Below are 461,373 nucleotides of genomic sequence, written 5' to 3' on the forward strand. Positions count from 1 at the left end.
TTTTTATAGTTGGAATATAGGCTCCTGTTCCTGTAATTACTGATGATATCATAAATTATTTATATAGTTAATACCTACAAATGAAACGCTTTTAATATTTGGAAACAATTAAAATGTAGTGATTTTTTATATTTTTATAGATATCCTAACTAAGGGAGGTTTTTGAAATTTATTTGCAAAAAAGAGTCTGCTTAAATAGGAATTTCATAATCTGTTTACGAGTAAAGATTCTTATTACTTAGTACTATGCATCTATTGTAATATAAAAATACCTGTAACCGTTACTAAAATTACAGGTATTTTTATAGTGATACTTTAAAACAACTTCTAAATGATTTAGCAGAAAATAAGCTAATAAGAAATGTTTCTATTATTAGAAGTTTTTATAAGTAAGAGCTATCAAAAGAAAAAGGAAGCAAAGATAGTAACGATGTTGTTTTAATTATTTTTCCAACTTCCCCCATAAAAATGACCTCCATGGGTTCCTTTTGATTAATTTCATATTCAGATAATGTTTGACGACATGCACCGCAAGGACCAACGGGCTTGTCAACAGTGTTTTGCAAGGAAGAAGCAGTGATTGCTAGTTTCTTAACTTTCATTTGTGGGTATTCTGAACCGGCTTTCCAAATAGCAACACGTTCTGCACACATACCAGAAGGATATGCCGCATTTTCTTGATTGTTTCCTAAAATAATTTCTCCATTATCTAGTAAAAGAGCAACTCCAACATTGAATTTAGAGTAGGGGGCATAGGCCTTTTTTCTAGATTCAATAGCTTTTTCCATTAACATTTTGTCTTCTGGAGAAAGCTCTGTGATATTCTCATAAATGGTTGCTGAGGAAGTGAATTCTATTTTTTTCATGAAAAACTTTGGGTCAAAAAAAGCAGCCTTCAGACTGCTTTTATGTTTTGTAATATTTTACGAATTTAGTAAAAATTTAGATGCTATTCTAATAATCTTCATAAATCTGACCTAAATCAAATGCTAATGAGAATCGTAGGGTATTTTCCAGTGGGTTGTTAACATCAGAAGAATTAATTAGATAGGAAAGGTCTAATTTAAATGCTCGGGCTTTAAAACCAGCTCCCATTGTAAAGAATTGTCTAGCCCCTTTTTCAGCGCTTTCATGAAAGTAACCAGTTCTAATAGCAAAAGCATTATTGTATAAGTATTCAGCTCCTAATGCCCAAGTAGTTTCTTGTAGCTCCTCGCTAAAACTTCTATCACCTAAAGAGGTGAACATTCCATCAAACCAACCTTTATCTGATTGAGGAGTAGAAGGGACTAGTAGCTTTGTGAATTCTAAATTAACCCCTACAGTATTGTAATCGTCTAGAATGAAATCAAATCCTCCCCCTAACTTAGCATTTGTAGGAATAAAGTCATCGTTACTAGCAGTATAAGATACCTTAGGTCCAATATTGGTAATGTTAAATCCTAAACGGTAGCGCCCGTTGAAGGTACCATAATTTTCTTCTGGAGATCGATAGTAACCAGAAATATCAACAGCAAAAGAATTAATAGGATTTAAATTAGAATCTGAGCTTCTCAATTTGTAATTAGAGTGAATATATTTTAATCCGATACCCATGGAAAATTTCTCACTTAATTTTAATGCATAGGTACCTGTTATTGCTAGCTCATTAGGGTTTTCAGTACCTGTAGGATCTCCGTTAGGAGATGTTAGATTTACTGTTCCTAATGAAAAATATTTAAGATCTACTCCCCAAGCAGCATTTTCATTGAATCGGTTTACATAGGAAGCACCACCAACAAAAATATCATCAGTAAGGTTACGTAGCCAAGGTGTATAGTTAACACCAATACTTATTTGGTTTTCATTAAAAGCTGTTTTAGAAGGATTATGAAAAATGGAAAAAGCATCAGAAGAGGTGGCAACTCCTATATCTCCCATACCTCCAGCTCTAGCATCAGGCGTTATTAAAAGAAAGGGGGCAGCAGTAGTAATGCTTTTATTTTGCGCTTGCATTTTTAAAGCAAAGCAAGTTATTAGTAGTAATAAAGTTACTTTTTTCATTGATATAATTATTGTTATTAGGACAAATATCTGAATTTTTATTGAAGTATGACTAGTTTTTCATACTTCTCAGATACTAGATTGTTTATGGTTGATTTTACTTTTAATTTATATAAATATACTCCTTTTCCTATTTTATTACCAAAATCATCTAAACCGTTCCAAGTAATGCTTCGCGACAAATTACCGGTGGTTTGTATGTTTTGGTTAATTGTTTTAATTAGTTTACCCGATATTGTGAAAATTTGAACTTGCGCTTGTAAAGGCTCATTAGGTTTGTTATGATTAAACCAAAATTCTGTATAGTTCACAAACGGGTTTGGATAGTTTAATACATTATCCAGTACAAGTGTTGTGTCGCTCACAACCACAAAAGCTAACGTGACTTCCGAAGAATTATTATAAGTGTCCCAAGCTTTTATTTTAAGAGTGTGTTTTCCTACAGATAAATTGCGTAGTTGGTAAGTTACTTTTCCTTTAGTAAAGTCATCTAATTCAGTTTCATAATAATCATTCAAAATAGTAGGGTTGGATTGGTCATCGTCTAAAATAGCTATGATATCATGATCTACCGCAGTAACGGAAGTATTAATACCACTACTATCAGAAAGATTGATAATGAGGTTAGGAGAGGTATTTGTGTTTCCACCATCAATAAAAGAGTCATCATTCATAAAAGCCTTTATTGCAGGACCTGTAGTGTCTTTATTTGCATTTGGGTTAATTCCTCCTACAACAATATCAAAATTAGCACCAGATTTGTCTATTTTTTCATTGCTAGCATAAAAACTTAATTTACCTTTTCCATATGCTACTTTGATATCTTTAGGAACGATAAAGTCGAATTTGAAAGTACCATTTTTTATAGAAGATTTTCCTTTGAATAATTTACTTTCTTGAGAATCAAAAACCATTGTTACTCCAAAGTTATTATTATCGAGTGTCGTTTTATCAATAGGTTTGTCAAAAACAGTGGTAGCTAACGTACCGTTAAAATTATGTAAGAGATTGTTGTTTCGATCTGTAACAATTCCTTCAAAATTAACTTTAGATAGTGCTTTTAAAGTATCGGTGGCACTTGTGATACTTTTTCCATTCATTTTTGTTAATAAAATATTAGGTTTAGGAATGGCTAGTTGCATAGCCGGATCTCCAAAATAATAAATAAAGAATTTTTGAATGCTATTAGTTTCATTTTTTGTTTTAATCAAGTTTTCTGCAATGGATTTATCAGAGCCATCAAAGTTTAAAACATTATTAGCAAGTTTTTTGTTAAATCTTTCTCCTATGGGAATAAATACAGCTCTGGTTGTTGTAATCATGCTAACTGCTCCTCCTTTGGGATTAAGGAATAGTTTTTCTCCTGCGGTATTTCGTAAAGGATTGTCAAACCTAGAAAACTCACAAGTAACCGTAATGAATAGAGGTAAGGTATTAAAATTATTGAAGCTATTTATTTGTGGAATTTCTACGATTCTTTCACTAGCTAAGCCATCCTCTCCTCCATGACCAAAATAATTGAAAACCAAAGCGCCTTTTTCAATACTATTTGTAATTGCATTTTTAACTTGAGGATAGCGTTCTCCTCCAGAAGAATTTTCTTGTTTAAAGGCATCCGCATAAATTTTATTGATGTTTAAAATAGGTTTGTACTTTTTTATAGCGTCCGCAATTTCTTCTAAACCTCTCTGCAAGGTAATATCGGCACCTTGATCAATATCATCAGCAATTAAAGTAATTGTATTTCGCCAATCTCCAAAAGAAGTTTTATGATAATAACTAAGTATTTTGTCAACTACTATTTTAGCTTCCTGTTGTGTTGAAACAGGAATTCTTCCTGAGGCGATATCTATTGTGTCAGTAGCATTCATTCCACCTTTATTATTTCCAATCATTACAAAATAATCATCAGTAACATAAGAAGAAACTAAATCAAAACTTTGCGTTGCGTGGAAAGTAGGAACAATGTTGTTATTTCCATTGATTCTGTCTTTATAATCATAAGAGGAATCTCCAAAAAAGCAAACGTATTCTAGCTTCTTTGAAGCAGAAGAATTATCATGTAAATATTTGATAAAGTCTCTAATTCCTGTAATATCGGGAGACCCAGAAGCAAACTCATTATAAATTTGATTCAATGAAATGATTTGGGTAGAGAGGTTTGAGTTATTTTGATGATACTCTGCGAGTCTTTGAGCTTGTGAGACAAGCTCTTCAGAGGTTATAATTAAATATTGAATGTCTTTTAACCCATGTAAATTTTGATTAGAAATTTTAGGATTGCCAATAATTATAGGGGTGTAAAAGTCAGAAGAATTTAAGACAATAAATTCTTTTAGAGGCCCTCCTTTTGCTTTAAATTGAAAGCTGTTGGAATTTCCAAAAGAATTGATACTCTTAGGGTTTAAGTAGTCACTTACATCCCAAACTTGGAAAATGGCATTTGCATTTTCAATTTCATACTTAAAAACATTATTTGAATTTATAGTTGTAAAGTTACGAAATGAAAATTGTTTATTGTTTGCTCTTAGTTTTTTTAGGCCAATAACCTCTATAAAATCTAAGTAAGCTTTTGCAGAAGGAATTCCATTGTTGTTAAAAGTAATATTGATATTTATTTCGTCTGAATCACCAGCAGAAATTTTACCTTCTCCTTTTCTTAAGAAGGCTAAAGAGGAGGAGGAAGAATTGGATGTGGGAGGAAATGTTAAATTGATAGTGTTAACTCCATTAGCTATTAGTTTCATGGATGAAGTTGTAGGTGACTTACTAACAGCACTTAGTCTAATTGTTATTTCAGAATTAGGTACTGCATCGGGAAAATTAATTTTGAAGTTTCGAGTATTTTCAAAATTAAAATCTTCACCAAACCATAACCTTCCTACAGCAAAAAGGTTTTGATTTTCTTTTTCGTAAAAAATAAAATCATCAAAATTATGAATAGTATTGGTAGCACCTTCATTTGGTTGAATCATCTCAGTAATGCGCTTTCCTGGAGTATCCCCAATAGTAAGAAAATAAAAAGATTTATCTGAATAAATATTTTGCTGATGAGTAACAGATAAATTGGTGGTATTTATGTTCCAACTGTGAGGACCTTTGGCATAGAATAATATATAATCATCACTATTAAACTTGCGATCTTCTTCCCCTTTTACGTAAATAGCATTCTCTTGCAAACCATTTTTTCTGGGAGAAGTATTTAATTCAGGCAACATACTTCCTCCATTTCCATAAATTTTAATATTTTTAGGATTGATAGTGCTGGTATTGATTCCTAGGTTTTTAAGGAAATTAACATCTAATTTAAAAACACCTGTTGTATGTATTGAGAATTTATACCAATTACCTTCTGAAAGAATGCTATTTCTTTGGGAAAGGACACATAATGAGTATGTAAAGCAAAAAAGGAAAATTATTTTTTTCATATATTCTTACAAATTAACGAATTTTAATAATAGATATTTTAAATATACTAAAGAAATAAAAAAAACGTTACTACTTTTGTAGTTGTTAATTTACACAGATTTTGCTTTTAAATTCTTGTAAGAAAGTAGAATTATTGTAAATTGCAACACCCTAAAACATAGTTAAAGATACATGAAAAGCACATTGAGATTATTTAGTTTATTGGCTATTACTAGTTTACTAATTACCGGATGTAACAGTAGCAGAGGTAATTCAAGCCAATCTTCTTTAACAGGATGGAACTTTAATGACCCGAATTATGGTGGTTATTTAAAAGGAAAATTTAAAGAAGGAAGAAACCCTCCCCCAGGTATGGTGCATATAGAAGGAGGTACTTTTACAATGGGATTGGTACAAGATGATGTAATGTTTGACTGGAATACTACTCCTAAAAAAATGCATGTTCGTTCATTTTATATGGATGAAACGGAAGTAACAAATGCTGAATATGGATTATTCATGCAGTATACAAGAGATGTGTTTCCTCCAGAGGAAGAGCAATATGAACGAATTTATGAATCAACTTTGCCAGATACTTTGGTGTGGAGAAAAGGATTAGGGAATACCAACCTTTTAGCAGAGAGTTATTTGAGGCATCCTGCATATGCAGATTATCCTGTAGTTGGTGTTAGTTGGATTCAAGCAAATAAATACTGTAAGTGGAGAACGAATGCGGTTAACTTAAAAATATTGATGGATAAGGGAGTTATCAAAAATATTTTCAAGGAGGATTCTATTGCCTTTAAAGGTAAAAATAACTTTGATACGGATACTTATTTAACGGATCCTTATGCTTTGTTTGATGGAGACTCAACAATTTATAAAAGAGGCTTGCCTGTACCAAGAGTTAAGAGACGTGCGAAGCCTGCTAAGGGAGCTTTTACAGGAAGACAAGTAACTTCGTCTGATGGTATTTTAGAACAAAAATTTAGGTTACCAACAGAGGTTGAATGGGAGTATGCAGCTAAAGCTATTTTTGAAAATAGAGAATACAATAATGTTCGTGGGCGTAAAAAGTATGCTTGGAATGGAAAATATACGCGTGATAGAAATAAAGTTCGTAGAGGAGATCAGCTAGCTAACTTTAAGCAAGGAAAAGGAGACTATAGTGGTATTGCTGGTTGGAGTAGCGATGGATCTGATATCCCTACAAAAGTAAAGTCATATCCACCGAATGCCTTTGGTTTGTATGATATGTCAGGTAACGTAGCAGAATGGGTAGCTGATGTGTATAGACCTATTATTGACTCAGAAGCAAATGATTTTAACTATTTTAGAGGTAATATTTTTACTAAAAAATTAATAGGAGAAGATGGTAAGGTTGTTATTATTGGAGATGGAGAGGTAGAGTATGATACTTTGGTAAATGGAAGAATTGTTCCTAAAGATTTGCCAGGAAGTGTTAAATACATTCCAATTACAAAGACGGATACTTACATGAGAAGAAATTATAAGGTAGCAGATAATTCTAATTTGAGAGATGGAGATTATGCTTCTTCTAAGTATTATAATTTAGATAAAGAAGAGTTAGAAGGAAGAAGTGGTCCAAGAATGTATAATTCTCCCAAAAAACCAGAACAAGAGAGAGATTCTTTAGGTAACGTGGTTGAAAACTTTAAATATGATGCTAAAAGAAGAACAACTTTAATTAGTGAGAAAACGAGAGTTTATAAAGGAGGTTCATGGGCAGATAGAGAGTATTGGTTAGATCCGGCTCAAAGAAGATATTTCCCGCAATACATGGCAACGAATTATATTGGATTTAGATGTGCTACGGATAAGGTAGGACCTATGATGATGAATAAGAAGAAAACACCAATGCCTAAATATAGGTATAACTAATATTTAATAATATTTTTATGAAAACCTCATTACATTTGTAATGAGGTTTTTTATATTAAAAAGATGAGTATAGCAGATTTATATAAACTATATAGCAAGCACTATTTAGTAGATACGGACACTAGAAAGATTAGGGAAAACACAATTTTTTTCGCATTAAAAGGAGTTAATTTTAATGGAAATGAGTATGCAAGAGAGGCACTTGAAAGAGGAGCTGCGTTTAGCGTTGTTGATGAGGAAAAATATCAGGTGGATGAAAATATCATTCTTGTGGATAATGTTTTAGCAACGATGCAAAATTTAGCACATTATCATAGAACTAAATTGGGCTTACCTATCATAGGACTGACGGGTAGTAACGGGAAAACAACAACTAAAGAGTTGATTAAACAGGTGCTTAGCAGAAAATATAACACAGTAGCTACCGTAGGGAATTTAAATAACCATATAGGAGTTCCTTTGACTTTGCTATCCATGACACCTAAAACAGAAGTAGGTATTGTTGAAATGGGGGCAAATCACTCTGAAGAAATAGCCTTTTTATGTGAGATTGCGGCTCCTGATTATGGGTACATTACTAATTTTGGAAAAGCTCATTTAGAAGGATTTGGAAGTGTAGAAGGAGTTATTAAGGCTAAGTCGGAGCTGTATGATTACTTGAGATGTCATAACAAAACGGTATTCGTGAATTATAAAGACCTTATTCAAATGGAGAGGACAAAACAAATGGCTAGGATATTACTTGATAAAGAAATTCTTTTTCAAGAAGCAAATCCATTTGTTGTATTAGCTTATAAAGGAAGTGAAATTCGAAGTAATTTAATAGGGAAATATAATTATACTAATATTGCTGCAGCCATTACTTTCGGGATTTATTTTGGGGTAAGCTCTGAGGAGATAAAAATAGCAATGGAGAGTTATATACCTAAAAATAACAGATCTCAGGTAATAAAAAAAGGAAGTAATACAATTATATTAGATGCTTATAATGCAAACCCTACGAGTATGATTGCAGCTTTAGATAACTTTAAAAGCTTAAAAACTTCTCAAAAGACGGTTATTTTAGGGGATATGTTTGAGTTAGGAAAGGAAGCGAATAAGGAGCATCAAAAGCTAGCGAATTTTGTAGGTAATTTGGATTGTGAAAATGTATTCTTTATAGGAGAGTATTTTTCACAAATAGCAACAGATTTCCTTCAATTTAAGAATTTTGAGGAGTTCAAGAATTACCTCTTAACGAATAAGATAATAAATAATACTATTCTTATAAAAGGATCTAGAGGAATGGCTTTAGAAAGGGTCTTAGATATTATTTGATGTTTGTTTTATGGTATTCTAATAGATTATCAATTGGTCTTTGTATGACAGCAGTGATAGAAAGACCATTCTTTTTAGCAACTTTATCTAATATGTTTTTAAAATAAAAAGCAATAGAACCAATAAAGTATATTGGTATATCTGCGGGTTTATTATAGGGAAGTACTCTATATTTGAAAAACTCTTGGAAGCCTTTTTTAATTAATTTTTTGATATATTTTTCTTCTTTGAAATCAAACATAAACTTAGCAAAAGAAGCTAGGTATCTATTCGGGTTAGGTTGAAGGTATAAGTTGTCTTTAACAAAATCAGCATCTGTATTAAACTGTTGATTGAATGCAAATAGCATCTTTTCAGGCATTTTTTGGTAGTAAAAATCGCGAAGCAATAGTTTTCCAAAGTAATTACCGCTAGCTTCATCCATCAATGAATAGCCCAAAGATTCAGCATTCATTTCCATAGAATTACCGTCAAAATAGCAGCTATTAGAACCTGTTCCAAGAATGCAAACTAAAGCAGGTCTTTTACCAGAAGAAGCATAAACAGCAGCTAGCATATCTTCTGCAATAATAACTTTTGAGTTTATAAAGATATTTTCTAAAACGTCTGCTAAAATTTGAGCAGGTTTGGGAGTTCCACAGCCTGCCCCATAAAAATGAATTTCATTGACCTTTTCTTTTATGTTTATTAATTCAAACATATTTACGATTCGGTTTTTTAGTTCTTCTTTATTTAGAACAGCAGGGTTTAATCCTAGTGTACGTACCCTAAAAACTTCATTTTTTTCATTGTCAAGAGCAATCCAATCGACTTTTGTAGAGCCGCCGTCAGCGATTAAGATCATGTTATTAAAGATAAAATAGTGGATAGCCAAGCTACGCAATATTTCGTGAAAAATAAAGAATAAAAGCATAAAAATAGTACAAAATCGCTTCTCTTTTGTGCTGTTTTTATAAATCTAATTTCTCGTATTCAGAATTGTTTGATTTGTATTCGGGTACTAAGTCTTTTATTATCTTAACGGTAGCTTTATTTTGATGCTCTTTATTTTTTAGGCACAGTTCTTTAATTTTTATTAAGGTGGTATTGATATCTAAATTTTGATTTTTTGCGATTAAAATTTTTTCATGATAGGTTGGTTTGGTGTTTTCGCCATTCGCTAATAACTCTTCGTATAACTTTTCTCCTGGCCTTAAACCAGTTATTTTAATATTGATATCTTCAGGGTATTTTAAGCCAGATAGATGGATCATTCTTTTAGCAATATCGTATATTTTTACAGAATCTCCCATATCAAAAATATAGATTTCCCCACCTTTTCCCATTGTGCCGGCCTCAAGAACTAATCGGCAAGCCTCAGGAATCGTCATAAAAAAGCGAGTAATGTCTTTGTGAGTTACTGTTAGTGGTCCTCCATTTTCAATTTGTTTTTTAAACAAAGGAATAACAGATCCATTTGAGCCTAAAACATTACCAAAACGAGTAATGGTGAATTTAGTGAGGGAACTACTTTTACTTAGGCAACTAATATACATTTCGGCAACTCTCTTTGTAGCTCCCATTACATTTGTTGGGTTTACAGCTTTATCAGTAGAAACCATTACAAATCTTTCTACAGAATGTTTTATGGATAAATCAGCGATATTTAAGGTGCCCGCAATATTAATTTTTACAGCTTCATAAGGACTTTCCTCCATCAGAGGCACATGTTTATAAGCAGCAGCATGAAATACTTTATTGGGCTTAAAACGCTTAAAGATATCGTCCATTCGAATATTGTCTCTAACGTCGGCAACAATACAGGTGAAATTTTTAGTTCTTTGTTGAATTAGTTCTTGCTGTAATTCGTAAAGAGGTGATTCAGCCTGATCTACTAAGATTAGGTGTTTGTGTTTATAAAGACTCAATTGCCTAGAAATTTCAGAACCAATAGACCCAGCAGCTCCTGTAACTAAAATAACTTTATTATCAACTTCTCTTTGTACAATGGGATTGTCAATAGAAATAGGTTTTCTATTAAGGAGGTCTTCAATTTTTACTTGTTTTATTTGGTTTACTTCGAAATCGCCTCCAATCCATTTAGATAAAGGGGGAACTATTTTTACTTTGAGTCCTAAATCTAAAAGAATATCAGTAATCTCTAGAATTCGATTAGGCTTAATGTTTTGCATTGAGATGATAACCTCTTTGATATTTTTTCTATCAACAAAATCGAGTGTTAATTGATGTAAGGAGTAAATTCTAACTCTATCTATCTTCTTTCCAATTTTATTTTTGTCATCATCAATAAACCCTGATATCTCATAGTTGCTTTTAGTATCTTTATTCAGTACTCCATAAGTAATAAGCCCAGAATCACCTGTACCATAAATTAAAACATTAGTAATGGTATTTAACTCTGTAGAAATAATTTCGTAAAAAGTTTTAAATAAGAATCTGCTTATAATAAGAACGAATATGCTTATTAGGTAGTGGATAATTACAATGGATATTGGGATGGTAAAGTTAGGGAAAAGATTAAAAGCTCTATTCAAAGTAAGAAAAGATACTGTTATGAGAGATAGAATACTAACACCCATAAAAATATTGAAAGCATCTTTTGTACCAGTATGCCTTACGATACCTTTGTAAGACCCAACTAATACAAAGCTAATTAAGGCAATAAGAGCTATAAAAGGAATTTGATATTTGAAATTATTAAAATCAAAATTCAAACTCGCATTAAATCTTACAGTATATGCAACCATAAAAGATATGCAAACCAAGAAAATATCAATTATTAAAACAATCCACCTAGAAGCATATTTGTTTAAAACCTTTAAAATAAAATTCCTAACCATTTAAAAATATTAGCGTACAGTTAATGTATAAGAGAAAAGAAGAGGTTAGAGATATAGGAGAAACTTAAATTTTTTTCATTTGTTGTTTCATCATTTGCATTTGCTCTTTTAACATGCCATGTTTATCTAGCTTTTTAGCTTCAGCCATCAATATCGTAGCTTCTCTCTTACGTCGTTTAGTCATAGCAATTCCTGCCAACTGCAATTTAGCCATAGCTAGGTCATGATCCATTGCTAATCCTAGTTTTACAGCTTTTTTTAGGTATTTTTCTGCTTGAGATATATTTGTTTGGCTAAGCATAATTCCATGCAAGTAGTTGTAATAGCCTTCTTGTTTTTGAATTAATGCTGCGGATGGATTTTTAATGTATCCTAGCCATTTTTTTGCACCTTCAAAATTTTGCTTTCTTAATTGAATAAAAGCAAGTAATATAAATTCATTTTTAAAATAAAATAATACGAAGATTCCAGCTAATAGTAGAATCGAAATTCCATTCATAATGTTGCCTTGAGCAAATTGGAATATAGACCATACTACTGTTAAACCGGCTAGTACCAGCTTTATATTTTTATTAAACATTTTATTTTTTTATTAGTTAATTGTTCTTTGTTATAAAAAACGCAAAAATACATTTTTATTGTAATATCTATTAGTGCTTTTTATAGTGTTTTTGGTGTTTATACCAAGCAAACCCCGTAATAATGACTAAGAAGGCAATATACATATAAGCTTCTTTTGGTGTTACCTCTTGATCTCCACTAGCATATGAATGCAATCCTGATAAATAAAAGTTTACGCCAAAATAAGTCATCATAATTGAAAGGTATGCAAAAGCGGCTGCAAAATTAAAAGAAACTCTTCCTTTCATACCAGGGATCAATCGCATATGTAAAACAAAAGAATAAACCATAATTGAAATTAAAGCCCAAGTTTCTTTTGGATCCCAACCCCAATATCTCCCCCAGCTTTCATTAGCCCACATACCTCCAAGAAAGTTACCTATAGTAAGCATTACCAAACCTACGGTTAAGGACATCTCATTGATGATTGTTAATTCTTTTATATGTAAATTCATTTTCTTTTTATTCTTATTGGTGGTGAAGGCAGTTAAGAACAAGGCGAATATTGCTAGAATCATACCTAGAGAGAAAGGACCGTAACTAGCAACAATGATTGAAACATGAACATATAACCACCAAGAATTTAAAACGGGTTGTAGGTTCCCTATTTCTGGATCTAGCCAGTTTTGATGAGCAAAAGCGAGTGTAATAGCTACTAAAAAGGTAGTAGCGGCAATGGTTAAAGATGATTTTTTTCCTAATATAAGTCCAAAAAGCATGGTGGCAAATGCTACAAAAATAATAGATTCGTAAGCGTTACTCCATGGAGCGTTTCCACTAATATACCATCTAGCTCCTAAACCAAGAATGTGAAATACAAATAAAATGATAACAACACCAATTAATGCTTTTATAAGATAGTATATCCATCTTTTATTGGAAAAAATTTGAATCATTACTAAAACAATAAGTAATAAACTTACGTAGCCGTAGTATTTAGCAAGTTTTACAAAGATTCTAGTTTTATTATAAGCAATTTCCAAGTCTATTTTATCTTTATCAGGAATGACTTTGGTACCAAACTTTCTTTGGAATTTTTTAATTCCATCCAATACTTTATTAGTTTCTGTATAATCATTGGATTTTTTAGAAGCTTGTAATAATTGTAAATAAACAGGCAATGATTGGCGTACAAAGACTGAGTCCGTTCCTTTAAATCCAGCATGTAAAGTTTCTGGTTGAGAAACCCATTTATTATTTTCATCATTAGGAATAGGGAATATACGTAATATTCCTCCTCCAATAGCACTATATAAGAGTCCTACTCTACGATCTATTTTTAAAAGGTCTTTTTGAAATTTATTTTTTATTTTTTCTTTTTGAGCTTGGGTAACTAAATCTTTTATTTTGTAAATTCCTGTAGGGGTTATAAAGTCAGACAGAGAGGCGTGTGTTTGCTCTTTAGGAAGTCCTAAGTGTTCTCTGATTTGGTAGTTCCCTTCTTCTAAAAAGATGAAAGGAACCTCTATCCATAGTCGTGGATTTTCCGTAATAGATAGTAATACTTGGCTAGGAACCATTTCTTTAAATTGTTCAGCCTGACTTACTTTTCGTACTAACTCAGAGGCAAAAGTATGCGCAGGCTTCATACGACCATTAGCATCTTGAATAACTAGTCGGCTAAAAGAATCAGCATGCTCAGAATTGACCATGTTAGCTTTCAAGATAGAATCAATTTGAGTTTCTGTTACTCCTTTATTTGGTTGATGAGCTATATGTTGTGCTGTTGCAGCATGTATAGAGAGCGCTAGAATTAAAGAGACTAAAGCTTCTTTTTTCTCGCGGATTTTTCCCAATGATTTTTTTAAATGACTAAATCGAGTTCCTGTAATAAAAAGAGAAAGAATTAATCCAAAGAATAGTAAAAAGTATCCAAGATAAGTGATAAAGGTACCCCAGTAGTCATGATTTACAGATAAATGAGTTTCTTCATGATCGCCTTCTATTTTATAGCTAGATTGAAATAGTTTATAACCTTTATAATTTAAAATATGATTCATGAAAATTCGATAATCAAAGGTTTCGTTAGGAGCTATTACAGTAACTTCACTAGCGTAAGAGGCTGCACTTTCAGAACCTGGATATTTTTCTAATTGGAAGTCATTCAGTTTTACATTAAAAGGAGTTTCTAATATTTTAGATCCATATAGCATCCTAAAGTTTAATTCGCCAATGCTAATTTCCTTGGAATTTTCTGAGTTATATTGGCCCCCAATTAATGCAACTTGTTTTGTTTTATTATTATGAGTAATATCAAGAATGATTGCATCTAATTTATCTTTACTCTTTTTTCCTCTAACCATTTTTACCTCCCCTTTTTCAGCAGGGTGCGGAATAACGAATTGCAGACCAGAGATATTATGAAGCGTTAAATATTGGAAATGATGGATAGAATCTTTGATAATTTTACCTTTTTTCTGATCTGCCATTCTGAACCAATCTCCATTAGAGGCAGTTTTCATTTTTAAACCTCCATTGTCTTTTATGAAATTGATAGTTGCATTTTTATTAGGCGCATCGAATCCTACTAGAATGTTATGAATGTTTTGAACAGTTCCTCTCTTTATATAATGTTCATGGCGACTTCCACTACTAGATTCAACAAAGAACAAATGTTCAGTGCCTTTTTTGTCTTTTACTAATTTTTTTTCTGCCCAAGGAATATAATCTACAAGCTTAATATCAAAAGTCTTATCTCTAAAATTTTCCTTGAAAGAAATATTGTTTTTTCCCCATGAGGTTAATAGCATAGGTTTGTGTATGGTTCGTTGTTCTTTATTATTGTCAACAACAAGGTTAAGATATGTTGTTTCAGACAAGAACTGGTTGGTAGTCTGTCCTTCCTCTATTACCATTATCCCCTCATAACCAACATAACGAGTAATGCCAGCTCCTATTAAAATCAGTAAAAAGGCAATATGGAATAATAAAACGGACCATTTTTCTTTTTTATACAAGCGATATTTAAAAATATTTCCAAAGAAATTAATAACAAAAAGGAACATGATTAATTCAAACCACCATGTATTGTAAACTAAAGCTTTTGAAGTTTGCGTTCCGTAGTCATTTTCTATAAAAGTAGCGATTCCCATGGCTGTAGCAAAAACGATAAACAAAATGGCCATTAATCGGGTAGAGTAGAGTATATTGAAGATTTTTTTCATCTGCATCATTACATTCGTGTAAAACACCGCAAATTTAAGGATAATAAAAAAAAGAATGTAATTATTTGAAGTATTATTTCTAGGGAAGTAGTAATAGTATTAAAAGTTAAACCTCATAATTTTTAAAAAAACTAATTATGAGGTTTAGATTTTATAAAAGGGGGTTATGTTTCAGTGCTATCAATGAGAATGGTAAGCATATCAATGGCAGCTTGAGCAATCTTAGTACCTGGCCCAAAAACACCAACAGCACCTGCATCAAAAAGGTATTGATAGTCTTGGGCAGGAATTACCCCCCCTACAATAACCATGATATCTTCTCGTCCATATTTTTTTAGTTCTTCAATAACCTGAGGAACCAATGTTTTATGACCCGCAGCTAAGGAAGATATGCCTAATATATGGACATCATTTTCAACAGCTTGCTTGGTGGCTTCTTTTGGAGTTTGGAATAAAGGACCAATATCTACATCAAACCCTAAATCAGCATAACCTGTTGCTACTACTTTAGCTCCTCGATCATGACCGTCTTGACCTAGTTTTGCAATCATTATTCTAGGTCTTCGTCCTTCTAGTTTAGCAAAATGATCCGCTAAAAGAGTTGCTTTTTTAAATAATTTGTCGTCTTTTATTTCTTTGCTATACACGCCAGATATTGTTTTATGAACTGCTTTGTGTCTTCCAAAGACACTTTCTAATGCGTCTGAGATTTCTCCTAGAGTAGCTCTGTTTCTAGCTGCTTTTACTGCGAGATCTAATAGGTTTCCATTTCCAGATTTGGCAGAAGAAGTTAAATCATCTAAAGATTTTTTGGTTTTTTTAGCATCTCGTTTAAATTTCAGATTTTTTAATCGTTCTATTTGTGATAAACGTACGGCTTCGTTATCAACTTCTAAAATATGCAAAGGGTCTTCTTCTTTTAATTGGTATTTGTTAACACCTATAATAGCATCTTTCCCACTATCAATTTTAGCTTGCTTTTTGGCAGCAGCTTCTTCGATTCGCATTTTAGGAATTCCTTTTTCTATAGCCTTTGTCATTCCGCCTAGTTCTTCAACTTCTTGAATGAGTAACCATGCTTTATTGGCGATTTCTTCTGTTAGTTTTTCAACATGATAACTACCAGCCCAAGGATCTACTGTTTTCGTTATATAGGTTTCTTCTTGTAGATAGATTTGTGTATTCCTAGCAATTCTAGCAGAAAAGTCGGTAGGCAAAGCAATGGCTTCGTCTAATGCATTAGTATGTAAGCTTTGGGTACCTCCAAAAGCTGCAGCCATTGCTTCAATAGTTGTTCGAGCAACATTGTTAAAAGGGTCTTGCTCCGTTAAGCTCCATCCACTGGTTTGGCAATGTGTACGTAAAGCTAGTGATTTGGGGTTTTTAGGGTGAAATTGCTTTACTAGTTTAGCCCATAATATTCTACCGGCTCTCATTTTGGCAATTTCAGTAAAATGGTCCATTCCGATTGCCCAGAAAAAAGATAGGCGAGGAGCAAAGGTATCGATATCCATTCCTGCTTCTAATCCTTTTTTTATATACTCCAATCCATCAGCTAATGTATATGCTAATTCAATGTCTTGTGTAGCTCCAGCTTCTTGCATATGGTAGCCAGAGATAGATATAGAGTTGAATTTAGGCATGTTTTTAGAAGTGTACTTAAAGATATCAGCAATGATTCTCATAGAAGGAGTAGGCGGGTAGATGTATGTATTACGAACCATAAACTCCTTTAAAATGTCATTTTGGATGGTTCCGGCTAATAGTTCAGTGGAAACTCCTTGTTCTTCAGCAGCAACTATATAGAATGCTAAAATAGGTAAAACGGCTCCATTCATAGTCATAGATACAGACATTTTATCTAAAGGTATTTGATCAAATAATACTTTCATGTCTTCAACAGAATCTATGGCAACTCCTGCTTTTCCTACGTCTCCCTGTACACGCTCATGATCAGAATCGTACCCTCTATGAGTAGCCAAATCAAAAGCAACGGATAAACCTTTTTGACCAGCAGCTAAGTTTCTTCGGTAAAATGCATTACTTTCTTCTGCAGTAGAAAAACCAGCATATTGCCGAATTGTCCAGGGTCTTCGAACATACATGGTAGCGTAAGGACCTCTTAAGTATGGAGGAATACCAGCCACATACCCTTCATGGAGGAAATTATGAGAGGGTGTTTTGGTACTGTTTTCTAATTTTATGTGTTGGATGTCTTTTCTACTCATTTTGTAAGCGTTCTTTTTCGAGTATTTCGGCTAGTCTTTTTGAGGTAATGGGGATAATCAATGTTTTTTCATTTCTGATTTTTACAAAAGGATTGACTTGTAGATCATGTTTCATTTGATCTTTTGGATTTTGGATTTTGTTGGTGCCTAGTAAAGCAAGTTCTCCATGATTAAATTTTTCTTGCTCTTTTAGTGCGGATACAGAAATTTTTCGTTGAATAACCCCTTCTTTAAGTTGCTTTAAAAAACCTCCTCCTTTTTCAATTTGCTTAAAAATATCTAGTGCTTTATTGGCTAATTGTTGTGTGATACTTTCTATATAATATGCTCCGTCAGCAAAATTTTGAGCCTTACTAAGATAACTTTCTTGTTGCAATATTAGTAGTTGGTTTCTGGATATTCGTTCACCGAATTCATTTGGGGTGTGGAATAATTTATCATAAGAAATATTAGCAATAGTATCGCTTCCTCCTAAAATTGCACTCATACATTCAGAGGTAGTTCTAAGCATGTTTACATTATAATCATATAATGTTTTATTTCGTAAGCTGGGTTGAGAGAAGATATGGGTTGTTGTATTGTTTACATGGTATTCGTTTAGAAGTGAAGTCCAAAGGACTCTAAAAGCTCTTAATTTAGCTATTTCAAAAAAGTAGTTGCTTCCTATGGAGAAATTGAAATGTATTTTGGAAGCTATGTCACCCCCAAAATAATTCAGGTACTCATGGCCATGAGCCAATGCATATGCTAATTGTTGCGTTATGTTTGCTCCTGAGTTTTGATATAGAGAGGCATTTACATTGATGCTATTATTAGTATTGATTATTTGGTTTATTGCTTCGTGATCTTTTTTTAAATTAAAGAACCAATTTCCTGTTTCGGCAAGGTTACCTATAATATCTATTTGAAGAAAGGTGTTTTCTGAATTGCAAAAACTAGTTAGTTTCTTAATAAAAGTTGCAGATAAAAAATGTAATTTAAAATAAATTCTATAAAGAGTGTTATCTATGTTTTTTAAGACTTTTATATAATCAAATTCTTTAAAAGCTATAAACTGAATACTATTAGCGCCTCTTTGCAAGGCATCATTAGCTAAAGTATTAGCTTGTATTTCGTTTTGTATATTAATGGTTTGACAAATACTAAATCCTTTTTCGGGGAGCTGAATATTTTGGTGAAACCGATCTTCTTTTGTGTAAAAAGGTTTTACAGTTATATTCTCATCTGTTTGCCAAAGTAAAGAATTGTTATAGTCAGCGCCTTTTAAATCTACTTGAATTTTTTGTTTCCAAGCGTTTGCTGTTGTTTTTTCAAAATCTAAACTAAATATATTGCTCATATTTAATATAAAGTAAACAGGTTTTAGAAAATACGATTTAGCAGAATAAAAAAAGTGCTAAATCTAATTGCTATTTTTTTATAGTATCGAATTCGATAATATAAATATCTTCGTTTTCTTTTTTCATTAGGTATTTTTCACGGGCATATTGTTCTAACTGAATCGAGTCCTCTAAGCTTTGTATTGTTTTCTTATCTTCAATGATTTTGTTCTTATAAAATTCATTTCTACTTTTTAATTCTTCGATTTCTTGATTGAACTCTCGATGGACTAAATATGAGTTTTCATCAAAAAAAAGCATCCAAACGATAAAGATAGTTAAAATTAACACATAACTATTAGTGATTATTTTAAAAAAAGGATTATTTTTTAATTGTTTTAACGTCATGATTTATAGTCGTTCGCTAATTACAGTTCTAACAATATCAATGGCAACAGTGTTGTATCTATCGTTAGGTATTATTAAATCGGCATAGTTTTTTGTAGGCTCGATAAATTGCTGATGCATTGGTTTTAAGGTACTTTGATATCTGTTTAACACTTCGTCAATGTCTCTCCCTCTTTCTGTAATATCTCTACGAACTCTTCGTATTAAGCGTTCATCAGCGTCTGCATGAACAAATATTTTTATATCGCATAAGTTCCGTAGTTCTTCACTGTTAAAAATTAAAATACCTTCAACGATAATCACTTTTCGAGGGTGTGTTTTTATGGTGTCTTTTGTTCTATTGTGGGTAACAAAAGAATACACAGGTTGTTCTATGATGTTGTCTGATTTTAATTCTTTTAAATGTTTCACAAGTAAATCAAAGTCGATAGCTCTTGGATGGTCAAAGTTTATTTTTGTGCGTTGCTCGTATGAAAGATTGTCTGTGGCATTATAGTATGAATCTTGTGAGATAACGCAAACTTCATCTGCGGGGAGTTGGTTTATTATTTGATTTACAACTGTGGTTTTTCCGCTACCAGTTCCTCCTGCGATTCCTATTATGAGCATGTTGTTTTAAAAGTTTAATTAGACAAAAAAATATGGAGACAAATTTAAGGAAATAAAAAGAAATAATTTGAAGGAATAAAAAAAGTCCTTTCGTATTGAAAGGACTTTTTAAGAGCCGATGAAGGGACTCGAACCCCCGACCTGCTGATTACAAATCAGCTGCTCTAGCCAGCTGAGCTACATCGGCTTTTTTTGCTTTGCGGTTGCAAATATATAGATGTTTTTCTTTTCTGCCAAATAAAAAAATGATTTTTTTTATTTTTTTTTATAAGTGCTTGTTTGTTAGGGTGTTTTTTTGTGTAAAAAAAGTAGTAAGGAAGAAATGGGGTGAAAAATTAATTTTGTCGGGATGAAAGGATTCGAACCTTCGCTCTCACGACCCCCAGCCGTGCGCTTTAACCGGACTAAGCTACATCCCGAATTTTTTAAAAAAGTAGCGCAATGTATAAATAATTTTTTAAAAATAAAAAGCGATAGAAAGTTAAAGGTGTTTTAAAACTGCTATCTGCTTAACTCTTAATAGAAAATTGTTGTTATTTTTGGCTTCGCAATTTTTTTAATTTAGATAATAGCAGTATGAAAATTATAGATTTATCAAAACCAATTCAATATAATAAGCAAGATCCTTGGTTTATGAAGGTGAAAATAAAGCATAAGCCACACCGTAAAGCAAAATGGCTTCTTCGATTTCTAGGACTTCCATTTGGTCTTTTTCCGAAAAAATTTGAAGGTTGGGCAGATGATACCATAAAAAACATGGGGGTGCATTCAACGACACATATAGATGCTCCTTGGCATTACTCTCCTACAACCAATGGCGAAAAATCTAAGACTATAGATGAAGTTCCTTTAGATTGGTGTTATGGTGAAGGCGTCGTTATTGATATGAAGCATAAAAAAGATTTTGACCCGATTACCGTGAGTGATATAGATAAATTTCTTCAAAAAAATGATTTGACTTTAAAACCGGGGATGATTGTTCTTGTAAAAACAGGAAGAGATAAAATTAATGGAACTAAAGATTTTCATAAAAAAGGAACGGGGATGACGGCTCAAGCTACAGAATGGCTTATTGATAGAGGAATTAAGGTGATGGGAATTGATTCTTGGGGGTGGGACTTGCCTTTGCCCTATATGATAAAAAAAGCAAAAGAAAGTAAGAACTCAGAATATTTTTGGGAAGCCCATTTAGTAGGACAAAATAAAGAATATTGTCATATGGAACAGTTAGTTAACTTGGATGCACTTCCGTTGTCAGGCTTTAAAGTAGCAGTATTTCCGTTAAAGATTGTTGGGGCATCTGCAGCGCCGGCTAGGGTAGTAGCAATGCTAGATTAACGTTTGTTAGATGAAGGGGTGAAGATTAGGAGATTTTTTTGAAAAAAAACGTAGAATTTGTAAGTTTTCTTTTTTCATGTCGTCCAAGCCATAAACAAAAATATAAATCATGAAAATTAAATTTTTATCACTTGCTTTAGTTAGTGCAATGGCGCTTACATCATGTAGTAATGATGACGATAATGTAGTTATCCCACAAGATAATACGAAAACATTTAAACTAACTTTAAAAAATGCAATCAACTACATAAATGTAAAGAAAGTAGGTTCTGCTCCTTTGAAAGAAACTGGCGCAAAACATGAAGTTAAGTTTAAAGCGACAAAAGGAACTTATTTAAGTTTTGCTAATATGTTTGCTCAAAGTAATGACTGGATTTTTGCGACAGGAAGTCAAGGAATTAAATTATGGGAGGGAGATACTCCAAAAACAGGAGACATTTCTAACTATATTAAGGTTTGGGATGCTGGAACGGAACAGGATGAAGATTTCTTGACGAATTTTCCAGGAACTATGTACACTGCTCCTAATCAAGAAGGACCTAATATGGGACCAGCAGATAGTAATACTTCTGTTAGAGATACAGGAAGAAATATTAGAAATTATTTAACTGCGTCTTTAGCGTACGACGCTGTAGCTAAAGAGTTTACTTTAACAATTGAAAAAGCAAATAGAGAAGCTGCTCATAATAAAGGGTTTGTGACGCCAGGTATTTTAGTAGTTCATACACAACCTAATGCCTTATTTGAAGAAGGTGCACCTGTTAAAGCTAATGGTTTAGAAAGTTTAGCAGAAGATGGTTCGCCAAAAGCTATTTATGATTGGTTTACTGAAAAAGGATCTACAGGGGGAGCTCCTTTAAGATTATCAACCTCATATTCATTATTGTCAACTCCAGTTGCTTATGTACATCAAGGAACTCAAACTCCTTTATTTACAAAAGGAAGTCCTGCTAAGGCAGGTTCAGGATTAGAAGAGCTTGCTGAGGATGGGAAAGCGGATCCTGTTTATAATTACTTAAACAGTTTACCTAATGTAACAGCTGTTAAAGGAACATCAGCGTTACTTCCAGGTGAAGAAGTAACTCTTGAGATAAAAGCTAAGCCAGGAGATCGTTTAAATTTTGCTACGATGTTAATTTCTTCTAATGATTGGTTTATTTCTAACAATCAACAAGGAATCGAATTATTTGATGCAGAAGGAAATGTAAAAACTAGTTTTGTTATTAATAAAAGTTATTTATATGATTCAGGAACTGAGTTAGATCAAAAAGTAGGATTAGGTAATGGGCAGCCAATGAATGGAAATGAAGCAGTAGCTAATGATGATGATGATACAGTAAGACGTGTTACTGAGATCGAAGATTTTCAATTCGGGAAAGAGAAAGTAACTTCACCTGCTGGAGTAACTCAGAGTAATGACGATAGAGGTGGTTATAACTTTATAGATGTTGCTGTAGAGGTAGTTAACTAATAGTTGTATTATTAAATCTAAATAGAGAAGCTATCTGAAAAGTAATTTCCAGATAGCTTCTTTTGTCTATTCTAAATAGTTCGGTTTTTAGGGAAGCTTACAGTGTTAGGTAAAGTATTTTATTTGTCAATGATTTTAAAATAACTCCCGCTCTTTATCAATACTCCTTTTTCACTAATAAGCGGATGTCTTGTTCCCCACCAATTGAACTGGAAATAATAGGTATCTCGGTCAGTAGGAAAACTAAATTCAAATTCTAATTCCTTTCCGTTTTCCGACCAACGTAGGTTATTTTCATTACCATTTAGGTCTATACATTGTCTTAGATTTTTTCCATCTTGAAAAATCGTTGTTATTGTATCGCTTTTCTTCATTGGTTCTGAAAACATAATAGCGATTTTAGTTTTTCCAGAAAATTTGATGTAAGTAGAATCCTTTGGTGAGATTATTTTCGGTTTTGATAAGTCTTTCTGAATTTCAGAAGTCCATTCAAGTATTTTAGGGTATAAGTCTTTTAAAGTTTCACTATCTTCCTTTTGATTGTAAAGAGCCAAAAGTTGTTTTGTGAAGAGTTGGGAATATTCCAAGCCTCTACTGTCATTTTGAAAACTCCAATTAAGGCCAACTTCATTGGCATAATCTGGAAAATGCTTTTCCAAGAATATGTCATAAACTGCCCATGTCACATATTCGTTAAACACTCCAAATCCATTATTTTCATTGTATCCACTTTCATTATCCCACAGATTGGCATCAAAATTTTTGGCAACCAATTCCTTATATTGATTTGTAGTTGGATTTACATATCCGTGGTCCATTTCTGTAAATAGATTGTGGATTGAAGTAGCAATGTCTTTTTCATTTGTTGAAATTGTATCGGACAAAACGTAGTTTGGAATTGTGATAAAATCAGCCACAGTTGTTGAATCGATATTTCTATGACAATTCATCCTATAAACAAAAGGGGAAAGAACAACATTGTATTTTTCATCACTTGAGTACTGCTTACCAAATTCTTTTGCTAGGAATTCACGCATTTCGTTTAAGTACTGTGTTTTCTTGTACTTGTGTGACACAGCATTGTAATAATCCTTATTTTGCTTAAAAAAAACTCTAAAGTTTGATTTTTGAACAAAGTTGTTTATCAAGTCTAAATGATCATCAAAAGGTTGGAATCCCTTATTTGCATAGAACTCAAACCTTCTTTTTAATTCATTGTTTTCGTCAAATTCGAATGCATAAGAATCAGTCCTAAAGCTTAAATACTCTTCCCATCTTTCTCTTGAATAGTTTACAGAATCTAATAAAGGGTGTTGATTTACTGGTTTAAAATATTCTTGAACTTTGTTATAATAATCGAAACCTTGTCGGACTTCCCACTTATCAGTTTTTCCATATTCCGTAAGTGCCAGAATAATGTTTGCTAATTCATAGGTCTCGGGGTATTTTACACTTATTATTTCCTTCGATTCTTTACTTTCCTTTTTTGACTTTTGGCAGGAAAAAATAAAGAGTACCAAACAGAAAATATAAATAGTAATTTTTAAAGATTGTTTGATTTTCATTTTCAGTCTTATATTTTGCCTAATGTTCTCGGCTATTAGTTTTTGCGTGAATTTAGGAATAAATTTTCTAAGAAAAAACCTAGGATTGAAAATCCGCGAGGATTTTCATAAGTAGTCGAGAGGTAGCAAGTATTTATAGCTATTGTGCCTGCTAGCTTTACTTTTTTAGTTCGTACAATTTAGGTTCAGTTATTCCTCTTTTAATCATATTTTCTTTATTCATTTGAAAATGATTATTAGTCATATGATTTAAATACTTTTTTATTGGTTCAAGCCCTACTGATTCTCTTCTTTTGTTTACATTTAAACTGTCTTCTAAATCTCTTGGATATGCCTGTCCTGTTTTCCTATTATAAGCTACTTGTGTTCCGTAAATTTGTTTTTCACCAGTATTTAGGTTAACACGGTCAACTAATAAACCATAGTTTCTTGGTATTGCATTTCCTTTATCAACTTCAATTTTCATTTGTTGCAGAACTTCTTTTTGAAAATCAGGGTCAAAATCACAATGTTGAACCATTAACCAAAAACTAAATGAGCCTTGTTTACCGACTAAATCAATTCCAGGGAATCCGTATTCGTTCAGAACTTTTTCTAAATTTTTTTTATTGTCTCTAAATATACTGTCTTTATAATCTCGCCATTTTTCTAAACCTATTATTTTATATTTTTCTGGAGGATTTCCACGAGCAACAGTTTGGTCTATTTTAGCTCTGACAGTTATCATGTCTGCTAAATTTTGATTAAACTCCACCTTTTGTTCTATTTTTTTCTTGTCAGATGTTTTTTCATTGCATCCAAATAATGAAAGTCCAATTATTAGTATTCCTATTATTTTTTTCATTTGTGTTTCTTTAGCTTGCAGGTAACGGTCCGCAAATAAGCTTTGGCGGCCTCTCGAATATAACACTTTTGCCGCTAAAGTTTATTTGCTGTTATAGGCATTTCATTTCTTTGTACTGCTAAAACCGATCGACAAGAGCTCTCATCTTTTTTCCAAGACCCACTCTTCTTTCGTATTCGTGCTCTACTTTTAATTGCCGCTGCAAATCGATATGTTCATTAGCGGCTGACTTAAACAAATCTGAATTGTATGTTTCATTCAACCAATTTGTGAATTCAGATAAATCTTCGTCTGCATTGGTATAATTGAAACAGTTTAGATATTCAATTCCTGCGATATTTGAACCTTCGTACTTCTCAATCTGACTTATTTTATCTCCCAGAAATTTATCGATTATGTAGGTGTTTGATGAGAATGTTTCAAATAATTTTCTGTTTGCTTCTTTGAGTTTTCTGGAATAAAACAATACGATAGTGCATTCAAACAGGAATTCCGGGAATCCACCATCATCCGGAAAATTTTTGTAGAACCAGTTTATATACCTTTTGCCGCCCGAATAATCTTTTAGTTTGATATAATATCCAAGGGGCAAATATCGAAGTCCTCGACTATCATCATAAAAACCACCCCAGCGCTTTTTGTCAGCGGCTAATTCGGATTTGATTTTCTTAATTTTTAGCCGAATGCGCTCTTGTTGTTTTTCAGTCATGGTTTGCAGTACTTTTTAGTTGCCTACGTTCTCGGCTATTAGTTTTTGCGTGAATTTAGGAATAAATTTTCTAAGAAAAAACTTAGGATTGAAAATCCGCGAGGATTTTCATAAGTAGCCTAAACTTAGCAAGTACTTATAACTATTGTGCCTGTTGCACAAGTCGAAGATATAGAATAATTGTTTATCTTAGTTTATGCAAGGCAAGAAAATCTACCAGGAGAAATTATTTCACAACTTTCAATTAAGTGACCGAGTACCTAAAACAAACTTTTATAGGCGCTTAGCAGCAGTTTTAAATTTAGATTATTTGTATTCATCTACCAAAAAGTATTATGGTACAAGCGGTCAAAAAGGTATTGATCCAGTTGTTTTTTTCAAACTTTGTTTAGTGGGCTATTTAGAGAATATTATTAGTGATCGCAAGTTAATATCTCATTGTAGCATGCGCTTAGATATTTTATACTTTATAGGTTATGATCTCGATGAAGAATTACCATGGCATTCTACGATCAGTCGTACGCGACAATTATTTCCAGCATCGATATTTGAATCCGTTTTTACACAGGTATTTTCCATGTGTGTAGATAAAGGTATGGTAAGCGGTCATACCCAAGCAATCGATTCTGCTCCTGTAAAAGCAAATGCTTCTATGGATAGTTTAGAATTAAAAGTACCAGAACAGGATCTAGAGTCACATATTGCGGCTATAAGACATATAAGCATAGCAGATCAACCCAATTTTAGAAAAGCCAAAATCAACAAGGCTTCTGGTTTTGAGAAAACGATCACCGCTAACAAATCAGCATTACAAGCTATAAAATCTCGCAATAAAAAGTGGGCTAACGAACAAAATTACAGGGTTGGAGCAGGAAATAAGAACAGTAAATATACTAGCAACAAAACCCATTACAGTCCCACAGATCCAGATGCCCGTATAAGTGTAAAGCCAGGTAAGGCAAGAAAATTAAATTATCTGAGTCAGTTAACGGTAGATAGCGCTAATCATGTAATTACAGATATAAGCGCTTATCACGCTTGCGGGAAAGACAACCAACAACTACAAGATATTACCAAACGAGTACAACAGCGTTTATGGAGAAATGGTTTGCTATGGCAAAACTGTGTGGCCGATACCGGCTATAGTAGTGGGGAGAATTATGCTTTTTTAGAACAGCATCAACTCATTAGTTATATTCCTCCTCATGGAACTTACAAAGGTTGCCCTGATGGCTTTACCTATGAGAAGCAAAAGGATCACTTTACTTGTTCCAGAGGGATTATTATTCCTTTTAAAAAAGTGTTTTTAGATCACCGAACAAAAACCAAGAAAAAGGAATACAGGGCTAGTAAAAAAGTATGTTTAGATTGTCCATTAAGAAAACAATGTTTAAAAAAATCACAGGAAAAACGGATTACCATTACTTATTATAGAGAGGAATATGAGCGAAATAACAGCAGGATAAAAAGTCCACTAGGACGAAAAATGAAAGCCACAAGACAAAGTACTGTAGAGCCTGTTTTTGGGACACTAACCCAGTTCATGGGGTTACGAAAAATAAATACTATTGGTTTAATACAAGCAAATAAGGTAATGCATATGGCTGCCATCGCTTATAACCTAAAGAAGTACCTAAATTTTATAGCAAAAAAGGTAAAAAGTGACCATAGAGTATCATTTTTGATTTTATTCAATACAAACGTCTTTAAAAACAAACAGCGGTTGGTTTTGAGCTCATTCTATTTTAGTTTTTGAAGGTCTCCTAAAAAAAACAAAAGCCCTAAAAAGGGCTTGGTTTTATATCTATTTTCGTAAAATTATAGGCTTGTGCAGCGGTTACCATTGTTAGGCAACGTTATTTTTTAATCAGATTTAGAATTATTGAATCCATTTCAACTATATTGTTTTTAACTTTCCATTTTCTTATATCTACAGTATCTGTTTTATATCCTTCTTTTTTAATAATCATAGTGTGTGAGTAATATGGACGTTTGTATTTATGAGGCTTGTTAAATAAATAGGTTATAATTTCTTTTTTTATCACAAATCTACCTTTTTCATCACTATAAACAGCCTTTTCTCCATTACAATCACTATTTAAACAATCAATAAAAACTATTTCCACATCATTTATAGGAATTCTGTTTTTATTATAGATAGAACCACTTATTTTAGGTCTTAATACATACTTTTTCGTACAAGAAGTAAGAAGTAGTATTAGAAGGATATATCTCATCATTTTAATTCTAATTTAGTTAACCAAATTAAGCTAAGAACATCTTTTTCAGAAGCAATTACTTTTCTAAAATCTGGAGCATATACTTCATCGAAATATTTCATTAAATCAATTTCACCCGACGGATACTTTAAACCTGCGTTTTCGGATTGAAGTATTGTAGAAGTCTCTTTATGTTTTTTCGAATAAATATGTCCTCCATAAGCTAACAAAACTTCATGACCTATTTCATGTGCAGAGGTTTCCCTAAATAAATCTGTTGCAAAAGTTAAACTTCTATATCTCCAATCTGATGATAAGTTATACCAACTAGAAAAGTCTAAATATCCTATATTGAAATATAAAATCCTTGATAATTCCCAATTTCTTGACCTACCAGGACTTCCATTTGTTACAAATTTGGTTGACAAAGGAGCTATAGCATTCTCTGTTGTATTAATGGCATTTACAAAAACTTCATAAAGTTCTCCGTTAATATCTACATTTTTAGCAATAAAGTGATTTTTATTTCTTCCCCAATGATAGCTTAAGCCTTCTAAAGCTAATTGCTTTAAATCTTTAAAACTTTTGGTTCTTGATTTTATTGGAGGTTTTCCATATCTTTTGATATCTTTTTCAGGTATTTTCTTCCAAGGGCAAACTGTTTTTATTGAAGAGTATTGACCAGAACCTACTTGTGTGCAGTCCTTTTCTGTACCAATTTCTCCACCATCCTTTAAATTAACCCGAAGAGTTACATCAATTCGTTTGGTGTTTTTGTTGATTTTAACATCTACCCATTTAACTTCACTATACTTAGCTGTAAACTCTACTCGTTTTCTGCTATAATTTTCTTCATTATCTATGGCTATCGTATAAATATTTAAATCTTTAGCCGTTGTAAAAACAGCACTATCATAGATACCATTACTATCAAAACCATTCCATTTCCAACGGTGCTCTCCTTTTGTTAGTTTAGAAGAATCTGTTATTTTTTCTTGGTAAATAATTTTTCCGCCGTCTCTAATTTGTATGGTTAATTCTACAGCGTCATTTCCTTCAATTAAATAAGAAACCTGTATAAAATCTCTGTCTTTTTTTCCTTTGAAATCAGGAATTCCTAATGGTATAAAATAAGGCATATTATAAAATTTTTGGGGTGGCATTAAATGTATTAGTTAAGTCTTGAAAAGGAGACTCTTTTTTTGTTGGCGGTTTCCAGTTTTCGCGCCACGATTTTATATAAAATGTATCTTTATAATATTGTATGGCTGCTGAAAAAACTACACTGGTTTGTATTTCCCATTGATTACTAAAATTTTCTTGAAAATAGATAATTGTACCATCTACAAGTTTATATTTAAAAAGAATACTTCCATTAAAATCGCCCTTATAAAAAACTATTTCGGCTTCTTTTAGGATATATAAGCATTTAGGGTATTCTGTTTTTCCGTCTTCCATTCTGTTGGCAAACATCCAACTAAGTATCATTTCTTCATTTCCTTTTGGCGTAAAGGATACAGTTGCTAAACCTCCCATAGTTTCAGAGGCAGGTTTTCCTGTAACACGAGTCTCACGATAATAAGTTATATCAGTATTATTTAGTTCCCATTCATCTTTGCCAATACATAATTTTGCTACTGTGTTCATTGGGTTCGGTTTTAATGTTGCCTAACGGTCTCGGCTATGAGTAGTTGCGTGAATTTAGGCATAAATTTTCTAAGAAAAAACTTAGGATTGAAAATCCGCGAGGATTTTCATAAGTAGTAGGGAAGTAGCAAGTACTTATAGCCCTTGTTAGCATAAGTACTTTATTCGTCCATATCTATCCAATGACCTAATTCTATAACCTTGACAAGATGCTCAAGAGTTAAATCATATTGTTCTCTGTAATCCTTTTTACCCGTCATAAAATTGAAAATAGAAATAAAGTTTATTAATCCAAACCCCTCGTCATCAAAATATCTTGGCCTGTTTTCTTTTTCTTCATAATCAATTTTAAAATAATCTAAAAAATTTTCTAAAAACTCTATTCCATCATCTCCTGTTATACCTAAATCTTTTTCTAATCTAGTCTCAGGAGTCATTTTTTCTTTATTTCCCCAATATTCTTGGATTATAAAATCAGTCAGTTTGTTAAATATTATTTGATTATTTTTCATCAGTAATTTCATTAAATTGAACTTGAGTGTTATAAAAAATTACACCTAAGTCATAGGCTAAAACGCCCCATCCAATAAAAGGAGTTGCTCTGCCAATAAACCTTCCTATTATTTTGGTCATCGTTACCTTCATCCCATTTCCCCCTATTATTTTAGGGACTCCAGTAACTGTCGGTAATCGAACAGGCGATTTTCCTGGTATTTTAGAAAGATATTTTGAAGCAACAGATGTATTTTTAGTGCTTCTTTTTCCATCAAGTTTTGCTCTTGTAGGAATAAATGGCTGACCTGATAGTACTGCTAAAAGACCTAGTACATCTTTTATACCAAGTTGTTCCGCAGTTTTATAAGCTAGAATTGCAATGTATAGTTTATATTTAGTATTATACCATTTACCTTCATATTCCCATAATCCAGGTTTAAAAGGCTCAATCCTATTTAAATAAAATTCGTTTCTAAGTTCCTCTCTGAATTGATAAGATTCATAACTTAAACTTGTGGTATCAAATGTTGATTTAATCATTTTCTCGTATTTATGCTAACGGTCGCGTATAAGAATAGTAGCGGATTAAAACACACTTACTTTTCGATTAATTACAGACCTTTTTTATGTTTACTTTATTTCGTTTTAGCGATTAAACCGCTATTATTTTTATACATTGTTAGCAACTGGCGTTATTCAAACTGTTTTTCTGTTTCAAGGGGCAAATGAATAGTACCAAGATGTTCGTTTGCTGTTCTGTCTACTGCTTCTCTGAATTTTTGTATATATATACTGCATTTCGTTAAAAATATTATTAGGCTAACTATAAAATTTAATCAATAGGTCTGTTTTTATGATGAAGTTCTATTAATTTATCATGACTTAAACCATTTATTGAGTCTTGTTCTAAGATTATAATTATTGGATTAGTTAAATTATCAACCATAATTTTCTTAGGAAGACAACCTTTATTTGCTGCATATATATAGGATTTTTCAGTAATTAATTCAGATTTAAAATCATAAAAAGTAAAATTCCCATCAAAATCAGAAGCAGAATATGTTTTAATAGAATCATTATAATGTAAAAGTAAAATAGCAGAATGAAATTTTTTAGGTTCAGGAATAGGATATATTTTACCTGATAAATATTTTATCTTTTCACTCTCTTTTTGCTTATTTTGTATCGAAATAGGCTTAACCTGATAATCATGAATTTTTTTTGAGCATGATAAACTTATTAATAAAGCAATATATAGAAGAACTGTTTTCATTAATTTGAATAATATTTTTTTGCCTCTTTGAACATAACATCCCATTGCCATCTATAAAAACTTTTGGCATCATTATAATAATCCATGAAATTATCCGTCCCACTTTGCGTAAACTTATATGGGTTTTTGTCTCCAATAGAATAAGTGTCTTCAAGAGTTTGAATGTTTTTGGTTAATATCCGTATATTGTTGTTTACTATTTTTCTGCCTTTTTCACTTAAATTCTTAATCAGATATTCCTCCTGTTCTTTTAATTGCCTCTTGTATGTTTTAACTTTATTTATTTTTTCCTCCGTTTTATCATAATGCCCATCCTCAATAAAAGTATGGGTAAGTCCTAATGCATGACCTATTTCATGGGTGAAATCAGAAATTTTACCTGCATTAACATACATGAAAACATAACTCCAATCAAGAGGTATTAACTTTGAATCTCCTGCTTGATTTCTTTCATGATTTTTGGCTATTAAAAAAATTGAAATACCACTCTTAAAAATTATTTCCTTTTCAAACTTTTCAATTATCCTACTTTTCCCTTTTTTAGACAAATTCGTCCCATTATAATCATCTTCCCCAAAATCATCCAAAGAAATTATTGGTGCATTATCTAAATTATTCGTTAAATATGGTTTAATAAAAGCCTGATTGAAAGACCTATTTTGAAGAAAATCTTCTAGGTTATTTATTCTATCATTAAATAGTCCTTTTAGCTTATCAATATGTCTGCTTTCAGAAGCCAAAACAAGATTTATTGACAAGTTAATTATCTCATCATTCTTAACCACATTAATAGCCCCAACCTTTTTGTCATTCTTATCAAGTAAATTAATCATTACATCACTACTCAAAGGCGAATCACAGATAACTTTTATTTGTTTGCCATCTGCCTCACTTACTTTTACTTGTTTAGGCTCAAATCGTATGCTATTTTTAGCAGGGAGTTTTATGATGTCATCATTCTTTGCAGTTCCTTCTTTTTCTTTTATACTTAATTTAAGGATTACACCTTCTTGGTTAGGGAACATGCTTAGGCTTGGCACAAAGTATTCTTTCTCATGTATTGAAGTTGGGAAATACTCCTTTTTAAGTTTTTCTTGGTTATTACAGATTCCTTTTGCTCCACCTTCTTTGTCTAAGTAATTATCACGCATCCAATCAAAACCAAATTCGCCATTGTATGTGCCAAGTCTTTCAAATCTAGCTATAAATTTCAAATTTGTTTTTTCTTCTTGCTTCTGCTCAACAATAGGAGACTGGTATGTTTCTTCTTCAATAGGTGTTACATGCCACCATCTATGGATTTTACAGCCGTAGTCTTGTATTGCAGGGGAAATAACCATTTTTACCATCATTCCACCTCCATTTGAATCAAAAGTTACTTTGTAATAAACAATAGCAGCATCTTTAAATTGCCATTTCTTTAAAATGTCTCCATTAGCATCATAAAACATAACTTTACCATCATCTAAGGGATAACCTCTTTTGTATAGTTCATAGTTTATGGTTAGCATACGTTCTAAAAGTCTTGAATGTGCTTCTCCATAAGGAAATTCAAAGTAAAGTAACCCTCCTTGATTATAAAAGACAGGAATACCCTTATACCTATCATAATCTTTTTTGTAAACAGTATCTATATAAAAAAGGTCTATATTAAGACCCAAAAAGTGTAATGTTGAATTTGCCATTTATTACTTTATCTTTTTGCGTTATATTTGGTTTAGCTTGTTGCTAACGTTCTCGGCTATTAGTTTTTGCGTGAATTTAGGAATAAATTTTCTAAGAAAAAACCTAGGATTGAAAATCCGCGAGGGTTTTCATAAGTAGTAGGGAAGTAGCAAGTACTTATAGCCCTTGTTGTAACACGTTATTTTTTATTATTCAGCGGAAATGTAATTCCGACCGCAAATGCTCCAGCATACTGTTCGATAGATGGTTGTAAATAATAAGCAAACCCTAAATCAACGTTATTATTTTTCCCCAATTCAAGTCCAAAGGATAATGGAATATGGTAAATAATTCCGCTTTTCTCTATGTTATCAAATACCGTTAGTGTTTCAAATTTTCCAATAGAAGTTCCTATTCCGATTTCAATATAAGGTGTTACCCAAGGAATAGGTGCTCTAACTCTTGCTTTTCCTCCAAGCAAAAACGCTTCTGATTCCGCTTTTTCATCGGTTGGATTATCATTAAGGTCTTTTCCGTTTGAACTTGTCAAAATAAAACCAGCATATGGTCTAAATTCAATCCAAGTTTTTACTTTAAGGATTAATTCGCCCTGTGCAAAAAAACCATCATTTACAATTTTATCAATACTATTATTTGGCGCGCTCAATCCATATCCGATTTGAGCATTTATAGATTTTTCTTTGATGAATTGTGCTTCAGCTAAATTTGAACTAAGGGCAATTATTAATAGTATTAAAGTTTTTTTCATAATGTGTTACAACGTCTCGGCTATGGTTAGTACGGGAATTAAAAGTAGTGAATTTCCGATTAAGCACTTAGCCAAAACTTTTTATTTTGTTTTATCTTTTTTGTTCTAAAGCCAAATCAAAAGATTTGGCGGAATTAGTAAAAATGTACTAAACTTTGAGTTAAGCACCAAAACCCGTATTAACTATAGCCATTGTGCCTGTTGCACAAGTCGAAGATATAGAATAATTGTTTATCTTAGTTTATGCAAGGCAAGAAAATCTACCAAGAGAAATTATTTCACAACTTTCAATTAAGTGACCGAGTACCTAAAACAAACTTTTATAGGCGCTTAGCAGCAGTTTTAAATTTAGATTATTTGTATTCATCTACCAAAAAGTATTATGGTACAAGCGGTCAAAAAAGTATTGATCCAGTTGTTTTTTTCAAACTTTGTTTAGTGGGCTATTTAGAGAATATTATTAGTGATCGCAAGTTAATATCTCATTGTAGCATGCGCTTAGATATTTTATACTTTATAGGTTATGATCTCGATGAAGAATTACCATGGCATTCTACGATCAGTCGTACGCGACAATTATTTCCAGCATCGATATTTGAATCCGTTTTTACACAGGTATTTTCCATGTGTGTAGATAAAGGTATGGTAAGCGGTCATACCCAAGCAATCGATTCTGCTCCTGTAAAAGCAAATGCTTCTATGGATAGTTTAGAATTAAAAGTACCAGAACAGGATCTAGAGTCACATATTGCGGCTATAAGACATATAAGCATAGCAGATCAACCCAATTTTAGAAAAGCCAAAATCAACAAGGCTTCTGGCTTTGAGAAAACGATCACCGCTAACAAATCAGCATTACAAGCCATAAAATCTCGCAATAAAAAGTGGGCTAACGAACAAAATTACAGGGTTGGTGCAGGAAATAAGAACAGTAAATATACTAGCAACAAAACCCATTACAGTCCCACAGATCCAGATGCCCTTATAAGTGTAAAGCCAGGTAAGGCAAGAAAATTAAATTATCTGAGTCAGTTAACGGTAGATAGCGCTAATCATGTAATTACAGATATAAGCGCTTATCACGCTTGCGGGAAAGACAACCAACAACTACAAGATATTACCAAACGAGTACAACAGCGTTTATGGAGAAATGGTTTGCTATGGCAAAACTGTGTGGCCGATACCGGCTATAGTAGTGGGGAGAATTATGCTTTTTTAGAACAGCATCAACTCATTAGTTATATTCCTCCTCATGGAACTTACAAAGGTTGCCCTGATGGCTTTACCTATGAGAAGCAAAAGGATCACTTTACTTGTTCCAGAGGGATTATTATTCCTTTTAAAAAAGTGTTTTTAGATCACCGAACAAAAACCAAGAAAAAGGAATACAGGGCTAGTAAAAAAGTATGTTTAGATTGTCCATTAAGAAAACAATGTTTAAAAAAATCACAGGAAAAACGGATCACCATTACTTATTATAGAGAGGAATATGAGCGTAATAACAGCAGGATAAAAAGTCCACTAGGACGAAAAATGAAAGCCACAAGACAAAGTACTGTAGAGCCTGTTTTTGGGACACTAACCCAGTTCATGGGGTTACGAAAAATAAATACTATTGGTTTAATACAAGCAAATAAGGTAATGCATATGGCTGCCATCGCTTATAACCTAAAGAAGTACCTAAATTTTATAGCAAAAAAGGTAAAAAGTGACCATAGAGTATCATTTTTGATTTTATTCAATACAAACGTCTTTAAAAACAAACAGCGGTTGGTTTTGAGCTCATTCTATTTTAGTTTTTGAAGGTCTCCTAAAAAAACAAAAGCCCTAAAAAGGGCTTGGTTTTATATCTGTTTTCGTAAAATTATAGGCTTGTGCAACGGTTACCATTGTTATGCGCTTTTTTTTATAGGATATTATCAATTATATTTTTCATTTTTTTCAGTGAAGTGTCAATATTTTTAATTTCTAATAGAGCACTTTTAATTTCCATACCATATTCATTTTTAAGAAATTCTATTAAAGTTGTGTTTTCATTCTTAATTAATTTTGTAGTAAGTTTTATATTTTCATTCACTCTATCTTGGTTCATTGAAAGAAAAATAGATGTAACAATAACTAATATAAAAACTCCCATAGTAAAAAATGAACTTATTTCATTAATCCGAGCTAAGACACTTTGAGGTTTTATTAATTCAATATCTCCAAAAGTTATTGTTTTTAATGTGTAATAAAAGAAATCAAATTTTGGTAAATTCCCAGTATAAATAAAATTAGATGTGTCAATTTTATAAAGTTGAAAATTTAAAAAAGTAAAAAAAATAATTGAATATAGAAGAAATATTATAGCACTAAAAATCCAAGAAACTAAGTAGGCTTGTCTACCTCTATGTCCATTTAACCTATCAGTAAGAAGTTCAATGGCATAGTTACTCATTACAGTCCTTTTAATTTCAGCTTTTTTTCGTGATGAAATGTCAAGTTTCTTGTCTCCGTCTTGTCTTATTATTGATTTCATCAGGATTGAAGTTTCAATGCTTCTATTGTCTATTATAACTTTGACAGTATCTTCAATTTCCTTACCAAAAAGAGAAGGCTTTTTAAATGATTTTTTTAAGAATTTATATATGTAATTTAAATAAAAATATGAAAGGCAAATAATTGATAGCCATCTTGTCCATTCTTCTTTAATGGTTAATAGAAAAACTAATGAAAATAAAAAAAAGGCAATATTGAAAGCAAAAATTTTAGGTTTAGATAATTTTGAATAAATATAATTCACATAGTTACCCAAAAGATAAATTTTACCAACACTCAAAACTGTTTTTGGGATGAACCAAAATATCATTAGAATTGGATAAAAAATATAAGCTAATATATAATACCATTTAATTGAATAAAGGTAAATAAAAAGAAAAGCAAGATAGCTAATAGGTAAACTAATTTGTAGCCACTTTAAGGATTCTGGAAAATTTCCAATTATAAGTAAATCAATTCTAAAAATAAACAATAAAATTCCTACAATCCAAAATAAACTAAAAGCAATATGTTTTTTTAAAAAGCTTATCTCTATTTTTCTACTTAAATCAATATTTAAAAAGTCAGGCATTGTTAGTTTTTTTTTCTTTTTTTTGAAAGTTGGTTAAATTGCGCATAACGTTTAGTATATGGCAAGTAGGGCAGTAGAGAGCGATAAACTTTCAATTTTGCACTGAGCCAAAGCGTTGTATTTTGTTTTTATCTTATTCATTTTAAAAGCCAAATCAACGATTTGGCGTTGTCCGTAAATAGCACCGTACTTTCGTAACCCACCAAACGCCCTATTTGCTATATACAGTGTTATGGGCTTTTGTATTTATTGTAATCATCTATCACAGAAGATTCTCCAAATGCTTCTTCAAATAAATAATTAGAAGAATCTGTATAATCTTTAGGGATTTGATATGAATTAATGGCTTTCATTTTTTTCATCAATTCAATAATCATTCGTCTTATAGTTTCAGTTGATTCATCACCAGTATCTCTGTCAAATTTTGCTAATAATTTAATAATCAATGATGATAATTTAATTATATGAGTGTCAACATTTACTTCAACTACGGTAGTTAGATTTCTGTCATTTTGCTCTTCAATGATTTTTGTGTTTATTTCAGAATCTATCGCAGCCATTTCCAATGAAGATAGTTCAACTCGTTCAGAGTCAATAATTAGGTTCGATTCAATTAACTTACCGTAAGTATTGTGATGAGGCAAAAGATTGTCTTGAGATGATTTGTCGTAAATAAGCTCAAGTTTAAAATCATTTATAACAAAAGTTATATCTCCGATAATTACAGATAAATCATTTTTTAAAGCGCCTTCTAATTCAATTTGTATTTTACTTTCAATAGGTTTGAAATTTTCCACAGAATTAAGAGTCCAAAGCTTGTATTTACTCCAATAAATCGAATCCAATATTGGTATTCCGCCTTCAAATGCTGTCAATTCACTATTTAATACCAGTTCAGGTTTTTCATCTTCAACAATATGTAGCCTTAAATAAAAGTGTCCATCTTTTTTACTGGATGTTTTATAAATTACATTGTTGAGTAATCTTTCAGGGTTCTGAAATTGGATTTCTGTTACATTTTTACCCCAAGGTAAGCTTTGGATTAGATTAATAAACTGAACTTTGAAATTTGAATTTGTTATGAAGTTTATATCAGTATTGTTATTACTGTAATTGATTGTCTTCAACACTCTCTTTAATGATTCTTCGTCTTGTACATATATATTTATATTATTTACGGTTAAATTCCCGCTTCCTTGGTTTACAATTGAATCTTCAATTGTAGAATTATCAATTGTATTTTCTGGAGATTTTTTATTATTCAGCCATTTGCAAATTAGGTAAAAAGCAAGTCCTATGAGAATCAGAGCAAAGCCGAACCAAACATCATTTTTACCAATGATTTTGTAGTCAGTATGTTTCTCTAAAATTTCATTAATAATTACAGACCATAATGGAGGGGCTATCAATAATAGTCCAGCGGTAACAAGCAACCAAGTTATTCTGTTACAAAACCTTGATTTGATTAATGTCCAAATTTGTATTATAAATTCTTTTGTTGTCATTTATTTTAATTGCCCATAACGTTCTCGGCTATTAGTTTTTGCGTGAATTTAGGCATAAATTTTCTAAGAAAAAACTTAGGATTGAAAATCCGCGAGGATTTTCATAAGTAGTGGGGAAGTAGCAAGTACTTATAGCCCTTGTTGTGGTGTCGTTTTTATTATTATTGGTTCTAATTTTATTTAGTAATTCAATCTGTTTTTTCTTGATTTTTTTATACTTTTTAGAATTAGATTCAAGCAATAGGTATGGTATTCCAATAAGTATTGAAATCCCAAAAGCATAATTTTGAATATTCGAATTATCCTTCCATTTAGCAATCAAATATCCAGAAAAAATAATAAAAGCCATTCCAAACATCACGTTACGAAACACATTCGCTATTCCTCCAATATTGTATTTATCTTTTTGTTCTTTTGGGATCGTATTATATCCAGCAATCAGCCAATAGATTTTCCCGTATTTTATTAAAATTCCGAAAATTATAAAAAGAAATGCGACTCCAATCATATTTTTTATATTTAAAAATCAGTCAGTTGTTTTATGATTTTTCAATGTAATTTAAGGTTTTCTCAAATGCACCACAACGGTCTCGGCTATGAGTAGTTGCGTGAATTTAGCAATAAATTCCGCAAGTACAAACTAACGGCGGAAATTCCGAAGGAATTTCCAAAGTAGCCGAGAACAAGCAATTACTTATAGCCATTGTTGTGCAACGTTATTTTTAATCATCTTTTTCCATAGCTCGGACAAATTCATAATATCCGCCAACCCAACCGAAATCACCTCCATATTCGCTATCCAGCTTATCTAAAAAGGCTTTAACTGCTTTTCCACTTGCAAGCATTAATGTTGAGTCATTTTGGTCGGTTTTAATAAATAATCTACCATTATTCTGTGAGCAACTAAATCCGCCCATTTGAGTAACTCCGACTATGCTTTCATATAAGCAATAAATTTCTTCGATACTTGTTTCATCAAGATTGTCTAACCATTCTTGAAAGTCTGTTGTTGTAGCCATATTTTAATACCATTTATTTGTCCATTCTGGACGATTATTTTTTGCAAATTCAATTTCTTTTTCTGTTGGTGGGTCACTTAAATCAATGTCTTTAAGTTCAAGTATTTCCATTACAGATTCGTTAATACTCAATGATGTTTTCATTCCGTGCATAATTGAGCTGTTACCAAATTGTCTGTTCATTACTAAAATACCTTTGTCTAATAACCCTGAAACAGAAGAATTGTCTATAGGCATATCAATTGATTTTTGTCCGATTAAGATGAATTCTCTTAGTATGGATTTCTCAAACCTATCCAAGTTTTTTACTCTTTCTGTAAATTTCTTTTTCCATTTTTTTAGTAAAATTTTCCGTTGAATTGATTTGAAAATCCAAATCACAAAATTTACTAAAACAAGTCCAGTTGAAAGGATGAAAACAATTCCTAAAATCCATCCATATTTTTCTTTTGCATTATCAAGAAAGAGTTTTTCATTCAAAAAACTCTGGTCAACAAATAGTATAAATCCTGAAACCACCGATAAAAGAAAGAAAAATTTTGTCGGTAGTTTTGTTAAATCAAATATGGCTTTTAAATACTTTTCCAAGGTCTGTTTTTAATGTTGCACAACGTTCTCGGCTATTAGTTTTTGCGTGAATTTAGGCATAAATTTTCTAAGAAAAAACCTAGGATTGAAAATCCGCGAGGATTTTCATAAGTAGTGGGGAAGTAGCAAGTACTTATAGCCCTTGTTGTGGTGTCGTTTTTATTATTATTGGTTCTAGTTTTATTTAGTAATTCAATCAGTTTTTTCTTGATTTTTTTTATACTTTTTAGAATTAGATTCAAGCAGAAGGTATGGTATTCCAATAAGTATTGAAATCCCAAAAGCATAATTTTGAATATTCGAATTATCCTTCCATTTAGCAATCAAATATCCAGAAAAAATAATAAAAGCCATTCCAAACATCACGTTACGAAACACATTCGCTATTTCTCCAATATTGTATTTATCTTTTTGTTCTTTCGGGATGGTATTATATCCCGCGATCAGCCAATACATTTTCCCGTATTTTATTAAAATTCCGAAAATTATAAAAAGAATTGCGACTCCAATCATATTTTTTATATTTAAAAATCAGTCAGTTGTTTTATGATTTTTCAATGTAATTTAGGGTTTTCTCAAATGCACCACAACGGTCTTGTGTATGAAACGTAGCGTATAAATAAACGCTAACTTTTCAGATTTAGCACGAGCCGAATTTTTTGTTTTTATGTTTAATTTTCTTTTATAAATATAACCAAATAAAAAATTTGGCGTACTTTGTAAATATACAAAAACCTCTCGAAAAGCCTATAATAGCTATGTTTTATACACGTTGTTAGCCACTGGCTTTATTCCGCAAACTTGCTAGCGTTGGCGTTTAAGCTCTTTTAAATTTGTGAGGCACGAGCAAACTTTAAATGTGCTTGAACTGGCGTTGGCTATTCCGCAATCATTAATTTTTCGTCTACCCAAGTATCTATTTGTTCTTTGCAATCTGGTTCAAAATCATTTATTTCAACCGAATCTTTTAGTTCTTCATAAATGTAATTTTTCACTTCATCCATATCTTCAAATTCGTCTATGTCATTTTTTAAAATAAATGTTCCATAATTCACATCTACAAGCCAAATTTCTCCTTCTTTTCTTAATTGAAATTTTTCAACTTCTTTTTCTGCTAATGACAACCAAGTTTGCTCTTTTAATTCTTCATTTTCGGCTGTCCAGAAATCGGTTATTAAACTTTGTACACCTTTGTCAGTTCCAAAATCATTTACTGCTTTATCAAAGTTTGACATTTTTGTATTTGAAAGATTACGAATATGCATAACAGAATTACGAATCTCTTCTAAAGGTTTTAGTTTTAGTTTAATTGAAAACAAGAACTCTGTATGCCTTTCTTCTGTAATATACCTTTTTTGAAGTCTGTCTTTAAATTCTTGAAAATCAGATAAACTTACATCTTGTAAAATTTCAGAAACTTGTTCTGCTTTTAATCTTTTTGGCTCTCCAAAACTTGCGTAATGATTGAAAAGAATATAATACAAACCATTTTCGTAATTGTCGTTTACTTCATTGTCTTTATATGATTCTGCTAATTGTATTCCAAAATCTTTAAAAACCCCTTTTTCTATGGACTTTTCATCATAGGTTAAAATGTAGGTTAATACATTTCTCAATTCCATTTCTATAGCAAAGAGCTTATTGAAATATTGAATTGCAACTTTTTGTAAAAAATCATCTTGCAGTTTTACTAAACCAATTACTTCTTCTAATCTGTTTATTGTATCTAAATAGGACTTTACAGTATCTTTTGGTTGAAAATCTCTGTTGTGTTCTAAGGCTGGAAAGTCAATTATGAAAATGCTAATAAAACTATCATTCGGCAATTTGTACACGTTTTCAATCTCAAAATAATCTTCTACATCATCTTCGTTTAAATTGTATTCTTCTCCAATTAAATCATATAAATGAGAAGCCAAAACCTCTTTGTTTAGGTTCTTAGTATGGTTTATTTGTACCTTAACTATACTCATTATCCTAAAATTATATTTTCAACTTCGGCTTTTGCTTCTGTCATTATTTGGTCAGCATCTAATTCTAATTGTTTTGCTTGATTTCTTAAGTCTGTAATATGACTTGCAATTTCAGTTTGTTTTTCTTTTGGCGGAATCGGAATAGTTTGGTTAAAATAATTTGACATTATCAAGTTTCTAATTCCATTCGTTTGACTTTGCATCGCATCTGTCAATTTAATATTATGAACAGTTTTAAGATAGTTGAAGAGATAAATCGGATTACAAATATCTGTGTCAATTCTAATTTTATGAATAAAATTACTATAACAAAGAGAATGATTATTTATCATCTCTTCGGTGACTATTGAAATTCTACCAACGGGCTGGTCTGGACTACCTCCCGATTTTTCAATTAATAAATCGTTAGTCTGAATATCTAAAGTTTGTAATTTCTTCCTTGGGATTAACCTATATTTTACTCTGGAATTATCTACATCTAGATTATATTTATTATCAAATTCAGTTGCTCGAATTACAAGACATTTTTTATAATTTTCATCTTCAGAGAATTTTAGTTCATCTTCACCCCAACTACCTGCAAAACTTTGTGTCAATAAGTCTTTAAGTCTTAAGTTATCTGATTTGTATTTGTTTTCTTTAATTGATAACCTTAATGCACTTGTAAAGTTGTCATAAAGTTTAGGGTCAAAACGACCACCACTAATTTCGCTTATTGAAGCAGTAAAAATCCTATTTTCAAGTGAATTGTCTTTTTCTGGTAATTCAATACATAATTCATCTAATAAATAACCATCAATACTTGCTAGTAAGTCTTTAGCTTCCTTTTCTTTTTGTTGTTTTTTCTCAAACTCTTCATTATATAAATTAACTATTTGCTGTTGAAGCTCATCCGAAATTATGGGAACAGGAATGTTATTTATATCGTCAGTCTGTAATCTAGGTAATGTATTACCAGTCATTAAATGCTTTGTCTGGTTTACTACAAAAGACGAACGTAAATATATTGCTAGATATTCAGCATTGATATTCTTAGCATTAAAAACGTGAAATTCAGTAGAGCAAATACCATCAAATTCTGCTAGAAACACTTTGTTTAAATATGGACGTAATTTTGGAAATAGTATTTGTCCACTCTTAAAAATGTTTGCAGAGCTTATAGATTCTTTTTCTTTTGTTTTTATGTATTCGCCTGTATTACTTTTTATATTTTCTAATCCAATGTAGATGTCATTTTCTCTAATTGAGCCTGTTTGAGATTTTGAAGGAATAACAACAGATTTTAATTTTTTACAATCTAATTTCTGAAGTTTTTCAATTTCAGCTAATCTTTCTATATGGTAAGGATTAGGGTCCAATCTCTTTTCAATTTCAGAAAGATTGATAATAAAAATATTATCATTTTGCGTATTTAGTTTAAATCCATTCATAGCTCTTAGTTTTTATTAGTTTCTGCTATAAATCGTTTAAGTTCCGACTCAATGACTTCTAATTCGTTGTTTCCAGTTTCTTTCCCAGTTGCATCATAGCCAATATCCTCTGCAATTGCCATAAGTATTGGGTAATCGTCTAGCTTTTCTTGTTTTAAAGATAAGTACTTATCCGCCAAATCTTCTTTCAAATCATTAATCTGTTGGTTAAAACCTTCCCCAGTTTCTTTTTTCCAAGACAAAAATAATTCGGTTTTTTCTAGCAGTTTTTTATCCTCAACTCCAGTTGTGTTCTCAAAACCAGTATGGTTTTTTATAGTTGCTTTCTTTTCTTTTTCTATTCGTGCAACTTCTGCCAAATACTTGTTCTCTGTTTTAATCTGAGTTTGTAAATCTGCTTTTAGTGTTTGATATTTTTCAGTAATTGCTTTTGGCCATTTACGCAAAAACAATACGGAACTTTTTACACCTGCACCAGTATGTGCAAAAGCAGTTTGTGGCATAGATACAACTGCAATTATTTTATACCATTCTTCAATATTATCTCGTACATATTGTAAACTACTGTTGGTTAAAATTCCATCAGGAATTACAACCGCTAAAAAACCGTTTTCTGCTAAAAAATTATGACATTGTTCAATAAATAAAACTTCTGTACTTTGATTGGCACGACCTTTAACTGCTGAGTTTTTTGTATCCAACCAACTTACATCTTTGTTCCCTAGGTTGTATTGGTTTAAATATGCTTTTTCGGTTTGTTTTACCGAACTACCAAATGGTGGATTGGTAATTATATAATCGAAAGTACCGTATTCAAAACCTTTATTGTCGGTGTTTTCTTGTATAACATCTGCACGTACCAAACCATCTGAGGAAATTACATTTGTATGACCGTCATCGTGAATAATCATATTCATTTTGGCAGTTCTAGCAATTTGTTCATTTATTTCAATTCCAAAAAGGTTTGTTGAAGCGAAATCGTGCCAATGTTTGTGCCATTTTGCGTGTCCAGCAGGTGTGTTTTTATCAAAATAGCCTTCTTCTGCCATTTTATCGGCTTGTTTTCTTACTTTGTCTAAAGCGTATAGTAAGAAACCGCCACTACCACAAGAAGTGTCTAAAACTTTGGATTTGTTATTTATTGACAAAGAATTTACTATGAATTTCACAATAGGTCTTGGTGTAAAATATTGCCCAAAATCCCCTCTGAAGTAACTACCCATAAAAACTTCAAATGCACGACCTTTACTATCTAAATCTGTATCGCCTAAATTTATAGATTCCAAATAAGAAACTACGGTTTTTACTTTTGGTGCAGATAATCGAATATTGTCTTTAAAAACTTCTGGGTCTTCTTTTTTACCAATTGCGTATAAATCAACTACACGTTTATATAAATCATTGGTTATTTTTTCTTCAATTTTTAGTTTTTGCTCTTTACTTGCGTTTTTTGGAATAGGTTCACTAAAAACTTGAAAGTCGTAAGGGTCTCCGTTTCTTCTGTCTTTTCGTTCATCCCATATTTTGCAGAAAATTAATTTATCTAATTCATCGAATGCTTCTGAGGGATTTAACTCTCCACCAGCCCAAAGTGAATTGTGAGCAGATTTAAATGCTTTTGTTAAATCTTCTTCGCTAATTTCTTCTAGTTCAAAAAACTTTTTCTTTATCTCGTCAGTTGCTTCTTCACTTCCAATTCTACCGCCTTTAGCGTATTTGTATTTTTGTATTTCTGTAATTCCATATCTTGGGATATCTGGAATAGTTTGTCTTTCATCACTTTCTTTATCAATTAGAAACGATTCGTTTTTAATTTTAGAAGTTACCCAAAGATATTTTACGGTTCCAGATAGTGCATATGCGTAGCTTGCACCTTGTTTAATAGCTTGTTCAAATTCTAATTCAGAAACATCTTCTTTCTTACATTCAACAACAATGTGTGGTTGTGTACATTCATCATCATTGTAAACTACAATATCTACTTCTTTTACAGAAGCTCCCATTGTTACAGATTTAAATTGCACTATTCTTTCAGTAGAATAACCGTAGTTTAAAACGAGTTTTAAGTATGCTTCTGCTTGTACTTTTTCTTCGGGATTGTTGTAATTTCTACGCTTGTCGTCTTGGTGTATGTAGTAAATGTTTTTTCTATCCTCATCAAACCTGATAAGTCCTTTTTCTATTCCTTGTTCAATCAAGTCCATTAGTTTTCTTTATTTGAGATTATCAATTCTTTCACGTCCACATCTAAAATATTAGCAATGTCCATTAGAACTTCTAATCTAGGTTGTCTTTTGTTTTGAGCGTAAGAGTGAACCATATTGTAACTCTTTCCCAATTTTTCAGCCAACCAGATTTGTTTTATTCCTTTTTGTTCTAAAACCTCTTTTATTCGGTTCATTTTGAATTTTTTTAATTCAGTCCACTAAAGTAAATAACATTTTCAATATACTCACTAAATGAGTATAAAAATTATCATTCCGTATGAGTGAGTGGTGGGAAAAGGCAAGCTCTTTTTATTTTGTGAGGCACGAGCAAAATAAAATGTGCTTGACTGCGTGTTGGCTTTTCAGAGCTTGTGGCTAACGTTCTCGGCTATTAGTTTTTGCGTGAATTTAGGCATAAATTTTCTAAGAAAAAACTTAGGATTGAAAATCCGCGAGGATTTTCATAAGTAGTGGGGAAGTAGCAAGTACTTATAGCCCTTGTTGTGGTGTCGTTTTTATTATTATTGGTTCTAATTTTATTTAGTAATTCAATCTGTTTTTTCTTGATTTTTTTATACTTTTTAGAATTAGATTCAAGCAATAGGTATGGTATTCCAATAAGTATTGAAATCCCAAAAGCATAATTTTGAATATTCGAATTATCCTTCCATTTAGCAATCAAATATCCAGAAAAAATAATAAAAGCCATTCCAAACATCACGTTACGAAACACATTCGCTATTCCTCCAATATTGTATTTATCTTTTTGTTCTTTTGGGATCGTATTATATCCAGCAATCAGCCAATAGATTTTCCCGTATTTTATTAAAATTCCGAAAATTATAAAAAGAAATGCGACTCCAATCATATTTTTTATATTTAAAAATCAGTCAGTTGTTTTATGATTTTTCAATGTAATTTAAGGTTTTCTCAAATGCACCACAACGTTTAGCTGTATGATTAGTTGCTGTTGGTTAAGGAGCTAATTTAATAAATAAAAAACTAACCAAGAAAGTCCGAAATGATTTTCGTAAGTAAGCGAAAAGCAAGCAATTAATTATACAGAGTGTTGGGCGTAGTTACTTTTCTTCCTTTTTGTCGGTCAGCGTAATAGTCAGTTTATTTTTTTGCTGTTTAATTTCAATTTCTTTTCCGATTTCAAATCCGAGTTCTTTCAACCATTTTCCCTCAAGTCGAATTTCTGGAACAGCAATATATTTCCATTCCCGAGGTTGGTGTTTTTGATATATTTTTAGCTTTCTAAATTGGCTCATTAAGTATTTGTTCGTTATTCCGAACACAATATATAAATAATTTATCGAAATTCGGTATAGTGAACACTAAAGAATCAAAATATTTCCAAAAGTTAGGTGCTAAAATCAAGCGATTAAGAGAAGAAAAAGAGATTGACCAAAAGTCATTTGCTTTTGATTGTGATATTGGTAGAACTCAACTTTATATGATTGAAAAAGGTAGAACAAATCCTCGCTTACTTACTTTAATAAAAATTGCAGATGGATTAGAAATTTCAATTGATGAGTTACTTAAACTGTAATTAGATTTACTATATTTTCCATATGTCCCTAAAAATTTTGTCCTATTTTTTATTCGAATAAATTAGTCTGATTTGGGTCAATAAATTCAGGTGGCTTATCATTTTTATTTCTAATTCTAAGACGTTCTTCTGTTAATCCGTTTCCAACATATTCTGATTCAATTCCATAAGTATACTCACACAAACATTCAGTTTCCTCAATATCTACTCCTAAATGAATCATTTGACCGCATCCTTGACATTTAACGTATGATTCTGAACAATAGGAGCAACTACCTAAATTGATTAACGTTACTTTTCCGTTTTCAACTACGGGTAATGGGTTGTCCCATTTTATAATTCCTCTCGAAATTCCATCATCTTTGTCACATAAAGAACAAATATCAAACGAAAATTCGTAATCCTCGAAATCAATGAATTTAACTACATCTAATTGAATATCCTTGTGGTGATTTTTAGCTCTTTTTTCAGCACTTTTCGTATAACCCACATTAGTAATCATTATACCAATATGTGCTCCAACATCTTCTGAAAATCCAATGAAAGACTCTACGGTTTTAATGTCTATTTTTTTACTAAATTTTTTGCAGTCAATTACTATTAGTAATTCCCGACCTATTGATTGTGACTTAACTAAAATATCTATTTGCCGACTTCGTTCCGAATAGCGACCAATAATTCTTTGGTCTTTTTTAATATCTGAATTTGGGAATAATTCATCTAATTTTTCAAATATCTGTATTTCGTATTTTTCCCAATCTTTCATTAAATTTCAAAGGTTTCTCTAATTACGCCCAACTTGTTTATATACAGAACTTTTTTCCTTTTATACATCCAATTTGGCTGGCTATGCAGAAGTTTAGGTTATTTTTATGTTTCTTAGCTTTCACAATAAAAAGTTAAAAATTCTTAGGTAGTCACAATTTAGTCATATTTTATAAATTATCAAATGGATTTTTAATTTTTCTAATACTTGTTTCAGTTACATGAGTATAAATCATTGTAGTCTTAGGACTGTTATGACCTAATAGTTCTTGAATATATCTAATATCTGTTCCGTTTTCTAATAGATGTGTCGCAAAACTATGCCTTAAGGTATGAAGAGTGATAGGTTTTTTCAATCCAATTTTATTCGCAGCATTTTTTAATATTTTTTGTGCACTCGTGCTACTATATTGCTCTTTAACTTGCCCTTCAAATAAATATTTTTTTGGTTTATAAGTTTTATAATATGCTCTTAGTAATTCTAAGAAAGATGGCGAAAGCAAAGTGTATCTATCTTTTTTACCTTTAGCACCTTTTATATGAATGAGCATTCTTTTACTATCTATATCGCTGATTTTTAAATTAATAGCTTCTCCTGTTCTTAGGCCAGCAGAATAGATCAAGCTCAATAAAGTTTTATGCTTTAAATTATGAGTAGCATCTAAGAGTTGTTTTACTTCTTCTAAACTTAGAACCATTGGTAATCGTTTTTCCTTTTTCGGACGTTGTAAGTTTAATGTGTCTATTTCTATCCCCTTATATTCTAAATACTTTTTGATTCCGTTAATACATTGGTTTTGGTAGGATATAGATTTCTTTTCTCTTACAATAAAATCATAATTAAAGGATTCGATTAATCTGACAGAATAATCTGTTGTATTTTTTAACAAGCAGTATCTAATAAAAAATGTAGTCACTTCGGCGTAAGTGTTAACTGTATTTTGACTCAGCCTTTTTTGTTGTAGCCATTTTTTAAATTTCTCAAGATCTAATCTTTGATGTACTGTTAATACTGGAAGCTTTATAGAGTTAATTATATCTACTTTATGTTTTTTATTTATTTTGAGTTGGTCATAATCTACAAACCAATTCTTTGCTCTTAAGTGCAGAAATAGCTCTTGTTTATTTTTTGAAGTTAAAGGGATGTAAAAAGTTTTATGAGTTTGGCTCCATTTTACATTGGGTAATTTTTTTATATGTATTCTTACTTCATCATCATAGCCAAAGGAAATGGCTATTTGCTCTCTATTTCTATGTAGGAAAGAAGATAATTTAACTTTTTTCATTGCAATATTTTGTGGTTTAAATATAAGGAATCTAAATATATTTTTCTTAGATTTTATAGCATTGATAGTTTTGCTATGGAGTTTGTGAAACAAACATAACAGAAACGTAAGAGGATAACGCACTATGTGATATTATTTTTTGTTTTAATTAGTTTATAATTGTTTGATAATAAGTGTTCTGGGGTAGTAATATTACACCAAAAATGAAAATGATTTTACTAGGACTAAGAATTCATTGTAATAATTCAGTAAAACACCTCGGTTGAATTGAATTCAGACATTTTAAAACTTATATAGTTTATGAGATGCTGTCCAAATTCTATTGGTTTGAGGATCAATAATGCTCAACTATTTTGATAACCGTAGCGCAAACGTATCAAGAGCATCTTTTAATATCAAAATTAAAGTTTTGAGGGCAGAACTCAGAGGGGTAAGAAATGTAGCATACATCCTCTGTAGGAACACAAATTTTTACTCAACCATAACTTTTGGGATTGATCATTATAGCAGTAAAATAAAAAACCTTAATAATTTTATAAAAATTATTAAGGTTTTAAGTCGGGGTGGCAGGATTCGAACCTGCGACCTCCGCGTCCCAAACGCGGCGCGATAACCGGGCTACGCTACACCCCGAATTTTAACAAGAATACGTTTAAAAAAAATGAATTTTTGTTAAATCCGAGTGCAAATATATGTGTTTTATTTTGAATAAGAGTGAAAAAAAAATATTTTTTTAGTTAAATGAAGTTAAGTGTTTGTATATGATAAGGATAGGTTTTTAGGTAATAGATTATCGTAGTATTTAAATGTAAGGAATTTTATCTTTAACGTCTAAATTTTAAGAAATATTTTAAAAACATTACATTTGTAATTGATAAAGTAAAATAGTAATTGTTAACATATTATATATTAAGAGAATGTCTCAAACAGTAGAAAGAATTAAAAATTTAATTATAGGTTCAGGTCCTGCAGGATACACAGCAGCAATTTATGCAGCAAGAGCAGATATGAAGCCTGTAATGTACACAGGAATGCAAATGGGAGGGCAATTGACTACTACTACAGAGGTTGATAATTTTCCAGGTTATGCAAACGGAACTGATGGTACAGCTATGATGAATGATTTGCAGAAGCAAGCAGAACGTTTTGGTACAGAAGTTCGTTTTGGAATGGTAACTAAGGTAGAGTTTTCTAAAAATGAAGGAGGTATTCATAAGGTAGTGGTTGATGGAGAAAAGGAAATAGAAGCTGAAACAGTAATTATCTCTACAGGAGCAACGGCAAAATATTTAGGTTTAGAGAGTGAGCAACGTTTAATTGGAGGAGGAGTATCTGCATGTGCAACTTGTGACGGTTTCTTTTATAAAGGGCAAGATGTTATTGTTGTTGGAGCGGGAGATACTGCGGCTGAAGAAGCTACTTATTTAGCTAATATATGTAATAAAGTTACCATGTTGGTTCGTAAGGACTATATGAGAGCGTCAAAAGCAATGCAGCATAGGGTGGCTAAAACAGCCAATATAGAGGTATTGTATAATACGGAGTTGGATGAGGTTATTGGAGAGAGTGTAGTAGATGGCGTAAGAGTTGTTAATAACCAAACAGGAGAAAAACATGAAATCTCTGTTACAGGTGTCTTTATAGCGATAGGGCATAAACCTAATACAGACATCTTTAAAGGGATTTTAGATATGGATGAAACAGGGTATTTAATTACTAAAGGAAAATCAACAAAAACAAATATACCAGGAGTTTTTGCAGCAGGCGATGTACAAGATAAAGAATATCGCCAAGCGGTAACGGCAGCAGGCACTGGTTGTATGGCGGCTTTAGATGCGGAACGTTATTTAGGAGCTTTAGAATAAAATAGCACTATTCGAATGCATAAAAAAAGAGGCTTATAATTTATTGTAAGCCTCTTTTTTTAATTAGAGATAAGTTTGGATAAATTTAAGGAATACTTCTTTATGACGACCTAAATTCATATTTGGAGAAAGTGCTACTCTAGCAATATAATCTTTGTCTCCTTCTTTAGTTGTTCCTTGGGTAGAAGTTGCAGGAATGGTCCAATAACAACCTTTTAGCTGCCCGTAACTAACACAATATTTACTTTCATTAGGTATTTCTGAAATCATTAAATTGATTAATTGATGATTTAGCATCCTTTTATGAGTTTCTCTTTCTTCATCAGTATTTCCTCTTGTAGGAAGGTCTAACGAAAAAACAGAAGGAGTAAAACCTTGTTGAGCAAGAGCTTCCGATACAAAATTGATTTTAGCTTTAGGCAATTCTTTTTGAATAAAGTTAACAAAATCACGTGTATTAAGATAAGCTTGTGTGATTCGTTGGTTCATACTAGGCAATTGCTCTGCTAATATTTTGTATTGGAAGGGAGTAGCTTCATTATCGCAAAGTCTTAAATGAAATCCTATTTTTTCCATAAGAGAAAGCCCAATTTTATTACTCACGCAGTATCCAGCAGTACATTTACCTCCGCTAGGAAACTTTGATCCACTTGCAAATGATATAGTTTTAATAGATGACAAGATTCCATTGGCTTCTAAAAAGCGAACATTAGGGCAAAAAGTTTGATCTAATATAAAAACGGGAGGTACTGCTATTTCTCCGTTAGGAGTTTCACGTTTTTTACTTAGAGTATTCCTTAGAGTTGTAAGATTAGGAACTTCTACACGAGGGTTTGTAGGGATTTCAGCAATTATATAAGGAATTGTATTTTTGTTAGCCGCTTGATCCAAAACGATTTCAATGCTTTGAACCATATCATGATCTCCATCTACAGGTAAATCAACAATTGTTACATTGTGAATACAAGCAGCTATACGTCTTGCTTGATCATTGGTGCCTCCATAGCAATTAGGAGGTACAATGATTTCAATGTTTTTCCCTTTGTGGTTTTCTAAAGCGTCATGAACCAATCCCATTAAGATAGCATATTGAATGGATAACCCACTAGAAGCTACTAGTGGCTTTGACGCTGTACCTGTAATATCTTGGATCGATTTTAATACAGATTTTTTATGAGCATTATCTTGTTTTTTTATAGTTTCCTCAAGGAAAGTATTTTCAATAAGTATCTCTAAAGCTTTCAAGCAATTAGCAGGGGTCATAGCAACGGTTTCTCTTCTTCTTACGTGTTGAATATCAGATATGTAAGATTGGTTGTTGTTTTCTTTTATGATAAGAATACTACCGAGGTTTTCATATAGATGGATAAAGAAATCTATTTCTGGGCTAAGATCAATAGCATTGATCTTAGATGCTTTAGTAATAAGAATAGTGCTTCCCTCGAAATGAGGAACTTCCTTTGTGTTCTTGATTTTCTTTAGCTCAAAATTATAGCCGTAAATGCGCTTTATTACTTCGATATCAAAATAATTAGGCAATTCTTCTGTGTATAAAATTTGTGTGTTTTTATGTGCTAATAAATTTTTTCTTAAAATAGCTAATATGGGAATAATTTTAGAGTCGAAGCTTATGATATTTTTAGGGCTTATCCCATGTAATTTGGCAAAAGTCCATTCCAAAACACATGATAAAGGATGTCCTAACCTAATATAATCATAGGCGGTAGGTAATTCATTCAATGCAACCATATCAGAATCATTAGCAATAAATAACTTTTCAAACTGTTCTAAAAATTCAGTTTTAGCCAAACTCTCGTTATATATATCTAGTCGATGAGTTGTTGTAGTCAGCCATCCAGCGGGCATGTTTTTTAAGACTAATTTTATATGTTTTAATATCTTATTCTCTTGCATTATAATCGCGTTTAAATAGGGCTGCAATATACGTTAATTAATAATTTGAAGGAAGCCTCTTTTCTTAGTCGAAAAACTACTTAAAAACTTATTTTTAAGTAAGAGAAAACTTTATTCTTAAAAAAGATAAGTAAAACAAAAAAGACCGTTAAAATAATTTTAACGATCTTTTTAAACAAACAACTAAATTCTAAAACCTATATAAGAGTTATAGAAAATTTTAAAGCTCTAATGAGCTATATATTTTTAGAAACAATATTTGTTTTCTGCTGTTAATTTTTCAGCAATAGTATTGCGCAATGCAACTACATTAGGTTGGTTTACATATTTAGTAAAACGCTTTAATCCCATTAACATCATGCGTTGCTCATCACCTTCCGCAAAAGAAACAATTCCTTCTTTAGCATTCTTAATGATGATATCTACTGCATTATATAAGTACAATTGCGACATTGCTATTTGCTCTTTTTGAGAATCCTCACCGAAACGTTTAGCATTCTTTTCAGTTCTTAAAATAGCTGATTCAGCCATATAGGTCTCAATCAAAATATTAGAAGCAGCATTCAATAATTGTTGGTGTTTTTCTAATTCTGTTCCAAATTTTTGGATAGCAGCACCAGCAACCATTAAGAACACTTTTTTTAGCTTCGCAATAATTTCTTTTTCTTCAGCGAATAATTCAGAATAATCAGGTGTGTCAAAAGAAGGAATTCCTAATAACTCTTCGCCAACTTTCATTGCAGGATTTAATAAATCAACGTGTCCTTTCATCGCTTTTTTAACAAGCATTCCTACAGATAGCATTCTGTTAATTTCATTAGTACCTTCATAAATACGAGCAATACGAGCATCTCTCCAAGCTGATTCCATAGGAGTTTCTTCCGAGAATCCCATTCCTCCAAAAATTTGGATACCTTCATCAGCACATGCTTGAACATCTTCAGAAACAGCTACTTTTAAAATAGAACACTCAATAGCATATTCTTCTACACCTTTTAATTCCGCTTCTTGATGTGTATTTCCTTCCGCTTCACGAATCGCAATCCTATCTTCAATGTTTTTAGCAGCTCTATATGAAGCTGATTCACCTACATAAGCATTTGTAGCCATTTCAGCTAGTTTAGATTTGATAGCTCCGAACTCTGCAATTGGAGTTTTAAATTGTTTACGTTCAGTTGCATATTTTACAGCTTCAGTAATTACTCTTCTTTGAGAATCTAAACAAGCAGCCGCTAATTTGATACGTCCTACATTTAAAGCATTCATTGCAATTTTAAATCCGCCTCCACGAACAGATAGCATGTTTTCTACAGGAACTAAAGTATCATTAAAAAATACTTGACGAGTAGAAGAAGCGCGAATACCTAATTTATGCTCTTCTTCACCAAGAGTTACTCCATTAGGATTGTTTTTGTCATATTCTAAAATAAAACCAGTAATGTTTTTGTCATCACCGATACGAGCAAACACAATGAAAATTTCAGCAAAACCTGCATTTGAAATCCACATTTTTTGCCCATTGATTTTATAGTGTTTTCCATCTTCAGTTAGCTCAGCAGTAGTTTTTCCAGAGTTAGCATCAGATCCTGCACCTGGCTCCGTTAAACAGTATGCACCAAAACGCTCACCCATTGCTAAAGCAGGAACAAATTTTTGTTTTTGCTCTTCTGTTCCATATAAAGTAATAGGCATTGTACCAATACCAGTGTGCGCACCAAAAGCAGTACTAAAAGATCCCGTTCCACTTGAAATATAATCACAAGTTAACATGGTAGAAACGAACCCCATTCCTAAACCACCATAAGCTTCAGGAACAGCTACTCCTAAAAAGCCTAACTCACCAGCTTTACGCATTGTTTCTTCTGTTAAAGCATAGTCTTTAGCTTCGAAACGAGTTTTATGAGGGATGATTTCGCGGTCATTAAATTCTCGAACCGCTTCTTTCATCATATTTTGTTCTTCTGAAAAGTCTTCAGGTGTAAATACATCTTCACATTTTGTTTCTTTAACAAGAAACTGACCACCTCTTAGTAAATCTTTATTTAAAGTTTCCATTTTTTTGTTGATTTTGTTATTAGTTTAAGAATTCAAAAATACCAGCAGCTCCTTGTCCTGTACCTACACACATGGTAACCATTCCGTATTTTCCTTGCATATTACGCTTACGCATTTCGTCAAATAATTGAACTGAAAGCTTAGCTCCAGTACAACCCAATGGGTGCCCTAACGCAATAGCTCCACCATTTACGTTGATGATGTCGGCATTCAATCCTAATTCACGTATTACAGCTAATGATTGAGAAGCAAAAGCTTCATTTAATTCAATTAAACTGATATCTTCTTGTTTTAATCCCGCTTGCTTTAATGCTTTAGGAATAGCAGCAACAGGTCCGATACCCATAATTCTTGGAGGTACACCAGCCGCCGCATAACTAACCATACGAGCAATTGGCTTAAGGTTTAATTCCTTCACCATCTCTTCGCTCATAACCATAACAAAAGCAGCTCCATCACTTGTTTGCGATGAATTTCCAGCAGTAACGCTTCCTCCTTGAGCAAACACAGGTCGCAAACGCTCTAATCCAGCTATGTTAGACCCTTTACGAGGTCCTTCATCTTTTGTTACAGTATATTTTCTTGTAGCTCTTTTTCCTTTGGCATCAATATACGTTTCTTCAACTTCTATCGGAACAATTTGATCTTGGAAACGATTTTCTTCTTGCGCTTTTAAAGCTTTTAAATGAGAATTTAAAGCAAATTCATCTTGATCTTTACGAGAAATATTAAACTTTTGAGCCACTTCTTCAGCGGTATTTCCCATTCCCCAATAATAATCAGCATGACCAGCGGCAACAGTATCGTAATTTAATTCAGGTTTAAAACCAGTCATGGGTACAGAACTCATACTTTCAGCACCACCAGCAATAATACAATCAGCCATACCAGATTGTATTTTAGCCACAGCCATTCCAATAGTTTCTAACCCTGAAGAGCAGAAGCGATTTACGGTAACTCCAGGAACATCCTCCGTTTTTAGTCCCATTAGTGAAATTAAACGCGCCATGTTTAACCCTTGAGAGCCTTCAGGCATCGCATTACCAACAATTACATCATCAATTCGTTTTTTATCAAATTCAGGCAACTGCTTCATCATATACTCGATGGTTTCGGCAGCTAACTCATCAGCTCTTTTAAATCTGAACGCACCTTTTTTAGACTTACCTACGGCGGTTCTATATCCTTTTACTATATATGCTGTTTTCATCTTTTAGTTTCTTAATGGTTTACCAGTTTTTAACATGTGTTGAATACGCTCTAATGTTTTGCGTTCTGTAGCTAAACTTAAGAAGGCTTCACGTTCAAGATTTAATAAATACTGTTCAGAAACTTTTGTAGGTTCTGATAAATCTCCACCAGCCATTACATAGGCTAGTTTGTTAGCAATTTTCTGATCGTGTTCAGAAATAAATCTACTTGCTTGCATAGAGTCAGTAGCAACCATAAACGCTCCTAATGCTTGTTTACCAAGAACGAGTACATCTTTACGAGCAGCTGGTTGTGTATATCCAGCTTCGGCCATTAATAATGCATGTTTCTTAGCTTCAGCTATTTGTCGGTCTTTATTTACAACAACAATATCTTTTCCTTGTTGTAATAAGCCTAAATCATAAGCTTCATAAGCAGAAGTTCCAACTTTAGCCATACCAATAGTTAAGAAATATTCTTGCAATACGTTTAATTGAACATCTCCTTTACGGAACGTATCAGAAGCACGTAAAGCCATTTCTTTGGAACCACCTCCACCAGGAATAACTCCAACTCCAAACTCTACTAATCCCATATAGGTTTCAGCTGCAGCAACAACTTTGTCAGCATGTAAAGACAACTCACAACCACCACCTAAAGTCATTCCATGAGGCGCTGCAACTGTAGGAATAGCCGAGTAACGCATACGCATCATTGTATCTTGGAAATATTTGATGGCCATGTTTAATTCATCATATTCTTGCTCAACAGCCATCATGAATATCATACCAATGTTAGCACCTACCGAGAAATTTGCTCCTTGGTTTCCAATAACTAATCCTTGAAAATCCTTTTCAGCTAAATCCACAGCTTTGTTCAGTCCAGCTAAAACATCGGCACCAATCGTGTTCATTTTAGATTGGAATTCACAATTTAAGATACCGTCTCCTAAATCTTCGATAACCACACCAGAGTTTTTGAATACTTCTTTAGTTTTACGAATATTATCTAGAATAATAAATGAATCTTGTCCAGGTTTTTTTAGGTGCCCTTTCGTGGTAACGTCATAATAGTAGGTAGCCCCTTCTTTAACGGTGTAAAAAGAAGTTTCTCCTTTAGTTACCATTTCAGTGATCCAAGCAGCAGGCTCTTTTCCTTCAGCTTTCATTAATTCGATTCCTTTCTCTACACCAACAGCATCCCAAATTTCAAAAGGACCGTTTTCCCATCCGAAACCAGCTTTCATGGCATCGTCAATTTTGTATAGTTCATCAGAAATCTCTGGGATTCTATTTTGAACATAAGCAAACATTGCAGCAAAATTTTTGCGGTAAAATTCACCAGCTTTATCTTTTCCGCCAACTAGTACTTTAAATCTATCAATTGGCTTGTCAATATTTTTAGTTAACTCTAAAGTAGCAAACTTAGCCCTCTTTTTAGAACGATATTCCATCGTATCTAAGTCTAAAGATAAAATTTCTTTCTTACCTTCAGCATTTACAGATTTTTTATAAAACCCTTGTTTGGTTTTACTTCCTAACCATTTGTTTTCCATCATGGTGTTGATAAAGTCAGGGAGCTTAAATAAGTCATGAGCTTCATCGTTAGGGCAGTTGTCATAAATACCATTAGCAACATGTACCAAAGTATCCAATCCAACAACATCAACAGTTCTAAAAGTAGCTGATTTAGGGCGGCCAATTACAGGACCTGTTAATTTATCAACTTCTTCTATTGTTAATCCAAGCTCTTTTACCTGATGGAATAATGATTGAATTCCGAAGATACCAATTCTATTTCCGATAAATGCAGGAGTATCTTTTGCTAATACAGAAGTTTTTCCTAAAAATTTAGATCCATAATCCATTAAAAAGTCCGTAACTTCTTGCTTGCAGTTAGGGCCAGGTACAACTTCAAATAATTTTAAATAACGAGGAGGGTTAAAAAAGTGAGTTACCGCAAAATGTTTCTGAAAATCGTCGCTTCTACCCTCATTCATAAATTGGATAGGGATACCAGAAGTATTGGAAGAAATAATAGTACCAGGAGTACGATATTTTTCTACTTGTTCAAATACTTTTTGTTTGATATCTAAACGCTCTACTACTACTTCCATAACCCAATCCACATCTTTAATCTGATGTAAATCATCTTCAATGTTACCTGTAGTAATTCTATCTGCAAACTTTTTAGAATAGATAGGTGATGGTTTCGATTTTAAAGAAGCTGTTAAAGCATCGTTTACCAAACGATTACGAACAACTTTGTCTTTTAATGTCAATCCTTTTGCCTTTTCTTTATCGTTGAGTTCTCTTGGAACGATGTCCAATAAAAGAACTTCAACACCGATATTAGCAAAATGACATGCAATACCGCTTCCCATAATTCCAGAACCGATTACTGCTACTTTTTTAATTCTTCTTGTCATTTGTTTATTGGTTTGTTTTTATACAGACTGATTATCAGTATTTTTATAGATTAGTTTGTCTGTAATAAGTTTGTTTATTGTTGTTGTTACTTTGAAGAAGTTATCCAACTCTTCAGTAGAAATGAATTCTCTTATTTTATTATTGAATTGATATACATATCCTTTAGATATCTCTCGCTTTTCCTTACCGTGTTTCGTTAGTTTGATAATGACGCTTCTACCATCATCAGGGTTTTTTTCTCTAACAATCATACCCTTGTCTTCCATTGATTTTAAAATTCTAGAAAGACTGGTTGGTTCCATGCCCATTAAAGGTCCTAGAGCTGTTGAAGGGGTGCCGTTTTCATAATCTATATTCAATAAAACAAAAGCCATAGCCATGGTACTGCCGTGTTGCGATGCTTGTTCATTATACATCTTAGCAACGGCTTGCCAAGTAGCTCTCAATTGGTGATCTATTGATTTGTTTTTATCCATAAAAGACAAATATAGTAAATTTTATTATGCACGCATAGTATTTATTGAAAAAGTTATGCGTGCATAATAAAAAGTTACTGTTTAGGATTTTTCTAAATAAAAAATGAAGAGAAATATTTTTGTAAGAACTATCTTGTATAACAGAGTAACAAATTGAGTAACAATTCTTTTTACTTATGGTAAAATATGTAAGTTTGTGAAGAATGCTTGATAAATGAAAAAAGGAGTAGGTTTAATAAAAAGAAATGATGAGTAATTTGCTAGAAATTAATAATGTAGTAAAAAAATACGGAGCTTATACAGCACTTAACAATGTGTCTATTGATATACCAAAAGGGAATGTTTTTGGTTTGTTAGGACCCAATGGAGCTGGGAAAACGTCTTTGATTCGAATTATAAATCAAATAACGATGCCAGATAGTGGTAGGGTTATACTAGATGGAGAAGAATTAGCACCTCACCACGTAGAATGGATAGGATATTTGCCGGAAGAAAGAGGATTGTATAAATCAATGAAAGTAGGAGAGCAAGCGTTATATTTAGCACAGCTAAAAGGATTGAGTAAATCGGAGGCTAAAAAAAGATTGAAGTATTGGTTTGATAAGTTTGAGATAGGCGCTTGGTGGGGAAAGAAGATAGAAGAATTATCGAAAGGAATGGCACAAAAAGTACAATTTATAGTTACAGTATTGCACCAGCCTAAATTATTGATTTTTGATGAACCTTTCTCAGGTTTTGACCCTATAAATGCGCAATTAATAGCTAGAGAAATATTACAATTAAGGGATGAAGGAGCTACTATTATCTTTTCTACACATAGAATGGAAAGTGTTGAGGAAATGTGTGATAATATCGCTTTAATTCATAAGTCTAATAAAATTTTAGATGGAAAGTTGAACGATATAAAAAGAAACTTTAAAACAAATACTTTTCAAATAGGCTTGGAAACGTTGCATAAAACAGAAGTAGCCATGAAATTGAAACAAAAATTTGAGGTTTTACCAGCAGATTTCAAATTGTTAAATGATGCATTAAAATTGAATATAAAACTTTCTGAAAACGATACGCCTAATGAGTTATTAGCGTATCTATCGTCTAAAGGAGAAGTACAACATTTTGTAGAACTGATACCGAGTGCTAATGATATTTTTATTCAAGCAATACATAAAAATAATACACTGTAATGAAAAAGTTAAGGTTAATTATAGAAAGAGAATTTATAGCAAAAGTTAGAAACAAATCATTTATAGTGATGACTTTTTTGAGCCCTATATTAATGATTGCCATGGGAGCTCTGGTTGTTTTTTTAATGAAGAAAAATGATGAAAAAGAAAAAACAATCTTATATGTAGATGCTTCTAAACTTTTTACTAAAGATGATTTTGAAGATTCTAAAACAATAAAATATCAAGATTTTACGATTTTAGGAATTGAAAAGACCAAAGAAAAGGTTGAGAAAGGAGATTATTATGGGGCACTCTATATACCCAAACAAGATAGTTTAGAAATATTATCGAAATCTATTGAGTTTTATTCGAAGGAATCTCCAAGCTTACCTGTTATAGCAGATTTAGAAGGGAAGGTTAATAAAAAACTGAGAAATTTAAAATTAACAAGTTTTGGAATAGATTTGGAAAAAATAGAAATTTCAAAGCTGTCTTCAGATATTAAAATGTTTAATTTCTCGGGAGAAAAATCATCGAAACTAATCAATGGTTTGAAAATAGGGGTAGGTGTTCTCGCAGGGTATTTATTAATGATGTTTGTAATGATTTACGGTACATCTGTAATGAGAAGTGTTATAGAAGAGAAAACAAGCAGAATTATAGAGGTGATTGTTTCTTCGGTAAAGCCTTTTCAGTTGATGTTAGGTAAGATTATAGGAAATGCTTCCGCAGGATTATTGCAGTTTTTTATTTGGGGAATATTATTCCTAATAGCTAGTTTTATTGTATCCTCATTTTTGGGGATGAGTATGTTGGAAATGCAAGCAGGAAAAGTACCTTCTGTTTCACTAGATATGGTTGACGAGGTTGTTGTAGGAAAGAGTGAAATACTACTGCAAGAGCTATTTAGATTACCGTTGTTAAAAATGTTCTTTTTGTTTGTATTCTATTTCTTAGGAGGGTATATGTTGTATAGTTCTTTATTTGCAGCGGTTGGTGCTGCGGTAGATAATGAAACGGATACGCAGCAATTTATGATGCCTATAATGTTGCCATTAATATTAGCGGTATATGTTGGTTTTGCAACGGTTATTAACGATCCGCATGGCCCCATATCTGTTATTTTTTCATATATTCCGTTTACCTCTCCGATTGTTATGTTAATGAGAGTACCTTTTGGAGTATCATGGTTTGAGCTAGTCGTATCTATGGCATTGTTATTGATTACTTTCGTAATAATGGTTTGGCTGGCAGCTAAAATATATAGGGTAGGTATTTTAATGTATGGTAAAAAGCCTAGCTATAAAGACCTTTGGAAATGGATAAAATACAAAGGATAGTTTTATATAAAAATAATATAAATTAGTTTTCAATATACCCCTTTAAAATTAATTAAAAAATGAGTAAGATATTAATAATAGAAGATGAAGCAGCGATCCGTAGAGTATTGAAAAAAATCATTTCAGAAGAAAATGATGCTTATGAAGTGGAAGAAGCAGAAGACGGTTTGATTGGCATTGAAATGATAAAAGATAAAGACTATGATTTGGTGCTATGTGATATAAAAATGCCTAAAATGGATGGGGTAGAAGTGCTAGAAAAAGCGAAGAAAATAAAACCAGAAATTCCAATGGTGATGATTTCTGGGCATGGTGATCTTGATACAGCGGTAAATACAATGCGTTTAGGTGCTTTTGATTATATTTCTAAACCACCAGATTTGAATCGCTTACTTAATACTGTTCGCAATGCTTTAGACAGGAAGGAATTGGTGGTTGAAAATAAGCGGCTCAAAAAGAAGGTTGGTAAAAACTATGAAATGGTTGGAAATAGCAAAGCAATTACACATATAAAGGAGATTATAGAAAAAGTTGCAGCTACCGATGCAAGGGTCTTAATCACAGGACCCAACGGAACAGGAAAAGAGTTGGTAGCACATTGGTTGCATGAAAAGTCAGATCGCTCTAAAAAAACAATGATTGAGGTGAATTGTGCAGCTATTCCTTCAGAGTTGATAGAAAGTGAGCTTTTTGGTCATGTAAAAGGTTCTTTTACAGGAGCTAATAAGGATCGCGCTGGGAAATTTGAAGCGGCAAATGGAGGAACGATATTCCTTGATGAAATAGGAGATATGAGTTTATCAGCACAAGCAAAAGTATTAAGAGCTTTACAAGAAAATAAAATTTCAAGAGTAGGATCGGATAAAGATATCAAGGTTAACGTTCGAGTGGTTGCTGCTACCAATAAAGATTTAAAGAAGGAGATTAGTGAGGGGAGGTTTCGAGAAGATTTGTATCATCGATTAGCTGTAATTTTAATAAAAGTTCCAGCGTTGAATGAGAGACGAGAAGATATCCCTTTGTTGGTAGATTTTTTTTCAAAAAAGATAGCAGGAGAGCAGGGGATGGTTAAGAAGGAGTTTTCACTGGAAGCAGTTAGGTTATTACAAGAATATGATTGGACAGGGAATATTAGAGAATTGCGAAATGTTATTGAGCGTCTAATTATTTTAGGAGAAAAAGTAGTATCAGAAAATGATATCAAGCTTTTTGCTAGTAAGTAGAAGCTTTATTTATAACAAATAAAAAAGGTGATCAAGAAAACTGATCACCTTTTTTGTGTTATAAGTTTGTTGTTATTTTAAGTCGAAACGATCTAAGTTCATCACTTTTACCCAAGCAGCAATAAAGTCATGGATAAATTTTTCTTTTGCATCATCAGAGCCGTAAACTTCAGCAATTGCTCTAAGTTCACTATTTGATCCAAAAATAAGATCGGCTCTAGTTCCAGTAAACTTTACGGTTCCAGTTTTGCGATCTCGTCCAATAAATTCTTTGTTGTTTGAAGTTGAAGCTTTCCATGTAATTGAGAAATCCAGAATATTGGTAAAGAAATCATTAGAAAGGGTTTCCACATTATTCGTGAAAACACCATTCTTAGATCCGTTGTAATTAGCTCCTAATACTCTTAAACCTCCTACTAAAACAGTCATTTCAGGAATAGAAAGAGTTAGTAAGTTAGCACGGTCAATTAATAATTCCTCAGCAGCAATAGTTGAACTATTTTTAACAAAGTTTCTAAAACCATCGGCTCTAGGTTCTAAATGAGCAAATGAATGCACATCTGTTTGTTCTTGTGAAGAGTCACCTCTACCAGAAAGAAAAGGAACAGTTACGTTGTAACCAGCTTTTTGAGCAGCTAATTCAATTCCTACGGATCCTCCAAGTACAATCAAATCAGCAATAGAAACAGTTCCTTCAAAATTACTTTGGATATGCTTATAAGCATCTAATACTTTTGCTAATTCAGTAGGGTTATTTACTTCCCATTCATTTTGAGGAGCTAGGCGTATTCTTCCACCATTAGCACCTCCTCTTTTATCAGAGCCTCTAAAAGTAGATGCAGACGCCCAAGCCGTAGTCACAAGTTGAGAAATAGATAGTCCAGAAGATTTGATATTCTCTTTTAAGGAAGATATTTCTGTTTTAGAAAGCTCTTTTCCAGAAGGAATTGGATCCTGCCAAATTAGTTCTTCTTTAGGTACTTCAGGTCCTAAATAAAGAGAAACAGGCCCCATATCTCTATGTGTTAATTTGTACCAAGCTCTAGCAAATGCATCTTCGAAGGCTTTATGGTCTTCATGGAATTTCTTAGAAATTTCTAAATATGAAGGGTCTATTTTTAGAGCCATGTCAGCCGTAGTCATCATTAAAGCTTGCGTTTCATTTGAGTTCCCTGCTTTTGGAGCTTTTCTTGCATTTGAGGCAGCTGTAGGAGTCCACTGATGAGCTCCAGCAGGGCTTTTTGTTAGCTCCCATTCATAGTTAAGTAAAACGTCAAAGTAATCATGATCCCATTTTGTAGGATTAGGAGTCCAAGCTCCTTCGATACCACTAGTAATAGCATCATCAAGAACTCCAGTTCCAAATGAGTTTTTCCATCCTAAGCTCATTTCTTCTATAGAAGCTCCAGCAGGTTCAGCTCCTACGTATTTGTCAGGGTTTGCAGCACCGTGGGCTTTGCCAAAGGTATGTCCTCCAGCTACGAGAGCAACAGTTTCCTCATCATCCATCGCCATACGACCAAATGTTTCTCTAATATCATGGGCTGAGGCCATAGGATCTGGATTTCCGTTAGGTCCTTCAGGATTTACATAAATAAGTCCCATATGAACAGCTCCTAAGTCACTCTCAAGGTTTCCATCAGCATAACGTTCATCGTTGCCTAACCATTCAGATTCACTTCCCCAGTAAATATCTTGCTCAGGTTCCCATACATCTTCGCGTCCTCCTGCAAATCCAAAAGTTTTGAACCCCATAGATTCTAAAGCGCAGTTTCCAGCAAGAATCATTAAATCTGCCCAAGATATTTTATTACCATATTTCTTTTTGATTGGCCATAAGAGTAATCTGGCTTTGTCTAAGTTACCGTTATCAGGCCAACTATTTAATGGAGCAAAACGCTGTGTGCCAGAAGAAGCGCCTCCACGACCATCACCAACTCTATAAGTACCAGCACTGTGCCAAGCCATTCGTATCATAAGTCCTCCATAATGTCCGTAATCTGCAGGCCACCAATCCTGAGAGTCTGTCATTAAGGCTACTAAATCTTTTTTTAGTTCTTGATAATCAACACTATTAAAAGCAGCGGCATAATCAAAGTCTTTTCCCATAGGATCAGATTTTGTTGCATTTTGTCTTAAAATATTTAGATTTAACTGATTAGGCCACCAATCTTGGTTTTTAGTACCTCCGCCAGCAGCTTTTTTCTGCGCTCCGCTCATAAAAGGGCATTTACCTATATTTTCTGATGACGCATGTGGATTTGAATCTTTCATTATATGTTGTTTTATGAATTGTTACACACCAAATTTACAATATTTATTTGATAATTTTTATCTATTTTTTTTATTTAAAAATAGATTTTGTTTATTGTTTTGTTGCATTTAATTTTCTAAGAAAAAAAACTTTAAACTATCAATAAAAATTATAGTATAATAGGAAAATAAATTAGTTTTTTCTGTTTGAAAAACTGCATAAGAAATATCTTTGCATCAGATTTAATAATTAACAAATAAAATAATATTAGAAGATGGCTACAACAGTAGGTAAAAAATTTCCAGATTTGAATGTAGATGCGATGAATGAGATGGGAGATACATTCAAATTAAATGTTTTAGAAGAAGCAGTAAATAACAAGAAAAAAGTTGTTTTATTTTGGTATCCGAAGGATTTTACATTTGTATGTCCAACAGAATTACATGCTTTTCAAGCTGCTTTAGGTGAATTTGAAAAAAGAAATACCATTGTAATAGGAGCATCTTGTGATACTCCAGAGGTGCATTTTGCATGGTTAAACCAACCTAAAGATAATGGAGGAATTGAAGGAGTAACGTATCCTTTATTAGCAGACAGCAATCGTAATTTATCTTCTATATTAGGTATTTTAGACATTACCAATGAAACATATGATGAGGTTACTGGAACAGTACAAGTTGAAGGAGATAATGTAACTTATAGAGCTACTTATTTGATAGATGAAGAAGGTACTGTTTTTCATGAAGGTGTAAATCATATGCCAGTAGGTAGAAATGTAAACGAGTATTTACGTTTGATTGATGCTTATACACACGTTCAACAGAATGGTGAAGTTTGTCCAGCAAACTGGGAAGAAGGTAAAGAAGCTATGGCTCCTAATGCAAAAGGAACGGCAGCTTATTTAGCTAAAAACTAAAGAATAATTATAGGAAGGGATAAGTTCGTGTGAAAGTTGGGGGATAAATAGCACGAGCTTCCTTTTCGTAAAACAGAAAGGGATGATTCAAGAATTAAATCAAGATAATTTAGGGGAAATATTAAAAGGAAATAAAACAGTTATTGTACAGTATTCTGCTACTTGGTGTGGAAATTGTAGAATAATGAAACCTAAGTTTAAGAAGTTAGCTTCAGAAAATGAGAATGTTGCTTTTGTAATCGTAGATGCAGAGAAGTTTCCTGAAAGTAGAAAATTAGCAGATGTTAGTAATTTACCTACTTTTGCGACTTTTGTAGATGGTAACTTTGTAAACCAAACTCAAACAAATAAATTTGAGGTATTGAAAGATTTATTAAGTGAAGTTGTATAATATAAAATACAATTTAGAATTGAAGTAATTTTAGTTCATGAAATAAAAATAAACAAATGAAATTACCTGTAATAAAGCATTTAACTAACTTCATTGAGGAAAATGATCAAGATTATGTTTTGGAAACTATAGAAACTTTGGAGGCATTAACAGAAGTACCATCATTAAAAGATGATGAACTTGATGTTATAGGAGAATTAATATCTAATTTATATGGAGCTGTAGAAGTGGATAAAATGATTAAAGAGGGAACTCCAAAGAAAGAGGCGTTGAACGCTTTTATGAAACGTGTTTTAGGTGCTATTGATAAATAATATTTATTAATGTAGTTAAATAAATATAGTAGATCCTTGAAAAAAACAAAAAAGAATCTTGTGTTTAGTTAGATACAAGATTCTTTTTTGTTTTTTATTTGAATAAAAAAGTAGCTTAGATATTTTTAACCATGATATCATCAGTTTGAGTTTCTGTTCCCATTTTAAAAGGGTGACTTCCATTTTTTTTAAAGCCATTTTTTCTATAAAACTTAATTGCTTTTAAGTTTTTTTCCCAAACCCCTAACCAAATATACTTTAGCTTTCTATGATTGGCTATTTTCATGGCGAAATCAAGTAGATATTGCCCTATCTTTTTTCTTTGAAATTTATTTAATATATAAATACGTTCTATTTCCATAGCATTGGGGTCTTTGAGATCGGTTTGAGAGTTTCCGAAGTTAAGTTTTAAGTAACCAGCTATTTCACTATTGTATTTTATAAAGTAAAATTTTGATTCAGTATTGACTATTTCTTTTTCTAATTGTTGTTTATTAAAAGCTTTTTTCAAATAATCATTCATGTTTTGTGTAGAATTGCTTTCAGAGAAAGAATCTGCATAAGTTTTTTTTGATAATAAAATAAGCTTTTCTAGATCCTTTAATCCTACGGGTACTAGTTTAAGAAGAGGAGAAGTTTGCATTGTTAAAAGATAGAGGTAATCCCTTAAATAATACTTGTTAAGTAATTAATTTCAATAAAAAGTTCTTTTCTGCTTCGTTTTTACTGTTTGCATAAGGAATAAAACTATTTTAAAGAATAAGAGATATCTATTGGGTTGATAAATATTATTAAAAAACTACAAATTACTTCAAAAAGTAGTTTGTAGCTAAGTTATTGAAAATATTTTAATTTATAAAACCACTCTATTTAAGATGATTTAAAAGGGAAGCTAGAATAGGGTATATCCAAGTGTGAAAAGTAATGCGTTATAATTAGAGTTGAAAGAAATACTATTTCCTAAAATACTTCTATTACCTTGGTATCTTAATTCAGCACTATATCTTCTGTATTTATATCCTATACCTAAAGAAAAATTGTTTCTTGACGCTATTTCTGAAAGTAGGTATCTTGATCCATCTTTTCTAAAAAACTCTAAAGAGGAATCAATATCAAAGTTTAAAACATATGAAAGATTAACAAATAAAGCAGATTTATTTTTTAAGAACAAATAATGTCTTAAGCTAAAAGGAACTTCAATAACCTTATAGTCAATTTTTGTTACTATCTTTTTTCCTGATACAAAATCAGCATCCAAACCAGTCATATCGTTGCTTTTAAAAGACTGGTAAGAAGGTTCAATAGCTAAAGCCCATTTGTTTTTGTTAAAAGGGAGTATGAATTCAGTTTCTATACCAAATCTTATATTAGACGTGTTTTTGATGTCCGTATATTTTTTTTCATCTTTACTTATAGTAAGGCTAGCATTGTTTAGTCCTACTTTTACATTAAAATTAAATAAATCACCGTTTTTTGCTTTTTTGAAGCTTTTAAATTGCGGATCATTACACTTATTATATTTTATAAAAAAGTTAGTTAACTGATTTTTTTTGTATTGTATTTGGTTTATTTTGCTTATTGTAAACTTATCACATTTTAAATTGAGCCAAAGTTGCCTTTTAAAAGTGTTGTTTTTCCTAATTTTATTTTCGCTTATTCTATATGGTTTGTATATAAGTTGTTTTATTTGTTGAGAATCATCTTTGCTATAAAAATACCGTCTAAGATTATTGTCTTTATAAAAGTATAGGCTCGCTTTTCCTGCTACCAATACCTTCAAAAAAAGTGATTCCTTTTTAAAAATGGGCTCTTTGTTGTTACTTATATGTTTTAAGCTACTACTAGACCTGTCAATTTCAACAAGGCTTCTTATGTATTTAGATTGGCCTATGATAGCAAATTCTTTAACAGATTGTACCTGTATAGTTTTTTCAGGAGAAGAGAGGGTTGTTTTGTACTCAAAATAAGAAGGAGTATTATCCCAATCGATATTTTTAATATAACAGTTTATCTTTTGGTTAAAGTTATCAATGTAATATCCTTTTTCAAAAGAAATTTGAGCATAAGAATTGAAATGTAAAAAAATAGCAATAAATAACAATGTTAGCTTTTTCATAATTATAGAGTATATGGTATAAATTTTGTGAGTAAAATTACACAATTTTCTGTAAATGTAATAAAAAGAAAATGAGAATTCAAAAGCATAAAAAAAAGGGTAAGCAAAAGATCAGTTTATTCTCTTTAGTGCATTCATTTTTTGTATAATTTCTTTCAGTCGCTCCTTATTTCGTTGTTTTTCCAGTCTTATTTTATTTTCCTTTTGTTTTAGAAGCCTAGAGTGTTTTGCTTTATTTACGGTGTTTTTTGCTTTTCCTTTTTTAGCCATTAGATGTTTTTTTAGTGAATGATAATAATCCGAGAAAGGTAATTAATCCATTTAGTATTAATACAAAAAAACCAAAGTCAAAGTTAAATTTTTCCTTACAAAAATAGCTAATACAATAAGTTAAAATAGGAGCAGTTATACAGATAAAAGGAACTAATTTATCTCTTGTAGTTTTTTGAGTGAATAAGCCAAAGCTATATAAACCAAGTAAAGGGCCATAGGTATATCCCGCAAAAGTGAAAATTTTAGCAATTACGCTAGCATCTGCAATAAAATATTTAAAGATCAAAATAGTGGTCATTAAAATAAAGGAAAAAGCAATATGAATTTTTTTTCTTATTTTTTCTTGTTGCCTAATGCTTTCTTTTTTGTCAATTTCCAAAATATCGATACTAAAAGAAGTTGTTAGGGAAGTTAGCGCAGAATCAGCACTTGAGTAAGCAGCAGCAATCAATCCTAGTAAAAAGAATGTTGCAGTAGTGGCTCCTAAAGTGCTTTTAGTAGCAATTACAGGGAATAACTGATCTTTATGAGCATGGATTCCATGCTGTACAGCAAAATCGGTTAATAATACTCCTAATATTAAAAATAAGAGATTTACAATTACTAAAACAATTGTAAACCAAAACATATTTTTTTGAGCATCTTTTAAATTTTTACAGGTTAAGTTTTTCTGCATCATATCTTGGTCCAATCCTGTCATGACAACAGCAATAAAAGCACCCGAAAAAAATTGCTTCCAAAAATAATTACCAGCTTTCCAGTCATCGAAAAAAAAGGTTTTCGAAAGTTTGTTTTTAGAAACGTACTCGATAAGATTCGTTATTTGCATATCTTCAGATATGGTATAAATACAAACTCCAACAGCAATTAGCATGAACAGTGTTTGTAATGTATCTGTCCAAACAATAGTTTTTATACCACCTTTAAAGGTGTATAGCCATATTAAAGCTATGGTTATAGTTACTGTTAGCCAAAAAGGAATTCCGTAAGCATCAAAAAGCAGTAATTGCAAAACGTTAGCAACGAGAAATAAGCGAAAAGACGCGCCAATAGTTCGAGATAGTAAAAAGAAAGAAGCACCTGTTTTATAGGAGTAGTTTCCAAACCTATTAGCTAAATAAGTGTATATAGAGGTTAGATTTAGTTTATAGTATAGAGGAAGTAAAATCAAACCAATGATAGCATAACCTAGTACATAGCCCAATACCATTTGCATATACCCCATTGCTTGCGTTTCTACCCAGCCAGGAACGGAAATGAAAGTAACTCCAGATAAGGAAGCACCTATCATACCAAAGGCAACAACATACCAAGGAGAGGAATTATTTGCTTTAAAAAAAGTGTTATTATTTGCAGATTTGCTTGTGCTATAAGAGATGCATATCAATAAGCAGAAGTAACAAATAATTAAGAGTAGTACATTTATTGGTTCCATAAAAGGATTTTTATAATAAAGTACGAATATAGCAAATAAAAAATGCTGTTAAAGTTACATTTATCAACAGCATTTTTTTAGTGTATTATTTTATTTCAATAACGGTATCCGTTACTTTTTTTCGTACTTTTTTTAAGTCTTTCATGTAATCATCTTTAGCTCTAAATCCTACAGGAAGAACAAGAATAGATTTTAAGTTTTGAGAGCTCAACCCTAAAATTTCATCGTATTTTTCGGGAGAAAACCCTTCCATAGGGCAAGCATCAATTTTTTCGTTTGCAGCAACAGTCATCAAATTACCTAAAACAATATATGCTTGGTTTTTATTCCATTGAAAAATAGCTTCATCTGTTAGTTTTGAGAAATGACCAATTAAAAATTCCTTAAAAGGATTTAAAATATCATCAGGAGTATCTCTTACCTCTTTAACTAAATTAAAATATTTTTCGATATGATCTTTTTCTACTTTAGCAGGAATACATAAAATTAAGACATGAGAGGCTTGTGCAATTTGTTGCTGATTCCAAGAATGAGGAACTAGCTTTTGCTGGATCTCTTTATTTTGAAGTACAACCATTTTTACAGGTTGTAACCCATATGAAGTAGCTGTTAAATTAAAAGCTTCTTTTAAAGTTTGTATCTGAGTTTCTGTTAGTAATTTGTCTTTATCAAATTTTTTAACGGCATAGCGCCATTTTAAATTTTCTATACTGTTCATGTTTATTTCTTTTTGTAGAAAGCAAAAGTAGTTTCATTAAAAATTAAAATAACAATTGCTCTGTTAAATATTGGTTTATTTTTGTTTGTATTTATCTATTATTTTAATCAGCGCTTCTGGTTCTGGACGAACTCTATAATTATCCGTTAAGTCGGCAAAGATCAGTTTTCCATTTTCGTCAGTAATAAGAACAGTGGGTAGTATAACATCACTATCATATCCCAAAGCTTGAAAACCAGTAGGAAGTCCGTTTTTATGAAATATACCTAGTTTTTTGGCAACTGTATTGTTAACATCAACAAGAAAATGAAAAGGTACTTGGTGTTTTTTGGCTAAGTTTTCAGTAAATTTATGAGGTTGAGAACTTACTAAAATCATATTAATATTTCTTTCTTCTAATGCTTTATATTGTTGTACCACCTCTTTAATTTGCGCCATGCATAATGGGCACCAATTACCTCTATAAAATATAAAAATGCTGTATTTTTTTAAAAATGAAGTTGAGGCTATTTTATTTCCATTGCTGTTCTCTAAAATAAATTGAGGAAGTTTATTACCTACTTTTAAAATCGTGTTATCTCTTTTATTAAAGGTAGAATACCAAGTAAGATAACTGATCCATCCTGTAAATAAAATGATATTTGTACTGACTGTATTTATGTCAAAATTAAACAAAGAAATTAAAAGTCCAATACCCATAGAAATTGTATAAGGAAGGAGTGTTTTAGAAGTTCTAGCAATGGGTCTTATAAATAGCATTATAAAAAAGAGAACAACGGTAAAAGAAGAAATGATAGTACCTATTTTTTGTAAACTAAAGGAATCATAAACACTTGTTTTTACTAGTATAATTAAGGCAAAAACAGGAAATAAGCTGATAAATAGTGATTTTATAATATTTTTCATAAATTGATAGTCGTAAAATAATTGCTAATTTACACATGATTTGCTATGAAAGAAGATTTTCTACATTATATATGGAAGTATAAATTGTTGCCCTTAAAAAAGCTGGTGACACTTGATGGATGTACATTGACAATTCTTAAGGAAGGGACGTATAATACAAATGCAGGGCCAGATTTTTTAAATGTACATTTGAGAATAGATGGTCAGGTTTGGGTAGGAAATGTTGAGATACATGTAAAATCATTAGATTGGTATTTGCATAATCATGAAAAAGATAAAAACTATGAAGCAGTTATATTGCATGTAGTTTGGGAATATAATGGAGATGTTTTTATGAAAAATAATAGGTGCTTGCCTACCTTGGAATTGAAAAATATAATTGATGAACAACGTATTGAAAATTATCAAAATTTATTTTCTAAAAAGCGTGATTGGATTCCTTGTGGTAGGCAAATAAGAACGGTATCCCCTTTTGTGTTAAGTAATTGGTTAGAACGATTATATTTTGAGCGATTAGAAAGTAAGTCAAGAAAAATAAAAGGGTTATTAAAAGCATCTAATAAAGATTATGAGGCAGTACTGTTTCAGTTGCTCACTAAAAATTTTGGATTAAAAGTGAATAAAGACGCGTTTTTAAATTTAGGGAAATCTTTAGCGTTTACAGTAGTCAGAAGGGAGTCGTTTAATGAAAAAAGTTTATCGGCATTGCTGTTTGGTCAAGGAGGTTTTTTAGAAGATGATAAGGTGGAAAATGAGTATTATTCTTCACTAAAAAAAGAATACCAATATTTAAAGCATAAATATAGTTTAAATAGCATAGGAAATCATCAGTTTGAATTCTTTAGAATGCGTCCGAATAATTTTCCTACAATAAGAATTGCTCAGTTGGTGTCATTATATCATGCGCATCAAGGTTTGTTTTCAAAGCTAATGAAGTTCAGCAGAATAGAAATGCTCTATGAAATTTTTGATGTAGAGATCAATGATTTTTGGAAGAAGCATTATACGTTTAGAACGACTTCGAAAAGTTCTAGAAAAAAAATAACAAAGCAATTTATAGATTTATTAATAATTAATACACTTGTGCCGTTAAAGTTTGTGCTTGGAAAAGATAGAGGAGAAGAAGAGTTAAGAGGAATAGCTATGTTAATGCAGTTGAAAGCAGAGACAAACAATATTGTTGATAAGTTTAAAGAACTGTTAGTAGTTCCTAAGAATGCTCTTGAATCGCAAGCTTTATTAGAGCTATACAATAATTATTGTAAGAAGAAAAGGTGCCTAAACTGTGCTGTAGGGAATGATTTAATAAAAAAACTTCTTAAGGATGAATAAAAAATGCTTTTTTCTATGTGCTAAGGTCGAATAATAAATTGTATAAGATTATATTTGTATAAAATTTATAATTATGAAAAGAGTATTTATTGCTATCATGTCTGTGGCTATTTTTATTACAAGTTGTGATAAAGGTAACACTTCAAAGAAAACAAGTGAAAAACGAATTGAAAAAGAAGTTGAAAAAGAAGATCCAATTGATGAAAAAAAATCAAGAAAAAGCTCGGCTGCTATTTGCTTACTAGATAGGTTGTCTGTTCGAGAAACTCCAGAACCTAAAGGAAAATGGCTAACCTCAATGAGTTTAGGGGAAAAGGTGATGTTGTTGGGAGAAGAAACTACCGAGCCTAAAACTAAGAAACTATACTATAAAGTAAAATTGAGTGATGGGAAAAAAGGTTGGACTCCAGCAAGATTTTTAGCTGTTAGTGAAAAAGTAGGCGTAATGTTAGAAGAAGCAAGTGTTTATAAACGACCAGAATTGCTTACAAAAACAGATAAAAAATATAGTGTAATGGATATTATTGCTGTGGTAGAGAATCAAAATGATTGGCTAAAGGTAAAAGGAAAGAGGGCTAAAGGAAAGTATATAGAAGAAGGGTGGATAAAATCGTCTAATTTTTCAGAATCAGCTGTTGATATTGCAATGGCTAAATTTGCAAATATGGCACTTGGAAAAGAAACTATGACAGAGCGAATAAAAGCATTAGAAGAAGTACTAGAAAACAACGATTTATCAAGCTCAGCTTTTGTTGATATTTTAAGAGCAAAAGTAAGAGATTATGAGTCGAAAAATACTTCGCTTATAGAGGATGATAAGGAGCTTCTTAATGATGATTAGGAGGGCATTCTAATCTTAAGTAATGATATAGCTAAAAAAAAAGTGGTTTTGAAATTTCAAAACCACTTTTTTTTAGTTGTAAATTTATTTTAGTACAAGCTTTTAAATTTTTGAGGATTGGCTTCGTGCATTATCTCATATATTTTTTCAAAAATATCTTCAGCAGATGGTTTTGAAAAATAATCACCATCAGTTCCATAAGCTGGTCGATGTGCTTTAGCACTTAGAGTAGCAGGTTTACTATCAAGATAGCGATATGCATTTTGTTTTTCAGTAATTTCTTGTAGTAAATAGGCAGAAGCTCCTCCAGGTACATCTTCATCAACAATTAAAAGGCGACTTGTCTTCATTATTGATTTTACAGTATCTTGTTTTATATCAAAAGGCAATAAGCTTTGAGCATCAATAATTTCTATATTGATGCCTACTTGAATTAAGTCTTTGGCTGCTTCTTCCACTATTCTTAAGGTAGAACCGTACGAAACAACAGTAATGTCTTCTCCTTCCTTTATTGTTTCAACAACCCCTATAGGTGTTGTGAAATTCCCTAAGTTTGTAGGTAATTCTTCTTTTAAACGATACCCATTTAAACATTCAACAACTAATGCAGGATCATCGCCTTCAAGAAGCGTATTGTAAAAACCAGCAGCTTTGGTCATATTTCGAGGAACAAGTACATGAATACCTCTAAGAGTATTGATAATTGCTCCCATAGGAGATCCAGCATGCCAAATACCTTCTAAACGATGCCCGCGAGTACGAATAATTAACGGGGCTTTTTGTTTTCCAAAAGTACGATAACGTAAGGTTGCCAAATCATCGCTCATAATTTGTAAAGCGTATAGTAAATAATCCAAATATTGGATTTCAGCGATTGGACGTAGTCCACGCATTGCCATACCGATACCTTGCCCCAAGATGGTTGCTTCACGAATTCCTGTATCGGCAACTCTTAATGCTCCAAATTTTTCTTGAAGACCTTCTAGTCCTTGGTTAACATCACCAATATATCCAGCATCTTCTCCAAAGACTAACACTTCAGGGTACCTTTTTAAAATAGCCTCAAAATTATCGCGCATGATGATACGTGCATCTACCAAATTTTTTTCTGAAGCATAGGTAGGAAGTATTTCTTTTGTGTTTAAAGGAGATGATTTTGTTTCACTTAATAAATGAGATGAATATTTTGTAGCGGCATCTTTAAGAGAGTTCTTTATAAAATTCTGTAATGCTATCTTCTCTGAAAAATCTTCATCTTTCAAATACCTTAATGCTTTACGTGTTGTCATTAAAACATCTTTTCTGATAGGCTCAGAGATGTTCGCTAAGTCATTTTTCAACTTAGTAATAAAGGAGCCATTACTACTTTTAGAAATAATGCGCTCTAGTAAATTCAGAGCAATAGTAGCTTCAGCTTTTATTTCGTTGCTAAAAGCATTCCAAGCATCTCGCTTAGCTGTACTCACTTCTTTTTTTGCATTTTTTTCTATAGCGATGATTTCTTCTTCTGAGTTTACAAATTTTAAAACGTTTCCTGCTTCATCCTGCAATTCAAAATCTAAGATCCACTGACGCATTTGAGAGATACAATCAAATTCTTGTTCCCATTGCAAGCGTTCTTTAGATTTATAACGCTCATGTGATCCAGAAGTAGAGTGTCCTTGCGGTTGTGTAAGTTCTTTTACGTGTATTAATACGGGGATATGCTGTTCTCTTGCAATTTTTGCTGCTTTGGCATAAATAGCTACCAATTGCACATAATCCCAGCCGTTTACGACGAATATTTCATACCCGTTGGTATCGTTGTCTTTTTGAAACCCTTTTAATATTTCAGAAATACTCTCTTTGGTTGTTTGATGTTTTGCATGTACTGAAATACCATATTCGTCATCCCAAACATTCATAACCATAGGTACCTGTAAAACTCCTGCTGCATTTATAGTTTCAAAAAATAAACCTTCACTAGTACTTGCATTACCAATGGTTCCCCAAGCTATTTCATTTCCATTAATAGAAAATTTTGTAAAATTTTCCAAACCTTTTACACTGCGATATATTTTTGAAGCTTGCGCAAGTCCTAGTAAACGAGGCATTTGCCCAGCAGTAGGAGAGATGTCTGAACTAGAATTCCGTTGGGTTGTTAAATTTTTCCAATTTCCATTCTCATCTAAGCTATGTGTGGCAAAATGTCCCCCCATTTGACGACCAGCAGACATTGGATCTGCTTCAATACTCGTATGTGCATACAGCCCTGCAAAAAATTGCTGAGCAGTCAATTCACCTATAGCCATCATAAAGGTCTGATCTCTATAATATCCTGAACGAAAGTCGCCTTTTTGAAAGGCTTTCGCCATTGCCAATTGAGGTACTTCTTTACCATCTCCGAAGATTCCAAATTTTGCTTTACCTGTTAAAACCTCTCTACGACCTAACAAACTACATTCTCTACTAATACGAGCGATCTTATAGTCATTTAAAACTTCATTTCTAAAATCATGAAAAGAAATTCGTTGAGAGTTGGGAGTAACTACGTCTTGTGCCATAACTTATAACTAGGTTTTAGTGTGTTGCAAATTTATGTTTTTTAGTTGAAATTTAAAAATATTTTATTTTGTTAAAAATATCGTAATTTTTTTACCGTAAATTGTCTTTTTAGTGAAGATAATGTAAAATTATAAGAAACCCCTGCGAATAAAGTTATAAATAGCAGAGATATTTGTTGTAATTACAAAACGGATTTTAGTAGGGTAAGCATATTGCTTGATTTCCCACCCTTGATTGGTGTATAGCGGGAAATAAAATTCGAGGATATTTGGAATAAAGTTTAAGCGAACTCCATTTTCGTAAGCGAAATTTATTTTTTGACCACTATTTTTATAAGTAGCAAAGTCATTATAAAACTCTACCCAATGCCATATGCCAATGCTTGTGTTTGTTGAAAATAAAAACTGGTTTGCCATATTATTACTAAAGGAAGATTTAAACCCTCCATCAGAAATAACATATTGTTGGCTAAAAATTCCAGATGACTCCGAACGTCCGAATAAGTTTTGTTCAAATAAATAGTCAGACCCTCTACCTAACCCAAAGCTAAAATAATTGCTTTTAGTATTGTTTTGTAAGAATATGCCTCCATAAAATCGAAGGTCCAAACTTCTATTAAGAGAGGTTTGTTTCCGATATCTAATATCAGTTGATATTTTAGAGAAATCATTCGCAAATTCAAGATTTATAGCATATTGAAAACGTCGAATAATATCGGGTTTATTATAGATGTATCTGAAATTTAAAATGTTATAACGGTCACTTTCTTTAGGAGTTGCGTCAAAAGGAATTTCCTTATTAATATGTATCAGACGAGCGGTAAGTGATTTGCTTCCCACATCTCTTAAGCTATTTCTCTTAAATTGTATGCTCATAAAAGGGGTAAAGGAATTATAAGCAAGGTTTTGGGTATAATGATAATTACTTCCACTGAGCCCATATCTTATTTTGTAAATGTTGCTTTTTTCGAAATATTGATTATATCCCATAGAAAAACCTCCAGTAAGTGAAGTACTTTTAAAACCATAATTAGGAGCTAAGGAAAACTCAAAGTTGCGAGCGAGTATGGGTTTATTATGAAAGCGAGCTCCTAAGATAAAGCCATCGTAAAAATTATATTTAAAATTAGGGGATAGAAATATTTGATTGTAATAAGGATCTTCTATGTCTTTTAAAAGTTTAAACTGAATAGGTTTGTTTAAAAGACGGGTGTTTATATTTTTCCAATTATTTAACAAATTATGCTCAGGGTATATTTGTTCATAATTCAAAACAAGTTTGTTAAAGTTACCTTTGTATATTTTGAATGTTTTAGTAGTATCTACACCAGTAATCCATTGTTTAAATTTTATTCGTTTATTTTGGATGCCATATAGCATTATAGGGGCTGTTATATTGCGCTTGTTTTTTATAGTAACTAATAATGAGTCTTCATTAAAAATAGGAATAACCTTTTTGATTTTATAATCAATTTTCTTAGTGGTATGAAGATAGTCTCCAAAAAACCACTGTAAATCTTTAGTTGTTTTTGATTGAAGAATCTGTGCAAATTTTTGGCTATTACTTATCTTTAGGTGCTCTTTTGAGTAAAAGAGTTTTAGCGATTTTTTTAGAATACTATCGCCAATGAAACTTTGTAGGTATTTAAATCCTAAACCAGCTTTATACTTACTCACAATTTTTCTGTTGAAATTAGATAAAGAATCTGCAGGAGTAGTTAGTGCTTGGTCGTAAAACTTTCGAGCGCTAAATTGATATACAAAAGGATATTTATCATTGTATCTTAGTTTAGAAAGGTGCAATGTTTTAACGCCCCATATGTTTGCGTATTTTCCTAAAATTTTTAAATCGGGATAGTGTTGATTGATATATTCCATCATTAAAAAAGTTTGTAAACCATCAATAAACCAGTAATCTTTTCTTTTATTAAGGAGCAATATGTTTTCAAGATATTTAGTGCTTAAAGCTTGAAAGAATTCTATTTCCCATTGAAAATTTTCAGGAAAAGGTTTTAAGAATTTAGGGATTTTAAAAACGCTGTGAATGGTGTTTTTATTGATGGTATTTCTATCTATAAAAAGTTCTTTATGCGGGTATTTCCCTAAAAACTGTTCAATGAAACGAATTCCTTTAGTTATAATTTTAGAAGTATTTTGTGAAGATATTTCTGGGTTGAAAATATCTGTTTTAACACTTATTTTTTTGGTTTTAAAGGTTTTAAATCGTTGGATGGAATCGATGTTTATGATGATGTCTTTTTTTTGTTGGCCTATTAAGAAATAGTTGTTTTGATGTTTGTTTTTAGTAAGATATTTATATAAATTACTTTCAAGAAGGTATTTTTTAGGTGTCACTATTTCGATGCTATAATTAGCAATATCCATATATAGGTCATCCATGTTAAGATTACTCATGAGTTGCCATTGGTTTTGGTGATAAATGGCAGGAGAGAAATACCAGAAACGTAAGTGGTATCCTGTTTTTGTTTTTCCATATCCAGTAAAGCGAGCGCTTGGTATTTTTTGAGTGTAAGTTAAGGTGATTTTAATACTGTCGTTTGGAACTAGTGGTTGGTTTAATAATATTTTAATAATGTCTTGATGCCCTTTTAGTTCCGTGAAAGAAACTGGGGCGTGATCAACAGTAAGATTATGAATGGTAGTACTTCCTCTTTCTTGTTCTTTTGAGAAATAAAAAGCATTGCTGTAATCATTGATAAATCTTTTTGCTAAAGGGGTATTGTTATTTTTATAGCTATTTGCCCAGTTATGTAGGAAAATCGTATTGTGCGGAATAGAAGTTTTATTAAAAAAAACAATTGTTTGCTGAGTTTTTAGCACCTCTTTTTTCGTGTCTAAATAAGCATTTAAGTTTATGTTATTTTCTTGTGCTATTGAAGTCAAATAGCATAGTAGTGTGATGACGATAAAAAATAACTTTTTTGTGTTCAAACTTATATAAATAAAAAACTCGCTGTTTTAATTCAGCGAGTTAAGATAATATTTATTTTTTTTAGAAGTTAGGCTTTAACTTATATTTAGCATAGAACTTATTCAAGTGATCTATTGCTTCATCTGCGGTATCAACAACTCTAAATAATTTCAAGTCTTCTTCGCTAATGTTTCCTTCTTCTATAAGCGTATTTTTTATCCAGTCGATTAGTCCGCTCCAGAATTTTTTTCCAACTAAAACAATAGGAAAGCGTCCAATTTTTTTAGTTTGAATTAGCGTGATAGCTTCAAATAACTCATCCATCGTTCCAAAGCCCCCAGGCATTACTACAAAACCTTGTGAATATTTTACAAACATCACTTTACGCACGAAGAAATAGTCAAAGTCTAAACTCTTTCCTGAATCTATCCATGGGTTGTCATGTTGTTCAAAAGGTAGTTCAATATTTAAACCAACAGAAGTTCCTTTTCCTCTATGAGCACCTTTGTTACCTGCTTCCATAATACCAGGGCCTCCTCCAGTGATGACACCAAAACCATTTTGGGTTAGTTTATAAGCAACTTCTTCCGCTAATTGATAGTATTCATGATCTGGTTTTGTACGAGCAGAACCAAAAATAGATACGCAAGGACCTATTTTACTTAAGCGTTCATAACCATCAACAAACTCAGCCATAATTTTAAAAATAGCCCATGAATCGTTTGTTTTTATTTCATTCCAAGTTTTTTGTTGTAATTTTTCTCTGATTTTTCTATCATCATTCGTCATGATTCTCAGTGTTTTAAGTTTGTTTTCTCTTGTCTAGCCAAAAAAATAGGCAAGCTTGCTAAAGTAGTTCTTTTTTTAGAAACTTTGCAGTGTAACTTGTTTTATGTTTAATAATTTGCTCAGGAGTTCCTGTACATAATACTTGTCCTCCGTTTTTGCCGCCTTCCATTCCGATATCAATAATGTGGTCTGCAAGTTTTATTACATCTAAGTTATGTTCTATAATTAAAACAGTATTTCCTTTGTCTGTTAATTTATTTAAGACCTCCATTAAAACACGGATATCTTCAAAATGAAGTCCTGTAGTAGGTTCGTCTAAGATATAAAAAGTGTTTCCAGTATCTCGTTTAGAAAGCTCAGAAGCTAGCTTGATACGTTGCGCTTCTCCTCCTGATAAAGTTGTAGATTGTTGCCCTAGTGTGATATATCCTAATCCAACATCTTTAATTGTTTTTAGTTTTCTGAAAATTTTAGGAATGTGTTCAAAAAAGTCAGTGGCCTCATTAATTGTCATTTCTAATACATCAGCTATAGATTTTCCTTTATATCTAATTTCTAGGGTTTCTCTATTAAACCGTTTTCCTTGGCAAGTTTCACACTCAACATGAACATCAGGTAAGAAGTTCATTTCAATAACGCGTACACCGCCTCCTTGACAAGTTTCGCAACGACCTCCTTTTACATTAAAGCTAAATCGTCCAGGCTTGTATCCTCTAATGGCAGCTTCAGGAGTTTTTGCAAATAAGCTTCTAATTTCGCCAAAAGTACCAGTATAAGTAGCGGGGTTTGATCTTGGAGTTCTTCCTATTGGAGATTGGTCAATATCAATTATTTTATCGATGTGTTCTAGCCCTTCAATTTTTTTATAAGGCATGGGCTTTTTTACGCCTCTGTAAATATGCGCATTTAAAATAGGGTAGAGTGTTTCATTGATTAAAGTAGATTTACCACTGCCAGAAACTCCTGTAACACAAATCATTTTACCCAAAGGAAATTCAACAGATACATTTTTTAAATTATTACCACTAGCTCCTTTTAATTGTATAGAATTTCCATTCCCTCTTCTTCTTTTTGGTGGAATCTCAATAGCTTTTCTATTGGTTAAGTAATCAGCAGTAAGTGTATTGTGTTTTTTAAGATCATTAAAAGAGCCCTCGCTAACAATGGTTCCTCCATAGCGTCCTGCACCAGGACCAATATCCAAGACAAAATCTGCCTGCTCAATCATATCTTTGTCGTGTTCTACCACTAAAACAGAATTTCCAACATCTCTTAATTTTATTAAAGATTGAATAAGTTTTTCGTTATCACGTTGATGCAATCCAATACTAGGCTCATCTAGTATATAAAGCACACCAACTAATTGAGAGCCAATTTGCGTAGCTAATCGAATGCGTTGTGCTTCACCTCCTGATAAGGATTTAGAAGTTCTATCAATAGTTAAATAATCAAGTCCAACATCTACTAAGAATTGAATTCTAGTTTTGATTTCCTTTAATATTTCGGAAGCAATGACCAGTTGTTTTTGAGACAATTTCTTGTCAATATTTTTAAACCAGTTGGCAAGATCAACAACATCCATTTGCGCTAAATCACTAATGTTTTTATCTAGAATTTTGAAATGGAGTGCCTCTTTTTTTAATCTTTTTCCATCACAGGTTGTACATGAAACTTCGTCCATAAAGTTTTTTGCCCAGCGTTTGATAGAAGAGCTTTCAGCACTATTGTATTGGTTTTTTATAAAAGAAATAATTCCTTCAAAGTCAATTTCATAATTTCTAGTAACACCTAGGTCTTTAGAAGAAATTTCAAATTTTTCATTTCCCCCATGTAAAATTATATGAATCGCTTTTTTAGGAATTTCTTCTATCGGGTCAGTTAATTTGAATTGGTATCGCTCGGCAATATTTTGTAACTGTTTAAAAATCCAGCTATTTTTTTGCTCTCCTAGCGGAACAATTCCTCCTTTTTTAATAGAAATACGATGATCGGGAATTATTTTATGTTTGTTTACTTCATTAGTAATACCAAGTCCATTACAATTAGGGCAAGCACCTTTCGGAGAATTAAAAGAAAAAGTATTCGGTTCAGGATTAGGATAAGCAATACCAGAAGTAGGGCACATTAGCTCTCTACTGAAATACCTAGGTTTTTCATCATCAACATCAATTACCATCAAGATATTATTTCCTGTATAAAGGGCTGTTTTAATGGTTTCTTCTAATCTTTTTTCAGCGGTTTCATCAATTAATAAACGGTCTATAACTACTTCAATATCGTGCGTTTTATATCGATCTAAACGCATTCCTTTTTCAATTTCTCTAATTTTTCCATCTACACGAACACGAACGAAACCTTGTTTTGAAATTTGTTCAAATAGTTCTCGATAATGCCCTTTCCTCGATTTAATTAAGGGGGCTAGAACAGCAACTTTTTTATGAGTAAATTCTTTTAATATTAAGTTTTTAATTTGTTCATCAGAATAGCTAATCATTTTTTCTCCAGTATTAAAGGAGTAAGCTTCTGAAGCACGAGAAAAAAGTAATCGAAGGAAATCATATATTTCTGTAATAGTTCCAACAGTAGATCTAGGACTTTTATTAGTTGTTTTTTGTTCAATAGAAATAACAGGAGATAACCCTTCTATTTTGTCCACATCGGGGCGTTCCAGTCCTCCTAGAAATTGACGTGCATAGGCAGAAAAAGTTTCAATATAACGTCGTTGCCCTTCTGCATAAATAGTATCAAAAGCTAATGATGATTTGCCACTCCCACTAAGTCCGGTGATAACAACAAGTTTCTCACGAGGAATTTTTACATCAATATTTTTTAAATTATGAGCCCTAGCTCCGTAAACTTCTATATATTCTTGTTCTTTCAAAGTGAGTGTTTTATAAAGAATGGCAAAGTTACAGAATCTTAGATGATTTAATTACTCACATAAAGATAAAAAAGGGTCGTTTTATTCTAATTTTGATAATAATTTTTTTGCAATACTGTCTTTTGGAATCATTTTTAAAATAGAAATGCAAGAGGTATAGTCTTTCTGTTTTAATTTACTCAAAGCTAGGTACCAAGTTGCTTTGTCTTTATATATTGAATTTCCATTGGCTATTTCTTTTAAAAGGCTATCGGCTTCGCTAAATCTATTTAGCTCTATCAAAGAAAAACCATCATATAGTTCTAGTTCAGTATTGCCTTTATACATTTCTAATAGTAAGGTAAGGTAGCTATGAGCTTCCTTAAAAGCTTTAGTATTAAAGGCACTTTCTGTTTGTATAAGTAACTTACTTTGGTTTGTTTTTAATGTTAATTCAATTTTATTATAGGTAACAAAATTATAATAGGAAGGAGAAGTAGTGATTCGGAGTAAATAAGCAACAAATAAGGATAAAAATAGTATCAGAATTCCTAATTTCCAATAGTGGAAATAGTTTTTCTTTTGAGGGGTGTTTTCTTTTTCAAAATAGCGATTAGATATTTTGTTGACATTTTTTATAAAATTTCTTTCTGAGCGTATATTTTTAATTTTATAATCGAAAAAGTCGCTTGTTTTTTTATACAAAAGATAATTCTCTTTGAATTTTTTGCAGGAAGAAAGTTTATTGGTAAAATCGGTTATTTCTTCGTCTGATAGTTCTCCTTTTAGATAGCTTTCAAAATAAGAATAATGTCTTTCCATTATAAATGTTTTTTTAAAGAATTATAGGATGGAGATATTTTTATTAATTCTGTGATTCTTCCTAAGCATTGCGATTTCTTTTTTTTGGCATAAGGATAGGATATACCTAGTATGGAAGACACTTCTGTTAATGAGCCAGATCTAAAATAAACCTTTAATAATTCTTTACAGTTGCTACTTAACTGATTAAATGCAGTATTAAATAAAGTTTGTTTCTCTTCAAATAGAGAAGTTCGCAAAACCAATCTTTTAACTTGTTTGTTTTTAAAAATAAACTGCCCTGCTACTCTGCTTGATCTTTTACTAGACCATTTCCGCTTACATAGCAAAAAGAAATAGCCATCAAAAGGACAGGTTAATTCTAATTCGGTAGTGTTTGCTTGGTTATATATGATGTTTAAAACTTCGTTGATTATTTCTTTAGCATTGGTAGAATCGCCACCATTATTTTTAATATAATTAATTACTTTGGGAGCAAACTTATCATAAATAGCTTGTATGATAAACGAATTATTACTAGCTACTCCTTTGATGTATTTTTGATCTTCATGTATTTTAATTTTAGACATATCACTTTATGGTTTCTGTCTGATTTATTAGAAGAGAATTCAATATTTATATTAAAAATAAAGAATTTTGATTCCTAATAAATTAGGGGGTTGGGGGAACTTTTTTGAATCGCTCATTGAGCATTTTTTTACATTTGATTGGGTGAAAAAATGCTCGTAAACATTAGTCACGAAATTAAGGAACTAGCTCTTGTTATCAAAATAGTTTTTACATAAAAATTACTAAATCATAAAAGGTAAACGTTGGTTTTTTGTTTAGATTGTATTAGGACAAAAAAAAGATTTTGTTTAACTGCCAGAAAACGAGCGATAAACTGTTTTTTAGGAAGTGAAAAATGAAGCTTAAACGGAAAGGGAGAGATGTTTTTGTATAGATTTTTTGGACATGAAAAAGAAAAGTTTAAATCGCTTTATTAAGTTATATGTTATACTTTCGTCTTTAAAGAAAATATTAAATAAAAATGGATAAATTCTATATCTTTTATTTTAAGTATTATCTTTATCATTGTAACATATTTAATAAAGATTGATAAAAAAATGAAAATTATTCATTCAGTACGTCATTTTTTTGAACGTAACGGCTTTTATGTATCTTCTCGCTTAGCTGATAGGTTGGGGATGAGAGCAACAAATGTACGTTTGTTTTTTATTTATATATCTTTCGTTACGGTAGGATTATCTTTTGGGATTTATCTAACATTAGCATTTTTACTAAAGTTAAAAGATATGATGTACACAAAAAGAACTTCTGTTTTTGATTTGTAATACATGAACAAAATATTTAAATCTAAATTATACAAAGCACTTGCCTTAGCTATCCTTATTTTACTAATAGGTGTATTAGGATTTATGGTTATTTCAGGATATGGTTTTATAGATGCCCTATATATGACTGTAATTACTGTAACAACGGTGGGATTTGGTGAGCTTCATCCTTTTAGTCAAAAAGATAAATTGTTTACAATATTTTTGATATTGACAAGCATTACTATTTTTGGTTATACAATCTCATTATTTTCAGAGTATTTAATAAGTGGGCAGTTCTTTGAACAGTTAAAATATAAAAAGGTGAAAAAACAAATAGAGCAATTAGAAGGTCATGTGATTGTTTGTGGATTTGGTAGAAATGGGAAACAGGCTATAAAAAAATTAAAGAGTTATAATAAAGGACTCGTGGTTGTTGAGCAAAATAAGGAGTTAATTGCACAGTTAGAAGAGAATAAGGTTTTGTGTATAGAAGGAGATGCTACAACAGATGAAACCCTTTTAAGGGCAGGGGTTAAAAAATCTTCTAGTTTGATAACAGCTTTAGCATCTGATGCTGATAACTTATTTGTAGTATTAACAGCTAGGCAATTGAATAGGAATTGCAAAATAATAAGTAGAGCGTCTAAAGAAAGTTCATATACTAAATTAAAAATGGCAGGAGCAGACAATGTAATCATGCCAGACAAATTAGGAGGGGCGCATATGGCTTCTCTTGTAGTAACTCCAGATATCATTGAATTTGTAGATCAATTAACAATTGCAGGAGAAACAACAACCAATTTGGAAGAGATAGATGTAAGTAATTTACCAGAGAAATATATAGGGAAAACGATTTTAGATCTAGATTTACGTAGAAAAACAGGATGTACTGTTATTGGATTTAAAACAGAGAAACAAGAATATATTATTAACCCAGATGCTTCTGTTAAATTAGTAAAGGGGTCTAATATTATAGTGTTAGGAAGATCAGAACAGATAACTAAATTAAGAGATTTATTTTAATGAAAAAAATTATAATAACAGGAAGTAATGGACTGTTAGGGCAAACGTTAGTTAATTTATTACTAGAAGATAAAGGGAAATATGATGTAATTGGTTTTTCAAGAGGAGGTAATAGAAGTGGAAGAGCCGATTTTAAATATGAATCGATTGATCTTACAGATAGTGTATGTTTACAAAAAAAGATATTAGCGTATAAGCCAGATGTGATTGTAAATACAGCAGCAATGACCAATGTAGATGCTTGTGAAGAAAATAAAACAGCTTGTGATTTACTAAATATAGGAGTTGTTGAAAGTTTAAAAGCATATTCGGAAGAAAATGGAACGCATTTGATTCATATATCGACTGATTTTATTTTTGATGGGAAAAAAGGCTACTATAAAGAAACAGATTTAGCAAATCCATTGAGTTATTATGGGAAATCAAAATTAATATCAGAAGAGGTACTGAAAAAATCTTCAGTAGATTTTACAATTCTTAGAACTATTTTGGTGTATGGGAAGGTATTTGATATGACTCGTAATAATATTGTATTGTGGGTTCGAAAAATGCTTGAAGAGAAAAAAGAAATAACAATAGTGAATGATCAGTTTCGTATGCCTACTTATGTAGAGGATTTAGCAATGGCCTGCAAAAAAGCTATTGATAATAAGACGTTGGGAGTTTTTAATATTTCCTCTAAAGAGCTATTAAGTATTTATGAAATAGCTAGGCAAATTGCAGATGTGTTTGGATTGGATAAAACCCTAATAAAGCCAATTTCAACAGAAACATTGAATCAAGTAGCTCCTAGACCTGCTAAAACAGGATTTGATTTAACTAAGACAAATAAGGAATTGGGAATCTTTCCTAAAGTTTTTAAAGAAGATTTGCAAAAATTTAAAGAAAAATTAATGTAAAAATCAGATTTAACAGGGAAAATTTGTGAAGAGCTCATTTTTTTAAGATATTGCGACCTACTAATTCAAAAAATGACATATATATTATGAAGAAAAGACTTCTAACGTTACTATTTGCAATAGTACCGATGTTAACATTTGCACAAGAAAAAAGTTTGGCGGAAAGAATAAACGAGGGCTTTAAGCCAATAGCAGATGCTTGGGGAGGCTTTGTATTTTATCCAGTAGAGTTAGGAGGAGGCGTTAAAATGCCTTTAGTAATTATTATGTTACTTTTAGCAGGGCTGATCTTTACATTTATATTCAAATTTGTGAATATAAGATTGTTTCCTGTTTCGATAAATATAGTAAGAGGTAAGTATGATGATGTAGATCATGTAACTTCAGGGGTTGTAGCAGGAGATCCAACACCTGGAGGAGATGCTATAGAAACTATTAGAATTGAAGGAGAAGGAGAAGTTTCTCATTTTCAAGCGTTAACAGCAGCGTTGTCAGGTACAGTAGGATTAGGAAATATAGCAGGAGTTGCAGTGGCATTGTCTTTAGGTGGGCCAGGAGCAACATTTTGGATGATTATAGCAGGGTTATTAGGAATGTCGTCTAAGTTTGTTGAGTGTACTTTAGGAGTAAAATATAGAGATGTAGGTGAAGATGGAACGATCTATGGAGGACCAATGTATTATTTGAGAAAAGGATTGGCAGATGTTGGTAAAAGTGGTTTAGGGAAGGTGTTAGCTGCTCTTTTTGCAATTATGGTAATTGGAGGATCGTTTGGAGGAGGAAATATGTTTCAAGCAAATCAAGCAGCGCAACAATTTGGAAGTATGATTGGTTCAAATGACTTATCTACAGCTCTTATTTTTGGAATTGTAATGTCTGTTTTAGTAGGTGTTGTAATTATTGGGGGGATAAAGAGAATAGGAAACATTACTGAAAAGATAGTACCATTTATGGTAGGTATTTATTTTCTTGCAGCAATTATTATTTTAACAGTTAATTTTTCTCAAATAGGAAATGCTTTTGGTCAAATTATAGATGGAGCTTTTAATGCAAAAGGAATAACAGGAGGATTGTTAGGTGTTTTAATTATCGGATTCCAAAGAGCAGCATTTTCAAATGAAGCAGGTGTCGGATCGGCTGCAATAGCCCATTCAGCAGTAAAAACTAAATACCCAGCGTCAGAAGGTTTGGTAGCATTGCTAGAACCTTTTATAGATACGGTAGTTGTTTGTACTATGACTGCTTTGGTAATTATTATAACTAATGGAAATGGAGATATTATGACCTATGGAGTAAAATCTCCAAACGGTGTTTTAGCAACTTCAAAAGCTTTTGCATCTGTATTGCCATGGTTTCCGTATGTATTAACAATAGCAGTGGTATTGTTTGCTTTTTCAACTATGTTATCTTGGTCATATTATGGTTTGCAAGGATGGATGTATTTATTTGGAAGATCAAAAGCATCAGATTATGCGTATAAGATTTTATTCTGTTTGTTTATAATAGTAGGATCAGCAGCGAGTCTAGGGGCAGTTACGGATTTCTCAGATGCAATGATTTTTGCAATGGCAGTTCCTAATGTGATAGGGTTATTTTTCTTATTTCCTAAAGTTCGAGAGGAATTATCTGTTTACTTAAAAGCAATAGGAGTTTTGAAGTCATAAAAAAGAATAAAAAATGAAAACACTAAAATCCCATTTCTGGCATTATAATAAACGCCAAAGAAATGGGGTTTTCTTTTTAATATTGATTATCGTTGTACTAGAAGTTTTATACTTTTCAATTGATTTCTCTTCGGGGAAATTAGAAGAAATCGATACGAGAGATTTAATAGCTTTTCAAAGAGAAATAGATAGCTTAAGAGAGATTGAAAAAGAAAAAAGAAAGCCTAAGAAATATTCGTTTAATCCTAATTATATAACTGATTTTAAAGCGTATAAATTGGGGATGAAGACTGAGGAAGTGGATAGGTGGTTAAAATTTAGAAAAGAAAATCAATTTGTAAATTCAGCAAAAGAATTTCAAAAAGTAACAAAGATATCCGATAGTTTACTGAGAGAATTGGCGCCATTGTTTAAGTTTCCGGATTGGGTGTTAAGAAAAAAAAGAAGGGCTTTGATAAGAAGTAAAAGTACTGCATTAAGAGGAAAAAGAATAAAAAATCATTTAGAAAATTCAGTAGTAGTAAAAGGTTTGAATGATGTTGTTGCAATGGATTTAGAAACTGTAAGAGGGGTGGAGAGTAAAATAGCAGAAAGAATTATAAAATACCGTAAACGTTTGAAAGGGTTTACTTATGCTTCACAGCTTTACGAAGTTTGGGGATTGAAAAAAGAGATAGCAGATAAAATTCTTGAGGTTTTTAAAATAGTAACAGTACCTTCTATAAAGAAAGTGAATGTAAATACAGCTACTTTTAAAGAAGTATTAAAAAATCCTTATGTGAATTATGAACTATGTAAAAGGATATTTGCTTATAGAGAAGAAGTGGCAGAATTAGAGAAAATTTCAGAATTAAAGAATATAGAAGGATTTCCTATAGAAAAATACGATAGAATAATCCTATATTTGGAAGCAAATTAAACGAACAACAAAACATTACACAAGCCAATGAATAGTATGTATTTTACTGAAGAACATGAAGTATTCAGACAAAGCTTTAAAGATTTTTTAGATAAAGAGGTAGTTCCATATATAGAAAAGTGGGAGAAAACGGGTACGATAGAGCGTTTTATTTGGAAGAAATTTGGAGAAATGGGATATTTTGGTTTAAACGCTCCAGAAGAGTATGGAGGGTTAAATCTAGATCTTTTTTATACCGTTATATTTTTAGAAGAGCTACAAAAAATAAACTCAAGTGGATTTGCGGCGGCGATGTGGGCGCATGCTTATTTAGCGATGACTCATGTAGCTAAGGAAGGAAGTGATAAAATAAAAAGACAGTATTTAACTGCTAGTATCAATGGTGATAAGATAGGTTGCTTGTGTATAAGTGAACCTTTTGGTGGAAGTGATGTTGCAGGAATGAGAACAACGGCAGTTAAAAAAGGTAATTCTTATGTAATTAATGGGTCTAAAACATTCATAACAAATGGTGTTTATTCAGATTATTTAGTAGTTGCAGCCAAAACGAACCCAGAAGATAAGCATAAAGGGATGAGTATTTTTATTGTGGATCGAAATACTTCAGGAATATCGGCAACAAAATTAGATAAATTAGGATGGAGAGCTTCAGATACTGCAGAAATTGCTTTTGATAATGTTGTGATTCCGGAAGAAAATCTAATGGGAGAAGAGGGGAAAGGTTTTCCTTATATTATGCAACATTTCGCATTAGAACGATTAATTATGGCTATTAACGGTCACGCAAGAGCTGAATATGCAGTTGAATATGCTGTTAAATATATGAGTGAACGAAATGCTTTTGGGAAAACATTAGACCAATTTCAAGTATTACGCCATAAAATAGCAGAGATGGCAAGTGAAGTAGAAATGTGTAAAGAGTTTAATTATTCTATAGCAAAGCGATTGAATGATGGGGTTTATGTTGTAAAAGAAGCTAGTATGGCCAAATACACATCAACAAAAATGGCAGACAGTGTAATTTATGACTGTTTACAATTACTAGGAGGGTATGGCTATATGGAAGAGTATCCTATGGCACGCTTGTTAAGAGATAGCCGATTAGGTCCAATAGGAGGAGGAACTTCAGAAATTTTAAAAGAAATCATAGCTAAAATGGTTATTGATAAGAAAGAGTATAAGGTAGCAACCTAATATTTTAAGAGGTTGTATAAGTAATTTAAAATAAATGAAATTGATAGTGTGTTATCGATAATTACTATGTATATTTGCAATCCTAAAAATAAAAACTTAGAGACTACAATGAAAGGAGGTGCTAACAAATGTTAATCATTCCAGTTAAAGAAGGTGAAAATATCGATAGAGCGTTAAAGCGTTTTAAGCGTAAATTTGACCGTACAAAAACAATGAAGAACTTACGTAACAGAAAGCAGTACACAAAACCATCTGTAGCGAGAAGAGCTCAAAGAATCAAAGCTTCTTATGTGCAAAGACTAAGAACGCAAGAAGAAATAGGTTAGTAATAAGCTATTTTATCATATTGAAAACCCATATTGAATTACTCAATATGGGTTTTTTACTTTATTTGATTAAATTTACAAGAAATGTAAAAAATAAAAATATGCTGATAGAAGCTTTTTTGGAATATGTATCGTACGAAAAGAATTACTCTAAGCATACTGTGTTGGCTTATAGGAAGGATTTAATCGCATTTAGAGATTTTTGTATCATAGAATATGAACAAGAAGAGTTAAAAGAAATTCATTATGGGCAAATAAGAAAATGGATTGTAGCTATGGTAAGTCAAAAGATTTCTAATAGAAGTATTAACAGAAAGATAAGTGCATTAAAGTCATTCTATAAATTTTTGCAAAAAATAGAAGAAATAGAAATAAACCCATTAGCAAAACATAAAGCTTTAAAAACCGAAAAGAAAATACAAATACCTTTTACTAAAGAAGAGGTTAATCAAGTTATTGATAATATATCAAAAGAAGAAAGTTTTGTAGGAACAAGGGATAGATTGATTGTAGAGTTATTGTATTCAACAGGAATGAGAAGGATAGAGTTAGTCAATTTGAAAGAAACCGATGTTGATATATATAGTAAAACAATTAAAGTGATGGGGAAGAGAAATAAAGAAAGAATAATCCCGCTTTTACCTTCAGTTTTTGAAACATTAAAAAAATATCGAAAACTAAAAAGCAAAATAGCTATTAAAATCAACGACTTATTGATTACGGAAAAGGGAAATAAAATATACGAAACACTTGTTTACAGAGTAATTAATACTTACTTTAGTAGTGTCTCCTCGAAGGTCAAAAAGAGTCCGCATATTTTACGTCATTCTTTTGCTACTCATTTGCTAAATCAAGGAGCAGATTTAAACTCGGTTAAAGAATTACTAGGGCATTCAAGTTTAGCCTCTACTCAAGTATATACGCATAATAACTTGAGTCAATTAAAAAAAGTGTATAACATGGCTCACCCTAGGAGCGATCAAAAAAAGTGACCATATGAAAGTATTTACGCAATCAGTTAATTTTAATGCTGATAAGGAGCTAGTAAAGTTTGTAGAAACTAAGATAACTGGATTAGAAAAATTCCACGATAAGATAGTAGATGCAGAGGTGTTTTTAAAAGTGCAAAAAACAAGTGAAAAAGAAAATAAGATAACAGAGGTGAAAATTAACATACCAGGAAATGAATTGATGGTGAAGAAGCAAACAAAAACGTTTGAAGAAGGTATTAGTATTGCTGTTGAATCCTTGAAAAGACAATTAAAAAAATCAAAGGAGAAATTAAGAGATTCTTTGGTGTCGTAAAAAAAATAAAAAAAATAATGACAAAAAGTTTTAAGAACTAAAAAATCTTTATACATTTGCAATCCGTTAGAAATAGCGGATTGTTTTTGTAACAATAAAAGCCGATGTAGCTCAGCTGGCTAGAGCAGCTGATTTGTAATCAGCAGGTCGGGGGTTCGAGTCCCTTCATCGGCTCAGATAAAGAAAAGATCTTTAAAATATTGGTAATTACCATTGGGGAGATTCCAGAGCGGCCAAATGGGACGGACTGTAACTCCGTTGTCTTACGACTTCGCAGGTTCGAATCCTGCTCTCCCCACTTTTTTAAACTTGCAGATTTGTTTGTAAGTTTGAAAATGCGAGAGTAGCTCAGTTGGTAGAGCGTCAGCCTTCCAAGCTGAATGTCGCCGGTTCGAACCCGGTCTCTCGCTCTAAAAATTCCACGCCGGTGTAGCTCAGTTGGTAGAGCGCATCCTTGGTAGGGATGAGGTCACCGGTTCAAATCCGGTCATTGGCTCGATTTTAGGGTTAATGGGAAAAGAATTTTAAGATAACACTAAATATTTAACTAAGAATTAAAATTAATAATCATGGCAAAAGGAACTTTTGACCGTTCGAAACCACACTTAAACATTGGTACTATCGGACACGTAGATCACGGTAAAACTACTTTAACAGCTGCAATTACTAAAGTATTAGCTGATGCAGGTTTGTCTGAGGCGAGAGACTTTGATCAAATTGATAACGCTCCAGAGGAGAAAGAAAGAGGTATTACAATTAATACATCTCACGTTGAGTATCAAACAGCTAACCGTCACTATGCTCACGTTGACTGTCCAGGTCACGCGGATTACGTAAAGAACATGGTAACTGGTGCTGCTCAAATGGACGGTGCTATTCTAGTGGTTGCTGCTACAGATGGTCCAATGCCACAAACTCGTGAACACATCCTGTTAGGTCGTCAAGTTGGAATTCCACGTATCGTTGTTTTCTTAAACAAAGTTGATATGGTTGATGATGAAGAGTTGTTAGAGTTAGTTGATATGGAGGTTAGAGAATTATTGTCTTTCTATGATTATGATGGAGATAATGGTCCTGTTGTTTCTGGTTCTGCTTTAGGAGCTTTAAATGGTGAGCAAAAATGGGTTGATACAGTTTTAGAATTAATGGAAGCTGTTGATAACTGGATTGAAGAGCCTTTAAGAGAAGTTGATAAAGATTTCTTAATGCCTATTGAAGATGTATTCTCAATTACAGGTCGTGGAACAGTGGCAACTGGTCGTATAGAAACTGGTATTGCTAATACAGGAGATTCAGTGGATATTATTGGTATGGGAGCTGAGAAATTAACTTCTACTATTACTGGTATTGAAATGTTCCGTCAAATCTTAGATAGAGGAGAAGCTGGAGATAATGCAGGTATCTTATTAAGAGGTATCAATAAAGAGGATATCAAGAGAGGTATGGTAATCTGTAAGCCAGGTTCGGTAACTCCACATGCTAAATTTAAAGCAGAGGTTTATATCCTTAAGAAAGAAGAAGGAGGGCGTCATACTCCATTCCATAACAATTATCGTCCACAGTTCTATGTACGTACAACTGATGTAACAGGTACTATTAACTTACCTGATGGAGTTGAAATGGTAATGCCAGGAGATAACTTAACAATTACAGTTGACTTAATCCAACCTATTGCATTAAACGTAGGTTTACGTTTTGCTATCCGTGAAGGAGGTAGAACAGTAGGAGCAGGTCAGGTAACTGAAATGTTAGACTAATTATAGTCTTTAAAACTAAAAGAGATGCCTTGGGCAAACTAAGGCATCTTTTATAAAATACGGGTTTAGCTCAGTTGGTAGAGCACTGGTCTCCAAAACCAGGTGTCGGGGGTTCGAGTCCCTCAATCCGTGCAAATAACAATACAATGAATAACTTTACACAATATATTAAAGATTCTTTTGAAGAATTAAGTAGCAATGTTACTTGGATTCCTAGAGAAGAAGCTCAAAAATCTACGGTAATTGTAGCAGCTTTTACAATCTTATTTGCTTTAGCTGTATTCGTTATTGATAAAGTTTTTCAAACAGGATTAGATAACTTTTTCAAAATGTTTAGCAATTAATTATGACTGATTCAGTAATGAAGTGGTATGTTGTACGAGCTGTTGGTGGTCAAGAAAATAAGGTAAAAGCTTATATTGAAACCGATATAGCTCGTTTTGGTTTGTCTGATTATGTAAATCAGGTGTTAGTACCAAAAGAAAAAGTGATTCAAATTCGTAATGGCAAAAAAACGAATAAAGAAAGAGTCTATTTTCCGGGTTATATCATGGTAGAAGCTAATTTGGCAGGAGAGGTGCCTCACGTAATAAAATCAGTAACAGGTGTTATTGGTTTTTTAGGTGAAACAAAAGGAGGAGATCCTGTACCTCTAAGAAAATCAGAGGTAAATAGAATGCTAGGTAAGGTAGATGAATTATCTATAAAGGATGAGAACATAGCCATACCATATACGGTCGGAGAAACAGTAAAAGTAGTTGATGGACCTTTTAATGGTTTTGATGGTACTGTAGAAAAAGTAAACGAAGAAAAACGTAAACTTGAAGTAATGGTAAAGATTTTTGGAAGAAAAACACCATTAGAGTTAAGTTATATGCAAGTAGAAAAGATTTAATGTTACAAGTTAAAAAGATATGTTTTTAGCTTCCAAAATAGAAATATATCTACCATAAACATTTTAAGAAATGGCAAAAGAAGTAAGCAAAGTAGTTAAATTACAAGTAAAGGGAGGTGCAGCGAACCCATCGCCACCGGTTGGACCTGCTTTAGGAGCTGCTGGTGTAAACATTATGGAGTTCTGTAAGCAGTTTAATGCGAGAACTCAAGATAAAGCTGGAAAAGTATTACCAGTAGTTATCACTGTTTATAAAGACAAATCTTTTGATTTTGTTGTAAAAACACCACCAGCTGCAGTACAATTGTTAGAAGCAGCCAAAATTAAGAAAGGTTCAGGAGAACCAAACAGAAAAAAAGTAGCTGATGTTACTTGGGATCAAATTAAAACAATAGCAGAAGATAAGATGGCAGATTTAAATGCTTTTGAATTGACTTCAGCTATGAAGATGATTGCAGGTACAGCTCGTTCTATGGGATTAACAGTTAGTGGAGATGCTCCAGCATAAACTTTAAAAGATATTTAAAAATGGCAAAATTAACAAAGAAGCAAAAAGAAGCTCATGCTAAATTAGATAGATCTAAAGTTTATGACTTGAAAGATGCATCTACATTAGTAAAAGAAATTACAAATGTGAAATTTGATGCATCTGTAGATCTAGCTATTCGTTTAGGAGTTGATCCTAGAAAAGCAAATCAAATGGTACGTGGTGTTGTAACATTACCACACGGAACAGGTAAAGATGTAAAGGTATTAGCATTAGTTACTCCAGATAAAGAAGCGGAAGCTAAAGAAGCAGGAGCTGACTATGTAGGATTGGATGAATATCTTCAAAAAATTAAAGGAGGTTGGACTGATGTTGATGTTATCATTACAATGCCAAGTGTAATGGGTAAATTAGGACCTTTAGGACGTATTCTAGGACCAAGAGGATTAATGCCAAACCCAAAGACTGGTACGGTAACTATGGATGTAGCAAAGGCAGTTAAGGATGTAAAAGCAGGTAAAATTGACTTTAAAGTTGATAAGACAGGTATTGTACATGCTGCTATAGGAAAAGCATCTTTTAATGCTGATATGCTTGCTGAAAACGCAAACGAATTAGTTCAAACGATTATTAAATTAAAGCCAACAGCAGCTAAAGGTACCTATATTAAGAGTATTTTTATGTCTAGTACAATGAGTCCTAGTGTTGCTGTAGATGTAAAATCTGTATCATAAGGCAGCTAAAACTATTCTATCATGACTAGAGAAGAAAAATCAAAAGTAATTCAAGATTTAACAGCGCAGTTAGCAGATACGAACACCGTCTATTTAGCAGATATATCTGGTTTAGACGCTACTACTACATCTAACTTACGTAGAGCTTGTTTTAAAGCAAACGTACAATTGGCTGTTGTAAAAAATACGTTACTTTCTAAAGCAATGGAAGCCTCTGATAAAGATTTCGGAGATTTACCAACTGTATTAAAAGGGAACACATCAATGATGATTGCTGAAGCAGCAAATGCACCAGCAAAGTTAATTAAAGAATTTAGAAAGAAGTCTAAAAAGCCTCTATTAAAAGGAGCGTTTGCAGAAGAGTCTGTTTACATTGGAGATGACCAATTAGATACTCTTGTAAACATCAAGTCTAGAGAAGAACTTATCGGAGATATCATCACATTATTACAATCACCTGCTAAGAATGTTGTTTCAGCATTACAATCAGGAGGTAATAAACTTTCAGGAATACTTACAACGTTATCTGAAAAATAATTACGCGCACTAATAAACTAAAATAAATAAAATTTCAAAAACAATTAAAATGGCAGATTTAAAAGATTTCGCAGAACAATTAGTTAACTTAACAGTAAAAGAAGTTAATGATTTAGCTACTATCTTAAAAGAAGAGTATGGTATTGAGCCAGCAGCAGCAGCAGTAGCAGTAGCAGGACCAGCAGCAGGTGGAGCTGATGGAGGAGCTGACGAGAAAACTGAATTTGACGTAATCTTAAAAGCAGCAGGTTCTTCTAAATTAGCAGTAGTAAAGCTAGTTAAAGAATTAACTGGATTAGGATTAAAAGAAGCTAAAGGTATCGTAGATAGCGCGCCAGCAGCAGTAAAAGAAGCAGTGTCTAAAGATGAGGCAGAAGGTCTTAAAAAGTCTTTAGAGGAGGCTGGAGCTGAAGTAGAGCTTAAGTAAGTTATATTCCCGATTTAAAAACGGGGAAAAACAATAAAGGTTTAGGAACTAAAAACATATGTTTTTAGTCCTAAACCATTTTGTGTATATATTCGTTCTTTATTTTATCACAAAATCATTTTGTGATCTCACGACTATAGTTGATTGATTTTAATTTTTAAAATCAATTACTGCAACTCGAAATTGCATTATTGAAACCTTTTAGGTTTGAAAAAAATATTTTTAATTAAAAATAGACACTCTTTTGGCAACGACAAATAATACTGAAAGAATTAACTTCGCATCATCAAAATTAGGAACTGACTACCCAGACTTTTTGGATATTCAAGTAAAATCTTTCCAAGATTTTTTCCAATTACAAACTAAGGCTGATGAACGTGGAGAAGAAGGTTTATACAAAACCTTTATGGATAACTTTCCAATAACAGATACGCGTAACAACTTTGTTTTAGAGTTTTTAGATTACTTTGTAGATCCACCGAGATATAGCATACAAGAATGTATTGAAAGAGGATTGACGCATAGTGTACCTTTAAAAGCTCGTTTAAAACTATATTGTACAGATCCAGAGCATGAAGATTTTGAAACAATTGTTCAAGATGTTTATTTAGGAACTATTCCTTACATGACAAATTCTGGTACTTTTGTAATAAACGGAGCAGAAAGAGTTGTAGTATCTCAGTTACACCGTTCACCAGGTGTATTTTTTGGGCAATCGTTTCATGCAAATGGAACAAAATTATATTCAGCTAGGGTAATACCTTTTAAAGGTTCTTGGATAGAATTTGCAACAGATATCAATCAGGTAATGTATGCCTATATTGATAGAAAGAAAAAATTACCAGTTACAACATTATTTAGAGCCATCGGTTTTGAAAGAGATAAAGATATTTTAGAAATCTTTGATCTAGCAGAAGAAGTGAAAGTTTCTAAAGCAGGGTTAAAGAAAGTTTTAGGGCGTAGATTAGCAGCGAGAGTTTTAAAAACATGGCATGAAGATTTCGTAGATGAGGATACAGGAGAAGTAGTATCAATAGAAAGAAACGAGATTATTTTTGACCGTGATACGATTATTGAAAAAGATGATATTGAGGAAATCATAGAGTCTGGTGCAAAAACGGTATTGTTGCACAAAGAAGATAATCAAATGGGAGATTATGCAATCATCCATAACACACTACAAAAAGATCCTACAAACTCTGAAAAAGAGGCTGTAGAGCATATATATAGACAATTACGTAATGCTGAACCGCCAGATGAGGAAACAGCAAGAGGAATTATAGATAAGTTATTTTTCTCTGAACAACGTTATAACCTAGGTGAAGTAGGTCGTTTTAGAATGAATACCAAATTAGGTTTAGATGAACCTATGGACCAAAAGGTATTGACTAAAAATGATATCATTACGATTATCAAATATTTGATTGAGTTAATCAATTCAAAAGCTGAGGTAGATGATATTGACCACTTATCTAATCGTCGTGTTCGTACAGTAGGAGAGCAGTTGGCAGGTCAGTTTGGGGTAGGTTTAGCACGTATGGCTAGAACGATTCGTGAAAGAATGAACGTTCGTGATAACGAGGTGTTTACTCCTATCGATTTAATTAATGCGAAGACATTATCTTCTGTAATTAATTCATTCTTTGGGACAAATCAATTATCTCAATTTATGGATCAAACAAATCCGTTAGCTGAGATTACTCATAAACGTCGTTTATCAGCGTTAGGACCTGGTGGTTTATCGAGGGAAAGAGCTGGATTCGAGGTTCGTGATGTTCACTATACTCACTATGGTCGTTTATGTCCTATTGAAACACCAGAGGGACCAAATATTGGATTGATTTCATCTTTAGCTGTTTTTGCTAAAGTGAATAATTTAGGGTTCATAGAAACTCCTTATAAAAAGGTAATAGAAGGAAATGTAGATGTAGATCAAGAGCATGTTTATTTGAGTGCAGAGGAAGAGGAAGGAATGAAAATAGCTCAGTCTAATTTAGAAGTAACTGATGAAGGAAATTTCGTATCAGATAAAGTTATTGCTAGAGAAGAAGGAGATTTTCCAGTTGTAACGCCAAATGATATTGATTATATGGACGTTGCGCCAAATCAAATAGCCTCTATATCAGCGTCTTTAATTCCTTTCTTAGAGCATGATGATGCAAACCGTGCTTTGATGGGATCAAATATGATGCGTCAAGCGGTACCATTACTACGTCCAGAATCTCCTATTGTAGGAACAGGTTTGGAGCGTAGAGTAGCAAAAGATTCTCGTATATTAATCAATGCAGAAGGAGCAGGAGTTGTAGATTATGTAGATGCAAATAAAATTATAATTAAGTACGATAGAACGGAGGAAGAACGCTTGATAAGCTTTGATCCAGATGAAAAATCATATAACCTGATTAAGTTTAGAAAAACGAATCAAGGAACAAATATCAACTTAAAACCTATTGTAAGAAAAGGAGATAGGGTTGAAGAAGGACAAGTACTTTGTGAAGGTTATGCAACGCAAAAAGGAGAATTAGCTTTAGGTAGAAACATGAAAGTAGCCTTTATGCCTTGGAAAGGGTATAACTTTGAGGATGCGATTGTAATTTCTGAAAAAGTTGTTCGTGAAGATATTTTCACTTCTATTCATATTGATGAGTATTCTTTAGATGTTCGAGATACTAAGTTAGGTACAGAAGAATTAACAAATGATATTCCTAATGTTTCAGAAGAGGCTACTAAAGACTTAGATGAAAATGGAATGATCCGTATAGGAGCGGAAGTAAAACCAGGAGATATTTTAATAGGTAAGATTACTCCTAAAGGGGAATCAGATCCAACTCCTGAAGAAAAATTACTAAGAGCTATCTTTGGTGATAAAGCAGGTGATGTAAAAGATGCATCATTAAAAGCCTCACCATCTTTAAGAGGGGTAGTTATAGATAAAAAATTATTTAAAAGAGCAGTAAAAGATAAAAACAAAAGAGCTCGTGATAAGGAAGCAGTAGCGGCTTTAGAAGCTTCTTTTGTATCAAAATTTGAAGGCTTAAAAGAACGTTTAGTAGATAAATTGTTTGGTTTAATTAGTGGAAAAACATCACAAGGAGTATATAATGACTTAGGAGAAGAAGTTTTACCTAAAGGGAAAAAATATACTCAAAAGATGTTGAATGCTGTAGAAGATTTTACACATTTAAATGGTGTTTGGACTACTGATAAAACGTTGAATAAATTGGTTGTTGAACTAGTTCATAACTATAAGATTAAAGTAAATGATTTACAAGGAGTTTTACGTCGTGAAAAGTTTACTATTTCTGTAGGAGATGAATTACCAGCTGGTATTTTAAAACTTGCTAAGATTTACATTGCAAAAAAACGTAAATTAAAAGTAGGTGATAAAATGGCAGGGCGTCACGGAAATAAAGGTATCGTAGCACGTATTGTACGTCAAGAGGATATGCCTTTCTTAGAAGATGGAACGCCTGTAGATATCGTATTAAACCCATTAGGGGTACCATCACGTATGAATATCGGTCAAATTTACGAAACTGTTTTAGGATGGGCAGGTCAAAAATTAGATAAGAAATATGCAACACCAATCTTTGATGGGGCATCTCTAGATCAAATTAATGCTTTTACAGATGAAGCAGGAATTCCAAGATTTGGCCATACCTATTTATATGATGGAGGAACAGGAAAACGTTTTGATCAACCTGCTACCGTTGGTATAATCTATATGATTAAGTTAGGGCACATGATTGAAGATAAAATGCATGCTCGTTCTATAGGTCCTTACTCATTGATTACACAGCAACCATTAGGAGGTAAAGCTCAGTTTGGAGGTCAGCGTTTTGGAGAAATGGAGGTTTGGGCTCTTGAGGCATATGGGGCATCGAGTATCCTAAGAGAGATCTTAACGGTGAAATCGGATGATGTATTAGGAAGAGCTAAAACATATGAAAGTATTGTTAAAGGAGAAACAATGCCAGAACCAGGTTTACCAGAATCGTTTAATGTATTAATGCACGAGTTAAAAGGACTTGGTTTAGACGTTAAATTAGAAGAGTAACAAAACAGTGAGAGGTCACTGAGTGTAAAAACTCAGTGGCAATCATTTTAATTATAAGCCTCGAAAAGGCCAATTTTTAATTCGAATCCATTATTATGGCAAGAAAAAACGAAAAGTACACTGTAAAAAAGTTTAATAAAATTTCGATTGGTTTATCATCGCCAGAATCTATTTTAGAAATATCTAAAGGGGAGGTGTTAAAACCAGAAACAATTAATTATCGTACGCATAAACCAGAAAGAGATGGTTTATTTTGTGAGCGTATATTTGGTCCTGTAAAAGACTATGAATGCGCTTGCGGTAAATATAAAAGAATACGTTACAAAGGGATTGTTTGTGACCGATGTGGTGTAGAGGTTACGGAAAAGAAAGTACGTAGAGATAGAGTAGGACATATTAATTTAGTGGTTCCTGTAGCTCATATATGGTACTTTAGATCATTACCTAACAAAATGGGATACCTTTTAGGGTTACCTTCTAAGAAGTTAGATATGATTATTTATTACGAACGTTACGTAATAATTCAACCTGGTATTGCTAAAAACATGGAAGGAGAGCCATTGCAAAAAATGGATTTCTTAACAGAAGAAGAATATTTAGATATTCTTGAAACATTACCACAGGAAAATCAATATTTAGAAGATTCAGATCCAAATAAGTTCATCGCAAAAATGGGTGCTGAGTGTTTGATTGATCTATTAGCTCGTATTGATTTAGATGGATTATCTTTTGAATTGCGTCACAAAGCAAATACAGAAACATCTAAACAGCGTAAAACAGAAGCTTTAAAACGTTTGAATGTTGTAGAGGCATTTAGAGATTCTCAGAAAAATAGAGACAATCGTCCAGAGTGGATGATTATGAAAGTAGTACCAGTAATCCCACCAGAATTGCGTCCATTAGTTCCTTTAGATGGAGGTCGTTTTGCAACTTCTGATTTGAATGATTTATATCGTAGAGTAATTATCCGTAACAATCGTTTAAAGCGATTAATGGAAATTAAGGCACCTGAAGTAATTTTGCGTAATGAAAAACGTATGTTGCAAGAATCAGTGGATTCATTATTTGATAACACACGTAAATCATCAGCAGTAAAAACGGAATCAAACAGACCTTTGAAATCATTATCTGATTCTTTAAAAGGAAAACAAGGTCGTTTCCGTCAGAACTTATTAGGAAAGCGTGTGGATTATTCTGCTCGTTCGGTAATTGTTGTTGGACCAGAGTTAAAACTGTATGAGTGTGGATTGCCAAAAGATATGGCTGCTGAGCTTTACAAACCTTTTGTTATTCGTAAGTTAATTGAAAGAGGGATTGTAAAAACAGTAAAATCTGCGAAAAAAATTATAGATAAAAAAGAGCCAGTTGTTTGGGATATTTTAGAAAATGTAATTAAAGGACATCCTGTTTTATTAAACCGTGCTCCTACGTTACACCGTTTGGGTATCCAAGCTTTTCAACCAAAATTAATTGAAGGGAAAGCTATTCAACTACACCCGTTAGTATGTACGGCCTTTAATGCCGATTTTGATGGAGATCAAATGGCGGTTCACTTACCTTTAGGACCAGAGGCTATTTTAGAAGCACAATTATTAATGTTAGCTTCTCACAATATCTTAAATCCAGCCAATGGAGCTCCAATTACGGTACCATCTCAGGATATGGTTTTAGGATTATATTATATGACTAAAGAAAGAAAGTCAACAGAAGAAGTTCCTATTAAGGGAGAAGGGTTGACGTTCTACTCTCCAGAGGAAGTACGAATAGCTCATAATGAAGAAAAGATAGATTTGAATGCGGGAATTAAGGTTCGTACTAAAGACATTGATGAGAACGGAGAAATTGTAACTAGAATTATAAAAACAACTGTTGGACGTGTATTATTTAATGAAGTAGTACCAGAAAAAGCAGGATATATTAATGAGGTATTAACGAAAAAGTCTTTAAGAGGAATTATTAATGGTATTTTGAAAGCCACTGATATTCCTACAACAGGTAATTTCTTAGACCAAATTAAAAATATGGGATATAAATTTGCTTTCCAAGGTGGTTTATCGTTCTCATTAGGAGATATTATTATCCCACCAGAAAAGCATACTATGATTGCTGAAGCTAATAAAGAGGTTGATGGAATTGTAGGAAACTATAATATGGGATTATTAACGCAAAAAGAGCGTTATAACAAAGTGATTGACGTTTGGGGTTCTACAAATAATAAATTGACGGAACTTTCAATGAAACGTTTACGTGAAGATCAACAAGGATTTAACTCGGTATTTATGATGCTTGATTCTGGGGCACGTGGATCGAAAGAGCAAATTCGTCAGTTGACAGGTATGCGTGGATTAATGGCAAAACCTAAGAAATCTACAGCAGGAGGAGGAGAGATTATTGAAAACCCAATTCTTTCTAACTTTAAAGAAGGTTTATCAATTCTTGAATACTTTATATCTACACACGGTGCTCGTAAAGGATTAGCCGATACTGCCTTAAAAACAGCCGATGCAGGATATTTAACGCGTCGTTTGGTGGATGTTTCTCAAGATGTTATTGTTAATGTAAATGATTGTGGTACTTTAAGAGGTTTAGAAATTTCTCCTTTAAAGAAGAATGACGAGATAGTTGAACCAATTGGAGATAGAATTGAAGGACGTGTAGCACTGTATGATGTATATGCTCCAAATTCTGATGATTTAATTGTAGAAGCAAATCAATTGATAACAGCTAGCTTAGCTAAAAAGGTAGAAAAGGCAGGTATTGATAAGGTAGAAGTTCGTTCGCCATTAACATGTGAAGCGCCAAAAGGAATTTGCGCGAAGTGTTATGGACAAAGTTTATCTACTGGAAATAAAGTTCAAATAGGTGAAGCAGTAGGAGTAATTGCAGCACAATCAATTGGAGAACCAGGTACACAGTTAACACTACGTACTTTCCACGTTGGAGGGGTAGCAAGTGGTATTTCTGAAGAAAATAAGCTAATATCTAAGTTTGACGGTAATGTTGTTATTGAAGATTTACGTACTGTAAAGGGGAAAGATAATAACGGAGAAGTTGTTGATATTGTAATTTCAAGAACTGCCGAAATTAAAATTATAGATAAGAAAACAGGAATAACGCTAAGTACTAATATTATTCCTTATGGATCGTATATCTTTGATAAAGAAAGAACAACTATTAAGAAAGGAGATGCTGTATGTCAATGGGATCCATTTAATGGTGTTATCGTATCTGAGTTTGGAGGTAAGGTTAAGTTTGATAATTTAGAACAAGGAGTTAATTATTCTGTAGAGATAGATGAACAAACAGGTTTCCAAGAAAAAGTAATTACAGATTCTAAAAATAAGAAGATTATCCCTTCTTTAATTATAGAGGATGCTGATGGAAATGCATTGCGTTCATATAGTTTACCTGTTGGAGCTCACCTAATAGTTGAAAATAGTGAAAAGGTAGAAGCAGGTCAAACTTTAGTTAAGATTCCTCGTAAGTCAGGTAAAGCTGGGGATATTACAGGAGGTTTACCGCGTGTAACAGAATTATTTGAAGCACGTAATCCATCTAACCCAGCAGTAGTAGCAGAGATTGATGGTGTGGTATCTTTTGGTAAGATCAAACGTGGTAATAGAGAAATCATTGTAGAGTCTAAAACAGGAGATATTAGAAAGTATTTAATTAAGTTATCTAATCAAATCCTTGTACAAGAGAACGACTTTATTAAGGCAGGAATGCCGTTATCTGATGGAGCTATTACACCTAAAGATATCTTAAGTATCAAAGGACCTTCAGCGGTACAAGAATACTTAGTAAATGAAATTCAAGAAGTATATCGTTTACAAGGAGTAAAGATTAACGATAAGCATTTTGAGGTAGTGGTACGTCAAATGATGCGTAAAGTTAAAATTATTGATTCTGGAGATACATTATTCTTAGAAAATCAACTAATTCATAAAAATGATTTTATAGAAGAAAATGATAAAATTTATGGAATGAAAGTAGTTGAAGATGCAGGAGGTTCTGAAAATTTAAAACCAGGACAAATGATTTCAGCGCGTCAGTTGAGAGATGAAAACTCATTATTGCGTAGGTTAGATAAGAATTTGGTAGTAGCTCGTGAAGCTCAACCTGCAACAGCAGAACAGGTATTACAAGGAATTACAAGAGCTTCTTTACAAACGAAATCATTTATATCAGCAGCATCTTTCCAAGAAACAACAAAGGTATTGAATGAAGCAGCTGTAAATGGTAAGATAGATTACTTAGAAGGATTGAAAGAAAATGTAATCGTAGGTAAGAAAATACCAGCGGGTACAGGTATGAGAAATTACGACCATATTATTGTAGGTCCTAAGGATGAGATTGAAAAGAATTTGTAGAGAATTTTCTATAAGTTTAAAATGTAAATAAGTATAAGGGTTTGGATTTAACAATGTTAATGAAAAACCCTTCGCTACTTTATGGAGATATAAATAATAGTGAATTGATAATAATTATTAAATAGAAAATAATGGCAGAAAACGATAGTAGAGATGGCCAATTGAATATTGAGCTAGATCAAGAGATAGCAGAAGGGACTTATAGTAATTTAGCTATAATTAATCATTCTGTATCAGAGTTTATTGTAGATTTTATTAATATAATGCCCGGAGTACCAAAAGCGAAGGTGAAATCTAGAATAATATTAACTCCTCAGCATGCTAAACGATTAGCAAAAGCTTTAGCAGATAATATACGAAAATTTGAGCAGGCTAATGGAGAAATAAAGGATTATGAAGAGCCACCAATTCCAATGAATTTTGGACCAACGGGGCAAGCTTAAAAAAAAAGAAACTTTATAATATTATAAAGTTTCTTTTTTTTTAAGCTGAATTTTAAAACCTAATTAGCGTCGGAAATAAAGAAGAAAGAATTACTGGAGGAAAGTATTTCTTTCTAATTTCAAGGTTTATTCTGAGAAAAGTTACTCATTTTAAAAGAGATGTAGGCTTGGTGTCATTTATAACTGTATAGATGGGAATTTTTGTCTTTTAATATTGGCAGGTTCGACATCGAGAAAAGAATATATGAAGTCTAGAGTATTCCATTTAATAGGCAATTTTCAGTACCTCATTCACAGATTTTATAAAGGCTTTTTTTAGGAAGAGCTATTATCTTAGGAATGACCTATAATGTACTTTGTTTAAGGTTTATACCTAAATAATAAAAAACAATATCTTTTAAGAGCAGGTAGTGCTACTGATGCTGATGCTAGGAAAACCTTGTAAAAGATAAAAGGCAGGAAGTAGCTTCCTTATAAGAACATAAATTAGATGGCATTATTGGATTTTTAATACCTTATAAAATTGCTGTAGGTTTTGTTTTTACTTTTTCTAAGTGGCCAAAATATTTATACTAAATAAGGAGTACATATATTCTGAAAATGAGCTTTTTGAATGATTTCTTTAGATTTTAAAACTATATTTTGTTTTATTTTAGATTTTAAAACTGTTTTTTGATTGCTATCCTGATTTTAATTTATTTTAAGTTATTTTTGTATCGATAAACTATCTAGATTGATGATAAATAATAGCCCAGAATTAGGAGATGTAAATAAAGAAAAATTAAAAAGCTTAGAAGCCCAATTAAAAGTGGCTAGGGATACTTTTTTAGGATACCCAGTTTCTAAAGATTTTAATTATGAAGAATTAAATACGTTCTTGCAATATCCTATAAATAATTTAGGAGACCCATTTGAAAGTTGTACTTATCAAGTTCAAACTCATGAGATGGAGCGTGAAGTAATTGCTTTTTTTGCAAAGCAATTTAGAGCGAATCCTAAAGATTTTTGGGGATATGTTACCAATGGGGGTTCAGAAAGTAATTTATATGGATTGTATTTGGCGAGAGAGCTATATCCTAAGGCAATGGTTTACTATTCAGAATCAACACATTATAGCGTTAGAAAAAACATTCATTTATTAAATATCCCTAGTATTGTAATAAAAGCACAAGAAAATGGAGAAATGGATTATGAAGATTTTGAGAATACAGTACGTATGAATCGTCATAAACCTGTAATTGTTTTAGCTACATTTGGTACTACAATGAAGGAAGCTAAAGATGATGTTTCTAAAATAAAAGGGATTTTAAAGGACTTAGCAATTCAAGATCATTATATACATTGCGATGGAGCTTTGGCTGGATCTTTCGGAGCTTTTATGGAACCTCGTTTGCCATTTGATTTTGCTGATGGAGCAGATAGCATTTCTATTAGTGGGCATAAATTTATAGGCTCTCCAATGCCTACGGGAGTTTTAGTAGCAAAGAGATCTAATAGGGATAGGATTTCTAAAGGAATTTCATATATAGGTTCACTAGATACAACAATCACAGGGTCAAGAAACGGGCATGCCCCTTTGTTTTTATGGTACGCATTGAAAAGGTTAGGAGAAGAAGGTTTAAGAAAACGATATCAGCAAAGTTTAGAAGTGGCAGAATACTGTGAAAAAGAGTTAAAAAGTATTGGTATTGAAGCATGGAGAAATCCTAATGGAATTACGGTAGTACTTCCAAAAACTTCAAAAAGTATAAAAAATAAATGGCAATTAGCTACAGAAGGAAACATAGCGCACGTAATTTGTATGCCAAATGTAACTAAGAATCAGATAGATGAGTTTGTAAATGATGTTAAGAATTGTAAGGAGAAACTAGGAGAAGATGAATTTTCATACGATTTCTCTTTGGGGTAATTTTTTTATTTATAGCATTCATAAATGACAAATTTTTTATTAGAACATATGCTATTTACAGTAGTAAAAAGTTTGTCTAAATGTGTTTTATAATTCAAATGAAGGTTGGCAACTAATACAAAACGCCCTTTAGAAGACAGGCAGTTAAAAACCCCTTTAAATAAATTTAAGGTGATCTCTATATTATTTTCGTATTCAAAATGAAAGGGAGGATTAGAAACCACCAAATCAAAGTTTTTATGAGATAAATTGTCTAAATTTTCTTCGCATAAAAAGATCGTATTTTTATTTTTTAGATTTAGTTGGGAGGAAGCAATAGCTAAATTAAAATCGTCAATTAAGGTTACTTTAGCAGTAGGTTTTTTTTGAATAATTTCGTGAGCTATAACCCCGTTACCAGAAGCTAAATCGGCTATTTTTAGCTCTAAGGGACGTAATGCTAAGTTTTCTAACAGAAATTGGGTACCTATATCTATTTTACCAGAAGAAAAAACGCCATAATATTGCTTTAGCTCTTTGTTTTTCCAAGGAATTGTATTTATAGACGGGTTAGATTTTAAATTTGATTTAGGTTTTTTTAACAATAGTAATCGAGCTTTTTTCCAAGCTTTTGTTTGCTGGATGTCGTTGAAATAAAATTCTGCTATTTTTAAAAGAGAAGGAGTAAAATATTTTGTCATAAAGCAACAAATAACCGTTGTATTCTCATTGGAAGCGCTATGTATTTGCTGCAAAAATAATTCAAATAGCTCTAAAGACTTAGGTACTTTTATTAAAGCTGTCTCTACCTTATTTAAAGAGGCTAGAGGAGTTTTTAAAATAGTATTTGCAGTCGGTAAATTATTTCTTTTTAAGTTTAGAGAAATAGCCTTTTTCTGACTAGCATGCGTCCAAATAGTAATAGGGTTAGAAGAATGCAATGTGCAATTCCAAATACCAAATCTATCATTAAAAAGATGAATAGTATTTGATGGATGGGCCATATAATAATCCAACGCTAGCAATTCGGCATTACTCCACGCCTTTAAATTTTTATCATTTGTATGCGGATAGCGTTCTAAATGATAGGTTGCTGATTCAATATTCAATGAAGCTTCCAATGGTTATTTTTTTATTGTTTATGAGTTATTAAGAATCCTTTATTTAAGAAACTAGCGTCTTTTCTTTAAAGTAAATACTTTTTAAGGTGTTAATTTCTCCATTCCGATCTCTTCTGAAAATATGAGAAGCATCTACCTCTTTGATTGATTTTTTTCCCATTGCAGCTACCATTTCATGAACTGCTAAAATAGTTTTCTGATGGTAATTTTTTACGCGAATATTTTTTTCTTTCACAACAAGTGCCTTTACTAGTTTTTCATCTTGTGTAGCAACTCCAACAGGGCAGCTATCCAGATTACATTCGCGGGCTTGTATGCAACCTAAACTAAGCATAAAACTACGAGCCATACCAATGGCGTCAGCTCCTAGTGCCATTAATTTTAATATATCAAAAGAATCAATTGCTTTTCCACTAGCTATAATTTTGATTTGGTCTTTAAGACCATAAGCCCTTAGAGTTTTATAAATAAAAGACAATCCTTCTAATAAAGGAGTCCCTATGTAATTAGAGAATTCTAAAGGAGCAGAACCAGTACCTCCCTCTCCACCATCTACGGAAATAAAGTCAGGATAGTTATTCATTTCAGCAAATGTTTTAATCATTGCTTCAATTTCTTGATGATTTCCCACACATAATTTGATACCAACAGGTTTTCCTCCACTTAAATCCCTTACGTTTTGTAAAAAAGTAATGAGTTCATGAAAATTTGAAAAAGCAGAATGGTTGGGTGGAGAATCTACTCTTGTAAAAGGAGTTACTGATCTTATTTGCGCGATTTCTTCAGTGTTTTTTTTAGCAGGTAAAATTCCCCCATGTCCAGGTTTTGCCCCTTGTGAGAATTTAATTTCAATCATTTTAACTTCAGGACGAATAGCATTCTTTTTAAATACCGTAGCGTCAAAAACCCGTTTTCCATTTGCGTCGGATTTTCCTGCTCCGAAATAACCAGTACCTACCTGAAAAATCAGATCGCCGCCTTGTAAGTGATAAGGTGAAATGCCTCCCTCACCAGTATTATGGGCAAATTTTCCCATTTTAGCCCCTTGATTTAATGCTTTGATTGCATTTTTGCTTAAAGAACCAAAAGACATGGCAGAGATATTAATGATAGAAGCATTGTATTTCTGACTACACTTATCAGAACCTATAAGCACTCTACTTCCTGATATATGATGATGATTGGTAGGAAATAAAGAGTGTTTTACAAATTCATAATTTTTAGCATATACATTATGTTGCGTACCAAAAGGAACAGTTTCTATTTCTTGTTTAGAGCGTTGATATACAATACTTCTTTTTTCTCTGTTAATAGGAGTTCCGTTTAGGTTATCCTCTATAAAATATTGCTGAATTTTTTCTCTTTCTTCTTCAAAAAGCCAACGTAAACGAGCTATTAAAGGAAATGACCTGAGGAGTGAATGCTTATTTTGAATGCTATCATGAATAGCAACTAAAGTTAAAGTAGTAATTACCGATAGTAAAATAATATTACTAGTATATGGTAAAAAATATACAAGTATTCCGCATAGCGCTGTAATTATAAATAAAACAGTTAAGATTGTATTTCTCATGATCGTTCTTTTGTTTGATTTAAAAGTACAATATTTTATGATTAATAAAAAAAGCGCTAACATTAGTTAGCGCTTTTGATATTTTTATATTCAAAAGATTATTTTTTGAATTTAGCGTATTTATTTTTGAACTTATCAATACGACCTGCTGTATCAACCAATTTAGATTTACCAGTGTAAAACGGGTGAGAAGTTCTTGAGATCTCTAATTTTATTAATGGATATTCAACACCTTCTACTTCTAAAGTTTCTTTTGTATTAGCAGTAGATTTTGTTAAAAACACATCTCCGTTAGACATATCTTTAAAAGCTACCATTCTATAATTTTCTGGATGTATTCCTTTTTGCATCTTAATGACTTTTAAATATTGTTTTATCTTTATTGACTTTTAGAATGAAGGTGGTAAGATTTCATTCTAACAAAAACAACTTTCATTGTTTGAGGCTGCAAATTTAACCATATTTTTTAATTTGCAAACAAATAATTTGTTTTATTTGTACTAGAATACAGTGTTTTTTAATAAAACATATATAATTGTATGGCAAATTATGAAGAGCATTGTATATTTAACTTTTTAATTTCTGTAGTAAAAATATAAATATGCGCACATTTAAGTACTTAACTTTTACATTGTTTTTAGGAACCATAATGATTGCTTGTAAAAACGAATACAAATTTGTTTTAACAGCTCCCTCAAAAGCAGTATTAGGAGAGAAAACAAAGGTTTCTTTAAAAGAAGAACACGGAAATAAGATTGATTCCGTTCAGTTTTTTGTAAATAATCAACAATTTAAAAGTGAAGGAACTACTGCGGCTATAAATACAGAAAAAATAGGTGTAGGAAAACACACAATAGTAGCGTTGGCCTTTTATCCTAATAAAGCGAAAAAGATTACGAAAACCATAGAAATTTTATCCGATAAAGAACCAGCAAGCTATACTTATAGAATAGTTAATACTTATCCTCATGATGTGGAAGCGTACACGCAAGGATTAGAATTTAAAGATGGATTTTTATATGAAACAACTGGCCGTAGAGGAAAATCTTCTTTGAGGAAGGTAGCATTAGAAACAGGAAAAGTTTTGCAAAAGGAAAATTTGGATCCTAGATATTTTGGAGAAGGAATGACCATTTTTAAAGATAAGATTTATTGGTTGACTTGGCAAGCTAATAGAGGGTTCATTTATGATTTTAATAGCTTTAAACAAACAGGTGAGTTTAAATACAGAAAGAGTAGAGAGGGATGGGGATTAACACATAATGATACAGAATTGATAAAGTCTGATGGAACAAATAAAATTTGGTTTTTGAATCCTGAAGATCAAAAGGAAAAAAGAAATATAAAAGTATATACGAATAAATATCCTTTGGATAAACTCAACGAAATTGAGTATGTAAATGGTAAAATTTATGCTAATAAATGGCAAAGAAATGCCATTGTTATCATTGACCCAGCAACAGGAGTGGTAGATGGGGTTGCTGATTTATCAGGGTTAAAAAAGGAAATGGAAAAGACACAAGATTTAGGGGATGAAGATGAAGTATTAAATGGTATCGCTTATGACAAAGAAACAAACAGGTTGTTTGTTACAGGAAAGCATTGGGGGAAACTATTTGAAATAGAATTGATAAAAAAATAGTTTTTAAAGATGCGATATATATTTACATTTTTAACTTTTATAGCAATTGTAGCGAGTGTTTCGTGTAGAAAAGATTTTAGTACAGTGCCTAATTTTGGCGCGTTAGCATTTTCAAAAGATACGGTGTTTCTAGATACTATATTCACAAATATAGGCTCTGCTACGTATAATCTAAAAGTTTATAATCATAGTAATAAGGCAATTACGATTCCTACTATTCAATTAGCAAAAGGAATGTCATCTAACTATCGTTTAAATGTAGATGGTATCGCAGGTAAAAAGTTTGAGAATATAGACATTTTAGCTAGAGATAGTATGTATGTGTTTATAGAAACAACAGTTGATATCAGTACTGTTTCAGATCCTTTATATACAGATAAGATTTTATTTGATAATGGAAATAAGCAACAGGATGTTGATCTAGTAACTTTGGTAAAAGATGCTCATTTTATTTATCCAGGAAAAGAGCCAATTTCAATGAAAATAGATAGTTTAACTTTAGATGGAACCCCCACAAGGATAAAAGGAAGGTTTTTAAAGGATGAAGAGTTAATTTTTACAAAAGAGAAAGCTTATGTTATTTATGGATATGCTGCTGTACCAGCAAATAAAACATTAATAATCGAAGCGGGAGCCAAGATTCATTTTCATGCCAATTCAGGATTAATAGTAGATAGTAAAGGATCTTTGAAGGCAAAAGGAACGTTAGAGGAAAAAATTGTTTTTGAAGGGGATCGGTTAGGGCATTCTTTTAGTAATACTCCAGGTCAATGGGGGGCAATATGGATGCGTGCAGGAAGTAAAGGAAACGAGCTGCTTCATACGCAGATAAAAAATGGAATTATAGGTGTTTTGGTGGATAGTATTGGGTCTAATATAGCTCCTACATTAAGTCTTAAGAATACAGAGATATACAACAATTCTAATTACGGGATTTTAGCAAGAGAGGCAAATGTTTTAGGAGAAAATGTAGTTATAGGAAGTGCAGGACAATCTTCTTTAGCTTGTACTGTAGGGGGAACGTATAATTTTACACATTCAACAATAGCCAATTATTGGAGTAATAGCTTTCGTCAATTGCCTGCATTAATTGTAAATAATCATTTTACGTATAAAGATGATGAAGGAAACCAGATTGTAGGTGTAAGAGATTTGCATGCAGCTAATTTTACAAATTGTATTGTGCAAGGAAATAATAACGTAGAGTTTGTACTCGATAAGGTGACAGGGAGTTTATTTAATTACAATGTAGAAAATTCGCTAATACAATTTGATGATGCGAGTGGCGTATATAAGAATGTTATTGAATTAGACTTCACGGATAGAGTTCATTACAGTAAGGTGGTTTTGAATGGTATTCCTGATTTTAAAAATGAAGGGGAAAATAACTTTATAATAGGTGAAAAAAGTACTGCTATTAACAAAGCAAAAAATACGACTGTACTTTTTGATATTTTAGGAGTTAGTAGAGAAAATATGCCAGATATAGGTGCGTACCAGCACATCCGTTTTGAAGATTAGTTAAAAATTTTTTCAGAAGGAAGTTGTTTATAGTAAATCGCTTAATAAAAATCAAAAAAAATAGGCTTGATTTATAATTGTACATTTTTTTTACTAGCTTGGCTCTTTTAAATTTTTAAGAGTCTGATGAAAAATATCGTGATAACAGGAACCAGCAGAGGTATTGGTTTTGAATTAGCAAAGCGTTTTGCAAAAGAAGGTTACCAAGTTTTAGCATTGTCGAGAAATACGGAATCTTTAGATCGTTTTAGTCATGAAAATATCACTACGTTATCGGTTGATTTATCTAAAGAAGAGGCTATAAACGAGGCGGTAAACTTTATAAGTAACACATGGAAAAAAGTTGATGTATTGATAAATAATGCAGGAAAACTAATCAATAAGCCTTTTGAGCAATTAAGTACTAGTGATTTTCTGGAAGTATATAAAGTTAATGTTTTTGCTGTAGCAGAGTTGACCAGAAAGTTACTTCCTTTTTTTAGAAAAGGAAGCCATGTTGTTACAGTTAGTAGCATGGGAGGAATTCAAGGAAGTCTTAAGTTTCCAGGATTGGCAGCGTATAGTTCAGCAAAAGGAGCTGTAATTACTTTATCAGAACTTTTAGCAGAAGAATATAAAGAAGCACAAATTTCATTTAATGTATTGGCATTAGGAGCAGTACAAACAGAAATGTTGGAAGAAGCCTTTCCAGGGTATATAGCACCGTTAAAGGCAGAAGAAATGGCTAACTATATTTTTGATTTTTCGTTAACAGGAAATAAATTTTATAATGGGAAGGTACTACAAGTTTCTAGCTCAACCCCTTAAATAACGTTTTAGTAAGGAATTCAATTTTTATTTAATGCTTCATAAATATATTCCAGAAAATGCAGTTTCAGCTGTTCAGTTTTTGATAGAAAAACATAGCTTTACCTTAAAAATAGTAAGTGAACGACAAACCAAACACGGAGATTTTAGAAGGCTGTCAAATGGAAAGTTTCAAATTACAGTAAACAATAACCTTAATAAATATCAGTTTTTATTAACGTTGATTCATGAAATCGCTCATCATATAACTTTCCAAAAATTTGGAAGAGTACAGCCTCATGGAAAAGAATGGAAAACAATATTTCAACATCTAATGCTTCCCTTTTTAAAACCGGATATTTATCCTACAGAAATATTGCCTCATTTGGCTCATTATTTAAAAAACCCTAAGGCAAGTACAGATACTGATGTGAACTTATCTTTAGCTTTAAGAAATGGAATAGCATCAAAAGGAAAACATTTTGTATTTAAGATTCCACAAGGAGGATTATTTGAATACAAAAATAATATTTATAAGAGAGGAGCTAAAAGAAGAACTCGTTATGAATGTTTAAACTTAGAAGATAAACGTGTTTATTTGTTTAACCAGAATGCAGAAGTCGTATTTGTAAATTCGCCATAAACTAATTAAAAAAAGAATACCTTATGAATGTCATTAAATTAATAATAATTACGGTAAGTTTAGCCTTTTTGTCAAGCTGTAATAAAGGTTTTCAGCAAAAGGAACCTTCTGAGAAAACAAAGGAAGTATCAAAGAAGCTTCGTGCTTTTTTGGATCAAGAGTTTGAAGCTTATTTGAGCCGACATCCAATGGATCAAACTTATTTAGGAATAAAAACAGATGCCGGTAAATGGAATGATATCTCAAAGGAATTTGAAGCTTCAGAGTTAGCTCATAAGAAAAAAGCATTACGATGGTTAAAGGACTCAATAGCCCCATTACAATTGGATAAAAAGGCACAGTTGAGTTACCAATTGTATAAACAACAATTAGAAAACGCAATAGCCGATTATCAATATAGGCTGCATAATTACCCTGTAAATCAGATGCATGGAATGCATGCAGAGATTCCCGCGTTTTTAATTAATATGCATCAAGTAGAAAATGTGAAAGATGCAGAAAATTACATTCAGAGATTGAGAAACTTAAAGTTGTTATTTAAACAGTTAGTAGAAAATTTAAGAGCGCGTGAAAAGGTAGGGATTTTACCACCAAAATTTGTATTTGCTAAAGTATTGGAAGCTTCTAGGAATATTATAAAAGGTAGCCCTTTTAATGTGTCTGGAGAAGCGAGTACTTTACTTGCCGATTTTACGGAGAAAATAAGTAAATTATCAATACCTGAAGGAGAAAAGAAAAATTTGATAAAAATTGCTAGAAAAGCACTTGTAGAAAGTGTTTTACCAGCTTATAAAAACTTAATAAAGGTATTAGAGGAGCAAGAAAAAATAGCAACGAATGATGCTGGTGTATGGAAAATGCCCAAGGGGAGTGAATTTTTCAATAATGCTTTGCAAAGAACGACAACTACGAACTTAACAGCGGAAGAAATTCATAAAATAGGTTTAAAGGAAGTAGCTCGTATTCATGAAGAGATGCGTAGTATTATGAAAAAAGTGAATTTTAAAGGAACGTTAAAGGAGTTTTTTCAGTTTGTGAAAAAAGACAAGCAATTTTACTATCCAGCAACGAGTGAAGGAAGAATTGCTTATATGAAAAAAGCAACGCATATTATTGATAGCATGAAAACTCGTTTGAATGAATTGTTTATTACCAAGCCCAAAGCAGCATTACAAGTTAAAGCAGTGGAAGCTTTTAGAGAAAAATCGGCAGGAAAAGCGTTTTATCAGCAGCCAGCTATTGATGGTTCTAGGCCAGGAACTTATTATGCAAATATGTATGATATGGAAAGTATGCCCTCATATCAAATGGAAGCACTTGCTTATCATGAAGGAATTCCAGGCCATCATATGCAAATAGCAATAGCACAAGAATTAGAAGATTTGCCTATGTTTCGTAAGTTCGGACGTTATACAGCTTATATTGAAGGATGGGGGCTGTATTCAGAATATATACCTAAGGAGATGGGGTTTTATGCAAATCCGTATTCTGATTTTGGTCGTTTGGCTATGGAATTATGGAGGGCTTGCCGTTTAGTTGTAGATACAGGAATTCATGCAAAAAAATGGACCCGTGAAGAGGGAATAAAATACTATATTGATAATACTCCAAATGCCAAAGCAGATGCCATAAAGATGGTGGAAAGGCATATTGTAATGCCAAGCCAAGCAACTGCTTATAAAATAGGAATGTTAAAAATTATAGCGTTAAGAGATAAAGCGAAGAAACTTTTGGGAGAAAAATTTGATATTCGTGAATTTCACGATGTTGTTTTAACAAATGGTCCTATACCTTTAAATGTATTAGAAACTTTAGTAGAAGAGTATATTTCTTCTAAAAGTTAAACCCAAAAAAAGCCGTTGAAGGTTCAACGGCTTTTTTGATTAAGGTAGTATTGTGTCAAACTTACACCAAATATTATTTTTCTTTACTTTTTACATCTGTGATAAATTTTTGTAAACGTTTACCGTACATTGATTTTTTAATCTTATCAGATAGAGAGTTATTAATAGTATCCAACAATTTGATATTAGCGTCAAATAGCTCTGTTAAAGCAATATATGGAGATGCTTCTGTATGCGCATTATTAATAGCATAATTCGTAGTAAATAAAAATCTACGACGCATCATTCTTTTATAACCTTGTTCCAATTCGTTAACCAATTCCTGATTATTTGTTTTTCGAGCTTCGAAATCCTTTTTTATAAAATCCAAACGCTGATCTCTGAATTTGCGATCTATTTCTTTGAACTGTTCTATTATTTTTTGGTTTTTAGAGCCTTCAATTTTTGGTTTGAATCCAAACTCTTCAATTTTATCATTAATTGTGATTGTTCCTTTTTCACCAAAAAACATAATTCTTTTGCTCGTTGAGGAGTTATTTCCAAAAGTTAGATAATACATCTGCGGTTCATTGATATTATCAGCTAAAGAAAAATGATCATTTCCTAATAAAGAAATAGAATCTACAGAAACTAAAAGAGTATCTTTCATCTTTTGTAGGTATAAAGTTCCTTTTTTTAAGCCTTTAATTTGGCCTTGTACAATCATATTTCCTTCTTTTTTAGAAGAACAAGCAAATACTAGCAAGCTAATAGTGCAAATGGCAATAAATTTTCTCATTGATTTTGTTATTTCAAATACAAATATGCATAATTTCATGTTATTCCGAAGAATAATTTAGACTAATTCACCCATTTCATCATTATGGCACAAGCAAAAGCTCCATAAGTTCCTAAAGCATATCCTAAAACAGCAAGTAAAACACCAACAGGAGCTAGTGAAGGGTGAAAAGCTCCAGCGACTACAGGAGCAGATGCAGCACCCCCAATATTAGCCTTTGAACCTACCGCTAGGAAGAAATAAGGAGCTTTAATGAGTTTAGCTACTAAGAAAAGAAGTCCTACATGAATAAGCATCCAAACAAAACCAATAGCAAATAAACTAATATTTTCGATAATTGCATTTAAATTCATTTTCATTCCTATAGAAGCAACAAGTATGTAAATGAATACAGTACCTATTTTACTAGCACCAGCACCTTCATAGCTTTTAGCTTTTGTAAAAGATAATAAAATACCAATAGTAGTTGCAGCTATAATTAACCAAAAGAAAGCGCTACCTAAGCCAAAATCAACTAAAAAAGGGACATTGTTTTTTATCCACCCCCCTAAATTATCTCCGATGATATGACCAATAGAAGTAACACCAAAAGCGATGCCTAGTAAAATTATTAAATCATTAAATGAAGGAATTCTAGCAGTTTCTAACGTAAATTTCTCCATTTTATTCTTTAAATTGGTTATAGATGAGTTGTCAGCATCTAACCAAGCGTCTATTTTGTCAGATTTAGCAACGCCCAAAAGTAAGAAGGCCATCCATACTTCAGCAACAAGTACATCTACAACAGCCATGATACTAAATAAGTTATCACTTACTTCCCATTGTTCTTTCATGGCTAGTTGATTAGCACCACCCCCAATCCAGCTACCAGCAACGGTAGATAAACCTTTCCATAGCTCAGTACCTTCTACTTGTACTAAAATACTAGGAGATACATATTTAAAGAAAAGAATAGCAATAGGTCCTCCTATCATTACCCCAATAGTTGCGGTTAAAAACATAATTAATGCTTTAGGACCTAAATTAAAAACCCCTTTTAAGTCAATACTTAATGTTAGTAAAACTAAAGAAGCAGGTAATAAAAATCTGGAAGAAATATAATATAATTTACTACTCCCAATGAATTGAGAATAATCCGATTCACTAATGTTATGTAGCGCTATATATGATTTTAAACTTTCCAGATTAGTAACTTGATCTAAGTTTCCATACAAGGTGTTCAAATGCTGTATAGTTGCAGAAACATTGATCCATTTATCAGCAATAATTCCAAGAGAACTACATATAGATGGAATAAAGTAGCATAATAGTAAAGCAGGAACAACTTTATAAAACTTTGAAAAAGAGGTTAATTTAGAAGTATAGAAGATGCCTGCTAAAATAACGCACAAAACGCCAAATATGGTGGTGTCATTTGCAAATAGAGGAATGTCATTGTTGATTTCTGAAATACCCATAAAATATCAAAATTGGTTTCTGCTAAAGTATTAAAATTACTTGGTTCTTTTAATATGATCAGTACTAATTGAAATACCTATTTGAATTCTATCAAATTTTTCGCTATTTGCATTGGTAATATTCATATATCCTAATTGAAGTTTAATTATTTCTGATAACTTATACCTAAGACCAATTCCTAACCAATTTTGATTGTAAGCTTCTCCTTCAAGGTCAAAAAATACTTCATCATATAGGTACGTCGCCCATTTTTTAGAGATAGGATAATTTAAAGCCAATTGGTAACGAAAGAAATTACCTGTTTCAGAATTGAAAAAACGTTGCTCCCCTCTAAAACGATGAAATAAGTTTAAACCTGAGAGCGCATGCTTAATATTAACATCTTGGTAAATACGATGTTCTCTAATATCTCCTCCATTTGCTTGAAAGGTAATATCTGTATTTACGTAAGAATAACCAAGAGAAGCGCTTATGTGTTTGTTGAATTTGTAATTAGCACCCAGTCGTCCAATAAATTGTTGTAAATCATCTCCTATTTCAAAAAAACGGAAATGTGCCATTGTTTTTAAACTGACTTTAGGTGAGATCTTATGAGAACCGTTGTACATATACCAAACACCTAGTTCCTTTTCTGAATTTGATTGTGAAAATAATGAGTTAAAGGTTAATAAAAATAGTAAAATAGGGAATAATTTTTTCATCTATATTTTGTTTTGTATAATTTTTGGCAAAGGAAATGAATTCAAGTAGAGAAAAAAAGTTATTGCCTGTTTTTATTAGAGGATCATTTGAGGTATTGAAATGAACATTTAGTGAATATTCTTTTTTATTTTCATAATTGCTATTTTAGCGGAAAATAAAATTTGATTTATAAATGAAAAAAATAATTTTTTCTATACTAGGAGCATGCTTTTTAACAGTATCATCATTATTAGCAAATAATATTACTGCAGATGATTGGGGGCAAACGGGGCACAGAGTTATTGGTGAGATAGCTCAAGGTTATTTGTCGGGAAGAGCAAAGAGAAAAATAAATAAATTGTTAAAAGGGCAAGGCTTAGCAATAGCTTCAACTTTTGGTGATGAAATAAAATCAGATAAGAGATATCGAAAATTTTATGCTTGGCATTATGTAAACCTGAATGATGGTGAAACTTATGAAACGTCTGAGAAAAATCCTAAAGGAGATTTATATACAGGAATATTAAAGTGTAAAGAGGTGATTACTGATGAAAATGCTTCTGAAGAAGACAAAGCTTTTTACTTAAAATTATTGGTTCATTTAGTAGGAGACCTTCACCAACCTTTGCATATTGGAAGGGCACATGATAAAGGAGGAAATGATTTTCAGGTACAGTGGTTTAAGGAAGGGAGTAATTTGCATAGGGTTTGGGACTCAGAAATGATTGAGCATTATAATATGACGTATTCAGAATTAGCCTCAAATGCAGGTGAATTAACAAGAAAGGAAGTAAGAGAAATTCAAAAGGGAACCTTATTGGATTGGGTAGAAGAAACGAGAGGATTGGCACAGCAAACTTATGACTCAGCAAAAATAGGAGATAAATTGGGCTATCGTTATATGTATGAGAATTTTGGAACAGTAAGAAAGCAATTGCAAAAAGGAGGTATTCGTTTGGCTAAAATATTAAATGATATTTTTTAGGTTACAATTTTAAAAGCATTGCGCTAAAAAGATTGGAAATTAAAAAGCCTTAAAGACATATTATCTTTAAGGCTTTTTTTTATCTATCTATAAAATCTTGGAAAGCATTTTGAGTGATGGCTCTACCTAAAGAATCTAATTTTGTAGAAGAAGTTCCCGTAGAAATAACAGGTTTTTTACTAACATAATCATATACAAATACACCGTTTTTATCAATTGTACCAAACCCCTTATTAAATATATAATGAACATATTGTTTATCTGAAGCATTAAAGATATTTTTTCCAAACTTAAAAGGAGTAGTATTCCCTTTTAGGAGTTTTAGAAGTGTATATGAAAAATCTGTTTGACCTGAAAAAAAAGGTATTTTAATAGGAGTCTTATTTAAAGCTCCTCCTAGCCATACCATAGGAATTTGAAATTTTTTAGGAGAATTAAAATAACCTTTATGTATAGGTAGAGGATGGCCATGATCTGACATGATTACAATCAGGGTATTGTTCCACCAAGATTGTTTTTTAGCAGCCTCAATGAATTTACCAATAGCTTTATCTGTATATGCTTGTGAGCTTAAATATTTATTTTCATCGCTATCATTACCAAATTTATATTCATCAGGAAATTCATAAGGCTCATGACTCGTTAGTGTGAGCGCTATGGTAAAAAAGGGTTGTTGTAAAGGTTTTGACAAATCGTTCATAACGCGTTCTAAAAAAATATGATCGTGCGCTCCCCATTTTGAATTCCAGTTTTTTTGATCAAACTCACTACCATCTATCACATGGTCAACTTCACCATTTCTTAAATAGGTGTTCATATTTCCAAAGTTAGTATCGCCACCATAATAAAAAGATGTTTGGTAACCTAAGTTTTTCATTTCTTTAGTAAGCATAGGTAAGCTTCTGGTTTTACTAGGCATTTTGATGATGCTTTTAGTGGGTTGTGGGTAATAACCACTTAAAATAGCAATCAGACCTTTATCTGTACGATCTCCATTTCCGTAGAAATTTGTAAACAAAATCCCCTCTTTAGAAAGCTTATTCAGGTTGGAGGTAACATTAGCCCTTCCGCCCAATACTTCTACAGATTTTGCTGATAAACTCTCCCATATGATGAGAATAACATTTGGTTTATCTGTTTTAAGAATAGTATCAGTAGAACTTTCAAGTAAAGAATTTTTGGTGCTATTAATAACTTGCTCAGCAACTTTTAAATCGTACTGTTGGTAAGGGTTTTTTTTATCCACCTTATGAGTCAATGCATTAGAGAAATTCCAAATAGGATTTACAGCAGCATGATTTGCAAACATATTAGTAGAGAAATATACGTTACTTTGATTTATAGGAATTGTTTGTACACCTCCACGTATGGGTAAAATTAAAGCAGCTGTTACAACAAAAAAGAAGGGAGCTTCCCAAAATTTCCCTTGTATTAATAGAGCAAGAGATTTGTTTATCAATCTATTAAAAAACCAAGCAAAAAGTAATGAACTAGTAATCCAAATAGCAAAGCTTCCAATTAAAGCTCCTGTAGAAATAGAAGCAAGCATTATTTTTGGGGTATTGATATAAGTAAGGAGGGTTGTGTCTATTCGAACTCCCCAAGACTTATAGAGCACAATATCTATTAAAACAAGTAAATTAATAATAAAAAGTAGGGAATATGTGTATCCTTTAATAAGTAGGCTACAAATTTTTTTAGAAACCCAAATTGAAGAGATAACAATTAAAAAAGGAATAAGGCATAGGTATCCAGTAAAAGAGATATCTAATCGTATGCCATATACAAATGTTTTTAGAATAGATATAAAGTCAAGTTCGCTTGTTTTTTGCGAATAAAATAGTAAAAAAAGAAAGCGAGTTATTAAAAAATAACCCACCCACATTAAAAAGTATTTTATATTAAATAGAATTCGTTTACTAAGAGTATTCATAGAGGTGATATCATAAGATTATTCAGTAACTTTCAATCGAGCTTTAGCAGTAATAGATACGTCTGAATAGGTTTGGTTTAAGTATTTTAGGTATCCCGTAATAGCAATCATAGCAGCATTATCAGTCGTATATTCGAATTTAGGAATATATGTAGTCCAGTTCCAATGTTTTTCAGCTAGTTCTAATCGTTTTCTAATTTCAGAATTAGCAGAAACCCCACCAGCGATGGCAATACGTTTAATTCCCGTTTGTTTTACGGCATTTTTAAGTTTGTCCATTAAAATCTCAATAATAGTGTACTGAATAGAAGCACAGATATCATATAAGTTTTCCTGAATAAAATTAGCATTTTCTTTTTCTTGCTTTTGAATAAAATATAGAATAGCTGTTTTTAAGCCACTAAAGCTGAATTCTAAATTGCCAACTTTGGGTTTGGTAAAAGAGTAAGCTTTAGGATTTCCTAATTTTGCATACTTATCAATTAGAGGGCCTCCAGGATAAGGTAATCCTAATATTTTTGCAGATTTGTCAAAGGCTTCTCCAACGGCATCGTCAATAGTTTCTCCTAAAACTTCCATATCAAAATGATTGGTAACTTTGACGATTTGCGTATGTCCTCCACTAATGGTTAAACAAATAAAAGGAAAATCAGGTATTTTACCATTTTCCTCTTGGATAAAGTGTGCTAAAATATGCGCTTGCATATGATTCACATCAATCAAAGGAATTTGTAAGCCTAATGCTAATGATTTAGCAAAAGACGTTCCTACAAGTAAAGACCCCATTAATCCAGGGCCTCTAGTAAAGGCAATCGCATTAAGTTGTTCTTTATTGATTTTAGCTTGCTCAATAGCTTGCTGTACAACGGGAACGATATTTTGTTGATGAGCTCTAGAAGCTAGTTCAGGAACCACCCCTCCATATTTAGCGTGTACTTCTTGGTTAGCAATTACATTGCTTAAAACCATGCCATTACAAATTACAGAGGCACTTGTGTCATCACAAGAAGATTCTATTCCTAATATATAAATTGGTTTTGTCTTCAAAAAAAATAATTTAGTCCACAAAAATATTGAATATACGTTACAAATTCGTTAAAATTGACTTTTCTTTGTGCTGAATGGCAATATTTTTGATCATAGTCCTTTAGTTTTGTACAATACCTTAAAATGTAATTATTATTAAAAAGATAAGAGAAATAAGCATAAAATTCATAAAGCATGTGGTGCTTTTTCTTTTGTTGTTGGTATTATTACTTTCTACTCCCTTTGTACAAACTAAGTTAGGGAAGATAGTAACAGAGAGGATAAATAAAGATTTTGAAACGAATATTGTGGTTAAGAAGTTGGATTTGTCTTTGCTAGGAAGTGTTAGATTAAAAGAAATTCAAATAAGAGACCACCATCAAGATACACTTATTTTTGTAAATAAGTTGACAACCTCTTTATTGAATGTAAAGAAAATATTAGACAATAAACTTAATTTAGGAGAAGCCTCATTAAGTGATGTTTATTTTTATATGAAAACATATAAGAACGAAGATAACGATAATATGTCTATTTTCTTAGATCGTTTTGAAGATGAAGAGTCGATAGATAGTTTAGATACTCCGTTTATATTAAGATCAAAGAATATAGATATAGATAATTTAACCTTTAAGCTTTTTGATGAAAATAAGAAAGATCCGTTAGAATTTGCTGCATATAATGGAGGAGGGAGTGTACAAAATTTTTTGCTAAAAGGAGCAGATGTTTCAATGAAGGCGAAAGAAATATATTTTACTGATAATCGCGGAATTGCTATAACAAATTTGAGTACAGATTTTTCATATACGAAAACTCAAATGCTTTTTAGTAAAACAACTCTTGAAACGAAAAACTCAAAATTAAATGGAGACATTATTTTTGATTATGATCGTGAAGATTTTCAATACTTTACAGACAAAGTGAAATTAAAAGCAACATTTCAAGAAAGTAGTTTGTCTTTAAAAGATTTGCACAAAGTCTATAAAGAATTACGAGGAGATGATGTGCTAAACTTTACTGGGAATATTCATGGAACATTAAATAACTTTAGTGCTGAGAATATTAATTTACATTCTAAAAAAGGAATGATTGTTATTGGTAATATGGGATTTGTAAATGCTTTGAATCATCAAAGGGGATTTATTTTTGATGGGAACTTAAAGAATGTAACAGCTAATTACAATCAATTAAAAAGTGGGTTGCCTAATTTGTTAGGAAAGACGTTGCCAACAGAGTTTAAGAGATTAGGGAATTTTACGCTTTCAGGAATCATGAGAGTAACTCCTCAACAAATGGATGCTACACTAAATATTGTTTCAGATATAGGAGCTATTGTTTCAGATTTAAAATTAACCAACATAGAAACAATTGATGATGCTACTTATGATGGAGAAGTAGCTTTTAAAGATTTTGATTTAGGTATTTTTACCAACGACCCTATTTTAGGAAAGATATCGTTGCAAGCAGATGTTCAAGGAAGTGGTTTTAAATTAGATAATATCAATACCTCTATTATAGGAGTTGTTTCCGAATTGGTATTTAAAGGATACAACTATAAAAATTTAGATATTAATGGTCAATTTCAGAATAAAAAATTTGACGGATTATTAAACGCGAATGATCCAAACTTAAAAATGAATTTTGAAGGTTTGGCAGATTTTTCATCTGAAATAAATGAGTTTGATTTTAAAGCAAAAGTAGAAAGGATTGATTTAAGAAAAACAAATTTATTTTTAAAAGATAGTATATCGGTATTGAAGGGAGCGGTCACTTTTGATGTAAACGGAAATACCCTAGACGATATGGTAGGAAGGGCTATTTTTAAAGATATTGTTTATACCAATCAAAAGAAAGTTTATCCTTTTAAAAAATTTAAGATACTATCATCAGTAAAAGATAGCATTAAAACAATTAGCATAGATTCTAAAGATATTGTAGAAGGAAAACTAGAAGGAAAGTTTACGTTTGATGAACTGTTACCTATTACACAAAATGCGTTAGGAAGTGTTTATACAAACTATACGCCATATCCTGTAGCACCACATCAATTTTTAGATTTTAATTTTACTATTTATAATCAAATCATAGCTGTTTTTTCATCAGACCTTTCAATTGGAGATAGTACTAAGATCAAAGGGAAAATAAAAGCAGATCAGAATTCTTTAAAACTTACGTTTTCTTCTCCTAAAATAGAAGCATATGAAAATAAAGTAGAAAAAGTTTTATTGAGAATGGATAATAAGAATCCATTATATAATACTCATTTAACAATTGATAGAGTTCGTAATAAATATTATGATGTATCAAAGTTAAATTTACTGAACAGAACTGAAAATGATACATTATTTTTTAAATCTGTTTTTAAAGGAGGAAAGGGGCAAGCTGAAAATTTTAATTTAGACTTCTTTTATACAATTAATAAGGAGAAGAAATCAGTAGTAGGCATTCAAAAATCTACATTTAATTTTAAAGAAAATAAATGGTTTGTAAATCCATTAGAGAACAAGGAGAACAAAGTAACTTTTAATCTAAAAACGAAGGAGTTTGAGTTGAGTCCGTTTACATTTATTTCTAACGAGCAAAAAATAGAATTTGAAGGAGTAATAAAAGGAGAGAAACATAAAAAATTACAAGCTGAATTTACAAGGGTTAAGTTAGGTTCTTTTTTACCTAGTATAGATAGTTTGGCTTTGAAAGGAGTGTTGAGCGGAGCTATAAATTTTGGTCAAGATAAAGGAATCTATAATCCGAGAGCGAATCTTTTAGTTGAAAATTTTTATATCAATGGGCATGCACAAGGAGATTTGTCATTAGATGTAAAGGGAGATAATTCTTATGAGAAATATGATGCAAATTTAACTTTAGTCAATGATGTGGCAGAGAGTATAAGTGCCAAAGGAACCATAGATTTTTCTGAGGTAAGACCTGTATTAGATATGGTCGTTTTTTTAAAGAAATATCAAATAAATGGGTTCGGACCGTTAGGAGGAGAGGTTTTGTCTAAACTAAGAGGAGAGGTGTCAGGAAATTTTACAGCAAAAGGTTTTCTAAGGAATCCAGATTTTAAAGGAGTTTTAGAAATTGAAAATGGAGGGCTTACATTTCCTTATTTGAATATTGATTTTGACTTGAAAGGAAATACACAGGTTAAGTTAGAAAATCAATCATTTATATGGGATAATATTGTTTTAGAAGATACAAAATATAAAACTAAAGGGAGTTTGAGTGGAGCAATTACTCATCAAAATTTTGAGCAATGGTTTTTAAATCTAAAAATAAATACGGATAACTTATTGGTATTAGATACTAAAGAAAGAGAAGAAGTAGCATATTACGGAACAGGTTTTTTAAAAGGAGATGCCAAAATAACAGGATTAACTAGTAGTTTGACAATAGATGTCAATGGAAGTACAGAACCCGGTACGGTGTTTGTAATTCCTTTAAGCGATGTTAAAATGATTGATAACTATAAGCTCATTCATTTTAAGTCAGAAGAGAAGAAACGAGTAGTAGATAAATTGCCAGTTCAAGCAGTAGAAGGATTAAATTTAAATATCAATTTGAATGTAACTAAAGAAGCGCAGGCACAAGTTGTGATAGATAAAGCTTCAGGAAGTGAACTTAAAGGAAGTGGAGAAGGTAGTTTGCAAATAGAAATAGATACTAGAGGGAAATTTAATATGTATGGTGATTTTATTGTAGATAATGGTGTGTATAATTTTAAATATGGAGGGGTGGTTAATAAACCTTTTGTAGTACAAAAAGGAGGGCGGATTTCATGGAATGGTGATCCTTTTGAAGCAGAATTGGATATTGTAGCTTTATATGAAACGAAGGCAAACCCTGCCCAATTATTAGAAAACATACAAGGAAACCGAAAAATACCAATAGATTTATATACAAAAATAACAGGGGGATTATTTAGTTCGAAGCAAGATTTTGATATAAAAATTCCAAATGCAAATTCAACAATAGCATCGGAGCTAGAGTTTAAATTAAATGATAATGATAAGAATTCTAAAATGCGCCAGTTCTTTTCTTTGTTAGCAACAGGAAGTTTTTTTAGTGAAGATAACTTAGGAGTAAACGCTTCTTCTGCATTGGCAGGTACTACTTCTGATTTAATTTCGAATATTTTGTCTGATGTATTGAATAGTAAAGACGCTAAATTTAAATTAGGCGTAGATTATACACAAGGAGATAGAAGTGAGATAGAAAGCTTAAATACAGATAATCAGGTTGATGTGTCAGTAACCACTCAGTTGAGTGATCGTGTTATTGTGAATGGAAAGGTAGGGGTTCCTGTAGGAGCTAATACGCAAACAAGTGTTGTAGGAGAAGTAAAGGTAGAGGTATTGCTAAATGAACAGGGTAATTTTAGGGGCACTGTATTTAATAGGCAAAATGACATACAGTACTCAACTGAAGAAGAAGGATATACGCAGGGGGTTGGTTTGTCTTATGAGGTGAATTTTAATAATTTGTCTGAATTGGCAAAAAAGATAGGTTTAAAAAAACAAGAACTTCTTAAAAAGAAAGATAGTTTGCTTAAAAAAAGAGCTAGACTAATTCATTTTAGAAATAAAAAAGCGGTTGTTAAATAGATAACAAGAAAACTAAAAATAGTAGAAATTTATCTTTTGCTTGCTTCTTTATATAGTAAAGTAAGTTTATAAAGGAGCTAAGAATTAAAGAAAGGTTAAAAAGAAAGGAATAACAACCAAATAAGGAGAAGTCTAGATTGCTTCTCTGGTAATATATTAAGCAATTTACTGTATCTTCGTATTCGTTAAAAATAGCACCAATGAGTAGAACAATAAAAGATTATATAGTTATAGGTTTAAAAGGAATGGCAATGGGATCTGCAGACGTAGTGCCGGGGGTATCAGGAGGAACTATAGCTTTTATTTCTGGTATCTATGAAGAGTTACTAACGAGTATTAGTGCTATTAACATTAAACTGTTTAAAACATTAAAAAAGGAAGGATTTAAAGTTGCTTGGAATCAGTTAAATGGCAACTTTTTGATGGCGCTTTTGATAGGTGTTTTTACCAGTGTTGTTTCATTGGCTAAACTGATTAAATGGTTATTAGAAAATAAACCTGTTTTATTATGGTCTTTCTTTTTTGGATTGGTGCTAGCAAGCGTTATTTATATAGCGAAACAGATTAAGAAATGGAGTTTTATAGCGGTTCTTATTCTTATTTTAGGAACAACCATAGCATATTATATAACTACGTTAAGCCCCCTAGTTTCAGAAAATTCGTCTTCTTTATTCTTGTTTTTAGCAGGGGCATTGGCAATTTGCGCAATGATTTTACCAGGTATTTCAGGGGCTTTCATTTTAGTATTATTAGGGGCTTACAAACCTATATTAGAGGCAGTGGGGAATAGAAATTTAGGGGTAATTGCCACGGTAGGAAGTGGTGCTGTTATAGGATTATTAACTTTTTCAAGAGTACTAAAGTGGCTGTTTGCAAATTATAAGGATTATACATTGGCAGGGTTAACAGGCTTTATTATAGGGTCATTAAATAAAATTTGGCCATGGAAAGAAACCTTAACATGGAGAACGAATTCTCATGGGGTGGAAGTTCCTTTAAAACAACAAAGTATTTCTCCTTTTGTATATGAAGGAGATCACCAATTGCAGTTTGCTATCATCTTGGCAGGGATAGGTTTTGCGCTGATTTTAATTTTAGAAAGATTAGCTGTTGAAAAAAAGTAAGAAAAATGATAATTTAGATGAGGTTATAAAATCATTGATATGAAAAAAGAACGAACTCTTCTGCAAAAGATAGGTCTATTTCTTAAAGGTTTAGCTATGGGAGCTGCAAATAAAGTTCCTGGTGTATCAGGTGGCACTGTTTCTTTTGTACTTGGTTTTTATGAAGAACTCATATATTCTTTCCAAAAAATAAACGGGAAGGCATTGAAATTACTTTTTAATGGGAGATTTCAAAGTTTTTTTAGATATACTAACGCCCAATTTTTAATATTAGTGATGCTAGGGAGCACGTTTAGCTATTTCAGTATATCATTAGTACTAGATTATTTTATTAAACATTACGAATTGTATGTTTGGTCTTGGTTTTTTGGTATGATAATAGGTTCCGTGTACTATATTTCAAAAGATTTTGGGACGTGGAGTTTTAAAAACAGTTTTGCATTGGCGATGGGAGTGCTGATAGGAGTGGGGATTAGTTTGATGACGCCAGCGAAAGAAAATGATAATCTATGGTTTGTTTTTATTTGTGGAATTATTGGAGTTTCAGGAATGACACTTCCTGGCCTTTCAGGGTCATTTATACTTATATTATTAGGAAATTATGTGTTGCTTTTGGTAGATAGTGTAAATGTTTTGTCAGGAGTCATAACAGATTTAATTTCAGGGAATTTTGAAGTTTTAAAGGATGGGATTAAAGTAAGATATTTAAAAATAATAGCAGTGTTTACAATAGGTTCGGCTTTTGGTTTGGTATCGATATCTCATGTGTTGGGGTATGTTTTAAAAAGATGGCATAAAGTAGTAACGGCCTTAATAATAGGTTTTATCACAGGATCATTAGGTATTGTTTGGCCATGGAAAAAAACCATTTATAAAGAAGAAAATGGAACGATATTGCTAGATAAGAAAGGAAATGCTGTTATAGAAAATTATCAACGATTTATACCAGATTTAAATCATGAAGAAACATGGATTGCAATCGTATTTATATTCATAGGTATTGGAGTTATTTTAGGAATTGAATTTTATGGAAGAAAACAAAAAAAATAGCCAGCTTTTTGGATTGCTAGGGAAAAATATATCCTACTCTTTTTCTAGAGGATATTTTACAGAAAAGTTTCGAAAGGAAGGGTTGAAAAATCATAAATATGTGAATTTTGATATTGCTGAAATAACTAGTTTTCTAGAAGTGGTAGAAAAGCATAAGAAAGATTTAGTAGGAATGAATGTAACCATTCCTTATAAATTGGAAATCTTTAATTATTTAGATAAAATAGATAAAGAAGCCTTAAAAGTAGGAGCGGTTAATACAATAAAAATCTCAAAAAAAGGGAAATTAAAAGGATATAATACGGATGTATATGGTTTTGAGAAATCTTTAAAACCATTGCTTCAAAAACAACATGATAGCGCATTGATATTAGGAACGGGAGGAGCTGCAAAAGCAATTGCCTATGTATTGAATAAATTGAATGTAAAATATAAATTTGTATCAAGAAATCCTAAAAAAAAGAAAGAGATACATTACACAGATATAACAGAAAAGAAATTAAAGAAATATACACTTATTATAAATTGTACTCCGCTAGGTACTTACCCTAAGGTAGAAGAAAAACCTAATATTCCGTATGAGTTTTTAACGAGAGATCATTTATTGTATGATTTAATATATAATCCAAAAGAAACCGCTTTTTTAAGTAGTGGGAAGGAGAGAGGAGCGGTAATAAAAAATGGATTAGAGATGTTGGAATTACAAGCAGAGAAAGCTTGGGAGATTTGGAATAAGTAAATATGTATTTTGAGATAAGAGGAAAAAATAAGTAAAATTTAAGACTAATTCAAAAAGATAAGTTTTGTGTTTATATAAGACATTAGTATCTTTATGAACCAATATTATTAGGAACCTTAAACATCATAGTTATGTTAGAAAATAGCGAAAACAGTATGAAAGAATCTGTAAATGAGTTAACTGGAACGAGTGAAATTGTAAACGAAACAACAAAAGCGGTAGAAGCTATAGAAGAGCAAGTTGCTGAGGAAGCTGAGAAAGCAGATGAAAAGCACGCTATTCCAATGAATGACTATGCTTCTATGAATTTGGAAAAATTAACGGAAGAGTTAGAGAAATTATTGAAGAATCACCCAATTCAGCAACTAAAAGTAAATGTAGATGCTATTAAAAATGAATTTAATAGCAAGTTTGGAGCATTATTAGCTGAGAAAAAAGAAGCTTTTTTAGAAGCAGGAGGAAATTCGATAGATTTTTATTTTTCAAGTCCTATAAAAACAGCTTATAATAAGTTATTAGGAGAGTATAAAGCTAAAAAAGACGCATACTATGGTGCTTTGGAAAAACAGTTGAAAGATAACTTGGAAAAAAGAAATCAAGTTATTGAAGATTTAAAAGAGTTAATCGCATCAGCAAATGCTAATACGATGTATAATGATTTTAAAGAACTAGAAAAAAAATGGAAAACTATTGGAGCAGTACCGAGAACGAAGTATAATGATACTTGGAAAATTTACCATCACCATGTAGAGCGTTTCTATGATTTCTTGCACTTGAATAAAGACTTTAGAGAATTAGATTTTAAACATAATTTAGAAGAGAAGCTAAAGTTAATAGATAGAGCAGAAGGTTTAAATATAAAAGAAGATATTAATGAAGCTTTTAAAGAATTACAAGAATTGCACCGTCTTTGGAAAGAAGAAATAGGGCCTGTTAGTAAAGAACATAGAGAAGATATCTGGGAAAGATTTAGCGCAGCAACGAAGAAAATCCACGATAAGCGTCATGAGCATTTCCGTTTAATGAAAAGCAAGCATCAAGAAATCATTGATAAGAAATTGGCAATTGTAGAAGAAATAAGAAACTACGATACTTCTGATAATAAGACTCACAGTGATTGGCAAAAGAGTATCGTAATCATTGAAGCTTTGCGTAAAAAATATTTTGATGCAGGAAAGCTACCTTATGCTAAAAGTGAAGCTGTTTGGCAAAAATTTAAAGAAGCTACTAAAAAATTTAACCACGCAAAAAATATTTTCTATAAAGAAGAAAAAGGTGCTCAAAATGACAATTTGAACAAAAAAATGGCGTTAGTTGAGTTAGCAGAGAGTTTAAAGGAAAGTGAAGATTGGGAAGAAGCAACGAATACCATGAAGAAAATTCAAGCAGATTGGAAAAAAATAGGACATGTTCCTAGGAAATTTTCTGATGATGTTTGGAAACGCTTTAAAGGAGCTTGTAACTATTATTTTGATAGATTGCATGATCGTAAGAATGAATTGAATAAAGAGCAGCAACTAGTTGTAGATACCAAGAAAGAGTTTTTAGAAAAGTTAGAAGCAGAGAAAGAGGCTAGTTTGGATGCTATTAAGGAGGCTATAACCAATTGGAGGAACTTGGGAAGTCTTCCGAGAAATGCGCGTCATATTGAAGGAAAATTTAATAAGCAGATTGATATGATGTTGGAAGGATTAAATCTTGATAAAGAAGAGATCGCAATGTTGAAGTTTAAAAACGTTGTAGAAAGCTATCTTGCCCAAGAGGATTATAAAAAATTAGATGCAGAGCAATTTTTTGTAAGGAAAAAGATAGACGAAACCATAAGAGAAATGCAGCAATTAGAAAATAATCTAAGTTTCATATCCAATGCAAAGGCAGATAATCCATTAGTAATGAATGTTCGTTCAGAAATTAATAAATTTAAAGAAGAATTGGATGTTTGGAAGTTAAAATTAAAATATCTAAAAAAGTTAGATTACTAGAGAGAGCAATTTCTCTTCATATTAAATAAAAAAGCCTCAAAAATACTTTTTGAGGCTTTTTTTAAGTTTATTTCGGTTTGAAACGTCTTAAAAAAAAGATTTTACTCAGATATATTTACATAGGAGTAATAAAAAAAGCTCTCTGAAAAAGAGAGCTTTCGCTTTTATTAAAAGAGGACATTAATTAAATAAGTTGTCGATTTTCTCTTTTTCTTCAGCAGCTAAAGCAGCGTCAATTAAAATACGTCCACTATGCTCATCAATTGTTATTTTTTTACGATTAGCTATTTCTAGTTGTACTTGCGGAGGTATTGTAAAAAAAGAACCACCAGAAGCACCTCGTTCTATAGAAACAACAGCTAAACCATTTTTAACTTTTTTACGAATTCTAGAATAAGCAGTTAATAAATGATCATCAATGGATAAAGAAAATTCCTTCGATTTTTCGTGTAATAATTTTTCCTCTTTTTCTGTTTCTTTTAAAATTGCATCAAGCTCAGATTTTTTATGAGCCAAATGGTTTTCTTGTCTAGTTAGCTTTTCTTTGGTAGCAGAAATAGTTTCGTTTTTCTGCTCTATTTTAACTTTATATTCTTTAATTCTTTTCTCAGCAAGCTGAATTTCTAAACCTTGGTATTCTATTTCTTTTGTTAAGGAGTCAAATTCACGATTATTACGAACAGACTTTTGTTGCTCTTCATATTTCTTAGTGAGTGCTTTAGACTCTTCGATTGCTAACTTTTTGTCATTAATTTCTGATTCTAAATTAGTAACATCTTCGTTTAAATTAGAAATTCTGGTATTTAATCCGGCAACTTCATCTTCTAAATCTTCAACTTCTAATGGCAATTCGCCACGTACATTTCTAATCTCATCAATTCTAGAATCGATCAATTGCAAGTCGTACAACGCTCTTAACTTTTCTTCTACCGATACTTCTTTCTTTTTTGCCATTGTTTATATATAATAAATTGGATTTGTGCTTTCTTCTGATAAAATGATGGCAAAATTAGTGAATTTTTTTGTAAGATACTCAACTAAAAGGTTTTTTGTAAATTGTTCACTTTCATAATGGCCAATATCTGCTAATAAAATCTTTTTTTCTGCCTTGAAAAATTCGTGATATTTAAAATCAGCACTAATATAAGCATCTGCTCCTGAACGGATAGCGTTGTCAATCGCAAAACTACCAGAGCCGCCAAGCAATGCTACCTTTTTTATAGGTTTCTGAAGAAGTTGCGAATGACGAATGCAGTTGGTATTCATTGTTTTTTTTACAAATGGAAGAAAATCTGCCTCTTTCATTTCTTCAGGCAACTCTCCAATCATTCCCATGCCAACATTTTGGTTGTAGTTGTTCAGAGTAATTATTTCATAAGCGACTTCTTCATAAGGGTGAACGTTAAAAAGTGCTTTTAGTATTTTTTGTTCTAGATAACTATTAAAGGTAACAGAAATACAACTTTCTTCTTCAAACACATACACCCCTTTTTCTCCTTTTACAGGGTTTGAATTGTCATTCCCTTTATAGCTGCCTTTTCCTTCTACATTAAAACTACAATTACTGTAATTACCTATAGTTCCAGCTCCTGCTTCAAATAAAGCTTTTCTAAGATGATTAGCTTCAGTGGGAGGAACGTAAGTAGTTAGCTTTTTTATGAGTCCTTTTTTAGGGAGTAACACCTTTAAATTCTGTAGTCCTAATACTTCTCCCATTTTTGCAGAAACGCCATTGTTTGAGTTATCTAATGCAGTGTGAGTGGCATATATAGCAATATTATTTTGAATAGCTTTTAAAACAACACGCTCAACATAGTTATTTCCATTAAGTTTTTTTAACCCACTAAAAATAATAGGATGAAAGCTGACAATTAAATTACAATTATTAGCGATGGCCTCATCTATTGTTTTTTCAAGGGTATCTAGAGTAACCAGAATTCCTGTTACTTTGGTTTGGTAATTTCCTACAAGCAATCCAACATTATCAAAATCTTCAGCATAAGCGAGTGGCGCAAGTTCTTCTATATAAGAAGTGATATCTTTTATGGTCATCATTGTTTTGTATCTCTATAAAATACAAAGTTACTAATTTTAGAGATTTATGACAGGGCTAGTAAAAGGAATAGACGATTATCTCTTTCTCTTATCTATTTTATAAAATAAAGTTCGTCAGTGTTTTTTTAATACCGAAATGTTAGTAATAATTTTTACATTCGCAATAATGAAATTAATTCGCTTTTTATTATTTCCAGTAGCAATTATATATTGGCTGGTTACCACGGTTCGTAATTTTTTATTTGATGTTGGAATTCTAAAATCAACTTCTTTCAACATTCCTGTGATAGCTGTAGGGAATTTAAGTGTAGGAGGAACAGGAAAAACTCCTCAAATAGAGTATCTTATCAGGCTATTGCAAAATAATTATCAATTAGCTGTTTTAAGTAGAGGGTATAAGCGAAAAACAAAAGGATTTCAAATAGTAGATGATTCTTTTCAGGCAGAAGATGTAGGAGATGAACCGTTTCAATATTTTCAAAAATTTAAGAACATTAGAGTTGCGGTTGATGCAGATAGAACGCAGGGGATTTCCTTGTTATTAAATGAAGAGGATAAGCCAGAGGTAATACTTTTAGACGATGCCTTTCAACATAGAAAAGTAAACGCTGGATTTTATATATTGCTAACAAAATATAGTGATTTATATATCCATGATTTTTTGTTGCCAACTGGTAATTTAAGAGAAGGTCGTAAAGGAGCAAAAAGAGCTGACATTATTATTGTAACGAAGTGTCCAAAGGATCTGAGTAAAGAAAAACAAGTAGAAATAGTAAGCAAGTTACGAGTAAAAAAAGAGCAGCAAGTATTTTTTTCAATGATTTCTTATAAAGAAATATTAAAAGGAACAAAAAATATATCCGTAAATGAGTTGAGAAATTATCAAGTTCTTTTAGTTACAGGAATTGCCAATCCTACTCCCTTGCTAGAGTATTTGCAATCCTTGGAGGTAAAATATGAACATCTAAAATTTCCAGATCACCATCATTTTTCAATGAATGAAATTAATGAGATAAAGAAAAAATATCAGAAATTGAATACAAGTCAAAAAATAATATTGACTACAGAAAAAGATTATGTACGCTTACAAGATAAGGTAGAAGAATTAAGTTATATAGAAATAGAGACATTGTTTATAGAGGGGGAGGAAAGCTTTAAAAAAGAAATATTAGGAGTGGTAAAAAAGTGATGTTTTTATAATTGGTATTATTTTTGATATTTTTGAGATGTAAATTAGTTTAAATGAAAAAATTATATTTAATATTTTTAGTAGCCTTCATAGTTGTAGAGGGTAATTGGGCTCAAGAAATAGTGGTTACTGAAAATGTAGCAACACTAAAGAAATTAGAAGAAAGGCATCGAGTTAATTGGGAAGGATCTTTTAAGGAAGCAAAAAAGAAAGCCAGTAAGGAAAACAAACCAATATTGATTTACTTTTCAGGATCTGATTGGTGTGGCCCATGTATAAAGTTAGATAAAGAGCTATTTCATACGCAAAAATTTAAAGAATTTGCAGCTAAGAATTTCGTATTATATTTAGCAGATTTTCCTAGGAACAATGACTTAGTAACCAAAGAAGCAAAGAAGGTAAACAAGGAACTGAGTGAAAGATACGGGCAAAGCTCGTTTCCATCAGTAATTATAGTAGATGCGGATGAAATGATATTGGGAGAGAAGAACGGAACATATATGACAGAATATTATTATCCTTTTTTTAATTCAGTATTGAAAAAATATTACTAAGAAAATGAGGTTTTAAAACCTCATTTTTTATGGGAGATTATTACCAAAAGTACGTTTGGCTTCCATTGATATCTCCTTGATATCTTGTTCATCTTTTCTAGGACAAATAAGAATAGTATCATCTTTTTCTACAATGATAAAATCACTGAGTCCTTGTACAACTACTTTCTTTCCGTTTTGAGTTCTAACCATATTTCCGTGAGCATCCCTAAATATTGTTAATGCACCTACTGTAGCATTTTTTGAGGAGTCTTTTTCTAGTTTATGGTATAAGGAGCCCCAAGTACCTAAGTCGTTCCATCCAAAATTAACAGGCAATACGTGCACATTACTAGCGCGCTCCATAATGCCAAAATCAATAGAGATATTTTGGCAATTTTCATAATTACGAGTAATAAAATCAGTTTCAAAATCGGTGTTGTAAACAGCTATATCGTTTGTGTTTAAGATGGCCATCATTTCAGGGAGGTACTTTTCAAAGGCGCAGATAATACTTTTAGCAGACCATATAAAAATTCCAGCATTCCAAAGATAATCTCCAGAGGCTAAAAAGCTCTTTGCAGTTGCTAAATTAGGTTTTTCAGTAAAATTTTTCACTTTTTTTATGGTAGATTCATGCGTTTCAAATTGTATATAGCCATAACCTGTATTAGGAGAGTCAGGTTGAATTCCTAGTGTCATTAAGATATCTTTTTGACTACAGTTTTCAAATGAAGTTTGAATATTATTAATGAATTCCATTTCATTTTCAATCCAGTGATCAGATGGAGCTACTAACATGACTCCATTAGGATTTTTATCGTATATTTTTAATGCGGCATATAAAATACAAGGCGCTGTATTTCTCATAGCAGGTTCTAATAATAACTGTTTCTTTGTTACTTTAGGCAACTGCTCTAAAACTAACTGTTCGTATTGCTTATTAGTAGCAATCAATATGTTTTCAGAAGGAACTAGATGATTAATTCTTTCAAATGTTTTTTGAATCAATGATTGGCCTGTTCCTAGCATATCATGAAATTGCTTAGGAAAATTTTGAGTACTCACAGGCCAAAACCTTGAACCAATTCCACCAGCCATAATTACAGCGTAATAGTTGTTTGTCATTGTTATTTTTAGATTGATTATTACCGAAATACAAATATAGTCAATTCGTAATTGTAGCTTTGCTAATCTTAGGCAAATAAAAAGCCATTTCAAATAAGTGAAATGGCTTTCTTAATATAGTTATATAGTTGATAATTTACATATAATCTTCCATAGGATTACAAGAGCAAATTAAGTTTCTATCTCCAAAAGCATCATCTACTCTGCGAACAGAAGGCCAAAACTTGTTTTCAGCGATATAATCTAGAGGAAAAGCAGCTTTTTTTCTAGAATAAGGGAGTTCCCATTCATCAGAAGTCAACATTTCTTGCGTATGTGGTGCATTTTTCAAGGGGTTGTTAGGATGATCTTTAGTAGCTTCCAAAATTTCCTCTTTGATAGCAATCATAGCGTCGCAGAATCTATCAAGTTCGGCAATGCTTTCAGATTCAGTAGGTTCTACCATAATTGTTCCGGCAACAGGAAAAGAAACAGTTGGTGCATGGAACCCGTAATCCATTAAACGCTTAGCAATATCAACTACTTCAACTCCGTTATTTTTAAATTCACGGCAATCTAAAATCATTTCATGTGCTGCCCTATTCATTTCACCGGTATATAGTGTGCTGAAATGCCCGTTCAAGCGCTCTTTCATATAATTGGCATTTAAGATCGCATTTTTAGTAGCGTTCGTTAGTCCATCAGCACCGAGCATGGTAATATATCCATAAGAAATTAAGCAAACCAAAGCAGATCCCCAAGGAGCAGCAGAAATAGCAGAAATAGCATTTTCACCACCTGTCGGAACCACAGGGTTTGTTGGTAAGAAAGGAACCAATTGAGGAGCAACGCATATAGGGCCTACTCCAGGGCCACCACCACCATGAGGAATAGCAAATGTTTTATGTAAGTTTAAATGACAAACGTCAGCACCAATAGTAGCGGGATTTGTTAAGCCTACTTGCGCATTCATATTAGCGCCATCCATATATACTTGCCCGCCATTATCATGAATTATTTGCGTAATTTCTTTAATGGCTTTTTCATATACACCATGTGTAGAAGGATAGGTTACCATTAAAGCAGCAAGATTATCTTTATGTAGTTCCGCTTTTGCACGTAAATCTTCTACATCTATATTACCTCTCTCATCAGTTTTAGTCACTACTACTTTCATTCCCGCCATTACTGCAGAAGCAGGGTTGGTACCATGAGCAGAGGCAGGGATTAAACAAATGTTTCTATTGCTGTTTCCATTGTTTTCGTGATAAGCTCTAATGGTCATTAAACCAGCAAATTCACCTTGTGCTCCCGAGTTAGGTTGTAAAGAGGTACCAGCAAAACCAGTAATAACGTTTAATTGATGTTCAAGGTTTTTTAACACTTCTTGGTATCCTATAGCTTGATTAAGTGGAGCAAAAGGGTGAATATTTCCCCAGTTAGGATTGCTTAAAGGGAGCATTTCAGAAGCAGCATTTAATTTCATCGTACAAGAACCTAGAGAAATCATAGAATGATTTAAGGCAAGATCTTTACGTTCTAGTTTTTTGATATAGCGCATCATATCAGTTTCTGATTGATAGGCATTGAAAACTTCATTTTCTAAAAATGGAGTATTTCTTTCTAAAGTGTCAGAAAAAGCATTGGTTATACTGAATTCAGTAATATTTACTCTTTCAATGTTGAAAGCTTCAGAGAAGCATTTTAAAATAATGTTAATTTCTTGAATTCCAACAGTTTCATTTATAGAGATAGAAACAGTATCAGCATCTATATAATTGAAATTAATTTTATGAGCTTCTGCAATAGGTCTTAAGGTGTTTGCATCTACTTTAATAAGAAGCGTATCAAAATACGCTTTGTTTTTTTGTTCGAAGCCTAAGTCAGCCAGTCCTTTAGCAAGTGTATTGGTAGCATTATGAACCTGATTAGCAATATAGGTAAGTCCTTCTTTACCATGATATACCGCATACATCCCAGCCATTACAGCTAATAAAACTTGTGCAGTACAAATATTAGATGTAGCTTTTTCACGCTTAATGTGTTGTTCGCGGGTTTGTAAAGCCATACGCAAAGCGCGCTTCCCATTCATATCTTTAGTAACTCCAATAATACGGCCAGGAATACTACGTTTGTAGGCTTCTTTTGTAGCAAAATAACCAGCGTGTGGACCTCCATAACCTAGAGGAATTCCAAAACGCTGCGTAGTACCAACCACTACATCTACTCCAAATTCAGCAGGAGCTTTTAATTTTACTAAAGATAAAATATCAGCGGCAACAGCTACCTTAATATTATTATCATTAGCCTTAGCTACAAAATCAGTATAATTATAAACCTCTCCATGTTTCCCAGGGTATTGTAAGATGGCACCGAAGAAATCATCTGAAAAATTAAATTCTTTATGGTTGCCTATTACCAATTCAATTCCTATAGGGATTGAGCGTGTTTGCAAAATGGACAATGTTTGCGGTAAAATTTCTTCAGAAACAAAAAATTTATTAGCCCCAGCCTTTTTCTTAGCACGCTCACGAACGTCAAATAGCAGTGCCATAGCTTCGGCAGCGGCAGTACCTTCATCAAGTAAAGAAGCATTTGCTAATTCCATTCCAGTTAAATCACAAACCATAGTTTGGTAATTTAATAAGGCTTCTAATCTTCCTTGTGCTATTTCTGCTTGATATGGAGTATAAGCAGTGTACCAACCAGGGTTTTCTAAAATATTACGCTGTATGACACTAGGAATAATAGCTTCGTGATATCCTAATCCTATATAGCTCTTAAAAACCTTGTTTTTAGCACCTAATTCATGGATGTGATTTAGGTATTCGTACTCACTCATAGCAGGGGGTAAATCTAACTCATTTTGTAGGCGAATATCATCAGGAATAGTTTCATAGATTAAAGAGTCTAAAGAGGCTACCCCTATAGTCTTTAGCATTTTTTCTTGATCTTTAGAACGAGGACCAATATGTCTTAGTTGAAATGAATTTGTGTTCATTTGTGCGTTGTTCGTTTGTTTTGAAATTTATTTGTTTGGCTAAATAATTAACATAGATTTAGCGATCCAAATGTAATTAAAATTCAACGATTTCTCTAAGTAAAAAAATGGTTAAAAGAGATATTTTATTAACTTGTTTTAATACGGAAAAAACAAATGTGCTTATTTATTACATCATAAACAGTGCTTCTATTCTTATAAAATAATAATTTTGAATAATTAATTTTATAGAGAAATATTAAGAAGAAGTATTTATTTATTTTGTAAGTTTGCCACACGAATTTGTGATGAAGAACATTCTTAAAATAATAAGCCTATTTTTAGTAGTTACATTGTTAACGATTCCGCTAATGCAATGGGAGCATTATGTGTCAGAGCACATAGTAGAAGCTCATGTGTATTCTACTAAAAAATCTAATGATAAAGAGGTACTTATTAAGGAGGGTAGTGAAAGAAATCACTTATGTTCTATTTGTGACTACACTTTTTCGGGATCAACCATTACTTTACTTCATCAGCTAGATAGCTTTTTAAATAAAATTACATATATCCCTTTATTTTATGTTTCTTTTTTAAAGAACGCAAAATTTAAGGTTACTTTTCTTAGAGGTCCTCCCTCGTTATAAGCTTTTTACGTATAAATTTTATGGATAAAATGACCATCGTTACGCTTTAGTAAGATGAGATATACTCTATAATATATATACGTGTCTGATAGAGCTTGCACATCTTTTTCCAGCATTATCAAATTAAGATAATTGAAAAATATAGTGCCTTTTTATTTTTCCTTGGGAAAGGTAATCATACACATAAGAATTACTTTATTGATAGAATTTTTACAGAAAAAAACTGTTTTTTTTCATGGTAATTTTGATCTATAATCAGTTTTTTCTTTGAATAAAAGCTGTTTAGCTTATAGATGCATTGCAATAGCTCATCAAAAATCTAATATTAAAAAAATACAATCTTTAGGAAAAGATTATTGTACAGTTATTTATATGAAGTTGAATATCTGCATTTTTTATATGCTATTGGTAATTGCTTTTGCAAATGCACAAGAAAGCATAGTTATAAGTGGTCATGTGCTAAGCCACAACAAAAAAGAGCCTATTGAAGGGGCTGAAATACAAGTAGGAAGTACATATGCAATCAGTAATGCATATGGAAAATTTTCATTAGAAGTATTAAAAAGTGAATTAAAAGAATGTTTGAAAGTTTCTTTATTAGGGTATAAAAAATATGAGAAATTTTTGAATTTGGAGGAAAAGCATCATTTTAAAATTTATTTAGAGGAATATAGAACACAATTAGATGAAGTTACTATACGAGGAAATAAAAAGAAAAGCTTTCTTAAAAAGTTAGCATTATCTTCTGTGCTTATCTCCAAAGTAAATTTAGAAAGGAAAAAGGAGACGAGTTTAGGAAAATCATTAGCAAATATAGCAGGAATAGGCGCAATAACTATTGGTGCTGGGCAATCAAAACCAACCATAAGAGGATTAGGATTTAATAGGCTTGTGGTAATGCAAAATGGGATTAAGCATGAAGCGCAGCAATGGGGAACAGATCACGGCTTAGAGATTGATCAGAATGCAATTGAGCAGGTAGAAATTTATAAAGGACCTTTGTCTTTGCTCGTCGGGTCAGATGCTATTGGAGGGGCTATTGTGATTAAAGAAACGCAGGTTCCTGAAAAAAATACGCTTGCTGGAAAAATAAGCATAAATGGTCAGACTAATAATGATTTAGTAGGCTTTTCATCTTTTGTAAAAGGAAGACGAAATCATTGGTATTTTAAAAACAGTATAACGGTTAAAGATTACGCAGATTATAAGGTACCAACGAATAAAATTAGTTACAATGGATTTGTCTTCCATTTAAAAAAGCACCAGTTAAGAAATACAGCAGGGGGGGAGTATAAAGTTTCAGGAACTATTGGTTATTTAAAAGAAGGTCTGTCTAATAGAACCATCATAAGCAATGTGTACGAGAAAAATGGCTTTTTTGCAAATGCTCATGGATTAGAAGTTCGTAAATCCACAATAAATTATGATGCTGATAATAGAGATATAGACTTGCCAAGGCATGAAGTGAATCATTTTAAAATAACGAATGAAACAACAGTAGCTGAAGAAACATATTCTTTAAAAATAACTACAGGTTACCAGAATAATATAAGAAAAGAGTTTTCAGAACCATCAGAGCATGGTTATATGCCCAAACCATCGGCTAATTTGGAGAGGAAGTTTGATAAAAGTACCTATTCTATAAATGGAAATATGAAACTTTTTTCCATGGAAAATCATCATATAAAATTAGGGGTCAATACAGAATATCAAAAAAATAATATAGGCGGGTGGGGATATATAATTCCAGCATACGCAAGGTTCACTATTGGAGCTTATGCATATGATAAATATAGAATCTCTTCAAATCTCTATTTACATGGAGGGTTGCGTTATGATTATGGAATTCTTAAAACGAAGCAATATAAAGATTGGTTTAAGTCTCCGATACATAAAGAAGGAAAAATTATTGAGGAATTCTTAATTAGGTCAAGTGCTAAAAAGCTTGAATTTAAAAGTATAAGCGCTTCTCTTGGAACTGTTTTTACAAAGGGAAACCATACAGGGAAAATAAATGTCGGGAAAAGCTTTAGAATCCCTTTAGCAAACGAGTTAACTTCTGATGGAGTGAATTATCATATGTATCGTTATGAATTAGGAGACACAACATTAAAAGCAGAAGAGGCATATCAACTCGATTTAGAATATCAATATTTTGTCAGAAAAAGTAGCATCAGTGTAAGTCCTTTTATAAATTATTTTCCAAATTATATCTACTTAAATCCAAGTTTTAATTACCACGAGGCCTTACAAATATATAACTATAAGCAATCAAAGGTATTTAGAGCAGGAGGAGAAATCACTTCTACATTAGCTATTTCAAATAAAATGAATTTGAAAATAGCAGGAGAATATGTATATGCAGAGCAGTTAAGTGGATCGAAAAAAGGATTTACATTGCCTTTTTCACCTCCAATTTCGGTAGTTTTTTCGACCCTCTATAAATTAAAAGATACTAGAGTATTTAAAAATACAGCATTAGGAATGAGTTGGAGAATAACAGGCAGGCAAACCGCTATTGTTCCTCCCGAAAATAAGACAAAAGGTTATACTGTAGGGAATTTAACAATATTTACAGCCCTCTATAATAAGCATAAAAAATGGGGAGATATTTATTTTAAAATAAATAATATACTCAATACTCAATATTTTAATCATACAAGTTTCTATAGGTTGATAGAAGTTCCAGAACCAGGGAGAAATTTTTCACTAGAAATACAAATACCTTTTTAAATAATACCATCTTGATTGCTGTTTTAAAACATACAAAGGTAATAAGGCTTGTTTTTACGCTGTTACTACTTTCATGCTTTTTGAATGTAGGGCATTTTTGGATACTGCACTCTAAAGAGAAAATAAATATAAAAAGCAAAGTATCTAAGGATTTAAACTATGTTGCAGAAAGTCAATTAGATGAGGTTGCTTGTTTATTTTGTGAGTATGAAGTTAATAAGGCTTTTACGATAAAGGAACTTAAGCAGAGGGGAGTAGTTTGGTTTATAAGGGAAGGTAATCAAAATTTACAGGCAAAGGTTAAATGCAATGCAAGTAGCAGGTATTACTATACAAGGGGGCCTCCTAAAAGCAATAAGATTTAAGAAGAAAAAAAGGATTGCTTTTTCTTCTTAAATAGGAAAATGTTAGTAATTAATTATTCACAAAGATATAAGTTGATAAAATCATATATAATGAAAAATATAAAACGAATCACAATAGGCTTTTTAAGCATGGTAATACTAATAGTAAGTTTGTTAGTATTGACAGGATGTAGCAACGAAGAAGATCATATTACAGCTACTAAAATAGAAATCAAAAAATTAGAATATGGAGGAGAAAATGGAAATGCTAAAGAACTAGCAGCTGGAGAAGACTTACATATTGATGCTGAAATTTATGCAGAAGCTACCATTTATAGTGTTACTGTAGAAATGCATGCAGCAAAGGAAACAACAGCAAATTGGAAATTCGAAAAAGAGTTTAAAGGAGAAAAATACACTCTAAAAAAGAATATCGATTTCCATGAGCATATTGAAATTTCTAAGGAAGCTAAAGAAGGAGCATATCACTTTCATATAGCTGTAAAAGATGCATTAGGAAATGTTAAGCGCAAAGAAGGAGAGTTCTTAATAGTTGAAAAGAGTAATTAAACGAGTGGGTAATTATTAATAGAAATAATTGCGAGAAAGAGTAGAAGATAATTTTTAAAAACAAAATAACATGAATTATAGTACATATTTAAAAAGCATTTTTATAGGAATTTTGGTAATGTTGGCCTCTTGTTCAAAAGAGAGCGATATGGTAATACCTCCTTCTTTAGGAATTGTTAATTTAGAGTTTGGGTCAGGGCATAGTAGCGATAAAACAATAAAACAAGGAGGAAACATCCATATAGGAGCAGCTGTTTATGCAGAGGCGAAAATAAAAAGTATTACTGTAGAAATATTTTTAAAAGAAGGAAAGCAAAGTGATTGGAAGCTTAAAGAGGTTTTTACTGAAAAATACAAAGGAGCTAAAGAAGTTAGTTTTCATCAGCATGTAGATATATCTTATGAGGCAAAAGTTACAGATTATATATTGGTAATGACAGTAGAAGATGATCTAGGAAATAAAAAGGCAAAAGAAGGTATTCTTAAGGTATTGCCTTACACGATTATGGTGAAAAATGTAAAATATGGAACGAATACCAATGATGACAATCTAGCAGTTATAGGAAAAGACCTGTCTGTTGAAGCTTATATAGAAGCAAAGAACGAACTGTCATTAGTAGTTCTTAAAGTATCTGAATTTGTACCAGGAGAAGGATGGAAAACACTTGAGCGTAAGGATTTTGACTATACAGGTAAAAATTTGACAAAAGTTGATTTTAAAGGGAGTTTACCGATTACTAATAACTTACAATCAGGAAAAACATACGATATAGATATCGTAGTAGTAGATAAGAAAAAAGAACAATTATTAAGATACTATACCTTAAAGGTAGCGTAATTATCTAATTAGTCAATTGTAAGGATATTAAGAGGAAGAAGAGCCTTTGAAAATATAGTTTTTAAAGGCTCTTCATAAAAATAAAAATATGGAGTTAATAACTAAAAAAACCGTTATAACATCGAGTTTACTGGTGATGCTATTTTTTTCTTGCACAAAAGGAGAAAAGCAGATAGATGAAGTAAAACCTAGTATAGATCTCTCTTTTGCAAGTGCTTTCCCAAAGTCATGTGCTAAAATAAAAAAGGGAGGCTTACTACATTTTAAGGCTAGGTTTACGGACAACGAGGCATTAGGTTCTTACGCTATTGATATTCATAATAATTTTGACCATCACACTCATGACAATTATGAAATACAATGCGATTTAGGGCCTAAAAAACTTCCTAAGAGACCATTTATTTACATGAAAAACTTTAGTATTGAAGGAACTGTTAAGTCATATGAGGCAGCAGTATCAATTCCTATACCTAACGCTATAGATGTAGGAGATTATCATTTTGAAATAAGGGTAACTGATCAAACAGGCTGGCAAAAGCGTCAAGCAGTTGATATCAAGATTACGGAATAATGTACAGATAAAGAAGAACTCTAGATAAGCTGTATTATTGATAGTTTGGAAGAGCAATTTTTAAATAAAAAAGAATTTTATTCTGTAATAAGTATTCAGAGATAGAAGGAAAAAAGTTTTGATCTCGTTCCATAAACTCTTTAAAGTAAGATGAATATGTTTATATTTTGAAAACTTTAAAGAGTTGTTCTATTATGTAGGTATTGCCTCAATGTTTTTTGGTGCTACTATAAGACGGTACGTGTTTAAACTAGAGTAGTTCTTTTTTATAATATTACGGGCAAGCGTCATAAAGTTTTTTTGCGATTTTTATAAAAAAGATTACCTTTGCAAGTAATTATTGCTTAAAAATGAAAAAGAACTATGATAAGAAAATTTCCTTTTTTCTTTGTTTTGTGCTTGCTTATTAATCATGTTTTAATCGCATCTGGTAAACATGGTTCTAATAGGACAAAAAAAACGAACTACCATACAAAAAATAAGATACTTGAAAATACATCTAAAATTTCATGGAATAGTATAAGGTTGTTATATCCCGTTTCATCAGAAATTCTCAGAGATAGGAATGAAGCATTCGCTTCTTTTAAAAAGATAGAAGAAGAGGCATCATGGGTAGATAACTTTTCAAATGAAGACATTAAAGAGCTTCCTGTAGGGGTAAAACATACTAGAGAAAACATACAATATGCTATTGGTATTACTCGTGCAAATATCTATAAAGATTATACTGAACTCACGGTTTTTGCTAGAGTTCGTTTACCGCAAACGAATGAAAATGGATTGCCTGTAGAACTATTTTTCGGGGCAAATAATGTCAAATTATCTCATCAAGGAGGAATTATAGGAGATGCTAACTTAGTTTTGTTAGGAGATATGCGTATTCCTTTTAACGGAGGGAAATGGATGTTGACGCTAAAAGGAGGTTTTGATTATCGAACAGGAATAACTCAAAACAGTACCTATGTAACTATAAATTGTGAAGGGGTTAAAGAGCTTGGTATAGAGGGAGAGGTTGAATTTTCAAGAGAATTAATACTTCCTTTAGAAAAAAATGGAGAAGTAGATGAAAAAAGAGAAAAGGTCTTTTCTAGAATAGAAACCGAGAACGGTACGCAGAATATACAGGTGCCTTATAGGGTAAAAGGTGCTTTTAGAGCAATAGCTTCAGATTGGAATGATTTATTGGTTGGTATTGATTTACAGCCTTTTGTGTTAGCTAAAAAAAGAAATAATGAAAATTATGATGGTAATTTTCAGTTTTATGTAAATGAGGCAGTACTGGATTTTAGCGATTTACGAAATGCTCCTAATGTTAGTTTTCCCGATCATTACCGTGAAAATGGATTGCTATTCCCAAATCAAAATTCTTGGAGAGGGGTGTATGTAAATACATTAGAGGTAAAATTGCCTAAGGAATTTAAAACATCAGAAACTATTTCCGAAGGTAATAAAAGGATTGCTTTTGGTGCTCACCATCTTTTGATTGATGGCTATGGCATATCGGGTTCTTTTTATGCAAAAGATGTTTTCTCATTAGATAAAGGACGTACCAATAAGGAAAAAGCATGGGCATATTCTTTAGATAGAATAGAAGTCTCCTTGGTAGCTAATAAATTAGTGGGAGCTTCTTTTAATGGGCGGATTCAGTTACCTATATCAACATCAACAGATAAAAACAATCGTTTAGGCTTAGCGTACACGGGAATTATATCGGAAGAAGAGTATTTGTTGAATGTACGCAATGCGTCTGTTATTGATTTTAATCTATGGAAAGCTAAAGGAAAGTTGCTTCCTAATAGTGTTGTTGAATTAAAGGTTAAAAATGGAGAATTTCAACCCAAAGCAATACTTCATGGTAATTTAACTATTAAAACAGATAAAGATGAAGAAAAGCTAGGGGAAGATTCTTCGAATAAGAAAACATTAATAGACTTTAAAGGAATTGTTTTTGAAAATTTAGTGTTACAAACTAAAGGGCCTGTTTTTTCGGTGGATTATATGGGATATACAGAAAAGGTAGCTTTGGCAGGTTTTCCTGTATCTATAGAAAAGATAGGAATTACAGCGAATAAAGCTAATGCTAATTTATACTTTGATTTGGCGATTAATTTAATGGGGAAAAGTAATGGGTTCGGAGCTAAAACGAGTTTGGGAATTATAGGAGCCTTTGAGGAAGAAAATTATCGTCAAAAATGGAAATTTAAAGAAATAAATTTAGCGGCTATTGCTATGAATGCTGATTTGGGAGGTTTTTCTATGGAGGGAAGTTTGGCTTTAATGAATAATGATCCTGAATATGGAAATGGATTTGCTGCAAATTTGCAAGTAGAATTTAAATCAGGTAAAGGAATAAAAGTGGCTGCGAAAGGAGTTTTTGGAAAAACTACGTTTAGGTATTGGCAATTTGAGGCAATGGTTGATAATTTACCACCCGGTGCAGGCTCTGGGGTTTTAAATTTAGAAGGATTTGCAGGAGGTGCTTCTTATAGAATGAAGCGAACTGATTTTAGCTCCTCTTTTTCTCCTTCAGGAATAGGATACGTGCCTGATGAAAAAGTAGGGTTAGGGGTAAAAGCTATGGTGATGTTTAATGCTGTTAAAAAGGAAATAATAAAAGGAGGAGCAGGTTTTGAAATAGTATTCAACCGTAATGGAGGAATAGATTTTTTAGGATTTTATGGGCAAGCAACATTAATGGGGGTTACTATACCAGGGGTGGATAAAGTAAGTGGCTTAATGTCTAAACTAAAAAAGAATACTCTTGCTCGAAAAAAGTTTTTAGGGGTTACAGAAGAGAATATAGATAGTGCTTGGATGGGAAGGAATCTTTTGAATAAAGCATCTCGCGATTTTCCACAAACTCCTGCAAAAGAAATGGATATTAGTGCTAAAGTAGCAATTACTTACGATTTTCAAAATGACGTTCTTCATGGTGAATTGGATGCTTTTATTAATGTAGCAGGAGGTTTTATAAAAGGTAGAGGAGCTAGAGGTAGAGCAGGTTGGGCGGTATTACATTTTTCTCCTGAAGAATGGTATATTTATATAGGAACCCCTGAAGATCGCTTAGGTTTACGTATAGGAGTTGGGCCTGTAAGTATTGAATCTGGAGGCTATTTTATGACAGGAACAAAGCTTCCTGCAGCTCCGCCTCCTCCACGTATTGTGTCTGAAATACTAGGGGTAAGTGCTAATGAATTGGATTATATGAGAAATGAAAATACATTAGCTAATGGAGGGGGCTTTGCTTTTGGATCCGATATTTCTGTGGATACAGGAGATTTACGGTTTTTAATTTTTTATGCTCGCTTTCAGGCGGGTACTGGATTTGATATTATGCTGAAAGATTATGGAGAAGCGCAGTGTTCAAATACAGGAAGCCAAGTTGGTATTAATGGATGGTATGCTAATGGTCAGGCTTATACGTATTTACAAGGAGAATTAGGAATCCATGTGAAATTGTTTTTTGTGAATAAGAAAATATCAATAATCAAGGGGGGAGCAGCTGCTTTATTACAGGTAAAAGCACCTAATCCTGTATGGATGCGTGGCTATATAGGTGGACATTTTAGTTTGCTAGGAGGAATGATAAAAGGTCGATTCCGATTTAAATTAATTTTAGGAGAAGAATGTGTTTTTGAAAATGCCTCTCCTCTAGGTGGACTTAAAATAATTACAGATGTAAGTCCTGATGATGGAGAACAAGATATTGATGTATTTGCTATTCCGCAAGCTACTTTTAGTATGAAGGTAGGAGAACCTATTGTGATACCAGAAGATGAAGGAGATAAAACCTATAAAATAGTACTTGAAAAATTTAAAATTTTACACAAAGGGAAAGAAATACCAGGAAAAATAGAATGGGCTAATTATAAAGATAAAGCAAATTTTGTTTCAACAGATATTTTACCACCTAATGAAGAGGTTACAGTTCAGGTAACGGTAAGTTTTATGGAAAGAGTTGGTGGTATTTACAAAACAATTATAATTGATGGTAAAAAAGCAATTGAAAAAGAAGAACGAACTTTTACTACAGGAGGAGCGCCAACCGTAATTCCTTTACATAATATTACGTATGCTTATCCCGTATTAGATCAAAAATATTTTTTAGAAAAAGAATATAATAAAGGGTATATCCAGTTAAAAAGAGGGCAAGATTATTTATTTGACAATACCCAGTGGAATAGTTATATAGCATATAAAGAAGAAGGAATGGATTCTTCAGAGCATGCTTTCAAATACAATACTTCGGATAATATGCTTACATACCAATTACCGAATGTTTCGCAATCAAAAAAATATCGTTTGAGTATTACCAGTAAGCCTATAAAAAAGAATACTACAAAAAACGTTCATAAAAATAGTTATACAAAAGAAAATATAGGAGATAGTTCTAATGAAAATTCAGTTCAAATACAGCAGAAAAATGCGGAAAACATTTCTAAAGAAGGAGAAATAGAACGGCTAGCATATAGTTTTACAACCTCAAAGTATAAAACGTTTAGGCAGAAAATAAAATCGATAAAAACAACCAATTATAACTGGGGTAAAATTTATTCTGATGTTATTTATTTAACGAATAGGATGGAAACTCATGAGCCTTTTGATATTCCAGAATTATTAGGAACTAAATTTACCAATAATATTTCTTTGGTAAAAATTGAAGCAAGTTTAGAAGATGCTTATTTTATCAAAGATATTAATCCTCCATTGTATGCAAAGTACCCTACAGGAGGTTATACCATAAAAAATAGGGATACCCGTATATTAGGAACTCCTCCTAAATTCGCATTGCCTCTTTTAAATAATTATATAACTAGTTTAGAGCATGAAGTGAATGACAATATGTTACAAACAACATTTCCCTTCCGATATAATTTAGGATTGCTCTATAAAAAGGACTGGGTAGATTTACAGTCGCAGATTGCTAATGATTATGCAGATGGAATAATAAGAGGAGAAAATCCTATACTTAATTTCCTTGACAAAAGTTACCTATTTATGAGGTACGGTTATTATAAAGCAAAATTGTTTTATACTCTGCCAGGAAATATAAAAGGAAGCAATGTTGAGTATAAATTTAAGAATCCTAATGATTTTAGGTAAAACAAGTAATTCAATTATTAATCTAAATATTTTTTAAAATGAAAACAATGAAAACAATGAAAACAATGAAAACAGCTATGATTTTATTTTTAGCAGTATGTGTAAATGCCTCTTTTTTATCATGTAGTGATGATGCTGGTTCAGAAGGGACCCCACAGAATACGCTTATAGGAAAATGGAGAATATTAGCAGATGCTGGAGCAAACGGAGAAATAGGCGAATTAACTGAATGTAAAAAAAAGTCAACGCTTGAATTTAAATCGGATAATACTTTTATATCGGGTGACCATGCAGAGAATATCAATGATGATTGTGTTTTATTAGAAGGTAAAGGAATATGGGAAGAAAAAAAGGAAAATGTTTTGGAAATGAATTGGGGTGATCGAGTAGAAGAGACAAAATATTTATTTGAAAGTGGTAATTTGAAACTTTTAGGAGCAGATAGAGAGGGAAATGAAAACGGAAGCTATACACTTTATCAAAAAAAGTAAGTAAAATAAAAGGGCGGGCTCATAAATGCCTGCTCTTTCAATTGATATTCTAGAGTTGTTAGGGACTACATTTGCGAGTAATGTTTCTTTTGTGAAAATTGAAGCAAGTTTAGAAGATACTTATTTTTATTAAAGATATTAACTCTTCATTGTATGCAAAGTATCCTATAGTAGGTTATACCATAAAAAATGAGGTTGCTCTATAAAAAGGACTGGGTAGATTTACAGTCGCAGATTGCTAATGATTATGCAAAGGGAATAATAAGAGGAGAAAATCTTATACTTAATTTTCTTGACAAAAGTTACCTATTTATGAGGTACGGTTATTATAAAGCAAAATTGTTTTATACTCTGCCAGGAAATATAAAAGGAAGCAATGTTGAGTATAAATTTAAGAACCCTAATAATTTTAGGTAAAACAAGTAATTCAATTATTAATCTAAATATTTTTTAAAATGAAAACAATGAAAACAGCTATGATTTTATTTTTAGCAGTATGTATAAATGCCTCTTTTTTATCATGTAGTGATGATGAAACACCAGAAAGTCCTTTAGTTGGAAAATGGCAAGTTTACAAGCGTGGTGGAGGTGGTGAGCAAGAAGTAGAAGCAGGTGAATGCGAAGGAAAAACAGTGTCTGAAATTAAGAGCAATAATACTTTTAGCACTAACAATTATTTGGATACAGCTGATGGATGTATTTTAGAAATTATCAAAGGTACTTGGGGAGATAAAGGAAATAACGTATTTGAAGTTACACGTAATGGAAATACCAAAAGTGGTAAGTATTCTATCGAAAATGGAAATCTAAAAATAGTTTTTTCTAACGAAGAAGGTGAGATTTATACTATTTATAAAAGATTATAAAAAAATAAGAGCAAGTTTATTAATTAGTGAACTTGCTCTTCTCATATTTTAAAAGTAAAAGATGAAAAAGTTATTTGTTATATTCAACTTATTATTGATATCACATTTTTTAGTTGTTTCTAAAACTTTTGCTCAAGTAAACGAAGGAGAAGAAGTGCCAAGGGTACAAATATTGGCAAGAGCACAAAAAGGCAAAATTTTATTACGTTGGGCAGCAAATTCAGCTATTGCTTGGAAAAAAACAAATAAAAGTGGTTTTGTCCTAGAAAAATATCTGCTTTCACGAAATGGAAAGCGTTTGCCAAAACTAGAAAAAATATGGGAAAAAAAAATAGAGAAAGCTCCATTAGAAACTTGGCAAGAAATAGTAGAAAAAGATAATAATGCAGCAATTATTGCACAAGCGCTATTTGGAGAAAGTTTTTTTGTAGGAGGAGGAAATAACGGACAGTTAGCTGATATATACAATTTAGTAAACGAAAACGAGCAACGTTTTTCATTTTCATTATTTGCCGCTGATATGAATTTTGAGGCGGCGAAAAAAGCAGGTTGGGGATTTGAGGATACAGCGGTGGCTATAAATGAGAAATATGTTTATAAAATAAAGCCTGTATTATTAGAAAATATAAGTAAAATTGAAGACATAAAAGGAACGGCTGCTGTAGTAAGTTTGAAAGAATATGAGCCATTGCCAGCACCGTTAGATTTCCAAATTATTTTTGGGGATAAAAATGCTACTTTAACTTGGGAGTATCAATTATTCAAATCGGTATATACTTCTTATACCTTAGAGAGAGCTACAGATGGCGTTCATTTTACTTCATTAAGTAAAACCCCTCTGGTAAATCTTAATGACAAACCTAATGCTCCTGCCAAACGTATGTTTTATATAGATTCATTGGCAAGTAATACTCAGAAATACTACTATAGGGTACGCGGAATATCTCCTTTCGGAGAAAAAGGACTGTATTCGAAAATAATTTCAGGACATGGAAACCCTATTTTACCCTATACCCCTAGAATATTTGATGTACAGCTTACTAAAAACGCTAATGAAGCCATTATTGCATGGGAATTTCCAAAGAAAGGGGAAGATTTACTTCAAAAATTTCAATTGCTTATTGCAGCAAAAGATAATGGGCCTTATGTAATGGCTGTAGATAATATTTTGCCTAGCCAGCGTAAGTTGACCTATAGCAATTTACAAGCTTCTAATTATGTAAAAATTAAAGCAATTGGAAAAGATGCTAAACAAGAAAAAATATCCTTTTCTACATTAATACAACCTTTAGATAGAAAGCCACCTGCAATCCCAACAGAACTTAAAGGAACAATAGACAGTTTGGGGGTAGTACAAATTTCTTGGAAACAAAATACAGAAGCAGATTTTTTAGGATACCGAGTTTTTAGAGGTTTTCTAGAAAACGAAGAGCCTGCTCAAATAACGGTATCGCCCATACTGCAAAATAAATTTATGGATACTGTTACAGTAAAAAACTTGAATGCAAAAGTATATTATAGTATTGTTGCTGTAGATAAGCGGCATAATCATTCTAAAAAATCAAAAGTATTAGTAATTGAAAAACCCGATGTAATACCTCCTACATCTCCAATTTTTTCGGGATATAAGGTTAAAAAGAATAAGGTTGTGTTGACGTGGATAAGAACTTCAGAAGAAGAAATTACTCATATTATAGCTAGAAAAAATCTCACTAAGAAAGCTCCTTGGGAAAATATTTTAGTAACAAAAGATACCATACACCATTATATAGATACCAGTGTAGAAGCAAATCAAAAATATCGTTATCGCATTAGCGCAATGGATAAAGCAGGTTTAACATCAGAACCCTCGACTCCTCTGACAATAACAATAGCAGATATGGGAACAAAAAGTGGGATAAAAGGGTTTCATTATATTATAAATAGAGAAACCAATCAAATAGAACTTTTTTGGAGAGCTGACAAAAAAGAAATAGGAGAATATACCATCTACAAACAACTGAAAGAAAAACAACCTTCTATATGGAGAGTCTTACCAAGTAATATTCAAAAAGTAGTAGATATGGAGGTAAGCCCTAATGAAACGTATATATATCATATACGAGCAATATTAAAAAAAGGAGGATATACGAAAATAAAAAAAATTGAAATAAAATTTTAGAAAATGAAAAGGATTATAATCGTTATTATATTAATGCAGTCATTAAATTTTGTTCATGGCCAAGTTGGAGAGTATGAAGTAACCTTTGATGGATGGGCAGAAGGAGCAACAAATCATAATTGTGGATACGCTTATGTTCAGCTTGAGTTTGCAAACTCCTCAAATAACTATAAGGCTTTTGAGTTTAATTTTTTAGAATATTCTCCTAGGGTTTATTATCGAGCAGGAAGTGCTGAAACAACTTCTCGTTTTTCTGCAAATCAGAGGTTAAAATCACTTCGTTTTTGGTCAGAAAGGAAGGTTTATGATACTTGTAGAGGGACTAGAGCTTATAATGACGGGAGGGTTTATAGTAACAGTAGCAACAATTTTCTAGAGTGTTTTGATTTTGATTTTGAATTTGGACAATTTATAGATAGTAGGTACCATACAGGATTATGGAATTCAAAGTTTAATGTTAAAATTTATCCTATTTTAACCATTAATCCACCTGGGGAAGCTAATTCTTTTCCTGTTGAAGATGATATAGTATTAACTTCTCATACAGGGTTTAAAACAAGTGAGTATAATTGGAAATACTCTTTTGATGGCTATAATTGGGTCGATATGTATGCGTTTAATGGAGCGGCATCGATAAAATTAAATGCCCAAGAAATTGGTGATTTTGATGCAAGTTTAAACCATGGAAGAACTATTTATTTCAAGCAATCTGCCTGTGGATATGATTCTGATATTGTGAAATATAAAATACGTCGTTCTGCTCCGCATATAACAAGTGTTAATACAACAAATACAACCTGTTATGATGAGAAAGATGGTAGTGTAAAAATAAACTTTGATAGAGGGTTAGAATCCAACGAACGTTTAAGTATAACAATAGAAGATTTGGATAAAATTGAAGGCTATGTTAATGGTGTTCCTACCTATGAAATTGTTAGTTCATCCTCAAACGTTGTTTTAGCATCAGACAATTCATATACATTTAATAAAGATATTGGAAAAGGATTAGGAAAAGGGAGGTTTCGTGTAATTTTAGCTGGAGGAGGTACTATAGCTTATAATGGAGATAAGTGGAACACTTATACAGAATCTCCTACACATCAAGCTACCTTTACTATAAATAAACCAAGTCCTGTTGAATTTACAGCAACACATACCAATGTTTGGTGTTATGGAGGAAGTGATGGAACTATTGTAATAAAGGCCAAAGGAGGAAAAATATTAGAGAAATATAAATATTTATTACGCAAACAAGGAGATGAAAGTCCTGTTCTAGAAAGTGATTGGGTTGAATTTGAAAATCTGTCAACATTTACAGGAACATTTCCTAATGTAGTATATGAAGCTACCGAAGTAATAACAGGAAAACCAGCAGGTAATTACACTTTACAAATAAAAGATGCCAATAATTGTATCGCCAAAAGAATTGTTAGAGACGGTGCGGGAACCATTATTGGTTTAGCAGAAGAAATAGTAGAAACCGTAGAAATTAAACAACCAGAGAATCCTTTAGAAATAGTTTTTGTAGATGAAAAACAACCTACAGCTTTTGGTTTTTCTGATGGAAGAATACGTGCACAAATAACAGGAGGAACTTCATTACCTAATGGTAAGTATAATTTTACATGGACGCATGAAAGCGGTAGGAAATGGACTACTTTTACCGATTTTGTACATACAACAGATGGATGGTATTTGACTTTAGAAAATGCAATACAAGGTACTTATAGCTTAACAGTAACTGATGCAAATTATACAGATGCTGATACCAAAAAAGGTTGTATGATTGCGAATGCTAGCTATACATTAAATGAACCGTTTAAGTTAAACGTTGCTATTGAAGAGACAAATGTTATATCATGTAATCGTAAGAATGCTTATGATGATCCTTTTTCGGACGGGGAGTTAACAGCAATAGCAAGTGGAGGCGTTCCTTTTAGCCCTTTAATACAAGGGAAGTATGCTTACAAATATACTTGGAAAAAGAAAGACCGCTCAGGAGTATATCAAATCATACCTAATGAAACAGGAGATACATTAAGAAATCAAGAAGCGGGTGAATATGCTGTAAATATTGAAGATGCTAATGGAATTATTATAGGAAATTATAGAAATAATATCTTAACTACACCTACGGATGTAACCTACAATTTAGAAGAACCGGAGTTGTTAAAAATACAATATACAAAGCAAAATGTATTTTGCTATCAAGGTACAGATGGAGCTATCAATACAACGATTACTGGAGGAACAGGAACTTATACTACCCAATGGAATACAGGAGCTACCTCTGAAAATATTTCAAATTTGGAGGCTGGTATTTATACGGTTATGGTTACTGATGGGCGAGGTTGCCAGGTTCAAGAAACTATTGAAATTGAGCAGCCGAAAACTCCTATAGAAGTACATTATAATTTTTTTGAACCTACTTTTGCGGGAGCTACCAACGGTTGGATTCAAGCTACAATTACTGGAGGAACGCCTTTGAATGATGGAGCCTATACTTATGGTTGGACAGATGCTAGTGGTAATGACTTGAATGCTCAAGTAACAGCGCAAATAAACTCAAACAATTATATACTTACTTTAAATGGTATAGGAGAAGGAACCTACAAATTAACGGTTCAAGATAAAAATTATCCATCGGCTATCGACGATATAAATTGTAGTATCGTTAAGAGTGAATATACTATCAAAGATCCAGAGGCCTTACAAGTTGCGATGAAATTAGTTAAACCGATTTCTTGTAATAATAGTAATGCTTATGGAGATCCTTCTTCTGATGGAATCCTAGAAGCTGTAGCTGGAGGAGGTGTTATGTTGCAGCCTAATGAAAATAACGGCTTGCCCTATTATTATACTTGGAAAAAAGAAACGAGTCCTGGGGTTTGGACCATACTAACTTCACAAACTACGAACATTGCAACTGGACTTAATGGTGGAAACTACGCCGTTAATATTAAAGATGCTAATGGTGTTGTTTTAGGAGTGTATAAAGATAATGTGTTAGTAACGCCCACTGACGTAACTTACCATTTGGAAGAGCCAACATTATTAGAATTATCTTTCGAAAAGCAAGATGTACATTGCTACGAAGGTAGTGATGGTTGGGCAAAAACTATTATTAAAGGAGGAATTGCGCCTTATATTATTGAATGGGAAAATAAAAGTGATGATGTGCTAATAAGCAATTTAACCAAAGGGGCATATACAGTGGCTGTTACCGATAGTCGTGGTTGCCAAGCAACAGGAACTGTTTTGATAAGTCAGCCAGAAAAACCTATAAGTATAAATTTTACGGCTTTTGCCACTCCTACTGTTGGGGGAGTAGCAGACGGATGGGTTAACGCTGAAATAGAAGGAGGAACTGTTTTTCCGAATGGAAGCTATACTTACTATTGGCAAAATGAAACAGGAGAGATACTTAATGCCCAAACGCAAACCGATATTGTAGATGGAAAATTTCAAATACAATTAAACAATATATCTAAAGGAATTTATTATTTAACCATTCAAGATGCAAATTATATTACAGCAACGTCTAAAGAGGGGTGTACTTACATAGAAAAAGAGTTTGTTTTGTACGATCCAATAGAAGCTATCATTGCTATTGAAAAACCGATTTCATGTAATCAAAATAATACATTTAGTAATCCTTATGGAGATGGAAGTTTAAGAGCAACTATAACAGGTGGACTTCCTTTTAGTGTAGGGCAGGATTATAAATATACTTGGAAGAAAAAAGATGGTTCAGGTATATATCAGGATATACATCAAAATAGTTCTATTGTCACAAGTTTATCAGCGGGAGCATATGCTTTAAATGTAGAAGATAGTAGGGGGGTCGTTATAGGAGTATATGATAGTTTGGAGTTAACCAGTGCAACAGACGTTTTATACACTTTTAGAGAACAAGAATTAATTGCATTATCATTGTCTGCAACCGAAATTTCTTGTGATGCTGGGAATGATGGTACAGCAACGGTAGCTATTTCAGGAGGAGTTCCTCCTTACGATATTCAATGGTCTAATGGTCAAAGCACTCCAAAAGCTACTAATCTAATAGCTGGTAATCATTTGGTATTTGTGACTGATGCTAGGGGATGTGAAGCAGCAGGAAATATTACGATAGAGCAACCAGGGGGATTGAGCATAAAAGTGAATACAAAGAATCCTACGTGTTATAATAGTAGTGATGGAGCTATATCGCTAGATATCATAGGAGGAGTGCCTCCATACACGTACTCTTGGAGTTCAGGAGAGCAAACAACAAATTTAACAGGCTTACATGAAGGAAGGTATATTTTTTCATTAACTGATGCAAATGGATGTAAAGTTTTTGAAGAGGTGAAATTGGAGAATCCAGCACCAATAACGATTGATTTAGGAGCTGATAAAACATTATGCAAAGGTCAAGAGTATGTTTTAGATGCTAGTATTGATGTTCCTAATGTTACTTATGAATGGACTTCAGAGAATGGTTTTGTCTCTGATGAAGCATTAATTACGGTAACCGAAGAAGGTACTTATACAGTAACAGTTACATCATCGCTAGGTTGTATAGGAACAGATTCGGTGGCTATTATTTATAGCGATCGTCAAATAGCAGCAGAATTCTTAATGTCGTCTCAAGCATATATAAATGAAGATGTAGTAGTGTTTCATACTAGCAATCCTGCTCCTGAATCTTTTGAATGGGTGTTTAGTGAAGGAGTTACTATAATTGAAGAAAAAGAAAATACTGTTGTGATGCGTTTTGCTGAAAAAGGGACTTATAAGGTTGGGCTTTTAACGAATGTTGGCGATTGTGTTCAAGAGTTATATAAGAATATAGTAATAGAAGAAAATACGGAGTTACCAAACTTAGGAGACACAAAAACTCCATTTATCGAAGCATTTAACATTTCACCGAGTCCTAATACTGGAAACTTCAAAACGAAGGTAAGTTTAGCTGAACCCAGTGCTATTTCTTTACGTTTTTTTAATACGCAAGGAGAGTTTATAAAGCAACATAAACCTATAGAAGTATTAGAAGAATATGATATTCCATTCAATATGAATTTAGCATCAGGAATGTATATTCTAGTATTAGAAACGGCAAAGCAAACACAAGTAAAACGAATGATTGTAAAGTAGCATGAAAAATAGAGATACAATAGGAGTTAGTTTATTCGTAATATTAATGTTATTTATAGCCTGTTACCAAGAAACCCCAATTTTTATAGCGGCTAATTTTACAACTTCGTTTGTAAATGACGATATATCTGTACCCGTTCAAGTCAGTATTCGTAATAAAACGGAAGGAGCTGATACGTATCAGTGGACTTTTGAAGGAGCAACTATCACTTCATCAACGGCTAAAAACCCAGGGAGTATTACTTATGAAAAAGCAGGAACTTACCCGATTTTGTTAAAGGCGAGCAATATAGATGGAGAGGAAGTTGTATTAAAAAAGGAGATTACTGTGGTAGAAGGAATTGATATTCAATTTTCAACAGAAATAATAGCGAGTAATTACCCTCCTGTAACAGTAGGTATTACGAATAATACGATTGGGAATCAATTGACTTATTTATGGAAATTTGAAGGAGGTGTTCCAGAAAGTTCCACGGATAGAACCCCTAGAAATGTAGTATTTGAAAGTCCAGGAAAGCATTGTATTGAAGTTGCTGTTTCTAATGGTTTTGAAACGATTGTCAAAAAACAAATAATAACAGTATTGCCTGATATAGAGATTGATTTTGATTGGAAAGTAAACTTTTTTGATGATGACTATCAAGCTCCTGTTGGTATCGTATTAGAAAATAAAACGAGTAATGCTATTCGCTATGAGTGGAGTTTTGAAAAAGGAATACCAGCGAGGAGTACGCTGAAAAATCCGAGTGTCATATTTCAAGATAAAGGCGTACATAATATTGTTTTAATAGCATCTAATGGAAAGAAAACTAAAAAGTTTCAAAAATCAATAGAAATTTATGATAATACAAATTTAAGAGTCTTTAACGATGTTAAATTAGGAATTAATACCGCGCATAATGCCAACACTATAGGAGCTTTTTTTTCTACTAAACTCCGAAAAGTATTTACAAAAAATGAAGTAACTAGTGATAATGGTAGCGAAATAGATCTTTCTTTTTTAGGACTCAATAATCGTTTTAATTTTAATAAATTTGTGTCTCCTATGCTTGTAGGTGCCAATGGTTTTAATGTAATTCCAAATGCTAAGCATACCGTATTTGTAAATAAACAAGAGAATTGTAATTGTGGGGTGAATTTTACCACCGCTCAATTTGATGCGATGCAAAATGATCTGCCGTTATTGGGGCTTAGCATTGTAGAGACTTCAAGTGGGGTATTGCATTTTGATAATGCAATGAAACCAAGGATTGTATTATTTCAAACAGCAGATGGGAGAAAAGGAGCAATTAAGATAAAGGAGTTTAAAAATGAGGGAGATAACTCATACATAGTTTGCGATATTAAAGTACAGAAAGAGTAGTTTAGTAGGCAGTAGGTAGTTGGAAGTAGATGGTTAAAAAATAATAAACTGGTTTCAACTTTTTTTGATGCTTGCGAAGTTGTCTTATTTCCCCCTAATTTTAGCTTTTTTTACAACGTAGCAAAGGCTATGTTACTCAAAAAAGATGTATTAGGACAAAAATCCTAAATTTTCACTTCAAAACAAAAAGATTAAATCACTTCATTTTATGATTAGAAGAGTAAAAGCTTTTTCTATGAATATTTTATGTGTAAAAATTGGGCAAGTTTAAAAACAGGAAAAATTACCTCCGCTACTTTTAAAGCATTGTAGAAAATACCAGCAACATTATAAAAGACGATAGCTGGCTTTGGTAAGTTTGGTAAAAAACTGTTGGTTAAAATAGACCATACTTCCTTTATTTTTCCTCTCAAAAAAATGCAGAGAAATTCACCTTATCAATCTAAAAAATCCATGATTAAGTTCGAATCTCTCTATTAAATTCCAAAAACTTCTTATAAAAAAAGAGAGAATTATTTCAGTTAAAAAAAATATAACCTATTGATATATAATGAGTATTTGTACAAACTTTTTGGAGGTGATTGAAAAGTTTGTACAGGAAAATGAGTAGAAAACTTGTACAAACTATTTAGAGGTGGTTGAAAAGTTTGTACAGAAAAAAGAGTAGAAAACTTGTACAAACTTTTTAGAGGTGGTTGAAAAGTTTGTACAGAAAAAAGAGTAGAAAACTTGTACAAACTATTTAGAGGTGATGGAAAAGTTTGTACAAAAAAGAGGGGGCAAAAAACAAACGATTCTTTTTAAAATAGGAATAATTAATTTACCTTAGCAGCAGGTATTGATGGTGGTATTTTGGGAGCTAATGGATTGTCAAATTTGCTAGGTGATCCAGCAATCAAAAAAGAAGTATATCCAACATTAATCAGATAAGGAAGGTTTAAATCACTTCAATGATATAACCTTCTAAAAAAAATAAATAAAGATGAAAAAGAGGATTCAATATATGATAGCCATGGTATGGTGTGTTGAGAAGCCATACGCAGTATGCAAAGAAACCATAGGTAATTTCATGGCAAAAAGACAAGGTACCATCGATCAATTCTTAAAAAGGCACTTTCTACAAAATAGCCTATTGCTTACGGTTTACTTTTTACTATGCATATCGCTGACCCATGCCCAACGCTATCCAGTACAAGTAACGCAAATAATCATTCCTCCTTATACGACCAAACTGAGTGATTACACCAGCGCCAGCGATGTCAAACTACGCTTACATCTATTGTTAACCGATGTGGTAGCCAATAATAAGCAAGTACGTCTAAAATTACGTATCCAAGGTAATGGACTTGATATACGTTCTGTAGATTTTGTACATGGTGCAAGTCCTATATTTTTAAATGGAGGTGTTTCAAATCAATATACAAACATCGATTTAAGTTCCTATTTTGAACCCAATAATTTAATAGGAATCACCCCACGGCAATACCAGAAATCTTTGCCCGAGGGAGTATATACCTTTTGTTGGGAAGTATATGATGCGTTTACCAACGAACAATTGAATCACCCAACATTAGGCTGTTCTAATATTTATTTGCTTTTAAACGATCCTCCTTTTTTAAATGTTCCCTATAAAGGCGACCAAGTCGTGGCACAAGATCCAATGAATATTATTTTTCAATGGACGCCCAGACATGCCAATGCGAGCAATGTATCATATGAATTTGAATTACGAGAATTATGGGACACTCAAATAGCTCCGGAAGCAGCTTTTTTAACGTCCCCTAATTATTATACAGAAACCACAGCTACTACTACACTATTATACCATATCGGTAAGCCAACATTATTGCCGAACAAACGATATGGTTGGCGGGTAAGAGCGGTATCAAGAACAGGGCTAAGTAAGAACTCGGTTTTTAAAAATGATGGGTATAGTGAGATCTATTATTTTACCTATAATACGGCTTGTTACCCACCTAGATATGTACTTTCAGAAGCAGTAGGTAAAGCGGGTGTTCAAATACGTTGGCAAGGGATGCCTGAACATAAAAGATACCATGTTCAGTATAAAAGAGCAGACATTCCTGATGCGGAATGGTTTGAGGTATATACTTACAATACACAGGTGCAAATTAGCAATTTACGAGCAGGCAAAACCTATGTTTTTCGAGTCGGAGGTAGTTGTAATGAGCTGAATGATTTGAATCCTTTGTATGCTTATAGTGCGATTAATGAGTTTAGTCTGCCCGCTAAAAATGAAAAGAGTAGCAGCTATACTTGTGGTATTGTACCAGAAATAGAAATAAGCAATACCCAGCCTTTGCAAAATATAGGGATTAATGAAACTTTTACAGCGGGTGATTTTCCAGTAACGATCAAGCAAGTATCAGGGAGTAATGGTCGTTTTAGAGGAGTTGGTTATATTGTAGTGCCTTATTTAGCAGATACAAAATTAGCGGTAAGTTTTACTAATATTCGTATCAATACGGATTATCAATTGATAGAGGGGGTAGTAAGTACGACGTATGATGCTACTTGGGGTGATGTGGAGAGTGTGGATGATATGGTTGATGATATAAGTGATTTGGTAGACACCATTTACGATACTATTGAAGATGCACTAGAAGATTTAGGTATTATTGCAGGAGATTATGAAGAAGAAACTTTAGGCTTTGTAATAGAAGAGATAAAGGTTAACGAAAATGGGGAAACCGTAATTATTGGTACAAATGGAGAAGAACAAAATTTAGGTTTAGGAAATAATACCGTTGTAAAAGATGAAAATGGCAAAACAATTGTAGTCAATAAAAATGGAGAAACTGGAGAAGTAAAAAATACAAATGCTATAGAGAATCAAATACTTGTAACAAATATAAAATTTAAAAAGCACTCAAAGGAAATAGGGAGTTTTGATGATAACTTAATAGATGATTACCCTCATTATGAAAAACGTTTCAATAAATCAATTATATGGAAATCTTTAAAATCAGGAGTAATTGATAAATTGACAATCGAAATTGATACAATACAAAATAATATTTTTTTAGAAGAGGATAGTAATTTATCTTTTATAACACCAAAACAGATTGTAAAAAATACGGAAGAAATTTCATTAACATCAAGTTATAATAAAAAAGAAATGGTGGTACATGTTAGGAAAGATAGTATTAAAGGAGATAGTATAGCTCTGTTTAAAGTTATAAGTTATCCTAAAAAAATCATAAATCTTAAATTAATAACTCTTGATGAGGAAAACGATGATGTACAAGTATATTCTTTAAATAACAAGGTGGAATCAGATACTACAAAGGTTGTGAGCTGGGGAAAGAATAGTTTTTTAGATACAAAACCACAAGGGGATGATTATGTTAAGACAACGTTAGCGGGAGAAAAATATATTGTGGCAGGAGCAAATAAAATTTGTGAAACTATTTCTAGAAATACTAATTTAAAAACAATATCACCATATTTTAGCTTAAGTGAAATAAAAGATTATCTCAATAAAAAAATATATAATCAAGCAAATGTAGAATTGAATATTACTATGACAATAGATACGTTAAATTTTGATAAAAATAATGATGGAAAAATTGATGTTAGTAATAATCGTAGGTCCAGAAATAATGTTAATGACGAATATAATGTTCTCATAAAAGAGTATTCAAATAATAGTGAATACGTTATTGTATTGGTTGACAATCCAGATGATGGTTCTCTTGGTTGGTTTCCTTCTACGACAAATGTAGGTGTTGTGCATGTTAACACTCATATTAAAACTACGAAAAAACATCAATTAATGAATACAATTGCACACGAGTTAGGACATGGAGGATTCGGACTTCAACATCCATTTGATGAATTTTCCAATTATAATCAAGGAAAAGACCCTAAGAATATAATGGATTATCAAGATGGAGATTTATTAAGGAAATATCAATGGGATTTAATTCAAAAAAAATGAATATATAATTATGAAAAACAGAATAAATATACTTTTAGCCTTTATGCTTATTGCAATTTCTTGTAAAGCTCAAAATATTGATAATATAATAGCTGATTATATAACAAATTTAAAACAATTTGATGTTCAAAATAATAAAATGATTCTTATAGAAGAAAACTTTGATGACTTTTATAATAAAATAATGGATAAATGGAAAGTCTATAATCAAGATCAATGTATACAAGCTATTAATATTCTAAAAGAAGTTACAAAAGATAATAAAAATCAAAGAAATAGAATTAAGGTGGTAGAATTTTTCACTACTTTGCTGTCTTCTGATTCTTTGAGGATTAGATCGGCTGTTCTTACCCCTTTAACAGTTTATAGATTATCTGATTATAAAAAAGAGGCTAAAAATAATATTGAAAAATTATTTGATATAACAAATGAAATATATTTAAGATCAGAAATTTACAAACTGGCAGGATTTTTACAATTACAAGAAGCAGAAAGATATTTGATAGAGAGATATTTTAATAAAAGAGAAAAGGCAGATAGATGGAATGCTATGCTTAGTTTGGCAAGAATGGGTAATAAAAAAGCTTTAGACTTTTGTATAAGAAAAATGAAAAAAGATATATCTAAACAAAACAAATTTGGTTATCCTTCAAATATTGAAGAAGATGCATATTATATAAGGCAACCAGAAACTCTTAATCTTCTTTTGAAGATTTCAGGTAACAAATCTTTAGTAAGTGATATCTCTAAACCATCTGTAAAATCTAACCTTGGGCATTTGGCATTGAGCTATGTAGAAATATCAATTACCAATTTTCCTAGTAGGTTATATAAAGAGGAAGGGAAATCATACGAAGAGAGAATTAGGTTAATTGAAAAATGGTTAAAAGAAAATAAAAATAATTTAATATTAAATAAAGGTATTTATTAACCTTCGGATAAAACACCAATACAAACACAAACGATACAGATAATTCAAATACGGACACTTCTAATAATTCTAGTTCAGATAGTAGCACAACAAATACTACCGATACTACGAATTCCAATAGTGGAACAAATACAACTACAGATACGAATGCCATCGAAAATGGAAGTACAGATACCAACAATACTACTTCAAGTACAATTGAAAAAGAGGTTGTAATTGAACACAATGGTAAAAGCTATAAAAATAAAGATATAATAGAAGTTCCTTATTCAAGAGAAGAAACAAACTTTGCCTTTTTATTAAAAAACTATCCTAAAGGCGCAAAAATTAATTGGCAAGTATTAAAGTTAGGAACAGATAATACGAGCATTTTTGCTACAAACGAAACAATCCATGATAATTTTGGTATAAATATGAAAGAAATTCATATACTAGATGTTGTAGCCAATTATAATGATGAGAAAATTAGGGTTACTATAAAGAGAGTTCTAGAGAACTACCAATTAACTTCAATAAAAGTTTATGAGGATGCTAAGCCAAAAAGAAAAGCATATTTCGGAGAAACATTGTATTTAGTTCGTAATAAGCTTATGACAGAAGAGAATTTATTTAAGTTTAACGCTGTATTTAGCCCTGATGTAGAGCAGAATAAGTTGTATGGAGTATCTTGGTATCATGATGGAAAACTAGTTGGTTTTAAAAATAAAAAATCATCTTTTAAATGGTTATCCACGAGAACAGGTGATTTTTCTGTAGCTGTTAACGGAGGTAATTCAGAAACTCTTAGAAAAGAAGCACATATAAAATGGGTTTCGATTGATCAAAAACAGTTTAATTTTATACCCACAAATATTTACAATTCTTTAGTAAATCATTATGGTTCATTAGAACAACTTTTTGGAGCTTTTAATAAATATGATATAGGGATTCCGGTAAAAATTGATCCTATAAAGATTGGAGGTACACAGTTTAATGAAGAAGTAAAAAGGTCTAGACTATACAAGCATATCCAAAGAGGTTATGTAAATGGTGGAGTTTCTGTTGATTTTGAAAATTTTTTAACTGTTCCTGCGCTTAAACTTTTAGAAAGAGCAAATGTAGTAAAAGTAGGTATTTCTTTAAAATTTAAAGCAGGTGTTAAACTTGAAGGAGGCGTTGAAAGGTATAAAATTATTGAAAATGATTTTTATGAAGACAATAATCCATATATTAAATTTAACCCTTATGGTTGTGTAGGACTAGAGCTAGGAGCAGAGTTATTAGTAGCTAGAGATTTATTAGAAATAGATATAGGTGGTGATGTAACTAGTTGTATAGGTGGTATTATACAGTATAAATTTGGTACAGATAAATTTGATGGGTATGTTTATCTTGACCCACTTATATTATCAGGTTGGGTAAAAATTAAAACAAAAGGATTATTAGATTTTGAATTAATTGATTGGAAAGATTCTATAAGAATAACGGAAAAAATAACTACGCAGGAATAATGATAATGTCTAAAGGTTTAAATATAATAATACACTTGCTTTTTTTTGCAATTATAGCTGTTTCACCAATATTTATGTTTAGTGCATATGAAAAAAGTGATTTTTTTTTAAGTTTTGATAAGTTTAAATTAAATCAATATAAAATAGATTCCTTAAATATTTATAGTTCAGGTAACTGGGGAGGACCTTCTGCTTACTATGTTTTTTTCGATAATAAGAAAAAAATAAAAATTCCAATATTGAATAAAAATAATATATCATTTTCAAAAAGAGTTAACAAAGTATATAAACATTTTAAAGTTAATACACTGGAGAATGATTCCATTTATGTTTGGGAAGGTCCAACAGCTATATTATATGGCTTTAAAGATGAAAAAAAAATAAATTTAACATCCTATAGGGATAGGCTTTTTTTTGACATATTGATGATATTAATAAGTCTAATTTCTATTTTTTATTTTATTAAAGTAGAAATAAAAAAAAGGAAAAGAAATGGAAATACTAGAAAGCATAGAAAACAACAAAAACAATTAAAGAAAAAAGAACAAATGAAATACTTGTTAGAAAAAATGAATAAGAAAACATTAATAATTCTGTTATACCCGTTGTTTTCTTTTTCACAAAAGGAATATTCAAATATTATATTTAGCTTTTCAGAAGAACAAAGCATTAATGTATTTAAGTATAGTGAGGATTTTATTATAAGAGCAGATTACAATGATAAAGAAGAAGCTGTAAATGAATATCCAGAGCAATTAATTCAATCAGTTTTTTCGGCAACTAATCAAGAATGGGTAAATTATAATACCTTGGGAGGAGAAAAAAAAGCTAGTAAAAAAGAAGAAAGTCATTTTAATAGGGTAAAAACCATGAATAAGGATAAAAATTATCTTGAGTTAATCCATAAATTAACTTTTCAAATAGGTAATAGACCAACATCAATCATAAAATTTTTTTTACACGAGGAGAATAAGCAACCAGTTTCTGGAGCTATGGTTCTTCAAAAAGAAGGTAATAGGTGGTATAAAACTTCTAATATAAACCTTTCAGCTTTAGCTATTATGACTATGAGATTAAAAACAGAAGTAATTGAAGGTGTTTTTTTAGGGAATACTTCTCAACAAGATATTTTAGAGTTAAAAGAAACAGTTACTAAAGATGGAGGAGTTGATATTGGTATTCTTGAAAAGGAATTTTTTTCATGGTATACTAACAACAATACGTATTTAAAAACTTTATTTATTGATCCAAAAACATGGTAGTATTATGAGAAATATTTTTTTTATTTTTTTAGCGTTAACTAATTTATATGTGTTTTCTCAAAAAGAAACCATTAATTATAAAAAATTGAATGGAGAAACTTCCAAAATAAAAATATCCAGTAAGTATTCATTTTCTAATTTATATGATTATCAAGTTAATTCTAAAAATTTTGATTCTATAGTTACTAAACCTTATCGTAATAATCGTTTGTCAGAACACTTATTAACAGCTAAATTTAAAAATAAATTTGAAAAAAACCTTCCAGATGCTATTGTCTTTTCATTGAGGTTAATATCTAAGTTGAGTATAGATATAAAAGATATAAGATATGAATTTATAAAGTTTGAAGAGATTGATAGCGGTGGGTTTAATGATCCCAAAACTTCACGAATTTTTATAACAGAAAGACAAAATAATATTAGGAATGAAGTTGTCAATAAAACTAACGAGGTAAGTTTATTTGAATCGATATTAAAAACATCTAATGTTAATGTGCTATTTCAGTTTTACAATGAAAGAAATAGCAAAAAATACGCAGAGATAAATAAACTAAAACCTTTGGTAAAAGATCCAAAAGGAAATTTAAATATAAAAAAACTAGCTAAAGTTTTAGAAGAAAACAAAACTTTATTAGCGAAATACCTAGATGATTAAGGCATATTTTTTAGCTTTAACAAAGGTTTACCGTTAATACCTTTACAGTAGGTCAAGTATCAGGAAGTAATGGTCGTTTTAGAGGAGTTGGTTATATTGTAGTGCCTTATTTAGCAGGTACAACAGAAGAAAGTAATGTAGATACAGATGTTATAAATGATACTACCACAGGAGAAAACACCAATACAAACACAAACGATACAGATAATTCAAATACGGACACTTCTAATAATTCTAGTTCAGATAGTAGCACAACAAATACTACCGATACTACGAATTCCAATAGTGGAACAAATACGACTACAGATACGAATGCCATCGAAAATGGAAGTACAGATACCAACAATACTACTTCAAGTACAACTGAAAAAGAGGTTGTAATTGAACACAATGGTAAAAGCTATAAAAATAAAGATATAATAGAAGTTCCTTATAGCAGAGAATTAGATTTACAAACTTTTGAGTTAAAAAATATAGATAAAGATTCCAACCGAATAGAATGGTCATTGCATAAAGATTTTGAAGCTATATCGGCAGAAAAGTATTTAGGAAAAGGCGAAAGAATTAGTACAGATGTTCGTGACATAGGAGGTGCTATTGTATTACAAGGAGCATATTGGTCTTCTGCTAGTAGTTATACAAATGGAGATTCTAAAAAAATAAGAGTGCTATTAAAAATACCTAGAAAAGAGTTTGAACTGGAAGAATTAGTTGCTTTACATCAAGGGAAAAGATTAGCAAAATCTGGAGAAATTTTATATTTATTGCACCCATCTACATCTTATGAAGACTATAAAAAAGTAGATTACGGAATAAAAATTAGTCCTAGACTAAAAGAAAAGGAGATCCCTAAATATCATATTCAATGGTCATTTGATACCAATAAAAATCCTGAATATTATGGAAAGAAAACATTTACACGTAATTTAAGAGCTAGGGATGTTAAATATGTGACTAGCGTTCATATAGGTTCTCCTAATAAGCTAGAAAAAAGTGTAGATGTTAAATGGGTAAAGCAGTATGATAATTCTTTTAATTATCTGTCTAAATTTAATAAGGTATTGGTTTTCTTGGAGCAATTTAATAGAATCGCCAAAAGGTTTAATACCCTGCTACCATGCGAAGGAAGTATTTTAGGTAATTACGAAGCATTAGCTGGTGCAAAAAAAATAGCTTTTAATTTAAAAGGGTATAATGAAGAGGATAAAGAAAGTAGAGAGTTATTTGATGTTTTACAAACAACATTGAAGCTACAATCTGCTAGTTTAGCAAATTTTGAATGTGGTAAAAATATAGGTTATTTAGGAGTCTCAATAGGGAAAATTTATGGCGGAATAGATTTAGGGGCTAATATTAATTTTATTTACAAATTAAAAACGAAAAACGAAACAGGAAAGTCAGTAAATCAAGCTTTTATTGATGGAGGGTTTAATTTAACTTCTAGTTTTGGTTTTAAATCTAATGAAGTTATTGATAAGTATTTTTACGCCAAAGCTGCTATAGAACTTAGTATAGGAACAAAAACAGAATATCCATATAATAATAAAAACTATTTAATAGGTAATTATTTATATTTAGGTAGAACAAACTTTGTAGTAGACGGGTATGTTGATACTTGGTTAACAGGTAGAGAAGCCTTTAATTTTAAATTTTTAATTTTTGATTCTTCGTGGAAAAGTAAAAAAAGATTAGTTTTTGATTTGAAAAATAAGAATATCTATTTAGAATAAAAAAAGTAATGAATTATGTTTAGGATTTTAAATGTATTTTTTTTAGTTGGTTTTATATGTATTTATGTACTTATTTTTTTAAGTAGTTTAAAAGTAACATATAGTAATCTTAAATTTTTTAATATTATTAGAACAGGTAAAGTGATAGGTGTGGAATATTATAATACACTTAATGCTGATTTAAAAGGGACTTATACTAATGTAATTATTGAAGATAAAACAAAGGATACTATTTATGGTAGTACACAAAAAATGTACAGAGTAGGAGATAAAGTAAAATTTAGGTATATAGGAGAACAAGGAGGAAATGTGATTTTTGAAGTTAATAATAATATTATTGGTTCTAAATATGACTCATGGGATGTACTTTCTCCATTTATCATATTACTTTTTAGTTATGTATTTTTCAGATTTGTTAAAAACAGGATTTTAAAATGAATAAAATGATAAAAATGAAATTTCTAGTAATAGTTTTTTGCGCGGTTACTACTTTAGTTAATTCACAAAAAGTTGAGGGCTTATGTTCATCAGTTGATTTATTAGGTATAGGGGTTAAAAATAATGAAATTAAATATGTAAAATATTCTCCGATTTTAAAATTACAGAATAAATATAGAACTTTTAAGGAAGTGAAAAACTCAACTGTTGAAGAGTTAATTATTTCACAAATGTCTGTTCAAGATAATGATTGGTTGTCTTTTAATTTTAATAAAGAAATGAAATGGGCTAGCCAGCAGTTTTTTAGAATTAAAAGTCAAAATACAAAGACTAATTATCTTGAGTTAGTAAGAAAAGCTACATATACTTTTGATAATGAAAATTATGCAATTGTAAGAGTAAATGTTTTTGATGAAAGGAGGGAAAAACCAATTGTAGTAAGTTTAAAAGCAAAAAAAGAAGGAAATAGATGGTTTTTAATTAGGGGAAAATTGAAAACACCTGTTGAGTTCTTACTCACGAATTTAAATTTGGAATACTTAGATGCTGTTTTTGAAAAAAAAAGAACAAATAATTCTACTTTAAATAACATTATAGCATCTTCGTGGGATAAGAATAATTTTAATATTGCTAGTTTATATTTAAAATTAGGGAATTTAATGCTTAGTGATATAGAAGGGTTAAAAGAAATATTTGAAAGAAATAATTCAAGCTCAATAGAGGTAGGAAAGCAAAAATTTTCTTTGGATTTATCTTTAAGTAAAGAAAATATAAAAGCAAATTACTTAGTTCCTCTTAATAGTCAGAGGTTTTGTTATTATTTTCCAAATGAAATAAGTAAGTATTTAGAGGATGAACTAGATCTAGTTTTAAATTATTTAAAAGATAAACAAACTGAAAACGTGAATATTGTACCTATTCATAAGTTTTCTTACTTAAGAAAAGGAACAAATATGATAGTGTTTAAATATAAAGTAAAAACATCAAAAGAAGAGGAGTTAAAAACAGAACACTATGTGAAAAATAATAATTCGGTCATAGCTTTTGAAGGGAGAAGCGAATTAGATAAAGATATTTATGAAATTATAAGAGGTCTAAAATCTGTAGCGATTAACGAATTTTCTAATGGGGATAATAACCCAAACTACCCTGAAATCAACAAACTAAAGCCTTTCGTAAAAGACGCTAATGGAGTTTTAAATATAGAAAAACTAGCTAAAGTTTTAGAAGAAAACAAAACTTTATTAGCGAAATATCTAGATAATTAGAGTTTTAATAAAAAAGTTACAAATACAGGGGAGTAATGGTCGTTTTAGAGGAGTTGGTTATATTGTAGTGCCTTATTTAGCAGATACAACAGAAGAAAGTAATGTAGATACAGATGTTATAAATGATACTACCACAGGAGAAAACACCAATACAAACACAAACGATACAGATAATTCAAATACGGACACTTCTAATAATTCTAGTTCAGATAGTAGCACAACAAATACTACCGATACTACGAATTCCAATAGTGGAACAAATACGACTACAGATACGAATGCCATCGAAAATGGAAGTACAGATACCAACAATACTACTTCAAGTACAACTGAAAAAGAGGTTGTAATTGAACACAATGGTAAAAGCTATAAAAATAAAGATATAATAGAAGTTCCTTATTCAAGAGAAGAAACAAACTTTGCCTTTTTATTAAAAAACTATCCTAAAGGCGTAAAAATTAATTGGCAAGTATTAAAGTTAGGAACAGATAATACGAGCATTTTTGCTACAAACGAAACAATCCATGATAATTTTGGTATAAATATGAAAGAAATTCATATACTCGATGTTGTAGCCAATTATAATGATGAGAAAATTAGGGTTACTATTAAAAGAATAGCTAAAGAGTTTGAACTAGAGGAATTAGTAGTACAAGATGGTAGGGTAGGTAGAAAGAGAAGGGCTGCTAGTTCTGATGAAACGCTTTATTTTGTTGATAATAAATTAGGAGAAGATTTGAGAAGTGTTAGATACGGTATAAAAATAAACCCTAAGTTAGATGAAGAAGAAATTATCAAAAATAGTATTTCTTGGACAATTAATGAGGAAGAAAATATAGAAGACAGAGGTAAAAAGAGAATCTATGAATGGATTCCAGATAGTAATGAGAATACAAAAACTATTGTTAAAGCAGGTTACTCAAAAAAAATAGAAAAAGAGGTTAATGTAAAATGGATAGATGAAGACTTAATGCGAATAGACATAGCTCATAAATTAGGTCCTATTTTTAAAGCTTTTGATAAACTTAACTATGTAACAAAGAAGTTATCGCCAGCTTTACCATGTGATGTTCAAATTTTAGATAATTATAAAACACTACTAGTACAGAAAAAACTAGGTATTTCCTATCAGACTAAAAATGAAGAAATAAAATACAATCGCTTATACAAAGAAGTGCAAAAGTTTAAATTTTCAGCTAATAATGGTGTAGATATTTTTAAGTTAAATTGTGGGAAAGAAATTAAAGTGTATATACCTGGAACCTCTTATGAGATAACATTGGCTGGAGCTAAGTTTTCTATATCATCAGGTTTAAAAGGAGAAATTATGATTCAGAGAGATAAGGAGGTAGAGACAAATCGAGTAAGTTATGCTAATAGTAATGTTAGCGGAGGTGGTTTTATTAAACCTAGTTTAAAAGCTACTTTAGTAGGTGTAGATGGAACGGTTGAATTATCGGCAGGGATAAGATTTGTATATCCATATAAGAAAAATCCAGATATAGTAGGAATTGAAGCGTATTTATCTGATACTTATGGATATTTATTAATATCCAAAGACGTTAGTTTGTTTGTAACCAATGATTTTAAATACGAATTATTTAAACTAGAAACCAGTGGTAAAATTGAAATAACAACATTTGATATTGGGGATTTAATAAATTAATATATTTATGATAATAAGAATTTTAACCTATTTAGTTTTAATTACATTGTTTTTATCATCGCTAATGACTGTAAGTATAAATGTGTATAGTCTTTTTAATGATAGGTTAGAAAAAGGAATAGTTTTTAAAACAGAAGAGTTTGATTATTCAGGTTATGATCAAAGTTCATCTTATACTACTTTTTATATAAAGAAAGAAGGGAAGAGGCTGGAAGGAGATTACGATATAGATAAGAACTTTTCGATAACTAAAGGAGATACTGTAGTTTATAGAAGAATAAACTTCCAAAATCAAATAAGACCACTGAGAGTAAATAGTAAAAAAGTTCAGAGCTATTATGGTCCATGGGATTATTTAAGCTTAATAATTCTTATTGCTATGATACTAATATATTTTTATTGGAATAAATTTATTACGAAATTAAAACAATGATAAAAAATAAAATGATAAAAAAAATAACAATTAAAATAATTTTCTTTTTGCTATGTGTAAACTTAAACGCACAGGAAAGGTACTTGAATTTGCATTCAAACTTTGGTTTACCAGTTGAACAAAATATGTTTAAATATACCAAGTATCCTTCTAATTTTAGATTGTATAAAGAATATAACTCATATTCTGATAATAAAAATGAATTCCCAGAAGAAACATTAATATCAGTATTATCTGCAGACAATTATAGATGGGATAGCCAGAATTATGATTATAAAATTAAAAATCATGAGCTAAAGTATAAATTAAGAAAAGAACTTAAAAAAGAAGAAGCTTTTTTTGAATTACTTCTAAAAATATCTTTTAGAGCGAATGATAGTGATTATGCAATAATAAAATATCATGTTAAAGAGAAAGATAACATACTGCCTAATTGTAGTGTGTTAAAAAAGGTTAAGGATAAATGGAAAATAATTGAAACAAAAGGAAGCTTAACTAAAGCATTTTTCATGTTTAATTATATATCTGTTAAAGCCTTAGAAGCTCTTTTTAATAATTCTAAAATAAATATTAATTCTTATGATAAGTATATTGAAAAAGTATATAAAGGTGGTATTTTGGAATACGATAAAGCACTAAGTGAAAAGTCGAATAATACCGAAGAAGATTTTAAAGTAATAATGGATCCAATTTTAATGAAATTAAAAGTAAATTTCGAACCATTAATTTATGAAAAAAATAATTTTAAAAATCTCACTAAGAAGAATATAAAAGTAAATTATATCAAAGAATTAACGTATCAAAAATTTTACGAATATGTTGATAGCACTTATAATTCTGCACTTAAAGATGATTTATCAAATACATTTTTAAAGAAGATTAAGCAGAATAATGAGATAAAACCAATATTTAGATTTGAATTTGATTATAAGAATGAAAGATATTGTATTTTTAAGTATCAAGAGTTGATTAAAACAGAAGGAAAAAGAAGTTTAACAGTTTTGTTTAGAAAGGAAATGAGTAATGAGTGGAGTTTAGAAAAAGATCCTATATCACTGAAAAATAATGTGTTTTATAAAGTGTTAAGTAATATGAATTTATTATTCTATAAAGAATTAATGGTTTTAAAGAATAACCCAAACTACCCTGAAATCAACAAACTAAAGCCTTTTGTAAAAGACGCTAATGGAGTTTTAAATATAAAAAAACTAGCTAAAGTTTTAGAAGAAAACAAAACTTTATTAGCGAAATACCTAGATGATTAAGGCATATTTTTTAGCTTTAACAAAGGTTTACCGTTAATACCTTTACAGTAGGTCAAGTATCAGGAAGTAATGGTCGTTTTAGAGGAGTTGGTTATATTGTAGTGCCTTATTTAGCAGGTACAACAGAAGAAAGTAATGTAGATACAGATGTTATAAATGATACTACCACAGGAGAAAACACCAATACAAACACAAACGATACAGATAATTCAAATACGGACACTTCTAATAATTCTAGTTCAGATAGTAGCACAACAAATACTACCGATACTACGAATTCCAATAGTGGAACAAATACGACTACAGATACGAATGCCATCGAAAATGGAAGTACAGATACCAACAATACTACTTCAAGTACAACTGAAAAAGAGGTTGTAATTGAACACAATGGTAAAAGCTATAAAAATAAAGATATAATAGAAGTTCCTTATAGCAGAGAATTAGATTTACAAACTTTTGAGCTAAAAAATATAGATAAAGATTCCAACCGAATAGAATGGTCATTGCATAAAGATTTTGAAGCTATATCGGCAGAAAAGTATTTAGGAAAAGGCGAAAGAATTAGTACAGATGTTCGTGACATAGGAGGTGCTATTGTATTACAAGCAGCATATTGGTCTTCTGCTAGTAGTTATACAAATGGAGATTCTAAAAAAATAAGAGTGCTATTAAAAATACCTAGAAAAGAGTTTGAACTGGAAGAATTAGTTGCTTTACATCAAGGGAAAAGATTAGCAAAATCTGGAGAAATTTTATATTTATTGCACCCACCTACGTCTTATGAAGACTATAAAAAAGTAGATTACGGAATAAAAATTAGTCCTAGACTAAAAGAAAAGGAGATCCCTAAATATCATATTCAATGGTCATTTGATACCAATAAAAATCCTGAATATTATGGAAAGAAAACATTTACACGTAATTTAAGAGCTAGGGATGTTAAATATGTGACTAGCGTTCATATAGGTTCTCCTAATAAGCTAGAAAAAAGTGTAGATGTTAAATGGGTAAAAAGAGATTATCAAAAAATTAAAATTAGTTTAAGTCCTGATAATTTTTATGATAAAGTAACCTCTGAGAATATTAAAAAAGTTCTTGAAGCGACTAAATTGGTTGAAAAGTATGGAAAAAAATTAGAAAGCTTTTCTTTTATTAAATCAATACCAAAATCAAGTCCAGTAGGTATTAACTGGTTGTATGAAATTGTTCCTTTTGAAAGTATTGCTGAGAATAAAGAAGATATTAAATCTCGTTTATATTATAGAGAAAAGAAAACCAAAGGAGGATTTAAAGTAGCTTTAAAAGGTAGTGTTACTGTATGGAAATGGGGATTACCTATAAAAGAATTACCTATACCAGATTGGGCAGTAGAAAAAATAGAAGAATATGTAACGGCAGAAGTTAAAATAGAGGCTAGTGCTGATGCCTTCGGAGAGGTAAAAGTAGTTAGCGAAGAAAGAAAATATGTAGAGAGTAATAAATGGGTTGAATATAAAAAATCAATAGATCCTGCAATAATAGGTTTAAATGTTACTTTTGGAGCAAGAGGAGAGTTTAGTTTATTAAAAAATAATAATTGGTTTGCTATTAGTGGTTATGCAAGTGGTGTAGCAGGAGCAGAACTTTTAAGTATTGGTGATGCTAATGGTAATTTTGGAGTCTTTCCTTTGAGAAAAGGTGTGTATTTAGATTTAAACGCAGGTGCTTATCTGGTGTTTTTAGGTAAAAAATTAGAAACGTCTTCTTATTATGAAAGAATTCAGTTAATTGATCCAATAAAATTATAGAATATGAGCAAAACAATAACCTTAATAATTATAATAATAAGTTTTTTTGTAGGGGTATCGGAAATTCATCATGGTTTTAAACAAACTAAGTTTTTGTATGCTCTTTATTTTGATAGAAGTACAATTCAAGAAGATGTATTGATAGAGAAAAAGCGTTATAATGTAGATGGAGAAGCTACAGACTTATATTATATTGAAGGGTATTTAAAAGAGAATAAAGTAAAAAAAACAATCTCAGGTTATATGCCTTCTTTAGATAAAGATGAAAATGGTAATTTTTTGGTATGGTATTGTAATTTTAAAAATATTAGTTACACATTGACAAGAGAAAAAGAAGAAGATCAAATACCTTTTTTTTACTTTAACCCTTGGTTTCATTTTGTTTTATTAGTACTCTTCATCCCATTATTGCTTTACTACCTGTGTAAACTTCCCTACAAACCGAACTGTTTGAAAGTATAAAAAAAGTATTAAATTTAAACAGTAATTATGAGGAAAAGTAAATTTAGTCCCCAGCAAATCGCAAAGATTTTAAAGGAATACGAAAACGGTAGAACCGTAGAAGCAATTTCCAGAGAACATGGAGTTAGTTCGGCAACATTTTATAAGTGGCGTAGTAAATACGCAGGTATGAATGTTAAAGAGCTCAAACGTCTAAAGGAATTAGAGGAAGAAAATCGAAAATTAAAGCAAATGTATGCTACCCTTGCATTAGATCACCAGATAGCAAAGGAGATTATCGAAAAAAAGCTTTAAAGCCTTGCGTTAAGCGCTTCTTAAGTATTGACCTTTCTCATTACGGCATAAGCAGGGCATGTCGGGTTTTAAAAATGAGTAAAAGCGTATATTATTATAAGCCAAAATTACAAGACGATACACCAATTTTGTACAAACTTTTTAGAGGAGGTTTAAAAGTTTGTATAGAAAAGAAGAAGCAAAAAACAAAAGATCCTTCTTGAAAAAGGAAGGATACCATAACAACGAGAAATAACTAAATACTTTAATAAAAAATAAAGAGAATCATTTTTGTTCATGTGAGCTTCTCTGATTGGTTAGCAAATATAAAAGGGCTTTTTAATTTTGGTAGGGAAATAATACCATACTTGAAAACAAGATAAGTACAATTACAGATGTTTGATAATTTGCGTAAATGAGTAAAAATGATAGATAAGGTAATGCAATAAGTGTAGAGAGGCACTTAGAAATGAGTTTTGTTTAAATGAGATTGAGCTCAATTAAGAAGGCTGATTCATGGATTAGTTGAGAAGCTTCAGGCAATTTTTTTATTTTTATAGGAATGTTGAATTTTGATTGATGGCAGTAATTTCAACTTTTTGTTTTGAAGCGAAAATTTAGGTTTTGCCCTAATGAAATCTTTTGCAGTCTTAACCTTTATGCATAAAACCTGCAAATACATTTTATAATAGAAATAGTTGTATATTAAGTATATTTATAAGAGATTTGCAAAAAAAAAGCTAAGAAACGTATTTTTTAGAAATAAAATTAAGCGATTTGAAAAAGAAAAGAAAGTGCGTACTCTTTATGTGGGTATGTTTATTTGTTGATATAGCTATGGCTCAAAATATAGATATAGAAACTATCAAAAAAACACCGAAAATTAAAGTAAACGGTACAATCAATGCCAATACAGTATATTACACAGCCAATAAACGCAATGCCCGTGTACCATTTACCTATTTCTTACAAGGAACACTAAATATACACTGGCTCGGTTTTAGCGTTCCCTTTTCTTATCGTTTAACCAATCAAGGAGATAACTTTAATTACCAATTGCCTTTTAAGTTTAATCGGCTCAGTTTACACCCTAAATATAAATGGGTACAAGCACATATAGGAGATGTTGCCATGACTTTCTCTCCTTATACGTTGAATGCTCACCAATTTACAGGAGTAGGTATTGAAGTAACCCCCAATAAAGGTACTATTGATTTTAGTGCGATGTATGGACGTTTACTGAAAGCGACTCAAAATGATGGGAATCCTAACACTTTGCCTACTTTTAAACGTATAGGATATGGAGCAAAAATAGACTGGAAAAAAGAACGGTATAAACTCAGACTTATAGGTTTTTACGCTAAAGATATCGTTAACTCTATAAAACCAATACCAGAAGAAAAAAATATAAAACCAAAAGAAAATCTAGTAATCAGCCTTAGTGGAGAAACAACAATAGCGCAAAAATATACCCTAAAAACAGAATACGCATCAACGGCAATAACGCAAGATACTAGGGCGCTTCAAAGCGCCACTACACCTAGAAGTTTAGCAGGATTGCTATTTAATAACAAACTATCCACAGCATATTACAATGCTTTTAAGGCTGCTTTAGATATGAAATTAGGAGCAATGAAAGTAGGAGTAGGGTATGAACGTATTGATCCTAATTATCAAACATTAGGCGCTTATTATTTTAATAACGATTTTGAAAATATCACGTTAAACGCAGCACGCTCTCTATTTCGTAATAGACTAAGTGTAGCATTTAACATAGGATATCAACGAGATAATTTAAATAATCAAAAGAAGCAATCTACAGGAAGAAATGTAGGAAGCGTAAATGCAAGTTATCAAATTACAAAAGATGTTGTATTGACAGGAGCATATTCCAATTTTACTACATTTACCAATAAAAGATTAAATCAGTTTGATGAAATAAATGACCATGATTTAACCAATCAAGAAGCAGAAGCCTTAAACTTTAAACAATTGTCTCAAAATGCCAATTTAAACTTAAATTGGCAGCTGGCAAAAAAAGAGCATATAACGCAAGATATGAGCATAGGCTACTCATTAGCCTCCTCAGCTAACAAAGAAAATAATATTATTAGAGTAGGACAAGCCAATAACTTTCATAATGCAAATGCAATATACACCATAGGTTTTCCTAAAAAATCATTAGTAATTTCTCCTTCTTTAAATTACAATTACAGTGATATAGGGAGAGAGGATAGCCAAGCATGGGGAGCTTCGTTAAATATTAATACAATGTTTTTTAAGAATAAATTAAATAGCATTTTAGGAACTTCGTATAATACCAATCAGAATAAAGAAATAACCACAAACGTTTTTAATATAAGGGCTATGGTTTCAACAGTATTGGCAAAAAAGCATCAATTAAACCTCAATGCGATACAGCTATTTAGAAGTAGCACTACGAAAGATTTATTAAAGGAATTTACGATGACCTTTGGTTATAGCTATGCATTTGATATAAAAAAGCCCAAACTAAAGATTGGACGTAAAAAAGGGGATAAAAAGACGAAAGAATTTTCATTTTCATATAAAACACATACATTTAAAGGAGAGCATTCAAATATAACCCGTAGCATAAAAGAGATCTCCAACGCTAAAGAATTTCTAGATATTAAGAATATTAAAAGAATACAGCACGATTTGAGTTTGTTAGAAATTGCTATAAAAAATAATGAAGATGCCAGCCATAAAAAGTATAAAAAAGCAGTAATTCATTATTTAGCTTATTTATATAAGCATAAAAATTTTACAGACACCTACCATCAACTAGCTTTTAAGAGTTTAAAAGAGTTGTATAAACAAGCTGGTTTATTAGATGCACAGATAAAATCTGATTATGTTAGATTAGTGTCTTTAACCAATGAAAAAGGAGGAGTTGAATTTATTTCAGAAGTAGATAAAAGGAATTTAAAGATAAGAATGTTAAAAATGAAATCGCATGAGTGGATGAAATCTGAGTTGGAAAAATTGACATATCAAGATATTATAAAAAGCGAAGGAATTTTAAAGGAATTTGAAAAAAAATATCTTGATACAATTTTTGTAATGATTGAAGGCAATAAAACAAGAGAAGAAATAGCAGCATATCTATCTTTAGCTTTTGCAAAATTTTACCATAAGAAAGCACTTCTAATACTTCGTAAAGAATAATGCCAAGTTGCCATGTTGAGTGAACCTGTAAAGTTCTATATATTGCAGGAAAAATAATTAAAGAGTTGCTGTCTTTTGTTTTATAAATAGCATCGGGAGTATTAATTGTAGCTTGGCAAACGAATTAGAAATAGAAAAGCTATTTTTGCTTGATGAAATTTTTAAAGCAATTTTTTGATTTTTATATAAATGCTAGTATTCATGTTGCATTAGCTGTGTATTCGTTACTAAGAATAACAGAGCGTTATGTAGGGCTTTCTTATAATGAATCCTTAGATTATTTTATTTTTTATGGCACAATAGTAGGATACAATTTTGTAAAGTACGCAGGAGTAACCGAAGTGTATCATGGCACTAAAAAAACACTAAAAAAGATTCGTTTGTTTTCATTGATAAGTTTGGGAATCATGTGCTATTATGGAGCGCATTTATCAGTAGCAACGCTAGCACTGTTTATTCCCTTTGGAGGGTTGACCTTGCTATATGCAATTCCTTTTTTAAGTGGGTTTCAGAAAAATTTAAGAAGTATCAGTTATTTAAAAATTATAATAGTAGCTATTGTTTGGGTAGGATTAACAGTGGTATTACCAGTTTTTGATAAAGGAGCCCTATGTACATTAAACATCGGAATCTTAGGAGTACAACGTTTTTTAATGATCCTTATTTTAATCTTGCCTTTTGAAATCAGAGACGTCGCCTATGACGAGGTATCGTTGCAAACCATTCCAAGAAAGTTAGGCGTTGAAAAAACTAAAAAATTAGGATATGCTTTACTCCTTATAACAGTATTATTAGAATTTATAATTGCACCAAATACAGCATTTAGAAATGCATTTTTAGTGGTGTTCCTCCTGCAACTTTTTTTATTAATGAGAGCAACTGTAAAACAATCAACGTATTATAGTTCGTTTTTTGTAGAATCAATTCCAATAATTTGGTGGTTCATACTTTTGTGGAATTAGAAAATCATAGCCGTTATTTTCAAAATAAGTAATAATACATCGCTAAAAATTAGAATATTTTAAAAATATGTAAAATGTTATCTTTTTGTGATATTCTTTTCTAATAACCTTTGTACATTCGTAAACTCAACACAACAATATAGAAAATAGCACAGCTTATAATGAACACATTAAAAAGAAATTACGTATTTGATTTCGATAGCACATTAACAAGTGTAGAAGCTTTAGATGTTTTAGCAGAAATTACATTGGAGGGCAATCCAAAGAAAGATGAAATCATTCAAGAAATCATGGATATTACCAATCAAGGAATTGATGGAGAAATATCCTTTACGGAATCTTTAGAAAAGCGAATTCAATTACTGAATGCAAAAAAAGCCGATTTACCTTTGTTAATTAATGCTTTAAAGCAAAAGGTATCTCCTTCAATAGAGAGGAATAAAGAGTTTTTTGAAAAATTTTCTGATGATATTTACGTAATTTCCTGTGGTTTTAAAGAATTTATAGACGAAATTGTAGCTGCCTATAACATTCCTTCTGAAAGAGTGTATGCAAATACTTTTGAGTTTGATAAAAAAGAAGTAATTGTTGGATTTGATAGAGCCAATGTACTTTCTGTACACAATGGAAAAATTCAATGCTTAAAAGACTTAGATTTAAAAGGAGAAATTCAAGTAATTGGAGACGGCTATAGTGATGCCGTCACGAAGGAGGCAGGAGTAGCAGACAAATTCTTTGCCTACACAGAAAATGTATCTAGAGATAAAACAGTAGCAAACGCAGATTATATAACACCGAATATGGATGAATTTTTATTTGTAAATAAATTACCAAGAAATATATCATATCCAAAAAATAGGATTAAAATTTTATTATTAGAAAACATACACCCAGATGCTTTTGAAAAATTATCAGGAGATGGTTTTGCCGTAGAAACGGTTTCTAGAAGTTTATCAGAAGAGGAACTGATAGAAAAATTAAAAGAAGTACATGTTTTAGGAATTCGATCAAAAACGCAAGTCACAAAGCGAGTTATTGAAGCAGCTGAAAAATTAATGGTAGTAGCTGCATTTTGTATAGGAACAAAGCAAATTGATTTAGAAGCATGTAAAGAAAATGGGATCGTAGTATTTAATGCCCCTTATAGCAATACACGTTCTGTTGTAGAATTAGCTATAGGAGAAATTATCATGTTAATGCGTAGCGTATTTCAACGAAGTACAGAATTGCATACGGGACAATGGAATAAAACAGCGCAAGGATCAAGAGAAGTGCGTGGTAAAAAATTGGGTATTATAGGATACGGAAATATCGGAAAGCAATTGTCAGTATTAGCAGAGGCTTTAGGAATGGATGTTTATTATTATGATGTGGAAGATCGGTTGGCGCTAGGAAATGCTACTAAAATAGACTCATTAAAAGAATTACTTAATTTGTCAGACGTAGTTACTTTGCATATAGATGATAATGCTGCTAATAAAAACTTTATAGGAAGAGAAGAAATAGCGCAAATGAAAGATGGAGCTCATTTAGTGAATCTTTCGAGAGGCTTTGTAGTAGCTATAGAGGCTTTGGTAGAGGCATTAAAATCTGGAAAATTAGGAGGGGCAGCAATTGATGTATATCCAGAAGAACCAAGAAAAAATGGTGCGTTTTACACGGAGCTAAAAGGACTAGATAATGTTATTTTAACGCCTCATGTAGGAGGAAGTACGGAAGAAGCTCAAAAAGATATAGCAGATTTTGTTCCAGGGAAAATTATGGCATATATCAATGCAGGAAATACAGTAGATGCAGTAAACTTTCCTAATATTCGCTTGCCAAAGCATCAAAATGCACATCGTTTTTTACATATCCATAAGAATGTATCAGGGGTTATGGCAAAAATTAATGAGGTTTTAGCTAAATATGAACTGAACATTACAGGACAATACTTATCTACGGATGCTAAAGTAGGATATGTAATTACAGATGTAGATAAAAAATACAATCAAGAAGTTATTGCTGAATTGCGTAAAGTAGAAGGAACTATAAGGTTTAGAGTATTGTATTAAACATATTTTTGAGTATTTCATTTTGGGCATGATTTGTAAAATTTGAGAAGAGGAGTCGCTCTTGAAAATCGCAGAACTTCATGCGTAAAAAAAGAATCAAATACGAATAAGTGTTCGTCATTTTTCAGAAAGTATAAAAAACAGCGATAAATTCGTAAATAAGAAACCCACGAGAGTGGGTTTTTTTGGAATATATATTACCAGTTATGATATAAAAATTAAAAGGAACTTATGAAGCAGCAAAAAAAAGGAGCTATTTGGGTGTGCTTATTTTGGATATCATATTCGTTAATAGGGCAAGTGCAGCTAAAAACATATACTGAAAAAATAGCAGATGGATATGAGTTTTTAGTAGATAATGATGCCTATTGTCCTATATCTATGGTATTAAATTTAGAACTCCATAATATGACATCGACCCATGGGAATCATAAAATTTTTGTCATACCAGCAAGATCGAAAAAACACCTGGTAACAACGCTAAAAATAGCAAAAAAAGGAAGATACGGATACCAATCTAAGGTGTTGTATAATTATGGAAATCATCTAAAAAATACATATGATCAAAATTATAGATACAGTCTTCCCTTTGCAAAGGGGCAAAAGATCAATGTGTGTCAAGGATACGAAGGCAGTTTTTCACATCAAAATGAAAAGGCACTTGATTTTGCCATGGAAATAGGAACAGCTGTTTACGCAGCTAGAGAAGGTATAGTTGTAAAAGTAATAGATCATAACCACCAAACTTGTTCTGAAAGGAAATGTACAAAGTATAACAATATCATTTTAATATATCATAAGGACGGCACTTTTTCAGAATACGTACACCTACAAAAAAATGGCGCTTTAGTGAAAGTGGGTGACCCAATAAAAAAGAATCAACTTATAGCAAAAAGTGGCAACGTAGGTTTTTCTACAGGGCCACATTTGCACTTTGCTGTTTTTAAACAAAAAATGAAAGGAAGGGAAACAATCAAAACAAAGTTTAATGTTTATAATAGTGCAAATCCTATGTATTTAGAAGAAGGTATGTCTTATAAAAAAGCAAGCAATTAACAAACAATATAGTAATGGATTGAGATAAAATTCCCTTGTAACTTATAAGCAATACTTTTATAGCAATCCATTTTAGCAGCAATTTCGTGAATAGCTTTGTGCTTACCTATCAGTATCAGAGGTGTTTATAATCAGTTGCTTGAAGCTTTGACTAGTAAGAACCATTTCTTTGCTCAATCATTCAAAAAGGTGTAAATTTATAAAACACCGTTTCATGAAATAAAACACTTTTAGTTCTTAATGGGATGAACTATCTTTAAAGCTTGAAAAAAAGGTTTCTGAAACCAAAAGAAAATATGTACAAAGCAACACTAGATTACGCAAAAGAAGAAGATAAAAAAGATCCATTAGCCTATGTAAGAGCTCAATTTCATATTCCAAAGGACAGCAATGGTCATGATTGGGTTTATTTTACAGGAAACTCTTTAGGATTGCAGCCAAAAGCAACTCAAAGTTATATCCAACAAGAATTAAATGATTGGGCTAAATATGGAGTAGAAGGGCATTTTGAAGCTAAAAATCCGTGGCTTCCATACCATGAGTTTTTAACAGAAGGAATGGCAGAAATAGTAGGAGCAAAACCTTCCGAAGTGGTGGTGATGAATACCTTAACTACCAACTTACATCTCTTAATGGTATCTTTTTATCAACCTACCCCAAAAAAATATAAAATAGTTATTGAAAGTGATGCTTTTCCGTCTGATCGATATGCTGTAGAATCTCAATTAAAATTTCATGGATTTGACCCAGAAGAAGGAATTATAGAATGGAAACCTAAAGAAGGGAAAGAACTACTGGATATATGTGACTTAGAAAATATGATAGAAACGCAAGGAGAGGAAATTGCCTTGCTATTAATTGGAGGGGTTAATTATTATACAGGGCAATATTTAGATTTAAAGCGAATAGCTGAAATAGGGCATCGTAAGCATTGTTTTGTAGGAATCGATTTGGCGCATGGAGCAGGAAATATTTTGCCGGAGTTGCACGACTCAGGAGTCGATTTTGCTGCATGGTGTACTTATAAGTATTTAAACTCAGGCCCAGGAAGCTTAGCAGGATTATTTGTACATGAAAAGCATGCTCATAATAAAGAATTACCTCGTTTTGCTGGTTGGTGGAATCACAACAAAACGACCCGATTTAATATGCGTCAGCCTTTTGATGTATTATCAGGCGCAGAAGGATGGCAACTGTCTAATCCACCCATTCTATCAATGGCAGCTATTAGAGCTTCTTTAGATATGTTCCAAAAAATAGGAATGCCAGCTTTAAGAGAAAAATCAGAAAAATTAACAGGTTATTTTGAGTTTTTAATTCGCCAAATACCTTCTGATAAGATACAGATAATTACTCCAAGAAATCCGAAAGAAAGAGGCTGCCAATTGTCTATTCAAGTAAAAGATGCAGATAAAAGTGTACATCATAAATTAACAGCAAAACATATTATTACAGATTGGAGAGAGCCAGACGTAATACGTTGTGCACCAACACCAATGTATAATACTTTTGAAGAGGTATATAACATGGTTACTACATTAAAAGAATTACTATCATTACAAGCATAGTAAAATATGGCATGTTTATAAATAGATCCTAATTCCTAAAAATAAAATGAATAAAAAAGAGAATATTGTAATAATTGGAGCAGGTTTATGCGGCTCATTATTAGCATTAAGACTTGCACAAAGAGGGTATAAGGTAACGATATATGAAAGTAGGCCAGACTTAAGAATCACCGATATTTCAGCAGGAAGATCTATCAATTTAGCACTTTCAGATAGAGGTTTTAAAGCCTTACGTTTGGCAGGAGTAGCAGAAAAAGCACAAAAAATATGCATTCCTATGTATGGGCGTTTGATTCATGATAAGAAAGGAGCTACATTTTCTTCTAATTATTCAGGAAGAAAAGAAGAATATATCAATTCCATATCTAGAGGTCATTTGAATGGCATTCTACTAGATGAAGCTGAACAGCATGAAAATGTAACCATCCATTTTAATACCAAATGTATTGCTGTAGATATTGAAAACACCATTGCTACTTTTAAAAGGTATGATACCAAAGAAGAAGTATCTATAAATGCGGATATCATCATAGGAACAGATGGAGCGGGTTCTGTATTGAGAAAAAGCTATTATTTAGAAAAGAAATTTTTATTTAGTTACTCTCAAAACTATTTATCGCATGGTTATAAAGAGCTTGAAATACCAGCAAATCACTTAGGAAAACATCAAATAAGTAAAGACCATTTGCATATTTGGCCACGAGGAGCATATATGCTAATAGCACTGCCTAATTTAGATGGGAGTTTTACCGTTACATTATTTTTAAGTTATGATGAAGGAGCATATAATTTTAATAATTTAACTACGGAAGAGAAAGTAACCGCATTTTTTGAAAATGAATTTCCAGATGCGTTGGCATTGATTCCGAGTATAAAAGAAGCATTTTTTAACAACCCAACAGGCGCTTTAGGAACGGTAAAATGTGCGCCTTGGATGTATAAAAAAAACACCTTGTTAATGGGAGATGCAGCGCATGCTATTGTACCATTTTACGGACAAGGAATGAATGCTTCTTTTGAAGATGTTACAGTATTTGATAGTATCTTAGAAAAATACGAAGGAGATTGGGAACTCATTTTTAAGGAATACCAAAAAGTAAGAAAGGAAGATACCGATGCAATAGCAGATTTGGCAATAGATAATTTTTACGAAATGAGAGATCATGTGGCAAATCCTTTATTTAAACAGAAGCGAAAATTAGAAATGGACTTAGAAAAAGCTTTTCCAAATGCATACTTTTCTAAATATTCAATGGTAACTTTTAAAGAAGATATAGCATACAGAGAAGCAATGAAAAAGGGGAGAGCACAAGATAAAGCGTTGTTAAATATGGTAGCAAATCATGATTTGGAAGCGATTACCGATTTGAATGAGGTATTGAAAAAGATACAAGAAGAAACTAATGAAATTTTAATAGAAGACAAAATAGCTGGTTTGTAAACGAAGCATTTTATTTGTATAAGAATATGGAAAAAAAAGTAACTCCAAGAGGGGCATACCCACAGGTAAAGGTTGTAGGAGATTTTATTTTTGTGTCAGGCACCAGTTCTCGCCGTCCGGATAATAGTATTGCAGGGGTTGATGTTATAGATGACATGGGAACAAAACGATTAGATATTGAAGCACAAACACGTGAGGTATTGCAAAATATAAACAAGAACTTACAAACTGTAGGTGCTAGTATGAAGGATGTAGTAGATGTTACTACTTTTTTAGTAAATATGAATGATTTTGCAGGCTATAATAAAATGTATGCAACATTTTTTGATAAAGAAACAGGGCCTACTCGTACTACGGTAGCGGTACACCAATTACCACACCCTGATTTGGTTATTGAAATCAAGGTAACCGCTTATAAAAAAGCACCTATATAAATGAGTTTATACCGCTTGTATAAAAAAGAATGGATACATCGCGGTTTTTCTTTAGTAGTGCCTTTATTTACAGAAGAAGAATTAGTGGCAATTATGGCCTTGCTAAAGGACAAGGAAAACCTCTATGCAATTAAACAGCTGATACAGAAGTTTCCTAGGATACAAGAAATTATTTTTCAGAACAAACAGTTTGAGGAATTGTATCAAACTGTTTGCGATGCTTCCTATTTTTTATCAAAAGCAATTTCTTTTAATAAGAAAGCCAACTCTAATTGGTTGGTGAGTTACCACCAAGATTTGAGTATTAGTGTGCAAGAAAAAGATGTTTTTAGAGAAAACGCTAATTGGATGCGAAAAAAATGAGCAGTTAGGGGGGATTCCTCTTAGATAGGTTTTAGAAAAAAACATTACTTTTAGAATCTATTTAGAGGAAGCTAAAGCAATACATGGAGCACTAAGGGTGCTTCCTAATAGGCATATTAAAGGAAAGATAAGAATAGAAGAATCTTTTAAAAAAGAAGTTTTCGGAACAGAAACTCCGTGCGCTATTCAAGCAGGAGGTGTAATGTTAATGGAACTATTGTTATTGCATGCATCTTCAAAATCTATTGCCGAAAAAGAGAGAAGGAGTATTCATCTGGAGTTTTGTAATTAGGAAATTCCAATGGGATGGTTAGAGAAAAAAATATGATATAACATAAGAAACTTCCATAGAATTTGGAGAAAGAAAGCAATGATAACATGAGTGCTATAAAAAACTATATAAACGGACAGTTTGTCAATCCAGTTCAAGGAAATTTTATAACAAATTACAATCCATCAAATGGAGAGGCCTATGGAAAACTTCCTAATTCAACAGAAGAAGACGTTGCATTGGCATACCAAGCAGCAAAAGATGCTTTTCCAAGTTGGTCAGCAACAACATTAGCCAATAGAAGTAAAATATTAGCTAAAGTAGCAGCATTGATCAACAAAAAATTACCATTATTAGCAGCGGCAGAATCAAAAGATAATGGAAAACCAATTAGCTTAGCAACAACAGTAGATATTCCGAGAGCCTCAGCTAACTTTCAGTTTTATGCCAATGCAATTACACAATTTTCTTCAGAGGCTTATGAGAGTATTGGTTTCAATGCAATGAACTTTACCCAACGAGAAGCCTTAGGAGTGGTAGGATGTATTTCTCCATGGAATTTGCCGCTATATTTATTCACATGGAAAATAGCCCCAGCCATTGCGGCAGGAAATTGTGTAATAGCCAAGCCAAGTGAGGTAACTCCAATGACAGCCTATATGCTAGGTGAAATTTGCAATGAAGCAGGCATGCCAAAGGGAGTTTTAAATATAGTACATGGTAAAGGAAGTGTAACGGGGCAAGCTATTGTTAAGCATCCACATATAAAAGCAATTTCATTTACAGGAGGCACTTCAACAGGGAAACATATAGCTCGTATAGCGGCTCCTATGTTTAAAAAACTATCATTAGAATTAGGAGGTAAAAACCCGAATTTAATTTTTGCAGATTGTAATTATGAAAAAATGTTAGCAACAACGGTACAATCTTCATTTGCCAACCAAGGGCAAATATGTTTATGTGGAAGTAGGATTTTTGTTGAAGCAACTATATATGAACAGTTTAAAAAAGATTTTATAAAGAAAGTATCAGCATTAAAAGTAGGAAATCCTATTGAAAAAAATACCGACATAGGTGCATTGGTCTCTAAAGAACATTTGGAAAAAGTACAATCTTATATAGCCATGACAGAAGCAGAAGGAGGAAAAATATTATTTGGAGGAAATAATGTTACGGTAAAAGGTTTTGAAAACGGGTATTATTTGACTCCTACAATTATTGAAGTAAAAGATAACGCATGTAGATTGAATCAGGAAGAAATTTTTGGTCCTGTAGTTACTTTAATGCCATTTGATACAGATGAAGAAGCTTTACGTTTGGCGAATGATGTTTCTTATGGATTGTCTGCTACTTTATGGACGAATAATTTGAATAGAGCAATGCAATTGTCTAAGCAAATACGCACAGGTATTGTTTGGGTAAATACTTGGTTACAAAGAGATTTAAGAACCCCTTTTGGAGGGCAAAAAGCAAGTGGTATTGGACGAGAGGGTGGTTTTGAAGCATTGCGCTTTTTTACAGAACAAAAAAATATATGTATAGCATATGACTGAAGCAATAAAACAAAAAATGATAGCGGTTTGCGATGAAAAAATAGCGAAGAAAGGAGTGCATGTAGGACTTTCTTTTTATGCGTTTTTTAAAAATAAAAATGATACACCAGCACTATTAATGGAAGTTGCTACTTGGTGGATTCAAACACATCAATTAGATCACTTTGAAAAAGCGGTTAAAATCAAAAAAATGATCTTAGAAATACAATAGTAAAAATGAATTTAAATATACAAGATAAAAATGCGTTGGTATGTGGAAGCACGCAAGGTATTGGAAAAGCTTCAGCAATGGCTTTGGCAGCAGAAGGAGTGCATGTAACTTTGGTAGCTCGTAATGAAAAAAAGCTACAAAAAGTAATGGCAGAATTGCCTAATAACCATCAAAAGCACGCCTATATAGTGGCTGATTTTTCAGATCCTATAGCATTAAAAGAAAAAATAGCTAGTACGGATATCGCATTTCATATTTTGGTGAATAATACAGGGGGGCCTGCGGGAGGTGCTATTTTTAATGCTACTTTAGAGGAGTTTGAAAGCGCTTTTACGCAGCATGTAAAATGCAATCATGTATTAGTACAAGGGGTAGTTCCTTTTATGAAAAGAGTAGGATATGGTAGAATCATCAATATTATTTCTACTTCTGTTAAGCAACCTTTAGATGGTTTAGGGGTTTCTAATACAATTCGTGGAGCTGTAGCAAATTGGTCAAAAACCTTAGCAAATGAATTAGGGGTGTTTGGTATTACAGTAAATAATGTATTGCCTGGGGCTACTGATACAGAAAGATTGCATGAAATTATTAAGCATAAAGCAAGTAAAACCGGACGGACTTCTGAAGAGGTAGCAACAATGATGATGAATGCTTCTCCGGCAAAACGTTTTGCAAGGCCAGAGGAGGTAGCAAATGCCGTAGCATTTTTAGCGAGTGAAAAAGCAAGTTTTATCAATGGAATTAACGTTCCTGTTGATGGTGGAAGAACAAAAAGTTTGTAAATTTAAAACGAAATTTTGCGTTAGGGATTGAAGCGATATCCTTTTTATTTAGAAACGTTGTAAAAGGATGACTTGTACATAAAAAGATAAAGAGGAAAGCCCGACCTTTAGGAAACGCCCAAAAACATATAAAAATGAATTTAGTACAGCCTTTAAATTTTAAAAAGTGGATTGAGGAACATCGTCATTTGTTAAAACCACCTGTGGGAAATAAATGTGTTTGGGATCATGGTGACTATATTGTAATGGTTGTTGGAGGACCTAATAATAGAAAGGATTATCATTATAATGAAACCCCAGAGTTTTTTTATCAGGTAGAAGGAGATATGGTATTGAAAATTATAGACGATAAAGGAAAGATGGTGGATGTAGCAATAAATGAAGGCGATATTTATTTATTGCCAGCAAAAGTACCGCACTCTCCACAACGAAAAGCAAATACAGTGGGGTTGGTAATAGAATATCCGAGAGTAGCAGGAATGTTAGATGCATTGGAGTGGTATTGTGAAAATTGTAGCGCACTGTTGTACCGAGAAGCGTTTGCTTTGGAAAATATAGAAACAGATATGCCTATTATTTTTGATCGCTATTATTCAGATAAACAAAAATGTACCTGTTCCAATTGTGGTACCGTAATGGAAGCGCCTAAAAAAATAGTTGGATAAGTACTGTGTCAGAGTAGGTATAACGAAAGCTCATGAACACATAAAAAGCGCAATAGTCTTATATATAAGTTACAATAAAAACAATATAAACCTCTTAAATTCTTTCAACTTTTGACGAAACGAAAATTACGTATAAACGGACACTCGCATTTATTGCCTTATCCAGAACAAATTCCTCAATTTATGAAGGAAAAAGAAATTTTTTGGGTAGATGATGAACGTAAGCATATGTTACAAAAAGGATGGAAGCGTCCTGTAACAGACTCTAGCTTTTTTTTAGAGGAAAAGCTGGTATGGATGGAAAAGAATCGATTGGATCATGCCGTAGTTTTAAATCTTTCTCAATTGTATGGAAATGGATTGCGATTGGAAGAAATGAAAAAAGCATTGCGTTTTCAAAATGATTTCAATGCAAAGGTCCAGCATGACCATCCTGATAAATTTACGTGTGGATTTGTAGTGCACCCAGGGTTTATTCAAGGGGCTTTGTGGGAAATAGAACGTTGTGTTGAAGAATTAGGATTAAAAGTGCTGTGCTTGCCTACGCATTTTATGGATTCTATAGGGCAATGGCGTTGCGTTTTTGATAAGGAAAATGATCGTATTTTTGAGTTGGCGAATAGGTATAAGCTGGCAATTGAAATTCATCCATATGATGGTGATAAAATGATTAAGTTAGAAAATACCAATTGGCGATTTCATTTGATATGGATGCTAGCGCAATGTGGTGATGCATATCATTTTTACACATTAAATGGCATGCAAGAACGTTTTCCAAATATTAGAACTTGTTTTGCGCATGGAGGGCAATTAGCACAAATGAATTTAGGAAGACGTATTCAAGGTTTTGACGGTAGGCCTGATTTGTTTGAAGGAAAAACGCATCCGAGAAAAGCAGTAGGACACCCTAATATTTATTTTGACACCTTAGTACATGATACCGATTCTTTAAAATTAATGATAGAACGCCAAGGATCTAATCAAGTAATTATGGGCTTGGATGATCCGTATCCGTTAGGAGAAATGGAGAGCGATGCACAATCATCATACCCAGGCAAGCTACTTGATTTGGCTATGGATAGAACGATTATTAACAAGCAACAATATGATGAGATTTGGGAAGATAATACGTTGCGTTGGTTGTTTGGTGATGATGAAAAGGCAAAGCAAGAGTTGATTTCAAAAATAATAAACTGATTGGAAAAAAGTCCAGTTTTAAAAGCCGAATTGCTTCGCAATTTGGCTTTTTTGTAAAATGTAAATCGCTTTGCGATAAAGACACTGCAGTTATAATTTTTATAAAGAAGTGATTTCTTATGTGGAGCTTGATTTTTTATTTCGTTTTTTCTCCAAAAAAAGAAGTTCGCTTATAAGTATAAGAAGCCTATAGATGCTCTTTCAATAATATCCTTATACAAAAAAACGCTGTTATTTTTAATGACAATACATAACTATTTGATTTATAGTGTAAAACTGTACAAGCTTTTTAACCTATATTAAAAAGTTTGTACAGCAAACGAAGCTAACATCTTGTACAGTGTTTTTCGGAGAGAAAAAAACACTGTACAAAAAATGGAGTTGATATCTTGTACAGTGTTTTTGTGAGGTAAAAAAACGCTGTACAGAAAATGGAGTTGATATCTTGTACAGTGTTTTTGTGAGGTAAAAAAACGCTGTACAGAAAATGGAGTTGATATCTTGTACAGTGTTTTTGTGAGGTGAAAAAACGCTGTACAAAAAATAGAGTTAACATCTTGGAATGTCTACATTTGTTGAGACGAATTAATTGAGTCCATAAATAGTATATTTGAATTATGGCAACAAAGTATGATAATGATTTTAAAGTAATGTTAGTAGAGCTTTTAAAATCAGGAAGAAAAGCAAAATCTCTTAGTGAAGAATACGGTGTTAATGACGGAGTCATAAGACGTTGGAAACGTGAGTATGAAGCTAAATCTGGAGATTTCTCTAAGAAACGTGAGTTATCGGTAGAAGCGCAAGAATTAAAAGCTCTAAAGAAAGAACTTAGAGAGGTTAAGTTAGAACGCGATATATTAAAAAAGGCAGTGAGCATCTTCTCCAAGAGCGACAAATGAGATATCAATTCATTTTAAAAAATGTAAGTGTATATCCTGTTGAGAAGATGTGTAAATGTATGAAAGTTAGCAAAAATGCTTATTACTATTGGTTAAAACACAAGGATGTAATAAAAGTACTACCCTCTAAGGTTTTACTCAAAGAGAGAATTAAATTTCATTTCGAACAAAGTAGAGAAATTTACGGAAGCTATCGTATTCAAAAAATGTTGGAAAGAGAAGGTTTAGTTTATGCACGTTCTTACATTGGGCTAATAATGAAAGAACTAGGACTAAAAAGTATTCTAAAAAGGAAATATGTAGCGACTACTAATTCCAATCATAATTTATCGATTGCTAAAAACGAATTAGATAGAAATTTTACAAGTTTAAAATTAGGAGAAAAATGGGTTTCTGATATTACTTATATACGTGTAAATGATCATTGGAATTATTTAACAACAATAATAGATTTAGCAGATAAAAGGGTAGTTGGATGGTCTTTAAGTAAAGATATGACCACTGAAAATACAATAATGAAGGCGTGGAATTTAGCAAGTAATAATAGAGCTATTACAAATAAGTTTATCTTTCATTCAGACAGAGGAGTGCAGTATGCTTCTAATAAAATAACTAACTTATTTTCTTTTAATAGAAAAATAACACAGAGTATGAGTAGAAAGGGAAACTGTTGGGATAATGCAGTAGCTGAATCCTTTTTTAAGACAATTAAGCACGAATGGTTATACCGTTTTAAATATAGTTCTTACAAACAATTATTCAGCAGTATTGAAGATTACATAAATTGGTATAATAACGAAAGACTTCACTCTAGCCTAGGGTATATTTCCCTTTTAGAAATGGAAGTTAAAATAAGAATGAATTTTAACAAAGCGGCTTGATCAAATTAGTCCCAAATTTATTAGGTAGTCCAAACTTCTTTACTAATAGAAATAGGCGGTAAAAAATTAGCTCCGCCATCTTCTGAAAAAATCACTTTTACGGTTGGTACATCATTTACTGCTGTAAACCAAGCAACAGCTACATCGTTTCCTATAGCAGCTACCCTTGGACCATTGACAGGGCAGCCATTAATCATCCATCCGTCATTATAAATTGGCTGGGGAGTTATCCATTTCCCATTTACATAGCGCGTAATAGCAATACCCCTTATTTCATGAACCGTTCTATCTCTATACAAAACAATGGGACCATTTTTAGTCATTGCCGCCGTTGTTTGGCAACAACTACAAGTTTTTGCATCTAATAATTGTTCGTCCAATACCTTTCCTTCTCCACTAACAATTGCGCACCTTAGGGTCATGCCTCCTCCATGCCCCGAGTGCCCCCCAATAAGTACTTCCTCCTTTTTTTCCATATTGCGACCATCCAACCAAGCCAAAAAAAAATGATCTTTATAAGGTAAAATACTAACAAAACCGTGTTCCGTTTTAGTACCATCTGTATGCAAGGTCAGCCCAGTATCCCAATCAGTTCCATTTTTGGATATATTTAATTTAATATCATAAGCATAAGTATCTTTAGCAGATTTTTTTAGAAAGTGAGAAAGAAGCGCTCCTTTATTCGTAGCTATGGTAGGATAATCAGCCTAATTTACAAACCAGTTTGTTCCTTTTACAATTCCCTTGGGCAATTTCCATGCTCCATTAACTAATTTCGAGTACTTTAGAAAACTAGTCGAATCATCCACTTTTTTTACCCAAGATAAAAACAATTCTTCTTTATCATTAGCAAACAAAGCAGGCAAAGATGTTTGCGGCTGATCAGGAAAATTAACCATGTTTACTCCTGTTAATTTTTGATTTTTAGTACAACCAATCAAAAAAACACATCCTAAAAAATATTTTATTACGTTCCTCATAAATTGTTATTAAAGCGAGTCTAAATTTAACATACCAACTATCTTTTGAACCTGCTTGTTTTGTTCATCATATATCATCGTAGTAGGCAATGTATGAATTTCTAAATCTGCTAAACTTCCTTCATACCTTATAAATTTGAAATCAATGTGATGTTCCTTCTGAAATTGAGTAATAGTTTCTATGGATTCGTTAGAAGCTAAAAGAACCTTATAATTATTTCTTTCCAATTTCTCCTTGTTTTCTTGCAAAAGTTTAATTTCTTTTAAGCAAGTTCTACACCAAGTAGCCCAAAAGCATAGCAATACCTTTTTACCTTGATATTCTTTTAAAAAAACAGCATTACCATTTAAATCGGTAAAATTATTTTTTGGCTTGCTACATGATAAAAATAACAAGATACTGACAATTAAGGTTTTTTTCATGCCTCAAATTTAGGGCTTATTTTCTGAAAAAAAGCTACAGAAATAAGAGGTATGGAAAGACAAAACGAATGATTACTTTATTTTTAGAGCCTTGAAAAGACGCTAAAATTTTGTAGGAGTAAATAACGCCTCTTATGATTCGGAGAGCAAGATTAAAAAAATAATGCTACACAAACCAATACTTTTTATTTTTCAAAGACAAACCAAAGATTAGTACAATTCTGTAAGTGAATCACTTTTCCTAAAAATAGGGTAGTTATACATTCAAATTTAGTAAATTTAAAATCACACTGTCACAATAAAAAACAGCAAATTTAGAAAGAGTTAAATTACCCGAGTCCTCAAAGAAAATGAACAAGGGAGATTGGTAAGTGATCTGTCAAGAGCATTAGGAATAGATACGAACACATTTTATTACTAGGAGGTATGGAAGCATAACAGTTAAATTGGATTAAAACGCAGCTTAGCCAATTTCATTAATAACTAAATACCATTAGGAGAGAGTTGAATAAGTAGAAAATGAAGCGTTGAAAAACAGGTGGTTAGAGAGCTTAAGGCAATGATGCATGTAAAAAAAATACTTTATGCGTGCTTCTAATAAAAATATTTTGCTAAATTTCGGGCATCATTAGCTATGAAAATCTTCGATTAAAAATTCGCACCTTTTCATATGCTATTATATGAAAACTGAAAACAAGAAGCAGATAATTAAAAAGCCTATGAATCAAATGACTAAAATACTGTTATTAATAGCAGTTATCGGAATAGCGAGTTGTAGTCCTAAAATCACATCAAGTTTTACTAATCGACAACCAAAAATTTCAATTGATGAAAAAGTTGCTCTTTTGGATATAAAACACGAATTACCTAAAAATTTAATTAAGGTTGGAGAGGTAAGATTTCAGGATTCTGGATTTTCAACGGATTGCAGTTTTAATAGTTTAATGAACAAAGCAAGAGTTGAAGCTAGAGAAAACGGAGCGAATATTGTAAAAGTCGTTGACAAAAAAAAGCCAAATTTATGGAGTAGTTGTTACCGATTAAAAATTGAGCTTTACAAATATGATGGAGATACTTCATCATTACCGCAATATAAATTACAACTTGATTAAACAAAGCGGTTTCAACTTTTTCTTATGCCTGCAAATTGGGCTTATTTCACCCTAATTTTAGCTTTTTATCACAACGTAGCTAAGGCTATGTTACTTAAAAAAGACTCCATTAGAGCAAAAAAATAAATTATTTAAACATTAAAAACAAACCAATGAAAATTATTTTTAAAATTGCTGTGCTTTCATCTGTGCTATTTTTAACAAGTTGCGCTACGATTATGTCTGGTTCACGACAAAAAGTGAGTATTGCTTCAGACCCTACTTCTGCAAAAATTTACATCAACGGAATAGATATTGGAAATACACCTGTTCAAAAGAATCTAAAAAGAAATCAAGAATACAATTTGGTGCTCAAAATGAACGGATATGATACTTATGAAACTAAATTGGAGAGAAAATTCAACGCGTGGTATATTGGAAACATCGCTTTTGGTGGACTAATAGGAGTTATAATTGACCCAATAACTGGCGCGGTGCATAAGTTAGAGCCCGAAGAAATAAATGGGAGTCCAAAAAGAGGAACAGCCTACATTACGAAAAATGGTAAACTATTCATAAAAATAAGTATGGATATTGACTCGAACTCTAAAAGAATTGGACAGTTAAAAAAAGCGGAATAAAGTCTGCACATAAATGGTTATAAGTAATTACTTGTTCTGGGGCACTTCCGAAAAGTCTCGTAGATTTTTAGTTTGGTATGGGCTTGCAAAGTGGAGTGCTAAGTTACGCAACTACTAATACCCGAAATTGTTATGCAAAATATAACCAACCGAAATTAAGTATAATTCAATAAATTAAATAATAACTTAAAATCTAGAAAAAATGAGAATTTTAACACAAATTTTATTCTTAAGCTTTATTTTGATTTCCATCTCCGCTTGCGATAAAAATGAAAATGACCCAAAAGAAACTTTGAAAGCAACAACAATTAGTGCAAAATGGAATGTGAATAATTCCAATGAATACAAATCATTCGAATTTAATAACAGTGGAAGTTATATCATTGTGAAGAAGAAAAGTAGCACTAAAAAATCTGCAAATGACCAAACTATTCTTTTTGGAACGTATGAAATTATGGAAGATAAAAAGGTGGTTCTTTCAGACTTTGGAACTCTAATATTCTCAGATGTAAAAGAGAACTCCGTTAGCTTTTCAATACAACCGTTAAGTAATCCAAATAATGAAATAATTATGAGTGCCTCAAAGCAAGAAGAAATGGAAGCGACAACAAAAACCGAATTGCTTTGTAGGACGTGGAAAATGGTTTCAGTTAATGGAGAAGAAGTTGTTGGTACTAGGTATGAATTGTCTGTTTTGTTTTCTAAAGCAGGTACTTATTTTGTAGAACCTGTAAACTTTGGAGATGATGAAAATGGTGGTCTTTCTAATTGGAAATGGTCAGATAGCTCGGAAACTAAATTTTTATATTCATGGAATACTCCTCCTGTTTGGGACGAAAAGGTAGCTGTTGAAGTTATTGAGCTCACTAACAATTCTCTTAAAGTACTTGAAAGATTTGAGGGAGAGGAGGATGAGTTTTACGAATTAGTGCCTTCAAATAATACTAAGTCTGCGAAAATAGAGCTAAATAAAGCTCTTAATAAACAAATAAGAAGTGGATTCTTGAAAAAATAAAACACATAATATTTTGTATAAACAATAGCGGGTTCAGCGCTAGTTTGAAACCTACAATGACAGACACATCAAAGGTTGGTGCAACCTGACAATTGAGTAGCCTGAAATCCGCTATTTATAATCTGAATGAAAATAATGGAACATACAGAACTCAAACTTTAGAATTTGGAATGGATCTGAGGTATATATTCGGTACTAGAAAAAACTTGTAGTTGATAATTTTTGCAATTAATATCGGTTTGATGCTTGTTTCAGAGTTTATAGTTTTGAAGTAAGTTGGTGCAACCTTTTGATTTGATTTTTAAAATGAAAGAGGTAAAATATTATTTTCAATTCTCATAGCAAAATCATTGAGGATAATTTAAAATGAATACCAAGTCCAAATAAAGCATCTTTAAATCAGGCAACAGTGGTTTAGGGGGGGCAATTTAGAATATCGCACAAAACAAAAATAGTAGTTAATAAGTAAATAAAAACGTACTTATTAACTACTATTCTTTAGTTATGGTATATACTAATAAGTTTACTTCTTTTTATCAGCGTAAACTATTTCTGTTTGCTTATCATAAGCTAGTTTCTTCCCATTTAACCATTCTTTAAAACCAGCTTCCCCCAATTTATTTTTCATAGATCTTGAACTAACAGCTGTTCCTTCTACCGTTACAGAAGCTACAAATGGATAGCCACCATATCTAACAACTCCATCCACTAATAAATCATACTCAGGACCAGCACTTTCTAAAGCTTTATCCATTGCATCTTTGATGTTCCAACCTATTCCTAAAAAATAAGTTTTTTTACCTTTTTCCCCTGCGCTCTATTAATTTCTAAATTAACATTTTTAGAGCTAATTACTGTAAAGTCCACAAGTCTCATTGAGCAACTTGAAAGAGCTACAACCATCAATACTAACGCAAATAAATTTTTAATAAATTATTCTTATTCCTACTCTTAAGGTTTTTCGGTTACACCCCGTTTTATATAGTTTCTGGACTCCATTTTTTAGTCTAAATAGTTTTTAAAGTTATTTTAAGAATAAATTTTGATCTTTCCAGACCTTGTTTAAATTCTAAATTTCCCTTGTAATAAAACTAAACCTGTAACTATTTTATATTTTTGTATTAACTTTAAAATAACTTAGATAATATCTATTATTACAATTTGTTTCTATACAAAAATCAGCAAAAAGACTAAGTGAAATATTGCTTTCATAGTTTATTTTTTAAGTTTATATCAATTTTTGTAAAAGCATAATAATATACTTCACAAATGTATGAAACCAAATTTTTAATAACAAAAATTAAGAGTAAAATTAATTTTATAGAGGTTAATTAGGCACCGAATTATTTGAGTATAAGAAAAGAATAATACGTTATTCAGTCTGTTATAAATATTTTACGAACTCTTTAATCTATTCAATAAGAAGCTGCTTTTTATGATGAATCCAGAATGATTTATGTTATCGTTGAAAGAAAGATAGAAGCATAAAAAAACGGACTGTTTATAAACAATCCGTTTTTTTAGTAGCGGGAACTGGACTCGAACCAGTGACCTTCGGGTTATGAGCCCGACGAGCTACCTACTGCTCTATCCCGCGATTTGTTGCTGCAAAGATACACTTTTTTATGAATAATAATCACGTTTTTTTAAATAAAAATAAAAATAAGGCATGTTTCTAACCTTTTTAAAAGAGAGGTTTGTTTTAAATTAAAGAAATAGAGTATGTTAAGGTTAAAAAAACACAGTTGTAATCAATGAAGAAATTTTTCCATTTTTTGAGTACAAGGTTTTTAACCCTCTCGAAAAATTTTGCACAAAGTTTAGTCATTAAAGTTTCTGGATAAAAATTTCAAAAGGCAGGTTTCTTCGAATTATTCTCAGAAGAACTTTTTACATAAATATAAGCATTAATCCCCAGTAATTTGCATGAAAATTATGAGTAGTCATTAACTTATTTAAATTACCTCCTCTTGCTAAAAATTCATCTTGACTAAGAACGTATAGTTTTTCATTTTCAGTATTAAGAATTAAATAAGTAGTTTCAGATGCTGCATATAGCATATTATTTTCAAAATACAGTTTTCGTATTCCGTTAGTAGCGCCTTCTTTTTTTAGATTTTTACCATTTTTTACAATGCTTCCATACCAAAAATCAATCATTGTAATTTCATATTTAGACGTTAGAGGAACTCTTCCAATATCACCACATCCATTATTTCTCCAGTAGGATGTTCTCCATAAGAACAGAGCTATAAATAAAAAAAGAGTGATATATCTTTTTCGAATACAGATGCGCTTATATATTTTGATCAAAATAAAATAAATCAAGCAGCCGTATAAAAAAGAAATGGTACCAATTCTAATACATTCAAATATGATATGAAGTAAACTAGCCATTGTGTGTAGTATTTGTTAAGTTGGTTTGCTGAAGGGCTGATTTACAAATCAAAATCACTAGGATCAAAAGCCTTTTTTTGATTTCTTTTCATGCTAAAAGAAGTAAGGTAAATGTTATACGTTAGTGTTGCAATTTGTAGAAGCATTAATGTAATCATTTTCTTTTATAGTAATTAGCGTTTTTTATTTAAAATATTCAAAAATAAGAGAATTATAAATAGTTTAAAGCCCCTAGTGCTTTAATGAGTTTATTCTTAGCATTGGCATATTCATATTGGTTTTTTATTTTTTTTAACCTACTTTCTATCAGCTTTACTTCTCTATAATTAATTAAGAAAATAGAGCTTTCACCTAGTGAAAACTTACGTTCTTCGGCACTTACTATTGTACGATAATTATTTACCAAATCATTTAAAATAACATCTTGCTTAGCAAAAGAATGCATTGCCTCTTTAACAGCGTTGATTTTATTTTGTAAAGCGACTTTAGTAGAAGAGATTTCGAAATCTAAATCTTGTAGTTTTAAGTTAGCAATTTTTAAATCACCTCTAGATTTTCTTAAAAATAGTGGTATGCTAATTTGTAATGAATTTTTATAATTAGAAACATTAAAAGCATTGGCATTAGCTTTAGCACTTAAAAAATTATGTTGAAAGTTAATTTCAGGGAGTAGGTTGTTTATTTTTAGTTGTTTATTGATATACAGATTTTTTCTTTTTAGATTGAGTAACGCCAATTTGGGATGATTTTTTAAATCGTTAAAAGATGCTAGGTTAGCAGGTGTTTTTAGTAATGCATCAATTTTTAAAAAAGTGCTGGTATCAGGGGTAATATTTGGAGCGAGCTCCACAGGAGTATTATTACTTATCCATAAATGATTAGCAAGCTCTAATGTTGATTTAACATACTTTATACGAGCTTTTTCTAAATCTAGTTCCCTGTTTTTTAAATTGATGTTAGCTTCTAAAGTATCTATAGCAGGTTTATCACCAGATTTAAAATTTTTTATGACATTATGCAACCTATTTTTAGCATTTGTATAATAATCTTGATACACGAGATGTCTTTGGTAATATTGTAGCCAATTTAAGTATGAAGAAATTGCTTCAAAGATAACTTCGTTAAGAAGTAGTTGTTGTGTTAATGCACTTTGTTGTATATACAATTTAGCCTGGCGTAGTGTAGCCATCCGTTTATTAATCAATAAATTTTTAGCCAAAGGAATCGAAACACCTAGATTATACAGTCCGTCTGTGGGGGTATTAAGTTCGGGGTTTAAAAATTGCCCTGAATTATTTTCATAATTAGCCTTTAACTCAATCCCATACCAAGTAGGAATTTTAAAATTAGCGTTTAGCTTTTTATAATAATTAGTATTTTTAAACTTTTTTCGAGCATAATCAACTTCAATTTTCGGATCAAAAGCACCTCTAGCCTTTAATAGCTTAGCCTCATTGAAGCTTGTAATTAGTTTTGCCTGTTTTACAATAGGGTGATATTTTTTCAAATAACCAATATACTCCTCTAAAGAAAGAGGGAGGTTGGATTCATTTTGAGAAAAAATATTCCAGCTAGTGCATAAGCACAATACATATAATAATAGTTTCATTATGTTGTTTTTTTCTTTTCCTCTTTAGGTTGATAAAAATTAGGAGGAAAGCTATTAATTTGCCTCCATAGTTCATACCAAATAGGTACGTTTTCTAATAAAGCAATGGTTTTAGCGCCAGAGCCAACTCTAATAGCTTTAGGCCAAGGTTGCTTGCTATTATCAGGAACAATTAAAACGCGGTACTTCCCATTAGTACTGATAAAGTTTTCGATAGCAACTACTTTAGCTCCATAAGTTCCGTAAGACACATTAGGCCATCCGCTAAAAACAATAGCAGGCCATCCATCAAATTGAACACGTACCTCTTCATCAAGATGAATAAGAGGTAAGTCAATAGGTTCAATATACATTTCTACCGCCAAATCGTAATTAGCAGGCATGATATTAACCAATTGCTCTCCTGCTTTAAAAGTTTCACCGATACCAGACTTAATAGCTTTATTGATATAACCATCTTGAGGAGCTGTAATGTATAATAATGAATTTCGCTTACTATAATTTGCCAAGTTCGTTTCTAATTTTGATACCTGTACAGCAGTTTCATAGGCATTGGATTGGGCAGAATATAAATCGCTTTCAGCTTTAGATTGCTTATTGGTGTAAGCAGCTGCCACATTTAAAATAGCTAGTTCAGCATTAAGGATATTATTTTTAGCAGCTAAAAACTTATTTCTTTGAGCAATTAATTTGGCAGATAATTCTTGAAGTTTAGCATTTTTTTCTTCCACATCTTTTACAGCTTTTAGCCCTTCTTCTTGTAAGGTTAAGGTTCTATGGTATTGTTTTTCAGCAATCAAATGTTTTGCTGTTAAAGCCTCTAGGTTAATGCTGTCGCTTTTAGCTTTTAAATGCGCTTCTTGTAGCTTATTTTTTGACTGTTCTAATTTTAACGCACGCTCTTTTTTAATTGCTATGATTTGAGTTTGCAAAGAAGCAATCTTATGATTGTATGACTTAGAAGAAAGACTTTTAGAGTTTAACTGATGAGCCGTTCTTTCAGCCAATCGAGTATCAAAATAATTGCTTTTTACTTCTGAAATTCGAAGAATGGTATCTCCTTTTTTAACAAGATCACCTTCTTGAACAAACCATTGTTCAATTCTACCTGGAATTTGAGATTGCAAGGTTTGTGGGCGTTGATTAGGCTTTAGTGTAGTAACCCGCCCTTTACTAGACACATTTTGGGTCCAAGGACAAAACAAAGTGATGATAATGATACACAGAAAAAATAAAAGAAATTTTTTAAAAGAACTACGGTATTCTTTGGTGAAAATTACTTTCCCTGACTTTAAAGTTTTCAAATCAAGTTGATCAGAAATAGTATTGTTAGAAATATTTAACATTATTTTGATTTAGAGTGAATTATAGCCCCGTTTTTAAACGTAATTTTCTTATTACATTTTTCTTTCCAAGCATTATTATAACTAACAATCATTAAGCTCCAAGGTTGTGTAGGAGCTGTAATATAATCAATAATACTTTTTACTTCCTCAGCTTCTAAGTGGTCTAAAGGATCTTCTAAAATCAATAGCTTAGGTTTATTAATAATAGCTCTTGCTAAAATTAATTTTTTAGAAATGGTATAACCAATAAGTTTTCCTTCAGGCTTCAAATCAGTATCCAATCCTTGAGGTTGTTGTTTTAAAAACTCTGTGAGTCCTATTTTACTAAAAACAGCATGGATATCTTCATCGTTAATGGTTGGCGATCCAAAAGTAACATTTTCTCTAATAGTACCTTCAAACGGAGATTCATTTGACAATGAGAGCCCTAAGTTAGAGCGATAATCATTTTTATTAATCCCTTTCAGAGATAAGTCATTTATAAAAATACTTCCAGAGGTAGGTTCAATAATTCCTGCAATTAACTGTAGTAGGCTCGATTTTCCAGAACCACTTTCTCCTTGAATTAAAATTCGATCTTTGGGGTGTATTTTTAAAGAAACATTTTTAACAATAAGATTTTCTTGCTCACGAACTCCATAAGAAACATCTTGGATTTCAATTTCTAAAGGCTTGGTATTGTTAATTTTACTTCCGCCTTGATTTTCAATCGGTTTGTCAATTACCTGCCCTAACTTTTCAATAGAGGTTAGCACATCATAAAAAGATTCTAGGCCAAGAATTAGTTTTTCAACAGAAGTAATCACCAATAGGATAATGATTTCTGCGGCAACAAACTGACCAATATTCATTTGTTGGTTTAAAACTAAGAAACCTCCCATTAACAATAATCCAGCAGTAATAATTACTTTGAAACTAATCATTTGAATGTATTGGATGATTAAAATTTTAAAATGATTTTCTCTCGATTTTAAATAATCATCTACTAAGAAATCGCTTTTTTCTAAAGCAAGTTTTGTTTTTCCAGATAATTTAAAGCTAATAATGGTTCTAGCTATTTCTTGTAACCAGTGAGCTACTTTGTATTTATTTTTAGATTCTTTTAAGCTCGTTTTTAATCCTCTCTCAGCGGTATATTTAAAAACAACGTAAATTAAGGCCAAAAGTAAAAAACCAAATAAAATAAAAAATGGATGGTAAAATGATAATAACAGTAATGCAAAAATAATTTGCAGAAAGGCAGAAGGAACATCTATTAAAATTTTTGAAATTCCTTTTTGAATAATAAGAGTGTCAAAAAACCTGTTAGCCAATTCAGGCGGATAGTAATTTCTTAGTTCGCTCATTTTTATTTTAGGAAAACGATAGCTAAGTTCTATAGAAGCTCTCGTAAAAATTCGTTGCTGTATGGTTTCTATAATCCTAATTTGCATCAGTTTTAATACGCCACTAAAAGCAACTCCTCCCGTAACCAAAGTAACTAAAACAATCCACGAAGCCGAAATTTGCGCACCTTGTAATAGGTTAATGATTGCTTGAATTCCTAAAGGAAGAGATAAAGCAACGAGCCCTTCAAAAATAGCATAGTATGCTATTTGTAGCGTATCCTTTTTTTCTAGGGTTAAGAGTCCTAAAAATCGTTGCCAAGGAGTTAATGGGTTATTTTTTGTCATTTAAAAGAGTGTTTAGAGCTAAATCAGTAAAAAAGATCGTAGGGGTAATGTTATCATTACAGTTGGTTAATGACTTAAAATGTTGTTTTATAAATTGTTGATGTAAAGCACCTTCAATAATCGTACTTGCTAATGTAAAAGGATGTTGGTATAAACTATTATAATTAGAAATTATAGCAGATAAGCGTTTTACAACTCCTTTATATAATTTAAAAAAGCCCTCCTTATTTTCAATATCTACCTCTTTGGTAGAATATGATTTAGAATTTTCATTAATGATAATTGAAGTTAAAGACACTTCATTAATATGAGAAAAATTACCATCTTGCTCAGTAGTTCGCGTAACTACTTCAATAGCTTTTATTAATTTTTCTTTTGGGTTATGAATGCTATAAGTTTCTATAACTAATTGGTATTGAATCCAACCCCAATACCAAGAGGTTAAATATATTAATAATTTATGTTTGCTTTCAAAATACCTATAAATAGAACTTTCATTAGAACCGATGCATTTTCCTAATTTCTTGAAATTAAAGTTTTCAAAACCAATTTCTTTAATAAGTTCAATACTGTGTTGGATAATTCGCTTTCCTAAATCAGAAGTTTCAGGATCTTTGATATAAATCCCAGAAGGGATTTCAATCTTAATATTTGAAAGAAAGTTTTCCATAAATAAGTATTATGGTTTCAAATTTAACAGTAAAACTATTAATTTTAAAAGAAATAGTATTAATTAACATTTTTTTAATTTTAGAGAGAAGCCTTTTTGAAGCAAGGTTATCTTGGTTTATATGTTTAAAGTATTTGTTTTCAGCGTTTTTAGGTAAGGAGGAGGTTTTAAAGGCTTATTTTTAGATGTGAAATAACGATGCTCTCACTTTATAGTAACGAAACTAAAGTTTGGGCAGGTATTGAAAAAACGAATAACGCCTTAGAAATTTGAGTATCCAAGGCGTTATTCGTATTTGTTTGTACTAAAAGGTTTTTTAGAAAAGCGTGCTAATATTAATTGCTACATCGCTCCATGTTTTAGAAACGCCATCTTCACCTTGGTGTAAATCTTTACAAGCGTCGTTTAAAGATGCTAAAGCAGCCCCTGCTTTCCAATCTTTTAAATCTAATACGCCTTCCATTTTGAATTGTTTACCATTTATAACATACGTAAAAGGCATTTTATGGGTCACGCCATTCATAGTAATATCAGCATATCCCTTTGTATGATCTTCTAACACTAATTTACCAGAAAGTAGTTTAGTGTTTTTCATCATTGAAAAGAAAAACTTTTGAATTTTAAAATCTCTAGCATCATTTTTTGTAAAAAGACTGCTAACAGGTACAGCAAATTCGGCATTATTAACGGCTTCTTTTATTGATTTTCCTACTCCTCCAGCAGTAATATCTACACTGGTAAATTTACCTCTTACAGGTACCTTTTTAGTAGTTTTATAAGCTGTCCAGTAAATACTGCTTTTAGCATCTTGTAAAGAAAAAGAAGGTTCTTTTTTTACAACAGGAGCCACCTTTTCTACCTTTTTTTTCTCTTCTTTTTTACAAGATGAAAATTGAAAAGCAGTGCTAAGCGTAAGTACACATAAAATTATTTTCTTCATTTTTAAACTATTTTATTATTGAATTAACTAGGTTTATATATTCTTGTTTAGCTTCGTCAGAAGGAATTCCTTTTAATTGAGCCCATGCGTTAAACTTAAAAGCGTTACGTATATTAAAATCAGGGGTAAAAGGAAAATGATCTCCTTGAACGGCTTGTTTATAGTATGCATAGAGTTTTAGCATAATATCTTGAGGAAGCTTCTGCTTTGTATTAGAAGCTTTTTGATAAGCTTCTCGAAATTGTTTATTTAAATCATCATGCATAAAAAGTGATTTATAATGTGGAAAAAATGTGTTGCCCACTTTTTACTTGATCGCCCAAATTTACAATTAAATTCGAATTTAAAGGTACTAATAGTTGTACTTTTGAGCTAAAGGGCAAAAAATGAATGGGTTCCCCTTGTAAAACTTCTGCTTTTAGAGCTGATGTATCCATCGTTTTTTCTTTATTCTTACCAGAAGGAAATACAAGTATGATAGCATTGAAGGGGGAATTGTTAATATGAATGCCGTTAGAAACATATGTTATCTTTCCTGCTATAGGGGCATGTATGGTTCTTGTAGTAAATAAGGAGGGGGTTATAGTAATTTGTAATTTATGAAGAGTTTTATTTTTTGTAATGCTACTTATTGTTCCATTTATAGGAGCAATAGCATTTTCATTGTTTGTATAGATTTTCTTTTTTGAGTTTCTAAAAAAAAATAAAGTAGCCAATAAAGGAATTAAAAATAGAAGTTGTGTAATTATTCTATAACCTCTAGTCAAAATAAACTTGTCAATAGCAATGATGCAGATAACTGTTATAATAGCTACAAAAGCTATTGATTTAAAACCTTCTTTATGAAACATTATATTGTTTTATTGTAGAAAATAATGAATATATAGGTAAACAAAAGGAGCTGCAAAAAACAAGCTGTCTAAGCGATCCAACATTCCTCCGTGTCCAGGCATGATATTTCCACTGTCTTTTACATTTGCCTGACGTTTAAATTTAGATTCTACCAGATCACCAAGAGTTCCAAAAATAGCAACAATAGCAGCAATAATAATCCAAGATAAGGTATTAAAATGGGGGAGATATTGGCTGATGACAAAAGCAGCAATCAATGAAAAAATAACACCGCCTATAAAGCCTTCGATTGTCTTTTTAGGAGAAATTCGTTCAAATAACTTACGTTTTCCAAAGTTTTTCCCTACTAAATAAGCAAAACTATCATTGATCCATATTAAAACTAAAATAGCAACAACAATACTAGGGTGATATATATTATTAACAAATGGCAATACAATCAAAAAGGAAAAAGGGAGTATTACATAGCGAATACATAAGTCCATTTTATCAAAAAAAGTATTTGGATAAGTTATATTTTCAGAATATAGATGATAAACCAATCTAAAGGAGCAGAGTAATGTGATAACTGCTACCAAGAATAAGTTATTAGCAGAAGCGTAAGCTATAAATAAGTATATGATACAGGGGAGGAGTAGGTATGGAATGATATTTTTAAAGCGAATCATTTTAGCAAACTCCCATAAAGAAATGCTAGCGAAAATAGCTGTTAGAATGATATAGCTTTTTTCAGAAAAAAAGATAGCGGATAAAAATAAGGAAACATAAATAAATCCAGAAATTGCTCTTGTTAGCAAGTTGCTCATATTATAGGTCTTCAAAGAGAAGCAAATATAAGTTTTTTGAATTATTGTTACCGTAATTCATGAAATTATCGTCATTTTTTTTGATAGAATAATTCCTAATTGCACTGATATTTGTTGGAATATTTCCTTTAAAGTTTGTTTTAATACCAGTAAGTGCTTCTCCTGTGTTTTTAACTAATTGACTAGTAGTGGCATATACAATAAAGTGCTCTGATAGCTCTGAAAGTTTAGTACTTCCTAATTGATTTGAAGAAAATAATATTTCTCCATTGCTAGCAATCAAATGTTCACAAGTAGTAAAAAAAGGAGCTTTGCCACTTAACCTACAAGCTACATTTACTTCTAGTAGATTGGTAAATTTAACCAAATCATAATCCGTACAAATTAAATTGGTCCAATTATTTTCAAGTAAAATATTTTTTAGATTCTTAAGAACCTCATCGGTTTTTACGCAATATAAAAACTTCCCCCCCTTGTCAATAAAGTTATGAACGAAAGAATCATCTAAAGATAAATAAACAGGTTGCTCCTTGATTTCTTTATCTTTAGATGAATCTCTATATGACTTAAGTAGTTTTTTTAAAAAATTCATTAAAATGGAAACTATTCTTCTGTTTTGTTTTCTACAGTAATAACGTTTTCTTTTTTGGTTTCTTCTATTTCAAAAGGTCTTTTTCCAAAGATCTTTTCCAAATCATCTTTAAAAATAACTTCTTTTTCTAATAACAGTTCTGCAAGAACGGTTAATTTTTCTTTATGTTTTTCTAGTAAATCAATAGCTCTAGTGTATTGTCCCTCTATTATTTTAGAGATTTCCATATCAATTTTCTTAGCTGTTTCTTCACTGTAGGGCTTTACAAAGGAGTCATTTCCTGAAGAGTCATAATAAGTAACATTACCAACTGCCTCATTAAGTCCATATACAGTAACCATTGCTCTTGCTTGTTTAGTTACCTTTTCCAGATCACTTAGAGCTCCTGTTGAAATCTTATTAAAAATAATTTTTTCAGCAGCGCGCCCTCCTAAGGTAGCACACATTTCGTCCAACATTTGTTCTGTTTGAACAATCATTCGCTCAGCAGGTAGATACCAAGCAGCTCCTAAAGATTGCCCTCTAGGAACAATTGTAACCTTTACAAGTGGAGCAGCATGCTCTAGCATCCAGCTAACAGTAGCATGTCCAGCTTCATGAAAAGCAATTGTTTTTTTCTCCTTAGGAGTAATTACTTTATTTTTCTTTTCTAAACCACCTACAATTCTATCAACAGCATCTAAAAAAGCTTGGTGATGAATTGCTTTTTGATTATTTCTTGCAGCAATTAAGGCAGCTTCATTACACATGTTAGCAATATCAGCACCAGAGAATCCAGGTGTTTGCTGTGCTAAAAATTTAATATTTACATCTTCAGCCAATTTTAAAGGTTTGATATGTACTTTAAAAATTTCTTCACGTTCGTTGATATTTGGAAGATCAACATAGATTTGGCGATCGAAACGTCCGGCACGCATTAAAGCACTATCTAATACATCAGCACGGTTTGTTGCAGCTAAAACAATTACATTAGTATCTGTACCAAAACCATCCATTTCTGTTAATAATTGATTTAAAGTATTTTCACGTTCGTCATTACCTCCGGTCATGCTGTTTTTTCCACGAGCTCTACCAATTGCATCTATTTCATCTATAAAGATAATAGAAGGAGATTTTTGCTGTGCTTGTTTGAATAAATCTCTAACACGGGAAGCACCAACTCCTACAAACATTTCTACAAAATCAGATCCAGACAAAGAGAAAAAAGGAACGTCAGCTTCACCAGCAACTGCTTTTGCTAATAAAGTTTTACCAGTTCCAGGAGGCCCTACTAGCAAGGCACCTTTAGGAATTTTACCACCTAGAGATGTGTATTTTTCAGGGTTTTTTAAGAAATCTACAATTTCTTGAACCTCTTCTTTAGCCCCTTCTAAGCCAGCAACATTTTCAAAAGTTGTTTTAACTTTGGTATCTTTATCAAATAACTTTGCTTTGGATTTACCAATGTTAAAAATTTGACCTCCTCCGCCAGAGCCTGCTGCTCCGCCCGACATTCTTCTCATGAAGAATAACCAAATAGCAATTAATACTATAAAAGGTAAAAAACCAATAACAGTATCCATGAAGCTAGTGCGTTCTATGTTAGTTTCATCAAAGTCCAAATTATATTTAGCCTTTGCTTCAGAAATTTGGTTTTCAAAATTTTGTAAATCACCAAAATCGTAAGAAAATAAAGGAGCTCCTTTCCTATAAAAAGCAGAATTAACCAATTTTTTGTAATCCTCTTTTTTTAAAGCTTCATCTTTTAAAAAGATTTGCGCTATGTTTTTATTTTCAATGACAATTTTTGAAATATCATTTTCTTTTAAAATCTCAGAAAATCTATTTCGCGAGATATTTTTAGACGCTAGATCTCCAGAATTCAGAAACTGAAAAGCTAATAAAAGCACAAATATAGCGCCATATACCCAATAAAAATTAAATTTAAACTTAGGGGTATTTGTTTTGTTTTTTTTAGAATCACTCATAAATTGAAATCAAATTAAGTGTTAGTTAGGACTAATAGAAGTAATTTTGGCGTCACCCCATAAACTTTCAATATCGTAAAATTCGCGCACCTGTTTTTGGAAAATATGTACAACAACATTTACGTAATCCATTAAAACCCATTCGGCATTGCCTTCACCTTCAACATGCCAAGGCTTATCTTTTAATTCTTTACTAACTGTTTTTTGTACCGAGCCAGAAATGGCATTTACTTGTGTGTTAGAGTTACCTGAACAAACGATAAAGTAATCACATACGGTATTTTCAATTTCTCTTAAATCTAGTAGTTGGATGTCTTCACCCTTTACATCATCTATCCCTTTTATAATCATAGCGATTAAATCATCTATGCTTGCTTGTTTTTTTATCATTAAAAATTTTAAATTTTAGCAAAGTTATTATTTTTTTGCGAGTAATTTATGTAATATTGATACTTGTTTACACAATAAATTACAAGTGAAATTAATCAAACTTAATGCCATTGATTCTACAAATTCTTTTTTAAAGGATTTGGCACAAAATACAATCTTAGAAAATAAAACCGTAGTAACCGCTACAGAGCAATTAAAAGGGAGAGGGCAAATGGGAACTGAATGGAGTTCTGAAGCTAATAAAAATCTACTTTGTAGCGTTTTTTTTAGATTTAATAAACTAGCAATATCTCATCAATTTTATTTAAACTTTGGTGTAGCTCTTGCAGTTTTTGATACCTTAAAGAAGTATGATTTGCCAAAATTGGCTATAAAGTGGCCCAACGACATTTTGTCAGAAAAGTCTAAAATTAGTGGAATACTGGTAGAGAATGTCATTACAAATAGACAGATTCAATCTAGCATTATTGGTATAGGAGTTAATGTAAATCAAGAAAAATTCCCTGCTAATTTATTGCAGGTAACATCTATGAAGAGGCAGCTAGAGAAAGATGTATCAATAGATCAATTATTGGTTGATTTGGTGGCAGAATTGTCTAAAAATATTGAATTATTAGAAAAAGGGGCATATAAAACGCTGGAGAAACGTTATTTGGAAGTATTATATAAAAAAAATACTCCAATGATGTTTAGAAATCGCCAGAGTACTTTATTTATGGGTATGATTATTGGAGTAACTTCTTATGGTAAGCTACAAATTCAATTGGATGATGATACAATTAAAGAATTTGGAATAAAAGAAGTTTCGTTTGCTTAAAGCTTTCCAATGTTTTCTGTTAATGTATCAATGAATTTACCTAATGGTTTTTTTACCATCATTGCCATCATAGGGTTAAAATCACCATTAAATTTTAATTGCACTTCACTTGTGCTTTCTGATATTTCTTTGATGTCAGCAGCAAGAGTAAAAGGAAGTTTGCTACTAGCAGCCCCTAAGGTTATATTAGAAAATTCGGTTTTTTCTTTTAAAACCAATCTAATTTCTGGCATTCCTTTTAATCCAAAAATAAAAGACTCTCCGTCAACTTCAAACTTTTGGGTGTTTTCAGGCATTAATTGTTCAAAGTTATCGAGTTTTGTTAAAAACTCATAAAGCTCTTTACTTGATTTTTGTACACTTATGTTGTTTCCTTGAATATCCATTTTATTAAAATCTATTAATTAGTAGTAATACTAGCAATACTTTTGCCAAGTATTATTTTTCTTGATTCCATGTGCTAGGACTAAGTCGCCAATCTTCTAAGGTTCTTAATTCCTCGCTAGTAATATATTTATTATCTAAAGCCTGTTCAAGTAAATATTCATAATTACTTAAAGTAGTTAAAGAAATATGATCTTGTTCAAAATTTTGATTAGCTACCTCAAACCCATAAGAAAAAATAGCCACCATTCCTTTTACTGTAGCTTTACTTTCTTTTAAGGCTTTTACGGCGTTTAAACTGCTTTTACCTGTACTAATCAAATCTTCGATGACTACTACATTTTGACCACTTTCTAAATGGCCCTCAATCTGATTTTTTCTACCATGTTTTTTAGGTTCGGGTCTTACATACACAAAAGGAACACCTAATTCCTGTGCTACTAATATCCCTATGGCAATGGCTCCAGTAGCCACTCCAGCAATTACATCGGGTTTTCCGTATTTATCTTCTACTAATTTAGCAATCTGTTCTTTTAAAAAATTTCGAACTGGAGGGTATGATAAAGTAACCCTATTATCACAATAAATTGGAGATTTCCAGCCTGAAGCCCAAGTAAAAGGAGCATTAGGGCTTAGTTTGATAGCTTTGATTTGTAAAAGAAGTTCAGCAGTTTTTTTTGCTGTATCTTTGTTTAAATTCATAAATGCAAATGTATAAAGTTTTTATAAATGATAAGCCAATAATTTTAACAGATTCTTTTAAAGATGAAAGTATATTTCCTTCTTATATATATGAAGAAATAAACTTGACTGAATTGGTTTATACCTTGAATGAAAAAGCTATTGGAGGTGCCATTTTACATACGTTAAACTTAGAAGATTCATGGAGGGAGTTTAGAGCATGGTTTAAAGTGATACAAGCGGCTGGTGGTTTAGTAATTAATGAGAAAGAGGAAATCCTTTTTATTTTTAGGAGAAATAAATGGGATTTGCCTAAAGGTTGGATAGAAGAAGGAGAAACCGTAAATTCAGCAGCTATTCGCGAAGTAGAAGAGGAATGTGGAATTTTTAATTTAACCATAAAAAAAGAATTGCTAACAACGTATCATTTGTTCTTTCAGAAAGGGAAAATATATTTGAAAGAAACATTTTGGTTTTTGATGTATTCTGATGATACAAAAAAACCAATACCGCAAATAGAGGAAGAAATTACAGCAGTGGAGTTCAAAAGCAAAGAAGAAATAAAAGAGGCGCTCTCAAATACATACGCGAATATAAAACTAGTTATTGAAAAGTATCAAGGGGTAATAAGCTGACATTTTTTAGTGATGATGTTATTTGAGAATGACTAAAAAATGACACTCTGTCATAAAAAAAAACTTTTTAATACCTTTTACTGCCAAAATAAAAGTAGAAATCTAATGGCACACATCTTGACTATATCCACTCGTAAAATTGAATTAAAAATTTAAAGAATATAAGTTATGAGTAAAATTATAGGTATAGATTTAGGTACTACTAACTCGTGTGTTTCTGTAATGGAAGGAAATGAACCAGTGGTAATTCCTAATGCAGAAGGAAAGAGAACAACTCCATCTATTGTAGCATTCGTAGAAGGAGGAGAGCGTAAAGTAGGTGATCCAGCAAAAAGACAAGCGGTGACAAACCCAACTAAAACAGTTTATTCTATTAAACGTTTTATGGGGAATAAATTTTCTGAATCTTCGAAAGAAGTAGGAAGAGTACCATATAAAGTGGTAAAAGGAGATAACGATACTCCTCGTGTTGATATTGATGGTCGTTTATATACACCGCAAGAAGTATCAGCAATGGTGTTGCAAAAAATGAAAAAAACAGCTGAAGACTATTTAGGTCAAGGTGTTTCAGAAGCGGTAATTACAGTACCAGCATATTTTAATGATGCACAGCGCCAAGCAACAAAAGAAGCGGGTGAAATAGCTGGTTTAAAAGTACGTCGTATTATCAACGAGCCAACAGCGGCAGCATTGGCCTATGGATTAGATAAGTCTAATGATGATAAAAAGATTGTTGTTTTTGACTTTGGAGGAGGTACACATGATGTTTCTATCTTAGAATTAGGCGATGGTGTTTTTGAGGTATTAGCAACGGATGGAGATACACACTTAGGAGGAGATGATGTTGATGAGAAATTAATTAATTGGTTGGCGGAAGAGTTTAAAGCTGAGGAGAATATGGACTTGCGTCAAGATCCTATGGCTTTACAACGTTTAAAAGAAGCAGCTGAAAAAGCTAAGATAGAGTTATCTAGTACAACTTCTACAGAAATTAATTTACCGTATATTACAGCAACGGCATCAGGTCCTAAACACTTAGTAAGAACATTAAGTAGAGCTAAGTTTGAGCAATTAATAGATGATTTGGTAAAAAGAACTATTGAGCCTTGTGAAACAGCATTAAAAAATGCAGATTTATCAATTTCTGATATTGACGAGATTGTGCTAGTGGGAGGATCTACTCGTATTCCAGCAGTACAAGAAGCAGTTGAAAAATTCTTTGGAAAAGCACCGAGTAAAGGAGTAAATCCTGATGAAGTAGTCGCTTTAGGAGCTGCTATTCAAGGAGGGGTTTTAACAGGTGATGTAAAAGATGTATTGTTACTAGATGTAACTCCATTATCATTAGGTATTGAAACTATGGGGAATGTATTCACAAAGTTAATTGATGCGAATACAACAATTCCTACAAAGAAATCTCAAGTATTTTCTACAGCAGTAGATAATCAACCGTCAGTAGAAATTCACGTATTGCAAGGTGAAAGAGCAATGGCAGCAGATAACAATACTATTGGTCGCTTCCATTTAGATGGTATTCCACCGGCAGGTAGAGGGATTCCTCAAATTGAAGTAACTTTTGATATTGATGCGAATGGAATAATCAAAGTATCAGCATTAGATAAAGGAACAAATAAATCTCATGAAATTCGTATTGAAGCTTCATCTGGATTGTCAGAAGAAGAGATCGAGAAGATGAAAAGAGAAGCAGAAGCAAATGCGGATGCAGATAAAGAAGCAAAAGAAACTGCAGATAAAATTAATGGAGCAGATTCTATGATTTTCCAAACAGAGAAACAATTGAAAGAGTTTGGAGATAAGTTATCAGCAGGTAAGAAAGAGCCAATTGAGGCTGCTTTAGCAGAGTTGAAAACGGCGCATGAAGCAAAAGATATTGCTCAGATAGATGCAGCGATGGAAAAAATTAATGAAGCATGGAAAGCTGCTTCTGAAGAAATGTATGCAGCTCAGCAAGCTGCGGGAGGAGCAGATGCAGGAGCTCCTCAACAAGAACAGCCAGAGGCTAATAATGCTCAAGGAGACAATGTTGAAGATGTAGATTTCGAAGAAGTAAAATAAGTAATCTAATTATTTTGATAGAAACGCAACCTAATTTAGGTTGCGTTTTTTATTTTTGAAACTATGAAATTTTATCAAAAAGAAATTCAATTGCCAGAGTTTAAAAGAGGATACCATTTGATTACAGATATCTTGCTAAATGCGCTTCCTGAGGTTTTACAGATAGAGACAGGGCAATTTCAAGCTTTTATAAAGCATACTTCTGCAAGTTTGACTATTAATGAGAATGCAGATCCTACAGTTCGTATGGACTTTGAATCTCATATAAATAAAATGATTCCTGAAAATATGCCTTATTATAAACATGACTATGAAGGTGCTGACGATATGCCTGCTCATATAAAAAGCTCAATTTTAGGATGTCAAGTCCAAATACCTATAACGAAAGGGAGGTTAAATTTAGGAACTTGGCAAGGAATTTATTTAGGGGAGCACCGAAATTATGGAGGGAAACGAAAGGTAGTTATTACTATATTTGGAAACTAATGAAGTTTGATAAGCATAATTTTTTTAGATACACTTATTGTGAGTTTAAAATGCAAGACATTGATTTTTTTAAGGAAAAAGTAGCACATTTCCAAAGTAAATCGGGAAGCTATTATTTTTATACAGATAAGGGAGTTTTCAGATACTCAAACCATTGGGGTAGAGTAGCTAATTGTAGATGGAAGATTCAGGGAATTGAAGCCTATAAAAACCAAAATTACTATGTAGGATATGCAAATTGGAATGATTTTTATGCTTTGAATAGTATAGAAAAAGTTTTTTATATAACAGTGAATTTTGAAACTAAACAGGCTAAAATATGTAGGGTTAAAGAAGAAGATGATGGCTCTCCTTTTTTAATGACTTCTGAATTTGCCCACCAAAGATTAAAGCAAGTTCAAATGTTATTTAAAGAATATAAATGGGCAAAGTATTTTGAGGAAGATATTGAAGTTTTGAGGGTAAAAATTATTACAAAAATGATAAATTCTACAGCACCATTACAATTATTAAAACAAGAGTTAAAGACCGAGTTTAACTAAAAATGAGTAGTTTTGTATTTAGATTTCAACTTTAATAAATCTAAATGAATATACCACAAACCAGTTTTCCTAGAGTAGTAATTATTGGAGGAGGATTTGCAGGATTGGCAGTTGCTAAAGGGCTAGAAAAACAAGAGTTGCAAGTTGTTTTACTAGACAAGCATAATTACCACACTTTTCAACCTTTATTATATCAGGTGGCTACTGGAGGGCTAGAACCAGATTCCATAGCGTTTCCTCTTCGAAAAACATTTAATGATCTAGAAAATTATCATTTTAGGTTAACTGAAGTTCTGAAGATAAATGCTGATGAAAACGAGATAACGACCACTATAGGGAATTTGACTTATGATTATTTAATCGTGGCAACAGGGTCTAAAACTAACTTTTTTGGGAATAAAAATATTCAAAAGCATACAATGGAAATGAAATCCATTCCTCAGTCTTTGAATATAAGAAGTCTTGTTTTAGAGAATTTTGAAGAAGCACTATTGGTTTCAGATTTGGAAAAAAGAAAGTCCCTAATGAATTTTGTTATTGTGGGAGGAGGGCCTACGGGAGTAGAACTTGCTGGTGCTTTGGCTGAAATGAAAAAGGGGATTTTACCCAAGGATTATCCAGATTTAGATATCCGAGAAATGAAAATAAATCTGATTCAAAGCTCAGGAGAAATTTTGAAAGGGATGAGTGATAAAGCTTCAGAAAAAGCGGAGGATTATCTGATAAAACTAGGAGTAAATGTATGGAAAAACCTTCGAGTATTAGATTATGATGGAACTCTTGTAACTACTAATGGAGAGGATCATTTTAAGGCAGCCACTGTAATCTGGGCTGCTGGTGTACAAGGAAAAACTATTGGCGGATTAATGGCTAGTTGTGTTATAGAAAGATCTAATAGAATTAAAGTAAATGAATTCAATAAGGTAGTAGATACTAAGAATATTTATGCGATAGGAGATGTGGCTTGTATGCAAACAGAAAGATATACCTATGGACATCCGATGATGGCACAACCAGCTATCCAACAAGGAAAATTATTAGCAAAAAATATTTTAGCAGCTATCAAAGGAAGGAAGCAAAAGCCTTTTCGCTATCATGATAAGGGAGCTATGGCTACAATTGGCCGTAATAAAGCAGTGGTAGATTTACCAAAATGGAAAACACAAGGAGTTTTTGCTTGGTTTGTATGGATGTTTGTTCATTTATTTTCGTTAATAGGCTTTAGAAACAAAGTGATTGTATTTATGAATTGGGTGTATAATTATATTCGCTTTGATAGAGAAACAAGGCTTATTATTCGTCCATATAAAAATAAGAATCGCTACTCATTTAGAAAGGAAGATGTCTAAACAGTCAAATATAAAGTGTTTAGAGTGCGGTGTTTTTACTGCTAATAATGATTATTGCAAGAATTGTGGCGCGTTGATTTCTTATGAAAAGAAAAGAGCATTAAGAGAAAAGGCTGTAGAAGAAGAGCGAGTTTATGAAGCATTAGAAGCGCTTGAAAAACCCAGTTTACCTGAAAGGTTAAAAAAGCACCCTATATTTTTAATGCGAATTATAGGGTGGATTTTACATTCTGTTTTCTTAATTGTTAATATAATTGGTTTAGGATTGGCTTGGTTTATAGCAATGGTGGCTGCTGGATGAAAAAACATCTATTATATTATTACTATATAGTGTCATTAATTATAGGAACTATTATATATAGCCTATCTAAAACAGATATATATATTCCCGAATGGGCTAGGTTTTATGTAAATGACTTTTTAATAACCCCCATTGTTTTAACAAGCTCTTTATACTGTATTCGTATTCTTAAAAACGATAGAAAGTATAGATTACCAGTGTTAATTATAGTGTATGTATGTGGCTTGTATAGTATATTATTTGAATGCGTACTGCCAGCCTTTCATTCAAGGTACACTACTGATTGTATAGATATAAGTTTGTATTTTGTAGGTGGTTGGGTGTTTTATAGACTCCAAAAGTCTGATATTGATTGAAGGTAAGGTTACCATTTATTTAGGGGATAAAAGGTTATAATATTACTAAGAGAATAAAAAATGACGTAGTATAAAGATTATTCTATATCAGGATTGTTTCTTTGAGGGGTGTTTTCTTTTCCAAGAAGGTAAAGAGTCAAGCCAATGGCAACCGTAGAAAACTTTATAATCCACGAAGTAGGCTGTCCCCAGTTATACATCCATGTTAGCAGGCTAGGAACTCTATTCATAAGCTTTAAAATAATAGCAAAACAGCCAATAACCGCAATAAAAGATCCAATTTTTCTCATAAAAAAATATAGGTTTTAAAATGTCGTTTAAATTAAAAGAATCATAAAAAAATATAAATGTTTTATTTTTTCACATAAAAAATACTTATAATTAGTGTATTTTAAATTAATAGTGTTAAAAAATTAAACGATATAAAATTGTGATTATTTTATACAACCTATTTTTTTACTAGGGTATTATAAAATACTAGTTTATGGATTGATAATAAGCCACCAAAAATAAATCTGATGGCTTAATTATTGTTTATTGTATAATTATTTTTCTAATGATACTATCTTTAGAAGTGTTTATTTTTAAGAGATAGGTACCTTTGGGTAGGTGTTGCACGGATATTCTATCGGTATTTGTAAAATGACCTATTTTTTTACCTTGAAGGCTAAAGATTTGAATAGAAAGGAAGCTTTTTTTATCTCCTTTGATATATATATAATCAATAGCGGGGTTTGGGTATATTGATAGATTCGTTACATCTGCTTTGCGAGGACCTTGAGAAGGAAGAGAAATTGTTAGAGGAGTACTCCATTTACTATATTCTACTCCATTTGTGGCTCTAACTCTAAAAGTATGCTCAGAAATAGTCGTTTTTCTTTCAATCCATAAATAATAAGAAGAAGAAGTACCTTGCATTTCCCAATTTCCATTATTGAGTAGTTGTACTTCATAAGAATCTATGTCAGAAACAGTATCCCAAGCAGCATAGAACCCAGTATTATAAGCTCCAGCTGATCGAATATTTAAAGGAAGCGCTAATGAGGGAGTATTTCCTTTAGAAGCAAACTCAATAGTATAATCTTCAATTTCTCCAGCTCCAATAGTAGTACATGCATCATTAGGAGCACTATAATACTTCATTATAACGCGCATTCTTGTTGTTCCAGCAGCAGAGCTTTCAACAATGAAATTTCTTGAAACGCTGGTAGTTCCGTGAATACCATTTACGACTTGTTCATTAGCTTCGAAAATGTTATTTTTATTATAATCGATGTAAACAGCCCAATATTGGGTATAAGGAGTACTTGAGAATCCGGGAGTTAAATTAATAGTAGCGTTACTCCCAGGGATTAATGAGATTGTTTGATGAGTATAATCTCCATATCCATTCGTATTGGCAGTAGAAGTATTTACAAAATTACCAATACTTACAGTTTGAATATATTCATAAGCACTATCTCCCAAGATATTACAATAAGAAGTATTAGCGTTGCTATTGGTGGTTATTGAAACTTCGTTTGAAGGAGTCGAATCAATATTGTTTACAAAAGCACGAACCCTATATGTATAAGTCGTATTTTCAGTAAGATTAGTGTCTGTAAAACTGTTAGTATTAGTAGGAACAGAAGAAATTACTTCAAAAGAACCACTATTAGTAACTCTTTCAATTCTAAAGCCATTTTCATTAGTAGAATTATCCTGCCAATTTAAAGTAATTTTAGAAGTTGAATTGGCGATGGCGCTAAGGTTACTAGGAGCTATTACAGCTTCTGAAAAACTAACAGTATAATCTTCAGCTTCTCCATCGCCAATAGGGAGGCAACCATTAATAGGAGTGCTATCGTATTTCATAATGATGCGCATTCTTGTAATACCTACGGCTTGTTCACTTACTAAAAAGCTACCTGATACGGTGGTGTTTCCAGAAATTCCATCTAGCACACGCTCATCAGTTTCAAATAAGTTATTTTGGTTATAATCTATATAAATAGCCCAATGTTCAGAATAAGTATTGCTTAAAAAACCAGGGGTTAAACTAACGTTAACATTTGCACTAGGTGGTAAGTCTATGATTTTAGAAGTATAATTTCCATATCCATTAGTATCAGCTCCAGAAGAGTTTATAAAACTATTTATAGAGATGGCTTGTATATACTCGTAGTCGTTATTCCCATTAATAGCGCAGTAGTTATCCGTTTGAGTATGATCAGCTGTAGTTACTTCAGCGATATTAGAATAGGTTGAATGTGCATTTCCAGAAAAGGATTGGATTCTATAAGAGTACGTCGTATTTGCTGTTAGAGAGCTATCTGTATAAGTAGTGCTATTCGCTCCAATAGTTGTTATAAGAGAATAGCTTCCATTATTATTCAACCGTTCAATTTTGAATCCTTCTTCGTTATCAGAATTATCATTCCAGTTTAAAGTGATCTCAGAAGAAGTTGCAGCAGAAGCTGTTAAGTTGGAAGGAGCATTAATATTGATAATAGTATTGTTAAGTGTAGTTTGGCCAGCTAGAATATCTCCATTAGGTTTGGTTGAAAAGGCATATTCTTGAACTATCATGGTATTTCCATCAGTACTAACAGTAACCTGCATCCATCCAAGTACAGTTTCATCGTTATGAATAGCAGAAAATCCTATGTATCCCGTATTGCCATCCCATTCAGTATGATTTTCGGTTCTAAGATCTAGCTGATCAGGATATGCTCCTGGTTCCGTAAAATTGCTGGTTGTTGAAATAAGTTCATCTTTGGTTAGCAAGGCAATGTTTCTACTAGCGGTATTGGTAACCAATTTCTTTCCATAAGTTTCCATTTTTAAATGTCCGTTTTTATAATGCCAAGCCCCATAAGAACCTTCTCCATTTATTTTAGGGAGGTAAAAGAATTTCCAACCATTGGTAGAGTCTGCTGAAACATCGGTAAAATCTTCATAAATAATTTCAAAAGGATCGTAAAATTTAAGTTTTAGACTGATAGAAGAACAAGCTAAATTTTGATTAGAAGCTAGTGCACTTTCTTTAAAATTTAATGTTAAAGTTTGGTTGTTAATAGCAGTATGATTAGAAGCAGTACCTGTAATAGTAATAGTAGCTGTTGTATTAGAAGTGGTTTGGATGGTAGCAGATAAGCCTTGAGGAAGCGGTAATGAATAATCTACCTCAGGTGTTAATATTGCTCCAGAAGAATTAAAATTAGTTCCGTTTACAGTTACGGTAGTTGTTTGATTGAATGTTCCGTTATTGTTGATAGATTCTTTAAATATATTGTTATTGATAGAAAAAGAAGCACCTGAATTATGAACACCTGTGTCAATTAAATTTTGAGGTTTCCATAGCGTTTGACGAGCAGGGTGTTGTAGCGCAGCTAGCATACGATCGGTTTGTCCTTTTGTGAACATTCTATAACAGCCGTCAGCAGCACCGTTGTATCCCATGTAATTTTCATAATTGATAAAGTTTCCTTCACAATTTTTAATAGGGGAGCAGTTAGCACCAACAGTTGAAGCATCTTCAGGAGGAGTGTCACTAACCTCATCATTAGGGTAGGTACAACCTCCTTCAAAAGTATGTATTAAGTTAAAGAAATGCCCGAATTCGTGCGTCAATACAGAAGCGAATTCGTCACCTGTATTTCCATGTAAGTAAGCACCGTTATAAACAACCCTAGCAGTATTAGCATCAGACATAGCGCTATTAGGATACCAAGCAACTCCTGAGTTAGAGGTACTTCCATCAGCATATAAATCTCCCTGAAGATAAACATTCATATACTTGTAATTATCCCATGCATCATTACTGATTTGAGAGTCATATCCTCCTCCATTACCGTAGCCAGATTTTTCATCGTAGTATATGACTCCTGTTGTACAGTTTCCATTAGGGTCTAGCTGGGCTAATTTAAATTCGATACTTAACGTACTTTTTATAGAATTGAAATAAGGATCCACGTCTTTAAAATCAGCATTTAAACCTTGGAAATCATCGTTTAGTTTTTGTAAAGCTATTTTTATTTTTTCAGTAGTTACGGTAGCCCCATTTTGCGTAGCTCCATATACGTGGAATACTACTGGTATTGTATAAGTGCTAGCAGCTTTCTTTTGGTGTTGATTTGCCGTGTATTTTTTGGTAAACGTATTAAAATTTAGGTATTCTATTTTAGATTTAGGGTACCTTTTAAAGTAAATGTCATTTTGTTCTTTCGCTTTACATGAATGCTTTGTTTGTGAAAATGTTTGGAGCGAAAAAAAAAGTAATAATGTAATTAAAATTGACTTTTGTTTCATAATTGTAGTTTTTTATGGTTATTTGATGGTAAAATTACAATACTTTAACATTTCTTTAACTTGGTTTTTACCTAAAAAGCATACTATATTATCCTTAATTATTTCATTGAAGGAATTGTGTTGCATCATTGGTAAATCAGAAGTGAAAAAGTAATATATTGGAAGTTCATTTTTAGGAAACTAGAGTAATAAAAGAGATATGCAAAAAATAGTATTGGTACTTACATTGTTGGTTTTAGGAGTATCGTCATCATTAGGGCAAGAAAAATACAGTATGACTATAGCGTTTAAAGGAATGAAGTCAGATAAAGGGAACTTATATATAGCTATTTATAATAAAGAGAAAGACTTTTTAAAAAGAGCATTGAAAGGGGCAGTTGTAAAGATAAAAGATAAGGAAGCATTAGTAGTGTTTGACCATCTTTTGTCAGGAGAATATGCTGTTTCTGCATTTCACGATGAAAATAATAATAAAAAAATGGACACCAAAATTTTTGGAATCCCCAAGGAGCCTGTTGGAATTTCAAATGATGCGAAAGGGTTTATGGGACCTCCTAAATATAGAGATGCGAAGTTTAAGCTGGTTAAAGATGTTTCATTAACCATTCAGCTTAAGTAAATGATTGATATTTAATGAAAAAAAATTGCCTCTATTTATTGAATTGAAGAATGTTTTAAGCATTCTTAAGTTCTTTTAATAGTATAAAGGGTGTTTTATAGTGATCGCTTTAGCTTAGAGAGTAAGTATTATTTTGATTGAATAAGGATTAAAAAAAATCAAAGTTCTATTTTTACAAGCGCTAACATAAATTTTGAGAAGAATGGCTTTAAAAGCAGTTTTATTTGATATGGATGGGGTTATTGTAGATACGGAACCACTTCATAAAAAGGCATATTTTTTAATGTTTGATAAGGTGGGGATTACAGTATCTAATGATTTATATGAATCTTATACTGGACAATCTACGTTAGAAATATGTAAAGATTTAGTGAGTAGGTTCAAATTAGTATTAAGGGCAGAGGAGTTGGTGGCTTATAAAAGAGCTTTTTTTAAAGATATTTTTTTTAATGACAATGATTTACAATTGATGGATGGAGTTTTAGCATTAATTAAAGATTATCATCGGAATCATGTCACTTTAATTTTGGCATCATCGGCGTCTATGTTTACTATAAACAGTGTTTTTGATCGATTTAATTTAGGTCCTTATTTCAAAGGGAAGTTAAGCGGAGCAGATTTAAAGGCATCAAAACCGCATCCAGAAATTTTTATAAATGCAGCAAAAGCATCTGGTTTTAATAAGGATGAATGTATTGTTATTGAAGATTCAACTAATGGGATAAAGGCATCTTATGATGCAGGAATCTATTGCGTTGCTTTTAAAAGTGAAAATTCTAAAAACCAAGATTACACATTGGCTAATAAAGTAATAACTAGTTATAAAGAATTAGCATATAATAAAATTAAAGATATTGTGTAGTCTTTTTATTCTGTAAACCCGTTTTTTAAAGCATATACGGCTAGCCCAACTCTTGTTTTAAGCGCTAGTTTTTCAAATAGACTATCTCTATAATTTTCTACAGTTCTTGGGCTACAGAACATTTTTTCTGCTATTTCTTTATACGTCATTTCTGTAACGGTATATTTAAGAAATTCAATTTCGCGATCAGATAATTTGAGCTGTTGCATAGTGTTGGTTGTATTACTGATACTATCAAAAATTTTAGAGGAAGCCCATTCAGGGAAAAAGCGACCTTTTTCAATGAGTTTTTTCAAGGCGCTTTCTAACTCAGTAGGATACACGTTTTTTAAAAGATATCCTTTTGCTCCATTTTGAACCATTTTGATAAGGCTTGAGTCATCATCCTGCATACTCAATGCCATTACTAAAATGTTAGGATGCGTATTTTTAATCCATTTAGCGGTTTCAAAGCCGTCCATGACAGGCATACTAATATCTAGTAAAACAATGTCGGGTACTCCTTTTAAGTTGATTTTTTCTTGAAAGTCTTTCCCATTTTCACAAGTATAGTGTACTTCGAATTCTTGAAAATTAGAAATAATTTTAGCCAAAGCTTGCGCAATTAAAATATGATCGTCAATAATAACAATACTCTTTTTCATTAATGTGGAATTTTTAAAGTTAATTTTGTACCAGACCTTTTGGAGCTTTCTAATAGCATACTTCCACCTATTAGTTCTGTTCGCTTTCTGATGTTTTGCAGGCCAATTCCCTTTGGTTTGATAGTTTCAGTTTCAAAACCGATACCATCATCTCTTAAATTAAGATAGACAATAGCATTTGAAATATATAATGAAATTACAATATTTTTACAATTCGAATGCTTAATACTATTTTGAATAAACTCTTGGGTTATTCGTAATAGAATACTTTTTACTTGATAAGAGTCTAGCGTTTTTTCGATCTTTTTAGAAAATTGAACATTGCATTTTTTTAAATCATTTACTTTTTTACATTCATTTTGAATGAGTTTACTGATAGAGTTATTTTTTATAGAGTCATCGGTTAAAGACTTAGATAAATGGCGTAACTCTCGTAAGGATTGATTAATAATATCATTAATACCCCTAATGTTTTCATTGATTTCAGGAGTCTTATTTTCAAAAATTAATTGTTGTGTATAGATGCTAGCTAATGTTAGCTTCTGTCCGATATTATCATGTATTTCTTGTCCTATATATTGCATTGTTTGGGCTTGTATTTCTATCTGTGTTTCCAGTAATTCTTTTTTATGATGCGCGTCAATACTAGAAATTTGCTTTAAATGAGCTCTTTTTTTTATCCGATATTGATAGATAAAGATGGCAATACCACTTAAAAAAGCGATAAAAATAATATTGAATAAGATTAAAGTGACTATGATTGGTGTTTCCCCCATATAAAAGAAGCTGCAAATAATAGATACATGAATATGTTCGAAGTTACAAAATAAAAGTAATAGGCATTCCAAATAGCAACATGTTTTAGTAATTCATGATAAAAAGCAGAAAAAGGATATGTACCAACATAGAACAATATAACCCCTAGATTTATATAAAACATTTTATTTTCTTTAAACTTTAATATATTATCATTTCTGATTTGCTTTAAGAATTCCAGAACAACTAAAACAATCAAAATAATGCTACCTATGGTTAAATTAACAGGATATAAAATTCTTATCTTTTGATCAAAAATTTCGAAAGGAATAAAGGTTGTTAGGTATATCAATGAAGAGATAAAAAATATTTTTTTGCTTTTTAAAGACTTAAGACCATATAACCAGTATAAGAATAAATATTGAAAAGGAATACCCAAGAAGGCATAATATTCTTGCTTTTTTATATTGAAGATAAATTTGGTGTCTTTCCATAAAAACTCTTGGATAAAAACAAAACATAAGTAAAATGTAAACCACTTCCAGTAAGTATATTTTATTTTGGGTAAATAATATAAAGAAATTAGGGCAGTAGTAAATTCTGCCCCGAGTAGTAGTTTGTTTAGAAATGGATAGTAATTGTACATTTTTTTAGGATTAAAAGCTAACTCCAGGATCATCTGCTGGAGGAATTAAACTCCCATGATTTTGAGAAAGCACGGTTGTTTTTGCTACTAGGTTGTTAGTTAAAGTAGTAGGATTTATTCCTGATAAAGCAGGTATTCTTGTTTTAGGATTTATGTCTCCTTGCACCTTTGGCAATCCGTTTTTATAAGTGTTTTTATCTTTAGGATTAAAATCCATAGCTACGTTATTGGCATTTTTTATAGTCGGAATCATTACTAAAGTATGCAGTTTTTCATATTGTTTAGTAATAGGATCAGCCAAAAATAAAGACAAGTCACTAAACGGTTTTTTCCAAGTTTTTATAGAAGGGTAGCGCGAGTAATAGATGCGAAGCCCTAGTTGCTTACTACTAACATTATTTTGTTTAGCATTTGTTTCTACATGATATATAAAAGACTTTAGCGTTTCTAAGTCGAACCAGATAGAGTGCGCATCATTTAGATCCAAACCATTATTAATTTTTGCAAGTTGGTTTTTTTTATAACCATTGACCATTTCGTGGATCAATGATAAGTTTAATTCGCTTCCTTTTTCATGAGAATAGTCCATACATATCTTTTCAGATAAACGAGCAGGCTTTTTAGGAGGGTATTTATATATATATACTCCAGAGGCAATAGACACTACTGCTAATAATAAAGATGTAATCATAGTTTGTTTGGTTTTAAAGGTTTAAATATACTTTTTTTTCTCCTGCAAAGAAACAATGTATCATAGGTCGGATATTAAAATAAATAACCTGAATACATAGGGTTAAATAACCTAAAAAATAAGAGGTGAACTTACGGTAATTTTAAGGTTTTTAGGCGCTCAATTTCATCTAAAAGATTGATGAAGTTTGTAACGTAAAACGAAATGACTTATAAACAAGAGTATATAAGAGTTTAAAAATAATCAAATGGAAAATAGTGTAATCATCAACTCAATAGGAACAGCAACCCCAAGTGTATCCAAAATTTTATCAGAAGCATTTAAAATGCCGCAAGAATTTATCTTAAAATTACTGTACAACGCTCCCACGGTTTTATTTCAAAAAGTAGATGAAGCATTAGCAAAAAAAGCGGAAAAAACATTGTCTGAATTAGGTTTGGAGGTTCAAATAGTCAATGAGAAAGAAGTAATAGCCTTAGCTAAGGAAGAGGTAGAGGTAAGTATCTTTTTTGAAGATGTTTTAAAACTACCAGAAGTAATTCAACAATTATCAGATTTTTTAGGGTGTAAGCCTGTAGAATCGCTAAATATGTTATTGACATCCCCGAGTATTGTGTTAGGGGGAGTATCTGAAGCAACTGCAAAAGCATTAGAGGAACGTATTGATGCCGCTGTATGTTATTCAAACCCTAAGCACGATCTGTTTACAATATATGTACCCGCTAGCTTTTCAAAAGATGCCCTTGAAAAAATTATGTTAAAAGCAAAAAGAACAACGTATGAATCAGTTGATGCAGGAATTCTTATAAAAGATGTAGCTTATAAAGAGAGTAGTTTAATTTGGAGAGAATATCAGTCTGAAAAAGAGTTAAAAGTGATTAACCAAACGCATCAATTAAGCGATGTAGTATTGTTGTCTTTTGAAAAAGAGAATAAGGAACAATCGTCATTTTTAACAGAGAAAGTAGGAATTCCACTTCATCTATTGCCAATATTAGATAAACATTTACCAATTACGCTTTATGAAAACATTAGCACACAGTCAGCTGAAAAAATAAGTAAGCTGTGCAAAGATATAGGTATGGATACCTATTTAAAAAAGAAGGTTAAGAGTACTAGGAGGTTGAGCATAGAGGATATCAAGGATAAAGAAGGAGTTAAGAAAGTGCTACAACAGTTCATAACGTTAAATTCTTTAGGAGAAGGAACTTCTTGGGAAGCTCCAAATCCAATACCTGACTTAATTGCTCGCTATTTATATGCTCAATTAGAATATATAAACTGTACCCCAAAAATTAGTTAAATATGGAAAATAAGAGAATGTTGCATTACAGAATAGCAGAACGAGGAAAGTTGCATGCATTAGAAAAGAATTATCAAGAAGCTTTAAGACACTATAAAGAAGCACTCAGGCTTACACAGTATGAGAAAGATAGTGAGTTATTTTTTCAACATTATAGTCAGTGTGTGATGGAAGCTTTAGAGCAGCTAGGTTCTTATGATGAAGTTATCTCGTTTTGTAAAAATTATAGAGCTTTTTTAGAAGGAAAAGAGCAAAGTGTTTTGGTTAAAAAACACGATGCTTTTGTAAGTGAGCGACAGGCAATTCAGCATATTTTAAAAGAAGAATCAGAAGAGGCTAAAGAGTTGTTATTAAAAATACAACAAAACCTAGGTAAAGGAAAGCACCCCATTACTGACGCATTATTGAGTTGGCTACTAAGAGGATACAAGATCAGTAAAAATCAACTGAATAAGTTACAAGAAAAACACCAATATTTCATTGTCAGAAAAGAACTAGTAAATCCTCATGTAGCCATAGATTTACCACAAAAATTATCACCTTTTTAATAACTAAATACGATATAAATGCCAACAATTAAAACATTTGAACAAGGGGCAAAAATACTACAGAATACAGATGTGAGTAGTATTGTAACAGGCCTAGCTTTAGGAATTGCTGAAGCTCAAGAACGATTAGATAATAATTCAGTGAAGCAAATCACCAGATTGTCTGAAACAGCAATAGGAGGAAAGTCTTTATTGGAGCTCGGATTTCAGCCTGCTTTTTATGCATTTGAGTATGCAGATGTATCCGCGTCTATTAATTTGAAGATGGCTATTCAAGAAGAGTTTGAAATAGATTTTAGTTTAGCATATGATGCCACTAAAAAGAAAGGATATACAGATGAACATATTCAAAAGATAGAAAATAGTTATAAGGAAGAAAAATATAGAGAATTTAAGAGCAGTAGAAAATATTGGACAACCTTATCTAATGAGCATACATTAAAAGTTAATCAAACAACGGTAAGTACAAGTACAGAAGTAGGAAGTATTAATAGGATAGAAGAAACGGCTGAAAAGTTGTCTTCAGATTCGCAGATAGATCGCGTAGATTCACAGGTAATTGAAACGAAGGATGTAGAGAGTACAGATCATACTAACGAGGTTAAAGTACATAACTATAATGGATTTGGAATGCTGTCTTTAATGGATTATTATGCGGAAGATATTGGGATTTTAAAAATTAAAGATTATACGGGATTAAGTATAGCCTTGAATAGTTCCTTGACGTTAGGAGGAAGTACATTATCAGATAATTTAACAGCTATAGGAAGTAGTAGCTTTAAATTAGGAGTAAAAGATAATGACCATTTGGAAGTGTATTTTGCTTTTTCAAAGCACCATGCATTAGATTTCGCATATAGCCAGGGAGGTAGCCCTAACAATACAGATTTTTTGAAAGAAAAGCTAAGAGCTTTGGCTTTTATTATGATGAATGATACAGCAGTAAGCGTTAAAGTAACAGGGCATACGGATAGCGTGAGTGGTGATACATTTAATAAGGATCTTGGTTTAAAAAGAGCGAATACAGTAAAAAATTATTTAATAGGTTTAGGGGTAAATGAAGCTCAAATAACTGAAATTGATTCTGAAGGGGAGCAGTTAGCTAAAGTGAATATAGGAAATGATAAAAATGATCCGGTTTATCGAAAAGCTGTTATTCAAGTAGATACTAATGGAAATGATTACATTTTTGTAGCGGGAGGTGATTTTGATTTTACGAATTCAGAAGCTATTGCTGATTGGAATGTTGCTAACTTTGGAATATTACAGAAATACGAAAAAACGGATAGTACTACAATTACAAAAAAACTTAAAGTACAATCAGGAGTTAGTGATGTTTCAGTAGATAAAACTGTAAAAAGTCTAACGGATATAGAAACGGAATTAAATAACACCAATAAGTTTTATGCTCAGGTTTCAGGAGATATTGTTTACTTATTAAGAAAGGATGCTAAAATAGAATATACATTATTTTCTAATAGTAATGAAGAAATTACTATAGAAGATACATCTACAAGTACTCAAAACCTTTCGAATAATAATGATACTTTAGAAATACATAAGGTGATTAATAGTAAATATTTTGCTAAATCTGATTTAAAAAGTATTAAAGATCCTAAAATATCTGCATGGAGTGGTTCTTTAGATGTACGTTATGCACGTCAATTTGGAATGTCAGTAGAAGGAAATGCATCAGTATCGGCTCGTATGGTTGCTGTACCACCGCCAACAGGTTTAGAAAACTATATTCAAACTGTGTCAGGAAACGTAACCAATTCTTCCGGAAACTAATTTACTATGATGAGTGCAACACCTCAAGTTATACAGCAAATAACCAATGCTCCATTATCGTTAATGATAGAAAAGTTAGGGACTTCTATAGCAAATGCACAGGCAGCATTAGATGCAAATGCTATTCGTTTGGCTAATGAGATGACAACTAAAAAGTTACAGATGGGAGATGAAGAACATAATTTAATTAGCCTTGGTTTTACTCCCACTTTTTATGCATTTACAGAGGCTTCTTTTGAGGTTAAAATGGAGTTTTCGGTAGCAGAGGCGGAAGATTATGGAGGCGTATTGGATATTGATTATGGCAATACCAAAAAGTCAGGAGGAAACGGGAGTGGAGAAACACAAACACAAATGTTTGGTATTTCTATATCGGCACATTATGCAAGAAAATTTTCTGTGTCAGCAGAGGCATCTTCTTCTATTGCTGCGAAAATAGTATCACTTCCTGCGCCTGATAGTTATTATGAAATATTGAAATCAACGATAAAAAAATAAAATTGAAGCTGATATTAAGATTGTAGCTAGCAATAAATGTAAAAATAAGACTACAGTTTGTATTGATCCTATTCATAGGAAGTGAGTTGGTAACAAACGGGTTGCGTACAAGTATTGCTAATTATGATTTAAAATTACTTTCAAAGAAAAGTCCTTTTTATATCGGCAGTTTCAATTGATAAATAGTAGTAAGAATAAAAAAATAAATATTTAACTAAAAATAATAATTATGTTTAGAAATAATCCAAGAATAGGGCAAGAGTTGCTAGATGTTCCCATGGGGGATATGATTAAAGAAATGGCATTTGCTATTGCTGAAGCACAAATGAGATTGGATGAAAATTCCATGGAAGTGGCGGAAATGATGGGGGGACTAAAAACGGTTACAAGGCCTATTACGAAGCCAGATGGAACTACGGAAGAAGTGGTAACTTTTGAAGATAGTCGTGTGTTTTTTGGTCAAGAGAAAATTTCAGTATCAGATGCAGTAACGGTATATAATACCACGAAGGATGAAGCTTTAAAGGAGCAAATTTATAAAGAAAATACAGCGAGTTCGGGGGGGACTAGTAATGGAAAAAATGAAAATATTTTTGAATCGGATGGAGTAGATAAGATAAAGGAAAAAGGGAGTAATACTATCAAGGAAATTATAACCCCTTTGCGCCTTTCTATGTTAGAATTGGGTTTTACCCCTACTTTTTATCAATTTGTAGATTCAGTAATACAATGCGCCATTACGATTAAATTTACAAGAGAAGGATCTTCATCAGTATCAGTATCTAATAAGAATGAACGTAAAAGTGGAGGGGTCTCTTTTGGTTTTAGAAGAGGATTAAGAAGTAGTAGAAATGTAAGTACTTCTCAAGTAAATGCAAACTACTCTCAGAAATATAGCTATTCTGCAGAAGGATCAAGTTTACTACGTACCAAATTAGTCCCTATTCCACCACCAGCAATTTTAGAAGAGCGTATTCAGCAACAAATGGAGTTAGCAAGAGAACGAAGTACTACCTAAATACCAAACAAATATGGCTAATATAACTAGAGATTTATTAAATGCACCATTGCCAGAAATGGTAAAAACGTTAGGTGTTGGAATAGCTCAAGCACAACGCGCACTAGACAAGGTTTCTATGGAGTTGGCAAAAGAGTTGGTGGATACAAAAGTAGAAATGGGAGATGAAGAATATAGTTTATTAGCTTTAGGATTTACCCCTACCTTTTACCAATATGTAGATACTATTTTAGAAATTAAGATGTCTGTTTCTATGAGTAAGACAACGGAATTTGGTGTTGCTACATCAGTAAGTGGAGGGGTTAATGTAGGCTTTGTAGCAGTAAGTGCTTCGGTATCTGCTAGTTTTTCTCAGAAATACCAGTATTCTGCCGAAGGAAGTTCTATGGTAAGAACTAAGTTAGTAGCAATACCTAATCCACCAGCGTTTGAGCAACGTTTAAAAGCAATGATAGCTACGGAATTGGAAGATAAAAGAAATCAATTAACCTCCATTTCTTAAAATATGGCAACACATTGGAAACATCTTTTACATGAAGAAGCTATTGAAAAGAAGCTTATACATACGCAAAATGATGCTAGGATAATTTTTAATGAAAAAAATGAAAAAGCACAATTAAAGGAATTTGCGGCATCAGCTGTCGCATCAAGTACCAATTTGAAATCTTTATTGGAAGAGCAAAGGAAATTAGAAGAAGAAATGAATGCTCTTACAGGAAAAACTGAGGAGCATTCAAATTCAAATAAAAAATATAATCAAACAATAACTACAATTTATGAGAAGAAGAAGAAAGCAAAAGAAGAAGTAAAAAAGACTAAAAGAATACGTAGAAAACAAGAAATAACGAAGTCGGAAAGATGGTTGAAAAAAGAAAAGGAGAGGTTTGATTTACAAGCTAGAATTGATTCGAGTAGGAGGAGAGCAGCGAAAAAGAAAAAAGTAGGTTTAGGAACCTCTTTAGAGGATATCGCAAATAAAAAAGAGGAAAGAAAAGTAAGCATAAAAAAAGGTTACAATACCAAAGAGAAGAAAGGTAAACAAGTAGTAGGTAAAAAGGATTCGACTTTTGTAGTAAAGAATAAAACAGATACATTTTTTAAAAAAGGGGGAAACAAGGCAGATGAAGTTCATAGATTAGGTAAAAAGCGGTTGAATATAGAAGTAGTTGATAAAGAACTGGAAAGAAGAGATAAGGTTTTTAAGTTGGCAACCAATAAAAGCAGAGAATTTAAAAGAAGTCCACCATTGAAGACAATTACAAAAAATAAGGAAACTTTTAATGAAAAGATAAAGGAGTCTGAATTTGAAAAGAAAGAAAAGAAGAGGTTTTCAATGAGCAATCGTTTTAGGAAAACCAATGATTTTTTGAAAGTATCTAATAGCTATTTGAATAAAACAAATCAAGTAGCAAAGCATTTTAATGGTTTTTTAAAGAAAACAGATCATCTCTTTCAAAAGGAAAATCACCAAGAAAAACTATTTTCTATGAATTCTTTGCCCCGTGTTTTTACAGGTGAAGAAGAGAGGAATAAAGAATTTAATTTTAATAAGGGGGTGAATGAGGCACTCTTGCTTTCCAAAAAAGCAAAGCTAGATGAATTGCCTAAAAAAAGAAGAACAAAACAGAAAAAGGATAGGTTGTAAACCTAGTTTTTATAACACATTATTATCATGGATGGAGCACATACAGCAATCACGTTAAAAGAAATTTTATTAGGAATATCTGACAGTTTAAATGAGGCGCAGCATCAATTACGAAATGCGACTCCTTATGATGAATATGGGAGGCCGAATACCTTATACACATTACCTTATTTGGATTTTAATTTGCAAGTAGAAACAACCTTAGAAAAGGCAACTCATACAGTTTCTAATACTGACAAAGCAGGAATGGAAAGAGAATATGCTTTCACAAAAAAGAAGTATTCGCCTATAATGAGATACCGCCCTGTTAGCAAAACAACAAATAGTAAAAAAGGAGATAAGGTTACGAGCACCATATCAGGGCGCTTTGTAGCTATAGCTCCTAATGAAGGGCTACCGCAATTAATTATAGAGGCAAAACCAATCAAAACGGAAGTGTTAGGTGTTTATAATATTGAAGTAAGCGTATTTAACTCAGCAGGTGAAAAAATACCAGGGGCGTTGGTAGAATTTAATTACAACAAAGCAAAAACCACTTTGATTAACTCAGGAATTTCTTTACAGCATACAACCAACTTTGTTAAACAAGGAGAGTTAATTACGAATCATGAAGGAAAAGTTTTTAATAAAATAAGAATAAATACTACTGATTACAATGCTAAATGCATCATTCAAATAGATATTAACGTAGGAACAGTGATCACAAAAATTTCAATTCAAAAATATTAATGATGTCAGTTAAATATCGTTCGCTATCATTTCAATGTCAATTATATACAGCAGCTAATCAAGGTGTAATGAATTATTTGATTGATATAGAGTTTTTTAATATAAATCAAGGAAAATGGGACAAATTACAAAAAGAACTTCCTTTTAAGGAGGGGAAGTGTACCTTTTTATATACCATTCCATCACGTATTCCTAGAACAGCTATAGTACCTAGAATGATAAGAGAAACTATAGCGTCAGGAAGTATGCCAATGTTTCGTATTGTTGTTTCAGGAATTGAAAAAACGCAAATAATAGCAGAGGCACCATTGGTAAATATACATCCTAAAGAAGCACGCATTAGTATCGATTTCCAAAAATTATGGCTACTGGATAAGGCGCTAGTTGTAAATAGAAATGTAGAAAGCATTATTGCAACTCCTGTCTTTTTGGGAGCGATAGAAAAAGAGCAAATCAAGCTGAGGAAAGAAAAAGAAAAATTGATAGAAAAAATTGCGATGCTTCAATCAGAAAATGAAGAGACCAGAAGCACTTTAAAAGGAGAGATAAATAGGTTATATGTTAATTTAAGAGAGTTGCGAGAAAACACAAACGCAATTAAGGAAGTTTTAGAGAAAAAAGAAAAGGAAATAGTGGCGTTAAAAGAACGTTTAAAAAATAACGATGTAATTAATAATAATGCTGAAGAAGTAAGAGAGTTGCGTTTAAAAATTAAAGCATTGACGGAAGCAATAGAGATACTAAAGAAAGAATACTTTTTTCTAAAAAAAGAAAAGCAGCAAATTGAAGCAACGTTAGAGAAGGCACAGAACGATTTGATAGTTAATCAAACAACAATAGATAAGCTAGTAACTCAGCTTAAAGAGATGCAAGCTAGTAATAAAGATAAAAACCATGAGATTAAAAGATTACTAGCAACGGTAAAGGATAAAGATCAGGATCTTAAGGATTTAGAAAAGCGTTTGGAAGAGGTGAAAAGTTATATAGATGCAGAACACCCTAACAAATTAGCAGCTAAAAAAGTGTATCATAGTATAATGAGTGATATTGCTATAGCAGATAAAGAAATGAGTACTTCTAGATTTAAATTAGCTAATATTTCAATGAATTTAAAAGCAACTATTGAAAAAGGACCAGAGGGTACTATGTTAGGGTTGTTAGATTTTGAAGCAGCAAAGCAAATTAATGGAGCGGCTGTTAGTGATATTCATATTGATATCATTCCTAATCAAACAACAACAGCAAAAACCAATACCATTCCTAACATAATAGGTTTAACGGAAACAGCTACAAGAAAAATGTTAACAAGCTACGGGCTTAAATTAGAAGTGGTATATCAGCCAACCAATGATCCTAAATTAATAGAAGGACAAGCCATTAGGCAATCTCCCGAAGCAGGAAAAGAATTTTATGAAGGAGAAGAAGTAATTGTAATTTTTGCCAAACCATTAAAAAACTAAGAAAAAATGTCAAAGAATTCATACGACTATTTAAAGGATGCTTTTGCAGCACCTTTAGGAGATTTTATAGCCTCAATAGGAGAAGGAGTAGGAGAAGCACAAGCAGCTTTGGATAAAGGATCATTAAGTCAAACATTAGAAATATATAATGAGGATCCTGATAACTCAGAAGCTTCTTTACAATTATTAAGAGAAGTAGGGTACCAACCAACCTTTTACACCATTCCTAAAACAACAGCAAAGGCTAAAATAGCATTGTCATTATCACAACAGCCCAATACTGTTTTGAATGGGAGCGCTGTTTTTAAACCTAAGATGTATGCAACTCCAATAAATGCAACCAATAGTAATAGATACAATATGAACTTGAATGCAAGTGCCGAAATACAATTTGATATTGTGCCGATACCTCCTTCTGATAGTCAGTTGATTAGGTTTTTGCCTAATGTAATTTTAACTAATAAAAAGAATGCAGAAGGAAATTTGATGCCAAGGAGGTTTAAAGAAATTAAACTATTACTCAATGAGTATAATTTAAGGTATGCTTTTTCAGAAGAAGTGAAAGAGGAGGAAGTGACAGAAGATACTGTTTTCTCAACGCAAATTCCTGCTTATTTTGAAGGGAAGAAGCAAATTTTAAAAGTAGATGATATTATTATACTAGGAGGTGTGTTGTAAAAAAGGCATATAAGCATGGTTTTTATAAAAGTGCTTATATAATAAAGGAAGGAGGATATAAAAAGATGCTTGGGAAAGAAAAATAATACATAAAAATGAAAATTAAATAGCACAGGAAATGATACCAATTATAGATACAGGACATGGGTATAATACACCAGGAAAAAGAAGCGAAGGATTTTATAATGAAGAAGGAAGGGTTTTATTAAAAGAAAATTCCGTGAATGAGGCTGTGGGCAATAAACTTTCTTTATTATTTTATTTAAATCATAAAGAAGCTCATTTTATAAGTAATGAATGGTATGATATTTCTCTTGAAGAAAGGATAAGAAGAGAAAAGGAACTAGCAAATGATAATACTTTTTTTATAAGTATCCATGCAGATGCTTTTCATGTAAAGAATAAAGCTAAAGGAGGTAGGTTTTTTTATTATTCAAATAAAGGAAGGGAAATTGCTTTACATTTAACAAATTATTTAAAAGGTAATGGATATGGACTTTCATTGAGAGAACCTATGAAAGCTAATTTTAAAGTATTAAGAGCTACTCAAAGTCCTGCTGTATTATTTGAAATGGGATTTATGACTACGAAATCTGATTTAGAAATATTATTAACAGATGAGTTTAGGAATAAAACTGCAGCATTACTATATGAAGCTATAACCTCTATGCGATGAAAGATAAGTATTACATCATAATGATCGTTCTTGTTTCTGCCATAGGGTTAGGGAAACATTATTATGATAAGAAAGAGTTCAATGCTCTGATGATTCAAGTCAAAGAAGATTTGGAAAGAGAAAAGAAAAATGTTGTTAGCTTAAAAGATAGTATTCTTTTAAGGAGGAATAGTGAAATTAATCTATTAATTGAAGAAAATGAAAAAGCAAAAGCAAAAAGCGCCTATTGGTACACTATTGCAAAACGTAAAAATCTTAATCCTGATTACGATATTGATTTTATTACCGCAGCAAACATACTCGCAAATAGTAAGTATAGACCTACAAAATCAAAAGACAGTATTAGACAGGAAAGCTACGATAGATAAAGCGAAATTTGTAGAGAATGAAAAGCGATTACGGATAGCAAATACAAAATTATTAGAAATAATTAGAAAGCAAGATAGTGCTATCCAGTCGTTATCTAGCACGAATATTTCTAAGCTAGAAACGATTAAACTTCAAAACATACAAATACTTAAACTTAGTCAAACTGTTCAACGATATACAGAGATGCAATTAGGTTATGAGGAAAAGAAAAAAAGGAAACTTACTTCATTATTTTTTAAGTTAAGAGCGGATTACTTACCAATGACAAATCAGTATTTGCCAAGTACGGGACTAACATATTTTTGGAGAAAAGTAGGAGGAGGGATTCACATAGGCTTTTTTAAAGATAGAATTACTTATGGAGCTGAAATAGCTATCAGTGTGTTTTAATGCGTAAAGAAAAATTGATTTAAGTAGTGGTTCTTTTAATAACTTCTGAAGAAACTTCAATAAAAAAGTGGGATTTTGAAAAAAAACATTGTAGTGAATATAAGTGATACTTTATAGAAATAGTTGTTTATTTGTGATTCAAATAAAATTACTGATGCGATGAAAATTAATATGTTAATTTACGGTTTACTTATATCCTTATTTTCACACCCGCATCTTGACATTTAGCGTCAGCGTAATGGCAAGTATTAAAAGGAGGTTTAAAAAGAAACGAGCATATTATTAGCCATTTATAATGGTAAAACGATAAGTTAAAAAAGAAGCTACCTTACATTGTTTTGTGAGGTAGTTTTTTGTTTCATAAAAATAGTAGCAAAATAAAAACGGTTGCCATTGCAAATGGCAACCTGCAAAGGGGTTTAGTAACTCTTTATCGTTAAGTTGTTCTGCATTACCACCATTCATTAAAAAGTCAGTTGTAGTATTTACAGCAATGGCAATTTTTTTTAATACGTCAGAAGAAGCGTTAGATTTACCAGTTTCATATCTACCAATCTGTATGTATGTAATACCAACTTTATCGGCTAGTTGTATGGTGAGGTAGTTTTTTGTTTCATAAAAATAGTAGCAAAATAAAAGCGGTTGTCATTGCAAATGGCAACCTGCAAAGGGGAATGAAACCTCTCCGTACCTTGACATTTAGCGTCAGCGCAATGGCAAGACTTAAATGTAGGTTTAAAAAGAAACTGGCATATTATTAGCTATTTGAAATGACATAAAGAGAAGCTTACAATAGTAATATTAAAGCTTTTTTTGTATTTTAGTTGTGTTATGAGTAAAGGAACAACAAGTTACAGAATACAAGATGAAAATGCATTATATTTTTTAACATTTAGTACGGTAGAATGGATAGATGTTTTTACAAATAAGAAATACCAAGATATTGTAGTAACAAGTTTACAATATTGTATAGATGCAAAAGGCTTAGAGTTGTGTAGTTGGGTAATCATGAGTAATCATATACATTTAGTAGCAAGAGCCAAAGAAGGCTATAAAATGACAACTATTTTACGAGATATGAAAAAGTTTACAAGTAAGAAAATACTAAAAGAAATACAAGAAGGTTCAGAAAGTAGGCGAGATTGGTTGTTGTTAGTTATGAAAAAGTCAGCGGAGAAAAATAGTAAAAAGCAAAATTATCAGTTATGGCGAAATGATAATCATCCAATAATTTTGTATTCTAATGCGGTTATTTACCAAAAGATAAATTACGTACATCAAAATCCAGTAAAAGCAGGTTTGGTTTTCAATCCGGAAGATTATGTATACAGTAGTGCTGTAGATTATTCAGGGAAGGCAGGTTTGTTACCAGTAATTAAGACTAAGCTTTTTTAGATCAAAGACCCATGCTAGCACGAGTATTTAAAGTAATTCCACACCTTGACATTTGAGCTTTAGCGGAAATGGCAAGTTTTAAAAGGAAGTTTAAAAGAAACTATAATATTATTAGCTATTTATAATGGCAAAACGATAAGTTAAAAAAGAAGTTATCTTGCATTAAATGGTGAAGTAGTTTTTTGTTTCATAAAAATAGTAGCAAAATAAAAACGGTTGCCATTGCAAATGGCAACCTACAAAGGGGAAGATCTTCTGGAGTTAACAACAACAACAACAATTCAAGGTTCTAATAAAGAGCAAAAAGCTTTTATTAAAGAGATGTTAGGTAAGGCTAAAGATTTAGGTAACGATTTAAAAAAATAGATTACTATGAAATATATTAGAAGATTAGAGTCTAAACATTTAGATAATGTAATTTATGAATCTAAAAATTCAAATTCAAATTTTGTCATTGAAATAGCAAAGAAATCTTTTTATTTAAAATTGAATTCAGAAATAGAAGATGAACCAAAGAAAGTTTATGAGGATGAAAAAGTTATATTTGTAGAGCTAAATAATACAGTTTTTATTTTTTCAGTTAGTGAAGGTAGTTTACTATTTATGAGTAAAATGTATGATGATTTTGATTCAGTGAATAAAGTATATAATGGTTAAAATCTTTCCTGATTTCATTGAAGATTATGAAGTTATTAATAAAAAGTTATGTGTTTTTTTAAATGATGAAAAGTTCGAACTTTTATTATAATGTATTGATAATGTTAACAGCCCCCGCACCTTGACATTTAGCGTCAGCGTAATGACAATATTTAAATGGAAGTTTAAAAAGAAACGAGCATATTATTAGCCATTTGTAATGGCATAACGAGAAGTTAAAAAAGAAGCTACCTTGCATTGTTTTGTGAGGTAGTTTTTTGTTTATTAGGAGTATGCTTTTTTAGTTTTGGCATCTCCGCACCTTGACATTTAGCGTCAGCGTAATGGCAATATTTAAATGGAAGTTTAAAAAGAAACGAGCATATTATTAGCCATTTGTAATGGCATAACGAGAAGTTAAAAAAGAAGTTTCCTTGTATTAGATTGTGAAGTAGTTTTTTGTTTCATAAAAATAGTAGCAAAATAAAAACGGTTGCCATTGCAAATGGCAACCTGGAAAGAGGAATGAAACCTCTCCGCACCTTGACATTTAGCGTCAGCGTAATGGCAATATTTAAATGGAAGTTTAAAAAGAAACGAGCATGTTATTAGCCATTTGCAATGGCAAAACGATAAGTTAAAAAAGAAGTTTCCTTGTATTAGATTGTGAGGTAGTTTTTTGTTTATTAGGAGTATGCTTTTTTAGTTTTGGCATCTCCGCACCTTGACATTTAGCGTCAGCGTAATGGCAATATTTAAATGGAAGTTTAAAAAGAAACGAGCATATTATTAGCCATTTGCAATGGCAAAACGATAAGTTAAAAAAGAAGTTTCCTTGTATTAGATTGTGAGGTAGTTTTTTGTTTATTAGGAGTATGCTTTTTTAGTTTTGGCATCTCCGCACCTTGACATTTAGCGTCAGCGTAATGGCAAGGTTTAAAAAGATGTTTAAAAAGAAACGAGTATATTATTAGCTATTCTATAATGGCAAAACGAGAAGTTTAAAAGAAGCTACCTTATATTAGTTTGTGAGGTAGTTTTTTGTTTTATAAAAATAGTAGCAAAATAAAAACGGTTGCCATTGCAAATGGCAACCTAGAAAGAGGAATGAAACCTCTCCGCATCTTGACATTTAGCGTCAGCGTAATGGCAATATTTAAATGGAAGTTTAAAAAGAAACGAGCATGTTATTAGCCATTTGCAATGGCAAAACGATAAGTTAAAAAAGAAGTTTCCTTGTATTAGATTGTGAGGTAGTTTTTTGTTTATTAGGAGTATGCTTTTTTAGTTTTGGCATCTCCGCACCTTGACATTTAGCGTCAGCGTAATGGCAATATTTAAATGGAAGTTTAAAAAGAAACGAGCATATTATTAGCCATTTGCAATGGCAAAACGATAAGTTAAAAAAGAAGTTTCCTTGTATTAGATTGTGAAGTAGTTTTTTGTTTCATAAAAATAGTAGTAAAATAAAAACGGTTGCCATTGCAAATGGCAACCTGGAAAGAGGAATGAAACCTCCCTCTCCGCACCTTGACATTTAGCGTCAGCGTAATGGCAATATTTAAATGGAAGTTTAAAAAGAAACGAGCATGTTATTAGCCATTTGTAATGGCATAACGATAAGTTAAAAAAGAAGTTTCCTTGTATTAGATTGTGAGGTAGTTTTTTGTTTATTAGGAGTATGCTTTTTTAGTTTTGGCATCTCCGCACCTTGACATTTAGCGTCAGCGTAATGGCAATATTTAAATGGAAGTTTAAAAAGAAACGAGCATATTATTAGCCATTTGTAATGGCATAACGATAAGTTAAAAAAGAAGCTACCTTGCATTGTTTTGTGAGGTAGTTTTTTGTTTATTAGGAGTATGCTTTTTTAGTTTTGACATCTCCGGACCTTGACATTTAGCGTCAGCGTAATGGCAATATTTAAATGGAAGTTTAAAAAGAAACGAGCATATTATTAGCCATTTATAATGGTAAAACGAGAAGTTAAAAAAGAAGCTACCTTATATTAGTTTGTGAGGTAGTTTTTTGTTTTATAAAAATAGTAGCAAAATAAAAACGGTTGCCATTGCAAATGGCAACCTAGAAAGAGGAATGAAACCTCCCTGCAAGGTGCAGGACGCTTTTGTGGCTGCAATGAAACCTCCCTGCAAGGTGCAGGACGCTTTTGTGGCTGCAATGAAACCTCCCTGCAAGGTGCAGGACGCTTTTGTGGCTGCAATGAAACCTCCTTGCAAGGTGCAGGACGCTTTTGTGGCTGCAATGAAATCTCCCTGCAAGGTGCAGGACGCTTTTGTGGCTGCAATGAAACCTCCCTGCAAGGTGCAGGACGCTTTTGTGGTTGCAATGAAACCTTCCTGCAAGGTGCAGGATGCTTTCGTGGAGAAATGAAACCCACCACACCTTGACATTTGAGCGCTAGCGGAAATGGCAATATTTAAATGGAAGTTTAAAAAGAAACGAGAGTATTATTAGCCATTTGTAATGGCAAAACGGTAAGTTAAAAAAGAAGCTACCTTATATTAGTTTTTGAGGTAGTTTTTTGTTTCATAAAAATAGTAGCAAAATAAAAACGGTTGGGCAGGATGCTTTCGTGAATGTAATGAAACCTTGTTACCCCACTGCTGCGCGAATGAGCTGGACTATTCCAATACATTTGATGTCTTTTTTATGAATGGAGTCTCTTGATATTTAGCATAATCATAATGACAAGTGTGTTACAGAATGTTTATAGGGAGTCGTTTTTAGGTTTTTTGATAGAATCTTTTTTAAATATCTTTTCAAAGTTTTCTAAAGCTTTTTCTTTAATTTCTTGTTTGATGTTTTTGGTAATATTATCCTTAATACTTTTTTCTATAATATATATTGATTTATCTATTTTTGATTTGGTATCAAACACTATCTTATATTCATAATATTGGAACACGCTGATAAGGATTGCAATGAGGCCTATAAATAATCCAATTAAAGAGAGATATGTCTTTTGTAAATAAAAAAAAGAGATCAAACAAAGTAGAATGGCAATGCAACTTGGAAAAATTGCATAGAAGCCAATACAAGGAATCAAAGAAAAAAGTAGCGAATAAATAGTTAAGAAAAAGCTTATTATTGTTAATGACTTAAGATTTTTTGAAAGGTTGAAATTCATATTCCGTGTTGTTTATAAAGGGCAAAGAGGAGCTGTTTTTAGGGAATAAAAAAGTTAAGGTACTTTTATAAACGCTAAAAATAGCAGCAAAGTGCTTCACTGATTATTTGTATTGAATATTTTATAGCAGATTTTTAATTTAATAAACTGTGTATAGTCTTAAATATACAAAAAAGATACGAATGGTAAACACCAGCTTTTTTGTTATGTTAAAAGGAAGAGAAAGTAAAAAACTTTGTTAATCACTTTGGCATTAGAGCTTGTAACTAACAAAGTTTTTATAGCTATTTAGGAGAAAGGGTTAAAGTATCTCCTGAATTTTTTGAATTTGAATGTCATAGGACAATTTCTCTATTGCAAATTTTTTATCGCTTTTAAGAAACCTAAAAGAGAGCACTCCACTGTTGTAGTTACCTGTTTCAATGGCATTAGGTATATTAAGTGACTGCTTAGCAATATAAAAAATATAATTCCCTTTTTCATCAATTTTAACATCCTCTTTAGTAAGTTGTGTCTTAGTAATTAGGTAGTTAGGTGTGGTATAGTAAGGAGAATAAAATGTCCAAGAGAAATAATCACATTTTGGTTGATTTTGTACTGTAACTTTAGCAATTTCATCGTTTTGCAAACTCAAATATACTCCTTCGTAAAAGATATTTTTAGAAGGAAAAAGAGCTGCTGCATTTTTAGGATTTAAAATGATTTTAGCATCTGTGCTATTTGGAAATTTACTAAGAGAGTTTGTTAAATCAATAGAATTGGCAACCAAACTAGTTACAAAGGAAGAAAAATTGCTTTTGGTGCCTTCATTTTTAGTATTGGTTTCTTTACTATTTACACTGGAAGTGTTTTCAATATATGGCATCGTTTTTAGGTCAGATAAACGAAGCTGGTAGTTATCATAATATTCTCTTACGATAACGATATAATCTTCTTCTTGAATAGGAAGCCAATTGGTATCTTTAAAAAGGTTTTCTTTAGCAAGGATGATTTCATAATCGCCATTAGCCTCTATGGTTATTTCTCTAGAAGAGATATTTCCAGAAGGGTAGTTAAAGCCATCTTCTTTTCCATATACTTGAATCCCTATATAAAGCGCCTTTCCTTTATTTCCCTTGATTTTATAAGTATGTTTGTTAGAAATAAAAGCGGAGTAGTAGTTGGTGGAAGGATTGTCTCCAGCAACTTTTCTTTCAAGGGTAATCCAGTTCGTAAACTTAGGAGCTGTGGTGCTGTTGTTTTGATACAGTAGGTCTTTTGCCAAAGAAAGAGTATTGACAAAAAAGTTCATTGATTCTTTCTGATATGAATGTACTTGGTGTTTTTTACTAAAAGCTTCTAACGTATGTAATTGATCTGATAAGAAGTTATTTTCCTAAAACTTTTTATTCGGATTCTCTTTCTCTTGAGAGCAAGAGCCTAAAAGAAGAATTGTAGCTGAAAAAAGTACTGCTTTTTTTAAAAAAAACATAAGCTATTGTTTTTTAGATTATTTACAGTCGTTTTCTGTTAATAAACGTATTTGATTTGTTTTAATAAGCTCAAAAGTACTATGATATCGAGAAGGAAATTCTCCAAATTCTGCTTTTCCCGTATCAATAAGCTTTAACTCAGCAAAAACTTCCGTATAAGGTTCTTTCTCTTTTGTAAGTTCATTATATTGTTTCGTTAGTTCATTATGCTGATCGTTAATCCAATAATTTTTATGCTCTCCACAAGGTGTAAAAGAAGAAACTTCAAAACCAATGACTAAGGTTCCTTTATAAACTTTAGGAGTTTGCTTAAATAAAAGTGTTTCTCCTTTTCTTAAAGAAGTTTCTCCTTGCCATTGTATAAGCTCATAGATATTATTACTATATCTAACTCCAGAAGCAGAAGGAACTTGTGTTAATTGTATCAAATCACCTTTAAATATAAGTTCTACGTCATCAGTGTTTTCAGGGAAAAATAGTTTTAAAGAAGTTCCATCATCACCAATAAAAGAATGGTAAAAATCACCAGCATTTATAACAGTTGTGTCATTTTTTATTTTTGAAACCTCTTTAATTAGTTTATATGCAGCAGGAGAAGATTTTTCTTTTCTAGCTACTTCAATAAGGTATTCAAATCCTGGTTCGTATTCAAATCCTTCAATAGTATCATAGAGTTCCCAAGCGTTGCTGTTTTCTCTCTTTACAGGTAGGCAGCCGGTAGTTGTTTTGGTACAATCGAAGTTATAAGGTGCAACTGTAAATTTTAAAGTATTTTTTGGTGCATCACAGGATACAAATAAAATAGCTGTAAGTAATAATAAAGGGATAGTTTTCATATGGATATTAGATATATTTTTTATACAAAACTATCAAAAAAAGGGAGGAAGAACCCCGATAAATAAGTTAATAAAAAAGTTAAAATTGGCTACTACATCTTTTTTTAGTGGGGAAATTATCTAGTATTTTAAGTGCTTTTTGTAAAAAAAAGCATAAATCATTAGAGAAATATGATACATTGTTATAAGTAAGAGTGACGACTTATGTAGAGGTATTTTTGATTTGAATGATTTGGGCAGCAATGCTGACTGCAATTTCTTCAGGAGTTTCACTTTTGATAGAGAGGCCGATAGGAGCATAAATAGAATTAAGTTCATTTTGAGAGAAGCCGTCTTTTAGTAACGTTTCCCACATAGTTTTCAATTTAGCATTACTTCCTAAAACACCAATAAACTTGTAATTACCTTTTATTAACTTACTGAGTACTAATTTGTCATCAACATATTTGTTTGTCATAATAGCAATATAAGTATTGTTCTCTTCTGGAATTAATGAGTTAATGCTTTGGTAATCCGTCACAATTTTTTGATGAGCACTGTTGTTGTTTTCTAAGGTATTTAGTTGTTCCCTATTATCTAAAACAACAACATAAAAGCCTAATTTTACAAATAGTTCAGAGACAGCGAAGCTTACATGTCCTCCTCCAATAATGTATAAAGTGTTTTTGAATCCGATATGTTCTTTAAAAAACCAATTTTCCTTAGAACTAATTAAGCATTCAAACCTATGCTCTAAAATGTCAGAGGAAAAATCAAGATGAGAAGGAAACAGACTTAAAGTACCTTTTTCTCCATTAACTAAGCAAGAAATAATACGTTGGATACAACTGCTGTATGAGGGAGTTAAAAGATGAAAAGCCACTGTTTGCTCGCCAGAACAAATCATTCCAGAACCATCCTTAATAGTTCCGCGATGAATTTGTTTTTTTATAAATATAGGAGGTTTTTTGAGTATTAATAGCTGTTGGGCTTCTTCTACAAGTGAAAACTCCATAACACCTCCCCCTATAGAACCAAAAATAAAACCATCTTCTGCAACCAACATTTTAAAGCCTTTTCTACCAGGAGAACTCCCTAAATTGTCAATAACTGTTAGAAGATATACGTTTTGGTGGTTTTGTAATTTAGTAAGTAAATGTTTCCAGAGTTTCATAATATTCAAAATTTATAGTTTTACGTAATTTTTGAAAGAAGATGATCGTATTAAAATTTATACTGGTTAGCTATTTAAAGATCGTTTCACTTAAGGCATAGTAAATAGCCATTACCGCAGAGAAAATAGCACTTGCCATAAAACGCCAATCCAATCGAATTTTATTTTGTATGATAAAATTAGCTACCAGAGAAATAGGAATATTGGCTATAAAAGACCAAACAGCAATAAGAAAGAGTTGTATATTAATTTGTGCATAATTTCCTGAAAAAAGTTTGATAAAAACTAAGTGCCTAAAAATCCATAGAGGATTGAAGTAAGCGATTGCTAAGCTAGTTTTAGCAAGTGTTTTTTTAAAACCGTTTAAAGAAACGGTTTTTTGATCAATCCAAGTGAAATAATTAGGAATTTCAAAGGCGTAGATAGTAGCTCCAATCAGGAGCATTCCGAGCATTCTATACAGAGAAAAATCATGTAATAAAAGAGCTGCAATAGTATCTCCAGTACTATAAATAACAGCTCCTTTGAGTATGTTTTGTTGCGTATATTTCAGAGTAATTGAATTTAAAATGGTGAACCGATTAAAAAGTTAATTATAAAAACCTTATGTAGTTTCATAGAGTGCCATTAATACCTTTTCAGGAGTAAAAGGAGCATGAAATTTCAACGTATGTTTAGAATTGAATGCTTTTACAGCTTGTTGAATTGCAAAATAAGTACCAATTCCGTACATTAAAGGAGGTTCTCCCACAGCTTTTGATTTTTGAATAGCCATATCGTTTCCTTTTGTTACTACAGGGATTATTTCTACTGTTTTTGGTGCAGAAAAAATATCAGGAACTTTATAGGTGGATAAAGCATTAGATAATAATTTTCCTTCTTTATTATATGCGATTTCTTCCATAGTCATCCATCCGATACCTTGTGCTAGTGCGCCTTCTATTTGACCAATATCAATACCTAAATTCATAGAAATACCAAAATCATGCACAATTTTTACGGCATCTACTTCATAAGTACCTCGTAAGCAATCTACTGTAACACAGGTGATAGCCGTACCATATACATGATAGGCAAAAGGATGCCCTTTTTCTTTAGTCTTATCAAAATGAATTATAGGAGTGGCATAATGAGCATTTTCAGAAAGCGCTACACGTTGAAGCATTGCTTCAGCAATTAATGCTTCCCAAGAAAGAGTCGTTTTTTCACCAGCTACAAGAATCGCATCATTTTGAAATGTGATGGTTTCTTTTTTTGAAGAAAGTATTTGAGCAGCTACTCGGGTTAATCTTTCTATCAAAGCATTGCAAGCCATTTCAACAGCTTTACCATTCAAATCAGCAGTAGAACTAGCAGCGGTAGGAGAAGTGTTGGCTACACGAGTCGTATTGGTGGTTTCTAATTTTATCTTATTAGGAGATATTCCCATAATAGATTGTGCAACTTGTAGCATTTTAGTATTTACACTTTGCCCCATTTCTACGGCACCAGTAGAAATTCCTACACTGCCATCTTGATAAATATGAACCAAAGCGCGTGCATGATTCATGGGGGTGTTGGTAAATGAAATACCAAAAGTAATTGGCATTAAAGAAATTCCTTTTTTATAATGCTTGTTTTTTTGATTAAAAGCGGTAACATCTTGTGTTAGTTTTTCTAGATTAAATTTTTCTTTAGCAGTAAACCAAGTATTCTTAGCTTCTACTTGCGTAGCTATTTGTCCGTATGAAAACTCATCATTCTCGCTTAATAAGTTAGCTTCTTGTATTTGTATTTTAGAAACTCCTATTTTATCGGCAGCATTTGCAATAGCACTTTCAATAACAAACATTCCTTGTGGACCTCCAAAACCTCTAAAAGCAGTATTGGGAGGTAAGTTCGTTTTACAGCTATAAACCGTAGTGCTTACATTAGGAATAAAATAGCTATTGGTTGCATGAAACAGCGTTCTTTCAGCAATTGCAGGAGACAAATCAGCAGCGGCGCCAGAGTTTTGTAAAAAAGACACCTCAAAAGCTTTTACTTTTAAATCTTTAGTCAATCCGATTTTGTAAAAAGAAGTATAAGGATGACGTTTTCCTGTCATTCGTAAATCATCATGCCGATTTAGCATATACTTAATAGGGCGATTCAAGTGTTGTACGGCTACAGCTGCCATAACAGCCCAAGGAGTTGCCTGGTCTTCTTTTCCGCCAAAACCACCACCAAGACGAATTACATCTACCTCTATTTTATGCATTGGAATGCCTAATACCTTAGCAGCTGTTTTTTGAACAGCAGTAGGCCCTTGAGTTGACGAAATCAATTTGATAGTTCCATTTTCTTGAGGAATCGCATAGCAGCCTTGTGTTTCTAGGTACAAATGTTCTTGACCATTTGAAAAAGTTTCTCCTTCAAAAACATATTCGCAATCAGAAAAAGCCTTGTCAGAATTTCCTAGCTTAAAAGAGCGAGGAGCATTGATAAAATGTTCCTTTTCTTTAGCTTCTTTTGCGGTGGTGATAACTGGTAACTCCTCAATATCAATTTCAATTAAAGCTCTTGCTTGTTTGGCAATAGCCTCACTTTCAGCAACTATAAAAGCTATTGGTTGCCCCCAGAAATGTACTTCGTCCTCTGCCCATAATGGTTCGTCAGGTATAATTCCTCCAATTTGATTTTCTCCTAATATATCTTTGTAAGTGAATATTTTTACAACACCATCTAAAGCTTCCGCTTTGGTATAGTTTACATTTTTTATTTTTCCATGAGCTTTAGGAGAGTCAAAGCATAACCCAATCAAAGCATCTTGCCTTAGCATTAAATCGTCAACAAATAATGATGTACCTCTAACGTGTGTAAAACTGTCAATATTTTTCATGGTTTTCATTAGGCAGTTAGTTTATTAATATCAATTTGATTAGGAAATAATTCAAGAAAATGTGCAAAGAAGAGTTGTCTGGCTAATAAGCGTTTATAAGTGGCAGTTCCTCTAACATCGCTTATTGGAGAAATTTCTAATTGTAATATTTTTTCAGCTTCTTTTACTGTTTCATTGGAAAGTTGCTTTCCTATTAGGTAAGCATTTGTTTTATGAAGATATTTAGGAATGGCGGCCACACCTCCCATAGAAAAATGGGCTTCTGTGATACAATTGTTTTTTACACTTATACTACCAGCAGAATTAACACTAGCAATATCTAAATGAGTACGTTTACTTACTTTTTCGAAGTTAAAGAAATCATAGACTTTAGGAGTTTTGAATGAAATTTCTTTGAGAATTTCATCATGCTCTAAATCAAAAACCTTATAATCTTTATGAAAATTATAAAAAGAGATTTTCCTTGTTACCCCATTTTTATTTTGAATAGTTAAGTTTGCATTCAATGCTAAAAAGAAAATAGACATATCTCCAATAGGAGAAGCATTAACAAAATTACCTCCAATAGTTCCCATATTCCTAATTTGCTCAGAAGAAACCAACTTTAAAAATTGTTTTAACTTAGGAAAGAAACCTTCTAGTTGTTTGTTCTCTAAGATTTCAGTAACGGTTGTGTTGGCGCGTAAAGAACAGGTATTTTCTGTAAAGGAAATACCTTTTAGAGTAGGATTGTTGGCAAGTAAACAAATATTTTCTTGTGCCATTTGGTCGGCGTAACGTACATACACATCTGTTCCGTTAGCAACTTTAGTGCTATTTAAAGAAGGCGACGTAGATGCATTACCTGAGTTGTTTAGTAGTGCTTTTAAGCGTTGAGGAATGCTTTCAAAATAATCAGGAAGAAACCCCTCTTTGATTAGCCATTTTAGGGGAGCATTATCATTTTTTTGTTGCAGTTTATGAGTTATTTCAATACCTGCTTTTTCAATAGATTTATAGCCTGTGCACCTACAAATATTTCCACTAATAGCATCGTTGCAAGTAGTTGTTTTATCATTATTTAAAGCAAATCCTGTCATAGATACCACAAAACCAGGGGTACAAAAACCGCACTGAGTAGCATAATTACTTACCATTGCTTTTTGAGTTACATTTAATAAGTTATTCGGTAAATTAATACCTTCTATAGTAACAATATGTTTGCCGTTTGCATTTCCTAAAGGAGATATACAAGAAGTAATGCTTTTATAAGTAATGGAATTATTATTAGGAGTACCTACTAAAACGGTACAAGCTCCACAATCGCCTTCTCTACAGCCTATTTTAGTACCTTTTAGTTGTTTGTGATTTCTAATAAAATCGAGCAAAGTAACTCCTGTTTTTACAGATGTTTTGATAATCTGATTGTTAAGTATAAATTGTATCATATTCAGGGAGCAAGATACAAAATTGTAAGGATTCTTTTTAAAAGTGATTCACTAATAAAGAGCCTTTTATAATGAAAGCAACGCTTTATATTGTGAAGTGATTTCAACTTTTTGTTTTGAAGCGAAAATTTAGGGTTTTTTATCCTAATACGTCTTTTTTGAGTAATATAGCCTTCGCTACGTTGTGAAAAAAAGCTAAAATTAGGGAGAAATAAGACAGCTTTGCAGGCATCAAAAAAAGTTGCAACCACTTCTGTATTTGAATTTCAAAAAGAAGAGTGAAATTAAAGAGCTAAAAAAAGCCTCTAAAAAGAGGCTTATGAAATACTATAAAAGGGAAAGTCTTTTTTAATAGTGAACGTATCGTTGTAAATTTGCATCTTCACAAATAAAAGATAAGTTAGGACTGTAAATATTCGTATATTCTAAGTAAGCCTCGCCGCAATCAGGTTCGTTATAGTGATTTACGATTACTAATTTTCCTTGCTTTAAAAACTCTAGAGCGTCAGATTCAATCCACCAATTTTTATTGTAATTATGAGATTCATATAAAACACCATCAAAGTTTTCAGCATTTTTTACCGTATTTTTCGCCATACATTTCATACCTTTCTTATGAACATAATCACAAAGTGCTTGAAAATAAGCGATTCCTTCTTCCTCAGTAACTTGAAATCCATATTCTTCTTTCAGTTTCTTATCGGCAAACCAATCCATATTGTCAAACTCAACCCAGTCGCATCCCCAAGAGGCTATTTGATCTATTCGAGCTTTCATAATGTCAAGTATTCCTGTAGTTGTAGAGTTTACAAAGTATTCTTGATTCCATCGCGACCAAGCTTTTTTTACTAAAAAAGGCTTTATCTTAGAAAAGTCAGCTCTAAAAATCTCACCAGTACCGATACTAATATAAGCACCTACTTTGTTGTTATGTGCTTTTATATCAGCAACAGATTGCGCAATGTTTTCTTGAAAAGGATCGATCAATACATATGCATTTCTAGCTCTTACTAAAATTTCAGGAATTTTGTCTTTTTCATAATTTTCTTGATAAGCTTGATTGAACACAGTGATAGCTCTAGAATTAGCTCTTGATTGACTTTCCTTACTGCAAGAAATAAAGAGTAAGGCATTTGTTAAAAATAAAAAGAGATATTTTTTCATGGGGTTTAATTGTTTAGTTATAAGTATGATAAACGATTATTTTTTTGATTTATTGTGCGTTGTAAAACGCTATAGAGCCTAAATGAATGGGTACAAGAAACTCCTGTAGCATCAAATAATGAATTAAAAATTACTAGAAAATAGTGTTTTATTCAAAAAAAGGCAATGAGAATAACTAACTTTTAGCTAATAAGAGAAATGAATATGTAAAAGTTTATTGAAAAATAAGCAAAATTTTTGTAGTGTAATTCTTTTTGTTTCATGGGGGAATAATTAAGTTTAGAATTTTAGGATAAAATTATTAGTTTTCTATAAAAAAAACAACTTTTTTTATTTGTTTATTGCTGTGCACTGTCATCTTATATAAAATTAAACCTTAGTTTTGTAAACTATTTAGTAAAAAAGAAATAGAAACTATTGCTTAATATCGTTTTTATATACGGTTACATTGCTAAGTTTGCTTTATTTTTTGAAAGCGGATAAAACTATAAAACAATTCTAAAAAAGGAAAGGTGTAATAATTGTTAAAATTGATGATTCAACAGAAAAAAACAATAATAGAAAAGGGTAATTTTATACCTTTAGAAAATAATTTAGATGGATAAGCATGGATTCAGCAAAATATAGGATAATTGAAGAGGTTCAATTAAAAGAATCTGTAACGTATGAAGTGATTGAGGATGCTGATAAAAAATTGAAAAAGATACGAAAGAAGTTAGGCGAGCTTCAAAATACAATGTACGCAGAAGGAAAATATAGTGTACTTATTTGCCTTCAAGGAATGGATACTTCTGGGAAAGACAGCTTAATACGTGAAGTATTCAAACAATGCAATGTTAGAGGTGTAGAAGTGCATAGTTTTAAAGTACCCACAGCATTGGAATTAAAGCATGATTTTTTATGGCGACATTATATTGCCTTACCAGCAAAAGGAAAAGTAGGAGTATTTAATAGAACGCATTATGAAAATGTGCTAGTAACAAGAGTTCATCCTGAATATATATTTTCAGAAAACATTCCTACAGTTAAAACTATTGATGATTTGGATGATGCTTTTTATGAAAAAAGAATGGAACGAATCAATGAGTTTGAAAAACATGTTTCAGAAAATGGAACGATTATTTTAAAGTTTTTTTTAAATTTATCAAAAGAAGAGCAAAAAAATAGGTTGCTAAGAAGACTGAATCTTCCTGAAAAAAACTGGAAATTTTCTGCGGGAGATCTTGAAGAGCGTAAGCTGTGGGAGCGGTATCAGTTTTGTTACGAAGAGGTATTAAACAAAACATCTACAAACTATGCCCCGTGGTTTGTAATACCAGCAGATGATAAAAAAACATCTAGATACATTGTAGCTGAAATTTTATTAGAAGAACTAACAAAATATGGGTTTAAAGAACCTCTATTGTCAGCTAAGATGCAATCACAAGTAGCAGCATTTAAAGAACAATTAAGAAACGAATAAATAATTTATAAGAAGAAAGTATGGTATGAGTAATGCCTTCCTTTTTTCTATTTTACGATATCACATGAATTTAAAATTAACAAAACCAATTATATTTTTTGATTTAGAAACTACAGGCGTTAACATAGCCAAGGATAGGGTTGTAGAAATATCTATATTAAAAGTATTTCCAAATGGAAACAAAGAAAGTAAAACATGGTTAGTAAATCCTGAAATAGAAATTCCGAAAGAATCCTCAGATATCCATGGAATCACCAATGAAAAAGTAGTTAATGAGCCTACTTTTAAAACATTAGCTCCTCAGATTAATGCAATGATTGCTGATGCTGATTTAGCTGGATTTAATTCTAATCGATTTGATATTCCGTTACTAGCAGAAGAACTATTAAGAGCAGGTATTGATTTTAATATGAAAGATCGTAAGGCTATTGATGTGCAAGTAATTTATCATAAAAAGGAGCAGCGAACATTGAGTGCTGGATATGAATTTTATTGTGGAAAAGAATTGGTAGGAGCCCATGGAGCAGAAGCAGATACAAATGCTACTTACGAAATTTTATTAGCGCAGTTAGATAAATATGATGATATAGAAAATACAGTAGCAGCATTGAGTGAATTTTCAACACACGGAAAACGTGCCGACTTTGCAGGGTTTGTATTGTTTAATGAAAATGATGAAGAAATATTTTCATTCGGAAAGTATAAAGGAAGGGTGGTAGAAGAAGTATTAAAAGAAAACCCAGGGTATAATGCATGGATTCAAAATGCAGACTTTCCTTTATATACTAAAAAAGTGCTAAAGGAAATTAAGCAACGAATGTCAGTTCCTAAAAAAAAGATGACTGATGAAGAAAAACTAAAAGCTTTACAACAAAAGTTTAATTTAAGATAAAAAATATTGTAACTGTTTTTTAGTAAAAAAGATACTTAATAATATAACAATGTACACAACTTATAAAGAATTACCTCATAATGCTCGTATTTGGGTGTATCAATCTAATAGAGAATTAACCACTAAAGAGGTAGAAATAATATCAGAAAAGGCAACAGAATTTATCAATCAATGGACTCGCCATGGAGATGATTTAAGAGGGTCATTTATTATCAAATACAATCATTTTTTAGTATTAGCAGTAGATGAAAGTTTTAACAATGTTTCTGGGTGTTCTATAGATGCTTCTGTTCGTTTTGTGAAAGGTATTGAAGAGATGCTCAAAATCGATTTTATGGATAAAATGAATGTGTCTTTTAAGGATAGGAACATGATCAATATTTTAAAATTATCAGAGTTTCAAAAGTTTGCCAAAGCGCAAAAAATAACATCAAATACAATTGTATTTAACAATATGGTCAACACAAAAGAAGACTTTGAAACAAAATGGGAAGTTCCAGCAGATCAAAGTTGGCATAAACGTTTTTTGGTATAAAAATTGATCAAAAACAACGTATTGTTGTAACCAAGGGTAAATTTAGAAATATGAAGAGAAGAATACTTTCATTATGTCTTTTAATGATAGGGATACTTGCTGTACAAGCGCAAAGTATTGCCCCGTTGAGAGCACACGATGTTGTAAAACAAGAGAAATGGGTAGATAGCATTATTAGCTCCATGACTATTGATGAAAAGATTGGGCAGCTTTTTATGGTGCAGGCCTATTCAAATAAAGGAGTAAAGCACGAAAAGTTTATTACAGATATGATCAAAAAGTACCATATAGGTAATTTGATTTTTATGCAAGGAACTCCCAAAAAACAGGCGCTATTAAATAATAAATATCAAGCACTGTCCAAACTTCCTTTAATGATAGGTTTTGATGGGGAATGGGGATTGGATATGCGTTTAAAAAACACTTATCGTTTTCCTTGGAATATGACTTTAGGAGCTATACAAGACTTATCACTGATAGAGGAATTTGGAGAGCGACTAGGGCAACATTGTAAGCGATTAGGGATTCATATTAATTTTGCACCTGTAGTAGATGTAAATACAAATCCTAATAACCCTATTATAGGAAACCGTTCTTTTGGAGAAAGTAAAGAAAATGTAGCGGAAAAAGCAATAGCTTTTACAAAAGGAATGCAACGTGTAGGGGTGTTGGCAAATGCAAAACATTTTCCAGGGCATGGAGACACGGCAACAGATTCTCATCATACTTTGCCTACGATTAATTTTACAGAACAACGATTGGATTCTGTGGAGTTATACCCTTTTAGAAAGTTATTTGATGCAGGAGTAGGAAGTGTGATGACTGCCCATTTAAGTATTCCTGATTTAGAAGCAAACAGAAAACTGCCATCATCGTTATCCCCTAGTGTTGTTACAAATTTATTACAACAAAAATTAGGTTTTTTAGGTTTGGTAATTACTGATGGGTTGAATATGAAAGGAGCGGCTAATTATTCTTCTTCGGCAGAAATAAACCTAGCAGCAATTCAAGCAGGAAATGACCTTTTATTAATACCCCAAGACATTCCTAAATCAGTACAATTGATAAAGAAATCTATAAAAAGTGGTATTTTATCAGAAGAAAGGATAGAAAGATCTGTTAGGAAAATTCTTAGCGCAAAATACTTAGTAGGACTGCATGCTTATAAGCCTATTTCTTTAGATGATTTACAGGAAGAATTAAATAGTTTAGAAGATGAGGTACTTCATAGAAAATTAATAAAAAATGCGATAACGGTTCTGAAAAATAAATCGGAAGAAATTCCTGTAAGAGATTTAAAAGATAAGAAAATTGCTTACGTAGCATTAGGAGATGCAAAAGGGAATCATTTTTCAAGCATGCTAAAAAAGTACACAGAAGTAACTACGGTATCTGATAGTAATTTAAGTAACCTTATCCATAAATTAAGTCCATATAATTTAGTAATTATTGGATTTCATAAATCAAATGCGACCCCATGGAAATCGTATAAGTTTTCAAATAAAGATTTAGTGTGGTTGCAAGAAATAGCAAGGAAAAAGACAGTTATTCTTGATGTTTTTGCAAGTCCTTATAGCTTATTAAAAATCAAAACATTTAAGAATATAGAAGGGGTAATTGTATCGTATCAAAATAGTATATTATCTCAGGAGCTTTCAGCACAAGCAATTTTTGGAGGCATTGCCTTAAAAGGAAAGTTGCCGGTTTCTATTAAAAGGAAGTTTAAAGAAGGAACAGGTATTATAACTCCAAAGTTAAATAGGTTGCAATATACGATACCAGAAGAAGTAGGAATGTCATCAGAAAAGTTATCGGAAATAGATAAGCGAATAGATACGATCTTACAAGAAAAAATGGCCCCAGGAGGGCAAGTAATTGTAGCGAGGCATGGAAAGATAATTTATAATAAAACCTTTGGATATCATACCCATCTAAAAAAGAGAAAAGTAAAAGAAACAGATATTTATGATTTGGCTTCACTAACTAAAATATTAGCATCGCTTCCAATGATAATGAAGGCTGATGAAGATAAAAAAATATCCATTTATTCTAGTTTGCAAGAGGTGTTACCTTCTCTTAAAGGAACCAATAAAGATACGGTGGAAATAAAGGAGGTTCTTTCTCATATGGGGAGATTAAAAGCTTGGATTCCTTTCTATAGAAAAACGCAAGATAGTGTTACTAGAAAAAATTTAACGGCATTATACCGTTCTCGAAAGTCTAGTAAATACCAAATAAAAGTAGCTAAGAATTTGTATTTGGATAAAAGTTATAAGGATTCTATTTATAAATATATAAAAGAGGCAGATCAAAGAGAGCGTAAAGATTATAAGTATAGCGATTTAGGATATTATCTTTTAAAAAGAGCTTTAGAAAAGAAATATAAAAAACCTTTAAACAATTTAGTAGATGAAGAGTTTTATGCTTCCTTAGGAGCAAATCGTACTTCTTATTTACCTTTAGAGAAATTTAAAAAATCGGAAATAGTACCTACAGAAAAAGATACTTATTATAGAAATCAATTAGTGCATGGATATGTTCATGATATGGGAGCTGCTATGCAGGGAGGGGTAGGTGGCCATGCAGGACTATTTGCAAATGCAAATGATGTTGCCAAAATTATGCAAATGTATTTGCAAAAAGGAACTTATGGGGGAAAAACATATCTAAAACCAGCAACAATAAAAAAATACAATAAAAGATACTATGCGAATAAAAAGGTTCGTAGAGGATTGGGGTTTGATAAACCGCAAATAAACCCTAAAGAAAAACCAACATGTGGTTGTGTTTCTGATAAAAGTTTTGGACATAGTGGTTTTACAGGAACTTATGCTTGGGCAGATCCAGAAAGCGATATTGTGTATGTTTTTTTGTCTAATAGAGTGTATCCTACCATGCGAAATAGAACTTTAGTAAAAACAAATATGAGAACTAAGATACAAGAAGATATTCAGCATGCGATTCTCGATTAAGATACTATAGTTTGAACATAGAAAAGAAGCTTATGTTACATTGAATTAAGCTTCCTTTCCTGCTAACAAACTAAACTATACGACGAATATAGCTCAGAAAAACATGGATTTATGAAGAAAAAAGATAAATGAAATGAAGGTATAGTCGAAACGTCCTTTTTTTAAGGAGAATGAAATGAACAAGTAGTTCAATTCTTTCTAATAAGGTGTTTAAAAAGTAAAAAAGAAGCCATCCCCCCGGATTGAGCTTCTTTTTTTAATAAATAACTAAACTATGTGGTAAATATACTCCCAAAAGGAGAAGCTGCTACCTAAATTAGACGAGCTGAATTATGATACCGTTGAAGAGGTATTTTCTTTCACTAAAAGGCTATTACGAGCCAGCTTTTTATGAGGCAAATAAGTATTCAATTCTTTCTAATAGGGTATTTGAAAAGTAAAAAAGAAGCCATCCCCCCGGATTGAGCTTCTTTTTTTAATAACTAACTAAACTATGTGGTAAATATACTCCCAAAAGGAGAAGCTGCTACCTAAATTAGACGAGCTGAATTATGATACCGTTGAAGAGGTATTTTCTTTCAATAAAAGGCTATTACGAGCCAGCTTTTTATGAGGCAAATAAGTATTCAATTCTTTCTAATAAGGTGTTTAAAAAGTAAAAAAGAAGCCATCCCCCCGGATTGAGCTTCTTTTTTTAATAACTAACTAAACTATGTGGTAAATATACTCCCAAAAGGAGAAGCTGCTACCTAAATTAGACGAGCTGAATTATAATACCGTTGAAGAGGTATTTTCTTTCACTAAAAGGCTATTACGAGCCAGCTTTTTATGAGGCGAATAAGTAGTTCAATTCTTTCTAATAGGGTATTTGAAAAGTAAAAAAGAAGCCATCCCCCCGGATTGAGCTTCTTTTTTTCTTATAACTAACTAAACTATGTGGTAAATATACTCTCAAAAGGAGAAGCTGCTGCCTAAATTAGACGAGCTGAATTATGATACCGTTGGAGAGGTATTTTCTTTCAGTAAAAGGCTATTACGAGCCAGCTTTTTATGAGGCAAATAAGTAGTTCAATTCTTTCTAATAGGGTATTTGAAAAGTAAAAAAGAAGCCATCCCCCCGGATTGAGCTTCTTTTTTTCTTATAACTAACTAAACTATGTGGTAAATATACTCCCAAAAGGAGAAGCTGCTACCTAAATTAGACGAGCTGAATTATGATACCGTTGAAGAGGTATTTTCTTTCAATAAAAGGCTATTACGAGCCAGCTTTTTATGAGGCGAATAAGTAGTTCAATTCTTTCTAATAGGGTATTTGAAAAGTAAAAAAGAAGCCATCCCCCCGGATTGAGCTTCTTTTTTTCTTATAACTAACTAAACTATGTGGTAAATATACTCTCAAAAGGAGAAGTTGCTACCTAAATTAGACGAGTTGAATTATGATACCGTTGAAGAGGTATTTTCTTTCACTAAAAGGCTATTACGAGCCAGCTTTTTATGAGGCAAATAAGTATTCAATTCTTTCTAATAGGGTATTTGAAAAGTAAAAAAGAAGCCATCCCCCCGGATTGAGCTTCTTTTTTTCTTATAACTAACTAAACTATGTGGTAAATATACTCTCAAAAGGAGAAGCTGCTACCTAAATTAGACGAGCTGAATTATGATACCGTTGAAGAGGTATTTTCTTTCAATAAAAGGCTATTACGAGCCAGCTTTTTATGAGGCGAATAAGTAGTTCAATTCTTTCTAATAGGGTATTTGAAAAGTAAAAAAGAAGACATCCCCCCGGATTGAGCTTCTTTTTTTCTTATAACTAACTAAACTATGTGGTAAATATACTCCCAAAAGGAGAAGCTGCTACCTAAATTAGACGAGCTGAATTATGATACCGTTGAAGAGGTATTTTCTTTCAATAAAAGGCTATTACGAGCCAGCTTTTTATGAGGCGAATAAGTAGTTCAATTCTTTCTAATAGGGTATTTGAAAAGTAAAAAAGAAGCCATCCCCCCGGATTGAGCTTCTTTTTTTCTTATAACTAACTAAACTATGTGGTAAATATACTCTCAAAAGGAGAAGTTGCTACCTAAATTAGACGAGTTGAATTATGATACCGTTGAAGAGGTATTTTCTTTCACTAAAAGGCTATTACGAGCCAGCTTTTTATGAGGCAAATAAGTATTCAATTCTTTCTAATAGGGTATTTGAAAAGTAAAAAAGAAGCCATCCCCCCGGATTGAGCTTCTTTTTTTCTTATAACTAACTAAACTATGTGGTAAATATACTCTCAAAAGGAGAAGCTGCTGCCTAAATTAGACGAGCTGAATTATGATACCGTTGAAGAGGTATTTTCTTTCACTAAAAGGCTATTACGAGCCAGCTTTTTATGAGGCAAATAAGTATTCAATTCTTTCTAATAGGGTATTTGAAAAGTAAAAAAGAAGCCATCCCCCCGGATTGAGCTTCTTTTTTTTAATAAATAACTAAACTATATATGGCAAATATAGTGTTGAATACCACTATTTTTTAATCCATTTAGATTGATTGCCCCATAGTATGGATGAGATGCATGGTATTTTCAATAAATGGAAATTAATACTTTAATATAATAGCTGGAATGTCTAGTTTTGATTGAAGTTAATATAAAAAAAGAAAGAAACTTATTTAATTAGCATAAGCTTCTTTCCTTATAAAAACAAAACTATATAACAAATATAGTTTAAGAGGTTCGCTTTTTCTTATAAGGAAGTTCAATGGGTAAAAAGTATCGATAAAAGGCGGTTTTCTTTCTATAAATAAAAGTAAGAGAAAAGAAGGAATAAAGACATGCCATTTTAAAAGAATATAAAAAGTAACTTTTTGGATATGAATTTTTCTAGAAGCCTCAGACGGTTAGGAGGATAGTCTTATGAGATAGTAGAGCGCTTTAAATAAGAAGAACGCAACTGGTTTGAAAGTATTTAGAGCGCGTAATGGTATAAATTTATACAAAAAAGAAAGAAACCAGCCTTTTAGGCAAAGTCTCTTTCTTAATGAAAACAAAACTATAATGCATAAATATAGTTAGTACTGAGAAAGTTTTTTATAGTAATAGTTAAAGAGGTTAAAAGTATCGTTGGGTAGTAGGGGGCTTGGTATGAAAAGAGTTTAAGAGGATTCATAGTTTTTATATTTATGAAACGAAGTGCTTGGATTTATTAGTTGTCTCTAAAATGAGAAAAGAAGCTGTCCCCCCGGATCAAACTTCTTTTCTTATAACTAACTAAACTATAAGATAAAAATAGCTAGAAATAAGTCTTTATTTTACGAATATTAGTCCAAATAAAAGAAACTATCGACGAGTTGCACTCATTTTCTAACAACAAGTAAATACGTCAAATAATAAGGAGTTATTGCAATGGTTTTAAAAGCTATAAAACTTAGTTTTTGAAAGCATATTCAATAATGTTACTTCCCATTTGAAGCGCTTTTTGTCGTACATGTTTAGGATTATGATGTACTTCAGAATCTTCCCAACCATCACTAAGATCACTTTCATAATCATAAAATACAATTAACCTACCTTCATAAAATAGGCCAAAACCTTGAGGCGGCTTTTTATCATGTTCATGAATCTTAGGCATTCCCTTAGGAAAAGAAAATGTTTGGTGATATATAGGATGTTCTTTAGGGATTTCTTGAAGACTTAACATAGGAAATAGTTTTTTTAACTCTCTTCGGATATGTTTATCGAGTCCATAATTATCAGAAATATGTAAAAAGCCTCCAGACATTAAATACATTTTTAAATTTTGAAGATCTTCATCAGAAAAAAAAACATTTCCATGCCCCGTCATAAAAAGGATAGGGCAGTTGTATAAATCTTCGCTATCAGGAGTAATAGTTAGGATTGTTTTGTTAATTTTTGTATGTGCATATTGATTTGAAAACTCAATCAAATTAGGAAGGGCAGTAGGATTGGCATACCAATCACCTCCACCATGATATTTTAAAATAGCTACCTGTTGTGAGAATGAGAAAAAAGAAAGCAAAAGGAAGGAAATAAGAAATAAAAAATTCTTCATGATTATCATACTAGTTTGTATGCAATATAGGAATATTTATAACAAAAAAGACACTATCATACGAATAGTGTCTTTTAATAACTTTCCCTTCTACATTGAGAATAAATCCCATTAGTTTGTTAGCTAATTTCCCTTCAAAAATTTAAAGCCCTTCAATACTTTAAAATAATAATCTTAGATTGTTAAGACTTTTCCAAATGTAGATAAGAATTCCGATAAGAGAGTCCGAAATCATCCAATTTGGACGTTTTCGGACTACTTTCAGAAAAGTATTTTACTAAATATGCAAGTTTTTGTATCGTTCAGGGGTACAATTCATATGTTTTTTGAATACCGCATAAAAAGAAGATTTGGAGTTAAACCCAGACTCTAACCCTATTGAAGTAACAGTGTATTGTTCATATTTTGAAGAAGTTAATAATTCCTTCGCTTGATTCACTCTCATTTGATTAATATAGTCCACAAAACTCTTGTTAGCATTGTTATTTATAATAGAAGATAAGGTACTAGGGCTAAGGTTTAAATCTTTTGATAAATTTTGTAAAGTGTACTTTGGAAGCAGAAATTTCTTCTTGCTTTTTATAAAAAGGTCGATTTTTTGGAACTGATCGTGCTGTTTTTCTGCTTCTTCACTAATCGTATCACTTACATCAATAGTATCATAAACAACATTACTATTCGTGGCTAAAAAAGGCAATGAGTTTCTAATTTGCTCTCGCTCTTTTAAAATTCTTAGCTGAACAAAACCTTGATAGCCTAGCCAATAAGTTAAAATGGTGGTTGCAATACGAAGAGGATAATAAGAAAATAAAAAACCACTAAAATTTAAATTAACTTTTATGACCAAAGCAGTTATCCAAAGCAGGTACATTATAAAACCTATTTTAAAGAAACTATAAATCCATTGCAAGTCATCAAAGGCTAATATCTTAGGAAAAAGTTTTTCTTTTTTATAAAGTGTATAAAAAGAAAAACTAAAAATGCCAATAGAAACTAAGAGGCTGAAAATTTCTTCAAAAGAAGTGTATTTTTCATATAAAAAATCAAGTTCAGTGTTGGTTGCTTTATCATTGAAATAAAAAACAAAAGTAATTTGCGATGCAATTGTTAAAATAAAAATGGGAGCTATATACGTTAAAATATTAAAAGATCTTTCAGCAATGTCTAAATAATGAATTAAAAACATATAAAAGAAAGGAGCTACTAAAAAATGCCAAGGAACTTGTATATAATCGAGCATAAATTTATGTTGAAATAAATGCTCTGCTAGTGCCCAAGATTGTATGTTGTTTAGAGAAATAGAGAGTATTAGTAAGTTAAGAAATAGCATACTTCTATCTTTCCCATTTTTAGAACAAAAAAGGATAAAAGAAAAAACAAAGCCATGTATAGCACTTACTAATAGGAAAAGATTAAATAAATCAGTAGTATTCAATTGTAAATAAGTTTGTTAGGGAGGTAAAAATACGAAATATTTTATTGATTAATGAAAGCTATGTTTTGCACAGCCATTAGACCAGCGGTTTCAGTTCTTAAACGGCTTTTTCCTAAAGAAATGGCTAGGAATCCTTTTTCAATAGATTGTTGTATTTCTTCTGAAGAAAAATCACCTTCAGGGCCAATAAAAATAGTAAGCTTCTCAGTGGGAGTAACTATATTTTTCAACAATGTTTTATTTCCCTCTCCACAATGAGCAATACATACCTTTTCATCAAAATCTTGTTGTATGAAGTCAGTAAATTTTAGAGGTGGGTTTAATATAGGTATTGTGTATTTTAGTGACTGTTTTGCGGCTGCATGGATGATTTTTTCTAATCGCTCCATTTTAACTATTTTTCGTTCAGAGTTTTGGCATATGATAGGCGTAATTTCATCAATGCCAATTTCAGTAGCCTTTTCTAAAAACCATTCAAGGCGATCGTTATTTTTGGTAGGAGCAATAGCAACGTGTAAATAATAATTCCAGTGCTTTTCTTTTTGCTCTGTTTTGACAATAGCAGCAATACATTTTTTATCACTAGCAATAGTAATTTTAGCGGTAAACAAGTACCCTTTACCATTAGTAATATGTAGCGTATCTTGCTCTTTTTTTCTTAAGACTCTAACAATATGTCTGCTTTCATCTTTACTAAAGGTAATTAGCTTAGTGTCTTTTAAAATTTGAGGATTGTAAAAAAGTTGCATTATAATTTTAGTGTATAAGTTCTTCTTCTTTTATGTGTTATAGGGTTGAAATCTTTCCAGAGCTTATTAATGGCTTCATTATCTTCTAGTTCAGGTGTTCTGATACAGGTTTGAATACCTTTTGGAGCAAAAGTTTTTGCGTATTCATCAAATATGATAGCCGTAACGCCTTTGTTTTGGTAATCAGGATGCACACCAATTAAATAAAAAGTAACATCTTTAGCATTTTTTCTTGCTTTTAACAGGTGAAACAAACCAAAAGGAAAGAGTTTTCCTTTGGCTTTTTGCAAAGCCTCAGAAAAGGAAGGCATGACAATGGCAAAGGCAGCAATTTTATGATTTTGGTCTAGTACAAATTTAATATATTCAGGATTGATGAAGCTGATGTACTTTTTTTTGAAATATTGTATCTGCGCATCTGAAATAGGAACAAAAGTAGAAAGTTTTGAATACGACTCACTAAATACCTCAAACATTTCATCAACATAAGGCATAATATCTTTAGTAGCAGAAAAATTAAGAGCTTTTAATTGGTATCTTTTCTTAATAATGTTGGCTATTCTAGCATAGTAAGCAGCATTTACATTTTTAAACTCAAACTTGTTTTCTAAATATTCCTTTTCCTTCTGGAAGCCAAGGGCTTCTAAATGATCTTTATAATAAGGGTGGTTGTACCATGTAATCATGGTACCAATATGATCAAACCCTTCTATTAAAACGCCGGTTTTATCTAAATTGTTAAATCCAATAGGGCCTTCCATATATTCCAAACCATTTTCTAGCCCTATTTCTTTAACTTTGTTAATAAGTGCTTTAGAAACCTCAAGATCATCAATAACATCAAACCAACCAAAACGTACTTTTTTTAGGCCTTGTTGCACTACTTCATAATGATTGATGATGATGGCAATGCGTCCCACAATTGTATTATTTTTTAAAGCAATAAAAAAGGAAGCGTTAACATGTTCAAAAACAGGGTTTTTAGTTTGGTCAAAGTTTTCGAGTTCCTCTTTAATAATAGGAGGTACCCAGTATTTGTTATTTTTATAAAGTGAAAAAGGAAATGTAACAAATTGTTTCATTTCCTTTTTTGAAGTTATTTTTTTTAGCTGAATCATACAGCAAATGTAAGTCATTGTTTATTCTTTTTCATTCTCCTGCTCTTTTTCCTTTTCTTTTTTTTCGAGTTCCTCCTCTTTTTTAAGTTCCTCTTCAAGTTCTTTTATTTCTTTTTCAAGCTTTTCAGCTTCTTCTTTTTTCTTTTTTTCGTCATTAAACTTTTTTTCTAGCGCTTCCCCTTCCAATGCTTCTTGTTCTTTTTTAAGTTTCTTTTCAAGTTTACGTAACTCTTTCTCTGCTTTTCTTTTTTCTTTTTCAGCCTTTTTTAAAGCCTTCTTTTCTGCCTTTCTTTTTGCTTTTTTTGCTTTTCTTAAAGCTTTTTCATTTTCTTTAATAGTTTTCTTCTTAGCCTTCTTATCATCTTTAATAATACCATCTACCAATGATTTTTGTCTTTTTCTTTTAGTGTTCCCTTGTGCCTTTTCAGCACCTTCTTCATTCGGGGTAATATCTAAAGGCACCTTATTTTTAGGTTTCCCTTTAAAAATGGAACCAATTTTATGCAATAATCGCCCAAAGAAATTCTTATTTTCTTTATACTTAGTAGGCTTATTTTCTTCAATTTTGTTGCCAAGTTTATCTATTTCTATAAACTTATCCACGTGTTTGTTAATTCTATAAGAAACACCAATACTGGCATAGTACCCAATATTCTCTTTTAAATAATCTCCTCTTACAGAAGCATTTATTTGCAGATTTTGATTGTACAAATACGCAACTCCAGCACCAATTCTATTATGGATCTCATACTTTTTAAAAATTTGTTGAATTTCAGCAAAAGCAGACCAATAATCATTATAATTATAGGTTCCAGAAAGCACATAAGAAAACTCAGTAAAATCACTACCAATATTATTATAAAACACATTGGTAATCATATAAAGCTTATGTGAAAATTCGTTTTGTAAAAGCAGGCCAACTCTAGGAGTAATTCCTCCTTCATTATGATAATCTGTTAAAAAGCTTCCGAAATTAGCCCCCGCATAAATTCCAATATGAGGAATCCAACGCTTCCAATCAAAAGAATGCTTAGCTTTCCAGCTTCTTATTTCTTTAGATTTATCTGTATAAGTAGGAGTATAGATCAAATATTTAGCACCTAAAGTAAACCTACTAAATCCTGTTTTATTAAAAGAAAAAGATTCAACAACATTTCTAAAAGCAATATTATCTTTTTCAAAAGTAGTATTTAAATTGAATTCAAGTCGCTCACTAAGAAAGCTCGTTCTAAAAAGTAAATTAAGTCCTAAAGCTTTCGGATTGCTAAAAAGAGGTGTGCTGTTAGCCTTTCTAAAAAATAAACTAGTTTCAAATTGGTAAATTCCCGATCCAACACTATATGGGCTTTCTGAAACCCCAGGGCGATTAGAGTTTATAACAGTAGTATATTGCGCATTTACCAATAATGGAGAAAGAAGAATAAATAATAAAAAAAGTTTTTTAGCCATGCTTTAAAATCAATTTTTTAGCAATTATACAAACATACTGTAAAAATATGAATACTCATATAAGTTTTATAAACTCTTAACGCAACCATTTACTTCAAATTGTTATTTTTGATTATTTTTTATGAACTTTATTTATTTATGATAATTATAAACGAAGCGGGACCTATGAATTTTTTACGAACAATATTCTTTATTATTTTAATATACTACGCATTTAAATATTTAATGAAGTTATTTGGACCTTATTTAATGAAAAGGATGGTGAGTAAAATGCAAGAAAAAGCCAATGCTCAATTTGGGCAGCAAGAAGCAAATATTACTAAAGAAGGAGAAACTGTAATAGATAAGAAACCAAAAAGTAATAAAGGAAGTAATAACTCCGTAGGAGAATATATTGATTTTGAAGAAATAGACTAAAAAAACTATGAAATTAAATAAATTTATACCATACATCATAGCAGTAGCTATTTTTGCAATAGCATCATTAATATATTTCAAACCAGTACTTAGTGGGAAAGGAATTAAGCAAGGAGACATTACCCAGTTTATAGGAATGTCTAAAGAGCTTAACGATTATAGAGCTAAAAATAACAAAGAACCTTATTGGATAGGAAGTGCCTTTAGCGGTATGCCTTCATACCAAGTAAGCGCTTATTATCCGAATGATTTTATAAAGTATGTTGACAAAGCGCTACGCTTTTTACCAAGACCAGCAGACTATTTGTTTTTATATTTTATAGGTTTTTTTATTTTACTAATAGTATTGAAAGTTGATTGGAAGCTTGCCATTATAGGAGCATTATCTTTTGGGTTATCTACCTATCTCATTATTATATTTGGAGCAGGTCATAACGCTAAAGCACATGCAATAGCTTATATGCCAGTAGTTATAGCAGGGGTTTTATTAGTTTTTCAAAAGCGTTATTTGTTAGGCTTTTTAGTAACAGGAATTGCTATGGGCTTAGAAATAAATACGAACCACCCGCAAATGACTTATTATTTAGGTTTTATCCTTTTAATATTAGGTATTGTTGAATTAATAGAGGCTATAAAAGTTAAAAAGCAAGCTGTTTTTATACAACAAGCAGCAATTATCTTGACAGCATTGGTATTAGGGTTGGGACTAAATGCTACTCGCTTATTATCAATGAAGGAGTATGCTGACTATAGTACAAGAAGTAGCTCAGAGCTAACGATTACCCCTGATGGAAGTCCGAAAAAGAAAAGCACAGGGCTTTCCAATGAATACATTACTGAATACAGTTATGGAATCGCAGAAACCTTTAACCTATTTATTCCTCGTTTTATGGGGGGAGGTACCATAGAAAAATTAGAAGAAAATTCAGAAACGCATCAATTTTTAGCTCCAAAGGTAGGAGTGGGGCAAGCCAAGTATATTACAGATCAGGCATTTACCTATTGGGGAACTCAACCCATTGTAGAGGCACCTGCTTACATAGGAGCTATCGTGTGTTTTCTTTTCTTTTTAGGTATCTTTTTAATTCAAGGAAAAATAAAACATTGGTTAGTTGCTGCAACGATATTTTCAATTATAATGAGTTGGGGTAAAAATTTTTCAATACTAACCAATTTATTTATTGATTATTTTCCATTGTACAATAAGTTCAGAGCAGTTTCTTCCATTCAGGTTATTGCAGAATTGTGCATTCCATTATTAGGAATATTAGCCCTAAAAAAGTTTTTATCATCAGAAGTCTCTTTAAAAGAAAAGGAAGGCGCTTTAAAAAAAGCAGCGTATATATCAGGAGGAATCGCTCTCTTTTTTGCGCTTTTCGGAACCAGTCTATTTCCATTTGAAGGGCTTAGAGATGGGCAATATTTATCTATGGAAAAGGAATATGGTTTAAATGGACTATTAGATGCAATAATGGCAGACAGAAAATCAATGCTATTTGATGACAGTGTACGATCTTTATTACTAGTAGCCATTTCAGTAGGAACATTATGGTTTTTTCTAAAAGGGAAAATAAAACAAATTCCTGTATTCCTGATTTTAGGAGTTTTAATAATAGTAGATCTTGTATCTGTAGATAAAAGGTACGTAAATGAAGAAGACTTTACTACAATAAGGAAAGTACAAAAGCCATTTACAGCGTCCAAAGCAGATCAACAAATTTTAAAAGATAAAACGTATTACCGAGTAGGTAACTTTACCACCAATCCTATGATGGATGGAAGCACCTCATACTTTCATAAATCAATAGGGGGGTATCATGCAGCAAAGATGCGACGCTATCAAGAGCTTTTTGATTATCAGATAGCTAAAAATAATAGAGAAGTACTAAATATGCTCAATACTAAATACCTGATAGTAGGAGAGGAAAAAGTACAAGAAAATCCAGCAGCCAACGGAAACGCATGGTTTGTAGAAAAGGTGATTATAGTAAACTCAGCAGATGAAGAAATAAAGGCATTGAGTAGTATAAACACTAAAAAAGAAGCTGTTTATAATAAAAATTTAAGTAAAGAAAACGTTGAGTTTCCTAGAACGATAGATACAACTGCTACCATAGTATTAGAAAAATACTCCATTAATGAACTGGTATATAAATCCGTATCCAAAGAAGAGCAATTTGCTGTTTTTTCAGAAATATATTACAAAGATGGTTGGAAAGCATATATTGATGGAAAGGAAACTCCTTACTATAATGTAAATTATGTACTTAGAGGATTAGTTATTCCTAAAGGAAATCATACCATTAGGTTTACATTTGAACCCACCATTATAAAAGAAGGAAATACCATTACATTACTATCTTATGCGTTACTCTTTATAATACCTATAGGTTGGTATTTCGTCAGAAAGAAGAAAACTACTTAAGACTATTTAAAAAAGCAGAAGGGGTACTTCCCTTTTGCTTTTTAAAAGCTCTTGTAAAAGCAGAAGCATTTGTATAACCAACTTCTTCCGCCAGTGCCTGAATGGCATACTTTCTATAAGTAGCATCTGTTTCCAATTTTTTAACAATATAGTCAATTTTAAGCTTTGCATAATATTGCTTAAAAGACATTTCTTTGTTCTTATTGAAAATAAAAGAAACATACGTAGAGTTTGTTTGTAGCTTATCAGCAATTACATTAATAGAAAAAGTAGGAGCTAAAAACTCAAAAGAAGTATCTATTCGTTCAATTTCAGCCAATACCTCTTCCTCCAGAGCCTTATCAATATTATATTCTTTTTTAGCAACCTTTTCTTCATTGGGTTTGTTATTTATTTTACGTACAAGTACTTCCTTTTCTTTTTTTTCCTTTTTGAAGAAAACGAAAAGAAGAACACCAGAAATCCCAATAAAAATCCCAAAAAAATAAAATATCTTATACTTACTCTTAGTATTCTTATCAACAATTAGCTCGTTCAAGGCCCTTGCTCTTTCAAAATTATTCTTATACAATAAAGGGTACGTTTCTTCTTTGCTATGTTCGGTAACATTAAACTCATTTAAAGTAAGTTTTGAGTATTTAAAAGCGCTGTCAATTTTACGAAGCTTATGGTATTGGTTAGACAAAATATCATACACCCTAATTAAATTACTATGGGTAGATTTTGCTGTTTTATCATTCAAAAATGCATTGGCGTACTGAATGGTAGAATCAGCTTGATTCAAATGAAAAAAGCAAATGGTTTTTTGAAAGGCTTCATAACGATGATAATCATACCCATTGCTAATACTAGAAAAAGAATTAATCAAATCAATAGCTTTTTGATACTCTTTTTTTGCTACCAGTACATTTGTTTTTCTAAAATGGTAAATAATTTCAGAATCTTTATGAATAGGAGTAAACTCTTTTGTAGCAGCAAATGATTTATCAAAATAATAATTAGCAGAATCTAAATATACAGCATTTGGAGTTTTTTCGTTAAGTGCTAAATAAGTATCCCCTAAAGAATTAAAAAGGTTTGCTTTCCATCGTATAACTGTTTCATCTTTTTTAGTATTGATTAGTCCTGAACGACTTGTTGTAGCATAAGCATTTATTAAAATTGATTTGGCCTCCTCATGCATGCCTAGTTTATTTTTTATAGCGGCCTTATTGATAATGATACCTAAATTATCACGAAAATTTTGAACGCTCTTTGTAGGGTGTTCTCTGATCGCCTCTTCGCAGTTAATAAGGCATTGGTAAGCTTCTTTAAAGTTTTCTAAGTTTTTATGTATCCAAAACAATCTGTTAAAGCATAATATCTTCGTATCAATTAAGCAAGAAATATTTTTTTTAGTAGCAATCAATGTATGCAATCGATTCAGCAATCTTAAGCAAACCTCCTTCGATTTTGCATATTCCTTTTTTTTATAATAAAAATAGCTAATTTCAGAAACAGCATTAATACTGAAGCACACATCAGTACTTTTTGCTAATTTACTAGCATAGAAATACAAACTATCATTATTAACATCTCTATAAAAGGCCATTTTTTTAGCATAAAAAGTATCTGTATCGTTAGTTTGAGCAATTAATTGGTAGCAACTACCAATAAAAAATAAAAGAGTCGGGAGGAATTTCTTAACCATTAAAAATGAACTATTCATTATAATTTTCAGGAGAAGGGGATACGACGACAAATATACACCATGGAATTTATAAAACAACGGAACTCTTTTTTTTAACATAGTACCCACTTAAAAAAAGAAAAAAATAGCCATAAGAAAGCCCATAACAAAGAAAACGCAGCATACATCATCAAAATAAAAACAAAAAAAGTAAGTTACTTCAATTATGTTATTCACACTTTGGCATAGATTACCTTAAATATACATACATTTGTTTTTACAAATAAATACAACCAAAAATGAGCTTTCATAACAGAAGATACCAACACACCATAGCGCTCCTACAAAAGGTATTACCAGCCCCCGCAACAATTTTAGATTTAGGTACGAGAAATGCCTTTAGTGAAATTATGGAAGCACATGGATATACCGTATATAATACAGCAGGAGAAGATTTAGACGAATTGCCTGAAGTCGTAAAAAAACATAAAGTGGATGCCGTAACTGCCTTTGAAATATTTGAACATATGCTAGCACCACTTCATGTATTAAAAGAAATAGAAGCTACTAAACTGATAGCAACCATTCCTTTAAACTTGTGGTTTGCAAAAGCATATAGAAGTAATACAGATATGTGGGATAGGCATTATCATGAATTTGAAGATTGGCAATTTGATTGGTTATTGGAAAAAGGAGGATGGAAGACGCTCCATACAGAAAAGTGGACGAGTCCTATAAATAAAATAGGATTCAGACCTTTGTTAAGAAAATTTGTTCCAAGGTATTACGCCGTTTATGCAGAAAGAGGATGAGAATAGGAATGCTTTTAGATAGCGTTTTTCCACCCGATCCGAGGGTAGAAAATGAAGCAATAGCACTTATAAAAAAAGGGCACGAAGTGTTTTTGTTTTGTTTGCATTACCATGCTGGAAAGCAAGCAAAAGAAATTAATGGAATAAAAGTACGAAGATATCCTAGTAATACATTAATATACAAACTATCAGCATTAGCATATACCATTCCTGTATATACTTTTTTAATGAAGAAGAAGATCGTTCACTTCATCAAAAAAAATCGTATTGAGGCAATACACATACATGATATAAGAATAGCAGGGGCGGCATTTCAAGCAAATCAAAAGTTTCAACTTCCTACGGTATTAGATTTACATGATAATATGCCAGAAGTGATGAAGTTTTATCCGCATTTGCAAAAATTTCCAGGAAAGTACATTATTTCTCCTCAAAAATGGAAGAAGAAAGAGGAAGTATTTATTCAAAAAGCAAGTAAAGTAATTACAGTATCTCAAGAGTTTATAGAGGAATTAATAGGTAGGGGCATTGTTGGTAGAGAAAAAGTAGTATTGGTTCCTAATACCATAAGAGCTTCGTTTTATGAGAATGCCATTTTTAAGGAAGAACTAGCAAAAAGATATCAAAATAACTTTGTGATATTATATTTAGGAGATACGCATTTAAGAAGAGGATTACAAACTGCAATTGAATCTGTTAAAAGATTACACATTCAAATACCCAATATAAAATTAGTTATTGTAGGAAAAAATACCACCGATTATATTTTAAAAAAACAGGTAAAAGACTTAGGTATAACAGCGTTTGTAGATTTTGAAGGTTGGCAAAATGTATCATTATTTCCATCTTATATCAAAGCGAGTGATGTATGCATATCACCATTACATAGAAACATACAACATGATGTAGCTTATGCAAATAAGCTCTTTCAATATATGAGTTTTGGAAAACCTTTGTTAGTAAGCAATGCGACTGCTCAAAAAACATTGGTAGAAAAAATACAAGGAGGATTGGTTCATCTTGATAGAGATGTAGAAGATTTTTCAAATAAATTACGCACTTTATATGATAATAAAGAAGCCATGCAAGTATTTGGTAATAATGGCAAGCAGTTTGTAAGGAACCATTTTACTTGGAGCAAAACTTCAGAAGCACTCATTAATTTATATGACAACTTAGTAAATTGAAAGTACTAATTATAACATATTATTGGCCACCAGCAGGAGGCAGCGGGGTACAACGATGGTTGAAATTTGTGAAATATTTACAAAACTATGGAATAACTCCTGTTGTTTTTACACCAGCCAATGCAAAATACCCAATAACAGATGCCTCTTTATTAAAAGAATTACCTAAGAATATAACGGTATTACAATTGCCCATAACCAACCCTCAAGATTATGTAAGCTTTTTTACACCCAAGCATAAAAAAACAAAGCAAGCGGGGGTTGCCAATTTAAGTAAAGGCGGATTCTTATCATGGGTAAGAGGAAATTTTTTCATACCAGATGCAAAAAAATATTGGATCAAGCCCGCAGTAAAGTATCTTACCAATTATATAGAAAATAATACAATAGATGCTATTATTTCAACAGGGCCTCCACATAGTATGCATCTAATAGCACAGCAATTAAAAAGAAACTTAGGACTGAAGTGGATTGCTGATTTTAGAGATCCATGGACGAGCTTGTATTACAATGAAGATTTTAATTTAAGTAGTTTTGCAAAAAAGAAAAATAAGGCTTTAGAAAAGTCTGTATTAAAAGAAGCAGATACCGTTATAACAGTAAGTAAGCAACTACAAAAAGAGTTGGAAGAAACAGCTCAAAAAGTAGCATTAATACCCAATGGATATGATGACGAGGTACTTATAAACGAAGTTCTTTCTTTAGATTCTAAATTTTCATTAGCGCACATAGGGCTCTTACCAACTCAAAGTAATCCGCAAATATTATGGGAAGTTTTAAAAAGTATTGCAGAAGAAAATAAAGATTTTGAAAAAGACTTAGAAATTCGTTTAACAGGCAATGTGAATCCAACTACCTTGCAAGATTTAACAAGGTACCAACTCATAACAAAAACGAAGCTGAAAACCTCAGTACCACATCAAGAAGCTATTAGGCAACAAAAAAAAGCGCAAGTACTTTTATTGCTAATTCCTAATACCAAAAAATCAGCAGGAATTTTAACAGGAAAACTCTTTGAATACATTACTTCAAAACGTCCTATTTTAGGAATAGGGGCTAAACAAGGTGATGCAGCAGCAATTTTAAAAGAAACACAAACAGGTGTTTTAGTAGCTTTTGATGATCGTGAAGGGCTCACCAAAGAAATTAAAAGATTATATAAAAAATACAAAACAAATCAACTAAAGGTAACCCCGCAAAATATAGCGCAATACCACCGAAAAGCACTAACAGCAGAACTATCAGTACTACTAAAAACCAAATAAAAATTGGGCATTATATTAAAACAATCTTTAAAAAATACATTGGTCATTTATACCGCCTTTTTAATTGGAGGTATCAATACACTTGTATTTTATCCACAATTTTTAGGAGCTGAGTATTATGGAATGATAGTGGTGTTGCTATCCGCATCTAACCTCATCATGCCTTTTATAGCTTTTGGGGTACAACATAGCATCGTAAAATTCTTTTCAACATACAATACCAAAGAGCAAAAAGACCGTTTCCTTTCAATAAGCATCGTTATTCCCTTACTATTTGCTTTTGTTATTGGAGCCTTTTGGAACCATATGCATTATTGGATCATGAGTAAGATAGCAAAAGACAATGAAAATATAGAAAATTATACCCACTACATATACTTTATAGCGGTTTGCTGTGCATATTTTGAGTTTTTTTATGGTTGGGCAAAAGTACATTTGCAAACCGTATTTGGTAATTTGTTAAAAGAACTCTGGAACCGAATAATAATTACACTCTTGTTAGTGGTAGTAGGTTTCAAGATGATAAGTCCTTCTGAATTTATATATGCGCTAACAGCTGCTTATGCATTAAGAACACTTATTATGATGGGTTATGCATTTTCCATATACCTTCCAAGGTTTAGTGCCAATCTGCCTGACAATTATTTAGAAATAATAAAATACCTGCCCTATATTGTTATTGCAGGAAGTGCAGGAGCCCTTTTATTAGACATAGACAAGGTAATGATTCCAGGAAAAGAAAGCATACACAAAGCGGCCTATTATACGGTAGCTGTTTTTATAGGGTCATTTATAGAGGCTCCTGGTAGGGCTATGATGCAAATACTGCAACCCTTAACCTCCATATCATTAAACCAAGAAAAACTAAAAGAAATGGAGCAAATATACAAACAGAGTTCAATAAACTTATTAGTTATAGGAGGACTTTTTTTTGTTTTGGTAAATTGTGGGGTACATGAATTATTTAAACTAATGCCCGAAAAAGGATATGCAGGAGGTGAGCTAGTAGTACTGATGATTTCTTTGGTAAAACTATATAGTATGTTTTTAGGCACTAATGGAGCAATCATAAACAATTCTAAATTTTATAAAGTAGTATTACCCATTGGTGTAGGAATGGCAATATCAGCTTATGTGTTAAATAGTTTATTTTATTTTAACTTAGAATTAGGCACCAACGGACTTGCATTGGCAACCTTATTAACAATGTTCTTTTTTAATAGCTTCAAACTATGGTTTGTTAAACAGAAATTTAGCATAACACCTTTTACAACTAAAACGGTTCCTATGCTTTTAATTATAATAGGGGTATTGGGCGCTTTTTATTTTTGGAATTTTTCTTTTCACCCAATATATAACATTATATTAAAAAGTATTTTAATAGTGTTAAGCTACCTCTTTTTGGTCATGCAATTTGGCATTTCAAAGGAATTAACAATGCTATTTGCTAAGCTGTATAAAGCCAACTCCTAAAACTAGGAAGACAGTTGTTAAAACGCACCATTCTTTTTATATAAATAGAACTCATTCATTATCAGTGTTAATCTGTACAAGTTTTTGAAGTCGCTTTAAAAAGTTTGTACAAGATTTCACCTTCATTTTCTGTACAAGTTTTTGAAGTCGCTCCAAAATACAACTAGCTTAGAAAAAATTAAAAACCCTTTTGGAGGTTTTAATATTTAACCTATTTTTAGGCTAAATAAAGATGTATAGGTAATTTAATTACCGTTTGTGCTAATCATCACAGACAATTGCATTATGGTAATGTAGAAATACTTAAATCAAATGATAAAGTTTTTGAACTGAATATTGACAACAAGAAATTAACTGTTAAAAAAAAGCAGCTAACAAAACCTAAACTGCATTAAAACGCAGTTTAGCCAAAACGTTAGCTATTATTAAGAAAAATGATTAAATCAGCATTTGATACCACAAGTTTAAGTTATGAATCTTATCAATTTAGAGAGGAACTTAGACACGAATTTTATTTAAATGGGATTGAGCCTTTTAAATCTGGATTATGGGAATATGAAGGTAAATGGTACAATACTAAATATAAATTATACATTGCAATTTTAGCTCATGAAATTGCAGAGCAATTTGGAATATTAGATGTAGCTGCTTTAATAGGTGTACTTTCAGGAGCTCCAATGTTACCTACAAGAACAAAATTTAAAGGCTCAATAAAGGGCACCTCCATAGCATCAAAATATTTATCAAAGATACCAGGAGAATTACCTTTCCGTGCACCAACAGTTATTGGTTACCCTAAAATTATAGGAGGAAATGGATTAAGAATTAGATTGACAAATATCATTGGACGAATAATTGGCCGTGCTACTCCAATTATTGGTTGGGGAGTTTTAGCTTATGATTTAGGAAAAATACTTTATGATACACAACTGGTATTTAATCATATTACAGATGAAAAATAATACTACATTAGAAAAACTAATAAACTTTATTGCTACAGAATATTGGGTAGATCAAGAAAAAGTGTCTTTAGACACTAAAATTGGAGAAGATTTAAAAATAGGAGGAGATGATGGAATAGAATTTTTAGAGAAGTTTTTAGATTATTTTAATATTGATTACGATAAAAATAGACAGTGGCAACAGCATTTTGACTCTGAAGGCTTTAGTCTAATTAACTTTATTGGTATATATAATTGGTTTAGAGGTAGAAAAGATAATCAAAAATTATATGACCTAACAATTGAACACTTAGTAAAAGTAATAGAATTAGGATATTGGATAGATATGAAAGACGAATAAGAAGTACTTATGCTAACAATGTATAAAAATAATAGCGGTTTAATCGCTAAAATAAAAGTAAGTAAATATAAAAAAGGTCTATGTCTAACCGAAAAGTTAGTGGTTAAAAGTCCGCTACTATTCTGTAAGCTTCCCTAAATTAGAACTATTATTTAATCCAAATATATAAACAAATTTATCTTTGATAGAAATACCAACAATATTAAAATCAGTATAGTTTAAAATGCACAACGGGTTTACTTACTAAATTTTTACACATTCTTTATATAACTGTTTTACTCTTAGCATCAAGTCTCTCTAAGAGTTCATTTGACTTCACTAATGCCAAATCTAATATAAAAAAACTAGAGAGTTGTTTCTTGTTAACATCCACTAAAACCTATATATTAGTGCAACCAAAATGATTTCAATAATGAAATCAATTAGGTCAATTGAAAACTATGAAAAACAAGCCAATAAGTTTTCAGATTTTCGCCAGTTAAAACGTAGAGCATTTATTTAAAATATAAAAGCTAAATTGTCATGAATACCTTTAACGACATCAAAGAATTACTACAAACTCTAAATAGAGAGTCTAAACTAATTTCTGAAATGTTTACCAAAAGAAAATCTTTCGATTATAAATTGAGTGATGCTTTGGCACTAGTTGATTATAAAGAAGAGCAAATCGATTTTCTGATTCAAAGGTCAGTCATTCGAGAGAATGCTGGTGTTTTAGAACTCGACGATTTATTTTTAGAATTCTTCGAGCAAGTATTGGATGTTAATGAAGATATCAACTTGTCATTTATTGATGAAAACATCAAAAACATTAAAGATGAAATCAGTTACTTTCTAGTTGAAACAAACGAAAACAGAAAATATAATTATCTGCGAAAAATAAAAAAAATACTACGAAAAATTGGTGTTATTACTTTAAAGAGCGTTGTTGATTTAAGACGAAATATAGAAAATACTTTTAAAAACGAAGCCAACTACAACGTTAAAAAAATAAAATTAGAAAATCTTGATAAAAAAAGAGAATCCGTAAAAAGTCTTATAGCACAAACCTTAAATCTAATAAATAACCAAGAGCTTACTTTTTTTAATAGAGCTTTAGATGAAGAGTTAAATAGGATCATCATACATTTAAAATCCGAATTTAACGAATGCTCACATAATTTAATTGAGATTGAAAAACAGATTATCGACTATCTCAATCAAATAAAAATTCACGGTAGATTTTTAGAAAAATTACGCAAGCTAAAGTATTTAAAGGATCATTTTCTAATTGAATCGCAAACCAATGTAAAGCAAGTTTTATCAAGTAAAAACCCAGTTGTTTTTGAAGAAAGAATTACAGAGCCCTTACATATTTCAATTGATTTTTTACGAGAAGACGATCAGGCTTTCGAACTCATTAAAAAAGTTGCTACTAAACATAAAAACCGTACACTTTTAAAAGCAGAACTAGCCGATAGTATTTCAGAGGACTTCTTAGATAATACTATTGAAGAAGAAATTGTAATTAATTTTGAAGAGCTTAAAAATAGCTTCATTGCTACGAGTGATAACTTATTCAATTTCATCTTAAACTATAACTTTTTAAAACCTATAGATTTTAACGAGCGCGTTACTATATTTTGCCAAGTTATTTCTCTTTATGAAGAAGAATTAGATATTAAAAATCACTATGAAGTTACTAACGGATTAGAATACGCCATTGTTGTTGCTAAATAAATGATATGATATCAAAATACACATCCGATATATTTCACATTTTACGAAAAGGACAATTTATATGTTCAAACAGTCCTGACGAACACATACAAACACTCTACAAAATTTTAGAGGATGAAGATAATTTTGCCGATTTACACGAATATTTCTATCAAATAAACTACGTTTTAGAACACGGAAACGAATATTTTTATTTCAGCAGAAAGGAAAAAAACATCGATTTAGAACGAAAATTAGATAAAGCATTTGAGTGGATAGATATATTGGATTTCTTTAAAACTTTCGACTCGTCGTTTGATGTTGGTTACCGGTTTTCGCCTGCCGATATTGTAAACCAACTAAAAAACAATGCCGATTTAAAATCTAAACTTGATGGTTTTAAAAAAATAGGAAATGAAAAAAAGAAATACACCGAACGGATACAAAAACTTATTGAAAAACTTGAAAAAGAATATTTTGTTTCTTTAGAAAACGAAATCACAGAAACATATAAAGTCCTAACCTCTTTTCATTATCTAAAAGACATCATTTCAACCATAAATATCCCTGAAGATCTAGACAATGAGATACCTCAATAAAATAATTTTTATAAATAGTGCTTCTGTAACATATACAGAAATAGAATTAAACGGAAACGTGCATTTAATCGGTACACAAGGTGTAGGTAAAAGTACACTTTTGAGAGCTATCCTATTTTTTTACAGTGCTAATAAAAGTAAGTTAGGAATACCAAAAGAAAAACGAGGCTTTGATGATTATTATTTTCAATATCAAAACTCTTATATTGTTTACGAAGTGGTGAAAAACAACATTCCATTTTGCGTTTTAGCATATAAAACAAGTGGCAAAGTAGCGTTTAGATTTTTTGATTCTGCCTACAAATCAGCATTATTTTTAGACCAAAACAACAGAGCCTATGAAAATTGGGATAAAATTAGAGACAATTTTGGAAGAAATATCAATTACACTTCATTAGTGAATAGCTACGAAGATTATAGACGTATAATTTATGGCGACAACAAAGGCTTAAAGGCTAACTTTAGGAAATATGCGATTGTTGAAAGTAAACAATATCAAAATATTCCCAGAACAATTCAAAACGTATTTTTAAATTCTAATTTAGAAGCGAAATTTATAAAAGACACGATTATTAAATCGTTAAACGAAGAAGAATTTGATATTGATATCGAAAATTATTCAAAAGTGCATTTACGAGATTTTGAATCGCAAATAAACGATATTAAAATTTGGTTTAAAACCAATAAAAAAGGGCAAATTGTTGTTAGAAAACAAGCAGATTCAGTTGTAGAAAAACATCGTCTTTATAATTTTTTAAATCGTGAAAAACGAGAATTGACTTATAAATTAGCTTATAAAATAGATTGTATTGAAAATGAAAAGCCATCCTTAATTTCAAAGGAAACAGCAGAAAAATTAACTTTGAAAGAACTTGATAAACAAAGAGATAATCTTTCAGGAACTCATAAAAATAGGGAGCAAAAAATTATTTCAGGTATAGATCATTTAAAAAAGGAACTCTATAAAGCTAAAGAAAAACAAGAAGAGTACATCAACAAGAATATTACAGAAATCATTAAAAAGGTGGCGAATAAAAGTACTCTTTTAAAAGAAAATAATGCTCTAAAAGATGAAAAAAGCTTGCTTACTTCAAAATTTACAGAGGTTAAGGGCAAATACGATGCATTAATAAAGCAAGTTGAAAATCAACAACAAGAGTTTACAAATATTCAAAATGCCCAGATAAATACCATTAACAGCGATTTTACAACTCAAAAAAACAAAGTTACAGAAACTTATAAAGCACTAATCGATCAAATACATACTGATAATAAAGAGGATATTGACAAAGTAAACAGCAATTTAAAATTAATTGTTGATGAAGAGCAAAAAATTAAAATAAAAAAGTCTTCATTAAAACACCAAACCTTTTTTAAAGAAGAAATTGAAAGCTGTGAAAAAGAAAAGATAAATCTTAATAAACTTATTTCAGACGCTCAAATAAATATTAAAAAGGATAAAAACCTAACCGAAAACACGCGAAAAGAGTGGGATTTGGAAAAGCAGAGCGTTGAAAATTATCATAAAATAAAAATAGATAAAGCCAACGAAAACATTCAAAAACTTTCCGATGAAACCACAAAAATTAAACACAAAATTACCCAAAGTAAATCGTCGTTATATGGTTGGTTAAATGATCATTATCCTAACTGGGAAAACACCATTGGTAAAGTTATTGACGAAGATGTTTTGTTTACCAATGCATTAAACCCAAGGATAACGAATAAAGAAAATACAACATTTTTTGGTGTCGAACTCAATTTAAATGCGTTAAAAAGTAGAGTTAAAACAGTAAAAGACTATGAAAAAGAAATTAGCGATTTTAGTAGCCAAATAAATGGTATTCAAAAGAATATTCAGCAATTACATCAAGATAAACAGCATAATTTACAAAAGCTCAAAAAGAAATTTGGAAAAAAACTAAATGCGCTTAACGATGCAGTTTCAGAAAACGAGTACATTATTCAACAAACGGAACAAAAACTAAAGAAAAATACTATTGAGTTAAAAGAATGGATAGATAAATCCAAAAATCAAAAAGCTAAACTTTTTCAAGAATTAGAAGTCAATTTAGAAAAATTAGCTTTTAAAAAAGCAACTACAGAACAACAATTAGAGACAATTAAAAAAGGGGTTAAACGAAAAATCACACTTAAAGAAAAAGAACGTAACGCTAAAATTGAAAATTTAGAAAACGAAAAAAGCAATAGCATTAACCACCTGAAAACAGCTATTTCAGAAAGGAAAACAGATGCAGAAGAACGCATAAAAAATTTAAAAACAAAACAACTAAAAGAACTCGACACTAAAGGTGCAGACACCGAAAGACTTGAAATTATTGACCGTAGATTATCTACTATTTCTAATGATTTAAAATACATCGAAAATAATGAATGGCTTGTTTTTGAATACAAAAAAGACAAACGAGAACTTTTTGATAAGGTTCCGCAGTTAAAAATAGAAAAAACAAGGCTTGAAAAAAAGAAAAATACCATTGAGGAGTCTCACAAAATTGAAATGCAAAAAATGAATGCAAAGTATTTGCAACAAGAAGGCGTGGTAAAATCAATAGTTGAAAAGCTAAAACAGTTTGATACGGATTTAGGTGGATTTGAAACGTTCAAAAAATCGGAGGTATATTTAAGTGTTCAGCATTATTTTTCAGATGAAATAAAGGAGTTTGATAATTTAGAAACTGCTACTTCAATTATAATCGAACTCAATAACAAACATTGGAAAAGTATTCAAAGCTTTAAAGAATTACAACAAGCTACCAATGTGTTTACAGGAAATTTCAACGAAAATAACATCTTTAAATTCAATGTAAAGCTGAACACTGATAGCGATTATTTAAACTTTTCATCAGACCTTAAAGAATTTATTGAAGAAGATAAAATTAATGAATTTGAAAAAAGAGTAAATGAACGTTTTGCAAGTATTATTCGTTTAATTGGTCGAGAAACTACTGAATTAAACTCGAAAGAAGCCGAAATAGAAAAGGTAATTAAAAAAATCAATAATGATTTTGTGTCAAAAAATTTCGTACAAGCCATTAAAGAAATGGAAATGCGAACCAAAGAAAGTTCAAATCCTATTGTAAAAATTTTAATTCGCATAAAAGAGTTTAATGACAATAATAGCTTTGATTTAGGCGAAACTAATTTATTTACATCATCCGACACCAATTCAAAAAATCAAAAAGCGATTGATTTATTAAAAAAGCTTATCGAAGAAATAGACAAAACAAAAAGTAAAATCTTAACCCTATCTGAGTCTTTTGATTTAGAATTTAAAATTATTGAAAACGATAACGACTCGGGGTGGGTTGAAAAATTATCGAATGTTGGTAGTGAGGGCACGGATATTTTAGTAAAAACAATGATAAATATTTTACTTTTAAATGTATTTAAAGAAGGTGCATCACGACAATTTAAAGACTTTAAACTACATTGTATGATGGATGAAATAGGACGTTTACATCCAACCAATGTAAAAGGCATTTTGCGTTTTGCCAACGAACGTAATATTTTGCTTATTAATGGCTCGCCTACCAGTCAAAATGCTACAGATTACAAATACACTTTTAAATTATCAAAACAACAATCAAAAACTGATACTAAAAAATACGTTACTAAAATAAATCGATTAGTTAAAGTAACTCAAACAGCTTAACAGAATGCAGTTATCACTAAAAACAGCAAAAATATTATTACAGTTAATAAACGGTGAAAGCATAGCTAATAGCTCTGCTAAAGGAAAACTTATTGATAATTTAGTTTCAGAAAACATATTAGAAAGAAAAGGAAAACATCGTAAAACAATCACACTTTCTAACAAAAAAAGCTTTGAACTATACATGGCAAATCAGTTACAAATAGATAATCTAAAGGATTATGTTGCTGCTTTAGAAAATGATGTAACTTCTCGGGCAGAGTTTGTACAAATTACTACAGACTCTAAACACTCAAAAGAGCGTGCCTTTAAAGGTTTTTTAATAAATTGCTACGAGCCTATAAAAGCAAAATTAAATGGAGAGGATATAATTATCAATCCACAAAAAGGAAGTTTTATTTTTATTTTCGATTACGAAACTTTCAGAGTTTCTGAAAATGTTACTCTTGTTGGTATTGAAAACTCTAAAAATTTTAGTGAAATTGAAAGTCAACGATATTTATTTAATGAAATAACACCTTTATTTATTTCACGTTACCCACAAAATCAAAATAAAGACTTTATTAAATGGATGCAATCGGTTTCAAATAAGTACATGCATTTTGGCGATTTTGATTATGCAGGAATTGGTATTTATTTAAATGAATATAAACGTTACTTAAATGAAAAAGCTTCGTTTTTTGTTCCAAAAACTATAGAGCAAGATTTAATATTAAAAGGCAACAGACAACGTTATAATAAACAAAATGTTAATTTTAATGTTGAAGAAATAAACGAACTTGAAATTTTAAAATTGTTAAAGTTAATCAACAACACAAAAAAAGGTTTAGACCAAGAATACTATATTAACGTGAGTTCGACATAAGAAAACAATCCTAAGTATTGATTAATAGCTTGTTTTACATTTTTTCTGTTTGTTAACTATTGAATTCTTAATCAGATATGAATAAGGCCTGTTTTTATCATGAAAACTAATTAGCTAACAGACCTTAAAAATGTAATTAATTGATACTCATTAAGTATTACATCAAACTCACGTTAAATATCAGTGTAAAGCTATACAGATTTTTACTCTGCTCCAAAAAGTTTGTACAAAACGAAGCCATTAAATAGCGATTATTACTGAAAAGCAGGGGCAATGTGGTAGGCAAATAGGCGCTAAAATGCTTCAATAAAGCGCCTTATAAACTTAACACTTATGGGCAAACTTAGTAATAGTCACACAGCAAATACAACTAGCTTAGAAAAAATTAAAAACCCTTTTGGAGGTTTTAATATTTAACCTATTTTTAGGCTAAATAAAGATGTATAGATAATTTAATTACCGTTTGTGCTAATCATCACAGACAATTGCATTATGGTAATGTAGAAATACTTAAACCAAATGATAAAGTTTTTGAACTGAATATTGACAACAAGAAATTAACGGTTAAAAAAAAGCAGCTAACAAAACCTAAACTGCATTAAAACGCAGTTTAGCCAAAACGTTAGGTGTCATTAGAAATAAAATCCAAATGATAAGTATAGAAGAAATTCAAAAGACATACTCAAAGTTTTCAGATGATGAACTTTTAAAGATAGTAAGAGATATTAAGTCATTAAGAAAAGACGTAATTCCAATACTTCAAAATGAATTGAAAGAAAGAAATCTAACAATCGGATTAGAAAAAGTAAATGATTTTCTTTTAAAAGAAGTTACGAAAAATGCAAATGAAAATTTTGAACCAAAAAAATTCATTGAAGAAGAATTAAAACAAGGATATTCTTTAGAAACTATAAAACATAAATTAAATCATATGGATGTAAATATGTTTGAAGTTATAGGAAATGATAATAGAGACGATGAATTCTTAAGACAGTTTATTGAAACAAATAAGAAAAAAGGGATAAAAATTGCTGAAATTGAGAAAGATTTAAAAGAAAAGTTTAATGTACCTATCGAAAAAACAAGAGCTTTAGATGAAATAATTCAGAAAGAAGGAAATAAAAACAAATTTATAGGTTTTGGACTTGTTGTATTTTCAATTTTATCGATTTTTCTTAAAGGCGGTATAGGAATATCAACAATGGTATTATTTTTATTGGGTATGTGGAGAATAGTTCTAGGATTCAATAAGTCATGAGAACGAACACATAACACCGTATAAAATTAATTGCTAGTACAAGCCTACTTAAGAAAGTCCTCGCGAATTTTCAATCCTAAGTTTTTTCTTAGAAAATTTATTTCTAAATTCACGTAAAAACTAATAGCCGAGACCGTTAGCCATTATTAAGAAAAATGAATAGGATAGATACACTTTTACCTGTTGCTACATTAATTCTCGGTAGGGGGTTATCTGAATTTAGGAAAGGAAAAACAACGTAAAAAAAATCAAAAAACTCTTATTTAATCTTCTTGAATTAAGATGGCTTTTAAAGAGAGAAATGGACTCAATTAATTCGTCTCAACAAAACTAGACACTCCAACTAGCTTAGAAAAAATTAAAAACCCTTTTGGAGGTTTTAATATTTAACCTATTTTTAGACTAAATAAAGATGTATAGATACATTGCTTACCATATAAATGGAGTTGTATAACGATGTGTTTTATACGTATATAAACAAGTTGTATTTAATTGGAAAACTGTTAAACATATTTAAAATTAAAAAACACCGCAGAGTTTTTCTGTAAATAACTGACATTGATAGCTTAAAATGAAAAAAAAAACAAAGACTTATTTTATAGTACTCGTAAACTTTGTGATTATATTTTGTTCTAATTGGTATATAAAGTTCAGAATAGCGAAAGCGAATAAATTATTGAGGTTTATAAAAATCAATAGTACTGACTTTAGTGAGAAAGAAAGAGTCTATGCTGGAATTAATCAAATTAATGAAATAGGGTTTGGTACAGACTTAATACTATTGTTTAGTGGAATATTATTTTTTTTAAATTCTATTTCCTTGAAATACGTACTTAAGACTAATCTTTGGTTCTTAAAAGCACTATTTGTTTTTATAATAACAATTTTTGGGTCATTTTTGTTTTACCTTTCAATTCAAAAAACATCTTAAAAAAAACTATTAGCAACACCATCTAAACTGCACTAAAGCGCAGCTTACCCAAACCATTGCAAATAATACTGAACAAGATGATGGGATATTACTCAAAGTATACCGACAGAATGGATATTCATATTGAAGAAAGTCGAGGAACAATTTTAATAAAACAAAAATGGCGATACTTTTGGCTTAATTCTATGAATACTTCAAGATGGACATATTCGGAAAAACAAAAATTCCATAAAGAAGTAGACAATTTAATTTGGAATAGCTGGGGTAAATACTTCTTTTTAAAAGTTAAAGGAAATTCTGATTTTGCAATAAGAAATGCAAAGAAAAGATGGGATGTAAATTTTGATATTGAATGGGTACAATATGGAGAACACTGGAAAGTGAATGTGACTAAATACCCAAGTAATCATCTAGCTCATATAACAAGTGGCGTAGATTGGAATAATAAAATTATAAAATTAGACACAAAAGATACTTCTTGGAGGAGAAGAGTTAGGGCTCAGGAAAGCTTCTATCAATACCCGATAGCTCATGAATTTGGGCATGCAGTAGGAAACTCAATTCATGCCAGTTCAGGCATGCACGGAGATGAATACAATCCTTCTAGCAATTATTTTAAAGATAAAAACAGTCTTATGAATATCGGAAATAGATTAAAAGATAGGCATCTAGATTACATCTTACGAGAATTGAATACAATGGTTTCAAACTCAAAATTCAGTAAATACTAATTCTAAAATGGCAATGAAATTTTATACAATAATACTTTTAGCATTGATAAGTTGTGGTGAAAAAAAAGATAAAAACATGGTTCTTAAATCAAAACAATATAATTCAGATAAAATAACAAAAACGCAAGACAGCATATCGCTTAAAGATATAACACTGTTGAAAAAACAAGAAGCTATTCTAAAATATGGAAATTTAGTTTCAAGTAACCAGTTTGTTTTAGATGACGCACAGGGTGAATTTAGAAATAATATTACTTATTCGTATTCAGAAGAAGAAAGACTTAGTGAAAGTGTAATTATAGATGAATTAACTTGGGAGAAAGATAGTTTGAACTTTATAACATTGTGGTATGAAGGAGAAAAGTTAAAAAGTTATTTAATATGGGGAAAAGGATTTGAATTTTAAAACTACTATTTGCAACACCACCTAAACTGCATTAAAAGGCACCATACCCAAACCATTATTAAGAAAAATGAATAGGATAGATACACTTTTACCCGTTGCTACATTAATTCTCGGTAGGAGGTTATCTGAATTTAGGAAAGGAAAAACAACGTAAAAAAAATCAAAAAACTCTTATTCAACCTTCTTGAATTAAGATGGCTTTTAAAGAAAGAAAAGGACTCAATTAATTCGTCTCAACAAATGTAAATACTCCATTAGCAACAAACACCAAAAAGACCCTTTTTTAATTAAAAAACAAAAAAAGTAACAGCCCTACACAATAAAACAACAAAAAATCCGATATAAATAACAAGAAGTTACTTCTTAAAAAAAAATTGTAACCATTTAAAATTTATATATTATGGAATTGAATTTCACATTGTTGGAAACAAAAGCCGCTTGCGATGCAGCTATTGAAACTACCCAATCAGAAAAAACGCTATTAGAAAGAAGACTAAGAAACTTAGGAGAATCTTTAACAGACAAAGAGCTAAGAACTCAGCGAGTACAAGAAGGTATAATTAGTGTAAAAGCTATTATAACAGGATTTGAATCAGCATTAGGAGTAATTACAGATGAAAAAGAAAAACGAAGCTTGGAGTTAAAAATAGAAAGAGAAGAAACCAAGTTAAAAGCCTTAGAAAACAGAAATGCTAATTACAGCGCTGTTAATGTTATTGAAGATCAAATAGACCACCAACAACTAGAGGCACAAGTAGCCATACTAAACACAGCACTTAATGAAATAGCAGCACACAAAGAAACATTAACAGTATAACCCATTAAAACAAATGCTAAAAGCTGAATTGTAAAAACAATTCAGCTTTTTTTTTATGCCTTTTTTTAACACATACAAAGGCTATTTTTTATTTTGATAATTTCAAAAAATAACAACAATTACAATCTGTTCTTTAAATTCTCTAGCTGATTTATAATATGTTGTATTTCAGTTTTAGGATCCATAGTGGCTTTAGTACTATGAAACAAATCCTTAATATCAACATCTAAAGTCTTTGCTATTTTTGCGAGCATTTCAAAACTAGGCGTTTGAGTCCCCGAAACAATTCTAGCAATACTTGTTTTTGTTAAACCAACTTCTTTCCCAAAAGTTTCGTAAGTATATCCCTTACTTTTTATTTGCTCTTTTATATTTAAAAAATCCATAATTGATATTTATTGCCTCTTACAAAGGTACGTAAAATGTAATTTAAATTAATAAAAGTTACATCATGCTTGTCCTTTAGTGTATTAATATGTATCTTTGTTGTTATAATAGTTACGTTAAATGTAATGAATGTATAAGTTGAACTTATATTTACACCATCAAAATAGCAGTAAAACTATTATTTTAATAAAAACTAAGTACAAAAAAAGCACAAAAAAAGTATTAAATAAGTATAAATAACAGCAAAACCAACAAACATTATGAGCAATTTAAAAAAAGAAAAAGCAGTACTCATGGAAGCACACATGGTAAAAACCATTTATGAATTTACAAAATATGGAAAAACAAAAGACATAAAAAAAACAATGCATGAAATGTTATATGACACCTTTGCCAGTCAAAAAAAGAATGGCAATATGGAGTTAAGCTACACCTTAAATATGCTCTATAACTTTAAAATACTATGCAATTTGTTAGATCAAATTCAAGAATATGAAGACACTATTTATCCCCCCATGTTTTAACGAATCAAAAAGCATAAAAAAACCCACTCAAAAGAATTGAGCGGGAAAATTGCTATGAAAAAGAAAAAGTATATTCGGATATCTCCGAATAACTTAGGCAAATATACAAAATAAAAAAGATAAGAACCTAATTTTTTTTATCTTTTTTTTAAAATAAGCTTTTCTCACTATGTTATATAAGCAATACGTGCTACTATATTTCCTAAAAAAGCCCATATATGCCCTTTCAATAGCCCCATAAAAAACAATACCTTTATATAAAAAAGCCCTACTATTTTTTAATAATAATACATAACTATTTGATTTATAGTGTAAAACTGTGCAAACTTTTTAGCACAAGCTAAAAAGTTTGTACAGCAAACAGAGTTAACATCTTGTACAGTGTTTTTTCGCGATAAAAAAACGCTGTACAAAAAATGGAGTTAACATCTTGTACAGTGTTTTTTCGCGATAAAAAAACGCTGTACAAAAAATGAAGTTAAAATCCTGTACCCTGTTTTTTGGAGAGAAAAAACAGCATACAGCAAATAACAACGGAAAAGAAAGCAATAGTAAAACAACAATTCTTTATAAAAAAGAACATACAAGTGTAAGCAAAATCAATTCCCATTATAAAATCATTACAAATCAGAATAAGCACCATCATGAAGTAGTTTACACTTTTTCTTACAACCTAACTAAGACTATGCAACTCAAAAAAAACTAAATTTTTGCTTCAAAACAACAAGTTTAAATCACGTGCAATATATAAATTCGTTTTTTGTGAGTTATAAACAAACAAAAGTTATATATAAAACATAAAAAAAACTAGTAAAATAATACGAATAACGTTATCTTTGGGGAGCATTTCAGCAATACGACTCACATTCAAAAGTCAATCATTAAATAATTATGCCATATACAAAGCATAAAAGAAGAAGAAAATAAGCCGCTCTTTAAAGCAAAAAAGAGACAGAAAACCATTAAAGAAGAAAAATGTTAAAAGAAAACCCCTGCCAAATTTCTATAGCCGGTGTGCCTATAGATCGCTATGTAAGCCTAAAATTAGTACAAAAAGTAAACGAACATCACACTTTTGAGGTAGCACTAGACAATGAAATTTTTATACTCAAAAAAGGAACCGATATATTTACTCCCAAAGAATACATCGGTAAATCCATTTATATAGAAATAGAAAACTACGATTTTTTAGGAAGAATTACAGCAATGGATTTTGAGATGTCAAAAGGAGAATACGGACATACAATACTCAAAGGATATTCTAAAACAATTTTGTTAGAATCTGGAAACAGATTAAAGTCGTGGACAAACAAAAGCATGCCACAAATTGTTAAGAATATTTTAGAAACATCAAGAATGCAAGGAATGATAGCGCCAGAAACCGACTTTATCATACCTTACCAATGTCAGTACAATGAAAGTGACTTCGCCTATTTACAACGTTTGGCAAAACAATACCACGAATGGTTCTATTACGAAGGAGAATACATTGTATTTGGAAAACCCAAAGAAGGAAAAAATAGCATTGATTTAGCATACAATGAAGAGGTATATGAAGTAAAAATAACCACCCAAACTGCCGCAGTATCTCAAAGAACTTACGATTTTAGCTATCCAGAAAACAAAATGTTAGCCGCGCCTGCTAAAAATGATAAAGCAACCAGTGCCATTGCTGAATACGCATTAAATGCCGCCTTAGAGTTGTATCCAACCAAAACATTAGGCATGCCAGAAACAGTAGTAGGAGACAAGTATGAAATGGATCGTTATTTATTAGGAAAAACCGAAAGTATTTTAAGTGAATTTGATGTATTAGAAGCAAAAAGTAAATATGTAGGCTTAGAAATAGGAAGTGTAATTCGATTAACCAGCCAAGAAAAACATATTGGAGACAGCTATTTAATTACAGAAATAACCCATACAGAAGGACAAGGAAAGGAATATGAAAATCAATTCAAAGCCATTGCGTCCAATAGTAGGTATTTACCCGAGCCAAAAGTAAAGTCAGTAATGGCAGGTACGCAAAGAGCCATTGTAGTGGACAACGAAGACCCATTGCATAAAGGGCGAGTAAAAGTACGAATGCTATGGCAAGAAAATGAAATGACAACCAACTGGATTCAAGTATTAGCTTCAGATGCAGGAAGTAGCAATGTAGTAGAAAAAAATAGGGGCCATGTATTCATTCCAGAACAAAGAGATCAAGTACTCATAGGCTTTCACCATAACGATCCTAACCGTCCGTTTGTATTAGGAAGTTTACATCATTTTGATAGCGCAGTAGGAGGAAAAAAAGATAATAATGTAAAAAGCCTAAAAACACGTAGCGGGCATACCATAGAGTTAGACGATACTAGGGGAAAAGAAAAAATACATATTTATGACCATGAAGGAAGCATTATTACTTTTGATACTAAAAAGAAATCTCTTTATATACAAGCCACAGAAAATTTAGAGCTCACAGCTAAAAATATCAAAATAGCAGCCAAAGAAAATATAAACATACAAGCACAAGGCGAAATTAAAGCCGCTTCCGAAAAAAATACCACCATACTAGTAGCAGGAGCTATGGAAGTACAAGCAAATAAAGATGTAGCTTTCACCAGTAATGCCAATGTTGCCATAGAAGGAAAAGGAAATATAGATGTAAAAGGAAAGAACACCATATTACAGGCAGAAAAAGCGGCCGAGTTAAAAGGGCAGGAAACCAAAATAGAAGGGCAAGGAGTGGTTGTACAAGGAGCTAGCGGAAAAGCGGAAGTAAAATAAATATGAAAAATACAGTTAAATCAATTACATATATAGGAGGAAAATCATTTTTAAAGTGGATTACTCTTATAACAATAGGGTTTGTAATAACCGCTTTGTTTTTTATTGTTGCTTTATATATGAATATAGGGCGCTCAGGTGGCGGACATGGAAGTATTTATGGGCTATTTATAGGGCTTTTAATAGGCAATATACCTGGTTTAGTTATAATTTTTGGAGCACCAATTTTCTTTGGGATATATATAGCATTTGCAAATAAAATAACGATTCAAAATGCAATTCATTTATTTTGGGAAAATAATGCAGGAGAGGTCTTGTTAAAAAAAGTAAGAACATTAACCTCTAAAATAGTGGATACAAAAGATTGGAAAACTTTTGTAAAAGATAAAAAACTATTTCAAAAAACATTATTACAAGAAAATAATAATACAGATACTCCTAAGCTCCAAAAAAAAATAATCAATTATATTTTAAAAAAAGTCCGATTGGAAGATGTGGATTTTAAAGACCCTAAATTAAAAATATCAGAGGTCATTGCAGATAAGTTTGGTAATCTAATAACAGAAAATATAAAACCATCTTTAAAGCCGTTTTGGATAGTAATGCTAGTTCAGTTTTTATTGTTTGTATTGTCATTGAAATATGCCTAATAGCAAGCCAAGCGAGAAAGAGCACACGAAATGAAAAGCATTTATATTTATTAAAAACAAGAAGGATAAACGAAACAATTCATAAAAAAGAACCCTCCAATACCACTAAAAAAGAATATCTATGAAGCAATATACCTATCTAATAGCCATACTTTTTTTAACCAGTTGTAAAACGAGCATAAAAAAAGAAACGAAAGATACGAACAGCCCAGCATACAAAGCATTTATGGCACAAAAACACCGTTTTGAATTAAACGGTTGCGAACTTACCTACAATGGCAAACCATTTCGGTTAGGAATGTCTTTAAAAGAGTTTGAAAAGGTGTTTGGAGATTATAACACCAAAGGGTTTGGTAATTTTATTGTGGATTTTATTGATTCGCCTATAACAGCATCAAAAGATTCAGTAGATATAATAAATGCTTTAGGAATTTCATTTAAAAAAGGAGTAAATTATATGATGGTGAATCATACCATTCTTTCTAAAGAAGAAAAATTTGAGGATTTTATTAGAAAAACTTCAAAATTTGAATTTGACGATTTTTTGATATCATCCGATGGGTATAAGTATGAGCAGCTAGATTGTAATTATGAATATTTTTTTAGGTCTCCTGTAATTTTTAACCGAATAGGAGGGGGGCATATAGCACTTACAGGAAAGCCCAAGTTAGATAAAACAAGTCCAGTAAAAGAGGTAATTATTAATTATTATCAATAAAACAGGAACCCTCTAATACAACTAAAAAGGAATGTCCATGAAACAATATGTTTATCTAATAGCCATACTTTTTTTAACCAGTTGTAAAACGAGCATAAAAAAAGAAACGAAAGATACGAACAGCCCAGCATACAAAGCATTTATGGCACAAAAACACCGTTTTGAATTAAATGGTTGCGAACTCACCTACAATGGCAAACCATTTCGGTTAGGAATGTCTTTAAAAGAGTTTGAAAAGGTGTTTGGAGATTATAACACCAAAGGGTTTGGTAATTTTTTTGTGGATTTTATTGATTCGCCTATAACAGCATCAAAAGATTCAGTAGCTATAATAAATGCTTTAGGAATTTCATTTAAAAAAGGAGTAAATTATATGATGGTGAATCATACCATTCTTTCTAAAGAAGAAAAATTTGAGGATTTTATTAGAAAAACTTCAAAATTTGAATTTGACGATTTTTTGATATCATCCGAAGGGTATAAGTATGAGCAGCTAGATTGTAATTATGAATATTTTTTTATATCTCCTGTAATTTTTAACCGAATAGGAGGGGGGCATATAGCACTTACAGGAAAGCCCAAGTTAGATAAAACAAGTCCAGTAAGAAAAATAACTATTAATTATTATCAATAAAATAGGAACCCTCTAATACAACTAAAAAGGAATGTCCATGAAGCAATATACCTATCTAATAGCCATACTTTTTTTAACCAGTTGTAAAACGAGCATAAAAAAAGAAACGAAGGAAACGAATAGCCCAGCATACAAAGCATTTATGGCACAAAAACACCGTTTTGAATTAAACGGTTGTGAGCTCACTTACAATGGAAAACCATTTCGATTAGGAATGTCTTTAAAAGAGTTTGAAAAGGTGTTTGGAAAATATGATAAAGAGCATTTAATAGTCACTAGAAATGAGAGAAGAATGGTATGGGGAGCAAAGAGTATTAGTGTTACCTTTTTTAAAGAGAAGGCGATTTACATATACCTATACATCGAAAGTGATGTTTATGAGGTATATGAAGATGGTTACAAGTTGGGTATAAAAGGCATTCCATCATTGATATTTAATAATTATATTTTGGAAAGAGGAAAACAATTTCAAGAATTTATAAAAAGCGCAAATATAAATGTAGAAGATAATTTTATAATTGATACGAATGGTTATGAAGATGTAAAATATTGTGAAGATAAAAACATTAGACTTTACTTAGCATCTCCTGTAATTTACCATAGAAAAGGAGGAGGGCATTTATATGTAAAAGGTAAATGGAATATGAATGAAACCAGTCCTATACAATCCATAAGTGTAAGTTATCATATAGAATGATATCGTATCTATAGAAGAGAGTTAATAGAATAGAATTAAAAATCATACTTATGAAGCAATATGTTTATCTAATAGTCATACTTTTTTTAACCAGTTGTAAAACGAGCATAAAAAAAGAAACGAAGGATACGAACAGTCCAGCATACAAAGCATTTATGGCACAAAAACACCGTTTTGAATTAAACGGTTGTGAGCTCACTTACAATGGAAAACCATTTCGATTAGGAATGTCTTTAAAAGAGTTTGAAAAGGTGTTTGGAGATTATAACACCAAAGGAATTGGTAATTTTATTGTGAAGTTTATTGATTCGCCTATAACAGCATCAAAAGATTCAGTAGATATAATAAATGCTTTAGGAATTTCATTTAAAAAAGGAGTAAATTATATGATGGTGAATCATACCATTCTTTCTAAAGAAGAAAAATTTGAGGATTTTATTAGAAAAACTTCAAAATTTGAATTTGACGATTTTTTGATATCATCCGATGGGTATAAGTATGAGCAGCCAAATTGCAATTATAAATATTTTTTTAGATCTCCTGTAATTTTTAACCGAATAGGAGGGGGGCATATGGCACTTACAGGAAAGCCCAAGTTAGATGAAACAAGTCCAGTAAGAAAAATAACTATTAATTATTATCAATAAAATAGGAACCCTCTAATACCACTAAAAAAGAATATCTATGAAGCAATATGTTTATCTAATAGTCATACTTTTTTTAACCAGTTGTAAAACGAGCATAAAAAAAGAAACGAAGGATACGAACAGTCCAGCATACAAAGCATTTATGGCACAAAAACACCGTTTTGAATTAAACGGTTGCGAACTCACCTACAATGGCAAACCATTTCGGTTAGGAATGTCTTTAAAAGAGTTTGAAAAGGTGTTTGGAAATAAAAAATCTAGTTATAGTAATGAATATTATGACAAGGATACTAAAAAATATTTTTGGGAGTCTTTAGGTCTGGAAATTACAGTATCCAAGTCATTCGTAAAGCATATATATGTATATGTAAATACTACCTATTTAAAGTATCCTAATGTGCATATGAAAGGAAATGAAGCAATAGTTTTAAATACTTTTTTACTTCATAAAACAGATAAGATGCACGAATATGTAAAAAGAGCAGGTACCAGTTTTGATGCTATGGGAATTACCAGTAGCGGTTATATGTTAACATATCCTTGTAATAATAAAGAGTTGGTTTATTCTTTAGACTCACCTGTAGCTTACCATAGAAAAGGAGGAGGGCATTTATATATAAGTGGAGATTGGAAGCTAGAAGATACGCATACAATAAAAAGTATCCATATTTATGAGAAACAAGAAGCATAAAATAAAAGAGAAAGCAATATGCCAGGACCAGTAGCCACAGTAGGAAGCATGCACGTATGTCCATTATGTAGTGGAAAAACACCCCATGTAGGAGGCCCCATCAGCCAAGGAGAACCCAATATTTTAATCAACGAAAAACCCGCCGCTACCCAAGGCAGTATGTGTATATGTACAGGCCCGCCAGATATGGTAGCGCAAGGAGATTCTTTTGTTTTTTTTAATGGAAAACCCGTAGCATGTGTAGGTGACATGACTGCACATGGAGGGGTAATTACCTCAGGAGAAAGCAATGTACTTATAAGCAATGCCAGTACAACCCCCTCGGTAACCATGCCACGAAAGCGGATTCCATTTCCTGAAATTACATTTACAGACAGGATTTTAGCCAAAGCATCAGGCAACGGAAAAAAATTAAAAGAAGCAGAAGCCAACCAAGAAAAATTAAAAGAAGAAACCACAGGAACTCCTCGTATATACAATTTACAATGGCTTAAAGAAGAAAAAATTATTCGAAAATCTAAAGTATTAAAAGAAGTAACCCTAAAAGCCAATGTAGCCAATATAGCCGATGGAGAAACCATAAGTTTTGCAATTAAAAAACCAATGGTTACCAAAAATAAAGATGGTGAAATTACAGAAAAAGAGGAAGAAATAATCACTTTAAAAGGAATTGTAGAAGATCATACAGTAACCGTAACTTGGGAGGTAGCAGATGCAACACAAGATCAAGAAGAAACAAGATAGTAGATGATATCAATAGCATTTTTTTTGAGTATAGTATTGCTAATCATTGTTATATACAAACGATACTGGTTATTTTCTATACTATTACTATTTATAGTAGTAATGGTATATAAATATGGCATTCTTTCTGAAAGAGAGCTACATAATAGTACCTCTAAATTTCAAATAGAAGCAACTACTATTCATGCTTATAAAGCATTGTATGTATATGGATTTAAAGGACATTTTCAACAAATAAAGAAAATTTTTACATACGTATATGAAGACATTGCTAAAAGAAAGGCTAAAAGAAAAAGTTACTTTATCAAAGAAAAAGCAACCAATACTACAGGTAACATAAATACATACGCAGATCAAACAAAAGAAGCAATTAATGCTAGTTTTTGTGACTATGAATTTAGAATACCAAAAGAAAATGCAGCTCCTAATGATGATGAAAATTTAATTTTTAAGTTTTTAGTAGCTGCTGAAAATGGAGAAATTAAAGATATTCAAACCCAATATACTACTAAAAAAATAGAAAATAAGCAGGACATTATTCGTGTGAATGATAGTATATTTGACATAAAGTTAAAAGAAAAAATAAACTATAATATGCTTTCCAAATGCGTAGAGCAAATAAAAAGGGCAAGTTTTTCTTCAAAAGCAACCAACCGTCCATATATCATTTATCAAGATAATATGCCAAGAATTAACATCAACAAAACAATAGAAGAAATATACCTATCATTTTAAAACCCCTAAACCATTAAAATGGCTAACGAAATAGTAGAAAAAAACCAACGAGAAACCCACGAAGAGGTAGTAGCAAAATATATTTTTGAATGCACCGGAGGAGGAGTTACGGAACCCGTACGAAGCCCAGAAAAAGAAGCCTTAAAGCCAGGCATCCGATTGCATTTTTTACGATATGGCTTGTTTGATAAAAATGCAGATGATGAAAATGAAGAAGATGTTACGGCTCCTGTATATGAAAACAGTGGCAAACAATGCAATGCAGTACTCTTAAAAGAAGGCGTAGCTACCTATGCTAAGCTTAAAAAGGAAAAGCAACCAATATTACAAGCAATATAAATACGTACGTAGCTCAAACAAAAGAAGTAATAAACGCTAGTTAGCGGTCAATAAAATAGTAAATGAAAAAAATAAATATAATTATAACATTATTATTCGCAACTCTTTATGGTTGTGGACAAAACAATGGATTTGAAAAAAAAATGGAAAAATTTCGTTTTAGCCTAAATAAGGAATTGGAAAAATATGACAATGAGAAGATATATAATTTAAAGTTCGATAAAAATGACAGCATGATAATAATGATTGACAGTTTTGTTTCTAAAAATGAAAAAGAAATTAAAATTTATAGAGAAAACATCTTAAAAAAATATGAGAATAATCCTGACTTTAAATTCAATACCGAAAAATATATAAAAGTTGATTTAGATAAAATAAATGACAGTCTTGATGAACTTAATCTGAGTAAAGATGTTCCTCTATCTAAATTACTATGGATTGATCCAATAGCGAAAATATCATCATTTAAGACTATTTATTTTTTACAAGAAAAAGAAGTTGAAGAATTGGCGGTGTTTAATGCTAAAATTAGTATAACATCTTCACAAATTAAAACACGAAAAATAAATAAAAGTCAGTGGGAGATCATCGATAATTCATATGACGTTGTTAGTAAATTCATTTATGATTTGAATCAAGGAAAAGTTATGAACATAGAAATATTTGAAAAAAAATAAAAACTATAGCAAATTGGGCAATTAGTGTTTAATCGAAAGTTTGCCGCCTATTAGCAAAGTCTCCAAATTTTTTGATTTAGTATTTAAAGAGAAAAATTAAAACAAAATATTTGGCTTGTGGCTAAACTGAAAGTAATTGCATATTTTCTGTCCAGCTTGTCATATACGAAACGTTTTTGTGACTATGAATTTAGAATACCAAAAGAAAATGCAGCTCCTAATGATGATGAAAATTTAATTTTTAAGTTTTTAGTAGCTGCTGAAAATGGAGAAATTAAAGATATTCAAACCCAATATACTACTAAAAAAATAGAAAATAAGCAGGACATTATTCGTGTGAATGATAGTATATTAGACATAAAGTTAAAAGAAAAAATAAACTATAATATGCTTTCCAAATGCGTAAAGCAAATAAAAAGGGCAAGTTTTTCTTCAAAAGCAACCAACCGTCCATATATCATTTATCAAGATAATATGCCAAGAAGCAACATCAATAAAAACACACAAGAAATATACCTATCATTTTAAAACCCCTAAACCATTAAAATGGCTAACGAAATAGTAGAAAAAAACCAACGAGAAACCCACGAAGAGGTAGTAGCAAAATATATTTTTGAATGCACCGGAGGAGGAGTTACGGAACCCGTACGAAGCCCAGAAAAAGAAGCCTTAAAGCCAGGCATCCGATTGCATTTTTTACGATATGGCTTGTTTGATAAAAATGCAGATGATGAAAATGAAGAAGATGTTACGGCTCCTGTATATGAAAACAGTGGCAAACAATGCAATGCAGTACTCTTAAAAGAAGGCGTAGCTACCTATGCTAAGCTTAAAAAGGAAACGGAAAATACCAAAGGCATAGAAAAATTGGTAACATTATCAGAGGTAGAGGTGTTAAGCTTAAAAAAGATGCCCAAACTAAAGCATTTTTCAACAGCACGTACCGCCTTAAATACAGGATATATTTATTTAATAAATGATGAAGATCCGAATGATTATTATGAGTTGAAAGTAGATGAAACAGGGCTATTGCAACATGTTCTTTGGGAATATAATAAAGATGCAGAAGGAAATTATTTAGACCAAAGAGAAGCCACTGGTAGCAAAGTAACATACAAATTGGTACAACCTGGTAAAAAGCTATGGGCAGCGTATTCACCAACACAATGGAGTAGGGCTTATCATCATGAGTTAAACATGGATGCAGAAAAACGCAAAGAACGCATGGTGTTAATAGATTGCTCAGGAATCAAAAAAGGAGCAGAACAAGAGCATAAACATGTCATACCGTTTAAAGACGTACGCGCTGTTTTTCCTAAAGGCCACCCCAGAGCAATTCCTTTACAGCAAATGCTTCATCAAATACATGCAGATGAAAAAAAGCAAGACGAAAAAGGAGCTAATGAAATTTTTGAAGACCTTTTTGTCACCTTACATGACCCTATAGGATGTGCTAGTGATATAGGAGAAGTAGTGAGTCAAAAAACCTTAAAACTTCAAGCAATTACAAGAGCTATACAATCAGGAGAATCATTTGAAGCTGCTTTTGAAAAATTGCTAAACAAAGAAATAGAGGCACCTAAACCTAAAAAAGAGTACGGAGAGCTATTTTCTTTGGCACATACTTGCTATAAATTGGTATATAGTGATGAAGATGCAATTTTAAAATATGATGGGGGCTCTTCAGGATTTAATTTCGAAGATAGGCACTCGTTAGACCCCAGACCTTTATATGTTACAGGAATATATAGGAAAAGAGAAATTCGAATCAAAAAAACCAGTACGATAGGGTATGGATTGGACTATAAAAAAATAGAAGGAATTTTAGGAATTAAAGAACGCAATAGTGCCCGAAAAGAAATTATAAAATACAGAGATGATTTAGGAAAAATGTTTACAAGTGCTTATATGAGAGTGCCTTTAGATGATTATTTAGGAAATCATCCAGAGCGCTTTCTTATGGGGAGAAATGTATTACAAACAATACTAGACCCTTTAAGATATCATCCGTACAAACATGACCAGCATTTAATGCTAGAAAAAGAATATAAAGAGAAAGACAAATGGCTTGAATGGATTTATCATATTATAGATGAAAATTGCCCAGAGGAATTTCAAAATAAAGAAATCAAAAGCAAAGTCAAAAAATTTGAAGGAATGGATCCTTTTTATGCTTTATTAGCAACTCCGTTTAACGCAGATAAATTACTGACCAATGTAGAGAGCTTTAGTCAAAAATTAGCAGGAGTTTATAAACAAAATTTAAAATATCGTGCTAGCCAAGTAGCAGATTTAAAAGAAATAGATGGTGTTGTTTATAGAACAATTGCTGAAAAAAAAGAGTTTATTGTAGCTAAAATGAACATGAATATAAAGGCCTACGGACATGAAATGGTTGAAATTATTGATGAAGACATTTGGTTAAAACTCGAAAAAGAAGGCTTAGAAATTGATCCAGAATATGCAAAGAAAGGGCGTTATAGAGGAAAAAAGAAAGGCTTGGTACGTTTTATAAAAGAAGAAATAGATGATGGTATCCAATATACCAAAAGAAGAATAGGAAGAAGGGTTGAAAATAAAGTTATAGCAAAAGTTCGCCAAAATTTAGGAAACCAATCCGATTTAGACCCCGGCACTGCTAAAAAAATGAGGCTTGATAAGTTGGTAAATGGCAAGGCATTTAACGGTGTTTTTGCATTGTTAGAACTGTATAATTTTAACATGGCCGTTTTTAAAACGATGGAAGAGGATAGTACAAGAAAAGATAGAGCTTATGCGTTTGGTTCTGCATTAAAACTAGCTGAAGCAAGTATGAGTTTGGCAAAGGTTACCATTATTTCTGAAGAGATGGCAAAAGGTCAGTTTATAAGAGGGGCTTCTACTTTTCTAACAGCAGCAGGAGGTGCGGTTACTGTGGGTTGGTGTGCATATGATGCATACAAAGCAATGGAAAAAGGAGATATAGATGCGAGTTCGTTATTGATAGGGGCTTGTTTTGCTTTTACAGCCTCAAGCATGGCTTCTTTAGGAATTATTTTTGCTACTACAGGGCCTGTTGGTTGGGTTGGGGCACTTATTGGAGTGGGCTTGGTAATTGTTGCTGCTTTGTTAAGTGATAACGAAGTAGAAACATTGTTTAAAAACTTTCTATTGTCTGATAGAAAAGCATTGCCCAAACCTAAAAACATGTCTCCTATGAAATATATAGGAGAAATATTAGAAAAAAGAGAAGAGTTAACCCCCAAGGAATACCATAGTACGCTGATGAATCCTTTAGAAGCGCAAATAAAATTATTTGATTATATAGTATGTAAAGAAATAGTATTTGCTCCTTTAGATTATGAAAATACACTATATCCCTCTATGGGAAAAGGCATGATGGTAAGTTATGAAAAAGCAACTTCGTTTAGTGCCAAAATGGTTTTTACCCGCTTTTTTAACCATCCAAAACAAGTAGAAACTTATGGATACCTTTATCCTAGAGGAGTAAAAAGAGGCAAGCCTATACCAATGTATGCAGGCAAGGCAAAGGCAATATACGATACTAAAAATAACAAGGCCTTGGAGGTCATTTTTTCAGTACCCGACGAATACCATTCAGAAATAAGCATACAATCTGAAGCCGTTTTTATACTGCGTTTGGAAGTAGATAAAACGAAAAATATGTATTTTCCGTACCCACTAAAAGGCAAAGAGCGTTATTTAGGAGCGAAAATACGATTGCATGACATCAGTATGTTTAGTGATTTATGGCAAGAAAAAGACATAGTAATAGACACCCTTTCAACATTAAAAACAAGCAAACCATGGTAAAAGATTATACCCGAGTAATTACACATCAAAATTATAGAAATGCAGCAAAGCTAAAAAAATACTACCATAGGGTAGCCAAAAAAATTTATATAAAACCAAGCTTATTTGGTAAAAATTATACAGAACGTAAATATACAGACTATATTTTTTTTAACGATGAATTTTTAGTTACCAAAATAGCAAAGTATGTTATTCCGATAATGGGAGGGATAGTAGCTTTGGGGTTTTTATTAATATTTATCTTCCCTCTTGATGAACCAAGGGATATGGCTGATTGGGTAGGCTTAGGAATATCGGCTTTTACAACTGTATTGTTTACAGTTTATGGTTTTACCATGCCCAAAAAAGAAGGTATTTTAAATCGTAGAGATGGCTTGATAACCTTTACAGGGTTTATGTGGGAGCCTGATATAACAATGGAGTTTAAAAAAGTAGAATTTGCATACAGTACAGGTGGCGAGAATATGATAGGGGCCTTTCAGTTACAAATTATACGCCCTAATAAATGGTTCCAAACTTTTGCAATTACTGGGTATGTAGGAAGTGAATGTTATGAAGATATGTCATTTATTACATGGTATATGGATAAAAACCGTCCGTTACCACCAGGAGCATCTTTTGATGCTTACCGAGAGCAAGATTACCAAAGGAGGAAAGCAGCAGGTTTTCCAAGACCATTATATCCGAGTGTTATTGAAACTCCAGAAGCCACAAAAGAGCAACAAGCAGAGCGCAAACGTATTGGAGGTTGGTAAAATACTGAAAGAAACAGTTATGGTAAAAGATTATACCCGAGTAATTACACATCAAAATTATAGAAATGCAGCAAAGCTAAAAAAATACTACCATAGGGTAGCCAAAAAAATTTATATAAAACCAAGCTTATTTGGTAAAAATTATACAGGATCAAAACGTACAGACTATATTTTTTTTAACGATGAATTTTTAGTTACCAAAATAGCAAAGTATGTTACTCCAATAATGGGGGGAGGGCTTTCTTTAGTAATAGTTCTGATGACCATTGATGCCGTTTTAAAAGGGGAAGAGATAGACCCACCTTTTGTATTTTTATTTTGGTTATGTAGTTTTACAACTGTATTGTTTACAGTTTATGGTTTCACCATGCCCAAAAAAGAAGGTATTTTAAATCGTAGAGATGGCTTGATAACCTTTACAGGGTTTATGTGGGAGCCTGATATAACAATGGAGTTTAAAAAAGTAGAATTTGCATACAGTACAGGTGGCGAGAATATGATAGGGGCCTTTCAGTTACAAATTATACGCCCTAATAAATGGTTCCAAACTTTTGAGGTAGCAGGCTATATAGGTAAGGATTGCTATGCGAACATGTCATTTATTACATGGTATATGGATAAAAACCGTCCGTTACCACCAGGAGCATCTTTTGATGCTTACCGAGAGCAAGATTACCAAAGGAGGAAAGCAGCAGGTTTTCCAAGACCATTATATCCGAGTGTTATTGAAACTCCAGAAGCCACAAAAGAGCAACAAGCAGAGCGCAAACGTATTGGAGGTTGGTAAAATACTGAAAGAAACAGTTATGGTAAAAGATTATACCCGAGTAATTACACATCAAAATTATAGAAATGCAGCAAAGCTAAAAAAATACTACCATAGGGTAGCCAAAAAAATTTATATAAAACCAAGCTTATTTGGTAAAAATTATACAGGATCAAAACGTACAGACTATATTTTTTTTAACGATGAATTTTTAGTTACCAAAATAGCAAAGTATGTTACTCCAATAATGGGGGGAGGGCTTTCTTTAGTAATAGTTCTGATGACCATTGATGCCGTTTTAAAAGGGGAAGAGATAGACCCACCTTTTGTATTTTTATTTTGGTTATGTAGTTTTACAACTGTATTGTTTACAGTTTATGGTTTCACCATGCCCAAAAAAGAAGGTATTTTAAATCGTAGAGATGGCTTGATAACCTTTACAGGGTTTATGTGGGAGCCTGATATAACAATGGAGTTTAAAAAAGTAGAATTTGTATACAGTACAGGTGGCGAGAATATGATAGGGGCCTTTCAGTTACAAATTATACGCCCTAATAAATGGTTCCAAACTTTTGAGGTAGCAGGCTATATAGGTAAGGATTGCTATGCGAACATGTCATTTATTACATGGTATATGGATAAAAACCGTCCGTTACCACCAGGAGCATCTTTTGATGCTTACCGAGAGCAAGATTACCAAAGGAGGAAAGCAGCAGGTTTTCCAAGACCATTATATCCGAGTGTTATTGAAACTCCAGAAGCCACAAAAGAGCAACAAGCAGAGCGCAAACGTATTGGAGGTTGGTAAAATACTGAAAGAAACAGTTATGGTAAAAGATTATACCCGAGTAATTACACATCAAAATTATAGAAATGCAGCAAAGCTAAAAAAATACTACCATAGGGTAGCCAAAAAAATTTATATAAAACCAAGCTTATTTGGTAAAAATTATACAGGATCAAAACGTACAGACTATATTTTTTTTAACGATGAATTTTTAGTTACCAAAATAGCAAAGTATGTTATTCCGATAATGGGAGGGATAGTAGCTTTGGGGTTTTTATTAATATTTATCTTCCCTCTTGATGAACCAAGGGATATGGCTGATTGGGTAGGCTTAGGAATATCGGCTTTTACAACTGTATTGTTTACAGTTTATGGTTTTACCATGCCCAAAAAAGAAGGTATTTTAAATCGTAGAGATGGCTTGATAACCTTTACAGGGTTTATGTGGGAGCCTGATATAACAATGGAGTTTAAAAAAGTAGAATTTGCATACAGTACAGGGGGCGAGAATATGATAGGGGCCTTTCAGTTACAAATTATACGCCCTAATAAATGGTTCCAAACTTTTGAGGTAGCAGGCTATATAGGTAAGGATTGCTATGCGAATATGTCATTTATTACTTGGTATATGGATAAAAACCGTCCGTTACCACCAGGATCAGCGTTTGATGTTTACCGAGAGCAAGACTACCAAAGAAGGAAAGCAGCAGGTTTTCCAAGACCATTATATCCGAGTGTTATTGAAACTCCAGAAGCCACAAAAGAGCAACAAGCAGCGCGTAAACGTATTGGGGGTTGGTAAAATACTGAAAGAAACAGTTATGGTAAAAGATTATACTCGAGTAATTACACATCAAAATTATAGAAATGCAGCAAAGCTAAAAAAATACTACCATAGGGTAGCCAAAAAAATTTATATAAAACCAAGCTTATTTGGTAAAAATTATACAGAACGTAAATATACAGACTATATTTTTTTTAACGATGAATTTTTAGTTACCAAAATAGCAAAGTATGTTATTCCGATAATGGGAGGGATAGTAGCTTTGGGGTTTTTATTAATATTTATCTTCCCTCTTGATGAACCAAGGGATATGGCTGATTGGGTAGGCTTAGGAATATCGGCTTTTACAACTGTATTGTTTACAGTTTATGGTTTTACCATGCCCAAAAAAGAAGGTATTTTAAATCGTAGAGATGGCTTGATAACCTTTACAGGGTTTATGTGGGAGCCTGATATAACAATGGAGTTTAAAAAAGTAGAATTTGCATACAGTACAGGGGGCGAGAATATGATAGGGGCCTTTCAGTTACAAATTATACGCCCTAATAAATGGTTCCAAACTTTTGCAATTACTGGGTATGTAGGAAGTGAATGTTATGAAGATATGTCATTTATTACATGGTATATGGATAAAAACCGTCCGTTACCACCAGGAGCATCTTTTGATGCTTACCGAGAGCAAGATTACCAAAGGAGGAAAGCAGCAGGTTTTCCAAGACCATTATATCCGAGTGTTATTGAAACTCCAGAAGCCACAAAAGAGCAACAAGCAGAGCGCAAACGTATTGGAGGTTGGTAAAATACTGAAAGAAATTTTAGCAGTAAAAGAAAGAAAACAGAAGCGGAAAGATATTGCAAAAATTAGAGATGATTTTGGAGGTATGATTTCGAGTGCGTATTACAACAACCATTTACCAGAATATATTGAAGGAGGCAACCAAGCTGTTTACGAAGGAAAACGAGTGCTATTACCTCACTTAGAAATATTGTCGAGGCATCCGCATGATAAGGATAGGCTTATCGATTTAAAGAAAGACTACACAGGCAAATCAGATCCGTGGAAAAATTTTTTTAAAAGTATTTTAAAAGGAGAAGGAAATATATCCAAGCTTTTAATAAAACCAGTGAAGTTAGAAGATGTAAAGCAAAGTATTTTAGATAGTAAGAAATCTTTTTCGTTATTTCAAGGGGTGGTAAGTACTTTCAATAGCATATCCGAAACCTATGCTAAATATGCAACTTCAGAAGTGGATTTTGAGGTTGTATTAAACTATGTGAAGTCAGTAACGTATAAAGGAGAAGTAGTCATACAGGTAAAACGCAAAGAGCTACATAGTCAAATAAAAAAAGGGTTTTTACTAAATGTTGCAAAGTGGTTAGAAGAAGATGTGTTATCAGATTATAAAAAATGGCATAGGATTTTACGAATCAGAACAGAAATAGGAGCTGATGCCATTAGCGAAATAACAGAAAACAAGCGCCTAATGGTACCTATTAAAGGAAAAGGAGATAAAATAAGCAATTTTATAACCAAAGTACTAAATCACCCTAAGTTTAGGGCTTTTGTAACATCTTTAGAACTGATCAATACCACAGTAAAAATGAATGAACTAAATAAGAAAACTAGTGGAAAAAATGTAATAGACATGACGGGAGCAGTAGCAGGTTTGGTATCTGCTGCCACTGGTTATGCAGAGGTTAAAATGTTGGCAAATGGCTTTCTTAGAGATGGAAAGCCGGTAAAATTTGTAGTGGGTACCTCTAAAATAACAGGTTTTATAGGAGGAGGAGTAGGAGTCCTTATGTCTGCATTAGATTGTATAGAAACTTTTCAGTCTAGAGATTATGACGCTTCTATTGCGTGGGGAATTACAACAGCCTTAGGCGCTATAGTATTGGTAGATGGAATAGTTGCGTTTATTATAGGATCCGCAGTAGGTTTTATGGCTTTAGCACCTTTAGGGGTTTTGTTTTTATTAGCATTGGTAGGAACAGGCTTGGCAATGTATTTGACGGACCCTCCGTTGGTAAAGTTTTTTAAAAACAATGTATTAGGAAGTGAGCATGTACTACCCGCAGGAAATGAAGCTCCAAGTAAATATATAAGAAAAATATATAAGAATCGTACCGTGTTGGTAGAAGATGATTTTATAGAAATGAGAGATTTCAAAAAAATGGCAGAACTCCTATACGATTTGCTAATAAGTTATAGGGTAACAAGCAAAGTAGAACAATTTGAATATAAAGACATTGCACATCAATCAATAATCGGATACATAAGAGAAGGCTTAGAACTAAAAGCAGGAATTGCGTATAAAAAAGTTAAGGTTGTAAAAATACGAATACATTTGCGTAAGTTTTTATACAATACAAGTAGTTTTGATTTTGCCATGAAATTATTTTTTAAAGGAGTAGAAAAACCTACAAATCAAGATCAAATGCTATTGTCATATAAAGAAAAGGTAATAAAAGATGATAAAACCAAAGCAGATGTTTTGGAGGTTACCTATAGGATTCCAGACGCTATAATGGATCAAATTTCACTTTCATCAGAATTGGTATTTATAAGTAGAACGATTATTAACAGAGAATTAAAAGAATATTGGCCTTATTCCCAAAAAGAAGCTCGTTATATGGCATACAAACTTTCAGCAACAGATTGGTTGAAGCCAGCACTAGAGCAAGTGGTACTAAATACACTATCAGATAAAATTTTTGGAAAACATATAAAAATAGGAACAGAAAAGGAAATATTTAACTCAAAAATTTGGAAATAACAATGGAATATTTAAAAAAAATTATAATAGTAAAACCAAGGGAAATAAAAACAGAACATGTAGAGAGCAATAATAATTTTATAGAAGAGACAAGTGATCTATATTATAGAGTAAAAATAACGGCAAGAGGTTGGATGTCTTGGATTATTGGAATTATTTTAGTGCTAATGTCTCTTATTGGTTTAGTCTCTGATGATGTTGTGGTTGTAATGGGAATGTTGATGTCTTTTGGTCTTTCAGGAGTTTTAACCATAATTTACGGTTTTGTAGCCCCAATAAAATACCAAATATATGATAGGATGAATGGAATTATTACCGTGACTCGTGTTTTTCGTAGTTCGGTAGCCATTCCTTTTAGTTCGGGTTATGGTCTTAAAGGATATTCTAATACAAGTCCAGGAGTGATATCCGCACAACTTAATTTTGTTTCCAGCAAGAAAAAGCCAAGAGTAGGGGGAATTATTGCTCATAATTTAGTAGAAGAGAGTTGGTCATTTATGGTATGGTATATGGATAAAAACCGTCCGTTACCACCAGGGTCAGCGTTTGATGCTTACCGAGAGCAAGACTACCAAAGAAGGAAAGCAGCAGGTTTTCCAAAGCCATTATACCCAAGTAAAATAGCAACCCCAGAAGCTACAAAAGAGCAACAAGCAGCGCGTAAACGTATTGGGGGTTGGTAATTTTTTGGTATAAAAACAAACAAGAGGTATTTCACCAAAAATTTGGAAATAACAATGGAATATTTAAAAAAAATTATAATAGTAAAACCAAGGGAGATAACAAGAGAAGATATAGAGAGCAGTAATGATTTTACAGAAGAGGCAAGTGATCTATATTATAGGGAAAAAATAACAGTAAGAGGTTGGATGTCTTGGAGTATAGGTGCCTTTCTTATATTTTTATACCTTTTTATGGTTTGGGGAGAGAATGAGGAAGAAGATTATTTATTCAAAATAGCCATGATTACTATTTTTGGTCTTCCAGGAGTTTTAACCATAATTTACGGTTTTGTAGCCCCAATAAAATACCAAATATATGATAGGATGAATGGAATTATTACCGTGACTCGTGTTTTTCGTAGTTCGGTAGCCATTCCTTTTAGTTCGGGTTATGGTCTTAAAGGATATTCTAATACAAGTCCAGGAGTCATATCCGCACAACTTAATTTTGTTTCCAGCAAGAAAAAGCCAAGAGTAGGGGGAATTATTGCTCATCATTTAGTAGAAGATAGTTGGTCATTTATGGTATGGTATATGGATAAAAACCGTCCGTTGCCACCAGGGTCAGCGTTTGATGCTTACCGAGAGCAAGACTACCAAAGAAGGAAAGCAGCAGGTTTTCCAAAACCATTATACCCAAGTAAAATAGCAACCCTAGAAGCTACAAAAGAGCAACAAGCAGCGCGCAAACGTATTGGAGGTTGGTAATTTTTGGTATAAAAATAAATAAGAGGTATTTCACCAAAAATTTGGAAATAACAATGGAATATTTAAAAAAAATTATAATAGTAAAACCAAGGGAAATAAAAAGGGAATATATAGAGAGCAATAATAATTTTAGGGAAGAGGCAAGTGATCTATATTATAGAGAAAAAAGAACAGCAAGAGGTTGGTCATCTTGGATAATTGGAATTTTATTAATATTGGCATGTATTTTCTTGATGGGGGGAGAGGATGAGGAAAAATATTATTTATTAAAGATAATCATGGTTACTGCTTTTGGTCTTTCAGGAGTTTTAACCATAATTTACGGTTTTGTAGCCCCAATAAAATACCTAGTATATGATAGGATGAATGGAATTATTACCGTGACTCGTGCTTTTCGTAGTTCGGTAGCCATTCCTTTTAGTTCGGGTTATGGTCTTAAAGGATATTCTAATACAAGTCCAGGAGTAATATCCGCACAACTTAATTTTGTTTCCAGCAAGAAAAAGCCAAGAGTAGGGGGAATTATTACTCATAATTTAGTAGAAGAGAATTGGTCATTTATGGTATGGTATATGGATAAAAACCGTCCGTTGCCACCAGGATCAGCGTTTGATGCTTACCGAGAGCAAGATTACCAAAGGAGGAAAGCAGCAGGTTTTCCAAAGCCATTATATCCAAGTAAAATAGCAACCCCAGAAGCTACAAAAGAACAACAAGCAGCGCGCAAACGTATTGGGGGTTGGTAATTTTTGGTATAAAAACAAACAAGGGGTATTTCACCAAAAATTTGGAAATAACAATGGAATATTTAAAAAAAATTATAACAGTAAAACCAAGGGAAATAAAAACAGAACATGTAGAGAGTAATAATAATTTTATAGAAGAGACAAGTGATCTTTTTTATAGAGTAAAAATAACAGCAAGAGGTTGGATGTCTTGGGTAATCGGAGTCTTATTAATATTGGGAAGCATTTTTTTTATGGGGGGAGAGGATGAGGAAAAGTATTATTTATTGAAGATAATCATGGTTACTGCTTTTGGTCTTTCAGGAGTTTTAACCATAATTTACGGTTTTGTAGCCCCAATAAAATACCAAATATATGATAGGATGAATGGAATTATTACCGTGACTCGTGCTTTTCGTAGTTCGGTAGCCATTCCTTTTAGTTCGGGTTATGGTCTTAAAGGATATTCTAATACAAGTCCAGGAGTGATATCCGCACAACTTAATTTTGTTTCCAGCAAGAAAAAGCCAAGAGTAGGGGGAATTATTGCTCATCATTTAGTAGAAGATAATTGGTCATTTATGGTATGGTATATGGATAAAAACCGTCCGTTGCCACCAGGGTCAGCGTTTGATGCTTACCGAGAGCAAGACTACCAAAGAAGGAAAGCAGCAGGTTTTCCAAAGCCATTATACCCAAGTAAAATAGCAACCCCAGAAGCTACAAAAGAGCAACAAGCAGCGCGTAAACGTATTGGGGGTTGGTAATTTTTTGGTATAAAAACAAACAAGAGGTATTTCACCAAAAATTTGGAAATAACAATGGAATATTTAAAAAAAATTATAATAGTAAAACCAAGGGAGATAACAAGAGAAGATATAGAGAGCAGTAATGATTTTACAGAAGAGGCAAGTGATCTATATTATAGGGAAAAAATAACAGTAAGAGGTTGGATGTCTTGGAGTATAGGTGCCTTTCTTATATTTTTATACCTTTTTATGGTTTGGGGAGAGAATGAGGAAGAAGATTATTTATTCAAAATAGCCATGATTACTATTTTTGGTCTTCCAGGAGTTTTAACCATAATTTACGGTTTTGTAGCCCCAATAAAATACCAAATATATGATAGGATGAATGGAATTATTACCGTGACTCGTGTTTTTCGTAGTTCGGTAGCCATTCCTTTTAGTTCGGGTTATGGTCTTAAAGGATATTCTAATACAAGTCCAGGAGTCATATCCGCACAACTTAATTTTGTTTCCAGCAAGAAAAAGCCAAGAGTAGGGGGAATTATTGCTCATCATTTAGTAGAAGATAATTGGTCATTTATGGTATATGGATAAAAACCGTCCGTTGCCACCAGGATCAGCGTTTGATGCTTACCGAGAGCAAGACTACCAAAGAAGGAAAGCAGCAGGTTTTCCAAAACCATTATACCCAAGTAAAATAGCAACCCCAGAAGCTACAAAAGAGCAACAAGCAGCGCGCAAACGTATTGGAGGTTGGTAATTTTTGGTATAAAAATAAATAAGAGGTATTTCACCAAAAATTTGGAAATAACAATGGAATATTTAAAAAAAATTATAAGGGTAAAACCAAGGGAGATAACAAGAGAAGATATAGAGAGCAGTAATGATTTTACAGAAGAGGCAAGTGATCTATATTATAGGGAAAAAATAACAGCAAGAGGTTGGATGTCTTGGATTATTGGAATTATTTTAGTGCTAATGTCTCTTATTGGTTTAGTCTCTGATGATGTTGTGGTTGTAATGGGGATGTTGATGTCTTTTGGTCTTCCAGGAGTTTTAACCATAATTTACGGTTTTGTAGCCCCAATAAAATACCAAATATATGATAGGATGAATGGAATTATTACCGTGACTCGTGTTTTTCGTAGTTCGGTAGCTATTCCTTTTAGTTCGGGTTATGGTCTTAAAGGATATTCTAATACAAGTCCAGGAGTAATATCCGCACAACTTAATTTTGTTTCCAGCAAGAAAAAGCCAAGAGTAGGGGGGATTATTGCTCATCATTTAGTAGAAGAGAATTGGTCATTTATGGTATGGTATATGGATAAAAACCGTCCGTTGCCACCAGGGTCAGCGTTTGATGCTTACCGAGAGCAAGACTACCAAAGGAGGAAAGCAGCAGGTTTTCCAAAACCATTATACCCAAGTAAAATAGCAACCCCAGAAGCTACAAAAGAGCAACAAGCAGCGCGCAAACGTATTGGAGGTTGGTAAAATGAATATTAAAATTAAAAACAAATGAAAACAACAAGCATGCTACCCAAAACTAATATTCTTTTTTTATTGGTGTTATTTGGGGTTTTAGTATCAATCTCAGCAACTTTTCTTCAGCTATCTTTTGATTTTATGAGTTCTCCCGGAGAAATAGCAGAATTAACACTAAGTGTCCAATTAATAGCAGGAGCTATTATTTTTTTTAAATCTCTCCTAAGTATTTTTTTAGGAATTTGGCTATATAAGAAATCTTCTTTAATAGAAGAGAACAAATATACATGGCTATTTTTTGGTTTGTTCTTTGGAATATTCGCTGTGATATTATTTTATTTGGTATTGATTTTTAAAAAAATAGAGAGCAAAAAAGATCTTATATAAGATAAAAAAGAGCTAATTGTTACCCTGCCTTTTAATAGCTTTAGAAGGCAGGCTTACTGCGAGCTGATATGCATATGATGCATAAAGCAATGGAAAAAAAGAACCCTCCAATATCAAATAAAAGAATATCCATGAAGCAATATGTTTATCTAATAACCATACTTTTTTTAACCAGTTGTAAAACGAGCATAAAAAAAGAAACGAAGGAAACGAATAGCCCAGCATACAAAGCATTTATGGCACAAAAACACCGTTTTGAATTAAACGGTTGCAAACTCACCTATAATGGCAAACCATTTCGGATAGGAATGTCTTTAAAAGAGTTTAAAAAGGTGTTTGGAGTAACAGAATGGGTAGTAGAAGAAGACGGTAAAAGAAATCAAATAGCCCCATATTTTATATATAACAAGGAAAAGGGAATAGAAGTACTTGTAGAAGATAGAAAGGTAAAAGGTGTGTGTATATATATGATAAATAATTATTTAGAATACCCTAATGTGTATATGAAAGAAAAAGAAGCAATAGTTTTAAATACTTTTTTACTTCATAAAACAGATAAGATGCACGAATATGTAAAAAGAGCAGGTACCAGTTTTGATGCTATGGAAATTACCAGTAGTGGTTATATGTTAACATATCCTTGCAATAATAAAGAGTTGGTTTATTCTTTAGACTCACCTGTAGCTTACCATAGAAAAGGAGGAGGACATTTATATATAAGAGGAGATTGGAAGCTAGAAGATACACATACAATAAAAAGTATTTACATTTACTACAAAGAAGAAGCATAAACGAAACAATTCCTAAAAAAGCCTTCTTTAACACAACTAAAAAGAATGTATTGAGATAGTAAAGTATGCAAAGAAAGAGCTCATTCCGTACCTTTTAAAATTTGAGGTACAATAATAAGAAGAGCTAACAGAAAATAATGCTATTTCATATGGATTATAGTCTTGTAAAGGTTACTAGGCTTTTACTTTTGTTAAAATATAAGAATTCAGCATAATGATATAAAGAGAAGCTGTCTTTTTCAGACAGTCTCTTTTGACAATATGTTACATCACTCCATTAAGTAAATTTTAATATTACCCCGTTCTTTTAAAAGTAATCGTACCCTTTTATTTAGAGGTAACAAAACAACTGACAATAATGAAATTTCAGCTATTTGGTAAGGAAAAGTTCAAAAAGAAAAGATTTACGAAGCCAATGTTTCTTGGTGAGTAACACTATCAAATATCATTTGGCTATTGCGCGTAATTTTTTCAATATCGTAAGTCAACACATCACCTCGTTGAATATCATAACTTTCATATCCCATCATAAAACCAACAATATTAGTTAATGTAATTTTTAAGAAAGGACTACTAATAACCTTAGGAGTATTGGTAGTAGTACTGGTAAAAGAACTAGAAGCTATAGAAACATATTTAGAAACTAATGACATTCCTTTTACAGAATACTCCATTGAACTTTGAAGCTTGGGGTGAGTTTTAAAGGAGGGCTTTCTTAGTAAGATATTAATTAAATTGGGAACATTAATAATTCCGAATTGCCCAGCAATTTCATGCGATAAGATGGCAATATACAATTCAAATTTTTCAGAATAAAAATTACCTTCGTATTCCCATAAAATTGCTTCTTGAGGAGGAGCGGCTAATAAAGGAACGCTACGGAGAAATTGTTCAAAGATTTTGATTTCTTGTTCTAGTTTGGTAATAGTAGGTAGTGGAAACATATAGTTAGGGGTTTAGTTATATTATACAAGCCACTAATTCATAAGAACTTATTCGTTGAGTACTTATACGGAAGGGGGAAACGTTAAAGCTACATATATTGTAATACACATTAAAGTTACTAAAAATATAGAATTATTTGATATTTATTTAAAAATTTCACATTTTTTTTAATTTTAAAGGCTTGTTTTATAGTTGTTTGGAGGCTTTTTAAGAGATGGATTTAGCATTTTTTAACATTAAAAAAAAGAGGGGGCTTATAAAATTAAGAGTAATTATTTACTTAATTTTAATATTCTAAAAGCTCCTTGTATAACTAATATAAAAACAATAGCCCCAATAATTAAATCAGGTTTGTTAGAGTGCAACCAATCAACTAAGAGCCCTGCAATGATAACGCCTAGATTAATAATAACATCATTGGACGTAAAAATCATACTTGCTTTTATATGCGCTTCTTCTTTATTTTTTGATTTCTGTAAAATATAAAGACAAATACCATTTGCGGCAAGTGCCAATATCGATATAGAAATCATTATAGAAACATCAGGAAGCTTTTCTAAAATAAAAAACCTTTTCACTACTTCAAAAAATCCAATTGTAGCAAGTAATATTTGTATATAGCCTGCAATTTTAGCAACTTGTTTTTTTTGAAGTAGAGTAGTACCTACAGCAAGCAAGCTAATTCCGTAAACAAAGCTATCAGCAAGCATATCTAAGCTATCAGCAACCAACCCTATAGATTTAGAAAAAAATCCAGTAACCATTTCAACAATAAAAAAAGAAAAATTAATAATAAGGACTGTCCAAAGTAATTTCTTTTGAGAAGCATTTTCATTAAAATTAATGAGATTACTTTGTATAGTAGCTATTTTTCTCCCATCTAAATTTAGTTCGAAAATAGCTTTTTCAATAGGAGTTGCCGCTCCGTGATGGTAAACAGCTAATTCCCTATTAGGAAGGTCGAAGCTTACATGAGCAACCTCTGCGATATCTGCCAATTTTAATCGGATCAAATGCTCTTCTGAAGAGCAATCCATTTTAGAAATTTTAAATATTGTTTTTTTCATTTTTAACATAAAAGACCTATAAACCATTTTTAATTCTTTTACTTTTATGGTATAAGCAAATAGCGTTAATCACCTCAAGGAAACGATATCAGATGAAAGGAGTAAAAAAGTTAAAGAACTTGAATTTAACGAAAAAAAAGCGAGTTTGAAAATAAGGACGCTTATTTTAGATAAGTGGCAATACTGTTAAGACGACAGCAGTAATATAGCTTATGAGTTACTTTACAGGTATAAAAAATCTTGTTTTTTATTTGATTAGAAAAAGAGAAGTATAAACAAGAATGATATTTTATTTAAGAAATAGATGAAAAGAAGAAGACAACTGTTTTCTTGATAAAAACGCGTTCAGAGCATGATTTATATGAAATGCAAAAAAGTTTTAAGAAGAGGATTAAAAATCCCTTTCAAAAGAGGTACATTCTGAAAGGGAAATAGGATTCTTATAGTAAGTCTATACTAATTTCTTCTAAAAAACTGATGGCATTAGGTCCTTCCATAAAGAGCAAGTCTAGAATGGATAAATTAGGGATAAAACCATATTTATCATCAAAAATTTGCACATATGGAGATACTTCAGGTGTATATCCATTTTTAGCAATAGAAAGCGGTCTAAAGTCCTGTAAATTTGAAACAACCTCATATTCTTTTGTCTTTGAAAAAGAAGGGTTTATTTGTAAAGCATCAGTAACAAATAAAAAAGTATCAATATTTACATCCATTAAAAAGGTGTACTTTTTAGTGAAAATAGGGCGTAAATCGTCTTCAAAAAATTCAAAATAAGGAGAACAACGATACGCTGATTGTAATGATTTAAAATGTTGGTTTTGCCAAGGAAAATCATTTTCAACTAAAAGGTCCTTCGTTTTTTTTCTGCCAGTTTTCGAGGAAGGCTGTTTTACAGGAACATTTAAAAGCTGTTTGCCATTGGCTCCATAGATATAACAGCGACTTCTATACGTTTGTTTCTGAAAATTATCTTCGGCTTCAAAAACTACTTTCTCTGATTGCGCAATTGCAGCATACTGTGAAATAGGAGAAAAGTAAGTAGGTATAAATAATGATGGTGTATTCATTTCTCTTTTATAAAATATAAAAAGGCTTAACTTTTTTTCTTTTTAAAGAAACCATAGCCAAAGTAACCTAGTAAAGCAAGTAAAAAATAATTTAAATACGATACAGGTTCACCACTACCGCCTACAGTAGTGAACATCCTATCCCAGCGGATGGTTTGCAATTTAGCAAAAAAGCTTGGCGCATTAGGATCCCAGCTCAGCCAAATAAATACGGGTTTTCCTACTACATGGTCAAAAGGAACATAGCCCCAATTGCGAGCATCTAATGAGTTTTGTCGGTTATCTCCCATCATCCAATAATAATCTTGCTTAAAAGTATATGATGTAGCCTTTTTTCCGTTAATATAAATTTTATCACCCTGTACCACTAAGTTATTGTGTTCATAGTTCTTAATGATTTGTTTATAAAAAGGAATTGATTTTGAATCTAATTGAACCGTAACTCCTTTTTTAGGAATATAAATAGGCCCGAAGTTATCAGAAGACCAAGCGTATTGATCGTCATGCGGAAATACAGCTTTATCAAAATTACCTGCAGGTTGTAAGGTCTTAGAAATACTTTTTACAATTGGGTTTTTAGCCATCTTAGCAGCCTCATCATCAGTTAAGTTTAAAATATACTTTCCGTTTCTGGTTGTAGCTTCTCGAATATTGTAACGTTTAATAGCTGCTTGGCTAAGGTTTTTACCTCCTGTATCAACAGTAAAAAACCATTGAGGTTTTGCTCTATCAGGTAAAACCGTTTTTTTTCCGTTGATATATACATAGCCATCTTTTACAGCTAAGCTATCTCCAGGAACTCCTACACATCGTTTTACATAGTTTGTTTTTTTATCAATAGGTTTATAAGTGAATTTGCCAGAATGATCTCCCCACATCGTTTTTAAACTATCCACAGGCCAACTAAATACGACAATATCATTTCGCTTAATTTTTTGAAAGCCAGGCAAACGCATATAAGGTAACGATAATTTGTTTTTCCACGATAAATTATCAAGATTGTCATTAGATAAATACGACTTTGTACCTACTAACGGAAGGCTGTCATGCACCATTGGAGCAGCTACCGTTGTCATAGGAACACGTGCACCATAATGAAATTTACTGACAAAGAGATAATCACCAACCAACAATGTCTTTTCTAAAGAAGAAGTAGGAATGGTATAAGGTTGCATAAAATATGTATGTACTAAGGTAGCAGCAATAATAGCAAAAGCAATAGAACTAACCCATTCACCTAAAGATGATTGAGGTTTTAAGCTACGGTTTTTATTATAAGCAGTATCAGTAAAGTAATTGATATAATAAATATAGAAACCAAGCGTAAAAATTACTAAAAAAGAGTCTTTTTTAGCTTTAAAACCAAACGATCTACAAGTTTCAATCCAAACAATAGGAAACATTAAGAGATTTACAATAGGGATAAACAATAAGATTACCCACCATTTAGGGCGCTTTATAATAGCCATTAAAACTACTGCGTTATATATTGGAATAGCAGCTTCCCACGATTTTCTTCCTGCTTTGACATACAATTTCCAAGTACCTAAAAAGTGAATTACTTGGATAAGCAAAAAGAATAAAAACCATTCTATAAGTGTCATAATTAGATATTTTGTTTTTCGCTATGGCGAAAGTAATTTTTAAATTTTATTAGAGATCTTTGTGTTTTAATAGTTACAAGCTTTAACCTATATTTAACACATCTTTCATTGAAAATACCCCCGTTTTACCAACCAACCATTCCGCAGCAATTACAGCTCCTAAAGCAAAACCTTGTCGGTTATGGGCGGTGTGCTTAATAGCTATTGAATCTACAGGAGATTGATAATGAACCGTGTGTGTACCAGGTACATCTACTATTCTTTTAGCAGTGATAGGAATACTATCAGGAGCAGTAGCTTGCGTTAGCTCCCACATATTTTTGGTGGTATTTTCTATGATTCCTTCTGCAAGGGTTATTGCCGTACCACTTGGAGCATCTAACTTTTTGGTATGATGAATTTCTTCTAAAGCAATATTATATTCTTTTAAGTTAGCCATCATTTTAGCAAGTTGCTTATTGAGTTCGAAAAATATATTGACTCCTACACTAAAGTTAGAAGCATAAATAAAAGCCCCTTTCTTTTTAGTACAAAAATCAAGCACCTCTTCATACCTTTCTAACCATCCTGTAGTTCCAGAAATTACAGGAACTTGGTGACTAATACAGTTTGTGATATTGGTAAAAGCAGCAGTAGGAATACTAAAATCTATAGCTACATCAGCATCTTTAATGTCATACGCTTGCGTTCCAGTAGCTTTTATGATAATTTGATGATTTCTTTGTAAAGCGATTTTCTCAATCTCTTTACCCATTCGTCCATAACCAAGTAAGGCAATTTTCATATTAAAAAGAGTAATTTAGTCGAAGTCCAATTTTAGGGGCTTCAACAAAAAGTGGGTCTGTAGTTATTGTCGGATTTAAGGAAAGATTGTCATTTGTATTAAATTGTAATAAGTGAGCATTTACACTCGCCTCTATAATTTGTAATACATATAACAAAGTACCTGTTAATAGCGATAAATCTCTGTTTTTTCGCAATGTTTTCTGGGCGTTCTCTAAACCAGCATCAGAAATTAGTTTTCTGCCGTTAGCATCAGTAAATTCATCACGTAAATTTTGTTTACGAAGTTTAAAAGCAGTTCTATATCGATCGTATTCATTGCTATTATCAATATAAAAATAAATGCTGGTACCTATGGCAGCCCAAACGATTGGGGCTTTCCAATATTTTTTATTATAAATTTGCCCTCCGCCAGGAAAAATAGCAGAATAAAAGGCCGCTTTTGATGGAGAAAGCGGATTGTAATCATTGCTATTTAGTTGCAAAGAAGGCTGTTTTACAGCTCCTTTTTTCTTTTGAGCAAAAGAAGAAAAAGCAAGTAAAGAAAAGCAAAATAATACTATGTAGCTACGTGTTAGCACTTATTTTAATAAGTTTTTTATACGATTAAAATCTTCTTCCGAACTAAAAGGGATGGTCAGTTTTCCTTTACCATTACCACTAACAGTAACGTCTATTTTTTTACCAAAGTATTCACTAATTTCCTTAATACTTCCAGAAACATAGTTAGGCAAGGCTTTTTTCTTAGCAGTTTTAGTAACTGTACCTGCCTTTAAATTTTTAACCAATTCTTCTGTTTGACGTACAGAAAGTTTATCACGTAATATTTTTTCGTAAATCGTTAATTGATCGAGAGTACTTTCAACATTAATTAGCGCACGTCCATGGCCCATAGAAATAAAGCCATCACGCATTCCTGTTTGGATGATAGGATCTAATTTTAATAAGCGTAAATAATTCGTTACAGTAGATCTTTTTTTACCAACACGAACACTTAATTCTTCTTGTGTTAATTGAATTTCATCAATGAGTCGCTGGTAAGAAAGAGCAACTTCAATGGGGTCTAAGTTTTTACGTTGGATATTTTCAACCAATGCCATCTCTAGCATTTCTTGATCGTTGGCTAAACGAATATATGCAGGAACTGTTTTATTTCCAATCAGTTTAGACGCTCTGAAACGACGCTCTCCAGAAACCAATTGAAATTTATTACCATCTAATTTTCTAACAGTAATAGGTTGTATAACCCCAAGTTCTTTAATAGATCCAGCAAGTTCGCGTAAAGCTTCTTCATCAAAATAAGTTCTTGGTTGAAATGGATTTACTTCAATAGCGCTTAATTCGATTTCAATAATATTACCTACTACTTTATCTGCATTTTTATCAGAAGCAGAAGTTACTTCTGCGGTTTCTTTTAATAAAGCTGATAACCCTCTTCCTAAAGCTTGTTTCTTTGTTGCTTTTGCCATCTTTTATGCGTTCTTCTTTATAATTTCATTTGCCAAATTTAAGTAATTTTCAGCTCCTTTACTAGTAGCATCATAAGCAATGATACTTTCTCCATAACTAGGAGCTTCACTTAAACGTATATTTCTGTGTACAATGGTGTCAAAAACCATAGAGCTAAAGTGCTTACGAACTTCTTCAACTACTTGATTAGAAAGTCGTAAACGAGAGTCATACATAGTTAATAATAACCCTTCTATATCTAGCTCTTTATTGTGTATTTTTTGAACACTTTTTATAGTATTTAATAACTTTCCTAGTCCTTCAAGAGCAAAATATTCACACTGAATAGGAATAATTACTGAATTAGCAGAAACCAATGAGTTTAATGTAATTAAACCTAAAGAAGGAGCACAATCTATCAAAATATAATCGTAATCGTCTTTAAGCTCTTGTAGAGCACTTTTAAGTTTATATTCTCTTTCTTGTTTATCTACAAGTTCTATTTCAATAGCAACTAAATCTATATGAGCAGGAATTAAATCAACATTAGGAGACGCTGTTTTTAAAATAGCTTCTTTTGCAGGTATGGTGTGTTCTAAAACTTGGTAAGTACCAATTTCAACACTTTCTACATCTACACCTAAACCAGATGTAGCATTTGCTTGAGGATCAGCGTCAATTAATAAGACTCTCTTTTCTAAAACCCCTAAAGAGGCAGCTAAGTTAACAGTTGTAGTTGTTTTTCCAACTCCTCCTTTTTGATTTGCGACAGCAATAATATGGCTCATATATACTTGTAATTTGAAAGGAGTAAAAATACAATTATTTATTACTTTAGAAAGATAAAAATGATAACAATTGATAGATGCTTTGCTGGTAGAGGATAAAGAGGTTGTTTTATAAGAATGAATCGTTGTAGAAAATAAAATTCTTTATAAAGGGAGTGGATGGTATTTTATTGAAATTTGAGGCAATAGGTAATAAATGAATGGAATGAAGAAAAGGAAGCCTTTTTTAGTTTTTAATATACTTCGACTTTTTCTTACAACGTAGCTAAAAGCTATGTCACTCAAAAAAAACTAAATTTTAGCTTCAAAATAAAAAGTTGAATCCACTTCTGTTTAAAAGAATAAGAAATTGTCAAAACTCTGCGTCTTTTTTCTTTTAAAACTCAATATCATTTGTATAGTTTTGATGTTTAATTTTTTTAAGAAATATTTAATGGAAGAAATACTATATTTATTGCTAACATTTAGTTTGTCGCTATTTGATTCAGAAGATAAAGAACTAATTAGAAAACGTATAATTGGAGGATGCTATGAGGTGAAAAATTTTGTGAGTAGTGAAAAAATAGTTGTATTATTAACGGGTATATTACAGCATCCTACTTTTAAAGTTTTTTTTAGAGGGCTTAATGCCTTTATGCTATTTACTGCTATTTTATTAGGAATGTTATTATTTGCTATGGCTGTAATAAAAGGATATGAGCTATGGTCAGCAATTATGATAGGAATGCTATACCCACTAGCAGCTTTTTTAATGTTTAATAATTCAATGAACTTACTGAATGAAAAAAAGTGATAGGAAAGGAATACAAATAAAAAAACACAGTGGTAAAACTGTGTTTTTTATATTTTATATAGAAATTTGAATTTTAAGAATTCAACATTACTGGCATTACTAGCATGGTTACTTGTTCTCCTTCATCAGTACCATCAATAGGAGTTAAGATTCCTGCTCTATTTGGCAAACTCATTTCAATAAGAACATCATTAGCGCTAAGGTTATTTAACATCTCACTTAAAAAACGAGAATTAAACCCTATTTGCATATCATCACCTTGGTAATCACAATTTAAACGCTCATCAGCTTTATTCGCATAATCTAAATCTTCCGCAGAAATATTAAGTTCAGTACCCGCCATTTTCAAACGTATTTGGTGAGTCGTTTTACTAGAAAAGATAGATACACGACGAACCGAATTTAAAAAAGTAGCTCGATCTACTGTAAGTTTATTTGGGTTTTCTTTTGGAATTACAGCCTCGTAGTTAGGGTATTTTCCATCAATTAAACGGCAAATTAAAACAATATTGTCAAAAGTAAATTTAGCATTAGCATCATTATATTCAATAGTAACTATTTCTTCAGAGCTAGCTAATATTCCTTTTAATAAATTCAAAGGCTTTTTAGGCATGATGAATTCCGCAGTTTTGTCAGCGGTAACATCAGTACGTGTATATTTTACTAATTTGTGAGCATCCGTTGCAACAAAAGTTAAATCTTTAGAGCTAAATTGAAAGAAAACACCACTCATTACAGGTCGTAAATCATCATTTCCAGCTGCAAAAATAGTTTTAGAAATAGCTGTAGCCAATACATTAGCAGGCATATTGGTGCTACTAGGCGATGGTAATTCTACAGCTTTAGGAAATTCTTCTCCTCCAAAATAAGCCATATCATACTTTCCTTGATCAGAAATGATTTCAATAGTATTATTTTCTTCAGCTTTAAAAGTTAAAGGTTGATCAGGAAAAGTTTTTAAAGTATCTAGTAATAAACGTGCGTTAATTGCAATAGCTCCATTATCGGTACTTTCAACCTCTATGGTGGAGGTCATCGTTGTTTCCAAGTCAGATGCGGATATTTTTATTTGATTTTCTGATAGTTCAAATAAAAAGTTATCTAAAATAGGTAAAGTGTTATTACTGTTTATAACTCCTCCTAGAACTTGTAATTGTTTTAGTAATTGCGAGCTAGATACTATAAATTTCATAGAGTTTCTTTCTAAAATTTGATTTACAAATATATTTTAATTTGTGGATTTTAAAAATAATTTTAAGAATACTTTTTGGAATTTCAATTTCTCTTTACTATAGTCATAATAAAACAAGTTACTTGCTTTAATTCTAATATGTTAATTCTTTTGAGTACTCATAAACATAAATAAGAAAAAGAAATAAAAGTTAGTTTTGAATTTTTTTTAGCTTGTAGATGTAAGAATACAAGGCTAATTAAGGAGGAAAAGATTAAGGGTATTAGTATTTTTTTTGGAATAAAACCAATGTTTTTTGTTTTTAGAATCAGTAAAGAAACTTTTCCGAAAGGAGATGTGAAAAAGCATTAATAAGCAAGAAATAATGTTAGTTTTAATTTGTTCTATTTAATCATTGTACTTTATGCTAGTAGAAACGCTTTCTATAGAATTATTTCTAGAAATAGTTTAAAAAGATAATTATGGCATAAAAAATCAAGCAAAAGAAGAGGCTTGATTTTTTTATTGAAAACAAATTTAAGAAACAAGTGGCGTGATACATTTGTTAAAAATGAATTCTCTTAATAGCTTCATAACGATGGTTTTAATTTTTTTTATAGAAAGAGAATCTTATTTTTGAACTTTATGAAATAGAGGATTTTAATTTGAGTGTAGAAAAATCACTAACAATATATTTTAAAAAGAAAAGAGATGAAAGATAAAATAGGGCTAAAAGAAGCTATTTCAATAGGGATAGGAGGAATGGTAGGAGGTGGTATTTTTGCTGTTTTAGGGCTGGCAGTTAATTTAGCTAAAGGAGGAACTCCCGTTTCTTTTTTAATAGCTGGAAGTATAGCTTTAATAACATCATATAGTTATGTAAAGTTATCATTAGCATATCCAGACAGAGGAGGAACGGTAAAATTTATGAATAAAGGATTTGGTATTGGGGTTTTTAGTGGTGGCATAAATAACTTATTATGGGTGAGTTATATTATTATGTTGGCACTATATGCTTCGGCATTTGGTTCATACGCACCTAACTTATTTGAGTTAACAAACAATAAGTTGATAGATGCACATTTGTATGCTAGTGGAATAGTGGTGTTTGCAACAATTATTAACTATTATAGTATCTCAGTAGTAGGAAAGATAGAGTCTTATGCTGTGATTATAAAATTAGTTATTCTGTTAGCTTTTGTTGTGGTAGGGGTTTATGGATTACTCGGAAATCCTAATCTAGAGCAATTGTCTCCAAAATATTGGGAAGCTCCTTTTAAATTATTAACTGCGGGAATGGTGATTTTTGTTGCGTATGAAGGATTTGAATTAATAGCAAATGCCGCTCCAGATATTGTCAATCCCCAGAAAAATATACCAAAAGCATATTATTATTCGGTAATTTTTGTAATTGTTTTGTATATAATAATTGCAGTAATAACAATAGGTTCCTTGACTTTTTCCGAAGCAGCAAAAGCACAAGATTATGTTTTAGCAGAAGCAGCAAAACCAATGTTAGGTAAAACAGGATTTACAATTATTACGATAGCAGCGTTGATTTCTACATTCTCAGCGATTAATGCGTCTCTTTTAGGAGGAAGTAGGGTAAATTATGAAATTGCAGAAGATGGTGAGCTACCTGCTCATTTTATGAAGAAGTTGTGGGGGCATCCGGTAGGGTTATTAATTACAGCAGTAGGTACTTTAGTACTGGTAAATACCTTAAAACTAGAAAGTATTTCTACAGCGGGAAGTGTAGGTTTTCTATTAATTTTTGCAGTAGTAAACATTGTAGGGTTTAAATTATCAAAAGATATTAAAGGAAATAAATTGATTCCTTTCATGGGAGCCGTGTTTTGTTTTTTAGCAATGTTCGCTTTGTTAGTACAGCATTATGGAACTAGTAAGGTAGATGTTTTTATTGCTTTAGGAATTATAGTTTTTTGTTTTGTTATAGAATATGTGTATAGGAGAATAGAGTAGAGATAGAAAAGATTAGTTGAATAGGTAATTGCATTGAATAGCCCCGTAAAAATTACCATTGGGTACGCGAATACTTTTGAGCTTTTTGGTATGATAATGAATTGTATAACCGAAGGTAAATCGGTTTGAAGTGAATTTGATACCTGTTTCGAGTGAAAATTTAAAAGGATTGACATCAAATGTAATGGGGCTACTATTATTTAAAAAACTACCTTCTATAGTAGCATCGTAAAAAATATAGCTTAAAATAGGTTTGGTATAAAGAAAAGCTTCAATTTTGTTTGTGTGATTGGTAGTGTCATTATTGAGATTTCCACCAAAAGCGATAGAATTTATTAGTTTTTGTAAAGGTTTGAATCCAGCTCTTAGGTAAAAACCTGTAGAAATATCAGTAAAAACAGTTCCTATTTTTACACTGTTTACCCAATTGATATCGTAACGATTAGAAGCATCAGTAGCCAAATGCTTTATATAATCTAGGCCTATGTCTAATCCAAAAGCATTTTTAATTTGATATTTCCAGCCAATAGCCTTTTTAAAACCATAAAGATCATGAATGAAATCTTGTAATTCCCATCCAAAAGCATAAGAGCCTATAACTCCTGTTTTTATAGAGGTTTTTATAATACTATGCTCTTTAAAATAATTGATACCAAAGCCTCCGTATAAATAAGCAGCAAAAGGACGATCATGATCTCCGTGCATTTGAACGGTAGCTTTAAAAGGACTGTACATATGGTGTCCTAATTGAAATTCGTAAATTTTCTTTTCCAGCTTTTGCTCTTTTTGGGTACTTAAATATCGATAGCTAAAAAACATACCATTGGTATAGTATCTATCTTGACGAGTGGATATGTATAAGTCATTGTCATTTAAAAAATCAAATGCTTTGGCATATTTTTTTTGAGCAGTACATATAAAGATTATCAGTAAAGATACGAGTGTAGTTATTTTTTTTTTCACGATAGCAAATATAAATTTTAGCGTCCAAATTTATATGTTTTTAATATAAATATCATTACATTGGTCTCTCTTTTTTTATCTATATGAAAAATAAACCCAAATTAACTGTAGAAGATTTTGAAAGTGTAACTAATAATCAAGAGTTAGTAACACTCATCAAGAAGAAAGGTCTATCATTTGAAAAGGTAGAAAGAACATTGATGTATGAAAATGAGTTGCGTAAGTTACAAGTAGAGCTTGTTAAATTACAACGATGGATTGTGAAAAAAAATAAACGAGTAGCGGTTATTTTTGAAGGGAGAGATGCAGCAGGAAAAGGAGGAAATATTCGTAGGTTTATGGAGCACTTAAACCCTCGTTCAACAAGATTGGTAGCATTGAATAAGCCTACTAAGATAGAAAAAGGGCAATGGTATTTTCAAAGGTATATAAAAGAATTGCCTAATTTAGGAGAAATTGTTTTTTTTGATAGGAGTTGGTACAATAGAGCTGTGGTAGAGCCTGTAATGGGATTTTGTACAGAAAAAGAATATAAGGAATTTTTAGTGCAAGTGCCTGAATTTGAGCATATGTTGTATGAAGACGGAATGATTATTATTAAATTTTGGTTGTCAATTTCAAAGGAAGAGCAATTAAAAAGATTTGAAGCAAGAAAAGATAATCCTTTGAAGAGGTGGAAGTTTAGTCCAGTAGATAAAAAAGGACAAGAGCTTTGGGATCGATACACTTTTTATAAAGACGAAATGTTTAGTAAAACACATACTACATACAGTCCATGGATTGTATTGAAAACAAATGATAAAAAAACAGCTAGACTAGAGGCTATTCGTCATGTGTTGTCACAATTTCAATATGAAGGAAAAGAAGAAGCTATTGTACAGTTAAACCCAGATCCAAATGTAGTGATGCGTTACTATCGTTCGGTACATCAAATAGATTAAGTTATGGAGAAAAAAAGATTAACAACATCAGATGTAAAAAAGCTAAATACGAAAAAAGGTTTGTTAGCGGTAGTGGCTAAAACTCCTTTGAATTTAGAGCGTGCAATAAGATATGTGGATTACCAGCGAAAGTTAGCAAAGCTACAAGTAGAATTGATCAAACTACAAACATGGGTAATTAACGAAAATGAGCGAGTAATTGTTGTCTTTGAAGGAAGAGATGCGGCAGGAAAAGGAGGCGCAATTCGGAGAATAACAGAGAGAATAAATCCAAGGCATATGCGTATTGTGGCTTTACCAAAACCAACAGAAGACCAAGAAGGACAGTGGTATTTTCAGCGTTATGTTGAGCAGTTACCCAAGGCAGGAGAAATGGTGTTTTTTGATAGAAGTTGGTATAATAGAGCGGTAGTAGAGCCTGTGAATGGGTTTTGTACGAAAGAAGAATATGAGGTTTTTATGAATCAAGTGAATGATTTTGAACGTATGATTTTAGAGTCAGGAATTCGATTGGTGAAAATTTATATGTCGATATCTAAAAAAGAGCAAAGAAAAAGGTTTTTAGATATAAAAAATAATCCGCTAAAGCAGTGGAAAATGACGGCTGTAGATGAAAAAGCACAAGAATTATGGGATGACTATACCGCTTACAAGAAAAAAATGTTTTCAAAAACGAATACATTAATATCTCCATGGAAAGTGATTAGAGCCAATAGAAAAACCGAAGCACGTATTAATGTGCTTAATCATCTTTTGAAAAGTATTCCTTATGATAAAGACATAGAAGTTTAATCAGCAGCTTCAATTATTCTTTTAATCTCAGAGAAGAGAAAACCGATTTCGGTTGCTATTTCTTGGCTTGTTTCTAGGTATTTATCTGCTTGGGAAGCGGTGTTGTCGGAAATTTTAGGATCAACATAAGGTAAGTGGAAACGATCAATAGCATCCGGAATAAAAGGACAGTTTTCATCAGCGCTATTGCAAGTTGTGATAGCAATATAAGGATAGGGGTTATTGGCATCGTCAAAAAGTTTAGAAAAACCTAGACTATGCTTTTTTGTTTTACTAAATGAAATTAGGTATTTAGGATTTTGGTGAGAGAAATCAATGATATTGAAATTAAAACCTGATTGTTGTAATGCTTTTACTGTATTTTTGTGAAAAGCAGTAACCGCTGTACCTCCTGAGTAGGCGTGTATATTTTCTAATTCATAATATTCGGCGGCAAAAAAAGCCCAAATTTGAGCAAATTGACTACGTCGTGAGTTGTGTGTGCAAATAAAATTTAAATTTATTTTTTCTCTATCTAAATATTCTTCTGCTATTTTTGCAGCTATAGAAAATAATAATTCTTTTCGTTCATTTGTAATTGTGCTCTTTTTTAAGGAATCAGTAAAAAACTTTATAGTGTCTAAGGTTTTTGTAGAAATCATGATACAAGGTTTCTTTTAAAGGGGGAATAATTCAGTTTATATTGAAGCAAAAATAAAATAAACAGCAAATATTTAATTTAAAAAAAAGTTAAGAATGGGTTTAGAAATAGGAAATAAAGTTGCCGCAATAGATGATGTTGTAAAGGGAGTTGTAGTAGCAGTGGAAAAAGATGTTATTTCTGTGGAATCTAATGATGGGATGGTGTATAAATTTTATAAGGCTGAATTGGTGAAAATAGAAATAGAGCAATATGAGTTAACGAAGTATTCTGATATAAATAATAAGTTGCTAAAGGAAAAGGTAGGTGAAAAGAAAAATAAAAAGGTGCTATTTGCCAAAAGAAAACAGGAAATTATAATGGAAGTAGATTTACACATAAGTAAATTGGTTAAGTCTTCAAAAGGAATGGGTAATTATGATATGCTATCCATACAATTAGAAGAGGCTCGAAGAAAAATAGAATACTGTATAAGAAAAAGAATTTCAAAGGTGATATTTATACATGGAGTAGGAGAAGGAGTATTAAAATCGGAATTACAGTATCTCTTTAACAAGTACCCTGTGGAATATTACGATGCGGCTTATCATAAATATGGATTAGGAGCTACTGAGGTTTATATATATCAAAATTCGAATGAATTGTAATTTACAAAAAAGGATGAAAAAAATTTATTTAGATAACGCGGCAACTACACCGATAGCAGAGGAGGTGATAACAGTGATGGTTGAATCTATGCAAACCAATAATGGGAATCCATCTTCGATACATCAATTCGGTAGAAAAGCAAAATCATCTATAGAAAATGCTCGGAAAAATATAGCAAAGCATTTTAATGTATCTGCAAGTGAACTGGTTTTTACGGCAGGAGGCACAGAGGCTGATAATTTAATTTTACAAAATGCTGTAATAAATTTTGGGGTACAAACAATTGTAACTTCAAAAATAGAACATCATGCTGTTTTAAGAACGATTGCTTATTTGGAGGAAATGTATGATGTTAAGGTTATTTATTTAGAAGTAGATGAGTTTGGCGATTTAGATTTGTTTGGTTTAAGTAGGGTTCTGCTAGAGGAAAAGGAAAAAGTACTAGTAAGTTTGATGTATGTAAATAATGAAATAGGAAACCTCTTAGATGTAGCTAAAGTTTCTGAACTTTGTCAAAAATATAAGGCGTTATTTCATTCAGATGCGGTGCAAGCAATAGGGCATTATCATTTAGACCTCCAAAAAATACCGATAGATTTTATAGCGGTTAGCGCACATAAGTTTCATGGTCCTAAGGGAGTTGGATTTGCTTATTTTAGAAAAGGAGTTGGGATAAAGCCAATGTTATATGGAGGAAAGCAAGAAAAAGGAGCTAGGGCTGGTACAGAGAATGTGCATGCAATTTTAGGAATGGAAAAGGCATTAGCGATGGCTATTACTTCATTAAATGAGAATAGAGCTACTATCTTGAAGATGAAGATGTATTTTATAAAAGAGTTAAAAAAAATATCTTCTGATATAAAATTTAATGGATTTTCTGCGGATGAAGAGCGGAGTAGTTATGCAATCTTGAATGTAAGATTTCCAATAAAAGATAAGATGCTGCTTTTTAATTTAGATTTAAATGGGATTGCCGCTTCTGGAGGAAGTGCTTGCCAGAGTGGTAGTCATAAAGGATCTCATGTATTAAAAACTTTTTTGAAAGAAGGAGAAGAAGAGAAGGCTTCTGTTAGATTTTCTTTTAGCAAATACACAACAAAAGAAGATTTGGATTATGTATTGTCTTTTTTTAGAAAGAGGCTAGTGTAATTAGTTTTTTTTAAGGTTTTAAGCGTTTTTGAAAGCTGTTTAATATAGATGGGTTATTGATTTTTTTTGATTCGTTAGAAAGGTTTTTACGAATGTCTTTTTTATATTAAAAATTTATTGTATCATTGTTTTTTATAAATTATTTAAATAATAGATAATTATGTGACTTTTTGAAAAAAAGATGTCTAATTGTTTATAGATAATAATTTGTATATTTGCCTAATATTTTTTAATCCCCCGAATAACATATCGGGCGTTTTGTGAAGTAAAATGCACTAGCGCTTTGTTGAATTTGGGTAGTTATATAATCTACTTTCTAGTATTTTAAATAATTAATAGAACTATGTATATAGTTATATGGAAATTAAATAATATATGAAATCTTCTTACTTCTTAAGATTGCACAAGCAATTAGCGTGCGATTTATTTATTGCTTTGTTTTTCTTGTCTTTTACGAATATTACGAACGCACAAATTAATGTAATAACTGATACGCCTGTAGCAGCAGCTCCTTTTGAAACTTATAGAGGTACCTATAATTATGTAGTTACAGGAGGTACTTTAAGGACGGGGCCTAACGGAAGTGCGGGACAATGTCAAGTAGCCAATTCGGATGCTCAAACTTTAACAGGGATCCCTGTTGGAGCTACTATAACAAGAGCTTATTTGTATTGGGCGGGAAGCGGTCAGGTTGCAGATACTAATGTTACTTTTCAAGGAGAATCTGTAACATCATCAAGGAATTATACGGCAAGTTATGACTTTAATGCGTTGCCTAATAGGTTTTATTTTTTCAATGGCATTGCGGATGTTACCTCTATAGTGGCAGTAGGAAGGAATACAACATATACATTTGCAGATCTTACCGTTGATGTTGGAGGTGGTTTTAGTGATAATTGGTATTGCTCAACGGGAGGAGTACTCTCTGGTTGGGCGCTACTTGTGGTGTATAACGATCCTTCGGCAACAAACAAGGTAGTTAACATTTACGAAGGTTTTGATATTAATAGAAATAGTACGAGTTCTTTTACATTGGCAAACTTAGAGGTTACTCCAGGAGGAGAAGGGAGTGTTGCTGGTATTATTTGGGAAGGAGATGAGACTTTAAGCGGAACGAATAGTTCTCCTGAAGAATTTCGATTTAATGGTTTTTCTTTAGTAGATCCTTTAAATCCAGCTAATAGTACATATAATGGAACAGTTACTTCTACAGGTTCTAATGTAGAGTATGGTGTAGATGTTGATTATTTTAATGTAAGTCCTTATATATCAGGAGGAGATACAGAGGCAACTTTAGAGGTGCAATCTTCTAACGATTTAATTTTTTCAAGTGCATTTGTTGTGGCTGTAGATAATCTTTTGCCGGAGTTATCTATAACAAAAACATCGTTTCCTACGGGTGAACTGATTCCTGGAAGTCTTGTAAAGTATAAGATAGAGGTTGAAAATACAGCAGTATTGCCTGTTTCAGATATAGTTTTAGATGATGTTTTGCCTTCAGGAGTTACATATGTACCAGGGTCAGCACAGAAAACTTATCCTTTGGTTAATGGCGTGCAAACAACAGCTAGTTATAGTAATTCTGATGTAATTCCAGAATTTGATAATAACTGTAATGGAGGGTTAACGGAAATTGTGATTAATGTTCCTGATTCTTTTATTGTAGATGATTTAAATGTTGGGATAGCATTGAATGGTTTTGATAAGGGAGATGTGAATTTATGGATAGAATCTCCTGCTGGAGTTCGGCTTATGTTATTAAAATCAAGGACTACTTTTGGTGCGGATTTGGATAATTTTGATGCGCTACTGGATTCTGAATCTGTTAATGTAAATGGAACACTTTATGACGGAAATCATGATACATCTACAGTGGGTTTTGAGAATATTGCACAATCAGTGGCTTCTTTGTCAACTTACACAGGTATAAATGCTAAGGGGGATTGGAAAATAATTATATGTGATAATTTTTCGGGCTCGCCAACAAATTATTTGCAAAGCTCATTACGGTTTACTTATACGCCGGCAAATGATGTGACAAATGCTGCGAATCCTCCAGTAAACATGGTGTTGGCTTCGGATAATGTAAGCTTGAGGTCGGCTGAAAAAATGACTATTACGTTTGATGCTATTGTAAATTCTAATGCTTATGGAGAAACGTTACTAAATAGAGCTACCGTTAATTCTGTAGATCTAATCAGTGCTGTTTCGGATACAGCTCAGAATACTGTTATCGTTAATCCTTGTGTAAATGGAGCAAGTACAAATGGAGTGCCTACAGTAACAGATAAAGATGGAGATGGAATAAATAATACATGTGACGTAGATGATGATAATGATGGTGTGTTGGATGTTAATGAAGATATTTGCGTGGGGGTTGTTGATAGGAATTTGTTGGGAGGAGGAAGTGGTAACCCTCAGTCTTTTGTGGCTACTAACGGTGTTACTTCAGTAATAGAAAATTTGACAGATAATGTGGTTTTTAATGATGTAGGGGAAGGGTATCGATTAGGGGGAAATACGGCAAATGTAGATAGAGAATACAGGATTACTTTTTCAAGTCCTATTTTGGGGGTTGAATTGGATTTTGAAGAGATTAATAATAATATTGATGGGGAAGAAAGGTTGAAGGATTTTCTGGTTAACGGAGGTGGCTTTTTAAGTGTTACTCATACTGATAAAACAACAGACTTAAATGTAGTGACGTCTTTTGTGAATGGAGAATTGAGAGCTTCGTTAGGAGGGGGAGGAATGGGAACAAGAGCTAGCTTGAAAATAACGAGCACAGTGCCTTTTACGGAATTGAAAATGACTTTTGATTTAGTAAGCTTTAACCCAGAGCTAGGTGGAGGAGCTAATAATCCTTCGGGAATCTTATTGAAGAATATTTGCATACTAGAAGATGTAGATAATGATGGTTTGATAGGTAGTTTAGACACGGATAGCGATAATGATAATTGTCCAGATGCATTTGAGGGTGGAGGAACAATCATTGATGGATTGTCATTATTAGTAGGAGGGAGCAATGGAGGTGTTTCTGAAAATTTGGGAATGAATTCGGATTCAGAAGGAAAGCCAATACTTGGAGGTGGTGGTTTTGAGCAAGTAATGACTACTGCAATTATTGATAATAACGTTAGTGTTGCTTGTACAGCAGATTTAAATTTAATTAAAAAGGTAGATAATGTGCTTCCTAAAGTAGGAGATAATGTAGTGTACACATTAACTGTAAATAATAAAGGACCGTTAGAGGCGATGGGGGTAAAGGTAACAGATGTGCTTCCTGTAGCTTTTTTAAGTTATGTTTCTGATGATTCTTCTTTAACAAATACATCATATTCAAATAATGTTTGGGATATAGGTGTTCTTTCAGTAGGGCAAACTGTAAGCTTGCAAATAACCGCAAATGTAAATAATTCCGGGACAATTGTGAATGTGGCAGAGATAACTCAAAGTAATCAGGTAGATGTGGATTCAGTACCCAATAGCAGAAATTAATTCGTAGGCTTCTTTTTTTCTTGTATTAAGGTGTAATTTAATGTGACCAACTGGTTAATATTGTGTCAGAAATAGTGAAGATTAAAAGTAAATAAGTGCTTTGATTTGCTTAAGAGAGATTTCTTAGTGAAATTAATGGTAAAAGCATGGATGATTTTGTTGTAAACAATGATAATTTTTTTTTATAGTTGAAAATGAAAGAAATAAATCATTATCTTTGCATTATAAATTCCCCCCAAGACAATTTTTTAACTTCAAAATTACTAAATGAGATTAAAAAATTATTTTGGGGATTTTTTTTGCTAAAAATTTCCTTTGAGAGTAGAATAAGTGCGTTTCGATAGTACGAAATTGGAAAAATATAAATATAATAGTGTATGATAAAAAATTACTCCATGTCTATTTTGAAATTAAATAGTGAAATAAAAAGTACAGCTACCTTTTTATTGCTCCTTTTATTAGCTGGTAATTTTATGTATGGTCAGTGTACTGATGGTGAACTGAATTTTACATGGTCAGGGCAAGCAGGTGGAGGAAACCAGTTTGTTTGGAATGCTGGTCAAAGAACTGGTAGTGATACTTTTACAAGTTGTGCTTCTAATGTTACGGTTACGGTTACTGTAGATGATGATAATAATGGAAGTTCAGAAGTGTATTATGATGGGAGTCAAAGTGGAGGAAATAGTACTTCTGGAGGAGGAGCTTTCGCAAACCAAGGGTTAACTATTTGGTTAGATAATAATGAAAATTTGTTTGATGCTGATGCTATGGTTGTGGGAGAAAGAGCAACGATCGTTTTTGATTTTTCGGTACCTGTTGAGCTTAAGAGTTTTCTAACGGGAGATATTGATTGGAATAATCCAGGGAATATTTCGAGCACTTGGAGAGATTTTGTAAGAGTTTCTGCTTCTAATGGAGGTACTAATGTTCCTGTTCAAGGAATAGTGCAGGCTCCAGGTACAGTAACTATGGTTGGCCAGCTTGCAGCATCAAATTTAGGAGCTATTGGCTCAACAGGAGGACTTGATCCAAGTGATCCTAGAGGGCATGTTATTTGGAACTCGCAAGGAAACCTAATAACATCTTTGAGAGTTACTTATGAGGTTGGGGTGTCAGGTACAGGGCAACAGTCATTATTGATAGGGAGCTTTTTGTTTGATGCTGATGCGGATAATGATGGTGTTTTAAATGATGTTGATCAATGTGAGGGATTCGATGATAATATGGATGCAGATGGAGATGGGATAGCGGATGGATGCGATTTGGATGCGGATAATGATGGTATCTTAAATGTGGATGAATATAATAATTGCATTACACCTACTATTGAATTAAAAAAATATTTTTTAGATGATTTTGGGCAAGGAACTGTAAGGACATCTACACCTTATATTAGTAATTCTTATTTCTTTAATTCAATAGCCGATGTTAATGATGGTCAATATTGTGTTATAGACACACCTAACCCAGGTGCAGGGAATCATGTATCTTGGGGGACTTATGGAGATCATACTATAGGAGATACTAATGGGAAAATGTTAGTTATTAATTCATCTTCAAGCACTTTTGCTCATTATTACAAACGAAGTATAGAGAATATAATACCAAATACTATTGTGAAGCTATCATTTTGGGCTCGTAATATTTGTGCTGGTTGCACCTCACAACCTGATATTACTTATTCGATTTTAGATTCTTCGGATAATGTATTAGCAACTGCTAATACAGGTGGTTTATCAACTTCGGATTGGGTGAATTATGAGCTAACAGTGAATATAGGTAGTGATACGGATTTGCAAATATCTTTAACAAATAACAATGTTCCATCTGGAGATGGTAACGATTTAGCGATAGACGATATCTCATTCTCAAGTATTGTTTGTGATTCAGATAGTGATACTATTCCCAATTATTTAGATGTCGATAGTGATAATGATGGTTGTCCTGATGCAATGGAAGGAGGCAATACAGGGTTGAATTTAACGGATTTAAATATATTGAATCAATTGGTAGGAGGAGTAGATACAAACTCCTCTAGTGCTTCTTATGGAGTGCCAATAATTGCAGGAGGTGGTCAGGTAGATGTAAGTAGTACAAATGCTTCTGTTCAATCAGCGGAATGTAACCCTTGTGATGCAACAAGTACGCTATATTCAGACAGGGATGGTGATAATGTAGGGGATGCATGTGATTCAGATGATGATAATGATGGTATTTTAGATGAAAATGAGGGATGCCCATCGAATTTTACTCCAGGTGAAGTCCGTCTGATACCGCCTGTTGGCGCTTGGGAAGTATTTCTTTATGATGGTCGTTTTCAAGTTTTAAACGCGTTGAATCTTGTTGATGTTCCTTCGAGAGGAGCTGATGGAACACCGGGAGGACTTGTCGTTTTAAGCGCTCATGGATTTTATACAGGAAATGTAGGGACATACACATTTAATGATGTTAGTATTGGAGCGAATCAAGATCCTACGCCTAGTGTAGTAGCTTCTGGGGTAGATATGAAGGTGTTAACTCCTTTTACAGTGTCTAACAGTGGAGACTGGTCTATTGTTTATAAAAGGACTATAGAAAATAACGGAACAATAACAATAGGAGCTCCAGGTTCGTATGTGGATGATTGGATTGAACTATTCATCAATGGAGTTTTAGTTGATTCTGTAAATTCTTTTACAGCGAGCTTGCCTGTAGCAGATGTTATTTCGGAAAATATTTCTGCAGGAGATGTAGTGGAGGTTAGATTGACGAATGGTTTAGGTCTGGGAGGTTTTAATTTATCTATACAAACACTAAATGAAGTAACGTTAGCAGTTGTCTGTGATACAGATACAGATAATGATGGTGTTCTAAATCATTTAGATACAGATAGTGATGATGACGGGTGTCCTGATGCTATAGAGGGTGCAGGAAATATAATAGGGGGCTTATCAACATTAACAGGAGGTAGTCCAACGGCAGGTAGTTCTTCTCAAAATTTAGGAACAAATGTAGATGCAGAAGGGAATCCTAAAATAAATGCAGGAGATACGACGGGGTTTGAGCAAAATAATACAGCTGCTGTAATAGATAATACTGATAGTACAGGATGTACAGCAGATTTAAGTTTGACTAAAAAAGTAAACAAAGCGTTGCCAAAAGTAGGTGATGATATTGTATATATTCTAACAGTTAAGAATGAAGGTCCTTTAAATGCATCAGGAGTAAAAGTTACAGATGTACTGCCAGTTGGTCTTACTTATAAGTCTTCTGTAATAGATCTTTTGGGTACTTATACAAATAATGTTTGGGATATAGGTAATTTAAATGTAGGTGAATCAGTTAACTTACGAATAACAGCTACAGTTACTCAGCAAGGAACGATAATAAATACAGCGGAAATAACTCAGAGTAATCAGGTAGATATAGATTCTACTCCAATGAGTGGAAATTAAGAAAATAATATTGAGGTCTCTTTAAAAAGAACTCAATATTATTTTAAGATATAAATAAATAACGTATATTTGATCTAGCAAAGTCCCCCTATAAAATGAAAAACATTTTGTAATCTGATCAATTTTACAAAACAAATGTTTTTAGATTCTTGATTTTAAGGGAGTTTGTTTCTGAATTGTCTCCATAAAATTTAAGAAATGATAAATTAGTTCTATTTTAGAATAGATCTTGTTGTATGATTTTATAATAAAAATATATGGGATAATATAAGATATAGAGATGGGGTTTATTTACAAGTTTTTCTAGCAACCCTTTTTTAGTTTTCTCCCCCCTTTTGTGTTTTTTATGAATCGATTTTTAATCGAAGAACGATAGGTGTGTCCTGATGTGTTTTTTCGAGCGATAAACTTAAAAATGGAGTGAACTAATATATGATTAGCCCAAATATAAGAAAAAGAAAGATAGTTGTTGAATTAAATTAGAAGATAAAGATGATGAGTCTGTTAAGAATAGGGTCAAGAAAAGTGACCGATAAGTTTTTTTTGAGTCTAACTCATGGAGATAAAGTCTTAATAATGCAAGTTTTAGATAGCGTTAACAGTTCAATAAATTTACAACTAGAAAAATAGTGATATCTATAAAAATGGAGGTAAAAAAACATTTTATATGTAATAGTGATAAGGTATGGGAAAAATTTACAATAGAATTAATATGAGTGAAAAATGGAGTAAAGCGTTTGGCTTTTTGCTAATTGTTCTAGCATTTTCGTTTACTACAGAAAGTGCATTTAGTCAAAATGCAGCATTAGTAGTTAATGCAAGTACTACAGACGGTAATGATACCGTAAATGATACTGTTGATTATGAGGTTTCTATAAGAAATACAGGAAACGTTATATTAACAAGTGTAAATTTAACAAATACATTAGGAGTCGCTTTAACTCTTTCTGGAGGAGATATTGCAAACCCAGGAGTTTTAGATCCTGATGAAATTTGGAAATATACAGGAGTATATACAAATCCATCGGGAGCTGCTGTTAATAATACTTTTAGTTTGACAACAGCTGAAATAACTACTCCAATAACCTATGCCCATATAGAAGCTGTTCATGAAGACGACTATTCGTCTGTAACGATAGTCGCTTGTTCAGTTATTATAGCGAATGATGATGATTTTAGTGGAACAAATATTAATACATTCTTAGGAGGGGTTGCAGGAAATGCGATTACTAATAATGATACCTTGAATGGTGTACCAGTAGCAGCGGGGGATTTGAATATTACTACAACTGCTAATCCAGAGAATATCACAGTAGGAGCTGATGGATCAGTAAATGTACCGGTGAATACTCCAGCAGGGAATTATACAATTACGTATCAGATTTGTGAAAAAATAAATCCAACGAATTGTGATGATGGAGAGATAGATGTTACAGTTTATTTACCTCCGAGTATTGCAGATGTAAACGAAAGTACGCCAGAGAATGTAGCAATCACAGAGACTCCAGTTTTAACAGGAACGCCTATTGGTACTCCAACTTATACAATAACAGGAGGAGCAGACCAAGGTCTTTTCACGATTGATGCAGCTACGGGAGCAGTTACATTACCAGGACAGGATTTTGAGAATCCAGCAGATGCAAATGGAGATAATATATATGAAGTAGAAGTAACGGTAACCGATGCAGATGGTAATACAAATAAGGCAACAGTAGCTATAACAGTAACAGATGTTGTAGAAACAGCAGCAATCACATTAGCAGATGTAAACGAAAGTACGCCAGAGAATGTAGCAATCACAGAGACTCCAGTTTTAACAGGAACGCCTATTGGTACTCCAACTTATACAATAACAGGAGGAGCAGACCAAGGTCTTTTCACGATTGATGCAGCTACGGGAGCAGTTACATTACCAGGACAGGATTTTGAGAATCCAGCAGATGCAAATGGAGATAATATATATGAAGTAGAAGTAACGGTAACCGATGCAGATGGTAATACAAATAAGGCAACAGTAGCTATAACAGTAACAGATGTTGTAGAAACAGCAGCAATCACATTAGCAGATGTAAACGAAAGCACGCCAGAGAATGTAGCAATCACAGAGACTCCAGCTTTAGGAGGAGCTACACCAATAGGAGTAGTTACTTATACAATAACAGGAGGAGCAGACCAAGGTCTTTTCACGATTGATGCAGCTACGGGAGCAGTTACATTACCAGGACAGGATTTTGAGAATCCAGCAGATGCAAATGGAGATAATATATATGAAGTAGAAGTAACGGTAACCGATGCAGATGGTAATACAGATACGACAACAGTAGCTATAACAGTAACAGATGTTGTAGAAACAGCAGCAATCACATTAGCAGATGTAAACGAAAGCACGCCAGAGAATGTAGCAATCACAGAGACTCCAGCTTTAGGAGGAGCTACACCAATAGGAGTAGTTACTTATACAATAACAGGAGGAGCAGACCAAGGTCTTTTCACGATTGACGCAGCTACGGGAGCAGTTACATTACCAGGACAGGATTTTGAGAATCCAGCAGATGCAGATGGAGATAATATATATGAAGTAGAAGTAACGGTAACCGATGCAGATGGTAATGCAGATACGGCAACAGTAGCTATAACGGTAACAGATGTTGTAGAAACAGCAGCAATCACATTAGCAGATGTAAACGAAAGCACGCCAGAGAATGTGGCAATCACAGAGACTCCAGCTTTAGGAGGAGCTACACCAATAGGAGTAGTTACTTATACAATAACAGGAGGAGCAGACCAAGGTCTTTTCACGATTGACGCAGCTACGGGAGCAGTTACATTACCAGGACAGGATTTTGAGAACCCAGCAGATGCAGATGGAGATAATGTATATGAAGTAGAAGTAACGGTAACCGATGCAGATGGTAATACAGATACGGCAACAGTAGCTATAACAGTAACGGATGTTGTAGAAACAGCAGCAATCACATTAGCAGATGTAAACGAAAGCACGCCAGAGAATGTGGCAATCACAGAGACTCCAGTTTTAACAGGAACGCCTATTGGTACTCCAACTTATACAATAACAGGAGGAGCAGACCAAGGTCTTTTCACGATTGATGCAGCTACGGGAGCAGTTACATTACCAGGACAGGATTTTGAGAACCCAGCAGATGCAGATGGAGATAATGTATATGAAGTAGAAGTAACGGTAACCGATGCAGATGGTAATACAGATACGGCAACAGTAGCTATAACAGTAACGGATGTTGTAGAAACAGCAGCAATCACATTAGCAGATGTAAACGAAAGCACGCCAGAGAATGTGGCAATCACAGAGACTCCAGTTTTAACAGGAACGCCTATTGGTACTCCAACTTATACAATAACAGGAGGAGCAGACCAAGGTCTTTTCACGATTGATGCAGCTACGGGAGCAGTTACATTACCAGGACAGGATTTTGAGAATCCAGCAGATGCAGATGGAGATAATGTATATGAAGTAGAAGTAACGGTAACCGATGCAGATGGTAATGCAGATACGGCAACAGTAGCTATAACGGTAACAGATGTTGTAGAAACAGCAGCAATCACATTAGCAGATGTAAACGAAAGCACGCCAGAGAATGTGGCAATCACAGAGACTCCAGCTTTAGGAGGAGCTACACCAATAGGAGTAGTTACTTATACAATAACAGGAGGAGCAGACCAAGGTCTTTTCACGATTGACGCAGCTACGGGAGCAGTTACATTACCAGGACAGGATTTTGAGAATCCAGCAGATGCAGATGGAGATAATGTATATGAAGTAGAAGTAACGGTAACCGATGCAGATGGTAATACAGATACGGCAACAGTAGCTATAACAGTAACGGATGTTGTAGAAACAGCAGCAATCACATTAGCAGATGTAAACGAAAGCACGCCAGAGAATGTGGCAATCACAGAGACTCCAGTTTTAACAGGAACGCCTATTGGTACTCCAACTTATACAATAACAGGAGGAGCAGACCAAGGTCTTTTCACGATTGATGCAGCTACGGGAGCAGTTACATTACCAGGACAGGATTTTGAGAATCCAGCAGATGCAGATGGAGATAATGTATATGAAGTAGAAGTAACGGTAACCGATGCAGATGGTAATACAGATAAGGCAACAGTAGCTATAACAGTAACAGATGTTGTAGAAACAGCAGCAATCACATTAGCAGATGTAAACGAAAGCACGCCAGAGAATGTGGCAATCACAGAGACTCCAGCTTTAGGAGGAGCTACACCAATAGGAGTAGTTACTTATACAATAACAGGAGGAGCAGACCAAGGCCTTTTCACGATTGATGCAGCTACGGGAGCAGTTACATTACCAGGACAGGATTTTGAGAATCCAGCAGATGCAGATGGAGATAATATATATGAAGTAGAAGTAACGGTAACCGATGCAGATGGTAATGCAGATACGGCAACAGTAGCTATAACGGTAACAGATGTTGTAGAAACAGCAGCAATCACATTAGCAGATGTAAACGAAAGCACGCCAGAGAATGTAGCAATCACAGAGACTCCAGCTTTAGGAGGAGCTACACCAATAGGAGTAGTTACTTATACAATAACAGGAGGAGCAGACCAAGGTCTTTTCACGATTGACGCAGCTACGGGAGCAGTTACATTACCAGGACAGGATTTTGAGAATCCAGCAGATGCAGATGGAGATAATGTATATGAAGTAGAAGTAACGGTAACCGATGCAGATGGTAATACAGATAAGGCAACAGTAGCTATAACAGTAACCGATGTAGTGGAAACAGCAGCAATCACATTAGCAGATGTAAACGAAAGCACGCCAGAGAATGTGGCAATCACAGAGACTCCAGTTTTAACAGGAACGCCTATTGGTACTCCAACTTATACAATAACAGGAGGAGCAGACCAAGGTCTTTTCACGATTGATGCAGCTACGGGAGCAGTTACATTACCAGGACAGGATTTTGAGAATCCAGCAGATGCAGATGGAGATAATATATATGAAGTAGAAGTAACGGTAACCGATGCAGATGGTAATACAGATACGGCAACAGTAGCTATAACGGTAACAGATGTTGTAGAAACAGCAGCAATCACGTTAGCAGATGTAAACGAAAGCACGCCAGAGAATGTAGCAATCACAGAGACTCCAGCTTTAGGAGGAGCTACACCAATAGGAGTAGTTACTTATACAATAACAGGAGGAGCAGACCAAGGTCTTTTCACGATTGACGCAGCTACGGGAGCAGTTACATTACCAGGACAGGATTTTGAGAATCCAGCAGATGCAAATGGAGATAATGTATATGAAGTAGAAGTAACGGTAACCGATGCAGATGGTAATGCAGATACGGCAACAGTAGCTATAACGGTAACAGATGTTGTAGAAACAGCAGCAATCACGTTAGCAGATGTAAACGAAAGCACGCCAGAGAATGTAGCAATCACAGAGACTCCAGCTTTAGGAGGAGCTACACCAATAGGAGTAGTTACTTATACAATAACAGGAGGAGCAGACCAAGGTCTTTTCACGATTGACGCAGCTACGGGAGCAGTTACATTACCAGGACAGGATTTTGAGAATCCAGCAGATGCAGATGGAGATAATGTATATGAAGTAGAAGTAACGGTAACCGATGCAGATGGTAATGCAGATACGGCAACAGTAGCTATAACGGTAACAGATGTTGTAGAAACAGCAGCAATCACATTAGCAGATGTAAACGAAAGCACGCCAGAGAATGTGGCAATCACAGAGACTCCAGTTTTAACAGGAACGCCTATTGGTACTCCAACTTATACAATAACAGGAGGAGCAGACCAAGGTCTTTTCACGATTGACGCAGCTACGGGAGCAGTTACATTACCAGGACAGGATTTTGAGAATCCAGCAGATGCAGATGGAGATAATGTATATGAAGTAGAAGTAACGGTAACCGATGCAGATGGTAATACAGATACGGCAACAGTAGCTATAACAGTAACGGATGTTGTAGAAACAGCAGCAATCACATTAGCAGATGTAAACGAAAGCACGCCAGAGAATGTAGCAATCACAGAGACTCCAGCTTTAGGAGGAGCTACACCAATAGGAGTAGTTACTTATACAATAACAGGAGGAGCAGACCAAGGTCTTTTCACGATTGATGCAGCTACGGGAGCAGTTACATTACCAGGACAGGATTTTGAGAATCCAGCAGATGCAAATGGAGATAATATATATGAAGTAGAAGTAACGGTAACCGATGCAGATGGTAATACAGATACGGCAACAGTAGCTATAACAGTAACAGATGTTGTAGAAACAGCAGCAATCACATTAGCAGATGTAAACGAAAGCACGCCAGAGAATGTAGCAATCACAGAGACTCCAGCTTTAGGAGGAGCTACACCAATAGGAGTAGTTACTTATACAATAACAGGAGGAGCAGACCAAGGTCTTTTCACGATTGATGCAGCTACGGGAGCAGTTACATTACCAGGACAGGATTTTGAGAATCCAGCAGATGCAAATGGAGATAATATATATGAAGTAGAAGTAACGGTAACCGATGCAGATGGTAATGCAGATACGACAACAGTAGCTATAACAGTAACAGATGTTGTAGAAACAGCAGCAATCACATTAGCAGATGTAAACGAAAGCACGCCAGAGAATGTAGCAATCACAGAGACTCCAGCTTTAGGAGGAGCTACACCAATAGGAGTAGTTACTTATACAATAACAGGAGGAGCAGACCAAGGTCTTTTCACGATTGACGCAGCTACGGGAGCAGTTACATTACCAGGACAGGATTTTGAGAATCCAGCAGATGCAGATGGAGATAATGTATATGAAGTAGAAGTAACGGTAACCGATGCAGATGGTAATGCAGATACGGCAACAGTAGCTATAACGGTAACAGATGTTGTAGAAACAGCAGCAATCACATTAGCAGATGTAAACGAAAGCACGCCAGAGAATGTGGCAATCACAGAGACTCCAGCTTTAGGAGGAGCTACACCAATAGGAGTAGTTACTTATACAATAACAGGAGGAGCAGACCAAGGTCTTTTCACGATTGACGCAGCTACGGGAGCAGTTACATTACCAGGACAGGATTTTGAGAACCCAGCAGATGCAGATGGAGATAATGTATATGAAGTAGAAGTAACGGTAACCGATGCAGATGGTAATACAGATACGGCAACAGTAGCTATAACAGTAACGGATGTTGTAGAAACAGCAGCAATCACATTAGCAGATGTAAACGAAAGCACGCCAGAGAATGTGGCAATCACAGAGACTCCAGTTTTAACAGGAACGCCTATTGGTACTCCAACTTATACAATAACAGGAGGAGCAGACCAAGGTCTTTTCACGATTGATGCAGCTACGGGAGCAGTTACATTACCAGGACAGGATTTTGAGAATCCAGCAGATGCAGATGGAGATAATGTATATGAAGTAGAAGTAACGGTAACCGATGCAGATGGTAATACAGATACGGCAACAGTAGCTATAACGGTAACAGATGTTGTAGAAACAGCAGCAATCACATTAGCAGATGTAAATGAAAGTACACCAGAGAATGTAGCAATCACAGAGACTCCAGCTTTAGGAGGAGCTACACCAATAGGAGTAGTTACTTATACAATAACAGGAGGAGCAGACCAAGGTCTTTTCACGATTGATGCAGCTACGGGAGCAGTTACATTACCAGGACAGGATTTTGAGAATCCAGCAGATGCAGATGGAGATAATGTATATGAAGTAGAAGTAACGGTAACCGATGCAGATGGTAATGCAGATACGGCAACAGTAGCTATAACGGTAACAGATGTTGTAGAAACAGCAGCAATCACGTTAGCAGATGTAAATGAAAGTACACCAGAGAATGTAGCAATCACAGAGACTCCAGTTTTAACAGGAACGCCTATTGGTACTCCAACTTATACAATAACAGGAGGAGCAGACCAAGGTCTTTTCACGATTGATGCAGCTACGGGAGCAGTTACATTACCAGGACAGGATTTTGAGAATCCAGCAGATGCAAATGGAGATAATGTATATGAAGTAGAAGTAACGGTAACCGATGCAGATGGTAATACAGATACGGTAACAGTAGCTATAACGGTAACAGATGTTATAGAAACAGCAGCAATCACATTAGCAGATGTAAATGAAAGTACACCAGAGAATGTAGCAATCACAGAGACTCCAGCTTTAGGAGGAGCTACACCAATAGGAGTAGTTACTTATACAATAACAGGAGGAGCAGACCAAGGTCTTTTCACGATTGATGCAGCTACGGGAGCAGTTACATTACCAGGACAGGATTTTGAGAATCCAGCAGATGCAAATGGAGATAATGTATATGAAGTAGAAGTAACGGTAACCGATGCAGATGGTAATACAGATACGGCAACAGTAGCTATAACAGTAACAGATGTTGTAGAAACAGCAGCAATCACATTAGCAGATGTAAACGAAAGCACGCCAGAGAATGTAGCAATCACAGAGACTCCAGCTTTAGGAGGAGCTACACCAATAGGAGTAGTTACTTATACAATAACAGGAGGAGCAGACCAAGGTCTTTTCACGATTGATGCAGCTACGGGAGCAGTTACATTACCAGGACAGGATTTTGAGAATCCAGCAGATGCAAATGGAGATAATATATATGAAGTAGAAGTAACGGTAACCGATGCAGATGGTAATACAGATACGGCTACAGTAGCTATAACGGTAACAGATGTTGTAGAAACAGCAGCAATCACATTAGCAGATGTAAACGAAAGCACGCCAGAGAATGTGGCAATCACAGAGACTCCAGCTTTAGGAGGAGCTACACCAATAGGAGTAGTTACTTATACAATAACAGGAGGAGCAGACCAAGGTCTTTTCACGATTGATGCAGCTACGGGAGCAGTTACATTACCAGGACAGGATTTTGAGAATCCAGCAGATGCAAATGGAGATAATATATATGAAGTAGAAGTAACGGTAACCGATGCAGATGGTAATACAGATACGGCTACAGTAGCTATAACGGTAACAGATGTTGTAGAAACAGCAGCAATCACATTAGCAGATGTAAACGAAAGCACGCCAGAGAATGTAGCAATCACAGAGACTCCAGCTTTAGGAGGAGCTACACCAATAGGAGTAGTTACTTATACAATAACAGGAGGAGCAGACCAAGGTCTTTTCACGATTGATGCAGCTACGGGAGCAGTTACATTACCAGGACAGGATTTTGAGAATCCAGCAGATGCAAATGGAGATAATGTATATGAAGTAGAAGTAACGGTAACCGATGCAGATGGTAATACAGATACGGCAACAGTAGCTATAACAGTAACAGATGTTGTAGAAACAGCAGCAATCACATTAGCAGATGTAAACGAAAGCACGCCAGAGAATGTAGCAATCACAGAGACTCCAGCTTTAGGAGGAGCTACACCAATAGGAGTAGTTACTTATACAATAACAGGAGGAGCAGACCAAGGTCTTTTCACGATTGATGCAGCTACGGGAGCAGTTACATTACCAGGACAGGATTTTGAGAATCCAGCAGATGCAAATGGAGATAATATATATGAAGTAGAAGTAACGGTAACCGATGCAGATGGTAATACAGATACGGCTACAGTAGCTATAACGGTAACAGATGTTGTAGAAACAGCAGCAATCACGTTAGCAGATGTAAACGAAAGCACGCCAGAGAATGTGGCAATCACAGAGACTCCAGTTTTAGGAGGAGCTACACCAATAGGAGTAGTTACTTATACAATAACAGGAGGAGCAGACCAAGGTCTTTTCACGATTGACGCAGCTACGGGAGCAGTTACATTACCAGGACAGGATTTTGAGAATCCAGCAGATGCAAATGGAGATAATGTATATGAAGTAGAAGTAACGGTAACCGATGCAGATGGTAATACAGATACGGCTACAGTAGCTATAACGGTAACAGATGTTGTAGAAACAGCAGCAATCACATTAGCAGATGTAAACGAAAGCACGCCAGAGAATGTAGCAATCACAGAGACTCCAGCTTTAGGAGGAGCTACACCAATAGGAGTAGTTACTTATACAATAACAGGAGGAGCAGACCAAGGTCTTTTCACGATTGACGCAGCTACGGGAGCAGTTACATTACCAGGACAGGATTTTGAGAATCCAGCGGATGCAAATGGAGATAATGTATATGAAGTAGAAGTAACGGTAACCGATGCAGATGGTAATACAGATAAGGCAACAGTAGCTATAACAGTAACAAATGTTAATGATACGCCAACAGGTGTAGATGATAATTTGATAGTAGAAGAAGATAGTACTTCTGGTATAGATAATCAGATAAATGTAGGAATAAATGATGACTTAGGTATTGATGGAGGAGATGGAGATAACTATAGTTTAGATCCAGCAAATGGACCGAATAATGGTACTGTATCAGAAGTTTCAGATGGAGTATTTGAATATATTCCTAATCCAGATTTCACAGGAAACGATAGTTTTACTTATATTATTACGGATGCGAATGGAGATACAGATACTGCAATTGTAACGGTAACAGTAAGTCCAGTACCAGATAGTCAAGATGATACAGTTACTACAACAGAAGATACAGCGGTAATAGTGGGTATCTATGGGAATGACAATGATATACCAACGGATGGAACTTTAATAATAACAGATCCATCAAATGGAACAGTAACCATTGATAATGGAGGAACACCAAATAATCCAAGTGATGATGTAGTGACTTATACACCAGATGCTGATTTTAATGGGACAGATACTTTTGATTATACAATTTGTGATAATGCTTCACCAGCAAATTGCACTACGTCAACAGTAACGGTAACAGTAAGTCCAACACCAGATAGTCAAGATGATACAGTTACTACAACAGAAGATACAGCGGTAATAGTGGGTATCTATGGGAATGACAATGATATACCAACTGATGGAACTTTAATAACAACAGATCCATCAAATGGAACAGTAACCATTGATAATGGAGGAACACCAAATGATCCAAGTGATGATGTAGTGACTTATACACCAGATGCTGATTTTAATGGGACAGATACTTTTGATTATACAATTTGTGATAATGCTTCACCAGCAAATTGCACTACGTCAACAGTAACGGTAACAGTAAGTCCAGTACCAGATAGTCAAGATGATACAGTTACTACAACAGAAGATACAGCGGTAATAGTGGGTATCTATGGGAATGACAATGATATACCAACGGATGGAACTTTAATAATAACAGATCCATCAAATGGAACAGTAACCATTGATAATGGAGGAACACCAAATGATCCAAGTGATGATGTAGTGACTTATACACCAGATGCTGATTTTAATGGGACAGATACTTTTGATTATACAATTTGTGATAATGCTTCACCAGCAAATTGCACTACGTCAACAGTAACGGTAACAGTAAGTCCAGTACCAGATAGTCAAGATGATACAGTTACTACAACAGAAGATACAGCGGTAATAGTGGGTATCTATGGGAATGACAATGATATACCAACGGATGGAACTTTAATAATAACAGATCCATCAAATGGAACAGTAACCATTGATAATGGAGGAACACCAAATGATCCAAGTGATGATGTAGTGACTTATACACCAGATGCTGATTTTAATGGGACAGATACTTTTGATTATACAATTTGTGATAATGCTTCACCAGCAAATTGCACTACGTCAACGGTAATAGTAACAGTAAATGCAACACCAGATGCCGTAGATGATACAGAAGTTACAACAGAAGGAGGGGTATCTGTAGAAGTAGATATTTATGATAATGACAATGATATACCGACTGATGGGGATTTAACAACAACAGATCCAGAAAACGGGACAGTAACTATTGATGATGGAGGAACACCAAATGATCCAAGTGATGATATAGTGACTTATACTCCCGATGAAGGTTTTACAGGAACAGATACTTTTGATTATACAATTTGTGATAACGCTTCACCAGCAAACTGTTCTACAGCTACGGTAACAGTAGAAGTTACTAAGAATTTGGATACATGCGTGGTTGTTTTTAATGAGTTTAGCCCTAATGGAGATGGTATTAATGATTACCTGAAGATTGAATGTATAGAGAAATTTAAAGACAACACTGTAGAGATATTTAATAGATGGGGGAATACTGTTTATAGTGTAAAAGGATATAGTAATAATGATCCAAATAATAGGTTTGAAGGAGTTTCTAATGGACGAGCGAATATACAAGTGGAGAAGAAGTTGCCAGTAGGAACGTATTTCTATGTGTTAGATTTAGGAAATGGATCTCCATTAAGAAAAGGATGGATTTATATTAACAGGTAAGAAGTATAAAAGAATAATGACTAGTAAAATAAGAATAGAAATGAAACTAAAATTAAGCGTATTTCTGACTTGTATGTTATGTGCTTGCATGGTTATAATAGACATGCAAGCGCAACAAGATCCTCAATATACTCAATATATGTACAATACGATGAGTGTAAATCCAGCTTACGTAGGATCTAGAGGGCATACAACTATAACGGGGTTAGGACGCACTCAATGGGTCGGTCTTGAAGGAGCTCCTGATACACAAACATTAAGTTATGATACTCCTTTAGGTTATAGTGGTTTGGGTTTAGGTTTTAATTTAGTAAATGATAAAATAGGTCCATCTCATGAGTTATATTTAGATGGTAACCTTTCCTATACGATAGAAACAGGAGAGGAAGGTAATTTAGCCTTTGGATTAAAATTAGGAGGAAGATTGTTAAATATTGATTGGAATTTAGGAAGGACTCCTGGTCAGGATCCTGTTTTTCAGGAAAATATTGTAAATAAATTTTTACCTACGATAGGGGCGGGAGTTTACTACCATGAACCACAATGGTATATAGGTCTCTCGATTCCAAATTTTTTAAGAAAAGAACATTACGACGAAGAGAGTCCTAGAGGAGAAGTAGCTGTAGAGAGGTCACACTTTTTCTTGATAACAGGTTATGTATTTGATTTAAATGAGAATATTAAATTTAAACCAGCAGCTTTGGTAAAGGGAGTTTCTGGATCACCTTTGTCACTAGATGTTTCTGCAAATTTCTTATTTCAGGAGAGGTTTACAGCGGGTATTGCTTGGAGATGGGATGATGCTATCAGTGCTCTACTAGGATTTCAAGCAAGCGAATCTCTTTATATAGGGTATGCTTATGATTTAACAACATCCAATTATAATGTTGTTAATACAGGAACTCATGAAGTAATGCTACGTTATGAAATCTTTAAACAACCTAGATTCAAATCACCAAGATTCTTTTAATTATATTATTACAACATTATTTAAAATAACATGAAAATAAAAATAGCATTATTACTTATACTATCCGTAGCAGCTCAAATATTTAGCCAAAGTAAGAGAGTTGCAGATAGATATTTTGGAGAATTTGCATATGTAAAGTCAGCCAAGTTATATGAAGCTATATATCAGAAAGGAGATACATCTAAGCATGTAGTAAGTAGATTAGCAGATTCATATTATAATAATGCAGAGACAGACAAGGCAGAGTTTTGGTATAATAAGTTGGTAAATAGTTATAAAGAAAACTTAGAATCTGAATATCTTTTTAAGTATGCGCAAACACTAAGAAGTAATGGTAAGTATAAAGAATCAGATGTGATTTTTTTAGATTTAGCCTCTAAAGATAGCTTGTATAATAACAGAAAAGAAGCGTTAGAAAATGATAATTATTTAATAGATTATTCTAAAAATAAAGATAAAAGAATTAGTGTACGTAACTTATCAACTAATACAGCTCTTTCTGATTTTGGAGGTTTTTTATTGAATGGAAAGGTTTATTTTACATCAGCAAAACCTAGAAATGGTAAAAGAGGAAAATTGTACAAATGGAATAACCAGCCTTTTTTAAATTTATATAAAGGGTTCGAGATAATAAAACTTTTAGAAGGAAGCCAAAAAGATACTGTGGTTGAATTAATATCTCCTAAAATATTGAACGCGCCAATTAATACAAAGTATCACGAAGCAACTCCTATTTTTACTAAGGATGGTAGAACAATGTACTTTACAAGAGATAATTTCGATGGAAGAAGGTTGAGGAAAGATAAAGAATTAACGGTAAATCTTAAATTGTATAGAGCAGAGTTAATTGATGGAGAGTGGACAAATGTAACAGAGTTGCCTTTTAATAGTAATAACTATTCTGTAGGGCATCCAGCTTTGAGTGTAGATGAAAAAACGCTATATTTTGTTTCAGATATGCCTGGTGGTTTTGGAGGAACAGATGTTTATAGAGTAAAAATAAAAGAAAAAAATCAATATGGTACTCCTGTAAATTTAGGTAATACAGTGAATACATCAGATAGAGAAATGTTCCCTTTTATAGGGAAAGATAGTACTTTATATTTTTCGTCTAACGGACATTTAGGGTTAGGGTTACTTGATATTTTTCAAACAAAAATTAAAAATGACACAACTTATACACCTGTTAAAAATTTAGGTTACCCCTTTAATAGTAAAAGAGATGATTTTGCATTTTTTATAGCAGAAAAAGGAAAGAAGGGATTTTTCTCGTCAAACAGAGAAGGAGGAAAAGGAGATGATGATATTTATAGTTATTTTATATATACTGATGAACCTGTGTGTAAGCAAACGATTGCAGGAGCAGTTATAAATACAAAAACAGGTGAACCTATTGATGCAGCTACAGTAAAGTTAATAGATCCTAAAGGAGAGGTTATTAAAGAGGTACTTAGTAAAGAAGATGGAACGTATAAATTTACAGAGGTATTATGTGATATTACATATTCAATACAAGGAACAAAGTTAGATCATAAATCTGATAGAAAGAGTATATCTACAACAGCAAAGGCAGGGGATTTTATAGAGGAAGACTTAAATTTAGTACCTTTAATATTAGGAGATCAAATTGTAATTAATCCTATTTATTTTGATTATGATAAGTCTGATATCCGTGAAGATGCACAATATGAACTAGAGCATATTGTTACAGTACTGAATAATCATCCAAGTATCGTTATAAAAATAGAGTCTCATACTGATAGCAGAGGAACAAGTACTTACAATAGACAATTATCTGATAGTAGAGCTAAATCTACTAGAGACTATATAATCTCTAGAGGAATAAGTTCAGATAGGATAGAAAGTGCTATTGGTTATGGAGAGGATCGATTGTTGAATAATTGTGATGATCTCAATAAAAATAAATGTACAGAAGCAGAGCACCAGTTAAATAGACGTTCTTATTTTTATGTAGTAAAAGGAGGTGAAAATGTAAAAGCGAATCAAGAAGCAGAGAAAAAAAGAGTAAAAAAAGCAAATCGTAGGAGACTTAAATTTATGAGATCAAACCGCAATTATAAGCGTAATAATTATAATAGGCATAGAACAAGTAGCTTAGGAAAGTGTTTAAAAGATGAGGAAGATAAGTGCCAAGAGAATAGAGGAGAGTTTGAAATTAAATATAGAAATTAAATTTCTTTCGTAATATTGGACATTTTGAAATAATATTAGGAAATGAATAGGTTAAAAAGGTAGTAATATTTATATATTACTACCTTTTTTGCTTTATATTGCCTCCTTTTTTGAATATTTCTAATCATACATTACAATAAAATATATCATTAGAAGTTTACTAATAAAACTAATTTAATTATGAGAAATTTTTTTATACCCTTGATGGTAATAGGAATGGCAACTTCTTGCGTGTCTAAAAAGAAGTATGTAGCATTGGAAGAAAACTACAATAATACACGCGGAACTCTCCAAAAAACGACTTTGGAGAAAGAAGCTCTAGAGAAAAAGTTTGCTAAAATTGAAAAAAGAGTAGAGAATTATAATAAAAAAATTAACTCGTTAAGAGATGTAAATTCAGATTTACAAAAAGAAAATGATGTAAAATTGGATATGGTAGGTAATGTAGCTGTAATATCTAATACGATGAAAGTAAAGATGAGAGAAACTTTAGCCAAAGTGGATCCGTCTGAATTAGCAAATGCGAAAACATTAAAAGATTCTTTAAATATTGCAGTAGCACATAATTTAAAAAAATCTATTGACACATCTAGTTTAGAAAATTCTGATGATGTGAATATAAATATAGATCAAACTGTTGTAATGATTTCTGTTTCTGATAAGCTATTATTTAATACAGCAAGTTATAGAGTTAATAGAAAGGCTTATAAATTACTGAGTAAATTAGCAGATGTAATAAAATCTGAACCAAGTATGGATGTTATGATTGAAGGGCATACTGATTCACGTTCTATTCACAATGAAGTTATAGAGGATAACTGGGATTTAAGTGTAAAGAGAGCTACCTCAATTGTTCGTCTTTTAGAAAAGAAATATGGAGTAGATCCAAGCAGATTGATTGCCTCAGGGAGAGGAAGTTCAGTACCATTAGCTGATAATAATTCACGAGTGAATAGAGCTAGAAATCGTAGAACTAGAATTGTAATTCTGCCTAATTTAGACAAGTTCTTTGGCTTATTAGCAGAAGAGGAAGTAGTAGCTCCTTAAAAGAAAAGATAAAATAAATAAAATAAGCTTCATTTTCTAGAAAATGAAGCTTATTTTATTTACAAAATTATAGAAGGTTTATAGTTTTTATAGTACTGCATTAAAATAAAAGAGCAAACTACAGAAGAAGCAATGCCTTCAATAGACAAGGCAAAGATTAATAGAGGTAAACTCAAGTTATTACTCCACAAGAAAGAGCCTTCTAAAATTTCGATGAAAGAAGGGCTAATTAAGCTGATATATACGGTTAGTCCTAAAATACTAAGACCTACCGCTAAAATAGCCGTAGAAGCACCAATAAATAAGTTATTGATATAAAGATCTTCGTTATTAAAATGGATGTTTTGCTTAATAGCACTATTGATACCCCATAGAACAAATAAAAAGTTAAAAAAACGAAGTTCTGTTACATTTTCTAAGCCAAAAAACTTCATGGAAAAGAAATAAAGGACGAGCCCTAAAAATATTTTTAGAGCATTTTTAATGATAATTTGATTCGTGCTCATTGATAAATTCATTTAAAATTAGAATAATATCAATTTAAGAAATAAAACATTGAAAATCAATAGTTAAGGCTTTTTGTTTCGTTATTTATTTCTTTTCTAAACAGTAAAGTAGCTACCAACCCTAAAAAAGGAAGCAAAGAAAAATAAGAAAAAAGCTTTTGGTATTCCAATATAGTAGGATTTTCGCCAAGTAAATAGCCAATAAATAATGACATAAAGATATCAGGTGCAAATCCTATTACAGAAATAATACCAACTAAAGTTCCTGTCATTTGTATTGGGGTTTTAGTTTCTTCAATAATAGCGAAATACAAGCCTCTTAAAGAATAAGTACCTAGAGCCATAACAAAGAAAGAAAGGAATGCTAAATAAATGTTATTATTTGATATGTTTGAGCTTAATAATAGAGCGGAGAGCATTATAGAAAAAAAGCATGGAATTATTAATATGGAAGGAATTAATTTATCAGCCAACCATCCAATAGATATAGCAGCCAAAGGCCTTATAAATTGAATAAAAACAGCAAAGTAAGTGGCTTTTTGTAAAGAGAAGTTCCATACATCTTTGGCATAGGTGCCATAAACTCCAGTAAGTTTATAAGAGCAGTAAGCACAAAATATGATAAGGGAATGATAGATTACCTCTGGTTTTTTTATCAATGAAAATGCTTTTGAAAAATTAAACTGGAACTCCTTGGATTTTGTGTCAATATTGGTGTTTTTGGGCAGTTTCTTCCATGTAAGAAAGGCTATTGAGAAAACAATTAAGGTAATTGCACCTATAATGTATTGTAGGGTGTATATTTTATGATGTAAAGAAATATTACTATTCTTTGTAGGGAAGAAAGAAGTTAGTATAGTAGCTCCGAATAAAGAAATTAATGCAGCAAATAAACCTCTACCTCCATCTAATAAACCAAAAGAAAGCCCTTGATTATTTCTATGTCCCCATTGCCTGGTAGCTTTTATTAGAGGAGCCCAAAATAAAAGGATTGTAGAAATACCCCAAAAAGCATATAATATTTTCAAGGTAAATATGTCAGGAATTGAAACTAATAATAAACCACCTAAAGCTGTAAATAGTAATGAAAATGACAATAATTTTCTAGCTTCCCATTTATCAGCTATAAAGCCTCCAATAAAGTAGGAAATGATTCCTGTGATTCCGTATAAGGCCTGAGCTTCTCCAATTTGAGCATCAGATATCAAAAAGACTTCTCTAATGATAGGCTTAAAAACTCTCATCAAAATAAAGGGGAGTAAAAAAATAGCTTCTCCTGCAATAATGAGGACTAGCATTGAGGTGATCTTTTGTTTATACATGGTTTATCTAAGAGAGTGCTTCTTTTAAAATAGTAATAGGGTGTTTAGCAGTTCGTTTGGTTCCATCGTAAATTTGATGACGACAACTAGTTCCTGCTGCTACAATTTCTACATCAGAGGAACAATTCCTAATTTTAGGAAACAAAGTGTCTTCTCCAACCTGCATACTTACTTCATAATGTTCTTTTTCGTATCCAAAAGACCCAGCCATTCCACAGCACCCGGTATTCATAATGGTTACCTTGTAATTTTTAGGTATGTTTAGAATAGAAAATGAAGCATGGGTACTCGATAATGCTTTTTGATGGCAATGCCCATGAATTTTTAGTTCTTTTTTACTAGCGCTGAATAAAGAAACATCTAGTTTGCCTTTTTGATGCTCAGAGGCTAGAAACTCTTCAATGGTAAAAGTACTTTTTGAAATTTCTTTAGCAGCTACTTTATCATCAGCTAAGCGAATATACTCATCTCTAAAAGTTAAGATAGCAGAAGGTTCTAAACCTATCAAAGGTGTAGCTGGTGTAATTATATTTTTAAAAATAGCTACGTTTTTGTTGGCTATTGATTTTGCTTGATTTAAGAAACCTTTGGAAATATAGCTACGACCGCTTTCTTCATGTTGTATTGTTTTTACTTGATATCCTAATTTTTCTAAGATGATAAAAGCATCTTTACCTATTTCAGTATCATAAAAGTTTGTAAACTCATCGTTGAATAAGTAAACTATGTTATCAGTTTGTTTTAATGGTTGCTTTTTTAACCAAGTGGCTAAGGGTTGCTTAGCTAATCTAGGAACTGCACGTTGCGTAGCAACTCCCATGATTTTTTTAGCTACAGTAGTATTGGTAAGTAAATTAGTTAAATTAGGAAATCTACTACCTAGTTTGTTGTATTTGGCATTATTAGCAAATAACCTACTTCTAAAAGAATATCCGTTTGTTTCTTGATATTGGTATAAGAACTCAGCTTTCATTGATGCTATATCAACATTGCTTGGGCATTCACTAGCGCAAGCTTTACAGCTAAGACATAAATCTAAAACTTGTTTTAATTCTTGAGAATCAAATTTATTCTTTGAGGAATTATTGGTAAGTACTTCACGTAAGGTATTTGCTCTAGCTCTTGTTGTTTCTTTCTCATTACGAGTGGCTCTATAACTAGGGCATAGAGTGCCTCCTGCTTCTGGAGATTTTCTACAATCTCCAGAGCCATTGCACTTTTCTGCTAACCTTAATATACCTTGGCTATCAGAAAAATCTTGAATCGTTTTTATAATAGGTTCTTTTCTATTTACTTCGTAGCGAAGGTTTTTATCCATAGGAAAAGCATCTGTAATTTTTCCTTTATTGAATACATTATTAGGGTCAAACACTTCTTTTATCCTACGTAATAATTGGTAATTTTTATCTCCGATCATCAATGGTATAAATTCAGCACGAACAATACCATCTCCATGTTCTCCACTAAAGGAACCTTTATACTTTTTTACCAATTCAGCAGTTTCGGTTGTTATCTTTCTAAATAAAATAACGTCTTCTCCTTTTTTTAGATTTAAAATAGGTCTTAAATGCAATTCACCAGCCCCAGCATGTGCGTAATAAACAGCATCTTGTTTATATGTTGCCATTATTTGGGTAAATTCTTCTATATACTCAGGTAGATCTTCCAAAGCTACTGCTGTGTCTTCAATACAAGCTACTGCTTTTTTATCCCCAACAATATTCCCTAGTAAACCTAATCCTGCTTTACGTAAATAATGAACTTTATGGATATCATCTCCGTAAACTTTAGGATGGTAGTAACCAAAGTTATTTTTTTGTAAATCGGCAATTAAGTTGTCTGCTAGTATTTCTGCTTCTTCAAGAGTATTAGCGCTTACTTCCAACATTAATACAGCTTGTGGATCTCCTTGTAAAAAGAAACGATTTTTGGCTTGTTCTCGATTATTCTTGGTACAATCAAGAATAACTTTGTCCATTAGTTCACATGTATATAGTTTATGATTCATAGCAATGACAGTAGCTTTTAAGCTTTCGTTGACACTTTTGAAATGTGTGCAAACCATAATACTTTTAGTAGGAGGTAAGTCATCTAATTGAATAGTGATCGCAGTAGAAAAAGCTAATGTACCTTCGCTACCAGATAAAAATTTAGCAGGATTGATAGTGGCATTATTTCCACCGAATAAATCAGATTTAAGGAATTCATCAACAGCATATCCCGTATTTCTTCTATGAATGCTTTCTTTTGGAAACTCATTTTTGATTTCTTGCTGTGTTAGTTCAGAAGAAAGTTCTTGATAAATAGTTTTATAAATATTTCCTTCTAGAGAATTTTCTATAGATTTTTGCTTAAAGTTTTCAGACGATATTTCATGAAAATGAGCAATATTTCCGTCGCTTAGCAGTGTTTCAATAGCAATTACTTTATCGCGAGTAACTCCATAACGTATTGAAGTGCTTCCAGAAGAATTATTACCAACCATTCCTCCAATCATACAACGATTAGAGGTAGATGTATTAGGACCAAAGAATAAACCATATGGTTTTAAAAATCTATTCAAGTCATCGCGAATAATACCGGGTTCTACCGTAATAGTCTTATTTGCTTCGTCGAAGGCAAGTATGTTGGTAAAATATTTAGAAACATCAACAACAATACCATCTCCAACGCATTGACCTGACAATGAGGTACCTGCTGTTCTAGGTATTAGTGTAGTTTTGTTTTTTATTGCAAATTTAATCAACAACTGAATGTCCTTTACATTTTTAGGGTATGCAACCGCTAGTGGTATTTTACGATAAACAGAAGCATCTGTAGCATATAGTGTTTTGTGAAGATTATCAAAGAATAATTCACCTTGTAATGAATTACTTAAAGTGTTTAATATAGTGCTGTTAATCATAATTTTATTATTCTATGGGTATGTTTCTTTTAAAGCCTGTGTCAAAACAAATAAAGGTGTCAGTACCTGCTACACCATTTATTAAGTGAACATTATCATATAAAATTTTTTGTAAATGCTCATTATCTCGAGCAAATATTAAAACAAATATAGCGTAACTTCCAGAAACAAAGTTACATTCTATAATTTCTTCTATTTTAGAAAGTTCTTTCATGACACTTTTAGCAAAGCGGGCCTCTCTTAATTTTATACCTGTGTACGATTTCGTTTTATAGCCTAGTTTTCTTTCATCTAATATAAATTCGGCATTTTTGATGACTCCTTCTTGTGTTAGTTTTTTTATTCTTTGATGGATTAAAGAATTTGAAACTTTTAGTTCTTCTGCTATTTTAGAATAAGGTTTACGAGCATCTAAACGCAATTTTAATAGGATTTGTTTATCGACGTAGTCAAATTGATTATTCATGATTGTTTGTTTGATTAAAGTGATACCGGAAATATTCTTTTTTTAAGTTTTTGTAATCAAATTGATATAAAATGCTGTATATGTATGTAAAATTAACTATATTTATGCTAAGTAAAAAGAAATACAATTTATTTTTGTTTGAAATTTTTAACACAATATAAATGACAACAACAGAAATATTTGATAAGTTATGGGGGGAGTACACTGAAAGAACTCCTTCTGCTCAAAAGATTAAGGATTTATTTACCAATAAAGGAAATGAAGTATATAATGACCATGTTGCATTTAGAACTTTTGATGATAAACGTGTAAATATAGAGGTACTAGCAACACCGTTTATCAAAGCAGGATATAAAGAGTGTGGAGAATATACTTTTGAAGCAAAAAAATTATATGCAAAGCATTATGAGCATGAAACAGATAAAGATGCTCCACGAGTTTTTATCAGTCAATTAAAAACAAAAGAATTTTCGAAAGATTTACAAAATATAGTTGAAGAATTAATTGATAGCATACCTGAAGATCAATTGAAGCCTGAAGAATTGGTTTTTAAAGGACGTTTGTGGGAGCAACCAAGTTTTGAGGTGTATCAGAAATTACAGCTAGAAACAGAATACGCAGCTTGGTTATATGTTAATGGTTTTTGTTCTAATCATTTTACTGTTGATGTAAATAAGTTAAGCACGTTTAGTTCTTTACAGGAAGTTAATGAATTTTTAAAAGAGAATGGATACAAAATGAACACTTCAGGAGGAGAGATAAAAGGAACGCCAGAGCAGTTTTTAGAACAGTCTAGCGTATTAGCTGATCGAATTCCTGTTGAGTTTAAGGAAACAACAAAAGAAATAACATCTTGTTATTATGAGTTTGCTTACCGTCATCCAATGTCTGATGGGGAGCTGTATTCTGGTTTCATAGCAGGTTCTGCAGATAAAATTTTTGAAAGTACAGACATGAAGCTAAAGTAAATAGCTAATTTGATTTTACTATAATATAAAAACACATATTTTTTGGCAAATGAAAAATATGTGTTTTTATATATAGAAGAAAATAGTATGAGACCTATTTGATTGTATATGTAACGAATTAGCTAATTTTCCGTCCTATTTATATGAGTTTATTAAGAGTTTTATTAGCTATTATTTTTCCTCCTTTATCCGTTATAGGAAAAGGTTGCGGATCGTTTATTATTATATTATTATTGACATTTTGTGGCTGGGTACCCGGTGTCATTGGAGCGTTAATCATTTTGAATAATCCTAAATAGTTGCTATAGATAGTTATTGTATTTGATTTCCATTAGTTGCTTTTGAGGACATTTGCAGTAATACAACATGGTTATCATCATTATAGACTCCTAAAACCAAACAGTCGCTCATGAAATTGGCTATTTGGCGAGGCTTAAAATTAATAATAGCGCTTACTTGACGATTTAGTAGATTACTTCTAGTATATAGGTTAGTGATTTGAGCGCTTGCCTTTTTTATACCTAAAGGTCCAAAGTCAATAAGGAGTTGATAAGCAGGTTTGTTAGCTTTTGGAAAATCGTTAACTTGGATGATGGTTCCAATTCTGATATCTACTTTTAAAAATTCTTCAATATTTATATTATTTGTCATCTATTTTTTGAGTTTAAAAAAAAGAGGTGATAGTAAAAGAGTGAGGAGGAGAGAGGTTTAAAGATAAAAAAAAGGCTAAATTTAAAAATTTAGCCTTTTTTTATTTTCTATCTTATTATCTAATTTAACTTAAAGACAATAGGAATGTTATATTTAACATTGGCTGTTTTTCCTTGATGTTTTCCAGGTATGAATGCAGGTAATTTAGCAACCATTCTTTTAGCTTCCTCTTCCAAATCTTGCCCGCCTTTAGGTCCACGCATTTTGATATTGGTAACTTCCCCTTTTTTATCAATAATAAAATTTACCCAAACTCTTCCTTCAATACCTTTAACAGCAGCTTCTTCTGGGTAGTAAAAGTTTTTTTGGATATGCTTAACCATCTTTTGGTTAAAGCAAGCTAAATTTTCATCTCCAGTTTTTCCTTTACAAGCTTTAAATTGAGGTATGCTTTCTACAGTATTAAATGTAATAGCATCTGTAATGACTATCTCTTTTACCTTTTTAAAGGTGTTTTTCTTCTTTTTAATTCTTGACTTGTTTACCTTCTTCTTACTAGCAATGTTATCAGATTTTCCAGGTATTTTAAAAGTAATCGGAATTCCATATCTTACTTTGATAGGTTGTCCATTTTGCCTACCAGGGATAAATTTAGGCAGTTTATTGATAAGTCTTTTTGCTTCTATTTTTAAAAGTTCAGTATTTTGAGGAGATCTTGTAGTTATTTTCTCCACTTTACCCTCTTTGTTGATAATGAACTGGACGAGAACTCTTCCCTCTATTCCTTTAGCAAGGGCTTTAGAAGGATATTTGAAGTTACGTATGATATGACTTGTGATTTGCTCACTAAAACATTTAGACTGCTTTAATAAAGAAACATCTTTACATTTAGAAAATAAAGGAACTTCATCAACAATATTAAAAGGCAATACATCTAGTGCTTTGGTAGTATTAGATGCAATTTCCAGTTTGCCAACGAGCAAATTACTCTTGTCGATACTTGCAATTTGATGAGTTGAACCAACGTTACCTACTCCTGTAGCCTTATCTCTTACTCTTTTTATTCTTCTTCTAGTGGAAACCTCAATAGAAATCTTAGAAGATTTTTTTCCATTAGCTTCTTTTGTATCTTCAACAGCACATTTAGTAATACTATTAGGATCTGCCATAGACTCGTCAGGGCTATCACAAACCTCTTGTGCCATTGCTATGTTACAAATCATAAGGGGAATTACAAAAAGTAAAGAAAATCTCATCATATCGTGTGAAATTATGGGGATTATATAAAAATAAACGGTTCTTTAGGATGTAAATATAAAAAAAAATATTTAAGAATCAAATTCATATAAGAACTTTTTGCGTATAAAACTTTGTAAACTAGTTTTTTGGAAAGGAGGAGTACCTAGTTACTTTTGCTTGAAGGAAGTTTAAAAGTAATAGGAAGTCCATATTTTACTTTTACAATTTTGCCTTGATGTTTACCAGGAATAAATTTAGGGAGTTTAGAAATTAATCTGACAGCTTCCTTTTTTAGTAAGTCAGTTCCCTCGGGACCTTTGTTTTTTATGTTTGTAACATTCCCCTCTTCATCAATGATAAATTGTAGTAAAATTCGTCCTTCAATTTTTTTATCAAAAGCTTTTTTAGGATAGTTAAAGTTACTAAATATATGTCTTGTCATTTGCTTTTCAAAACATTTAGACTGCTTTAACAGAGAAACGTTTTTGCACTTTGGAAATAGAGGAATCTGCTCCACGAGGTAAAAAGGAATCTTTTTTATTGAAGCGATAGCATCGTTTTTTAAAACTAGTTTATTAATTAGTTTATCATTTTCTTTTAAAATAGCTATTTTATGAATGGAGCTACTATCCTTTTCTTTGAGAGAGAGGGAAGTTTGTTTATTTCGTTTTTTTATAACTTTTTTTTGTACGATAGAGTGTTTATTATCAATATTAGCTAAAGCATCTTTTACATCTTCAATAGTACATTTCGTAATATTGTGAATGTCTTCAAAAGGTTCGTTGTTGGGCTCACATTGCTCTTGGGAAGAGCTATTTATACTAAAGAAAATAAAAAAAGGGATACAAAAATAAATCTTCATAATTAGGGGGTGTACTTCATTTTAAATAATAAAGCCACGAAAATACTATTAAATATTTATTACATAAAAAAATAAAATTAAGTTAATGTTAAGTTAATAGAAAAGGTATATGTTACATTTACAGGTACCCCTTTATATTTACCTGCACTAAACTGAGGAAGTTTTAATAGAACTCTATTAATTTCATTTGTTAATATTTTATTTTCGTTAGAGCTCAAAATCTGAGTTTTTTTTACATTCCCTTTGATATCTATGGTAAAACGAATAAATATTTTGTCTTTTGTAGTTATTTCAGAAAATCTTTCGTAGTTGAAGTTCTGATTGAAATGTTTGTTGATACTAGATTTGAAGCATTGTATGTTTTTTTCTTTAGTACTGTACTTGCAATTAGGGAACAGTGGTGGTTCATCAACAGTAACAAACAATATTTCTTTTTGAAGAGAAGGGGTTTGCTTATCCGTGTTAATTTTGGGAAGCGAGTTATTGAAAGGAACTTTTTTGAAAGAAGCTTTCTGCGTATTGATTTTATTAAATCTATGGTGAATTTTTTTTCTTGAATAAGTATGCTGAATACTTGTTTTTTGAGCTTTTTTTGTTGTTTGTAGAGAGGAAGTAGGGGAGGAAGTAGTTTCTATAGCGCATTTGCTGATTTCGATAGCATTAATATCCAATACTATTTGGCCAGAAGATTCGCATCGATTCTGCGCTGTTATTAGGTTAAGGTAAGAAGAAAATAATAAAATAAACATAGCTTTCATTTTGATACATATTTGGGGGTGAAAGATCGAGGTAAATATCAAAAAAAAACGGTGTTTATCTTTTTAAGATACCATTATTACTACTTTAAATAATATGATTAGGAAAGCGCGAAGTTTAACATTTTCTTAAAGTAAAAAGCTCTCAATATTAAATTGAGAGCTTTTATCTTTTCAAAAGAAGTAATTATTTAACGTCCATTAGTTCAACATCAAATATAAGTGTTGCATTAGGAGGAATAACCCCTCCGGCTCCAGCAGCCCCATAAGCTAAATGCGAAGGAATTACTAAGCGTGCTTTATCTCCTACTTTTAATAATTGGATACCTTCGTCCCAACCTGCAATTACTTGACCTACCCCAATGGCAAATTCAATTGGTTGCTTGCGTTTATAAGAAGAATCAAATACAGTTCCGTCTAGTAACTGACCTTTATAATGGACAGCTACGTTAGCTCCCTTAGTAGCTTGCTTTCCGCTACCATTTTGTAAGATTTTATAGCGTAATCCACTTGGTGTTTCATCATATCCAGCGGCAACTGAATCTAACAATTCTTTTTGTTTTGCTTTTTCTGCCGCTTCACGTTTTTCTCTAGCCCCTTCAAAAGACCTAAAAGCTTCCACAGCGTTAAAAGATGTAGCTTCTTCTCCAACGCGAATGATTTCTACTTGCATATCATCTCCTTGTGCTATTGCATCAACAATTTCTTGACCTTCTATGACATTTCCAAAAACAGTATGTTTTCCATCTAACCAAGGTGTTGGTACATGTGTAATAAAGAATTGAGATCCGTTTGTGCCTGGTCCTGCATTTGCCATGGATAGTTTTCCAGGAGCATTGTGTTTTAATTCGGGGTGGATTTCATCATCAAATTTGTACCCAGGATTTCCAGTACCTGTTCCTTGAGGGCAGCCTCCTTGAATCATAAAATCAGGGATGACTCTATGGAATTTAAGTCCGTTGTAATACGGAGTTCCTTGTGGTTTAGCTGAGTTTTCCAAATTTCCTTCAGCTAAAGCAACAAAATTACCAACTGTTCCTGGTGTTTTTTCATATTCTAAATTTACTAAGATCTCCCCTTTAGGAGTTGTAAACTTTGCGTAGATTCCGTTATTCATTATCTTGTTTTTAATTCTATTCTTAAATTTATTTTGAAGCGGATAAAGTTGATAACTCAAAGCTTAATCCTGCATTTATATTACTTGTATTCATATTACCAAAGGGAGCAACCATTTTACCTATAGATGAAAATAAAGAGATGCTAGGAGATATATGGTAACTTATTCCAAGAGATGGGCGAATAACAATTCCTTCACCTGTATCTACCCCAGCTCCGCCAGCAGCTCCAATCATTCCTTCTAAATGTACTCTTAATTTCTCGTCTAAAAATCTAGGACTATATAGCCCTATGCCGACTAATCCGTGAGCGTATCCTCCTGATTTCCCTTTATAAGCAAATCCAGCTTCTCCTATAACATAGAAGGTATTATTTATATCATAGTTAAACTGTATTGCTAATAATTGTAAATCGGTTTTAGGAGCATCTGTTTTAGCAACCTTAAAATAACTTTGATTCAGTAAAGCTATTCTAATGCCTTGCGTATATAAGTTTTGATACTCTTCTGTAGCAAAGTAGGTTCCTCCATTAAAACTAGTATATTTCAATCCAAAACCTAAAGTATAAGCTTCTAAATCTCCTGTAATGGCTCTATAGTATCCCCCATGACTACTTAATGAGAAACGATTAGAAAGTGCTAGGTTAATTCCAGCACTAGGGTACATCATTAAACCTCCCTCAGGAGCAATGCGCCCGCCAGCGGCTCCAATACCTAGTTTACCAAATAAATTAAGCCGTTCAGATAAGTTTAGATGGTAACCAGCACCAAAAAACAAATCCATAAAACCAGCTCGCAATCCTTTGTAAATGGCATCTGTATGAGCGAAAAGAAAGACCTGCTCATTCATATATTTTTGATATTCAAAACCTATTACATATAAGGTTGCTCTTAAAGGAGCTTGTTGATTTGCATCATCTTTTCTAGAGTTTCCAAAAGGGAAAAAGAAATCAAAACGCACTTGTTGCGCATTTTTAATAGCAGCTCGTTTCCAAAGGTTATTTTTAGAAAGTGAAGTATTAATAAATTCTTTTTGTGCTTGTTGATAATCGGTAAAACGTAAAATACTAGGTATCTCAAGAAATAGAGAAATACTGTTACTTTTTATCTTTCCCGAGTAAAAATTTAAATGACTGTATTGAACGCCGAATGAAAATGCCTTTTTTTTATATTGAAAACCTAAATTTGTATTAATAAAGGCACCATCGTTTACTAAATACCTATATCCACCGCCACCCCCAAAGTGGAAATTAGTGTCGAAATATAAGTTTTTGAAAAGGTGTTTATGAATACCGACTTCAATTCCTAATGTAAACAGACCTCCTTGATCTCCAGTGATAGCTGAATGGATAGCAGCTCCACCATATAGCCACTCATTAAATGGGACTTGATAGTGTAATCCCATGAGCCCCATTGTATTTTTTAAGTTAGGGAATGATGAGGTAGGCATTTGCACAGGAATAAAATTGAGACGAACTCTATTTACGAGTTTTTTTCCTTGAAATTCTTCTAAATTTTTTTGCTGACTAAAACAATGGGGCAGTAAAAATAAAAATAATAAAAGAAATCCGATGTTATATGTAATAAAAGCGATACTTCCCCTTATTTTTAAAAGGATAGTATTGCTTTTTTTTATACTAATATAAGTGCAGTATTTCATCTTTTGAATGATGCCCAATTTTAGATAATTAATCAAACTCACTTGTAAAATGCAATTTTACAGAAGGGTATTTACTTTGTGTCATCTGAATTGTAAATTCAGAATCAGCTAAAAACACCAATTGACCTTGCTTATCTTTTGCTAGGTAGCGCTGTTTTACACGTTTAAATTCTTTAAATTCTTCATTTTTTTCATCTTCGGGTTGTACCCAACAAGCTTTGTGTACCTGAATGTTTTCGTAAGTACATTTAGCGCCATATTCATGCTCTAAACGGTATTGAATAACTTCATATTGGAGAGCTCCTACGGTACCTATAATTCTTCTACCATTGATATCCAATGTAAATAATTGGGCTACTCCTTCATCCATTAATTGATCCAAACCTTTATATAATTGCTTAGATTTCATAGGATCTGCGTTATTCACATATCGGAAATGTTCAGGAGAAAAGCTAGGAATACCTTTAAAATTTAGTATTTCACCTTCTGTAAGCGTATCTCCAATTTTAAAATTTCCTGTATCGTGTAAGCCAACAATATCTCCAGGGAAAGATTCATCTATAATTGCTTTTTTTTCTGCAAAAAATGCATTCGGACTAGAAAATTTTACTTTTTTGCCATTTCGAACATGTAAATAGGGAGAGTTTCTTTTAAAAACACCTGAAACAATTTTAATAAAAGCTAAGCGATCTCGATGTTTAGGGTCCATGTTTGCATGAATTTTAAAAACGAATCCTGTTAGTTTTTCTTCTTTAGAATCTACCAAACGTTCCTCCGCTTTTTTAGGTTGAGGTTGTGGAGCAATTTCAATAAAAGCATCTAGCAATTCTTTTACTCCAAAGTTATTTAAAGCAGATCCAAAGAAAACGGGTTGAAGGTTTCCTGCTAAGTATTCTTCTTGACGAAATTTAGGATATACTTCATAAACCAGCTCTAGTTCTTCTCGTAAGGTTTCCGCGGCGCTTTCACCAATTATTTGATCCAATTCAGGGTTCGTAATGTCATTAAATTGAACACCCTCAGAAATAGTTGTCTTATGATCTCCTGAAAATAAATTTATTTTCTTCTCCCAAATATTATAAATTCCTTTAAAATCATACCCCATTCCAATAGGAAAGCTCATAGGGGTAACGTGTAATCCTAACTTTTGCTCTACTTCATCCAATAAATCAAAAGCATCTTTACCTTCTCTATCTAGTTTATTAATAAAAACAAGCATAGGAATGTTACGCATTCTACAAACTTCTACTAGTTTTTCTGTTTGTGGTTCTACTCCCTTGGCAACATCAATAACAACAATAACGCTATCTACGGCAGTTAGCGTTCTGAAAGTATCTTCTGCAAAATCTTTATGCCCAGGAGTATCTAATATATTTATTTTTTTGTCTTTATAAATAAATGCTAATACAGAGGTTGCAACAGAGATACCACGTTGGCGTTCTATTTCCATAAAATCAGAAGTAGCTCCTTTTTTTATTTTATTATTCTTAACGGCACCTGCTTCTTGAATAGCTCCTCCGAAGAGTAATAATTTTTCTGTTAAAGTAGTTTTACCAGCATCTGGATGCGATATAATTCCGAATGTACGTCTCTTCTGTATTTCTTCTAAAAAACTCATCTATAAATTTTAAGGTTGCAAAGATACGTTTTAAACTGGAACTGTTCAAAGGATTAATTGTTGAACTAATATCATTTTTGTAAGTTTGCCTCTCGTAAAATGAATATATGGAAGAACAAGTAATTTTGGTAGATGAGCATGACAATCAGTTAGGATTGATGCCAAAGATGGAAGCTCATGAGAAGGCACTATTGCATAGGGCATTTTCTGTATTTGTATTTAACGATAAAAAAGAATTGTTGTTACAGCAAAGAGCAGCAGACAAATATCATTCTCCTTTATTGTGGACGAATACTTGTTGTTCTCATCAAAGAAATGGAGAGAGTTCTTTAGAAGCAGGAAGGAGAAGGTTGCAGGAAGAAATGGGATTCACTTGTGAATTGGAAGAAGTTTTTTGGTTTATATACAAAGCTCCATTTGATAATGGATTAACAGAGCATGAGCTAGATCATGTAATGATAGGAAAGTATAATGATAAACCAATCATAAACAAGGAAGAAGTTGCCGCTTATAAATGGATGCGTTTAGAAGAAGTAAAAGAAGATATAAAAAGGAAACCAGCAATATATACAGAATGGTTTAAAATCATATTTAAAGAGTCATATTCAAAATTAGTAAATGCCTAGAGTAACTGTACATAGAAAAGCTCATTTTAATGCAGCACATAGATTACATAGAGAAGATTGGTCAGAGGAAAAAAATAATCTTTTTTTTGGGAAATGTAGCAATCCAAACTATCATGGGCATAATTATGAATTGATTGTTTCATTAACAGGAGAAGTAGATAAGGAAACAGGTTTTGTTTACGATTTAGGAAAACTTAAAAAATTAATAGAAGAAGAAATAGAAGAAGCTTTTGATCATAAGAATTTAAATATCGAAGTGACGGAGTTTAAAGACTTGAATCCAACAGCTGAAAATATCGCAATTGTAATTTATAACAAATTGCGTGTAAAGATTTTAAAAAAACTCGACTTAAAGATTACATTATATGAAACCCCAAGAAATTACGTAAGTTATAGCGGAGAATAATTATATGAAGATAGATCAGTTGTTAAAATTTGAGCCAATTTTAAAAGAGAAAGTTTGGGGAGGAGAAAAATTAATAAAACTTCTTAATAAAAAAGATTCTAGAAAAAATATAGGTGAAAGTTGGGAAATATCAGACATAGGAAAGGATGTTTCTGTGGTAGCAACAGGAAATTATAAAGGTGCTTCATTAACTGAATTGATTCAAGAATATAAAGGAAATTTAGTAGGGGAGAAAGTATATCAGCAATTTGGAGATAAGTTTCCTCTATTAGTTAAGTTCATAGATGCTAAAAAAACATTAAGTATTCAGTTACATCCTAACGATGAATTGGCTAAAAAAAGACACCATTCTTTTGGTAAAACAGAGATGTGGTATATTATGCAGGCTGATAAGTATGCAAACTTAATTGTGGGATTTAAAAAGGATTCGAATACAGAAGAATATCTACATCACTTGAATAATAAGTCTTTGCTAGGTATTTTAAATGTAGATGAAGTAAAAAAAGGAGATGTTTATTTTATACCTACAGGAACTATTCACGCGGTTGGAGCGGGGGTACTATTAGCAGAAATACAGCAACGATCAGATATCACTTACAGAGTGTATGACTGGGATCGGAAAGATATTAACGGCGGTTATAGAGATTTGCATACGACGGAAGCGTTAGCTGCCATTGATTATAAAGCGAAAAAAAGGTATAACCAAGTGTATGATAAAATTGAGAATAAATCTTCGGAAATTGTATCATGTCCTTATTTTACCTCTAATATACTTTCAGTAACTCAGGAATTAAAAATAAATAATAGTACCAAGGATTCTTTTGTGATTTATATGTGTGTAGAGGGAGCAGTTTCTTTTATTTACAAAAATCAGATAGAAAAGCTACAAAAAGGTGAAACTATTTTAATCCCAGCAAATGTAAGCGAGATGGAAATCACTGCAATTATACCTTCTGAATTGCTGGAGGTTTATATAAAATAGGTTCAAAGGAATAGTTAATGAACCTATTTTAATTTAACTTTCTTAAGAGGCATTCTTAAAAGTATAGCCATATATTGCTTTACAAATGATATCTTGGTGTTTTTCCTTTTTCTTAGCTACTGTTATTTTTAATTCTAGCTCAGAATTACTTAATTTTTGGATGTGCTGTTTTACAATGAGCTCATCGTTTAAATAAGCTTTTTTTAAGATGTTAAATTCGAATGATTTTAGATTCGTATTTAAAAGATTGCTGTATGGAGTAACAGACTGACTCGCAGAGAGAGCCACTTTATCATATAAAATGGAAGTTTTTAGTATTTTGTTTTTACTAACCTGTTTTTTATTGACAATAAATTGGAAAGAACTGTGGTGTTTTTTATGTTGCGATTTCATGGTTTTTAAGTATTAAGAGTAAGTAATATTGGTTCAGGTTCATGATTATTAAAAAGATTGCCAGATAAGATAAACATTCGGGTTTTGTAATAATTGCAAACTTGTTTTAAAGAAATGGTTAACGTGTACATAATGATATATTTAAAATTAGTATATAAAAAAAGGTGCCTTTATCAAAAGCACCTTGTAGATTTATTATTATAGAAATTCTTTGTGTTTAAAAGAAACAATTTACAGTGCTTTTCTCTATGTGCAAACATTTATGAGATTTAGAATAATTATAGCCGCGCATCATGGTAAATGTATTGTGGATAATGACATTTATCTTCTGTTTTAAAATTGCAGTTATATTTGTAAATTCTTTCATTGAGTCAAATGTATAAAATTAATTGAAAATTAAAGAAAGGCTTTAATATTTTTTTTGTTAAAGTTTTGTAAATCTAAGAGTTGTCGTAAATTCCTAAAAGCTTAGAAATATGTATCTTTGAGATGAAATTTTATACCTTAATATTTATGAAAATAATAGCCATGATTCCGGCAAGATACAGCGCTTCGAGATTTCCTGGTAAACTAATGAAAGATTTAGGAGGAAAGCCAGTTATTGTGAGAACATATGAGGCAGCTATTAAAACAAATTTATTTGATGATGTTTTTGTGGTTACTGATTCTGATATAATAAGTGAAGCTATTAAAGTTGCAAACGGAAATGTGATTAAAAGTGTAAAAGAGCATGAGTGTGGATCAGATAGAATTGCTGAAGCAGTTAAAGAAATGGAGGTGGATATTGTTGTTAATGTACAAGGAGATGAGCCTTTTATAGATATGGAGTCTTTGGAAAAGTTAATAACTGTTTTTAAAAAAGATGATAAAAAAGAAGTAGATTTAGCATCATTAATGGTTCATATTACGAATAAAGAAGATATTGAGAACCCTAATAATGTAAAAGTTATTACAGATAATAATAAAGTTGCATTGTATTTTTCGAGAAGTCCCATACCGTATCATAGAGATAAAAATATTGAAGTAAAATATTATAAGCACAAAGGAGTTTATGCTTTTAGGAAAGAGGCATTAATTGACTTTTATCATTTACCAATGACTCCTCTAGAGTCAGCTGAAAAGATAGAGTGTATCCGATATTTAGAAGTAGGGAAAAAAATTAAGATGGTTGAAACAGAAGTAGAGGCAGTTGGAATTGATACTCCTGAAGATTTAGAAAAAGCGATAAAATATTTGTCAGAAAATGAATAAAGAAATAAAAGTTATTGCATTTGATGCAGATGATACTCTTTGGGTGAATGAAACTTATTTTAGAGAAGCAGAGAGAAGATTTGCAAAATTATTATCAGCATACGAGACAGAGAATAAAATAGACCAAGAATTATTTAAAACAGAAATCAAAAATCTAACGATATACGGATATGGAGTGAAAGGCTTTATGTTATCAATGGTTGAAAGCGCTCTAGAACTATCTAATTATCGTATCAGTCAACAAGCTATAGAAGAAATTTTAGATATAGGAAAGGAAATGCTTGAAAAACCTATAGAATTATTGGAAGGAGTAGAAGAGGTTTTACAAAACCTACAAGGAAAATATAAGTTGATTGTTGCAACTAAAGGAGATTTATTAGATCAAGAGCGAAAATTGGAACAATCTGGAATAGCAACATACTTTCATCATATTGAAGTGATGAGCGATAAAAAGGTTGAAGATTATCAGAAACTGCTTAAGCATTTAGATATAGTCCCCTCAGAGTTGTTGATGGTAGGGAATTCATTAAGGTCAGATATCTTACCTTTAATAAAAATAGGAGCTTCAGCTATTCATGTCCCTTTTCATACAACTTGGGCACATGAAGAGGTAACTAAAGAAGAGCAATCTGATACGGCTTACATTACCGTTTCTGAAATAAAAAATATTTTAAAATATATAAGCGCTTAGATAAAATAGACTAAATTTGCGTGGTATAAATAAAACAAATTATGGCAAGCATAAAAAACTTAAAAAAAGACATTAACTATACGTTAGGAGATATCATTGAAGAATGCTATGTATGGGAATTGTTAAACCCAAAAGCTGATACTAAAAAATCAGAAGTAATTATAGATGAAGCAATAGCTACTTTTGATGCTTTACTGGAAAAAGTAAATGCCAAAGATATAGAAAATAAAAAAGTACATTATAAAGGAATTAGTGCAGAGTTAGAAAGTAAGGCAAGAGAGCTAGTTTCTAAGGTAAATAGCTTATAATTATTGAGTTATATATTGTATAGAATCCAGTTTTTTTAAACTGGATTTTTTTTTAATTTAATTTTAACATTTCAAAAGAGAATAAAATTTCGTACCTTACGTTTTGTTATTAACTAATCCCCCTAAAGAAAGTTATGGCTAGAGCAATGTTTGAATACACAAAAACGATACTTAGAAAAGTAAGTTTTAACAGCGATTTATTTTGTAAAGAATTAGAGAAAGCATTACAAAGATTATTACCTTATGAAGTTAATGAGTTAACAATATGGTTAAAAGGGTTTGTATCTAATAAACCAGAACTCTATGCTTGTATGGCATTGATAGAAATAAAGCAGAAAGAAAAAGTTTAACAAAAAAAGACAGAGTCTTTTTAAAAAGCTCTGTCTAAGAAAAGGGAAGAGTATTACTAGGAAGCTTTTTATTTAAAATTCCTTTTATTACGTAGTTTACGTATAAGTTTCCTATGAAATTCCCTTTCAGAGATTTCTAGTTTTATGATTTTTTTATAAGAAAGTATCTGAGGAAGTTGGTTATAGAAATTCTCACTAATTTGGTTGATCTGTTGGTTTAAAGATCTAATTTTAAAGAAGAGATCTTTAGCTTTACTTTCATTTAGAGCAGCTATACCGCCTTGTTTTGCTATGCGCTTTTTAAGCTTAAATTTACTTTCATGTCGTAATTCATTAACTGCTTTATCGTATTTATTATACAAAGGCCAAAATTTAGAAGCTTCTTTTTCGGTCAAATCAAGTCGTTCTGTTAAATAAGCTATTTTATAAGCACGTATTTTTTCTTTACTTCCTTTTTTAGCTTGCCCCAGCATAGTAGTACGGCATAAAAAAAGTGTAAAAATAATTGTAATAATAGTTGTTTTCCCCATAATTCTATCGTATTTCGTCAATTAAAGTTGTTGTATTTATATTTTCTAAATAAGTTTCGATATCATGATCTTTAGTAGAATTTAAAAAGTTATCATCATCAAAATCAGACTGTTCTAAAGTAGTAGCTATTTCATCACTGTCAACGGTTCCATATCCGTTTTCATACCAATTTTCAATATCAATAGCCGTAATTTCATCGAAAGTAATAGCTTTGCTTCCAAAAGTGAAATAATTAAGCGCAATAAAAAGTAAAACAGAGGCGGCAGCTATCGTGGGAATAAGTTGTCTTACTTTCTGAAAGAATGTTTGTGCAGGAAATTTTTTTGTCTTGGAAAGGATGTTATCTTCTATAAAGTCAAAGTATTGGGGAGGGGTTTTAAAACCATGTGATTTAGGTAAATTTTCTTCTAAGATTTTGCAATAAAAAGAGTCTTCTATAGAATTAAAATATTCATTTTCTATAGAAAACCCTGATGTTATTTTAGGACCAGACAATAAATTATTATTTGAATGTTTATTTTCCATGCTTGTTATGCTAAGACTATTGTTATCATAAAAGGTTTAATTTGAGTTCGTTTTTATGTATTTTTCAATCTTTTTAACGGCATGATGATAAGAAGTTTTTAGTGCTCCTATGGAAGTGTCTAAAACATCTGAAATATCACTATATTTCATATTGTCAAAATATTTCATATTAAATACTAATTGTTGTTTTCTAGGCAATGTAGCAATTGCTTTTTGCAGAATGAGTTGAATTTCATTTCCAGAAAACCAACTATCGCTTTCTAAGTTAGAAATGAGTACCTGTTGCATTTCTGAAACGTCAAGATGATTACTTTTTGCTCGTTTATTGATAAAAGTAATGGCTTCATTAGTAGCAATACGATATAGCCAAGAATATAACTTACTTTCTTGATTAAAATTATCTATATTTTTAAAAACCTTAATAAAAGTGTTTTGTAAAACATCATCTGCATCATCGTGAGAAATTACAATTTTACGTATATGCCAATACAAACGCTCTTTGTATAAAGATATCAAAGTGCGAAATGCTTGCTCTTTAGTGCTGGCATTTTGTAAGTTGCTTATTAAGGTAATTTCTTCCGTCAATTGATTGGTTTTGGTATTAGACTTTCAAAAAATGTAAAGGTTTAAAAATATAACTACATTTTATGAAAAAAGGAGAACTTTTTACGTTCTCCTTTTTATTTTTAAATTTAGCTTCTTCTACGAGACCCAAACAGTCTATTACTTTTAATCGTTTCAGGAATTCCTTTCGGCAACATTTCTTCCCATCCATCATCATCATTTTTAATCATTTTCAGTACTTTTCTAGAGAAAATGTGTAGAATTTCTGGGTCAAAATCTTTAATATCAACAAGCCTTCCGTTATGTTTGAAAAACTTGTAGAGTTCTTTCATACGAGGATGAACTTTTAAGTTTTCACTAGTAATAAACTCTCCTGTTTCCTTTTCTTTATAGGGGTACATATATACTTTTAAGTCTTTATAAAAAAGCTTACCAAAGGCTTCTAATATTCCGCCACTTACATTTCTATAGTATTTTTCATCAAAAATTTGGATAAGGTTATAAACTCCCATAGCCAAGGCCATACGTTCTTTAGTAAATTCGCTAAAATATTCTACGAGTTTATAATATTCTTGGAAGTTGGTAATCATTACATTTTGACCTAATGAGCAAAGTAATTCTGCTCGATCTAAAAAGTCTCTTTCATTAATTTCTCCTTCCGCACGTAAGTTGCTAAGTGTAATTTCAAAGATAATTTGAGATTTTTTAGGATTTACTTTGTTTTCACTAAAGAAAAGCTCCTTAGATTTTTCAAACATATCCATATTAACTTTAGTTACAGGTCTAAAGCTACCGCGTAAGGCTAATATGTTTTTTTTGTAAAGAACTTGAGCTGGTAATAAATTATTTCCATCAGGACCAAACATCACAGCGTTGGTCATCCCATTTTTAACTAATTGTAAACTCATCAAACGATTATCTACATAGGTAAAACGAGGTCCAGAGAAATTAATCATGTCAATTTCTAATTTATCATGATCTATATTGTCATAGAATGATTTTACCAAATCTTTAGGATTATCATTCATATAAAAGGCTCCGTAGATAAGGTTAACCCCTAAAACACCAAGAGTTTCTTGTTGTGCTCTAGCTTCTGTTTCCTTAAAACGAAGGTGTAATACAATTTCATTATAATCTTCTAAAGGATCTAATTGGAATCGAATACCTACCCATCCATGACCTTTAAACTTTTTTGAAAAGTTAATAGTGGCCACTGTATTGGCATAACTAAAAAATAATTTGTCAGGATGCTTTGTTCTTGTTAATCTTTCTTCTATTAAATCTATTTCATGAGCTAGCATTTTTTTTAAGCGAGGTTCGGTAACATAGCGTTGATCTACTTCAATACCGTAAATAGCATCTGAAAAATCTTTATCGTAAGCACTCATTGCCTTTGCAATTGTACCAGATGCACCGCCCGCTCTAAAAAAGTTACGAACGGTTTCTTGACCTGCTCCAATTTCAGCAAAGGTTCCATAAATATTTGCATTTAAATTGATTCTTAATGCCTTACTTCTAGTAGTAGGTACGCTACTAATTTTCTTATCTCCTTTTAAAGTAATTGCCATTTGGTTGTTTTTATAACTGGGGCAAAAGTAGTAAAATAAAGAGCTATCAGTCAATTTTTATATTACTTTTGTCCTAATTATGAAGATAACTTTTTTAGGAACAGGAACCTCTCAAGGAATACCAATGATAGCCAATAATCATCCGGTGTGCTTATCTGAAGATGCAAAAGATAAGAGATTACGGTCTTCAATTATGATTTCATGGGGTAATTATAATTATGTTATAGATTGTGGACCTGATTTTAGACAGCAAATGTTACGAGAAAAAGTTCAATCGATAAATGGTATTTTATTTACACATGAACATTCAGATCATACTGCTGGTTTTGATGATATTAGACCTTATTGTTTTCAAATAGGAGAAATGCCTATTTATGGAACAAGCCAAGTGTTTAAAAGTTTGGAGAAGAGGTTTGAATATATTTTTGCTACAGAAAACCGTTACCCAGGAGCTCCCACAGTCGTAAAAAATAGTATTAATGAATCTCCATTTTATTTAGGAGAGGTAAAGGTTACCCCTGTAAAAGTTATGCATGGTAAATTGCCAGTAACGGCTTATAGATTTGGAAATGTAGCTTATTTAACGGATGTAAAAACAGTAGAAAAGAAAGAAAAAGAGAAGCTTTTGGACTTGGACGTTTTGATAGTGAATGCATTGCGATTAGAGACGCACCCTACGCATCTTAATTTGGAAGAGGCTTTAAGTTTAATAGAAGAGTTAAATCCCAAAAAGGCATATTTAACTCATATTTCGCATAAATTAGGATTTCATAAAAGGGTACAGGAAACATTGCCTAATAACATTTTTTTGGCATTTGATGGTTTGCAAATCACATTATAGCATAGGCAAATTCGTTTGGCTTTTTCTCACAACGTAGCTAAGGTTATGTTACTCAAAAAAGACTTCATTAAGGCAAAAAAAACTAAATTTTAGCTTCAAAACAAAAAGTTGAAATCGCTTCAATAAGATGAGGTTATGTATTTAAAAATTCTATAAGCGTATTAATTATTACATTCTTAAAAAGTTTGGAGATCTTATTAGCAATTGTATTTTTACCGCATAAATTATTATAGATCTTTATGAAAATCATTATATCTCCAGCAAAATCATTGGATTTTGAAACAAAAGTGTCAACAACTTTACATACACAGCCTCAGTTTAAAGAAAAATCTGAAAAGCTTAATAAGAAGTTGAAAACATTATCTAGAAAAGAATTATCAGAGTTAATGAAAATTTCTGATGATTTAGCGGCAATGAATTATGATAGAAATCAAGTTTGGGCGCTACCTTTTTCTTTGGAAAATGCGAAACAGGCAGTTTATGCATTTACAGGAGAAGTATATAGAGGAATTGATGTGGCGTCTTTAGATAATGAGAAGTTTCCAATATTGCAAGACCGATTACGTATATTGTCAGGATTATACGGAATGTTAAAGCCATTAGATTTAATACAACCGTATCGATTAGAAATGGGAACTCGTTTAAAAGTTGGAGAAAAAGAAAACTTATATAAATTTTGGGGAGACGATATTGTAGAAGCTTTAAATAGAGAAATACCAGATGATGAATTATTCGTAAACTTAGCAAGTACTGAGTATTTTAAAGTAATACCGAAAAAGAAGCTTAAGGTTCCAATAATTACACCTGTATTTAAAGATTTGAAAAATGGAGAGTATAAAATGATCATGACTTTTGCAAAGAAAGCAAGAGGTATGATGGTTCGTTATATAATAGATAATAATATAACTACTTTGGAAGGTTTAAAAGGATTTAATATTGGAAATTATGGCTTCTCTTCTGAAATGTCAACAGAAACGGAGTTAGTTTTTATAAGATAAAAATAATAGAATGATTCACTATTAACAACATATGTTAATAGTGAATCATTTAAATTTTAGCAGTCGGCTAGCCCAACTGTAATAGCAAGACCTCCTTCTGAAGTTTCTTTGTAATTACGGTTCATATCTTTTGCAGTTTCCCACATTGTATCAATTACTTTATCTAGAGGTACTTTAGCTGTTTTAGGATCGCAGTCTAATGCCAGTTCAGCGGCATTAATAGCTTTGATAGCTCCCATTGCATTTCGTTCAATACAAGGAACTTGTACCAGTCCACCAATAGGGTCGCAAGTCAAACCTAAATGATGCTCCATTGCAATTTCTGCGGCAACTAGGCATTGAGAAGGGGTTCCGCCTAATAGTTCGGTTAAAGCGGCTGCGGCCATTGCTGAAGAAACGCCAATTTCAGCTTGGCACCCGCCCATGGCAGCAGATATGGTTGCATTCTTTTTAAAAATACTCCCTATTTCACCAGCAACGAGTAAGAATTTTTTAATGTGTTGAATATCGGCTTGGTGGTTTTCAATAACCAAATAGTACATCAGAACGGCAGGAATAACCCCTGCGCTGCCATTAGTAGGAGCTGTTACCACCCTTCCCAGAGAGGCATTCACTTCATTTACTGATAAAGCAAAGCAACTGACCCATTTTAGTATTTCTCTAAATTTGACTTCTGTATTTCTGATGGCAGAAATCCATTCGTCAGCATTGTTATAAGAGGCATTTTTAATTAGTTTTTGATGCGTGTCAAAAGCTCTTCTTTTTACATTCAATCCTCCAGGAAGTATGCCTTCTGTATGACAACCTATATACATACATTCAAGCATGGTGTCCCATACCCGTTTTAATTCGTTATTAATTTCATGTTCTGTTTTTAAGACTAATTCATTTCTAAAAACGATTTCTGAAATTGATTTTCCTTCTTTTTTACAATATGCCTCTAATTGAGTAGCTTTGTTTATAGGGAAAGGAAAATTATCTTTAGTGATTTCTATTTCTTCGACGCCTTCTGTTTTTTCTTGAATAACAAAACCTCCTCCAATAGAATAATAAGTTTCAGTAGAAATTTCATTTCCTTTAGAGAAACCTCTAAATGTTAACCCATTTGAGTGGAAAGGTAAAAAATCTTTATTAAAAACTACATTATCAGTAGAGAAAGAAAGTTCTTTTTCTGCATTGAATGATAGTGTATTTGTTTTTTTTATTTTTTCAATGATAAGATCGATGTCATTAATAGGGATATATTCAGGATCTGTTCCACTTAGTCCTAACAAAACGGATAAATCAGTAGCGTGTCCTTTTCCTGTTAAAGATAAAGAGCCATATAAATCTATTCGAATGCCTGTAATTGCATCAAAAATAGCGTCCTTTTTAAGCTTTTGAATCCATTGTTGAGCAGCTCTCCAAGGGCCTAAAGTATGTGAGCTTGATGGACCAACACCAATCTTTAGCATGTCAAATACACTAATAAATTGCGACATAAAATTTAGTTTGTTTGTAGGCGCAAAAATAAAAAAATCTCGTACCGATTTAACACAGTACGAGATTTTATTTGAATAGCAATAGCGTACTACATTCCGTACACAGATTCCTTGTTAAACTCTTTAACTAGTAAATAGTAAACAACAGCTCTATATTTACTTCTCTCAGATTTTCCTATTTTATCAACTACTTTAGCAATAGCATCATCTAATTTAGGACTATCTGATAAGCCTAACTTCTTGATTAAGAAGTTTTTCTTCACAGTTTCTAATTCTTTTGGGTCTGATCCTGATACAGTTTCAGCATCTCTCTTATAAATAGATGGACCTAAGCCTTTGGTTACAGCTTTTAATAAATCTGCATCAAAACTCATGTTTTTATCATCCATAAAATTTTTGTACAATGCTACCTTTTCGTCAAATTTACTCATGCTTTTTGTTTAAATAGGTTAATTCTTTTTTGTCACTTCTCAAATGTAGTAAAAATAATAAATATTACCAATAGAGAATTTTATACACTGGTTAGACGCATAATTCCATGAAAAGTCACAATGTTAATTAAATTGTTGAAAAGAATTTTTGTAACTTTAAAACAGGTATAACAGATATAGTACATTTAAATATAATTTAAGTGTATAAGAACCTGAATTGGGTAAAATAGATTGTTGAACGCTTTTAAGCAGTTAGATTTTTATGATCAAATGCTATAAGGTATTAAAACTCAAAGCCTATGTCACTATCGAAATTTGAATCAATGTTAAAAACAAATAATGTATATTTCTTCGATTCTGTGGAATTCGAAGAAATTATTCAGCATTATTTAGATTCAGGAAAGCATTCATTAGCAAAAAAAGCTGTAAAATTAGGATTAGAGCAGCACCCATCTTCTATAATTTTGAAGTTATTAAAGGTAGAATTACTAGTTTTTGAAGATAAATTAGAGAAAGCTGTAAAATGGCTATCCGAGGTAGAAGCAGTTGAACCGCATAATGAAGAGGTATTCATTCAAAAAGCAATTATTCTTTCGAAAAGAGGAAAGCACAAAAAGGCAGTAAGCATACTAAAAAAAGGGTTAGAGTATTCAAATGAACCTGCTGATATATGGTCTATCATGGGAATGGAGTATTTGTATCTAGATGATTTTGAACATGCAAGACGGAGTTTTGAAAAATGTGTAGCTTTAGACTTTGAGGATTATTCGTCACTATACAATGTAGTATATTGTTTTGATATGAATAATCAGCATCAAGAAGCTGCTACTTTCTTAAAAGAATATATTGATAAAAACCCTTATAGTGAAGTTGCATGGCATCAATTAGGAAGACAATATTTTGTGTTAAATAATTTTGAAGAAGCTTTAAAAGCTTTTGATTATGCTGTAGTAATAGATGAAAGTTTTATTGGTGGTTACTTAGAAAAAGCAAAAACACTTGAAAAATTAGATCGCTATGAAGAAGCTATAGAAAATTATATCATTACAACGGAGCTAGATGATCCTATGGCTTTCGCTTATATAAGAATAGGTAAATGCTTTGAGAAATTGAAAGACGCAGATACGGCTGTAAAATACTATAAGAAAGCAGTACATGAAGATCCGTTATTGGAAAAAGGTTGGGTTTTATTGGCCAATCTATATTACCGAGAGAAAGATTACCAAAAAGCGGTTTATTATATAGGAAAGGCACTTCAAATAGATGATACTAAGGCTTCGTACTGGCGTAAATATGCTGATATAAATTTAAAACTAGATTTTTATGAAGAAGCCATAAAAGCCTTTTATAAATGTATTCAATTAGATGATTTTGCTATTGAGATATATATAGGATTGGCTGATGTGCTACAATTTTTGGGAGATTTTAATGATGCTTTAAAAGTTTTAATAAAGGCTAAAAGAAGGTATGAAAACTTTGCTGAAATAGAATATCGTTTATCTGGGCTATTTATGATATTAGATGAAGAAGCGTATAGTTTAACTCATTTAAAAAATGGATTGGCAATCGATTTTGAATCTCATAGCATTATAAAAGAGTTATATCCAACCGTGTTTGAAAAAGAAAATGTTAAAAAGATAATATCGGAATATAAGGTTTAGAATAAAACTGTACTGATGAATATGCACCCTTTTTATCAAAAGTAAAAAGGGTGTTTTTTGTTTTTTAAGAGGGAGATATGGTTATAAAATGATCTTGAAAACCGAAAACGTTTTCGCATATTTTTGTTAGATAAGCAGTATATTTAGGTAAATTTGAGACTCAGAATTATGAAAGAAATAAAAAAAATAGGAGTTATGACTTCCGGAGGAGATTCTCCAGGAATGAATGCTGCAATTAGATCAGTAGTACGTACATGTGCGTATCACAGTATTAAATGTACAGGAATTTACAGAGGTTATCAAGGAATGATCGAAGGCGATTTCAAAGATCTAGATGCAAGAAGTGTAAAAGGAATTATTAATAAAGGAGGTACCGTTTTAAAATCAGCTAGGTCTAAAGATTTTATGACGGTAGCAGGAAGACAAAAAGCGTATGAGCAATTAAAGAAAAATGAGATTGATGCTTTAGTCGTCATAGGAGGAGATGGAACCTTTACAGGAGCTTTGATTTTTAATAAAGAATTTGATTTTCCAGTGATAGGGATTCCAGGAACAATAGATAATGATATTTATGGAACAACGCATACTTTAGGTTATGATACTACTTTGAATACTGTGGTAGATGTAATTGATAAGATTAGAGATACAGCAAGTTCACATAATCGGTTGTTTTTTGTAGAGGTTATGGGAAGAGATGTAGGGCATATAGCGTTAAATGTAGGAGTAGGAGCTGGAGCGGAAGAGATACTTATTCCGGAAGAAGATTTAGGGCTAGATCGACTATTAGAGTCTTTAAAAAGAAGTAAAGAGTCAGGAAAATCGTCAAGTATTGTAGTTGTAGCAGAAGGGGATAAAATAGGAAAGAATGTATTTGAACTGAAAGATTATGTAGAAGAGCATCTTCCTGAATATGAAGTTAGGGTTTCTGTATTGGGACATATGCAAAGGGGAGGAGCACCTTCATGTTTTGATAGAGTACTCGCTAGTAGAATGGGGGTAAAAGCTGTGGAAAGTTTGTTAGAAGGAAAGTCAAATTACATGGTAGGTTTAATGCATGATAAAATGACCTTGACACCTTTGAAAAAAGCAATTAAAGGGCAGTCTAAAATAGATAAAGAGTTAATTAGAGTTTCGGATATAGTAACGATATAGTACTAATGGAAGTGTTTTAATGGTTTTAGTAGCTTCTGATATATATTATATGTTCAGTTTAGCTTGAATGCAAACATTGTTTCCATAAAAAAAATGCTGAAGTATTTTTGGTCAAAAATGAAGAGAATCTTCTACAAAAAATATTGATTTAAAGGAATGTTTAACTAGGGGTAAAGTGTAGAAGTAGTAAGTAAAATAAACATTGATAGATTTTAAAATCTACCAATTCTTTTGTACTTATATACCCTATATTTGTAATATTATAACGTGTGAATAGTGTTGTAATTTTTTTTAGGAAATTACGACTTTAGATAAGATAAAAATTATAGAAAATGATAAAAATAGGAATTAACGGATTTGGTAGAATTGGACGTTTGGCTTTTCGATCAGCGATTCGTAGAGAAAATATAGAAATAGTAGGAATAAATGATTTATTAGATGTTGATTATTTAGCATACTTGTTAAAATATGATTCTGTTCATGGTCGTTTTGATGGAGAGGTAGCTGTAGTGAATGGAAACTTGGTGGTAAATGGAAAAACGATCAGAGTTAGTGCAGATAAGAACCCAGAAAATTTAAAATGGGATGAGATCGGAGCAGAGTATATTATTGAATCTACAGGCTTTTTTACAACAAAAGAAAAAGCAGCACTCCATTTAAAAGGAGGGGCTAAAAAAGTAATTATTTCAGCTCCGTCTAAAGATGCTAATATGTATGTGATGGGGGTAAATCATCATGAGATAACCAAAGAAGAGTTAATTATTTCTAATGCTTCTTGCACCACGAATTGTTTGGCTCCTTTGGTAAAAGTGATTCATGATAATTTTGGATTAACAGAAGGGCTAATGACTACGGTGCATGCTGCAACTTCTACTCAGAGTACAGTAGATGGTCCTAATAAAAAATGGCGTAGAGGGCGTTCGGTTGTGAATAATATTATACCAACTTCAACAGGGGCAGCAGCAGCAGTGACTAAAGTGATACCAGAGATGGTAGGGAAGTTGACAGGAATGGCTGTAAGAGTTCCTGTGGCAGATGTGTCTTTAGTTGATTTAACTTTCAAAACAGCGAAAAAAACTTCCTTAAAGGAGATTATGGCAGTTTTAAAAAAGGCTTCTGAAACGGATTTTAGAGGGATTATAGGTTATACGGAAGATGAGGTGGTTTCTCAAGATTTTGTATCAGAAACAAGAACATCTGTCATAGATGCAGAAGCTAGTTTAGAGTTGAATGAACATTTCTTTAAAGTAATTTCTTGGTATGATAATGAATTTGGTTATGCAACGAAAATAGTAGATCTATTGGAGTATTCAGCATCATTATAATAAGTAGTAGTACATTAAATAGAAAAATAGGATATGATGGAGATAGCAATTATTGCGCATGATGGGAAGAAGGCAGAAATGATACAGTTTTTAAACAAACATAAAGCAATTTTGCATCAAAAAGATATCCGGTTAATAGCTACGGGAACAACAGGAACTAAGGCAGAGAGAGCAGGATTTAAGGTAACCAAATTTTTATCAGGTCCATTTGGTGGAGATGCGCAGATTGCAAGTAGAGTAGCAGAGGGTATGTGTAATATGGTATTGTTTTTTAGAGACCCACATGAAAAACATCCGCATGAGCCAGATATAACCATGTTATTACGCTTATGTGATGTGCATGATATTCCGTTAGCTACAAATCCTGCGACGGCAGAATTATTAATGAAAGCTTTGTAAAATAAAAGGAGGGAGTAAACTAAATTACTCCCTCCTTTTATTTTATGCTAATAATTAGCTACTTAATAGCAATCATACTGATTTCTACATTTACGAACTTTGGTAGATTGGCTACTTCTACGGTTTCTCGTGCAGGAGCAGTATCTTCATTAAAGTATTTAGCATACACTTCATTAATTTTTGAGAAGTTGTTCATGTCAGAAATAAAAATAGAAGTTTTTACTACATTTTCAAAAGTCATTTCTGCAGCGGCTAAAACTTCTTTCATGTTTTCCATAACTTGTTTTGTTTCTGATTCTATGGAGTCAGAAACCAATTCACCAGTTGCTGGGTTTATAGGAATTTGACCAGAAGTGTATAACGTATTGCCACTTAATATGGCCTGATTATAAGGTCCTATAGGAGCAGGTGCTTTAGAAGTTGTGATTATTTTTTTCATGTTGTTTGTGTTTTATTACAGTCGTTTTAATTTATAAATAGTGTAAAATCTAAAAGTCAGTATTTTAAAAAAGCCTTCTATCTGGCGGTTTGTTTTTATCCCATTTTAGATCGCTTAATACAGAAGCTTTTACCCCAATAAAGAAATAGTAAGAAGAATTTGTTCCAAAAGGAGTCCAGTTAAAATTAAAGCGCCAGCTATCCAAGTCTCTAGAAAAATTCAATCGAGTGTAGGTAAATGCGTTTCTTTTAATGTCATATCCAGAAGAAAAACCAACCTTCCATTTAGGCGATAATTCAATATCTCCACTAAACATTAGAGAATTGTTGCTGATATCGCTAGTTACACCATTGCTGGCATAGTTCATAGCATATACTAAGTTAAGTGTCCAAGGTATTTTTGCTTTATATAACGCTGCTTTTTTTGTTTCCCTTTCATTATTATTTTGATTATTACTAGAATTATTAGCAAAACCATTACTTGTTTTCATGTTTTCGCCAAAAACATCAGGAGTATTTTGTGCGCCATTTCCTTGGCTATTTTGCTTAGGATCATTATCTTTTTCAAAATCTTTGCTTGATATTGAGTAATTCGCAGTAACCCTTACATTAGTCACTCTAAAAAGACTACCATTAAATTTATTAATCCGAATCCCTTTGCTATTTACTTGGTATGGATCTAAGGTAGCATTAGCATTTAGTGCTAATTTGTCTTTAAATAAACGAGTTCCAGCAGAAGCAGATACAGGTGACCAGCGCAAGCTATCTGCTGCAATATTATACCTAGCACTAAAGTTCAAATTGTTTAAGAGCGTAATCTTTTGATCTTCTTTATCACTATTAGGGTCTTTAGTAGCAACTTTAGCTTCTAGTACGTTGTTTAGCGTAATACCGATAGCGTTAGAAACACCACTTCCTGGTTGTCCATAAATTCCATTTTCAAAAGGGGAGTATGTTAAAAGGTCGTTAGGATTTGCACTTTGTTGTACTTGTAAATTATGATCAGCAGCAAAATCAGGCCTATATCCATAAGAAATAGAAGGTCTAAAAGTATGCCTAATAGCTTTTAACCGTCCTTTTTTAAAATTAAATGTACCATAAATATTAGTAGATAAAGAAACACCTAAATTATATTCGTTAAAACGATTAAATCCACTAATAATATCATTTACAGGGGCTCCCAGTCCTAAATCTCTATTTTTATTAGGAATATTCGGGTCATAGCGTTTGTTAATTCTATCAAAATACCAAACATCTTTATAATTAGCACTAGGAGATAAGGTAAAGTATTTCGCAACTTTTAAGTTCGTGTTTGTGCTTAAATTATGTTGTACTCCCGTTTTTGCTGTTCGAAACATTTCGGATGTAAAAAATAGGTTATCAGGAACATTGATTCTATATTCTCCTTGCATACTATAGGTAACCCCTAATTTTTGAATAGGGTTCTTTTTTACCCCCCCCTTTCCTGCAAAAGGGTAAAGACGTTCCATATTTAATTGTAAAGAAGGAAGGGTCATCGTAACAATTTGCGTATTCGTATTTTGAGAATGCGTAGCATTTAAGCTCATGTTAAAAGGAGTTCCTACAAAATTTTTATAATAAGAAATAGAGGAATTTAAAGTATTCGTTAAAAATTGAGAATTGTTAAACTCATTTAATGATTGCCTGTAATATTTACTACTTCCTAAGTTTACAGAAGCAGAAAATCGTGAATTAGGACTTGATTTAGTATCTTGGCTATGGCTCCAAGTAATGTTAAAATTACTTCTTTTGTCATAGTTACTTAATCCTCTAATTCCTTGAATAATATTTTCAAATCGAAAACTAAAATTACCATTAAAACGATACCTAACATTATAATTAGAGTCTGTACGTAATCCCCAGCTACCATTTGTATATAAATCTCCTAATATAGTTAAATCAACGTAATCATTGATTGAAAAATAATATCCCCCATTTTGTAAGAAGAACCCTTGTCGATCATTTTCACCCCAAGAAGGAATGATAAAACCAGAGGTTTGTTTTTCAGTCAAAGGGAAATAGGCAAAAGGTAAAAAAACAGGTGTAGGTACATCAGCTAGTACCAAATTACTACCTCCTACAATGATCTTTTTACCAGGAATAAGTTTGGCTTTGCTCGTAGCAATGTAATAATCAGGCTTTTTCTTCTTAGATGTCGTAAAACGTAGATTTCTCATGTAAATAGTAGAATCATTCACACGTTTTGTTTTTTCACCATATGTTATAATCCCACTTTGAACAGTCTTTACACCATATACTAAAGCGCGTCTTGTTTTAAAATTATACAAAATAGAGTCTTGCTCAGATTCTTGACTTCCTTGTTTAAAAACAGGTCGTTGCTTATAGCCAAGACTATCTTTAATCCCTTTGGCTAATACAGTATTATTCTTATAATCAATAATAATAATACCAGCCTTTAAATTGATATCAGTATAAGTAACCCTAGCATTATTGTAGAGAGTAATTGTTTTTTCTTTAGCATTCTGAAGTGTATAATCTTGGGCATCATGACTAATAATACCGTCGATAGCTTCTTTAGGCTTAATAGAATCAATGCTCACAGCAGTGGTGTCTTTAGTTTTTAAAAGGGAAGTCTTTTTTTCAGTATGAATGATACTGTCTATTTTATTTACCTTTTGAAAAGGGATAGGTTTCTTTTTTAGCTCTTGAGAATAACTTTGCTTGCTATAAAAAAAACTAAAAAATAAAAGTATGTATGATAGATTTGTTTGCAATGCTTTAAATGCTATTTTTGTACGATGAGTAAAAGTATGGCTCAATTATTGAAGCACCAAATTTGAGAAGCCAAAAATAGTTAAATTTTATTGATGCAATTTTTAAAACCTTACAAAATTTATACCGCAACGAAAATTTTGCGAATTTTCTTGTTCTCTTTCTTCTTTCTAGTAGAGCCTTTTTCTTTAGTAGCTCAGAAATATAAGGTGGTTTTAGATGCGGGGCATGGAGGCAGAGACCCTGGGAATTTAGGAAATGGTTTCAAAGAGAAAAAAATAGCATTGAAAGTTGTTTTGGCAATAGGAAAAGAATTACAGAAAAATAAAGATATAGAGGTTGTTTACACAAGAAAAAAAGATGTTTTTGTGGAATTGCATAATAGGGCAAAGATAGCCAATAATAAAAAAGCAGATTTATTTGTATCAGTACATTGTGATTCACATGGTTCAGATGCTCATGGGGCAGGAACCTTTGTATTAGGTCTTAATGGAAATAGTGGTAATTTAGAAATTGCGAAAAGAGAAAATGCGGTAATTTTATTAGAGGACAATTACAAAAAAAATTATGATTATGACCCAAATTCTCCAGAGTCAGTAATTGGTCTATCTGTATTGCAAGAGGAAAATTTAGACAATAGTTTGGCTATTGCAGATTTAATTCAGTATAATTTTTCTAAAATTAAAAGATATGATAGAAAAGTAAAGCAAGCTAATTTTTTAGTATTAAGAGAAACGGTGATGCCAAGTGTGTTAATAGAACTTGGTTTTTTAACGAATAAGGCAGAAGGGAAATTTTTAAATACAAAATCAGGGCAATTAAAAATGGCAAAATCAATAGCTATCGCTATTGAGAAATATATCAAAAGGTTACGATTAAACACCGTTGTAAAACAGGTAGCTAAAACCAAAATTGTTAAGAAAGATAAGAAGGTTATTCCTAAAGTGATTAAAAAGAAGGAGGTGCATAAAAAACATACTTCTACTAAGAAAAAGGATCCAAAAGGAAGTATTATAAAAAGTAATTCAACGGTAAAAGAAAAGGGGCAAGTTATTTTTAAAGTTCAAATAGCAGCTTCAAGAAAAATTTTAACAAATAAGAATTTTAATTTTAAAGGGCTTACTAAGGTAGAAACAATGCGCATAGATGGGTATTATAAATATTATTATGGAAGTACTGATAGTTATTTCTCTGTAAAACAAACACTTGCTAAGGTGAGAGGATTGGGACATAAAGGAGCTTTTATAGTAGCCTTTAAAAACGATAAGAAAATTTCATTGAAAGAAGCTCGAAAAAAGTAGTAATTTAGATATATTCTAATCAATACTACGGAAAATAATTAGTAATATTGTTGTTGATAAAATTGTATTTATGTCTAAAGAGCTAAAAACTGGTATTGTAGCAGTTATTATTATAGCATTGTTTGTTTGGGGGTATAACTTTTTAAAAGGACAAGATTTGTTCAGCTCCGGAACAAGACATTTTTTTGTGGAGTATAACACAATTCAAGGGTTAAATGAGGCCAGCTTGGTAACCATAAATGGTATGCAAGTAGGAAAGGTTATTGATATTAAGTTCAATCCTAATCCAGAAAAAAGAGGGAAACTTATTGTAGAAATAGCATTAGATAATGATTTTCAGTTTTCTAAAAATAGCGTTGCTAAAATTTATTCAGCGAGTTTAATGGGAGGGCAAAATTTAGCAATTATACCTAAGTATGAAGGAGAAATGGCGGAATCAGGAGATACCTTGAAAGGAGAAGTAGAATCTGATATTTTTTCTAGCGTGGGTGAAAAATTAAACCCTATACAAGCAAAATTAGAAAATGTATTGGTAGAAGCAGATTCTTTATTGATAGGACTTAATCAAATTTTGGATGCGAAATCTAGAAAAAGTTTGAATAGAAGTGTACTAGCTCTAGAAGCTACTATTTCTGATGTAAAAGGAACTTTGGGTGGAGTGAAATCTATTGTAGATGATAGTAAAAACAATTTAAGAGCTACACTGTCAAACGCTAAAAAGATTACAGATGATTTTTCCAAAATATCAGAGGATTTAACGAAAGCAAATCTAGGAAGTACGGTTAAACAACTCGAAGAAACAATTGCAGGAGTTAATGAATTACTTGCTAATATGAAAAAAGGAAAAGGAACTTTAGGTAAATTAATGACGGATGATAAAGTGTATGTGAATTTGACGCAAGCTTCTAAAGAAATGGAAGAATTACTTCGTGAATTAAAGTTAAATCCTAAAAGGTTTATGCACTTCTCGCTTTTCGGAAAGAAAGCAAAACCTTATAATGCACAAAATAATAAGGAAAATAAGAGTAATTAATAATGAGTAGGATACGATTGACATCGTTTAATGGAGCAGTAGGAAAATTAAAACATTTATACAAAAAGGTTATAGCGCCTAGTAATAATGTAGATAGCATTATCAAATCTCATGGATTACGATCTCATACAATGGTAAGAGATATGTTGTTGTATAAGAATGCGTTATATGGTAATAGCAATACATTGCCTAAATGGTATTTGGAAACGTTAGGAATATATGTAAGTTTATTAAACGAATGTGGTTGTTGTGTAGCGCGTTACTTCTCAAGGTTGAAAAGAATACTGAAAGATAGCGATAAATTTTATCCATTAAAAAAAGCTTTAGAAAGTAAAGCGTTTGAGTCGTTTTTTGAAGCAACTTATAGTCAAGGTATAAGGTATGCAGTAAAGCTTACTAATAGAGCTTCCAAAGTAGCAGAAAGAATTATAAACCCATTGCGAAAGAAAGGATTGAAGGATGGTGAAGTTTTAGAAATAAATCAAGTAGTTAGCTATTTCAACGATGCTAACAGAACTGTACTTGATTTAGGAGTCTCTACATAAGGAGATGTATTAGAGCTATTGCCAAATAATTCAAATGAAGAAGGAAACTGGAATCATCAATAAAATGTAAACTAACAAAAACAAATCAGAATAAATGTATATATCTAACATCTTTTTTGCGCTAATGTTAATTGCTGGAATAGGTTTTTTTGCAATGAATGTTCGCAAGCTTATCAGAAATATTAAATTAGGAAAAGACGTAAATCGAAATGATGACAAACCAGCTCGTTGGAAAAATATGGCCAAAATAGCTTTAGGGCAATATAAAATGGTAAGACGACCAGTATCGGGAATTTTACATATTTTGGTATATTTAGGTTTTGTTATTATAAATATAGAAGTTCTAGAAATTATAATTGATGGGTTATTTGGAACGCACCGAGTATTCCAACCTTTATTAGGAGCGACATTATATGGCTTTTTAATAGGAACTTTTGAAATTTTAGCAGGTTTGGTATTGTTTGCTGTAATTGTATTTTGGCTAAGGAGAAATATAGCAAGAATCAAACGTTTTTGGAGTAAGGAAATGACAGGATGGCCTAAGAATGATGGAAATATTATTTTGTACTTTGAAATGGTATTAATGTCGCTGTTTTTAGTAATGAATGCCACAGATTTGCCTTTTCAACAAGCAGGAATAGGAAATCCAATAAGTCAATTTGTAGCTCCTTGGTTTAGTAGCTACTCTCCAGAAGAACAGCATACAATAGAGCAATTTGCATGGTGGGTGCATATAATAGGGATTTTAATATTCTTAAACTATCTATATTATTCTAAACATTTACATATTTTATTAGCATTTCCAAATACATTTTATGCAAACTTAAAGCCTAAAGGAGCATTCAATAATTTAGAAGCAGTAACTAAAGAAGTAAAAATGATGATGGATCCTTCGGCAGATCCTTATGCAATGCCAGAGGAGGGAGTAGAAGAGGAGGAGCCTGAAAAGTTTGGAGCCTCTGATGTAACAGATTTGAATTGGGTACAGCTAATGAATGCTTATACATGTACAGAATGCGGACGTTGTACTTCTTCTTGTCCAGCTAATTTAACAGGAAAGAAATTGTCACCTCGAAAAATTATGATGGATACTCGTGACCGATTGGAAGAAGTAGGAAATAATATAGATAAAAATGGAGGTGTTTTTAAAGAAGATGGGAAACAGTTATTAAATGATTATATTACACCAGAAGAATTATGGGCTTGTACGAGTTGTAATGCCTGTGTACAGGAATGTCCTGTAAATATAGATCCATTGTCTATTATTATGGATATGCGCCGTTATTTAGTAATGGAAGAGTCCGCAGCTCCTCAAGAATTGAATATGATGATGACGAATATTGAAAATAATGGAGCACCTTGGCAATACAATCAAATGGATCGATTAAATTGGAAAGACGAAGCATAGTATATTCATTGAATACCTAAAAAAAAATGTAAATAAAGCTTGGTGAATACTAAGTTTAATAGAAATTGAAAAAAGGAAGATAAAAAGTAGTTCAACGACTAAAACATAAAATTATGAACGTACCTACGATGGCAGATATGATGGCTCAAGGAAAACAACCAGAAGTGTTGTTTTGGGTTGGAGCCGCTGGAAGTTATGATGATAGAGCAAAAAAAATAACAAGAGCTTTTGTAAAAGTATTGCAAGAAGCTAAAGTTGAATTTGCTGTGTTAGGAACCGAAGAAAGTTCAACAGGCGATGCTGCAAAAAGAGCTGGAAATGAGTTTTTGTTTCAAATGCAAGCAATGACCAATATAGAAATATTAAACGCATATGAAGTCAAAAAAATCGTAACCTGCGATCCTCATTCATTTAATACGTTAAAAAATGAATATCCAAGTTTAGGAGGTAAATATGAGGTATATCATCATACACAATTCATTAAAAAGTTAGTAGATGAAGGAAAATTGAATATCAATGCTACTAATTTAAAAGGAAAGCAACTTACTTATCATGATCCTTGCTATTTGGGTAGAGCCAATGATGTATATGAAAGTCCACGTGATTTAGTTCGTAGATTAGGAGTTCGTTTAACAGAAATGAAGCGAAATAAATCGACCGCACTATGTTGTGGGGCAGGTGGGGCACAAATGTTTAAAGAACCAGAAAAAGGGGATAAAGACATTAATATATTACGTACAGAAGATGCTTTAGAAACAAACCCGCAAATTATAGCAACAGGATGCCCTTATTGTAATACTATGATGACCGATGGGGTGAAATTTAAAGAAAAAGAAAACCAAATAGAAGTAAAAGACATAGCAGAATTAATTGCAGAAGCAAATAATTTATAAAAAGTATTATATGTAATTCTCGACTCCGTTCTAATGGCACAATCAATTGTCCTTTTGAACGGAGTCGAAAAGTTTAAGAAGAAAATAAATGATAAAAAATTATATAAAAGCAGCCCGATTAAGAACACTACCATTATCTATTTCAGGAGTTATTGTAGGAGCTTTTTTAGCAGATTTTACCACGATAGGAGAAAAGAATTATTTAATTTTTATACTAGCTCTTCTAGCTACTATTGGATTTCAAATTTTGTCAAACTTTGCAAATGATTATGGTGATGGAATTAAAGGAACAGATGATAATAGAAAAGGAGAGGCAAGAATGGTGTCATCAGGCTTAATAACCCCTCAACAAATGAAGTCAGCAATGATTGTTACTATATTATTTACGTTACTTGTGAATATCGTATTGATATACATTGCTTTTGGAAAACAAAACTTTTTATATTCTATAGTGTTTTTCTCGTTAGGAATTGCTTCCATCATAGCAGCTATTAAATATACTGTAGGAAGCTCAGCGTATGGATATAGAGGATTAGGAGATGTGTTTGTTTTTATATTCTTTGGATTGGTAAGCGTAATAGGAAGTTACTTTTTATATGCTAAAACGGTATATTTTAGTGTATTATTACCTGCAATATCAATAGGTTTATTATCAACAGCAGTGTTAAATTTAAACAATATGAGAGATCGTGCTGAAGATCAAAAAAATAATAAGAATACCTTGGTGGTAAAAATAGGAGCTAAAAAAGCAAAAATATACCATTACCTATTGATTTTAGGGGCTTTATTAGGAGCTCTTATTTATGTATTATTAAACTATAAATCGCCCATTCAGTTTTTGTTTTTAGTAGCTTTTATACCTCTTATAAAAAATATCATTACAGTATTTAAAAATAAAGTACCAGAAGAGTTGGATGGTGAATTGAAAAAAGTAGCACTGAGTACTTTTTTATTTGCACTGATTTTTGGAATAAGTCAAGTGATTATATAGCAATTGAAATTAAAGAAAACAGGTAGTTTATAATTCTTGCTTGGTATTAAAAGAGATGAAAACAATAAAAATTATTTTAGGAATAATAACAGTTCTAGTGGTTGCTTTTTTTGCAACAGGTATTGTGGTAAAAGACATTAAGTACACTGCTGAAGTTGAAATAAATAAAAGTATAAAAACTGTTTTTTCAATGTTTACGGATGCAAAAAAGTTTATTCAATGGCAGCCAGAAATAGTAGCCATACGACCGATTACAGAAAAAGAACAGATTACGGGGAGTACTTACGAACTGACGATCAAAAATGGAGAGCAAAAGATCAAAATGCAAGAGGTTATTAAAACATATTTAGCAAATCAGACAATCACATTTCAATTTAGGTCTAATAACTTGTTAAAAACAGATACTTATACTTTTCAGAGCAAAGGAGGTCGTACAAAAATTATACAAAATAGTGCTTTAATTAATAATTCATACATAGCAAGTTGTATTTTTCCTTATTTCAAGGGAGCTCTTAAGGAAAAGAGTCAAGAAAGTTTAGAAAGATTGAAAAAAATAGTAGAGCAAACCAAATGATAACCGCAACATATCACAAGTATTTATTAAATTTTAAAAGACCTAGTGGTACTTCACGAGGTATTTTAAATACGAAAGAAACTTGGTTTTTAGTAATACATCAACACGGAAAACAAGGAATAGGAGAATGTGGGCTTTTTAGAGGTTTGAGTATTGATGATCGACCAGATTATGAAGAAAAGTTGCGATGGACATGTAAGCATATCCATAAAGGAGCAGCTTTTTTGTTAGAAGCGTTATATGAGTTTCCTTCCATTCAATTTGGTGTAGAACAAGCTTTTCTATCTTTAAAAAGCCAACACCAATTTGATTTATTTCCGTCAAGATTTACAGCAGGAAAAGAAGGAATCCCTATTAACGGTTTAATTTGGATGGGAGATAAGTCTTTTATGCAAGCGCAAATAAAAGAAAAGCTTAAAAGTGGATTTAGAACGTTAAAAATGAAAATAGGTGCAATTGATTTTGCTACAGAGTTAACATTGTTAAAATCTATACGAAAAGAATTTTCTTCCAAAGAAATAACGTTAAGAGTAGATGCAAATGGAGCGTTTAAACCTTTAGAAGCATTAGAAAAATTAAAACGGCTATCAGCATTAGATTTACATTCTATTGAACAGCCAATAGCACAAGGGCAATGGCAGGAAATGGCAATGCTTTGTGAAAAAACACCTTTACCTATAGCGTTGGATGAAGAATTAATAGGAGTGTTTTCTTATGAAAAAAAGCAGCAATGTATTGCTACAATACAGCCTCAATATATTATTTTAAAACCAAGTTTAGTAGGAGGTTTTAAAGGTACTAAAGAGTGGATTTCTGTGGCAGATAACCATAGAATAAAAAATTGGATTACATCAGCATTAGAGAGTAACATTGGTTTAAATGCAATAGCAGGATTTACTCATACTTTACAAAATGAATTGCCACAAGGTTTAGGAACAGGCAGCTTGTTTATTAATAACTTTGAAAGCCCATTAGAGGTGGTGAATGGAGCTTTGAGGTATGATCCAATGAAAAAATGGCAGGTTCAATGGGCAGTGTAATTCTTGTTGAAATTTTGAGTTAATTTGTATTGAAATAAAAGGATAGCACTAAGAATATTAAACAAAAAAGAGAATTTGTTATTATGTAGGGCGAGTTTGAATTAACTTATTCCAAAATTGGGTAAAAACAGCTACATTTTAATACCCAAAAAAAGTAAACAATTCACTCAGCTATTAGTTTTACTAAAAAATATCTAAGGAGGTAAAGTTTAGAGTGCTTGATTTTCAATCTGCCATCTACAAGTTTTAGAATTGTGCTTTTTCATATTTTTTCTTAATTAACTGATTGAATGCTATCAACAAGTAATTCATAGCATGAATTCTTACTTAAATAGCCTTTATTTCCATAGATGTTGCTAAAATAAATATTGATTTCTTAAGCAAAACTTAGGCTAATTACCAAACGGATGTGTTACTATTGTAGCAAATGAGAAAGCATATTGATATATGAATATTGCGAATCGTTTGAAGGCTATTATTGAAGTAGTTGAAGATGAGGTCATACAAGAAAAGAATATTACACGACCTGCCACCATAGCATAATTACACATCTTTTACAAAATAATGTTCCAATGAAATCTATTAGCGAATTTTTAGGAGGTTTTTATAGAATTAATACGGATCAGATGATATATACCACTTCGTTGATACCTGAAGAGTATCATAATGAAGATTATTGTGTTGGTGATTGTTATACAGAAGAAAGCTCTAGTTTAAACAATGTTTAGATAAAAAAATAAAAATACTTTGTTTAAAGAATATAAAATTCATTTAAATTTGTGTTGCTATGAAAAACTATCTTTTACCATTTGGAACACTTTACTCATTAAAAAGAGGGTTACACTCATTACTTGTTTTATTTTTTACAAGAAATGTTGAGTTTTATCTAAAACTTAAAATAGTAACTATGAAAAAAATACTACTTGTCAATTTTTTAATGCTAAGTCTTAATGTTTTTTCTCAAGGCACTCCAAAAATTACTTTAAAAGATGCTAGTGAGTTAAAGCTCTCAAATCTAAAAGTAAGAGTAAATATTACAGGTAACTATGCTACTACTACATATGATATGCAGTTTTATAACGGCTTAGACAGAACATTAGAAGGTGATTTGGTATTCCCTTTGGGAGAAGGTCAATCTGTATATAGATTTGCTATGGACTTAAATGGATCTTTGAGAGAAGCAGTAGTTGTTGAAAAAGAATTAGCTAGAGCTGCTTATGAAACTACCGTTAGACAAAATATTGATCCTGCACTTTTAGAGAAAACATCTGGAAACAACTATAAAGCAAGGGTATATCCCATTTTTCCTAAAAAGAATAAAAGAGTAGTTTTAACATATGAAGAAAAGCTTTCAACTGTCAACGATAAACTAGTATATGAACTTCCTTTAGGAATTCAGGAAGTTGTTGGTAGTTTTTCTTTAGATATTTTTACCCATGGAATATCTATACCTCCTGTTATAAAAAGTGAGTTTTCTAAAGACTTTTATTTCATTAAGAAAGGAAATGTTATAAGTGCCTCCTTAGCTAAGAAAAATGTAGCTCCTCAAAATTCAATAAAGGTAGAGTTTAAAAAAACTTCTAATAAAGAAAATATTCTAAGTTATCGAGATTATTTTTATGCTTCAATCCCTTTGAAGAGGGAACTTAGATATAAAGAAAAACCTAAAAGAATAAGTATTCTTTGGGATGTTTCTTTGTCAATGAGGAATAGAAGTTTAAATAAAGAAATAGAGCTTTTAAATAAATACTTTATCTACTTGAAAGATGTAGAAGTTGAGTTTATTTCTTTTAATAATACAGTAAACAAAAGGGAAAAATTTTTTGTAACTAATGGTGAATGGGATGGTCTTCGAAAAGAAATAAAAACTCAAATTTATGATGGTGGAACTAATTTAGAAAAGCTAAGTGCTTTAAAATTAAATCCTGACGAAATACTTTTATTTTCAGATGGATTAACTAACCTAGGAGTTATAGAAGGGTTTAAGAAGAAAACAGTTTATACAATTAACTCATTAACATCTGCTAATCATTTTTTATTAAATAAAACAGCTACAGATCAAGGAGGTAGATATATTAATTTAGGAAAACTTGACAGTGAAGAAGCAAATGAACTACTAAAGCAAGAAGTGCTACAGTTTTTAGGATTTAAAAACAATATTGATTTAAATGAGGTGTATCCTCAAAACAGAGCAAATGTTACAGGGGATTTTGTAATTACTGGAAGATATACAGGAAAACGAAAACCTTTAATTCAACTAGAGTTTGGATATCAAGGTAAGGTTACTAAAGTGCTAACTTTTAATTTAGAGAACTCACAAAATTCAAATCAAACTAAAAGACTTTGGGCGAAAGAAAAATTAAAATATCTAAGTAAAGAAAAAGAAAGGAATAAGAAAGAAATTATTTCTTTAGCCAAACAATATCATTTGGTTACAGATTACACTTCAATGTTAATTTTAGATAGAATTGAAGATTATGTACGATATGGTATAGAGCCACCAAAAGAATTAAGATCTCGTTACAAAGAGTTGTTAAAAGAAAAAGAGGAAATAAAAACTTCAGCTATAGAAGATATTGAAGAGAGAAGAGGAAATCTTTTTGATCAATATAAGGAAATTACAAATTGGTATGACCTTAGGCATCCCATAAAGAAGCAGAGGAAAAAAAGAACAACTCAAATATCTAGGGTTAGATATTCCAATATAAATCAAGAAAACACCATTACAAAAACAACAGACAGTAGCAGTATGCATGGCAATCATGTTGATAACCATATAGCAGTAGCTATTGATTATTCGAGAAAAGTGGTGACAGGTACTGTAAGTGACTCTTCGGGGGTTTTACCAGGAGTGACTGTAATGATTAAAGGAACTGATCGAGGAACCGAAACAGACTTTGATGGTAATTTTACTATAAATGTAGAGGAGAATGAAGTTTTAGTTTTTTCTTTTGTTGGATGTTCAACTAAAGAAGTTATGATTAATAGTGATAATACTGTAAATATAGAACTTGAAGAAGATAGTGTTCTTGATGAAGTAGTTGTTACTGGGTTAGAGGTAGCAAGAGAATCAAAACTAGTAAATAATAATATTATTCAGTCTTTATTAGGTAAATCTTCAGGAGTAAAAATCTCTCAAGATAATCAGAAGACAACCAAAATCTCCATAAGAGGAAATAGTTCATTACATCAAAATGACCCAATGTATATAGTTGATGGAGTTTCAGTAAAAAAGAATTTTATTGAAAAAATAAAACCCGAAGATATTGATGCTGTACAAGTAATTAAACCTTTTGATGCTATAAAACTTTATGGAGAAAAAGCAAGAAATGGAATTGTAATTTTTACAACAAAAAAAGGAAAAGAAACTAATAAAAAAGAAATAGAGAAATTAAATTTGTTAATAGAACAAAGGATAGAGTTAAAAGCATGGAATCCTAAAACTCCATATTTAGATATTCTTAAAAAAGAAACTTCAGTTTTATCAGCTTACAAAAAATATTTAGAAATTAGAGATTATTATTCCAACAGTCCAATGTTTTATATGGATGTAGCTGATTTCTTTGACCAAAAGGGAGAAAAAGAATTAGCTATTAGAGTTCTGACAAATTTAATTGAAATAGATTTAGATAATTATGAACTTATAAAGGCATTAGCATATAAGCTAGAATATTTTAAGGAGTATAATTTAGCCAAAAATATTTATAAAAAAGTATTAGAATTAAGACCTGAAGAACCTCAGTCATACAGGGACTTAGCACTAGCATATGAACTAGCAGGTGACTATCAAAATAGTTTTAATTTACTGTATAAGATTTATAATGGAGAGCTTTTACTCAAAGATGAAGACGAACGATTTGATGGTATAGAATCTGTTGTGTTTGTAGAGCTTTCAAGATTGGTGTCTCAGTACGGGAATAAATTAAAGCTAAGTAAACACCAGAAAAAGTTTTTTAAAACGATTCCAGTAGATGTGCGTATAGTTGTTGATTGGAATCATAATGATACAGATATTGATTTATGGGTTATTGATCCCAATGGAGAAAAAGCATATTATAAAAACCAGGAAACAGAGATTGGTGGAAGAATGTCAGCTGATATGACAGAAGGCTATGGACCAGAAGAGTTTATGCTAAAGAAAGCGATTAAAGGGAAGTATAAAATTATGATTGATTATTATGCTGATAATGTTCAGAAAATATCTGGACCGACTATTTTAAAGGTAAATATGTTTACAAACTACGGGAAAAGGAATGAAGAAAAACAGACAATTATAGTAAAGCTTGATAAGGAGGAAGATTATATTGAAGTTGGGAAGTTGTTTTTGTGAAGGTAGTTTTTGTTTAAAAAAACAGCTAATTGACATTTAGCTTTAGCGTAATGGCAATTAGTTACAGGAATTTACATAGAAAACGGTTATATAAGAGCCATTTGCAATGGCGAGTAGTATAGTTATTAAAATAATAAAGCCATAGCAGTAATGTTGTGGTTTTATTATCTTGAAGTTGACTCTTTATTCGAACAAAAAATAGGCATTAGATATGTGGAAGCGATTAATTTCTTACATTTACATGGATTGATGAAAAAGGACGTTTTTGTAAAAAAAAGTTGTAGATAGCGGAAATGATAGCTATGGATTTAAAGAAGTATTGAATGTGGGTAATGATTACACTTACGATGTAAATGGTAATATGACCAAAGATTTAGATAAAGGGATTAACAATATTACTTGCAATCATTTAAATTTACCAACACGAGTTACTATTGGGGGTAAAAACATTGATTATACATACGATGCTGGGGGTGTAAAATTAAGTAAAACCGTAAGCGGAGTTGCTACACAATATGCAGGGAATTATGTATATGAAAATGGTGTGTTGCAATTCTTTAACCACCCCGAGGGTTATGTGTCACCTAAGAATGCTAGTAATATATCACAAGGGTTCAAATATGTATATCAATACAAAGACCACTTAGGAAATGTTAGGTTAAGTTATACTGATAATAACAATGATGGAGTAATTACTCCAAGTACAGAAATCATAGAAGAATCTAATTATTATCCTTTTGGACTCAAACATAAAGGGTATAATAACGTAGTTAACTCGCTAGGAAACAGCACCGCGCAGAAGTTTGGATATAACGGAAAAGAGTTAAATGAGGAACTAGGTTTAGAATGGCATGACTTTGGAGCTAGAAATTATGATGCTGCTCTTGGTAGATGGATGAATTTAGACCCACTTGCTGAGCAAATGCGTAGGCACTCGCCGTATAATTATGCGTTTAATAATCCTTTAAGATTTATTGACCCTGACGGAATGGCGCCTGAGGATATTATAATCTGGTATAGAGATGAAAACGATAAAGCACAAAAATTTGTTTTTAATGGGAATAATGGAGATAAAGCACCAGATAATAAATTTGTTCAGCAAGTATTGGGTGCAGCTTGTGATAATATTAATAATGGTGAGGGTAAAAAATTTCAAGCTTTAGCAGAAAATAGTGATGTGAAAGTTTCTGTTGCTGAAACAGAAGATAATTCTATGTTCAGCTCTGCACAGAATGCTATATTTTGGAATCCCCGCAAATTGACATTTAGCTTTAGCGTAATGGCAATTAGTTACAGGAATTTACATAGAAAACGGTTATATAAGAGCCATTTGCAATGGCGAGTAGTATAGTTATTAAAATAATAAAGCCATAGCAGTAATGTTGTGGTTTTATTATCTTGAAGTTGACTCTTTATTCGAACAAAAAATAGGCATTAGATATATGGAAGTGATTAATTTCTTACATTTACATGGATTGATGAAAAAGGACGTTTTTGTAAAAAAAAGCTGTAGATAGCGGAAATGATAGCTATGGATTTAAAGATGGAAATCGTAGTTTATCGTTTATAGATTCTGATTATTTTTATGATGCTTTGGGCGATATGGCTCCAGCCCCGTATGCGAAACAATATTGTGTCGCTGCCGCTGGACGCATTTTAAAACGTAAGATTCATATATTTGGATTAATAATCAGTTCGAAAAAGGGGAAGCCTACAATTAAATAAATTCAAGAATTATGAAGAGATTAATTTATTTTTTTTCAGTAATTATATTACTTTCCTGTGAAAAGAAGGAAAGAAAAAAAGATAATGTTTTAAATACTGACAAAACAGATAGTATAAATTATGAAATAAAGCAAAAGCAAGAATATAGGAACAATGCTTCTTTTTGGGATACTACAATAAATACTCAGGATATTAAAAATCAGATAGATGGAGTGACTACTGGTTTTCTTTCAAAAAAGGATGTTCAACTTTTCCCCGCAAATTGACATTTAGCTATAGCGTAATGGCAATTAGTTACAGGAATTTACATAGAAAACGGTTATATAAAAGCCATTTGCAATGGCGAGTAGTATAGTTATTAAAATAATAAAGCCATAGCAGTACTGTTGTGGTTTTATTATCTTGAAGTTGACTCTTTATTCGAACAAAAAATAGGCATTAGATATGTGGAAGCGATTAATTTCTTACATTTACATGGATTGATGAAAAAGGACGTTTTTGTAAAAAAAAGCTGTAGATAGCGGAAATGATAGCTATGGATTTAAAGAAGTATTGAATGTGGGTAATGATTACACTTACGATGTAAATGGTAATATGATCAAAGATTTAAATAAAGGAATTACTGATATAATTTACAATCATTTAAATTTACCAACACGAGTTACTATTGGAGGTAAAAACATTGATTATACATACGATGCTGGGGGTGTAAAATTAAGTAAAACCGTAAGCGGAGTTGCTACGCAATATGCAGGGAATTATGTATATGAAAATGGTGTGTTGCAATTCTTTAACCACCCCGAGGGGTATGTGTCGCCTAAAAATGCTAGTGATATATCACAAGGGTTCAAATATGTATATCAATACAAAGACCACTTAGGAAATGTTAGGTTAAGTTATACTGATAATAACAATGATGGAGTTATTACTCCAAGTACAGAAATCATAGAAGAATCTAACTATTATCCTTTTGGACTCAAACACAAAGGGTATAATAACGTAGTTAACTCGCTAGGAAACGGTACTGGACAGAAGTACATGTTCAATCAAGGAACAAGTGGTAAAAACTTTAAAGGTGAGGAAGGTAAATCTTTTAGAGTAGAAAGACAGGAAGAATTAGGTCTTAATGTTGATATGACTAAATTTAGAATGTATGATTATGCGTTGGGTAGATTTACAAGTATCGACCCATTAGCTGATGCAAATCCTCAAGAAAGTTGGACTCCTTATCAATACGCTTACAATAGTCCTATTCAATACAATGATCCTTATGGTGATTGTCCATGGTGTGTTTGGGGTGCTGTTATAGGAGGTGGTCTAGAATATGCATCACAAGTAGTTTCAAATTATTCTGGAGGTCAAAGTTTAACAGAATCGTTGACGAATGTTGATGGAGGTAAGATAACTGTTGCAACAATAGCGGGTGCTGCAACAGGAGGTATTGGGTCAATAGCGACTATTGGTAAAACAGCAAAAGTTGTTAAGGTCATAGCTGTTACTTCTACTACAGTTATTGGAAGTATGATGAAGCAAAATATGGGTAAGGATTCAACAGGTAAGTTGGATGTCAGTAGTTTAGGTGTTGATGCGGCTATGTCTGTTGTAAAGTTGCCAAAAGTAAAATTACCAAGAGTAAAAGTAAAGGGTGCTAAAGTAAAAGTAAATAAAGCAGAAGCCGTAAGAAAGGGAACGCCAGGAAGGCAAAAGCAATAAAAAAAGCAAAAAGGACTTTAAGAAAAATGGAAAATAAAAACACTAACACAGCTGTTAAAGAAAAAGTTATAAATAGTGTTATAAAGAAAGTTGTAAAAACAAAAATTAAGCAAAAATTAAAGCAATAATGAAGAAAAAAATACCAGGAGATAAATTACTTTTATTATTTAGTTTAGTTTTTTTAGTTATTTCATTTATTGTTTTATATGGGGTCTATGAAAAAATGAAGATTACTAATAGAGGAGAAACTATTATGGTTAAGATTAAAGAGGCTCCAGAAAATTGTTCAAGTATAAGTTCCAATAACGATGGTTATTGTAAATTAGAATACGAAGATAAAACTTATGTAATAAGAGCAGGTAAAAAGTTTTGCCCTTTAGTTTCTGGTAAAAAGAAAGTAGAGATGTTAACAAATGAAAATAAGAGTAGAGTTATATTTTTAGGAGAGTATAATTCAAGTCAATATGGAAGTGGTCTTTTTATATTTTTAGTTGCACTATTTGCAATTTATAGCTCTATTAAGTCTATCCGTTCAAATAATGATTAAGATTATTATTTTTATCCTTTTATTTAGATTAAATCTATATCCCCTGCAAATTGACATTTAGCTTTAGCGTAATGGCAATTAGTTACAGGAATTTACATAGAAAACGGTTATATAAGAGCCATTTGCAATGGCGAGTAGTATAGTTATTAAAATAATAAAGCCATAGCAGTACTGTTGTGGTTTTATTATCTTGAAGTTGACTCTTTATTCGAACAAAAAATAGGCATTAGATATGTGGAAGCGATTAATTTCTTACATTTACATGGATTGATGAAAAAGGACGTTTTTGTAAAAAAAAGTTGTAGATAGCGGAAATGATAGCTATGGATTTAAAGATGGAAATCGTAGTTTATCGTTTATAGATTCTGATTATTTTTATGATGCTTTGGGCGATATGGCTCCAATCCCGTATGCGAAATAACATTGTGTCGCTGCCGCTGGGCGCATTTTAAAACGTAAGATTCATATATTTGGATTAATAATCAGTTCGAAAAAGGGGAAGCTTACAATTAAATAAATTCAAGAATTATGAAGAGATTAATTTATTTTTTTTCAGTAATTATATTACTTTCCTGTGAAAAGAAGGAAAGAAAAAAAGATAATGTTTTAAATACTGACAAAACAGATAGTATAAATTATGAAATAAAGCAAAAGCAAGAATATAGGAACAATGCTTCTTTTTGGGATACTACAATAAATACTCAGGATATTAAAAATCAGATAGATGGAGTGACTACTGGTTTTCTTTCAAAAAAGGATGTTCAACTTTTCCCTAGAAGAAAAGAAGATAAATATTATGGATTTTATACTCTTTTGAAAAATGACAATAAAGGAATCCCTTCAATAAGGGTTGGGAAAATGATAATTTATGATTCAATAAATCCTTATAAATATGAAAAGAATACTGATGAATTTGTAGAAATTACTTTAAGAAAAGAAGGAGTAAGTTTACTTAAAGGTAAACTACAAATTGGTATGTCAATAGAAGAAGTTCAAAAAACGTTTGGGGAATATAATAAAGAATTTAATGACAGAAATATCGTAGTTTATAAAAAAGAGAATAAGGTAGCTGTTTTAAATTTTGAAAATAACATTTTAATTAAAATTAAAATAGGAGTTTATAAAAAAAATATAGACTTAAAAGAAGTTATTAATTAATTGTTCGATACTTACAACAAGTTAGTGTGTGTTATTGATTATAAATAAGTAAATCGTATAAATTTATAAAGCCATGGCAGAAATGTCGTGGCTTTTTATTTATAAGCTTGTTGCGTTTTGTAATCTCTAATTACAGAATCTATAATAGAAAATAAATGAGTTTTAAAATCACTAGACATCTCTTCAATAGCTTGTAAACCTCACGCTAATAAAGAAAAAACTTTTTATAGTTTACATTTAAAAAAAATCTGAACGATAATTCATAAAGAAGCTTATGACAAACAATATAGAAATAGACAAGTACTTAATAGAAAGTTTATTACTTTTGGAGCGGTATAAATCACCACCAAAATTACCCTATTTTATACAAAAAAATGAATTATATACAGCAAGCATATAAAGGAAATAACCAATGGTATCACTATGCCATTACGATACTTATAGTACTATTAGGATGGCAAGTAATAGGAATCATTCCGTTGTTAGTAACCGCAGTAATGCATTCTTCTGATATCGGTGAATTCTATAAAGGGATGGCCTCTGGATTTACAAACTTAGGAATTAATAATAATCTTCTTTTATGCTTAATGATTCTTATGTTTGGTTGTGGTTTATTAGCTCTTGTGCTTGCCTTAAAATACATTCATAAAAGACCTCTGAAAACCCTAATAACAAGTAGAGATAAAATAGATTGGAAGCGTTTCTGGTTTGCCTTTTTTATTTGGGGAATGGTAGCTTGTATTTTAACAGGAACAAGTATTTTGATGTTTCCAGAAGAGTATATATGGAATTTCAAACCAGTGCCTTTTTTTACATTAGTAGCCATTTCATTTATTTGCTTGCCAATACAAACGAGCTTCGAAGAATTATTTATTAGGGGATATCTCTTGCAAGGAATAGGAACTTGGGTGCAAAATAGATGGTTTCCATTAATTTTTACGGCTGTTTTTTTCGGACTTTTGCATTTTGCAAATCCAGAAGTGGAAAAGTTAGGAAATATTGCTATGGTTTTTTATATAGGAACAGGTCTCTTTTATGGAATTACTATGCTAATGGATGAAGGAGCAGAGTTGGCACTAGGTTTACATGCTATTAATAATATAATGGCGGCTTTTTTAGTAACCACAAATTGGACGGTATTTCAAACAGACGCATTGTATATAGAAACATCAGAACCTTCTGCAGGAATGGAAACACTTTTGCCTGTAGGAGTCTTATACCCATTATTACTACTTATCTTTTCAAAGAAATACCAATGGAAAAATTGGAAAGAAAAATTATTAGGAAAGGTAGAGAAACCTGTGCAATTAAAGGAGAATTATAGAGTTTTATAAGGTGACAGAAAATAAGTATCACAAAAAATTTAAATTAAATGGACATTCATTTGCTTCTGAAATGGATGTATTGGAATACACTAAAAAGATAAACTCTGAGATCCATACTTTTCTAAAAGAATGGTTTCACAAAAACGATTTTATCACGGTAAAAACGTCAGGATCTACTGGAATCCCCAAAGCAATTTATTTAAAAAAAGAACTGATGAAAAACTCAGCTCTAGCCACAGGGGAATTTTTTAAGTTAAAAGAAAAAACCAAAGCATTAATGTGCTTATCAGTAGGATATATAGCGGGTAAAATGATGCTAATAAGAGCATTGACATTAGGTTGGGAGCTAGATATTGTTCCTCCCAATTCTTATCCGTTAGAAAAAATAGAAAAAGAATACGATTTTACGGCATTGGTGCCTATGCAATTACAAAATTCATTGCATAAGCTACATTTTATAAAAAAACTTATTGTAGGAGGAGGAGTCGTTTCAAAAGAATTGGTAAAAAAACTAGAAGCAGTAAGCACAGAAGTTTTTGCTACCTACGGAATGACAGAAACGATTACTCATATAGCAGTAAAACAACTAAATCATTGCTCATCAAAAAAACAAGACAATCACTTTTATACCGTGTTACCAAACGTAAAAATTTATAAGGATAAACGAGAGTGCTTGGTAATAAAAGCTCCCAAAGTAGCAGAAGAGTTGGTTATAACGAATGACGTAGTAGCATTGGTTACTGATACAAAATTTGAATGGTTAGGTCGTTTTGATACTATTATTAATTCAGGAGGAATCAAACTCTTGCCTGAAAAAATAGAACAAAAACTATCTCCAATAATTTCACAGCGTTTTTTTGTTATAGGAATACCTGATGAAAAATTAGGAGAAAAGCTAGCGTTGATTTTAGAAGGAATACCATCAGCAGAAATTAAAAGAAGACTTTCTTTAGAAATTCAGAATTTGGAAAGCCTATCAAAGTATGAAAAACCTAAAGAGATTTATTTTACTAGCCAATTTATAGAAACAGCAACAAAAAAGATTCGAAGAGAAGCTACCTTAAACCATATTGATTTTAACCATTAGATCAGGAACTTATAAGAACAAAAAAGGTAAATAGGTTTCGTAATTAAATAATCCATCTCCTATATTATCTTTGAATTTTTGCTTCATTTTTTTGCCAAAAAAATGAAGAGAATCCCAACTTACTCCCTTAAAAAGTCTATGTATTCCCCAAATACTATGATAAAAACCCTAAATTCTTTCCTGAAAAAAGTGATGATTATTTTAATTAAAAAAAATGTAACCTATTGATTTTTAGAACAAATCTGTACAAGCTTTTTAAGAGTAGTTGAAAACCTTGTACAGAAAAAGAAGGTAAAAATCTGTACAAGCTTTTTAAGAGTAGTTGAAAATCTTGTACAGAAAAAGAGGGTAAAAAGTTGTACAAACTTTTTAAGGGTAATTGAAAACCTTGTACAGAAAAAGAGGGTAAAAAGTTGTACAAACTTTTTAAGAGTAGTTGAAAACCTTGTACAGAAAAAGAGGGTAAAAAGTTGTACAAACTTTTTAAGAGTAGTTGAAAACCTTGTACAGAAAAAGAGGGTAAAAAGCTGTACAAACTTTTTAAGGGTAGTTGAAAACCTTGTACAGAAAAAGAGGGTAAAAAATTGTACAGTGTTTTTGTGAGGGAAAAAAAGACTGTACAAAAAAGGAGGCTTCAAAATCCAAAACGCATTATTAAAAAAGAAAAACAATATTTATTAAAGCTTCACGTAAACGAATGATGTGATACTTCATAAAAAAAGTAACACAGTGAAAATCTAAAAGTAATGAATAAGATTAACTTGCTATTTCCAAATCAGTTATTTGAAAGTTCCCCACTTTTTAAAAATAAGGCGCCGTTTTATTTAGTAGAAGAGTATTTATTTTTTAAGCAGTACGCTTTTCATAAGCAAAAAATAGCTTTTCATAGAGCAACAATGAAGCAATATGCTTGCTTTTTAAGAGATCATAAAAATTTTGAGGTTGAATATATCGAAGCATCGGAAGCAGTTTCCGATATCAGAAAGCTTCTTTTTACATTGAAAGAAAAAGGAGTGCAGCAAATTCATTATATAGATCCTATAGATGATTGGCTTCAAAAAAGATTGGATAAAAAAATTGTAGAAAATGGTATGAGCGCAATTAAATATGACTCTCCGTTATTTTTAAATGCAAAAGAAGATTTAAAACCATTTTTTAAAAAGGATAAAAAGAAATTTTATCAAACAGCTTTTTATATAGAAGAACGTAAAAAGAGAAATATACTAATAGATGCAAAAGGAAAACCAATTGGTGGTAAATGGACATTTGATAAAGAAAATAGAAAAAAATATCCTGTAAAAAAACGCCCACCATTGTTAACATACCCAAGAAAATCACCTTCTTATGAGGAAGCAAAGAAGTATGTAGAAAAAGAATTTATAAATAACTATGGAAATCTAACAACAACCCCTTTATATCCAACTAATTTTAAAGAAGCAAAAAATTGGTTAGATCAGTTCTTTCATGTACGATTTGTGGATTTTGGTATTTATGAAGATGCTATTGTAAGAGAAAATTCAATATTAAATCATAGTGTCCTAACTCCAATGTTAAATATTGGTTTAATTACCCCTAAACACATTATAAATAGTTGCTTAAAATATGTGAAGAAGAATAATATTCCAATTAATTCTACGGAAGGCTTTATTCGTCAAATTATAGGTTGGAGAGAGTTTATTAGAGGAATGTATCAGTGTAAAGGAGGAGAAGAGCGGACTACGAATTTTTGGAAATTTAAAAGAAAAATACCAGCCTCATTTTATAAAGGAACTACAGGAATAAAGCCAGTAGATGAAACAATTCAAAAAGTTTTGAAAACAGGATATTGCAATCATATAGAACGCTTGATGATTTTAGGAAATTTTATGATGCTTTGTGAGTTTCATCCCGATGAAGTTTATAAATGGTTTATGACGCTATTTATAGATGCTTATGATTGGGTTATGGTACCAAACATTTATGGAATGAGTCAGTTTTCAGATGGAGGTTTAATGGCAACTAAACCGTATATTAGTGGAAGCAATTATTTAATGAAAATGAGCAATTATAAAAAGGGAGAATGGCAAGCTACTTGGGATGGTCTCTTTTGGAGATTTATGAACAAGTATAGAGGCTTTTTTTTATCAAATCCTAGGTTAAAAATGTTAGTGCATATGTTTGATAAAATGCCTTTAGAAAAACAACAGAAACATATGAAAGAGGGAGAGGAATATTTGACGAGATTATCAGAAATATGCATGAAAGAATACCGTTAATAATGATCTTTTTTACATGATAAAACTATAAGTACTTTTTCTTTTCGTAAAATAACTATATCTTGCAAATTATTATGCATGCATAATAAAACAACAAAACTACAAAAAATGACAAAATACAAACACATCTTTGAACCATTAGACTTAGGTTTTACCACTTTAAAGAATAGAGTTTTAATGGGGTCAATGCATACAGGGCTGGAAGAGGAGAAAGATGGAATCGAAAAAATAGCAGCGTATTATGCAGAACGTGCTCGTGGAGGAGTAGGACTTATTGTTACAGGAGGAATTGCTCCAAATATTCAAGGTTGGACGGCTCCTTTCTCGGCAAGAATGAGTACTAAGAAGCATGCTCGTCATCATAAAGTCATCACAGAAGCCGTGCATAAAGAAGGAGGAAAAATATGTATGCAAATACTACATTCAGGTCGCTATGGATACCACCCAATTACAGTAGCACCTTCAAAAATACAAGCACCAATAAACCCATTTAAACCATTTGAGTTAAAAGCATCAGGAATTCGAAGAACGGTGAATGATTTTGTAAACTGCGCTAAACTATCAAAAGAAGCAGGGTATGATGGAGTAGAAATCATGGGGTCTGAAGGGTATTTGATCAATCAGTTTATTGTAAAAAGAACTAATAGAAGAACAGATAACTATGGAGGAAGTTATGAAAATAGAATTCGCTTAGCAGTAGAAATTGTAAGAAAAACAAGAGAAGCAGTTGGTGAAAACTTTATCATAATCTTTCGTTTGTCAATGCTAGATTTAGTAGCACAAGGAAGTTCTTGGGAAGAAGTAGTCCAATTAGGAAAAGAAATAGAAAAAGCAGGAGCTACTATTATTAATACCGGTATCGGATGGCATGAAGCAAGAATTCCTACAATAGCTACTTCAGTACCTAGAGCGGCTTTTACTTGGGTAACTCAAAAGATGAAAGAAGAATTGTCAATTCCATTAGTAACTTCTAATAGAATTAATATGCCAGAAACGGCTGAAAAAGTTTTGGCAGAAGGGCATGCAGATATGATTTCAATGGCACGTCCATTTTTGGCAGACCCAGAGTGGGTTAATAAAGCAAAAGAAGAGCGAGAAGAAGAAATTAATACCTGTATTGCTTGTAATCAAGCTTGTTTAGATCATGCTTTCCAAAAGAAAGTAGCAAGTTGTTTGGTAAATCCGAGAGCATGCCATGAAACAGAATTAAATTACCATCCAACAAGTAAAAAGAAACGAATAGCAGTAGTAGGAGCAGGACCAGCTGGTTTAGCAGCCTCAACAATAGCTGCTCAACGAGGGCATGAGGTAACACTATTTGATGGAGATAAAGAAGTTGGGGGGCAGTTTAATATAGCCAAACAAATTCCAGGTAAAGAAGAATTTTACGAAACCATTAGATACTTTAGAAAGCAGTTAGAGTTGCATAAAGTAAATGTAAAACTCAATACAAGAGTTTCTGCAGAAGATATAGCCAATGGCAATTTTGACGAGGTTGTTTTAGCTACAGGAATTTCGCCAAGAACACCTCGTATTGAAGGAATAGAACACGAAAAGGTTTTAAGCTATATTGATGTTATAAAACATAAAAAAGAAGTAGGAAAGAGAGTTGCTGTTATTGGAGCAGGGGGTATTGGTTTTGATGTGTCAGAATACTTAGCACATGAAGGTGAAAGTACTTCTCAAAATATAGATGCTTGGTTAAAGGAGTGGGGAATTGATAAAACATTGGAAGCACGTGCAGGAATTGAAGGAGTAACAGCAGCAGTACATCCATCACCACGAGAAATCTTTATGTTTAAGCGTAGTAAAGGAAAATTTGGAGGAAAGTTAGGGAAAACTACTGGATGGATTCATAGAGCTACTTTAAAGAAAAAGAACGTACAGTTTATCAATGAAGTACAGTACACCAAAATAGATGATCAAGGATTGCACTATATTCAAAATGAAGCGCAAAAAGTGCTGGAAGTAGATCATGTCATTATTTGTGCAGGGCAAGTACCATTTAAAGAATTATTAAATCCATTATCAGCAAAAGGTATAAAAGTTCATGTAATTGGAGGAGCAGATGTAGCAGCAGAGTTAGATGCTAAAAGAGCAATTAACCAAGGAAGTAGATTGGCAGCTGAACTATAAGCAAATCTCTACAAATAGAACATAATTTAGAATAACCGAGTAAAAAGTCCTATTTAGATAGGATTTTTTTTATGAACAGTATTCTTCCCTTGAAAGAATAAAATAAATGTCGATATTTGTGGCTAACATTTCGCGTAAGAGATTGAAGTATTGCCAAGCTCCACATAGGAGTAATTACTTAAAATCTTATTCCCCCTAGGATACGCCTAAAAACAAGAAATTATGGCAATGAATAAAAACACAGTACTAAGTTGGGCAACTTTTATAATGATATTGATGGGATTACTGTTGGTAAGTTTAGCAGTATTCAAATATGATGAAATCGCAGGATATGGCTTTGGAGCTGTAGGTCTTGGTTTTTTTGCTAATGCTTGGGTATTCAATGCTTTAAAAGGAAGAGTTTAAAAAATAATTTAGTATATAAAATATTATGTCTGACGATAAAAAAGTCATCTTTTCGATGAACAAGGTCTCAAAGACCTACCAAAGTACAGGAAAACAAGTTTTAAAAGATATTTACCTAAGCTTTTTTTATGGAGCTAAAATAGGAATTCTTGGTTTAAATGGTTCGGGTAAATCTACCTTATTAAAAATCATAGCAGGGGTAGAAAAAAACTTCCAAGGTGATGTGGTTTTTTCACCTGGATATAAGGTAGGCTACTTAGAACAAGAGCCTCAGCTAGATGAATCAAAAACGGTGATGGAAGTTGTAAAGGAGGGAGTGGCAGAAACTGTAGCTGTTTTAGATGAGTATAATAAAATTAACGATATGTTTGGATTGGAAGAGGTATATTCTGATGCTGACAAGATGGAAAAGTTAATGGCTCGTCAAGCAGAATTACAAGATAAAATAGATGCCTCTAATGCTTGGGAGTTAGATACAAAGTTAGAAATAGCAATGGACGCATTACGTACTCCTGACTCTGATAAATTAATAGGAGTTTTATCAGGAGGAGAGCGTCGTAGAGTAGCATTATGTAGGTTGTTATTACAAGAACCTGAAATTTTACTTTTAGATGAGCCTACTAACCATTTAGATGCAGAAAGTGTTCATTGGTTAGAGCAGCACTTAGCCCAATATAAAGGAACTGTGATTGCAGTAACGCATGACCGATACTTTTTGGATAATGTAGCTGGGTGGATTTTAGAATTGGATAGAGGAGAAGGAATTCCTTGGAAAGGTAATTATTCGTCTTGGTTAGACCAAAAGGCATCAAGAATGGCACAAGAAAGCAAAACAGCTTCCAAACGTCAGAAAACTTTAGAAAGAGAGCTTGAATGGGTACGTCAAGGGGCTAAAGGACGTCAAACAAAACAAAAGGCTCGTTTGAAAAGCTATGAAAAGTTAATGAGTCAAGACCAAAAGCAAACAGAAGAAAAATTAGAAATTTATATCCCTAATGGCCCTCGTTTAGGAACGAATGTAATTGAAGCAACAGGGATTTCAAAAGCTTTTGGAGATAAGCTATTATATGACCATTTGGAATTCAATTTGCCGCAAGCAGGAATTGTAGGGATCATAGGACCTAATGGAGCTGGTAAAACAACTATTTTTAAGATGATAATGGGAGAAGAAACTCCTGACGGAGGAAGCTTTAAAGTAGGAGAAACAGCAAAAATAGCTTATGTAGATCAGGCACATGCTAATATAGATCCGGAAAAGTCTATTTGGGAAAACTTTTCAGATGGGCAAGATTTGGTAATGATGGGAGGAAAACAAGTAAATTCCAGAGCTTATTTGAGCCGTTTTAATTTTGGAGGCAGCGAGCAAAACAAAAAAGTGAGTACACTTTCAGGAGGAGAACGCAATAGGTTGCATTTAGCCATGACATTAAAAGAAGAAGGAAACGTATTATTACTAGATGAGCCTACCAATGATTTAGATGTAAATACATTGAGAGCTCTTGAAGAAGGCTTGGAGAATTTTGCAGGGTGTGCGGTAGTGATTTCTCATGATAGATGGTTTTTAGATCGTATTTGCACGCATATCTTAGCCTTTGAAGGAAATAGCGAGGTGTATTTCTTTGAAGGGTCTTTTTCAGATTATGAAGAAAATAAAAAGAAACGTTTAGGAGGAGATTTAATGCCAAAGCGTATCAAATACAGAAAGTTAATCAGATAAGGAATAATTCTACTTATAAGGATATATAAAAAAGCCATCAGATATTTTAATCTCTGATGGCTTTTCTAATAGAAAATACTTTGAAGAATTAGGCCAAATTGAAAGAAATTTTAATTCCTTCAATAACCATACTTGTACCAATAATAGCAATAATCAATCCCATAATCTTACCAATTACAGAAATAACATTATCTCCTATTTTTTTAGCAATTAAATCGCTTATACTAAATGTAATATAAGTTAATAAACACATAAATCCGAAAATAAGGATCACTAAACCTATATGTACATATGTTGAATTGGCAACAAAATTCATTGCTGTAACAATAGTTCCGGGGCCAGCAAGAATAGGAATCGCTAAAGGAGAAACAGCAATGTTTTCATCAATATTTGCTTCCTTTAAATTCCTAACGTTAGATTTTTTAGACTGTAACATTTCGAAACCTACATAAAAAATTAAAATTCCCCCCGTAATTTTAAAAGCAGGTATTGTAATTCCAAATAATTCAAAGATAAACTTACCTAATAAAGAGAAAGCAGTAATGATAATGAAGGCTATGATTACTGCCTTCTTATTTATTTTTTGCTTTGTCTCTTTATCGGCTCCTTGTACTAAAGATAAAAAAATAGGCATATTAGAAATAGGATTCATAATAGCAAAAAAACCTGTAAATACAGTAATTGAAAATGTTAAGAGGTGTTCCATTAAATGAGATATTGTTATAAGTTATTTGATAATTTAATCATGTGTGTTTTGAAGAAGGGGGAGTTGAGTTTAGAAAAAAGAATTAGATTTTTTTTTATACATTTAAGATTCATAAAAGTTTATCTTATAAAGAGTTATATGTTTAGCGCAAATATACTAGATTTTATACAATGAAAGCTTTTACTTTTTGGCAGGATGTAATTGGGGTTTAATGATATTAAAAAATAAGGAAATATGGAATTAAAAGGTAAAGTGGTTTTGGTAACGGGGGAGCATCTGGCATAGGAAAAATTATAACGCGTTTGATGTTAGAAAGAGGAGCAAGTGTAATTATTTGGGATATAAACAAGTCTAAAATAGCAGCAACAATTTTAGAATTTTCAGAATTAGGAAAGCTTATAGGTTTTAATTTAGATGTTTCTAAGCTCGAAGAAGTGCAAGAAATAGCTAAAGAAGTAAGATTAAATTACGGTAGTATTGATGTACTGATAAATAATGCAGGAATTGTTATAGGGAAGTATTTTCATGAACATTCCGCATCCGATATTATCAGAACAATAAACATTAATGCAAAGGCTCCTATGTTGGTTACTATGGAGTTTTTACAAGGAATGCTAGCTAAAAATTCAGGGCATATTTGCAATATAGCTTCCTCGGGAGGCTTGGTATCAAATCCTAAAATGTCAGTGTATGTAGCTAGTAAATGGTCTTTGATAGGTTGGTCTGATAGCTTGCGACTAGAAATGAAACAGTTAGGCAAAAGCATTGGCGTAACGACTATCATGCCATATTATATTAATACAGGAATGTTTGAAGGTGTACAATCAAAAATCCCCATATTAAATCCAGAAGCAGCAGCACTTACCATTGTCAAAGCGATCGAAAAAAATAAAAGAATGCAAACAATACCGGGCTATCTTTACAGGCTTACTAGGTTAGGGCAAGCAATAATGTCTATAGATGTATTTGATTGGTTTGCAGGTAGTCTATTAGGTATTTATAAGACAATGAGCAATTTTAAAGGTCGCAAAAAATAATGTCAATTAAGATTTAAAAAGCAATTTAAGATAACGTTATCTCCTAATAGGGAAGGGAAAAAACTTTTTATTTCGGCAATTTTCCATGGTAAACGGTACAAGATAAAATAAATAAAGGCTATTTAAATAGCCTTTATTTATTTTACTTAGTAATTTACATACTTAGTAATTTCTAGGCCATAACCAATCATTCCTACACGCTTGGTTTGTTGAGAATTAGAAACTAATTGCAGTTTATGAATGTGCAAGTCATGCAAAATTTGAGCCCCTATTCCAAAATCTTTATTATCTAAAGTAATACTAGGAGCCTTCATTGCTCCTTTAGCTTGATTTTTCTTTAAAATATGGAGTCTGTTTAACAAGTTTAAGGATTGGCTTTGTTGATTTATAAACACAATTGCACCTTTACCTTCATCATTGATAATCTTAAACATCTGGTCCAGTTTTTTATCTGCATTATTCGTTAGCGTTCCAAGAATATCATTATTAACTAAGGTAGAGTTTATTCTAGTTAATACAGGTTCATCTTTAGACCAAGTTCCTTTCGTTAAGGCAATATGTATTTGATCGTTTGTTGTTTGTTTATAGGCTCTTAAACGAAACTCTCCAAAACGAGTTTCAACATTAAAATCCTCCTTTTTTTCTATTAAAGAATCATGCTCCATTCTATACGCAACCAAATCTTCAATAGAAACAATCTTTAAATCAAATTTTTTAGCTACTTCTATCAATTGAGGCAAGCGTGCCATAGAGCCATCTTCATTCATTATTTCAACGATAACTCCAGCAGGTTGTAATCCTGCTAAACGTGCAAAATCAATGGCAGCCTCTGTATGCCCAGTTCTTCTTAAAACACCACCTTCTTTAGCGCGTAAAGGAAAAATGTGACCAGGTCTTGCCAAATCAAAAGGTTTGGTTTCTTCACTGATAAGAGCTTGAATTGTTTGGGCTCTATCCGAGGCAGAAATCCCCGTAGTAACCCCTTTACCTCTTAAATCAACAGAAACAGTAAAAGCCGTTTCCATAGGATCCGTATTATTATGAACCATCATTTCTAACTCCAGTTCCTTACAGCGCTTTTCAGTCAAAGGAGTACATATTAATCCTCTACCATGAGTAGCCATAAAGTTAACCATTTCAGGAGTTATTTTTTCTGCAGCAGCAATAAAATCTCCTTCGTTTTCACGGTTTTCATCATCAACTACAATGATTACTTTACCATTTCTTATATCCTCTATAGCTTCTTTAATTGTATGAAGTTGTGTGTTATTTTGTGTTATTGTCATCATGGTGCTGTTTTTCTTTTGAAGAAAAAATATTTTTAAAAAAGGTACTTATTGGAGCTGAAAAACTATTAATGTCAAATAGCCCTTTGTCTTTAGCGGCACGAGTTGTTAAAACTAAAGCAAAAGGAAGCATTAATACAAATGATAGCCACGAGCCAATAATTGCCGTTATGGAACTTTCTTCCGCTAAGTTTCGTCCAAAGGTATTAGAGAAAAAATACAGAACATAAATTCCAATAGCAAGAACCATTGGCAATCCCATTCCGCCTTTTCTTATAATAGAACCTAAGGGAGCTCCAACAAAAAATAAAAGCAAACAAGAAAAAGAAAAAGCTACTCTATTATAAAACTCTATATCATATAGATTTAAGATCTTCCTTTTAAATTTTAAATTATCCTTATTTGAATTTATATTATTAATGGTTCTATCTATTTTGGAAGTAGTATTATTGAATATATTAATTTTCTCCTTAAGGTCGAAATTGTCAAGAATATTCATAGACAATCTTTTATCTATTAAAGAGTCAGGGTATTTGTATAATTCCTTCGCATTGGAATTTAAGTACAAGCTTTTCGCTTTTGTAATAATATATTCGTCATAGTTAACCTTCATACTAGGAAGTGTATCTTTCAATTGGGATAAACTAAGCATGTTAAAGTTTTTTGTGTATTTCTCATCAGTCAAACTGCCTTTAGTAAGAGAAGAAATATCAATGTTAATGGTATATTCGTCGAAGTCTGCATGAGAAGCAGGCATTTTTTGTCGCTTTTTGAAGGAAGTGTTATTTTTATTATGTGCTTCGAAATAATAACCATCTCTTAATACAAGGGTGAGGTAACGACTACCTTCTTCGGAAATCAATTCTCCTCGTTTAGCGGTAATTATTTTTTGATTTCCTTTTCTGCTTGATAAATCATAAATAATAATATTTTTGAGTAAGTTTCCTTCCTCACCATATTTTTCATCAAATTTTATTTGATAATTAGGTATTTCAGTATTAAAACTTCCAGGAACTAATGCCAATGAAGGCTGTTTCTTTTTAACATTAACTTTTAAATTGATCTGTTTTAAAACAGCATATGGATATACATTGTTTAGAAATAGAAAGTTCACAACACTCAAACCTAAAGCTAAAAAAACAAGTGGTTTAACCAAGCGTTGTAGAGAAATTCCAGCAGATTTAGCTGCGGCAAACTCATAATTTTCAGACAAGCTTCCTAAAGTCATAATAGATGATAATAAGATGCCGATGGGCAAGGCTTGTGGAATAACTAAGAGTGCTGTGTACCATAAGAAGGTTAAGATGATACCAAAACTAATTCCTTTTCCAGCAAAATTATCAAATGTAAGCCATAAGGCTTGCATTACTAATACAAATAGTATGATTAGAAAAGTTGCTAAAAAAGGAATTAAGAAGCTTTTTAGTATGTATTTGTCTAAAGTTTTCACAAAAGCAAAGGTAGTAGGTTAGTTTGATAAATACACCAAAGTTTTGTTAATAGATATGATAATTTAATTAACAAAACTTTGAAAGTTAATCGATAGAGTAACCTTGTTTGAGATATTTAGATTTATCAAAAGAAAATAGCTTTTCAGAAATTGGCTGATTGCTTTTGAATTTTGTAATAGTAAATGTTGTTTTAGATCCGTTAGAACCAATTTGGATTAGTTGGTAAATATGTTTTGTTTTTGCGTCAACACCTAATTGTACTTCAACAATATCAGAATTACTATCAATAGGAGTTAATTTAATGAACTGTATTTTACGCCCGTTTTTATTTTCTAGTTTTCCCATTGAAAAGTTATAACCTTCTTTATAAAAAGTTAATAATTTAGAAGGATATATAAAACCATCTTCTTCATCTAAGTTACCGTTGCTAACATTTATTTCTTTTTCTTCTTGATTGATTACAGCTAGCGTTCTTCCATCAAAAATAAAATCGTTTCCTAGATATTGAAGATTGTATTTTTCTCCAGCTAATGTTATGTTTCCACGAATAGGAGGATCATTCGTAATACCTGCTTCTTCGTTAACAAGTGTAGAGTTAAAGCCAATATGCATATTTTTATAAGCTCCCATTTTTACAGAAACTTCATCTAATATTTCTTTGGCTTTTGTTGACGATCCTTGCGCTATTGCATTTAAACTAATAAATAATCCTAAAAATAATATGCTTAATTTATTCATTTCTTATGTTTTCTCTATTACAGAGTTTATTGGTTATTAATTTTTTTCGTTTTCTAATAATTGTTCAAGAGCCACAAAATCAGGAATTAGTACCTGCCTAGCTTTACTTCCTTCAAAAGGGCCAACAATACCAGCTGCTTCTAATTGATCTATTAACCTACCAGCTCTATTGTACCCTAATTTTAGCTTTCGCTGTAAGAGAGAAGCTGATCCTTGCTGGGCTGTTACAATTATTTCAGCGGCTTCTTTGAACAATTTATCTCTATCTGAAATATCAATATCAAGATTTGTGCCACCTTCTTCTCCAACATATTCAGGGAGCAAGTATGCTTCAGGATATGCCCTTTGAGATCCAATAAAATCAGTTATTTTTTCCACCTCAGGAGTATCTACAAAAGCACATTGGATACGGGTAATATCATTTCCTCCAGAGTATAGCATATCTCCTCTACCAATTAATTGATCGGCGCCAGGAGCATCCAAAATTGTTCGTGAATCTATTTTAGACGTTACTCTAAATGCAATTCTAGCAGGAAAGTTCGCTTTGATAATTCCTGTAATCACATTTACGGAAGGCCTTTGCGTAGCAACAATTAAATGGATACCAATTGCACGTGCTAATTGAGCCAAACGAGCGATAGGCGTTTCTACTTCTTTTCCAGCAGTCATTATTAAATCGGCAAATTCATCAATAACTAAAACAATATAAGGCAAGAATCGATGTCCGTTATCAGGATTTAACTTTCGTGCTTTGAATTTTGTGTTGTACTCTTTTAAATTACGAACCATAGCCGTTTTTAATAGGTCGTAACGGTTGTCCATTTCAATACATAATGAATTTAATGTATTTACCACTTTGGTGGTATCTGTAATAATGGCATCGTCTGTGTCAGGCAGTTTGGCCAAATAGTGACGCTCAATTTTATTAAAGAGAGTTAATTCTACTTTTTTAGGATCTACCAGTACAAATTTGACTTCTGCTGGGTGTTTTCTATATAGCAAAGAGGTTAAAACAGCATTTAAACCTACAGATTTACCTTGCCCCGTAGCTCCCGCCATTAATAGGTGAGGCATTTTAGCCAAATCAACAACCAATGTTTCATTAGCAATTGTTTTTCCTAGAGCAATAGGCAACTCCATTTGTGATTCTTGGAACTTTTTAGAGGTAATGGCTGAATGCATTGATACAATTGTTGATTTTGTATTTGGCACCTCAATTCCAATAGTTCCTTTTCCAGGTATTGGAGCTATAATACGGATTCCGAGAGCAGATAGAGAAAGCGCAATATCATCCTCCAAGTTTTTGATTTTAGAGATACGGATTCCTGCTTCTGGCACAATTTCATATAAAGTAATGGTAGGACCAACAGTCGCTTTTATTTGAGCGATACCTATTTTATAGTTTTTTAGAGTTTCTACAATCCTATTCTTATTAGCTTCTAATTCTTCTGGATTGATAGAAATACTTTCATTGTATTGTTTTAGTAAATTAAATGTAGGAAATTTATATCCTCCTAGTTCTAGTTTCGGATCAAATTCACCAAAATCTTTAACTAACCTATCGGATAAATTTTCAGTAACACTTTTTTCTTCAGCCACTTTTTCAATAGCTATTTCTACTTCTTTTTTGGTTTCTTCAGAAATGATGATATTGTTGTCTGAAGTAACTTTTTCAGTTATTTCGAGAGAGAGAGAAGAGTCTTCTGTAGCTGAAACCTCTGAGTGTTTAGTAATTGTAGGTTGTAAATTTTCTATGGATAATTCAAAATCTGATTTTTCTTTTTGTTCGTCTAAATCTTTGGAAATAACGTCTTTCTCTTCGTTAATAGTTTGAGGTTCAGTTTCTATGGTGTCCCTTTCTATAAGGGATGTTTCTACCTTAGTAGCTTCCTTAGCAATTTTTCTCTTTTTTAAAGTGTCGCTAATTAATTCTGGAGTAATTTTGAATCGGATGATAATATAGGTGATAAAAAAGAAAAATAATACAATAGCTAGCCCTGTTTTTCCAAGGAACTTTTGTAGATAATCGTTTATTTCGTATCCAATAGTTCCTGATAATAGGGCGTATTTTTGATTAATAAACCCTAAGGAAATTGACAGCCAAAGCATTGCAGATAGCCCCCAGTTCCAAGAAGTAATTATGTTTTTAACACGAGTATGAGATAACCAATATACTCCTGTTAAAAAGAACAGAAAAGGAAGCGTAAAAGCCCCTAGACCAAATCCGTCATAAATAAAGAAGTGACTTAGCTTAGCTCCAATTTTACCTAGTAAGTTTTTTGAAAGTATTGTTTTATCTCCAAATTGATTGAGGGTACTTTGATCTTGCTGCCAAGAGAAAAAGAAGGAAATAAAGGCGATGCATAAAAATAGCGCAAATAAAATTAAGAAGGCCCCTAAAATGGTTTGCGTTTGGCGATCTTTTAAAAAAGCAGTGACTTGCTTAATTATTGATTTTTTTCCCTCAGTTCTTTTTGAAGATGTTTTCTTTTTTGTCATTCAGTAGTTTAAAAAATTATGGCGTATGAGTATAAAGTTTTTTTAAAATAAGAAAGTTATCTTTGGAAGATAGATGATGGCTGCAATAACCAATGAAATCAATGCCGCAATAGCAGGAGCACCAGCAGCAATATCTTTTATCAATCCTATTTTTTCATGATAATCAGGATGTATGAAATCAGCAATTTCTTCTACGGCAGTGTTGGTTGCTTCGGCAATTAAAACCAAACCGATAGCAAGGCATTGAATCATCCATTCTGTAGTAGATATATTAAAAAAGTATCCAGCAAACGTTGCTAGTATAGCCATTGAAAATTGTACCTTAATACTATCTTCAGTAGTAAGAAGTATCCATAAGCCTTTGAATGCAAATTTGATACTTCTTAACCTACCTTTGATAAAACCATCATTTGGGTTTTTCATAATTATAATGCCTTTAAAGCAGTTTCATAGTTAGGTTCATTAACTGTTTCTGTTACTTGTTCTGTATATATTACATTTCCTGCTGTATTTATAATAACAATAGCACGAGAATGTAATCCAGTTAAAGGACCACTTGTTATTTCTAGTCCATAATTTTTACCAAACTCTCCAGTTGCATAATCTGATAGCATAATTACATTTTCAATACCTTCTGCTCCACAAAAACGAGATTGAGCAAAAGGTAAATCTCTAGAAATACATAGTATTGTAGTGTTTTCTAAAGAAGCAGCTTCCTTGTTAAAATTTTTTACAGAAGCAGCGCAAGTGCCTGTATCTACACTAGGAAAAATGTTAAGAATTAGATTTTTCCCTTCGAAATCAGCCAGCGATTTACGAGATAAATCAATTGCAGCTAATGAAAAATCAGGTGCTTTTTCTCCTGTTTTAGGCAGGTTGCCGTTGGTTTCTATAGGGTTTCCTTGTAATGTTATTGTTGCCATTATTTTAAAATTTTAGAACTTCAAAAGTAATTATTTTTATCTAAAAAATAGCTTTGACTTGGGGTTAACTGAACATGAAATAAACTATCTTCGCATCGTTAAAATTATAGTTAGCATTGAATTTATTAAGATACACATCAGAATTTAAACAAAATTTGAGGATTGCTTATCCCGTAATGCTAGGCCAACTTGGGCATGTTTTGGTGGGATTAGCAGATAATTTAATGGTAGGTAAATTAGGGGCTCCCTCTTTGGCGGCGGTTTCTTTAGGAAATGGGATTATTTTTATAGCTCTTTCGTTAGGAATCGGTTTTACATTTGCAATTACCCCTTTAATAGCAGAAGCAGATGGAGAGAAAAATGTAGAAAAAGGACGTAGTTATTTTCAGCATGGAGTCTTCTTGTCTATTATTTTAGGAGTCTTATTATTTCTAGTCTTATTATTAGCGAAGCCCGTTTTGTACTATATGAAGCAACCTATAGAAGTGGTTGAATTGGCAGTGCCTTATTTTGAGGTAGTTGCTTTTTCAATGATTCCATTAATGATTTTTCAAGGGTTTAAACAGTTTGCGGATGGACTATCTTTAACTAAATATGCTATGCAAGCTACGATCATAGCAAATATAATAAATGTTATTTTTAATTATTTGTTGATTTATGGAATTTGGGTTTTTCCAAAGATGGGAATTGTAGGAGCTGCTTATGGTACTCTATTTTCTCGTTTTGCAATGCTAGCTCTTTTAATAGTTATCATGAAATCGAAAGCTATTTTTGCCCCTTATTTGAAAGGTTTTTCATTGTTAGAAATTAAAGAAAAGATACTTCAAAGAATTTTTAATTTAGGATATCCAACGGCTTTGCAAATGTGGTTTGAGGTAGGTATTTTCTCTTCAGGTATTTTTTTAGCGGGTGCAATAGGTACTAAAGCGCAAGCAGCAAATCAAATAGCATTAAACTTGGCGTCAATGACTTTTATGATTGCCGTAGGTTTAGGAGTTACTGCTACTATTAGAGTAGGAAACCAGAAAGGATTGAAGAATTATAAAGAATTACGTAGAATAGCCTTATCCATATTTGTATTAATGGCAGCAATTGATTTGCTTTTTGCAGGTGGATTTATTCTAATGAAAAATATATTGCCAACATTTTATATTCATGATGTAGAAGTAATAGAAGTAGCGGCAACGTTGATTGTAATAGCAGGCTTTTTTCAATTATCAGATGGAATTCAAGCAGTCGTTTTAGGAGCGCTTCGAGGTTTGCAGGATGTGAAAATTCCTATGCTAATTACCTTTGTAGCTTATTGGGTAGTTGGTTTTCCTATTTGTTATTACTTAAGCTTGAAAACAGATTTGAAGGCGATAGGTATTTGGATAGGTTTGCTAATATCTCTGACTGTTTCTGCAATATTATTATATATTCGCTTTCATCAACTTACTAAAAAATTAATTCAGACAAAAAAATATAATGAAATTACCTAAATTTTTACTAGCAGATAATAGCAATTATCCAGAAGATGTTTTTGTATTACATACCGAATTCCCTCGTTTTTTAATGAACTTGAAAAATGATGATGTTGAGTGGTTTGATGATTTGGTAGGAACTGATGAAAACGAAATGGCAAATGAAGTTGCTACTTTAATGGATCAAGCAGGTGAGTTTTATGATGAAGAAATGAAAAGCTTAGAATAAGTAGCTATTAGATAACAGCATTTTCAAGAATCGCAAAAGTTTTAGCATCAGGATTAATTTCTGCCTTGATCCCATATGGAATTGTAAAAGTAGGGCAGGTGTGCCCAAAATCAGCTTCAGTGATAATGGGTAATTCCGTTAATCCTGCTTCTTTTTTAATAACTTGAATGATTGCTTCTTCATATTCTTTTACATATTTATTATGATATGGTCTTCCTATGAGTAGTCCATTTATGTTATGTAAAATACCTGAAGCTGCATAATTTCTTAAGATTTGTAAAAATAAATAAGGAGGCATCATGGATTCGGATGTTTCAATAAACATTATTGTACCCTTCCACTGTGCTGGGCTTACCCAGATGGCTGTGTCTTTTAAAGTTTCTAAAACATCATAGCAACCTCCTAATAGAGTACCTGTTGCTATTTTTGTTCCTTGCAGGAATTTCCAACCAGAAGACTGTATTAGTTTTCTAGATAGATTTTGATTTTTAGGGAGATTCCATTCGAGTCTTTCAGAGGTCCATCCATTAGTATTAGGGAGGATAATACCATTGGGAGCATTCGAAAATAGTGTTCTTTTAATATCTTTAATCTGATAAGAGTGCATGCCGTTATTCTCAGCAAAACCAACAAGGGTTGACGTACCATAAAAAGAGGTAACACCTGCTTTATAAAAGCAGAAATGAGTGACTGTAGCGTCAGAAAAGCCAATAAAAATTTTAGGATTATTTTTTATAATATCAAAATTGATATAAGGAAGGATTCGAATACTATCATTACCTCCAATATTCGAGAAAATAGCTTTGATAGAAGCATCTTCAAGTGCTTCCATTAAATCTTCTGCTCTTGCTTTTGGATTTTCGTAAATCCATTTGGCAGATCTTAAGGCATGCTTTGTTTCCGTAACTTCAAGTCCAAATACTTCTTGAATTTGCTTTTTACCAATGTTATAGCGGTGAGGAATTTCTCCAGCACCTCCCCATGATAGTGATATGGTTGCGATTTTGTCTCCTTTTTGTAATTTTTTTGGCTTTATCATTTTTATCTAAAATATGGAAAGGGTGTTATTTAATAAAGAAAGTTTTTATGAACTCCATTCGCTTTTTAATATAGCATATATAGCAACGTTTATTTTTACGTTGTCTTTTATTTCATGTTCTCTCATGGTGCCTTCGTAAGTGAAATTTACTTTTTTCAATGCATTTTTACATTTGATATTATCACTAAGTACATAGCCTTCAATCCTATTTAGGTTTAGTTTTGTAAAACCAATTTGGAATAATTGAGGCATAACCTCTTTCAAAATGCCTTTTCCCCAATATTCTTTTAGCAACCAGAAGCCAATTTCGGCTTTTTTATGTTTTTTATTAATGTCATTAAAGCCACCAGCACCGCAGAATTGTTGGTTTATTTTGTCATAAATTCCCCACCATATCCCTGTTCCATTTTCTTTGAGGTTTTGATACCATTTCATTTGTGTTTTAGTTTCTTCTAAAGTAGAAAAATGAACGTCGTAATATCGTGTAATATCAGTGTCAGACAATCCTTTGTGAATATTATTAATGTCAGATGCCACGATTTCCTTTAAAAAATAGTTAGCTGTGCTCATTTGCTTTTTAGTAAAGATGAATTAAATTACAGATGGTTTTCTAAAACTTCATTGCTATTTTAAAATTAGCTACTCTTCCTGTCATATAGTTTGGAATACCAAATTGTTGTTTAGAATAGGCATCTCTAACCCAAGTATTTGTTATTGAATTACGGATATCAAAAATATTAAAAAGTTCCAGACCAATGGAGAGCTCTTTAAAACTTTTTAAAAAGCCAGTATTGTGCTGCTTATTAGCATCTGCTAAAATATACGATAAGCCTAAATCAGCTCTTTTATAATCATGTAACCTATTTTGAAATTGATAAGGATCTGCATAAGCAGGAGACCCTCCTGGAAGACCTGTATTGTACACAATATTTAGGTACGCTTTTAAGTCAGGCAAATTAGGTACGTAATCTTGAAATAAAACACCAAACTTTAAGCGTTGATCTGTAGGACGTGCAATATAACCTCGATGATTATTGTTTTCTTCGGTTTTTAGATAGCCAAAGCTTATCCAGCTATCATTCCCAGGTACAAACTCACCATTTAAACGAATGTCTAAACCATAAGCATATGCTTTAGAGGCATTGTTAGCTGCGTATCGAATTCGAACATTGTCCACTGTATATGAGTTTACGTTACTTAAATTTTTATAGTAAGCTTCGGTAACTAGTTTAAAAGGACGATTCCACATTGCGAAACTATATTCATTTCCTGCAACGATATGAATTGATTTTTGAGCTTTTACAGTTGGATTTACGCGACCATTATGATCTCTGAGCTCTTTATAAAAAGGAGCTTGAGAGTACCATCCGCCAGAAATTCGGAATAGCATATCTTTTTCCCAATCAGGTTTGATTGCAAATTGAGCCCTCGGACTAAAAATAAAATGACTTTTAGAAGGCGCATTTCGAGGTTTTACCAGCCAATTCTGCCCGCGAACGCCAAAATTAAACCATATTTGATGTTCCTTTAAATTTGATTTTCTGCTAAATTGAGCATATCCAGAAACTCTATTAATATCAATGTCATTTTCAGCTCTAATATTTTGAAAAGCTTCAATAGGGCCTGTAAAAGGGGTATATGGTTGGTTGTTGGAAATAGCATGATGCGGAGGTCTAATGGAAAAACCTACCGAGTCAATTATTTCCCATTCGCGTATTCTGTCTCTTATATTTTCTTTTTGATATTTGACACCAATGTTCCATTCATTATTATTTTTTTTAAAATTAGCTTTTAATTGTACATTGCTAATCAAAGCGTCTAAACTATTACGAGCGTGATTAATTTGAGAACCAATGCCTTGTGAAAACTCAACTTCTCCAAAATTTTCGGAACCAATGCTACTATCAACTTCTCCTAAATTATAAGAAGCAGAAATATCAAAAAACTCTTCTTCTTGGGTGTTAAAACTAGAAATAATTCCTGTAATTTTAAGGTTTTCATTTACTTGATAATCCGTTGAAAAAGCGCCAAAGAAAGTATGGTACCGGTTTTTCTCTTGACCTTGGTAAAAAACAATAAGCTCTAACGGATTGGCAATAGTACCAAAACGCGTTCTTCTTGTTAAAGGTTTATAGTTATAGTTGTTTAAAGAAAAATTACTTAGCAAGTTAAAGGTAAGTTTATCCTGATACTTGTAAGATAAAAATGCTTGTACATCAGTAAATCGAGGCCTGAAATTAACTTCTGTTTGTTTGCTATTAACAAATAAGCTATTGTCACGATAACGAACTCCTACAATTGCACTTAATTTTTTAGAGAGAAAAGTATCTTCTATTGTAAAACTTCCCCCAAGTAAACTCAAATTAATTCGACTACCAAATTTTTTAGGGTTGCGGTATGTTATATCTAAAACAGAAGAAAGTTTATCTCCATATTTAGCTTGGAATCCACCAGCAGAAAAGTTAATATTTTGTATCATATGAGAATTGATAAAGCTTAATCCTTCTTGCTGCCCAGAGCGAATTAAAAAAGGGCGATATATTTCAATACCATTGACATATACTAAATTTTCATCAAAATTTCCTCCTCGAACGTTATACTGCGTACTTAGCTCGTTGTTATTACTAACCCCAGGAAGTGTCATTAAAACATTTTCTACTCCAGCATTTGCGCCTACTAAAGCAGTTACTTTTTTAGTGTCTATTTTGGTAATTCCTTGTGCTTCCTTTTTTTGATTTTTTATGATAATTTCCTTTAACTCTTCATTTTTAATAATCAGGGTAGGAGAAAGCCTTACTGATCGAGCTCCTCTAACGGTTACTTTTTTAGAAAACGATTTATAAGAAATGTGCATAAAAGTAACGATTACCGTTTTTCCTATAGGAATATTTAATTCATAAAAGCCATCTTTATCAGTGGTGGTTCCTTTGTTTAGATAGGATACAGAAACTCCTTCAATAGGAAAATTAAATTTATTGATAACAGTTCCTTTTATAAAAGCTTTTTTTTGAGCGAATGTAACAAAAGGTAGTAAAATAAAAAAGAAGAGTGTTTTTTTCAAAATAGTAGTAGCTGTTCAGCTGTTTTTTTATATTGGGATTTATTTTCTGAAAAAAGTAGTGCTTACAGATTTTGTATTTCCTACTTTGTCAGAAACTACAAGTTTAAAGATATGTTTACTACCTACCAACTTTTTATCATTGAAATTATATGTTAAAATTCCTTTTTTATGATTAAACTCCATTAGTATCCATTTATTGTTTATTGTAGCGTTATAGTCTTTAATTCCTGAACCTTTATCGGAAATTTTAACCTTTAAGGTTTTTAATTTAGAAACCCATTGCCCATTTTTAAAGTTGATAAGTGAAATTTTAGGCGTATTAGTATCTGTTTTTAAAGTATAGTTACCAAGACTTTTTACGGTGGCATAAATTTTATTTTTATTTCTCTTAGTAGTTATATAACGAGGATATTTTATATTGTTAACGTTAGCAATGTATAATTGTTTTTGTTCTTTTTGAGGGTAACCAGAAATATCAAAAGATAACGTGTATTTCTTATCAAGAGGAATGCTAGGCTTGTGTACCTTGGCAATTCCATTTTCAACCCTAAAATCTAAGTAACAATCACTATAAAAAGTGTTTTTAGGAAAGGCTATAGAAACGTTTTTTTCTTGGAATTTATGAAAGTTTTTAGCAATGATTTTATAAGGGGTGGTGTCTTTTGCTTTGAATAGTAAGTTAGTGTTACTTCCAGTAACTGGTAACTTTAAGGTGGTACTATTGTTTTTAAAATCCTTAGCAATGATTTCTACTTGATAAGTATGACCATCTTTAATATCCATCATTCCGTTGTTAATTAAGTTTTCATAAATACTGAGTTTGTTCCCTTTAACTTTATATGTTTTCTGTATTCTACGTTTGTGTTTTTTATAATATTCGTAATCAATCAATAAATTGATATACTTGCTTTCAGCAAAAGAAAAGGTTTCAACATCATGATAGTAGATACGATTACCGTTTACTTTCATTTCTAAGCTATAGATACCATTTTTATTGCGAGCTTTATTTAACCTATCAAAAACAGATACTCCAAAGCCAATAGTGCCGCTAGCTGTTATCTTATCAGTATAATAGATACTGTCGTTAATTTTTTTTATAGGAAGGATTATTTTTTTAGAAGTTCTATTAACTCTAGCATTTTCATTCAAAGGAAATGCCAATAATCTTTTAAAAATAGGGTGGATACTATCAGGAGGAATCAACCCAAAATGCATGGGGTTTATGATATGTGCTGTTTTAGTATTTCTAATTTCATAATGTAAATGAGGCCCTCCTGAACTTCCTGTATCACCAGTATAACCAATTAGTTGCCCTTTTTTAATAGGAAATTGTTTAGGAGAAGGGAAAATATTTCCTGTAGCATAACTTTCTTTTTTGTATTGAATATCTTTTATATATTTTTGAATAGTATCAGCATAACTTTTTAAATGTGCATAAACTGTAGTATAGCCATTAGGGTGAGAAATATATAAAGCCTTTCCAAACCCCCATTGAGATACTTTAATTCTAGAAACGTATCCGTTTGCAGGAGCGTAAATTTTAATTCCCTCTTTTCCTTGGGTCTTAATATCTATACCAGAGTGGAAGTGATTATTTCTGAGTTCGCCAAAAGTGCCCGACAAAATAGTAGGGATTTTTAAAGGAGAATCAAAATAATTTTTAGGATAGCTTTCTTGTGAAAAGGAAAAAGGAGTAATAAATAAAACTAGAAAAACAAATAAATAGTACTTCAAACTTTAATAATTTTTAAGCTAAAATAGTAAAAATATATAAAAGCAATAGAAGCTTGCTATTCAAGCGTTTATTAAAAAGATGTGAAATAGTTGTTATATTTAAAACAGATTCTTAACTTTGTTGGCATAGTTTTATTCTTGTGTAATAGATGAGTAATACCTTAAAAGCGATTCATTTACTAGAAAATAAGTTGAAAGAATTATTGTCTAACTATGAATTTTTGAAAGAAGAAAATGAAGCTTTGCTTCAGAACAGTGGAAGGTTACAGCTATTATTACAAGAAAAAGAAGAAGAGTTAATAGAGCAACAAAAAAAGTATGATTTATTAAAAGTGGCGAAAACTATAGAGGGCAGTAAAGAAAATACAAAAGATACAAAACTAAAAATAAATACTTTAATTAGAGAGATTGATAAATGTATCATTCAATTGAAAGAGTAAGGTTCATTAAAAAGTGACAAAGCTAAAAGTAAATGTTGTAATTGCGGGAAGAACGTATCCTCTGAGTGTTAATACGATACAAGAAGAGGAAGGAATGCGCAAAGCGGCAAAAAACATTAACGAATTGATAGCAAAATTTGAACAAAATTATGCTGTTAATGACAAGCAAGATGTGTTAGCGATGTGTGCGTTGCAATTTGCATCAAAGTCAGAAATTTTATCATTAAAAAATGATGAGACAAATAATGAAACAACAAAAAAAATAAATGAGCTAACAGAATTAGTAGCATCTCATTTGTATTAAGTTCTTTAAAATAATAACAGTAGAAAATACACTGCCTACATTAGTAATTTGTTTGATAAACTCAACACTATTCTATTATGAAGGATGAGTCTTAATTGTAAAAGCGAGCCGTTAGTACTGAATTTTTTCAGTTTCTTGGATGGATACTTGACCAATTAGTTAATCCTATAAATGTCATATTGGAGTTTATAAAAACCAAGCTTATGTAGGCTTTTTTTATACACAAATTTAAATTATGGATGGAATGATACTACCTATATTATTAGGAGTTTTTATTGGATTAGCTATTGGATTTATAGTAGCTAAGTTTTTAGAGAAGACAAAAGCAAGCAAACTTATTGCGAGTACAAGAAAAGAAGCTGGAGCAATTATAAAGGAAGCAAAAGTAGAAGCTGAATCGATAAAAAAAGATAAAATTCTTCAAGCGAAAGAAAAGTTTATAGAATTAAAATCAGAGCATGAAAAAGTAATTCTTTCTAGAGAAAAGAAAATGGCGGATGTTGAAAAACGTATTAGAGATAAAGAGTCACAAGTATCTTCTGAATTAGATAGGAATAAAAAATTATCTAAATCTTTAGAAAATAAAGAGAATGACTTTAATTATAAATTAGAGTTTTTAGATAAGAAAGAATCTGAAATAGAAAAATTGCATAAAAGACATGTTGATATGCTAGAGCAAATTTCTGGTTTATCAGCAGATGAAGCAAAAACCGAATTAGTTGCTTCCTTAAAAGATGAGGCAAAAACGGATGCAATGGCTTTTATTCAAAACGCTATTGAAGAAGCAAAACTGACAGCTGAGCAGGAAGCTCGGAAGGTTATCTTAGGAACAATACAAAGAGTAGGGGTAGAGCAAGCTGTTGAAAATTGTGTATCAGTATTTAATTTGGAGTCTGATGATGTAAAAGGAAGAATTATTGGTAGAGAAGGTAGAAATATCAGGGCTTTAGAAGCTGCTACTGGGGTAGAAATAATAGTAGATGATACACCTGAAGCAATTATATTATCGTGTTTTGACCCAGTTCGTAGAGAGATAGCTCGTTTGGCAATGCATAAACTTGTTACGGATGGTAGAATTCATCCGGCAAGAATAGAAGAAATTGTTAAAAAGACAGAAAAACAGATTAATCAAGAAATTATAGAAGTAGGTAAGCGTACTGTAATTGATTTAGGAATTCATGGACTGCATCCAGAATTGGTAAAAACAGTAGGAAGGATGAAGTATCGTTCTTCTTATGGACAAAATTTATTACAACACTCTCGTGAAGTGGCAAATTTATGCGGAATCATGGCCGCTGAAATGGGCTTAAATGCGAAAGCAGCGAAAAGAGCAGGTTTACTGCATGATATAGGGAAAGTACCAGATACAGAAAGCGAATTACCACACGCATTATTAGGTATGCAGTGGGCAGAGAAACATGGAGAAAAACCGGATGTTTGTAATGCGATTGGGGCGCACCATGACGAAATAGAGATGAAGAGTTTAATAGCGCCAATAGTTCAGGTTTGCGATGCTATTTCAGGAGCTAGACCAGGAGCACGTCGTCAAGTTTTAGATTCATATATCCAACGATTAAAAGATCTAGAAGATATTGCATTTGGTTTTACGGGAGTTCAAAAAGCATATGCTATTCAAGCAGGTCGAGAATTGCGAGTAATGGTTGAAAGCGCAAAAGTAAATGATACAAAGGCAGCGGAACTTTCATTTAATATTTCTCAGAAAATACAAAATGATATGACTTATCCAGGACAGGTTAAGGTAACGGTAATTAGAGAAACAAGAGCTGTTAATGTTGCGAAGTAAGCAGTATTATAGAGTACAATAAAAAAGGGAGTGAACGAATGGGGTTCGCTCCCTTTTTTTATTTTTTTAAATACAGTACTCCTAGAATAGGACCTATCGCTAAGATTAGATAAGTGGTACTAGGAGGGGTTAATCCACTCATTTGCTGAATGAGTTGGAGACTGATTATTGTAAGTGAAAATCCGATACAGTTTACAATTGTGAGCGCGGTACCTTTTATTTCAGAAGGAACATTTTGTGCTACTAAGGTGGAAAATAAGGGAGAGTCGGCGATGACCACAATTCCCCAGAAAAACATATATAGAATAAAAAGATTTTTAGAGGCCACATTAAACATTAAAGGAGAAATAAGACAACATAAGCCAGAGAGAAGCAAAGTAATGCGGGCAGTTCTTTTGATGCCTATCAACTCGGCTAAGTAACCGCTAAAGATACAAGCAATACTTCCTACTCCTATAATTAAAAAAGATAGCAACGGGATGTTAGATATAGTTTTAGCGTGGATGCTTTGATAAGTGTTAAGCATTATAGGGATAAATGCCCAAAAAGCGTAAAGCTCCCACATATGGCCGAAATAACCAAAAGCAGCAGTCCTAAATTTTTTTACTTCGAAAACTTTAAAGAACGCGATTAAATTTAATTTTTGATTAGGTTTTCTATGCGGACCGTCAGGAACCATCAAGAGTATTAAACTCCCTCCGAATATGGCTAAAGAAGAAGTTGTTATTAGTATCAGTTTCCAAGAAATAGTATTCGTAACCCCTTTTAGTAAGTGTGGAAATGCAGTTCCTAGTACTAGTGCCCCTACAAGGAATCCAAGCGATCTTCCTAGTCCCTTCTGATAGTAATCTGATGCTATTTTCATTCCAACAGGATAAATTCCTGCGAGGAAAAAACCAGTAAAAAAGCGAAAGCTAATAATACTGGTCGAATAATTGCACTCTAATATCATTCCCAAATTAAAGAAGGAAGCCGAGACTGCACTAGCAAAAAAAACTTTCGAAGGAGAAAAACGATCAGAAATTGCTAGAATAGCAAAAATGAGCGTTCCAAGAATAAAGCCGAACTGTACAGCGGCAGTAAGATCTGCTGTAGCTCCTTTCGATAAATTAAAAGTGGTTGTGAGGTCTTCCATAATTCCATTGCCAGCAAACCAAAGAGAAGTGCAGCAAAATTGGGAAAGTATAATGATAGGCAGTATTGATTTAGAAGAATTCACTTATTGTTGTTTTGTATAAATAAATGCTTAGTCGAGATTATCAAGGAACAATTTCTTTAGTTAATAATAAAATAGCATTGTCAATTTCTTCTTTAGAAGTATTTTTTCCTACAGAAAATCGAAAAGTGCCCTTTGCATATGTAAAATCACATAGCGTAGCTTTTAAGATAGGGGATACGTTTGCGCTTCCTGCATGGCATGCAGATCCTGAGGAGAGTGCCAGTTTATCTTTAAGCTTATGAATGATTGTGTTTGAATTACAATTTTTAAAGCTGATATTAAGAGTGTTAGGGAGGGTTTTAGTTAAGTTGCTATTAACAATTGATTTTACCTTTAATAGAGTTAATTTTTTTAATAAGTAATTCCTAATACTTTCCATGTGCTTTTTGTTTTCATGGAGCTTCTCAGTAGCTAATTGTGCGGCAGCTCCTAACCCAACAATAAGCATTGTACTTTCTGTTCCAGGACGTTTATTATACTCGTGTTTTGCGCCATGCATTAATTTATTTATAGGGGTACCTTTTTTGATATATAAGGCTCCAATTCCTTTAGGGGCATATACTTTATGACCAGCGAGAGTAAGTAAATTTACATTTAATTCTTTCACATCGACTTTTATTTTTCCAAAGCTTTGAGAAGCGTCTGTGTGGAGGGGTATGCCATGCTCTTTTGCAATCATACCAATTTTCTCTATAGGCTGAATGCTTCCAGTTTCGTTATTTGCATGCATGATAGTGATTAGAATAGTTTTTGAAGAAATGGTATTTTTTAAATCATTAAGGTCTATAATTCCATCTTTGTTAACATTCAGGTAAGTGATTTTGAAACCTTGAGACTCCAAATATTTACAAACTTCTATGACGGCAGGATGTTCTATTGATGAAGTGATGATATGATTCCCCTTGTTTTTTAGAGACATTGCAGTTCCAATAATAGCGTGATTATTAGATTCTGTACCTCCGCTGGTAAATATGATTTCATTAGTAGAGCATCCTATTGAGTTAGCTACCTGCATACGAGCTTTTTCGATAGCGTCTTTTGCCTTTTGTCCTTCTTTATGGATGCTAGAAGGGTTTCCATAATGATTTGTAAGAAAAGGAAGCATTGCATTGATAACTTTAGGATCATTTGGAGTTGAAGCATTATAGTCGAGATAAATAAAGGAATCTTTCATTAGGTCATTCTTATTTTTATGATGATAGCAGATAATAATGTTAAAATACCTATAGCAATAATAGTGATATCCACTTTAAAGAAATGTGTTATAAGGATAGTTAATAACGCACCAAATGCATAACCTAAATCTCTCCATAGCCTAAAAACACCAATGCTTTGAGCTCTTTGTTTAGGAGTTGTAAAACTAGCGATAGCAGATAAAAAAGTAGGATATACAATGGCTGTACCAGCACCTAAACCAGCAGACAATATAATGAATTGTATATAGTTAGTAGCCCAAAACATGGCAAGTAGGGAGATTCCTTGCAGTGCCATACCTATAAATAACATTGTTTTTTTGTTGTGATGATCAGATAGTTTTCCTGTAATTAATTGTCCGATCCCCCATATAGCAGGGTAAGTTGCTACGATAATGGCAATATCTTTTAGAGAAAATCCTCTATTAGCCAAGATAACAGGTAGTATTCCCCAAATCATACCATCGTTAAGGTTGTTGATAAAGCCTGCTTGAGAAATAGCACCTAAATTATTGTTTTTCCAAGTAGTTTCCCAAAAGATATTATGAAGTGGCGTATTTTTATTATCATTGGATTCCGTAGCTACGTGTCTTGCAGTGTCTTTGATAAAGAAGACGCTTAAGAATAAGCCTAGTATGACAAAGAGAATTCCTTGGTAGAAAGGATACGGGCGCAATCCGTATTCAGAAGCAATCCAGCCTGTAGTAAAGGCAACTAGAGCAATAGAAAAATAACCGAAAGATTCGTTAAGTCCCATTGCAAACCCTCTATGCTTTTCTCCAACCAAATCAATTTTCATTACCACAGTGCTTGACCAAGCTAAACCCTGATTAATTCCAAGTAGTAAATTTGCAAAAATAATCCAATTCCAATGTTGTGCATACATTAAGATAAATGGAATAGGAATTGCTATCAGCCATCCTATAATTAATAGATTTTTACGTCCCACACTATTAGCAAGCATTCCTGTAAAGTAGTTGGCAATAGCTTTTGTGAGTCCAAAAACAATAATAAAAGAGAATATAGCTGAAGTAGAAACAATCAAAAATTCTTCTTCTGCTAATTTTGGGAGTATGGTACGTTCCAGTCCTACCATACCTCCAACAAAAGCATTAATTATTAATAATAATGTAAATTGTTTCCAGTTTTCTTTTAAGCCTAGTTGTATAGTTTTATTTTCCATTTTTTTAAGATATAGCACAGCGATTAGCACCAGCTTCTAGTTCTGTTAAGTTTATATGATTGGCGTTTCCTGCTAAATTTAGGGAAACTATTTCTTCGTAATTAGGTGGTGTTTCGGGTATTTTTTGCAATAAATTAGAGATAAATTCCTGTTCATTAAGCTGAAGCATATGAACTTCTTTTTTTATGTTTTTTAAGCTTTTACTAATAATTTCATTGTTAAAGGGGATAGGTGCACTGATATGACCAGGATAAACCATTGTTAAAGCATCAAGAGTAAATAGGTTTTGAAGAGATTCATATAAAGATTTAGCTTTTAATTTAGAGATAGCAGTTGTAGCTTTTAAATCGGGTCTTCCAACTCCATCTACAAACAAGGTATCACCTGAGAATAAACTTTCTTCATTTAATAAGTAAGAAAAACTTTCAGGAGTGTGGCCAGGTGTATGAATTGCTTTTAATTTAGCATTCCCAAATTTAATAATATCTCCATTGCTAACTTCGTTAAATTTGTAGCTTACAAGCTGTTGTTTTGGGAGTAATAAAGTCGCTTTTATAAGGTTCGCTAATGCATTGCTTCTAGAGAAATGATCTGCATGGATGTGAGTATCAATTACGTACTTGATTTTCCAACTATTTGAGGAAGCAATTGCTATGTAAATGTCGGGTTTTAAAGAAGCATCTATGACAATGGCTTCCCCATTGTTTTCTAAAATATAAGATAAGCATCCTTTTCCTGCCCTTCGGACTTGGATGATATTGGTTTTCGAAGAGTCTGCTATTTGAGCGGTATTCCAGGCAGCAGTCCATTCGCGCATACCTCCATCTAGTGAATAAGCTTCCATTCCTTTATCTCGCAGCTGTTCTGTTGCAATTAAACTTGTTTTTCCTGCTGCACAAAGTGTTACTATAGGAATATCTTTGGAAAGATTTAAATGAGAAAAAAGATTTTTTCTACCAGCTTTTAAATCAGTATATACATCTACAAATATGCTTTCAGGGATGCTCCATTCTTCTCGTTCTTCTTTAGTGCGTACGTCTAGTATTTGAACAGGCAATTTTTTTTCTAGTAAAATTCTAAGCTCTTCAACCTTAATAGTATTTTTATTTTTTAAGTCCATTTTTATATTTATTTAACAGGTAATCCTTTTTGTTTCCAATCTAAAACTTCCTCTTCCAATCGTATTGCATCATAACCATTTTCTTTTAAAAAATGCACAGCTTCATCGGCAAATAAGCATAAAGGCCCTCTACAGTAAACAACTATCTGTTTGTTTTTGGGAAGTTGATGGAGTTCTTTTTTTAATTCTGTAATGGGAATCGAATTTGCATTTGCAATGGCCTCCTTTCGGAATTCTCTTTCAGGACGAACGTCTAGAAAATATAGATCATTTAATATATTTTTCTCTACAATTTCATCAGCAGTTATTGAAGGGCTTTCTGAAAAAGTAGTTGTTCTAAAGTTTTTTAAAATGGTTTGAATCTCTGAATTGTTTTCCAAACTAAACGTTTGTAAAGCATTCCAAAGGGTATATACATTTTTATTACTTAAAGAATAAATAACATAATGTCCTTTTTTTGAAGTTTTTAATAACTTAACCTTTTTTAATACCTGCAAATGCTGAGAAGCATTGGCTATGGAGGCGTTAATTTCAGTAGCAATTTGCTCTACAGAGTAGTCATCTTGAGAAATTAAATTGAGTATTCTTAATCTATGAGGGTTGGACAGTGCTTTCCCTACATTTGAAATTTCTTGGTAAATGCTACTTTTAAACTCGTGTTTATTCATGCCTATATTCAATTATTCAATAAATATATTGAATAATTGAATATGTACGAAGGTTATTTAAAAAAAAGAGAAAATAATTTTTGAAATATTTGAGAAAAAAGAAGAAATATAGGTGTATCAATTTCATAAACAGTAATTTAATGAGCGCTTTTATTTTTTATAGATTGTGAGCGTAATAAAGAGTAGATTTTGAGACCAGCAGCTCTTTATATATGACGAACAACTAAATTATATATAAAACAATGCTAAATGTAATAGTGAGTTATATAGCTAGGTATATAGAGCTTAATAAAGAAGAAATTGAGGTTATAAAAGATTTAATTAGAATTGAAGTGTTTAAAAAAGGAACTCTTCTGCTAAAGAAAGGAGAGGTGGCAGAATCATATTATTTTAATGTAAAAGGTTGTATTCGGTTGTATTACATGGTAAATGGAGAAGAGAAGACTACTTTTTTTTATACAGAAAATCAATTTGTAAGTTCTATTAAAAGCTTTACAAGGCAAGTTCCTTCTAATCATTTTTTTGAATGCGAGGAAGATTGCATATTGGGAGTTTTATCATATGAAGCAGAAAAAAAATTATTAAGAAAGTTTCCGAAATTTGAACAGTTGTATAAAGTAATTTTAGAAGAACAATTGAGTCATTATCAAGAGGTATTGTCATCTTTTATTACTACTAAGCCAGAGGAAAGGTATAAAAGTTTTTTAAAATCGCATCCAGCATTGGTGCAAAGAATTCCTCAGTACAAATTAGCTTCTTATTTAGGAATTGCACCAGAATCATTAAGTAGAATCAAAAGAAGGATAGCGGAACAAAATAGTAGTAAGGATGTTTAAGTTTGTTTGTTTTTTACTATAGTGTTTAAAAAGGAAATGAGAGTAGGGTTTCTGTTTTCTTTACTCCATACGATAGATAGTATAGTTTGGTGTGGAACATTTTTGAGCTCAATAAACTTAATGTCCATATTATAGCCAACCAATAGAGATTTAGGAACTATGGAAATTCCTAAGTTATTTTCTACTAGTCTATATATTGAGCTAGCGTGTATTGTGTTATGAGAAATAATAGGAGTGAATCCGCTATCATTAAATATTTTCATAACTCTTTCATAATAAGAGGGGTTGTAAGAAGGATCGAACATGATAAATGAATCTTCCTTTAGTTGGCTAATGTTTTTAAAGTTAACTGCATTTATAGGATGATTTTTAGGAAGTACTAAGCAAAAGTTTTCTTTTAAAATAGGAATTCCTTCTAAGTTTTTAGGGGCTCGATCTAATCGTACGAAGCCAATATCAATTTCTTTGGATAGTAGTTTGCTGATCTGTTTGCGATTGTCCATTTCTCTTAAGTTAAAAATGATGGAAGGATGCTCTTTTTTAAATTTTAAAAGTAGCTCAGGAATTAACTGTTGCATGGCAGAACCTACATAGCCTAAGTTTAAATTGCCATGGATGCCTTTGTGAAGTAGTTTGGCGTGATTGATGATATGATCTAAGTCTTTTAAGTGACGTGTAATTTCGTATTTGAGGTATGTTCCAGCTTTGGTTAATTCTACTTTTCTGTTGTGGCGCTCGAAAAGTTGTATGCCTAAATTGTCTTCTAATTGTTTAATTTGTCTGCTTAACCCTGGTTGCGATATATAGAGGGTTTCGGCAGCTTTTCTGTAATGTAAACTTTCTGCAACTGCTAAAAAATATTTAAGATGTCTTAATTCTAATTGATAACTTATGGGTATCATATAATAATGTTATTGGTATTGTTAAGCATCAAAAATAAAGATAACTTTGATAAAAATAAAATTGAAGGATATGTTTAAATACGGAATAGAGCAATTAACTGTAGATAGGGTAATAGCACTTTCAGAAGGAAGTTTGAAAGGGGTATTAGTAAGTGAAGCTATTATTAATATAGAAAAATGCAGAGGAAAGGTAGTTAGCATGGCTAATGGAGATAAGGCTGTTTATGGAATTAATACTGGTTTCGGGCCTTTATGTGATGTACAGATAACTCCTGAGGAGACAAGTAAATTACAGGAAAATTTACTAATTACGCATGCTGTAGGAGTAGGGATGCCTATTGATAAGCGATTATCTAAAATAATGATGATTTGTAAAGTTCACGCTCTTTGTCAAGGGTTTTCAGGAGTTCGTTTAGAGTTGATACAGCGTATTTTGTATTTTATTGAGAATGATATATTACCTGTTGTGCCAGAGCAAGGTTCAGTGGGGGCTTCGGGAGATTTAGCTCCTTTGTCTCATTTATTTTTACCTCTTTTAGGAGAAGGAGAATTTTGGGTGGGAGATAAGGTAGTAAAGGCGCAAGAAGTTTTAGAAGAACATGGCTTAGCTCCACTTCAACTAGAAGCAAAAGAAGGTTTAGGGTTGATAAATGGAACTCAATTCATTTTAGCACACGCAATTGTAGGCTTGAAAAAAATGGAGTATTTGTTAGGTTTAGCAGACCTTTCAGGGGCAATGAGTTTGGAAGGTTTCCAAGGGAGCGTTTCTCCTTTTAAAGAAGCATTGCATCGCATACGCCCATTTAAAGGAAATTTAAAAGTAGCTGAAAGAATGCGTATGCTATTGGAAGGCTCTCAAAATGTTGAGAATCATGCTGGCTGCGATCGTGTTCAAGATCCGTATTCGATGCGATGTATTCCACAGGTGCACGGAGCTTCTAGGAATGCGTATTATCATTTAAAAGAATTGGCAGAAATAGAGATGAATGCAGTAACGGATAATCCAATTGTATTGAGTGAAACAGAAGCTATTTCTGGAGGTAATTTCCATGGACAACCTTTAGCAATGGCTTTGGATTACGGAGCAATAGCGGCTTCTGAATTAGGAAATATAGCGGACAGACGTTGCTATTTACTGTTAGAGGGAAAATATGGATTGCCTCGTTTACTAACAGAAGCAGGAGGTTTAAACTCTGGGTTTATGATACCTCAATATACTACGGCAGCTTTAGTTACAGAAAACAAGTCTTTGTGTTTTCCTCCTTCGGCAGATAGTGTTCCTACATCATTAGGACAAGAGGATCATGTGTCTATGGGAAGTATTTCAGGGCGTAAATTCAATCAAATTTTAGGGAATGTGGAAAAAATATTAGCTATAGAATTGATGTATGCTGCTCAAGCAATGGAGTTTAGGAGACCTAATACTTTTTCTGAGATAATAGAAGATAATTTTAAAATTATTAGAGCTAAAGTAGCTAAGTTAGAGGAGGATAGAGTTTTGAAAGACGATATCAATCAGCTAGTAGAAATGGTAAAAGAGCAAGTTTTTATTGTGAATAAATAAAATATGATGATGACTTTTAAAGAAAATATACTTCAAGGAATTCCAACTGAATTACCTGTTAAAAAAGAATACCCAAAGGGAGCAAACAGGGCTCCTAAGAGAAAAGACATATTGTCTAATAAAGAGAAGCAATTGGCTATTAGAAATGCTCTTCGATATTTTCCTAAAAAATGGCATGAAGAGTTAGCAGCGGAATTTGCTGACGAATTACAAAAATTTGGTCGTATATATATGTACCGATTCAAACCGTCATATAAGATGTATGCCAGAGATATTGCTGAATATCCTGCGTTATCAACTCAAGCGGCGGCTATTATGCTGATGATTCAGAATAACTTAGACCCAGCAGTGGCACAACATCCAGAAGAATTGATAACTTATGGGGGGAATGGAGCTGTATTTCAAAACTGGGCACAATATTTATTAACAATGCAATATTTAGCAACAATGACGGATGAGCAAACATTGCATATGTACTCAGGGCATCCAATGGGATTGTTTCCGTCTTCTAAAAATGCGCCGAGAGTTATTGTTACTAATGGGATGGTAATTCCGAATTATTCCCAACCAGATGATTGGGAAAAACTAAATGCTTTAGGAGTATCTCAATATGGACAAATGACCGCGGGATCTTTTATGTATATTGGTCCTCAGGGAATTGTTCATGGAACTACGATAACTGTTATGAATGCTTTTCGTAAAATATTAGATAAAGAAGATACTCCAGCAGGGAAGATATTTTTAACAGCAGGATTAGGAGGTATGAGTGGAGCTCAGCCTAAAGCGGGGAATATAGCTGGCTGTATAACAGTTTGTGCCGAGGTGAATGCAAAAGCAGCAGAAAAAAGACATGAGCAAGGTTGGGTAGATGTGCTAGTGAATGATATTACTGATTTAGTGAAAAGAGTACGAGAAGCTCAGGAAGCAAAAGAAGTGGCTTCTATAGCTTATATTGGAAATGTTGTAGAGGTATGGGAGCGTTTTTATGAAGAAGATATTTTTATCCATGTCGGTTCAGATCAAACGTCGTTGCACATTCCTTGGACAGGAGGATATTACCCTGTAGGAATTTCTTATGAAGAATCTAATAGATTGATTAGAGAAGAACCTTTGGTTTTTAAAGAAAAAGTGCAAGAAACTTTAAGAAGACATGCTACTGCTATAAATAAACATACAGAAAAAGGAACTTATTTCTTTGATTACGGGAATGCTTTTTTACTAGAATCCTCAAGAGCAGGAGGAGATGTTATGGCTTCTAATGAGATAGATTTTAAGTATCCTTCTTATGTTCAAGATATTTTAGGTCCCATGTGTTTTGATTATGGTTTTGGACCATTTCGCTGGGTGTGTGCTTCTGGAAAACCAGAAGATTTAGATACAACAGATGAAATTGCAGCTACTGTTTTGCAAGAAATTATGGAAAATTCTCCAGAAGAGATTCAATTACAGATGCAAGATAACATTACTTGGATAAAAGATGCTAAAAAAAATAAAATGGTAGTAGGGTCACAAGCTCGTATTTTATATGCAGATGCAGAAGGACGCTCTAAAATAGCAGCAGCTTTCAATAAGGCGATAGCAGCAGGAAAAATAGGACCTGTTGTATTAGGAAGAGACCATCACGATGTGAGCGGAACAGATTCTCCATATAGAGAAACTTCTAATATTTACGATGGAAGTAAGTTTACTGCAGATATGGCAATACATAATGTTATTGGTGATAGTTTTAGGGGAGCTACTTGGGTTTCTATTCATAATGGAGGAGGTGTAGGATGGGGAGAAGTAATGAATGGAGGTTTTGGAATGCTTTTAGATGGTAGCTCAGAAGCTGATATTCGCTTAAAAAGTATGCTGTTTTATGATGTGAATAACGGGATAGCTAGGCGTAGTTGGGCAAGGAATAAGGAGGCGTTATTTGCTATAAAACGAGAAATGGAGCGTACGCCGAGTTTAAAGGTCACTATTCCCAATCTAGTGGAAGATGATTTGTTAGAAAAGTTATTTTAAAGCGGCTTAAATAAATAGATGAAAAGGGCTCAGGCATTTATGTCTGAGTCTTTTTTTGTTGCATTTGTAATGGAGCGTTTGATTTTAGTAAGAATTAAAGGACTTAAAGTTAAGCTTAAAAGAAAAGAGGAGATGCAGGCAACAATGATATTACCATATTGATTTAGGTTAAATTCGTTGAAAAATCTTAGGAATAGGATTCCGAAGGTGAGGCCAAATACGAGTGCCCAATAGCTTAGGGAGTTCTTTTTACCATTTATTTTTGAGCTAGGGAGCTTATAGATGGCGTAGGTAATTATGATTGCTCCGATTATGGTAGAGGTGTGTTGTAGTATTTTAAAGGCAAAAACTCTTTGATTAAAAAAGTAGATTGGATTTCTTAATATGGAAATTTTTTCAACGAAATATCCATTCTGATGCGTAAAGTTATCCCAAAAAATATGTGATACAGTCCCTATTAATATGGAGGTAGTTACAATGGGTCAATTTTTTATAAAGTAGTGATTCCAATTGAATTTTTTAAAAGACGAAAACTTTGACTTGAAGTAATGAGGTAGGTTATTGAATAAATCGTTTTTGATAATATTGTGGAATATAAAAGAAAGGGTTATTCCTAGAGGTAAATTAAATCCTAAAAGACCAATTAAAGTATGGCTAAAAGTACTCTTTATTTCCATTCTTATAAAATACTCAAAATCGGGGGTTAAGCTTCCTATAACAAGTCCTGTTAATGAAAACCATTTTTTAGGAAGGTAAGTAAAGAGTAATATGATAGATGGGTGGGAGAATGTAAAAGGCATTTTGATGGGATGTAGATTTTATTAGACTAGATAGAAATTCTTTGTTTTTTATACATAAAATAAAAAAAACGAAATTAAAGAAAATATACTATTTTAAATATTATATAGTCAGAAAGGGAGGGGGAGATGCTATTAAGGTATAAGGAAGTCGTATTTTAATTATTTTACAAGTGTTTTCAATAACTAAAAAAATGGATGTGTTTCATAATTAACAGAGTAAGAATGGGTTTGTAAGCACTATAAAAAAATGTGTTTATGAGATAAATATTATTGATGGAAATTCTTAATTGTAGGTAGCTTAAAAGAGTAGTTTTGCAGCCCTAAAATAATTATAAACAATGAAAAAATTAGTACTATTATTATCTGTAATTTCTTTTTTTAATTGCAGTGATAACACGTTAGAGCAATTTGAAGAGCTTGAAAGACAAAATGATGTTAAACAAGTAGCGATGGTTTCCCAAGTTGAAGGAAGAACTTCGGTAGATGATGTAGATGAGGTAGCTGTATGGGATATTTTGAGGTATAAATTCGAAATGGATTTACCATTGGTGTTTTCTAAATTAGATGAATCGGGGTGGATTTCTCATTTTGTTCAAGATAGAGTTGTTAGCATTAATGATTATACATCAGAAGAAGAAAAGATTACTACTTTTTACACGGGAGGTTTCTTTGGATCTGTTTGGAATACAAAGTTGCCGGCGTCTATTTTAGCAAAAGTCTTTTTTAGAAGGTTAAAATCATCAGGCTATCTTTATACAAGGGTTAAGTTATTAGGAATAACTATAAAAGATGCGAATCATGTAGATGCTCAAATTTTCTTTGAAAGATTTAATACATCTAGAGAATTAATGTCAACATCTTACGGTTTGTATAAGTTAGAAAATGTAGAAGGAGAATGGGGGATTTCAGAAATGAATCTTTATCCTAATACAGATGAAACAAGAGCATTTTTTAGCACGATGAAAACATTTAAAGGTCTTTATTAGTATTTATTTAGACACATTAAAAAGCTCACTTAATCAGTGAGCTTTTTTTTGTTATTATAGATAGTTTTCACTCGAATTACCTAAGGTAGCAAGTTAATAAAACTTAAGTAGAGTGAATGGAGCTTTGCTATTAAATTTCAAACGCTTATACTGTTTTAGAATTTAGATGGCTACCTATTAGCGTTTTTCTTATTATAGATTGACCCTAATTGTTGCGTAACTCTAACTTTTGAGAATGCTTCTTTATTTTGTAACAGGTTAAGAATTTTATCCATAAAAAAATGCGTCTTAAGACGCATTTTTTTAATTTGATTACTTTGTAGCGAGGAGCAGATTTGAACTGCCGACCTCAGGGTTATGAATCCTGCGCTCTAACCAACTGAGCTACCTCGCCTAATTCCGGGTGCAAATATAACACCTTTTTCGTTTTCTGCAATATTTTTTTTAATTTTTTTTAAAAGAATATTTGCCTATATTGGCATCAATTATGTTATAATTTAAATTCTAAAATTGGTTTTAAATTAAAATACTGAAAAGCAATTTGTTATGATAAAGAAGTGATTGTTTTTTTATAAAAGTAGAAGATAAAATGAGTAAAGTTAAATTTGAATTAGAGTTTCCTATACATGCGTCGCCAAGTATGTTGTATCAATATTTTGCTACTCCAGCAGGTTTGGAAGAGTGGTTTGCTGATAAAGTAAACTCTAGAGGAAAGCAGATATCATTCTTTTGGGATGGAACGGAAGAAGAAGCTAAGATTTTGGTGAATAAAAGTGATGAAAGAATAAAGTTTAAGTGGGCAGAGAGCGAAGGAGACGAAAGTTATTTTGAATTTCGAATTCAAGTAGATGCATTAACGAAAGATGTTTCTTTGATGGTTACCGATTTTGCAGATAGCGAAGATGATTTAGAAGAATCAAAGATGTTGTGGGAAAATCAAATAGATGAATTGAAGCATACTATAGGCGCATAACAATAAAATGAATTAATCTGGAGAACCATCAAATTTTATTTGATGGTTTTTTTATAGATACTACTCAACTGATAAAAAATAACTACAGTAATGATAGAAGGATGGGGTAGTATATAGAGTAGAATTGTAACTTTTTAGAGAAATGAAAAAAATAAATGATGCTACTTAATGAAATATACTAAATTTGCGCCATAAAAAAATACACAATGGTAAATTATAACGGAGAATTATTATCTGAAAATCTAAAAATTTCAATTGAAAATAGAGGATTTAAGTTTGGAGATGCTATTTTTGAAACAGTTAAGGTTCAGCAAAATAAAGTGATCTTCTTGGAAGATCATTACTTCCGTTTAATGGCTTCTATGAGAATGCTAAGGATGAAAATACCAATGTCATTTACCCTTGAGTTCTTGGAGCAGGAAATATTGAGGTTGATAAGAGCTCAAGAGAAAGCTGTTTCTTATAGAGTTCGCTTAACTGTATATAGAAAAGATGGAGGTTTATATGCTCCAAAAACTAATGAGATAGATTATTTAATAGAAGCAAAAGCATATGCGTATCAAACAAAGCCAAGTTATGAGATCGATTTATATAAAGACTTTTATAATTATTCAGGATTGCTATCAACGATAAAAACAACAAATAGAATGCTGAATACTTTAGCGAGTGTTTTTGCAGAAGAAAATGATTTAGATAATTGTGTTCTATTGAACGAAAAAAAAGGAGTAGTAGAGGTCACGAATGGAAATATCTTTATAATCAAAGGAAACACCGTTAAAACTCCTGCATTAACAGAAGGGGCGCTAAAAGGGGTGGTAAGAAAAAAAGTGATTGCAATGCTAGATAAAAAAGAAGAGTTTACATTGGAAGAAGGGATAATTTCTCCTTTTGAGTTGCAAAAAGCAGATGAGATTTTTATAACCAATGCTATCGTAGGAATTCAACCAGTAACAAAGTATCGTAAGAAAAAATTTTCGACGACTATTAGTGAAAAATTACAAAAAAACTTACGTATTTTAGAGATCACTGAAAGCTAATAAGTTGATTTAATTTAGCTGTACATCACTAGGTGCATTAGCCCATATTTTATATTTTCCTCCTTTTAGTAATAATTGATCTTTCCAGATAGTTTCGTTATTGATAGCGAAAATGTTTTTGTAATTATTTTCTGAAACGAACCAAGAGTTTGTTTCTAATTCGTCTTCTAGTTGATGAGAACCCCATCCAGAATATCCTAAGAAAAAACGAATATCATCTTCTTGTATTTTATTGGTGGTTAGTAAAACTTTTAGTGAATCAAAATTTCCTCCCCAATAGATGCCATTAGCAACTTCTACACTTCCGGGGATTAATTCAGGAATTTTATGAATGAAATATAAATTATCTTGCTCTACAGGCCCACCTTGAAAAATATTAAAATGACAATCTATTTCAGGAATTAAGTCATTGACAGTATAAGCCAATGGTTTATTTAAAATAAAGCCAACAGAGCTATTTATTGTATGCTCTGTTAGCATGATAATAGATCTTTTAAAAGAAATATCGTTCAAAATAGAAGGCTCAGCAATGAGTAATCTCCCTTTTTCTGGCTTTAAGATAACCATAACTTTTAGTTTTAATAATACTAATATAAACAAAATTTTTATATTTAATATTTATTATAGAGAAATAGAAAAAAGTTAAAAACTTCGTAGAGCTTCTATAAGCTCATTTCTTTTTCGAACAGAAACAGGAATTGAATCTTTATTTTTTAAAATTAAGTAGCCTCCATCTGACTTTATAAATTCTTTTACATACTGAATATTAATTAGATGGCTTTGATGTACGCGCAAAAATTGAAACTCTTTAAGCATATCAGCAAAATATTTTAAAGTCTTAGCAACCAATATTTTTTGTCCATTAGCCATATAAAATTCAGTATAATTATTATCTGATTTACACCTAATAATATCATTTAAAAGAACTACTACAATCTTATCAGAAGTATGCAATGAAATTTTTTCAGGTCGTATATCAGGTTGTCTTATTGATTGGTGTAAAACGGAAAGCTGTTCTTTGTCAGGCTGAATTTGATTTTTTGCTTTTTGAATAGAAGCTTTTAAGTCATCATTAGAATATGGCTTTAATACGTAATCAATAGCAGCAAATTTAAAAGCTTTAATAGCAAACTCATCGCTAGCGGTTACAAAAATAATTTTAGAAGAAAGATCGGGATGAATTTCTAAGATGTCGAAACCAGTTCCATCGCCTAGCATAATATCAAGAAATAAAATATCGGGTTGCTGCTGTGTTAAGAGTTTTGAAGCTTCAACAACGCTTTTAGCAGTACCAGTAATTTCTATTTCAGAATGATTTTTTGAAATATCGTTTTGAAGCATTTCTATAGCAGAAGGAATGTCGTCAATTATAATAGCGGTATATGTAGTCATTTTTAAAAATCGGTTTTTAAAGGTATCTTAAACCAAACTTTGGTTCCTTTTACAATATTGTTTTCTAAGATTTCATCAATATAAAAAGAATCATTTCCAGCTAGGTTTTCTATTCGTTCTTGAGTAACTTTTACAGCTAGAGAATTATGCTTACGGATACTTTTTGTTTTTTTGGATTGATGAAATCCAATTCCATTATCTTTAATAGTGCAGTTTAGAAAATTTTTTTTGATAGAAAAAATAACAGATATTTCTCCATTTTCAGTAGCCAGTTGGATTCCGTGTTTGATACTGTTTTCAACAAAAGGTTGAATTAACATAGGAGGAATAAGAATTTCTTCGGTATCTAGATCCATATTCGTTTTTATGATATAGTTAAAAGATTTTATACTTATTTGTTGTTCTAATTCTATATAATTTTTTAAAGTAGCAACTTCTTTGGCTAAACTAATTTCATGTACACGAGAATTATTTAAAATGGAGCGTAGTAAGGTAGCAAACTTACTGATAGTAGTATTTAATTCTTCAGATTTACCGGTGCTTCCTAGCGCTTTAATGCCATTCAAAACATTGAAAATAAAATGAGGGTTCATTTGTAATCGGAGTGCTTTCTGCTCAAGTAGTAACAAATGATTCTTTAACTCTAATTGTTCAATTTTTAAGTTATCTTCAGTTTTAATTTTCTTAACATAAAAATAAGCAGAAAAACTTACTAACAAAGCAATAATTACGATTGTTAACCATTGAAACCAAGTTTTTTCATAGATAGGTTTATCAATAAAAAACTGAAATTGTATAGGGGTACTTTCGTGCTCTTGGTCTATTCTAGATTGAGCAGTAAGTATATAGCTTCCAGCTTTTAGATTAGCTAGGTTTATATGGTTGTTTTTAGACCAGGGACTATAAGCATCGTTTAATTTATACCTGTATTCAACTTTTTGAGGATTATTAACATTTATGGTCTTAAAAGTAAAAGATAAGTGGTTTTTATAAGAAGGGAGTTGCAGTATTTTTGAATATCCATTGATATTAATGCTGTCAAGGGGTTGATATACAATGTTAATGTTTTCAAAAGCAATTTTTGACTTTGGGGGGATAATATTGAGATCGTTTTCAAATTTATAAAGGCCTTTATTAGGAGTTGCTATCCAAATATTTTGTTGGTTGTCTTCAAAAATTGAATTGATATTATTGGTAATAGGAGTATTATATTTATTAATTTTTCTTAAAAAGGAGCAATGGTTGTTTAATACTTCAATTCCTTCTTTTTCTGTAGCAACCCAAATCTGTGAACCTACTTTTTTTATAGTATTTATTTGCTTAGGAGAAGTGGTTACAGTTACTTTTTTACCTTCAATAATTAATATCCCCCTATTATAAGTAGTTGCTATAACTTGGCTTTTATTAAAAAAAATAGAGGTAAATATTCCTTTAGCTATTCTTTTGATGGTGTTTTCTTTTGTTAAGTCGGAGGTTTTCCAAAGTCCCTTACTAGTTGCAACCCAAAAAAACTCACCATCGAAGCTGATATCATAAACAATGGATGTATCTACGAGGATATTGGTTCTTATGGGAGCAATGTAGTCTTTTCTTACTAGGGATATGCCAAGAGAGGTGCCTAAAAAAATGCTGTTTTTAACAACTGCTATTGTACGAATAGGTTTACTTTCTAGGTTAAAAAAGGCATCTTGGTTTTTTATAGATAACCCACGATCGGTTCCTGTTAGAATAGTATTGTTTTTTATACCTATACAATTTACCTTATTGGATTGTAACCCATCTTTTTCTGTGAAGGTGATAAATCGATTACCGTCAAAACGAGTAATTCCTTTATTTGTAGAAAACCAAAGGTAACCAATACTATCTTGAGTAATGGCAGTTATATTGTTACTAGGCAATCCATCTTTAGTGGTGTAGTTTTTTAGCGTATAATTATCCAGTACATAATGTTCCGCAATATTATTGTTCTGAGCAATTAAAAATGCAGGAAAGCACAGTATAAAAAAGAAGGGTATTTTTTGAAGCAATTTCATATAAGCAAACTTACAGTAAAAAAGTAATTGTTCAAACTAAACAATTACTTTTATAATCGAATTAGTTAATAGTATATAAACATTTATTATTAGTGTCGGGTTCTAGGTATTTCAAGTCTCCATAAGGTTTTGTTAAAGGTTTCAATACGCATAAGACGGTAGCTTTACCTTTGATTGTTAATTTATTATTTTTTATAGTATAAGACCACCTGAATTTTTTTATAGGAATCTGTAGCCTTTCCAGTTCTGTAATTAAATTTTTATTATTTTTTATCCAAACTATGATTTCTTTACTGTTATGAAAGTTAGGGATAGTATGATTAGAGTTATAGTAATCGAACTCCCATTCAATAGGAACGTTACATGGAAGGGTATAAGCCTCTCCGATATAGCGTTCATATTCATTTGTTAGAGCCTCAAACCATTCTATCTCTTTTTCAGTTGGATATTTTTTAGCGATTTCTTTTGATAAATCAGTTTTTCCGGGAGAGTTTGCTGTAGGATAAAACACATAGTAAGGTTTTGCTAAATAGTAATTTGAAAATTGACCCCCAAATATGCTATAGTAGGGAGAGGTTATAATTTTAGGAGTTTCAGAGTTTGTAAAAGCACTTTTTAAAAGATTTATTAATGATTGGTTACTACCTATGTCAGACGAATGAAATATAATTCTAGAATCCTTAGTGATACCGCTTTTTATACTAGGCAATGTTCCTTTTGAGAGATGCTTATTTAAAGAGATAGTTGTAATTGGTTCTCCATTCATTACTGTTTTTAAACTCATTCCTTTCCAAGGATTGTTAAGGGCTACAATGTGAATTTCTCCATACGGGTTTTGAGTAGTATTCGTATTTATCCAATTAATAATTTCTTCCAAAGAAGAGGTGTTATTTATAATTTGATACTTTTTGCTTTTGAAATAAGTGGAGGCACTAGCGTAAAAGTCACTGGTTCCTTTATCATGATTCGTAATAAAAACGATAGGTTTTCTAATAGGAAAAGAGAGGGTATCGCTTTTAGAAGTTGTTTGCGAAGATGTTGAAAAGTTACTTTTTTGTATACTTTTTTTACAACTAATGAATGTTCCAGTAAGTAAAGAGAAAGCAATGATACTTGTTTTTAAAAATGATTTTTTCATAATTTTATTATTTTGAACTTTTATATTTCTTGTATCCTAAAGTTTTGCATACAGTTTATTTTTTTATTTAGCTTGTTGTTGAAGCAATGCTAGAAAATAATTCAAACTATTTGTATGGCATATGACTATATAAGTTGAGTGAATAACTAATTGATTAAGAAGCTTACTTGTATTTCGCAAAGCAAGCTTCTTGAATCAGATATAGTTTTAAAGGTAGAAGAGTGAAGAAGATAAAGAGTAAGGAAATTAGAATTCGTACCAGATTAATTAGAATCCGTTTGTGGAAAGAAAGAATAAATGATTAAAATTAGTAACAGTCGGTTTTAATTTGATTTGATTCCCAGTAAGTTTTCAAAGGGGTTTCTAAGATATTTAGCGTAATTTCTTCCAAAATTTTTAAGGTGCCGTTCATCATAGAAATGGAACCGCAAATCATGATAATACCATCATTTTTTAAAGTGTTAGCTACTGTATGTTGGTTTTCCAAGATGAGATCCTGAACGTATTTTTTTTCTTTAGAAAGCTCCTTAGAATAGGCAATATAAGTTGTTTTTGTACCTGAATTCTTTAAAAAAGGAGCATATATATCCAAAGAATTGATAGTTCTTACTCCAAAAAATAAATGTTTCTGTATAGAAGGTTGTTCTAACATGCCTAAAAAGGGGGCAATTCCCGTACCATTTGCTATTAAAATAGCTTCTTTTGTTTTTTTAGGGAGATTAAATGCTTTATTCTTTTTGATATGGGCTTGTATGTTGTCTCCTTGTTGGAGGGTGTTTAGAAAATTAGAACAAACGCCAAATTCATGTTTTTTAATACTCAAAATAATATTTCCATTGATAGCACCTATGGAATAAAGCCGCTCAATAGAATCTTGGTGTGGAGTTATAGAAAGCAAATCTCCAGACGTAAAAGTTATTTTTTTAAGAGGGGCTAAATGAAGTAAAAAGACATTGTCTTGATTTAATGCTGTTCTCTTTATAATGGTGAATGTTTGTTGCTTTCTGGGGCTCGCTATTTTTTGTGGGATAGCTAATTTTAATTCATTTTTATGGTTCCATTCTTTTTCCCAGTTTTTAAAATCGCTAAAAGATTGATTATTGATTTTATAGAGATCCATTATTTGTTCAAAATTAGGATGATTTTGCAATAAAGAGTCAACTTGAATAGCAAATTTACAGTAGTTTTTATAGGCTAAGGAACCAAAACCTATTACGGTGTATTTTATTGTTGTAGAAGGGGTTATGTTAGGGAATGTAGTTAAAAACTTTTTTGCATTTGTAGGAGGAGCTCCTTCTCCATAAGTAGCTGTTAATATGAATAAAAACTGGGCGCTTTTGTAGGAGCTATAATTGTTTAAACTATCAATAAAAACAATTTTTTTTGAAATAGATAATGCTTGTGCTAAGGAGTTTGCAAATTTAAAAGTATTTCCTGTTTCGGATCCTACAAGTATGATATATTCAGCTTTGTCTTTATTGTGTTTATTCTTAGGTAAATGTTGATTCCTAGTGAAGGTAATTGAAAATCCTGAGTATATAAAAAATAAGATACAACAGCAGGTAAGCAATAAAATTGAAGACCAAATAAGAGTTCCGCGACCAGTGTGTAAGAATAGACTCCAGTCTAGTAAAATTTTACTAAAAGATAGTTTTTGAGTACTTATTATTTCTCCAGAATACTGATGAATGAAAAGTTCTTTATCTTTTAACTTTAAAAAGAAATAGTCCTCTTCTTCTGCAGAGAAAGGGAATTCTAAACTTTTAAGATTGTTTAAAAAAGTATTTTTAAAGATAGGGAATTTACTAGTAGGTATTTTTTTTAAGATAGAAGAATTATCAGAACTTATTTGGTAAGATGTTTTTGTTTTAGGAAGTAGCGAAAACTTCTCTAGAGATAAATAAACACCAGTAATCGTAATAATAATGATTGGGATTAAGGTATATTTACCTAGTATGACATGGTAATATTGATGTGTTTTTTCTTTAATTATTTTCTTAAAGAAGAGCAAAAGCCCTCCTTGTCTTTTTATAATTAAAATGGTTCCTGTAATGGCTATTAAAAAGAGAAGAAGAGAGATGAAGCCAACAATAAACCTTCCTGTAGATTTTAAAAAGAGAGATCTATGCAAGTTCGTAACCCATTTGTAAATAGGATTTCTTTCGATAAGGTTTCCCATTTTTTTTCCTGTAGTAGGGTTGATGTAGAAAGATTCACTTTTTCCATCTTTATTGATAATAGAGGCTATTACAAAATTATTATCATCTACTTGAATAGTTACAATTTCAGGATATTCTCTTTGTAAAGAGTAAATGGTTTTTGAAAGAGAAATTTCATTAGAATTTTTTATCGTAAAGGTTTTTAACTGATTAGTTATAGGCTCTAATGCTAAAATACCCCCTGTAATAGAAGCTATGAGTATAAAAATAAAAGAAGATATAGCCAAAGTTAAGTGGCTATACCTCCAAATAGAAGTGATCATTTTTGTTAGATTATTGTGGCATTATTCGGATGTAGCGTATAAAGCCTTTTCCTTCAATTTTACTTTTTAAATTTTCAGTAGTGAGTTCGAACTCTATGTCATTTGTATAGTATTCTTGGTCTTCTACAGCGGTTTCAAATCTTATTTTATAACCTTTATTTATTTTGCTATCATCAATTTTAATAACGCTAAAAGCTCGGTTGCCTCCACTAATAGTAGCTCCAGTGATAGCGTCAATATTTTTACGTACTCTTCCTTGAAAATTCCACCAATTCGTTATGTCATGATACCATTCTTCATCATCACCTTGTACATATAGCGTTTCTTCGTAAGCTCCTGCTGGGTTTAGTAAAGAGATAACAATATAGGCACCTTCTCCAGTATAATTTTTCATTTGAATCATGCATTTATAGCTAGTACTCTCTAGAGTAGAAAAAGCAGTTAGTCCAAAAATAACTAGCATAGCAAAAAATGTTCTTTTTATTGTTTTCATATTCTTTTGTTTTAGTAAAATAATTTATTGTAAAAAATTAAGATCTATACCTTTTAAGGCCTCATTTTCTTTAGCTAAGTCATATAGCGTTTCGTTAAATTCGGTTTTAATAGAGGTGTTTGCTCCTTCAGAAATTAAATATTTTATAATAACGTCATTTTTAGCAGTCATTACAGCTTTTTGTAAAGGACTAAGCCCTTCTTGGTTTCTAGCATTGATATCAATAGTATATTTTTTGATAAAATGCAATAAAGGTAATTGTTGTTTTTTTACAGCCAAATGATATAAAGTGTTTCCATTTCCTTGAGGTTTTGTGACCACTAAGCCTTTAGCTTCTAATATTTTTAATTTTTTTAAGAAGGTGGTGTCTTCTTTTGATGAAAAAGTATTAAATAAATAATAACTTAAGTTGTTACCCATATTGTCTGTATGGGTTATACTAGCACCTTTTGACAGTAAAAATTGAATCACATCCATCTTGTTGTTTAGGGCTTTCATTAGAGCAGATTGTCCTTTTTTATTAACATGATTGATATTGGTGTTTTGATTGGTTAATAATTGTATGATTTCAATAGAATTTCTAGAAGCAGCATTTAATAAAGGAGTATTTCCCTCATTATTAACTTGGTTAATATCAAGTCCTTTATTAATAAAATAGTGAAAAGTATTTATATCGTTATTACGATAAGCTAAATTATGAAGTGGATTTATTCCTTCCTTATTGGTAATATTAGGCGAAATACCTAGTTTTTCTAGGTATTTGAAAAAATCTAACGAGTTATAACCTTTTCTAGAGGGTTTAGTAGCAAAAAGCATCGCATTTCCACCTATTTTATTTATTTTTTTATGAGGGAGTCCTTTTTTTATAAGTAAGGAGAGCATGGATTTATTACCTTTTTGAGCAGTATAGTTAAAAGCCCCGTTACCATTTTTATCAGTACTATATAAGCTAAGTCCTTTATCAATGAAATAACCTACCATTGAAAAATCTTTTAGATTAGGAATTATTAGTAAGAGTGGATTTGCTCCTTTAGGGGTAACCTCTGTTAAAACATTGGCACCATGTTTAATGAAGAGGTCATACAATTTTGGGTTGTCAACTCCAGTAACTGCAGCAAAATTTAAAATAGAGTATCCTTTATCATCTATAATAGTTGTTTTTGCTCCATTTGCTAATAAATATTTTACAATAGGTAGGTTATTTTTATAGGTGGCCCAAAAAATATAGGTTCTTCCATCATGAGTTAGCTTATTGATATCGTTTCCTTTTTTAGAAAGTAGGTATTTGATGACTTCTTTGCTATTGTTTTCTAAAAGAGCATAAACAACAGCATCAAAACCAAATTTATTCAGAGCACTTGGACTATGACCTTCCTGTATTTTCTGTTTGATAGTTTTAATACTAGGATTTGTTTTCCAAAAATTCCTATTTAAAAAAGGATTTTTTACTTGGGAAATAATAGTTGAAGTAATTATGAATAGATTTAAAAATAAGATAACTTTAAATGGATTTCTCATGATTTATTGTGCTACAAAAGATTCTATAACTTCATTAATTTCTTTTTCCTCATTGTAGTCATCACTAAATAAGTATTTGAATAGATTTTTATTACGAACTTTGGCTTTTAATGAAAGGTTTTTGTTTTGACCATATACTTTATCCCATTTATTTCTTACTAATTGCCATTTAGCATTATTTTTTTTCCACCATTGTTGAGCTGCTTTACATCTAGCATCGGGAACTTTAACATAGGTATTGTATCCTTTTTCTCTTGCCAATAAAATATCTTTTTCACCAGATTTTCTGATTATTTTTTTATTGTCTTGATCATGCAACCATCCGTAATCAGTAATTTCATGACGATTGCCTCTTCCTGTTACGTTATAATCATTTCTTTTAGTGTATTCTCTTCTAGGTAAAGGAGCGTCAGTATCATTTTCCCAATAACTCTTTCCATCTACGTGAACCCAAGTACCAGATCCTTCATAACGAGGGCTATCATCTACTTGATATACTTTTTGTGTCCATTGTTTTCTTATTTCGGATTTTGGTTTTGTAAGAAATAACC

The 461,373-nt window shown here is 31.9% G+C and carries 391 protein-coding genes, 10 tRNA genes and 2 pseudogenes (2 of these 403 running past the window's edge); 234 read left to right on the plus strand and 169 right to left on the minus strand.

Annotated elements, in window-relative coordinates; all coding sequences use genetic code 11:
* The 4 genes from MARIT_RS04290 to porU form a co-directional block, all read right to left on the minus strand.
* On the minus strand, window positions 1–52 hold the start of the coding sequence (locus MARIT_RS04290) for a 3-oxoacyl-ACP synthase III family protein (RefSeq protein ID WP_100210867.1). Its footprint begins 1,013 nt before the window's first position; the window shows 52 of its 1,065 coding nt (coding positions 1–52); it begins with the start codon at window positions 50–52; its stop codon lies off the left edge, out of view.
* A gap of 331 nt (window positions 53–383) precedes the next feature.
* Complete coding sequence (cdd, locus tag MARIT_RS04295; RefSeq protein WP_100210868.1) at window positions 384–866, minus strand: cytidine deaminase; 483 nt, start codon at window positions 864–866, stop codon at window positions 384–386.
* An 88-nt stretch (window positions 867–954) separates the two neighbouring features.
* A complete protein-coding gene (porV, locus tag MARIT_RS04300; RefSeq protein WP_024741650.1) occupies window positions 955–2,043 on the minus strand; it encodes a type IX secretion system outer membrane channel protein PorV in 1,089 nt (362 codons plus the stop codon).
* 38 nt (window positions 2,044–2,081) lie between these two features.
* Window positions 2,082–5,471 carry a type IX secretion system sortase PorU gene (gene porU / locus MARIT_RS04305; RefSeq protein ID WP_100210869.1) on the minus strand — a complete coding sequence of 1,130 codons (3,390 nt, stop codon included), beginning with the start codon at window positions 5,469–5,471 and terminating at the stop codon, window positions 2,082–2,084.
* A gap of 172 nt (window positions 5,472–5,643) precedes the next feature.
* Here porU and gldJ point away from each other — a divergent pair, with 172 nt between their 5' ends.
* Together gldJ and MARIT_RS04315 are read left to right on the plus strand one after the other, a co-directional pair.
* The gene (gene gldJ, locus MARIT_RS04310) at window positions 5,644–7,353 is read left to right on the plus strand and encodes a gliding motility lipoprotein GldJ (protein ID WP_024741648.1); all 1,710 of its coding nucleotides are present in this window, start codon (window positions 5,644–5,646) and stop codon (window positions 7,351–7,353) included.
* Between the two features lie 63 nt (window positions 7,354–7,416).
* Window positions 7,417–8,670: a UDP-N-acetylmuramoyl-tripeptide--D-alanyl-D-alanine ligase gene (locus tag MARIT_RS04315; RefSeq protein ID WP_100210870.1), complete on the plus strand. Its 1,254-nt coding sequence runs from the start codon at window positions 7,417–7,419 to the stop codon at window positions 8,668–8,670.
* Here the strand turns inward: MARIT_RS04315 and MARIT_RS04320 are convergent.
* The 10 genes from MARIT_RS04320 to MARIT_RS04365 all read right to left on the minus strand — a co-directional run bounded on the left by MARIT_RS04320 (window position 8,663) and on the right by MARIT_RS04365 (window position 20,278).
* Window positions 8,663–9,514 (minus strand): N-acetylglucosamine kinase, encoded by an 852-nt coding sequence (locus MARIT_RS04320; RefSeq protein WP_024741646.1) that lies wholly within the window; start codon window positions 9,512–9,514, stop codon window positions 8,663–8,665. The genes MARIT_RS04315 and MARIT_RS04320 overlap by 8 nt on opposite strands.
* A gap of 106 nt (window positions 9,515–9,620) precedes the next feature.
* Complete coding sequence (locus MARIT_RS04325; protein WP_306301124.1) at window positions 9,621–11,417, minus strand: nucleoside-diphosphate sugar epimerase/dehydratase; 1,797 nt, start codon at window positions 11,415–11,417, stop codon at window positions 9,621–9,623.
* A gap of 157 nt (window positions 11,418–11,574) precedes the next feature.
* Window positions 11,575–12,090, minus strand: a complete 516-nt coding sequence (locus tag MARIT_RS04330; protein WP_024741645.1) for a hypothetical protein — start codon at window positions 12,088–12,090, stop codon at window positions 11,575–11,577.
* A 70-nt stretch (window positions 12,091–12,160) separates the two neighbouring features.
* Window positions 12,161–15,295, minus strand: a complete 3,135-nt coding sequence (gene ccsA / locus MARIT_RS04335) for a cytochrome c biogenesis protein CcsA (RefSeq protein ID WP_100210871.1) — start codon at window positions 15,293–15,295, stop codon at window positions 12,161–12,163.
* A gap of 164 nt (window positions 15,296–15,459) precedes the next feature.
* Window positions 15,460–17,523 (minus strand): methylmalonyl-CoA mutase, encoded by a 2,064-nt coding sequence (gene scpA / locus MARIT_RS04340; protein WP_024741643.1) that lies wholly within the window; start codon window positions 17,521–17,523, stop codon window positions 15,460–15,462.
* Complete coding sequence (locus tag MARIT_RS04345) at window positions 17,516–18,862, minus strand: methylmalonyl-CoA mutase subunit beta (RefSeq protein WP_024741642.1); 1,347 nt, start codon at window positions 18,860–18,862, stop codon at window positions 17,516–17,518. Before MARIT_RS04345 ends, scpA begins: the two co-directional genes overlap by 8 nt.
* 70 nt (window positions 18,863–18,932) lie before the next feature.
* Window positions 18,933–19,250, minus strand: a complete 318-nt coding sequence (locus MARIT_RS04350; protein WP_024741641.1) for an FtsB family cell division protein — start codon at window positions 19,248–19,250, stop codon at window positions 18,933–18,935.
* Between the two features lie 3 nt (window positions 19,251–19,253).
* Window positions 19,254–19,859: a uridine kinase gene (gene udk, locus MARIT_RS04355; protein WP_024741640.1), complete on the minus strand. Its 606-nt coding sequence runs from the start codon at window positions 19,857–19,859 to the stop codon at window positions 19,254–19,256.
* A gap of 113 nt (window positions 19,860–19,972) precedes the next feature.
* Window positions 19,973–20,046 (minus strand) — tRNA-Thr (locus MARIT_RS04360).
* 157 nt (window positions 20,047–20,203) lie between these two features.
* Window positions 20,204–20,278, minus strand: a tRNA-Pro gene (locus MARIT_RS04365).
* A 157-nt stretch (window positions 20,279–20,435) separates the two neighbouring features.
* Between MARIT_RS04365 and MARIT_RS04370 the strand changes: the two genes are divergently transcribed.
* Both MARIT_RS04370 and MARIT_RS04375 read left to right on the plus strand, forming a co-directional pair.
* Window positions 20,436–21,197, plus strand: a complete 762-nt coding sequence (locus MARIT_RS04370) for a cyclase family protein (protein WP_024741639.1) — start codon at window positions 20,436–20,438, stop codon at window positions 21,195–21,197.
* 109 nt (window positions 21,198–21,306) lie between these two features.
* Window positions 21,307–22,668 carry a spondin domain-containing protein gene (locus MARIT_RS04375; RefSeq protein WP_024741638.1) on the plus strand — a complete coding sequence of 454 codons (1,362 nt, stop codon included), beginning with the start codon at window positions 21,307–21,309 and terminating at the stop codon, window positions 22,666–22,668.
* Between the two features lie 119 nt (window positions 22,669–22,787).
* Here the strand turns inward: MARIT_RS04375 and MARIT_RS04380 are convergent, their stop codons facing one another.
* The 3 genes from MARIT_RS04380 to MARIT_RS04390 form a co-directional block, all read right to left on the minus strand.
* Window positions 22,788–24,233 (minus strand): trehalase domain-containing protein, encoded by a 1,446-nt coding sequence (locus tag MARIT_RS04380; RefSeq protein WP_100210872.1) that lies wholly within the window; start codon window positions 24,231–24,233, stop codon window positions 22,788–22,790.
* 157 nt (window positions 24,234–24,390) lie between these two features.
* Window positions 24,391–25,077, minus strand: coding sequence for a DUF6624 domain-containing protein (locus MARIT_RS04385; protein WP_100210873.1), 687 nt, complete (start codon window positions 25,075–25,077; stop codon window positions 24,391–24,393).
* Between the two features lie 118 nt (window positions 25,078–25,195).
* Window positions 25,196–25,786 carry a hypothetical protein gene (locus MARIT_RS04390; RefSeq protein ID WP_024741635.1) on the minus strand — a complete coding sequence of 197 codons (591 nt, stop codon included), beginning with the start codon at window positions 25,784–25,786 and terminating at the stop codon, window positions 25,196–25,198.
* 196 nt (window positions 25,787–25,982) lie between these two features.
* On the opposite strand from MARIT_RS04390, the gene MARIT_RS04395 reads away from it, so the two are divergent.
* Window positions 25,983–27,542 (plus strand): IS1182 family transposase, encoded by a 1,560-nt coding sequence (locus MARIT_RS04395; RefSeq protein WP_100210874.1) that lies wholly within the window; start codon window positions 25,983–25,985, stop codon window positions 27,540–27,542.
* 100 nt (window positions 27,543–27,642) lie between these two features.
* On the opposite strand, the gene MARIT_RS04400 is transcribed toward MARIT_RS04395, so the two are convergent.
* The 8 genes from MARIT_RS04400 to MARIT_RS04435 form a co-directional block, all read right to left on the minus strand.
* Window positions 27,643–28,026 (minus strand): hypothetical protein, encoded by a 384-nt coding sequence (locus MARIT_RS04400; RefSeq protein ID WP_024742449.1) that lies wholly within the window; start codon window positions 28,024–28,026, stop codon window positions 27,643–27,645.
* Window positions 28,023–29,144 (minus strand): hypothetical protein, encoded by a 1,122-nt coding sequence (locus MARIT_RS04405; protein WP_157926188.1) that lies wholly within the window; start codon window positions 29,142–29,144, stop codon window positions 28,023–28,025. Before MARIT_RS04405 ends, MARIT_RS04400 begins: the two co-directional genes overlap by 4 nt.
* Window position 29,145: 1 nt before the next feature.
* Complete coding sequence (gene tssD, locus MARIT_RS04410) at window positions 29,146–29,652, minus strand: type VI secretion system tube protein TssD (protein ID WP_100210876.1); 507 nt, start codon at window positions 29,650–29,652, stop codon at window positions 29,146–29,148.
* A gap of 161 nt (window positions 29,653–29,813) precedes the next feature.
* Window positions 29,814–30,176, minus strand: a complete 363-nt coding sequence (locus MARIT_RS04415) for a DUF1493 family protein (RefSeq protein ID WP_100210877.1) — start codon at window positions 30,174–30,176, stop codon at window positions 29,814–29,816.
* Window positions 30,154–30,687 (minus strand): hypothetical protein, encoded by a 534-nt coding sequence (locus MARIT_RS04420; RefSeq protein WP_024742478.1) that lies wholly within the window; start codon window positions 30,685–30,687, stop codon window positions 30,154–30,156. Before MARIT_RS04420 ends, MARIT_RS04415 begins: the two co-directional genes overlap by 23 nt.
* Window positions 30,688–30,979: 292 nt before the next feature.
* Window positions 30,980–31,420, minus strand: coding sequence for a hypothetical protein (locus MARIT_RS04425; RefSeq protein ID WP_157926189.1), 441 nt, complete (start codon window positions 31,418–31,420; stop codon window positions 30,980–30,982).
* Window positions 31,420–33,105, minus strand: a complete 1,686-nt coding sequence (gene tssD / locus MARIT_RS04430; RefSeq protein WP_024742456.1) for a type VI secretion system tube protein TssD — start codon at window positions 33,103–33,105, stop codon at window positions 31,420–31,422. The genes MARIT_RS04425 and tssD (MARIT_RS04430) overlap by 1 nt, the downstream gene beginning before the upstream one ends.
* A 179-nt stretch (window positions 33,106–33,284) precedes the next feature.
* Window positions 33,285–33,854 carry a hypothetical protein gene (locus MARIT_RS04435; RefSeq protein ID WP_024742457.1) on the minus strand — a complete coding sequence of 190 codons (570 nt, stop codon included), beginning with the start codon at window positions 33,852–33,854 and terminating at the stop codon, window positions 33,285–33,287.
* 243 nt (window positions 33,855–34,097) lie between these two features.
* Between MARIT_RS04435 and MARIT_RS04440 the strand changes: the two genes are divergently transcribed.
* Window positions 34,098–35,657: an IS1182 family transposase gene (locus tag MARIT_RS04440; RefSeq protein WP_100210878.1), complete on the plus strand. Its 1,560-nt coding sequence runs from the start codon at window positions 34,098–34,100 to the stop codon at window positions 35,655–35,657.
* Window positions 35,658–35,760: 103 nt separating this feature from the next.
* Here the strand turns inward: MARIT_RS04440 and MARIT_RS04445 are convergent, their stop codons facing one another.
* The 12 genes from MARIT_RS04445 to MARIT_RS04500 all read right to left on the minus strand — a co-directional run bounded on the left by MARIT_RS04445 (window position 35,761) and on the right by MARIT_RS04500 (window position 46,959).
* Window positions 35,761–36,963, minus strand: a complete 1,203-nt coding sequence (locus MARIT_RS04445) for a hypothetical protein (protein ID WP_100210879.1) — start codon at window positions 36,961–36,963, stop codon at window positions 35,761–35,763.
* 230 nt (window positions 36,964–37,193) lie between these two features.
* Complete coding sequence (locus MARIT_RS04450; protein ID WP_100210880.1) at window positions 37,194–38,396, minus strand: hypothetical protein; 1,203 nt, start codon at window positions 38,394–38,396, stop codon at window positions 37,194–37,196.
* A gap of 103 nt (window positions 38,397–38,499) precedes the next feature.
* A complete protein-coding gene (locus MARIT_RS04455; RefSeq protein WP_100210881.1) occupies window positions 38,500–38,976 on the minus strand; it encodes a DUF3784 domain-containing protein in 477 nt (158 codons plus the stop codon).
* Between the two features lie 214 nt (window positions 38,977–39,190).
* On the minus strand, window positions 39,191–39,487 hold the full coding sequence (locus tag MARIT_RS04460) for a hypothetical protein (RefSeq protein WP_024740756.1): 297 nt from the start codon (window positions 39,485–39,487) through the stop codon (window positions 39,191–39,193).
* A gap of 3 nt (window positions 39,488–39,490) precedes the next feature.
* On the minus strand, window positions 39,491–40,075 hold the full coding sequence (locus tag MARIT_RS04465) for a super-infection exclusion protein B (protein WP_024740755.1): 585 nt from the start codon (window positions 40,073–40,075) through the stop codon (window positions 39,491–39,493).
* Between the two features lie 192 nt (window positions 40,076–40,267).
* The gene (locus tag MARIT_RS04470) at window positions 40,268–40,588 is read right to left on the minus strand and encodes a DUF3784 domain-containing protein (protein ID WP_100210882.1); all 321 of its coding nucleotides are present in this window, start codon (window positions 40,586–40,588) and stop codon (window positions 40,268–40,270) included.
* Window positions 40,589–40,953: 365 nt separating this feature from the next.
* Window positions 40,954–42,048 carry a hypothetical protein gene (locus tag MARIT_RS04475; RefSeq protein ID WP_100210883.1) on the minus strand — a complete coding sequence of 365 codons (1,095 nt, stop codon included), beginning with the start codon at window positions 42,046–42,048 and terminating at the stop codon, window positions 40,954–40,956.
* Window positions 42,048–43,478 carry a restriction endonuclease subunit S gene (locus MARIT_RS04480; protein WP_100210884.1) on the minus strand — a complete coding sequence of 477 codons (1,431 nt, stop codon included), beginning with the start codon at window positions 43,476–43,478 and terminating at the stop codon, window positions 42,048–42,050. The genes MARIT_RS04475 and MARIT_RS04480 overlap by 1 nt, the downstream gene beginning before the upstream one ends.
* A 5-nt stretch (window positions 43,479–43,483) precedes the next feature.
* Window positions 43,484–45,682: a restriction endonuclease subunit M gene (locus MARIT_RS04485; protein WP_100210885.1), complete on the minus strand. Its 2,199-nt coding sequence runs from the start codon at window positions 45,680–45,682 to the stop codon at window positions 43,484–43,486.
* Window positions 45,682–45,879: a helix-turn-helix domain-containing protein gene (locus MARIT_RS04490; protein ID WP_100210886.1), complete on the minus strand. Its 198-nt coding sequence runs from the start codon at window positions 45,877–45,879 to the stop codon at window positions 45,682–45,684. The genes MARIT_RS04485 and MARIT_RS04490 overlap by 1 nt, the downstream gene beginning before the upstream one ends.
* Before the next feature lie 197 nt (window positions 45,880–46,076).
* On the minus strand, window positions 46,077–46,553 hold the full coding sequence (locus MARIT_RS04495; protein WP_100210881.1) for a DUF3784 domain-containing protein: 477 nt from the start codon (window positions 46,551–46,553) through the stop codon (window positions 46,077–46,079).
* A gap of 211 nt (window positions 46,554–46,764) precedes the next feature.
* Window positions 46,765–46,959, minus strand: coding sequence for a SymE family type I addiction module toxin (locus tag MARIT_RS04500; RefSeq protein ID WP_100210887.1), 195 nt, complete (start codon window positions 46,957–46,959; stop codon window positions 46,765–46,767).
* Window positions 46,960–47,018: 59 nt separating this feature from the next.
* Between MARIT_RS04500 and MARIT_RS04505 the strand changes: the two genes are divergently transcribed.
* Window positions 47,019–47,240, plus strand: coding sequence for a helix-turn-helix domain-containing protein (locus MARIT_RS04505; RefSeq protein WP_100210888.1), 222 nt, complete (start codon window positions 47,019–47,021; stop codon window positions 47,238–47,240).
* A gap of 49 nt (window positions 47,241–47,289) precedes the next feature.
* On the opposite strand, the gene MARIT_RS04510 is transcribed toward MARIT_RS04505, so the two are convergent.
* From MARIT_RS04510 to MARIT_RS04520, 3 genes are all read right to left on the minus strand, one after another.
* A complete protein-coding gene (locus MARIT_RS04510) occupies window positions 47,290–48,006 on the minus strand; it encodes a restriction endonuclease (protein ID WP_100210889.1) in 717 nt (238 codons plus the stop codon).
* Window positions 48,007–48,175: 169 nt separating this feature from the next.
* On the minus strand, window positions 48,176–49,291 hold the full coding sequence (locus MARIT_RS04515) for a tyrosine-type recombinase/integrase (protein WP_100210890.1): 1,116 nt from the start codon (window positions 49,289–49,291) through the stop codon (window positions 48,176–48,178).
* Between the two features lie 558 nt (window positions 49,292–49,849).
* Window positions 49,850–49,924, minus strand: a tRNA-Pro gene (locus MARIT_RS04520).
* Between the two features lie 284 nt (window positions 49,925–50,208).
* On the opposite strand from MARIT_RS04520, the gene trxB reads away from it, so the two are divergent.
* On the plus strand, window positions 50,209–51,156 hold the full coding sequence (gene trxB, locus MARIT_RS04525; RefSeq protein WP_024740753.1) for a thioredoxin-disulfide reductase: 948 nt from the start codon (window positions 50,209–50,211) through the stop codon (window positions 51,154–51,156).
* Window positions 51,157–51,219: 63 nt separating this feature from the next.
* Here the strand turns inward: trxB and MARIT_RS04530 are convergent, their stop codons facing one another.
* From MARIT_RS04530 to MARIT_RS04550, 5 genes are all read right to left on the minus strand, one after another.
* Window positions 51,220–53,070: a PLP-dependent aminotransferase family protein gene (locus tag MARIT_RS04530; RefSeq protein WP_100210891.1), complete on the minus strand. Its 1,851-nt coding sequence runs from the start codon at window positions 53,068–53,070 to the stop codon at window positions 51,220–51,222.
* 246 nt (window positions 53,071–53,316) lie between these two features.
* Window positions 53,317–55,125, minus strand: coding sequence for an acyl-CoA dehydrogenase family protein (locus MARIT_RS04535; protein ID WP_024740751.1), 1,809 nt, complete (start codon window positions 55,123–55,125; stop codon window positions 53,317–53,319).
* Between the two features lie 19 nt (window positions 55,126–55,144).
* A complete protein-coding gene (locus MARIT_RS04540; RefSeq protein WP_024740750.1) occupies window positions 55,145–56,335 on the minus strand; it encodes an acetyl-CoA C-acyltransferase in 1,191 nt (396 codons plus the stop codon).
* A gap of 3 nt (window positions 56,336–56,338) precedes the next feature.
* A complete protein-coding gene (locus MARIT_RS04545) occupies window positions 56,339–58,744 on the minus strand; it encodes a 3-hydroxyacyl-CoA dehydrogenase/enoyl-CoA hydratase family protein (protein WP_100210892.1) in 2,406 nt (801 codons plus the stop codon).
* An 18-nt stretch (window positions 58,745–58,762) separates the two neighbouring features.
* On the minus strand, window positions 58,763–59,221 hold the full coding sequence (locus MARIT_RS04550) for a MarR family winged helix-turn-helix transcriptional regulator (protein WP_024740748.1): 459 nt from the start codon (window positions 59,219–59,221) through the stop codon (window positions 58,763–58,765).
* Window positions 59,222–59,469: 248 nt separating this feature from the next.
* Here MARIT_RS04550 and MARIT_RS04555 point away from each other — a divergent pair, with 248 nt between their 5' ends.
* Genes MARIT_RS04555 through MARIT_RS04565 form a run of 3 tightly spaced genes read left to right on the plus strand, consistent with a single transcriptional unit; the run spans window position 59,470 to window position 62,950 of the window.
* Complete coding sequence (locus MARIT_RS04555) at window positions 59,470–60,405, plus strand: ABC transporter ATP-binding protein (protein WP_024740747.1); 936 nt, start codon at window positions 59,470–59,472, stop codon at window positions 60,403–60,405.
* Window positions 60,405–61,727: an ABC transporter permease gene (locus tag MARIT_RS04560; RefSeq protein WP_100210893.1), complete on the plus strand. Its 1,323-nt coding sequence runs from the start codon at window positions 60,405–60,407 to the stop codon at window positions 61,725–61,727. Before MARIT_RS04555 ends, MARIT_RS04560 begins: the two co-directional genes overlap by 1 nt.
* Window positions 61,728–61,786: 59 nt before the next feature.
* The gene (locus MARIT_RS04565) at window positions 61,787–62,950 is read left to right on the plus strand and encodes a sigma-54-dependent transcriptional regulator (RefSeq protein ID WP_024740745.1); all 1,164 of its coding nucleotides are present in this window, start codon (window positions 61,787–61,789) and stop codon (window positions 62,948–62,950) included.
* Between the two features lie 72 nt (window positions 62,951–63,022).
* On the opposite strand, the gene katG is transcribed toward MARIT_RS04565, so the two are convergent.
* Window positions 63,023–65,224, minus strand: a complete 2,202-nt coding sequence (gene katG / locus MARIT_RS04570; protein ID WP_100210894.1) for a catalase/peroxidase HPI — start codon at window positions 65,222–65,224, stop codon at window positions 63,023–63,025.
* Between the two features lie 254 nt (window positions 65,225–65,478).
* On the opposite strand from katG, the gene MARIT_RS04575 reads away from it, so the two are divergent.
* The 3 genes from MARIT_RS04575 to MARIT_RS04585 all read left to right on the plus strand — a co-directional run bounded on the left by MARIT_RS04575 (window position 65,479) and on the right by MARIT_RS04585 (window position 66,825).
* Entirely contained in the window at window positions 65,479–66,120 is a 642-nt protein-coding gene (locus MARIT_RS04575; RefSeq protein WP_024740743.1) for a peroxiredoxin, read from the plus strand.
* An 82-nt stretch (window positions 66,121–66,202) separates the two neighbouring features.
* Window positions 66,203–66,511, plus strand: coding sequence for a thioredoxin family protein (locus tag MARIT_RS04580; RefSeq protein WP_100210895.1), 309 nt, complete (start codon window positions 66,203–66,205; stop codon window positions 66,509–66,511).
* A 56-nt stretch (window positions 66,512–66,567) separates the two neighbouring features.
* Complete coding sequence (locus MARIT_RS04585; protein ID WP_024740741.1) at window positions 66,568–66,825, plus strand: DUF6952 family protein; 258 nt, start codon at window positions 66,568–66,570, stop codon at window positions 66,823–66,825.
* Window positions 66,826–66,940: 115 nt separating this feature from the next.
* Here the strand turns inward: MARIT_RS04585 and MARIT_RS04590 are convergent, their stop codons facing one another.
* The 6 genes from MARIT_RS04590 to MARIT_RS04610 form a co-directional block, all read right to left on the minus strand.
* A complete protein-coding gene (locus MARIT_RS04590) occupies window positions 66,941–67,468 on the minus strand; it encodes a GNAT family N-acetyltransferase (RefSeq protein ID WP_024740740.1) in 528 nt (175 codons plus the stop codon).
* Window positions 67,469–67,717: 249 nt separating this feature from the next.
* Window positions 67,718–68,941: a hypothetical protein gene (locus MARIT_RS15415; RefSeq protein WP_024740739.1), complete on the minus strand. Its 1,224-nt coding sequence runs from the start codon at window positions 68,939–68,941 to the stop codon at window positions 67,718–67,720.
* A 111-nt stretch (window positions 68,942–69,052) separates the two neighbouring features.
* A complete protein-coding gene (locus MARIT_RS15645; protein WP_167381781.1) occupies window positions 69,053–69,211 on the minus strand; it encodes a hypothetical protein in 159 nt (52 codons plus the stop codon).
* Complete coding sequence (locus MARIT_RS04600) at window positions 69,204–70,649, minus strand: sodium:solute symporter (RefSeq protein ID WP_100210897.1); 1,446 nt, start codon at window positions 70,647–70,649, stop codon at window positions 69,204–69,206. The genes MARIT_RS15645 and MARIT_RS04600 overlap by 8 nt, the downstream gene beginning before the upstream one ends.
* An 85-nt stretch (window positions 70,650–70,734) precedes the next feature.
* On the minus strand, window positions 70,735–71,367 hold the full coding sequence (locus MARIT_RS04605) for an NAD(P)H-dependent oxidoreductase (RefSeq protein ID WP_100210898.1): 633 nt from the start codon (window positions 71,365–71,367) through the stop codon (window positions 70,735–70,737).
* A gap of 75 nt (window positions 71,368–71,442) precedes the next feature.
* Window positions 71,443–72,273 carry a peroxiredoxin family protein gene (locus MARIT_RS04610; protein WP_024740736.1) on the minus strand — a complete coding sequence of 277 codons (831 nt, stop codon included), beginning with the start codon at window positions 72,271–72,273 and terminating at the stop codon, window positions 71,443–71,445.
* Between the two features lie 45 nt (window positions 72,274–72,318).
* On the opposite strand from MARIT_RS04610, the gene MARIT_RS04615 reads away from it, so the two are divergent.
* Both MARIT_RS04615 and MARIT_RS04620 read left to right on the plus strand, forming a co-directional pair.
* Window positions 72,319–73,605, plus strand: a complete 1,287-nt coding sequence (locus MARIT_RS04615) for a DUF2851 family protein (RefSeq protein ID WP_100210899.1) — start codon at window positions 72,319–72,321, stop codon at window positions 73,603–73,605.
* 73 nt (window positions 73,606–73,678) lie between these two features.
* Window positions 73,679–74,446, plus strand: a complete 768-nt coding sequence (locus MARIT_RS04620; protein WP_100210900.1) for an SH3 domain-containing protein — start codon at window positions 73,679–73,681, stop codon at window positions 74,444–74,446.
* An 89-nt stretch (window positions 74,447–74,535) separates the two neighbouring features.
* Here MARIT_RS04620 and MARIT_RS04625 read toward each other — a convergent pair whose 3' ends face one another.
* The 6 genes from MARIT_RS04625 to MARIT_RS04650 all read right to left on the minus strand — a co-directional run bounded on the left by MARIT_RS04625 (window position 74,536) and on the right by MARIT_RS04650 (window position 84,961).
* Window positions 74,536–76,989 (minus strand): alpha-ketoacid dehydrogenase subunit alpha/beta, encoded by a 2,454-nt coding sequence (locus tag MARIT_RS04625; RefSeq protein ID WP_100210901.1) that lies wholly within the window; start codon window positions 76,987–76,989, stop codon window positions 74,536–74,538.
* Between the two features lie 129 nt (window positions 76,990–77,118).
* Window positions 77,119–79,893: a gluzincin family metallopeptidase gene (locus MARIT_RS04630; protein ID WP_231975193.1), complete on the minus strand. Its 2,775-nt coding sequence runs from the start codon at window positions 79,891–79,893 to the stop codon at window positions 77,119–77,121.
* 109 nt (window positions 79,894–80,002) lie between these two features.
* Window positions 80,003–80,710: an LOG family protein gene (locus MARIT_RS04635; RefSeq protein WP_024740731.1), complete on the minus strand. Its 708-nt coding sequence runs from the start codon at window positions 80,708–80,710 to the stop codon at window positions 80,003–80,005.
* A gap of 58 nt (window positions 80,711–80,768) precedes the next feature.
* Complete coding sequence (gene uvrA, locus MARIT_RS04640; protein WP_100210902.1) at window positions 80,769–83,591, minus strand: excinuclease ABC subunit UvrA; 2,823 nt, start codon at window positions 83,589–83,591, stop codon at window positions 80,769–80,771.
* Window positions 83,592–83,672: 81 nt separating this feature from the next.
* The gene (locus MARIT_RS04645) at window positions 83,673–84,392 is read right to left on the minus strand and encodes a hypothetical protein (protein ID WP_100210903.1); all 720 of its coding nucleotides are present in this window, start codon (window positions 84,390–84,392) and stop codon (window positions 83,673–83,675) included.
* On the minus strand, window positions 84,392–84,961 hold the full coding sequence (locus tag MARIT_RS04650; protein WP_100210904.1) for a sigma-70 RNA polymerase sigma factor region 4 domain-containing protein: 570 nt from the start codon (window positions 84,959–84,961) through the stop codon (window positions 84,392–84,394). Before MARIT_RS04650 ends, MARIT_RS04645 begins: the two co-directional genes overlap by 1 nt.
* A gap of 537 nt (window positions 84,962–85,498) precedes the next feature.
* On the opposite strand from MARIT_RS04650, the gene MARIT_RS04655 reads away from it, so the two are divergent.
* The 25 genes from MARIT_RS04655 to MARIT_RS04775 all read left to right on the plus strand — a co-directional run bounded on the left by MARIT_RS04655 (window position 85,499) and on the right by MARIT_RS04775 (window position 108,654).
* Window positions 85,499–85,726, plus strand: a complete 228-nt coding sequence (locus MARIT_RS04655) for a PspC family transcriptional regulator (protein ID WP_024740727.1) — start codon at window positions 85,499–85,501, stop codon at window positions 85,724–85,726.
* Between the two features lie 3 nt (window positions 85,727–85,729).
* Window positions 85,730–86,731 (plus strand): potassium channel family protein, encoded by a 1,002-nt coding sequence (locus MARIT_RS04660; RefSeq protein ID WP_024740726.1) that lies wholly within the window; start codon window positions 85,730–85,732, stop codon window positions 86,729–86,731.
* Entirely contained in the window at window positions 86,731–87,630 is a 900-nt protein-coding gene (locus MARIT_RS04665) for an SDR family oxidoreductase (protein WP_100210905.1), read from the plus strand. The genes MARIT_RS04660 and MARIT_RS04665 overlap by 1 nt, the downstream gene beginning before the upstream one ends.
* An 86-nt stretch (window positions 87,631–87,716) precedes the next feature.
* Window positions 87,717–89,294, plus strand: a complete 1,578-nt coding sequence (locus MARIT_RS04670) for an alanine/glycine:cation symporter family protein (RefSeq protein WP_100210906.1) — start codon at window positions 87,717–87,719, stop codon at window positions 89,292–89,294.
* 13 nt (window positions 89,295–89,307) lie between these two features.
* Window positions 89,308–90,213, plus strand: coding sequence for a ComEA family DNA-binding protein (locus MARIT_RS04675; RefSeq protein WP_100210907.1), 906 nt, complete (start codon window positions 89,308–89,310; stop codon window positions 90,211–90,213).
* Between the two features lie 27 nt (window positions 90,214–90,240).
* Complete coding sequence (locus tag MARIT_RS04680) at window positions 90,241–91,407, plus strand: acyl-CoA dehydrogenase family protein (protein WP_024740722.1); 1,167 nt, start codon at window positions 90,241–90,243, stop codon at window positions 91,405–91,407.
* A gap of 128 nt (window positions 91,408–91,535) precedes the next feature.
* Window positions 91,536–91,733, plus strand: a complete 198-nt coding sequence (rpsU, locus tag MARIT_RS04685; RefSeq protein ID WP_024740721.1) for a 30S ribosomal protein S21 — start codon at window positions 91,536–91,538, stop codon at window positions 91,731–91,733.
* Between the two features lie 101 nt (window positions 91,734–91,834).
* Window positions 91,835–92,725, plus strand: a complete 891-nt coding sequence (locus MARIT_RS04690; RefSeq protein ID WP_024740720.1) for a tyrosine-type recombinase/integrase — start codon at window positions 91,835–91,837, stop codon at window positions 92,723–92,725.
* Between the two features lie 4 nt (window positions 92,726–92,729).
* The gene (gene hpf, locus MARIT_RS04695; RefSeq protein ID WP_024740719.1) at window positions 92,730–93,038 is read left to right on the plus strand and encodes a ribosome hibernation-promoting factor, HPF/YfiA family; all 309 of its coding nucleotides are present in this window, start codon (window positions 92,730–92,732) and stop codon (window positions 93,036–93,038) included.
* Window positions 93,039–93,138: 100 nt separating this feature from the next.
* Window positions 93,139–93,212: transfer RNA gene (locus tag MARIT_RS04700), tRNA-Thr, on the plus strand.
* A 41-nt stretch (window positions 93,213–93,253) separates the two neighbouring features.
* Window positions 93,254–93,336: transfer RNA gene (locus tag MARIT_RS04705), tRNA-Tyr, on the plus strand.
* 39 nt (window positions 93,337–93,375) lie between these two features.
* Window positions 93,376–93,448, plus strand: a tRNA-Gly gene (locus MARIT_RS04710).
* A gap of 13 nt (window positions 93,449–93,461) precedes the next feature.
* Window positions 93,462–93,534 (plus strand) — tRNA-Thr (locus tag MARIT_RS04715).
* Window positions 93,535–93,607: 73 nt separating this feature from the next.
* On the plus strand, window positions 93,608–94,795 hold the full coding sequence (gene tuf, locus MARIT_RS04720; RefSeq protein ID WP_100210908.1) for an elongation factor Tu: 1,188 nt from the start codon (window positions 93,608–93,610) through the stop codon (window positions 94,793–94,795).
* Between the two features lie 59 nt (window positions 94,796–94,854).
* Window positions 94,855–94,927, plus strand: a tRNA-Trp gene (locus MARIT_RS04725).
* Window positions 94,928–94,941: 14 nt separating this feature from the next.
* Entirely contained in the window at window positions 94,942–95,139 is a 198-nt protein-coding gene (secE, locus tag MARIT_RS04730; protein ID WP_024740717.1) for a preprotein translocase subunit SecE, read from the plus strand.
* Window positions 95,140–95,141: 2 nt separating this feature from the next.
* Entirely contained in the window at window positions 95,142–95,690 is a 549-nt protein-coding gene (nusG, locus tag MARIT_RS04735; protein ID WP_024740716.1) for a transcription termination/antitermination protein NusG, read from the plus strand.
* 70 nt (window positions 95,691–95,760) lie between these two features.
* Window positions 95,761–96,198: a 50S ribosomal protein L11 gene (gene rplK, locus MARIT_RS04740; protein ID WP_024740715.1), complete on the plus strand. Its 438-nt coding sequence runs from the start codon at window positions 95,761–95,763 to the stop codon at window positions 96,196–96,198.
* A gap of 20 nt (window positions 96,199–96,218) precedes the next feature.
* Window positions 96,219–96,911: a 50S ribosomal protein L1 gene (gene rplA, locus MARIT_RS04745; RefSeq protein ID WP_100210909.1), complete on the plus strand. Its 693-nt coding sequence runs from the start codon at window positions 96,219–96,221 to the stop codon at window positions 96,909–96,911.
* Between the two features lie 21 nt (window positions 96,912–96,932).
* Window positions 96,933–97,448, plus strand: a complete 516-nt coding sequence (gene rplJ / locus MARIT_RS04750; RefSeq protein ID WP_024740713.1) for a 50S ribosomal protein L10 — start codon at window positions 96,933–96,935, stop codon at window positions 97,446–97,448.
* 49 nt (window positions 97,449–97,497) lie between these two features.
* Complete coding sequence (rplL, locus tag MARIT_RS04755; protein WP_024740712.1) at window positions 97,498–97,875, plus strand: 50S ribosomal protein L7/L12; 378 nt, start codon at window positions 97,498–97,500, stop codon at window positions 97,873–97,875.
* 244 nt (window positions 97,876–98,119) lie between these two features.
* Window positions 98,120–101,932, plus strand: coding sequence for a DNA-directed RNA polymerase subunit beta (rpoB, locus tag MARIT_RS04760; RefSeq protein ID WP_024740711.1), 3,813 nt, complete (start codon window positions 98,120–98,122; stop codon window positions 101,930–101,932).
* Between the two features lie 95 nt (window positions 101,933–102,027).
* Window positions 102,028–106,302 carry a DNA-directed RNA polymerase subunit beta' gene (gene rpoC, locus MARIT_RS04765; RefSeq protein WP_100210910.1) on the plus strand — a complete coding sequence of 1,425 codons (4,275 nt, stop codon included), beginning with the start codon at window positions 102,028–102,030 and terminating at the stop codon, window positions 106,300–106,302.
* Window positions 106,303–106,433: 131 nt separating this feature from the next.
* The gene (locus MARIT_RS04770) at window positions 106,434–106,745 is read left to right on the plus strand and encodes a DUF3467 domain-containing protein (protein WP_024740709.1); all 312 of its coding nucleotides are present in this window, start codon (window positions 106,434–106,436) and stop codon (window positions 106,743–106,745) included.
* 736 nt (window positions 106,746–107,481) lie between these two features.
* Window positions 107,482–108,654, plus strand: a complete 1,173-nt coding sequence (locus MARIT_RS04775; protein WP_024740708.1) for a histidine decarboxylase — start codon at window positions 107,482–107,484, stop codon at window positions 108,652–108,654.
* Between the two features lie 5 nt (window positions 108,655–108,659).
* Here MARIT_RS04775 and MARIT_RS04780 read toward each other — a convergent pair whose 3' ends face one another.
* From MARIT_RS04780 to MARIT_RS04790, 3 genes are all read right to left on the minus strand, one after another.
* A complete protein-coding gene (locus tag MARIT_RS04780; RefSeq protein WP_100210911.1) occupies window positions 108,660–109,754 on the minus strand; it encodes a class I SAM-dependent methyltransferase in 1,095 nt (364 codons plus the stop codon).
* Between the two features lie 43 nt (window positions 109,755–109,797).
* Window positions 109,798–111,327 carry an FMN-binding glutamate synthase family protein gene (locus MARIT_RS04785; RefSeq protein ID WP_100211998.1) on the minus strand — a complete coding sequence of 510 codons (1,530 nt, stop codon included), beginning with the start codon at window positions 111,325–111,327 and terminating at the stop codon, window positions 109,798–109,800.
* A 98-nt stretch (window positions 111,328–111,425) separates the two neighbouring features.
* On the minus strand, window positions 111,426–111,677 hold the full coding sequence (locus MARIT_RS04790; RefSeq protein ID WP_024740705.1) for a type B 50S ribosomal protein L31: 252 nt from the start codon (window positions 111,675–111,677) through the stop codon (window positions 111,426–111,428).
* A gap of 251 nt (window positions 111,678–111,928) precedes the next feature.
* On the opposite strand from MARIT_RS04790, the gene MARIT_RS04795 reads away from it, so the two are divergent.
* The 5 genes from MARIT_RS04795 to MARIT_RS04815 all read left to right on the plus strand — a co-directional run bounded on the left by MARIT_RS04795 (window position 111,929) and on the right by MARIT_RS04815 (window position 117,763).
* Window positions 111,929–112,969: a glutaminyl-peptide cyclotransferase gene (locus tag MARIT_RS04795; RefSeq protein WP_100210912.1), complete on the plus strand. Its 1,041-nt coding sequence runs from the start codon at window positions 111,929–111,931 to the stop codon at window positions 112,967–112,969.
* A gap of 9 nt (window positions 112,970–112,978) precedes the next feature.
* Entirely contained in the window at window positions 112,979–114,490 is a 1,512-nt protein-coding gene (locus tag MARIT_RS04800) for a hypothetical protein (RefSeq protein ID WP_100210913.1), read from the plus strand.
* A 126-nt stretch (window positions 114,491–114,616) separates the two neighbouring features.
* Window positions 114,617–115,297 carry an SDR family NAD(P)-dependent oxidoreductase gene (locus MARIT_RS04805; RefSeq protein WP_024740702.1) on the plus strand — a complete coding sequence of 227 codons (681 nt, stop codon included), beginning with the start codon at window positions 114,617–114,619 and terminating at the stop codon, window positions 115,295–115,297.
* A gap of 34 nt (window positions 115,298–115,331) precedes the next feature.
* Window positions 115,332–115,919 carry a SprT-like domain-containing protein gene (locus tag MARIT_RS04810; protein WP_100210914.1) on the plus strand — a complete coding sequence of 196 codons (588 nt, stop codon included), beginning with the start codon at window positions 115,332–115,334 and terminating at the stop codon, window positions 115,917–115,919.
* 23 nt (window positions 115,920–115,942) lie between these two features.
* A complete protein-coding gene (locus MARIT_RS04815; protein ID WP_100210915.1) occupies window positions 115,943–117,763 on the plus strand; it encodes a DUF885 domain-containing protein in 1,821 nt (606 codons plus the stop codon).
* Window positions 117,764–117,836: 73 nt separating this feature from the next.
* On the opposite strand, the gene MARIT_RS04820 is transcribed toward MARIT_RS04815, so the two are convergent.
* From MARIT_RS04820 to MARIT_RS04830, 3 genes are all read right to left on the minus strand, one after another.
* On the minus strand, window positions 117,837–118,541 hold the full coding sequence (locus tag MARIT_RS04820; RefSeq protein ID WP_100210916.1) for a DUF4369 domain-containing protein: 705 nt from the start codon (window positions 118,539–118,541) through the stop codon (window positions 117,837–117,839).
* A gap of 62 nt (window positions 118,542–118,603) precedes the next feature.
* The gene (locus tag MARIT_RS04825; protein ID WP_100210917.1) at window positions 118,604–119,998 is read right to left on the minus strand and encodes a DUF819 family protein; all 1,395 of its coding nucleotides are present in this window, start codon (window positions 119,996–119,998) and stop codon (window positions 118,604–118,606) included.
* A gap of 36 nt (window positions 119,999–120,034) precedes the next feature.
* Window positions 120,035–120,700: a DUF2490 domain-containing protein gene (locus MARIT_RS04830; RefSeq protein ID WP_024740697.1), complete on the minus strand. Its 666-nt coding sequence runs from the start codon at window positions 120,698–120,700 to the stop codon at window positions 120,035–120,037.
* A 173-nt stretch (window positions 120,701–120,873) separates the two neighbouring features.
* Here MARIT_RS04830 and MARIT_RS04835 point away from each other — a divergent pair, with 173 nt between their 5' ends.
* Complete coding sequence (locus tag MARIT_RS04835) at window positions 120,874–121,665, plus strand: S1/P1 nuclease (protein ID WP_100210918.1); 792 nt, start codon at window positions 120,874–120,876, stop codon at window positions 121,663–121,665.
* 79 nt (window positions 121,666–121,744) lie between these two features.
* Here MARIT_RS04835 and MARIT_RS04840 read toward each other — a convergent pair whose 3' ends face one another.
* Window positions 121,745–123,283 carry an LTA synthase family protein gene (locus MARIT_RS04840; protein WP_231975194.1) on the minus strand — a complete coding sequence of 513 codons (1,539 nt, stop codon included), beginning with the start codon at window positions 123,281–123,283 and terminating at the stop codon, window positions 121,745–121,747.
* A 333-nt stretch (window positions 123,284–123,616) separates the two neighbouring features.
* Window positions 123,617–124,645, minus strand: a complete 1,029-nt coding sequence (gene tsaD / locus MARIT_RS04845) for a tRNA (adenosine(37)-N6)-threonylcarbamoyltransferase complex transferase subunit TsaD (protein WP_024740694.1) — start codon at window positions 124,643–124,645, stop codon at window positions 123,617–123,619.
* A gap of 176 nt (window positions 124,646–124,821) precedes the next feature.
* Between tsaD and MARIT_RS04850 the strand changes: the two genes are divergently transcribed.
* The 5 genes from MARIT_RS04850 (at window position 124,822) to MARIT_RS04870 (ending at window position 134,123) form a co-directional block, all read left to right on the plus strand.
* On the plus strand, window positions 124,822–129,228 hold the full coding sequence (locus MARIT_RS04850; RefSeq protein WP_231975195.1) for a translocation/assembly module TamB domain-containing protein: 4,407 nt from the start codon (window positions 124,822–124,824) through the stop codon (window positions 129,226–129,228).
* Between the two features lie 200 nt (window positions 129,229–129,428).
* A complete protein-coding gene (locus MARIT_RS04855; protein WP_100210920.1) occupies window positions 129,429–130,352 on the plus strand; it encodes a DUF368 domain-containing protein in 924 nt (307 codons plus the stop codon).
* Window positions 130,353–130,391: 39 nt separating this feature from the next.
* Complete coding sequence (locus MARIT_RS04860) at window positions 130,392–131,402, plus strand: DUF368 domain-containing protein (RefSeq protein WP_024740691.1); 1,011 nt, start codon at window positions 130,392–130,394, stop codon at window positions 131,400–131,402.
* Window positions 131,380–132,141 carry a shikimate dehydrogenase family protein gene (locus MARIT_RS04865; RefSeq protein WP_100210921.1) on the plus strand — a complete coding sequence of 254 codons (762 nt, stop codon included), beginning with the start codon at window positions 131,380–131,382 and terminating at the stop codon, window positions 132,139–132,141. The genes MARIT_RS04860 and MARIT_RS04865 overlap by 23 nt, the downstream gene beginning before the upstream one ends.
* A gap of 131 nt (window positions 132,142–132,272) precedes the next feature.
* Window positions 132,273–134,123: a DUF349 domain-containing protein gene (locus MARIT_RS04870; RefSeq protein ID WP_024740689.1), complete on the plus strand. Its 1,851-nt coding sequence runs from the start codon at window positions 132,273–132,275 to the stop codon at window positions 134,121–134,123.
* A gap of 180 nt (window positions 134,124–134,303) precedes the next feature.
* Here MARIT_RS04870 and MARIT_RS04875 read toward each other — a convergent pair whose 3' ends face one another.
* A complete protein-coding gene (locus MARIT_RS04875) occupies window positions 134,304–135,077 on the minus strand; it encodes a zinc ribbon domain-containing protein (protein WP_024740688.1) in 774 nt (257 codons plus the stop codon).
* A gap of 3 nt (window positions 135,078–135,080) precedes the next feature.
* The gene (locus tag MARIT_RS04880; RefSeq protein WP_024740687.1) at window positions 135,081–136,175 is read right to left on the minus strand and encodes a Nif3-like dinuclear metal center hexameric protein; all 1,095 of its coding nucleotides are present in this window, start codon (window positions 136,173–136,175) and stop codon (window positions 135,081–135,083) included.
* A 169-nt stretch (window positions 136,176–136,344) separates the two neighbouring features.
* Between MARIT_RS04880 and lpxK the strand changes: the two genes are divergently transcribed.
* Window positions 136,345–137,367 carry a tetraacyldisaccharide 4'-kinase gene (gene lpxK, locus MARIT_RS04885; RefSeq protein ID WP_100210922.1) on the plus strand — a complete coding sequence of 341 codons (1,023 nt, stop codon included), beginning with the start codon at window positions 136,345–136,347 and terminating at the stop codon, window positions 137,365–137,367.
* A 53-nt stretch (window positions 137,368–137,420) separates the two neighbouring features.
* A complete protein-coding gene (locus MARIT_RS04890; protein ID WP_024740685.1) occupies window positions 137,421–137,921 on the plus strand; it encodes a thioredoxin family protein in 501 nt (166 codons plus the stop codon).
* Window positions 137,922–137,948: 27 nt separating this feature from the next.
* Here MARIT_RS04890 and MARIT_RS04895 read toward each other — a convergent pair whose 3' ends face one another.
* Together MARIT_RS04895 and gcvP are read right to left on the minus strand one after the other, a co-directional pair.
* Window positions 137,949–139,028, minus strand: a complete 1,080-nt coding sequence (locus tag MARIT_RS04895; protein ID WP_100210923.1) for a mannose-1-phosphate guanylyltransferase — start codon at window positions 139,026–139,028, stop codon at window positions 137,949–137,951.
* Between the two features lie 136 nt (window positions 139,029–139,164).
* Window positions 139,165–142,008: an aminomethyl-transferring glycine dehydrogenase gene (gene gcvP, locus MARIT_RS04900; protein ID WP_024740683.1), complete on the minus strand. Its 2,844-nt coding sequence runs from the start codon at window positions 142,006–142,008 to the stop codon at window positions 139,165–139,167.
* A gap of 287 nt (window positions 142,009–142,295) precedes the next feature.
* Between gcvP and MARIT_RS04905 the strand changes: the two genes are divergently transcribed.
* From MARIT_RS04905 to MARIT_RS05115, 40 genes and pseudogenes are all read left to right on the plus strand, one after another.
* Window positions 142,296–142,634 (plus strand): hypothetical protein, encoded by a 339-nt coding sequence (locus MARIT_RS04905; RefSeq protein WP_024740682.1) that lies wholly within the window; start codon window positions 142,296–142,298, stop codon window positions 142,632–142,634.
* Window positions 142,635–142,901: 267 nt separating this feature from the next.
* Window positions 142,902–145,367, plus strand: coding sequence for a TonB-dependent receptor (locus tag MARIT_RS04910; RefSeq protein WP_231975196.1), 2,466 nt, complete (start codon window positions 142,902–142,904; stop codon window positions 145,365–145,367).
* 455 nt (window positions 145,368–145,822) lie between these two features.
* A complete protein-coding gene (locus MARIT_RS04920) occupies window positions 145,823–146,281 on the plus strand; it encodes a DUF4625 domain-containing protein (RefSeq protein ID WP_038025417.1) in 459 nt (152 codons plus the stop codon).
* Between the two features lie 70 nt (window positions 146,282–146,351).
* Window positions 146,352–147,119, plus strand: coding sequence for a DUF4625 domain-containing protein (locus MARIT_RS04925; RefSeq protein WP_024740678.1), 768 nt, complete (start codon window positions 146,352–146,354; stop codon window positions 147,117–147,119).
* Between the two features lie 88 nt (window positions 147,120–147,207).
* Window positions 147,208–147,690, plus strand: a complete 483-nt coding sequence (locus MARIT_RS04930) for a DUF4625 domain-containing protein (protein WP_100210925.1) — start codon at window positions 147,208–147,210, stop codon at window positions 147,688–147,690.
* A gap of 363 nt (window positions 147,691–148,053) precedes the next feature.
* Window positions 148,054–152,796: a hypothetical protein gene (locus tag MARIT_RS04935; RefSeq protein ID WP_100210926.1), complete on the plus strand. Its 4,743-nt coding sequence runs from the start codon at window positions 148,054–148,056 to the stop codon at window positions 152,794–152,796.
* A 47-nt stretch (window positions 152,797–152,843) separates the two neighbouring features.
* On the plus strand, window positions 152,844–153,287 hold the full coding sequence (locus MARIT_RS04940; protein WP_157926190.1) for a lipocalin family protein: 444 nt from the start codon (window positions 152,844–152,846) through the stop codon (window positions 153,285–153,287).
* A 455-nt stretch (window positions 153,288–153,742) separates the two neighbouring features.
* Entirely contained in the window at window positions 153,743–154,153 is a 411-nt protein-coding gene (locus MARIT_RS04950) for a hypothetical protein (RefSeq protein ID WP_038025413.1), read from the plus strand.
* Between the two features lie 61 nt (window positions 154,154–154,214).
* Entirely contained in the window at window positions 154,215–156,314 is a 2,100-nt protein-coding gene (locus tag MARIT_RS04955; RefSeq protein WP_024740674.1) for a fibronectin type III domain-containing protein, read from the plus strand.
* 3 nt (window positions 156,315–156,317) lie between these two features.
* Window positions 156,318–161,450 carry a T9SS type A sorting domain-containing protein gene (locus MARIT_RS04960; RefSeq protein WP_100210929.1) on the plus strand — a complete coding sequence of 1,711 codons (5,133 nt, stop codon included), beginning with the start codon at window positions 156,318–156,320 and terminating at the stop codon, window positions 161,448–161,450.
* 1 nt (window position 161,451) lies between these two features.
* A complete protein-coding gene (locus MARIT_RS04965; protein WP_100210930.1) occupies window positions 161,452–162,813 on the plus strand; it encodes a PKD domain-containing protein in 1,362 nt (453 codons plus the stop codon).
* A 982-nt stretch (window positions 162,814–163,795) separates the two neighbouring features.
* Entirely contained in the window at window positions 163,796–166,774 is a 2,979-nt protein-coding gene (locus tag MARIT_RS04975) for a hypothetical protein (protein ID WP_100210932.1), read from the plus strand.
* Between the two features lie 10 nt (window positions 166,775–166,784).
* A complete protein-coding gene (locus MARIT_RS04980; protein ID WP_100210933.1) occupies window positions 166,785–167,705 on the plus strand; it encodes a hypothetical protein in 921 nt (306 codons plus the stop codon).
* 413 nt (window positions 167,706–168,118) lie between these two features.
* The gene (locus MARIT_RS04985) at window positions 168,119–169,195 is read left to right on the plus strand and encodes a hypothetical protein (protein ID WP_100210934.1); all 1,077 of its coding nucleotides are present in this window, start codon (window positions 168,119–168,121) and stop codon (window positions 169,193–169,195) included.
* Window positions 169,196–169,269: 74 nt separating this feature from the next.
* Window positions 169,270–170,457 (plus strand): hypothetical protein, encoded by a 1,188-nt coding sequence (locus MARIT_RS04990; RefSeq protein WP_157926191.1) that lies wholly within the window; start codon window positions 169,270–169,272, stop codon window positions 170,455–170,457.
* Window positions 170,458–170,461: 4 nt separating this feature from the next.
* The gene (locus MARIT_RS04995; RefSeq protein ID WP_100210936.1) at window positions 170,462–171,112 is read left to right on the plus strand and encodes a hypothetical protein; all 651 of its coding nucleotides are present in this window, start codon (window positions 170,462–170,464) and stop codon (window positions 171,110–171,112) included.
* Between the two features lie 101 nt (window positions 171,113–171,213).
* Window positions 171,214–172,842 (plus strand): hypothetical protein, encoded by a 1,629-nt coding sequence (locus MARIT_RS05000; protein WP_100210937.1) that lies wholly within the window; start codon window positions 171,214–171,216, stop codon window positions 172,840–172,842.
* A gap of 15 nt (window positions 172,843–172,857) precedes the next feature.
* The gene (locus tag MARIT_RS05005) at window positions 172,858–173,280 is read left to right on the plus strand and encodes a hypothetical protein (protein ID WP_024742541.1); all 423 of its coding nucleotides are present in this window, start codon (window positions 172,858–172,860) and stop codon (window positions 173,278–173,280) included.
* A 14-nt stretch (window positions 173,281–173,294) separates the two neighbouring features.
* The gene (locus MARIT_RS05010) at window positions 173,295–174,548 is read left to right on the plus strand and encodes a hypothetical protein (protein WP_159261199.1); all 1,254 of its coding nucleotides are present in this window, start codon (window positions 173,295–173,297) and stop codon (window positions 174,546–174,548) included.
* 67 nt (window positions 174,549–174,615) lie between these two features.
* Window positions 174,616–176,214: a hypothetical protein gene (locus MARIT_RS05015; protein ID WP_100210939.1), complete on the plus strand. Its 1,599-nt coding sequence runs from the start codon at window positions 174,616–174,618 to the stop codon at window positions 176,212–176,214.
* A gap of 7 nt (window positions 176,215–176,221) precedes the next feature.
* Entirely contained in the window at window positions 176,222–176,647 is a 426-nt protein-coding gene (locus MARIT_RS05020) for a hypothetical protein (RefSeq protein ID WP_024742528.1), read from the plus strand.
* Window positions 176,644–177,912: a hypothetical protein gene (locus MARIT_RS05025; RefSeq protein ID WP_024742529.1), complete on the plus strand. Its 1,269-nt coding sequence runs from the start codon at window positions 176,644–176,646 to the stop codon at window positions 177,910–177,912. The genes MARIT_RS05020 and MARIT_RS05025 overlap by 4 nt, the downstream gene beginning before the upstream one ends.
* 101 nt (window positions 177,913–178,013) lie before the next feature.
* The gene (locus MARIT_RS05030; RefSeq protein WP_100210940.1) at window positions 178,014–179,702 is read left to right on the plus strand and encodes a hypothetical protein; all 1,689 of its coding nucleotides are present in this window, start codon (window positions 178,014–178,016) and stop codon (window positions 179,700–179,702) included.
* A gap of 3 nt (window positions 179,703–179,705) precedes the next feature.
* Window positions 179,706–180,164 carry a hypothetical protein gene (locus MARIT_RS05035; RefSeq protein WP_100210941.1) on the plus strand — a complete coding sequence of 153 codons (459 nt, stop codon included), beginning with the start codon at window positions 179,706–179,708 and terminating at the stop codon, window positions 180,162–180,164.
* Window positions 180,165–180,191: 27 nt separating this feature from the next.
* Window positions 180,192–180,586 (plus strand): annotated as a pseudogene (locus MARIT_RS05040) (transposase); the annotation flags it as partial.
* Between the two features lie 628 nt (window positions 180,587–181,214).
* Entirely contained in the window at window positions 181,215–183,626 is a 2,412-nt protein-coding gene (locus tag MARIT_RS05045; RefSeq protein ID WP_157926193.1) for a porin family protein, read from the plus strand.
* Window positions 183,627–183,778: 152 nt separating this feature from the next.
* Complete coding sequence (locus MARIT_RS05050; RefSeq protein ID WP_100210943.1) at window positions 183,779–184,588, plus strand: UbiA prenyltransferase family protein; 810 nt, start codon at window positions 183,779–183,781, stop codon at window positions 184,586–184,588.
* Between the two features lie 161 nt (window positions 184,589–184,749).
* Window positions 184,750–186,642, plus strand: a complete 1,893-nt coding sequence (gene serA / locus MARIT_RS05055; protein WP_100210944.1) for a phosphoglycerate dehydrogenase — start codon at window positions 184,750–184,752, stop codon at window positions 186,640–186,642.
* A gap of 231 nt (window positions 186,643–186,873) precedes the next feature.
* Window positions 186,874–187,698, plus strand: coding sequence for a M23 family metallopeptidase (locus MARIT_RS05060; protein ID WP_100210945.1), 825 nt, complete (start codon window positions 186,874–186,876; stop codon window positions 187,696–187,698).
* Between the two features lie 296 nt (window positions 187,699–187,994).
* Window positions 187,995–189,266 carry a kynureninase gene (gene kynU / locus MARIT_RS05065; protein ID WP_024742321.1) on the plus strand — a complete coding sequence of 424 codons (1,272 nt, stop codon included), beginning with the start codon at window positions 187,995–187,997 and terminating at the stop codon, window positions 189,264–189,266.
* 46 nt (window positions 189,267–189,312) lie between these two features.
* Window positions 189,313–190,707 carry an FAD-dependent oxidoreductase gene (locus tag MARIT_RS05070; RefSeq protein WP_024742320.1) on the plus strand — a complete coding sequence of 465 codons (1,395 nt, stop codon included), beginning with the start codon at window positions 189,313–189,315 and terminating at the stop codon, window positions 190,705–190,707.
* Between the two features lie 26 nt (window positions 190,708–190,733).
* On the plus strand, window positions 190,734–191,141 hold the full coding sequence (locus MARIT_RS05075; RefSeq protein ID WP_024742319.1) for a RidA family protein: 408 nt from the start codon (window positions 190,734–190,736) through the stop codon (window positions 191,139–191,141).
* Entirely contained in the window at window positions 191,142–191,504 is a 363-nt protein-coding gene (locus tag MARIT_RS05080; protein ID WP_100210946.1) for a hypothetical protein, read from the plus strand. It abuts the gene before it with no gap.
* A 55-nt stretch (window positions 191,505–191,559) separates the two neighbouring features.
* Window positions 191,560–191,796, plus strand: coding sequence for a phytanoyl-CoA dioxygenase family protein (locus MARIT_RS05085; protein WP_262509615.1), 237 nt, complete (start codon window positions 191,560–191,562; stop codon window positions 191,794–191,796).
* Window positions 191,797–191,882: 86 nt separating this feature from the next.
* Window positions 191,883–193,328: an aldehyde dehydrogenase gene (locus MARIT_RS05090; protein WP_024742316.1), complete on the plus strand. Its 1,446-nt coding sequence runs from the start codon at window positions 191,883–191,885 to the stop codon at window positions 193,326–193,328.
* A complete protein-coding gene (locus tag MARIT_RS05095) occupies window positions 193,321–193,539 on the plus strand; it encodes a DUF6500 family protein (protein ID WP_024742315.1) in 219 nt (72 codons plus the stop codon). Before MARIT_RS05090 ends, MARIT_RS05095 begins: the two co-directional genes overlap by 8 nt.
* A 5-nt stretch (window positions 193,540–193,544) precedes the next feature.
* Window positions 193,545–194,321 (plus strand): SDR family oxidoreductase, encoded by a 777-nt coding sequence (locus MARIT_RS05100; protein WP_100210948.1) that lies wholly within the window; start codon window positions 193,545–193,547, stop codon window positions 194,319–194,321.
* A 134-nt stretch (window positions 194,322–194,455) separates the two neighbouring features.
* Window positions 194,456–194,986, plus strand: a complete 531-nt coding sequence (locus MARIT_RS05105; RefSeq protein ID WP_100210949.1) for a 3-hydroxyanthranilate 3,4-dioxygenase — start codon at window positions 194,456–194,458, stop codon at window positions 194,984–194,986.
* Between the two features lie 111 nt (window positions 194,987–195,097).
* Window positions 195,098–196,183 carry an amidohydrolase family protein gene (locus MARIT_RS05110; protein ID WP_100210950.1) on the plus strand — a complete coding sequence of 362 codons (1,086 nt, stop codon included), beginning with the start codon at window positions 195,098–195,100 and terminating at the stop codon, window positions 196,181–196,183.
* 617 nt (window positions 196,184–196,800) lie between these two features.
* Window positions 196,801–197,963 (plus strand): IS3 family transposase gene (locus MARIT_RS05115; protein WP_100210951.1). Its coding sequence is split into 2 segments (ribosomal slippage): window positions 196,801–197,041 and window positions 197,041–197,963, totalling 1,164 coding nucleotides; the frame shifts between segments, so codons are not numbered across the junction.
* 20 nt (window positions 197,964–197,983) lie between these two features.
* Here the strand turns inward: MARIT_RS05115 and MARIT_RS05120 are convergent.
* From MARIT_RS05120 to MARIT_RS05130, 3 genes are all read right to left on the minus strand, one after another.
* Window positions 197,984–198,439 (minus strand): hypothetical protein, encoded by a 456-nt coding sequence (locus tag MARIT_RS05120; RefSeq protein ID WP_157926194.1) that lies wholly within the window; start codon window positions 198,437–198,439, stop codon window positions 197,984–197,986.
* Between the two features lie 231 nt (window positions 198,440–198,670).
* Complete coding sequence (locus MARIT_RS05125; RefSeq protein WP_100210953.1) at window positions 198,671–198,943, minus strand: hypothetical protein; 273 nt, start codon at window positions 198,941–198,943, stop codon at window positions 198,671–198,673.
* 9 nt (window positions 198,944–198,952) lie between these two features.
* The gene (locus MARIT_RS05130) at window positions 198,953–199,366 is read right to left on the minus strand and encodes a TlpA family protein disulfide reductase (RefSeq protein ID WP_100210954.1); all 414 of its coding nucleotides are present in this window, start codon (window positions 199,364–199,366) and stop codon (window positions 198,953–198,955) included.
* 680 nt (window positions 199,367–200,046) lie between these two features.
* Here MARIT_RS05130 and MARIT_RS05135 point away from each other — a divergent pair.
* The 3 genes from MARIT_RS05135 (at window position 200,047) to MARIT_RS05145 (ending at window position 202,113) form a co-directional block, all read left to right on the plus strand.
* Window positions 200,047–200,478 (plus strand): hypothetical protein, encoded by a 432-nt coding sequence (locus MARIT_RS05135; RefSeq protein WP_231975197.1) that lies wholly within the window; start codon window positions 200,047–200,049, stop codon window positions 200,476–200,478.
* A gap of 152 nt (window positions 200,479–200,630) precedes the next feature.
* Window positions 200,631–201,098 carry a PEGA domain-containing protein gene (locus MARIT_RS05140; protein WP_024741383.1) on the plus strand — a complete coding sequence of 156 codons (468 nt, stop codon included), beginning with the start codon at window positions 200,631–200,633 and terminating at the stop codon, window positions 201,096–201,098.
* A 202-nt stretch (window positions 201,099–201,300) separates the two neighbouring features.
* Entirely contained in the window at window positions 201,301–202,113 is an 813-nt protein-coding gene (locus MARIT_RS05145; protein ID WP_100210955.1) for a hypothetical protein, read from the plus strand.
* 523 nt (window positions 202,114–202,636) lie between these two features.
* Here the strand turns inward: MARIT_RS05145 and MARIT_RS05150 are convergent.
* From MARIT_RS05150 to rsfS, 14 genes are all read right to left on the minus strand, one after another.
* On the minus strand, window positions 202,637–202,867 hold the full coding sequence (locus MARIT_RS05150; RefSeq protein WP_024741385.1) for a hypothetical protein: 231 nt from the start codon (window positions 202,865–202,867) through the stop codon (window positions 202,637–202,639).
* Between the two features lie 770 nt (window positions 202,868–203,637).
* Window positions 203,638–203,710, minus strand: a tRNA-Met gene (locus tag MARIT_RS05155).
* A 293-nt stretch (window positions 203,711–204,003) separates the two neighbouring features.
* Window positions 204,004–204,510: a hypothetical protein gene (locus MARIT_RS05160; protein ID WP_024741386.1), complete on the minus strand. Its 507-nt coding sequence runs from the start codon at window positions 204,508–204,510 to the stop codon at window positions 204,004–204,006.
* A gap of 211 nt (window positions 204,511–204,721) precedes the next feature.
* Window positions 204,722–206,119 carry a TolC family protein gene (locus tag MARIT_RS05165; RefSeq protein WP_100210956.1) on the minus strand — a complete coding sequence of 466 codons (1,398 nt, stop codon included), beginning with the start codon at window positions 206,117–206,119 and terminating at the stop codon, window positions 204,722–204,724.
* On the minus strand, window positions 206,119–207,465 hold the full coding sequence (locus MARIT_RS05170; RefSeq protein ID WP_024741388.1) for an HlyD family secretion protein: 1,347 nt from the start codon (window positions 207,463–207,465) through the stop codon (window positions 206,119–206,121). The genes MARIT_RS05165 and MARIT_RS05170 overlap by 1 nt, the downstream gene beginning before the upstream one ends.
* Window positions 207,465–209,138 (minus strand): peptidase domain-containing ABC transporter, encoded by a 1,674-nt coding sequence (locus MARIT_RS05175; RefSeq protein WP_024741389.1) that lies wholly within the window; start codon window positions 209,136–209,138, stop codon window positions 207,465–207,467. The genes MARIT_RS05170 and MARIT_RS05175 overlap by 1 nt, the downstream gene beginning before the upstream one ends.
* A complete protein-coding gene (locus MARIT_RS05180) occupies window positions 209,125–209,808 on the minus strand; it encodes a TetR/AcrR family transcriptional regulator (RefSeq protein WP_024741390.1) in 684 nt (227 codons plus the stop codon). The genes MARIT_RS05175 and MARIT_RS05180 overlap by 14 nt, the downstream gene beginning before the upstream one ends.
* Before the next feature lie 316 nt (window positions 209,809–210,124).
* On the minus strand, window positions 210,125–210,748 hold the full coding sequence (locus tag MARIT_RS05185) for a YceI family protein (protein ID WP_100210957.1): 624 nt from the start codon (window positions 210,746–210,748) through the stop codon (window positions 210,125–210,127).
* Between the two features lie 7 nt (window positions 210,749–210,755).
* Window positions 210,756–211,013 carry an acyl-CoA-binding protein gene (locus tag MARIT_RS05190; RefSeq protein ID WP_024741392.1) on the minus strand — a complete coding sequence of 86 codons (258 nt, stop codon included), beginning with the start codon at window positions 211,011–211,013 and terminating at the stop codon, window positions 210,756–210,758.
* Between the two features lie 10 nt (window positions 211,014–211,023).
* Window positions 211,024–211,599 carry a phosphatidylserine decarboxylase gene (locus MARIT_RS05195; protein ID WP_100210958.1) on the minus strand — a complete coding sequence of 192 codons (576 nt, stop codon included), beginning with the start codon at window positions 211,597–211,599 and terminating at the stop codon, window positions 211,024–211,026.
* A 9-nt stretch (window positions 211,600–211,608) separates the two neighbouring features.
* Complete coding sequence (locus MARIT_RS05200; RefSeq protein WP_100210959.1) at window positions 211,609–212,406, minus strand: phosphatidate cytidylyltransferase; 798 nt, start codon at window positions 212,404–212,406, stop codon at window positions 211,609–211,611.
* 1 nt (window position 212,407) lies between these two features.
* Window positions 212,408–212,998 carry a hypothetical protein gene (locus tag MARIT_RS05205; RefSeq protein WP_100210960.1) on the minus strand — a complete coding sequence of 197 codons (591 nt, stop codon included), beginning with the start codon at window positions 212,996–212,998 and terminating at the stop codon, window positions 212,408–212,410.
* An 11-nt stretch (window positions 212,999–213,009) separates the two neighbouring features.
* Complete coding sequence (gene ftsH / locus MARIT_RS05210) at window positions 213,010–214,965, minus strand: ATP-dependent zinc metalloprotease FtsH (protein WP_100210961.1); 1,956 nt, start codon at window positions 214,963–214,965, stop codon at window positions 213,010–213,012.
* A 21-nt stretch (window positions 214,966–214,986) separates the two neighbouring features.
* Complete coding sequence (gene rsfS, locus MARIT_RS05215) at window positions 214,987–215,355, minus strand: ribosome silencing factor (protein WP_100210962.1); 369 nt, start codon at window positions 215,353–215,355, stop codon at window positions 214,987–214,989.
* Between the two features lie 85 nt (window positions 215,356–215,440).
* On the opposite strand from rsfS, the gene MARIT_RS05220 reads away from it, so the two are divergent.
* Window positions 215,441–216,172 (plus strand): biotin--[acetyl-CoA-carboxylase] ligase, encoded by a 732-nt coding sequence (locus MARIT_RS05220; protein WP_024741398.1) that lies wholly within the window; start codon window positions 215,441–215,443, stop codon window positions 216,170–216,172.
* Here the strand turns inward: MARIT_RS05220 and MARIT_RS05225 are convergent.
* Window positions 216,169–216,558 (minus strand): hypothetical protein, encoded by a 390-nt coding sequence (locus tag MARIT_RS05225; RefSeq protein ID WP_024741399.1) that lies wholly within the window; start codon window positions 216,556–216,558, stop codon window positions 216,169–216,171. The two genes, MARIT_RS05220 and MARIT_RS05225, sit on opposite strands and share 4 nt — an antisense overlap.
* Before the next feature lie 52 nt (window positions 216,559–216,610).
* Window positions 216,611–217,258, minus strand: coding sequence for an orotate phosphoribosyltransferase (gene pyrE, locus MARIT_RS05230; RefSeq protein ID WP_100210963.1), 648 nt, complete (start codon window positions 217,256–217,258; stop codon window positions 216,611–216,613).
* An 8-nt stretch (window positions 217,259–217,266) separates the two neighbouring features.
* On the opposite strand from pyrE, the gene MARIT_RS05235 reads away from it, so the two are divergent.
* From MARIT_RS05235 to MARIT_RS15420, 7 genes are all read left to right on the plus strand, one after another.
* Window positions 217,267–217,872 carry an NUDIX hydrolase gene (locus MARIT_RS05235; protein ID WP_024741401.1) on the plus strand — a complete coding sequence of 202 codons (606 nt, stop codon included), beginning with the start codon at window positions 217,267–217,269 and terminating at the stop codon, window positions 217,870–217,872.
* A 168-nt stretch (window positions 217,873–218,040) separates the two neighbouring features.
* Window positions 218,041–219,948: a molecular chaperone DnaK gene (gene dnaK, locus MARIT_RS05240; RefSeq protein ID WP_024741402.1), complete on the plus strand. Its 1,908-nt coding sequence runs from the start codon at window positions 218,041–218,043 to the stop codon at window positions 219,946–219,948.
* Between the two features lie 63 nt (window positions 219,949–220,011).
* A complete protein-coding gene (locus MARIT_RS05245; protein ID WP_024741403.1) occupies window positions 220,012–220,434 on the plus strand; it encodes a secondary thiamine-phosphate synthase enzyme YjbQ in 423 nt (140 codons plus the stop codon).
* Window positions 220,434–220,976, plus strand: coding sequence for a hypothetical protein (locus tag MARIT_RS05250; RefSeq protein ID WP_024741404.1), 543 nt, complete (start codon window positions 220,434–220,436; stop codon window positions 220,974–220,976). Before MARIT_RS05245 ends, MARIT_RS05250 begins: the two co-directional genes overlap by 1 nt.
* 44 nt (window positions 220,977–221,020) lie before the next feature.
* Entirely contained in the window at window positions 221,021–222,325 is a 1,305-nt protein-coding gene (locus MARIT_RS05255) for an NAD(P)/FAD-dependent oxidoreductase (RefSeq protein WP_100210964.1), read from the plus strand.
* Window positions 222,318–222,626 carry a hypothetical protein gene (locus tag MARIT_RS05260; RefSeq protein WP_024741406.1) on the plus strand — a complete coding sequence of 103 codons (309 nt, stop codon included), beginning with the start codon at window positions 222,318–222,320 and terminating at the stop codon, window positions 222,624–222,626. Before MARIT_RS05255 ends, MARIT_RS05260 begins: the two co-directional genes overlap by 8 nt.
* Window positions 222,623–222,982 carry a hypothetical protein gene (locus MARIT_RS15420; protein ID WP_136437960.1) on the plus strand — a complete coding sequence of 120 codons (360 nt, stop codon included), beginning with the start codon at window positions 222,623–222,625 and terminating at the stop codon, window positions 222,980–222,982. The genes MARIT_RS05260 and MARIT_RS15420 overlap by 4 nt, the downstream gene beginning before the upstream one ends.
* A gap of 77 nt (window positions 222,983–223,059) precedes the next feature.
* On the opposite strand, the gene MARIT_RS05265 is transcribed toward MARIT_RS15420, so the two are convergent.
* Both MARIT_RS05265 and MARIT_RS05270 read right to left on the minus strand, forming a co-directional pair.
* Window positions 223,060–223,272, minus strand: a complete 213-nt coding sequence (locus tag MARIT_RS05265; protein WP_024741407.1) for a hypothetical protein — start codon at window positions 223,270–223,272, stop codon at window positions 223,060–223,062.
* A gap of 244 nt (window positions 223,273–223,516) precedes the next feature.
* Window positions 223,517–227,272 carry a zinc-dependent metalloprotease gene (locus MARIT_RS05270; RefSeq protein WP_100210965.1) on the minus strand — a complete coding sequence of 1,252 codons (3,756 nt, stop codon included), beginning with the start codon at window positions 227,270–227,272 and terminating at the stop codon, window positions 223,517–223,519.
* Window positions 227,273–227,471: 199 nt separating this feature from the next.
* Here MARIT_RS05270 and MARIT_RS05275 point away from each other — a divergent pair, with 199 nt between their 5' ends.
* Together MARIT_RS05275 and MARIT_RS05280 are read left to right on the plus strand one after the other, a co-directional pair.
* Window positions 227,472–227,891 carry a DUF2141 domain-containing protein gene (locus MARIT_RS05275; RefSeq protein ID WP_100210966.1) on the plus strand — a complete coding sequence of 140 codons (420 nt, stop codon included), beginning with the start codon at window positions 227,472–227,474 and terminating at the stop codon, window positions 227,889–227,891.
* Window positions 227,892–228,093: 202 nt separating this feature from the next.
* Complete coding sequence (locus MARIT_RS05280) at window positions 228,094–228,753, plus strand: HAD family hydrolase (RefSeq protein WP_100210967.1); 660 nt, start codon at window positions 228,094–228,096, stop codon at window positions 228,751–228,753.
* Between the two features lie 5 nt (window positions 228,754–228,758).
* Here the strand turns inward: MARIT_RS05280 and MARIT_RS05285 are convergent, their stop codons facing one another.
* The 4 genes from MARIT_RS05285 to MARIT_RS05300 are packed head-to-tail and all read right to left on the minus strand — an operon-like array spanning window position 228,759 to window position 231,490.
* Window positions 228,759–229,397 (minus strand): response regulator transcription factor, encoded by a 639-nt coding sequence (locus MARIT_RS05285; RefSeq protein ID WP_024741411.1) that lies wholly within the window; start codon window positions 229,395–229,397, stop codon window positions 228,759–228,761.
* Complete coding sequence (locus tag MARIT_RS05290) at window positions 229,397–230,173, minus strand: sensor histidine kinase (protein ID WP_100210968.1); 777 nt, start codon at window positions 230,171–230,173, stop codon at window positions 229,397–229,399. Before MARIT_RS05290 ends, MARIT_RS05285 begins: the two co-directional genes overlap by 1 nt.
* On the minus strand, window positions 230,152–230,832 hold the full coding sequence (locus MARIT_RS05295; protein WP_024741413.1) for a hypothetical protein: 681 nt from the start codon (window positions 230,830–230,832) through the stop codon (window positions 230,152–230,154). The genes MARIT_RS05290 and MARIT_RS05295 overlap by 22 nt, the downstream gene beginning before the upstream one ends.
* Complete coding sequence (locus MARIT_RS05300; RefSeq protein ID WP_024741414.1) at window positions 230,810–231,490, minus strand: hypothetical protein; 681 nt, start codon at window positions 231,488–231,490, stop codon at window positions 230,810–230,812. The genes MARIT_RS05295 and MARIT_RS05300 overlap by 23 nt, the downstream gene beginning before the upstream one ends.
* Before the next feature lie 247 nt (window positions 231,491–231,737).
* Here MARIT_RS05300 and MARIT_RS05305 point away from each other — a divergent pair, with 247 nt between their 5' ends.
* The 13 genes from MARIT_RS05305 (at window position 231,738) to MARIT_RS15425 (ending at window position 242,595) form a co-directional block, all read left to right on the plus strand.
* Window positions 231,738–232,793, plus strand: a complete 1,056-nt coding sequence (locus MARIT_RS05305; RefSeq protein ID WP_100210969.1) for a hypothetical protein — start codon at window positions 231,738–231,740, stop codon at window positions 232,791–232,793.
* A gap of 2 nt (window positions 232,794–232,795) precedes the next feature.
* A complete protein-coding gene (locus MARIT_RS05310; RefSeq protein ID WP_100210970.1) occupies window positions 232,796–233,341 on the plus strand; it encodes a peptidylprolyl isomerase in 546 nt (181 codons plus the stop codon).
* An 18-nt stretch (window positions 233,342–233,359) separates the two neighbouring features.
* Window positions 233,360–235,132, plus strand: a complete 1,773-nt coding sequence (locus MARIT_RS05315) for an OmpA family protein (protein ID WP_100210971.1) — start codon at window positions 233,360–233,362, stop codon at window positions 235,130–235,132.
* 6 nt (window positions 235,133–235,138) lie between these two features.
* Window positions 235,139–235,630, plus strand: a complete 492-nt coding sequence (locus tag MARIT_RS05320) for a hypothetical protein (protein ID WP_136437976.1) — start codon at window positions 235,139–235,141, stop codon at window positions 235,628–235,630.
* A gap of 229 nt (window positions 235,631–235,859) precedes the next feature.
* Window positions 235,860–236,648, plus strand: coding sequence for a hypothetical protein (locus tag MARIT_RS05325; protein WP_024741419.1), 789 nt, complete (start codon window positions 235,860–235,862; stop codon window positions 236,646–236,648).
* 13 nt (window positions 236,649–236,661) lie between these two features.
* A complete protein-coding gene (locus tag MARIT_RS05330) occupies window positions 236,662–237,150 on the plus strand; it encodes a hypothetical protein (protein WP_100210972.1) in 489 nt (162 codons plus the stop codon).
* Between the two features lie 3 nt (window positions 237,151–237,153).
* Window positions 237,154–238,293, plus strand: coding sequence for a hypothetical protein (locus tag MARIT_RS05335; protein WP_100210973.1), 1,140 nt, complete (start codon window positions 237,154–237,156; stop codon window positions 238,291–238,293).
* A gap of 27 nt (window positions 238,294–238,320) precedes the next feature.
* Window positions 238,321–239,022 carry a hypothetical protein gene (locus tag MARIT_RS05340; protein WP_100210974.1) on the plus strand — a complete coding sequence of 234 codons (702 nt, stop codon included), beginning with the start codon at window positions 238,321–238,323 and terminating at the stop codon, window positions 239,020–239,022.
* Window positions 239,022–240,482 (plus strand): PASTA domain-containing protein, encoded by a 1,461-nt coding sequence (locus MARIT_RS05345; RefSeq protein ID WP_100210975.1) that lies wholly within the window; start codon window positions 239,022–239,024, stop codon window positions 240,480–240,482. The genes MARIT_RS05340 and MARIT_RS05345 overlap by 1 nt, the downstream gene beginning before the upstream one ends.
* Before the next feature lie 6 nt (window positions 240,483–240,488).
* Entirely contained in the window at window positions 240,489–241,160 is a 672-nt protein-coding gene (locus MARIT_RS05350) for a hypothetical protein (protein ID WP_100210976.1), read from the plus strand.
* A gap of 118 nt (window positions 241,161–241,278) precedes the next feature.
* Window positions 241,279–241,836, plus strand: coding sequence for an N-acetylmuramoyl-L-alanine amidase (locus MARIT_RS05355; RefSeq protein ID WP_100210977.1), 558 nt, complete (start codon window positions 241,279–241,281; stop codon window positions 241,834–241,836).
* A complete protein-coding gene (locus tag MARIT_RS05360; RefSeq protein WP_024741426.1) occupies window positions 241,833–242,204 on the plus strand; it encodes a hypothetical protein in 372 nt (123 codons plus the stop codon). The genes MARIT_RS05355 and MARIT_RS05360 overlap by 4 nt, the downstream gene beginning before the upstream one ends.
* Window positions 242,110–242,595, plus strand: a complete 486-nt coding sequence (locus MARIT_RS15425) for a hypothetical protein (RefSeq protein ID WP_157926195.1) — start codon at window positions 242,110–242,112, stop codon at window positions 242,593–242,595. The genes MARIT_RS05360 and MARIT_RS15425 overlap by 95 nt, the downstream gene beginning before the upstream one ends.
* Before the next feature lie 282 nt (window positions 242,596–242,877).
* On the opposite strand, the gene MARIT_RS16170 is transcribed toward MARIT_RS15425, so the two are convergent.
* Window positions 242,878–243,189, minus strand: a complete 312-nt coding sequence (locus tag MARIT_RS16170) for a helix-turn-helix domain-containing protein (RefSeq protein ID WP_100210978.1) — start codon at window positions 243,187–243,189, stop codon at window positions 242,878–242,880.
* A gap of 237 nt (window positions 243,190–243,426) precedes the next feature.
* Here MARIT_RS16170 and MARIT_RS05375 point away from each other — a divergent pair, with 237 nt between their 5' ends.
* From MARIT_RS05375 to MARIT_RS05385, 4 genes are all read left to right on the plus strand, one after another.
* Entirely contained in the window at window positions 243,427–243,990 is a 564-nt protein-coding gene (locus MARIT_RS05375; protein WP_100210979.1) for an REP-associated tyrosine transposase, read from the plus strand.
* Window positions 243,991–244,218: 228 nt separating this feature from the next.
* On the plus strand, window positions 244,219–244,356 hold the full coding sequence (locus tag MARIT_RS15430) for a hypothetical protein (protein ID WP_157926196.1): 138 nt from the start codon (window positions 244,219–244,221) through the stop codon (window positions 244,354–244,356).
* 6 nt (window positions 244,357–244,362) lie between these two features.
* Window positions 244,363–244,647 (plus strand): hypothetical protein, encoded by a 285-nt coding sequence (locus MARIT_RS05380; RefSeq protein WP_100210980.1) that lies wholly within the window; start codon window positions 244,363–244,365, stop codon window positions 244,645–244,647.
* Window positions 244,648–246,654: 2,007 nt separating this feature from the next.
* On the plus strand, window positions 246,655–247,017 hold the full coding sequence (locus MARIT_RS05385) for a hypothetical protein (protein WP_100210981.1): 363 nt from the start codon (window positions 246,655–246,657) through the stop codon (window positions 247,015–247,017).
* Between the two features lie 337 nt (window positions 247,018–247,354).
* Here MARIT_RS05385 and MARIT_RS15435 read toward each other — a convergent pair whose 3' ends face one another.
* The 8 genes from MARIT_RS15435 to MARIT_RS05425 form a co-directional block, all read right to left on the minus strand.
* Window positions 247,355–247,552 carry a hypothetical protein gene (locus MARIT_RS15435; protein WP_157926197.1) on the minus strand — a complete coding sequence of 66 codons (198 nt, stop codon included), beginning with the start codon at window positions 247,550–247,552 and terminating at the stop codon, window positions 247,355–247,357.
* A gap of 523 nt (window positions 247,553–248,075) precedes the next feature.
* Window positions 248,076–249,065, minus strand: coding sequence for a DUF1214 domain-containing protein (locus MARIT_RS05395; RefSeq protein ID WP_100210983.1), 990 nt, complete (start codon window positions 249,063–249,065; stop codon window positions 248,076–248,078).
* A 198-nt stretch (window positions 249,066–249,263) separates the two neighbouring features.
* Window positions 249,264–250,082: a DUF4377 domain-containing protein gene (locus tag MARIT_RS05400; RefSeq protein ID WP_024741430.1), complete on the minus strand. Its 819-nt coding sequence runs from the start codon at window positions 250,080–250,082 to the stop codon at window positions 249,264–249,266.
* Between the two features lie 202 nt (window positions 250,083–250,284).
* Window positions 250,285–251,235: an XdhC family protein gene (locus MARIT_RS05405; protein WP_038025640.1), complete on the minus strand. Its 951-nt coding sequence runs from the start codon at window positions 251,233–251,235 to the stop codon at window positions 250,285–250,287.
* 70 nt (window positions 251,236–251,305) lie between these two features.
* Window positions 251,306–251,680 carry a hypothetical protein gene (locus tag MARIT_RS05410; protein ID WP_197706284.1) on the minus strand — a complete coding sequence of 125 codons (375 nt, stop codon included), beginning with the start codon at window positions 251,678–251,680 and terminating at the stop codon, window positions 251,306–251,308.
* Window positions 251,681–251,839: 159 nt separating this feature from the next.
* Complete coding sequence (locus MARIT_RS05415; RefSeq protein WP_197706285.1) at window positions 251,840–254,104, minus strand: xanthine dehydrogenase molybdopterin binding subunit; 2,265 nt, start codon at window positions 254,102–254,104, stop codon at window positions 251,840–251,842.
* Complete coding sequence (locus tag MARIT_RS05420) at window positions 254,104–255,522, minus strand: FAD binding domain-containing protein (protein WP_100210984.1); 1,419 nt, start codon at window positions 255,520–255,522, stop codon at window positions 254,104–254,106. Before MARIT_RS05420 ends, MARIT_RS05415 begins: the two co-directional genes overlap by 1 nt.
* A 348-nt stretch (window positions 255,523–255,870) precedes the next feature.
* Complete coding sequence (locus MARIT_RS05425; RefSeq protein WP_024741435.1) at window positions 255,871–256,686, minus strand: endo alpha-1,4 polygalactosaminidase; 816 nt, start codon at window positions 256,684–256,686, stop codon at window positions 255,871–255,873.
* Window positions 256,687–257,293: 607 nt separating this feature from the next.
* On the opposite strand from MARIT_RS05425, the gene MARIT_RS05430 reads away from it, so the two are divergent.
* The 4 genes from MARIT_RS05430 to MARIT_RS05445 all read left to right on the plus strand — a co-directional run bounded on the left by MARIT_RS05430 (window position 257,294) and on the right by MARIT_RS05445 (window position 262,547).
* Window positions 257,294–258,148: a PPK2 family polyphosphate kinase gene (locus tag MARIT_RS05430; RefSeq protein ID WP_024741436.1), complete on the plus strand. Its 855-nt coding sequence runs from the start codon at window positions 257,294–257,296 to the stop codon at window positions 258,146–258,148.
* Window positions 258,149–258,212: 64 nt separating this feature from the next.
* Window positions 258,213–259,040, plus strand: coding sequence for a 3'-5' exonuclease (locus MARIT_RS05435; RefSeq protein ID WP_024741437.1), 828 nt, complete (start codon window positions 258,213–258,215; stop codon window positions 259,038–259,040).
* 49 nt (window positions 259,041–259,089) lie between these two features.
* The gene (locus MARIT_RS05440) at window positions 259,090–259,575 is read left to right on the plus strand and encodes an ABC transporter ATPase (protein WP_100210985.1); all 486 of its coding nucleotides are present in this window, start codon (window positions 259,090–259,092) and stop codon (window positions 259,573–259,575) included.
* Window positions 259,576–259,625: 50 nt separating this feature from the next.
* Entirely contained in the window at window positions 259,626–262,547 is a 2,922-nt protein-coding gene (locus tag MARIT_RS05445; protein ID WP_100210986.1) for a glycoside hydrolase family 3 N-terminal domain-containing protein, read from the plus strand.
* A gap of 3,413 nt (window positions 262,548–265,960) precedes the next feature.
* On the opposite strand, the gene MARIT_RS05450 is transcribed toward MARIT_RS05445, so the two are convergent.
* The 5 genes from MARIT_RS05450 to MARIT_RS05470 all read right to left on the minus strand — a co-directional run bounded on the left by MARIT_RS05450 (window position 265,961) and on the right by MARIT_RS05470 (window position 271,356).
* On the minus strand, window positions 265,961–266,605 hold the full coding sequence (locus MARIT_RS05450) for a DUF4159 domain-containing protein (protein ID WP_100212002.1): 645 nt from the start codon (window positions 266,603–266,605) through the stop codon (window positions 265,961–265,963).
* Window positions 266,606–266,882: 277 nt separating this feature from the next.
* Window positions 266,883–267,845: a helix-turn-helix domain-containing protein gene (locus MARIT_RS05455; RefSeq protein ID WP_162288605.1), complete on the minus strand. Its 963-nt coding sequence runs from the start codon at window positions 267,843–267,845 to the stop codon at window positions 266,883–266,885.
* A 236-nt stretch (window positions 267,846–268,081) separates the two neighbouring features.
* On the minus strand, window positions 268,082–268,789 hold the full coding sequence (locus MARIT_RS05460) for a 16S rRNA (uracil(1498)-N(3))-methyltransferase (protein ID WP_100210987.1): 708 nt from the start codon (window positions 268,787–268,789) through the stop codon (window positions 268,082–268,084).
* Entirely contained in the window at window positions 268,789–269,907 is a 1,119-nt protein-coding gene (locus MARIT_RS05465) for a GTP cyclohydrolase (RefSeq protein WP_100210988.1), read from the minus strand. Before MARIT_RS05465 ends, MARIT_RS05460 begins: the two co-directional genes overlap by 1 nt.
* Before the next feature lie 21 nt (window positions 269,908–269,928).
* A complete protein-coding gene (locus MARIT_RS05470) occupies window positions 269,929–271,356 on the minus strand; it encodes a transporter (protein ID WP_100210989.1) in 1,428 nt (475 codons plus the stop codon).
* 165 nt (window positions 271,357–271,521) lie between these two features.
* On the opposite strand from MARIT_RS05470, the gene MARIT_RS05475 reads away from it, so the two are divergent.
* Window positions 271,522–271,773, plus strand: coding sequence for a DUF4834 family protein (locus tag MARIT_RS05475; RefSeq protein ID WP_024742361.1), 252 nt, complete (start codon window positions 271,522–271,524; stop codon window positions 271,771–271,773).
* Between the two features lie 7 nt (window positions 271,774–271,780).
* Window positions 271,781–274,198, plus strand: a complete 2,418-nt coding sequence (locus MARIT_RS05480) for a YfhO family protein (protein WP_100210990.1) — start codon at window positions 271,781–271,783, stop codon at window positions 274,196–274,198.
* Here MARIT_RS05480 and MARIT_RS05485 read toward each other — a convergent pair.
* Complete coding sequence (locus MARIT_RS05485; protein ID WP_157926199.1) at window positions 274,191–275,906, minus strand: helix-turn-helix domain-containing protein; 1,716 nt, start codon at window positions 275,904–275,906, stop codon at window positions 274,191–274,193. The two genes, MARIT_RS05480 and MARIT_RS05485, sit on opposite strands and share 8 nt — an antisense overlap.
* 260 nt (window positions 275,907–276,166) lie before the next feature.
* On the opposite strand from MARIT_RS05485, the gene MARIT_RS05490 reads away from it, so the two are divergent.
* From MARIT_RS05490 to MARIT_RS05560, 14 genes are all read left to right on the plus strand, one after another.
* The gene (locus MARIT_RS05490; protein ID WP_100210992.1) at window positions 276,167–276,679 is read left to right on the plus strand and encodes a methyltransferase domain-containing protein; all 513 of its coding nucleotides are present in this window, start codon (window positions 276,167–276,169) and stop codon (window positions 276,677–276,679) included.
* Window positions 276,676–277,866 (plus strand): glycosyltransferase family 4 protein, encoded by a 1,191-nt coding sequence (locus tag MARIT_RS05495; protein ID WP_100210993.1) that lies wholly within the window; start codon window positions 276,676–276,678, stop codon window positions 277,864–277,866. The genes MARIT_RS05490 and MARIT_RS05495 overlap by 4 nt, the downstream gene beginning before the upstream one ends.
* Window positions 277,863–279,131 (plus strand): glycosyltransferase family 4 protein, encoded by a 1,269-nt coding sequence (locus MARIT_RS05500; protein WP_100210994.1) that lies wholly within the window; start codon window positions 277,863–277,865, stop codon window positions 279,129–279,131. Before MARIT_RS05495 ends, MARIT_RS05500 begins: the two co-directional genes overlap by 4 nt.
* Window positions 279,132–279,134: 3 nt before the next feature.
* Entirely contained in the window at window positions 279,135–280,604 is a 1,470-nt protein-coding gene (locus tag MARIT_RS05505) for a lipopolysaccharide biosynthesis protein (RefSeq protein ID WP_100210995.1), read from the plus strand.
* A gap of 434 nt (window positions 280,605–281,038) precedes the next feature.
* Window positions 281,039–281,566, plus strand: a complete 528-nt coding sequence (locus tag MARIT_RS05510) for a hypothetical protein (RefSeq protein ID WP_100210996.1) — start codon at window positions 281,039–281,041, stop codon at window positions 281,564–281,566.
* On the plus strand, window positions 281,556–281,906 hold the full coding sequence (locus MARIT_RS05515) for a DUF1493 family protein (RefSeq protein WP_024742369.1): 351 nt from the start codon (window positions 281,556–281,558) through the stop codon (window positions 281,904–281,906). The genes MARIT_RS05510 and MARIT_RS05515 overlap by 11 nt, the downstream gene beginning before the upstream one ends.
* A gap of 522 nt (window positions 281,907–282,428) precedes the next feature.
* Complete coding sequence (locus MARIT_RS05520; RefSeq protein ID WP_100210997.1) at window positions 282,429–283,625, plus strand: hypothetical protein; 1,197 nt, start codon at window positions 282,429–282,431, stop codon at window positions 283,623–283,625.
* 5 nt (window positions 283,626–283,630) lie between these two features.
* Window positions 283,631–284,203: a condensin complex protein MksE gene (locus MARIT_RS05525; protein WP_100210998.1), complete on the plus strand. Its 573-nt coding sequence runs from the start codon at window positions 283,631–283,633 to the stop codon at window positions 284,201–284,203.
* Window positions 284,187–287,876: an ATP-binding protein gene (locus MARIT_RS05530; RefSeq protein WP_100210999.1), complete on the plus strand. Its 3,690-nt coding sequence runs from the start codon at window positions 284,187–284,189 to the stop codon at window positions 287,874–287,876. The genes MARIT_RS05525 and MARIT_RS05530 overlap by 17 nt, the downstream gene beginning before the upstream one ends.
* A gap of 4 nt (window positions 287,877–287,880) precedes the next feature.
* Window positions 287,881–288,741, plus strand: coding sequence for a DUF7281 domain-containing protein (locus MARIT_RS05535; protein WP_100211000.1), 861 nt, complete (start codon window positions 287,881–287,883; stop codon window positions 288,739–288,741).
* Window positions 288,742–289,390: 649 nt separating this feature from the next.
* Window positions 289,391–289,999, plus strand: a complete 609-nt coding sequence (locus MARIT_RS05540; protein ID WP_100211001.1) for a hypothetical protein — start codon at window positions 289,391–289,393, stop codon at window positions 289,997–289,999.
* A gap of 1,041 nt (window positions 290,000–291,040) precedes the next feature.
* The gene (locus MARIT_RS05550; RefSeq protein WP_157926200.1) at window positions 291,041–291,661 is read left to right on the plus strand and encodes a hypothetical protein; all 621 of its coding nucleotides are present in this window, start codon (window positions 291,041–291,043) and stop codon (window positions 291,659–291,661) included.
* 13 nt (window positions 291,662–291,674) lie between these two features.
* Window positions 291,675–292,067 carry a hypothetical protein gene (locus MARIT_RS05555; RefSeq protein WP_157926201.1) on the plus strand — a complete coding sequence of 131 codons (393 nt, stop codon included), beginning with the start codon at window positions 291,675–291,677 and terminating at the stop codon, window positions 292,065–292,067.
* Between the two features lie 400 nt (window positions 292,068–292,467).
* Window positions 292,468–292,884: a hypothetical protein gene (locus MARIT_RS05560; RefSeq protein WP_024742380.1), complete on the plus strand. Its 417-nt coding sequence runs from the start codon at window positions 292,468–292,470 to the stop codon at window positions 292,882–292,884.
* Between the two features lie 119 nt (window positions 292,885–293,003).
* Here MARIT_RS05560 and MARIT_RS05565 read toward each other — a convergent pair whose 3' ends face one another.
* Complete coding sequence (locus tag MARIT_RS05565) at window positions 293,004–293,270, minus strand: helix-turn-helix domain-containing protein (protein ID WP_024742381.1); 267 nt, start codon at window positions 293,268–293,270, stop codon at window positions 293,004–293,006.
* A 261-nt stretch (window positions 293,271–293,531) separates the two neighbouring features.
* Here MARIT_RS05565 and MARIT_RS05570 point away from each other — a divergent pair, with 261 nt between their 5' ends.
* The 30 genes from MARIT_RS05570 to MARIT_RS05710 all read left to right on the plus strand — a co-directional run bounded on the left by MARIT_RS05570 (window position 293,532) and on the right by MARIT_RS05710 (window position 318,345).
* The gene (locus MARIT_RS05570) at window positions 293,532–293,795 is read left to right on the plus strand and encodes a hypothetical protein (protein ID WP_024742382.1); all 264 of its coding nucleotides are present in this window, start codon (window positions 293,532–293,534) and stop codon (window positions 293,793–293,795) included.
* Between the two features lie 472 nt (window positions 293,796–294,267).
* The gene (locus MARIT_RS05575) at window positions 294,268–294,501 is read left to right on the plus strand and encodes a hypothetical protein (RefSeq protein WP_100211004.1); all 234 of its coding nucleotides are present in this window, start codon (window positions 294,268–294,270) and stop codon (window positions 294,499–294,501) included.
* 269 nt (window positions 294,502–294,770) lie between these two features.
* On the plus strand, window positions 294,771–296,564 hold the full coding sequence (locus MARIT_RS05580) for a type VI secretion system Vgr family protein (RefSeq protein WP_100211005.1): 1,794 nt from the start codon (window positions 294,771–294,773) through the stop codon (window positions 296,562–296,564).
* Window positions 296,565–296,566: 2 nt separating this feature from the next.
* The gene (locus tag MARIT_RS05585) at window positions 296,567–297,214 is read left to right on the plus strand and encodes a hypothetical protein (RefSeq protein ID WP_100211006.1); all 648 of its coding nucleotides are present in this window, start codon (window positions 296,567–296,569) and stop codon (window positions 297,212–297,214) included.
* 121 nt (window positions 297,215–297,335) lie between these two features.
* Window positions 297,336–297,932: a DUF7738 domain-containing protein gene (locus tag MARIT_RS05590; protein ID WP_100211007.1), complete on the plus strand. Its 597-nt coding sequence runs from the start codon at window positions 297,336–297,338 to the stop codon at window positions 297,930–297,932.
* 37 nt (window positions 297,933–297,969) lie between these two features.
* Complete coding sequence (locus MARIT_RS05595; protein WP_100211008.1) at window positions 297,970–298,566, plus strand: DUF7738 domain-containing protein; 597 nt, start codon at window positions 297,970–297,972, stop codon at window positions 298,564–298,566.
* A gap of 37 nt (window positions 298,567–298,603) precedes the next feature.
* The gene (locus MARIT_RS05600; protein WP_100211009.1) at window positions 298,604–299,263 is read left to right on the plus strand and encodes a DUF7738 domain-containing protein; all 660 of its coding nucleotides are present in this window, start codon (window positions 298,604–298,606) and stop codon (window positions 299,261–299,263) included.
* A gap of 50 nt (window positions 299,264–299,313) precedes the next feature.
* A complete protein-coding gene (locus tag MARIT_RS05605) occupies window positions 299,314–299,910 on the plus strand; it encodes a DUF7738 domain-containing protein (RefSeq protein WP_100211010.1) in 597 nt (198 codons plus the stop codon).
* Between the two features lie 37 nt (window positions 299,911–299,947).
* Window positions 299,948–300,601: a DUF7738 domain-containing protein gene (locus tag MARIT_RS05610; protein WP_100211011.1), complete on the plus strand. Its 654-nt coding sequence runs from the start codon at window positions 299,948–299,950 to the stop codon at window positions 300,599–300,601.
* 18 nt (window positions 300,602–300,619) lie between these two features.
* Window positions 300,620–301,345, plus strand: a complete 726-nt coding sequence (locus MARIT_RS16120; RefSeq protein ID WP_100211012.1) for a PAAR domain-containing protein — start codon at window positions 300,620–300,622, stop codon at window positions 301,343–301,345.
* 3 nt (window positions 301,346–301,348) lie between these two features.
* Window positions 301,349–302,080: a hypothetical protein gene (locus MARIT_RS05620; protein WP_157926202.1), complete on the plus strand. Its 732-nt coding sequence runs from the start codon at window positions 301,349–301,351 to the stop codon at window positions 302,078–302,080.
* A gap of 18 nt (window positions 302,081–302,098) precedes the next feature.
* The gene (locus MARIT_RS05625; RefSeq protein ID WP_100211014.1) at window positions 302,099–302,419 is read left to right on the plus strand and encodes a hypothetical protein; all 321 of its coding nucleotides are present in this window, start codon (window positions 302,099–302,101) and stop codon (window positions 302,417–302,419) included.
* A 62-nt stretch (window positions 302,420–302,481) separates the two neighbouring features.
* Window positions 302,482–303,096 (plus strand): hypothetical protein, encoded by a 615-nt coding sequence (locus MARIT_RS05630; protein ID WP_100211015.1) that lies wholly within the window; start codon window positions 302,482–302,484, stop codon window positions 303,094–303,096.
* Between the two features lie 117 nt (window positions 303,097–303,213).
* Window positions 303,214–303,624, plus strand: coding sequence for a hypothetical protein (locus MARIT_RS05635; RefSeq protein WP_157926203.1), 411 nt, complete (start codon window positions 303,214–303,216; stop codon window positions 303,622–303,624).
* Between the two features lie 18 nt (window positions 303,625–303,642).
* Window positions 303,643–306,909, plus strand: a complete 3,267-nt coding sequence (locus tag MARIT_RS05640; protein WP_100211017.1) for a toxin VasX — start codon at window positions 303,643–303,645, stop codon at window positions 306,907–306,909.
* Entirely contained in the window at window positions 306,903–307,664 is a 762-nt protein-coding gene (locus MARIT_RS05645; protein ID WP_100211018.1) for a hypothetical protein, read from the plus strand. Before MARIT_RS05640 ends, MARIT_RS05645 begins: the two co-directional genes overlap by 7 nt.
* 19 nt (window positions 307,665–307,683) lie before the next feature.
* On the plus strand, window positions 307,684–308,451 hold the full coding sequence (locus tag MARIT_RS05650) for a hypothetical protein (protein ID WP_100211019.1): 768 nt from the start codon (window positions 307,684–307,686) through the stop codon (window positions 308,449–308,451).
* 19 nt (window positions 308,452–308,470) lie between these two features.
* On the plus strand, window positions 308,471–309,238 hold the full coding sequence (locus tag MARIT_RS05655; RefSeq protein ID WP_100211020.1) for a hypothetical protein: 768 nt from the start codon (window positions 308,471–308,473) through the stop codon (window positions 309,236–309,238).
* A gap of 19 nt (window positions 309,239–309,257) precedes the next feature.
* The gene (locus tag MARIT_RS05660) at window positions 309,258–310,019 is read left to right on the plus strand and encodes a hypothetical protein (protein ID WP_100211021.1); all 762 of its coding nucleotides are present in this window, start codon (window positions 309,258–309,260) and stop codon (window positions 310,017–310,019) included.
* 19 nt (window positions 310,020–310,038) lie between these two features.
* Window positions 310,039–310,800 (plus strand): hypothetical protein, encoded by a 762-nt coding sequence (locus tag MARIT_RS05665; RefSeq protein ID WP_100211018.1) that lies wholly within the window; start codon window positions 310,039–310,041, stop codon window positions 310,798–310,800.
* On the plus strand, window positions 310,787–312,778 hold the full coding sequence (locus MARIT_RS05670; protein WP_100211022.1) for a hypothetical protein: 1,992 nt from the start codon (window positions 310,787–310,789) through the stop codon (window positions 312,776–312,778). Before MARIT_RS05665 ends, MARIT_RS05670 begins: the two co-directional genes overlap by 14 nt.
* A gap of 2 nt (window positions 312,779–312,780) precedes the next feature.
* Window positions 312,781–313,461 carry a hypothetical protein gene (locus MARIT_RS05675; protein WP_100211023.1) on the plus strand — a complete coding sequence of 227 codons (681 nt, stop codon included), beginning with the start codon at window positions 312,781–312,783 and terminating at the stop codon, window positions 313,459–313,461.
* Window positions 313,462–313,515: 54 nt separating this feature from the next.
* Window positions 313,516–314,208 (plus strand): hypothetical protein, encoded by a 693-nt coding sequence (locus MARIT_RS05680; protein WP_100211024.1) that lies wholly within the window; start codon window positions 313,516–313,518, stop codon window positions 314,206–314,208.
* 53 nt (window positions 314,209–314,261) lie between these two features.
* On the plus strand, window positions 314,262–314,954 hold the full coding sequence (locus MARIT_RS05685) for a hypothetical protein (protein WP_100211025.1): 693 nt from the start codon (window positions 314,262–314,264) through the stop codon (window positions 314,952–314,954).
* Between the two features lie 53 nt (window positions 314,955–315,007).
* On the plus strand, window positions 315,008–315,700 hold the full coding sequence (locus MARIT_RS05690; protein ID WP_157926204.1) for a hypothetical protein: 693 nt from the start codon (window positions 315,008–315,010) through the stop codon (window positions 315,698–315,700).
* Window positions 315,701–315,754: 54 nt separating this feature from the next.
* Window positions 315,755–316,276 carry a hypothetical protein gene (locus MARIT_RS05695; RefSeq protein WP_100211027.1) on the plus strand — a complete coding sequence of 174 codons (522 nt, stop codon included), beginning with the start codon at window positions 315,755–315,757 and terminating at the stop codon, window positions 316,274–316,276.
* Window positions 316,269–316,442, plus strand: a complete 174-nt coding sequence (locus MARIT_RS15440) for a hypothetical protein (protein WP_157926205.1) — start codon at window positions 316,269–316,271, stop codon at window positions 316,440–316,442. The genes MARIT_RS05695 and MARIT_RS15440 overlap by 8 nt, the downstream gene beginning before the upstream one ends.
* Before the next feature lie 53 nt (window positions 316,443–316,495).
* A complete protein-coding gene (locus MARIT_RS05700) occupies window positions 316,496–317,176 on the plus strand; it encodes a hypothetical protein (protein ID WP_100211028.1) in 681 nt (226 codons plus the stop codon).
* A gap of 24 nt (window positions 317,177–317,200) precedes the next feature.
* Window positions 317,201–317,554: a hypothetical protein gene (locus MARIT_RS05705; protein ID WP_024742618.1), complete on the plus strand. Its 354-nt coding sequence runs from the start codon at window positions 317,201–317,203 to the stop codon at window positions 317,552–317,554.
* 89 nt (window positions 317,555–317,643) lie between these two features.
* Window positions 317,644–318,345 carry a DUF7738 domain-containing protein gene (locus MARIT_RS05710; protein WP_157926206.1) on the plus strand — a complete coding sequence of 234 codons (702 nt, stop codon included), beginning with the start codon at window positions 317,644–317,646 and terminating at the stop codon, window positions 318,343–318,345.
* Between the two features lie 404 nt (window positions 318,346–318,749).
* Here the strand turns inward: MARIT_RS05710 and MARIT_RS05715 are convergent, their stop codons facing one another.
* From MARIT_RS05715 to MARIT_RS05750, 8 genes are all read right to left on the minus strand, one after another.
* The gene (locus tag MARIT_RS05715; RefSeq protein WP_100211030.1) at window positions 318,750–319,289 is read right to left on the minus strand and encodes a hypothetical protein; all 540 of its coding nucleotides are present in this window, start codon (window positions 319,287–319,289) and stop codon (window positions 318,750–318,752) included.
* Between the two features lie 273 nt (window positions 319,290–319,562).
* Window positions 319,563–320,357, minus strand: coding sequence for a cation transporter (locus MARIT_RS05720; RefSeq protein WP_024742292.1), 795 nt, complete (start codon window positions 320,355–320,357; stop codon window positions 319,563–319,565).
* Window positions 320,358–320,797: 440 nt separating this feature from the next.
* Window positions 320,798–321,430: a WbqC family protein gene (locus MARIT_RS05725; protein WP_100211031.1), complete on the minus strand. Its 633-nt coding sequence runs from the start codon at window positions 321,428–321,430 to the stop codon at window positions 320,798–320,800.
* A 26-nt stretch (window positions 321,431–321,456) separates the two neighbouring features.
* Window positions 321,457–323,034, minus strand: coding sequence for a signal peptidase I (gene lepB / locus MARIT_RS05730; RefSeq protein ID WP_024742290.1), 1,578 nt, complete (start codon window positions 323,032–323,034; stop codon window positions 321,457–321,459).
* A gap of 82 nt (window positions 323,035–323,116) precedes the next feature.
* Window positions 323,117–323,818, minus strand: coding sequence for a 4-hydroxy-tetrahydrodipicolinate reductase (dapB, locus tag MARIT_RS05735; RefSeq protein WP_024742289.1), 702 nt, complete (start codon window positions 323,816–323,818; stop codon window positions 323,117–323,119).
* 1 nt (window position 323,819) lies between these two features.
* Complete coding sequence (locus MARIT_RS05740) at window positions 323,820–324,398, minus strand: DUF5683 domain-containing protein (protein WP_231975198.1); 579 nt, start codon at window positions 324,396–324,398, stop codon at window positions 323,820–323,822.
* A complete protein-coding gene (locus MARIT_RS05745; protein WP_024742287.1) occupies window positions 324,399–325,286 on the minus strand; it encodes a ParB/RepB/Spo0J family partition protein in 888 nt (295 codons plus the stop codon).
* A gap of 3 nt (window positions 325,287–325,289) precedes the next feature.
* Complete coding sequence (locus tag MARIT_RS05750) at window positions 325,290–326,054, minus strand: ParA family protein (RefSeq protein ID WP_024742286.1); 765 nt, start codon at window positions 326,052–326,054, stop codon at window positions 325,290–325,292.
* A 433-nt stretch (window positions 326,055–326,487) separates the two neighbouring features.
* Here MARIT_RS05750 and MARIT_RS05755 point away from each other — a divergent pair, with 433 nt between their 5' ends.
* A complete protein-coding gene (locus tag MARIT_RS05755) occupies window positions 326,488–326,847 on the plus strand; it encodes a hypothetical protein (protein WP_157926207.1) in 360 nt (119 codons plus the stop codon).
* 73 nt (window positions 326,848–326,920) lie between these two features.
* On the opposite strand, the gene dnaN is transcribed toward MARIT_RS05755, so the two are convergent.
* On the minus strand, window positions 326,921–328,039 hold the full coding sequence (gene dnaN, locus MARIT_RS05760) for a DNA polymerase III subunit beta (RefSeq protein WP_024742284.1): 1,119 nt from the start codon (window positions 328,037–328,039) through the stop codon (window positions 326,921–326,923).
* Window positions 328,040–328,729: 690 nt separating this feature from the next.
* Here dnaN and MARIT_RS05765 point away from each other — a divergent pair.
* The gene (locus MARIT_RS05765) at window positions 328,730–330,001 is read left to right on the plus strand and encodes an APC family permease (RefSeq protein ID WP_100211033.1); all 1,272 of its coding nucleotides are present in this window, start codon (window positions 328,730–328,732) and stop codon (window positions 329,999–330,001) included.
* 12 nt (window positions 330,002–330,013) lie between these two features.
* On the opposite strand, the gene MARIT_RS05770 is transcribed toward MARIT_RS05765, so the two are convergent.
* A complete protein-coding gene (locus MARIT_RS05770) occupies window positions 330,014–330,964 on the minus strand; it encodes a lipid A deacylase LpxR family protein (protein WP_231975199.1) in 951 nt (316 codons plus the stop codon).
* A gap of 83 nt (window positions 330,965–331,047) precedes the next feature.
* Between MARIT_RS05770 and ppk2 (MARIT_RS05775) the strand changes: the two genes are divergently transcribed.
* On the plus strand, window positions 331,048–331,905 hold the full coding sequence (gene ppk2 / locus MARIT_RS05775) for a polyphosphate kinase 2 (protein ID WP_024742281.1): 858 nt from the start codon (window positions 331,048–331,050) through the stop codon (window positions 331,903–331,905).
* Between the two features lie 3 nt (window positions 331,906–331,908).
* Complete coding sequence (gene ppk2, locus MARIT_RS05780) at window positions 331,909–332,697, plus strand: polyphosphate kinase 2 (RefSeq protein ID WP_024742280.1); 789 nt, start codon at window positions 331,909–331,911, stop codon at window positions 332,695–332,697.
* Here ppk2 (MARIT_RS05780) and MARIT_RS05785 read toward each other — a convergent pair.
* A complete protein-coding gene (locus MARIT_RS05785) occupies window positions 332,694–333,338 on the minus strand; it encodes a low molecular weight phosphatase family protein (RefSeq protein ID WP_024742279.1) in 645 nt (214 codons plus the stop codon). The two genes, ppk2 (MARIT_RS05780) and MARIT_RS05785, sit on opposite strands and share 4 nt — an antisense overlap.
* Before the next feature lie 94 nt (window positions 333,339–333,432).
* Here MARIT_RS05785 and MARIT_RS05790 point away from each other — a divergent pair, with 94 nt between their 5' ends.
* The 8 genes from MARIT_RS05790 (at window position 333,433) to MARIT_RS05825 (ending at window position 358,640) form a co-directional block, all read left to right on the plus strand.
* Window positions 333,433–333,984, plus strand: coding sequence for a Smr/MutS family protein (locus tag MARIT_RS05790; RefSeq protein ID WP_024742278.1), 552 nt, complete (start codon window positions 333,433–333,435; stop codon window positions 333,982–333,984).
* A 13-nt stretch (window positions 333,985–333,997) separates the two neighbouring features.
* Complete coding sequence (locus MARIT_RS05795) at window positions 333,998–335,134, plus strand: cysteine desulfurase family protein (RefSeq protein ID WP_100212005.1); 1,137 nt, start codon at window positions 333,998–334,000, stop codon at window positions 335,132–335,134.
* Between the two features lie 375 nt (window positions 335,135–335,509).
* A complete protein-coding gene (locus tag MARIT_RS05800; protein WP_100211034.1) occupies window positions 335,510–338,632 on the plus strand; it encodes a DUF11 domain-containing protein in 3,123 nt (1,040 codons plus the stop codon).
* 377 nt (window positions 338,633–339,009) lie between these two features.
* Window positions 339,010–342,066 carry a thrombospondin type 3 repeat-containing protein gene (locus tag MARIT_RS05805; protein ID WP_100211035.1) on the plus strand — a complete coding sequence of 1,019 codons (3,057 nt, stop codon included), beginning with the start codon at window positions 339,010–339,012 and terminating at the stop codon, window positions 342,064–342,066.
* Between the two features lie 685 nt (window positions 342,067–342,751).
* Entirely contained in the window at window positions 342,752–354,430 is an 11,679-nt protein-coding gene (locus tag MARIT_RS05810) for an Ig-like domain-containing protein (protein WP_100211036.1), read from the plus strand.
* Between the two features lie 40 nt (window positions 354,431–354,470).
* Window positions 354,471–355,400 (plus strand): PorP/SprF family type IX secretion system membrane protein, encoded by a 930-nt coding sequence (locus tag MARIT_RS05815; protein ID WP_024741584.1) that lies wholly within the window; start codon window positions 354,471–354,473, stop codon window positions 355,398–355,400.
* Between the two features lie 30 nt (window positions 355,401–355,430).
* Window positions 355,431–357,593 (plus strand): OmpA family protein, encoded by a 2,163-nt coding sequence (locus MARIT_RS05820; protein ID WP_100211037.1) that lies wholly within the window; start codon window positions 355,431–355,433, stop codon window positions 357,591–357,593.
* 180 nt (window positions 357,594–357,773) lie between these two features.
* Entirely contained in the window at window positions 357,774–358,640 is an 867-nt protein-coding gene (locus MARIT_RS05825) for an OmpA/MotB family protein (protein ID WP_024741586.1), read from the plus strand.
* A gap of 59 nt (window positions 358,641–358,699) precedes the next feature.
* On the opposite strand, the gene MARIT_RS05830 is transcribed toward MARIT_RS05825, so the two are convergent.
* Genes MARIT_RS05830 through MARIT_RS05845 form a run of 4 tightly spaced genes read right to left on the minus strand, consistent with a single transcriptional unit; the run spans window position 358,700 to window position 363,839 of the window.
* Window positions 358,700–359,146, minus strand: a complete 447-nt coding sequence (locus MARIT_RS05830; protein WP_157926208.1) for a hypothetical protein — start codon at window positions 359,144–359,146, stop codon at window positions 358,700–358,702.
* 56 nt (window positions 359,147–359,202) lie between these two features.
* Window positions 359,203–360,444: an MFS transporter gene (locus MARIT_RS05835; protein WP_084339882.1), complete on the minus strand. Its 1,242-nt coding sequence runs from the start codon at window positions 360,442–360,444 to the stop codon at window positions 359,203–359,205.
* A gap of 31 nt (window positions 360,445–360,475) precedes the next feature.
* Complete coding sequence (locus MARIT_RS05840; RefSeq protein WP_100211039.1) at window positions 360,476–363,373, minus strand: FAD-binding and (Fe-S)-binding domain-containing protein; 2,898 nt, start codon at window positions 363,371–363,373, stop codon at window positions 360,476–360,478.
* Between the two features lie 7 nt (window positions 363,374–363,380).
* Window positions 363,381–363,839: an Lrp/AsnC family transcriptional regulator gene (locus MARIT_RS05845; protein ID WP_024741590.1), complete on the minus strand. Its 459-nt coding sequence runs from the start codon at window positions 363,837–363,839 to the stop codon at window positions 363,381–363,383.
* A 161-nt stretch (window positions 363,840–364,000) separates the two neighbouring features.
* On the opposite strand from MARIT_RS05845, the gene MARIT_RS05850 reads away from it, so the two are divergent.
* Both MARIT_RS05850 and MARIT_RS05855 read left to right on the plus strand, forming a co-directional pair.
* Window positions 364,001–364,807, plus strand: a complete 807-nt coding sequence (locus tag MARIT_RS05850) for a DUF1338 domain-containing protein (RefSeq protein WP_100211040.1) — start codon at window positions 364,001–364,003, stop codon at window positions 364,805–364,807.
* Window positions 364,808–364,950: 143 nt separating this feature from the next.
* A complete protein-coding gene (locus MARIT_RS05855; protein ID WP_084339880.1) occupies window positions 364,951–365,106 on the plus strand; it encodes a YqaE/Pmp3 family membrane protein in 156 nt (51 codons plus the stop codon).
* A gap of 13 nt (window positions 365,107–365,119) precedes the next feature.
* Here the strand turns inward: MARIT_RS05855 and MARIT_RS05860 are convergent, their stop codons facing one another.
* From MARIT_RS05860 to MARIT_RS05890, 7 genes are all read right to left on the minus strand, one after another.
* Window positions 365,120–365,458 carry a tRNA-binding protein gene (locus MARIT_RS05860; protein WP_024741592.1) on the minus strand — a complete coding sequence of 113 codons (339 nt, stop codon included), beginning with the start codon at window positions 365,456–365,458 and terminating at the stop codon, window positions 365,120–365,122.
* Between the two features lie 119 nt (window positions 365,459–365,577).
* A complete protein-coding gene (locus tag MARIT_RS05865; RefSeq protein WP_162288606.1) occupies window positions 365,578–366,681 on the minus strand; it encodes an energy transducer TonB in 1,104 nt (367 codons plus the stop codon).
* Window positions 366,682–366,860: 179 nt separating this feature from the next.
* On the minus strand, window positions 366,861–367,559 hold the full coding sequence (locus MARIT_RS05870) for an energy transducer TonB (RefSeq protein ID WP_024741594.1): 699 nt from the start codon (window positions 367,557–367,559) through the stop codon (window positions 366,861–366,863).
* 77 nt (window positions 367,560–367,636) lie between these two features.
* The gene (locus MARIT_RS05875; RefSeq protein ID WP_157926209.1) at window positions 367,637–368,308 is read right to left on the minus strand and encodes an energy transducer TonB; all 672 of its coding nucleotides are present in this window, start codon (window positions 368,306–368,308) and stop codon (window positions 367,637–367,639) included.
* 193 nt (window positions 368,309–368,501) lie between these two features.
* Window positions 368,502–369,431, minus strand: a complete 930-nt coding sequence (locus MARIT_RS05880; protein WP_024741596.1) for a peptidylprolyl isomerase — start codon at window positions 369,429–369,431, stop codon at window positions 368,502–368,504.
* Between the two features lie 28 nt (window positions 369,432–369,459).
* Window positions 369,460–370,878 carry a hypothetical protein gene (locus MARIT_RS05885; RefSeq protein ID WP_231975200.1) on the minus strand — a complete coding sequence of 473 codons (1,419 nt, stop codon included), beginning with the start codon at window positions 370,876–370,878 and terminating at the stop codon, window positions 369,460–369,462.
* 238 nt (window positions 370,879–371,116) lie between these two features.
* Entirely contained in the window at window positions 371,117–372,706 is a 1,590-nt protein-coding gene (locus MARIT_RS05890) for a peptide chain release factor 3 (RefSeq protein WP_024741598.1), read from the minus strand.
* 107 nt (window positions 372,707–372,813) lie between these two features.
* Between MARIT_RS05890 and idi the strand changes: the two genes are divergently transcribed.
* From idi to MARIT_RS05905, 3 genes are read left to right on the plus strand one after another with little or no spacing between them, the layout of a single operon-like run.
* Window positions 372,814–373,332 carry an isopentenyl-diphosphate Delta-isomerase gene (gene idi / locus MARIT_RS05895; protein ID WP_024741599.1) on the plus strand — a complete coding sequence of 173 codons (519 nt, stop codon included), beginning with the start codon at window positions 372,814–372,816 and terminating at the stop codon, window positions 373,330–373,332.
* Window positions 373,325–373,738: a 6-pyruvoyl trahydropterin synthase family protein gene (locus MARIT_RS05900; RefSeq protein ID WP_024741600.1), complete on the plus strand. Its 414-nt coding sequence runs from the start codon at window positions 373,325–373,327 to the stop codon at window positions 373,736–373,738. Before idi ends, MARIT_RS05900 begins: the two co-directional genes overlap by 8 nt.
* A gap of 4 nt (window positions 373,739–373,742) precedes the next feature.
* The gene (locus MARIT_RS05905; RefSeq protein WP_100211041.1) at window positions 373,743–374,720 is read left to right on the plus strand and encodes a type I phosphomannose isomerase catalytic subunit; all 978 of its coding nucleotides are present in this window, start codon (window positions 373,743–373,745) and stop codon (window positions 374,718–374,720) included.
* 42 nt (window positions 374,721–374,762) lie between these two features.
* On the opposite strand, the gene MARIT_RS05910 is transcribed toward MARIT_RS05905, so the two are convergent.
* Entirely contained in the window at window positions 374,763–375,113 is a 351-nt protein-coding gene (locus MARIT_RS05910; protein WP_024741602.1) for a hypothetical protein, read from the minus strand.
* Between the two features lie 513 nt (window positions 375,114–375,626).
* Between MARIT_RS05910 and kdsB the strand changes: the two genes are divergently transcribed.
* From kdsB to MARIT_RS05930, 4 genes are all read left to right on the plus strand, one after another.
* A complete protein-coding gene (kdsB, locus tag MARIT_RS05915; protein ID WP_024741603.1) occupies window positions 375,627–376,364 on the plus strand; it encodes a 3-deoxy-manno-octulosonate cytidylyltransferase in 738 nt (245 codons plus the stop codon).
* A complete protein-coding gene (locus MARIT_RS05920) occupies window positions 376,357–377,055 on the plus strand; it encodes an HAD family hydrolase (RefSeq protein WP_100211042.1) in 699 nt (232 codons plus the stop codon). Before kdsB ends, MARIT_RS05920 begins: the two co-directional genes overlap by 8 nt.
* A gap of 41 nt (window positions 377,056–377,096) precedes the next feature.
* The gene (locus tag MARIT_RS05925; protein ID WP_024741605.1) at window positions 377,097–377,363 is read left to right on the plus strand and encodes a hypothetical protein; all 267 of its coding nucleotides are present in this window, start codon (window positions 377,097–377,099) and stop codon (window positions 377,361–377,363) included.
* A gap of 134 nt (window positions 377,364–377,497) precedes the next feature.
* On the plus strand, window positions 377,498–377,713 hold the full coding sequence (locus MARIT_RS05930) for a hypothetical protein (protein WP_024741606.1): 216 nt from the start codon (window positions 377,498–377,500) through the stop codon (window positions 377,711–377,713).
* A gap of 68 nt (window positions 377,714–377,781) precedes the next feature.
* On the opposite strand, the gene MARIT_RS05935 is transcribed toward MARIT_RS05930, so the two are convergent.
* From MARIT_RS05935 to MARIT_RS05950, 4 genes are all read right to left on the minus strand, one after another.
* On the minus strand, window positions 377,782–378,243 hold the full coding sequence (locus tag MARIT_RS05935; protein ID WP_100211043.1) for a sensor of ECF-type sigma factor: 462 nt from the start codon (window positions 378,241–378,243) through the stop codon (window positions 377,782–377,784).
* 4 nt (window positions 378,244–378,247) lie between these two features.
* Window positions 378,248–378,769, minus strand: a complete 522-nt coding sequence (locus MARIT_RS05940; protein WP_024741608.1) for a hypothetical protein — start codon at window positions 378,767–378,769, stop codon at window positions 378,248–378,250.
* Between the two features lie 36 nt (window positions 378,770–378,805).
* A complete protein-coding gene (locus MARIT_RS05945; RefSeq protein ID WP_024741609.1) occupies window positions 378,806–379,354 on the minus strand; it encodes an RNA polymerase sigma factor in 549 nt (182 codons plus the stop codon).
* A 107-nt stretch (window positions 379,355–379,461) separates the two neighbouring features.
* A complete protein-coding gene (locus MARIT_RS05950) occupies window positions 379,462–380,901 on the minus strand; it encodes a hypothetical protein (protein WP_024741610.1) in 1,440 nt (479 codons plus the stop codon).
* Window positions 380,902–380,980: 79 nt separating this feature from the next.
* Here MARIT_RS05950 and MARIT_RS05955 point away from each other — a divergent pair, with 79 nt between their 5' ends.
* Together MARIT_RS05955 and yaaA are read left to right on the plus strand one after the other, a co-directional pair.
* Window positions 380,981–381,742 (plus strand): MBL fold metallo-hydrolase, encoded by a 762-nt coding sequence (locus tag MARIT_RS05955; protein ID WP_100211044.1) that lies wholly within the window; start codon window positions 380,981–380,983, stop codon window positions 381,740–381,742.
* A gap of 239 nt (window positions 381,743–381,981) precedes the next feature.
* Complete coding sequence (gene yaaA, locus MARIT_RS05960) at window positions 381,982–382,740, plus strand: peroxide stress protein YaaA (protein ID WP_100211045.1); 759 nt, start codon at window positions 381,982–381,984, stop codon at window positions 382,738–382,740.
* 56 nt (window positions 382,741–382,796) lie between these two features.
* Here yaaA and MARIT_RS05965 read toward each other — a convergent pair whose 3' ends face one another.
* Together MARIT_RS05965 and MARIT_RS05970 are read right to left on the minus strand one after the other, a co-directional pair.
* Window positions 382,797–384,221: an L-serine ammonia-lyase gene (locus MARIT_RS05965; RefSeq protein WP_100211046.1), complete on the minus strand. Its 1,425-nt coding sequence runs from the start codon at window positions 384,219–384,221 to the stop codon at window positions 382,797–382,799.
* Between the two features lie 89 nt (window positions 384,222–384,310).
* Entirely contained in the window at window positions 384,311–384,652 is a 342-nt protein-coding gene (locus tag MARIT_RS05970; RefSeq protein ID WP_024741614.1) for a DUF2853 family protein, read from the minus strand.
* 299 nt (window positions 384,653–384,951) lie between these two features.
* Here MARIT_RS05970 and MARIT_RS05975 point away from each other — a divergent pair, with 299 nt between their 5' ends.
* The 4 genes from MARIT_RS05975 (at window position 384,952) to MARIT_RS05990 (ending at window position 389,189) form a co-directional block, all read left to right on the plus strand.
* Window positions 384,952–386,313 (plus strand): tetratricopeptide repeat protein, encoded by a 1,362-nt coding sequence (locus MARIT_RS05975; protein ID WP_024741615.1) that lies wholly within the window; start codon window positions 384,952–384,954, stop codon window positions 386,311–386,313.
* 165 nt (window positions 386,314–386,478) lie between these two features.
* A complete protein-coding gene (gene pfkA / locus MARIT_RS05980) occupies window positions 386,479–387,465 on the plus strand; it encodes a 6-phosphofructokinase (protein WP_024741616.1) in 987 nt (328 codons plus the stop codon).
* Between the two features lie 332 nt (window positions 387,466–387,797).
* Entirely contained in the window at window positions 387,798–388,790 is a 993-nt protein-coding gene (gene gap / locus MARIT_RS05985; RefSeq protein ID WP_024741617.1) for a type I glyceraldehyde-3-phosphate dehydrogenase, read from the plus strand.
* Between the two features lie 36 nt (window positions 388,791–388,826).
* Entirely contained in the window at window positions 388,827–389,189 is a 363-nt protein-coding gene (locus MARIT_RS05990; RefSeq protein WP_024741618.1) for a methylglyoxal synthase, read from the plus strand.
* Between the two features lie 58 nt (window positions 389,190–389,247).
* Here MARIT_RS05990 and MARIT_RS05995 read toward each other — a convergent pair whose 3' ends face one another.
* Together MARIT_RS05995 and MARIT_RS06000 are read right to left on the minus strand one after the other, a co-directional pair.
* Window positions 389,248–389,628, minus strand: coding sequence for a RidA family protein (locus MARIT_RS05995; RefSeq protein ID WP_024741619.1), 381 nt, complete (start codon window positions 389,626–389,628; stop codon window positions 389,248–389,250).
* 64 nt (window positions 389,629–389,692) lie between these two features.
* A complete protein-coding gene (locus MARIT_RS06000) occupies window positions 389,693–392,383 on the minus strand; it encodes a putative LPS assembly protein LptD (RefSeq protein ID WP_024741620.1) in 2,691 nt (896 codons plus the stop codon).
* A gap of 93 nt (window positions 392,384–392,476) precedes the next feature.
* Between MARIT_RS06000 and MARIT_RS06005 the strand changes: the two genes are divergently transcribed.
* The 21 genes from MARIT_RS06005 (at window position 392,477) to ettA (ending at window position 418,564) form a co-directional block, all read left to right on the plus strand.
* The gene (locus tag MARIT_RS06005; RefSeq protein ID WP_024741621.1) at window positions 392,477–393,682 is read left to right on the plus strand and encodes an N-acetylmuramoyl-L-alanine amidase family protein; all 1,206 of its coding nucleotides are present in this window, start codon (window positions 392,477–392,479) and stop codon (window positions 393,680–393,682) included.
* Between the two features lie 70 nt (window positions 393,683–393,752).
* On the plus strand, window positions 393,753–394,715 hold the full coding sequence (locus MARIT_RS06010) for an MlaD family protein (RefSeq protein ID WP_024741622.1): 963 nt from the start codon (window positions 393,753–393,755) through the stop codon (window positions 394,713–394,715).
* A gap of 2 nt (window positions 394,716–394,717) precedes the next feature.
* Window positions 394,718–395,260, plus strand: a complete 543-nt coding sequence (locus tag MARIT_RS06015) for a carboxymuconolactone decarboxylase family protein (protein ID WP_100211047.1) — start codon at window positions 394,718–394,720, stop codon at window positions 395,258–395,260.
* 94 nt (window positions 395,261–395,354) lie between these two features.
* Complete coding sequence (locus MARIT_RS06020) at window positions 395,355–396,668, plus strand: (Fe-S)-binding protein (protein WP_100211048.1); 1,314 nt, start codon at window positions 395,355–395,357, stop codon at window positions 396,666–396,668.
* Window positions 396,669–396,781: 113 nt separating this feature from the next.
* Entirely contained in the window at window positions 396,782–397,561 is a 780-nt protein-coding gene (locus MARIT_RS06025) for a (Fe-S)-binding protein (RefSeq protein ID WP_024741624.1), read from the plus strand.
* 88 nt (window positions 397,562–397,649) lie between these two features.
* Window positions 397,650–398,552, plus strand: a complete 903-nt coding sequence (menA, locus tag MARIT_RS06030) for a 1,4-dihydroxy-2-naphthoate octaprenyltransferase (protein ID WP_100211049.1) — start codon at window positions 397,650–397,652, stop codon at window positions 398,550–398,552.
* A 55-nt stretch (window positions 398,553–398,607) separates the two neighbouring features.
* Window positions 398,608–399,126 (plus strand): SRPBCC family protein, encoded by a 519-nt coding sequence (locus MARIT_RS06035; RefSeq protein ID WP_024741626.1) that lies wholly within the window; start codon window positions 398,608–398,610, stop codon window positions 399,124–399,126.
* Entirely contained in the window at window positions 399,123–400,166 is a 1,044-nt protein-coding gene (locus MARIT_RS06040) for an o-succinylbenzoate synthase (protein WP_100211050.1), read from the plus strand. The genes MARIT_RS06035 and MARIT_RS06040 overlap by 4 nt, the downstream gene beginning before the upstream one ends.
* A gap of 572 nt (window positions 400,167–400,738) precedes the next feature.
* Window positions 400,739–400,894 (plus strand): hypothetical protein, encoded by a 156-nt coding sequence (locus tag MARIT_RS15445; RefSeq protein ID WP_157926210.1) that lies wholly within the window; start codon window positions 400,739–400,741, stop codon window positions 400,892–400,894.
* 179 nt (window positions 400,895–401,073) lie between these two features.
* Window positions 401,074–404,496: a VIT domain-containing protein gene (locus MARIT_RS06045; RefSeq protein ID WP_162288607.1), complete on the plus strand. Its 3,423-nt coding sequence runs from the start codon at window positions 401,074–401,076 to the stop codon at window positions 404,494–404,496.
* A gap of 325 nt (window positions 404,497–404,821) precedes the next feature.
* Window positions 404,822–405,847, plus strand: coding sequence for an RHS repeat domain-containing protein (locus tag MARIT_RS06050; protein ID WP_231975201.1), 1,026 nt, complete (start codon window positions 404,822–404,824; stop codon window positions 405,845–405,847).
* A gap of 385 nt (window positions 405,848–406,232) precedes the next feature.
* Entirely contained in the window at window positions 406,233–406,487 is a 255-nt protein-coding gene (locus MARIT_RS06055; protein WP_100211053.1) for a hypothetical protein, read from the plus strand.
* A 292-nt stretch (window positions 406,488–406,779) separates the two neighbouring features.
* The gene (locus MARIT_RS06060; protein ID WP_100211054.1) at window positions 406,780–407,934 is read left to right on the plus strand and encodes an RHS repeat domain-containing protein; all 1,155 of its coding nucleotides are present in this window, start codon (window positions 406,780–406,782) and stop codon (window positions 407,932–407,934) included.
* Window positions 407,935–408,061: 127 nt separating this feature from the next.
* Window positions 408,062–408,481: a hypothetical protein gene (locus tag MARIT_RS06065; RefSeq protein ID WP_100211055.1), complete on the plus strand. Its 420-nt coding sequence runs from the start codon at window positions 408,062–408,064 to the stop codon at window positions 408,479–408,481.
* A gap of 528 nt (window positions 408,482–409,009) precedes the next feature.
* A complete protein-coding gene (locus tag MARIT_RS06070) occupies window positions 409,010–409,639 on the plus strand; it encodes a hypothetical protein (protein WP_024741632.1) in 630 nt (209 codons plus the stop codon).
* 374 nt (window positions 409,640–410,013) lie between these two features.
* A complete protein-coding gene (locus MARIT_RS06075; RefSeq protein WP_024741633.1) occupies window positions 410,014–410,973 on the plus strand; it encodes a CPBP family intramembrane glutamic endopeptidase in 960 nt (319 codons plus the stop codon).
* Between the two features lies 1 nt (window position 410,974).
* Complete coding sequence (locus MARIT_RS06080) at window positions 410,975–412,051, plus strand: AMP-binding protein (RefSeq protein WP_024741634.1); 1,077 nt, start codon at window positions 410,975–410,977, stop codon at window positions 412,049–412,051.
* 746 nt (window positions 412,052–412,797) lie between these two features.
* Window positions 412,798–414,306, plus strand: coding sequence for a cryptochrome/photolyase family protein (locus tag MARIT_RS06090; RefSeq protein ID WP_100211057.1), 1,509 nt, complete (start codon window positions 412,798–412,800; stop codon window positions 414,304–414,306).
* 108 nt (window positions 414,307–414,414) lie between these two features.
* Window positions 414,415–416,442 carry an oxidoreductase gene (locus MARIT_RS06095; protein WP_024741221.1) on the plus strand — a complete coding sequence of 676 codons (2,028 nt, stop codon included), beginning with the start codon at window positions 414,415–414,417 and terminating at the stop codon, window positions 416,440–416,442.
* A gap of 228 nt (window positions 416,443–416,670) precedes the next feature.
* On the plus strand, window positions 416,671–416,847 hold the full coding sequence (locus tag MARIT_RS06100; RefSeq protein WP_197706286.1) for a CAL67264 family membrane protein: 177 nt from the start codon (window positions 416,671–416,673) through the stop codon (window positions 416,845–416,847).
* A 25-nt stretch (window positions 416,848–416,872) separates the two neighbouring features.
* Entirely contained in the window at window positions 416,873–418,564 is a 1,692-nt protein-coding gene (gene ettA / locus MARIT_RS06105; RefSeq protein WP_100211058.1) for an energy-dependent translational throttle protein EttA, read from the plus strand.
* An 88-nt stretch (window positions 418,565–418,652) separates the two neighbouring features.
* On the opposite strand, the gene MARIT_RS06110 is transcribed toward ettA, so the two are convergent.
* On the minus strand, window positions 418,653–419,270 hold the full coding sequence (locus tag MARIT_RS06110) for a MarC family protein (RefSeq protein WP_100211059.1): 618 nt from the start codon (window positions 419,268–419,270) through the stop codon (window positions 418,653–418,655).
* A 305-nt stretch (window positions 419,271–419,575) separates the two neighbouring features.
* On the opposite strand from MARIT_RS06110, the gene MARIT_RS06115 reads away from it, so the two are divergent.
* Complete coding sequence (locus MARIT_RS06115) at window positions 419,576–420,307, plus strand: SDR family NAD(P)-dependent oxidoreductase (RefSeq protein ID WP_174683263.1); 732 nt, start codon at window positions 419,576–419,578, stop codon at window positions 420,305–420,307.
* 146 nt (window positions 420,308–420,453) lie between these two features.
* Here MARIT_RS06115 and ribB read toward each other — a convergent pair whose 3' ends face one another.
* The 6 genes from ribB to tpx all read right to left on the minus strand — a co-directional run bounded on the left by ribB (window position 420,454) and on the right by tpx (window position 427,204).
* A complete protein-coding gene (ribB, locus tag MARIT_RS06120) occupies window positions 420,454–421,596 on the minus strand; it encodes a 3,4-dihydroxy-2-butanone-4-phosphate synthase (protein WP_024741216.1) in 1,143 nt (380 codons plus the stop codon).
* Window positions 421,574–423,043: an LptF/LptG family permease gene (locus tag MARIT_RS06125; RefSeq protein ID WP_024741215.1), complete on the minus strand. Its 1,470-nt coding sequence runs from the start codon at window positions 423,041–423,043 to the stop codon at window positions 421,574–421,576. The genes ribB and MARIT_RS06125 overlap by 23 nt, the downstream gene beginning before the upstream one ends.
* An 85-nt stretch (window positions 423,044–423,128) precedes the next feature.
* Complete coding sequence (locus tag MARIT_RS06130; RefSeq protein ID WP_024741214.1) at window positions 423,129–423,782, minus strand: LolA family protein; 654 nt, start codon at window positions 423,780–423,782, stop codon at window positions 423,129–423,131.
* A gap of 36 nt (window positions 423,783–423,818) precedes the next feature.
* Complete coding sequence (locus MARIT_RS06135; protein WP_024741213.1) at window positions 423,819–426,281, minus strand: DNA translocase FtsK; 2,463 nt, start codon at window positions 426,279–426,281, stop codon at window positions 423,819–423,821.
* Window positions 426,282–426,323: 42 nt separating this feature from the next.
* A complete protein-coding gene (locus MARIT_RS06140; RefSeq protein ID WP_024741212.1) occupies window positions 426,324–426,704 on the minus strand; it encodes a diacylglycerol kinase family protein in 381 nt (126 codons plus the stop codon).
* 2 nt (window positions 426,705–426,706) lie between these two features.
* The gene (gene tpx, locus MARIT_RS06145) at window positions 426,707–427,204 is read right to left on the minus strand and encodes a thiol peroxidase (RefSeq protein ID WP_024741211.1); all 498 of its coding nucleotides are present in this window, start codon (window positions 427,202–427,204) and stop codon (window positions 426,707–426,709) included.
* A 116-nt stretch (window positions 427,205–427,320) separates the two neighbouring features.
* On the opposite strand from tpx, the gene MARIT_RS06150 reads away from it, so the two are divergent.
* Both MARIT_RS06150 and MARIT_RS06155 read left to right on the plus strand, forming a co-directional pair.
* Entirely contained in the window at window positions 427,321–428,685 is a 1,365-nt protein-coding gene (locus MARIT_RS06150) for an MATE family efflux transporter (RefSeq protein ID WP_024741210.1), read from the plus strand.
* Window positions 428,672–428,896, plus strand: coding sequence for a hypothetical protein (locus tag MARIT_RS06155; protein WP_024741209.1), 225 nt, complete (start codon window positions 428,672–428,674; stop codon window positions 428,894–428,896). The genes MARIT_RS06150 and MARIT_RS06155 overlap by 14 nt, the downstream gene beginning before the upstream one ends.
* A gap of 7 nt (window positions 428,897–428,903) precedes the next feature.
* On the opposite strand, the gene MARIT_RS06160 is transcribed toward MARIT_RS06155, so the two are convergent.
* Genes MARIT_RS06160 through MARIT_RS06175 form a run of 4 tightly spaced genes read right to left on the minus strand, consistent with a single transcriptional unit; the run spans window position 428,904 to window position 434,730 of the window.
* A complete protein-coding gene (locus MARIT_RS06160) occupies window positions 428,904–429,935 on the minus strand; it encodes a S66 family peptidase (RefSeq protein ID WP_262906646.1) in 1,032 nt (343 codons plus the stop codon).
* 45 nt (window positions 429,936–429,980) lie between these two features.
* On the minus strand, window positions 429,981–430,505 hold the full coding sequence (locus MARIT_RS06165) for a GNAT family N-acetyltransferase (protein WP_100211061.1): 525 nt from the start codon (window positions 430,503–430,505) through the stop codon (window positions 429,981–429,983).
* Between the two features lie 40 nt (window positions 430,506–430,545).
* On the minus strand, window positions 430,546–432,996 hold the full coding sequence (locus tag MARIT_RS06170) for a TonB-dependent receptor (protein WP_024741206.1): 2,451 nt from the start codon (window positions 432,994–432,996) through the stop codon (window positions 430,546–430,548).
* Window positions 432,997–433,035: 39 nt separating this feature from the next.
* Window positions 433,036–434,730 carry a M23 family metallopeptidase gene (locus MARIT_RS06175; protein ID WP_100211062.1) on the minus strand — a complete coding sequence of 565 codons (1,695 nt, stop codon included), beginning with the start codon at window positions 434,728–434,730 and terminating at the stop codon, window positions 433,036–433,038.
* 149 nt (window positions 434,731–434,879) lie between these two features.
* Between MARIT_RS06175 and MARIT_RS06180 the strand changes: the two genes are divergently transcribed.
* From MARIT_RS06180 to rny, 3 genes are all read left to right on the plus strand, one after another.
* A complete protein-coding gene (locus tag MARIT_RS06180; protein WP_024741204.1) occupies window positions 434,880–435,170 on the plus strand; it encodes a hypothetical protein in 291 nt (96 codons plus the stop codon).
* A 13-nt stretch (window positions 435,171–435,183) separates the two neighbouring features.
* Window positions 435,184–435,474, plus strand: coding sequence for a cell division protein ZapA (locus MARIT_RS06185; protein ID WP_024741203.1), 291 nt, complete (start codon window positions 435,184–435,186; stop codon window positions 435,472–435,474).
* Between the two features lie 235 nt (window positions 435,475–435,709).
* Window positions 435,710–437,278, plus strand: a complete 1,569-nt coding sequence (gene rny, locus MARIT_RS06190; protein WP_024741202.1) for a ribonuclease Y — start codon at window positions 435,710–435,712, stop codon at window positions 437,276–437,278.
* A 58-nt stretch (window positions 437,279–437,336) separates the two neighbouring features.
* On the opposite strand, the gene MARIT_RS06195 is transcribed toward rny, so the two are convergent.
* The 5 genes from MARIT_RS06195 to MARIT_RS06215 are packed head-to-tail and all read right to left on the minus strand — an operon-like array spanning window position 437,337 to window position 442,661.
* Window positions 437,337–438,497, minus strand: a complete 1,161-nt coding sequence (locus MARIT_RS06195) for an MFS transporter (RefSeq protein ID WP_100211063.1) — start codon at window positions 438,495–438,497, stop codon at window positions 437,337–437,339.
* A 40-nt stretch (window positions 438,498–438,537) separates the two neighbouring features.
* Entirely contained in the window at window positions 438,538–439,671 is a 1,134-nt protein-coding gene (locus MARIT_RS06200) for a cysteine desulfurase family protein (RefSeq protein ID WP_100211064.1), read from the minus strand.
* Complete coding sequence (locus MARIT_RS06205) at window positions 439,671–440,873, minus strand: MFS transporter (RefSeq protein WP_100211065.1); 1,203 nt, start codon at window positions 440,871–440,873, stop codon at window positions 439,671–439,673. The genes MARIT_RS06200 and MARIT_RS06205 overlap by 1 nt, the downstream gene beginning before the upstream one ends.
* Before the next feature lie 4 nt (window positions 440,874–440,877).
* The gene (locus tag MARIT_RS06210; protein ID WP_100211066.1) at window positions 440,878–441,993 is read right to left on the minus strand and encodes an MBL fold metallo-hydrolase; all 1,116 of its coding nucleotides are present in this window, start codon (window positions 441,991–441,993) and stop codon (window positions 440,878–440,880) included.
* Between the two features lie 8 nt (window positions 441,994–442,001).
* Complete coding sequence (locus MARIT_RS06215) at window positions 442,002–442,661, minus strand: ArsR/SmtB family transcription factor (protein ID WP_024741199.1); 660 nt, start codon at window positions 442,659–442,661, stop codon at window positions 442,002–442,004.
* A 242-nt stretch (window positions 442,662–442,903) separates the two neighbouring features.
* Between MARIT_RS06215 and MARIT_RS06220 the strand changes: the two genes are divergently transcribed.
* A complete protein-coding gene (locus MARIT_RS06220; RefSeq protein WP_100211067.1) occupies window positions 442,904–443,497 on the plus strand; it encodes a Crp/Fnr family transcriptional regulator in 594 nt (197 codons plus the stop codon).
* Here MARIT_RS06220 and MARIT_RS06225 read toward each other — a convergent pair.
* Complete coding sequence (locus MARIT_RS06225) at window positions 443,494–444,399, minus strand: LysR substrate-binding domain-containing protein (protein WP_231975202.1); 906 nt, start codon at window positions 444,397–444,399, stop codon at window positions 443,494–443,496. The two genes, MARIT_RS06220 and MARIT_RS06225, sit on opposite strands and share 4 nt — an antisense overlap.
* Before the next feature lie 70 nt (window positions 444,400–444,469).
* Between MARIT_RS06225 and hutH the strand changes: the two genes are divergently transcribed.
* Together hutH and MARIT_RS06235 are read left to right on the plus strand one after the other, a co-directional pair.
* Entirely contained in the window at window positions 444,470–445,963 is a 1,494-nt protein-coding gene (gene hutH, locus MARIT_RS06230) for a histidine ammonia-lyase (protein WP_024741196.1), read from the plus strand.
* A gap of 9 nt (window positions 445,964–445,972) precedes the next feature.
* Complete coding sequence (locus MARIT_RS06235) at window positions 445,973–447,970, plus strand: urocanate hydratase (protein WP_024741195.1); 1,998 nt, start codon at window positions 445,973–445,975, stop codon at window positions 447,968–447,970.
* A 29-nt stretch (window positions 447,971–447,999) separates the two neighbouring features.
* Here the strand turns inward: MARIT_RS06235 and MARIT_RS06240 are convergent.
* Window positions 448,000–448,770: pseudogene (locus MARIT_RS06240) on the minus strand (DUF4184 family protein).
* Window positions 448,771–449,108: 338 nt separating this feature from the next.
* Here MARIT_RS06240 and MARIT_RS06245 point away from each other — a divergent pair.
* Window positions 449,109–449,756, plus strand: coding sequence for a hypothetical protein (locus MARIT_RS06245; protein WP_024741193.1), 648 nt, complete (start codon window positions 449,109–449,111; stop codon window positions 449,754–449,756).
* Between the two features lie 320 nt (window positions 449,757–450,076).
* Here MARIT_RS06245 and MARIT_RS06250 read toward each other — a convergent pair.
* A tRNA-Met gene (locus MARIT_RS06250) sits at window positions 450,077–450,150 on the minus strand.
* 195 nt (window positions 450,151–450,345) lie between these two features.
* Here MARIT_RS06250 and MARIT_RS06255 point away from each other — a divergent pair.
* A complete protein-coding gene (locus tag MARIT_RS06255) occupies window positions 450,346–450,729 on the plus strand; it encodes an START-like domain-containing protein (protein ID WP_024741192.1) in 384 nt (127 codons plus the stop codon).
* Window positions 450,730–450,935: 206 nt separating this feature from the next.
* Complete coding sequence (locus MARIT_RS06260) at window positions 450,936–451,766, plus strand: aminotransferase class IV (RefSeq protein WP_024741191.1); 831 nt, start codon at window positions 450,936–450,938, stop codon at window positions 451,764–451,766.
* 9 nt (window positions 451,767–451,775) lie between these two features.
* On the opposite strand, the gene MARIT_RS06265 is transcribed toward MARIT_RS06260, so the two are convergent.
* The 8 genes from MARIT_RS06265 to MARIT_RS06300 all read right to left on the minus strand — a co-directional run.
* Window positions 451,776–452,333 carry a YqgE/AlgH family protein gene (locus tag MARIT_RS06265; protein ID WP_024741190.1) on the minus strand — a complete coding sequence of 186 codons (558 nt, stop codon included), beginning with the start codon at window positions 452,331–452,333 and terminating at the stop codon, window positions 451,776–451,778.
* Window positions 452,334–452,408: 75 nt separating this feature from the next.
* Window positions 452,409–453,158: a LytR/AlgR family response regulator transcription factor gene (locus MARIT_RS06270; RefSeq protein ID WP_024741189.1), complete on the minus strand. Its 750-nt coding sequence runs from the start codon at window positions 453,156–453,158 to the stop codon at window positions 452,409–452,411.
* Window positions 453,159–453,160: 2 nt separating this feature from the next.
* Window positions 453,161–455,191 carry a sensor histidine kinase gene (locus tag MARIT_RS06275; RefSeq protein ID WP_024741188.1) on the minus strand — a complete coding sequence of 677 codons (2,031 nt, stop codon included), beginning with the start codon at window positions 455,189–455,191 and terminating at the stop codon, window positions 453,161–453,163.
* Window positions 455,192–455,252: 61 nt separating this feature from the next.
* The gene (locus tag MARIT_RS06280; RefSeq protein WP_100211068.1) at window positions 455,253–456,329 is read right to left on the minus strand and encodes a hypothetical protein; all 1,077 of its coding nucleotides are present in this window, start codon (window positions 456,327–456,329) and stop codon (window positions 455,253–455,255) included.
* A 307-nt stretch (window positions 456,330–456,636) separates the two neighbouring features.
* On the minus strand, window positions 456,637–458,811 hold the full coding sequence (locus MARIT_RS06285) for a PepSY domain-containing protein (protein ID WP_100211069.1): 2,175 nt from the start codon (window positions 458,809–458,811) through the stop codon (window positions 456,637–456,639).
* 10 nt (window positions 458,812–458,821) lie between these two features.
* The gene (locus MARIT_RS06290) at window positions 458,822–459,304 is read right to left on the minus strand and encodes a DUF2271 domain-containing protein (protein WP_024741185.1); all 483 of its coding nucleotides are present in this window, start codon (window positions 459,302–459,304) and stop codon (window positions 458,822–458,824) included.
* Between the two features lie 24 nt (window positions 459,305–459,328).
* Complete coding sequence (locus tag MARIT_RS06295) at window positions 459,329–460,822, minus strand: ankyrin repeat domain-containing protein (RefSeq protein ID WP_100211070.1); 1,494 nt, start codon at window positions 460,820–460,822, stop codon at window positions 459,329–459,331.
* Window positions 460,823–460,825: 3 nt separating this feature from the next.
* Window positions 460,826–461,373, minus strand: the 3' portion of a protein-coding gene (locus tag MARIT_RS06300) for a DUF6607 family protein (RefSeq protein ID WP_024741183.1). It continues 355 nt past the right edge of the window; the window shows 548 of its 903 coding nt (coding positions 356–903); the start codon falls outside the window, past its right edge; it ends in the stop codon at window positions 460,826–460,828.

Source organism: Tenacibaculum maritimum NCIMB 2154, from assembly GCF_900119795.1.
Lineage (GTDB): Bacteria > Bacteroidota > Bacteroidia > Flavobacteriales > Flavobacteriaceae > Polaribacter > Polaribacter maritimus.

Excerpts from the sequence above, each read along its gene's own strand:
- dapB (WP_024742289.1), bottom strand. The coding sequence starts at position 323,818 with ATGAAAATTGCCTTACTTGGTTATGGACGAATGGGTAAAGAGATTGAG.
- MARIT_RS04635 (WP_024740731.1), bottom strand. The coding sequence starts at position 80,710 with ATGACGAATGATGATAGAAAAATCAGAGAAAAATTACAACAAAAAACT.
- MARIT_RS05250 (WP_024741404.1), top strand. The coding sequence starts at position 220,434 with ATGAAGTTTGATAAGCATAATTTTTTTAGATACACTTATTGTGAGTTT.
- MARIT_RS05865 (WP_162288606.1), bottom strand. The coding sequence starts at position 366,681 with ATGATTTGTAACATAGCAATGGCACAAGAGGTTTGTGATAGCCCTGAC.
- MARIT_RS15430 (WP_157926196.1), top strand. The coding sequence starts at position 244,219 with ATGGCAACCTACAAAGGGGAAGATCTTCTGGAGTTAACAACAACAACA.
- MARIT_RS05180 (WP_024741390.1), bottom strand. The coding sequence starts at position 209,808 with ATGGAAAACTTTCTTTCAAATATTAAGATTGAAATCCCTTCTGGGATT.
- MARIT_RS05725 (WP_100211031.1), bottom strand. The coding sequence starts at position 321,430 with ATGAATACACCATCATTATTTATACCTACTTACTTTTCTCCTATTTCA.
- MARIT_RS05845 (WP_024741590.1), bottom strand. The coding sequence starts at position 363,839 with ATGAATAATCAATTTGACTACGTCGATAAACAAATCCTATTAAAATTG.
- MARIT_RS05870 (WP_024741594.1), bottom strand. The coding sequence starts at position 367,559 with ATGAAGATTTATTTTTGTATCCCTTTTTTTATTTTCTTTAGTATAAAT.
- MARIT_RS05675 (WP_100211023.1), top strand. The coding sequence starts at position 312,781 with ATGGAATATTTAAAAAAAATTATAATAGTAAAACCAAGGGAAATAAAA.
- MARIT_RS04420 (WP_024742478.1), bottom strand. The coding sequence starts at position 30,687 with ATGATTAAATCAACATTTGATACCACAAGTTTAAGTTATGAATCTTAT.
- MARIT_RS04490 (WP_100210886.1), bottom strand. The coding sequence starts at position 45,879 with ATGAACCGAATAAAAGAGGTTTTAGAACAAAAAGGAATAAAACAAATC.
- MARIT_RS05680 (WP_100211024.1), top strand. The coding sequence starts at position 313,516 with ATGGAATATTTAAAAAAAATTATAATAGTAAAACCAAGGGAGATAACA.
- MARIT_RS05410 (WP_197706284.1), bottom strand. The coding sequence starts at position 251,680 with ATGCTCCTGATTGGAGCTACTATCTACGCCTTTGAAATTCCTAATTAT.
- MARIT_RS04500 (WP_100210887.1), bottom strand. The coding sequence starts at position 46,959 with ATGAGCCAATTTAGAAAGCTAAAAATATATCAAAAACACCAACCTCGG.
- MARIT_RS05595 (WP_100211008.1), top strand. The coding sequence starts at position 297,970 with ATGAAACAATATGTTTATCTAATAGCCATACTTTTTTTAACCAGTTGT.
- MARIT_RS04960 (WP_100210929.1), top strand. The coding sequence starts at position 156,318 with ATGAAAAGGATTATAATCGTTATTATATTAATGCAGTCATTAAATTTT.
- MARIT_RS05310 (WP_100210970.1), top strand. The coding sequence starts at position 232,796 with ATGGAAAATAAGAGAATGTTGCATTACAGAATAGCAGAACGAGGAAAG.
- MARIT_RS04415 (WP_100210877.1), bottom strand. The coding sequence starts at position 30,176 with ATGAAATTACTGATGAAAAATAATCAAATAATATTTAACAAACTGACT.
- MARIT_RS04370 (WP_024741639.1), top strand. The coding sequence starts at position 20,436 with ATGAAAATTATAGATTTATCAAAACCAATTCAATATAATAAGCAAGAT.
- MARIT_RS15420 (WP_136437960.1), top strand. The coding sequence starts at position 222,623 with ATGAAAAAACATCTATTATATTATTACTATATAGTGTCATTAATTATA.
- MARIT_RS04690 (WP_024740720.1), top strand. The coding sequence starts at position 91,835 with ATGCTGATAGAAGCTTTTTTGGAATATGTATCGTACGAAAAGAATTAC.
- MARIT_RS05380 (WP_100210980.1), top strand. The coding sequence starts at position 244,363 with ATGAAATATATTAGAAGATTAGAGTCTAAACATTTAGATAATGTAATT.
- ppk2 (WP_024742281.1), top strand. The coding sequence starts at position 331,048 with ATGAAAAATAAACCCAAATTAACTGTAGAAGATTTTGAAAGTGTAACT.
- MARIT_RS05930 (WP_024741606.1), top strand. The coding sequence starts at position 377,498 with ATGGCTAGAGCAATGTTTGAATACACAAAAACGATACTTAGAAAAGTA.
- MARIT_RS05840 (WP_100211039.1), bottom strand. The coding sequence starts at position 363,373 with ATGATTAACAGCACTATATTAAACACTTTAAGTAATTCATTACAAGGT.
- MARIT_RS05140 (WP_024741383.1), top strand. The coding sequence starts at position 200,631 with ATGAAAATTATTTTTAAAATTGCTGTGCTTTCATCTGTGCTATTTTTA.
- MARIT_RS05815 (WP_024741584.1), top strand. The coding sequence starts at position 354,471 with ATGAAACTAAAATTAAGCGTATTTCTGACTTGTATGTTATGTGCTTGC.
- MARIT_RS06295 (WP_100211070.1), bottom strand. The coding sequence starts at position 460,822 with ATGAGAAATCCATTTAAAGTTATCTTATTTTTAAATCTATTCATAATT.
- ftsH (WP_100210961.1), bottom strand. The coding sequence starts at position 214,965 with ATGAGTGATTCTAAAAAAAACAAAACAAATACCCCTAAGTTTAAATTT.
- MARIT_RS05950 (WP_024741610.1), bottom strand. The coding sequence starts at position 380,901 with ATGGCAATTACTTTAAAAGGAGATAAGAAAATTAGTAGCGTACCTACT.
- tpx (WP_024741211.1), bottom strand. The coding sequence starts at position 427,204 with ATGGCAACAATAACATTACAAGGAAACCCTATAGAAACCAACGGCAAC.
- MARIT_RS04455 (WP_100210881.1), bottom strand. The coding sequence starts at position 38,976 with ATGATTGGAGTCGCATTTCTTTTTATAATTTTCGGAATTTTAATAAAA.
- kdsB (WP_024741603.1), top strand. The coding sequence starts at position 375,627 with ATGAAAATAATAGCCATGATTCCGGCAAGATACAGCGCTTCGAGATTT.
- MARIT_RS06155 (WP_024741209.1), top strand. The coding sequence starts at position 428,672 with ATGAAATTACCTAAATTTTTACTAGCAGATAATAGCAATTATCCAGAA.
- MARIT_RS05270 (WP_100210965.1), bottom strand. The coding sequence starts at position 227,272 with ATGAAACAAAAGTCAATTTTAATTACATTATTACTTTTTTTTTCGCTC.
- MARIT_RS05940 (WP_024741608.1), bottom strand. The coding sequence starts at position 378,769 with ATGGAAAATAAACATTCAAATAATAATTTATTGTCTGGTCCTAAAATA.
- MARIT_RS04400 (WP_024742449.1), bottom strand. The coding sequence starts at position 28,026 with ATGATGAGATATATCCTTCTAATACTACTTCTTACTTCTTGTACGAAA.
- MARIT_RS05400 (WP_024741430.1), bottom strand. The coding sequence starts at position 250,082 with ATGAAAACTATCCCTTTATTATTACTTACAGCTATTTTATTTGTATCC.
- MARIT_RS04675 (WP_100210907.1), top strand. The coding sequence starts at position 89,308 with ATGAAAACACTAAAATCCCATTTCTGGCATTATAATAAACGCCAAAGA.
- kynU (WP_024742321.1), top strand. The coding sequence starts at position 187,995 with ATGTACAAAGCAACACTAGATTACGCAAAAGAAGAAGATAAAAAAGAT.
- MARIT_RS05580 (WP_100211005.1), top strand. The coding sequence starts at position 294,771 with ATGTTAAAAGAAAACCCCTGCCAAATTTCTATAGCCGGTGTGCCTATA.
- MARIT_RS05010 (WP_159261199.1), top strand. The coding sequence starts at position 173,295 with ATGAAATTTCTAGTAATAGTTTTTTGCGCGGTTACTACTTTAGTTAAT.
- MARIT_RS05700 (WP_100211028.1), top strand. The coding sequence starts at position 316,496 with ATGGAATATTTAAAAAAAATTATAAGGGTAAAACCAAGGGAGATAACA.
- MARIT_RS05925 (WP_024741605.1), top strand. The coding sequence starts at position 377,097 with ATGGCAAGCATAAAAAACTTAAAAAAAGACATTAACTATACGTTAGGA.
- MARIT_RS16120 (WP_100211012.1), top strand. The coding sequence starts at position 300,620 with ATGCCAGGACCAGTAGCCACAGTAGGAAGCATGCACGTATGTCCATTA.
- MARIT_RS05435 (WP_024741437.1), top strand. The coding sequence starts at position 258,213 with ATGAATTTAAAATTAACAAAACCAATTATATTTTTTGATTTAGAAACT.
- rplJ (WP_024740713.1), top strand. The coding sequence starts at position 96,933 with ATGACTAGAGAAGAAAAATCAAAAGTAATTCAAGATTTAACAGCGCAG.
- MARIT_RS05205 (WP_100210960.1), bottom strand. The coding sequence starts at position 212,998 with ATGAATTTTTTAAAAAAACTACTTAAGTCATATAGAGATTCATCTAAA.
- MARIT_RS05835 (WP_084339882.1), bottom strand. The coding sequence starts at position 360,444 with ATGCTAGTCCTCATTATTGCAGGAGAAGCTATTTTTTTACTCCCCTTT.
- MARIT_RS04655 (WP_024740727.1), top strand. The coding sequence starts at position 85,499 with ATGAAAATTATTCATTCAGTACGTCATTTTTTTGAACGTAACGGCTTT.
- MARIT_RS15645 (WP_167381781.1), bottom strand. The coding sequence starts at position 69,211 with ATGGCTAAAAAAGGAAAAGCAAAAAACACCGTAAATAAAGCAAAACAC.
- MARIT_RS05445 (WP_100210986.1), top strand. The coding sequence starts at position 259,626 with ATGAAGAGAAGAATACTTTCATTATGTCTTTTAATGATAGGGATACTT.
- MARIT_RS04825 (WP_100210917.1), bottom strand. The coding sequence starts at position 119,998 with ATGGGTATTTCAGAAATCAACAATGACATTCCTCTATTTGCAAATGAC.
- MARIT_RS04785 (WP_100211998.1), bottom strand. The coding sequence starts at position 111,327 with ATGAGAAATACAATCTTAACTGTTTTATTTATAATTACAGCGCTATGC.
- porU (WP_100210869.1), bottom strand. The coding sequence starts at position 5,471 with ATGAAAAAAATAATTTTCCTTTTTTGCTTTACATACTCATTATGTGTC.
- MARIT_RS05175 (WP_024741389.1), bottom strand. The coding sequence starts at position 209,138 with ATGACAAAAAATAACCCATTAACTCCTTGGCAACGATTTTTAGGACTC.
- MARIT_RS05350 (WP_100210976.1), top strand. The coding sequence starts at position 240,489 with ATGTCAAAGAATTCATACGACTATTTAAAGGATGCTTTTGCAGCACCT.
- MARIT_RS04905 (WP_024740682.1), top strand. The coding sequence starts at position 142,296 with ATGAAGAACATTCTTAAAATAATAAGCCTATTTTTAGTAGTTACATTG.
- MARIT_RS05405 (WP_038025640.1), bottom strand. The coding sequence starts at position 251,235 with ATGAAACTCTGGAAACATTTACTTACTAAATTACAAAACCACCAAAAC.
- yaaA (WP_100211045.1), top strand. The coding sequence starts at position 381,982 with ATGAAAATCATTATATCTCCAGCAAAATCATTGGATTTTGAAACAAAA.
- MARIT_RS05590 (WP_100211007.1), top strand. The coding sequence starts at position 297,336 with ATGAAGCAATATACCTATCTAATAGCCATACTTTTTTTAACCAGTTGT.
- MARIT_RS04770 (WP_024740709.1), top strand. The coding sequence starts at position 106,434 with ATGGCAGAAAACGATAGTAGAGATGGCCAATTGAATATTGAGCTAGAT.
- MARIT_RS05225 (WP_024741399.1), bottom strand. The coding sequence starts at position 216,558 with ATGGATATTCAAGGAAACAACATAAGTGTACAAAAATCAAGTAAAGAG.
- MARIT_RS06280 (WP_100211068.1), bottom strand. The coding sequence starts at position 456,329 with ATGAAAAAATCATTTTTAAAAACAAGTATCATTGCTTTCTCTTTACTT.
- MARIT_RS05810 (WP_100211036.1), top strand. The coding sequence starts at position 342,752 with ATGGGAAAAATTTACAATAGAATTAATATGAGTGAAAAATGGAGTAAA.
- MARIT_RS04880 (WP_024740687.1), bottom strand. The coding sequence starts at position 136,175 with ATGACCATAAAAGATATCACTTCTTATATAGAAGAACTTGCGCCACTC.
- menA (WP_100211049.1), top strand. The coding sequence starts at position 397,650 with ATGATAAAAAATTATATAAAAGCAGCCCGATTAAGAACACTACCATTA.
- hpf (WP_024740719.1), top strand. The coding sequence starts at position 92,730 with ATGAAAGTATTTACGCAATCAGTTAATTTTAATGCTGATAAGGAGCTA.
- MARIT_RS04680 (WP_024740722.1), top strand. The coding sequence starts at position 90,241 with ATGAATAGTATGTATTTTACTGAAGAACATGAAGTATTCAGACAAAGC.
- MARIT_RS05785 (WP_024742279.1), bottom strand. The coding sequence starts at position 333,338 with ATGATTTCTACAAAAACCTTAGACACTATAAAGTTTTTTACTGATTCC.
- MARIT_RS05910 (WP_024741602.1), bottom strand. The coding sequence starts at position 375,113 with ATGAAATCGCAACATAAAAAACACCACAGTTCTTTCCAATTTATTGTC.
- rpoC (WP_100210910.1), top strand. The coding sequence starts at position 102,028 with ATGGCAAGAAAAAACGAAAAGTACACTGTAAAAAAGTTTAATAAAATT.
- MARIT_RS06115 (WP_174683263.1), top strand. The coding sequence starts at position 419,576 with ATGTTAGAAAGAGGAGCAAGTGTAATTATTTGGGATATAAACAAGTCT.
- MARIT_RS05750 (WP_024742286.1), bottom strand. The coding sequence starts at position 326,054 with ATGAGCCATATTATTGCTGTCGCAAATCAAAAAGGAGGAGTTGGAAAA.
- MARIT_RS04550 (WP_024740748.1), bottom strand. The coding sequence starts at position 59,221 with ATGGATAAAAACAAATCAATAGATCACCAATTGAGAGCTACTTGGCAA.
- MARIT_RS05050 (WP_100210943.1), top strand. The coding sequence starts at position 183,779 with ATGAAATTTTTAAAGCAATTTTTTGATTTTTATATAAATGCTAGTATT.
- MARIT_RS04790 (WP_024740705.1), bottom strand. The coding sequence starts at position 111,677 with ATGCAAAAAGGAATACATCCAGAAAATTATAGAATGGTAGCTTTTAAA.
- MARIT_RS04610 (WP_024740736.1), bottom strand. The coding sequence starts at position 72,273 with ATGAAAAATATTATAAAATCACTATTTATCAGCTTATTTCCTGTTTTT.
- MARIT_RS05480 (WP_100210990.1), top strand. The coding sequence starts at position 271,781 with ATGAAATTAAATAAATTTATACCATACATCATAGCAGTAGCTATTTTT.
- MARIT_RS04545 (WP_100210892.1), bottom strand. The coding sequence starts at position 58,744 with ATGACAAGAAGAATTAAAAAAGTAGCAGTAATCGGTTCTGGAATTATG.
- MARIT_RS15415 (WP_024740739.1), bottom strand. The coding sequence starts at position 68,941 with ATGAAAAAGCTAACATTGTTATTTATTGCTATTTTTTTACATTTCAAT.
- MARIT_RS06035 (WP_024741626.1), top strand. The coding sequence starts at position 398,608 with ATGAAAACAATAAAAATTATTTTAGGAATAATAACAGTTCTAGTGGTT.
- rplA (WP_100210909.1), top strand. The coding sequence starts at position 96,219 with ATGGCAAAATTAACAAAGAAGCAAAAAGAAGCTCATGCTAAATTAGAT.
- MARIT_RS04625 (WP_100210901.1), bottom strand. The coding sequence starts at position 76,989 with ATGGCACAAGACGTAGTTACTCCCAACTCTCAACGAATTTCTTTTCAT.
- MARIT_RS05325 (WP_024741419.1), top strand. The coding sequence starts at position 235,860 with ATGTTTAGAAATAATCCAAGAATAGGGCAAGAGTTGCTAGATGTTCCC.
- MARIT_RS05560 (WP_024742380.1), top strand. The coding sequence starts at position 292,468 with ATGGAATTGAATTTCACATTGTTGGAAACAAAAGCCGCTTGCGATGCA.
- MARIT_RS05105 (WP_100210949.1), top strand. The coding sequence starts at position 194,456 with ATGAATTTAGTACAGCCTTTAAATTTTAAAAAGTGGATTGAGGAACAT.
- MARIT_RS04535 (WP_024740751.1), bottom strand. The coding sequence starts at position 55,125 with ATGGAAACTTTAAATAAAGATTTACTAAGAGGTGGTCAGTTTCTTGTT.
- MARIT_RS05200 (WP_100210959.1), bottom strand. The coding sequence starts at position 212,406 with ATGAGCAACTTGCTAACAAGAGCAATTTCTGGATTTATTTATGTTTCC.
- MARIT_RS05860 (WP_024741592.1), bottom strand. The coding sequence starts at position 365,458 with ATGACAAATAATATAAATATTGAAGAATTTTTAAAAGTAGATATCAGA.
- MARIT_RS06260 (WP_024741191.1), top strand. The coding sequence starts at position 450,936 with ATGGTAAATTATAACGGAGAATTATTATCTGAAAATCTAAAAATTTCA.
- MARIT_RS06005 (WP_024741621.1), top strand. The coding sequence starts at position 392,477 with ATGCAATTTTTAAAACCTTACAAAATTTATACCGCAACGAAAATTTTG.
- MARIT_RS06270 (WP_024741189.1), bottom strand. The coding sequence starts at position 453,158 with ATGACTACATATACCGCTATTATAATTGACGACATTCCTTCTGCTATA.
- MARIT_RS05060 (WP_100210945.1), top strand. The coding sequence starts at position 186,874 with ATGAAGCAGCAAAAAAAAGGAGCTATTTGGGTGTGCTTATTTTGGATA.
- MARIT_RS05820 (WP_100211037.1), top strand. The coding sequence starts at position 355,431 with ATGAAAATAAAAATAGCATTATTACTTATACTATCCGTAGCAGCTCAA.
- MARIT_RS05515 (WP_024742369.1), top strand. The coding sequence starts at position 281,556 with ATGAAAAATAATACTACATTAGAAAAACTAATAAACTTTATTGCTACA.
- MARIT_RS06165 (WP_100211061.1), bottom strand. The coding sequence starts at position 430,505 with ATGAGCACAGCTAACTATTTTTTAAAGGAAATCGTGGCATCTGACATT.
- rsfS (WP_100210962.1), bottom strand. The coding sequence starts at position 215,355 with ATGATAAAAAAACAAGCAAGCATAGATGATTTAATCGCTATGATTATA.
- MARIT_RS05415 (WP_197706285.1), bottom strand. The coding sequence starts at position 254,104 with ATGAAAACCATGAAAAATATTGACAGTTTTACACACGTTAGAGGTACA.
- MARIT_RS05035 (WP_100210941.1), top strand. The coding sequence starts at position 179,706 with ATGAGCAAAACAATAACCTTAATAATTATAATAATAAGTTTTTTTGTA.
- MARIT_RS04820 (WP_100210916.1), bottom strand. The coding sequence starts at position 118,541 with ATGAGAAAATTTATTGCCATTTGCACTATTAGCTTGCTAGTATTTGCT.
- MARIT_RS05145 (WP_100210955.1), top strand. The coding sequence starts at position 201,301 with ATGAGAATTTTAACACAAATTTTATTCTTAAGCTTTATTTTGATTTCC.
- MARIT_RS04795 (WP_100210912.1), top strand. The coding sequence starts at position 111,929 with ATGCGCACATTTAAGTACTTAACTTTTACATTGTTTTTAGGAACCATA.
- MARIT_RS05330 (WP_100210972.1), top strand. The coding sequence starts at position 236,662 with ATGGCTAATATAACTAGAGATTTATTAAATGCACCATTGCCAGAAATG.
- MARIT_RS04865 (WP_100210921.1), top strand. The coding sequence starts at position 131,380 with ATGGAAGAAAACAAAAAAAATAGCCAGCTTTTTGGATTGCTAGGGAAA.
- MARIT_RS05260 (WP_024741406.1), top strand. The coding sequence starts at position 222,318 with ATGTCTAAACAGTCAAATATAAAGTGTTTAGAGTGCGGTGTTTTTACT.
- MARIT_RS05470 (WP_100210989.1), bottom strand. The coding sequence starts at position 271,356 with ATGGCTAAAAAACTTTTTTTATTATTTATTCTTCTTTCTCCATTATTG.
- MARIT_RS04425 (WP_157926189.1), bottom strand. The coding sequence starts at position 31,420 with ATGAAAACAGTTCTTCTATATATTGCTTTATTAATAAGTTTATCATGC.
- MARIT_RS04665 (WP_100210905.1), top strand. The coding sequence starts at position 86,731 with ATGAAAAAAATTATAATAACAGGAAGTAATGGACTGTTAGGGCAAACG.
- MARIT_RS05805 (WP_100211035.1), top strand. The coding sequence starts at position 339,010 with ATGATAAAAAATTACTCCATGTCTATTTTGAAATTAAATAGTGAAATA.
- scpA (WP_024741643.1), bottom strand. The coding sequence starts at position 17,523 with ATGAGTAGAAAAGACATCCAACACATAAAATTAGAAAACAGTACCAAA.
- MARIT_RS04405 (WP_157926188.1), bottom strand. The coding sequence starts at position 29,144 with ATGCCTTATTTTATACCATTAGGAATTCCTGATTTCAAAGGAAAAAAA.
- MARIT_RS05990 (WP_024741618.1), top strand. The coding sequence starts at position 388,827 with ATGGAGATAGCAATTATTGCGCATGATGGGAAGAAGGCAGAAATGATA.
- MARIT_RS04375 (WP_024741638.1), top strand. The coding sequence starts at position 21,307 with ATGAAAATTAAATTTTTATCACTTGCTTTAGTTAGTGCAATGGCGCTT.
- katG (WP_100210894.1), bottom strand. The coding sequence starts at position 65,224 with ATGAAAGATTCAAATCCACATGCGTCATCAGAAAATATAGGTAAATGC.
- lpxK (WP_100210922.1), top strand. The coding sequence starts at position 136,345 with ATGAAATTAATTCGCTTTTTATTATTTCCAGTAGCAATTATATATTGG.
- MARIT_RS05020 (WP_024742528.1), top strand. The coding sequence starts at position 176,222 with ATGATAATAAGAATTTTAACCTATTTAGTTTTAATTACATTGTTTTTA.
- gap (WP_024741617.1), top strand. The coding sequence starts at position 387,798 with ATGATAAAAATAGGAATTAACGGATTTGGTAGAATTGGACGTTTGGCT.
- MARIT_RS04325 (WP_306301124.1), bottom strand. The coding sequence starts at position 11,417 with ATGGTTGCATATACTGTAAGATTTAATGCGAGTTTGAATTTTGATTTT.
- MARIT_RS04950 (WP_038025413.1), top strand. The coding sequence starts at position 153,743 with ATGAAAACAATGAAAACAGCTATGATTTTATTTTTAGCAGTATGTATA.
- MARIT_RS05520 (WP_100210997.1), top strand. The coding sequence starts at position 282,429 with ATGAATACCTTTAACGACATCAAAGAATTACTACAAACTCTAAATAGA.
- MARIT_RS05665 (WP_100211018.1), top strand. The coding sequence starts at position 310,039 with ATGGTAAAAGATTATACTCGAGTAATTACACATCAAAATTATAGAAAT.
- MARIT_RS05195 (WP_100210958.1), bottom strand. The coding sequence starts at position 211,599 with ATGTTTCATAAAGAAGGTTTTAAATCAATAGCTTTTGTAGCTATTATA.
- MARIT_RS06110 (WP_100211059.1), bottom strand. The coding sequence starts at position 419,270 with ATGGAACACCTCTTAACATTTTCAATTACTGTATTTACAGGTTTTTTT.
- MARIT_RS05620 (WP_157926202.1), top strand. The coding sequence starts at position 301,349 with ATGATATCAATAGCATTTTTTTTGAGTATAGTATTGCTAATCATTGTT.
- MARIT_RS05120 (WP_157926194.1), bottom strand. The coding sequence starts at position 198,439 with ATGGAAAAAAAGGAGGAAGTACTTATTGGGGGGCACTCGGGGCATGGA.
- MARIT_RS06215 (WP_024741199.1), bottom strand. The coding sequence starts at position 442,661 with ATGAATAAACACGAGTTTAAAAGTAGCATTTACCAAGAAATTTCAAAT.
- MARIT_RS05605 (WP_100211010.1), top strand. The coding sequence starts at position 299,314 with ATGAAGCAATATGTTTATCTAATAGTCATACTTTTTTTAACCAGTTGT.
- tssD (WP_024742456.1), bottom strand. The coding sequence starts at position 33,105 with ATGGCAAATTCAACATTACACTTTTTGGGTCTTAATATAGACCTTTTT.
- MARIT_RS05360 (WP_024741426.1), top strand. The coding sequence starts at position 241,833 with ATGAAAGATAAGTATTACATCATAATGATCGTTCTTGTTTCTGCCATA.
- MARIT_RS05650 (WP_100211019.1), top strand. The coding sequence starts at position 307,684 with ATGGTAAAAGATTATACCCGAGTAATTACACATCAAAATTATAGAAAT.
- MARIT_RS05460 (WP_100210987.1), bottom strand. The coding sequence starts at position 268,789 with ATGCAACTTTTTTACAATCCTCAAATTTTAAAAGACACTAAGCTAATT.
- MARIT_RS05420 (WP_100210984.1), bottom strand. The coding sequence starts at position 255,522 with ATGATACAATTTATACTTAACAATCAGATTATCAAAACATCTGTAAAA.
- ettA (WP_100211058.1), top strand. The coding sequence starts at position 416,873 with ATGTCTGACGATAAAAAAGTCATCTTTTCGATGAACAAGGTCTCAAAG.
- MARIT_RS05755 (WP_157926207.1), top strand. The coding sequence starts at position 326,488 with ATGGAAGAAATACTATATTTATTGCTAACATTTAGTTTGTCGCTATTT.
- MARIT_RS05625 (WP_100211014.1), top strand. The coding sequence starts at position 302,099 with ATGGCTAACGAAATAGTAGAAAAAAACCAACGAGAAACCCACGAAGAG.
- MARIT_RS04855 (WP_100210920.1), top strand. The coding sequence starts at position 129,429 with ATGAGTAGAACAATAAAAGATTATATAGTTATAGGTTTAAAAGGAATG.
- MARIT_RS05425 (WP_024741435.1), bottom strand. The coding sequence starts at position 256,686 with ATGAAAAAATATCTCTTTTTATTTTTAACAAATGCCTTACTCTTTATT.
- MARIT_RS05290 (WP_100210968.1), bottom strand. The coding sequence starts at position 230,173 with ATGGGGGAAACACCAATCATAGTCACTTTAATCTTATTCAATATTATT.
- MARIT_RS04480 (WP_100210884.1), bottom strand. The coding sequence starts at position 43,478 with ATGAATGGATTTAAACTAAATACGCAAAATGATAATATTTTTATTATC.
- MARIT_RS06135 (WP_024741213.1), bottom strand. The coding sequence starts at position 426,281 with ATGACAAAAAAGAAAACATCTTCAAAAAGAACTGAGGGAAAAAAATCA.
- MARIT_RS05535 (WP_100211000.1), top strand. The coding sequence starts at position 287,881 with ATGCAGTTATCACTAAAAACAGCAAAAATATTATTACAGTTAATAAAC.
- MARIT_RS05720 (WP_024742292.1), bottom strand. The coding sequence starts at position 320,357 with ATGAAAAAAACAATATTTAAAATTTCTAAAATGGATTGCTCTTCAGAA.
- MARIT_RS04875 (WP_024740688.1), bottom strand. The coding sequence starts at position 135,077 with ATGGCAAAAAAGAAAGAAGTATCGGTAGAAGAAAAGTTAAGAGCGTTG.
- MARIT_RS05850 (WP_100211040.1), top strand. The coding sequence starts at position 364,001 with ATGACAACAACAGAAATATTTGATAAGTTATGGGGGGAGTACACTGAA.
- MARIT_RS05885 (WP_231975200.1), bottom strand. The coding sequence starts at position 370,878 with ATGCCTACCTCATCATTCCCTAACTTAAAAAATACAATGGGGCTCATG.
- MARIT_RS05900 (WP_024741600.1), top strand. The coding sequence starts at position 373,325 with ATGCCTAGAGTAACTGTACATAGAAAAGCTCATTTTAATGCAGCACAT.
- MARIT_RS04995 (WP_100210936.1), top strand. The coding sequence starts at position 170,462 with ATGAGAAATATTTTTTTTATTTTTTTAGCGTTAACTAATTTATATGTG.
- MARIT_RS06100 (WP_197706286.1), top strand. The coding sequence starts at position 416,671 with ATGAATAAAAACACAGTACTAAGTTGGGCAACTTTTATAATGATATTG.
- MARIT_RS05265 (WP_024741407.1), bottom strand. The coding sequence starts at position 223,272 with ATGAGAAAAATTGGATCTTTTATTGCGGTTATTGGCTGTTTTGCTATT.
- MARIT_RS04920 (WP_038025417.1), top strand. The coding sequence starts at position 145,823 with ATGAAAAATATAAAACGAATCACAATAGGCTTTTTAAGCATGGTAATA.
- rplK (WP_024740715.1), top strand. The coding sequence starts at position 95,761 with ATGGCAAAAGAAGTAAGCAAAGTAGTTAAATTACAAGTAAAGGGAGGT.
- MARIT_RS04575 (WP_024740743.1), top strand. The coding sequence starts at position 65,479 with ATGGCTACAACAGTAGGTAAAAAATTTCCAGATTTGAATGTAGATGCG.
- MARIT_RS04930 (WP_100210925.1), top strand. The coding sequence starts at position 147,208 with ATGGAGTTAATAACTAAAAAAACCGTTATAACATCGAGTTTACTGGTG.
- MARIT_RS05080 (WP_100210946.1), top strand. The coding sequence starts at position 191,142 with ATGAGTTTATACCGCTTGTATAAAAAAGAATGGATACATCGCGGTTTT.
- MARIT_RS04870 (WP_024740689.1), top strand. The coding sequence starts at position 132,273 with ATGTTAGAAAATAGCGAAAACAGTATGAAAGAATCTGTAAATGAGTTA.
- MARIT_RS06020 (WP_100211048.1), top strand. The coding sequence starts at position 395,355 with ATGTATATATCTAACATCTTTTTTGCGCTAATGTTAATTGCTGGAATA.
- MARIT_RS04975 (WP_100210932.1), top strand. The coding sequence starts at position 163,796 with ATGAAAAAGAGGATTCAATATATGATAGCCATGGTATGGTGTGTTGAG.
- MARIT_RS04585 (WP_024740741.1), top strand. The coding sequence starts at position 66,568 with ATGAAATTACCTGTAATAAAGCATTTAACTAACTTCATTGAGGAAAAT.
- MARIT_RS05995 (WP_024741619.1), bottom strand. The coding sequence starts at position 389,628 with ATGAAAAAAATAATCACAACTTCTAAAGCACCTGCTCCTATAGGACCT.
- MARIT_RS04860 (WP_024740691.1), top strand. The coding sequence starts at position 130,392 with ATGAAAAAAGAACGAACTCTTCTGCAAAAGATAGGTCTATTTCTTAAA.
- MARIT_RS06180 (WP_024741204.1), top strand. The coding sequence starts at position 434,880 with ATGAGTAATACCTTAAAAGCGATTCATTTACTAGAAAATAAGTTGAAA.
- MARIT_RS05655 (WP_100211020.1), top strand. The coding sequence starts at position 308,471 with ATGGTAAAAGATTATACCCGAGTAATTACACATCAAAATTATAGAAAT.
- MARIT_RS05530 (WP_100210999.1), top strand. The coding sequence starts at position 284,187 with ATGAGATACCTCAATAAAATAATTTTTATAAATAGTGCTTCTGTAACA.
- MARIT_RS04565 (WP_024740745.1), top strand. The coding sequence starts at position 61,787 with ATGAGTAAGATATTAATAATAGAAGATGAAGCAGCGATCCGTAGAGTA.
- MARIT_RS05185 (WP_100210957.1), bottom strand. The coding sequence starts at position 210,748 with ATGAAGAAAATAATTTTATGTGTACTTACGCTTAGCACTGCTTTTCAA.
- MARIT_RS05935 (WP_100211043.1), bottom strand. The coding sequence starts at position 378,243 with ATGGGGAAAACAACTATTATTACAATTATTTTTACACTTTTTTTATGC.
- MARIT_RS06225 (WP_231975202.1), bottom strand. The coding sequence starts at position 444,399 with ATGATACCCATAAGTTATCAATTAGAATTAAGACATCTTAAATATTTT.
- MARIT_RS04460 (WP_024740756.1), bottom strand. The coding sequence starts at position 39,487 with ATGGCTACAACAACAGACTTTCAAGAATGGTTAGACAATCTTGATGAA.
- MARIT_RS04670 (WP_100210906.1), top strand. The coding sequence starts at position 87,717 with ATGAAGAAAAGACTTCTAACGTTACTATTTGCAATAGTACCGATGTTA.
- MARIT_RS05305 (WP_100210969.1), top strand. The coding sequence starts at position 231,738 with ATGGAAAATAGTGTAATCATCAACTCAATAGGAACAGCAACCCCAAGT.
- MARIT_RS05100 (WP_100210948.1), top strand. The coding sequence starts at position 193,545 with ATGAATTTAAATATACAAGATAAAAATGCGTTGGTATGTGGAAGCACG.
- MARIT_RS06010 (WP_024741622.1), top strand. The coding sequence starts at position 393,753 with ATGTCTAAAGAGCTAAAAACTGGTATTGTAGCAGTTATTATTATAGCA.
- MARIT_RS06160 (WP_262906646.1), bottom strand. The coding sequence starts at position 429,935 with ATGATAAAGCCAAAAAAATTACAAAAAGGAGACAAAATCGCAACCATA.
- MARIT_RS05710 (WP_157926206.1), top strand. The coding sequence starts at position 317,644 with ATGGAAAAAAAGAACCCTCCAATATCAAATAAAAGAATATCCATGAAG.
- MARIT_RS04600 (WP_100210897.1), bottom strand. The coding sequence starts at position 70,649 with ATGGAACCAATAAATGTACTACTCTTAATTATTTGTTACTTCTGCTTA.
- MARIT_RS04445 (WP_100210879.1), bottom strand. The coding sequence starts at position 36,963 with ATGCCTGACTTTTTAAATATTGATTTAAGTAGAAAAATAGAGATAAGC.
- MARIT_RS04320 (WP_024741646.1), bottom strand. The coding sequence starts at position 9,514 with ATGATCTTAATCGCTGACGGCGGCTCTACAAAAGTCGATTGGATTGCT.
- MARIT_RS04810 (WP_100210914.1), top strand. The coding sequence starts at position 115,332 with ATGCTTCATAAATATATTCCAGAAAATGCAGTTTCAGCTGTTCAGTTT.
- MARIT_RS04470 (WP_100210882.1), bottom strand. The coding sequence starts at position 40,588 with ATGATTGGAGTCGCAATTCTTTTTATAATTTTCGGAATTTTAATAAAA.
- MARIT_RS04805 (WP_024740702.1), top strand. The coding sequence starts at position 114,617 with ATGAAAAATATCGTGATAACAGGAACCAGCAGAGGTATTGGTTTTGAA.
- MARIT_RS05970 (WP_024741614.1), bottom strand. The coding sequence starts at position 384,652 with ATGAGTAAATTTGACGAAAAGGTAGCATTGTACAAAAATTTTATGGAT.
- MARIT_RS04485 (WP_100210885.1), bottom strand. The coding sequence starts at position 45,682 with ATGGACTTGATTGAACAAGGAATAGAAAAAGGACTTATCAGGTTTGAT.
- dnaN (WP_024742284.1), bottom strand. The coding sequence starts at position 328,039 with ATGAAATTTATAGTATCTAGCTCGCAATTACTAAAACAATTACAAGTT.
- MARIT_RS05540 (WP_100211001.1), top strand. The coding sequence starts at position 289,391 with ATGATAAGTATAGAAGAAATTCAAAAGACATACTCAAAGTTTTCAGAT.
- MARIT_RS05275 (WP_100210966.1), top strand. The coding sequence starts at position 227,472 with ATGCAAAAAATAGTATTGGTACTTACATTGTTGGTTTTAGGAGTATCG.
- MARIT_RS06040 (WP_100211050.1), top strand. The coding sequence starts at position 399,123 with ATGATAACCGCAACATATCACAAGTATTTATTAAATTTTAAAAGACCT.
- MARIT_RS04315 (WP_100210870.1), top strand. The coding sequence starts at position 7,417 with ATGAGTATAGCAGATTTATATAAACTATATAGCAAGCACTATTTAGTA.
- MARIT_RS05375 (WP_100210979.1), top strand. The coding sequence starts at position 243,427 with ATGAGTAAAGGAACAACAAGTTACAGAATACAAGATGAAAATGCATTA.
- MARIT_RS05190 (WP_024741392.1), bottom strand. The coding sequence starts at position 211,013 with ATGCATGATGATTTAAATAAACAATTTCGAGAAGCTTATCAAAAAGCT.
- MARIT_RS05165 (WP_100210956.1), bottom strand. The coding sequence starts at position 206,119 with ATGAAACTATTATTATATGTATTGTGCTTATGCACTAGCTGGAATATT.
- MARIT_RS05465 (WP_100210988.1), bottom strand. The coding sequence starts at position 269,907 with ATGATTCAGCTAAAAAAAATAACTTCAAAAAAGGAAATGAAACAATTT.
- MARIT_RS05575 (WP_100211004.1), top strand. The coding sequence starts at position 294,268 with ATGAAGTTAAAATCCTGTACCCTGTTTTTTGGAGAGAAAAAACAGCAT.
- MARIT_RS05090 (WP_024742316.1), top strand. The coding sequence starts at position 191,883 with ATGAGTGCTATAAAAAACTATATAAACGGACAGTTTGTCAATCCAGTT.
- MARIT_RS05765 (WP_100211033.1), top strand. The coding sequence starts at position 328,730 with ATGAAAGATAAAATAGGGCTAAAAGAAGCTATTTCAATAGGGATAGGA.
- MARIT_RS05150 (WP_024741385.1), bottom strand. The coding sequence starts at position 202,867 with ATGGATAAAGCTTTAGAAAGTGCTGGTCCTGAGTATGATTTATTAGTG.
- MARIT_RS05800 (WP_100211034.1), top strand. The coding sequence starts at position 335,510 with ATGAAATCTTCTTACTTCTTAAGATTGCACAAGCAATTAGCGTGCGAT.
- MARIT_RS04830 (WP_024740697.1), bottom strand. The coding sequence starts at position 120,700 with ATGAAAAAATTATTCCCTATTTTACTATTTTTATTAACCTTTAACTCA.
- MARIT_RS04925 (WP_024740678.1), top strand. The coding sequence starts at position 146,352 with ATGAATTATAGTACATATTTAAAAAGCATTTTTATAGGAATTTTGGTA.
- MARIT_RS06130 (WP_024741214.1), bottom strand. The coding sequence starts at position 423,782 with ATGAATAAATTAAGCATATTATTTTTAGGATTATTTATTAGTTTAAAT.
- MARIT_RS05825 (WP_024741586.1), top strand. The coding sequence starts at position 357,774 with ATGAGAAATTTTTTTATACCCTTGATGGTAATAGGAATGGCAACTTCT.
- MARIT_RS05905 (WP_100211041.1), top strand. The coding sequence starts at position 373,743 with ATGAAGATAGATCAGTTGTTAAAATTTGAGCCAATTTTAAAAGAGAAA.
- MARIT_RS05075 (WP_024742319.1), top strand. The coding sequence starts at position 190,734 with ATGGAAAAAAAAGTAACTCCAAGAGGGGCATACCCACAGGTAAAGGTT.
- MARIT_RS05975 (WP_024741615.1), top strand. The coding sequence starts at position 384,952 with ATGTCACTATCGAAATTTGAATCAATGTTAAAAACAAATAATGTATAT.
- MARIT_RS05630 (WP_100211015.1), top strand. The coding sequence starts at position 302,482 with ATGAAAAAAATAAATATAATTATAACATTATTATTCGCAACTCTTTAT.
- MARIT_RS04330 (WP_024741645.1), bottom strand. The coding sequence starts at position 12,090 with ATGTTTAATAAAAATATAAAGCTGGTACTAGCCGGTTTAACAGTAGTA.
- MARIT_RS05880 (WP_024741596.1), bottom strand. The coding sequence starts at position 369,431 with ATGAATAACGGAATCTACGCAAAGTTTACAACTCCTAAAGGGGAGATC.
- MARIT_RS04510 (WP_100210889.1), bottom strand. The coding sequence starts at position 48,006 with ATGAAAGATTGGGAAAAATACGAAATACAGATATTTGAAAAATTAGAT.
- MARIT_RS05570 (WP_024742382.1), top strand. The coding sequence starts at position 293,532 with ATGAGCAATTTAAAAAAAGAAAAAGCAGTACTCATGGAAGCACACATG.
- MARIT_RS04800 (WP_100210913.1), top strand. The coding sequence starts at position 112,979 with ATGCGATATATATTTACATTTTTAACTTTTATAGCAATTGTAGCGAGT.
- idi (WP_024741599.1), top strand. The coding sequence starts at position 372,814 with ATGGAAGAACAAGTAATTTTGGTAGATGAGCATGACAATCAGTTAGGA.
- MARIT_RS04580 (WP_100210895.1), top strand. The coding sequence starts at position 66,203 with ATGATTCAAGAATTAAATCAAGATAATTTAGGGGAAATATTAAAAGGA.
- porV (WP_024741650.1), bottom strand. The coding sequence starts at position 2,043 with ATGAAAAAAGTAACTTTATTACTACTAATAACTTGCTTTGCTTTAAAA.
- serA (WP_100210944.1), top strand. The coding sequence starts at position 184,750 with ATGAACACATTAAAAAGAAATTACGTATTTGATTTCGATAGCACATTA.
- MARIT_RS06065 (WP_100211055.1), top strand. The coding sequence starts at position 408,062 with ATGAAGAAAAAAATACCAGGAGATAAATTACTTTTATTATTTAGTTTA.
- MARIT_RS05340 (WP_100210974.1), top strand. The coding sequence starts at position 238,321 with ATGGATGGAGCACATACAGCAATCACGTTAAAAGAAATTTTATTAGGA.
- MARIT_RS04990 (WP_157926191.1), top strand. The coding sequence starts at position 169,270 with ATGTTTAGTGCATATGAAAAAAGTGATTTTTTTTTAAGTTTTGATAAG.
- MARIT_RS04835 (WP_100210918.1), top strand. The coding sequence starts at position 120,874 with ATGAAAAAAATAATTTTTTCTATACTAGGAGCATGCTTTTTAACAGTA.
- MARIT_RS06070 (WP_024741632.1), top strand. The coding sequence starts at position 409,010 with ATGAAGAGATTAATTTATTTTTTTTCAGTAATTATATTACTTTCCTGT.
- MARIT_RS05300 (WP_024741414.1), bottom strand. The coding sequence starts at position 231,490 with ATGATTACATCTTTATTATTAGCAGTAGTGTCTATTGCCTCTGGAGTA.
- MARIT_RS05095 (WP_024742315.1), top strand. The coding sequence starts at position 193,321 with ATGACTGAAGCAATAAAACAAAAAATGATAGCGGTTTGCGATGAAAAA.
- MARIT_RS04660 (WP_024740726.1), top strand. The coding sequence starts at position 85,730 with ATGAACAAAATATTTAAATCTAAATTATACAAAGCACTTGCCTTAGCT.
- MARIT_RS05455 (WP_162288605.1), bottom strand. The coding sequence starts at position 267,845 with ATGCTCGATTATATACAAGTTCCTTGGCATTTTTTAGTAGCTCCTTTC.
- secE (WP_024740717.1), top strand. The coding sequence starts at position 94,942 with ATGAATAACTTTACACAATATATTAAAGATTCTTTTGAAGAATTAAGT.
- MARIT_RS04605 (WP_100210898.1), bottom strand. The coding sequence starts at position 71,367 with ATGAACAGTATAGAAAATTTAAAATGGCGCTATGCCGTTAAAAAATTT.
- MARIT_RS06210 (WP_100211066.1), bottom strand. The coding sequence starts at position 441,993 with ATGGACTTAAAAAATAAAAATACTATTAAGGTTGAAGAGCTTAGAATT.
- MARIT_RS05640 (WP_100211017.1), top strand. The coding sequence starts at position 303,643 with ATGGCTAACGAAATAGTAGAAAAAAACCAACGAGAAACCCACGAAGAG.
- MARIT_RS05510 (WP_100210996.1), top strand. The coding sequence starts at position 281,039 with ATGATTAAATCAGCATTTGATACCACAAGTTTAAGTTATGAATCTTAT.
- MARIT_RS05565 (WP_024742381.1), bottom strand. The coding sequence starts at position 293,270 with ATGGATTTTTTAAATATAAAAGAGCAAATAAAAAGTAAGGGATATACT.
- MARIT_RS05025 (WP_024742529.1), top strand. The coding sequence starts at position 176,644 with ATGATAAAAAATAAAATGATAAAAAAAATAACAATTAAAATAATTTTC.
- MARIT_RS05285 (WP_024741411.1), bottom strand. The coding sequence starts at position 229,397 with ATGAAAAAGAGTATTGTTATTATTGACGATCATATTTTAATTGCGCAA.
- udk (WP_024741640.1), bottom strand. The coding sequence starts at position 19,859 with ATGCTCATAATAGGAATCGCAGGAGGAACTGGTAGCGGAAAAACCACA.
- MARIT_RS05585 (WP_100211006.1), top strand. The coding sequence starts at position 296,567 with ATGAAAAATACAGTTAAATCAATTACATATATAGGAGGAAAATCATTT.
- gcvP (WP_024740683.1), bottom strand. The coding sequence starts at position 142,008 with ATGAACACAAATTCATTTCAACTAAGACATATTGGTCCTCGTTCTAAA.
- MARIT_RS06045 (WP_162288607.1), top strand. The coding sequence starts at position 401,074 with ATGAAAAAAATACTACTTGTCAATTTTTTAATGCTAAGTCTTAATGTT.
- MARIT_RS04935 (WP_100210926.1), top strand. The coding sequence starts at position 148,054 with ATGATAAGAAAATTTCCTTTTTTCTTTGTTTTGTGCTTGCTTATTAAT.
- MARIT_RS06290 (WP_024741185.1), bottom strand. The coding sequence starts at position 459,304 with ATGAAAACAATAAAAAGAACATTTTTTGCTATGCTAGTTATTTTTGGA.
- MARIT_RS05690 (WP_157926204.1), top strand. The coding sequence starts at position 315,008 with ATGGAATATTTAAAAAAAATTATAACAGTAAAACCAAGGGAAATAAAA.
- MARIT_RS05745 (WP_024742287.1), bottom strand. The coding sequence starts at position 325,286 with ATGGCAAAAGCAACAAAGAAACAAGCTTTAGGAAGAGGGTTATCAGCT.
- MARIT_RS06075 (WP_024741633.1), top strand. The coding sequence starts at position 410,014 with ATGAATTATATACAGCAAGCATATAAAGGAAATAACCAATGGTATCAC.
- MARIT_RS05430 (WP_024741436.1), top strand. The coding sequence starts at position 257,294 with ATGGATTCAGCAAAATATAGGATAATTGAAGAGGTTCAATTAAAAGAA.
- MARIT_RS05450 (WP_100212002.1), bottom strand. The coding sequence starts at position 266,605 with ATGAAGAATTTTTTATTTCTTATTTCCTTCCTTTTGCTTTCTTTTTTC.
- hutH (WP_024741196.1), top strand. The coding sequence starts at position 444,470 with ATGTTTAAATACGGAATAGAGCAATTAACTGTAGATAGGGTAATAGCA.
- MARIT_RS05550 (WP_157926200.1), top strand. The coding sequence starts at position 291,041 with ATGGATATTCATATTGAAGAAAGTCGAGGAACAATTTTAATAAAACAA.
- tuf (WP_100210908.1), top strand. The coding sequence starts at position 93,608 with ATGGCAAAAGGAACTTTTGACCGTTCGAAACCACACTTAAACATTGGT.
- MARIT_RS04475 (WP_100210883.1), bottom strand. The coding sequence starts at position 42,048 with ATGAGTATAGTTAAGGTACAAATAAACCATACTAAGAACCTAAACAAA.
- MARIT_RS05830 (WP_157926208.1), bottom strand. The coding sequence starts at position 359,146 with ATGAGCACGAATCAAATTATCATTAAAAATGCTCTAAAAATATTTTTA.
- dnaK (WP_024741402.1), top strand. The coding sequence starts at position 218,041 with ATGAGTAAAATTATAGGTATAGATTTAGGTACTACTAACTCGTGTGTT.
- MARIT_RS05255 (WP_100210964.1), top strand. The coding sequence starts at position 221,021 with ATGAATATACCACAAACCAGTTTTCCTAGAGTAGTAATTATTGGAGGA.
- MARIT_RS04890 (WP_024740685.1), top strand. The coding sequence starts at position 137,421 with ATGAAAAAATTATATTTAATATTTTTAGTAGCCTTCATAGTTGTAGAG.
- cdd (WP_100210868.1), bottom strand. The coding sequence starts at position 866 with ATGAAAAAAATAGAATTCACTTCCTCAGCAACCATTTATGAGAATATC.
- MARIT_RS04435 (WP_024742457.1), bottom strand. The coding sequence starts at position 33,854 with ATGAAAAAAACTTTAATACTATTAATAATTGCCCTTAGTTCAAATTTA.
- MARIT_RS05890 (WP_024741598.1), bottom strand. The coding sequence starts at position 372,706 with ATGAGTTTTTTAGAAGAAATACAGAAGAGACGTACATTCGGAATTATA.
- MARIT_RS06140 (WP_024741212.1), bottom strand. The coding sequence starts at position 426,704 with ATGAAAAACCCAAATGATGGTTTTATCAAAGGTAGGTTAAGAAGTATC.
- MARIT_RS04385 (WP_100210873.1), bottom strand. The coding sequence starts at position 25,077 with ATGAAAAAAATAATAGGAATACTAATAATTGGACTTTCATTATTTGGA.
- MARIT_RS05345 (WP_100210975.1), top strand. The coding sequence starts at position 239,022 with ATGATGTCAGTTAAATATCGTTCGCTATCATTTCAATGTCAATTATAT.
- MARIT_RS05125 (WP_100210953.1), bottom strand. The coding sequence starts at position 198,943 with ATGAGGAACGTAATAAAATATTTTTTAGGATGTGTTTTTTTGATTGGT.
- MARIT_RS05795 (WP_100212005.1), top strand. The coding sequence starts at position 333,998 with ATGAAAAAAATTTATTTAGATAACGCGGCAACTACACCGATAGCAGAG.
- MARIT_RS04620 (WP_100210900.1), top strand. The coding sequence starts at position 73,679 with ATGAAAAGAGTATTTATTGCTATCATGTCTGTGGCTATTTTTATTACA.
- MARIT_RS05495 (WP_100210993.1), top strand. The coding sequence starts at position 276,676 with ATGAGAATAGGAATGCTTTTAGATAGCGTTTTTCCACCCGATCCGAGG.
- lepB (WP_024742290.1), bottom strand. The coding sequence starts at position 323,034 with ATGACACTTATAGAATGGTTTTTATTCTTTTTGCTTATCCAAGTAATT.
- MARIT_RS05695 (WP_100211027.1), top strand. The coding sequence starts at position 315,755 with ATGGAATATTTAAAAAAAATTATAATAGTAAAACCAAGGGAGATAACA.
- MARIT_RS05005 (WP_024742541.1), top strand. The coding sequence starts at position 172,858 with ATGTTTAGGATTTTAAATGTATTTTTTTTAGTTGGTTTTATATGTATT.
- MARIT_RS06285 (WP_100211069.1), bottom strand. The coding sequence starts at position 458,811 with ATGATCACTTCTATTTGGAGGTATAGCCACTTAACTTTGGCTATATCT.
- pyrE (WP_100210963.1), bottom strand. The coding sequence starts at position 217,258 with ATGAATTTAAACAAAGATACAGCAAAAAAAACTGCTGAACTTCTTTTA.
- MARIT_RS04940 (WP_157926190.1), top strand. The coding sequence starts at position 152,844 with ATGAAAACAATGAAAACAATGAAAACAGCTATGATTTTATTTTTAGCA.
- MARIT_RS05355 (WP_100210977.1), top strand. The coding sequence starts at position 241,279 with ATGATACCAATTATAGATACAGGACATGGGTATAATACACCAGGAAAA.
- MARIT_RS05555 (WP_157926201.1), top strand. The coding sequence starts at position 291,675 with ATGAAATTTTATACAATAATACTTTTAGCATTGATAAGTTGTGGTGAA.
- MARIT_RS06200 (WP_100211064.1), bottom strand. The coding sequence starts at position 439,671 with ATGAAAGATTCCTTTATTTATCTCGACTATAATGCTTCAACTCCAAAT.
- MARIT_RS05280 (WP_100210967.1), top strand. The coding sequence starts at position 228,094 with ATGGCTTTAAAAGCAGTTTTATTTGATATGGATGGGGTTATTGTAGAT.
- MARIT_RS04390 (WP_024741635.1), bottom strand. The coding sequence starts at position 25,786 with ATGACTGAAAAACAACAAGAGCGCATTCGGCTAAAAATTAAGAAAATC.
- MARIT_RS15445 (WP_157926210.1), top strand. The coding sequence starts at position 400,739 with ATGAAATCTATTAGCGAATTTTTAGGAGGTTTTTATAGAATTAATACG.
- MARIT_RS05160 (WP_024741386.1), bottom strand. The coding sequence starts at position 204,510 with ATGGCTAGTTTACTTCATATCATATTTGAATGTATTAGAATTGGTACC.
- MARIT_RS05875 (WP_157926209.1), bottom strand. The coding sequence starts at position 368,308 with ATGTTTATTTTATTATTTTCTTCTTACCTTAACCTAATAACAGCGCAG.
- MARIT_RS05610 (WP_100211011.1), top strand. The coding sequence starts at position 299,948 with ATGAAGCAATATGTTTATCTAATAGTCATACTTTTTTTAACCAGTTGT.
- MARIT_RS06025 (WP_024741624.1), top strand. The coding sequence starts at position 396,782 with ATGAACGTACCTACGATGGCAGATATGATGGCTCAAGGAAAACAACCA.
- MARIT_RS05715 (WP_100211030.1), bottom strand. The coding sequence starts at position 319,289 with ATGTTTCCACTACCTACTATTACCAAACTAGAACAAGAAATCAAAATC.
- MARIT_RS05790 (WP_024742278.1), top strand. The coding sequence starts at position 333,433 with ATGGGTTTAGAAATAGGAAATAAAGTTGCCGCAATAGATGATGTTGTA.
- MARIT_RS05920 (WP_100211042.1), top strand. The coding sequence starts at position 376,357 with ATGAATAAAGAAATAAAAGTTATTGCATTTGATGCAGATGATACTCTT.
- MARIT_RS15440 (WP_157926205.1), top strand. The coding sequence starts at position 316,269 with ATGGATAAAAACCGTCCGTTGCCACCAGGATCAGCGTTTGATGCTTAC.
- MARIT_RS05135 (WP_231975197.1), top strand. The coding sequence starts at position 200,047 with ATGAAAACTGAAAACAAGAAGCAGATAATTAAAAAGCCTATGAATCAA.
- MARIT_RS05525 (WP_100210998.1), top strand. The coding sequence starts at position 283,631 with ATGATATCAAAATACACATCCGATATATTTCACATTTTACGAAAAGGA.
- MARIT_RS04895 (WP_100210923.1), bottom strand. The coding sequence starts at position 139,028 with ATGACAAACAACTATTACGCTGTAATTATGGCTGGTGGAATTGGTTCA.
- ribB (WP_024741216.1), bottom strand. The coding sequence starts at position 421,596 with ATGATGACAATAACACAAAATAACACACAACTTCATACAATTAAAGAA.
- MARIT_RS06265 (WP_024741190.1), bottom strand. The coding sequence starts at position 452,333 with ATGGTTATCTTAAAGCCAGAAAAAGGGAGATTACTCATTGCTGAGCCT.
- MARIT_RS05965 (WP_100211046.1), bottom strand. The coding sequence starts at position 384,221 with ATGTCGCAATTTATTAGTGTATTTGACATGCTAAAGATTGGTGTTGGT.
- MARIT_RS05170 (WP_024741388.1), bottom strand. The coding sequence starts at position 207,465 with ATGTTAAATATTTCTAACAATACTATTTCTGATCAACTTGATTTGAAA.
- rny (WP_024741202.1), top strand. The coding sequence starts at position 435,710 with ATGGATGGAATGATACTACCTATATTATTAGGAGTTTTTATTGGATTA.
- MARIT_RS06095 (WP_024741221.1), top strand. The coding sequence starts at position 414,415 with ATGACAAAATACAAACACATCTTTGAACCATTAGACTTAGGTTTTACC.
- MARIT_RS04515 (WP_100210890.1), bottom strand. The coding sequence starts at position 49,291 with ATGAAAAAAGTTAAATTATCTTCTTTCCTACATAGAAATAGAGAGCAA.
- rpsU (WP_024740721.1), top strand. The coding sequence starts at position 91,536 with ATGTTAATCATTCCAGTTAAAGAAGGTGAAAATATCGATAGAGCGTTA.
- MARIT_RS04650 (WP_100210904.1), bottom strand. The coding sequence starts at position 84,961 with ATGTCTAAAATTAAAATACATGAAGATCAAAAATACATCAAAGGAGTA.
- MARIT_RS05245 (WP_024741403.1), top strand. The coding sequence starts at position 220,012 with ATGAAATTTTATCAAAAAGAAATTCAATTGCCAGAGTTTAAAAGAGGA.
- MARIT_RS05660 (WP_100211021.1), top strand. The coding sequence starts at position 309,258 with ATGGTAAAAGATTATACCCGAGTAATTACACATCAAAATTATAGAAAT.
- MARIT_RS05070 (WP_024742320.1), top strand. The coding sequence starts at position 189,313 with ATGAATAAAAAAGAGAATATTGTAATAATTGGAGCAGGTTTATGCGGC.
- MARIT_RS05315 (WP_100210971.1), top strand. The coding sequence starts at position 233,360 with ATGCCAACAATTAAAACATTTGAACAAGGGGCAAAAATACTACAGAAT.
- MARIT_RS06015 (WP_100211047.1), top strand. The coding sequence starts at position 394,718 with ATGAGTAGGATACGATTGACATCGTTTAATGGAGCAGTAGGAAAATTA.
- MARIT_RS05295 (WP_024741413.1), bottom strand. The coding sequence starts at position 230,832 with ATGATCCTGGAGTTAGCTTTTAATCCTAAAAAAATGTACAATTACTAT.
- trxB (WP_024740753.1), top strand. The coding sequence starts at position 50,209 with ATGTCTCAAACAGTAGAAAGAATTAAAAATTTAATTATAGGTTCAGGT.
- MARIT_RS04350 (WP_024741641.1), bottom strand. The coding sequence starts at position 19,250 with ATGACGTTAAAACAATTAAAAAATAATCCTTTTTTTAAAATAATCACT.
- MARIT_RS05705 (WP_024742618.1), top strand. The coding sequence starts at position 317,201 with ATGAAAACAACAAGCATGCTACCCAAAACTAATATTCTTTTTTTATTG.
- MARIT_RS04560 (WP_100210893.1), top strand. The coding sequence starts at position 60,405 with ATGAAAAAGTTAAGGTTAATTATAGAAAGAGAATTTATAGCAAAAGTT.
- MARIT_RS05485 (WP_157926199.1), bottom strand. The coding sequence starts at position 275,906 with ATGAATAGTTCATTTTTAATGGTTAAGAAATTCCTCCCGACTCTTTTA.
- MARIT_RS04965 (WP_100210930.1), top strand. The coding sequence starts at position 161,452 with ATGAAAAATAGAGATACAATAGGAGTTAGTTTATTCGTAATATTAATG.
- MARIT_RS06220 (WP_100211067.1), top strand. The coding sequence starts at position 442,904 with ATGCTAAATGTAATAGTGAGTTATATAGCTAGGTATATAGAGCTTAAT.
- MARIT_RS05335 (WP_100210973.1), top strand. The coding sequence starts at position 237,154 with ATGGCAACACATTGGAAACATCTTTTACATGAAGAAGCTATTGAAAAG.
- MARIT_RS06235 (WP_024741195.1), top strand. The coding sequence starts at position 445,973 with ATGACTTTTAAAGAAAATATACTTCAAGGAATTCCAACTGAATTACCT.
- ppk2 (WP_024742280.1), top strand. The coding sequence starts at position 331,909 with ATGGAGAAAAAAAGATTAACAACATCAGATGTAAAAAAGCTAAATACG.
- MARIT_RS06255 (WP_024741192.1), top strand. The coding sequence starts at position 450,346 with ATGAGTAAAGTTAAATTTGAATTAGAGTTTCCTATACATGCGTCGCCA.
- MARIT_RS05645 (WP_100211018.1), top strand. The coding sequence starts at position 306,903 with ATGGTAAAAGATTATACCCGAGTAATTACACATCAAAATTATAGAAAT.
- MARIT_RS04775 (WP_024740708.1), top strand. The coding sequence starts at position 107,482 with ATGATAAATAATAGCCCAGAATTAGGAGATGTAAATAAAGAAAAATTA.
- MARIT_RS06245 (WP_024741193.1), top strand. The coding sequence starts at position 449,109 with ATGAAAAAATTAGTACTATTATTATCTGTAATTTCTTTTTTTAATTGC.
- MARIT_RS05235 (WP_024741401.1), top strand. The coding sequence starts at position 217,267 with ATGTATAAAGTTTTTATAAATGATAAGCCAATAATTTTAACAGATTCT.
- MARIT_RS06055 (WP_100211053.1), top strand. The coding sequence starts at position 406,233 with ATGAAGAGATTAATTTATTTTTTTTCAGTAATTATATTACTTTCCTGT.
- ccsA (WP_100210871.1), bottom strand. The coding sequence starts at position 15,295 with ATGAAAAAAATCTTCAATATACTCTACTCTACCCGATTAATGGCCATT.
- MARIT_RS04395 (WP_100210874.1), top strand. The coding sequence starts at position 25,983 with ATGCAAGGCAAGAAAATCTACCAGGAGAAATTATTTCACAACTTTCAA.
- MARIT_RS04590 (WP_024740740.1), bottom strand. The coding sequence starts at position 67,468 with ATGCAAACTTCTCCTCTTCTTAAACTAGTACCCGTAGGATTAAAGGAT.
- MARIT_RS04440 (WP_100210878.1), top strand. The coding sequence starts at position 34,098 with ATGCAAGGCAAGAAAATCTACCAAGAGAAATTATTTCACAACTTTCAA.
- tssD (WP_100210876.1), bottom strand. The coding sequence starts at position 29,652 with ATGAACACAGTAGCAAAATTATGTATTGGCAAAGATGAATGGGAACTA.
- MARIT_RS04540 (WP_024740750.1), bottom strand. The coding sequence starts at position 56,335 with ATGAAAACAGCATATATAGTAAAAGGATATAGAACCGCCGTAGGTAAG.
- MARIT_RS05490 (WP_100210992.1), top strand. The coding sequence starts at position 276,167 with ATGAGCTTTCATAACAGAAGATACCAACACACCATAGCGCTCCTACAA.
- MARIT_RS04815 (WP_100210915.1), top strand. The coding sequence starts at position 115,943 with ATGAATGTCATTAAATTAATAATAATTACGGTAAGTTTAGCCTTTTTG.
- MARIT_RS05395 (WP_100210983.1), bottom strand. The coding sequence starts at position 249,065 with ATGAACTTTTTTGTCAATACTCTTTCTTTGGCAAAAGACCTACTGTAT.
- MARIT_RS05475 (WP_024742361.1), top strand. The coding sequence starts at position 271,522 with ATGAATTTTTTACGAACAATATTCTTTATTATTTTAATATACTACGCA.
- MARIT_RS05130 (WP_100210954.1), bottom strand. The coding sequence starts at position 199,366 with ATGAAAAAAACCTTAATTGTCAGTATCTTGTTATTTTTATCATGTAGC.
- MARIT_RS04345 (WP_024741642.1), bottom strand. The coding sequence starts at position 18,862 with ATGAGCAATATATTTAGTTTAGATTTTGAAAAAACAACAGCAAACGCT.
- MARIT_RS04555 (WP_024740747.1), top strand. The coding sequence starts at position 59,470 with ATGAGTAATTTGCTAGAAATTAATAATGTAGTAAAAAAATACGGAGCT.
- MARIT_RS06275 (WP_024741188.1), bottom strand. The coding sequence starts at position 455,191 with ATGAAATTGCTTCAAAAAATACCCTTCTTTTTTATACTGTGCTTTCCT.
- MARIT_RS05600 (WP_100211009.1), top strand. The coding sequence starts at position 298,604 with ATGAAGCAATATACCTATCTAATAGCCATACTTTTTTTAACCAGTTGT.
- MARIT_RS05440 (WP_100210985.1), top strand. The coding sequence starts at position 259,090 with ATGTACACAACTTATAAAGAATTACCTCATAATGCTCGTATTTGGGTG.
- MARIT_RS06205 (WP_100211065.1), bottom strand. The coding sequence starts at position 440,873 with ATGGAAAATAAAACTATACAACTAGGCTTAAAAGAAAACTGGAAACAA.
- MARIT_RS04645 (WP_100210903.1), bottom strand. The coding sequence starts at position 84,392 with ATGGAAAGACATTATTCTTATTTTGAAAGCTATCTAAAAGGAGAACTA.
- rplL (WP_024740712.1), top strand. The coding sequence starts at position 97,498 with ATGGCAGATTTAAAAGATTTCGCAGAACAATTAGTTAACTTAACAGTA.
- MARIT_RS04955 (WP_024740674.1), top strand. The coding sequence starts at position 154,215 with ATGAAAAAGTTATTTGTTATATTCAACTTATTATTGATATCACATTTT.
- MARIT_RS05855 (WP_084339880.1), top strand. The coding sequence starts at position 364,951 with ATGAGTTTATTAAGAGTTTTATTAGCTATTATTTTTCCTCCTTTATCC.
- gldJ (WP_024741648.1), top strand. The coding sequence starts at position 5,644 with ATGAAAAGCACATTGAGATTATTTAGTTTATTGGCTATTACTAGTTTA.
- MARIT_RS04495 (WP_100210881.1), bottom strand. The coding sequence starts at position 46,553 with ATGATTGGAGTCGCATTTCTTTTTATAATTTTCGGAATTTTAATAAAA.
- MARIT_RS04985 (WP_100210934.1), top strand. The coding sequence starts at position 168,119 with ATGAAAGAAATTCATATACTAGATGTTGTAGCCAATTATAATGATGAG.
- MARIT_RS06090 (WP_100211057.1), top strand. The coding sequence starts at position 412,798 with ATGAATAAGATTAACTTGCTATTTCCAAATCAGTTATTTGAAAGTTCC.
- nusG (WP_024740716.1), top strand. The coding sequence starts at position 95,142 with ATGACTGATTCAGTAATGAAGTGGTATGTTGTACGAGCTGTTGGTGGT.
- MARIT_RS04530 (WP_100210891.1), bottom strand. The coding sequence starts at position 53,070 with ATGCAAGAGAATAAGATATTAAAACATATAAAATTAGTCTTAAAAAAC.
- MARIT_RS05955 (WP_100211044.1), top strand. The coding sequence starts at position 380,981 with ATGAAGATAACTTTTTTAGGAACAGGAACCTCTCAAGGAATACCAATG.
- MARIT_RS05320 (WP_136437976.1), top strand. The coding sequence starts at position 235,139 with ATGATGAGTGCAACACCTCAAGTTATACAGCAAATAACCAATGCTCCA.
- MARIT_RS04380 (WP_100210872.1), bottom strand. The coding sequence starts at position 24,233 with ATGAAAATCAAACAATCTTTAAAAATTACTATTTATATTTTCTGTTTG.
- MARIT_RS04615 (WP_100210899.1), top strand. The coding sequence starts at position 72,319 with ATGAAAGAAGATTTTCTACATTATATATGGAAGTATAAATTGTTGCCC.
- MARIT_RS05685 (WP_100211025.1), top strand. The coding sequence starts at position 314,262 with ATGGAATATTTAAAAAAAATTATAATAGTAAAACCAAGGGAAATAAAA.
- MARIT_RS04980 (WP_100210933.1), top strand. The coding sequence starts at position 166,785 with ATGAAAAACAGAATAAATATACTTTTAGCCTTTATGCTTATTGCAATT.